Here is a 329,859-nt window from a genome sequence, read left to right as displayed (position 1 = left end):
GTCAGCAGCAGTTAACATCATTCCAGGTTTAGGTTTACGGCAATCACAATCAATTTTGTACTCCCCTACTCCTTTTTCAGAATGGTGAGGGCAGTAATAAATACCGTCTAGTTCTACGCCTTTATCTGCAAAATTCCAATCCATCCATTCCGTTAATGTATGAAACTGTTCCTCAGTGTACATCCCCCGAGCTATACCAGATTGATTGGTCACAACAGCAAGAAGGTAGCCTGCTTTCTTTAACGAGAGACAAGCCTCGAAAACGCCGTCTACATATTCAAAATCATCGACTTTATGTACATAGCCATGATCTATATTAATAACGCCATCTCTATCTAAAAAAACTGCTCGTTTCACAATACTATCTCTCTACTCATTGATGTCGCTATTATTCCATTCATTAGAAACAATTGCACCGTGAACTTGCTTTAAAAACAGTAATACAGTGTAATAAATAATATATACAATAATGAGAGTAATTAAAGTGGTTGTAGACATCTATCAACAAAGGCGAATTGCGCTACTTAGTCAGTTACCAGAAAACAGTTTAGTATTGCTCGCGGGCTACCAGCAAAAAGTGCGCAGTAAAAATATTAAGTATCACTTCAGGCAAGACAACAATTTCTTGTATTTAACTGGTTTTGATGAACCCGACGCAATTGCATTACTAATTAAAAATGAAACAACCTCTTTTCATCTTTTCCTGAGACCCAAGGACAAAGATCAAGAGGTCAACTTTGGCCATCGCGCCGGCGTTTGTGGGGCTATCGAGCACTACAATGCCGATCACGCTTATCCTGTTAGTGAGTTTACCACTGAACTATTATGCCAGATGAAGGGCATCACTCATCTATATATTTGCGACGAAAATAACCGATTCTCTTCCGAGATCGTTAGCTGGGCTAATCATCATAGGCATAATGGTTCTTTTGACACTCCTAAGCAGTTTGTTGCGATAAAGCAACTCGCTGAAGTGCTACACCAGCAGAGATTAATTAAATCGGAAAATGAGATAAATAACATTCGGCTTGCAGTTGAGGCGTCAACCTACGCGCACAAAAAAGTAATGCAAGCTTGCAGCCCTGGGCTCAATGAACGCGAACTCTTTGCATTGTTTAACTTCAGTATTGCCAAAAAAGGCTGTAGCGATGTGGCCTATCCTAATATAGTTGCGTCAGGCAATAATGCTTGCTGTTTGCACTATGAAGAAAATTGTTGTGAGTTAGAAGATGGACAAATGCTTTTGATTGATGCTGGCGCTGAATATCAATATTACGCCTCTGACATTACCCGCAGTTACCCCGTGAACGGAAAGTTCAATGATGAGCAAAAAGCAATTTATCAGATAGTATTAAACGCACTAGACCGAGCTATCGAGATAATTAGGCCGGGGCTTTCGTGGAACCTAATTCATGAGACTTGCATGAAGGTAATGGCTATCGGACTCAAAGATCTTGGTCTTCTAACGGGATCAATCGAGCACATTATGACAACTGAAAGTTATAAACGCTTTACGGTTCATAAGACGGGGCACTGGATGGGGATGGATGTACACGATGTCGGTTCCTATCATGACACAGCAGGCAACTGGGTTCGCCTTGAAAGTGGTATGGTGTTTACCATTGAGCCGGGGATTTATATCCCTCTTGATGCAACTGATGTTCCTGAGGCTTACCGCGGTATAGGTATTCGCATAGAAGATGACATATTAGTCAGCGATAGCAGCTTTGAGAACTTGTCTAAAAATATACCAAGGACAGTTGGTGAAATAGAGGCTCTTATGGCCGGATCTGAAGTATAAGTCATTATTTATACTAATCAGTATACGAAATTGGTCTACTCAGTGTGAGTTTTAGCAAACTAATCCAAGGGTAAACTCATAATGGATGCTCCCTTATGAGTTTATTCAACGGCGAAACAGCGAGCTGAAAACACTGCTAACAGACGAGTTTTAGCGGCTCTAATGCCGTATTAGTAGATGCGTGAAGGTAGCATGACGATACTCTTCACTCACTTACCCCAAACCGCTAAACTCTCGCAGAGTGTTCAAACATTTATGCTGATTGCTATCAGAATTACAAGCCAAACAAATGTTATGTTGTAGTACTAATACCAATTGCATTAAAAGTTTGACCATTCAGCGGGAATTCAAAACGTTGTAGGCAAGTAGTGGGATTTGAGCTAATCGTTATTCTCGGCTCTGGCATCCTGCTTCGCTCTCGATAATTGCTCCTGCATTATTCTACCTTCGACCATCCTTGGTCTCGTACCTCCTAAATCTGACCGCCAAGGAGGGCCGGAATGTCTTATTTTGTATGGAACAAAATAGACCATTTAGTCGTATATCCAAATCCCATAGCGAAGCATACAGCGTTTGCCAATTTGTTTAACCTCAGCCGCACTACGTGAGCCCTTCAGTCTTTCCACTTCTGCTTTGCATTGGCTTAAAAGGGAATAACCATTTCTTTACCAATGCGCTTTGAATTGAAAAGGCTGAGGGGCTCTGAAATGGTCAAATACTTAATGCAATTGGTATAATTTAAAGGAGAATAACCATTTCTACATCAATGCGCCTAGAATTGAACTGGCCCAATGGCTCTGAAACGAGCATCTACAAGTAGAACAGGGATATATTCATCTAAATCAAACAAACCTATCTATTCTATAAGGTTGCAGGTCGATATTTGATTGTTCACCAGCTACCTCTTGCGCCAACAACTTACCTGTCAAAGCAGACCAAGTTAACCCTAAGTGCTGATGACCAAATGAAAAGAACACATTCGACTGTTTCTGGCTACGGCCGATTACAGGCAAGCTATCAGGCAAAGAGGGGCGAAATCCCATCCAACGTTCACCGTCGGTAACCGTTGCACTTTCAAACAATGTAGGCAGTAGCGCTTTTCCATGAGTAAACAAACAATCTGCTCTTGCTGCAACTAGAGGTGCCTTTAATCCGCCAAACTCAACCGTTCCCGCCAGACGAGTTCCGTCAGTCATAGGCGTAATGATAAACTTACGGTTATAGGAGGCTACAGGGCGTGACAGCGTGCTTATTTGTGGCATCATTAAATGATAACCTCGCTCTGATTCTAATGGAACAGAGTAGCCTAACTGCTTAGCAAAAGGTTTTGACCATGCACCTGCAGCGATAACGAGTCTTTTGATTTGCTGAGTTGCTCCTGTAGCCATATCTAACTGTATTGTCGAACTTGTTTTTGCAACGGCAACTTTGACCAGCTCTTCAGTAACGAGCTTTCCACCTAATGCATTAAATTTTGACTCTAGAGCCTTACACAAACGATAAGGATCACTGGTATGGCCGACGTGAGTGAAATACAAAGCATGAGTGATCGTTTTACTCAAAGAGGGTTCAAGCTTTCTAACTTGTGCCCCATCAAGTAATTGCACTTCAACCCCGGCATTCGCATATGCTGATAATTCTTTATTTACTTCATCTAAAGGCGTATTTTCAAAAACAAGCAAACTACCATTAAGGGTCAATAACTCCTCACAATGACAAAAGCTAACGAGCTGCTTCATCGCAGCAATAGAGCTTTGGTTAAGTGCCGTGATAGCCTGTGTATTTTTAGCTCGGCGTCTTGGTAACATATTGGCCAAAAACCGCATGAACCATGGCAGCGCTTTAACAAAATATCTAGGTTGAATTCTAAAAGGCCCTAAAGGATCCATTAGCATTCCCGGTAGTTTTGGAAGAATAGTGGGATCAGCTAATGGAAAGACTTGCTCAGTAGCAAAGTGCCCCGCATTCCCCTTAGAAGCGCCAGACCCTGCTCCTTCTTTATCTATAATAGTGACATCAAATCCTTTTCGTTGAAGCTCAATTGCTGCAGCGAGTCCAACAATACCCGCACCAACTATAGCAATCGTTCCGCGATGCTCATCGTCGTATTCTTTCATAATCAATTCCTTAACAGTCGCCGTTTAGCGCAACATAAATCCATTTTGAAACACATCATCTGGGTCAATAAAGAACTGATGCTTCCCTGTAATAAAAGATCTTCCTGATATTTCAGGAACTACAGCATGCTTACCAAAATATAGAGATTTAGCGGTAGCGCTGACAATCATTCTTCCGTCGACGATACTCTCGATCATCAATTTATCATTCAGTGCAACCTCTCCTTTTGCATGCAGTAATGCAATCCTTCCTGCTACACCGGTTCCAGTGGGCGAACGATCTACCTCTCCATCAGCAAAAATACACACATGACGCGAGTGCGCTTCCTTATTGGTTACTTTCTTAGATGTGAAAATTGTTCCATACAGAAAACTGAGATCCTCCTCAACCGGGTGATTAAGTGGATGAGCATCTATAACAGCGTGCTTTATACGCCTTCCAATATCTATTAATTGCGCCACATTATCTTGTGAACAACTGATGCCATGATCGTCAGCATCAACATAGGCGTAATATGCACCACCAAAACCTATGTCATAACGTACTAACCCAAAGCCATCGACCATTACCTCACAGTCTTTTGCTTCAGCCCATGAATCAACATTTTTAAAGCTAGCGAGAATTTTACCTTCAAAATCGCGGTAAGCTGTTGCGGTGATTAACCCCGCTGGGGCATCAATTTTTATCACTCTAGGAAGATCCTCGAGCATTATGCTACCTGTTTCACACATCACTTTTACAAGCGCTAAAATGCCATGGCCACACATAGAGCTATAGCCTTCATTGTGTAAAAATAAAACACCAAAATCGGCTCCATCTGTCACAGGTTCAGTCACCAATGCACCATACATATCTGCATGCCCCCGTGGCTCATGCATAAGTAATTTACGATAAACATCCCAGTTTTCAGCAACAAATTTGCGTTTTTCTAAAATAGTTTCACCTTTTATTTCAGGGTAGCCAGAGGTAATAATTCGCAGTGGCTCACCTTCTGTATGTGCATCAATCGTTTTAAACGCTCTATAAGTGCCTGCCAGCGCTGGACTGATATCAATTTCGGTCATTTCTAGTTTTCTCCTTGCTAAAATTGCATATTGTATACAATTTAATTAGGGTGAGTTAGTGACTCTATTTCACGATTTAGGGTCTTTTATTTTTTACTCTCGCGTATACAATATCCCACAATAAAGCGGAATTACAAACGTAAAAATGTCGTAATCAAGGCCTAAATATGAAAGTGAATTGGCAAGGTGTTTTCCCAGCTATCTCAACTCAATTTAATGAAGGTGGTACTATCAATTACGAGTCAAATGCTCGCATGTTGAAAGAGCTAATAAGAGATGGAATTGACGGAATTGTTGCGCTAGGTACCATTGGAGAAAATGCTTCTCTGAGCCCAGAAAAAAAACGTAGTTTTATCAAGCATGCCGTTGAAACCGTTAATGGTCGTGTTATGCCACTGCTAAGGCTTGATACTATCCCAACACCGGCCCAATGCATTAAATTTGCAGAACAAATACTAGGACGCGTTAGCGAAAATGTCCGTATGCCTCGCTTACCTTTACTCGGTGAAGAACGGACTTACGTTGAGCAAGCGATCGCTCAAGCACTAGAGACTCGTATTGCTCTAGATAAATACAACATCGACTAAATCAAAGTCATATCTCCAAGCGCTGGCCTCTTATTCAACAAGCTCAGCACACTAACTATAATAATGGAGCGATATACATGCTGAAAGGCACTTATTTTTGCATTGATGCACATACATGCGGTAACCCGGTAAGGCTGGTAACTAGTGGTCACCCCAACCTAATCGGTAATACGATGAGCGAGAAAAGACAACATTTTCTTCGCGAATATGATTGGATCCGCAAGGGGCTTATGTTTGAGCCTAGAGGCCACGATATGATGTCAGGTGCCTTCCTCTACCCACCATGTTCAGATAATGCGGACGCATCGATTCTATTTATTGAAACAAGTGGCTGCCTGCCAATGTGCGGTCATGGCACCATAGGTACAGTCACTGCCGCCATAGAGTCCGGATTATTAACGGCTAAAACTCCCGGGAAGCTCATCATTGATGTTCCCGCGGGTCAAATCAAAATTGATTATCAAGAAACGTCCAACAAAATAGATTGGGTAAAAATTTATAATGTCCCAGCCTATCTCGCCCATCAAGACGTAATACTAGATATTCCCGACTTAGGCACGCTAAAGGTGGATGTCTCATACGGCGGTAATTACTATGTGATTGTTGATCCACAAGAAAATTTTCCAGGATTACGACATTGGACAGCTGCAGATATTTTACGCTGGAGTCCGATAGTTAGACAGGTAGCTCATGAACAGCTCACCTGTATTCACCCATATGACCCTACAGTAAATGGCGTTACCCATGTACTTTGGACGGGTGAAACTATCACCTCCGGTTCCGATGGCGCTAACGCAGTATTTTACGGTGATAAAGCGATAGATCGCTCGCCATGCGGAACAGGAACCAGCGCGAGGCTTGCACAACTTTATGCAAAAGGACTTTTGCAAACGGGCGATGAGTATACCCACGAAAGCATTATCGGTAGTCAATTTGTAGGACGGATAGAAGAAGCGGTACAAGTCGGTGAGTTCTCTGGGATTATGCCAAGTATTAAAGGCTGGGCCAGGATAACTGGCAACAATGCCATCACCATTGATGATGCCGATCCATACGCCTTCGGCTTTCAGGTCGTATAACTAATCACTAAATTATTGAGCATGCATACTCAGGAGTAAATATGACAGATTTAACAAGCGTTACAATAAGTGGCCAACATTTTATCAATGGCAAGTGGACTGATGAAACATTGCAATTTAATAGTATGAACCCTGTGCTAAATGAATCCACACAGTGGCAATTCGCTTCCGCTAATACAAAAAATATCGAAGCTGCAGTGAGCGCTGCAAAGCAAGCATTTTTATCTTATAGACGCACCACAGATGAGCAACGCGCAGATTTCTTAGACGCTATAGCAGAAGAGATCCAAGCGGATATAGCCGCCATAACGGAAACGGCTCATATTGAAACTGGCTTACCTATGCCACGTCTACAAGGTGAAACCGGCCGAACATGTGGGCAACTAAAATTATTTGCCAGCACGCTACGCTCGCCAATCAACAATGTACTGATTGATCTTGCTAACCCTGAAAGACAACCTTTACCAAAGCCAGATACTCGCTTGGGCACTTTACCCGTAGGTCCTGTAGCCGTTTTTGGCGCATCTAACTTCCCGCTAGCATTTTCAACTGCCGGTGGCGATACAGCTTCTGCACTAGCAGCAGGTTGCAGTGTCGTCGTAAAGGGGCACCCAGCACACGCAGCGACCAGTGAACTTGTGACCCGTGCAGTTGCTCGCGCGGTTAGTCGTTGCAATATGCCTGCAGGCGTATTTAACCTTATTCAGTCGACGGAACCGCAAGCTTCAACTCAACTTGTCAACCATAGCGCAATAAAAGCGGTTGGCTTTACAGGCTCTTTGAAAGTCGGTCGTATTTTAGCTGACATTTGCGCAGCTAGAGCTGAACCTATTCCTTTTTATGGTGAGCTAGGCTCTATTAACCCTCAATTTTTACTCGGTGAACTGTTAACAGAGCAAGCTGAAAGTTTGGCCACAACTCAAGTGCAGTCGATGATGATGGGACACGGTCAATTCTGTACCAGCCCTGGCGTTGTTGTAGCGGTAAAAGGGGAAGCACTGAATCGCTACCTTGCAACCATGGCTGAAAAAATTGCACTTGAATCCGCTGCGAGCATGCTGACAGCAGGCATTGCAGCGACCTTCCAATCACAAGTCGACTCATTTTTAAACAATCCGTCAGTTGCACTGATATCACAAGGGAAGGCCTCTCCTGCTAACCACTTTACACGACCAGCAGCAGTAACAATTGAAGCTGAAGATTATCTTGCTTCTCAAACACTGCAACAGGAAGTATTTGGTCCATTCGCAGTGGTTGTGGCTTGTAATGATTTAGCCCAGATGGAGTTGATTGCTGAGCAGATGGAAGGTCAATTAACCGCTTCAATTCATGGCCTAGAAGCGGAACTCTCTGAAAACACCCAATTGATAGAGTCGGTGTCATTCAATGTTGGTCGCTTGATTTTCAATCAAATGCCAACAGGAGTCGAAGTTTGCCACTCAATGAACCACGGCGGTCCCTACCCTGCCAGCACAGATAGTCGCACGACATCAGTAGGAACCCAAGCAATGGTCCGTTTTGTACGTCCTTTATGCATACAAAACATGCCTGTAGCATTAATGCCTGAAAAGTTAAAAGAAGGGCAATCAAATATCACCACCTTCTAAATATTTCAAAATATGTACAGGGAAACAAGTTGTTTCCCTTTCATTATGCTTATTTAAGCGGTAATCTAAGAAAATCGTCTTGAACAACTAACATAAAAACAGGATATATGAGCAGAATAACTCCTATCGTTCATAAAACACGCACTCAAGTTGTTGTCGAAGTATTGAGGGAAAAAATCCTATCTGGAGAAATTGCTGCAGGCATGCCATTACGCCAAAGCGCCCTTGCCGACGAAATGAATGTGAGCAGGATCCCCGTACGAGAGGCACTACTGCAATTAGAAGCTGAAGGGTTAGTTAAGTTTGAAGCGCATAAAGGCGCGACAGCTACCACTTTATCAGCAGTTCAAGTTACTGAGCTATTTGATTTACGAGCACTGATTGAAACCGATCTGCTAGCTAAATCAATTCCTCATATGACTGAAGATGACTTCACTGAAGCTGAAGCTATCTTAGATTCTCTAGATGTCGCTTTTAAGGATAAAGACCAGATTGAAAGCTGGAGTGGGCTGAACTCACAATTCCATATTTGTTTATACCGAGCAGCTGACAAGCCTCATACGATTGATGTCGTCAATGGTCTTAATACCAACTGTGACAGATATGTTCGACTAGAGCTTTATTTGGCTAGCGGGATCCCTAAAGCCCAAAAAGATCACAGAGAATTGCTGGAATTCTGTAAGCAAGGTGATGTTGAAAACGCAGTTGAACTTTTACGCGCCCACATCCTTCAAGCAGCAGACGCAATTAGAGATTTAGTTGCTCAACAAGAGGGATAGCTCACTGTTGAGTGTGACAAGACTTGTTAAGCTTTACTAATACTGATTGACAAGGCAGACCTCAGGTTCTGCCTTTTTATTTTGAGAGAATACCGAAATGCAGTACGCAACAATTACGGGATGGGGCAAATGTGTGCCTCCTGCAACTTTGACCAACCATGATCTCGCTACCTTTATCGAGACTTCCGATGACTGGATTAAACCTCGTACAGGTATAAGCCAGCGTCATATTAGTCATGTCAATACATCAGAGCTAGCATCAGTTGCCGCTCAACGTGCACTTGCAGCTGCTGGTATTGAAGGCAGCGATCTAGATATGATAATTCTAGCAACCGCTACGCCAGATACGTTGATCCCCAATATTGCATCGACGGTACAAGCAAACATAGGTGCAAGTTGCGCCGCATTTGATATCAATGCTGCATGCAGTGGTTTTCTTTATGGCATTGGGCTCGGTAGCTCACAAATCAAGAGTGGCCAATGTAAAAAAGTCTTAGTCATTGGCGCAGAAAGATTATCATTTTTCTTAGATTGGTCTCGCCGAGAAACCGCAGTTTTATTCGGCGATGGTGCTGGTGCCGTTGTTCTTGAAGCAACTGACGAAGCCATCGGTGTGCTAGGTTATGAGCTTAATAATGACCCCGCTGGTCGTGATATTCTCAAAGCAGGCTTTGGTACTGCAATGGACAGATTTGAAGCATCCTCACTCGACTTTTACATCGAATTTAACGGTCAAGAGATCTTTAAGCGTGCAATTGCAGGCATGGGGAAACTGAGCACTAAAGTCATAGAAAAGTGTGGCATTGACAAAGACGATATTGATTGGGTTATTCCGCATCAAGCTAATGAGCGCATCATTGATACGTTAATTAGTCGCATGAAAATTCCAAAAGAAAAAGCCGTTGTTAATATAGCCAATTATGGCAATACCTCTGCAGCAACGATACCTATCGCTATTTGCGATGCTTTGGAACAAGGTAAAATTCAACCAAATCAAACGATTTTATCCTGTGCGTTTGGTGCTGGTTTAACCTCTGCAGCCGCTTTAATTAAGTGGGGCGATAGAATCACGCCGCTCAAAGTCAGTGATGCAGAACTACCACCTTGTGATAAAACAGGTATTGAACTAGTCAGCAAAGCGGTGAAGCATTTTTGTAAATAGCTTTAGCAGTTAGCCAAAGACAAAAAAAACACCGACCCCATGAGTCGGTGTTTTTATATCAAATAATCGCTTCATCCCAATAAATAGCTTCTTTAAAATAGGTACCAATTTCGTTATTGAGTTTGCTAAAACGAGATAATGATTTTTCTTCGCCCGTAAGGCAATAGCAAACAAACCTATGACAGTTATTATCGAGTAAATCGTATTCTCGATAGCTAAATATCGCTTCCTTAGCCCTCTGCAATACTTTAGTGCCAACCAATGGTTGGTGCAGGTGGTTACATGCTTGATACACTCTACTACCGCTTCTTCCAGCAAGAAACCGCTCTATTGAAATCGCGCGGACTAATCCACTACCGTGAAGCTCGACCAAAGTATCATCACCAAGCCAAATACCAGTATGCTCTATCACCCCAAATACAAAGCAACAAATAATAGCACCGGGCTCTAACTTGACTTTTTTATCGCCTGTATGCCATAGACTAGGAGCAAGTTCTGCACTGTCACCATGAGCATGAGCGGATTTAGCATTGCCCTGCATACGCTTACTGGCAATATCCTTTTGATTTTTCCGCTCCTCAGCAACCAAAGCGGCACCTATTGCAGCAGCTCCTAACCATATCAACGGTAATGCCATACAGTTTCCTCTTACTAAAATTAACCTAATACTCTGTAAGCTATACAACAATTCTAGTCAGCAGAAGTCAAAAAGTGTAACCAAAACTTGTTTATTGCTGATCGCGCATTCACTTTGGCCTCAGACTGTAGGGATTGTGGCTATTTTCTCAGAACCATAAACGGCTGAATATCTAAACTGAAGTACAAACTAAATCAATACTTCGGCATGGAGAAGCATTGAATATAATCAATTAGTACACTACTTTAATAAGTAGCGATACGATAAGGGTTTATCTATGAAGGGAATCATTTTTGCTGAGTTTTTAGAGTTAGTCGAAGACTCTTTTGGCCTAGAAATTTGCCAAAGAATTTTGGATGAAAATCAAAATGATGGGGTTTATACCAGTGTTGGTACTTATGATCACAATGACCTTATTAAGCTCATTGTGAGTTTGAGCAAGATCACTGGTGTACCGATAGAAGATCTACAAGAAATATATGGTAAATCGGTTTTTATCACACTATTCAATAGCATGCCCGGCCTTGAAGGAAAATCAGATTCAACTTTTGACTTTATTAAAAGTGTTGAAGAGTACATCCATATTGAAGTTAAAAAACTTTATCAAAACGCTAACCCACCAACATTTAACTTTATTTCAGCAACCGAGAGCCAGTTAGTGATGGATTACGTTTCTGCACGCTGCATGTCTCATGTTTGTTTGGGTTTAATACAAGGCTGTGCTGAACATTTCAATGAGGAAGTAGAGATAGTCATGGAGCCACTTGTCAAAGACAGTTCTGAAGTGCGCTTTACCATCACGCATGTTTAACAAGTAGGTCGATAGTATTCTATGCCGAGTGATGAGATCCGCGCATTAGCAGCAAAAATTGAGCTATTAAACCGTAAAATAGCCCGCGAAAAAGCAGCCAAGAAAGCAGCAGAAACACTGCTGGAAGAAAAAAGTAGAGAGTTATATAGTGCCAAACAGCTTGTTGAAGATTCACTTATCAATATTAAAGAAGAGTCAAAGCAAGGTATCGCCCTACTTCACTTTAAAACCTATTTAGAATCAATCTTACTCGATTATAATCAGCAATTTTTACAAAAACCGATCTCAAATATATTACTGCAACGACTTCTAGATGATTTGATTGGCATTGAAAATATTAAAGCCAGTCGCATCCGATTTAAATCACCAACTGAAGAGGATCAATTTGATACTTTCATCGCAGGCGACAAAGGACTAATACAACAAGTTTCAACTGCTAACCAAGCATTAAACTGGTCAAATGATCATCAGCAAATAAAATTGCGGATCAATGCAGCAAGCAAAGTATTGGGCAGTTTAACACTGGTCATTGAATCACCTATTTCGTGGCAAAAAACCATTGAGAAACAGTTGCTACTATTTTGCGATATGATTAGCGCTGCTCAGCGACGGCAAGAATTACTCGAAAACACCATCAAGGAAAAGTTAAGGGCTGAATCCTCAGAGCAATCGACCCGTGATTTTGTCGCTATGATTAACCACGAATTAAGAACCCCACTTAACGGTTTACTGGGCTCAGCAGAGCTTATGCTTGATACTAAGCTATCGAGTTATCAACAACAGCTTCTCAACACCATGCATCAATCAGGAGAGCTTTTAAGAGTCATCATCAATGACCTATTAGACCTTAGTAAGATGAGTGCTGGTATGCTACAAATTGTAGAGGTAGATTTTTCACCAGCTAAACTGTGCCAGATGATCTTTGATATTTTTAAGCAACGTATAGAAGAGTTTGGCCTTATATTTAGTTTCAATGTTCAGCAAAATATTCCTCAAACTTTGCTAGGCGATCCAGATAGGATCAAACAAATACTGGTTAACCTTATTGGCAACGCTCTTAAGTTTACCCAAGAGGGTGAAATCAAAGTCAATATCACTTGGGAGCAAGAAAAGCTTCATTTTGAGGTGCAAGATACAGGATGTGGGATCCCAGAAGATAAAATCTCCACATTATTTGCCCCTTTTACTCAAGTCAATAATTCCAGCAACCGCTCTTTTGAAGGTACTGGACTCGGCCTTGCAATTTGTAAACAATTGGTCGATGAGATGAATGACACAATCTCCTTAGCTTCAGTGCTTAACAAAGGAAGCTGCTTCAAAGTTGCTTTGCCTTTAAATAGCTTACAGAAAGTAGCTTTAGATATTGAACGACCTCAAGCAGATTACCCCATTGAAAACCTAAAAATCCTCGTCGTGGAAGATAGTAAAGTAAACCAAATGCTGATTGAGATGATTTTAGCCAAATTTGGAATTACGCCCACAATAGCTAACGACGGCCAAGAAGCTATCGACTATTTAACCGTCAATAATGTTGACATTGTATTTATGGATTGCAGAATGCCTGTTGTCGATGGTTTTAAGGCAACGAGTTTACTGCGTGAAAAGGGCTATACAAAACCCATTATTGCATTGACTGCCAGTACAACCTCTGTCGAAACTGAACAATGTTACCAATGCGGTATGGATGAAATAATTAACAAACCCTACCAGCAGGATGATATTAAGGCGGCATTAATAAAGTGGGGACAACAACTTGATAGCACCGGTTAGCCATTACTTTTTGACCAACGTCTTAGTCGTTATTGCTAGCTAACGTAACAAATCTGACAACGTAAGCTCTTCAGCCCCCGCAATACTCGCCATCTGGGCCAATAACAATTCTCCACAAGATAATGCGTCAACTGCCGCATTATGAGCGGCATAAATAGGTAAACCATATCGGCTCCGACAAGCGTCGAGCCTCAAGGAACCTTCTTTAATCACTTCATGCTGCCGTAATATTCTAGCTCGCTCTAAAGACATAGTATCAATTGATACAAATGTCATTTTTTCACCAAAACAACGAAAGATTTCTGCTTTTAAAAAGCACAGGTCAAGCGGTGCATGATGTGCAATTAATACATGACCTTTGGTCTTTTCTAAGAACCAATGCATTGCCTCATTAGCCGATATGGCGGTTTCCAACTGACCATCTACAATTCCGTGTATTGCTGCACTATCACCTACACTTCCTTCTATGCTAACCAATCTATAATCAGCATCCTTCAACTGAAGCATACCATTTTGAATAGGCACCATACCGATACTCAAGATTTGATCAAACTGAACGTTTAGCCCAGTCATTTCCAAATCGATTGCCATTAATGGAATATCCGCAAGAGGTATAGAGATGGCACAAGTTAGCGCTCGGTAGTAGTCAGCAATAACGCCATCAGCAGCTCTAAACGCCTTCAATCTGAGCTGGTTTTTTAAATAAAAACGCTTCAAAAGAATTAATAGCTCCGCATCATTTTTAACTTAAGGCCTACTTGCCCGTCATGAACAACTTTAAATGCATCTCTTAACTGATGACGCACCAATGAAGACACATCCTTTGGCATCAAATAATTCGTTACAGGCTTACCGTTAGTATATTGATAGCCTTGATTTGAAAGGCGCATGTGAGCAATATACTCATGAGCATCGGCAAGGTTAAGTGCATCTTTGCGGTTAATAATATTTTGGTCCATTAACGCCCTAATTCTTTTAGCGGTATTGACCTCTTTAATGCCAGCAGACAAAGCATACACACGGGCGATGTCATTTATTAATGCGCTACCTTTATGTTTAAGATCTATCCCTTTAACCTCTGAACCATCTCGCTCCAGCACAAATTTTCTGAAAAACCCTAAAGGCGGTGTACTCGTCAATGAGTTTCCAGTCAGGCCCGCGAGGAAAATATCGTTGTCTTTAGTATTGTTAAGCACTTCATCTTGCAAACCATTGAACAAAGATTGTGGCCCATAAACAGCACGCATATCGAAAAAGATACTGCTATGCATCAACGCTTTTGGATCTGGCGTATTCACCCATTTTTGAAACACTCCACGCCACTTTTTAAGAGACATTCGCCACTTAGGGTTTTGCGCCATAATATTGCCAGGGCAGTAGATATATCCACATTCATCAAGTCCAGCACACACAGCTTTTGACAGTGCTTCAAAGTAACCTTCGGCAGCTTCATCCGGTTCATGAGCCAGCAGTAGCCCATTGTCCTGATCTGAACAGGCGACTTGGTCTTGCCGTCCCTGAGAGCCAAATGCTAGCCAGCAAAAAGCCATCGGAGCCTCGCCTAATATCTGTTGATTCAATACAATTAAACGCCGAGTGAGTGCGTCGGTTACCGAAGTTAATACCCGGCCGATCTCTTCGGCCCGAGCATCGGCACTGATTAGGTTTTGCAATAAAAGCGGGATCTGTTTACTTACTTGAATCAAGCTAGGTAGGTCTTTTTGTCGGTCAATCTCACCGATTAACAATAGCGGCTGCGAACTTTGTCCACGCAATATATCGGTGCTAGTAATAATTCCTTTTGCCAGTCCGCAGTCTACCACTGGTAGATGATGAATATTGTGTTCACTCATCAAAAGCATAGCTTCAAACACGAGTGAGTTTGACTCAATCGATATCGGTGTCGTCGTCATTGCTTGATGGACAGCAAGGCTACCATCTAACCCTTCGGCTAAGACGCGATTGCGAAGATCTTTATCAGTTAAAATCCCCACTAACTTTTCATTATCGATGACTAATACTGATGAAACCCGTGATTTTCGCATTAATCTTGCAGCATCTGATATCGTTGCTTTCATATCTATCGTCAGCGGAGATTTAGACATCAATGTTGTGATCCGACTGGTAGTTGCCAGCTCTTTAGCCTTAAACCTACCCTGATGCCTTAAGCGCTTTGCAAATGCCTTATTGAAAAAACGGTCAAACTCGCGGCTCTTTGTGCGCAGCGAATTAAACATTTCAGGCGGCAGGTGGTACACCAAACCATCTTCTAAAATAGCGACGCGATTACTCGCCTCCTCTCCTGATAATAAAGAGGGAAATCCAAAGTAATCGCCCTCACCTAATCGATCAAGTAGCTCACCATTAATGTCACGCACTTCAAATGCACCGCTTCTCACAATATACAACTGCGGGTGCAGAGGATCTAACGGAACAAAAGCAGACGCTTTACTGTAGTAGCCGATAGTGAGTGAGCGGCAGCCACTTAACAACGCTTCCTCATCCAGTGACGAAAATGGTACTCGCTGTTGTAAGAACTGCATGATGGGTTGTAATTCGCTAGCATCCATTTATCAACTCCCTATCTACTGACCTGCTCTGCAATAACAACTATATCGTCTAGAACAACATTAACACTATTCGACTAAAGGCCAGTCTATGGCTGTAGAAATAGAAAAAGAGCGCTAAAGCGCTCTTTTTAATCTATCTAACTATAGATATTAGTGATCTTGCGCTTCACCAGAACCTTTCGGGAAGCGAATTGATTCAACCATATCAACAACATCTTGTGGAACTGCCGTTGTAACCTTACTCACACCAAAGGCTACAGCAAAGTTAATCACCATGCCCAGCATACCAATACCTTCAGGCGATACACCAAACAACCAGTTCTCGCTTATGTTCGCGCTTGGATTGACAAACTTAAAGTACACAATATAAGAAGCTGTGAATAGCAGACCCGTTATCATACCGGCGACAGCGCCCTCTTTATTCACAGTCTTAGAGAAGATCCCCATGATAATCGCCGGGAATAACGATGAAGCTGCCAAACCAAATGCTATCGCAACAACCGCAGCCACAAACCCAGGCGGATTAATACCGAAGTAACCAGCCATCACGATACCCAGAGCAGCTGCAATTCGGGCGTACATTAATTCCTTCTTGTCAGAGATATCAGGCATCAAGTTCTTTTTCAGTAAATCATGAGATACAGAAGTTGATATAACCAGCAGTAGACCAGCTGAAGTTGAAAGGGCAGCCGCGAGACCACCGGCAGCAACAAGAGCGATAACCCATGCTGGCAGATTGGCAATTTCTGGCGTAGCTAACACCATAATATCGCGGTCAATCTTCATCTCACTTTCAGGGCCTTTGGCATAGTAAATTTTGCCGTCGTCGTTCTTATCATCCCAGGTAATTAAGCCTGTTTTCTCCCAATTCTTAATCCACTCAGGTGCAGTTTCATAAGCAACACCTGTCGACTCAGGGCCATTAATGGTCTCAATCATGTTTACACGAGAGAACGCAGCAAGAGCAGGAATCGTTGTGTACATAATCGCAATAAACACAAGTGCCCAGCCCGCAGAGACACGCGCATCCTTAACTTTGGGTACAGTGAAGAAACGTACGATGACATGAGGAAGACCTGCTGTACCAAACATCAATGCACCAGTAATGAAGAACACATCAATCATGCTCTTAGAACCTTCCGTGTATTGGGAGAAGCCCAACTCGGCAGACAACCCATCGAGCTTATCTAACAGATACACTCCAGTACCATTGCCAGCAGCATCAATTAACTCTGCACCAAAACCAATTTGCGGAATGATATGGCCTGTCATCATCACTGAGATGAAGATTGCTGGAACCATGAAAGCAAAAATAAGCACACAGTACTGTGCGACCTGTGTATAGGTAATCCCTTTCATTCCACCAAGAACCGCATAGAAGAATACCACTGCCATACCAATATAAACCCCAGTTTCAACTTCAACTTCAAGGAATCTAGAGAATACAACGCCCACACCACGCATTTGACCTGCAATATAGGTGAAACAGATAAAGATGGCACAGACTACCGCAACGGTGCGAGCCGCTTGTGAGTAATAACGGTCACCAATAAAATCAGGTACTGTGAATTTACCAAATTTACGAAGGTACGGAGCCATGCAAAGCGCTAGCAGAACATAACCGCCGGTCCAACCCATTAAATATACTGAACCGTCGTAACCAGTAAAAGATACAATACCCGCCAGTGAGATAAATGATGCCGCAGACATCCAATCGGCTGCAGTAGCCATACCGTTCATTACAGGGTGTACACCGCCACCAGCAACATAGAATTCTTTAGTCGAACCAGCACGAGACCAGATCGCAATACCGATATATAGGGCAAATGTAATCCCTACTATCAGATAGGTTAATGTTTGTACGTCCATTTCATGACTCCTTTAAATAAGTTCTTAGTTATTAGTCTTCGTGCACATCATATTTTTTGTCTAACGCATTCGCTTTAGCGACATAGACAAAAATAAGTGCGACAAACACATACATGGCACCCTGTTGTGCAAACCAGAACCCCAACTTGAACCCCATGAAATGGATCTCATTGAGCACATCTACTAATAAAATTCCGCAGCCAAATGAAACTGCTGCCCATATGGCCAATAAGCCTAATACTAGGCGTAGATTTTCACGCCAATAACCTTCTGCCTTCTCGTTGCTTTCAAAACTCATAGCGACTCCCCTGTGCTGATTTTTATATTAAGTCAGCAGTTAATCTAGCAAGCGTACGCTGAACAACAATCGCGACCTTAGTCTAACGCCAACGGAAGGTATTATACGAAATCCACAAAACCCCTTAATATTCATACAGATACAGGTTAACGCTCACGTAAAGCAAGTTCATTTAGTAAGCAATGAGTTAGACCAAGGTATTATCTGTTTCTATTTAACAAGCACAAAAAAGCCCACTTGAAGTGGGCTTTTTTCTCTGTATCTGCAGTTAATTTTCTAGTTGGCTCAGGTAACGGATCATATCAGCAAGCGCTTCAGGAGACTGAGGTTGCTTCTTTATTAAGTACTTTCCGTTGACCAATAGAGATGGCACGCCTTTAATCTCAGCCAATTGAGCTTGAGTGTCATAATTCATCAATGCGAGTTTAGCATCAGCCGAATTCATCGCATCTGTCACAGCTTTATCATCGACTCCTTGACTGACAAAGTAAGCTTGCAGATCCGCTGGCCGTTTAAATGCGCCATTTTTCTCGTGGATCCGAGTGAAAATATTGCCATGAACTTGCTTAGTAACACTGAATTTTTGCGCTAAATAATAGGCTTCTTGACTTAAAATCCAACTCGTACGGCCAGCTCCAACAGGTGTTCTTTCGAACTGCACATCGCTCTCTAATAAATGCGCGGTTTGTTCAAACAGCGGATCTTGTCGGTAACAATGGCCACAGTTATAAGAGAAAAATTCTCTGATCACTGGCTTTTGAGCTTCTGGGATCCCAGCTATTTTGACGTAATCAATGCCTTCAACATACGGTGCTGCATGGCCGCTTTGTAAGGGCAATAAGAAGCTTACGATCGCCAATAACCCACCAGTAAACAATACTTGTAACGATTTCATATACATCCTTAATATTTAACAGGCGTCCAGCATATCCATAGGGTCACTGAACTGATACTCAAAATTTAGCTCTTTAACGAGTCGATTGCTACTAATGAGTTTGCCACCGGCCGTACTATCCTGCACAAATTGCGGTTCAATGAGCCCCAAATTTAAGCTAGCCTGACGGTAAAATGCCGCCCGTGTAGGATGTTTAGGTGCGCAAACATTGTAAACTCCTGCAGAATTGGCATCAAAAATCAGTTTTGCAACGGCGCTGATACAATCATGCAGGTGAACGATATTGACCGGAGCCATCGGCTCCGCTAGTTCGGTTTTGCCAGCTAAAAAGCGCCCAGGATGGCGTTTAGGACCCACCAAGCCAGAGAAGCGAGCAATACAGCTGTTATCTAGCGCTAAAAACAGCGCTTCAGCTTGTAGCAGCTTTTCGCTGACCTCTGAGTGGGCAGCGGCATCTTGCTCAGTCATTACTTTATCCAGTGATGGATAAACTCCAGTGGTACTAACAAAGACTATTTTTTGGTAACGAATACCGCTAATCAATGCAATCAACTTCGTTAGTTTCCCATGATAAGCATGGGGATCTTTTCTTAATCCTGGTGGAATATTGACAACTAAACAATCGGTATTAAGCGCGGCTTTTAGGGCCGGGAGTGACTGTTGCTCGACTTCAGCCAAATCTAATGAAAAACCGTTAATGCCATCTTTATATAATGCACTTGCATCCTCAGAGCTACGTTTACTACCGTTTACCGTAACACCACGTGCTACTAATTCTTGCGCCAGTGGCAAGCCAAACCAACCACAACCGACAATACAAACTGAATTTATCATTATCACCCTTTTGATTATTACTAAATAACGAGGCCAGACCGCATTTATATTATACCAATTCCATTAAGGACATACTCAGTTCAGAGCTTTCTCAGGGCTTTCAATTCAAGGCCCATTGTGAAAGAAGTGGTTATTCCCTTTTGAGACAATGCCACCTAGCAGTGAAAGTCCTATGACGCTCACAACCTGCGGCTGATATTTAAGGCATGGGGAAATCACTTAATACAGCGCATGTGGCATTAGATATAGAATAACGATTAGCGATAAGCCACTTACTTGTCTAAAAGTGATTTAAACGCGTGCTAAATGGGCAACTCTTTAATGGAGTTGCTATTACATAGAGCTAAAATAGAAGCTTATATCAGCACTTGGATCCAGTACTTTTAATGCGCCAGTGCCTAACTCATCGACTTTAAGCACTTTACTTATCAATATACCCTCTTCTACTAAATAGCGTAACACCGCGTTATCTCCGTTTTCATCACAAGCGATTACGTGAGGTTGTTTGACCGTTTCAGTGGTAATCAGAACCTTAGCAATTTGCCCATTTGATAATTGCACTAATGTGCCGGGGGGATAAATCCCAAGTACTTTAACCAAGGCTGAAATCAGCGATGGCGCATGCTTACCAGCTCTATTTTTAAAAAGATAACCTAAAGCCACTTGCGGTGAACGCCCATGACCAAATTTAAGTAACTGCTCAAAGTCATTTGCCAAGGCAACTATTTGTGTTGTTAGTGGGATCTGCGGATCTTTTAGTCCGTCAGGATAACCACTACCATCAGCCCACTCATGGTGATGTAGAACAATATCAAGTACTGCTTTTGGAAAAAGATCTTGTTTGGTCATCATGTCAAAACCAAATTTGGGGTGCATCTTAAGAAAGTTAACTTCATGATCAGATAAGTTACCTTTCTTACGTCTGATGACGTCAGGTACTTTTCTCTTACCAATATCATGAAATACAGCTCCCATTGCGATATCCCGTAACTCTGAATCCGTGCAGCCTAATGAACATCCGAGCATCATCGACAATACTGCAATCGAAATCCCGTGCTCTGTCCCGCTGTCATCCTCGTTACTACTTACTAAAGCAAGATGCGGTGTTGAGGTTTCTTTAATATGGTCCATCATCGATTCGACTAACGTTGCGGCTGACCGATAAGCGCCCTCAGGTTCAGCTGCTATTTTTGAAAATGCACTGCGGCACTCTAAACCGTTTTTTTGAAATCTTTGTTGACTCATGCGAATAGATTTGCGTAATGAAGCTAACCTTTCCTGAGCAAATTCCTCAGCAGATTTCTCCACGATAACTTTAACCTGTTGCTCTTGTGTCGACGCAAGCAATGCTTTTCCTGCGATCAAATATACATAGGCAATATTCAAACTCTTAATCAGTTCGATTTGCGATTGGTTTTCAATGTCAAACTGATTAAATAGAAAAGGATGTTGGGTCCATGACAGTGGTAACTTAATGGTTAAACCAATGCATAACTTAGACAAGGGAATTCTGACGTCTTTTGACATTAGTAAAGGCTCCAGAGGTAGTCACTATTTTGAAAAAGTGTCTCACTCTTGAAAGAAGATATAGTGCCAAACATTTACGGGTTATCACTGGCACTAATTTTGGCTACGTCGCCATTAGCTATTAGTCGATAATAATAGTTTTCTCTTACGAATAACAGCAAGAATGTCAATTTTATGACAGTTTTCACATGGTTAAGTCAACAAGTAAACAGTCGATCACTTCGAATCTTTTAACCATTTCAGACAGAGCAACAATATCAGCCCACATTAAATAGACAAATAAACTAAAACCACAAAGTTAAACGAGTACGGCGTCAAATTATTCATTGTGCGCTAATTCCCAGGCTCGTTCAGCAGGAACATAAATAGGCCCACTGATAGTCAGCCCCCCCCCCCCTAACCCTTAGTTATAACTTATTCCATTATTATCGTGAATTGAATGGGATTACTATCGATAGGATATTGTATGCAATCTTCAATTGTTATATTCTAGCTTCGTCCTTTAGAGTTAGTAGCCCCGAACTATTACTCTCAATGACAAACTGTCAATTGTCCTTTGATTAAGGCTAGCAATTATTTGTTGCTTAACTAAAAAAGGTTTTTTGTTAATATCCCTGGATCATAGTATCGAATGCTGTCGGTACTGCAGATTCTTTTTGGCGCTGTATTCATACAGCGCCATTTTTTTACCTACTCCACCAAGCCTACGAGCTAAAGGCTAATCTATTCTTCTGCTTTCCAATCTAAAAAATAGTATTTTAGCCTATTTGAATTAAACAGATATAAAGTACTCCAGAATAGAAACAATGCATCTAGTCCTACACTCCAACTATACACATAGTGAGCATGTAGAATACGCTGTATGAGCAACCCGCCGTCAATACATAACAACGCCAGTAATAGCCATTTTATATATTTAAAGATAGGTTGGATCCACGAAGGGCTGCGTTTTCGCTCGGCGATTATCAAGCCGTATACAATAAGAGCACCAGCACCAGCCATTAGTGCCATCAAAAAATCTGACTTTTGCGGATAAACTAATGCCACAAGCCCTGCTCTATCACTTGCTTGAGTTAATGACGCAATAAATATGCACCATCCTCTTGCTAAAAAGACCAGCATTAAATACAGCATCAAAGGGGGCTTAATATGACCCTTATCATCTAGCCAAGTTATATTACTGAAATTCAAAGCTGTCCCTTTTGTCCGAATCTAGACAGCGCTGTCTGCAACTGTATTAGTGTTTAATCAGATATGGTGCCTTTTGCAGAAATTTCAACGTTTTTAAAACAGAAAGTGAGTTAATGAGGCCCTAAAAGGGAATAACAATAGCAAAAAAATAAAAGCTCCCTTAGGGAGCTTTATATCAGCAGCGGCTTATCTATGACAAAATAGCAATCAATGCCTCTTCATCAATAACCTTCACACCAAGCTCTTGAGCTTTAGTCAACTTCGAGCCAGCCGCTGCGCCAGCGACCAAACAATCGGTATTTTTAGACACACTACCAGCAACTTTTGCCCCTAATGCCTGCAGCTGAGCTTTAGCATCATTTCGATTAAGCTGTGTTAACGTACCGGTTAATACCCAGGTTTGACCTTTAAGTGATAAATCCTCTTCAGCCACCTCTTCAATTGCTGGCCAGCTAACTCCCACCGCAATAAGCTTATCTATCACTTCAAGATTATGAGGCTGTGCCAAGAAGTGCGCTAAATGAGCCGCAACAATCGCTCCAACATCATCGACCTTGATAAACTCTTCTGCTGACGCGCCTTTTAGTGCATCCAGTGTTTTAAAGTAGGCAGCAAGATTCGCAGCGGTGGCTTCTCCCACTTCTCTAATACCTAACGCATAGAGAAAGCGAGCAAAAGTCGTCTCTTTGGCGACTTCAATGGCCGCAACTAATTTAGTCGCTGATTTCATCCCCATACGCTCTAGCATTGTCATCGCTGATGCGGTCAGCTTAAATAGATCCGCAGGGCTTTCTACTAGCTCTTTATCAATTAACTGTTCAACAACTTTGTCACCCATACCATCGATATCAAGCGCCTTTCTAGAAGCAAAATGTTTTATTGCTTCTTTACGTTGTGCTTCACAAAATAAGCCACCACTACAACGCGCTACCGCTTCGCCTTCAATACGTTCCACTTCACTATCACACACAGGGCACCGCTCGGGAAACACAATATCTTGGGCATCATCTGGACGTTTATCAGCGACTATTGCAACAATTTGGGGAATGACATCGCCTGCTCGGCGAATAATGATGGTATCTCCAACCTTTACGCCAAGACGGGCAATTTCATCAGCATTATGCAAAGTGGCATTTGAGACGGTCACGCCACCAACAAATACAGGCTTAAGACGTGCGACAGGTGTAACCGCTCCAGTACGACCAACTTGAAAATCGACCCCTTCTAATAAGGTCATCTCCTCTTGAGCTGGAAACTTAAATGCAGTCGCCCAGCGCGGCGCTTTAGCCACAAAACCTAAACTCAACTGATGAGCAATCTGGTTCACTTTCAACACAACACCATCGATTTCGAAATCTAAACTGCTGCGACGTTGCTGAATATCATTGTAATAATCCATGACTTCCGTGACCGAGTCACAGACTTTGACTTCTTGGCTAACCGGGACGCCCCATGAGCGCAGTTGCTCTAGTTGGCCATAATGGCTATCGGCAAGCTCCCACGATTCAGGCTCAACGACTCCGAGTGCATAAGCGTAGAACCCCAAAGCTCGGCTAGCAGTAATTTTACTGTCTAACTGACGTAAACTGCCCGCAGCTGCATTGCGAGGATTAACAAACAGCTTTTCCCCTTTCGCACGGGCACGCTCATTAAGCGCATTGAAGGCTTTATGCGGCATAATCACTTCGCCGCGTACCTCAACTAATGGTGGAAAATTATCACCGCGCAACTTTAAAGGAATTGACTTAATAGTGCGGACATTTTCAGTAATATTCTCACCCGTTTGACCATCGCCACGAGTCGCTGCTCGCTCAAATACACCATCACGGTACACAATACTCACAGCCAAGCCATCAAGCTTTGGTTCACAGCAATAGCTCAGCGCTGTACCGACTTTATCGGTTATCCTCGAGTGAAAGCCATTAAATTCGGTTTCATCAAATACATTATCAAGGCTTAACATTGGCTTGAGGTGGGTGATCTGTTCAAACTTAGCTAATGCCTCACCTCCTACTCTCTGTGTAGGCGAGTCGGCTTTAGCAAACTCTGGACTTTGGGTCTCTAGCTCTATCAGCCTTTTAAGTAACCTGTCGTACTCAACATCTGGAATTGTCGGGTTATCATCAACATAGTAGTGATAATTATGCAGATTTAATTGCTGGGTCAGTTCTAGGATCTCAAGTTCATTAGCGTGCATATGGTTCGTCCTAATAATAACAAAGGCCGCCTAAGCGACCTTTTTAAAACAAGTTTAGTTGATTCACTTATTCAGAATTAAGCCTGTGCTTTAATTCGTTGTATATAATTCTGTTTGGTACTTTCCAGCCACTCATCGCGCCCACCATCCAGTACCAGGCCATTTAGATCGTCAGCGATTTGGTGTGCCGAATTGAGCATGGTAGAAAAGTTTCTCAAGGCATCACCATAACAAGGCAGTGTCATAAATAGCACTACACCTTGAGTTGTGAACTGCTCCATGCTATCGGGATCAAATACGCCAGGTTTGACCATATTAGCCATTGAAAATAATACTTTACCAGTACCGGCATTATCTTCATGTCGATGGAAAATATTCATGTCACCGAATTTGAAATTAAGTGTTAGCAAGCAAGGTAACAGCTCCGCACCATTAAGCTCTTCCCCCTCTTTAGCTACAACGTGCAGTACCAATACATCTTGTGGATCACCTAAAGGCTCCTCTTCTACAGCTACAACGTCAACATCCTGCTCGACAACATTTTCCTGCGCGGCTTCGGTTGCAACAACAGGTTCTTCAGCAAATAAAGATGACTGAATTGGCGCTGCTTCTGTTTGTATTGTGACATCTTCATCGGTTAATGATGGTTCAACGCGAGTAGCTTTAGCACCTCGAGCCGCTTTTTGGCTCGGCGCTTCACTTAATTTAAAAGACTCATCTTCAATAGCCGAGAAACCAGCATCGACGTTTTCAGTAACCGCAGTTTCTGCAACTAATGGTACATGCTTGGGCTCTTCTTCAATTTCTGATGTGGCGCTTTCGGCTGCGCTCGCCTTAACAACCCTGACTTCGCCTATTCCGTCATTGTCGAAACCTTCAGCATCTCTGCGGTCTCGATTGATATCTGTCATTGGGCTCTGCTTGAATCCTGTCGGCTGTTGCTTTCGTATGGACCAAAAACCATGCACAAGTACGGCAATAATCGCTATCGCTCCTAAAACAAGCAATACCAGTTGCAAATTTTCCATTGGTTACCCTGTAATCTTTATGTTCATCCAGCGTCAGCTAACGCTACCGCTTCATCGATATCTACCGCCACAATGCGTGAAACGCCGGGCTCATGCATAGTCACACCGATAAGTTGATCGGCCAATTCCATGGTGATCTTGTTGTGACTAATATATATAAATTGTACGCTTTGGGACATCTCTTTTACCAAACGACAGAATCGTTCGACATTGGCATCATCCAAAGGTGCATCAACTTCGTCCAACATACAAAAAGGTGCTGGATTCAATCTAAAAATAGCAAAAACTAATGATAATGCGGTTAGTGCTTTTTCTCCACCAGAAAGAAGTTGGATAGTGCTATTTTTCTTACCTGGTGGCCTAGCCATGATAGTGACGCCTGTTTCCAGAAGATCATCATCTGTCAGTGCTAAATAAGCACTACCACCGCCAAACACTTTCGGAAACAAAATGCCTAGATCCTTATTAACCTTATCGAAGGTATCTTTAAATCGGCTTTTTGTTTCAGTATCTATTTTACGAATCGCTTCTTCCAAACTTCCCAAGGCTGAATTTAAGTCTTCATCTTGGCTATCTAGATAGCTTTTCCGTTGGTTTTGCTGTTCAAACTCTTCTATCGCGGCTAGGTTTATCGCTCCAAGATGAGCGATCCGAGCCCGTAAACGTTCTAGCTCTTTTTGACGCCATAAAGTGTTGCGACTGGCATCAAGCTTAGATAATACTTGTTCAACATCAATGCCCTGCTCAGTAATCAAACTAAACTGGCTATCAATTTGTCCTTTTAAACCTTCACGACGTAACTTTAACGCGCTCATGGTTTGAGTCAAGTCTTCTATCTTCGCAAGCTGTTGTTTTTTATTCGTTCCTGCACTATCGCACAATTCTTGTAACCCTGCTTGCTCCTGCCTGAGCAGGTTTAGCGCTTGTTGTTTAACTTGCTGTGCCTCTAAGGCTTGTGCCAATTGTGTTTTTAGCGACTGTGAGTTTTGAGCAGTGTCGACATCTTCTTTATTATCTAACTGTAAACGCACTTGCTCTTTATTCAGTTCGAGTTCTTCTAATCGTTGCTTTTGATGACTTACTGTTTGTTCGATTAATGCCACTTGGGTTTGAATGGCTTGCTCACTTTTAAGGCTAGCTTTAAGTCGCAGCTCAGAGCCATTGAGCAGGTCTTTGAGTTCGCTTAACGATTTAAATGCTGACAATTTGTCTGACTCTGCCGCTTGCCGGCTTTTTGAAACAAGCTCAAAGGCTTGTTGCAGGTTAGCTTCACTGTGCAAAAACTGTGCTTGTTGAGTGATTAGCTGCTGCAATTCAGTTTCGGTTTCCGCTAACTCCTGCTGTAGTTGCTTATAACGTGCATCCGTATCATTTATAGTGGTTTGCATTGCTTTAACTTGCGATGCCATGCCTGCTAATGCCACTTTTTGAGCTTGGATCTGCTGGTACTGTTGCTGCTGCAAGATCAATTGCGGCTTAAGCTCCTCAATATGCACCGACAAGGTTTGCGTTAAAAAGCTCAAACGCTCTTCGGTGTCGCAAACCACTTCTGTCAGCGCAACGTGTTCATTTTTAAGTTGTACAAGGGAGCCAGAGTCTGCACTTTTTTCGATAATAAAATCAGCGCCAACAAGAAAGCCATCTGCAGTCGCGAACATTTGCTCTGCACCAAGTTCTTTACGTCGTTGAATAGCTTCATCTTTTGTCTCTAGCCACTTAACCTGACTTAACCACGGATTAAGATTAACCGGGCTCTGAATAACATCATTCACCACTCCACTCGCCAGTGTGTTTGCAGAGAAGCCAATGCTTGCTTCAGTCGATAACTCTGCAAGCACCGGTGAATTCAGAACATTAGCCAATAACAAGTCGACGACGCTTTCCCACCCAGGGCTAACTTCGATAACTTGCCATAGCCGTGTGTCACCTTCATCGCCTTCATCAGGTAGTAGCTGAGTAACAACAGACAAACGGCCTGTTTCATCAGCCAGTTTAACTTTTACTGACTCAAGCTCTGTTTTCAATTCATCACAAGATTGTTGACGCGTTTCAATGTTAAAGCTCAGCTCGTCATATACCTCTTGCGCCTGCTCAGTTTCTATAGATAAAGTTTCACATTGGTTCGCTAGGGAACTGCCCTTGAGTTCAGCTAACTGTTCACGATGCTCTAGTGCTCTTTGGGTCAGTCTTGCAACTGATTGTTGTTTATGCGTTAGCTCTTTAGAGCAATGAGTTAGCTGAGTACGATTCATCTCAACCGCTAAATGTGCTTTTGCTTCGTCACCGCTATGTAACTGAAACTGTTCGGTTGAAGCTATGTGACGTTGGCTTACTAGGGCTAACTCAGCTGACTGACTGCTCGTCTTTTGCTGCCACGCATTTATCTCAGGCGCTAACTCTTGTTGCTGCTTTAGTAGCTTTTCTTGGTTTGCATTCGCTGTTTTCAACGATGCTTGCTGCAACGCTATCTGAGCGCTAATTTCGGCCAATCTTTGATTCAAACTGTCGTCTTGTTGCTCACGGTGCTTCAGTGATTGTTCAAGCTTAGCAATATGGGTTTTGGTAAGATAAAAAGCTTCTACTTGCTGATGTTCTTGACTATCAAGCTCACTCAACTTCAAATTCAATTCGGTCAAACTAAGCTCAAGTGTCTGCTTCTCGGCGAGTAAACTGGCTTGCTGCACCTCAAGTTTACCGATCTGGACAGTTAAAGTATCAGTTTGCTGATTAAGCTCGTGATAACGAGATACCACCAACTCAGACTCACATTGACGTTCAGACTGTTTAAGCTCGCGATACTGTTTAGCCGTTTGTGCTTGCTCGGCAAGTCTTTCCAGTTGCTTATGTAGCTCTGAGCGAATATCGCCAAGACGGGATAAATTTTCGCGAGTGTGCCTGATACGATTCTCTGTTTCACGCCTACGTTCTTTATAACGAGAGATCCCAGCCGCTTCTTCGATGAATACTCTCAGCTCTTGTGGCTTTGACTCAATAAGTCGAGAAATGGTGCCCTGCTCAATAATCGCGTAGCTTCGTGGTCCAAGCCCTGTACCCATAAATAGATCGGTAATATCTTTACGGCGACACTTTTGATTATTCAGAAAATAGCTTGAATCGCCATCACGGCTAACTTGCCTCTTAACCGCTATCTCTTGGTAGCTGGCGTACTGACCCGCTAATCGATTGTCTTGGTTGTCAAATAGCAGTTCTACCCCCGCTACCGATACGGGTCTTCTGGCGGTAGAGCCATTAAAAATAACATCGGCCATGGAATCACCACGCAGATGTTTAGCCGAGCTTTCGCCCAGCACCCAACGCACAGCATCAATAACATTTGATTTACCACAGCCGTTTGGACCAATAATGGCGCTCAATGGATTAGGTAAGGGAATTTTGGTTGGATCGACGAATGACTTGAATCCGGCAAGTTTTATCTGTTTAAGTCTCATGATGCCGTTTTGATCACTTCTACACTAAGTTATCTAGCGATACTTAGTGTCTATGTTTGATGTGCATATAATTATGGTAACTTTACCAAAGCTAACAGCATTTTGTAACGCTTTTTATTAGTGATTAACGCCTTTTCACTTGCGGTTAAATGCCCACTGACTCACAATCGTGACATTGCGTATCTTTAACGATCAAAGATTTCTATGAATAAAACCAATCAAGTAACAAAAAAGAGTGGCGTAAATTACTTCTTAGAAGGGTTCAGTTTGATAAAACGCCCAGGCCTTAGACGTTTTGTGTTTATTCCACTAACGATTAATTTATTGCTCTTTGCTGGCTTGATCTATTTTGCCATTGGTCAGCTAGAGCAGGTTTTCGCTTGGCTTTCAGGCCAGCTTCCAGAGTACCTAAGTTGGTTGAACTTTCTGCTATGGCCACTTGCAGTATTAACCTTGTTGGTGGTGCTATCTTTCATCTTTAGTTCAGTGATGAATTGGCTCGCTGCGCCCTTTAACGGATTACTGGCTGAAAAAGTCGAGCAACTGTTGACTGGCAAACCACTCAATACGGGTGGCGGTATCGATTTAATCAAAGATTTACCGCGCATATTGGGCCGAGAGTGGATCAAACTGAAATACTATCTACCTCGTGCCATTGTTTTCTTATTGCTATTTTTGCTGCCATTTGTCGGTCAAACTGCCGCGCCTATCTTATGGTTTCTGTTTAGTGCTTGGATGATGGCAATACAATACTGTGATTATCCTTTTGATAACCATAAAGTCCCCTTTGCAGATATGAAGTTTGCACTTAACCAGACCCGTGGCAGCAGCTTTAGCTTTGGCGCTGCAGTGACACTGTTTTCTATGATCCCAATCCTCAATTTTGTCGTGATGCCAGTAGCTATATGCGGCGCAACATCTATGTGGGTTGATAAATATCGAGAAGCATACAAAGACAACACCATCGCACCAGATTAGTATGGATGACGCTGGGCCAATAATCATATGGCCTAGCGTCTCTTACGCACTCTCGACTTAATTGTTACACCGCTGAAAATATTTGTAACAAATAGCCTACCTTTTTTAAACTTAATTCCATTACAATCCTCACACCCAGTTATTCAGCTTTCAATAATAAAAATAAATGAATAAAGCAACCCAACTTGCTAGCTCCGTTGTCTTCTTAATCTCTTGTCATTCTTTGCATGCTTATGCCGGACAGGAGAATCAATTCAATATTGAGATCCCTACTCTTTCGGGCAGTATCAAAGTTGATGGTAACTTTGATGAACCACAGTGGAAGAATGCCGCAACCACCGAGATAACGATTGAAACAAGTCCCGGTGAAAACATCACAGCACCAGTAAGAACCGAAGTAAAACTTTACTCCACTGACACAAGTCTCTTCTTGGCATTTACGGCTTATGATCCCACGCCATCGCAGATCAGGGCAAATTTGAGCGATCGAGACAGCGTTTGGGGTGATGATTTAGTCGGTATTAAACTCGATACTTTTAATGATGCCCGACTCGCCTATCAATTCTTTGTTAATGCTTACGGCGTGCAGATGGACTCAATCGAAAATGAACTTACCGGCAGCGAAAGCGATGCTTGGGACGGCATTTGGTATACTGCAGCTCAGCGCACAGAAACGGGGTATCAGGTTGAAATAGAGTTACCCTACCGAGTGCTAAATTTTGATAACAGCGCCGAGCAAAAGTGGGGCGTTGAGCTTGTCAGGTTTTACCCTCGAAATGAACAGCACAGATTGTCTAGTAATCAGATAGACAGAAACAATAGTTGCCAACTGTGTCAATTCGGTGTGATGAGTGGCATGTCTAACTTAGAGCAAGGCAATGATCTACAAATCACGCCATCGGTGGTTTTTAATCGTAACAGTCAACGTCCTCTCGCTCTTGATAGTGATTGGGATAGCGAAAACGACATAGAGCCAAGTTTAGATATCCGCTGGGGAATAACTCCAAGCACGTTGTTGAGTGCCACCATCAACCCAGATTTTTCGCAGGTTGAAGCCGATGCAGGTCAACTCGATATTAATAATACTTTTGCACTGTTTTACCCAGAAAAACGAGCCTTTTTCCTCGATAATAAAGATTATTTTGATACCCAACTAAACCTGTTGCATACCCGTAATATCCTCTCACCAGATTATGGCATTAAGCTAACCAGTAAAGTGGGTGATCATACCTTTGCCACACTCGCGACGAACGATACTCATACTAACTTTCTAGTGCCGGGGAATTTAAGTTCTGATATCGCCAGTATCGATGAAAAAAGTCAGAATTTTGCTGGACGCTATCGCTACGATATCGGTAAAGAATTATCGATGGGGGCGCTCGTCACCGCTAAAACCAGCGATGATTATCATAATTATGTCACTAGCGTCGATGTTAAATACCAGCCAACCGAGCAAGATACCTTTATTGGTCAATACGTAATATCAGATACTCAATACCCTTTAGGTTTCTCGCAAACGCTGTGCAGTAGCGATGATTGCCTACCGGATATTGACTGTGATTTAAGTGACTGCGGCATCAACGAACGTGTATTACGCACTAATAGCACAGACTCTATTCGTGGTGACATGTATTTGGCTAAGTATGAACACGAAACAAGAAACTGGAATGCAATAGCGCAATATCAGTCTGTTGCAGAAGACTTTAGAGCTGATCTAGGTTTTATTGAGAAAGTCGATTTCAGTAAATTTGTGGCTGGTGGTGGTTATACTTGGTATCCAGAAAACAGTGGTTTTAGTAAAATAAGACTTAGTGGCGACTGGGATATCAGTCATAACCAGGCTGGTGAAAAATTAGAACAGGAAGCGGAAGCTAAACTTGCTTTTGACGGTTTATTGCAAAGTTACACTGCATTTGGCGTTGTTAACCGCCAACGTGTAGGAAGGCGTCATGATAGTGCTAATCTGGCAGTTGAAAACAACACTCAGATGTTTGACGAAACCATGGGCTGGTTCTACGCCAATATGAAACCCACTCGTACCCTATTTGTTGAACTGGATGTCAATTATGGCGATAGCATCGACTTTGCCAACGATCAATTAGGCACTAAGTTTCTACTCAACCCTGGTGTTCGCTGGAATGTTACCGATTCAGTAAAGCTTAATGTATCGCACGTTTACCGAACTATGGATGTTGATGACGGCCGTTTATTTACCGCAAATTTAAGCGATGTGAGATTGAGTTGGTATATCGACATACATAACTTTATCCGTGTCTCGAGCGTCTACACACATATTGAAAGAGACCCAAGCTTATATCTATTTGGCTCACCAAATAAAGAGCAACAGAATTTAGGCAATGAGATCCTTTACGGATATAAACTTAATCCTCAAAGTGTGTTCTATCTAGGCTATTCAGATGGATTAAAGTCTAATGATTCCATCGATTCATTGATGAAAACTGAAGAAACCTACTTTATGAAAATGAGTTACGCTTGGATTTTATAAACAAACAGGCTTAACCAGCAATGGTTAAGCCTTTTTAAATCCTATTTGTTTAGGCAATGGACACTAAGTTACGCCCACCCTCTTTAGCTTCGTACAGCGCAACATCAGCTCGTTGCAGCATCCCGTCTACGTTTTCATCGTGATTAAAATTGGTGACACCAATACTAACGGTGATGGTTAACTCGCCTTTTGTTGTCATTACCGGCGTACTTTCCATCTGCATTCTAAACCTATCTAATAGTGCAAATGACTTTTCAACACTTAAGCCTTTAAAGCCAACAACGAATTCTTCACCGCCAAATCGAGCCACTGTAAAATGCTGTGAAAAAGAGTGTTTAAGGCGTTTAGCAAATTCAACCAGCACCTCATCTCCCACATCATGGCCATAACCATCATTCACCTTTTTGAAGAAATCGATATCCATTAAACCGAGTGAAAGCGTACCTTGATTACGGGTAATAGTAGGCAGTTTCTCTTCATAAAGATTAAAAAAGTAACGCCGATTAAATACATTGGTTAAGTAATCGAGGTTAGCTTGCTCCCAAAGTTTGGCCATCATATCGAGTGCATCTAGCGTGTTCAGCACTCGACAATGAAACTCTTCGTGCACAAAAGGCTTTTGCAAAAAGTCATTGGCACCATTTTTAATAAACCGTGCAGAGAGGCTTTCATCGCTGTCACTAGAAAGTCCAATAATGGCCAACTCTTCTCTGCTGAACTGCTCTCTGACTTTTATAATTAAGCCAAACCCGTCTAGTCGCGGCATATTGTAATCAGTGATAAGCAGTTTAATATCTGGATTTTCTTTAAGGGTATCGAGTGCAGCTATACCGTCGTCAGCCTCTATCACTTGAAACAAATGCTGTTCTAAAAGGCTACGAATAAACTTTCGGCTCACCATGGAATCATCTGCTACCAATACCTTCACGCTTTGATTGCGTTGCAAGCGTCGAACTAATTTAGCGGTATATTCATAGCTAAAACGGTTTTCTTTAAGCACATAATCAACAATACCTAATTGCAGCAGACGTGATCGTTCTTGGGGATCCCAGCTTCCAGTGAGTACGATACAAGGGATCTGTTTTGCCAATACTAATTTTACAATCTCTCCCTCTTGCGCATCTGGAAGATTTAAATCAGTAACGGCCACGAAATAATCATTTTCAGCTAATAGGATTTTGGCACTGGCCAGATCTGGCGCGACATCAACGTCACAGTTTAACTCTTGGGTTAATAAATGACGCATTACCCGTGATACAACTTGGCTATCTTCTACAACTAAGATCCGCAACTTAACTCTCCTTTAAACCCAAACTCCTTTAGCACATTAGTTAATCGGCCTTTTTGAAAGACTCTTTAATTACTAAATGCCTACGCTAAGTGAGAACTTCATCTGCTTTATTGCTGCAATTTTACAAATTTCATAAGCAGCTTAACCCTTACCTACAAAAAACGGTATCAATTATGCTACTTCTCTTCAATTTTTGCATCAATCGATGCATTAAGCGCATTCATGTTTAACTGTAACTTAGGCGCTTCAATTTCAGGCTTTCTGAGGTCAATAACAACAGTTGCTGATATTTTATCTTGTATTGCTTGGCGATTAGCATCCCAGAATATTTGTAAAAAGCCGAGTAAACCAGTGGTAAAACCTGCAGCGTAGCCGCCATAGCGACCAAAAGCGGCCCATAAAGTGATCTTGGAGCCATCCAGCTGAATCACACTAATTCCAAATAGTTTTTTACCCAATGTTTGCCCATCAAACCAGGCAGTAAACACCGTAAAATAGAACGCAGCCCAACCAAAACCTAAGCCCATATCGTTTAAAAAGCCTATCAACCACGCTAACGGGCTCGATTGTGAGTTTGCCTCTGTCTCGAAGCGAGAGTCATCCTGCAACTCCTCCCAGTCAACTTTGTTTGTGCATGAAGGATTATTGCTAACAGCATCTGCATCTGCATCTGCCTCTTCTTCAACTATCTGCTCAATGCGTTCATCACCTAAAGCGGTTTCAGCTGCCGCATACTCAATCTTTAAATTATTTTTCTGTTTAACAGTAAGCGGTAGCTCATCAATAAGCTCTTCTAGCATACGCGTTTGTTCTGCGCTCGATAGACTCGAATGATCTAACGCACTTTTTAGAGACACTAAGCGCTTTTGGGCACATGAGTAATCTTGGCAACTTGATGCGGAAATAACTTCAGGAAGATAATTTGCTAATTCAGCAATGGTTTGTAATGTTTCAGGTTCTGCTTTATCGGCACTTAATTGAGATTCGACTTGGCTAGTGCCTGAGATATTGTCTTTCGTGTTCCAGTCGTTACCAAGTAACGCGTACACCATACCTGCGAGCATAAAAGCATATAACGCCCACTTAACAATGCTCCCCAAAGACTTGCTTCTTTTATGGACCACAACGGTAAGTGCAACCATTAATACAAATATCCAGCCCGCATTTTCAGCAAGAGCTGCAACTAGAAGACCATCAACGGTTATTGCTAAGGCGCGTTTAAAAGGACTCGCTAGTGGCTGATAGAGGACATTGGGGGCAATCTCAAATGCATAAGGGGTGACTAACGACTTAGGATCAAGCGTTGATTCAGTCTGCTGTTTTCTCATCGGTTTAATCCAGTCATAGTGAGTGCAATACCTTGGTCAATGCACCATATTACCACCCTATTAACTTAAGCTTAACAACTGAAACTTATAGAAATTCCACTCATTATATATAACAGGGAATGCTTTAATAACTAAAAAGAATAAAGAAGAACAAACAATCACTTCTAAAGCAGCGAAAGAGGATTATGCTTTACCTGTGCATTTTAAGGAGCAAGCAGCCCATGAGCAAAATTTTTGAAGACAATTCACAAACAATTGGTAACACGCCACTTGTCCGTTTAAACCGTGTTAGCAAAGGTAATGTTCTTGCCAAGGTTGAAGCACGTAACCCAAGTTTCAGTGTTAAGTGTCGTATTGGCGCAAATATGATCTGGGACGCTGAGAAAAAAGGCGTTCTGACTCAAGATAAAGAGCTTATCGAACCAACATCTGGTAACACAGGAATTGCACTTGCTTATGTAGCGGCTGCAAGAGGCTATAAGCTAACGTTAACTATGCCTAATACCATGAGTTTAGAGCGTAGAAAACTGCTTAAAGCATTAGGTGCAAACTTAGTGTTAACTGAAGGCGCAAAAGGCATGAAAGGTGCCATTGATAAAGCGGAAGAGATCCGCCAGTCAGCACCTGAAAAATACGTGTTATTGCAACAGTTTAATAACCCTGCAAACCCAGAGATCCACGAAAAAACCACTGGGCCTGAGATATGGAATGATACTGACGGCGCAGTTGATGTCATTGTTGCTGGTGTCGGTACAGGCGGAACAATCACTGGTGTGAGCCGTTACATAAAGAATACTCAGGGTAAAGCGATTACTTCTGTAGCTGTTGAGCCTGTTGATTCGCCGGTGATTGCACAAACACTTGCAGGTCAAACAGTTCAACCTGGACCACACAAAATTCAAGGTATTGGCGCTGGATTTATTCCGGGCAACCTAGATCTTGAACTGATAGACCGTGTTGAAGCTGTTTCGAATGAAGATTCTATCGAAATGGCGCACCGACTCATGCAAGAAGAAGGTATTCTAGTTGGGATCTCTTCAGGTGCCGCTGTAGTTGCAGCAAACCGTATTGCAGCACTTCCCGAATTTGAAGGTAAAAATATTGTAGTTGTATTACCTTCTGCAGCTGAGCGTTACTTATCTTCTGTACTGTTCCAAGGTGAGTTTAGCGACGCTGAAAACGTTCAATAAACCATAAGTCGATACAACAAAACCCAAGCTTCAGCTTGGGTTTTTTATTGCCTTAATAATGTGACTTACTGTGGTGCGTACAATGTTATTAAGCTCAGTCTTATTCACCTTACCACGCAGTAAAAATTGATATTCCAACAGTCGAATAATAGCCAAGATTTGGTGGGCATCTTCAGTTGCAGTTTTTGAACCAAATGCACTAAAAAATGATTTTATGCTCTGCAGTAATGTCTCTTCGAGTAAGATAATGGCTTTGGCAAGCTCGGGATTACGTAGTGCTTCTTCGTGAAAAGCATGCTCTAGAATACGGTCATCAGGTTGAGTTAACTGCGCTTCTATATGATCACAGATAAATTCAGATAACTGCTCTACCACTAACGTTTGCAGCTCTGATCTAGTTAGGTTCTGGCTTACTTCAGCCATACTATTGAGCAAAGTATAACTTTGCTCCTCTAACGCTTTATTCATCCACAAGGTTTTTTCTGCAAAAAACGTTAATGCGTCACTAATAAGATCTTTAATATCATTAAAATAATATGTCGTTGAAGCTAATGGTACATCTGCCTCAGATGCAACAGCCCTATGGCGCACGCCACGGATCCCCTCTCTAACGATTAAGCGCAATGTCGCCTCTAGAATCGCTTTCCGTCTTGCTTGCCCATCACTTCGGCTTGATTGTCGACCAACATAGGTCAGTGGTACGAGCATGGCACTTCCTTTACACGAATATTCAATCTGACTTGAACCACCCATTAACAGCAACTGGAAACTAATCTTATACCAATTGCATTAAAAGTTTGACCATTCAGCGGGAATTCAAAACGCTGTAGGAAAGTAGTGGGATTTGAGCTAATAGTTATTCTCGGCTCTGGCATCCTGCTTCGCTCTACCTCCTAAATCCATTTAGTCGTATATCCAAATCCCATAGCGACTCATACAGCGTTTGCCAATTTTTTTAAGCTCAGCCGCACTACGTGAGTTCCTCAGTCTTTCCACTTCTGCTTTGCATTGGCTTAAAAGGGAGCAACCATTTCTTTACCAATGCGCTTTGAATTGAAAAGGCTGACGGGCTCTGAACTGGTCAAATACTTAATGCAATTGGTATTATCTAAAACAGCTCGAAGCAAGATCCAGTTCAAACTATATTCAGACTGTAACATGTAACATACGCCTCCCCTAATTCGGTAACAACTACATCGGTCTAATTTATGTCTTTCTATCGCTCTCCTCTATCAATCAGCGCATTTGATGCAAAGTTTGAAGCTCAGAAAATTGCCTTTGCCCCTATCAGCTTTCAAGTTGCCCGCTGCCTATTGAAATTTGATGTCTTACATCAAATTTCTGAAAGTGGCGCAGATGGTTGCAGCATAAGTGATTTAGCAAAGCAGTCAGTTCTTTCTGACTATGCTCTAGGTGTACTGGTCGATATGGGGCTGAGCATGGGCTTGTTATATCTAAATGAAGAAGCCTATGTACTAGATAAGATCGGTCATTTTTTATTGCATGATGACATGGCACAAACCAACTTAAATTTTACCCATGATGTCTGCTATCAAGGGTTATTTGAATTGGAAGCTTCTTTACTCGAAGGTAAGCCAAAAGGACTAGCCTCACTGGGTGACTGGCACACTATCTATCCCGGCTTGAGTCAATTACCAGATCAGATTAAAAAGAGCTGGTTTAAGTTTGATCACTATTATTCAGATCATGCATTCGAGGCTTTGTTACCACTCATTTTTAAAGCTCAACCAAAGCATATTGTCGATGTTGGCGGCAACACGGGCAAATGGGCATTAGCCTGTACCAAATTTGATCATGAAGTTGTTGTAACCATCATGGATCTACCTGGTCAACTAAAGGAGGCAATGCAGAACGCAGCTAATTGTGGAGTTGTAGATAGGGTAAGCGCCTTTGCAACAGATTTACTCGATGAAACAAAACCATTTTGTGAAGCAGGTGACCTTTATTGGATGAGCCAATTTTTAGACTGTTTTTCTGAAACGGAAATTCTCAGTATTCTAAAACGTGCCGTTTTAGTCATGGAGAAAGATAGTGAGCTATGCATCCTAGAAACCTTCTGGGATCGTCAGCCATTTGAAGCTGGCGCTTTTTGCGTCAATGCCACTTCAGTTTATTTCACCGCTATTGCCAATGGCAATAGTCGTATGTACCACAGTAAAACGTTACTCAGCCTTATTAGCCAAGCGGGACTCTTTGTTGACGAAGACATCGACAATATCGGACTGGGCCACACGCTTCTGCGTTGCAAACTGAAACCATGATTTAAATGCACACCTGTAAATTAAGAAAAACTTAAACTGTGGTTAACCTAAACTCAATTTAATTTATTCAAAGGTAGCTCTAAAATACATCCATAGAGATAAGGTTTTGGAGAACACAATGACAGTAACAAATAACAAACTAACACACAGAGTATCACGCTTACCGAGCCCAATGGCTGGTTTGGCACTGGCCATAGCCAGCCTTGGTTGGACTTGGGAGAGCATGTTCCCCGAGCTTGGTGGTAATGCACAGTTAGCCGGTGCACTCATTGCGTCAGCGCTACTAGCCATGTTGGTTGCTAAATTCGTTTTGCACCCTAAAGTGCTAATAGAAGAGCTCTCTCACCCAGTGATTGGCAGTGTTATCCCAACTTTTGCGATGGGATTAATGGTTGTTTCCGCTGCGATTGGACATTTTAGCCAAGGCGCCGCTTTAATACTATGGTTAACGGCGATTAGTATTCATATCATCTTTCTATCAATGTTTATCTATAATAGAGCCATTGATTTCAAGCTAAGCCACATGGTTCCAAGTTGGTTTGTCCCACCTATCGGCATGATAGTAGCGGCAGTTTCTTTTCCACATGGAGAGCTATTACAAGTACAAAACCACTGGATTGCCAACGCCATTGTTAACTTCGGCATGCTCAGTTATTTAGTTATGCTTCCGATTATGCTTTACAGATTGATATTTTGTGAACCGATAGCTGAAGCAGCAAAACCTACAATCGCTATTTTGGCGGCGCCAGCAAGCTTATCTCTAGCGGGTTACTTAACAATATCGAATCAACCTTCTTTAATTATTATTGCTGTTTTATTAACCGTTTCACTATTAATGACAAGTATTATTTATTTGGCCTTTTTTAGTTTATTAAAGCTACCTTTCACCCCAGGTTATGCAGCATTTACTTTCCCAATGGTTATCGGCGCAACCGCATTATTTAAAACTGTTTCTTGGCTAGTAAGTACATATGGTGAAAGCATCTTATCGGTGAGTCTATTATTAACCGCAAAAGTTGAACTCGTGATTGCAACCCTCATAGTTACTTATGTAGCAATAAGATATCTTCGTCATTATAAAAACAGCACTAAATATGCGTAATTTAGGTTACGCATATTTAATTAGTGACGCCCTATCGATAGAATAAAGTGCAATACAACAAGTAAAACCACCTCCTCCCCTCCTCAAAAAAAGTTACAGAGCCGCAACAATACAACGTTTTCAGCCACACTGGTAACGTGATCAACATCACAGATTTAGATATCTCCACTCTAAATTAATACTTTCAAACTATATAAGTTGTATCTGTATTGTTAAACAAGAAAGCCTAGCTCGCACGCCTAAATCACAAACAAATAACCAAGTAGCAACATTAAGGTTGAAATAGACGCAACGATCAATCAAATATTAAACAATAATTCAACGCGGAAGCAATTGGTTGCAAAAAAGAAAATCAATTGTTACCAAATTTGTTTTTTTAAATACTACATAACTATATTCCAACCCCTCTCACAGCTGTAACTAGATTGTTGCCACAGTTATTTAATTATGGTTCTATTCGGATGGGATTCATCTTCTTATTTACATTTAAGTCACCTTAAGAAGGTAATTCTAATTAAAATAAAACATATAATTAATAAAAGTTTCCAGGGAGTAATACAATGCAAGTTAATTCAAGATTGGCCAAAGCGGTACGCTTTGCGTTAGTGGGTGGTGCAGCAACTGCAGCACTTAGCTCGCCAGTAGTTCTTGCGGCTGATGCAGAAAGTGCAGATAAAGTTGAACGAATTCAGGTTACCGGTTCTCGTATTAAACGAACCGATATGGAAACGGCAACGCCTGTAACAGTGCTCAGTGCCGATGACATGGCAAAGCAAGGCTTTACCAATATTCAAGATGCACTTCAGAGCCTGACATCTACAACTGGTGCGATGACAACACAATCGGTTCATGGTTTTACTCCTGCGGCTTCTTCAATCAGCCTACGTAATGCTGGCGCAAACCGCACATTGACGCTTATTGATGGTAAACGTCTAAACCAGTATCCAAAACCAGCTGGTGGCACAGATAACTTCGTCGACACAGCTAACCTTCCAATGGAAGCTGTTGCAAGAATTGAAGTTCTGCAGTCAGGTGGCTCTGCCATTTACGGCGCTGATGCAATTGGTGGTGTTATTAACATCATTTTGAAGAAAGACTTTGACGGTGCAGCACTTAAGTATCGCCACGGTGATACCACCAATGGTGGTGGCATGAATGATAGAATCGCCTTCTCTATCGGTTCATCTTCAGACAAAGGTAACGTTTCAACGTTTATCGAATATACAAACAACGAAGTACTTCGAGCGACAGATCGTGAAAACTTTGGCTTAGATACAGATAAAGTTCCTCACAGTGAGTTCTCACAGTACAGCTCATACGGCGCACGTATTGCAGGCGCGAGCAAAGGCGCTAGTGGTGCACGCGCACTGACCGCTGAAGAATGTACAGCTGGTGGATTCTTCTGGGATGCAGCACGTAGCATTTGTGGCTACGACCGCTCTAAGCAACGCGACCTTGAACCTGAAAGTTACCGTTTTATCAGCACAACTAACTTCAACTATGAACTGGCTGACGATATCACTTTCTTAGGCCGTTTAGATTTTGCACAAGCAAAATCTACCACGAACATTGAGCCAATGGCGATCAATGACTACGACATCAAAGTGGCTGGCAATGACGTAACCGTTTCTGGTGCTGGCGGACTAAGCAAGACATTCAATGACAAGTCTACTGCTCTAGGCGGTGATTTCGCTAATGCGACAGATGGTGACTACTACTACGTTCGTCGTTTACATGAGTTTGGTAACCGTACTGGCGAGACCAATACCCGTAACTACTTCTTCACCGCTGGCCTTGAAGGCACTATCGCTGATGAATATAACTGGGATGCTTCTGTAAACTACGGCCGTACAAACGTTGATGTTTACCGTGGTGGCTATGCGACTATCGCAGGTATGTTTGACTACATTACAGCTGGTGACAATGGCAATTCTTTACTTGAGAATATGTCTAGCGCAGACGTAGAGGAAGCTTCTTACACACCTTTTGAGCAAGCACAATCTACACAGAAAAACATTCAGGCTAACATCACAGGTTTAGCATTTGAGTTACCAGCTGGTGACGCAATGTTTGCATTTGGTGCAGAGTATACTGAACAAGATTACCAAACAGATTCAGATTCTGAATCTAAAAAAGGTAATATCTTAACGACTGGTGGTTCTTCAGGAAAAGGGAAGCGTGATTTCTGGGCAACTTATGCAGAGCTAAGCATGCCTGTTCTTGACCAGCTAACCATTGATGTTGCTCTACGTTATGATGAATACAGCGATGTTGGCGGTAACCTTTCACCACAGCTAACTGTTGAATACCGTCCTCTTGATGAGCTACTCGTTCGTGGTTCTATCAGCAGTGTATTCCGTGCACCAGATATGCACCGCGTATATGGTGACCCAACTCAAGGCTTTACACAGGTTATTGATTTTAAACAGTGTGCAGCAATGGGCGGAACGCCAGGTGAGGCAAACTCAAATCCAACAATCAATGAAGTGTGTAACGAGCTACACATTGATATCACAACCGGTGCTAACAAAGATCTTGAAGCTGAAACAGGTTACACAGCTAACATAGGTGCGGTATGGGGCGGTGATTCACTAAACGCTTCTGTAGATCTTTGGGAGTGGAAGCTTGATGACATGGTTAGTGACATCAGCGCTTCAAAAGCTGCTCGTGAATATGACCTATATGAAGATATGATCACTCGTGATGCAGACGGTACTATCACCCACGTTAACTCTGTAGCCCAAAACCTTGCATACCAGCAAGTTCGTGGTCTAGACGTTACTGCGGGATATGGTTGGGATCTAGATGCCATTGGTGAGTTTAAACTAAACTTTAATGGTACTTACATCTTAATGTCAGAAGGTCAATTAGACCCAACGGCTGAAATTGATGATGATATCTACAACGGCGGACTGCCTCAGTACAGAGCCAACCTTGTATTGGGTTACTTCCTCGAAGACTTTGAAGCAACACTTGGTGCATACCACACTGCACGTATGCACGGTACTGCTTACAAGTCATTTGCTGAAGGCGGTGAAGGCGAAGAAAGTGATTACGAAGTTGCATCACTCACTAAGTGGAACCTAACTGCAGGTTACAACTTTACTGACAACATCAAAGTATCAACAGGTCTAATCAACATGTTTGATGCGGGTCCTAACTTCGATCCAACAAACACTTCATGGCCACATTACCCACGTAGCGTATACAACGCGCGTGGACAAGAGTGGTTCATCGAAGGTGAAGTTAAGTTCTAAACACTGTTTGATTAAGCGCACTAACTAGCGCTTAATCAAACATAAAAAAATGGCATCTTAGGGTGCCATTTTTTATTGCCTTAACTAATTCAATTCAATGTTGGCAAAATAGCTTAGCTAAACCCCATGTAGTGGGCAGTAATAACAATCAGGCTAGAGACCAAAAACAGCCCCAACATAAAGCGCCAAATAAACTTAAGCCACTGGCCCCAATCGACTCGGCAAACTCCTAGAGTGGCCATCAATGAAGCTGATGTCGGCACTAATACATTAGTAAAACCGTCCCCTAATTGAAACGCCAGCACTGCTACTTGTCTAGTGACTCCAACAATATCAGCAAGCGGTGCCATCAACGGCATTGTCAGCGCTGCTTGCCCTGAACCTGAGGTCACAAAAAAGTTAAATACAGCCTGGAACACAAACATAAACCATGCTGACATCACGCTTGGCAACTGGCCAATAAACTCACCAGAGCTACTCAGTATAGTATTGAGTACACTAGGGTTAGCGGCATTACTACCTCCGAGTAATAATAGTATTCCCGATGCACAGCCGACTAAAACAGCTGGCTCAAGCATAGTAGATGCCCCTTGCTTGAAGCTCACTGCAACCTTATTAACTGTCAGGTTATTAAGCTTAAAGACAACACCGATGATGCCGACAACAATGCCCATTGCAAAAAACTGACTAGCTATTTCAGGGATAAACCAGGCATTAACCACCACGCCCCAGATAATCCAGGCCACTGTTGCAACAATGGTTAACAACACTAGAATGTCACCTATGTTAAAGCGACTATCGAGTTTCGCATCACTCGCATTATCACGAAAATACTGATCGCTTTGATGACTGTATGAGAGCTCTGGCTTAGCTTTTATCTTCGCGGCGTAGCGCATAGTAAATATAAGCCCCATTAGTGTAAAACCTAACCACATAGCAACACGCACGCTTGAACCAGATAACACTGGAACATCGGCAATGCCTTGAGCTATCGCCACACTAAATGGATTCATCCATGAACTCGCAAAACCTATTTGAGTGGCAACATAGGTCACCATGACAGTGGTAATGCCGTCATAGCCAAGCCTTATCATTAATGGACAGATAATAATCGCAAAGGCTATCGCCTCCTCACCCATCCCAAATACAGCCCCGCCCAGAGAAAACAGGGTAAAGATAACCGGAATAAAAAGAGTTTCATTACCTTGGGTTTTATCGATAAGTTTTAAAATTCCATTATCGATGGTTCCTGTCGCCATCACAATGCCAAAGGCACCGCCAATAACGAGCATGAACATGATGACACCAATAGCGCTGCCCCACTTAGAGCCAGATACAAGCCCTTCAAAAGCGAAATTGAAAAAACCAGTGCCTCCACCGCCGGCAAATAAACTGACCGGCTGCAGCATAGGTTGACCATCATCGTTTAACTGGTAAGCAAAGGAGTTGGGGTCAACCACACTGCGGCTCTTTTCTACGCCGTCAATCACGTAGCTCACCTGTTGTGTTTCAAATGAGCCAACAGGAATAAAATAAGTCATCACAGCGGCAAACAGTGCCACAAAGAAAATGATCACCAAGGTATCAGGCATCTGCCACGTTCTATTTACAGTTTGAGAACTACTGCTATTAGCGACTATTGGCTCTGTGGTTGAAGGTTGTTGCTGAGTAGGGGGAACTTGGTGCATTTGATGGCCGTATTGTTGTTATTTGGCAGCAAATATAAACCAATGTCTGTGCTTTATCTATGGGTGGTTAATCGGCAGTCGCTAAAAAATGAACCTATGCCCATATCCCTCTATAGGAAAGGCCTAAAACGATGCCACTGAACAGGCGTTTCAACAAAAAGAATGAGCTAAATGAAGGCCTAAATCAATCAAGTTGTCATGTTGAAGAAGTGGAGAAACTGGCTTTACAGAGAAGGAGAGCATACTTGCAACAATTTTCACTCAAGTAGGTTACCTTATTGATATAACAATGAATGCATCAGTATCACACTATATATAGAATAGTGAACCTAATCTAAGTTATTCATTGCTAACGTCAACTTGGCTTGTTTGGTACTTGCTCACCACCTAGAATCATACTTAATGACCATCAAATAAATTGATAGTTTCCCTTTGGATATTTTTCGAGTAGGAAAACAGTAGGTACAATGAAGTATTCTCTTAAACAAATTATGGTTTTCGACGCTGTTGCCAGTCTCGAAAGTGTCAGTGCTGCGGCTAGAAAACTGTCGATGACGCAATCAGCTGTAAGTATGTCGTTGGGACAGTTAGAGAATTTACTTGGGCGTCCGCTCTTTACTCGTCAGGGTAATCGTTTAACCCTAAGCCACTGGGGTAACTGGCTGCGTCCAAAAGCCAGACGCCTGTTACAAGATGCTCAGCAAATTGAATTAGGCCTGCATGAACAACATCTTATAAGCGGTAGATTTAGGATCTGCTCTAGCCAAACAGCGGCTGAACACCTACTTCCCGAACTTATCAGCAAAATTGATACCGATTTCCCCGAATTGCGCATTGACTTGATGGTAGAAAATACTGAAAACGTGATTGAAGGCTTACTAAATTATGAATACGATTTTGGCATAATCGAAGGACGCAACGACGATAGTCGACTGCATCAAGAACAGTGGCTCGATGATCACCTTGTAGTGGTATCATCACCTCACCACCCCTATGCGAAATCAAAATCAGCAAGCTTAGCGCAACTAGAACAAGCCAAATGGGTGCTTCGAGAGCAAGGAGCAGGCACTAGACGCATTTTTGAAGGTGCAATCCATGGCATCATTGAGAAACTGCATGTGTGGAAAGAGTATGAATACGTATCTCTGCTTAAGGCCCTTGTCAAGAATGGTCCCTACTTAAGTAGTTTGCCCTATTTAGATGTAGAGAAAGAGATTGCCAATGGAGAGTTAGTGGTGTTATCAACACCAGAGCTAAACATGCAACGCCATCTTTCATTTGTATGGCGCAATGATGCAGGTGAGAATCCACTTAGAGATTGTGTTATTACCGAGGCCAGACGTTTAAGCCGTAATAGAGTTGCAGTTAAAAAAAACCGCTAAGTTGAAATTAGGCAAGGAGAAATCATCTCCTCCTTGCCCTTTCTTAAGCTCAAAATATGCTTAGAATTTATAAACCTGACAGACTTTTTGAGCGATATCTTCTCGCGTAATAACACCACATAATATGCCGCCTTCAACCACAGGGAATACGCTAGGTTTACTAGCATTAGCCCCTCTTAAACGCTCTTCGTAACTTTTGAACGTGTTGCCAATCAGCATTCCGCTGTCATTAACTGGAAATAATTTTTCTCTATCAACAACCATAAGCTCTATCAAATCGGCAACCGCATCCGACGGCGATACCGTCAATACCTGGGTTTGCATCAGATCTGCGACTTTAAAACTTACGCCACGGGCGAACTCTTCAGACCATAAACTGCGTAAAAGATCTTGTTGAGAAACAAAACCAAGTAACTGTTGCTGCTCATTAATAACAGGCGCGCCACGGCTCGCACTTTCAGTGAGACGCTTTAATCCTTCGTATATGGAAATGTCAGCAGTTAGTGTAAATGGAGCAGGATTCATTAGGTCGCTTACATTCAGTTTTTGTATTGTTTTAGGCATATTCTTTACTCCAGAAGATAGATAGGCACTTTTAGGACTTTGCGCCTGTGAAGGTTCAGCAAAGGTTTGTTCTACGAAATGTGTTTGATTATTTTTTTCGAGATCTGCTAATGAAATGACTTCAGCCAAGGCCGACTGTTTATGTTGGGTCATTACGTGCAGAGATGGACTTGGGTTAGCTTTCTCAATTAACCAGTACCCTAAACCAACGAACAGGCCTCCGCCGACAATATTGCCAAGCGTCACCGGTATTAAGTTATTGAGAATAAAGTTAGTCACTGTTAGGTCGCTAAATTGTTCTTGAGTGACATTGAGCGCAGCAAACCAAGCAGGGTCTGAAATATTAGCTAGCACTATGCCTAAAGGCACCATGAATAGGTTAGCGATACTATGTTCAAAGCCACTACTAACAAACATCGCCACAGGCAACATCAGTAATATCGCTTTGGTTAATGCGTCTTTACTGGAAAAAGTCATCCAAACAACAAGACATACCAACATATTACAGAGCATACCCAGCACGAAAGCTTGCCACCAACCGTGATGCAACTTATGTTGGGCGATATTAAGTGCGTTGAGTCCCCAATGACTTTCATTTAAATTCTGCATTCCGGCGACAACAATTAGTAACAGCATTAGCATTGCACCAATAAAGTTACCGACATACACGCGCCCCCAGCATTTAAGCAGAGACAGCGTAGAAACTTGTTTTTGTGCCCAAGCGACGCTGCTTAACACTGTACTGGTAAATAGCTCACCACCACAGATCACTACCAGCATCAACCCAAGGCTGAAAGCTAAGCCTCCAGCCAGCCTCATTAAGCCCCAAGGCCCGGTACTGCCTGTCGTTACAGTGATATAAAACACAAATGCTAATGCGATAAATGCGCCAGCAAACACAGCTAAACCGAAAGACTGCCAATGGGCCTTTACGACTTTATCCGCTCCATATCGCTCTGCTTGCTGATACATACTCGGCTTCAATGCAGTTTTTTGTGATAGATGGCTTTCTACTTGCTCAATTATCGGCAGCCGTTTTGTTTGGCTATTTTCCGCCATGCTGCCTCCTTACTGTCACGTAACAGTAAGTCAATAGACCTACACTCATCCCATACTCCAGTTATTCAAAACGTACCCTTGTTCTAAACACAAATTACCCGAAGCAATGACACAATAAAATTTGATATTAATGATTTGCTCTATCATTAATTTTGATACTTAAAAAGGAACATCTAAAGATGTTAATTGTGTTACCAGAACAGACAAACACCAATAAGGCACTGTATTAAAAATACTTTCTATGACACCGATATCTAGTTAGCTTACATCCAGAGAAATGATTTTTTTGGCGGGGATAGCTAAGTATTAACAAAGTGACCTAAACGAAACTGTGTACTTTGATAAAGAATCAACGTGTCGTAGTCGGTAATCGACGCCCGATTTGTCGTGAAAGCTGATACAGGCCTTTACATAATGATTTGAAATAAAAGCGAGCAACAACCATGATGCGGCGCAGATCACAATTCGCGCTTAATTTGGTGTGATAAATGCCCAGTTCTTGTGAACTAAAGCGGTTGCAAACATGACAGCTTTACTAATGGTTAATTATTGGGCTAAAAACCAGCTTTTATTGATCTAGACACTAAGGCAAATAGCATGCCTATTATTAGATTATTTAGTCATCACTGTATAAGTTGTTAAGTCGCTCTCAATTTAATCAAACACCACATTCAATAACTTTGATACTTGATGTTGTACCTAGGTTACTATGTTAAGATCTTTTGGGTAAATTGGTCTTACCAATTTAGCTTGAGTAACGGATTACCCATGTAACCTGCATTTCGCATGATTGATGCTGAACATTTGCTGTTACAGATGCGTTAACAAAGACTTGAAGTCGACTACACTTATAGCGATGCAAGTTGTTAATTAACAGGGAACAACTAAATAACTGTCATAAATCCCGATGAATAACCTAAGTTCTTTTCGGAGAATGAGAAATTATGCCTGAAACAGTAAAGAATGAAGCAGTAGAAAGCTCAGATCAGAGCTACCAAGCACTTCACCGTCCCGCATCAGAATTCAATACCCGCGAAGAGTATTTGGATAATGAATTAAAAATCATGAAGCCTAAACGCTGGGGGCTTAACCTCCCTGGTAGAGACTTTCGCTTTGAATGGGAAGATTTAGTCCCAGCTATCGCGGGGACTATCGGTATAACCGTAATGTATTCAGCTGTAATGGCAGCATGGGCATCGGGTCTCTCTGAACGCTGGGAGCATGTCAATTTAGGTGCAGAGTTCGCAATCCAAGTCGTACGGGTTGAAATGCTTATCCCCGCGCTACTCTTTTGTATTATCAGCTCAGGATTCATTAACCCTCGGGCTAACCTTGGTGGCAACCACGGACCAATGATCCCGCTTATTGGTGCCATTGCCTTAGCAGGTGCCCACCCTCTGGCACTCGCTATTTTGCTTGGCGTGTTCGGTCTTATCCTCAGTTACTTCAAAGGGGGATCGCGGCTCGTTAATTTGACCAGCAGTGGGGTTGCCGGCGGATTGTTAGTATTCCTAGGTTTCATGGGAGCAAAGAGTCAGATCACTTCGCTCTTTGATTGGGCTGGCGGACTTGAAGCCAAGCATGCTCTGGATTACAGCTTAGGTTATGTGGCTTTCTTTATCCTATTGGCTAACGTCATCTTATATTCTTACCTTGCTAAAGTTGGTAAGCGTTGGTTAGCTATTCCACTGTGTTCAATTGCCGCGATAGTGCTCGCTTTTGCACTAGGTGCAGGACTTGACCTTAAGTTTGTGACCGAACCTGGGATCCCTAACTTAAACCCTATGTACTGGTGGGGTTCAACAGAATACGGCTGGCAGTTAGGCTTACCAAATCTTGAACACTTTATCGCTTCTTTACCTTTCGCAATCTTAGCTGTTGCTATGTGGTCTCCCGATTTTCTAGGACACCGCATCTTCCAAGAGCTTAATTATCCAAAAGGTTCAGAAAAGGTATTAATGGATGTTGATGATACTATGACGACCTGTTCGGTTCGCCAGATTGTCGGTACAGCAGTTGGTGGCGGTAACATTACCTCATCTTGGGGGACATACATGATCCCTGCTGCTATCGCGAAACGTCCAATACCTGCAGGTGCTATTTTACTCGGAATAATGTGTATCTTAGTCGCAGTGATTGGTTACCCAATGGACGTTACCGTATGGCGACCAGTCATGTCGATTGCGCTATTAGTTGGAGTATTTTTACCACTACTTGAAGCTGGTATGCAGATGGTGAAAGATACTAAAAATAGCCAATCTGCAGGTATATGTATCTTTGCAGCATTCGTCGCAAACCCTGTGCTTGCATGGGCATTAACCATGTTCCTCGACAATAATGGTCTTATTGGTGATAAAGAACGAGCGAAATCATTATCGTTCACCGATCGTATGGTCATCCCTGGACTCGCATTTGTTATTTGTCTAGCGGCTATGTTAGCTGTTGGCATGATAACGGGTATACCTGCTCTACTTTAAAATGAACTGGCGAAGAGAGCCCTGCACTCTCTTCGCCTTTTTCTCATCTATAATTTTTATCAATAAGCTTGATACTCTCCATAAGTAACAAATTACATTCATGCGTTGCTGTGGGCTGCTAAGCAATCAGAAGTAAAGTTCAATATAGATTTCACGATAGAAAGCTTGCGAAAAATAGACCAACTAGTCAATTACCTGACATCGAGTGTATATGCAAACATTAAATTGTTTAATAAATGCTATCTTGTTAACAGTTTCAATAAATACGCAGTAATTGGCTACGGATTAGAGTGCAGGCTCAGTAAGCCTATGGTAATATACTTACGGTAAATTGGTCTTACCAATTTAGATAGCCGCTTTCTTAAAATAGATTTTGATTCGATTGTGGATATCAACAAACAAATTCCTGCGAAGTGAAATCACTTCGAAAACGTTTCAACAACAGGCTAAGGCCTTCGAAACGTTTAAGCATTAGCTATTGGTCGTTAGGGTTAAACGATAAACCTTGTAACTGCCAATAACCTTTATCTCAAACAGAAGGTATTAGTACGATGACCGAAAAAACTGAACAGTTTGCAAACGCGTGGGAAGGTTTCACGCCAGGCGATTGGAAAACTGAAGTCAATGTGCGTGACTTTATTCAAGCTAACTACACTCCTTATGAAGGCGATGAGTCTTTCTTAGCAGATGCAACCGAAGCGACGACAGAGCTTTGGGATAAAGTAATGGTAGGCGTTAAGCAAGAAAACCGAACCCACGCCCCTGTTGATTTTGATACTGATAAAGTGTCAACAATCACTTCTCATGAAGCGGGTTACATCACTAAAGACCTAGAAACAATCGTCGGTCTACAAACTGAAGCTCCGCTTAAGCGTGCAATGCTGCCTAATGGTGGTATCCGCATGGTTGAAGGGTCTTGCGCTGCATATGGCCGCGAACTGGATCCTAACATCAAGTATGTTTACTCAGAGTTACGCAAGACACATAACCAAGGTGTATTCGATATCTATACGCCTGAAATTATGCGTTGCCGTAAATCGGGTGTATTGACAGGTTTGCCTGATGCGTATGGCCGTGGTCGTATCATTGGTGACTATCGCCGTATCGCGCTATACGGTATCGATTACCTAATGCAGGATAAGTTTGCTCAATTCGGTTCACTTCAAGCTGACTTCGAAACAGGCGAAAACCTATCTTACACCATGCAGCTTCGTGAAGAGATCGCAGAGCAGCATAAAGCACTGGGTCAGATGAAGCAGATGGCTGCAAGCTACGGCTTCGACATCTCAAAGCCTGCTACCAACGCTAAAGAAGCGATTCAGTGGACTTACTTTGGTTACCTTGCGGCAGTTAAGAGCCAAAATGGCGCAGCAATGTCATTGGGCCGTACTTCAAGCTTCCTTGATATCTTTATCGAGCGCGATATCGCCGCAGGCGTATTAACAGAGCAAGAAGCACAAGAGATGGTTGACCATTTCGTGATGAAGCTACGTATGGTTCGTTTCCTACGTACTCCTGAGTACGACGAGCTATTCTCTGGCGACCCAATCTGGGCAACAGAATCAATCGCGGGTATGGGTCTAGATGGCCGTACTTTAGTGACTAAGTCTAGCTTCCGGTTCCTGCACACTTTGTACAACATGGGCCCAAGCCCAGAACCAAACATCACTGTACTTTGGTCTGAGCAGTTACCGCTTAACTTTAAAAAGTATGCAGCTAAAGTATCTATCGATACTAGCTCTATACAGTATGAGAACGATGACTTAATGCGTCCAGATTTCGAATCTGACGATTATGCTATCGCATGTTGTGTGAGCCCAATGGTTGTTGGTAAGCACATGCAGTTCTTCGGAGCCCGTGCCAACCTTGCTAAAACGATGCTTTATGCCATCAATGGTGGTGTTGACGAAAAACTTAAGACTCAAATTGGTCCTAAGTTTGCGCCAATCACAGATGAAGTTTTAGATTTCGATGACGTTATGGGTCGCTTAGACACCATGATGGACTGGTTAGCAACCCAATATGTATCAGCTTTGAACGCTATTCACTTCATGCACGACAAGTACTCTTACGAAGCCGCACTTATGGCGCTTCACGACAGAGATGTTCGTCGTACAATGGCATGTGGTATCGCAGGTCTATCAATTGCAGCAGATTCACTTTCTGCAATTAAATACGGTACTGTTAAACCAATTCGTGACGAAAATGGCATTGCTGTTGATTTCGATATCAGCGGTGATTATCCAAAGTTTGGTAACAACGATGCACGTGTTGATGAATTAGCAACTGAGCTTGTAGAGCGATTCATGGCTAAGATCCGCAGCATGAAAATGTACCGTGATGCGATTCCTACACAGTCTATCTTAACCATTACCTCTAACGTGGTTTACGGTAAGAAAACGGGTAACACACCTGACGGACGTCAAGCAGGTGCGCCTTTCGCACCAGGTGCAAACCCAATGCATGGTCGTGATGAAAAAGGAGCCATTGCTTCTTTAACATCAGTTGCTAAACTACCTTTTGCTCATGCACAAGACGGTATCTCTTACACCTTCTCTATCGTTCCTAATGCGTTAGGTAAAGATGAAGATGGCCGTAAAGCTAACCTTGCAGCATTAATGGATGGTTACTTTGCTCATAACGACAGTCGTGAAGGTGGCCAACACCTAAACGTGAACGTAATGAATCGTGAAATGCTTGAAGATGCAGTGATTAACCCTGATAAGTACCCACAGCTAACCATTCGTGTTTCCGGTTATGCGGTACGCTTCAACTCGCTGACACCAGAGCAGCAACAAGACGTGATCACTCGTACCTTTACTAAAGGTCTATAACGTCGGTTTAATGTGTTGATTCGGCTAGCGTAGCAAGGTGCTGCCCTAGCCTCACAAGGAGTAATAATGACAGTAACAGGTCGGATTCATTCATTAGAGTCCTTTGGCACCGTAGACGGTCCCGGCATAAGGTTTATCACCTTCATGCAAGGTTGCTTGATGCGATGTCAGTACTGTCATAATCGCGACACTTGGGATCTACACGGCGGTAAAGAGATCAAAGTCGATGAGCTAATGAGCCAAATCATTAGCTATCGACCTTTTCTAGAAGCCAGCGGTGGCGGTGTTACAGCCAGCGGCGGTGAAGCGGTGTTACAACCAGAGTTTGTCGCAGAACTTTTTAAAGCTTGTAAAAAAGAAGGTATTCATACCTGCTTAGACACCAATGGTTTTGTCCGCAAATATACTCCAATTATTGATGAGTTACTTGATAACACCGATTTGGTGTTGCTTGACATTAAACAGATAAACGATGAAAAACACATTGATTTAACTAAAGTCAGCAACCAACGTACATTACAATTTGCCGAACATTTGCATAAACGAAACCAAAAAACTTGGATTAGATATGTGGTTGTAGGTGGATTTACCGATGATATGCCATCGGCACAAGCATTGGCCGAATTTATCAAACCAATGACCAATGTGGAAAAAGTGGAGTTACTGCCCTATCACGAATTAGGTAAACATAAGTGGGAAGCGATGGGTGAAGAGTATGAACTCAATCAAATCTCTCCTCCAACTACCGAAACGATGGAGAAGATAAAGCAAGTCTTTATTGATATGGGTATTAATGCGATTTATTAAATGTTTGCCGAGCTAAAGCTCTTCCCAATAACTTGCATCTAAACGTTCGAATGCCGCTTTTAATATAAGCGCCATATCGTAATAGCAAGCTTTAGCACCTAAAGGCCGGCAGTTAACACCCATTTGCGATAGCTTATTTGATAACTGATTACCCCAGTCCAACAAGGTTAACGGTAAAGGGTGAGAAGAGCGCCAACCCAACCATAGCAAGCCTTGGATCGGTAAGCTAATAAAGAACAATGCAATAGTGATTGCTTGAGGTAAGTAATCCCAGCCATGCAGATATAACTGACTGGCACCAGCCAACACCGCTAGCAGCGGCATTAAAGGCAAAGCAATTTGAGTCGCGCGCATAACGCGGTACTCAGGAAAATAAAAACTCAGTTGTCTAACCATAGGCCAAGTCTTCATATAACGACGGCCTTCACCTAAGGTTTTGAGAACTTGAATGCTCAAGAATGGCACCTATTAAAAATCAATAACAAGCCTAACTCTAGCACAAACACTCGGCTTGCCCCAAGGCTCAATGCCTGGTAAGCAACAGATTTTCGCTCTTTTACAGGGCACATTTTACGACTTCGGCCTATAGTTGCCATAGAAGTTATTGTTATACCAATCGGTATAAAGATTTGGTCGCTCAGCGAGAGTTTAGCGATTTTGAGGCAAGGCAGTGAGTGAAGCGCATAGTTATTCTACGCTCAAGCTCATTAACGCAGTATCAAAGTCGCTAAAACTCGCCTGTAAGGAGTAGACCCACTACTTATACCGATTGGTATTATTCAGTGAATCAAACGATTTCATTACTTATTGCGAAAGGTTTAAACATGTCAAACAAACTGGTATTGGTGCTTAACTGTGGTAGTTCATCTCTTAAGTTTGCGATTATTGATGCGCTAACTGGTGATGACCAAATTTCAGGTCTAGCCGAGTGTTTCGGTCTTGAAGACTCACGGATTAAGTGGAAAGTTAACGGCGCTAAACAAGATGCCAGCTTAGGTGCATTTACTGCGCACAGAGAAGCTGTTGAATACATCGTAAACAACATCTTAGGTGCACACCCTCAAATAGCCGAGCAGATCCAAGCCATTGGCCACCGTGTTGTACACGGTGGTGAAAAGTTTACTCACTCAGTGATCATTGACGAGTCTGTGGTTCAAGGCATCGAAGATTGTGCCACATTAGCGCCATTGCATAACCCGGCTCACTTAATCGGTATTCGTGCTGCACAAGCATCATTCCCAGATTTACCACAAGTGGCGGTGTTTGATACGGCTTTCCACCAGACGATGCCTGAAAAAGCCTTTATCTACGCCCTACCGTACAAACTTTACCGCGAAAATGCGATTCGCCGCTATGGCATGCACGGTACTAGCCATCTATTCATTAGCCGTGAAACAGCAGCTGCTTTAGGTAAAGATGAAGCAGATACGAACCTTATTTGTGCTCACTTGGGGAACGGGGCATCTGTTACTGCAATTAAAGGCGGTAAGAGTGTAGATACCTCTATGGGCTTGACTCCGCTTGAAGGTCTAGTCATGGGCACGCGCTGTGGCGATATGGATCCATCAATTATTTACCACTTAGTTAATCGTCTTGGCTACACATTGGATGAAGTTAACAACCTACTCAACAAGCAAAGTGGCCTACTAGGTATTTCAGAGCTAACCAATGATTGCCGCGGCATTGAAGAAGGGTACGAGAAAGGTCATAAAGGTGCCACCCTAGCACTTGAGATCTTCTGTTACCGACTAGCAAAATACATCGCTTCATACACTGTTCCTTTAGAGCGTCTTGATGCCGTCGTGTTTACCGGCGGTATCGGTGAAAACTCTGACGTTATTCGTGAGAAAGTGCTTAACTCATTAGCGATCTTTAATTTTAAAGTCGACAAAGAGCGTAACACTGCGGCACGTTTCGGTAAGCAGGGGAAAATCACTAAAGACGAAGGTCCAGTGGCTATGGTGATCCCAACCAATGAAGAATGGGTTATTGCTCAAGATGCCGTTGCATTAATTAAGTAACACTTACACATTTTCATAAAGCAGCTCACTTGATGAGCTGCTTGAACAGATTTTTACTGCCATACTTTTGTGGCGTTCTCGAGTTTTAAGAGGTATTTATGTCTCGCAACATTATGCTCATCCCTGTAGGGACTGGTGTAGGGTTAACATCAATTAGTTTAGGAATGGTTCGTGCGTTAGAGCGCCACGGTGTTAAAGTTCGCTTTTTCAAGCCAATCGCCCAACAACGCCCAAACGATCGTGGACCTGAGCGTTCAACCACAATTTTAAGCAAATCCCCAACGGTTAATCCACTCGAACCGTTTGAGATGGACCATGCAGAAAACCTGATCCGTGCAGATAAGACAGATGTATTGATGGAGCAAATTATTGCCCGTGCAACTGAATTTGCAGATGATACAGAAACACTAATTGTTGAAGGTTTAGTACAAACGCGTAATCACCCGTTTTCAAGTGATGTCAACCATGCGATTGCTAAAGCGTTAGATGCAGACGTGATTTTTGTCGCCACCCCAGGTAATGAAAGTGCAACAGCATTAATGAACCGCTTGGAGATCTCGCATAACTCATGGGGCGGAAATAAAAACAAACGTCTTATTGGCGCGATTATCAACAAGATCGGTGCCCCTGTAGATGACGAAGGCCGTGCACGCCCAGACTTATCAGAAGTATTTGATCACGACAGTGTTCAACGTCCTGATGCCGCAAGCATGTTCCAACTGCCAGGTAAGAGTAAATTACGTATTCTAGGTAGCGTGCCTTATAATCTAGACCTAGTGGCACCACGCGCTTCTGATCTTGCTAAGCACCTCAGCGCAAAGATAATCAACGCAGGCGAAATGAACACTCGCCGTATGCGTAAAGTAACCTTCTGTGCCCGCAGTATTCCAAATATGGTCACCCATATTAAGACTGATTCGCTACTAGTGACTTCAGGCGACCGCAGTGATGTCATCGTATCAGCCTGCCTTGCTTCAATGAACGGCATCAAAGTTGGTGCACTCTTGCTAACGGGTGGTTACGAGCCAGAGCCACAAATTATGGAACTTTGCGAGCAAGCTTTTGAAACGGGCTTACCCGTGTTCTTAATCGATACTAATACTTGGCAAACTTCGCTTAATATTCAACGTTTTGACCATGAAGTTCCTGTAGACGATGCCGTACGTATTGAACAGGTTCAAGAGTTTGTGGCCGGACATATTGATCAAAGCTGGGTTGAGAGCATTACTAAAAACTCACCACGTGAACATCGCTTGTCACCACCAGCATTCCGTTACAAGCTAACAGAACTTGCCCGCGCCGCTCGTAAAACAGTCGTTTTACCTGAAGGTGATGAACCAAGAACAATCGAAGCTGCCAGCATCTGTGCTGAACGCGGTATTGCTAGATGTGTGTTACTGGGTAACCGTGAAGAGATTGAACGTATTGCGACTTTGCAAGGTGTAACTTTAGGTGAAGGCGTAGAGATCATTGAGCCCGAAGCTGCTCGTGGTCGTTATGTTGAACCTATGGTAGAACTTCGTCGTAATAAAGGCTTAACCGAAGTCGTTGCCAAAGAGCAATTAGAAGACAACATGGTTCTTGGGACTATGATGCTTGCTCAGGGAGAAGTAGACGGTATCGTATCTGGCGCGGTTAATACCACGGCCAATACTATTCGTCCGCCACTGCAGTTAATTAAAACTGCGCCGGGCTCAAGCTTAGTTTCCTCTATCTTCTTCATGTTGATGCCAGATCAAGTCTTAGTCTATGGTGATTGTGCCATTAACCCAGATCCAAATGCTGAGCAGTTAGCTGATATTGCTATTCAGTCCGCTGAATCGGCTATCGCATTCGGCATTGATCCACGTGTAGCAATGATCAGTTACTCTACTGGTAGTTCAGGAACTGGTTCTGATGTTGATAAAGTGCGTGAAGCAACTCGCATTGCTAAACAAAAACGCCCAGATCTAGTGATTGATGGTCCTTTACAGTACGACGCCGCGGTTATGCCGAATGTCGCTCGCTCTAAAGCACCTGATAGCCCAGTCGCAGGTCAAGCAACTGTATTTGTATTCCCTGACCTCAATACCGGTAATACCACGTATAAGGCGGTTCAGAGAAGTGCTGACCTGATCTCTATTGGCCCAATGCTGCAAGGTATGCGCAAACCTGTAAACGATCTATCACGTGGCGCACTTGTCGATGATATTGTTTACACCATCGCGCTTACCGCTATTCAGGCTTCGCAAAACGAAAGCTAAACAATATACGAGGTTAATCGACTCTGGGGCGCTATACACTCGCAGAGCGATGACATTTCGATATTGATTAAATAAATCGGTAAACTAAAAAAGCCTGCTCATGCAGGCTTTTTTTTAACTAGAGAATCAAGCGATACCTGTTTCATTAAATAAGGATCGTTACGATCTAATTTATGACCAAATTGGTCGTTTTACTTAGATTTAACAGCCTAAATAATAAACACGCTGAGAATGCGTCAAAAAATAACCAGTCAATTTAACGCTGATATATTAATAACTTAACCAAACTAAAAATAGTCTTCAACACACTTGTCCACAGATTCTGTGGATAACCTTTCTAAGTTATCTATACAGATATGCCTTAGATCTTTATCTAGGTCAAGCTTTGCGTGAGATCTAGCAGTAAAATCTTGCGTTAGTGCCGGATTATCGTGATACTGCTAAAAAATCCAATAATAAAAACTTATGTTGAAATATCTTGTTCTTATTGTGTCACTTTTAAGCGTTTCTGCTTGCGACAATACCGCCGGCCAGTCTGTATTGGCTGATCCGTCAATTCCCTCTATGCGAACACCTGAACTCTCCTCTCTCGGTTTTTTAAATGCAATCTATGTCGAACGTGACGTAGAGAAAGCCAAGTTGTTCGTCGATGATTCAATGAAGGATATATTGTCACACTATTACATTGCCGCTTCAGTACAACGACATGTACTCAATTTGTCGTTAACCGACGTTGAGATGGAAGTGGATGAAGTTGATATCGATTTTTTTCGAAAAACGACTGAAGATGTCACCGTAATCGTAAAGATTATGGGCTTGCGTGGCGGGCAGTTTTGGGTGGATGATAGAACATTGCGCTTGAATAAACGCAAAGGGAAGTGGATTATTACCGAAGTGGTACCAGAAAAAAGAAATGTAAATGGTTAGATGCTGACAAAACTTACAAACAAAAATAGCAACCCTATGGTTGCTATTTTTTCTAGATAAAACTGATATCAGATCGTTCTATCTATGGCTATCCTAATCCAAAAATGCTTCTTCATCCATTTCAACTGGTAGAGACTCTAACATCTCATCTTGCAGTTGATAATATGCGCCTTCATATTCCTGAACTTCCATAACGACTCCGGATCTTTGATTTAGGTGTAGGGTACAAAAGCATGTCATCAATAGTGTGACATTTTGCCTTTCTTAAAACATGCCAACTTTGCAGTGTTTCTGTCGATAATTATAACAGGATTAATGCATCACTTACAGAAAACTTTCAGTTTAAAATGAAAAAACAGCCTAAAACGCTACATTCAGCCTTAAAAAGGTGAATTAACGTCGTAAAAACTGAAAGCCTTTCATTTTTTAATTCACTTTCACACTAAACAGCCACTTTTATAAACCCAAAAAGTATACAAGGTGGAAACATCTACTACTATTTCTTAATCATCTCTATTGAATAACCTGTCGCGTATAACAATGCACAGCGGTTGTACCAAGCTAAGCTCCCTACAGGAGTAATCTGTCCTTATCGAACGTTTATACCAATTGCATTAAGTATTTAACCAGTTCAGAGCCCCTCAGCCTTTTCAATTCAAAAGCGCTTTGGTAAAGAAATGGTCATTCCCTTTTAAGACAATGCAAAGCAGAAGTGGAAAGACTGAGGGGCTCACGAAGTGCGGCTGAGGTTAAACAAATTGGCAAAACGTTTTATGCTTCATTATAGGATTTGGATATACGACTAAATGGTCTATTTTGTTCCATACAAAATAAGGCATTCCGGCCCTCCTTGGCGGTCAGATTTAGGAGGTACGAGACCAAGGATGGTCGAAGGTAGAATAATGCAGGAGCAATTATCGAGAGCGAAGCAGGATGCCAGAGCCGAGAATAACGATTAGCTCAAATCCCACTACTTGCCTACAGCGTTTTGAATTCCCGCTGAATGGTCAAACTGTCAATGCAATTGGTATTATACCAATCAGTATAAAGATTTGATCGCTCAGCGAGAGTTTAGCGACTTTGAGGTAAGGTCATTAAATGCTCCTGCATTAATGACATTCACCACATCCATGTGGTTAGCAATGAATGAAGAGCATAGTTATTCTACGTTCAAATTCATTAACGCAGCATCAAAGCCGCTAAAACTCGCCTTTAGGAGTGTTTTTGGCTTGCTACTTCTGCGTTGAATAAACTCATAAGGGAATAACCATTATGTCATTTATTCGCCTTGAATTAGCGTGCCAAAAACGCTCTGAGTAGATCAACTTCTTATACTGATTGGTATTAAACAGCCTAGCTCAGAAACAAAAAAGGCCAAACATGCTGTTTGGCCTTTTCACTTTGTAATCTTTTACCAAGCGACTTAATCGCTCTGTTGTTTGTAGCGCAACACTTTCAGTGCCTTGTTGGGATCAACATCATTAAACATCGATGGATTCTGCAACTGCTGCTCTAACTTTAAACTAGGGCTGTACTCTGCCACCTGCCCCTTTAGAAAATCGATAGTAAGTTCAGGAGCATTGAGACACAAAAGAATATCACCGTCGGCCGCAAGTAAGCTGGGCAAGCGTTTCAACAATCGAGCATAGTCTTTAGTTGCCACGAAACTACCTTTTTGATTACTAGGCGGATCGGCAATGATCAAATCATAAGGCCCAAGTTTTGTGAGCTTTCCCCAAGATTTAAAAATGTCGTGGCTCAAGAAGCGTGCCCCAGAGCCAAAGCCGTTTAACAGATGGTTTTGCTTGCCAATCGACAATGAGCCTTTGCTCATATCAATGTTAACCACTTCAGCGGCCTTTCCTTGCAACGCAGCAACGGAAAAGCCACAGGTGTAAGCAAATAGGTTAAGTACCTTCTTACCCGCACTGTTTTCACGAACCCACTGGCGACCGTTACTCATATCTAAGAATAAGCCGTGATTTTGCCCTTTAAGCAGGTGCACTTGAAACTGTGCACCATTTTCAGTCACTACGTGCTTTTCAGGGACTTCACCTTTTAGTATGTTGGTATGAGTTTCACCACCAGCACGATACTGAAAAACTAAATTAATTGGTGTATCACCTTTTAACTCACACCAACGCTGTTCTAACGCCTCGGTAATGACTGAAAGCTCATCATCAGTCAATGGTTTAAAGCTGGTTAACAAAATTACAGGGGCAAACCAATCTAAACAAAGATGCTCCGCACCTTGATAACACCCACCACGGCCGTGAAATAAACGGCCTACATCCTCGCCAAAGGTAAGGTCTTTTATTGCTTCAATAAATAACTGCATTTAACTCACTTTTTGCTTTGTTCTATCTTTAAACTGTCATCGGACTCAACTTCATCTTCGGCGACATCATCACCCAGCAGCACTGCTAGCCAGCGGCCATCTTGACTAGACTCTAACGCTATTTTAACGATCATGGTTAATGGTACAGACAACAGCATACCGACTGAGCCGAGTAACCATCCCCAAAATATTAATGATAAAAACACCACTAAAGTCGACAAGCCGAGACCACGGCCCATATAACGCGGCTCTACCACGTTCCCCATAATAGTATTCGTACCTAAATAAAGCAGAGCAACAGCGCCCGCAGCGCCTGGACCTATCTGTATGAACGCGAGTAACACCGAAGGAATTGCGGCAATAATCGAACCGATATTGGGGATATAGTTAAATAGAAAAGCAATCACTCCCCACAGCAGCGCATAATCAACGCCAATAATGTACAAACCGAGCCCGACAATAAAACCAGTCCCCAAGCTGACTAGCGTTTTTATCACCATATACTGATTAACCGAGTGTAGAAAACGGTCTATCTGTTTTAGTCGCATATCAGGGTCATCAAGTGCAAGGTGCATCTTTCTTGAAAAACCATTTGACTCAAACAACATGAACACAACAGTCAAAATAATCAAAAACAGATTCGCCATCACACTGCCGACGCCAGTCAACATATTGGTGGTCATTGACAGCGCAATACCTGGGTCAAAATAAGCTAGAATCTGCTCTTTGGAGATCTGAATATTCAGCGCGGCTAATTTATCTACAATCCAAGAAAACTGTTCAATTAACTGATCGCGATAAAACGGCAACTGTTTTGAAAACTCGTTAATCGAGGTGCCAACTAATGAAGCCAACCACAATCCCATTAAGACAATAAATACCATTAGCATTAATACCGCGAGCCCTCTGGGTGCTTTATGACGAGTGAGCCAGTTAATAACCGGATTACAGATCACCGCAATGAACACCGACAGCACAAAAGGAACCACTATTGGGCTTGCTGTTTTTATCCCTGCCAAAATCACCACTATAAATGCTGAGATGGCAAAGCCTTTAAATGCCACGCCTTGGTTCTCAAATCGGCCCATTAATAAATCCTTGTTGATTCATAATTAAATTACAATTTACAGCAATGAATAAAGATAAGAACCCTATCCTAAGGTTCCACAGCTAAAATGCCAAGTTTAACCAGTAAACTCGCCACTTATAGACAGCTGAAATATTCATCTACTGACTGAAAATAAATAATAGCTTGAATTATCGCATGATTTTATAGAAATCACCGCTTTAGTTTCAACTCAAGTAGATAGCAATCACGGCGCCATAAAATTAAGCTCTCCTCCGTTACAATACAAGGCGTTTTAGTATACAAAGCAGAGTCAACTCGGCAACGTTTATAATAAGGATAAAGTTAGAGAGATCCTATTTGCCACATTTGGCGTAAACTCTATTAAGACCCCTTAAAAACAAAAGCCTATGAAAATATTAATTACCGGCGCCAGTGGATTTGTTGGCAGTCAATTGGTTAAACATCTAAGTGAGCATAAGTTAACCATACTCACTAGAGCGCCTGAGCGCACAGCAGCAAAGCTAGGTGCAGCCCACCACTACCTCAGCGATCTCGACTGTTTAGCAAACTTAGATGGCTTTGATGTTGTGATCAATCTAGCGGGCGAGCCCATAGCAGGTAAACGTTGGTCTGAACGCCAGAAACAGGCAATTTGCCAAAGTCGCTGGCAAATTACAGCCAAAATTGCAACGCTCATCAAGGTAAGTCGCAATCCACCGAGCACGTTTATTAGCGCCTCTGCAGTCGGCTTTTACGGCCGTCAACACGAGCAACATATCGATGAGCGTTTTCAATTGAGCAAAGAAAGCCAAAATGAGTTTACCCATAAAGTTTGCGCTCAGTGGGAGCAAGCAGCGCAGAATGCTGTTAGCAATGCAACCCGTGTATGTATTGTGCGTATCGGACTGGTACTTGGCGCTAACGGCGGCGCGTTAGCTAAGATGCTGCCGGCATTTAAACTCGGCTTGGGTGGTCCTATCGCAAACGGTAAACAAGGGATGAGTTGGATCCACCAAACCGATCTCATCCGCTTGATTGAGTTTATGATGAGTAATGAGCATTGCAGCGGTATTTATAATGGCTGCGCCCCCACTCCAATAAGCAATCAGATGTTTACAGATGCAATGGGTAAAGCCTTAAAACGCCCTACTTTTATTCCGGCACCGGCATTCGCACTGAAGCTGGCATTAGGTGAGATGTCGACGCTACTCATTGATGGGCAATATGTGGTGCCGCAAAAAGCACTCGCTGATGGGTTTGAATTTCGCTATACAAATATTGATGATGCTTTTAGCGAAATCTTCAAATAGTAAAAGAAAAAGGGATGCACTAACGGCATCCCTTTTTAATGCATAGCCACTATTAATGTGCTTTAAGTAGCTCTCCACAAGACTTATTCAGTAGTTGACGACAACGCCACAACCCCAATGAGGCTACAACCAATCCACCACACAGTGGTGCAATTGCCCACCACGGCCAATGCATATACACATTAAGCTCAAATACTTGGGTCTTTAGTAGATACAAAGTAAATTCAGCAACAATAACGGCTAATACTCCGGCAATAGTTCCCAGCAAAGCAAACTCTAAGCCGGTTGCGGCTCGAAGCAGCCAACCTGACGCGCCAAATGTTCTAAGCACCGCCAACTCGCGCTGACGACTCGCCATTCCAGCTTCTGTTTGCGCTATCATCACTAACGCACTTGCCAGTAGGACTAGCACCATCACAAGTGTCAACGACAATGACACTTGCTCAATGATTTGTCGCAGTTGCATCACCATCGCACCAACATCAATAATTGATACGGTTGAGAACTGTTTTATCAAGGATAAAATAACTGACCGTTGAGAATCCTCAAGGTGAAAACTCGACATTGAAGTATAAGCAAACGGCGCTAAGGCTTCTTTGGTGAAGATCATAAAGAAATTAGGCTGTAGCGTTTCCCAGTGCACTTCACGAATACTGGCAACCTTAACCGTTAAAGTCTGGTTATCGATGGTGTACGTTAAACTGTCACCGAGTACCAAACCAAGTCGTTCAGCCACTCCAGATTCGACTGAAACATCATTAATATCTTGGTTAAAGCTGCCTGATATTATTTCGTTATTCTCAGGCAAGCTATCGCGATAGGTTAAATTAAGCTCACGAGAGATCCCAACTCGTCCCTCCTCGCCCGTTTTCTTTTGCTCTGATGAAATTAACAGCTCATCATTAATCGCGGTCAAGCGGCCTCTTATCACCGGATAAATCACTGGCGGGATTTTGACATGTGGCTTTAAGAAATCGGCAATGGCATTGGTTTCTTCCGGAGCAATGTTTACCAAAAAGTAATTGGGCGCATTCTCTGGTAGCTGTTTCTGCCACTCATTTAGGATATCTTGCCTGAGCGCAAATATGGTCAATAACAATACCAACGCACTGCTAAATCCGACTAATTGCACTGCATTTTGTCTTGCTCGGCGTCGAAGTCCAGCCAATGCGAGTTGCAATGGGTTGGTGGTCTTCATGCCGACGCTATGACCTAGACGGATCATGAAGAAACCTAACACACTGAGCAAAAGTCCTAACAATAAAACAGCAGCAACAACGGTGAGAGTTAATGGTAGGCTCTGGGAGTATAAATAACCCAATATCGCCATTGCAGTTAAGCTAAGCAGAAAGTGCAGCCACATACCTAACTGTAATCCTTCAAGATGTCCCTGCAACACCCTAAGTGGTGGGATAGCTAGTAAGCGCATTAATGGATAGGCTGAAAACATAAAGGCGCTGATAAAACCAGTGCCAATACCCAATAAGATAGGTCGACTGATTGGTGGGCTATACGCCGCTATTTCTGCAGGTAAAAAAGAAGTAATAGCACGGTCCAACCCAAAACCACCGACAAGTCCAAGCACCACACCAACAGCAGTAACCAGCAACAGGTGAGTGCCAAATAATACTCTTATCTGTTTCGCAGAAGCGCCAAAAGTTTTGAGCATTGCCACCACATCATAATGCCGCTGGCAGTAGCGCTGCGCAGCAATACCTATCGCGGCGCAAGCCAAAGCAATTCCGAGGAGGCTTGCTAGCAACAGAAAACGCTCAGCTCGTTTCACCGCGCTGGCAATTGGCGAATCACCCGATTGCACATCAACCCAACGTTGGCTGGTATTGAGCAGCGGTTTAGCTTGCTGCTCGAAGGCATCGAGTTTCGCACTATCACCGCTAAATTGGTACAGGTAAGTAACCCGACTGCCAGGTTGGATCACTTGTGTTTTATCCACATCTTCAATACGCATCAGCACCACAGGCGATGAAGCAAATGGGTTAAAACCAGCATCAGGTAAACGGACAATCTCTTTTGACAAGCCAAAGCTAGCATTGCCAATTTCAATTTGCTTTGGGTAGCCAAGCAAACCACCAAGGCGGGTTTCAAACCATATATTGTCGGCACTAGGTAGCCCTTGCGCCACACCAGTACTTAGCTCAATATTGCCCTTAAGCGGGTATCCTTCTTCAACCGCTCTAACAGTGACAAGCTGAAACTCGTCACCAGCATAAACCATAGAGTTAAACTGCATGCTGGTGACGCGCGATAAACCAATATCATCCGCAATAGCAAGCACTGCAGGATCGATCTTCTTTGGAGAGTTTATAATTCTATCTGCTGCAATAAACTTTGAAGCCTGACCATTAATAGCAAGCTGCAACCGCTCACTCACAGACGCTAAACCTGTCACCGACAATACCGCCAAGGTGATTGCCAAAATAATTAGCAGCAACTGTCCTTGAGACAGTTCCCGCTTAAAAAGCCGCCATGCTAATTTTAGCTCCATGAATTTGCCTCTTCAGCGATTGTTTCATCTAGCACGTCATCATCAGCTGGTGCCGACAATTTCTCCGTTAAATTACCTGAATCCATCATAAACTGACGTTGACAACGGCTTGCTAAAACCATGTCGTGAGTCACTAACACTAACGTGGTATCGCTCTCTCGGTTTAGTTCAAACAGCATGTCGGCAATTTTATCACTATTGGCTGAATCCAAATTGCCTGTCGGTTCATCAGCAAACAACACTTTGGGCTCGCAGATGAAAGCTCGGGCAATCGCCACTCGCTGTTGCTCCCCACCTGATAATTGGTTAGGGAAGTGGTTCAATCTATGGCTTAATCCAACACGCTCTAGCATCGCTTGAGATTTGTCTTTCGCATTTGGGATCCCAGCAAGTTCTGCGGGTAACATAACGTTCTCAAGTGCATTTAAGGTATCGACCAACATAAAAGATTGGAAAATAAAGCTTACTTTTTGCTTTCGAAGTGCAGCCTTAGATTCCTCATTCAGAGTCTCCAATGCCACACCATCAAGCAAAATGGAGCCTTGACTCGGAGAGTCGAGTGCTGCAAGCAAGCCTAGTAGTGTTGATTTACCAGAACCGGACGGCCCAAGTATCGCAACACTCTCTCCCTGCTTGACATCCATATTAATGCCGTTGAGGATAGTCAGTTCTCCCTCTTGAGTATTAACTGATTTAACTAGGTGGCTTACTGATATGGCGCTTTTTTCAGACATAAAACCCTTCTTAGACCTTAAAAACCGACGACTCGGTTTTGTCTTATTATTTATTTTCAGCAGTTTCCCGCTAAGTGCTGCCCCTATATTAATCCTAGGTGACAGCCTAAGTGCAAGTTATGGCATGCCGGAAAATGAAGGTTGGGTGCATCTTCTCCGCAAAAAAATGCCCGACCATACCATCATTAATGGCTCTGTTAGTGGCGAAACCTCAGCGGGTGGATTACGCAGACTGCCCGCCCTGCTTGACTCAGCGAGCCCTGAGGTACTGCTAATTGAACTTGGCGGCAACGACGGTCTTCGTGGTTTTCCGCCTAAGCAGCTGAAAAATAATCTTACAAAAATCATCGAGCTTGCCCAAGATAAACAGATAAAAGTGCTACTGAGTGAAATTATGGTACCGCCTAACTACGGCCCACGCTATGCATCTCAGATATCAAGCGTTTATAAAGAACTCGCTGCCGAGCATGATATTACCTTAATGCCGTTCTTTATGGAGTTGATTATCACTGACAGTACGTTGATGCAAAGAGATGGGATCCATCCAAATGCAAAGGCCCAGCCACAAATCGCAGAGTTTATGCAGCCATGGTTACAACAAGCGACGGAAAGTGACACTAAATAATATAAAAAACAACAAAGTAGTTGAAGCAAACAGAGCAACTTTGTAAATTATTAATCTATCGGAATAATCTGTAATCAGTGATATTTTGGGTATTTGAACGGCAAGGGATCTCAATGAGCAAAAAACTCAATTTGGCAGCAATAGCAGTCGGTAGTGTTACACTTTTTTGTTTAGATATACCTATTTTAGCGGCAGAGCCCTTACCTCAGATCACCCCTGAACAGATAACCCTCCCCGTTGATCCCCACTATGACTGGCTACAACTGACATCTTTGGAGCTACTTAAGGGCGAGATTGTTAATCTCTATGATGACAAACTTGAATTTGATAGCGACGAACTTGATAGTGTATTTATCGATTGGGAGGACGTGAAAGTACTGCAAAGCAGTAGCATTGTCAGTATTGGGTTTACTGACCTCACCACTAAGTCAGGCAGACTGTTGATTAAAGATGGAAAGTCCTACATTAACGGTGAAGAGTTTGATAGTTCAAAAATAATGACCATCATTGCAGGGGAACAAACCGAAGCTAACTATTGGTCCAGTAAAATTAGCTTGGGCGCCAATTTTCGCAAAGGTAATACCGATCAAATAGATTATAGTGCGATTGCTAAAACAAAACGCCGTACAACCCAATCAAGGTTTAATCTAGATTATATCGGCAATTATTCAGAGACTGATGGCGAAAACAATATCAACAACCATCGTATCAACAGTAACTTTGACTGGTTTATCTCTAAACAGTTTTACCTTCGCCCAGTATTCGCTGAGATCTACATTGATCCATTTTTGAATACCGATTACCGAGTAACTATAGGTTCCGGTCTTGGTTATAATATTATCGACACCCCAAAAACAGAGTGGAGCGTCAGTGGCGTCCCCGCTTATACATTAACTCGATTCGATACCGTTGAAGTTAATGAAGATCAAAGTGATAGCAGTGCAACATTAGTAATTGAAAGTCTATACGACACCGAAATATCATCAGACATAGATTTTAACGCACTATATCGATTGCAATACGGTAACGAAACTTCAGGCGGCTATACTCACCATGCTATTGCAACGTTAGAGATAGAATTAACAGATATGTTTGACCTTGACCTGTCACTCGTGTGGGATCGAACCAACAACCCCCAGCCAGACGCTAGCGGACAAACTCCAGAGCCCAATGACTATCAGTTTATTATTGGCTTTGGTATCGATCTGTAGCGCTGCCATAAAAACATGCCTAATAGCTAAACCCGCATCACTGGGCACGACATGCGAAGATAACGATATCCAGCACCATCATGGCGCATTGTAATACCAATTACATTAAGTATTTGGCCAGTTCAGAGCCCCTCAGTCTTTTCAATTCAAAGCGCTTTGGTAAAGAAATGTTTATTCCCTTTTAAGCTAATGCAAAGCAGAAGTGGAAAGACTGAGGTGCTCACGAAGTGCGGGGTTCAAAACGTTGTATTCTTCATTATAGGATTTGGATATACGACTAAATGGATTTAGGAGGTACGAGACCAAGGATGGTCGAAGGTAGAATAATGCAGGAGCAATTATCGAGAGCGAAGCAGGATGCCAGAGCCGAGAATAACTATTAGCTCAAATCCCACTACTTGCCTACAGCGTTTTGAATTCCCGCTGAATGGTCAAACTTTTAATGCAATTGGTATAAAAACCTGATTAAGAGTAAGTAGCGTCACGATACCCCCTGCTACTTAAAAAGCTCAATATTTGGCTTTCCCTACCGTTAATAACCAGCGCTTAGGTGTCATTTGTTAATGACATTTTCATAAGCCTCTGTTTCTGTATTAATTTAACAATATTCTGCACGGTAAAATAAAATCGATAAAAGATTACCAGCACAAAAATAATACAGTCGTTTGAATTGCGAGCTCTTCATACTAATTTTCAACAGCTAACGGCATGCTTTGCGTTTAATTATGGTTTAAAAACCATTTGATAACACAATGCTGCAAACTTGTTGTCCGAATTTCACATTGCTTATCTGGTACGTCAGTGCAATCTAGATAGCGCATAATAAAAATAATTCTGGAGATGCTATGCTCAACAAGAAACCTTCATGGCTAATGCCATCACTCCTCGCCACTGCAGTCGCAATAAGCTTAGGGGCTTGTTCTTCTGATGATGACGACACCACCACAAAAATTGAAACCCCACCCGTTGTGACACCTGAGCCTGAAGGGCCTTCATTTCCTGAAGGGGCAATAATGATTGAAGATGGTGAAAACCTCACTATCCGCATTCAAGAAGCACTCATTAATGCCCAAAGTAACGACGTTATCGTTCTGCCAAAGGGCACATTTGAAATTGAATCAACGCTACTCTTCGATGGTGATGTGGACGGCGATGGCAGCTTTGCTAAAAACATAACCATTATGGGTTATGGCCAAAATGAAACGATTCTTGATTTCTCTAAAGCTAATTCCGGCGATGGTATATTCGTTCAGAATGCTGTGAATATTATTATTCAAGATCTGTCGGTCAATGAAGCAAAGAATAATGGTATCAAGCTTAAAAATACCAACGGTATCATCTTGCGCCGTCTGGCAACAATTTGGGAAGGTGAGCTTGATGAAGGCAACGGCGCGTACGGCCTATACCCGGTAGAATGTGAAAATATTCTCATTGAAGATACCTATGTACGTGGTAGTGCCGATGCGGGTATTTATGTCGGTCAATCGCAGTACATCGTGGTAAGGCGAAACATTGCAAAAGAAAACGTTGCGGGTATTGAGATAGAGAACTCAAAATATGCAGACGTATACGATAACGAAGCGATGGGCAATACCGGCGGTATTCTAGTGTTTGATCTTCCAATCAATAACCATAGATATGGCTCTAGCGTTAGAATTTTCAATAATAAGGTCTACGATAACAATACCAAGAACTTTGCCAATGCTTCCGCCAATCCAGCAGGTGTTCACATCGTGCCACCGGGCACGGGTATGATTATCCTTTCAACTGACGATGTTGAAATATTTAATAATGAAGTCACCAACCATGACACCATGGGGATCACCATTTCAAGTTTCTTCATTGCAGAACCTGATATGAATGCATTTGTCAGTAACTATGGTCAACCTGGGCAGCCGATAGAAGATGGCTGGCGACCCACCCCGCGTAATATTTATATCCATGATAACGTCATCACAGGGTACGGCCAAAAGCCAAATGGTTACCTCATTGATGACATCATTAAAGCTTACCTATTCACTCACGGAGCTTTTCCGGGCGTGTTATACGACGGCTTAGGCGAGATGCTCTCTAATAATGGGACTGCGGCTTATCTAGGATTACAGGAGATGCCATTTGCAGCTGACGGCAGTGACAATGTCTGTGCCAGCGATAATGGCGACGTCTCTTTTGGTCGATTATATGCTAATGAAAATACCGATATTTCAATTCCTGAAGTCCTGTATGAAAAGACTCAAGATAAGCTCATGAGCTGTGCTCAGGTAAGCTTACCGGTGCATACCGTCACCTTTGGCGATCAAATCTTTGGCTGTGGCGTCGATGACGATGTTGAAGGTTGTGACGGTGGTAACTTAGTTGGCGGTGGCGGCTCAATAGGAGAAGACGAAGGCGGATTAATCGGTGATGGTGATTTAGCCCTGTGTAAAGCTGAAGGTAATAATGCCTCTTGGGAAGCTTTGCTTAAAGCAAACTGCCCTAATCTATCAGACTACAATCTCTTTGCAGATGCAAAGAACCCTGACGATGCGCCTAACTCTGGCGGTATACCTTATGACTTAAATACACCACTGTTTACCGACTATTCAAGCAAGTATCGTTATGTATTTGTACCTGAAGGCCAAAAAGCAGACTACTCGGCAATGGAATCACTGGATTTTCCAGTGGGAACCGTTCTAGTTAAAACCTTTGCCCTTCCCGCAGATACTAGCAAGCGTGGCCTAGACAACGAAGATTTAGTAGAAACTCGATTACTCATACATCGTGAAACGGGTTGGACTGCACTGCCTTACGTCTGGAATGCTGAAAAAGCAGATGCTGTACTTGCAAAAGCAGGCGCAATTCAAGCAAAGAAAGTCATGCATAACGGTGAGTCAATGGACTTTGATTATGTCGTACCAAGCATGAACCAATGTAAACAGTGTCATCAGTTTAAACCCGACGCTGATAGTCCAGCTAAGTTTGTCCCTATCGGGCCAAAAGCTCGCTTACTTAACAAGGATTTTGCCTACAGCGACGGCAGCATGAATCAGTTATTGAAGTGGCAAGCAGCGGGTATTTTGCAAGGCGTTCCTGATATCGCCACTATCGATACTGTTCCAGCATACAATGACGGCGATGAATCGAGTGTGAGCAGCTTGAGCGATGATGCATTAATGAAAACAGCTAAAGGTTACTTAGACATAAACTGTGCTCACTGTCATCGCCCTGAAGGTAATGCCTCTAATACCGGTTTAAAGCTGGAATACTGGAGAGCATATGCTGAAGATGCAGGCTTATCACACGGTACTTGTAAGTCACCTGTTGCTTATGGTGGTGGTTCTCTAGGCTTTGATATTGTTCCAGGCAGCCCTGAAGAGTCTATCTTACATTTCCGTATGGAAACCAACAATCCAGGTGACAGAATGCCTGAGATTGGTCGTAGCCTCTCGCACGCAGAAGGTGTTGCGCTAATCAATGAGTGGATTAAGCGCCTACCAAGCGCATCTTGCTCAAGCTAAATGGAATGACTTAAGAAGGCCGGCTAATCCCGGCCTTTTTTATTCCATCAATTCAGCGAGTTTGTCGTGTGAGTGTTATCAAGTAAATTGATTGGGTAGCTTATGGGTAAAATCACAATATTTATTTTAATCTTGTCGTTAAGCGCGTGCGGTGGCTCAGATGATTCAACTGAGCAAGTTATTGAACAAACACCAACAACGCCAGATGTGCCAGTAACGAAGCCTCCAGCCTCAGTCTGTGATAACACAACAAGTGAAGTTAACTGGGATGCCTTAATGACTGAGGACTGCACAAGCCTCTCCCAATATGGACTATTTGTAGATCCGAGTGTGCCGACATCCGATCCGGTAACGCCAGGAATGGCGTACCAGCTATCAACGCAGCTATTTTCTAATTACGCCAACAAGCACCGCTTTATTTTCCTGCCTCAAAGCAAACAAATTAGCTACCACCCTACAGCAACCTTTGAGCTTCCAGTAGGCACGGTACTGGTGAAAACGTTCTCCTTACCTTTCGATACTCAAGTCGGCGGCGCCAACAATGAAGTACAAATAGAAACTCGGTTACTCATTCATCGAGAAGTTGGCTGGACTACCCTGCCTTATGTTTGGAATGGTGCAGAGGCAACACTGCAGCAAGCAGGGTTAGATGTGCCCCACAGCTTGAATCATCAAGGTGTGAGAGAGGTATTCGATTATCATGTTCCTAGTCGAGCCGAATGTAAAATATGCCATCAATCTACGCTTGGCAGTGACAGTCAAAGCGCACTTATCAGGCCCATAGGCATCAAGGCCCATCTACTAAACCGTGATATCAGTTATCAAGGTCAAAGCATCAATCAGCTGCGGCTATGGCAACAACTCAATTTGTTAAACGGCTTACCCGCTCTTAGTGACGTGGGAATAACTGCAGAAATAAACGATCAAAGCGCTTCATTAACATCGCGAGCAAAGGGCTATCTGGATATAAACTGCGCTCATTGCCATAACGCAGATGGATTTGCCAGCATCTCGGGTTTACGTCTTGGCTTTTATGTTGATCATACCAGCTATCAATATGGGATCTGTAAACAGCCTCCTGGTTGGGATGGTGGAAGCAAAGGCTTATCTTATGACATCATTCCAGGTGACGGTGAACATTCCATCCTGGTTTATCGCCAAGAACTCAATCAAGCTAAAGACAGAATGCCGCCACTTGGACGGGCCATTGTGCATACCGAAGCAGTTGCAGTAATTAAAGAGTGGATTGACGCAATGCCAGCTGATATCGGTCATTGTCAGCATTTATGAAACTTAGGAGTAAAGCAATGATTAACAACTGAGCGACTCAATTCAAAGAGCCGCTCGCTTTGTCTTTACCTCGATTAAGGCGGTGAAAATGCCCGGGAGGATGCCCTATCCAATGCTTAAAACTCTGCCTAAAGTGGCTAACATCACCAAAACCCATCAGATCTGCTATCGACTCAATTGAGCGTTCACTCGACAAAATAAGATCGATTGCCATTTGGCAACGAACTTGATCAACCAACTTCTGATAACTTGTGCCCGCGTTCGACAACCGACGTCTCAATGTGCGACTACTGATATTTTGCGCCAAAGCCTTCGCATCCATACTCGGCAGTTCAGGTGCACTTTCTCTTAACTCTGTTAAGAGCAATGATATATAGGAATGACTAGGGTCGACAGTAATACAGGGCTCAGTGGCAGCGAAAGAGAAAGTAATGGGTAAACTCAACAACTGATGCTCAATAGACCATTCAAAAAATTCGGCATCAAAGCGAACTGACGCGCCTGTGCATGAAGCTAAAAAGTCGGCACAGCGGTTAGGTTCAGCCAAAGCGATCTCTTTGACGTTCACCTCAATGCCCGTCAACTCTCGCGCAAAGGTCATCAAAGATGCAATACTGTGCTGAAACTGGCAACTGTATTTATTAACGTCGAGCTTGTTAGTATTGAGCCATCTAACCTTAAGTAAACCCTCTTCGTTACGGATTAACGTATCAGAAAAACTCCCCACCAGTTCTGGGTGTGCAATGACAAACTCAAGGCATTCTCCTAAGGTTGTATACTCAGTGAGATATCCCAATAAAAAACCCAAATCTTTTACTTGATAGTCACTGGCCGCTTTAGCACCGACCTCAGGATCTTGACTTAAGTTCTGCAAAAACGTCATGGCGTAGTCGACTTGCCACACATAGACAAATTGGCTATGAACCAACTCATTTTCACCAACGCCTATCTCTTGGCACAGTTGTTCTACAGCCTCTATACCAAATTGTTTCTTCAAGTAGCTGAGCAGGTTTCTTAATTCATAAGCAGGATAAGACTGATCGCCAACCATCAGGTGTGGTTTGTAGCTGCAAGTTTTATGCATTGCACTCCGCTAAATTAGTGAGTTTATAACTATATTTTTAGCGGATTTAGTTGTTAATTAATAGCCTATATTTAAAATTAGCGACAAAAAAACCTGCATCTGCAGGCTTTTTATCTAGTTTACTTTTGCGACAACTATTTAAGCGGCTGGTTCTTTTCTGCAAATTTGTTAAAAATTGCATTGAAAGACAAAGATGCACCATGGGCAATCTTATCAGACAGCTTCTTCTTAAGCTGGTAACTCACTTTAACGACAGTGCGCTCGTTGGCAAGCTTTAGGATCACATCATCACTGGTTGCCACTTCATCAATCAAGCCAAGCTCAATTGCTTGCTGACCATACCAATGCTCGCCAGTAGCCACTTTAGCAATATCAAGTTCTGGTCTGTACTTAGAAATGAACTCTTTAAACAGCACATGTGTCTCTTCAAGCTCTTTTTGGAACTTTTCACGCCCTTCATCAGTATTCTCACCAAAAATGGTCAGAGTGCGTTTGAAGTCACCCGCTGTATGCTGCTCATAATCAATGTCATGCTTCTTGAGCAAACGATTAAAGTTAGGCACTTGAGCAACTACGCCAATAGAACCGACAATAGCAAACGGCGCTGCGTACACCTTGTTAGCCACACAAGCCATCATGTAACCGCCACTAGCAGCCACTTTATCGACACAGATTGATAACGGAATTTCGGCTTTTCTTAAGCGGTCGAGTTGGCTCGACGCCAAACCATAGCCATGCACCATACCGCCGCCACTTTCAACATTAACAATGACTTCATCGCCTTTGTCGGCAATAGTTAAAATCGCACTTATCTCTTCACGAAGAGAGGCAACTTCTCCAGCATCAATGCTGCCCTTGAAATCGATGACAAAGACCTTAGGATCATTCGCTGGCTCTTTAGCATCTTTTTGGGCTTTCTCTTTGTCTTTCTCGTCTGCTTTTACTTTTTTCTCATAGGCTTTAAACGCCTTCTTTGACAACAACTCTTCTTTGAGATCATGTTTCAGTGTTTTTAAGTCATCACTGATATTGGTAATTTTCAGTTCACCTTTCTCAGTTTTGTGTTTAATCGTTGATGCTAAAACCACAATCACAACAGCCAGAATCGACACGACTATCGTCACCGCTTTGGCTAAAAACAAGCCGTATTCGTACAAAAATTCCAAAATATTCTCCAACTAAATCGATTGTTGTTCTCATTTAAACCAATTGCATTAAGTATTTGGCCAGTTCAGATTCCCTCAGTCTTTTCAATTCAAAGCGCATTGGTAAAGAAATGGTTATTCCCTTTTAAGCCAATGCAAAGCAGAAGTAGAAAGAATGAGGGCCTCACGTAGTGCGAGTTTCAAAACGCTGTATGCTTCGCTATGGGATTTGGATATAGAATAACTATTAGTTCAAATCCCACTACTTGCCTACAACGTTTTGAATTCCCGCTGAATGGTCAAACCTTTAATGCAATTGGTATTATTGCCCGCTATTCTAGCAGCCTATGTCGCAATTAAAAGTGTAATTAAAATTGCCAATAAAAAACCCAGCAAAAGCTGGGTTTTTTAAGCTGCTAAACAGTCAATATTACATACAAGGTTGTACTACCATTTTCGCTGCATCGGTGCCAACAACCAAACCTAAGTAGATAGTTGGGCTAACTGCATCAGGTAAACCAGCACTGTATGAGAAGAATGCTGCTTGTGTTTGCATCTCTACCGTCGCTACATCTTCAAGTCCATCTGTAACCCCGTCAATTGGGCTAGGGTCAATAATTGAACTGTGATGCCCTTTAGTAAACCTCACAACACCAGAGCCTACAGTGGTGCTATCTACACAGGCAAGACCTAAGTTTTCAATTAGCGGCTCAGTACCAGAAATTGGGTAGCCAGGTACACGGTTAGGCAAAACTTGGTCAGGCAAGCTGTTAGCACCATCGCCAACCACTTCAATTAAGTGAATAGGCAAACCCGTAGCTTTAAGCATCGCAGCATGGTTAATCGGGTCTGCGCTATCAACCGCAGTTTGCACAGCAAAGGCAAACGTTGGCAAGAAGGCGTCATAAACCGACTTAACCAGTGCATCGTACTCAGGCGTTCCGACTTCGTAGCCAAGATCTTTATTTGCTTCTTCAACTAACTCAAGGAAAGCATCCGTCGTGACGATGTTGTCAAATAACAATGGACCAAAAGTCGCTGAACCAATAAAGGTACCCGCAAAGCCGCCTGATGGTGCGACAAGTGACGCAGCATTGAGCGCATAAACAGAACTCAAGTCAGCACCGCTTGGATGAGTCAGTCCCGTACTTGCGTAAGTCGCAAAATCAGTACCGACAATTGCGCCAAGACTTAAACCTTGTGCACTAATTTGGTTATTATCAAATACCTGTGGAGCACCAGCTGCAGCCAATTGTCCAGCATAACCAGTAAGCGCTGCACGTACGGCTAAATGATCGAAAGTTGCTTGGCGGAAGTTATCACGCACACTCAAAGTACTAGCAATGTTAATAAAAGCTAATGGATTCCCTAGAGAGAACAGTGTTTCATCGCCAACAACTGCGCCGTAAGCAGGATCTGAAGCCGATACAGTATATGCTCCAGGAACAATTAGGTCCTTTCCAAATGAACGTGCACCGTGTAGTGGCATATCGATAGCAACCGTTGCCACACCTAACTCACCATAAGTCCCCGCGTACGCAAAGGCCATCTCTTTACCGCCACCAAGACCATGAAGCGCCATCGTTGTTGGCCAACCTGTTGCTGGTGCAGGGGCAAAGTTAGGTACAGTCATCTGTACAGGAACTGTTTCATAGTTTTTGATTTGTGGGATTGGGTTGTACTTGGTTAAATGTCGAGCCTTATCTGCTGGCGTACCATCATCTAAATTCCATAATTTACCCGCAAGCATAGTTGGGTCGCTTAATGCTGCAACGGGATCTTCAATGCCATTTGCAATCGCTTGAGCAAAGTAGTTTTCTTGACTCAAGGTACCCATTTGTAATGCCAGCAAAACAGAAACAGGACTATCGTAAGCAGCCTTCCACATACCATTAATCGTTGGGTTTAGATCTGCATCTAAACACTGGGTAGACGAACAATCACCGTAAACGGGTAATTTAAGTTCTGCTTTCCAAAGGTTAACTTTACTCGCACCTGCATAAGCAGGATGCTCTGGCGGCATCATTAATGCCTGTGCCAACGTATAACCAGTATCTGTAGGTGGCATTGTAAACTCTGGTTGGTAGCCAGGCTGCCCTGCAATTAGCAACTTTGAAACTTCATAAACATCGGCAACTGACTGCGTGGTAAATAAACCAGAATAACTTACTGATTCAGCATCCGGCCCACCCGCTGCAGCCATACCTTTTTCATAGCTATTGACAGCCGCTTGCAACAATAATTGCTCAGGTGTTTCTAACGGTTTAGTGTCAATATCCAATTTTAGCAATGAATAGGTCGCAGATGGTGCTATTGCGCGACCTGCTGAATCTTGGACAAGGTTGGTTGTCGCATAAATATAAGATTGCTTAGCCTTTAAAGGTTTAAGCGGTACGATAACGACGCTATTTCCAGAGGTTGTGGTAATAAAGTCAACGCCAAATTGTAGCTCTTCACCCACTTTACAAGCGGAAACATCTGCTGCACTGGTACACTCAGGATCTGATGATAACGCGCCACCGACAGTGGCTTCAAACATTCTCACCGCGCCAGGCTGTTCAACCGATGACTTACTCAAAGTTAATACCGTACCGTCATTATCGGTAGCGGGGGCAACCGCAATAGAAATAGGCGCTGTTGTTGACCAACCGTCTAATGCACCAAGCGCCATAGAGGGGTCAGTGTAGTCACTGCTGCCATCAGCCGCTTCATCAGGAATATTCAATGTGCCATCGAGCGTGCCACTAAAAAGAATGTCATTGGGTAATGGTAGTTCACCGTTACCAGGATCAAAGACCATAACTGATTGAGGGACCAATGGTTCCGTTTTGTCGACTAATTCGTTATAACTGTCTTCACTACAGGCGGTGAGACCCAATGCAGATGTGATTGCGACACCTAAAAAGAGCTTTTTCATCTTTTTTCCCCAAATCTTGTTGTAATAATTTTGTTTTCTCTTGGAAATTGGTCACAATAGTCAGCAATGTATGACCAATAGGGCTTATTGTTAGCCCTTAACTCAGTTCAAGTTAACGCAAAATTATTGACTTAGCTACATTTTTGTCACATTGCGTTAGCGAATAGCTGGGCAAAAATTAATCGTTTGTTTAAAACAGCTGTTTACCATATCAGCGACTCTAGAAGTGACGGGCGTTTGAGCTCAGAGGAAGTATTAACTCATGTTGGAATATCAAGCTGCAAAAGATTTACTAAATGGTAAAGTTATATTGGTAACCGGTGCCGGCGATGGCATAGGAAAGACTGCGGCGCTAACATACGCGCAGCACGGTGCAACGGTCATTCTTTTAGGTAAGACAGTAAAAAAACTTGAAGCCGTCTATGACCAAATTGAACAGGCTGGTTATCCAAAACCAGCCATTGTCCCGCTCGATTTAAAAGGTGCGACAGAACAAAACTACCTCGATATGGCAGAAACCATTGAAGAGCAGTTTGGTCATTTAGATGGATTACTGCATAACGCCAGCATGCTAGGTGTGCTTGGGCCGTTTGAACATATCACCATGAGTTCAGTTGAAGAGGTATTCAAAGTTAACGTAATTGCTGAAATTATGTTAACAAAGGCGCTATTACCAGTGATGCGCAAGTCTGAAAGTGCTTCTCTTATTTTCACTTCTAGCAGCGTTGGTCGCAAAGCCCGTTCATTCTGGGGCGAATATGCAATGTCAAAATTTGCAACGGAAGGCATGATGCAGGCGATTGCACACGAGTATGAAGGCAGCAATATTCGCACTAATAGCATAAATCCAGGGGCGACTCGCACCGGTATGCGTGCTAATGCTTATCCAGCAGAAAACCCACAGTTACTCAAAAAGCCTGAAGAGATCATGCCAACGTACCTTTACCTAATGGGGAAAGACTCGGCAGACATCAATGGCCAGCAGCTTAATGCTCAATAATATCAACTCCATTAAAGAGTTGCTCATTCAGCGGGAGTTTAAATCACTTTAGACAAGTAAGTGGCTTATCGCTAATAGCTATTCTATATCGAATGCCACATGCGCTGTATTAAGTGATTTCCCCATGCCTTAAAGATCAGCGGCACGTTGTGAGCGTCTCAGGACTGAGTATATCCTTAATGGAATTGGCATAATCATTAAGTTCATAAATAAAGCCATAAAAAAGGCCGCTTATTAGCGGCCTTTTTTAATGTCACAATACTTGAAGCATAACTCGTGCTTAAGAGCGACTGCGGCTCGGCTTATTAGGCGTTGCTGTCGCTTTATGCTTACGTACTGCACGGCGTATTTTAGCGCCACGCACTTTTGCACGGGCAACACTGTGTTTGTCAGTGCCTAAAATACTGCGAGTTTCTTCATCCATGCCAGCTGTTTGACGCAAGTAGTTAACCTGCTCAATAGGCAATTCAATCCAACCACCACGAGGCAAAGATTTCGGTAACTCAATCATGCCATAGCGGATACGGATAAGACGGCTAACTTGCACTTCTTGAGATTCCCAAAGACGACGCACTTCGCGGTTGCGGCCTTCAGCTAAACTGACATGCCACCACTTATTCATGCCTTCGCCACCTGCTGCTTTAACTTTATCAAAGCTAGCTGGGCCATCTTCCAAGGTCACACCCATACGCAAACGCTGGATACACGCATCGTTCACTTCACCAAAGGTACGTACCGCGTATTCACGCTCTACTTCATTTGAAGGGTGCATTAATCGGTTCGCTAATTCACCATCAGAGGTGAATAACAACAGCCCAGAGGTGTTGATATCCAAACGCCCTACCGCAACCCAACGTGAATCTCGGGTTTTAGGTAAGCGGTCGAATACTGTAGGTCGACCCTCAGGGTCTTTGCGGCTACAGATTTCACCCTCTGGCTTATGGTAAGCAATAACACGACAAACCACATCTTCTTCAGACTTGATCGAAATGGCGCGTCCATCGATACGCACTTTTACATCTGATTCAACGCGATCGCCAAGACTTGCGATTTCACCGTCAACACTAATTCGACCTGCAGCAATCCATGCCTCCATCTCACGACGGGAGCCATGGCCTGCTCGGGCCAAGACTTTCTGCAATTTTTCACTCATTAGTAGACTCTTCTATTTTTTCTGGTGCACTTTTCACTGTCGAAAAAAGTGCATCCAATGATTCAGGATCTGACAGCGACGGAAGATCCGTGATGCTGTCCAACCCGAAGTATGACAAAAACTCTGTGGTCGTCGCATAAAGTGCCGGTCTCCCCGGTACCTCTTTATGCCCCACGACTTTTATCCAGTTTCTGTCGTTTAAACTCTTAATAATTTGACTGCTGATAGCAACGCCTCGAACAAACTCTATATCGCCTCTAGTAACAGGTTGTCGATAGGCTATCACCGCCAATGTTTCGATGGTTGCGCGCGAGTATTTAGGCGCTTTTTCTTGCCATAATGGCTGCAAGTACTGGCTTAGTTCAGAGATAGTCTGAAAACGATAACCGCCAGCCACTTTAATCAGTTGCACCCCACGCCCTTCATAATCTTGCTGCAACTCTTCAATCGAAGCCTTAATTTTAGCACGAGACACAGTAAACTCAGCCAGTACTGTCTCTTTAAGCGCCTTAATCGTCATTGGCTTTGCCAACACGAAAAGGCTCGCTTCGATTAATTGCTTTAGCTGCTCTGGATTAATCTGTGACAACGAAATAGATCCTTAATACGCTCTAACATGTATAGTCGAAAAAGGCTCAGCTTGTACCAGTTCCACCAACAATTCTTTTACCAACTCCATTAACGCTAAGAAACTCACCACCACGCCACTGCGTCCCTCTTCAAAGTCAAATAAAGCTTCAAAAGGTAAGTAGGTTTGCGCGTTTAGCTTGGCTAAAATTTGTGTCATTCGCTCTCGAGTTGAAAGTACTTCTCGAACAACATGATGACTTTCAGTCGCTTCAATACGTTTAAGTACTGAAGAGAAAGCACGTGCAATCTCGGTTAATGAAACTTCAGGAGGTAATAATTCAGGCTTTATATTGGCTGCTGGAACCGCTTTTGCTTGAAATATGTCCCGCTCCATTCTCGGCAGAACATCTAACTTTTCCTGCGCATCTTTAATCACTTCATACGCTTTTAGCTGACGGATTAACTGCGCACGAGGGTCTTCTTCATCCTCATGTTCTACATCAGGTTTTGGCAGTAATAACCGCGACTTAATCTCAGCTAGAGTCGCTGCCATAACCAAGTAATCAGCCGCTAATTCGACTTTGGCCCCCTGAAGTAGATTGACGTATTCTAAATACTGTTGCGTTATCGCAAATATCGGTAGGTCAACCACATCAAGTTTTTGTTTGCGAATGAGATAAAGCAGCAGATCCAGTGGCCCTTCAAAGGACTCAAGAAAAACTTCCAATGCTTCGGGGGGAATAAAAAGATCCTTCGGCATCACCTTTACAGGCTCACCTTGCACCATGGCTAAAGGCAATTCTTGTACAATTCCCTCCATCCAACTACCCACTCTATTTCGCAAACGCGCGATTATACCCGTAAACAGCTATTGTTTAAAGTGATTATCGTCAACGGGCACTCCTAAAGAAAAGAACTCACATCCCCAGCGCCTTCTCGTATCACCTCAATGTCACCTTCTGACATATCGATAACCGTGGTCGGTTTCTCACCTAAATAACCGCCGTGGATAATCAAATCAACTTGATGTTCCAAAACATCGCGAATATGTTCAGGATCAGACTCAGTGAACTCTTCGCCTGGCAAGATCAAACTGGTCGACATAAGAGGTGCATCTAGAGCTTCTAACAGCGCTAGCGCAATCACGTTGTCAGGCACACGAATACCAATAGTTTTCTTCTTCGGGTTTTGCAAACGTTTAGGCACCTCTTTAGAGGCTTTAAAGATAAACGTATACGGTCCAGGCGTATTGTGCTTTAACACTCGATAAGCTTGGTTATCAACTCGAGCATAGGTCGCAAGCTCAGATTGATCACGACACATCAAAGAAAAGTTATGGTCGTTATCTATCTGTCTAATTCGTGCAATTCTGCTCATTGCATCTTTGTCGCCCAATAAACAGCCTAAGGCATAACCTGAATCTGTTGGGTAAACAATAACGCCACCCTGTTGAATAACATTTACCGCTTGGCTTATTAAGCGTGCTTGAGGGTTTTCCTCATGCACATAAAAAAACTGACTCATTGCGCTTCCTTCCATTTATCTGACTGCCAAACCCAGTTAACACCTTGGGGTTGGAACATATTCTTACCAAGTTCTATCCAGCTTCCTGGAAAATGAAAATCACTTCCTAGTGAGCACATCAAATTGTTCAACACAGTGAGTGCTATCAAATTATTTCTATCCTCAATGGTCTGTTGACCTAGCACCACCTCAATGGCATCGCCGCCTGCTTCTTTAAACTCTCGCACTAAACGCTTAAGCCATTTAGCCGATAGCTTGTAACCGCTTGGATGAGCCAGCACAGCGACGCCGCCTGCTTGATGGATAATATCAATCGCGCTGGCCATATCGCCCCAATTATTGGGCGCGTATCCCGTTTTGCCGCGTGCTAAATACTTCTTAAACACATTGGCTGTGGTAGTGGCATAACCCTTCTCTGCCAACCAACGAGCATAATGGCCACGGCTAATCGCGGCATCGCCAGCATAGAATTTTGCGCCTTCATATGCTCCCTCGATACCCGCTTTGGCCAGACGCTCACCAATTTCAAATGCTCGGGTCGCTCTTAATTCACGCTGATGCGAAAGAAAATCGACCATCGTTTGGTTTTCAATATCGATATTAAGTGCAACAATATGAATGTCGAAGCTGTTCCAACGGGTTGAAATTTCAACCCCATTAATCAGCTCCAGCGGCGTTTCATGGTTATTGTTGTATTGGTGGGCTTCAGCCAAGCCATCGGTTGTATCATGGTCGGTAATCGCAAAAACTTGCACACCTTTGCTGATAGCACGTTCGATCAATTCTGAAGGGGTGAGTTGGCCATCTGATGCGGTAGTATGGCTATGCAGATCAACCAGTTTTACTTCACTAATATTTTCATCTTTCATCCCCTTATAATACTTGAGTTTAACCTTGAAAGGGGATTTAAATAGCCGTTTTGTAATCAACTTGGTTAATAATGCCAACAAAGCAGGATTAGATGTTATCAACAGCAGTGATATTCTCCAACAATAAAGCACTACAATACAGGGTTCAGTCTGCCTCTTGCGTTGCTTTTTTAAGTATCACTTTTATAGAAAGCGACACACTTTGCTGCACTTTGTGAAAAAAGCATGATGAATTCACATAAATTTTACGCTAACCGCCCGTGATATCGGTCAGATCTGCTTTTTTCATTATCTTTTCTCAAAAAGAGCAATATTCAATTGACAGCCTTTGTCTGCAAATGTTTTTATATAGCCACGACGACAAACTAGATTGAATTTTAAATGACACAGTTTACAACTTTCCAAAACATTAATTGGTGGTGGCACTTCCCAAATTAGCGGGTGGTGTGAAATTCTGTGCTCAATCAGTTTGAGACAAGATTAAACAAAAAAGCCCGCACAATTGCGGGCTTTTTTGTATCTAAACCACAGCGGTAACGTTTTATACAAAACCCACAAGCAGCAGGCTCTTGATTTTTAAGTATTAAAAAGAGATATAACAATGAATAACCCATTATTCCCTACGGCAGGAGCTTAGCATGGCAGTAAAAGATATCGCTACAGTCGTGACTAATAAGCAGTCACTTGCTTACCATGACGATCCGCTACGTTTGTATCAGCATGTGACCAATGACGCGCCACATACTATGTTACTTGAGTCTGCTGAGATAGAAAGCAAAGACCATCTGAAAAGTATTATTTTGACCCACGCAGCAATGATGATCCGCTGTGATGGCTACCAATTAACTTTTACTGCTTTCACCGATAACGGCCAAACGCTACTGACACCAATTAAAGCCTTTTTTACCGAGCACTATGCCGCGGTAGAAATCGATCAAGCCTCCACAACAGCGTTAACAGTTAAGCTGTGTAAAGACAGTACACAACTCGATGAAGATGCCCGCTTAAAAGCCACCTCGCCACTCGATGGCCTGCGTATGCTGGTGCAGCATATTCGTTGCAACGATACGCCGGCTTTCGAAGACCTGTTTTTAGGAGGAGTGTTATCCTACGATTTAATCGATACCGTCGAGCCGCTACCTTCTGTTCCCGAAGGCGACAATAACTGTCCTGACTACTTGTTCTATCTCGCTGAAACGCTGATTTTAGTTGATCACCAGCAGCAAAGTGCCGACATCATTACCCATCAGTTTGCCGCTGCCAATACAGTAATAGCAAACACGCTTGCTGCACGCATGGATGAGTTACAACAAAGCTGCACCTCACTCACCGCTATCGCAGAGCTCAAAACCATTGATGCCGACACTCAAGTTAATATCTCCGATAGCGAATTTAAGCAAACCGTTAATGATTTAAAGCAGCACATTATTGCAGGCGATATCTTCCAAGTAGTGCCATCGCGTAGCTTCAGTCTGCCCTGCCCCAATACACTCGGCGCATATCGTGCACTTAGACTGACCAACCCAAGCCCTTACATGTTTTACTTTAGAGGCGAAGGTTTCACCCTCTTTGGCGCCTCACCTGAAAGTGCACTTAAATATGAAGCCAGTACCAATCAAGTTGAGATCTACCCTATCGCAGGCACCCGTAAACGCGGTAAAACAGCCAATGGTGAAATAGATTTTGACCTTGATAGCCGCAACGAGTTAGAGCTACGTTTAGACAAAAAAGAGCTGTCAGAGCACATCATGTTGGTTGATTTAGCAAGAAATGATGTTGCCCGCATCAGCCAAAGCGGCACTCGCAAAGTGCCAGAGCTTTTAAAAGTTGACCGCTACTCCCACGTTATGCACCTTGTTAGCCGTGTCACAGGTCAGCTTAGAACCGACTTAGATGCGCTGCATGCTTATCAAGCCTGTATGAATATGGGCACATTAACGGGTGCGCCCAAAGTTAGCGCAGAGCAACTCATTCGCAGCGCTGAAAAGACTCGCCGTGGCAGTTACGGCGGCGCGGTGGGTTACCTCAACGGTTTAGGCGATATGGATACCTGTATTGTTATTCGCTCCGCTTTTGTCAAAGATGGCACCGCCTTTATCCAAGCAGGTGCGGGCGTGGTCTTCGATTCCGATCCGCAAGCCGAAGCCGATGAAACCAGACAAAAAGCCCAAGCAGTCATTTCAGCCATTAAAATGGGAGGTGGATTATGAAGATCTATTTACTCGATAATTTCGATTCATTTACCTATAACCTTGTCGACCAATTTCGTAGCCTTGGCTATGAAGTTATCATCTACCGCAACGATGTAGATGCCGACTTTATTGCAGGCAAGTTACTCAACGAAACTACGCCAGCCGCCTTGGTGTTATCACCAGGACCCGGTGCACCACATGAAGCGGGCTCGCTAATGACATTGATCAGCAAAGTGGCAGGTAAAGTCCCCATGCTCGGGATCTGTTTAGGTCATCAAGCATTAGTTGAGCATTATGGCGGTAAAGTGGAGCGTGCCCAACAAGTGGTGCATGGCAAAGCCAGTCCGACAGTGCATAACGGACAAGATATTTTCGCTAACCTGCCATCTCCCTTGCCTGTTGCACGCTATCACAGCCTCGTGGCGACAGACGTTCCAGCGTGTTTAGAAGTGATTGCCACCACTGAAGATATGCCAATGGCGATAATACACCGCCAAGATAAAGCGGTTGGTTTTCAGTTTCATCCAGAATCGATTCTCACCACCCTTGGCAGCCAGTTATTAGTGCAATCACTGGAATACTTGGCACAATCTTTAGCGCAGACAGCGACCACAAAAGAAGCAACACTTGACGTAAAAGGACAAACATCATGAGCCAACTAATCGACAATGCCCAACTGCTAGAGTCACTTTACCGTGGTGAGAGCTTAAGCCGCCAAGATGCTAAAACGCTTTTTAGTACTATCATTCAAGGCGAAATGAATGAAGTCACCATGGCTGGAATGTTGGTTGCGATGAAAATGCGCGGCGAAACTATCGATGAAATATCAGGTGCTGCAGATGCACTTCGAGCCGCAGCAAAACCGTTTCCGGCTCCAAGTGAAGCAACCGTTGCACTAGGTGTTGTTGATATTGTCGGCACCGGCGGCGACGGACACAACACGATTAACATCTCAACCACTGCAGCCTTTGTTGCCGCTGCGGCAGGCGCAAAAGTTGCTAAACATGGCAATCGAAGCGTGTCGAGTAAATCGGGCTCATCCGATCTACTCGCGCAGTTTGGTATCGATTTAACCATGGCTCCAGCAACCGCCCGTGACTGCCTAGATGACTTAGGTTTGTGCTTTTTATTCGCGCCGCACTACCATGGCGGCGTGGCTCACGCAGTCCCAGTGCGCCAAGCACTCAAAACACGCACTCTATTTAATGTGCTAGGGCCGCTTATCAACCCATCACACCCCGACTTTATGCTATTAGGCGTTTACAGCCCAGAGCTTGTTGCACCTATCGCACAAGTCGTTAAAGCGCTTGGCATAAAGCGCGCCATGGTGGTGCATGGCAGCGGACTTGATGAAGTCGCCCTGCATGGCGACACTTTAGTGCACGAGCTAAAAGATGGTGACATTACTGAGTACCGAATCACTCCAGCAGATTTAGGCGTCCCAGAAGCAAAGTTGACCGATTTAGAGGGCGGCGCGCCAGAGGAGAATGCCGAATTTACTCGCGCTATATTGCAAGGTAAAGGCCGTACGGCGCATATGAATGCCGTTGCGATTAACGCAGGTTGCGCCCTGTATGTTGCTGGTGTTTGTGATTCAGTCAAAGCCGGCACGACATTAGCGCTGGCGACCATTAACAGTGGTAAAGCCTTCCAATTGCTGACAGCACTTGCCGACGCTAGCCAAGCAGCAAAAGGAGTTTAGCGTGAGCCAACTAACGAACATAAACAACGATCGCGATGTAAGAGACACCCCAATGGCCGGTAACACCCAAGAAAAAGAGAGCAACGTGCTCACAAAAATAGTTGATACTAAAGCCGCTCACATGGCAGCCCTAAAGCTGCGTTTTCCCGAAGAGAGCTTATCACCAAAACAGTCAGACAGAAGTTTGTATGATGCACTGAAAGCCCCCAACGCAGGCTTTATCTTAGAGTGTAAAAAAGCCAGCCCATCAAAAGGGTTAATCAGAGACGTATTTGATGTCGATGCCATCGCCGATGTTTACAACCATTACGCTGCGGGGATCTCAGTGCTCACCGATGAGCAGTTTTTCCAAGGTGATATGGACTATATTCCCAGGGTGCGCGCCCGAGTTAAGCAGCCTATTTTGTGTAAAGACTTCTTTGTCGATACATACCAAATAAAACTCGCAGCGCACCAAGGTGCCGACGCTATTTTGCTTATGCTTTCAGTACTTGACGATAACCAGTACCAAACACTCGCAGAAGAAGCAGCAAAATATCAGTTAGATATTTTAACCGAGGTCAGCAACGAAGCTGAATTGACCCGCGCCATTGCGCTAAATGCCGCAATCATTGGCATCAATAACCGTAATCTAAGAGACTTATCGACAGACTTAGCCACCACTGAAGTGTTAGCCCCACATATTCCTGCAGACCGTGTGGTGATAAGTGAATCAGGGATCTACAATCAAGCGCAAGTGCGCCGTCTAGCACCGCTCGTTGATGGTTTTTTGGTCGGCAGCTCGTTAATGGCTGAAGATAACTTAGACTTAGCCTGCAGAACACTAACCTTAGGCCACAATAAAGTGTGCGGATTAACTCGTATTGAAGACCTAATCGAAGTGGCACAGCAAGGCGCGGTGTACGGCGGACTCATTTTTGCACAAAAGTCGCCACGAGCAGTCACTAAGGCAAAAGCACTTGAGCTAGTCACAGCATTAGATGCCACGACTTATAAGCTTAATTTGGTGGGTGTTTTTGTTAACGAAAATAGCGATGAAATTGCCGCTATTGCAAAGCAATTAGGCCTTTATGCAGTGCAATTGCACGGCGCAGAAACCTCCCTTGAAATTGACGCGCTAAAACAGGCACTCGTTAAACAAAACAGCCAATGCCAAGTTTGGAAAGCGGTCGCTATTGATAGTAGCAATAACAATGCCGAGCTAAATGTACCCAGTAACGCCGACCGCATTTTGTTTGACAGTAAAAGCAATGGTCAATTTGGCGGCACTGGCCAAGCCTTTGATTGGCAACAGTCACTGCCGAATCGCAGCGATGCGCTGCTTGCCGGCGGCTTAAGTGCAGACAATGCCAAACAAGCAGCTAGCCAAGGATTTTACGGGCTCGACTTTAACAGCGGCCTCGAGCAGAGCCCTGGCATTAAAGATCATCAACTGATCAGCCAAACTTTTGCCAAGTTACGTCAATACTAGATCCACCACTAACGACAGTACTAGTTACGGTGCGAATAAATCGAATCCCACGTGATGCTAATAACGTTAGCATCACGTTAGAAATGAAAGATAAAGGACCATATTATGAGTAAGTTAAACCCCTACTTTGGGGAATACGGCGGCATGTACGTACCGCAGATTTTAATGCCAGCACTAAAACAGTTAGAAACAGCCTTTATCGAAGCGCAACAAGATGAAGCGTTTCAAAAGGAGTTTACCGACCTGCTTAAAAACTACGCGGGCCGTCCAACAGCACTCACACTCACACGTAACCTCAGCCCTAATCCACTGGCAAAAATCTACCTCAAACGTGAAGACTTGCTCCACGGTGGCGCTCACAAAACCAACCAAGTGTTAGGCCAAGCCTTGCTCGCAAAACGCATGGGTAAGAAAGAGATCATCGCCGAAACGGGTGCTGGCCAGCATGGTGTTGCCACCGCACTTGCTTGTGCGCTGCTCGACTTGAAATGCAAAGTGTATATGGGCGCCAAAGATGTTGAGCGCCAATCACCTAACGTATTTAGAATGAAGCTAATGGGCGCTGAAGTTATTCCTGTCACTTCAGGTTCTGCCACCCTAAAAGATGCCTGTAACGAAGCGATGCGTGACTGGTCAGCCAGTTACGACAAAGCGCACTACCTGTTAGGCACCGCAGCGGGGCCACACCCCTTCCCGACTATTGTACGTGAGTTTCAGCGTATGATTGGCGCCGAAACCAAACAACAGATCCTTGAGCGTGAAGGTCGCCTACCCGATGCCGTTATCGCTTGTGTCGGCGGTGGTTCAAATGCTATCGGAATGTTTGCAGACTTCATCGATGAAGAGGAAGTGGCATTAATTGGTGTTGAACCCGCGGGTAAAGGTATCGATACCCCAATGCATGGCGCGCCGTTAAAGCATGGCAAAACCGGCATATTCTTTGGTATGAAAGCACCATTGATGCAAGACAGCGAAGGTCAAATTGAAGAGTCTTACTCTGTATCAGCTGGTCTCGACTTCCCATCAGTTGGGCCGCAGCATGCACACCTTGCCGCAACGGGCCGTGCAACTTACGAGTCAGCAACTGATGATGAAGCATTAGAGACATTCCAACTACTCGCCCGTAGTGAAGGAATTATTCCTGCGCTAGAGTCAGCGCATGCACTTGCTTATGCCGTCAAGCTTGCCAAAGCGGCAACCAAAGAGACCTTACTAGTCGTCAACTTATCTGGTCGTGGTGACAAAGACATTTTCACCGTGGCTGACATTTTAGAAAAGCAGCAAGCAGACAGCTCAACAACTGAGGAGAGTGGCAATGAGTAATCGTTATCAGGCAGCCTTTGCCGCACTAGATAAGAAAAACCAAGGTGCATTTGTCCCCTTTGTCACTTTAGGCGACCCATCACCTGAATTGTCTTTAAAGATAATCGATACCTTAGTAGAGAATGGCGCTGATGCGCTAGAGCTTGGCTTCCCATTTTCTGATCCACTGGCCGATGGCCCGGTGATCCAAGGTGCTAACCTGCGCTCACTCGCCGCAGGTACAACCCCGTCGCAATGTTTCGACATGCTAAGCGCTGTGCGTGCTAAATACCCAGACTTACCAATTGGTTTGCTACTGTATGCCAACCTGGTTTACGCCAATGGGGTTGACGTTTTTTATGCCAAAGCGCAAGCCGCGGGCGTTGATTCCGTACTTATCGCCGATGTGCCAGTAGAAGAAGCCGAGCCATTCATTACATCGGCAAAAGCGCATAACGTCGCGCCGATATTTATCGCACCACCCAATGCTGACAGTGAAACACTACAACTTGTGAGCGATAAAGGTGAAGGATATACCTATCTGTTATCGCGCGCAGGGGTGACTGGTACAGAATCAAAAGCCGGTATGCCAATCACTGATATTCTAAACCGCCTGAAAGAGTTTAATGGCGCACCGCCGCTACTGGGCTTTGGTATTGCAGAGCCTAAACAGGTCAAAGCCGCCATTGATGCAGGGGCAGCTGGCGCTATTTCAGGCTCAGCGGTCGTTAAAATCATTGATGCCAACAAAGACAATGAAGCGCAGTTGCTAGCCGCACTTGCAGAGTTTACTCGCAATATGAAGGCAGCGACGGCAAGGTAAAGGCGAACGCCTAGCTCCTCACAATACCAAAAGCACGGCAACTCAATAGCTGCCGTGCTTTTTAATGTTTAATTTCCAAAATTTTTCAAGAGTCGAACGGACTCACTACACCACTGGTATGAGTACCAATAACATGAGTATAAATTTGTGTTGTTTTAATATCTGTATGCCCCATTAACTCTTGTATTGTCCGAAGATCATAGCCCTTTCTCAATAATGCTGTTGCAAAAGAATGCCTAAACGTATGCGCCGTTACGCGCTTATCAATGGCCGCTTTCTTCGTCGCGAGACGTAACGCCTTTGAAAATGCCGTAGGGTGAATATGATGCCGACAAATATATCCATCGCTAGGGTGAATACACCGTCTTGTTGCAGGGAAAAAAAATTGCCAATGGAATTTTCTAGCACTTGCTCCATACTTTTTAATTAGAGAAATTGGCAACGCGGCCATACCAAAACCAGCTTTATAATCCTTATTGTGTATTTTCCTTACTTTCTCAATTTGCAATTCTAGTGGCGATATAAGTTCATTTGGCAGAATACAAACCCTATCTTTTTTGCCCTTACCTTGGTGTATAAAAATTGACTTATTGTTTAGATCAATATCTTTTACTCGTATCCGCAGTGCTTCCTTTAACCTTAGTCCTGCTCCAAACAAGATAGCAGCAATGAGAAAATGATCCCCCGACATCTGACCAATAATTTGTTTAGCTTCCTCTGTAGAAAGGACTTGAGGTATCCGCTTTGGGGCTTTTGCATAGGGGAAATCTAACCCGGACGTATCCATCTTCAGTACATAACGACACGCAAAAACAATGGCACATAATGCTTGTTTTTGTGTGCTTGCCGAAACATTGCATTGCTCAGCGATATAACATAAGAACTGACCAATTTTTGAGGCTGAAATCTCTGAACCATGACTGATCTGACAGTAATTAATGAAATATCGATTCCAGTACAGATATGACTTCTCAGTTTGATAGCTGTAATGACGAACTCTTATTTCAGTTCTAATAGCACTAATGTAACCGGACTCTTTCATAGTCACCTCAAAAAAAACCACTGTATATATATGCAGGTATAATTGAAAGTGACCCAAAACACCAATTATCACGCAAATAAAGATGCCAAAAACAGTACTGCTAGGCATCGATAATTATTTAACATTTAACAAAACCGATAAAAATCAAAACCATAGGAAATGTAAAAAAGTGATACACGGACCCATTGAACAACCTAGGCTCTCTTTCTACGCAGCCAACAAGGCAATTTCTATCACTTCATTGTAGAAATTATCTATTTACAGCAATGTCTTAGCAATGATAGTTTGTTAAAAATTAAACGAGTTGCCGAGAACGTTATCGAGCGACTAATGAATAAGCTGTTATATTCCTAGAGTTTCATCAACATGGAGAGTTATAAATGAGAGTATTGTTTTTTAGTTTGGTTTTACTTTGTTCAAAGTTTTCAATTGCATCAGATTTAATTTTGGCTAAGGAAATTAAATTACAGTCCAAATCACTTGGAGAGCAAAGAAACTTATTAATAAAACTTCCCAAGAAATATCACAACGAAGAAAATTCATATCCAGTATTATACGTACTGCATGGTCAATGGGACATGCTTTCAACTTTATCGACTCTTGATCTTTTAGAAAATCAAATTCCAAACTTTATAGTTGTAGGTATCGAAAGTAGAGGAAAAGAACTTAGTCCTGAAAATGGAAAAACAACACCCTTTGCGAACTTTCTAGTAAAAGAAGTCGTTCCATATGTTAATGAAAATTATCGAGTTGCAGATTATAGTATTTTATCTGGACACTCTAATTCAGGTCGATTTTTATTGGATTATTGGTTAAGTGACAATCCAGTATTTTCTAAATACTTTGCTTTTAGTCCCTCTCTTGATGATGGCTACATTGTAGACAAATTATCTAAATCGAACTCTGAAGCATTAAAAAGAAGTGCACCTCTTACAATCACCATCGCAAATGAAGGTGAGCATATGCAAAAGCCTTTTACTGAATTAACCGAGAAGCTAAGTAACCTTTTGAAAGCTTCATTTGAATTTCAAAAGTTTCCAGAGCAAACTCACAGAACCACTAAACACCCTTCGATGCAATTCGCTTTACAATCCACATTTGCTGGTTGGGAACCGACCTATGAAGTAAAAGTTTCTGGGTTAGATGGATTAAAAAAACACTATACTGATTTATCCGAAAAGTTTGGATTTAAAGTATTGGTTCCGACAGAAACCTTACAAAGGCTAACCGCACATTACGCAATTTCTGATAATGCTGTTGAAGAACTTAATAAACATATATCTTTCACAATTAATCAATCATCAGAAGGTATAGACTCACTCTTTGAAATATCTGATTATTTATCTAGTAACGGATATAAAGAGGCTGGTGACAATATTCTAAATGAAATATGTAATCAGGCAAAAAATGATCAAAGGTGTAGTGGTTAGAACGGAATATAACAAATAAATTATGGATGGGACGTCTAAAGCTTGGCTGGCGCTCATTCTTCGCTAATTTTAGCCAAGCTTTTTACGCCCCATATTGAGGCGTTAAATGGCAAATGGAATCGCACAATGAGTAGATATGATAAAGTTGATTTGGCTTATGAATTCTTGGTAGCGAAAGAAAAGGAAACCGAGACTTTTACAATTGCTCAGTTAGCAGAAGCTACAGGATGGAGCAAAGGTACATGCAGTACTTACCCCTCTAAACGTTGGCATCAATATGTAGCAAAAGATGGAACTCAGTTCTCAAGTTCAGGAATTTCATATTTAAGTAAAGAAGAGTTCCGGAGTGTACATAGCCAAAAGCTTCAAAAAACCGAAGATTTTTCAACTAAAGGAATCCTAGTTCATAAGGCAAAAGAATTCGCCTTACTTGCCGTATCAACCTACAACAACCCTTATACAGAATTTAAAACTTACGGTTTTATTGTAAACATCGTTATAGCTTACACTTCACTTTTTCATGCGATTTTCGAAAAGCGTGGTTCTAATTACTTCCATTTAGACGAAGATGGAGAACCAATATTTATCGACGGTGAAGAGAAAGCTTGGGAGCTAAGTGAGTGTTGTGATGCATTTTGGCAAGGCGAGACAAATGCAGAAAAAGCCAATGTTAAATTTTTAATTGGTTTAAGAAATAAGATTGAACATCGTAGTTTACCGGCAATCGATTTGGCTGTATGTGGGGAGTGTCAGTCTGCGTTAAGTAATTTTGAAACTTTGCTTGTTGAAGAGTTTGGTGACGACCATGCTCTAACAGCTAGTTTAGCTATAGCAATGCAGTTAACTAGAATTAGCGAGCAAGCTCAAGTTGATTCATTAAAACAACTTCAAAGAGAAAACTATAAGGTTGTTCGTGAGTATATGGAAACTTATAGGAATGATCTTAACGACGACATTGTGCAAAGCCAAAAATATCGAATTCGCGCATTCTTGGTGCCTAAGTTGGGAAATCATGCAAAATCATCAGATATCGCAGTAGAGTTTTTGAACGTAAATAACTTGAGTAATGAGGAAATAGAAAATTATGAGCAAGGTGTTGCGTTTATTAAAGGCATAGAGAACCCATTTAAATTGAAACCCTCAAAGGTGGTTGAATTGGTAGAGAAGAAGATTAAAGGCTTCAATATGACCTTGCATACAAAGTGCTGGAAATTTTACGAGGCAAGACCGAGAGAAGTCGAGGCAGACTTTAAAGGTGAGTACTCAAGTTTTATTGAAGGATTTGATCATTACCTATATTCAATGAAGTGGGCGAAATTCCTAATTAAAGAATTAAAGAATAAACAAAAGATGGCAGAGGTGAAAGCACAAGCCATTTAACAAGTTACTCAAAAGGACGCAAAATGCTTGGCTTGTGCTCCTTCGTCGCTTATTTTAGCCAACAATTATTTGCCCATTATTAGGGCTACATGGACTCCCCTTTGTCAAGCAATAGTAATCACACAAAAACAGTGGATCTGACAGCAGCTCTACATTCGGCGTTTGATTAGCTTGCTGCCTAAACAGCTTTTGGCTATCGCCCTGATGATTTGCGCTTGAGCAAAGATCTCATTCGTTAAACAGTATTACTTTCTCTTTCAAGAAAGATGTACTTCCCAACTAACCAGATTCTATCGCTCTCGGTCTGACCGTGTTATCGTCAATTGCTAATGCGTCGACTCGGTGGGGTTAACCGTTTGGGTTAATCCTTTTTACGTTTTTACATAGTTAACTTGGTACTCTTGTCCTGATTGCAATAATGACCAAATTAGCCGTGCATTTTTAGCTGCCAAAGCAATGACAGCTCTTTTGAAACCTCTTCGCTCGATAAGGGCTTTAATCCATAAACTAGTTCTATCTATTTTATTGGCACAGTTTGCGATGACAGCGCGAGCACCATGGATTAGCGAGGTGCGGATATGCTTCTCACCGCGTTTACTTATTCGACCTAGTGTTGGCTTTCCGCCAGTGGAATACTGCTTCGGCACCAAACCTATCCAAGCTGCAAATTGGCGGCTAGTTGAGAAGTGTTTTGCATCACTGACTGTCGCGACTACTGCTGTTGCGGTAACTTCGCCAATACCTGGTATGGTCATTAACCGCTTAGCGTCTTTCATCTGGTTAGCAAGGGCATAGAGCTTTCGGTCAGACTTTAATATGTCTTGGTTTTGTTGTTTTATGCTCAGCCATAAATCATGGAGTAGTTCGCGGGCTAAATCAGGCAAACCGTTCTCAGCATCCTCGAGAATTTCAACAATATGCTTTTGAGCAGGATAACGACCTTTAGGCATAATAATACCAAACTCGGATAGTAAGCCACGTAATCGGTTTATCATCGCCGTACGGTCTTTGATTTGGCCTTGTCGAATGCGGTGTAGGCATAAAACGGCTTGTTGCTCTTCGCTTTTAATACAAACAAAGCGTGTTTTTGGTCTAGTCACTGCCTCACAAATGGCTTCAGCATCATTGGCGTCATTCTTTTCACTTTGGCGATAAGGAATAACGAATTTAGATGCCATGATACGTACGTCGTGGCCGTATTTTGTAAACTCTCTTGCCCAGTAGTGAGCGCCAGAGCAAGCTTCCATCCCGATAATACAGGGTGGAATGTTAGCGATTTTTTCTAACAGCTTGTTTCTTTTAACTGTTTGCTTTAGTTTAGTTTTACCGTATTCGTCAACACCATGAATACTAAAAACTAATTTGGCTAAATCGATGCCAATTGCTTTAATTAAGGACATATGGACTCTCCTTGATTGAATGTTTGCACTTTCAATATGGCACATAGTGGCCAATTGGTAAGGGGAGTCCATATCATTCGTTATACCTCTAAGGATGGAACAGTTTGAGTGAATTTATTACCGCCATTTGGCCATTACTCTATGTGAGTAAATTATTGTGAAAATTCTATATTATTTTTTGAGTTTCTTCCTGTTTTACAGCCCACTAGTGTATTCAGAAGTTCAGCTTGAGGTGGGGGAAGGTGTTAGCGAAAAAGCAGTAAAAGCTATAGTGAGTCAATTTGAGCAAGGATTCCCACAATATCATAGTGGGATGTATGCTGGACGCTTAAAAAAACAAACTGTGTGTAAGATTGAACGTGATGGGGACGGGGTCTTTTTAGTTTCTGCAGGATGCCATCATAATGGGTACACTCATTACAAAGTTAGACTTCGATGCCCTAGTATAGATGCAGAGTGTTTTTGGGAAATTGACAACACATTTTCGATAATACATAAGGGATATAATCATATTAACGATTAGTGTTTTTACATAACAAGGCCAAGCAAGCCGACTCCGTCAGTTGTCGCGTTTCTTGCAAAAGTCGCAACAAATCGCGCCAACTACTTCACGGTTGTTGGCGGCGTTAGTTGCCTTATGAATATTGTGCCATTAGTCGGATTGAAGAATATTGAATTTGGTGACACCAAAGAAAAAGCGAGCATACTATTTGGTGAGCCTGATTTAGTTGAAAATGAGTTAGGACAAGACGGTGTTAGTTCTGAAACTTGGGAGTTCAAGTCAAAAGGACTGAAGTTATATTTCGATCCTGATTTAGAGTTTAGGTTATGGGAAATATCTATTACCTCTGAAACGGTTCAACTCAATAATATTACGCTAATTGGGCTTAATGAGGCTGAGCTACTAAATAACTTTCCAAGTTTAGTTTTAGAAATAAATGACGGTATATTTAAAGAGTATGTAGATTCATCTCAAGAACTAGTATTCTTCTTACGTAACAATATCGTTCAACGTATAGATCTATCACCTAACTTAGATGACTATCTAAACAAGTTTGGTGTAGTCGGCAACTAACAAGAGACTATGGCGTCAATAGCTAGTTTTAAGCTTTTGGCGCTTCCCACAAAACACCATCTCTTAGCATCGAATTTAGGATCACAACCATCTTTCTTACGCATGCAATAATCGCGACTTTCTTAGGTTTTCCTGCGGCAACGAGTCGCTGATAAGTCTCTTTAAAAACGGGGTTGGATTGTATTGCTGACATCATTGCCATGTACAAAACGGTTCTAACTTGATGTCGCCCTCCCTGGATTTTTCTATGGCCTTTAAAGCGTCCACTTTCTTTATTCATCGGTGCTACACCAACCAACGAACTGGCTTCTTTGTTATTAATATAGCCAAGCTCTGGTAGGTTACTGATAATGGATGCTGCGGCAATTTTACCTATTCCTTTCATGCTTTGCAGGATAAGGTTTTTAGCTTGATAGTCAGCGTTCGATTCGATGAGTTTAACGATTTTATCTTCTATCTTCGTTATCTGATTTTTGAAGACCGTTAAGATTGGCTTGATCGTCATTGCAAGCTCTTGAGGGAGAATTTGAAGCCGATTCTTTTCCATCGTTTGCATGACCAAAAGCTGGCTCCGCCTTCCTACGAGATCGCTCATAGCCTGCATGACATCAGGCTTTAGCGTTGATAGCCTAGGTTTAATCGCTTCACTGTAATGAGCTATCAGCTGTGCGTCTAGCTTATCTGTTTTAGCGCGTTGGCCTATTGCTCCAGCAAAGCGTTTAATGTGAACCGGATTGGCTATCACGAAGGGTAAATTGGCGTTAGCACAAGCCATGATAAAGGGCATCTCAAGACGTCCTGTCGCTTCAATGACAATACGCTCAGGATGGTACTTTTTAATGAGGCGCACTGCTTCTTTAATCCCTTTTTCATCGTTAGAAACGGTGAAATAGATATCTAGTGGTCGAATATAAATGTCGAGTTGGTACTTACCAGTATCGACACCAACGTTAATGTTTTGATTAGTTTTTGATTTCATAATAAGCTAACTCTTGCTTGCAAATGCGGGTTCGAGACCCAGTAGACTATTCGAGTATTTTGCTTGGAGTCGTTTGTCGCGTTCTTTCTTGTTATCGGTCTCTCGATAGAGGATCCATCATTCAATCGAACTACGACAAATGAAAGCTTTAGTTGCAGCTAAAGCCTGGGTCTCACATTACCCGAAACTGGGAATTAAGTGTAATTAGGTGGGTTTATTATCCATACAAGCCACTCAAGCTGGACAAATAACAGTTGGTTTTGCTCCTGCGTCGCTTATTTTAACCAACTATTATTTGTCCATTATTAGGGCGTTGGTATGACTCCCCACGTCAAGCAGAACATCACTATTTCGGCCTAAATATTTAAGCCTGCTTTTGCTCTTTTGACTAAATTGGATTGAGCTAACACAGTCGATGAAGCAAGTAATTTCGTCGGTTGTCATGCTGATATCCGTGGATTACTTATCTTTCAATAAGCAGCGCCTACCTTACCTTTTGTTATTAATTATGGCGTCGTGACACCTGTCTTCAGTCTATGTTCGTGGTTCAATACAGAGTTAACCGTATTGCCATCCTAACGCCCTCGGTGATCGTGTCACATCCGATGCTTGACCCACTGTATTAGCTCAAAATCGTTTATCATGCAGGTACTCTCGACAACCGTAGTTTAGGGTTAACTTTTGTCAGTACCACCTCTCGTGAAATCGCCCAAATATAAGCAATCATTTCTCTGGCTATGGCTGTCACGACTACGTTGTTATGTTTACCTTTGTACATGAGTTTTTGGTATCGACGACAAAGCCTAAGCTGCGCTTGCCATGCAATATCAATGATTTCTTTCGGTAAACCTTCTTGTCTTATTTGCATCTCGGTTGAGATCTTAGCGGGGTAGCGATAGGAGTGAGCCCCTTCGACTAATAGCCGTCTTGCTCGACCATTGCCGCATTTCGTTATCGCACCCACATGCCGCTTTCCACCACTTGAGTGTTCCGATGGAACTAGGCCTACATAACTCATTAGTTTTCGGGGATGATCAAAGCGAGTTAAGTCTCCCAACTCAGCAATGACACCTGCAGCAACCAGTAACCTCACTCCACGTAATGCTTGTATGGCTTTGATGACCGGATATTAACGCCACTTTTTAACGTGATGCTCAAGTTCATTGTCTAGCCGTTTTAGCCTCGCGATCCGCTCTGAAATGGTTTGTAAGTATTCTTGCAAGACAATCTGTTGACTCGGGTGCGGCAATATCAGTTCAGTCAGCCAGCGTAAGTGCTTTAGCGACCAGTTAGCAGTGCCTCTGTAGTTAATATTGTTTCTTAGCTGAAGCGCTTTAAGCTGGTATTTAGCGTCTTTTAAATCTTTCATCGCGGTCTCACGAGCACGAGATAAATCGCGGATAGCTTCATCTTCAGGCTCTGGAACATAAATCGCGGTAAGATCTTCCGACTTAAGCAGCCTTGCTAATTTAAGCGCATCACGTTTATCGGTTTTAATTTTCTCACCAGGTTTTTTGGGAATAAGTGAAGGGGCTATAACATAGCAACAGTGACCTAGGCTGGTAAGCAATCGGTAGATCCAGTAACCGCAGGGGCCAGCCTCATACACAAAGTGTAAGGTTGCTTCTGGGTACTTAGATTGAAACTGCCTAGCCAGTCTAGTGATAGAGGCTTTCGCACTTGAAACTCGTCCAAAATGAACCGCTTGCGCTCCTCTTTGATCTTCAATATAAGCAATTTCTACAAATTCTTTATGTGTATCAAGGCCAATAAAAAGTATGTTATGTTTATTCATGCTGATCTCCGATTTAGTTTCTTTAACAAAACTATTCTGGCTCTGGCTTTCAGCTAACCCACGATTGATTGGAGATCAGCACCTTTAGTGGGGAGTCATTATGTCTATAAGGTGTCGCATGGTTAAGTTTTTAGTTGCTAGTATTTATGCATTTTCTTGCATTGCAATGGCAAGTGAAAATACATGCCATGAATACAGAGGAGTTCTCGGAACAGAACATTTTACTAATATAAATATTTATCTTAGACAAGGCTGGGAAAACGATGGAGTTTATCATGCTGGATTTATAAAAAACACCAAGACTAAATCCATTTATATACCATCTGGAAGTAAGGTGAAGATATTAAATATTGCTAAGTATAAATTTAAATGTAGTGAATTCCATAGTGAACATTCGGAAACTTGTTGGTCAAGTAAAACTACAGTCAGCGTTTTATCTTCTGGTAAAGTAATTAAATTTTCAGTGCTATCGGCGCCTGTTGGTGAGTTTGGCGCGTGTACAAAACCCGTTAAACGAGTGTTGAATTGGGTGGATAAATCCTTATAACACATATGAGCCTCCTGCTGGTCAATAGGCGAGCCTAACTTATTTGGCTGCTTTTGCAGTCAAATTAAAACCAATCAACAAATTCATCTACTTCGTCTGTCAGTTAGCTGTCAAATCATCGTTTACAGCAAACACATATAGAGGCTCTCTTAGCGCGATCTTATCGCTGCCTGACGCTTTTCAATCCTTTAAAATATCAGGGGCACTAGACATTTATCGGTTAACCCTAAGATGGCACTATTCAAGTGGACTGCCCCGAGTCTTATGGACAAATTTCACCTAAGCCTGGACTGCCCCGAGTCAAGATGTTCGCAAGCATATATTGATAGAACTTCGTCGAGTATTAAAGCCTAATGGTGTTCTTTATTTGGCTGAATTTTGTTCTGAACAAAGCCAGAGGTTCGCCTCTAGTGCTGGAGTACCGATGTGGCACAGTCAACAAAGGGAGCTCAAGCTTATTCTAGACGGATTCAATATTGAGAAGTCTTAGGTAGTTGGAAGTTCAACAATGTCAGGACATGCTAGCCATGCAAGTCACATATTTGCCCGTAAAATCATATAATAAGCCTCTAAATAAAGATTCACCAAGGTCATTAACAATGGCTGTCTTTTGTTTCATGAGCTAAAAACCTAGTGCCTATCCGAAGGCAGACACAAAAAAAGCCCCGTTAAAACGGAGCTTTCTATTTTGAATATTTGAAAGGTTTAGCCTATTAAATCCAGAGCTTCAAGTCTTTCTTTTGCTAGAATATATCTTGCGCGAACATCATCAATTTGCTGTTGAGTTAATGTCTTACCAAAGGTACGAAGACCTCCTTCAGCATCATTATGATGAATGCCAAAGGCAAATTTAAGATATTCCATAAGTAACGGTTGAGCATCTAAGTACGATATAGAGTTCATCGCCTGAGAAATTTTGTTTGCCTCAGCCCATTCACCATTATTAACATACTCCTGCATAGTGACACTCGCTTTTGGGAATATACAACCTACACCTGTAATTCCACCGCATGCACCAGCAAGTCCTGCATGTACTGTTACTGTGTCAACACCTGCCAATATTTTTAACTCTTTGTTCTCTAACATCAGCGTTTCAATAGTTGAAACATCTGTAGTCGATATTTTAAGCGCTGTTACTTCAGGTAGAGCTGCAAGTCTTCTAAGAATATCTGTTGAAAGCGCATGATATCCGGCTGCATCGGGGTTGTTATAAGGCATAATGGTTACGCCAGCCTCTTTTGCCGCTATGGCAGAAAGCTCATAGTACGCGTACATTTCTTCTTCAGAAGGAACTTGCTTCGTTTTTGGAGGCATTACCATTACGGTATCCACACCAACCGTCGCGAGTTCGCTAACGATCTTGGCAAGCTCTTCTTTAGTTTCTGCAGCAGCCCCACTGATTAACGGGACATTGTACTCTTTAGCAACTTCAGAAAGGGCTTTAAGTGCAGAAAGACGCTGTTCAGAGCTTAGGTAGCTATTTTCTCCTAGAGTTCCGGAGCCGACAAGTCCACCCATTCGGCTTCCGCCTTTTCCTTGAACTTTTAAAATATCTGCAGCGTATTTTTGCGTTGCATCAAAGTCAATTTCAAGGGCACCGGATTCTGACTCTTTTAGCCATGTAAACACGGCCGGCATAACCGTGTATCGCCAATCTGAACTATTCGTTTCCATCATATTACCTTTTTACTTAAAAATTATTTTGCATACATTATACGCGAGGCATTGTACCAGTTAAATAACTTTGGGAAAAGCCGGAGATTTATTGGGTTACGCCCCCTAAGACTTAAGTTAACGCTCTAAGCGTATTACACGGCAAACTTCAGTTGTTCCCTGAACTCATAGGCCTAGTGATAAGTCAGCCATTATGAATCAACAAAACCATCAAAAGCCACCATCAAGCGGCCTGCATGCTGCTCATAGTTAGGGAATGTTAGCTATTTTATCTAACAACTTGTTTCTTTTAACTGATTGCTTTAGTTTAGTTTTATCGTGTACGTCTACACCATGAAGACTAAAACTAATATGGCCTTTTATGATTGAAGACGATTCCAATTGCTTTAAATTGAGGACATATGAACCCTCTTTAATTGAATATGGACAGGGTGGCTAATTGGTAAGGGGAGTCTATATCATTCGTTAGCATCCGAAGTATAAATATTTTAACTAGGTGAAAATACAATGACTATTAAACGGATATTAATAATTATATCAATGCTGTTTGCTTCTAGTTCAGTCTTTGCGCAAGATAAAAGTGGATATTATTATAATTGGAATATTGACCACACAGAGCGATACGTTAAACCCAGCATTCCTCTAACTAAGCTAGAAGCAAACAAAATATCTAGTTACTTAGTAGAGTTCAACAAGCAAAATTACATGACAAGCGTGAGTTACTTCTTTGAAGGTAAGCCTAGCATTCATAGTAACTTCAATGCTTTTAAGATGGTTAGAGAACATAGCCCAAACCAATTTATTGAAAAATTCATGGACAATAAAGGACAATTTGTTCTCAATAACGACGGTGTTTATAAACGTGTTTATAAGCTAAATGATAGTGGGTTTTGGATAGAGAAAATGAATTATGACCGCAAAGGTCAGCTCATTGAAGTGAACGAAGTTGCTAGAGTGGTAGTAGAACGTGATGAACAAGGGGCCGTTGTCTCTGAGATTCAGTATAATATTAAAGGTGGTGTGATCCCTGACGGTAATGGTTTTAGCTATGTTCACTTCAAGTATAATGCAGATGGTTTAACGACTCATAGAGAAAACCGTAATCGAGAGGGTAACTTAGTAAATGGTAAATTCGGCTACGCAACGGTTTATTTCCAATTCGATGAAAAAGGAAGCTTTTTCGAAGAGGAGTTCCGTGATGCGTTAGGGCACTTAATTGTCCACCCCTACTTTGATCTTGCAAAAATTCATTTTCGTGAATTAAACAAATATGGCAAACCGAGTCGAATCTATTATATCAATGAGAATGGCTATCCACACAAGGAAAGAGCATACGCCGTAGTGACTCACCGCCCGAATATGACAAGAGAGTCTATTACTTACTTTGACCATGTTGGCGATAGAACCTCAGATAGAAATGGGGTTTATAGCTCAACATATGAGTACGATATTAAGGGAAAGTACTTAGGAAAAACACACTATGATATTACAGGTAAGGAAATCACAGCTAAATAATTATATTGCTAAAAAGGTTAATAATGACAAGATTATTAAACAGTAAACAATCGTTTAGTAAAAAACGATTTGGACATTGCTTGACCTCTATTATTGCGGATTGAGACGCGATTTATAACTAGCCACGAAAAGTCAGCAGCAAAGCGTCTACATCCGCATGAATAGATGCTGCTTTGACACCGGTTACGAAGGCTCACTCTATAACTGACTAATATCTGCTTACTCAATATGACTCCCATTTTAAAAACGAGCCATCTTGAAACATACCTAAGTTACTAACTTCCACGTTGATACTATCTAATAACTTGATATGTTAACTCGATAGCGACTTTCGCTCACAGCTTAATTACAACATTAAAGAGGGTCTATTTATGACATTTTCACTGAAGGCCTTGGTGCTATTTTTAACCTTAGTGCCTTGGTTTAGCTTGTCACAAGAGTCAATATCTTATGCAGACAGCTTTGAAGTCAAATCCACTGTTCTTAACGAAAGTCGACGCTATTCAGTGTATCTCCCCCCCTCTTATCACAATGAAGGCGACAAAAGATATCCCGTTATCTTTGTATTAGATGGCGACAGATCAAGACTATTAAGTATAAGCGGTGTTGTTGAAGCGCTAAGCACCAGCACTTTAGCGCGCCAAATCGATGAATTTATAATCGTTGCCATCCCTAATACTTATCGAGATAGAGACTTAACCCCAACTGCAACAGATTTAATTTTTAAGGGCAAAGAGTTAGCTAAAGTAAATGGCAGTGGGGGGGCCGATCAGTTCATTGGATTCATCAAAAAAGAGTTACTTCCTAGAATTGATAAGACTTTTAGAACAAATGGCCAAAATACTTTAGTTGGAATGTCTTTCGGTGGCTTATTTGCTGCCCACACTTTAGTGACTCAACCTGAACTATTTAACAATTACCTAATCCTAGATGCGACTTACGTTTGGGATAACAACTACCTAAATAGAATGTTGCGACAATCAACTTATGACTTCAGTACAGCAAAAATTAAGGTTTACCTGGCGCTTGCAAACAATGATCACATTGGTGAACACGGCGAAGTCAACCGGAAATGGGGTAATGATTTTATTACTCAATTACAGTCAAAATCGTCCGAAAACTTCATGATCTACTCACAATATTTTCCCAAAGAACGCCACGGCACAATCGAAATGCTTGGTTGGTACAATGGGTTTCTTAAATTGTTTGGATCTCACGGTTAAACCACTAATTATTACAACCATTTTGTAACGCAAAAATCGCTTAACTTGACGCGAGCTTAGCAACTTCTTCAAGTTAAGCCATTGCGCTTTTGCCGTAAAAGCTTGCATGCTACACTCAGTCTCACTTTTATGAATTTATATTTGATATTACCCTATGAAACAGCTGCTCGACTTTTTGCCTCTGGTTATCTTTTTTGCCGTCTATAAATTTTTCGATATCTACATCGCCAGCGGTGCTTTAATTGCCGCCACCGCATTGCAACTGATTATTAGCTATATGCTCTATAAAAAGTTAGAAAAGATGCACCTCATTACTTTTGCGATGGTCAGTGTATTTGGTTCATTAACCCTCATTTTGCATGATGATTCCTTTATCAAGTGGAAAGTCACTATTGTTTACGCCTTGTTTGCTATTGCATTAGCTGTCAGTCAGTTTATGAACAAGCCAATTTTGAAAAGCATGTTGGGCAAAGAACTGGTTGTAGAAGACAAAATTTGGGCCCATGTCACTTGGTATTGGGTACTGTTTTTTGTAGTCTGTGGTTTAGTTAATATCTATGTAGCCTTTAGCTTGTCGCAAGAAACTTGGGTTAACTTTAAAGTATTTGGTCTAACCGCCCTAACCCTTATTAATACCGTGCTCACTGTATTTTATCTATTTAAAAACATGTCTGAAGAAGACAAGAAGGAACTCAAATAATGTGGTACATGATTTCGTCGCAAGATATTGAAAATAGCTTAGAAAAACGTCTTTCTGTTCGTGCAGATCACCTTGCTCGCCTGCAATTATTGGCCGATGAAGGCAAGTTATTGATTGCAGGTCCACACCCAGCCATTGATAGTGAGAACCCAGGCGAAGCGGGCTTTACTGGCTCATTGGTTGTTGCTGACTTCCCCTCTCTTGAAGATGCGCAGCGCTGGGCTGATGCCGACCCTTACATTGCCGCTGGCGTTTATGAAAGTGTTATCGTTAAACCATACAAGTTAGTGTTGCCGTAAACAAAAGGACTCAACTGTGAAGATTGTTTCATTTAATATCAATGGATTGCGTGCAAGATTGCATCAACTGCAAGCCTTAATTGATAGCCACCAGCCAGATGTGATTGGTTTACAAGAAACCAAAGTACACGATGAGGCTTTTCCACTCGCTGATGTAGAAGCCATGGGCTATAAAGTGCATTACCACGGCGGAAAAGCGCATTACGGCGTGGCTATGCTGTCTAAGGCTGAGCCGTTAAAAGTTCAAAAAGGCTTTCCAACCGATGAAGAAGATGCCCAGCGCCGAATGATTATGGGCACCTTTATGCAGGAAAACGGCCGTCAGTTGACCGTGCTAAATGGTTACTTCCCTCAAGGCGACAATATCAGCCATGAAACAAAGTACCCGGCTAAGCGTAAGTTCTATAAAGACTTAATGGTTTATTTAAATGAGCATCATAGCGCTGATGAAGATATTGCCATTATTGGTGATATCAACATCTCTCCAGTCGATTTAGACATTGGCATTGGTGAACCGAACGCTAAACGTTGGTTAAAAACGGGTAAGTGTAGCTTTCAACCTGAAGAGCGTGAATGGCTTAAAACACTAATGGATTGGGGCTTAGTTGACACCTTCCGTCAATTGCACCCTACTCGCACTGAGCGCTACTCATGGTTTGATTACCGCAGTAAAGGTTTTGTTGATAACCGAGGCCTGCGTATAGACGTGGTTTTAGCAACAAAATCACTGGCAGCACGTTTGGTGGAATCCGATGTTGATTACGATCTACGTGGCATTGAAAAGCCATCAGATCATGCACCGATTTGGAGCAGCTTTAGTTAGTTTAAGCGCTTTTAAACTAAAAAAATGCCAGCTTTACTGCTGGCATTTTTGTACCTGTCTTTAACCCAACTAAAAATAGTAGCGACTAGCCAGTTGCCATTGTTGCTCTAGCAAGTCAGCACTCGCGCCCTGCGCTGCCCGTGCTGGACGCTGAGAATCGATAAGGTTATATTCGCCCTGTAAGAACCAACCCTTTCGTAGCTGATAAGCATATGAAACGCTATAGGCTTGGCCACTTTCACTGTTGTTGTCATCAAGTGTGTTATCGTTATCTATCACTGAAAAATCTTCCAGGCGCACTGTAAATCTATGGGCTTGCCAACGCTTGCTAAAAAGTAAATAAGCACTGTGGTAGTCGTTATCAACCACGACCATGCCTGTAGGTGATCGCATCATGGTATCGCCCTGCAGGTATTGACCGATAAAATCAATTCCGTTTGGTAATCGCCACTTCGAGCCCACATAGGCAAAGCGAGTTAACCATGCATATTGCCCCTGTTTTACCACGCGGGTATCGGCATTATTGTTGTAGTAACCCGCGTTGAATTTTCCCTTGCCTCGCCACTGCCAATTGCCACTGACGTGATAGCCTAGTCGATTATCAAGTTCAATAAACGGATCAGACTCTGCAGCTTGACCGGCTAGCATGCCGCTGTTATTACGCGCAGGAATAGCACTTAAAGGGAGCTGTTCTTGCCAAAGCGTCTGCCTGGAACTGAGTGTCCAGCCATGCCACGCCAGCATGGCTCCGGTGGTGTCGTTATTGATAAAAGTCTCTAAATTGAAACCAAAGTCATGCGCCGATTGGGAGAACTTACCAAGGCGTTGCAAACCTATGTTTGCGCCAATATGCCGTACCTCTTCGGCAAACCAACTGTTGATTGATGAGTAACTCAAGGTATAAGGGGATGACCATGCCGTAGCGATGTTTTCCAGTGATATGTGAGGATAAATAATGCCCGTTTTTGCGGTAACTCTAAATCCACTGTCCCAAGGTAAGCTTTTATAACTGATATAGGCCTCTGTGATCCCTACATTGTCTTTCACCCCATCCCAATAGGCGTTAGCGACAACATGTGCCCCTATGCCATTATCCCAAGTCGCTTGATAACTTAATCCAGCTTGAGCTAGCGATACTTGTGTTTCGGGATTGAACCTAAATTTACCTAGGCCGCCGTCAACAAAGGAGCGAAGCCCGTCAGTCGTGGTTGCACGTACATCAACTATCCCCGATACCTTCTGCTCAACGGCGTAGACGTCTTGAGTTAAACATAGGCTTAATACTCCGAGTTTCCATACTGTAGTATTCATCTGTTCTTCTTATTCGTGAGTTGGAAATTCAGCGAGCCACTGACTGAGTCCATCCGCATCTATTGGCCGCGATAGATAATAACCTTGTGCCATTTCGCAACCTCGTTGTTTTAACCAAGATAAAGTCGCCTTATCCTCAATCCCCTCGGCAACAACCGTTAAGCCTAAGTTATGAGCTAGCTGCAGGGTCGAATTGACGATGGTTCTATCATCACCATTGATCATCAACTGCTGAATGAAAGAGCGATCTATTTTAAGCTCGTCGACTGGTAGCTGTTTAAGCTGAGCGAGCGAAGAATAGCCGGTTCCATAGTCATCAATCGATAACTTAAGACCGTATTGGCGCAAAACACTTAACTGTTTGATCGCTGTGGCAGGATCGGCTACCACGGCATCTTCTGTGATCTCTAACGTTAACGCTTCAATAGGCATATTCTGATCGGCAATAATGTCTAGCACCCATTGGCAGAAAGACTCATCTTTTAGGTTTTCTGCTGAAATATTTATCGCAATTGCCAGCTCAATATCCTGACGTTTCCAGCGATGATACTGCGCTATCGCCTCGACCATAACCCAACGAGTTAAGGCATTCATTTGGCCTGTTTTTTCTGCTATGGGAATAAATGTATCGGGCGGAATTAAGCCACTAACGGGATGCAACCAGCGCACGAGTGCTTCAACATGGGTGACTTTACCTAAAGCGAGATCGAGCTTAGGCTGGTAGAAAAGCACCAATTCATTATGCTGAATGGCCGATTTTAACTCATTGATCAGTTGTAAACGCTCCAAGGTATTAATGTCAATTCGTGAGTCGTAAACCTGGTCGTCAAGTTTATGCTTTTTAGCATGGTGTAATGCAGTATCGGCTTGTCTAAGTAAGGTGACTAAATCTGCTGGCGGATAATAAAATGCGGTGCCTACGGTGACTTGCAGGTGCAAGTTAATGTCTTGATAAAGGTACTCTCGCTCAATATTGCGTTGTAGTTGCTGCAGTACGTCTTTAAGCGACTTGACGTCGAGGTTTTTAAAAGCCAACACATACTCATCAGCCGATAAGCGACATACTAAATCGATACCAGTCATGGCTGTCAATCGGCGCCCAACTTCTTTAATCACTTCATCACCAACTACATGGCCTAAAGTGACATTGACTTCGGTAATACGGCGAATATTTATCAAGCAGATAGCCACTTTCTGCTGCGACTCAAACCAGCCCGCAGTGACTCGTTCCAGTTCATTACGATTGGCAAGGTTTGTCAACGGGTCATGGTAGGCTTGAAAAGCAATCTTGCTTTCTCGGCTAAGGATTGCTTGCTGCATCACGGTAAACTCTTCGGCGAGTTGCATCATCTCGACACTACTGCCGACTGAGACTTTGCTATGGTAGTTGCCTTTAGCAATATACCTCGCCTGCTCCACCAGTTTTTTAATCGGTTTAGTGACGCTGCCGGAGATCATAAAGGCCAGTAACATTGATAAAGGCAGCATCAATAAAATGAGCCCAAGTTGCCATAACCACTGTTTTTGAAAGGATTGTAAAAGATCAGCTCTAGGTTGGTACATGTATGCATGTAGATCTTGCTCTGCCATACTGCCAAGGTATTGCTGCCATAACAGGTAATCGGTGTTGTCTAAGTTACTTTCAACAAACCGTAACACTGCTGCGCTATCCTTCGCTGCCATAGTCGATTGACCACTGACTAAGAATCGGCTTGGAGCGCCTTTTTCTGTTAACAAAAAACCCGTATTAAGCCCAGTCAATTGCTGCAAGGTTCCCGCAAGCGCTTCATCAATGACAAAACCAAAGCCGACCCAACCTATCACTGTGTTGCCACCACTGGTTAGCGGCGCAAACTTAATTTGGTAAACGCTGCTTTCTAACGCATATAACGAGTCTATTTGCTGAAAAGCACTGTCTAGCGAGTAGCGAAAAGTTTGGTTTTGCTCCGGACCTAAACTCACCTTTTTCACACCCGCTTTGTTGTATTGATTTATCAACTGTCCGATGACTTTACCATCGGCTGCGACAGCTATGGCCAGATCAGCGTTAATACGTTTGCGGTGATTATTGAGTGCCACTAAAAAGCTACGGCTATCACCATCAATAAAAATATCTTTCAAGCCAAAGTCTTTAGCCGCGGTTTCGGCGAAAGCTGATAAATAGTAGTTACGGTTATCGTATTCTGACTTAAACACTAATTGCGCCACTTCCAGCTGATTTGTAAGCTGCTGCGCTGCCAGGCGTTGATTATTGTTGTAAGTTACCACAAACGAAATCATCTGCACCGCAAATAACAGCAACATAAAAAAAGCGAAAATACGGATCTGCAATCGATTCATTTGCCTAAAGAAGCCGTTTTTCATTCGTAGCCTTCCAAAAACTCAAAGTCATCAAGGCTTTTTTGCTCAGGGACTTGCCCCATTTCCGCATTGAGCGTTGCAGTAAAAACTAACGGCTTATTATTTTTGCGGATCTTAAAAACTTGGCGATGGTTTGGACTTTTGAGCTGCGGGTGCCAAACAATCAGTTCATACTCTCCAGCAGGAATACCATTGAGCTCTGCAATGCCATTTCCCCTTGTTGCGGAGAAATATGGCGTATCAACCACCAAGATATGACCGCTCATCCAGTCGTGGATATTACATCCCATCGAGATCTGGCCTGTTTTGTCAAAAACCATGGTTTTGGTGGCATCATCTTGGCGTAGTTTAAACGAAAAGCGTTTGGGTCCAATTGCAGAATAAATATGGTGGGTTATATCATCATCGTTAACAAACTGCAGCTCATGACCTTTTTGAACCACAGTAATATAGGGAGTGAATTGTTTATCTTTTTGATGAACTTCAACTGGATCTGCCACCCCTTGTGCGCCTTGTAATACGTTATCAGCGTTATCTAACTCTTTTGCTTGCAGATAAACAACCATGTTATCCATAGCGCGCGCGTTCCCATCCACCACCTTTATAAGCACTTTTTTGCTTAACGGCACATAGGCTGTTTCTGCAGCAAATACCCGTGTTGAAGTCTGCATTAACAGCACAGTTAAAGAGCACAATGCAAACAGCGCAACTGCGAAAATTCGAGTGATGACATCCATATTGTTTCTATTCCATTTCAAGCGATTGTGATAAATAAGCTGATCTGGGAAAGAGAAAGGCAAAACAACAAAAATATTACAAATTATTTTAGAAAAAGAATAGCTTGAACGAAATGTAGCCACAAAAAAGCAGAGCCTTATACCAATCAGTATAAGAAGTTGATCTACTCAGAGCGTTTTTGGCACGCTAATTCAAGCCCGGCTAATTCAAAGTGAGTAATGACATAATGGTTGTTCCCTTATAAGTTTATTCAACGCAGAAGTAGCAAGCCAAAAACACTCCTACAGGCGAGTTTTAGCGGCTCTGATGCTGCGTTAATGAACTTGAACCTAGTTTAACTATGCTCTTCATTCATTGCTAACCACATGGATGTGGTGAATGTCATTAATGCAGGAGCATTTAATGACCTTACCTCAAAGCCGCTAAACTCTCGCTAAGCGATCAAATCTTTATACTGATTGGTATTACTCTGCTTTTGAGTATGCTTCAACTCAAGCGAGGATGAATTAGTTAGCGGCTGTTGATCGTTCGAGCTTCGTCTTTGCTAAGGTATATTGTCCTAAAAGCTGATCTAAACCATTTGACGCATCGTTCAAGTCAGTGGCTAAGCTAATAGAATGACCTGTGGTTTCTTTTATTGTTTCTGCTTGCCCGCGAATATCATTTAGCTGCGATGCGATCTCTCTAGAGGCTACGCTTTGCTCCTCTGATGACGCCGCGATTTGTGCACTCATGTCAAATACCGTACTGATAGATAACGCCATGCTGTCAACATCATTACTGACGGATATTATCGCTTCGCGGCCTTTATCTGCTTGGGATACAATATCGCCTGTAATGTTACTGAGTTTGTGGGTGCCAGTTTGTAGGCCTTCAATCATAGATTGAATTTCCACTGTCGCTTGCTGTGTGCGGCTAGCAAGGGTTCTGACTTCATCTGCGACCACAGCAAAACCTCGTCCCTGCTCACCGGCTCTCGCCGCTTCAATTGCCGCGTTAAGCGCCAATAGATTTGTTTGTTCTGAAATACCATTAATGGTGGTCACGACCTCACCAATTTGAGTCGCTGCATGTGAGAGATCTTCAACCGAAATAGAAGCTTCTGAGATCCTCTCGGTTAATATACCTATGCTCGCAACCGCCTCAGTTAACTGTACTTTACTGTTAGCCGCCTGAGAGGAGTTAATTTCGGTTTGCTCTGAAGTGTTTGATGCATTTGCTGATACTTCTTCAACTGCGGCTGTCATTTGCGACATAGCCACGGCAACAGTATCAAGAAATTGATGTTGAGCATGAGTAAGCTGCTCATTTTGACCTGCTTGTTGCTGAAACTCGCTCGCAGCATGCGCAAGCGTTTCGGCATTTTTAGCTATGGCAGATACCATTTCACTCATGTTATCGGCACTGCGGTCAATTTCACGGGCGATTAAACTAAAATCGTCTTTGCCAAAAAAGTTGAGCCTAAAGCTTAAGTCGCCGTCCGCCAACCTTTTTATCGCTTGGTACATATCCCATAAACCGCCACCTAACGAGGTAGACACCCAGTAACTCACCAGGTACAAAGGCAGTAAGCCTAATAAAGAAAGTAACAACATCATATTAGCTTGTGACAGTGCGTCTTGCTCCCACTTAGCGACATTGGCGCTATAAACAAGCTGCTCTGATACAAGGTTAGCACTCACGGTAACCTTGTTGTTAACTCGATTTGATTTTTGAAGGTAGCCAACAACTAAGCCATTTTCAGCGGCAAAGTCAGCAAGTGCTGCATCGTCTAGATTAAGGCTGTTAGCAACAGATGCATAAGCATCGACAGTCGCTTGAGCCCGCTCAATTGATGCGGCCTCAACCTGTTGTGTGCTATTAAAATAGTTAGTGACTGCAACCCCTAAAGTGATCAGGGTGACCATGGTACAGATTGCCCAAAATTTACCATTAAGGCTAAGCTTGATTAATACAGCATCGACAGTTCGAAAATTAATTTGCTTCATCGTGAAGTTCCCTTGGCCTTAACCTTCGACCATTTATAAGCATTAAATAATTCATGCACTCCTTTAGAGTGCAAGGCCCAGAAGTGCTCGATTTAAGATAACCTTACGACTCTTTCGCCGTGTTTTGTGCAAGCATAGTCTGCAGTTTCTGAGTCAAAGAAACGAGTTGAACGGTGAACAAGCTCATGCTGTAACCAAGCATTGCACCAAGCAGCAATGGCGGTAATATGGCAGCGATATCGCCAGCCATAGCAAAAGTGATGCAGCAACCGATAAAGGCACCAGGTATAAAGGCCAGTTTTTGATAACTGGCTTGTAAACACATTGCCGCAGTCGCAATTCCAGTGAAGGCATACCCAAACAGAGGAGATACAAAGAAACTACTACCAGATATAATAAGCCAGCCCCAGAAAACACCAGAGAGATTGGTGGTCATTGCCATCAGCATTCCCTTTGCACCCGACTCTGTTTGCGCAAAAAAAGTACTGCAGCCAAGAAAACCTATCCAAGTAACAAGTTGAAATACGTCAGCGAACCCTGCCCATATGGCGGCAAGTAATCCAGCTGAAATTGCTATTTGCCAACGATGCTCCATAAAGCCCTCTCTTTAACGACACATATACTTTTACCATGCAAGAACACAGTGTTTTATATTAAGGGCACTAAATTACCCTTTTTGAATGCTAAAAAACACGACTTGTGACAAATAATTTGCGATTGAAGGTGTTTTAGCGCACAAAACGAACAGTAATGTAACAAAATTACTATATTAATTGCGTCTAGGCTTGAGGAGCAGCAGTTTTACGGCGCATAGACCGCTCAACAACTGCTTAAGATGACGATAAATTACAGCTCTGACTTAATTTATTGCATAGGTGAGCGCTAACAAAAGCAGCAAGGTCACAAAGAGTTTGCTGCTTTTAATCTGATATTGACTCTAGGGGCTGTTGATCTTTCACGGTTGTTTTTGCCGCAGTTTATTGGCTATTTTGACAAGGCGGAGGCTATGCCATTTAGTTATTCTCCACAAATAGTCTACAACACAGTAAAAATAGCCAAGAAACGCGGCCCTTCGGGTTCGATTCAATGCTTCTATTCTTTTATGACTAGAATGTGTTATGAGCTTTTCACTTAGCCAGCTAAGCTTTATCGCTCAAGCCTTGTACTAGAAGCATTATTCCTTACGGTAAAGAACCGAACAAAAACTAAGCTCGAAAGATCAACAGCCCCTAATAATCCTTCTTTAATTTTCTAGAAGCTGTTTGTACGCCTTGGATCATTTTGCCGAGTGCTTTATCTTTGGCTCGCTTTTCCGCCAAGGTTGCACTGTTAAGTGCTTGCTCACGCATTAACTTTCGATAGCTATTTAGGCGGCGCTTATCGAGTAGACCATCATTCAGTGCAGCCTGAACCGCACAGCCGGGCTCACTTTCATGGCTACAGTCACCAAATCTGCATTGCTGTGCTAAGTCGATAATTTCACTAAAGGTATCATTGACGCCTTGCTCACAATCGCTAAGTTGCAACTCTCGCATACCAGGAGTGTCCATCAGCAGCCCGCCCTGTGGAAGCCACTTAAGCGCTCTTGAAGTGGTAGTATGACGGCCTTTACTGTCATCTTCACGTACGTCACTGGTGAGTTGAGCGTCGAACCCCATTAACCCATTAACAAGCGTTGACTTACCCACACCGGAAGAGCCTAAAAAGGCCACGGTTTTGCCCGTTTGACAGTAAGCCGATATGTCTTGCAGGCTTTCATCATCTAACGCATTAACAGCATGTACCATCATAAAGGGATCAAGCTGCTGTACTTGCTGACGTTTTTCATCGACATCATTGCACAAGTCGCTTTTAGTCAGTATCACCACAGGCTCAACCTTTGCTTCTTTTGCAAGCGCTAGATAGCGTTCAATGCGGCTTAGGTTAAAATCGTGATTAAGCGAGCAAACAATCATTACGCTATCGACATTGGCAGCAATTAGCTGGGTGGCTACTTTACTGCCAGGCGCTTTACGCTGAAACAATGACTGACGCTCTAAATGACGTACTAGTCTGTTTGAATCATCGAACAGTGCCCAATCTCCCACACAGACACGTTCAGACTGCGGAGGTAGTGTTAGCTGTAGACTCCCTGCTTCGCTCAACACCACGATATGACTACGATGTTGCTCAACCACTCGACCAATACTGAGCTCAGTCAGCTCCTCTAGGCTAAGCTGCTGTTGAAAAAAAGGTCTCCAACCGAGTTGTGTTAGCGTGATAATTTGCTGTTCCAACGCCATTCTCCATTCCAAATATCTAAAGTCATTCAAGTTCAAATTAAATAGTATGTCGATTGTATTCGAAAATACATATTTCGCGCTCAGCCCTAAAGCTTCGCTTTCCTGTGATCAAACAATAGCAATCATCGAAATCTGTTGATTGAATAAAAACGACAATTCCGCCAGCCTCTACCAACCACCAACATAGTTACATCACAACCTTTAACTTATTTACAATTGATTATCATTCTCATTCAAGTGCATTTGTTCTAATATGCTTCGGCTTTTAACTTAATCAACTAAGGAACAACTATGCGTTATATCACTACGTTTATCGCCACTTTGGCACTCATGTTATTTAGCAGCACAAGTTTCGCAAACGAGTGTGAATTATCAATTTCAGCAACGGATACGATGCAGTTCGATAAAAAGCAGCTATCGGTACCTGCTAGCTGTAAAGAAGTTACTCTCACGTTAACTCATAGCGGCCAATTGCCTAAATCTGCAATGGGGCATAACTGGGTGCTGAGTAAAGCTACTGATATGCAAGCAATTGCAAATGAAGGCATGGCCGCTGGCGCAGGCAATAACTATGTAAAACCTGGAGATACAAGAGTCATCGCTCATACCGACATTATTGGCGGTGGCGGTTCAACCAGCATTACCTTTAGCATCACAGATTTAGATCCAAATGGTGACTATCGTTTCTTCTGCTCTTTCCCTGGCCATTGGGCGATTATGCAGGGTGGCTTCAGTATTAAGTAAGCTATCGATCACATAGGAAGCTAAGATTAAACCGCCATTGTGGCGGTTTTTTATTTTTGTTTATTAACAAATCGATTACTATTAAACTTATTGCCATATCTTAATTGGAAGAAAACATTGCATGGCCGCAAAGAATAAAGTTAAAGGATTTACACTGATTGAGTTAGTGGTAGTCATTATCGTTTTAGGCATTTTGGCCGTGATCGCTGCGCCAAAGTTTGTTGATTTTAAACGTGACGCTGAGATCAGCCGCGTAAAAGCGATAGCAGCCTCATATCAACAGGCTATCACCTTCAGCCACACTCGCTGGCAAATAGTCGGTGGCAATGACCCTATGAATAATCTGCCTGGCTATGCTGGTGATGAACTTGATATGAATGCTAATGGCTTCCCTTTAGGTATTGATAAGGGCGAACCTATGGGACAACCAACCAATATTGGCCAAGGAGAGCAAGGCTGTGTTGATTTGTGGAATACCTTAATCGAAGATCCCGCTAGCGTATCACTATCCAGTGTCGACAATGGCAGTGACTTTCAAGCCTATCGCCACCAAGCTGATAGTAATCCTACAGGGCTAACCGAATGTAGCTATGTGCTACGCACACTCAATGACACTGCAGGCCGTGAAACAGCAGAAATAAAAATAGTTTATGACTCAGTTGCGGGTACCGTTAACAGTGTCATTAACAGCAATTAAAGTTTAGTCGATGAGATCCAATCAAACAGGCGCCATTTATCTGTAATCTAAAGCAGTTAAATAACGCCGTTTAATCTAATTAGCAGAAATGGCGACGGGTTCTACCCAAGCTTGAGTGCCATATAATGGTACTGTAGACAAGGCATGCTTATGACTACCATTAGTCTCTTTGGTCGAATATGACAAGTAAAGTAAGGTTTGATTCTCTGCATCATAAATACGGCGTACTTTAAGCGTCTTGAATAAAACACTCAATGAAGCTTTAAACACCACTTCGCCATTTTTACTCTTATCGATGTCGGCAATATCAGCGGCAGAGATAGGCCCAGTCTGACGACAAGATATGCTCATATCAGATGGATCAGCCAAGCTGAGATTGGCTTCGATACGGCTAATATGACATGTCACACCTGCCACTTTGGGGTCATGACGGGCATCAATAATCACATCTTTGGTGGTAAACAAGCCTAGGCTTACCTTGCCAACATCATCACCGCATCCCGCTAAAGTAGCGCTGGCAATAATCCCAAGCAATCCCGCTTTTAATAACGCTAACTTTTTCATCACTTTTCCTTATTAAAATTGCTGATTCACCCGCAAGTAAGTCGCTGAGCATTTATACCAATTGCATTAAGTATTTGACCAGTTCAGAGCCCCTCAGCCTTTTCAATTCAAAGCGCATTGGTAAAGAAATGGTTATTCCCTTTTAAGCCAATGCAAAGCAGAAGTGGAAAGACTGAGGGGCTCACGAAGTGCGGGTTTCAAAACGCTGTATGCTTCGCTATGGGATTTGGATATAGAATAACTATTAGCTCAAATTCCACTACTTGCCTACAGCGTTTTGAATTCCCGCTGAATGGTCAAACTTTTAATGCAATTGGTATTAGCTTACCTTTAAACCAATCTGTATAACAAAGCGCTACGCAAATACTCTTTGCGCCCAACGGGTTAACCCAGCCGTCACACTACCAAAGTGATCGCCAACCACAATCGGAATATCAGGGAATAAACCTGAAATCCTGCGGTATATGGCAGGGCTACGAGCCGTTCCCCCTGTAACGTAAATTCTGTCGGGCTTAACCCCTGATGTTTCCAATGCTTCTCGCATCAGCGACTCTACTTTACTCAGTGGCATGGTAATCGCATTTTCAAAATCAACTTCTGTCACCTTGGCATGCAACCCTGCATGGACAAAGCTCAGAGGTGTATCAATGCTGTCTTCGCTAGAAAGCGCTATTTTACTTTGCTCTGCACTACGAACCAATTTATAGCCTAACTGCTCTTTTTGCACCTTTAGCAAACGCGTTATTAATTCCGGTTGTTGTGCATCTTTAATTAACTCTTCAATGAGCTTTTTGGAGTTCAAAGCAGCGAAATCTCGCTGGGCGCTAATGTCATTGACAGCTACAGCATTCCAAAATGGTTTACTTGGCACTGGTAGCTTATTGACCATTAAGCTGCCTAAACCAAGGTGCGGCATGAATGCGGCCATTGACAGTGCAATATCAAGGTCATTTCCACCAATACGCTGACCACTATGACCTAGAAAGTCCTGGCTTCGATCTGCACTCTCAATATGATTAGGCCCCATTTTAACCATAGAGCAATCTGTAGTACCACCGCCCACATCGACCACTAGCACAGTGACATCTTCATCTAATGAAGCTTCATAGTCCATTCCAGCTGCGAGGGGTTCAAAGAGAAAGTCCACATCAATAAAGCCAGCACGTTTAGCCGCTAAAGATAAAATAGCTTCTGCTTGTAGATTGCTTTGCTCACCGCCTATTCCTTGAAAATTAACAGGACGGCCAATGACTGCGTGGGTAATCACGCTATTTTCACGCATATTTTTTTCAGCAACCGCTTTAATATGCATCATCATTAAGGTGACAATATCTTCAAATAATGCGATTTGGTTGTCTCTAAGCCCTGTCGCACCGAGGAATGATTTAGGCGAGCGAACATAAAAGCCTTCGTCAGGCATCTCGAGATAAGCTTCTACTGCTGCTTCGCCAACGAATACAGCTTGCTCATGGGGTAACAGATCTAGCTCACGGCGCATGGATGCGGCGCGGCTCAATTGAGCCGAGCGTAATCGGGTATATTCTGCCTTTTGATCTGTGGGGAGTTGCTTCAGTACCTCTTCGGCAATTAGCTCTCTGTCCATCGCATATAACGTTGAAGTTAAATACTTAGCATCACCACTAAGCGGGACTAAACAGACCTCTTCACCTTGCATAATACCAATCGCGCAATTGGCACTACCATAGTCAAATCCAACAAACATGAGTCTATCCCGTTAATCGTAAAAAAGCCGTGAAAAATAGCACAGTTAATCGGATGCAAAAAGCGTTATTTTTAAAAAATAATTCTAAGAGCAATTTCTACTCAGGCTTAACAAACTCATAAGCAGAAAAAGCTAAAACAGAACATATCCAGCCCCTTCTGCTTAGCAATTAGCTTGCAAGCGTTTCACAATTCAAACCGTGGCAACCCAGTGTTATTGACAAAAATAGACTAAACTTAAAGCACTCCCCTTAGCCGATATAGGAACTCGACTAAAGCATTCACTAAGGTGTGTTTATGCATGGCTGGAAGCTAGCCCTATTAGTGATCCTGACAGCCCTACTTTGCATGGGAGTGCAAAGTGCGGATGAAAATACGCTTGGCACTGAAATCCCCGTAGTTAGCGTTAAAGGCGCAATTGGGCCTGCGGTTGGTAAACAGCTAACAGCTGAAATTAACGCAGCCAATCAACAGCACAATGTGCCACTGATCATTATCACTTTAGATACACCTGGCGGCTTAGTCTCTAGTCTACGATCGATCAATCAAACGATTTTAACCTCCGATATTCCCGTTGCTTGTTTGGTATACCCTAAAGGCGCCAGAGCCGCGAGTGCTGGTACTTACATGTTATACGCGTGTCATGTCGCTGCGATGGCAACGGCTACAACTTTAGGAGCTGCAACACCTGTGCAAATGGGGCCGAGCGCTCCCTCCCCCGATAAAATAAATCCAGCAGATAAAGAGGGAGATAACACACCTGAAAACCCTAGCCCCTCCGCTATGGAGAAGAAAATCCTTAATGATGCCATCGCCTACATACGCTCGTTAGCGCAGCTACGCGGCAGAAATCAAGAGTGGGCAGAACTCGCGGTAACAGAAGCTGCCACATTAACCGCAACTGAAGCGTTAGCGCTAAATGTGATTGATTTGCTCGCAGAGTCACCGCAGCAACTGGTCAGGAACTTAGATGGCAAGGTGATTGAGTTTGGCGATGTAGAAATGACTTTAAATCTAAAAGGCGCTGCCTTAGTGAATAAACAACCAAGCTGGCAACATCAGTTTATCGCCACCATCACTAATCCCAATATTGCTTATATTTTAATGATCATTGGTGTCTACGGTCTGTTACTGGAGTTTTATAGTCCAGGTATCGGTGTCGCTGGTATAACAGGGGCTATTTCACTGATTATCGCCCTTTATGCATTCCAAATGTTGCCATTGAGCTACGCAGGGCTCGCTTTGCTAATGTTAGGAATCGTATTGCTCATAACCGAATCTATGGTCCCCAGCTTTGGCATATTTGGCGTGGGAGGCATTGCTGCATTTGTCGTCGGTTCTATATTTCTATTTGACACACCTCAACCACAATTCCAAGTATCGCCAATTCTGATCGCCAGCATTGCTTTCATTAGCTTACTATTTTTCGTGTTCGCATTAGGTTTTATTTTGCGCATGAGAAAAAACGCCGTAGTAACTGGGCAAGAGGCGATTATCGGTGCCGATGCGATTGTTATCGACAACTTTAAAGGCCATGGTTTTGTATTGTTAAACGGTGAACGTTGGCATGCGATTAGCTCGCAAGCACTCAGAAAAGGTCAGTCCGTTACTGTAAACGACATCAACGGCCTGTCGTTAACAGTATCGACAGTTGATCCTAAGGAGACTTCTAATGGAACCACTCATCACTAACGGCACGATATTCACAGGGGTAATGTTATTTATTGTTATCTCACTACTGCTCAGCGTATTTAGGATCTTAAGAGAGTACGAAAGAGGCGTTATTTTCCTTTTAGGTCGCTTCCAGCAAGTAAAAGGGCCGGGATTGGTCATTGTCATTCCATTCATCCAACAGATGGTCAGAGTTGATTTAAGAACCGTGGTGATGGATGTGCCGAGCCAGGATGTGATCAGCCGCGATAATGTCTCGGTAAGGGTCAATGCTGTATTGTATTTTCGAGTCATTGACTCCCAAAAGGCAATTATAAATGTCGAAGACTTCCTACAAGCAACATCGCAACTGGCACAGACCACATTGCGATCTGTCTTGGGTCAGCATGAGCTTGATGAAATGCTCGCTAACCGTGAGATGCTCAACGCCGACATTCAAGGCATTTTAGATAGTCGAACAGATGATTGGGGCATTAAAGTCTCTAACGTCGAGATAAAGCATGTTGACCTTAACGAGACAATGATAAGAGCCATAGCCCGCCAAGCTGAGGCAGAAAGAACACGTCGTGCAAAAGTGATCCATGCATCTGGCGAGATGGAAGCATCCAGTAAGCTCGTTGAAGCAGCGACCACGTTGGCCACAGAACCCAACGCAATCTTATTGAGATACCTTCAAACTTTGACTGAAATTGCCGGGGAGAAAAATTCTACCATTCTGTTCCCTCTGCCGATGGACTTGCTTAATGGTGTGATGAATACTGATGAAAAGTCGGCATTGTTTGCCAAAAAGAAAGCTGTTGAAACGAGTAACAAGCAGTAAGCAGTAAGCAGTATAGAGGCAGCCTAATGGCTGCCTCTAATTAACTGGAGTGTAAACTATACACTTTTTTCATTTTGGGATTTTTTCAACTGCTCTTTCTTAGCTCTACGAGACTCAATCACGGCACTCACATCGCTACCAATATGAGCTTCGCCACGCTGTTTTGACAGCTGAACTTGACGTTCGCGCTCTAAAAATCGCTCACGCTGTTTATCGGTAACTTTATCGATGCAGTGAGGGCAACTAACCCCTTGTTCAAACTGCGATGAAGCTTTTTCGGCTTCAGTGATAGGCATGCGGCAAGCATTACATTGGTCATACTGCCCTTTTTCAAGATCATGATTAACCGCAACACGATTATCAAATACAAAGCATTCACCTTGCCACATGCTCTCTTCCTGTTTAACTTCCTCAAGGTACTTTAAAATGCCACCTTCAAGGTGATATACGTCCTCAAAGCCCTGTTCTTTAAGGTAAGCTGTTGATTTTTCACAGCGGATACCACCAGTGCAAAACATAGCAACCTTCTTATGTTTTGTAGGATCGAGGTTTTGTTTAACGTATTCAGGAAACTCTCTAAACGTTGCAGTTTGTGGATCAAGTGCATTCTCAAAGGTGCCGATTTTGACTTCGTAGTCATTGCGAGTATCGACGAGCAGTACTTCAGGATCAGAAATCAACGCGTTCCAATCTTTCGGCTTAACATAAGTACCCACCACTTCATTGGGGTCAATCCCTTCAACGCCCATGGTAACAATCTCTTTTTTGAGTTTAACCTTAGTACGGTAAAAAGGCATGTCATCGTCAAAAGACAGTTTATGTACAATATTATCAAGCCCTGGCTGAGTCGCTAACCATGCAAGTAATGCATCAATTGCGCTTTGAGAACCAGCCACTGTGCCGTTTATCCCCTCTTTCGCAAGCAGTAACGTTCCCTTAATGCCAGATTTTTCCATGACAATCAATAATGGCTTTTGGATCCGTTCAAAGTCTGGCAGAGAGACAAACTTATACATGGCACACACAACAACTTTTGACATACAAACCTCATTTATACCAATAAGTATAAGAAGTTGATCTACTCAGAGTGTTTTTTGGCGAACGAGTTCAAGGCGGATAATGGCCATAATGGTTGTTCCCTTTTGCCTTTATCCAACGCCGAAGTAGGAAGCCCAAAACACTCCTTACAGGCGAGTTTTAGCGACTTTGATACTGCGTTAATGAGCTTGAGCGTAGAATAACTATGCGCTTCACTCAAAGCCTTGCCTCAAAACCGCTAAACTCTCGCTGAGCGATCAAATCTTTATTCTTATTGGTATTGCTGCTAGCTGAAGCTTAATCTTCAGTGCATTGACGATAGCAGCGGCAAAAACGTGAGCCACCACTCAAAATTAACCGCGAATTCTACCTGAATCACATCACTACAAACAGGTACAAAAAGTAAGGCCTTTATGGTTCGATAAGCCCCGCTCGTTATTGCTTGTATATAAATGAGCGCATACACGCTATAAGCTCTTTACTTAGGAGGCTGCGAGATCTGTTAATTTTGATTGTTATTTCAGTGTAGGCGGTTAAAAATGGGGACATCGATTTATTCAAAATAGTTTATCCAAAATAAATAATATGACCTTACCGACATTGTACTCATTTAGACGCTGCCCTTATGCAATGCGCGCTAGACTCGGAATATACCTAGCAAATAGAGCTGTTAGCTTACGTGAAATAGTATTGAAGCATAAACCTGAAGCAATGCTTGCCCTGTCGCCAAAGGGCACTGTGCCTGTATTGATATTACAAAATGGTACTGTAATTGAGGAGAGCTTTGAGATCATGTGTTGGGCGCTTTCACAAAGTGACCCGAACAATCTGTTACTGGCTAATAGCAATAAGAAGCAAGAAGCAGCCAAAGCGTTAATTGAATATAACGATCAGGTCTTTAAATCTTGGTTGGATAAATATAAATACGCCGACCGTTTTCCTGAGCACAGTCAGCAGTATTACCGTCAACAAGGTGAGTTATTTGTACAGCAATTAGAATCCTTACTTGATAAACACCCACAGCTGTTGGATCAAGCGCCCTGCATTGCGGATTACGCCATCTATCCTTTCATCAGACAATTTGCACATGTTGATAAAGCTTGGTTTGAGCAAACAGACTATAAAAATGTACAGCAATGGTTAGCAAACCATTTACAAAGCGAAGCGTTTACCACAATCATGCAAAAATTTCCTACTTGGCTTGAAAGCGAACAAGAGTTTGTCTTTGGTGGGGAAAAGTAGCGCGACTAAACGCATTTAAAGGAGCATGAGCTCCTTTAAATGGCATGTAACACCGTTATTGCTTGTAAACTTTACCGCCTTTCATCACAAAATCTACATCAAGCAGCTGCTCAATATCCTTTAATGGGCTTGCGTTTGTAGCAATAATATCAGCGTACTTACCCACCTCTATGGTGCCTAATTTGTCACTCATGCCGATAAGATCTGCGCCGTTTACTGTTGCCGATTTTAAGATATCTGCCGTGGTCATTCCCCCCTGATACATCAACACCGCTTCTTGGGCATTAATTCCATGTTTAGACACGCCACTATCGGTGCCAAAAGCTATTTTTACACCTGCTTTATAGGAAGCATTAAAGTTATCGAGCATATCTGCGCCCACTCTGATCGCTTTAGCTTTAACTGGCGCGGCCATAAAGTCTGAGGTGTTCGCCATTTCCACCACGGTAGCGCCAGCAAGCAAAGTCGGAACTAAATAGGCACCTGATTTTTTAAACAGCTTTATCGACTCCTCATCGGAGTAACTGCCATGTTCAATACTATCTACGCCTGCACGTAGTGCAGCATTTATCCCCTTCGCGGCATGCGCATGACTGGCAACTTTTCGCCCCAGAGCATGGGCAGTTTCAACGATCTCTTTGAGTTCATTGTTGGTCATCTGCTGACCCGTTCCTGTATTAGTGTTAGATAACACGCCGCCTGTTGATGCAACTTTAATAGCATCGGCGCCATACTTAATCGCATTACGGGTCATTTTTCTACATTCAAAAGGACCATCACAGAGCATTTTCGATGACTTCATTGCCAAGAGATCTGGCGCCATTCCGTCAACATCTAAATGCCCGCCTGTAATCGAAATCCCTGCTGCGGCGATAATCCTCGGCCCATCAATCCAGCCTTTCTCTACACCGTCACGAAGGGCGTACATTTGTTCGGGCTCACTGAGTAGATCCCGCACGGTGGTAAAACCTGACATCAATGTTGTTTTGGCGTAATGAACGCTTTTCATCGCCACATCTGCATCTGACAATTTAACCGTATCGGCGATATTGTCAGGCCCTAGTTCCATCTGCAAATGCACATGCATATCCATTAAACCCGGCATCACGAAGCTATCACTTAAGTCGATAAGCGTGGCATCGCTAGCAAATTCATTGGCAGGAAGGAAACCCTTTTTAACAGCTGTAATCGCTCCCTCTTCAACCACCACTGTATAATTTTTTAACGGTGCTTTACCTGGAATAGATAATAACTCCCCGGCATGTATAACCTGAGTCTGAGCTAGCGCTGCCTGACTTATTGAGGCTGATATCATCAATGCAAGAAAGCTTATTCGGTTTGAAAGTTTAGACAGTTTCGGCTCAGTTTTTTTCATTGTAATTATCATCTTTAGTTACATTCAATCGTTATGAATATACCTAAATACGGTTTAATGTAAATGTAAGTTCACATAGTTTCACCATTTATATTACATGTGCTAATTTGACAGATAGCACAAAGAACACTCAAGAATATGAATGCCAAGCTCAGAGAAATAACAGACTTTGGCAAAATAAAGCACGGCTAATTTTAAGGGATAACAATGAAGATCGGCATCTATATAGCACTGATGATCGCACCACTTTCTACAACAATGGTCATTGCAGAAGAATCCAATGCTCAATCAAATTCTTCGCTTGCGAGTCAACCACCTAAAATTTTGCAGTTAGAAGATGTGTTTAACCTTGAGTATGCATCTAATCTTGAAATCAATAATAAAGGTGATGAGGTCTATTTTGTTCGCAATTATATGGACATACTCACAGACAAAAAATTGGGCAACATTTGGAAAGTCGACAAGGATAAAAACCTAACACCCGTAACCAACGGCTTACACTCCGACTTTTCCCCCGTCCTTTCACCTGATAATACCAAGCTTGCATATATCTCTACCGCGAGTGGCTCAGCGCAAATTCATATGCAGTGGTTAGAGACAGGTGCATCAGGCCAAATGAGTCATTTGGATCATGCACCATCAAATATCTCTTGGTCGCCCGATGGTAAATACCTAGCATTTACTCGCTTCGTCGATACACAAGCAAAATCAGTGGTTACTCTGCCCGGAAAGCCTAAAAATGCCAAATGGGCTAAACCCGCGGTATACGTTGATGAAATGTACTATCGCTTTGATGGAGCTGGTTTCACTAAGCCTGGTAATAGCCAAATATTTGTTATGTCCGCCGATGGCGGTGCTGCTCGGCAACTGACATATGGCACCACTGACCACCGTAGCCATTTGAGCTGGAGCAAAGATGGTCAGCAAATAATCTACTCAGCAAATACCCGCAATGACAGCGAGTTAGAATGGACTGACAGCAATATCTATACGCTTAATATTGCAAGTTTGCAAAGCACACCACTAACAAGCCGCAATGGACCTGATAATCACCCTATCGTCTCTCCCAATGGCAAGATGATTGCCTATTTAGGCTCTGATCAGAATTATAAGAATTACGAAAATACCGAGTTATATATTATGAACCTTGACGGTTCAGATAAGCGCTCCTTAACCGCTAACTTTGATCGTTCCGTCAATAGCATTCAATGGGCTAATAACAGTAAAGCTGTTTACATGAGTTACCACGATAGAGGTCAAACTTATGTGGCTTATCAACCCCTAAATGGTAAAAAAAGAATCGTTGCAAAAAATTTAGGCGGTTTGTCATTTGGACGGCCTTATACTGGTAGTGAATTTGACGTCTCCCAAAATGGGACTATCGCTTTCACTTATTCAGATCCGCAGCGTCCAGCAGATATCTCCATTAATCGTAAAGGCAGAACCAGCCAGTTAACGACGCTTAATAGTGATGCACTCGATCACAAAACCCTGGCGACAATCAAAGAGCTTAATGTGAAGTCATCTTTTGATGGCCGCAATATTCAAGCATGGGTAGCTTACCCGCCAGGTTATGCCGCAGAGAAAAAAGCAGGTAAAAAGTTTCCACTCATTCTTGAAATACATGGTGGCCCTGTCACCAATTATGGTCCACATTTTTCAGCCGAGATTCAGTTAATGGCCGCTAGTGGCTATGTTGTTGTTTATGCTAACCCGAGGGGCAGTGATAGCTACGGAAAAGAGTTTGCCCAAATCATCTATAACAATTACCCAAGTCAAGACTATGATGATCTTATGTCAGTCGTTGACGGAGTCATTGCAGAGGAATCGATTGATCAACAAGCCCTATTTGTAACGGGTGGTTCTGGCGGCGGCGTACTAACAGCTTGGATAGTCGGACATACTGACCGCTTCAAAGCCGCTGTGGTGGCAAAACCAGTAATTAATTGGTTTAGCTTTGCACTTACCACTGATATCTATCCGTTTGTGATAAAAAATTGGTTTGAAAAAATGCCATGGGAAGACCCCCAGCATTATATGGCATTATCACCTATAAGCTATGTAGGGAACGTGACAACGCCTACCATGTTGTTAACGGGTGAAGCTGACAAACGAACTCCCATCGCAGAAACAGAGCAGTTCTATCAAGCACTAAAACTGCGTAATGTTGATACGGCGATGGTAAGGATCCCTGATGCACCTCACGGGATCTATAAACGTCCGAGTAATTTGATGTCAAAAGTGGCGCATATTCTGTGGTGGTTTGATAAGTATCAACAACCAGAAAGCTAACGCCCTTCTGGCATTGAGCGAATATTTGAAAGAAGCTAACATCCACTTGTGGTTGTTAGCTTTTTGATATAACGCCCTCTGCGTTTTATCGCTCAGCCAGATAGCATCTTACATTACAATATATACCCATCCCACTTGAAAATGCTCGTTTCAGAGCTGTTGTGCTAGTTCAATGCTAGGCGTGTTAACGTGGAAATGGTTATTCCCTTTTAAGTTGCCGCAACAACGAAGTGGGCTTACACAACCCCTTCTTCGATGGGCGTTTCTTATATAAAAAGCATGGGCTTTACTCTGTGTTATTGATTTTACCAAGGGAGCGACCATTAGCTGCAATCAATGCCTCGACTACATGGCCTAGTATGTTCCTGACATGCTCAAGGCATTCCCTCCATCCCTGGAGGTCAGATGTAGGTGCTTAGGTTCGACATGGAGCAATGAACCTGTGACTAAAGCCCATTAAACGCCCACTCAATCCTGCATTTTCAGGTCGGATGGATATATTAAATATCAGTACGTTATTAGATTGTAATCAAAGGAATGGTTACCACCAACAATCCTCCCATGCTCCAGTTGAAATAACGTCGGCGCTTAGTTGAATTGAGTTTGTCTTTTATTGCGGCACCTAAAATGACCCAAGTAAAAGAGGCTGGGAAGCCGACAATATTAAACACTAACAAGCCGAGTAACGCGCTTGCCCAGTAACCATCACCACTAACAGTAAACGCGGTACAAAGCGTAATCGTCGCCATCCAGCTTTTTGGGTTTATCCATTGAAACAACGCAGCCTCTGTCATTGACACCGGTTTTCTGTCAAACGCGTCATAAGTATTATCTACCGGCAGAGTCATAACCCGATACGCTAGAAATAACAAATACATGATCGAAACAACTTTCAACAAAGAATGCAGCAGCGGCCAAGTTTGGAACAAGCTACCAAGGCCGAATAATATTGCGATATGTAATGATGTTTGCCCAACACGGATCCCGAAAATATGCGGCAATGTTTGTTTCACACCGAAATTAGCCCCAGATGTGGCCAGTAATACATTGTTAGGCCCAGGTGTCATCGTCATTGTTGCGCAAAATATTGCCGCCGACACCATTAACGTAAATAGTGAATCCATATCCATCTCCAAACTTTATTGTACGCATACAATTATTGACACAATTAGCTTTACTGGTGCATAGTAATCGATACAAAAAGCATATCAATGGTTTTATTGTCATGGGTACAATTTGGGTTCCAACGCTCGATAATTTCAAAGGCCCCTTGTATGTTCGCTTAGCCGAAGCCGCAGAGTTGGCAATTAAGAACGGTCAACTACCACCGGAGAGTAAGCTTCCGCCACAGCGGCAACTGGCTGATAAAGTCGCTGTAACAGTAGGCACTGTGACTCGCGCTTATGCTCTGCTTGAGCAACGCGGTTATGTGTACGCCAAAGTTGGGGCTGGTACCTTTGTAAAAGGCTCCCACTATCAGTCAAAACCGGAATCAGCAAACTTTGCAACTTGCGAGCAACCGCTTACCAATCAAATAAGTATCGTAAGTGATGCATTAAGCGAGCTGGCTAAAGAGCCACATACGATTGGCCAGCTCATGCAATACCATGCTGACCCGCTGCCAGAACATCAGCTCAAATTCAGCCAGTGGCTACATGGACGTCAAATACCACAAACTGCGGCTCAAATCGTTTTTAGCCACGGTGCCCAACAAGGTATTTTTGCGGTATTGAATGGATTGATGAATGCGGGTGAATACCTGCTGTGTGAAGAAAACTGTTACCCTGGAATAAAGGTCGCAGCGCAGCAACTCGGGATCAATATTGAGAAAGTGACCTTGAGTGAAGAAGGATTGAACCTTGATGAGTTAGAACGTCAAATAGTGCGCTATAAACCCAAGGCTATTTATCTAACCCCTAACAATCAGAATCCAACGTGTATTCAATACAATCTGCAACAAAGACAAACCATTATTGCTTTTGCACGCCAATATGATGTTGTCATTATTGAAGACGATGTTAACTATTGTTTGCCTGAAGAGTGGCACACGCCGATGTGGTGTTTGGACCAAGCAACCAGCGATGATGAACAGCAGCAAAAGGTGGTTTACCTATCTAGTTTATCGAAGCTGTTTTGTGGTGGACTGCGGCAAGGTTTCCTGCTTTGCCCACTACCGTTACTGGCTAAAATTAAACAGGCGCTTTATAGCCAATGTTGGATGGTGTCGCCCCTTAACACCGAACTTGCCTGCCGAATTATTAGCAATAAAGCCTACATGGGAGAACGAGAGCAGCAAATCGCGCAAAGACAACAACAATGTATCGCGATGGGCGAGCGTTTAAAATTAACTCACACATGGCGCGGCCTCAATGGCTGGTTGAAGCTTGCTCTGCCACTTAAATCTCATCATGTTGTCGCAGCACTAGCCGCCGAAGGCATATTAATTCGTGATGGCGACGACTTTGATAATCTTCATAATCATATTCGACTCAGCATTGGTGGCACATGCGACGAAATAGAGTTTAAAAAGCAGCTCGAGTTGATTGAATCTACGATTTTGAAACTAAGCCAAAGCAGCTATTCATTTGTTTAGATCTAGCGCTACGATCATTTTTGGACAATTTAAAGCCATCAAAAAGCGCAGTTTTGCTAAACTGCGCTTAAATTTTTAATCAAGTGAAGCGTTACCGATTACATCTGTTGGTCAACTCTGACATAACCTTTGAGGTAAACCACTCGAACCTCATCATTGACGTTAAAAATCATCCCTTGATCTAAGTCTTGAATAACCATAACTTGCTCGCCACTGTCCAGAGTAATCATCATTTCGACTAATTTAAGCTCTTGGTAATATGAGCTATCACCGTAACGATTACCTATACCTGCACCTAAAAGCGCGCCTAGTACCGTTGCGACATCTTGGCCAGAGCCACCACCGAATTGATGCCCTATCACACCACCAATAAGTGCACCGCCAAATGTTTTCCAACCCGTATTTTGGTCTTCGACGAGTTGCTTTTCTGTAATATTCCTGACTGATTCTACTTGACCAAATTCAACTTTTTCAACAGGAACGGCTTGATTGCGATCATAAGGCGCTGCGTTGAGTTGAGCGATGCTCAAAAACAAACTGAGAACTATAAAAACAATAAGATGAGGTTTCAACATAGGCTTTTTTCCGCTAACTTAAAGGTATGTACATTGCCTAATTTTACTCAATTGTGAACTCACTGTCCTATTTAAATCAAGATCAACAAAGTTTTCCGCCACCAGAGCAAGCACTGAGCGACCCGAACGGGTTACTTGCAGTGGGTGGCGATCTGCAGCCAGAAAGGCTGTTAAACGCTTATTACAACGGGATATTCCCATGGTTTAATCAAGATGATCCGATACTGTGGTGGTCACCCGATCCTCGCGCTGTTTTTGCACCAGGAAATTTGAGAGTTAGCCGCAGTTTAATCAAATATCTAAAGAAGCAATCATGGACTTTTAGTATCAATAAACAGTTTCCAGCTGTTATTCGAGGCTGCGCGGCCCCCAGAGCTAAGCAAGAGGAAACTTGGATTTCTGACGACATCCAGCAGGCGTACCTTAGTTTGCATCAGCAAGGCCATGCACATTCAATTGAGGTGTGGGAAGACGATATCCTCATAGGCGGGCTTTATGGGCTCGCCATTGGCCAAGTCTTTTGCGGCGAATCGATGTTCCATCTTCGCACTAACGCCTCTAAAGCTGCTATGATCGTATTACAACAGCACCTTTTGCGATGTGGTTTTAAACTTATTGATGCGCAGGTTGAGAATCCCCATTTAGACAGTTTGGGGGCTAAATCTATAAAGCGTAAAGACTTTCTCACATTGCTTAAGCACTTAAGAGACGGCGACGTTAACCCTGATAGCTGGTTAACTACAGAGGTACCGATTGAACTCTAAATCAAGACCTATCACGGTTGGCAGAACCAAAACCTTTCCTTGTAGCTATCTAGATGAGCAACAGGAACAACTCTTAGTATTACAAGAGGAGATCATTGATGCTGGATTGTTTGAACAACTGCTGGCGTTAGGGTTTCGCCGCAGTAGTAGTATGATCTATAAGCCCCAATGCCCCCATTGCACAGCTTGTTTACCGATTAGGCTCGAAATTGACGAGTTCAAACTGTCGAAAAGACAAAAACGTACTCTGAAAAATAACCAAGATTTAAATTGGAAAATAGTCGACCATAAAACAGATGAGCAGTATGCCCTCTATGAGCGCTACGTTAATACCCGTCATGCTGATGGCCCTATGTTTCCAGCAACGCCTGAGCAGTATGATAGTTTTGCGACAGCAAGCTGGACGCAACCACTATTTATCGAGCTGTCGATTGATGACAAGTTAATTGGCGTAGCCGTCACCGACGTGCTACCCAACAGCTTATCTGCTATCTACAGTTATTTTGACCCTGATGAACATAAGCGCTCTTTGGGAAGTCTGCTAATCTTATTGCAGACTAAGATAGCTAAGATGATGCAAAAGCAATTCTTGTACTTGGGTTATCAAATTGATGAATCAAGGAAGATGAATTACAAACGAGACTACCGACCTCATCAAATTCTCACCCACTCGGGCTGGGTTACTGAGATTGAGATCAAAAACATAAGCAAATAAACAATAACGTCTCTACAGCCGTGATTCACTCAACCTTTTCTTTACAGCGAGGTGAATTTGCGGCATGATACGCCCGTTTTTAATATTTGAAGGCTAAACAGGATAACTGATTAATGGCGAAAGAAGACAACATTGAAATGCAAGGCACAATCCTTGAAACCTTGCCAAATACAATGTTTCGTGTAGAACTTGAAAATGGTCATGTCGTAACGGCACACATTTCAGGAAAAATGCGTAAAAACTATATCCGTATTCTTACGGGTGACAAGGTAACGGTTCAGCTGACCCCTTACGATTTGAGCAAAGGACGCATCGTCTTCCGTTCACGCTAAGTTATTATTAGCCTATAACGTATTTAAAAAGCCGGCTTGCGCCGGCTTTTTGTTGTCTGTTATTTGAGTAATGCTAACCTGTAATACCAATTGCATTAAAAGTTTGACCATTCAGCGGGAATTCAAAACGCTGTAGGAAAGTAGTGGGATTTGAGCTAATAGTTATTCTATATCCAAATCCCATAGCGAATCATACAGCGTTTTGAAACCCGCACTACGTGAGTTCCTCAGTCTTCCCACTTCTGCTTTGCATTGGCTTAAAAGGGAACAACCATTTCTTTACCAATGCGCTTTGAATTGAAAAGGCTGAGGGGCTCTGAACTGGTCAAATACTTAATGCAATTGGTATAAAATAGCGACTAAAGAGTGAAGCCAGTGTCTAGTACCAATCAATATAAAATTTTAATCGCTCAGCGAGAGTTTAACGCCTCTGAGTAGATCAACTTCTTATACTAGATTGCTATAATTATCGACTTCACTCCTGTTGCAGCACTAATGCATGGCTTTCTCTTGTGATTGCGCTTCAATTACAATCTCATCGCCCTTAACATCAACACGAGCAATACCGCCTTTCACTAGATCACCAAATAGAATCGCATCCGCAAGTGGACGTTTAATTAAGTCCGTCACAACTCGCGACATAGGTCTTGCCCCCATCGACTTATCGTAACCCTTTTCAGCTAGTAGCGTTCTTGCCTCATCACTGACCTCAAGTGTTACAGACTTATCATCTAATTGTGCCTGAAGTTCAACTAGGAACTTATCAACCACTTTAGCGATAACGGTCATATCGAGGTGATTAAACCAGATAATCGAATCTAGACGGTTGCGGAACTCAGGTGAAAACACCTTATTGATTTCCGACAGCGCATCTTGAGTGTGATCTTGCTGCTTAAAGCCTATCGATTTACGAATAGTCTCCTGCACACCAGCATTAGTGGTCATCACTAAGGTCACATGTCTAAAATCGGCTTTGCGGCCGTTATTGTCCGTTAACGTCCCGTGATCCATCACTTGCAGTAGCAAGTTATAAACATCTGGATGGGCTTTTTCTATCTCATCGAGCAATACCACACAGTGTGGATTTTTAATGACGGCATCGGTTAACAGGCCACCTTGGTCGTAACCCACATATCCAGGAGGCGCACCAATAAGACGCGACACGGTATGACTTTCCATGTACTCAGACATGTCGAATCTGACTAGACTCAGTCCGAGGCATTTTGCCAACTGACTGGTCACCTCTGTTTTACCGACACCAGTAGGACCTGCAAACAAGAAGCTACCCACTGGCTTATTTTCGCCACCAAGTCCACTTCTAGATAGACGAATCGCGGAGCTAAGCCCCTCAATCGCCATATCCTGACCAAACACTACCATCTTAAGGTTACGCTCTAGATTCTTAAGCATATCCTTGTCAGAGCTCGATACCGACTTCTCTGGAATACGCGCCATTTTAGCGATGATAGTTTCAATTTCGCTTTGGCCAATAGTCTTTTTGCGTTTGCTAACAGGTAACATCGCCATACGGGCACCCGCTTCATCGATAACGTCAATGGCTTTATCAGGCAAGTGTCTATCATTAATGTGCTTGTCAGATAATTTCGCAGCAATACTCAATGCCGCCATGGTATAGCGAACATTGTGGTAGTCCTCGTAGGTCGACTTTAACCCTTGGAGGATTTTAGTCGTCTCAGCGACAGACGGTTCATTGATATCCACTTTCTGGAATCGACGAGCCAGGGCACGGTCTTTCTCAAAAATACTTTGGTATTCTTGGAAGGTTGTAGAACCCATGCAGCGTAAATTACCGCTCGATAATAATGGCTTTAATAAGTTTGACGCATCCATTACGCCGCCAGAGGCAGAGCCTGCGCCAATAATGGTATGGATTTCATCAATAAACAAAATCGCATGTTCATCATTTGCCAGCTCTTTGAGTAAACCTTTAAAGCGTTTTTCAAAGTCACCACGATACTTAGTACCTGCTAGCAATGCACCAAGATCAAGTGAGTATACCGTAGCTTCACTCATTACCTCTGGCACTTCTTCTTTTACGATACGGTAGGCAAGCCCTTCAGCTATCGCCGTTTTACCGACTCCAGCTTCACCCACTAATAACGGGTTATTCTTACGACGACGGCACAAAGTTTGAATAGAACGCTCTATCTCTTCACTTCGGCCAATAAGCGGGTCTATTTCACCTTTTTTAGCTAACTCATTCAGGTTAGAGGTAAATTGCGACAAAATACTGCGCTCTTCTTCTGTCTCAGTTTGATCTTCGATGCGATTTGGTTCAGCGTTGGTGTCAATATCTTCCTTGGAGAAACCATGTGAAATAAAGTTGACGACATCAAGGCGAGTGACTTCACCTGAGCGTAATAGATAAACGGCTTGAGACTCTTGTTCACTAAAAATGGCGACTAAGACATTGGCGCCAGTCACTTCATTGCGTCCAGATGACTGGACATGGAATACCGCTCTTTGCAGCACACGTTGAAATCCAAGTGTCGGCTGCGTCTCTTTCTCTTCTTCAGGATCAGCAATGATAGGCGTGGTTTGTTGAATAAAGCTCGAGACTTCGCCTCTGAGCTTATCGAGATTTGCTCCGCAAGCAACTAACGCCTCTTGTGCGGCCGGGTTATCGATTAATGCCAACAGTAGATGCTCAACCGTCATATATTCATGACGTGCATCCCTGGCTTGCTGAAAAGCCAGATTTAAGGTGACTTCAAGATCTTTATTTAGCATAAGCACCCCCAAAAATTAACAACAGATTCAACCAAATTAGGCCTCCTCTAAAGAACACAATAACGGATGTTCGTTTTGTCTTGCAAACTGATTTACCTGAGCGACCTTAGTTTCTGCAATACCAAAAGGGTAAATGCCGCAAATCCCCTTCCCCTTATGATGAATCGCAAGCATAATTTCAGTGGCCTGTGCTTCATCTTTTCTAAAAAATAGCTGTAAAATCTCAATAACGAAGTCCATCGGAGTGTAATCATCGTTATTTAATATAACTTTATACATAGAAGGCTGTTTTAACTCTGACTCAACACTCTCTTCTACATGTTCAATATTTTCTGTTCTGCTCATGCTTCAATACTAGCCTCTAGTCTTGGCTTGTTCCAATTGATTATCCAACTCTATCTATTTAATAACATAAATCCTACTAAATAGTGTGTACCACTTTGTTCGTAAAATGTTGCTCGGATGTTAAAATATGCTTGACAACACGCTTTTCTGCTTTCATTCTGTTCAGTAAGCGAAGGACTTTCCTCGCTGATAAGTTTTACTATCTTACTGGGAAGTGAACAACAGAAGGAAGTGGAAGTATGGCAAGCGGAACTGTTAAATGGTTCAACAACGCCAAAGGATTCGGGTTTATTTGCCCTGATGCTGGCGGTGAAGACGTTTTTGCGCACTATTCTACCATCGAAATGGAAGGCTATCGAACTCTAAAAGCGGGTCAACCCGTCAGTTTCGAAGTAGAAGCAGGTCCAAAAGGTATGCACGCGTCAGCAATATCACCCACTAACTAGTTTAGTATGTGATAAGAAATAAAAAAAGCAGAGTAGTTATCTACTCTGCTTTTTTATTGGCTTTTTAACAGGCCTGTAAGACACAGGCCGTTAATAACTAGCCGTTAATTAATGCGTTAAGCGTTGCACTTGGACGCATTGCATCAGATGCCTTTGCCGCGTCTAGACGATAGTAACCGCCTAAGTCTACTGCTGGTCCTTGAACACCATTTAACTCGGCAACAATTGTTTCTTCGTTACTCGTCAGTGCTTCTGCAAAAGCTGTGAATTGTGCTTGTAACTCACTATCTTGCGTTTGCGCTGCAACAGCCTGAGCCCAATACATAGCAAGGTAGAAGTGGCTTCCACGATTATCAAGTTCACCCACACGGCGTGAAGGAGACTTATTTGTATCGAGGAACTGACCGATTGCCAAATCTAGCGTGTCAGCTAATACCTGTGCTCTGGCATTGTTGGTTGTTTGGCTAAGGTGCTCTAAAGAGGCACCGAGCGCGAGGAACTCACCCAATGAATCCCAACGTAAATGCCCCTCTTTCTCAACCTGCTGCACGTGCTTAGGCGCACTACCACCTGCACCTGTTTCAAACAATCCACCACCATTCATTAGTGGCACAATTGATAGCATTTTAGCACTTGTGCCAAGCTCAAGAATTGGGAATAGGTCGGTTAGGTAGTCACGTAAAACGTTACCCGTGACAGAAATCGTATCTTGGCCTGCTTTAACGCGCGCTAGGGTAAAGCGTGTAGCCTCAACTGGCGACATGATATGAAGCTCAAGACCATTGGTATCGTGATCTTTCAGGTAGAGCTCAACCTTTTTGATGATTTCAGCATCGTGAGCACGGGCGGCATCTAACCAAAATACAGCTGGAGTCGCTGATAAACGTGAACGGTTAACGGCAAGTTTAACCCAGTCACGAATTGGCGCGTCTTTAACCTGACACATTCTAAAGATGTCGCCAGCTTCAACATTGTGCGACATAAGCACAACGCCATTTTGATCAACGACGTTAACGGTGCCTGCATCAGAAATTTCAAAAGTCTTGTCGTGGCTACCGTACTCTTCCGCTTTTTGGGCCATGAGCCCTACGTTAGGTACACTACCCATAGTGCTTGGATTAAATGCACCATTGTTGATACAGAAATCAATTGTTTCTTGGTACACACCCGCATAACAACGATCAGGGATCATTGCTTTCATGTCTTTTAGTTGGCCATCAGGCCCCCACATCTGCCCCGATGTACGGATTGCAGCGGGCATTGAGGCATCAATAATCACATCACTTGGTACGTGCAAGTTGGTGATCCCTTTGTCTGAATCAACCATCGCCAGCTCAGCGCTGCTTGCATAAACCGCTGCGATATCAGCTTCAATAGCCGCTTTCTGCTCAGCCGGTAATGATGCGATTTTAGCGTAAACATCACCCACACCGTTATTGACATCAACACCCAACTCTTCAAATAGTTGACCGTGCTTAGCAAAAACGTCTTTGTAGTAAACTTTAACGGCATGGCCGAATAAAATTGGATCAGAGACTTTCATCATTGTGGCTTTCAAGTGTAGCGACAACAGCACATCCTGCTCTTTAGCGTTTAATGTTTCGCGCTCATAAAAGCTAACCAAAGCGGCTTTGCTCATCACTGCAGAATCAATAACCTCTCCAGCTTGCAAAGCAATTGCATTTCGTAGCACTTGCTCTGAACCATCGGTCTTGCTCAATACAATTGAAACACTACCTGCATCAGCGAGCGTGACAGACTTTTCACTACCGTAAAAATCGCCTTCATTCATGTGAGCAACATGAGATTTAGAGTCAGTTGACCATTTGCCCATTGAATGTGGGTTTTTCTGAGCAAACTTTTTCACTGAACCAGGTGCGCGACGATCAGAGTTACCTTCACGTAATACAGGGTTTACCGCGCTGCCTTTAATTTTGTCGTAACGTGCTTGAATGTCTTTTTCAACATCGTTTGCAGGCTCATCAGGGTAGTTAGGAATGTCATACCCTTTATTTTGCAGTTCTAAAATACATGCTTTTAATTGTGGGATTGACGCACTGATGTTTGGCAGCTTAATAATGTTAGCTTCTGGCGTCTTCGCCAGTTCGCCTAGTTCCGCTAATGCATCACTGATTTTTTGTTCTGCTGTTAAATTTTCAGGGAAAATTGAGATGATTCGACCTGACAATGAAATGTCACGAGTCTCAACGTCAACACCTGCACTTTGGGTAAACTTCTGGATAATGGGTAACAAAGAAAGAGTTGCCAGTGCTGGAGCTTCGTCAGTTTCGGTATAGATGATCGTTGATGATTTATCGTTCATTTTTCGTCCTACATTATTTTAAATTTAAGATTTTTTATAATAATTATGTCTATTTTTATGATGAAAAGGTAAAAAATTCAGTCACTTTCGATTATTTATCGTCACTAACACTGTGCGATAACTTTTTATTTTGTTTACCACTGCGAGGTTAATAAAGATCCCATTAACACTCAAATTTAGTTGCGGATCACACTTTTATGGCCGACATCATAAAACATTCCGCGCAAGATTCAAATTCCACTAATGGCCAATGAGCAGTACAATAGACAAATTAGCCCCTTTTTTAGAAGTTAATTTGCGTGACTCAGCCATTTTCGAAAAAAAAACCAGCTAGAAAGCCTGCTAAATCCAATGGTTTCTTTGCAAAACCAAGGAAAAAGCCACAGCGTCCATCTAGAGTGGCGAGTAAACCTAAAGAGGTTAAAGACCCTATCATTGTATTGTTTAACAAACCCTTTGATGTTCTTTGTCAATTTACTGATGAACAGGGCCGTAAAACTCTCAAAGATTTTATTCCAATTCAAGAGGTTTATGCAGCGGGTAGATTAGACCGAGACAGTGAAGGTTTATTGCTACTGACTAATGACGGAAAGTTACAGGCACAAATTACTGAACCAAAAAAGAAAACCTTTAAAACCTATTGGGTGCAAGTCGAAGGCGCCCCCAGCGAAACAGATCTCGAGAAGCTGCGTACAGGCGTCGAATTGAAAGATGGTTTAACCTTACCCGCCAAGGTTAATATCATGAGCAATCCTGCTGTGTGGCCACGTAACCCACCTATTCGCGAGCGAGCAAACATTCCAACGACTTGGCTCACTATAGAGATTTGTGAAGGCAGAAACCGTCAAGTAAGAAGGATGACCGCCAATATCGGGTTTCCAACGCTAAGATTAATCCGCTATAAAATAGGCCAATGGAGTCTAGACGATCTCCCTAACGGTCAGTATCGAAAGCTAGATATGGGTGGTAAGAATGGCTGAACGCTATAAACCCAACACCACTGTCGCCTGTGTGATTGAGGCTAATGGTAAATACTTGCTGGTCGAGGAGTTGATTGAAGGCAAAATTAAATATAATCAGCCTGCAGGTCATCTTGAAGCCAATGAGTCTATTGTGGATGCATGTATTCGAGAAGTAAAAGAGGAAACAGGCCTGGAAATAAAACCGCAAGCACTGGTGTCAATCTATCAATTTACAGCAACTGATGAACTGGCCTTTGTGCGCTATACCTTTTGCGCTTCACTGGATAATTGCCTTAATTCTAAGCCAATAGATCCCGCAATTAACAGCACAAAGTGGCTGACATTTTCTGAGATAACAAGCCTCAAACCTCAGCTGCGAAGCCCACTGGTGCTCAAATCTATTGAGGATTATCGAAACGACAAGCGCTATCCGCTCGAAATACTCAATGATCGATGGCTTTAATTCGTTTGCTAAAAGCACGCTAAGTTGATCAACTTCTGATACTGATTGGTATCAGTCCCCTAATGCATGATAGAATACGCCCCCGCAGAAAGAGGTGAGTTTTAGGCTCCCTTGTAATTCGGTTTTTAACCCATATATTTAACTGATATATGGCTGCAACGCTCGTCAAACACAAAGGTTTTATTAGGATTTATGACATCAATCGACCCCACCCATCTAGGTAAAAAAGTCATCGTCGGCATGTCCGGTGGTGTTGACTCATCTGTATCTGCTTACTTGCTAATGAAGCAGGGCTATCAAGTAGAAGGCCTGTTCATGAAGAACTGGGAAGAGGATGACACGGATGAATATTGTGCGGCGGCAGATGATCTAAAAGATGCACAAGCTGTGTGCGATAAGCTTGGTATTAAGCTGCATACGGTAAACTTTGCCTCAGAGTACTGGGACAATGTGTTCGAGTATTTCCTTGCAGAATACAAAGCGGGCCGAACGCCAAATCCCGATATTATGTGCAACAAAGAGATTAAATTTAAAGCTTTTCTCGAGTTTGCTGATGAGATTTTAGATGCTGACTATATTGCGATGGGACACTACGTGCGCCGCCGCGACATTGATGGCACCAGCCAAATGCTGCGTGGTGTTGATGGTAATAAAGATCAAAGCTACTTTTTATACACACTTAGCCACGAGCAAGTTGCACGCTCACTGTTCCCCGTTGGCGAGCTAGAAAAAAGCGAAGTACGCGATATTGCTAAAGAGATGGGACTCATCACTCACGATAAAAAAGACAGCACTGGCATCTGCTTTATTGGCGAACGCAAGTTTACTGATTTCCTATCAACCTTCTTACCCGCTCAGCCGGGTAACATCGAAACCAGCGAAGGTGAAGTGATTGGTCAACATCAAGGTTTGATGTATCACACCTTAGGCCAGCGCAAAGGCTTAGGTATTGGTGGTTTAAAGAACAGTAGCGAAGATCCTTGGTATGTGGTTGAAAAGGATCTGGTTCGTAATGTGTTAGTCGTGGGTCAAGGTGGTAACCACCCTCGCCTCATGTCAAATGGTTTACTGGCTAATCAACTGCATTGGGTCGATAGAAAAGGTCCCGCTGAAGGCGCCAAAATCACCCTTAAGACACGTTACCGTCAACACGATGTGCCATGTACAGTAACCTATGACAGTGACGATCAAATACGAGTGATATTTGATGAAGCGGTTGCCGCGGTAACGCCCGGACAATCAGCTGTTTTTTACGACGGCGAAATTTGTCTTGGTGGCGGGATCATCGACGTACTAATAAGAGACTAATTCATGAGCGATCAGTTGTTTGAACGCACAATGGCTTTTGCTGGCATTTTGCAAGCTGTAGCCCAAGTGCAGTATATCGCAAGACATGGCGATTCAGATAAAGATGCCCTCGCGGCAAGCTTAAATTCAGTATTGGTGACTAACCCAGACTCAACATCAGAGGTTTACGCTGATAAAGAAGCGCTGAAAAAAGGCTATCAAATGATCGTTGCCCAATTGGGTGACGGTAAGCAAAAAGATGTTGAAGTGACTCGCTACTTAGTGGGCATTTTAGCGTTGGAGCGTAAACTCGCTCGCTCGGCTAATGCCATGGGGATGTTGTCAGAGCGGATCAACCAGATCCACCGCCAACTTAGCCACTTTGAAATTACTGACGAACAAGTTATTGCCAACTTTGCCGGTATATACAGCGACATCGTCAGTGAACTTGGCCCCAAATTACAAATTTCGGGTAACCCAGAGTTTTTGAAACGCACTCAAACCCAACAAAAAATTCGCGCTCTGTTACTGTCTGCCATGCGCAGTGCAGTGTTATGGCGCCAATTAGGAGGCAAGCGTAGGCACCTTGTCTTCGCTAGAAAAACAATAGTCGACACAGCTATGAAAAGCCTCACCCTATAATATAAGACAAGTTCATCAAGGAGCTTCTAATGGAACTTTCCGCACTAACTGCTATCTCTCCGGTAGACGGTCGTTATGGTAGTAAAACCGCCTCATTAAGAGGGATTTTCAGCGAGTACGGCCTGACCAAATACCGTGTTCAAGTCGAAATTAACTGGCTAAAGCTGCTATCTAGCTGCCCAGAAATTGAAGAAGTTCCACCTTTTAGTGAAGCAGCACTTGCTTTGCTTGACCAAATTAAAGATAACTTTAGCGAAGCTGATGCCCAGCGCGTTAAAGATATTGAAGCAACAACCAACCACGACGTTAAAGCGGTTGAATATTTCATTAAAGAGCGCATTGCAGATAACGCAGAGCTAGTCGCTATTGATGAATTTGTTCACTTTGCTTGTACTTCTGAAGACATCAACAACCTTTCTCACGCGTTAATGCTGACTGAAGCACGTGATCAAGTCGTTGTGCCATATTGCCAAAAAATTGTTGATGCTATTAAGGCTTTGGCCAAAGAGTACAAAACCGTACCATTGATGTCTCGCACACATGGTCAACCAGCCTCTCCATCGACTTTAGGTAAAGAGATGGCGAACGTTGCAGTTCGTTTAGAGCGTCAATTAACTCAAGTTTCAAACGTTAAAATCATGGGTAAAATTAACGGCGCTGTAGGTAACTACAATGCTCACCTGAGTGCTTACCCAGAAGTTGACTGGCATGCCCTTTCACAACGCTTTGTAACTAGTCTTGGTATCAACTGGAACCCTTACACAACTCAGATTGAACCGCACGATTACATCGCGGAGCTATTCGACGCGTTAGCACGTTTCAACACCATCCTTATCGATTTCGATCGTGATATTTGGGGTTATATTGCACTGGGTCACTTTAAGCAGCGCACTATTGCTGGTGAAATTGGTTCTTCAACCATGCCACATAAAGTTAACCCAATCGACTTTGAAAACTCTGAAGGTAACTTAGGTATTGCTAACGCGCTGATGCAGCACTTAGCCGCTAAGCTTCCTGTATCTCGCTGGCAGCGTGACTTAACTGACTCTACCGTTCTACGTAACTTAGGTGTTGGTATGGCTCACTCTCTTATCGCTTACCAAGCGACATTAAAAGGGATCAGTAAGCTACAAGTGAACGAAGAGCAACTTCGCAAAGAGCTAGATGGTAATTGGGAAGTACTGGCTGAACCAGTTCAAACCGTTATGCGTCGTTATGGCATTGAAAAGCCATATGAGAAACTTAAAGAGCTCACACGCGGTAAGCGTATCGACGGTGAGCAACTAGCAGTCTTTATTGACGGTCTAGAACTACCAGAAGATGTGAAAGTTGAACTTAAGAAGATGACACCAGCTAACTATATTGGCCGTGCAGAAACTTTTGTTGACGAGCTTTAATCATTAGTTGTTAAACTACTAATGTTATAAATAAGGCGGTAAGCTTAGGCTTATCGCCTTTATTTTTATCCTTTTTATGAGTGCTGCCAAACATGTACAGTCTTAACTTAGACACCAATGCTTTTCTTACCGACTATTGGCAGAAAAAGCCGTTACTTATCAAAAATGCATTCCCTAACTTTGAAGAGATCATCAGTCCAGATGAACTCGCGGGTTTAGCGTGTGAAGAGGAAGTCTCTTCTCGAGTGGTCGTCACCGAAGACAATGACTGGCAGATCTGCCAAGGACCTTTTAAAGATTACGATAAATTTGGCGACAGTCACTGGCAATTATTAGTACAGGCACTCAACCATTGGCACCCTGATTCGGCACATTTTATTGACGCATTCCGCTTTATCCCCGACTGGCGTTTTGATGATTTAATGGCTTCTTTTGCTACCCCGCATGGCGGCGTCGGTGCGCATATTGATAACTATGATGTGTTTATTATTCAAGGTGAAGGTCAGCGACATTGGACTGTCGGTGAAAAAGGCCAATATGCTGCTAAAAACAATGATCCAACCACACCATTAATAGAAGGGTTTGAACCTATTATCGACGTGGTCCTGGAAAAGGGAGACATGTTATACATTCCACCTGGCTACCCTCATCAGGGGCAAACCTTAACCACAGCGATGAGCTACTCCATTGGTTTTCGCGCCCCGAGTCAGCAAGAGTTATTCAGTGAAATAGCCGATGGCTTGATCGATAGCAATACTGGTCTTAAACGCTTCACATCTACTGATGAGCCCGCACAACCAAGTGAACTTAGCCTAAGTCACCAACAAGGGATGTTAAAGTTAGTCAGTGAACTGGCATCAGATCCAGCAAGCTTTCAGCTAATACTCGGTAACATGCTAAGTCAGAACCGCTTTGAACTCGATATCTGTGAGCCCGATGAACCTTATACTCTAGAAGATATGGAGGATTATATTAGCCAAGGCGCCCTACTGTATCGTATTGGAGGCTTGAAACTACTAATGTTAGAGCAAGACTCCGTTTCACGGGTATTTATCAATGGTGAAGCATTTGAGTTTCCATTGGCGATCAAAGCCGATATAGCGCAGTTAGCAGCCTGTTTTAATTTTGATAATCAACAAGCGACATTGTTACTCGAAAATCCACAAACCCAAGCGTTCATACTTACATTACTTAACCGCGGTTACTTTTATCTCGGTGAATAATGCGAAAAAATTAATAAACAGCGCTCTATTTCGATAGCGCTGTTGATGTCTGCCGGCTTTTAACTCGCGAGTTAATCAGTCATTGCAGGTGCTTCAAACGTGTTATAAATCCACCATTCTGGTAAATAATCGCTTTTATGTTTTAGTGTCCAGCCATGGCGGTCATAAGCTAAACTGGCGGCGGCCATTAGCTGCGGTGGATAAAAGCCCAGTGGGTCCATATCCATCTTATTACTCAATTTTCTCACATAAGCACGATGCATATTACTGCCACGTAACATGGCCGCTTCAAAGCCGGCTTCATCTTCTTTTGCTAGGCAGTAAAACGGTGCCAGCGCCACTCTAAACCTTAAATGAAACTCGCGGGCATGCACCTCGGTAAACTCTTGCTGCAAGGCGTCATGATCTGCAGTAGGATCAAGCATACCTTGCAAGTAGCGAACATAAAATGCGGTATACTCCCTTGGCTCAGAGGTATATTCGGCGGCCATTTGCGGGGTAAACTGCATCAACAGCTCAACGCTACTATAAGCGCGCCTGGCTATCGCTTGGCAAAGATAGTGACTCCAATCAAGCCAACTAATCCATTTATTCAATTGCCAATAGGGCAAGCTCAGCTGCTGGCTTTGGTGGCTCACCACGATGGGCTCCCCACTGCGATTAAGCATGCCATGCATTAAGGTCTCAGCGGTATGGACAGCAAGATCCAAATAGCCCATCGCCCGTTCGAAGTAGCAGTTATCACCGGTCAGTTGCTGTAATCGTATTGCAAGAGAACACATACCATATGCATTTATTTGCCTAAAAAACAACTGCTGATAGGTCGGCTCACAAATATCACGCGCAAATCTTTCATCATTGAGATTGAGCTGATCGGCTTGTCGCTGCAGGTAGTCAGCTCCTGCATCGATCTTCTTGTAATGTACTTTGACATGCTCCATGGTGGCTCCTCCTTATTGTCCAGTTACTGTGGTTGATGAAACAGCGTCCGTTTTATCAAGCCGTTTATTCCATTATTCAGTTATTTCCAGGGCTTTAAAAGTGTTGTAAATCCGTCACTTTGGTAAATCATCGCTTTGATCAATATTGCGAACCCGGCTAAGGATATATCTCATGATATGCGAACAGCTAACGAGCCAATACTCGTGCAATTGGATCAAAAAAGGCACCTCAACGGTGCCTTTAGTATTGTAATCTGTTTGCTACTACGCAGCAGGCCCCCAAATTTTATCATCAGCCTGCATTTTGTATAAGCCTTCTGCACGCGAGATAAGCAGCTCTGCAAACTGAGCTTGTGCAGGATCTTTAGTCAAACCTGAACGCTGAATATTTTCCGCTTTCATTTGCCACATCATAGAAAAATGACGGATAGCATCACGAGCGGTTGCAGCGACATTAACATCAACGTAATCAGCAGGTAAATCGCCTGACATTACCCAAAATGTTTGCTTAGATGGCTTTTTAGAATCCATTTTCCAAATCGCGACAAATGGCGCTAAGTAGCGACTTTCATCCGCATAAACCTTATTTGGCATAATGCCTTTTTCAGCAAGAAACTTGTTCGCTTTTTGAAATTGCGTTCTGATCCACTCTTGTCTTAATGCTTCTTGGTCTTGAGCTTGATCGACTTCTTGTTCAGCCATCTCTTCCATCCTTTCTTATTGTTCTTTTGAGTCCATAACTATGCAACTCTCTAATAATTTTACACGCCTAACTCGCTTAAATAACGCTTAAAACTTTACGTTAACGTAAAGTGGAAAGCAGAATTGCCACATGGATCACAAATAATCCGAATCTTTACTTTGTTGAGAGTATCGCTAAATGCTATCGTTCTGCAATAAATATAACAAACAGATCGCACTGTAATCTAGCAGTAGCGGCATTTTCGATGCTTATAGCGGAGATCAACAAGTGGCAGTATTCAATCACATCTCTTTTGACGACCATGAACAAGTTGTTTTTTGTCAGGACAAAGAAAGCGGCCTTAAAGCCATTATTGCAATTCATAACACAAACTTAGGCCCAGCTGTAGGCGGCTGTCGTATGTGGAATTATGAATCAGACGATGAAGCAATAACCGACGTTCTTCGTCTTTCTCGTGGCATGACCTACAAAAACGCACTAGCAGGACTGACTATGGGTGGCGGTAAGTCCGTTATCATTGCCGATCCAAAAATTACAGACCGCGAAGCACTCTTTAGAGCGTTCGGCCGCTGTATTGATACCTTAGGTGGCAAGTACTATTCAGCTGAAGATGTTGGCGTATCGACTGCCGATATTATGATCGCCCATGAAGAAACCCCTTATATGGCCGGTTTAGAAGGCAAGAGCGGCGATCCATCACCATATACTGCACTTGGTACCTTCTTGGGCATTAAGGCTGCGGTAAAGCATCAGCGCGGCCTAGACAGCCTTAAAGGGCTTAAGATCTCTGTACAAGGTGTTGGCCATGTCGGTTACTACTTATGTCGCCATCTGCATGAAGAAGGTGCTGAGTTAATTGTTACCGATATTCACCAAGACTCGTTAGATAGAGTCGCCTCTGAATTTGGTGCAATTGTTGTTGCCCCACAAGACATTTATCATCAAGATGTCGACGTTTATGCGCCATGTGCACTGGGTGCAACGATCAATGACATCACGATCCCAATGCTTAAAGCGACAATTGTTGCTGGTTGTGCCAATAACCAGCTTGCAGAGGTTCGCCATGGTGAGTTGTTGAAAGAGCAAAACATTCTTTACGCTCCAGATTATGTGATCAATGCTGGCGGCATTATTAATGTCTCTTTTGAAAAAGATTACGATCCTGCAGCAGCTACAGCCAAAGTTGAAGAGATCTACAACACACTACTCACTATCTTTAAGCAGTCAGATGAGCAAAACCGTACGACAGGTGATGTTGCTGATGAAATGGCACGCGAGATCATTAATGCTGCTAAATAATGTTTAAGTTAAAAATGCCAAGCCGTTGCTTGGCATTTTTTTTGACTTTTTATCTACATACTTCCAACTACATAAGCCCTTTTCATACAACATTCATTTTTCCATACTGGCAAACGTCATATTCCTCTGCTTGAATTAAAGGCCCTAGGGAAATTGTGGGTCCGCAAATGGTTTGTTTTAAGTATGATCTCAACCAAGAAAATATAGAGTTACAAGCAAGTAATTGGTGCGGCTTGGAGCAAGCCTATGTCAATGGTAAGCGAGTCTCTAGAAAACTCAACTTCGGTCATAATAGCGAACATCAAGTCGTGCTTAAAGATGGCAAACCTGCAAGGCTGCACCTCTTTCTTGATCCTGCCACCGAGCAGCTCATTTGCAGGATCTATAAACAAAATAATTTGGTCGCCAGTTTAAAGCAGGGGAAAAGAGAGTTATATCGAAGTCGATTAATGAGTCAACAGAGCATTCTAGCCTTAGGGTTATTAGCAGTTTTCCTACTGATGGTGAGCTAGTAAAAACTGCCAATCGAAGGTATCAAGTCACAATCAGCAAAGCTTAATCTCATTAGATGTAACGCAAATCAACTGACTTGCTTGATAATTGCCGCTGCCTGCAGTCACTGTTGTAATCGATAGTTTTTGCTTATTGTCACCATTCTCAATTAAAACAGCCTTCACAATTGTTCCGTCACGAGCAAAATTAACTGCGGCAACAAAATCGCCTACGTTAAGGTCTTTATATAGTTTAACGCTAATACTACCAATAGAGCGAGGTTCTAACCGTCCCTCTTCCACGACTAAAGTTGCCCCATTCGCCAACGCTATTGATTGAATAAACCCAGCGCTTTGACTGACTTGTTCAACAGGTTTTACTGCAGGCTTTGTTTTTGACTTATTAATATTGACAGAGCAAGCTGTGACAGTGAAAGCTATAATGAATACGACAAAAATACGCTGCATAGTAATTCCTTTTTAAAAAAGTCTCCAACAAGCAAAACTCAAACTTTCGGCGGGTTCTCATCGGAGAAGCGGTTAATCTTATTGATTAAGGTTAAGAACTCGACTTGCTCTTCAACAGTTAGATTTTCCAGAAACATCTCATTGACTCGCTCTGCCTCACGAATAAGATCTTGCTCTAACGCTTTACCATTATTGGTGAGATAAATATTGAATGCGCGGCGGTTATCGAGATCTTGCTGACGGGTAATGAGTTGCTGTTGTTGCAATTGATCCAGCAGTCTGGTCATGGTGTAGTTAGCGACATCACAACGCTTTGACAGCTCAGTTTGAGTCACCCCCTCTTCCTGCCAAAGCGAAAACAGCACAGGCCAAAGTTTAATGTCCAGATCATAGCGTTTAAGCCTCTGATCTAACGCATTTTGTAGGTCAACATTTAGATGGGAGACCAAGTAACTTAAACTTTCAAATCGATTCAATCAGCACCTCCTAAGCAGCTTAGCGGTTCATTTAATCTTATCACTTACGCTAAAAGAAACTAGCCTTAGCAATAGCTAATTGTTGACAATTAATCAAATTGTTTATAAATCAAACTTTTAAAATGATTAATTCGAGTTCACCCACGATGGTTCGATTAAGCTATAAATTCATTGATGAATCGATAAAAACAGGCTCTATTCAACTTTGCGATAACTCCTTTTTCTAATTGCAGCACTATTTTGTCATCCGTTACGGTAAAAGCCTTTAAATTTGGGAGTTTATGCTCTGTGCCAATACTTGATGTAATCTCAAAAGTGCCCGCTTGCTTCACATCATAATCAACAATAACGAGTGCTTCATTCACCACGTTAACTTTTAGTTTTTCCACAGGCGTAATTAAATAATATTGACCTTCAACCCGGTGCAATATACTCGCAAAGAGCTTGCTGAACTTAAGCGGCAATTTGCCACCGCGATAATACCAGTCGCCGTTGTCTGTGATCTCAAAAATCGCACTAGCATCACATAAGGGCGCACCATGGTTCAACGTATTGAGTGCTGCTATCGCGGCTGTTTTTTTTGAGGTCATACATCGCTTCCTTTCAGTACTATCACTCGTTAGGCACAGCTAAAAAACAAAAACTAGCCATTGGCTAGTTTTTGTCGGCTTTACAGTAATTTTAGCAAGGCCTCTATCGGATGCTTAGGCTTAAAACCACTGAAGCGCTTCACCTGACTTCTGCACGAGTAGCCAGAAATAAGCACTTGTGATTGCGGTAACTTAGCCAGAGTTTGCTCCCAAGACATAGCATAAAGCGTTTTAGAGCGTTCGAGATTTTCCGCCTCGTGACCATAGGTACCCGCCATACCACAACACCCCAGACTAACCGTATTCAGTTTAGCGCCAAAGTGTTCAAAAATCCCTTTCCACTCATTAGCTGTATTTGGCTTGGCGGTTGATTCAGTGCAATGGCTAAACCAAGTAAACTCATTATCCACGCTTACGCTATCGGTTACGTCTGCTAGAGGCCGCTGCTTAATCACATCAAGCAACCACTCATTGGCGAGTTGCACGTGGAAATCGCCTCTAGCACCACCAAGCACTTCGGCGTATTCGTCACGGTAGCAAAGCACCAATGCTGGATCGATACCCACCATTGGCATATCTAACTTAGCAACTTCATTTAAGAAATCAGCAGTCGATTTTGCCGTTCGGGCAAATTTATCTAAAAAACCTTTGATATGGATTGGTTTACCATTTGGTTTGAATGGCAGTAATATAGGTTTAAGGCCCAGTTTCTCAATAAGCTTTATAAAATGCAGTACGGTGCCCGCTTCATAAAAGCTATTGAATGGATCTTGTACAACTAGCACGTAATCATGACGCTCAGAAGCAGGTATTTGCTTTATTGCCGCTAAATCATAGCCTCGACTAGAATGGCCCTCTAAACGTTGCTTTAAAGTCGGTACCGACAGTGCTGGCGAATCGACATAACCGAGCGACTTTTTTATCACCCACTTACTCAAGCTATTTTGCGATACGGCATTAACCAACTTTGGCGCTGACGCCATTAATGGCAGTGACTCTTCGATGCCTGCAACCAAATAATCTTTAGCAGGACGCAAATAACGCTGATAATAAATATCAAAGAATTGCGCTCTAAACTTAGGCACATCGACTTTAACTGGGCACTGGCTTGAACACGCTTTACACGCTAAGCAGCCCTTAAGCGACTCCATAACTTCATGGGAATAGTCGTATTCTTTATCTATTTTTAAGCTATTTTGTGCCCTTTGCAACCAACCTAAAGGCTTAGCACGAGCCAGTTCATTGACATCAATGCCTTCAGCTTCTAATAAACGTAGCCACTCACGCATCAGCCCAGCTCGCCCTTTTGGGGATTGAACTCTATCACCGGTCACTTTAAAGGATGGGCACATCGGTGAATAATGGCTATAGTTAAAACACAGACCGTTACCATTACAATTCATCACATCAGGAAATGCGTTACGAGTCTGAATAGGGATCTGTCTATCGAAGCTTCCACGCTTTACGCTATCAACGTTATAGAGCATTGGCCCGCTTTTCTTAGGTGCTACCAGCTTACCGGGATTAAGCTTATTTTGTGGATCAAACAGCCCTTTAACCTCTTCAAGCAAGCCATATAAATGCTCACCAAAGACGGCTGGGCCATATTCACCACGAACCCCTTTGCCATGCTCTCCCCACATTAAGCCGCCATACTTAAGAGTGAGATCTGCCACTTGATCAGAGATTGTCTTAAGCAGTTTTTCATCTTCTGCATCACACATATCAAGCGCTGGACGCACATGTAATACCCCTGCATCCACATGGCCAAACATGCCATATTGCAGCTCATGGCTATCTAGCAGTGCTCTAAACTCAATAATAAAATCAGCGAGCTTTTCTGGTGGCACAGCGGTGTCTTCAGCAAATGCTAGAGGCTTGCGTGCACCTTTCGCAGCACCTAAAAGGCCAACGGCCTTTTTACGCATCGCGTATATGGTGTTAATGCTATTTCTATCAGAGGTGACTTGATACCCTAAAAGCCCCGCCTCTTCTTGCTCAAGCTGTTTAGTTAACATGGTTTCGAGCAGAGCGAGCTTGGCTTCAACATCAGCTTGTTCACCCGCGAACTCAACCATATTAAGCCCGTCAATCTCTTTACCTGGTACGTCGGTGATGAGTGACGACACAGAATGCCAAATAATGTCCTCTTTGGCGAGGTTAAGTACCTTTGAATCAACGGTTTCAACAACGGTAGCATTGGCTTTAACTAAATCAGGCGCGTGCCGCAGCGCTGACTCAAACGAGTCATATTTAATGTTCACCATCATACGGCACGTTGGTAGCGGCGTAATGTTCAGCTTAGCTTCGGTGATCACCGCTAGCGTACCTTCAGAACCCGTTAGGATACGTGATAAGTCAAACTGCTCTAATTGCTCATCCCAAACATTTTTAAGATCGTAGCCAGTCAAAAAGCGGTTTAATTTGGGAAAGCGTTGCTCAATCTGTTCGCGATTGCCTCGACACATTTTGGCTATCGTTGTGAACAGCTGTTGCCCTAATACGTTGTCAGTAATTGCAGAAATATTTTCAAGTTCAGCCAGTGTGACAGGCTTAGTTTCAAGCTCACTACCATCAAAAAGTATGCTGGTTAAACCCAGTACATGATCTGAGGTTTTACCGTAAACTAATGATCCCGCACCAGAAGCGTCAGTGTTAATCATTCCACCTAACGTGGCACGATTTGAAGTTGATAAGTCAGGGCTAAAGAAAAAACCATGGGGCCGTAAAGCATCATTCAGCGCATCTTTGACTACGCCAGCCTGTACTTTGACCCAACCTTCTGCCGCATTCACCTCTATAACTTGATTCATATAGCGTGACATATCGACAATAATGCCATGGGTTAACGACTGACCATTGGTACCGGTACCGCCGCCTCTTGCACTAAAGACGACTTTGCTAAATTCTGCTTGATTGGCAAGCGTTAACGCGACTTGAACATCATCAGAGGTCTTAGGATAGATCACTGCTTGCGGTAAGAACTGATAGACCGAGTTATCGGTAGCTTGAGCTAATCGCGCGCTATAACGGGTGTCTATATCGCCACTAAACTGACCCTCCTCTAGCGTTGATAGAAAGGAAAGGTAAACAGGTTCAAGCGTTTGTTGATGAGATAACTTCGGTAACATGGCGGCTTCTGTCAATTATTATTCTTAAATTTATGCCGAACATTATAAACAAAAAAAAGCCGCTAAAAAGCGGCTTTTTTAATGTTTTTAACGAAATGTTAAATCACGCAGACCTAACATCCCATTTTTAGTGGCTGACTTTAGCCGTGTGCTTCGGCAAGGTATAACCAAGTATCAATCACAGTATCAGGGTTTAGTGACACTGTATCGATGCCTTGTTCAACCAACCAAGCAGCAAAGTCATTGTGATCTGAAGGACCTTGCCCACAAATACCGACGTATGCGCCTTTAGCTTTAGCCGCTTTAATAGCCATGGCAAGTAGCGCTTTAACCGCATCATTTCGCTCATCAAATAGATGACTGATGATACCTGAATCACGGTCTAGACCGAGTGTTAGCTGGGTTAAGTCATTTGAACCGATAGAGAAACCATCGAAATGCTCAAGGAACTGGTCAGCAAGCAATGCGTTTGATGGAAGCTCACACATCATGATAACGCGTAGGCCATCTTTACCACGCTCAAGGCCTTCCTCTTTTAGCAGCTGGATAACTTGCTCAGCTTCGCTCACAGTGCGCACGAATGGGATCATGATCTCAACGTTCTTAAGACCCATATCATTACGTACACGCTTGATTGCTTCACACTCAAGTGCAAAACAGTCGCGGAACGACTCAGAGATATAACGGCTAGCACCACGGAAGCCCAACATTGGGTTCTCTTCTTCTGGCTCATATCTATCACCACCAACAAGGTTTGCATATTCGTTTGACTTAAAGTCAGACATACGCACAATGACCTTTTTAGGGTGGAATGCAGAACCGATAGTGGCGATACCTTCAACCAAGCGAGCAACATAATACTCAACCGGAGAGTCATAACCAGCGATCATCTCGTGGATCTCTTCCTGAAGCTCAGCCGTTTGCTGGTTAAACTCAAGCAGCGCTTTAGGATGAATACCAATCATACGGTTAATGATGAACTCAAGACGTGCAAGTCCAACACCTTCGTTAGGCAGACGAGCGAAATCAAATGCTCTGTCAGGGTTACCGACATTCATCATAATCTTCATAGGAAGATCAGGCATTGAATCAACGCGTGATGAAATCACTTCAAAATCTTGTAAGCCGTCGTAAATAAAGCCAGTGTCACCTTCGGCACAAGAAACAGTCACTTCCTGACCATTTTGAATGCGTTCAGTTACATCGCCACAACCAACAACTGCAGGAACACCTAATTCACGAGCAATAATTGCTGCGTGACAAGTACGTCCACCACGGTTAGTCACAATAGCACTTGCGCGCTTCATGATTGGTTCCCAATCAGGGTCAGTCATGTCTGTTACCAGTACATCACCTGGTTGGATCTGGTCCATATCGTCAATTGACTTAAGAACTTTAGCCACACCTTTACCAATCTTGTGTCCGATTGCACGGCCTTCACAAACCACATCACCTTGAGTCTTTAGGTGGTAACGCTCAATAAGCTGTACATCTTCACGAGATCGAACAGTTTCAGGGCGAGCTTGAACAATATACAACTTACCGTCGTTACCGTCTTTTGCCCACTCGATGTCCATTGGACGACCGTAGTGCTTTTCGATAGTCATCGCTTGCTTAGCAAGCTCTTGTACTTCTTCGTCATTGATTGAGAATTCACGACGCTTATCAGCGGCGATATCTTCAATCTTAACTTGCTTACCGTGGGATTCATCATCTGAATACACCATCTGAATAAGCTTGCTACCAATATTGCGACGAACAACCGCTTTATGGCCAGCAACTAAACTTGGCTTATGAACATAAAATTCATCAGGGTTAACTGCACCTTGAACAACCATTTCACCTAGACCGAATGAAGAGGTAATAAATACCACATCATTGTTGCCAGACTCAGTGTCCATAGTGAACATGACACCTGAAGATGCCTTATCAGAGCGCACCATACGCTGGACACCAGCAGAAAGTGCAACACCTTTATGGTCATATCCTTGGTGAACTCGGTATGAAATAGCTCGGTCATTAAACAAAGAAGCAAATACATGCTTAGTTGCTACAAGTACCGCTTCATAACCTTTAACGTTTAGGAATGTTTCTTGTTGTCCCGCAAAAGATGCATCCGGCATATCTTCTGCAGTAGCTGAAGAGCGAACCGCAAAAGATGCGTCACTGGTTTCAGCGGCAAGTTTGTCGTAAGACTCACGAACGACTTGCTCAAATTCTGGATGGAACGGGGTATCGATAACCCACTGTCTAATCTGTGCACCTGCTGTAGCGAGTGCGTTCACGTCATCTACATCTAGAGTTTCTAGAATCTCGTATATCTTCTGGTTAAGTCCGCTTTGTTCAAGAAATTCATTGAACGCAAAAGACGTTGTCGCAAATCCACCAGGCACTTGAACACCTGCATTTGAAAGATTGCTAATCATCTCACCAAGAGAAGCGTTTTTACCGCCTACCTTGTTGACGTCACCCATGCCTAATTCTTGATACCAGAGTACGTATTGCTGCACAGTTCTAATCTCCGCAAGTATATTTTAGTGTGGCTCTTCACACGAGAGCAGCGGCATTTTACACTCCCCAACAACAAGCGTAAATGTATAATTTTATTTGTAATTTTATTACTACAAGAGGTCAGAATGTTGCGTAAAGTATTTTATATCTCAGATGGGACGGCGATCACAGCAGAAGTGTTTGGCCATGCAGTACTCAGTCAATTTCCCCTTGAATTTGATGCACTTACCATTCCTTTCGTTGAAACAGAAAAAAAAGCTGAAGCCGTTAAGGCACAAATTAATGATTGTTTTATTACAACAGGTGAGCGACCACTGGTTTTCCATTCTATCGTCAAAGCTGAGATTAGAGACATCATCTATAGCAGCGAAGGACTCGATTACGACTTTTTGAACACATTCGTTGCGCCTTTAGAAAAGCAATTAGGCATGCCTGCAACGCCAGCTTTACACCGAACTCATGGTAAAACCAATGACAGTTATGAAGCGCGTATAGAAGCGATTAACTACGCGATGGAAAATGATGACGGCCAAACCATGAAACACATGGATAAAGCAGATCTTATCCTACTGGGTGTATCACGCTGCGGTAAAACCCCCTCTAGCCTATACCTATCAATGCAATTTGGTATAAAGGCAGCGAACTATCCTTTCACTGAAGATGACATGGATAATTTAAAACTTCCTGATGCATTAAAACGCAACAAAGATAAGTTATTTGGACTCACCATTGATCCTGTCCGTTTACATGAAATCCGCCAAAGCCGTATGTCTAATAGCCGGTACTCCTCAATGCGCCAATGCAGAATGGAGGTGAAAGAGGTTGAAATGATGTATAAGAGAGAACGTATCCCGTTTGTAAACACCACCAACCATTCGGTAGAAGAGATTGCGACCAAGATTTTAGAAGCAACCAGTCTAGAGCGTCACATGTTCTAATCCTCATGAGCAAATGAAGGCTTTTTTAAAGCCTTCATTTTATCAAAACAGTAAGACATTCAGCCTTGTGCTGTTTTTTATTCATTAAAAATAACAATCCGCAGTGTCTTTTATGATTGAATAGCACCTCACCGCTGCTTAATTTTCTGCTTCTTATACGTACTATCCAGTCCTTAGCAACACAACCACGACCTAAAGCGGATCATGCATTTCACCGCTACTTATGCATAACATAAATCAAATAGTTGCTAATAAGAGGCAAATTAGCGCTAAATTTCCGTTATTTGCCACTGTGCATAGCGCTATGATTCGTTATAATCCGAAGTAATCAGGCAAAAAGCCCATACGAACGCTCGGTATTGTGAATGACCATTAAAACAGACGAACTACGCACCTCACTTTTATGTAAGGTAATTTCACCTGCACAACTCGCTTCTGAATACCCTTTAACTCAAGATGCTGCTGACTATCTAGTTGAGCAACGACGTGAAGTAGAGGCTATTATCAATGGCGATGATCAACGACTACTTGTCATCATCGGCCCATGCTCAATACATGATACAGAAGCTGCACTCGATTACGCTCAACGCTTAGCAAAGCTGCATCAGCAATATAAAGACGACCTTTGTATTTTAATGCGCGTTTATTTTGAAAAACCACGTACTACTGTCGGCTGGAAAGGACTTATTTCAGATCCCGATTTAGATGGTAGCTTTAGTCCTAATAAAGGTTTGCGTAAAGCGCGTCACCTTCTACAGCAGATCACTGAACTAAAACTACCTATCGCAACAGAATTCCTCGATATGGTTAATGGTCAGTACATTGCAGACTTGATCACTTGGGGGGCGATTGGCGCACGTACAACTGAAAGCCAAATACACCGTGAGATGGCATCAGCACTTTCATGCCCTGTTGGATTTAAAAATGGTACTGACGGTAATATCGATATTGCTGTTGATGCCGTGCGTGCAGCGCAGGCTCCACATATCTTCTATTCGCCAGATAAAGACGGTGCAATGGCCGTTTATCGTACGCATGGTAACCCTTATGGCCACATTATCTTACGCGGTGGTAAGCAGCCAAACTACCATAGCGAAGATATCGAAAAGGCAGCCACTCAACTAAACAGTGTTGGCGTCACTCAACGTATGGTTGTCGATTTTAGCCACGGTAATAGCCAGAAGAAGCATAAGCAGCAGTTCAATGTTGCCGAATCAATTATGCAGCAGATGGGCCAAGGTTCTACTGCCATTGCAGGGATCATGGCAGAAAGCTTTATCGAAGAAGGCAATCAGAAAGTCGTTGCTGGTGAAGAACTTGTATACGGAAAGAGTATTACCGATGCTTGTATTCATTGGGAAGATTCAGAAATACTGCTACGCGATCTAGCAAAAGCTTCACGCGCTAGAATCGAATTACTGAATAAAAAATAGGTTTAATTAAGCCGGATAATAAACGTAGTCAACATCAATGTTGACTACGTTTTTTTGTGCCTGATTAACACCAGTTGTATTATGTTCAATAAAGTTTGTCCCTGCTAGTCAGCTCAAACTCTTTCTTAACCAACAACGACTATGTCCTGGCATATAGTCTTTTAACTCACCAAAAATGCTGTAACCTCGACGCTTATAAAACTCGACGGCTTGGTAACTAAAGCTGGTTAAATGTGAATGCTCACAACCATTCTTTCGAGCTTCTTGCTCTATTAGACCAATTAGCTTAGTGCCGTAGCCTTGGCCACGTAACTTTTCTGACACCCAGAAGGAGTCAATCCACAGCCAACCAAAATTGTCATAATTACCTATCACACCGCCGAACAGTTCTCCGTTAGGGTTGCGCAAAACGAATGCTAATTCATATCGACCTGTTGCAGGCACTTTGGTTTGACTGAAAGCTTCAATGCCATCCCAAATAGTTGCCTGCTCCAACTCTGATAACTTGTCTTTACGTGCTATCTGATACATTCGGTTTTCCTTTTACTATCTATAGCGATACTATTTCTGCTAAATACTATCAACTATGACGATTGCATTTCGATAGCAATTTTTTAAATTAACCTATTGAAATTTAGTGCAATTGTAAAGCTATAAAAAATCATGTTCAGCACCTAACTCAACACTTTACTCCCGCATTTGTTCTAGTCGGATTGAATATGATTAGCCATAAGTATTAATTGTCTGTTGTGACTACTCACAAACGACTATAATCGCGCCTCTCTTGTGCATAACCTTAGGTTGCCGTATGCCTTTAACTCAAACACCGACTCAATTTAGTGAAGCAATGTCACTGAGAATTGAGCAGTCAGAAGCTCGCGTTATTAAAGCTGTGTTTCCATCAATTACTAACCACCACAATACACTGTTTGGTGGAGAAGCCTTAGCTTGGATGGATGAGACAGCATTCATTGCAGCTACACGCTTTTGCCGCAAAACACTTGTTATCGTCAGTTCAGATAGAATTGATTTTAACAAAGCAATCCCAGCAGGTTCTTTAGCGGAGATTATTGCCAGAGTGATTCATGTAGGTAATACCTCAATCAAAGTTGAAGTTAATATTTTTGTAGAGGATATGTACCAAGATCTTCGTGAACATGCGATACGCGGTGTCTTTACCTTTGTTGCAGTAGACGATGATAGAAAGCCAACAACAGTTTGGACCCAAGGGTAAACGCATAAATTATAGAGGTTTAGTAAAAACCTCTATAATTTGTTTCGAACTTTTGATTAACCTATTAATAAAAGGTATAAAGCTTTAGACCAAAGTCTAACTCCACGCAAAAATTTACCAAATAATAACGTTTGTCGGATAAAGCCATAGAATAGCTTGTCATTTATCTGTTACATTGAAAGTATCTTCACGAGCAACCAAAATAACCCTATAAAGCCATGAAGCCTGAAAACTTAAATATAATAATAGCGGATGACCATCCTCTATTTAGAAACGCCTTAAGACAAGCATTAGCCACAGCGTTTACCAATACTCAGTGGTTCGAAGCTGATAGCGCTGATGCACTGCAAAACCTCTTAGACAATAGCGACATTGAATACGATGTTGTTTTGCTGGATCTACAAATGCCTGGCTCTCACGGCTATTCGACATTGATCCATCTTAGAACCCACTACCAAGAGCTCCCCGTCGTTGTTATCTCTGCTCATGAAGATAATACAACGATTAGCCGTGCCATTCATTATGGTAGCTCAGGGTTTATCCCTAAATCATCATCTATGGAAACCCTTGCTACGGCACTAGAGGCAGTTTTATTTGGTGATGTATGGTTACCTGAAGGCGTTGAACTGCAAGAAGTCAGTGATGATGGTACTGACCAGATGGCCAGTAAACTTTCAGACCTTACTCCGCAGCAATATAAAGTGCTGCAGATGTTTGCTGAAGGCTTGCTAAACAAACAAATTGCATATGATTTAGGCGTTTCAGAAGCGACAATTAAAGCGCATGCCACTGCTATATTTAGAAAACTGGGCGTTCGAAATCGCACCCAAGCAGTCATTGCACTGCAGCAGTTAGAGATGGAAAAAGTCGATATTTAATCGCCTGCCCCCCCATAAAGAAGCCGCATTTAAATGCGGCTTTTTAATGATATTCAATAACCTGTTACTACCTAAAGTTCTCCATGACCTTGTAGTACATCATCCCTAGTGCCAATGCCTGGTTTCCGAACCATTCATTTAATGGGATCCGTAAGTGAGACATCTCAGCAAAGAGATTAAACTCTAGCTGCTCTCCAATAATGGCATTAGCCATTATCTCTCCCATAATATGAGAGGTTGCAACCCCATGACCCGAGTATCCTTGGCAATAAAATACATTGTTAGAAACTTTACCTAACTGTGGAATTCGATTGAGTACTATGCCAGCCATCCCCGTCCACTCATACTCTATATTGATCCCTCTCAGTTGTGGGAAAGTACGCTCCAGAGCAGGCCTAAGTTCATTAGCAACATTTTTAGAATCTCGCCCCGAATAGTTAGTTCCTCCACCAAACATTAAACGGTTATCAGCGGTTAGTCGGTAGTAATCCAGTACAAAACGGGTGTCATATACCGCAACATCTTTGGGGATCAAATCATGGGCCTGCTCAGAGGTAAGTTGTGCAGTGGCGCAATTCCCAAGTGATGCAGGAAACAACATGCCTCTTAATTTTTTTCTCGCCAATTTATGATAAGCGTTTCCTGCGAGCACGACACTGTTGGCAGTAATCTTGCCCTTTGCAGTCGTCACAGTAGCAAGTACGCCATCATCAATATCAATGACAGCAGAGTTTTCAAAAATAAGTGCCCCTAAACTCTCCGCAGCCCTCGCCTCACCAATGCAAAGATTGACTGAGTGCAGATGCATATTGCGTTTATTTAATAACCCACCATGATACAAAGGCGTGTTGATATACTCAGGTAATTGCTCTTTAGTTAGCAACTCAAGTTCACTATCCATGCCATGCTTGCAAGCCTCATCATAGGTCTGCTGCAACTCGTTTATGTGACTCGTTTTATAGGCTGTATGCAAATGTCCATACTTAAGATCGCACTCAATGGCGTATTTCTTTACTCGCGTTTTAATAATTTCATGTCCACGCCAACGCATATTCCACACAAACTGCTCAGCATCAGTGCCTAACTTATTGCGTAGCTGCTTAATCATGGCTGTATCACCTGACAAACTGCCCGTCACCTGTCCACCATTGCGTCCTGTCGCTCCCCAACCAATCTTATTGGCTTCGACAATCGCAACCTTGTAGCCCTTCTCACAAAGCTCAACGGCCGTCGCTACGCCAGTGAAGCCACCACCAACAATCACCACATCAACACGTATATCACCCTCTAACTCAGGGTAGTCAGTTTCAGTATTGATGGTAGCGTTATAGTATGAGTTGCAACGTGGTTGTGACATAACAATTTCCTTTTGAGTAATTGATTACTTCTTGTTTTATATTTTTTACATGGCGTTCAGTATATCCATCTTTAATGTTGGGTCAAGTCATCATAAACCTGAATAGTGAAGACAAAAAATTTGTCACTCTTCATTCGATAACTTTATATCAAGTCGGTTTACTCCATTTGAAGCAATAACTTGTCGAGTGATATTTCAGCGACTATCTTCAATAGTGAACGGTAAATACCTTTTACATAGATAAGTCGTACACGTCGCCTTCAGCTTCACTCTTCTTAACTTATCCATGAGCAGAGAGTATTGCCGCAAAAGATAGAACATATGTTGTCGAGAGGCGCACAGGCTTAGCTCTGGGTAGATTCGGCATATTAAGTCACGATCAGAATAAGGACTGTGAAATGAAAAAACTCGGTTTAGTAATTGTTATCCTCGCGCTTAGTGCCTGTGCATCTGCACCCGCTACATGGAAAGGCATGTCAGAAAGAGATATAGCTGCATGGAAGGAAATTGGTTTTAACGCTGAACAAGCTCAAGCATGGAAAAGCGGCGGTTTCACCCCAGAGCAATCAGAGAGTTGGTCTAAACAAGGCTTTAACCTTACCAGCGCGACAAGTTGGAAAGGACAGTCTTTTGATGCTGAAGAAGCAAAAAACTGGAAGACTGGTGGGTTCGATGTAGACAGTGCCGTTGAATCTAGAGATAAAGGTTTAACTCCAGTAAAAGTTGAATAATTCAATTCATATGTAGGTAGAAAGGCACAATTCATGTGCCTTTTTTTGTTTTCGACAATTAGCCCTTTCTAACTAAGCTCGAGATCAATGCTCTAAGCGCAGCAGGTTTCACCATTTTGGCCATGTAGTGGTAACCTCGAAGCTGAATGTCATCAATCAAATCTTTACGAGTATTAGCGGTAATCAATATACCTGGAAGGTTTTCACCATAAAGGTTTCTGACACCATCCATCGCATCAACGCCATTTTGATCGTTATCTAGATGATAGTCTGCAAGTACGATATCTGGAGCAACTCCTTTAAGCCCAAGTTTAATTCTAGCATCGGCAAAGTCGCTGGCGCAGATAACCTCACACTGCCAACGCGTTAATAAACTTTCCAACCCCGCCAAGATGGCCTCTTCATTATCAATACACAATACTTTCACGCCTGCTAAAGGTTGCAATAAAGAGGCTACTTTTTTTGGCGTAGGTGCAGTAACCTTTTTACCAAGTGGCACTTTAATGGAAAATACTGAGCCCTGCCCTAATATTGAACTGACGTTGATCTCATGATCTAGAACACGACTAATCCTGTCTGCAATGGCTAACCCTAACCCCAAACCACTGGCACTTTTACTTTCAGGGTTATCTAATCGCTTAAACTCTTTAAAAATCTCTTTGGTTTCATTCTCATCAATACCACAGCCTGTATCAAGCACTTGAATTTCAAGTTCTCCTCCGCGATAACGGCAACCTAACAAAACACGGCTTCCCTTGGCATAACGATACGCATTAGTTAAGAAGTTTTGTAACACGCGCCTTAAGAGGCTTGGATCTGAATTAATGGTCGCCGAACAAGGAATGGCGCTAAAGTTAATTGAACAATCTTTAGCCATTGCCTCAAACTCAACTGTTAAGCCATCAAGTAGATCTGCAATAGCAAAGTCTCGTCGATTTACATCAACCATTCCTGAATCCAACTTGGAAATATCGAGTAAGTCCGTCAATAGCTCTCCAGCTATTTTCAGCGAGCTGTTAACGTGATTTAAGGTTGTCTTTGCCTCTAAATCTAAGTTTGGATACTGCGACAAAGATGCCGTAAAGAGTCGAGCTGCATTTAATGGTTGCATCAAGTCATGACCAACGGCCGCTAGAAATTGGCTTTTCGATGCGTTTGCCATCTCCTCTTGCGCCTTCGACTCAAGCAGTTTGCTGTTAAGCATGGATAACTCGTAGGTACGCTCTTTAACCCGAGCCTCAAGGGTTTCGTTTGACTCTTGCAGGGCTTTTGCTTGTAAACGATACTGAGTAATATCAGTAAAAGTCATGACAAAGCCACCACCTGGCATAGGATTGCCCTGAATTTTTATGACTTTACCATCTCTTCGTTGCCGCTCAGATACATGTTGAGTGCCGTTGCGCATATGTTGCACACGCTTTTCGACTTGCTCTTCAATATCGCCAGCACCACAATAGCCGCGTTCAGCATTAAAACGAACGACATCGCTAATTGGCATGCCTGCTTGTAAAAAATTGTCTGGATAGTCATACAGCTCGGCATATTTATAGTTCCAAGCCACCAAATTCAGATCTTTATCGACCACACTCATGCCTTCATAGGCATGTTCGATGGCACCTCTAAGCATATCTTGGCTTAAAATAATTTTAGAGGAAGCTTCATCAACCAGACTAAACACTTCATCAAGAGCAAGATCACGACCTTGCATGACGGAGTCCATCACCAATGATGCACTTGAGGCACCAAGCACCCCCGCAAGCATATGTTCGGTATGCGCGATGAGCTCAGGCGGTGCAACTTTATGCCAGCTATCACTTTTAACGGCATCTTCAGAAAAACCCGAAAAACTCTCGTACGCCCTTGTAGGGCTGACAAAGCGACTCGCTAAAATAAGTAAATCTTGCTGTGAAACTGGTGCACTCTTACGATTGGTATCATTTTTTAACCGTCCTGGGGTAACAAAAGCGCTAGCTTGGATACGTTCAGCAACTCCCGCTCTAAACCATACTGAGCCCAACATGTAACATGCGCAATTGGCAAGCAGTGCAATTAAGATGTCGCGTACATTGGGCTTAATAGATTCTAAAAGGGCAATATCTGTCGATACAATCCCCGAATGTTCCGCAGCCCCCTGCAACAAGATATAGCACCAACTGCCAAAACCCACTGCAAGCCCTAAGAACACTCCACTGCGATTACCATGTTTCCAATACATACCGCCTATTAACGCTGGCGCCAACTGTGCAAACGCGCCAAATGACAGCATGCCTAATGAGGACAACGAATCGTTATCCATAAACGATAGGTAACTAAAATACCCAAGTCCCAGAATAAGCATGATGGCTAGGCGGCGTGCATTTAGCAGCAGGTGAGAAAATTGACTGAAATTTCTGGCCTTTATCTGCCCTGTTCGCAACATCAGTGGGACTAGCCATTCATTGCTAACCATTACACTTATTGTCACCACAGCCACAATGACCATGCCCGTCGCCGCTGAAAGTGTTCCGAGCAATGCCACAACGGCCAGCCATGGTTTATCCAGCGCCAATGGCAGGTTTATCACATAGGTGTCAGCCGCGACAGCATCGCCAAGCAATAGCTTGCCCGCGAGTGCAAGTGGCGCAACAAAAAGGCCAAACAGTAATAAGTAAACCGGAAACATCCATTTGGCTTTAACCATGGTTTGTTCATTAGTGCACTCCACCATCATTACGTGAAATTGCCTTGGCATACACAAGAATGCAGCCATGCCCACCAGCAGTTCAGGCATGAGTGATTCAATACGAAGATTAGGTTCCTTGATTAAATCTTTAGCACTTGCTTGCTGCCAAATATCGGTAAACCCATCGAAAACGCCAAAGCTTATGACGACACCAACAAGTAAAAATGCCCCTAATTTTACAAGTGACTCAAAGGCAATCGCCAACATCATTCCGGGGTTATGCTCGGTCGCATCAAGCTTTCTGGTACCAAATAAAATAGCAAAAATGGCTAATAAACCAGTAATAACCAGCGAGACTTTAGCGCCGTCAAACAATGCCCCCTCTGGCTGAAAAAGATTCAAGCTGAACACCATCGCTTTAAGTTGCAGTGCTATATAGGGCATGATGCCAAACAGGGCTATTAAAGTTACGATTGCTGCAAGTACTTGAGATTTCCCATATCGTGCGGCAATAAAATCGGCAACTGAGGTAATGTTTTGTGCCTTTGACACAATCACCATCTTTCTCAGCAGGCCAAAACCAACAGTGAATATTAAGATAGGTCCAATAAAAATGGGGAGAAATGACCAAAGGTCATCGGCAGATTGACCAACCGTGCCGAGAAAACTCCAAGATGAACAATACACAGCAAGGCTTAAACCATAGATCCAAGTTTGGATCCGCTTCGTGATACGACTGAACCAGCGCTCAGCTCCCCAAGCAATGAGGAACAAGATACATACATATATGATGGCAATGGTGCCAACCAGAACAGTCAAATTCATAGGATTCTCTTTTTTTTACCTATTTTGCGGTAAAAACCAAATGAAATCTAGCCAAAAATAAATTACAACCATTTAAAAAATAAGGATATTTTTTTACTAGACCAAGGTCTAATAGAGATATAACCCTCACACAATCCATACTCATCTCACGCAAATTAGATAAGGGAAGCCCAATGAGCATGCAGTCTCTCTACAAAGTTCCAAGTGAAATCGCAGCCAATGCACTTGTAAATGACGAACAATATAAAAAAATGTATCAGGAGTCGATTGTAAACCCTGAAGGTTTCTGGAGAGAACACGGCAACCGTATCGATTGGATGAAACCCTTTACTAAAGTAAAGAAAACGTCGTTCGATGACCATAACTTGTTCATTAAATGGTTCTATGATGGCACGCTTAACGCGTCAGCCAACTGCCTAGACAGACATTTAGAAAATAATGCCGACAAAGTGGCTATTATCTGGGAAGGCGATGACGCAAAAGATCAGCGTACTATCACCTATGGTGAGTTGCATGCTGATGTATGTAAGTTTGCTAACGCCCTTCGCAGCCAAGGCGTAAGACGCGGAGACGTAGTAACAGTTTATATGCCTATGGTGCCAGAAGCCGCAGTTGCCATGCTTGCCTGTGCGCGCATTGGCGCTATCCACTCTGTGGTATTTGGTGGTTTCTCACCCGATTCTATCGCCTCACGCGTCATTGATGGTAACTCGAAAGTTGTCATTACTGCTGATGAAGGTGTTCGCGCAGGCCGTATTATCCCGCTTAAAGCTAATATCGATGAAGCACTATCCCACCCTGATGTTGATTGTATTGAAAAAGTCATCGTAATGAAGCGTACTGGCGGCGACATCAACTGGGTCGAAGGTCGTGATATCTGGTGGGAATCTTTAATGGAAACGGCCTCCGAGCATTGTGTTCCAGAAGAGATGGGCGCTGAAGATCCGCTATTTTTACTCTATACCTCTGGCTCAACCGGTAACCCTAAAGGTGTGTTACACACTACAGGCGGTTATATGGTTTACGCTGCGATGACTCACGAATATGTCTTCGATTATAAAGACGGGGAAGTGTATTGGTGTACCGCGGATGTCGGTTGGATCACCGGGCACTCATACATGGTTTATGGGCCACTTGCTAATGGCGCTACCGTGTTAATCCACGAAGGTGTGCCTAACTATCCAAGTCCAGCTCGCTTAGGTGAAATGATTGACCGACATAATGTCAATATCCTCTATACCGCTCCCACGCTTATTCGTGCGTTAATGGCCGAAGGTAAAGAGCAGTTCAATGGTTTCGACGGCAGTTCACTGCGCATAATGGGCTCAGTTGGAGAACCGATTAACCCTGAAGCATGGCGCTGGTATAACGATGTAATTGGTCATGAGAAATGCCCTATCGTTGATACGTGGTGGCAAACAGAAACTGGCGGTATTTTGATTAGCCCACTACCAGGTGCTACAGATACTAAACCTGGCTCAGCAACTCGTCCATTTTTTGGTGTACAGCCAGCACTTGTTGACAACATGGGCAATATCGTAGAAGGGGCGAATGAAGGAAACCTAGTGATTCTTGATTCATGGCCTGGACAGATGCGCACCGTATTTGGCGATCATGACCGCTTTGTACTGACCTACTTTAAAACCTTTAGAGGAATGTACTTCACCGGTGATGGTGCGAAACGCGACGAAGATGGTTACTACTGGATCACTGGACGCGTTGATGATGTGATAAACGTATCAGGTCATAGATTGGGTACAGCAGAAGTTGAAAGTGCCTTAGTTGCCCATGAGCAAGTTGCAGAGGCCGCAGTTGTTGGCTATCCGCATGATATTAAAGGTCAGGGGATCTATGCTTATGTGACGCTGACGAGGGGTACGGTAGAAACTGAAGAGCTACGTCAAGAGCTTCGCCAATGGGTTAGAAAAGAGATTGGCGCACTAGCAACTCCTGATCTCATTCAGTGGGCTGGCGGCTTACCTAAGACACGTTCAGGAAAGATTATGCGTCGATTCCTACGTAAGATTGCCGCAAATGAAGTGACAAACCTGGGCGACTCTTCAACGCTTGCAGATCCTGCAGTCATTGACACACTAATTGAGTCTCGACTTAACCGCAGCGAATAACTATCGATTCGAATTTTAAATCGATTAAAGGCTACAACATCGAAATGTTGTAGCCTTTTTGCTCTTCGCTTTTGCTTAGATTAATGATTGATCCAGTGTTCACAACTCAATTCGGCGACTTTCAACTCTATATCATAGGGAACGGGCTGCGGAGTTTTAGTTAGTGATTTTGCATCCAGCGCAATTCTTTCCAAACTCAATGTTTGCAACGCTAAACCTAGATCCATAATCTCAATCGGGTTACCGTCGCCTGCTGAAAGATTAACCAAGTTTGCATTAGATAATAGGAAGAGCTGTTTGTTACCCAAATCATAAGCTGTTACATGGGGTCTAATTTGCTGTTGCTTATTGCTCATTTTTTGTAGTGCGGCTACGTTAATTTCGCGCTGAAAATGTCCAGCATTGGCAATAATGGTTTTGTCACGCATCAATTCAAAGTGTTGCTGTTGTAGAGTATCGTCACGGCCAGTAATCGTTATGACCATGTCGGCGTCAGGTAACGCATCCGCAAGCTGCGCCGTATAAAACCCTTCAAGGTGCGCTTCCAGTTTAGCTAACGGATTAATTTCAACGACTGTAACGTGTGCTCCCATCCCCCGTAACCGCTGAGCAGTGCCGCTACCACAATAACCATAGCCAACAACGACCACTTTCTTTCCATGCAGCATCACATTGGTAGCTCGCATAATACCATCAACGACCGAGGAGCCCACACCGAAGCGATTTTCGATAATGCGTTTTGACATCGTGTCGTTAATAATTAGCGTACTCCACTTATTAGATTTAAAGTCTTCCCTTAAACGATTAGCTCCTGTTGTGGTTTCCTCTGTGGCTCCTATAATATGTTGCTGAAGGTGCTCAAACTGCGGGTCAGTGAAGATAAGTTCATGTAGATCGGCGCCGTTATCGGAAATAATGTCCGGGTTAAACTGCAGTACAGCCTTACAGTAATGAATATGCTCCTCAAATGATTCGTCTCGCTTAGCAAAAACATGTACACCATAATCGGTCACGAGTGCCGCAGCCGTTTCATCTTGCGTTGAGCCAGGCGACCCGGTGATAACGACTTTTGCACCACCCTTAGTTAATGCTTCTAACCAAACCCCCGTTTTCGCCTCTACATGTAAGCAGATCCCAATAGTTAGCCCTCTAAATGGTTGCTCTTTTTCTAATCGCTCGATAAGACTGCGCATAATCGGCATATGGTGTTTTGCCCATGCAATACGTTTAGTCCCTTCTGGCGCAAGACTTAAGTCAGCAACTTGATAATTGTCGAGTGAAAGTGTCATAGGTACCTCTGTTAATGATTCTGACATGGTCAATGAGTTACGACATATGTTGCTGCAACTGCTGTTTAGGAAAAACAGAATCAAATACAAAGACTGTTTCTATGCGGAAATAATCACAGGATGAAAATACGCTTAATGCGTCTTACTAAGCTGACAGCTGGATAACTGCAGGCGGCTAACGTACTATCAACGAGGGCGACTTAATTTCGCCGTCGGTCGAACCCAATTGTTGAGAACAGATGAGCATAAACCTAAATTTACTGATGACCTTCTATACCGTTGCGAAGCATAACTCGATCACTTTAGCGGCCGATGAATTGCTTGTATCTAAATCGGTAGTAAGCAAACAACTTAAAAAGCTTGAAGCTGACTTACAATGTACCTTATTGCAAAGAACGACCCGGCGTATGTCGCTAACCGATGAGGGCAAATTTTTATTCGATAGCTATGCCAATATTTTTAACCAGATAAACCAATGCCATGATGTGATTGACCGTAAAAATGACACCTTAAGTGGCTTACTCAAAATCCGCTTACCGAGCGTACTAGAACATGATGCTCATTTGATGCAAGCTGTTAGCCGTTTTATAGGCTTACACAATGGTATAGAACTCGAAATTAGCTATGGTTATAGCCTTGAGGATATGATCAGCGACCGGGTTGATTTGGCATTCCACATTGGCGAACTTACCGATAGCAGTATGAAGGCAAGAAAAATTAAAAATATTGGCACTCGGGTTGTCGCCTCCCCTGCCTACATTAAACTCAATGGAAGCCCGTCTTCGCCGCGAGATCTTGCTCATCACCGCTGTATGAATTACCGGAGTTGCCTCACTAAAGATAAATGGAAATTTAGTCAGCAAGATGAAGAATTTGAGTTTATTGATATAAAATCTTCTATTCGCTCTGACTCTGAATCCTTACTGGTGGAGATGGCAAGCCAAGATATTGGCATAGCTTGCGCCTTGGATTTTGTCTGTCAAACTCAACTGCAATCGGGGGCATTGGTGAGTTTACTTGAAGATTATACTTGGCAGACCGAGTTGCATATCGTCTACCCAAGCCACTCTGTAACACCTTTTAAAGTTCGCAAATTCATAGACCATATACTGAGCTATTACGCCTAGCGTCATGCCAAGCTCCCAAGCCTTTAACGCAAAATGAGTAATACTGTGCAACTTCGAGATTATCAGCAACAATCGGTTGATGCTGCCATCAACCACTTTAAGTCAACAAGCGATTCTGCTGTCCTTGTCCTCCCCACGGGAGCAGGTAAAAGCATCGTAATTGCTGAACTTGCCCGAATTGCCAAAGGCCGTGTGTTAGTGCTCACCCACGTAAAGGAATTGGTCGCACAGAATGCTGAAAAGGTCGGCTTGCTAACTGACAAAGCATCTATTTATTCTGCGGGATTAAATCAAAAATCGACCCGCGGTAAGACCGTGGTTGCTAGTATTCAATCAGCCGTAAAGCAGCCAACGCAATTTAATGAGCCTTATAGCCTAGTTATTATTGATGAGTGTCACCGCGTCAGTCCGGATAAAGATAGTCAATATCAGCAATTATTAGCCCACTTAAAGTCAAAGAACCGCAATATTAGGCTATTAGGATTGACGGCAACCCCATACCGTTTAGATTTAGGGTGGATTTATCGTCATCACTACCACGGGAAAATAGGTAATACCGATAAGCCTGTATTCGAAAAATGCATCTTCGAACTGCCCATGCGCCCCTTGATCAAACAAGGCTTTCTAAGCCAACCAAAAATGTTTGATGGGCTTAGCGCCCAATATGACTTTAGCGAGTTAACAGCATCGCCTACAGGTCAATACAACGAATCAGAGGTTGATTCCTTACTTAACCATTGTGGCCGTGCTACTACCGCTATCGTTAAACAACTCATTGCACTCGCTAAACATCGCCAAGGGGTAATTATCTTTGCCGCTACGGTTAAGCACGCCGAAGAGATAATGGCAAAGCTTGAAGGGTATGAACCTGCACTGGTCACAGCCAAGACTTCGCGTGAAGATAGAGATCTGCTCATCTCATCCTTCAAAGCTAAGCAGATAAAATTCTTGGTTAACGTAGCCGTGCTAACCACCGGCTTTGACGCCCCTCACGTCGATCTAATCGCTATTTTACGTCCAACAGCCTCAGTGAGCCTATTTCAGCAAATGGTAGGCCGTGGTTTGCGGATTGATTCAGGTAAATCTGAATGCCTTATTATTGATTATGCAGCCAATGGCTACGACCTTTTCTATCCAGAAGTTGGTCAACCTAAGCCCAATAGCAAATGTAAGCCTGTGCAAGTGCATTGCCCTGTTTGCGACTTCGCCAACATCTTCTGGGGGCTAACCGATAATGACGGAGATATTATCGAACATTTTGGCAGACGCTGCCAAGCACTTATAGAAACGACTCACGGTAAACAACAGTGTGACTTTAGGTTTCGCTCCAAAGCTTGCCCCAATTGTGGAGAAGAGAACGATATAGCGGCAAAAGTGTGTAACCATTGTCAAGCAGTGTTGGTCGACCCCGATAAGCGCCTTAAAGAAGTGTTACAGCAAAAGCACCACCACCTTTTTAAGTGTCAAAACATGCTGCTTGAACCAGATGGCGATCGTTTAATCGTCCGCTACATCGATATTGAAGGCAATGATTTTTGTCGCTACTTTAAAATGCAAACTGCGGCGCAAATAAGGGCTGTATTTGCGCTGTTTATTTACCCTCATAGTAAAACGCCAGGCATGAAACATAAAAAGTATCGCTCTGCTCAGGAGCTTGCTAATGATGCCGACAGCTTTAGAAAGCCAGATCTATTACTACTTAAGAAAGGCAAAAAAGGCTGGGATCTGCTTGAGTCCATTTTTGACTACCAAGGCCGCTATCAAACCGAGCCGAGCAATATCGAGCAGTAACTATCAAGTGAGACACTGGTCATTTTGAAATATCCACCATTATAGAAGAGCGGTTTGAGCAAACTTGGGCATTTCTCAACGGTTCCGTGTAGAGCGACTAGTTAACAGTACCTTAAGCATATAGTCGAAAATTCAGCAATGCGATTAACACGACTAAAAATATCGATTAGAACTAATCCGTAGCCTATGTTATAAAGTGCTCAAGCTATTTTTGAGGAATGAATATGTTTGTAGTTATTTTCGGTCGTCCTGGTTGTCCTTATTGTGTACGTGCAGTTCAAGTTGCAGAGCAACTTACTGAAAAGCGTGAAGATTTCAAGTTCAAATATGTGGATATTTATGCTGAAGGGATCAGCAAAGCCGATCTAGAAAAAACGGTTGGTAAGCCAGTTGAGACTGTTCCACAGATTTTTGTCGACAAAGAGCATGTTGGTGGCTGTACTGAGTTTGAACAATATGTACGAGATAATGACTTAATGCCAGCGGCATAAGTTTAACCGCTCAATAAAAAAGGAGGCTACGGCCTCCTTTTTTATTGTCTAAATTACCTAACTAATAGTAATAGTCTGGCTCAACTAGAGTACATATTTCATTGAGAAGATAACGCGATTTAACTCGCCATCAAAACCATTTTCTTTAGTGTTCTTCGCATACATATATTCAACGCCAACCGTAAGCGGCTTAACCGGAGAATACAATAAGTTGATATAACCAGAATAAGAGTCTTTATTGACGTTATTGCCAATCAAGTCAATATTGTTATCTGCTTTAAAGCCTGAGCCCGTGATACTTGTACGCCACTTGTCATTCCACCAATGGCGATACGAAATATAACCACCGTATGAAGTGATCGCCTCAATATCACCATTCATATCTAACACACCTGCATTAGCGTAGTTAAGCGCCATATAACGGCCTAACCCATCACCATAGGTGGCAGACATTTTAATATCATCTTGTCCTACAGGGATCACACCAGTAAAACTCACACCGTAACCAAAAGTAGAAGAGTCTAGATCGTCTTTCTCTATATTCAGTTGGCGAGCTAGCCCTGCAAAAGTGAAGGCCATACCGTTTTCTGTTTTCATATTATAGCGAGCAACAAAATCGGGCATCATGCCGCTACCACTAGTGATACGGCTACCGGTTGGATCACGATAGGCATTAAGTGTGGTTTCAGGGTTCTCTGCGGAAAACTGGAAGCCACCGTTAGTGTAGCGAACCATAGTTTGGCGCACAAAAGGCGTACCTTCAGCAGCACCGACAAAATCTAGGTTTTCAGGTAATGCGCCTGGGTTTTGAAAGGTGGTCCACATTTGACCTGCAGCCCAATTATCAAAACTAACAAAAGCTTGGCGAATACGTGGCGAGTAACTGTTTGACACTCGCTCGTTACCATCTGTATGGGTCATAAAATCTAGTTCGATAAAACCAACTAATTTATGGCCGTCTATATCCGTAGAAGACTTAAAGTTAAAACGTGATTCTCTTGCTTGGAAATCGACAACCTGCTTACCGTTACTTGGATCACCATAAATAGTACCTGGTACATAAAACTGTCGTGATAGACTGCCAGAATCTGGAGCACCATTACTGTAATCACTGAACATCACATCTGCTTTTACATAGCCACCAAATTTAAAATCTGTATCTGCCTGTGCACTCATGCTCGTTGCAGCTATAAGCGAAGCACACAAGATACTTAATTTTGCTTGTTTCATTCCCTCTCTCCCATATTTTTTATTATCCTTACGAAATATGACCGACTTAACATCAAGGCAACATTAGCAATAGGTCTATCAGACAAAGGTAGAACACTTATTACTAATTAATCACAATCGCATCTATCGCGGCTAATATTAGTAAAGAATTATACAAAGTGTTAATAACTCACGATAATTTTAAGAGAAAGATGTAACTATCCTTATTGAGTTCAGCCTTTAAACAATAAATGACAATAATGAAGCAACCACGCACAAAACAATATTAACCATTTAATACAGTTACTTATGACCTACCTGCAAAATTTAAAAAGCATTGAAAAAAATATGTAACACTGTTGTCATTGACCAAATAAAAGCTGAGCTATTATTTAAATTTTAGTTTTGTGTAGGCTCATCTTTATTAGTCATATCACCAAAAACGCGTTCCAATCACAAAAAACACCTTGAGGTGCTATAGATGAATATGACCAAAAATAAGGACGAATAACCTCTCTCTAGCTAAGAAATTATTTCTATGGCTTGGTTCTAATGATGAAATGGCTATTGCAGAAAAGTTTTAAAATAATACCAATTAGTATAAGAAGTTGATCTACTCAGAGTGCTTTTTGCGAACTAACTCAAAGCGGGTAAGTGATATAATGGTTATTCCCTTATGAATTTATTCATTGCCGAAGTAGGCGGCAGACACCACTCCTTATTGGCGAGTTTTAGCGGTTCTGATACTAGGTTAACGAGCTTGAACGTAGACTAACTTGCCCTTCACTCATTAACTGATCTCAAAACCGCTAAACTCTCGCTAAGCGATCAAATCTTTATACTGATTGGTATAAGTAGCGATCACCTATTGAGTTAAAAGAAGCGGATACTGAAATAATAAATAGAGGCGATAACGCCAAAAATGACGCAACTATTCGAGTCGATACGATAGGAAGAGCAAACCAGTAGTCTATTCATTAATATCAATCGCCATTGAACTCGCTGTTAATCTCAGTATCGCAAAATTTGTATCAGTCTAACGTGAAAGAGAATAGGTTAAAATTGAGTAAATCGACAAAGTCATGAGTGAGCGAAAATTTAGGATGGATACAGATAATTATGGGCTGAGAAGGATCCAAACCTTCGACCAATTGCTTGCTAACAAGAGCCAGCCAACTGCTATTGTTCTCAAGCAGACACACTGTTCTGATGCTAAGCAATCTTAATGCAAAAGTATTATCTAAGAAGTGTTGCAGGATCAATAAGAAGCGGTGGGTCGTGAAGGGTTCGAACCTTCGACCAATGTGGTAGTTAAGAGTAAAGCCAACTGTGCTCATATTCAAAGCATCAACTGAACTAACCTATCTCTACCTACTCCATTTTTACCACCAGGAGAAGTGGTGGGTCGTGAAGGATTCGAACCTTCGACCAATTGGTTAAAAGCCAACTGCTCTACCAACTGAGCTAACGACCCATCTTGGTGATGCTTCTACTTGTTTTTCCACCTGTAGAATAAGTGGTGGGCTGTGAAGGATTCGAACCTTCGACCAATTGGTTAAAAGCCAACTGCTCTACCAACTGAGCTAACAGCCCTTACTGGTATTACATTTTCTGATTTCATTTGTTTTGAAACAAATCCACCTCAGAAAGTGGTGGGTCGTGAAGGATTCGAACCTTCAACCTATGTGGTAGTTAAGAGTAAAGGCAACTGTGCTCTTATTCAAAACATCAACTGAACCAACCTATCTCTACCTACTCCATTTTTACCACCAGGAGAAGTGGTGGGTCGTGAAGGATTCGAACCTTCGACCAATTGGTTAAAAGCCAACTGCTCTACCAACTGAGCTAACGACCCATCTGGTTTTGCTAGTATCATTTCGTTTTATTTAGTCAGACCAAATAATTCGTTTAGATACCCTCCGAAAGACTCTGTCTCTCTGAGGGCGCCTATAATACCTTTTTCATTTGCTCATGCAAGTGCAAATTTCCCATTTTTCATCGTTTGCATGAAAAACAGTCTAAGAGATTGTTTTTTGAATAAATCGCAATCAAAGTGCTGAAAGTTGCTGCTGTGCAATACGGGCTGCTGCGCTATTAGCATACTCCTTCACAACTTTTTGGTAATAAGCTTTAGCTTTGGCTTTATCACCAGTCTTTTCTGAAATCATACCAAGCTTGACTAAACTCTCGCCACGCTTACCTGAATCCTTGAATTTATCAACAACTGTAGTAAAAGCTTTAGTGGCTCCAACAAACTCACTCTTATTATAGAGTAGCTGCCCTAACCAGTAATTTGCATTAGGTGCATAGCTTGAATCAGGATAACTTTCGATAAATTGAGCAAAAGCTGGAATAGCGGCTTCGTACTTCTTCTCTTTAAGCACTAAATTTACAGCTTGTTCATAACTGGCTGTTTCGCCCAACGTTGAACTTGCCGCTGTGGCGCTATTGCTGCTTGGTCTGCTCACCGCTGCTGCTGGCTTACTTGAGATATTAGCAATATCTTCATAGAGCTGACGCTGCCTTTGTAGCATCTGTTCTATTTGATAAGACTGCTGTTCACTTAATCCACGCAAATCGAGGACTTCTTGCTGCAACGCTTCTAAGCGTTGTTGCATAGCAAATTCAGTTTGCTGTTTTGCTTTTACAATTCGCTCTAGACGAGCCACTCTGTCGTCTGAAGAGCCACCAGCAACATCCTCAACAGGAGCAGGTGCAGCATGCGCTGCACCTGCTAGGATGATTGCCGCTGATATCACGGCGTATTTCATAGGGTAAACCTTTTACCTAAAATTAGTATACAAGTACTGCACGACGGTTTTTAGCAAAACCATCATCAGTGCGAGATAGATCCATCGGCTTCTCTTCACCGTAGCTTACAACGCTCATTTGGCTCGGCTGTACGCCCATACCTTGTAGGTACTTAGCTACCGCTTTAGCACGTCGCTCACCTAGAGCGATGTTGTATTCAGGTGTTCCACGCTCATCCGCATGGCCTTCAATCATCACTCGAACATTTGGGTGCTCTACAAGATAATCACCATGAGCTTCTAACACTTCAGCAAATTGCTGAGAAACTGAACTACGATCAAAATCAAAATAGATGATGTGTTCTTTTCTTAACTCTTGAAACTTAAGTTGCTGCTGTTCAGCGGGGGTTAATACGGGTGCTACACCACCTGTTTCAACGCCATTATTAGCAGAACCCGTTGTAGATGATTCAGTAGAGCTAGTTGCATCTGTTTCAGACTCAGAAGTCGAGCTACAGGCACTGATAGCCATAATAGGAAGTACGACTAACATGGCTTTAAATAGCTTATTCAGATCCATTTTAAAATCCTTAATCTTTATAGTTAGAGAAATGGTGACCAAGAAGGTGATTTCACTTCACCTTGACCGACGGGTAATCTGGCCTTAAATCGTCCATCCATAGAAACCGCCGCTAATACCTGTTTACCTTGGTACGTTGTTCCGTAAATAACCATAGTACCGTTTGGTGCTAGGCTTGGAGATTCGTCGAGTCTAGTACTCGTCAAAACCTGCATAAATCGTGTTTCAAGGTCCATTCTTGCGATATTGAATTTACCATTAGTGCGATTTACAAAAACTATACTGCGCCCATCGGGTGCGATTGACCCGCCTAAGTTCCACTCACCTTCAAAGGTTAAGCGAGAAATTTTACCTGAGTCCAAAAACACACGATACAGCTGCGGGCGTCCACCACGCTCAGATGTCAACAGCAATGACTTACCGTCTGGAAACCAAGATGGCTCGGTATCAATTGAGTAATGGTTTGTCACTCGTTTCAATGCGCTGGTTGCGATATCAACTACGTAAATATCAGGCTGACCATCTTTTGATAATGTCAGTGCTAGCTTTTTACCGTCTGGTGAAAATACTGGCGCCCCATTTATACCATTAAAACTAGTGACTTTCTTACGTGCTTGAGTATAAATGTTCTGCACAAACACTTCTGCTTTACGGTTTTCAAAACTAACGTAAGCAAGTTGCTGCCCATCTGGCGACCATGACGGAGACATCAAAGGCTCAGGAGAGCGTAATAACATCTGTTCATTGTAGCCATCGTAATCAGAGATCATCAACTGATATGGTGATTTTTCGCCATGCTTAACAACAACATAAGCTATACGAGTAAGAAAAGCACCGCGAATACCAGTTAACTTTTCATAAACTACATCACTAATACGGTGACCGTACTGACGAAACTGAGCGGCACTAATGACAGTCTCACGACTATCAATCACTAAATCGTTAGCCGCTTGAGGCCCTGCACCTGATTGTAATTGCGCTTTGACAAGGTCAATTAACTGAAAACTGACTAAATACTTATCTGCACCATAAGGCTTAATTGAGCCCATCACTACAGCTTCTGCAGGTTGCGCCATCCACGCTTTCGCGTCAAATTGGGCCAAGGTACTGATATTACGTTGTGGCAAGCTTAGCTCATCTGATGGACTAAATGTGCCGCTGCGAGCAAGATCAGACATTACCACATCCGATATTTGCGACGGCATGGGACCCGTGCCTTGCCAAACAAAAGGCACAACGGCAATAGGTCTTGCAGCATCAACACCTTCGGTGATCACAATATCCAATGCAGCTTTTGCAGGCATACTGCAAATAAGTAGGCTAGCGAGTAACCATTTCCCCAAAATCTTCATGTGATTCCTTTAATTGAACTCGGGTTGAACTGTTAAATTGATTTCTTTTAGCTTGTTATATACATCTGGCTCATTTGAAACAGGTAGACGCCCTGCTTTATTAATCGCAGCTTTCGTCGCTCGACATACGACGCTATCGCCATCCAAGATTTTACTCGCAGTTACAAAACCATCATTTGCTAAGCGAATAAAGACTCGACAACTTTTACCTCGCATAGATTCATCGACAACTAAGTTACGTTGAATGGTCGCTCTGATCATCGAGGTATAACGCTGAACTTCACTCATCACAGCTTTATTACGAGTCTGTGAAAGCGCTGCTTGCTCAGCAGCTAAAGCTTCTTGCATCATCTTCTCCTGTTCACGGCGAGCTTGCTCTTCAGCTTTGCGTTTACGTTCTGCTTCAGCCTTACGCTTACGTTCATTTTCCGCTTTTAAGGCTGCGGCCTCCTCGGCTTTACGCTTGTCTGCCGCTTTTTTTGCAGCTTCCTCAGATGCTTTGCGCTCTTTTTCCTTTTGCTTACGATCAGCTTCAGCTTTAGCTGCTTTCTCTTTTTCCTGCTTCTGCTTCAATTGTGCAGCTTTGGCTGCATCGTTAGCATTTCGAGTTTCAATCTCTTTTTGCTTTCGCTCTTGCTCTAGCTTTTTAATACGATTCTGTTCACGTTCGCGCTCTTTACGCGCTTCCCGGACACGTCTATCAGCATCATCTTGGCGCGCTTTTTCTTTTCGCTCCGCTTCACGTTTCTGTGCTTTTAGCTTTTCAACGTGCTCAGCCACTTTTTGTTGGTCAACAACCACCGCTTGTACCGCTGGCGCGCTTGCTTGAGGCTGTGGCTTGGGTTTTTCTGAAAAATCAACGCCTAGGGCTAAGATAACTATCACGCCAATATGAATTCCAGCTGAAATTGACACTGGAATAGTTAATTCTGATTTAGCCGCCACTACTTATCCTCCGGCGAATCGGTCATCAATCCAACAGACGGCACGCCCGCGCCTTGCAGTGTCACCATTAACTGGATCACTTTCTCATAGGGGATTGAACGGTCGGCTTTGACAACCACAGGACGTTCAGGCTCTAATTGAATAATTGCCCCCACCCTAATCGCAACTTCGTCCAGTTCAAGAACCTCTTTAGTGCTCGAACTCCCTACATCTAAATAGTACTCGCCCATGGCATCAATTGACGCTACAACGGGTGGTTTGCTATCAGCAGGTAATGATTCAGCAGCACCTTGAGGTAGATCGACCTTAACCCCCTGAGTGACTATTGGCGCTGTCACCATGAAGATAATCAACAGTACCAACATCACATCGATATAGGGCACCACATTAATTTCAGCAACCGGGCGACGGCGCTTCCTTTGGTAGCCTTGATGCATTATGCCTGTTCCTTCTCGCTATATGCTTGGCGGTGCAAAATGCTAGAGAACTCTTCCATAAAGTTAGCGTAAGACATCTCTATCTTTTCGACTTGAGTCGAGAAGCGGTTATACGCGATAACGGCAGGAATAGCGGCAAATAGACCCATAGCGGTTGCAATCAAGGCTTCAGCAATACCTGGCGCTACCATCGCTAATGTAGCATTTTCAACAGCGCCTAAAGCGATAAAGGAGTTCATGATCCCCCATACAGTCCCAAACAAACCTATATACGGGCTGGTTGAGCCAATGGTAGCCAACAGTGGTAAATGTGTTTCGAGTTTTTCTAGCTCTCTTGAAAGTGACACTCGCATTGCACGGTAACTGCCGTCCATTACGGCTTCAGGGACACGACCATTGAGCTTATTGAGTCTGGCATACTCTTTAAAGCCAGTTACAAACAGTGCTTCAAGACCTGAAGTGCGGTCTTGTCTGGCAGATAACTCTTGGTAAAGTTTATTAAGATCAACGCCAGACCAAAACTTATCTTCAAATTTAAGTGCTTCAGTTTTTGCTGCCGTTAATAACTTACGACGCTGAAGGATCACCGCCCAAGAAGCAATAGACAAACTAAGCAAGGTCAGCATAACAAACTTAACTAAAAGACTTGCTTGCAAAAATAATCCAATAAACGAAATATCAGCTTCCACCGTTAAACTCCTGGGCAATATTTAGGGGAATGGCTTTGGGTCTCATACGTGATAATGCTATACAGGCCACTAATATGTCTGCCTCGCAATACGTAACGCCCTGCTCATCAATTAAGCGCTGTTTAAATGTCAACGACGCTTTCTTAAGTTGTATGACCTCGGTTTCGACCATAAGGTTCTGTTCAAAACGCGCAGCTTTACAAAAATCGAGTGCTGCGTGCTTCACAACAAAGGCAATATCATCAGCAAGTAGTGCTGTTTGACTGACCCCCATTGACCTCAACCACTCCGTACGAGCACGCTCAAAAAACTTCAAATAATTTGAGTGGTAAACAACACCACCGGCATCAGTATCTTCGTAGTAAACGGAAATAGGCCAACGAAACATAAAATAAGATCGCCAATTAATGAGACAAAATAAGAGGCCTACTATACCTAGCCAATATGCAATTGTGAATGGCGATATGTGATAAGCCTTAACCATCTTCATAAAATTTTGTTAATAATCTTAAGGGATTATTACATCTGCACTCGAAAGAGTTAAAAATGCACACTCGCTGGGCATGCACTGGCTTAAAATGGACACTGCTTGAGCGATATTAATTTAGTGAGCGCTTTGCCTAATTGCAGCATATTTGGCGCACAAAAAAGGCAGCTTAAGCTGCCTTTTTTATTAGTGTAATCTACACTCTATTGCGCAATTTTGGCTGGCACTTTTAAGCCAAAGTTGTGCCATAGGAAACTATAAATATCGGCAAACTCATCAATCTTCATCGCAGTCGGTTTGCCTGCACCGTGACCTGCTTTTGACTCTATACGCATAATCACTGGCGCATCACCTTGCTGCTTCTCTTGCATCATGGCGCCAAACTTAAAGCTATGCAGCGGTACAACTCTGTCATCGTGATCCGCTGTCATCACCATAGTAGCAGGATAAGACTGAGCAGTTACATTGTGATACGGCGAGTATGCATATAATGCAGGGAACTGCTCTGCGTTATCGGCACTGCCATACTCACTCGTCCATGCCCAACCAATGGTGAACTTCTGGAATCTAAGCATATCCAAAACACCTACCGCAGGCAGAACAGCCGCAAATAGTTCAGGACGCTGCGTTAACGCTGCCCCCATTAATAGACCACCGTTACTACGACCATAAGCGCCAAGCTTTGTACTATTAGTATAGTTCTGGTCGATTAAGTATTCAGCAGCGGCATAATAATCATCAAATACATTCTGTTTTTTATCGAACATACCCGCTTGATGCCAACTTTCGCCATACTCAGCGCCGCCACGTAAGTTTGGCACCGCATAAACACCGCCCATATCCATCCAAGCGATATTAGCAGGACTAAAGCGAGGTGTTAATGAAATCGCAAAGCCGCCATAAGCATATAGAAGCGTCGGGTTATTACCGTCTTTCTTCATGCCTTTCTTGTAAGAGATCATCATCGGCACTTTTGTACCATCTTTACTGGTATAAAAGACCTGCTCAGAGGTGTAGTTATCAGGGTCGAATGATACGGTAGGCTTAGAGTAAAGTGTTGACTCACCCGTCTTAAAATCAAACTTGTAGGTCGTTTGAGGCTGGGTGTAGCTATTAAAGACGTAATAGAAGTAATCTTTACTGCGCTTACCGTATGGGCCTGCAACCTTACCTTTTCCTGGCAGTTTTACATCTTGGCGTTTATCGCCATTCATGCTGTAAATAGTCAGCTTGCCCAGAACATCATGCAGATAACTAACCACAATATGATCATTAACAATAGCAATATTGCTAATTGGATCTTTAAGCTCAGGAACAATAGTCTTCCAATTGTCCTTAGCACTGTTGTTCACATCAATCGCAATCACTTTACCATTGGGAGCATGGTAATCAGTCTTAAAGTAGAATATTGACTTATCATTGCCAATAAAACTATATTCCGCTTCTAGATCAGGGATCAGCTCAACCACTTCTGCTTGTGGTTGTTTAAGCGATTTATAGAAGAAACGATTACGACTGTCGGTACCTTGAGAGATATAAAGCAGTAAATAATCGCCCTTATCCGTCACTTCAATACCAAAACCCCAATCTTTGTTTTGCGGTCTTTCATAAACCAAAGTATCTTCAGACTGCTTGCTACCTATTTTATGGAAGTATACTTTTTGGTTAAAGTTAACATCAGCAAGCGCGTTCCCCCCTTCAGGAGCATCATAACGAGCATAATACACGCCTGTGTTATCGCTGTTCCAAACCGCGCTAGAGAACTTGATCCAATCTAATTGATCGCTAAGTTTCTTGCCTGTAGCAATATCGACTAAATGCCACGTCTGCCAATCCGAGCCTGACTTTGACACGCCATAGGCCAATGTTTTACCGTCGTCACTCACCGATGTACCAGAAAGGGCGATGGTGCCATCTGACGAGAATGTATTTGGGTCGAGTAACACCTTTTCATTACCCGACGCACCTTTAACAAACAAAACAGACTGTGCTTGCAGCCCGTTATTACGATAATAAAAAGTATTACTACCCTTTTCATTCGGTGCAGAAATCTTTTCAAAGTTCCACAACTCTGTAATCCTGTCTACAATCGCTTGCTTATTTTCAATGGCTGATAAATAGGCTTTACCATCTAGTTGTTGTTGCTTTACCCATTGATGAGTCTTGTCTGACTCAACTTCTAAATAGCGATAGGGATCTGCAACCTGAACGCCATGAAGTGTTTCTACGACGCTGTCTTGGTTTTGTATGAGGGTGTCAGCTGTAGACTCTTCAACAGATTGCGTCTGGCAACCTGCTAACGCTAAGCCAAAGCCAATTGCCAATAACGGCTTTTTAGCTAATAAAGTATTGATTCGCATGGTTTGTATCCCTGATTCACCTATCCGTAGTCACACTTAACAGCAATGTTAACTAGGTAGGCTTTTTTATTAAGCTGGCATAAATAGCCATTTTCAAAATGCACTATACAAATTAAAAAAAACCAGCGCAAAATTTTGTTATCGCCTTAGTTTCGCTTATGCCACTGAACAGCCATTAATATTTTAGTAACATAGATTAATTATATATTAAGTGAAATTATGCAAAAAACGTGATTAAGGACTCACAATAGCGCTTACAGGCCGCTAAAACTGTCAATCCAACTCTAAATAGGTATTAGTAAAACTAATCCATACAGCAAATTATTTTAGTTTGTCAGTAATCAAAGCTGGCTCTATAATTCGTCTCGTTTTCAGGAAGTGTCTGCCTAGCAGATTCGGAAACAAAGAACTCTTAAACTTTGGTGGTTATCCACGGAAGTTTCATCCCTGGTTCTTAGCTTGACTTCCTTCCTTCAATTTGTTGATTGCAAATCAAATATTTTTGCAGCCCGCTTACTTATGTAAGCGGGCTTTTTTTTATTTAAATTTTACTGCCGCGACTCGAAACGCCTAATATATAAAAAAGCCCTGCGATAAAAGCAGGGCCCAAACGATAGCTCCAACTAACTCTGTTTTACAGAGGCTTACTTATTCTAATCACCACGCGACGGTTTCTTGCGCGCTCATCAATGGTCTTATTTGACGCAACGTGTCGACGCTCACCATGACCCATAGTATGGATACGACTCTGTGGAATGCCACTTGCTACAAACAGCTCTTTAACGCTGTCGGCTCGCTGAACAGACACACGCTCATTGGCACTGCGTCCACCGTAACTATCTGTATAAGCATCAATCAATACTAAGTCTACGTTCTGATCGTAAGCCAGATACTCTTGCACTTTGTTTATCTGTGCTTTGGCGTAACGTGTCAGCTCAGTACCACCTGACTCGTACGTCAGAACCGTAAATGCAATATCCTCAAAAGAGTATGGCAATAAAGACGCTAAGCACGATTTAAACTGCGCGTATTGGCGCCTGAAGTTGACTGCCGATAGGCCAACGGCGATTTTGTTGCTTTGATTATACCAATCGGCGTAATAGAAGGTTGGCTGCATACCACTTTCAAGCTCTGCAAGCATTGACCATGCTGCATTACGCGGCACTTCACCACTAAAGTATTTTTGATAAGTCAGCTCAGTGATCTCTTTAGAGACGACACCTGGTCGCCAAGCCGGCGCCATACTCATCAATTTGGCTTGAGTAACTTGATCGGGCTTCACCCACATATCAAGAGTAAAATTAAGGTTATGGTTCTTACCCGCAATACTGGTAAACACTGCTTTACCATAAGAGGGAATATCATGCTCTAAACGGCACATCACAGGATTATTACCGCTCACGCGCCACTGGGACTCTTCTAAAGAAGCAACATATTGCTTGAGATCCGCATTGGCAAAAAAAGGTAAGCATAATAATGATGCAAAAAGAACGCTAAGCCGCATAAAACCACTCTCCATAATTGGGTCACTTCTCTCTATCGGCAAAGATTTATCTTTCTTTAGCTTATAAAACGAGCAAACGAACATGACAGTCATTCTCAGTTGCCCCATAATAGGCACCTGCTAACTTTTTGGATAATTTAATGACTGACACTTTCGACCACAACAAATTGAAAAACCGCTTCAGAGGCTATTTCCCAGTGGTTATCGATGTTGAAACAGCCGGGTTCAATTCAAAGACCGACGCGCTACTAGAAATCGCAGTCACGATGTTAAAGATGGATGATGACGGTGTGCTTCAATTAGACAAAACACTGCATTATCATATCGAACCTTTTGAAGGCGCAAATCTTGAACCTGAAGCTTTAGCCTTTAATGGTATTGATCCAACTAACCCATTGCGCGGCGCAGTCAGCGAAAAAGAAGCCTTTTTAGAGATCTTCAAAGAGGTCAAAAAAGCACAAAAAGCCTCTGAATGTCATCGCAGTATTATTGTGGCGCACAACGCCGCCTTTGATCACGGCTTTGTCAGTGAAGCCATAGAACGAAATGGCCTAAAGCGCACTCCATTTCACCCTTTCGCTACTTTCGATACCGCTGCACTTGCAGGTCTTGCTATCGGACAGACAGTATTGGCGAAGGCGTGTGCAATGGCTGGGATTCCATTTGATAACCGCGAAGCTCATTCAGCGTTATATGACACGGAGCGCACCGCTGAATTGTTCTGTTTAATCGTCAACCGCTGGAAGTCACTAGGCGGCTGGCCATACATTGCCGACGAATCTGATCCTGAAGCAGAAGATGTAGCAGAAGCAGACGTTAAACCTATTGCAGAATAGTAAAACAAGCTTAAACGCTAAATATACAAAAGCCGCATACTATGCGGCTTTTTCTATATTATGAAATAAAGATGCCACTAGAGAGCTAATACCAATCAACGTAAAGACTTGATCGCCCAGCGAGAGTTTAGCGGTTTTGAGGTAAGTTATCCCTGACAGTATTTTGGAAATATCCTAATTCATCAGACGTATGCAAGCAGCAAGGTAAAGTTTACTTTGCCGTAGAAAGCTCAGCCGCTACGTCTCGACGAAGGTGTATTACTCTCTAACCATGTTAAAGGGTGCTGCCATAAATGACTCGATTTTCGGCTAAAAAATTTCATATGCCCTATTTCAACCAAACCGTTTGTTTCGGGCGATAAGGTCATCGTAGCAGCAGTCATATTTTCAAACACGGCCAACATATCAGTCACATTAATATCAATCGCAATATCATCGTCGGTAGCATTCACCCACAGTGACGGTGTCGAAAGCGTATTGTATAAGTGAGTATGTATTGATTTACCAAAAGCCGTTTTTACATAGCCTTGACCATTGCACCAATCGCGCCATTGGTTGGCAACACCTTTAGGTAGTGGTTCCCCCATACCAAGCAACTGCGATTTAGTATGACCAAAAAGCATGTTACTTACAGGGATAAAAAGGTTCATAAAAAAATGAGCTTTTAAGGCGTAAGGCATTTTCATGTTTTTTAAGCGACCAGAAGAACTTGCAAAAGTAAAAATTGAATTCAGATCTCCTGCATTGTGCATTAAGCCAACCAATTGCCCACCCGCACTGTGACCAATTAAATGATAAGCACTATCTGGATAGCTTGTTTTGAGATACTCAAGAATGGCTGGCATATCTTGTTCGCCCCAACACTGCAATGTCGCATTGCTAGCACTCACCTTACCCGATAGTGACCGCCCAATACCACGGTTATCAAAAGTGATAACCGCATATCCATGCCCTGCTAGAAACTCAGCAAAACCCTTGTAAAATTGCTGCGTTATCCCTGTGGCAGGACCTATCAATATCGCCGCTTTCGCCTTACCACTGGGTTTAAATAACGTGGCTGCAAGCTTGAAGCCGTCTTGGCAACAAATCTCTAAGTCATCGATGGAAAAGTCATTCATTTCAGGCCTGTCTATATTCGCAACATTTTAACAACACTACAGCAGAGGTCATACCAGCTGCAACATTTTAATCTAATCATGAAATTTTAAGTACAGTCAACAGATATTGTCGCAATATCCTTAGCAAGCATTTTCGATTCTTAAATTTCATCGGGCGCTTACAGATTGACTATTATGAAATGAAATCTAGTCATTCAGTAGTAACTTAACCCAAAGTGGATTCAATGGCCTGCGATAGGTGCAGGATTGGCAGTCCGAATGTCGTATTCATACCAATTGCATTAAGTATTTGACCAGTTCAGAGCCCCTCAGTCTTTTCAATTCAAAGCGCATTGGTAAAGAAATGGTTGTTCCCTTTTAAGCCAATGCAAAGCAGAAGTGGAAAGACTGAGGAACTCACGTAGTGCGGCTTAGGTGAAACAAATTGGCAAAACGCTGTATGATTCGCTATGGGATTTGGATATACGACTAAATGGATTTAGGAGGTAGAGCGAAGCAGGATGCCAGAGCCGAGAATAACTATTAGCTCAAATCCCACTACTTTCCTACAGCGTTTTGAATTCCCGCTGAATGGTCAAACTTTTAATGCAATTGGTATCACATGGTCAATGATGTTCCCTACATCATAAAGATATTTCCTGTTCCCTATGGGTTAATGGGGTGAGCTGAAAGCGAACGGCCTATACCAAGCAAAGACTGATAAAAATAGTTAACGTCACTAGCCAGCCCATAGACTCAAATCACAGACACAAAAAAGCCGCGTTTAAACGCGGCTTTTCTAACATCTAACTGCTACACGCAAGTATTAAAGTTGATCTGCGTTGTCGCTTAGGTAAGAAGCAACACCTTCAGTCGATGCGTCCATACCCTTGTCGCCCTTTTCCCAACCAGCAGGACAAACATCACCGTGCTCTTCGTGGAACTGAAGTGCGTCGATCATGCGAAGCATTTCGTCAACGTTACGACCTAGTGGAAGATCGTTAACCACTTGGTGACGAACTTGACCTTCTTTGTCGATTAGGAAAGAACCACGGAAAGCAACACCAGCTTCTGGATGCTCTACGTCGTATGCTTTACAGATTTCATGCTTAACGTCAGCAACAAGAGTGTATTGAACTTGGCCAATACCGCCTTTCTCTACTGGAGTGTTACGCCATGCGTTATGGGTAAACTGAGAATCGATAGAAACACCGATAACTTCAACGCCACGCTTCTTGAACTCGTCCATACGGTGATCGAATGCGATCAACTCTGAAGGACATACAAATGTAAAGTCTAGTGGGTAGAAGAATACGACGGTTGGCTTACCCTTGATCGCTTCAGAAAGGTTAAAGGTATCTACAATTTCACCATTACCAAGTACCGCAGCTGCAGTAAAATCAGGAGCCGGACGGCCTACTAATACACTCATTTTATTTCTCCATCTATGGATTGCTAAAACGCTTTTTCGTTTTAAATCTAAAGGCATTATAGGCAGTGTTTGACTTCATACAAGCTATTTGAGAGCAATATCACTTTTTTGAATATTAATTCTGTTAACTGGCCATTATGCAGCCACCAAGTCCACAAAGCTCGTGTTGGTATTCACACTTTCACAGCAATTAGCCCTACACTCAGTTCACAACTCGCATCCAAATCAATATATCGCCCCTTCACGCTGGACATCACGCAGGTTAACAGGCAAAAATAGTAGCAACTTTGAATATAAGAAAAAGATAAAGCTTATTATGAACGCAGTCGTTATTGCCGTTTGCCTGATGCTGGGGTTGAGCCTGGCACGAGTGAACGTTGTTATTGCTCTTACCATTAGCGCATTGGTTGCTGGTTTGGTTGGCGGCATGGATCTACAACACACTGTAGATGCTTTTAATACCGGTTTGGGTGGCGGTGCGCAAATTGCACTGAGCTATGCCTTACTGGGCGCCTTTGCCGTAGCCCTGTCTCATTCAGGCTTAACCACCTTGATTTCACGCAAAGTCATCGGGGCCTTAGGCGGAGAACAATCAAAATCCAACTACAACCGAGTTCGATGGATTTTGCTACTCTCTATATTGGCAATGGCGGTTTCATCGCAGAACTTGCTACCCATACATATTGCGTTTATCCCAATCTTGATCCCACCTTTATTGCATGTGATGTCTAAACTGTCGCTCGATAGACGATTAGTGGCCTGTGTGCTGACGTTTGGTCTAGTCACTACTTATATGATTTTACCTGTTGGTTTTGGTGGCATTTTCCTCAACGACATTTTACTTGCTAACCTTAATACCAATGGCCTTGAAGCAGTGCGCTCGCAGATCCCTCAGGCGATGTTATTGCCAGCACTCGGTATGATTTGTGGTTTATTGGTGGCAGTGTTTATCTCATACCGTAAACCTCGAGAGTACAAAGAGGAGCTTATACTTACTGCTGAACCAGAAAATGAAGGCGTTAACCCTCGCAATATTGCCATTGCCGTTGTCGCGGTAATCGCCACCCTTGCCACTCAGCTTTATACTGGCTCGATGATTTTTGGTGCCTTGATAGGTTTTATTATCTTTAGCTTCTCCGGTGCATTAAAGCATGTGGCCGACCAAGATGTATTTAACCAAGGCGTGCGCATGATGGCTAACATTGGCTTTATTATGATCTCAGCCGCAGGTTTTGCCGCCGTGGTTAAAGAGACTGGTGACGTCAGCACATTAGTCAGCTCATTAGCGGATATTATTGGCGACAATAAAGCCCTCGCTGCATTTTTGATGTTGTTAGTTGGCTTGTTCATTACCATGGGCATTGGCTCGTCGTTCTCGACTATTCCGATTATAGCCACGATTTACGTGCCGCTCGCACTGACCTTTGGTTTCTCGGTTGCTGCAACAATTGCACTTGTTGGCACAGCTGCAGCACTAGGTGATGCTGGCTCGCCAGCTTCTGACTCCACGTTAGGACCAACAGCAGGTCTTAATGCTGATGGTCAGCACGACCATATTAGAGACAGTGTTATCCCAACGTTTATTCACTATAACATTCCGTTGCTAGTGTTTGGTTGGATTGCAGCAATGGTGCTCTAGGTTATAGAAAGAATAAAAACAAAAAAGGAGCCAATCGGCTCCTTTTTTTAAAGTTTGCATTTGAATCTGTTTATTGACTCAAAACACATAGATATCGCATGTTACTTAGTACCGAAGATCTTATCACCCGCGTCACCAAGACCCGGTAAGATGTAGCCTTGCTCGTTGAGGCAGTCATCAATTGAAGCTGTGTATAGCTCAACATCTGGGTGAGCTTTTTCAAGTGCAGCAACACCTTCTGGCGCTGCGACTAATACCAAAGCTTTAATTGAAGTGCAGCCACGGTCTTTTAACAGATCGATAGTTGAAATCATTGAACCACCTGTTGCCAACATTGGGTCAACAACGAGTGCCATACGCTCAGGCATGTTGCTAGCCAATTTTTCAAAGTATGGTACTGGCTCAAGGGTTTCTTCGTCGCGGTACATGCCAACAACAGAGATACGTGCACTTGGTACATGCTCAAGTACACCGTCCATCATACCAAGACCTGCACGAAGAATAGGTACCACTGTCACTTTCTTACCTTTAATTTGCTCAACTTCAACAGGACCGTTCCAGCCTTCAATAGTGACTTTCTCAGTTTCGAAGTCTGCTGTCGCCTCATACGTCAGTAGGCTTCCTACTTCTGCCGCTAGCTCACGAAAACGCTTAGTGCTTACGTCACCTTCGCGCATTAATCCAATTTTATGACGGACTAAAGGGTGCTTAACTTCAACGACTTTCATCTTGATCTCCTGATTTTCTAACGCATTTTTCACGGTAAATTTTAACGATTCTAGTAGATTTGTTCGCAGAGGAAAACTTAAAGTTTTAAAAAGGCGTCAAATCGTGAGCCTTGTCGCTAACTTTATTGAAAAACTATGCTTTCGAGGCCAGTCACAAGCTGTTAGAATAGCGCCGCATAAAATCCTATAACGATCTACCCGTACCCGAAGAGGATCTCCGTGAGCACTCCTACTACTCCACTAAGCTATAAAGATGCAGGCGTTGATATCGATGCCGGAAATGCACTAGTTAACAACATCAAGTCAGCAGTTAAACGTACCCGTCGTCCAGAAGTTATGGGCAACCTAGGTGGGTTTGGTGCACTTTGTGAGCTACCAACTAAGTATAAGCATCCAGTACTGGTTTCTGGTACTGATGGCGTTGGCACTAAGCTACGCCTTGCTATTGATTACAAAAAGCACGACAACGTAGGTGTTGACCTTGTTGCTATGTGTTCAAACGATTTAATCGTATCTGGTGCTGAGCCGCTATTCTTCCTCGATTACTATGCGACAGGCAAACTTGATGTTGAAGTTGCCACCGCTGTTGTTAAAGGTATCGCTGAAGGCTGCGTACAATCAGGCTGTGCATTAATTGGCGGTGAAACTGCTGAAATGCCAGGCATGTACGAAGGTGATGATTATGACCTTGCAGGTTTCTGCGTAGGCGTAGCAGAAAAAGAAGAGATCATCGACGGCACTAAGGTGCAAGATGGTGATGCACTTATTGCTTTAGCTTCAAGTGGTCCTCACTCAAATGGTTTCTCACTTATCCGCAAGGTATTAGAAGTGAGCAAAGCTGATCCTGAGCAAGAGCTTGCTGGCAAGCCGCTTATCGACCACTTGTTAGAACCAACTAAAATATATGTGAAATCGCTGCTTAAATTGATCGAAGAGCACGATGTTCATGCAATGTCGCACATCACAGGTGGTGGATTCTGGGAGAATATCCCACGAGTATTACCTGAAGACTGTAAAGCCGTAGTGAAAAGCGACTCTTGGCAGTGGCCTGTTGTATTCAACTGGTTAATGGAAAAAGGTAACATTTCTGAATTTGAAATGTACCGTACCTTTAACTGTGGTGTAGGCATGGTTGTTGCGTTGCCAGCAGACAAAGTTGAATCAGCACTTAATCTATTAAACGCTGAAGGCGAGAAAGCATGGCTAATTGGTGACATTGCCAAGCGTAGCGGTGACGAAGAGCAAGTGGAGATCTTGTAATGTCTCAGAGCTGCCGCGTTTTAGTATTAATTTCAGGTAATGGTAGTAATCTTCAAGCCATTATTGATGGTTGTGATGACAACGTACAAGCCGAAGTCATTGGCGTGATAAGCAATAAGCCTGACGCCTATGGTTTGGTTCGTGCTCACCAAAACGAAATTGATACCAGCTGCGTCATCGCTCATAAAGGCGAAACTAGAGCTGACTACGACGAAAGACTTTTTAGTGCGATAGAAAAGTATCAACCGGACTTAATCGTTTTGGCTGGTTTTATGCGTATTTTAAGTGATGATTTCGTTATGCGCTTTGAAGGGAAGATGATTAACATCCACCCTTCTCTTTTACCGAAATATACTGGCTTAAATACTCATCAGCGCGCTATTGATGCTAAAGATAATGAACATGGTGCCAGCGTGCACTTTGTGACTCCTGAGCTTGATTCAGGCCCCGTTATCTTACAAGCTAAAGTTCCTGTCTATGAAGAAGACTCTGTAGAGGTTCTTGCAGATCGCGTTCATGAGCAAGAACATGCTATCTATCCACTCGTTGTAAAATGGTTTAGCCAACAACGATTAAAGATGGTTTCAGATAAAGCCTGGCTCGATGAAAAACCATTACCCGTGAATGGTTACGCTGCAGATTAAACGGTAAACCTCTGATAATAAAGGCACTATTTAGTGCCTTTATTTTTTCTATGCAGAATTTACCGCATAGGAAAAGTAATTATCAGGGATTCAACTACAGCTAAACAAATAACATAATGACAATTATTAAGAAAAAAAATAAAGTCACAGCTTTCTCTACCTTGTGCCCTGACTTCTTCTTATGCCAACCAATTCTTTTACGGCTTTTCATCTGTCTTTTTCCTTTCAATCCATGCAGGAAGTAGATATCTAAAAAAATATTATTCTGAGTCTGTGCAAAGTTACCAACATCCTTTCTGGTCAACACACAAAATTAAGCTTTAATGCTTCTAGTATTTTTATAATTTACATCACCACAATGTAAATTTATATAAGTCGTTTTACTAATTTAGTTATAACACCTTTGGCTAGGTTCTGCATTCCACCTTCTAAGCGGTAAGCAAACCGAACACCTATGCCTGTATCCACCTTGCCATACTATTCTTACAAAATTAATTATCACGAGAGTGTTTATCATCAATAATCACGGGGGGATCAGCAAGCATATTTGGTTTATGCGCTTCATTCATTGCTAACCACATGGCCTAGTATATTTCTGACATGCTTAAGGCACCCCCTCCCCCCCTTGAGGTCAGATGTGGTGAATGCCATTAATGCACGACTATATGGTCTATTTTGTTCCATACAAAATTAGACATTCCCTCCCTCCTTAGAGGTCAGATATAGGCGGTACGAGAGTAAGGATGCTCGAAGCTAGAATAATGCAGGAGCGATTATCGAGAGTAACACAGGAGCAGTTACCGAGGAGCATTTAATGACCTTACCTTAAAGCCGCTATATTCTCGCAGAGGGATCAAATCTTTATACTGATTGGTATAAGCCCAGTTTCGAACCTTCCTTTTACCATTCGATAACAGTATTCACCGTTAATCGTTAATAGATTGATCTACATCAAGTCCCCAAAGGCCCAATGTTCAACTACAAAAATCAGCTAGCCAACATTTACAATACAACCCAGCAACCTACTGTATTTAAATGTTAAGAATTTAATTAACCTGCTATTCCATCCTCAAGAGCTGTAAGCCAAAACGCTGAGAAAGCAGAATTTCTACGGGTAAGCCCTTACTCCTCCTAGGTGTAAATACGGATAAAAAAAACCTTTCTAAAGCCATATGGTTAGCCGCAGACAAACCATAAGTTTGCTGAGGGGCAGTTGTTTGCTCACTCCTCAAAGCAGACAACAACCCTAAATAAAGGCACCTTGATGAATAGAATGACTAAAACCGCGTTAGTGGTAGCGACACTTTTCTCGGCATCTTCTTTCGCTGGCTATGAAGTCCAACTTGATGAGAGTTCAAAGTTAACTTTCGGCGGCTATTTCAAAGTCGACTTGCGTAATGTGAATGGCGATCAGGCATATCGAGATTACTGGATAGGTACCAGTACCTACGCGCCAGATACTAATCAAACCAGCCTCCAAGCCAAAGAGTCACGTTTCAACGTAAAGTTTACCCATGGCGCAGTGACTGGATTTTTAGAGTATGACTTCTACGGCGGTGGCGGTAACGCACTGGTTTCTAACTCCTACACCCCACGCATGCGTCACGCCTATATTGCTTACAAGAACTGGAAAGTTGGTCAGACTTGGTCAACCTTTATGCCATTGGCCTCCATTGCTGATGCACTCGACTTTGGCGGCGCACATGTTGGTCAGGTATTCATTCGTCAAACCCAGATCCGTTATACTAATGGTGGCTTAGAACTGGCATTAGAAAATCCAGCCAATGCGACCGATGCCAACCAGAGTATCCCCGACGCAGTGGCTCGCTACACCTACAAAGGTGATTTTGGCCAAGTGGCAGTTGCAGTGCTTGCTCGCACGTTCGATAACAATGGTGTCGCTGGTAACGCCGATGGTACGCAGTTTGCCTACAGCTTAAGCGGTAAGGTTTTTACCTTCGGTAAAGATGACTTCCGCTTTACCTACAACGCAGGCGCTGCCGGCCGTTATATTTCTCCTGGCCACAACCCTGGCGATAAGGTCAATACGGATGGCAGTGGTGATCTGTTGACAACCCAAGCCTATACCGTCGCATATCGCCATTTCTGGAGTGAAGACTGGCGTTCTAGCATTTACTACGGTCACGCTGACGTTGAAGACTTCAATGGGCTTAACGCAGATTCAGATCGCAACCACTACGCTATTAACCTGATCAAACAGCTCAATAAGCAATTGAGTGTTGGCGTTGAATTGGGTAACTATGATGCAGATATTTCAGCCACGAACAGTGCCAACTCTGATTACATCCAGCTTTCGGCCAAGTACGTACTTTAAGCTATATAATACCAATTGCATTAAGTATTTGACCAATTCAGAGCCCCTCAGCCTTTTCAATTCAAAGCGCATTGGTAAAGAAATGGTTATTCCCTTTTAAGCCAATGCAAAGCAGAAGTGGAAAGACTAAGGGGCTCACGTAGTGCGGGTTTCAAAACGCTGTATGCTTCGCTATGGGATTTGGATATAGAATAACTATTAGCTCAAATTCCACTACTTGCCTACAGCGTTTTGAATTCCCGCTGAATGGTCAAACTTTTAATGCAATTGGTATAATACCAATCAGTATAAGACGTTGATCTACCCAGAGTGTTTTTGGCACGCTAATTCAAAGTGAGTAATGACACAATGAATGTTCCCTAATGAGTTTATATAACACAGTAGTATGAGGTACAAGAGTAAGGATGCTCGCAGCTAGCATCATGCTAAAACGATTGTCGAGAGTCACGCAGGTGCAGTTACCGAGGAGCATTTAATGACCTTATCTCAAAGCCGATAAACTCTCGCTGAGCGATCAAATCTTTATACTGATTGGTATAACCCTACTTTGGGTGTTTTCAATTACTGCAGCTATCTGAAAATATCGGTTAATGGCAATCAGTATAAGAAGTATTAACGGTCTAAACCATGATCGATCGCATATCGCACCAAGCCTGCCGTACTATCTATCATCAGTTTTTGCTTAATATTGCGTTTGTGGGTCTCAACCGTGCGCACACTCACATCCATCTCCTGAGCTATACGTTTATTGTTCATGCCAAGCGATATCAATCGTAACACCAACTGCTCACGCTGGGTAACGAGGGCTTGCTTGCCGCTGGCAAGCTCCTGTGACAAAGTATTTATGACATCAGCACTGAAATAGCGCTTGCCTGCAGCGACTTTCTTTATCGCTTCAATCAGTTCTTTACCCGGCACATCTTTAAGAATATAGCCATCAGCACCGTAGCGCATTGTCGCCATGATATATTCTTTGTTGTCATGCATACTCAGCATCACCACTTTACACGACAGCTCCTGCTCTTTAATTAGCTCAAGCAGATACATACCGTCCATTTGTGGCATATTAATATCCGTCAACACTAAATCAACCGGCATTTTATTAAGGATTTCCAATGCTTGCTGGCCATTATCAGCTTCAGCCAACACCTCAATATCGCTGTCTAGACTTAAGCGATAACGTAGCCCTTCGCGAAACAAAGGGTGATCGTCCACCAGAAGTACGCGGATCATAACAGTCCTCCAGTGGCACTATCGGCTCGATAACGTAACTCGCTTTGAGGAATACGGGCCACCAGTTTCACTCCCTTCCCAATTGTTGAATCAACCTTGAGCTCACCATTATAAAATTTCACTCTTTCGTTCATATTCCTCAAACCTATTCCTTCAAAGGGCGTCGATTTTCGTTCAAAACACTCATAGTTAAATCCTTTACCATCATCATGGATCTCCAGGGTCAGCCATCTTGGTGTCAGTGCTAGTGATATCAACACATTCTTTGCTTCAGAGTGCCGCTCGATGTTGGTTAGCGACTCTTGCACTATCCGGTAAAGGGCACAGCTAAGTTCAGTTGAGAGGATTTTACGCACTGATAATCGCTGTACTTTGACCTCAACCCCAGTACGCAGGGTAAACTCTCTACCCAATTCGATTAATGCAGAGCCGAGGCCATAGTCCTCGAGAATGGCTGGATGTAATTGATGCGAGATATTACGGATTTCAAGCATTATCTGCCGCGTCAATGTGATCGACTTTTCCAGTTCCTTCGAAGAATCATCGCCGTACTCCTGTTTTAGCTGCGCCGTTTCCATCGAAAATAGCGCCGCAGCAATGGTTTGACTGACCCCATCGTGCAACTCTCTAGAAACCCGTTTACACTCCTCTTCCTGAGTTTGGTAAATCCGCTCGTTGAGTGTTCTAAGTTTAGCATTTGCGAGGCGTTTCTCACCAACACGCATAAAAATACCACCGATAAACACCGCACTTACCGCTAATATACCTATCGTCAACGTCATAAGCGAAGTGTAACGAATATGACTACTGATAGAGGTGCTCAATAATTCAGTTTCTTCATTAATATCATCAATGTAAACGCCAGTACCAAACATCCACTGCCACTGCCCCAACACTTCGGCATAGGCCATTTTTTGGCCCAATTGGCCGTCATTTGAGGGTTGATTGAATAGGTAGGTGAGATAGCCGCCGCCTTTCCTAGCTCCAGAGATGAGCTCTTGAATAAAGTGAACCCCATTGTCATCGGCCAAGTCTAGCCAGTTCTTACCTACACGCCATTCTTGGTCAGGCAATACCAGGCTTTTACCATTAAGATCATATGCAAAGAAGTAACCATTTTTACCGAAGCGCATCTCGGCCAGCATAGACTTAATTTCTTGTTCTACATCTTGTTTGTTATCGCTGTTATTTTTATGGAGGTGCTTAATCGCGACATTAGCAATAGCCAAATAATTTTTCAGCTCTTCTTTGCGGTGATCAATAATACTCTGACGGTAGACGTCGACGACTTGATGGGAAAGCTCTCGATACTGCATTTGAGTCACAAACAACACCAGCATCAGAGATAAAATGAGTGGAAGTACGGTGATAAGCTGTAACTTATGATTAATGTTCATCGCTGATTAATACTCCGCTATATTAGGGATAGCCCCCATAAACGGGGGCTATATTAACAGTTAATCAACGCAAAAATCACAGTAAATACCCACGAGTAGCAGAGCTAGATCAAAGGAAAGGCAAATAACTTAGCTTGAGAATCACGGCACTATCTAGTCGATTTGTGGCCCATATTTTAGTATATGATTGGATTAATAGGGAAACATCAAGAAAACACCGCTTTGCAGTCACGATGTACGGTTCGGTTCATTTACAACCGTTATTTTGCTATCACTTGCCAATCTGTTAAATGTAGTTTGCCAGTTAGTTTTAACACTGTGGGTAATTAATCATTACAAAGTTGATCCACATCATGTTGCTAATCTCCTTACATTTAAGTGCTGCAAAGCGTTGCCAGCTCTTTTGACCGAAAACAAATAAGCAACTGTAATATAACGACTTATTATATTCCCCAAACATTACCCAAGCTAATAACCTGTCAGGCCTAACCTCAACAATCTGGCTTTTCTACGTGTAAACCCTTAGACGCATTAGGTGCAAACACGGATAAAAAAAGCCCCTATAAAGCCATACCATTCTCCGTAGATAAAAAAACACATTTATCAGGCAGTCGACCATGGTCACAACGCCAAACAAACAACCGTAACCAACGAGTCAATAAAACCGCTATTAACTAGAAATAACTCTAAATAAAAATAAGGTAATAAGAGGCCCCCATGAACTTTATTCAACTACTCGCGAGTTTAACGCCGGTGATCAGCGTAATGCTTTTTTTAGTATTGCTGAAAATGCCTGCATCACGGGCAATGCCCATTTCTGCAGTCTTAACAGGCCTTGCTGCCGTGTTTGTCTGGCAGATGGATACCACCTTTCTAGCTGCATCTGTGGTTGAAGGCTTGCTAGCAGCACTGACACCTTTAAGTATTATCTTTGGTGCAGTGTTTCTGCTTAATACACTGAAATATTCAGGTGCGATGGATACCATTCGTGCAGGTTTTACCAATATTAGCGCAGATGCCCGTGTGCAGGTCATCATTATCTGTTGGTTGTTTGGTTCATTCATTGAAGGCAGTGCTGGCTTTGGTACTCCTGCAGCCATTGGCGCACCTTTACTAGTGTTACTGGGTATTCCCCCAATTGCTGCTGCAGTTGTAGCCCTGATTGCGGACTCTGCGTCGGTATCCTTCGGTGCAATTGGCCTTCCCGTGTTATTTGGTATGGAGCAAGGCTTAACTTCTGGCGGCGTCAATATGGCGGCAGAACAAATTGCTCAACATGGTGGCAGTTTTGCCGACTATGCCCAGTTCATCGCTATGCACATGATCACCATCGATCTGGTAACAGGTACCCTTATCCCGCTAGTTATGGTGTCCTTATTGACTGGCTTTTTCGGTCGTAACAAATCATTCGCCGAAGGTTTTGCCATATGGAAATTCGCACTCTTTGCCGGACTAGCATTTACGGTTCCAGCTTGGATCATTAACTATGTTGCCGGCCCTGAGTTCCCATCAGTTATCGGTGCGCTTATAGGTATGGCGATTGTTATTCCCGTAGCTAAGAAAGGCATTTTGCTGCCTAAAACTCCTTGGAATGATTTTGCTGAAAACGACGGTCAAAAAGAAACGAAGGTGGCCTCTACAACGAAGTTCTCGCAAATTGCCGCATGGACTCCTTACATCATCATGGCCGCTTTATTAGTGCTGTCTCGTGTTATTGCGCCACTAAAAACATGGTTACTGAGCTTTAACGTCAAGTGGACTGGCCTGCTAGGCACGGAGCTAGGTGCTGGATTTAAGACTCTTTATGCACCTGGTGCCTTCTTTATCGCGGTGTGTATCTTAGGTTTCTTCCTGTTCAAAATGAACAAAAAAGCCATCAAAGAATCAATCACGGTATCGTGCAGTTCAATGATCCCGACCATTATTTCGCTGGGCGCGTCAGTGCCGATGGTAAAGATTTTCTTAAACTCAGGAACCAACAGTTCTGGACTGGCTTCTATGCCTGTCGCCCTCGCTGATACCTTGGCTAGCAGCATGGGAGCGGTATGGTCTTGGGTTGCCCCGATTGTTGGCATTTTTGGTGCCTTCCTCTCTGGCAGCGCCACATTCTCTAACATGATGTTCTCCGGTCTCCAGTATAGCGTCGCCGACAGCATTGGCATGAACCAAGCTATGGTACTGGCACTGCAGGGGATTGGTGCTAACGCCGGTAACATGATGTGTGTAATGAACGTCGTTGCCGCTGCAACCGTTGTTGGTATGGCAGGAAGAGAGTCTGAAATTATTCGTAAAACCATGCCGGTAGCCTTGGCGTACGCCATGACAGCGGGCACTATCGCCTTCCTTTGGGGTGGCTTCTAGACCGTGATACCCGATCAATCAGAGCCACCTATTTCGGCTCTGATTGAGCTTAAAAATAACGAATAAAGAGATAAGTCCATGTCGATAAATTATAAAGCTGTAATTAGTGATTTACGCAATCAATTAGGTGAAAAGCCTGTCACAGATGAGTATGTGCGCCGCTTCGCTTGGTCGACCGATGCTAGCTACTTTAGAATTGTTCCAGAAGTGGTTGTTCATGCCGAAGACATGGACCAAGTAAAGCGTACTTTAGACGTTGCCCGTAAGCATAATGCGCCAGTCACTTTCCGCGCAGCAGGCACCAGCTTGGCCGGTCAGGCACTAGGTGAAGGAATATTGCTCATTCTTGGCCATGACGGGTTTAGAAAGATTGAAGTTAGCGACGATGCAAAAAAGATCACCCTTGGATCCGCAGTCATTGGCTCAGATGCCAACGCAGTATTAGCGCCACTTAACCGAAAAATAGGTCCCGATCCTGCCACTATAGCCTCAGCCATGATTGGTGGTATTGTTGCTAACAACGCCTCTGGCATGTGTTGCGGCACCGCGCAAAACAGCTACCAAACCATCGCCTCAGCCAAGTTATTGTTCGCCGACGGTACCGAACTCGACACGGGTTGTAAAAAATCTAAAGTCGCCTTCGCCAAATCTCATGGACAAATGCTTGAGCAAGTGCACGAGTTGGCACATAAAACGCGTCACAACTTAGTACTTTCTGAAAAAATTCGTAAGAAATTCTCAATCAAGAACACCACCGGTTATGGCATTAATGCCCTAATTGATTTCAGCGATCCGTTTGATATCATCAATCACTTGATGGTCGGCATGGAAGGTACATTGGCCTTCATCAACGAAGTCACCTACCACACGGTCAACGAAGCCAAGTTTAAGGCATCAGCCCTCGCTGTATTTCACAATATGGAAGACGCATCTCGCGCCATTCCGCTACTCAATGGCGAAAGTGTCGCTGCCGCAGAACTTCTCGACTGGCCATCAATTAAAGCAGTTACCGGTAAACCAGGTATGCCAGATTGGCTATCAGAACTTCCACCACTATCGGCTATCCTATTGATTGAATCTCGTGCCGATGACGCCGATACTTTAGATGGCTACACCAAAGATGTGATTGCCAAACTCGAAGGATTTGATTTTCTACGGCCGATCAGCTTTACCGACGATGCCGCTGTATATGGCGAATATTGGGCGATGCGTAAAGGCTTGTTCCCCATTGTTGCGGGTGAGCGTCCTAAAGGCACATCAGTTATTATCGAAGATGTTGCATTCGAGCTTGAACACTTAGCCACCGCCGCGAGTGACATTACCGCACTCATGCACAAATTTGGTTATCCAGAAGGTTGTATCTATGGCCATGCATTGGCGGGGAACTTCCACTTCATCATCACACCGACCTTCTCAACCAAAGAGGATATCGACAATTTCCATGCCTTTATGGACGAAATAGCCGATATGGTCATTAATAAGTACGACGGCTCGATGAAAGCGGAGCATGGCACTGGTCGCGCAGTTGCGCCTTATGTTGAGATGGAGTGGGGTCAAGATGCTTATGAGCTAATGAAAAGCATCAAGCAACTGTTTGATCCTCAGAGTATATTAAACCCGGGGGTTATCTTAAACGATGATGCCAAAATCCACGTTAAGAACATTAAACCTTGTCCTGTCGTCGATGACTTTGTCGATAAATGTTTAGAGTGTGGTTTCTGTGAAAAGACCTGCCCAACATCAGCACTAAACCTTACTCCTCGTCAGCGCATTGCGACCTTACGTGAAATTGCTCGCCTGGAGCAAATTGGCGATCATCTAGCTGCCGATAATATGCGCGCTGCTGCGAAGTACGATGTAATCGATACTTGCGCCGCCTGTCAGCTGTGTACTATTGCCTGCCCAGTCGATAATAAAATGGGCCAGCTGGTGCGTAAATTAAGAACGCCATCGATCAGTCGCGGTCAGCAAAAGTTCCTTGATTTTCAGGCCAATAACTTTGGCGCCGTCAATGGCGTGATCAGTGCTGGTTTTGATATGTTGGGTGTGATCCATAAAATCACCGGCAAGGGGATCACCGGAACAATGATGAAAGCTGGCCGACTGCTCAGCAATGAAGTGCCTTACTGGAACCCTTCTTTCCCTAAAGGCGGCAAACTACCGCAGGTATCTGCACCCATTCCCGGACAAGAAACCGTCGTTTACTTCCCTGCATGTGGCGGACGTACTTTCGGCCCAACACCTGTCGATACCGATAAGCGACCACTGCCTGAAGTTGTTGTCACACTACTGGAGCGCGCAGGCTATAACGTGATCACTCCACCTAAGACCCGCGATTTGTGCTGTGGTCAAATGTGGGAGTCAAAGGGAGACTTTAACAACGCTGACGCTAAACGTCTCGAACTGATCCAAGCTGTTTCAGCCATGACACAAGATGGAAAGCTGCCAGTTATCGTTGATGCATTGTCGTGTACTAAACGTACTTTAGCGGGAGATCCAACACTAACTGAAAAAGTAGAGATAGTGGATTTGGTTGAGTTCATGCATGATAAATTAATGCCGAAGCTGACCATTAAGAAGAAATCCCATGCGGCATTGCACCTTGGCTGTAGCGCAAGAACCATGAAGGTTGAACCTATAATGACCGCAATAGCGGATGCTTGTTGTCATCAAGTCATTCGTCCTGCCGGAATCGAATGTTGTGGTTACGCGGGTGAGAAAGGCCTCTATAAGCCAGAGATCAATGCCAGCGCGCTGCGCAATATTAAGAAACTGATCCCAGTTGATGTCAGTGAGGGGTATTACGCAAACCGTATGTGTGAAGTGGGTCTAACTGAACATAGCGGCATCCCATACCGTCATCTCGCTTACCTGCTTGAAGAGTGCAGCCGTGGGTAAGTACCGTTACAAATAATGATTTATACCCGTCCTACTTGAAAATGCAGCATTCAGTGGGAGTTTAATGGACTTTAATCACGGCATTGATTGCGACTAATGGTCATTCCCTTGGTAAAATCAATAACACTGAGTAAAGTCCATGCTTTTTATATAAAAAACGCCCATCGCAGAAGGCTTTATGCCAGCCCACTTCGTTGTGCACTAATTTGAAAAGGGAATAACCATTTCTACATTAATGCGCCTAGAATTGAACTGGCACAATGCCTCTGAAACAGGCATATTTACGTAGCACGAGTATAGTCATTACTCAGATACAAAGATGAGGACAACACAGTGGATCAAGACGCCAAATTAGAATTTGCAGAGTTAATTACAGATCAAAGCAAATTGCTTGATCTAATTAGCCAAGTTTCTCCACAAGCGCTAAAGCAGTATCCTGCTTTACAAAAACATTTGGTGATCCAAAGTGAGAAAAACAGAGAACTTCAATCTGCTATAAAAGCAGGGAAGTTTACAGAAACAGAGTGGGATCTTGAGCTTTATCGCTTGCTTGATACCATTGGTTATGAACTGATCCAAACAATTGATACCACGGCGTTAAGTAACCGGGTGATCAGTTTAGTTGGTGCCGAAATTACAGCTATTGAAACCTTAACGATTCAGGATATCGGTTCGGAAGTTCTGGCTGAACTGCTAATAAAAATGGCCAATACAGTCATCGATAACACTAAAATTCGAGTAATTCGTTATCCTTTCTTGGCAGAAAAAGGCCGCATCGACCACAATTTTTGGAAACATGCTCACAAAGCATATGATGCGTATACCCATGAGGGATACTCAAGCCATTACAAGCTTAATATGTGGTGCGAAGCGAATATTGGAACCCGAGCGCCACAATCGTCACCTAAGTTCTTTAAATCCTATGGAGATCCTCGCACTCTTCCTGAATGGGTCGAATATGCGAGCTACAATCAAAGCTAATAGTTAAAGGTTATTTATGACCACAATCACAGCCATAAGCATTATGCTGCCCACGGCCAAGAACACCTCAGGTGCAGGTACGTCGTCGTTTAAGTCTGTTGACAGTCATTACCAAAGGACCTGAGCGGCTCTGCTCAAGCTATCAACCGCCAAACGGCAATTTTCTGCTACATGACAAAATAGCGAAATAAATGAAAGCCTGATGTATTTCGCTTTAAAACCCTCAAAACCTGAACGATTACTCTAAAATTTACTCAGTTTGCTATAGGCTGGCTAATTTTCGATACCAGATGCAATATCGAGTAACACTTTCTTCAACAGCTAACTCTTGTCAAGCTAGGCGCTTTTCCTCCATTATTGCCCCCTATAGAACAACAAAACCTCAACACAAAAGTCTAAAACAACAATAACAGGACATATTGATGCGCACTTTGCTTCCAGTCTGTGCACTTGCTCTACTCAGTGCTTGTAGCCAACATACGACAGATATTGTCACACCAGAGAAAGTCACTTTTGATGAATCCCGATTTCGCTTAGATATTAAAACCCTTGCTTCTGATGAGTTTGAAGGCCGCGCCCCTACTACTAAGGGCGAACAACTAACATTGGATTACCTTAGTAAAGCCTTTGCTGAGATGGGGTTAGATAAGCCAAATGGTAAAGATTACCTACAAGCTGTACCTATGGTGACCTATACCGCTTCAGAGCAGCAATCTATTCAGCTAGGTGATATGCAATTACAGCATCGTCAAGATGTGGTTATTGGTAGTCGCCATGATGTGAGCAAAATTGATATTGCCAATGCACCGCTAGTGTTTGTGGGATATGGTATCAACGCCCCTGAGTACCAGTGGAACGATTACCAAGATCTCGACATGAGCGGAAAAATAGCGGTAATACTGGTGAACGATCCCGGCTTCGCTTTGCCTGATTCAGGAAAGTTTAACGGTAAAGCAATGACCTATTACGGCCGCTGGAGCTACAAGTTTGAAGAAGCAAGCCGTCAAGGCGCCCTAGGCGCAATCATCATTCACGATACCGAACCGGCTTCGTACCCTTGGTCTGTCGTCGAAAACAGCTGGACTGGCGCTCAGCAAGATCTTGTTCGTAGCAAAGATGAGCAAGCAAAATGGATAGAAGTTGAAGGTTGGATGACTCTTGATGTAGCTACTAAGCTATTTGATAAAGCAGGGCTGTCGCTAAGTACCATATCAGACCGCGCTGCAAGCAGTGCGATTAATATTCCACTGAATCAAACTGCTTCTATTTCATTCGAAAATAAAGCGCAATATGCCAATAGTTATAACGTGGTTGCGACTCTACCTGGCGAAAGTCGCAGTGATGAGCACATTTTATTCACTGCACACTGGGATCATATTGGTCTAGATCCGAGCAAAGATGGCGATCAGATCTATAACGGCGCACTTGATAACGCATCGGGTACTGCTGGTATTTTAGAAATCGCTCGCCAATTTGCCAAGCAAGCTCAAAATGGCAATCCACTTGCCCGCTCTGTGACCTTTGTTGCAACGACAGGTGAAGAACAAGGCTTATTGGGTTCACGTTTTTATGCGTCAAACCCTGTATATCCATTAGACAAAACTGTGGCTGTATTTAACTTAGATAGCACCAATATTTATGGCCGTACCACCGACTACACTATCGTAGGTAAAGGTAAGTCAGAATTAGAAAATTACTTAATCGCTGCAGTCGAGACTCAAAACCGTACCGCCAAGAGCGAAAAGCACCCTGAATCTGGCGGTTTCTTCCGCTCAGATCATTTTAGTTTCGCCAAATATGGGGTACCCGCAGTATTTGCAGGAGGCGGAAGCATCCCTGTTGATGAAGCGACTGCAGAATACAAAGCAATGATGAAACAACAGATGAAAGGCTGTTACCACAGCGTATGTGATGAATATCGGGAAAATTGGGATCTAAGTGGAGCGTTAGAAGACTTAGCTGTTTACTACGATGCAGCAGCTGTACTGGGTAATAATAGTGACTGGCCGGGTTATTTCAGCGGCACTGAGTTTCACTCATTAAGACCCGCCAAAACCGACAACAACTAAGCTCACCTTAGTACATAAATACATCAACGCCCGAAGTTATATCGGGCGTTTTTTATTTTATTTTGCCGACGAATAATGCGTTTATGCGAAAAATGTCACTTAATTCACTTAAAACTGCATTATCTCTGATTACTGATACTTCGTTGCCGTTTATCCATTAACAACTAGCTCAGCCCCCACAAAGATAAACATAAACCAAGAAAACCCCACTTAAATTGCTTATTCATCATTTTTAGCGCCAAACAAATAACGAATTACCCACAAAAAAGACCAAAAAGGTAAGAAATCACCAATCCCTAATTTGAAAGTTATGGATTTCGATGGCAGAGTAATACTCAATTGAGATCAAGACTGACATTTTTTGGAGTGACCTATGTGTTCAATTTTCGCTATTTTAGATATTCAATCAGACTCGACGCCATTGCGCCAAGTCGCACTCGAAATGTCAAAACTACTACGTCATCGCGGACCTGATTGGTCTGGGATCTATAGCAGTGACAAAGCTATTCTCGCTCATGAACGTTTAGCGATTGTAGATATTGAACACGGCGCTCAGCCATTGCTTAGCCAAGATGAAACTATCGTCTTAGCCGTTAACGGTGAGATCTATAACCACAAAGAGCTTAAAGCAGAACTCGGTGACAAATACAGTTACCAAACCAACTCAGATTGCGAAGTAATCTTAGCGCTCTATCAAGAATACGGCACTGAGTTCTTAGATAAGCTCAACGGAATTTTTGCTTTTGTGTTGTATGACAAAGCAAAAGACACCTATTTAATCGGTCGCGATCACATGGGGATCATCCCGCTTTATACCGGCAGAGATGCTGAAGGTAACTTCTATATCTCTTCGGAAATGAAAGCACTGATGCCAGTATGTAAAACTGTCGAGACCTTTACTCCGGGCCACTATCTATCAAGCAAAGTCGGTGAGTTAACTCATTATTATCAGCGTGACTGGCGTGAGTTTGCAGCAGTTCAAAGCAACCCAGCCAGCAGTGAAGAGGTGCGTGATGCACTAGAAGCAGCAGTTAAACGTCAGTTGATGTCTGATGTTCCTTATGGCGTATTACTTTCTGGAGGCTTAGATTCTTCGGTTATTTCAGCAATTACCCAAACATTCGCTAAACGACGTATTGAAGATGATGGTGAAACCAGTGCTTGGTGGCCACAGCTGCACTCTTTTGCAGTCGGCCTTGAAGGCGCACCAGATCTAATTGCGGCGAAGAAAGTTGCCGATGCAATTGGCACTATTCACCACGAAATTACCTTTACCTTCCAAGATGGCATTGATGCTATCAAAGATGTGATTTACCACCTCGAAACATACGATGTCACCACTATTCGCGCTGCAACGCCCATGTATTTAATGGCGCGAAAAATTAAAGCCATGGGTATTAAAATGGTGTTATCTGGCGAGGGGGCTGATGAGCTATTTGGTGGTTACTTATACTTCCACAAAGCACCCAATGCACAAGCATTCCATGAAGAGTTAGTACGTAAGCTAGATAAACTACACCTGTTTGACTGCTTACGTGCCAACAAAGCTATGGCAGCTTGGGGACTAGAAGCACGTGTCCCCTTCTTGGACAAAGAGTTTATGGATGTGGCCATGCGCACTAACCCTGAAGCTAAAATGTCGAAGAACGGCAAAATTGAAAAGCATATCCTACGAGAGGCCTTTGAGCATAAATTGCCAAAAGAAGTGGCTTGGCGCCAAAAAGAGCAATTTAGTGATGGTGTAGGCTACTCATGGATTGATGGCCTTAAAGATCATGCTGCAGCTAACGTTGATGATCTTCAGTTGGCTAACGCTAAGTTTAGATTCCCATACAACACACCGGAAACAAAAGAAGGCTACTTCTATCGTACTTTCTTTGAAGAGCTCTTTCCGCTTGCAAGTGCCGCTGAAACAGTACCTGGTGGCAAATCAGTTGCCTGCTCGACGCCTGAAGCACTGGCTTGGGATGAAAGCCTACAGGGGATAATTGACCCTTCAGGCCGTGCAGTGCAATCGGTTCACGATAGTGCTTATTAATACCAATTAGATTGTCTGCCAAACAACATCAAAAAAGCCACTCCCTAAGAGTGGCTTTCTATATCTAAGGTTATAAGCATTTAGTTAATTATCTTAATATAAGACTGCTTATTAATATCAACTATTTCCATCGTCACGCTGCTCACAGTATTGGTGATGAGTGAAATAGCCTCAAATACTCGTTCAAGTAGCAGCGCTTTTTGCTCATCAGTTCTACCAGGCATTATGGCCGTATGAATGTGCACAAAGGTATTATCTTGATCTTCACCAACTCGGAAGTGTTCGACCCCATGGGCACGTGTTTTAACGGCATGCGATTCAAATAATTGCGAATCAATCAAGGCTTGATGTGTAGCCTCTACCAAGGCTTCGATTGAAATAACGTGCTTTAATGGTTTAGCGTATTCAATAACACAATGTGGCATATTCAGCCCTTCTTATTTTAATTTTATTGTTGTCGCTACTCAGACCAAATCGCATACTCGTTGCCATTGGGATCTAAAAAGTGAAACCTTCTTCCACCTGGAAACTCGAATATAGGTTGACTGATAGTACCACCCGCATCGGTGACTTTTTGTAAAGATTGAGCGAGTTCATTTGAATAAATAACCAACAAAGGAGAGCCCTTCGCTAACGTGAAGTCTTGTGTGGATAAATAGAAACCGCCGGTTATTCCAGCGTTTAGAAAACAACTATACTCAGGCCCATAATCAACAAATTCCCAACCGAATACTTGGCTGAAAAAATCTTTTGTGGATTGAATATCTCTAACAGGCATTTCCAAATAATTTATTGTGTGGTGTAGGCTCATCCATTGCTCCCAGTATCTAAGAATACTTTTATGGTATAAAACCATAGCACGTTCCGAATGCTCTCTGTATATTTCCTCCATAAAAAAGGAAGCCTTAGCTTCCTTTAAAATCTATAACAACTACAACCATTAGCCTTGAACGAGCGCGGCGGCTAAACCGATTAAGCCACCAAAAATCCCGCCCCAAACCACTAACCAACCTAAATGCTTCTTGATCATGTCCTGCACTATCTCTTTGACCAATTGCGGGGTTAATTCATTTAAACGTTGGTTGACAATATCCTCTATTTTCACTCGCATATCGTCGATAACATTGCTCTGTTCCAGCTCAGCTTTAAGTAACTCGTAAAATTGATCAGATTGAGAGATATCACTAAGCGATGTTTTCATTTTTTCCATAAATGGCTCGCGCAAGGGTTCAATCGCATCGGTACCGCCAAACATCGATAGCATACCACCGAGTGAAGACTGTGAAACAGTGCTGACTAAAGCATCAAATGCAGGTGACAGATCTAGCTTCTCAATTACAGGTTGTAGGTCGATATGCTTCTCAGCATTACCCTGCTGCGACAGAAATCGTTCTATATTCTCTTCAGTAAAAAACTGCTTCATCATCAGATGAGCAATCCCTTCTTTAAACTCTTCAAAGCGAGAAGGCACCACACCTGAACCATAGAGGCCTGGGACTTTTTCAAACAGCATATGAATAGCAAGCCAGTTTGTGACCGCACCTGAAAGTGCGAATAAACCAACAGTTAAAAGAATTGGCAGCGCTAATAAGTAGCCGGCTAATACTGCGAGCGCAGCAATTAAATTGGTAACAACACTTTTATTCAAGCTAATTCCCCGTAAGCATGATCGAAAACGGGCTATGTTACCTGCAGGCAAACTCACTAGGCAATAGAATTATGCTATTACCGCCAAATCTGCCATAAGGATAACAATCGGGAAATACATTTATCTACCTAGATCTCCTTATTTAATTAATAGCCAGACAACTCAATCACTGCACCTCAAACATGCCGAACGACTTCAATGCTTTAGGTTATGTAGAACATCTTAGTGAGCCAAATACTGCACAATATTAACTCTTACTCCTAGGTTAGAAGCTACACTTGTTTGAGCAGTTCCTAGCAAGGAAAACCAATGAAACCCACCTCAGCCAATTCAGGTTCTTTAAGCTGGCATGAGTTAACCGCTAGCAGTAGTAAAGAAGCCATGGCCTTTTACAGCCAAGTGTTTGGCTGGAAATTCAAGACCATTGTTGTAGCCCATGCGCCCTACCATATTATTATTAACGACGGCGTCGATATTGGTGGTATTGCACAAAGTCCAGCGCCAGCCATGCCCAGTAATTGGACTGGATACATCACGGTAGAAAACGTTGATGCTATTGCCGAAAAGGCTCATGAACTGGGCGCGACCATTCTATTTGGTCCAGAAGATATCATTGGCATTGGCCGTTTTTGCTGGTTAAAAGACCCTCAGGGAGCGATAATCGCAGCAATTAGTTACTTAAGCCTCTAAGGCGTGCTTAACCTCTTTTCACTGAACGAAGATCTTTATATTCAAATGGCAACACATGAATTTTTGAATACTCAAACCCATCCAAAAATGCTTGTTGCTGAGCTTTTACAACCGCTTCTGGTTCACCGCAAAGAAACACTCTATTGTGCCGAGAGATTGGATGCTCACGCGCTGCTAGTTCGAAAGGTTGGACTTGTTGGCAACGTAAACCCGTTAAGTCAGTTTGAGCCGATGCGGTAATACAAGCCCGATAATGGACGTTTTTATGGGCTAACATTAACGATAAACATCGCTTTTGCAGATATAGCTCTTCAACGGTTCGGGCACCGTGATAGAGGTAAATCTCGGCTTGATGTGACATTGACAACGCCTGCTCAACAATGCCCATTGCAGCGCCAATGCCAGCTCCATGACCAATCAAAATTAGCTTGTCTTGTTGATACTCAGCCTTATAAACACATTGCCCTAAGGGTCCTTGAATAAGCAGTTGTTCACCGTTACTGGCAGTATTAAATAACCAACCACTCAATTGGCCATTGTACTTGCGGCTAACATGTAGCTCTATGACATTGCCATCGACTTTAGCAATGGCATAACTGCGCGTCAGACCGTCATAGCGTCTAAGGTTAATATATTGCCCCGCAAGACAATTTAGGTTTTCAGAAACTTTCACCACGAGTTTCATCATGTTGTCAGTCATGAATATACGCTCAACTAATTGAGCCGACACAAACAGGTCTTGCTCAAGCACCGTTTTCAGCTTAAGTCCTTCAGCAGGAATACACTGGCATGCGCACAGATAATGGTTAGCCTTAAGGCGAGCACTTAAGCCTCGCTGGGAACCCGTGGACAACTCCCCGCCTACATGTTGCAGCAAACAGGTTTTACAAGCTCCTTTCTTACAGGAGTAATTTAGTGAATTTCCACTGCGAATAAGGGTCTCTAGTACCGATTCATTTTCATCGGAATCAAAAGCTTGGCCATCCAAAAAGAAAGTTGTCATGGGCTAACGTTGTTTCTCAATTAGTAACAAAAAATAATATGATCTGAAGCGCATTTCTATAATAATGTAGCTAAAATTATAGGAGTCTATTTTTGCTTTGTAACGCTTTTGTAACCACTAAAGGTTTCTACCCCTTGGGTTACGGGCTAGCAAAAATGAAGTACTCATTCATCAAAGAAGAAGTTAAGGTCAGTATGACTATCGTCCCAAAATCACTCGTTGGATTTAGAGATAAATTTCGCCAACTACCTCGCTACCTGCGTTTACTCACGTTAGCTGCCACACTGTACCTTGTATTTACCGCAATTTTAGGATTACTAATCCCCTACATTGCAGTTAAACAAGTACCACAACAACTGTCGAATTTACTGCAACGCCCTGTGATCTTGAATGATATTCGAATCAACCCCTTTACCTTTGAAATGACGATTGACCAATTTCAAATTCAGGAAAGTAAGACTACCCTAAACAGCGACGAATTTGTTGAATTTGAACAACTTACTTTTGAATATCGCTTTTGGCACTCTATTTTTAATACCGCTTTCAGTATTGCTGATGTGACATTATTAAATCCTTCACTGAATGTTGAGCGGCTCAAAACCGATAACTCATTAACTTTCAATTTTAGCGATATATTAGACACTCTGGCGAAAAATAGCAGCCAGCCTGAGGGAACATCAGAGCCTGCAACAGGGCTGCCTCACTTTATGGTTGAAAATTTGGCAATTGTTGATGCTAACCTTAGCTTTATCGATAACATCACCGAAGGCAAGTTACGCTATCCTCAAGTAAACCTGAATATTAAGTCATTTGACTCAAAAAATGCATTATCAATGTCGATGCAAAGCAAACAGGAAGAGCAAAGCAACCAATACGCTATTCATTTTGTGGGTAATAATGGTGGAGAGATTTCCACTCAAGGGGTTGTGCAACTCGAACCGCTTTCTATTGTGGGTGATATTCAATTGACCGATATTCAACTGCCACAGTTTTGGTCTTTTATTGATAAACAATTTATTGCCAATTTAGCCTCGGGGAGATTAAGTGTCGACAGCCAGTATCGCCTAGAAGAGAAGAATGACTATTTTCAAGTCACTACCAATGAAGGCTTAATCAAGTTTGAAGACCTTACGCTGATTGATGACAAGATAACAGTTGCCAGCTTACCTATCTTTGCTATTGAGGGGATTGAGTTTGATTTAAATCATCAATCCATTAGCGCTGATAAAATTAGCTCTCAAGGCTTAGTTGTAAATACCACTCTCAATCAAAAAGGCAGCAACCTAGAAAAGCTATTCGAGCCAAAATTAGCGACGACAGCCGAACCTAAGCAACAACAAGACGACGTTGTGGATAATGCAGATAAGGAAGCACAAAGCTTACCTTGGACAGCGGTATTAAACGGGGTCGACATTGAAAACTACCAAGTGAACCTGACTGAAAAAATTATCACCCAAGAGACACTTTGGCGGATAAGTGACGTCAAATTGCACACAGGCAAAATCAATGCCGATCTATCCAGCCCTATTGATTACCAACTGTCACTTAATATCAATCAACAAGGATCCTTATCTGCAGATGGCAGCATTGATATTAAACAGCAAAATGTGCTGAGCCAAATACAGCTATCAAATCTCGGTTTAAACCAATTCCAAGATTACCTTAGCCCTTACATCAATATCGACTTAAAGCAGGGGTTATTGTCAACAGAAGGTAATTTAGAGCTCAACAATGAGGCTGACCAAGTTAGCTACAATGGCGCGTTGAATATTAGCCACCTGCTTGTAAAAGACACAGTGCAAAAGAAGACACTATTAAAATGGAAAAATGTCGATATTAATGCCATTGGCTTCGATAAAGCGGCCAATAGCGTTGAAATAGACCACATAATGCTAGAGCAACCATACGGTCGCATCATTATTGCTGAAGATAAAAGCACCAACTTTGGCGAGCTAATGGTAAGTCCCCCTGCCACTGAGTTAAGCTTACCGACTGAGCAAAATACACAAACTGCAACCACTGTTAAAGTCACCAAACCGACCACAGATAACAACAACCAAGTAGCCGCTGCGATGGCTATCAGTATCAATAAAATTAGTATTCAAGAGGGGTCAACCTTCTTCGCCGATAACTCATTAACACCAAACTTTGCCGCAAGCATCGAACAGCTTAATGGCCAGATAACCCAACTGTCTTCATCTAGCAAAAAAGCTGCTTCAGTCGATATACAGGGAAAGATCGATCGCTACGCACCAGTGACATTAAAAGGCGATATAAACCCATTATTGGAACAACCATTTTTAGACCTAGCACTGGCGTTCAAACATGTAGAACTCACCTCTGTAAATCCGTATTCAGGCACTTATGCGGGTTACTACATAGATAAAGGTCAGCTGTCGTTAGCACTAAATTATCGGCTAGAGAATAATCAATTAGTCGGTGACAACCATTTAGTCGTAGATCAACTCGAACTGGGCAAACCCAGTGATAGTAGCTTAGCGACCACATTACCGGTAACCCTTGCGATTGCTCTGTTACAAGACAGGCATGGAGTAATTGATCTAGGTCTACAGGTTTCAGGCGACTTAGATGAGCCAAGTTTTAGCTTTGGCAGTATTGTAATGACTGCGTTTACCAACGTAATCACCAAAGCCGTAACAGCGCCCTTCTCACTATTAGCAAACTTGCTAGGCGCTGACGATGATGAACTTGATAAAGTGAACTTTAGCGCAGGCAGCAGTCAGCTTAGCGACAAGGCCCAAGAAACCTTAGGGCAACTCGCCAAAGGCTTAGCAGATAGACCAATGCTTATGCTCAATGTTGAGGGCGCAGTCAATGTAGCCGACGACAACCGCGCCTTATCAGAAGTACAACTGAGCCAGAAATTAGCACAACTTGCACAACTCGAACCAGAGCAGCTTCCAACAGGGCTAACCGCCAGCACCTATCCAACAAGCGGCCCCCTGTCTGATGCGTTAAAGTTACTTTATGAAACTGAGCTTGCCAGCCCTGCTATTGATGTTAAAACCGCAATAGAAGCCGAACATCAAGGTGATAATGCTCTGACTGATGAAGAGTTGGCTACTCGTTGGCACATTGCGCTGTATAATTTTAGCCTCAGTGCACAACGGATCTCTGATGATGCACTAGGGAATTTGGCTCAACAAAGAGCAGCTGCCGTTAAAACTTTCTTAGCAAACAATAAAACCGTAGCACCAGAGAGAGTATTTTTACTCGATAGCCGAGTCAACCTAAACACAGGTGCCAGTCAGGCTCTATTGACCCTAACCGCCAATTAACCCTTAAACGGCTAATATTAAAAAAAGGCGCCCGTTCAGGTGCCTTTTTATTATCAGCACAACCATTAATTTGACCCTTTTCTTGGATTAATTTAATCATTTCAAATAACTACACTGTATTTATTGGTTTTCCACAGATAGTATTTACCATTAACAGAGTACACATTCAATGGAATGACGATGATTTTAGCCTTGTTAAGCCAGCCTTCCTCACCAAATGCGTTGATAGTAATAAGTCGCTTACTTAGCGAGGTAGCGGCTACTAAGCCCAAAGTGGGTTATATCGCCTCAGCTCCCGATCCTAAACGAGAGTATTTTTCGCAAACTCAGCAACTATATCGAAAGCTAAATGTACAGATGAGCGTCTATTTAGAGCTGGAGTCTGAGTTTACTCAAACGGCGCTTAATGCACTATTAGACTGTGACGTCATTCACTTGTCAGGCGGAGATACCCAGCGGTTTTTACAAGCAGTAAAACAGCGTAAGCTCATTGCCGTATTCCAAGCCTTTGTAGAAAATGGCGGAGCCATCGTTGGTGTCAGCGCCGGGGCAATGTTATTAACGCCATCGATAGCCAGTGCTGCGCTTTGCGGCGATAAGGTAACTGACCAGCAATCCGCTTTGAGCGCCCTAAACCTGGTTGACTTTCAATTTGTGCCCCATGTGACCCAAGACCAACTAATAGATAGTGAGTTTCAGCAACAACTTAACCTGCTAAAAAGTCGCACCTATTTGTGTGCAGATAACGATGCTTTATTGCAGGTAGGGAAAAATTTGCTGGTCTACGGCGCTCCAAGCTTGATTGAAAATCCCCCTAGATAACGATTTCTAATCAAAGCTGTTAACGCTGCAAAGCATAGGGTAAAATCCTTTCGAACCAAAACACATTAAGGGCAGTAAATGTTTGTTATTCGTTGGGTACTAGGTCGGATCATTTTGTTTTTAAACTTTATTTTTGCACCAAAAAAGCTCAAGCGCCCTATCGCTGAGCAGCAAAAGATAGATGACGTCACTAAAAACATGACTATCTATGAATACAAGGCTTGTCCGTTTTGTGTGAAGGTACGCCGGTCATTACGTCGCCAAGGCCTCAACATTGTCACCCTTGATGCGAAACAAGAACCACATAAGAACACCCTGCTTACCGAAGGTGGTAAACTTCAAGTTCCTTGTTTAAAAATTGAAGATGAAGGGAAAGCAACTTGGATGTATGAATCATCTGAGATCATCGGCTTCTTAGATAAGAAATTTGCTTAAACATCAAAGCGTATAGTTAAACTAAATAAGGGTAGCTTGTAAGCTACCCTTATTGTCGTTATAAGCCCTAATTACCCAGTAATCTAGCACACTACCAAAGGTTCTTGAGAATCCAGCAGGTGCATAAAATCATCCGTAGTGCTGATTTTTAACTCTATCTGCATAAATTCAGCCATGGCATAGACGCTGCTATTCACGTTGTTATCGTTCTCTATTGCCTGACTCATAGACTCCGATATCTGACGAAATTGCAACTTGTTGTTAGTCAGCGTTTGCAATGCGGCGGTCTCAAATGCGTCGGTGTTTTCCTTGATTTGACGAATACGCATATCAAAGATCTCCTTGACTCGAGCGGCTCGCTTCTCGTCCTGTACTGAAAACAGATCCATTTTATCCAGCAGCCAAACAACCACCGTAGAGGCTATGCCAGTCAATATCACCATGACAGCATCGGATAGCACATCACCAAAAGGCAGCTTATTAATAAAACCAAGCACTGATTCTTCGAAAGCGAAACCTATATAAGTGACGACCGTAGCGGCAAGTAGCTTGGTAATAGAATCCGCTTTCTCTGCTGCAGAAGACTCTCCCATTAATATTTTGATCGAAGCCAAGATTGCATTGAAACCTTCGGTGATGACTTTCAAGGCTTTTTTTAATATTCCAACAAACATCTCAACAATGGCATTAAGCAGATACTTTACGAAGTTTGCCGCCGCATCCTTAAGGCTTCCCAGGCTAATATTAAGTAAATTGTTGCTAATATATTTAAGCGCTCGACGCATTCTAACGCCAAACGCTTCTGTGCTCGATGAGCAACCTGTGCCATGTGTAATGCCATTTTGAAACATATCCTTCAGTTCAAAACTGACCGTTTTAACCACTAGGATAATGAGTTCACCCACGCCGGAGTCAACAAGATCGTCCTTTGCTCTCTTTCCTGCATCTGCCGCTGCGTTTTTAACTAGCTTAGGATCCGATATTAGCTTACCGACCACTTTCTGATTCAAGTGTGACTCTACCGCGCTACGAGCTTCAGCTTCTCGTGCCAGAGCGTTATCCCAAGTCGCTTGATTGACATGGGACTCCAAGCTGTCCAATGTTTGCTTCTCTGCTGCGGTGAGCTTAGATTTTGCCTTCAAGCTGTCACGCTTATGCTTTAACTCAGACCAGCTAGAGTCTAACTTAATCTTATTCACCTTCTGGCTGATGATATCGAAATTATCGGCGCTGCCAGCCGCCTCTCTAAGATCACTCACTGACAAGGCTTTAGAGCTTTTATATTCATCGAAAAGGTGTTTAAGTGGTAAGTTATGGTCCGCATTATAGGTTCGCTCTACAGCACTTAATCCTTTCGCGTCCAGTTCAGCCTGATAGTGTTGTGAATTTCTTCGGAGCTGTTTTCGCTCCCCCTTATCATTGACCTCGAGCTCACTGTATACCGTCTTCTTCTCATCTTTCGACTGTTGGCTGGCAAAATAGGCTTTGGTGTAAGCCTTTTTCTTGCCTACATCCTCCATATAATTGTCTGGAGTGTTAGCGCCAGCCTCAGCCTTATCGCGGACATAACGACCTTTATCATCTTGATGGGCTGCGGTATCTGCATCGAGGCGTTGCTTATCGAGATGCAAGTCATTACCTGTCATGGCTGCATTGTTATAGCTAAAGCTATCTATTTCGTTAACCAGACGAGTCGCTGTAATGCCTCGCTGTTTTAATCCGAGTTTCTTGATGCTGAGCAAGCCATCTAACATGTTCAACACTAACGGCTTGACCAACTCATCAGTGACATTACTGCCCTGTTCAAATTCGTCATAAATCGTCGCCATAACCTCAAGAGACTCTCGTTGGTCATGCAGTTCCAAATTAATTAATTGTTTGCTGACCTGTAACGGCGAGCAGCTCTGCAGCTGCTTTAATACTTGCTCCATCTCTATTACAGGCTGAGTATAGTTTTCTTTTGTAGCCATTTGCCGAGATCCTTATGCGGCGATAGCCTTAATAGTGGCTACTTGTTGATACAATTCTTTAGCCTGCTGATTATCGTCCGAGTTCCACTGACCACTCTCTGACAGGTAGCCTAAGTTTGCCATCTGCTTGAGTACTATCGAGAGATTAAACAGCGCTTGAAACTCTTCGATATGAGCAATAGGGATCAGCTTAAAGTCCAATTTATGGGCAAAGATCTCGTCAGCATGTGCCATTTGCTTATGGCGCTGGCTCTGAATGCCATACTCAAATCGGTCCAGTAACTTATTGTAGTTTTTGATTAATTCATCGAAATACTCAACTACGTTGTCGATAGATGCTGTCACGACCTGAAGCTGGCACTGATGAGACTCCATTTTAGCAATCTCTTCATCAATGCGGAGCTCCTCTTCTTGCACTTTTAGTAGTGTTTGCTTAGCTTTCTTTCGCGAGTAGAATCCCAGAGTCAGTACATAAGAAGCAACTCGAACTAAATCAAACTTATTAAAGTCGATTAAGAATAGGTTATTCCTGTGCTCAACCGTTGCCGTCGTTTTTATTTCAAGAATTGCATCGTCAAACAACTCTTCGAAAGGCTGACCTTTAACTGTCACGTTATGTAATCGATTCGCTAGAGAGACAAAACGCTTAAATTGTACGCCATAGATATCTTGTTTAAAGCGATTAATGGCACCGACCTGTGTATCGATATCATCAATAAGCTTTTTACAACTCTGATCATACTCGATTTTTTTCTTATCATAGCGATCACAGATCTCTTGGTACAGGCGTTCAGCTTTATCGAATGTCGTCTTGCCTGTAAAGGCATTCCAACACTTAGAACCCTTCTCAATGACCTTTTCGGTGACTTTTTTTGTCACCTCGACCACTTTGTCTACCACGTTGCTTATCTTAGCTGCGGCCCAGCTTCCTAATCGTCCAAACATAGTTAATCCTTCATGATAAGACTAAAACCTTCATGTACTAAGTCGTTCATAGCTTCGACCCAACGCTGTAGGCGCTTCAGCTCAAACTCCTCAATGCCAAATGATGATGCAAGTTTGAGCATAAACGCAGCTTCGTTTTCACAATACTCTCCGTCAGCAAGCACAATGCCAAATAGCTCAACGATCACAATACGGCGGTTTTTCATTTCACTGCGAGTCAACACCTTAATTACTGCGTCTATATCATCTTGCTGCTTGAGCTGGTATGACGGCATACCGCACTCATGGGTAAATGACTCAAAGATGGCTTTCTCTTGCTCTTTGTGGCTGCCATTAAGTGCCATGACTGAATAGGCAAGCTCGAGAAAGGTTTTGCGCTCTGCTACTGATAATTCACTTAAATACATGGTATCCCTTGCTCTAATAGACTTTCTTAATTGGGTCAGCTTGATTGCCGTCGGCATCATAAACATATTCAACACGCTGGTTGACTTCCCCAGCGCCGTCATAGAAATATTCAAAACTTACTTGCTGATCAGCATCGTACTCAACCCCTTTAGCCAATCGCCCCTCTTGGTCATAAAACATCTGATACTTGAGTTGCTCACCCTGTAAGGTATCGCTGCTATGTTTGATACCGTTCTCGTAATAAACTTGAGTCACTTGCCCCGAGTGCTTGTCTTCAATTTTAACCACCTTGCATTCACCTAAATGTTTGACAAAGTCTTGGGTATCAAGGGTTAACTCGGTATGCTGAGCCAGCTCATTGGTTAACTCCACTAGGTTTTGCACCCGCAAATTTTGAATTAAGCTAGACATCGTTTCAAGGTTAGATAATTGATGTTGCTTATTGATGAAAGTCTGTTTTTTTGCGTCTTTCTCAAGCTCAGCTTGAGTGCGTTTAATCGCACTATTCAACATACTTCCCATCTCTTCGATACCGGTTTTGAGCACACCTTGGGAATCTGTAAGTGCCGTCACTATCTGCGAATTAGTTTGCTCATGCTGCTTAACTGAAAGCGTAGACAGTTGTTGCTGAAGTTCCTGCAATTGTGTTTGCAATTGACTATGCAGTTTGCTGTTTTCGCAATGTTTTTCTTCAATTTTGGCGGTAAATAACTGGTTTATGGCCTTAAATGACTGCTGAGCCTTATTTTGATAAGCCTGTTGGGCATCCGTTATTGGCTCGACTCCGGCCTGGAAATGGGCTTGGATAATAGCGGGGATACCATCAATAGTTTGAGCTAACTGGATATTAACATCACTGAGCTGTTGCACGGCATTAACTTGCAAACCTTTGATTTTATTAAATATGACAATCTGAGCTATAATGACCAAAGCTCCCATTCCTATTACCGCAAGGAGAATGTGCGTTAAACTTATTTCCATTGTTCTTCCATTAGTCTAAAAACAAAAATTTGAGCGCTAAGCTCAATGAAGTAATGAGTTGGTAATTATATGACCCATAATGGCCAGTGAGCTCCCGTAACAGATATCTTGAATCAAATCGGCAGCAACCGCTTTAAGTATCGACTACAATTATCCAACTTTTATCTACTGAATTTTACTCTACATTATTTCGGTAAATAAAGGGGCTGATCATCGATTTTTATCTAAAAAAAGTGATATAACTCAAGCGACAAGTGAATTTCCAACAAGCCTAACTCCCTAAATGGTTTTGACTAAAATACAGAAATACCCTGTCAGGTTTTCTATAATCATTAACAACTCTACCAATTGGTACGATGATTTGAGTACTTAACGAGGATTTTTATTTCTGAGGCAAGGCAAAGAATACGGAGCACGTAACATTCTACATATAGGCTCTAAAGCACTGCACAAAGCTAACCTGCATATTGCAGCTCCCCTTAAAAAGTAAGGGAGATGAGACAGGATGTAGGAATAAGCAAAGCTGATGGGCTGCTTAGAGGTTAAATGTACGTAAGCATAAGAATATTCTGCGAGTCAAGGGCCATCCTAAAACACAATGGCTCGTTAAATCATACCCTTACTATGCAACAATGGAATCTACACTGGTAAATTCATATGCCAAACTTCCCAGGAAACACTGCGACCAGGGAATACAATTTTAGAAAAAGGCCATTCCTCTTTAAGCCAAAGCAAGGCCGATTGGTACAGTGTTTCCTCTAATACCAATCAGTATAAGAAGTTGATCTACTCAGAGCGTTTTTGGCAGGCTAATTCAAAGTGAGTAATGACATAATGGTTATTCCCTTATGAGTTTGTTCAACGCAGAAGTAGCAAGCCAAAAACACTCCTAAAGGCTAGTTTTAGCGGCTTTGATGCTGCGTTAATGAATTTGAACGTAGAATAACTATGCTCTTCATTCATTGCCTTACCTCAAAGTCGCTAAACTCTCGCTGAGCGATCAAATCTTTATACTGATTGGTATAACTCAATGCTGTCATCTCTGATCCAGAAATATACAGCCCAATCATATTGAGTCCATTGACTTGGGGCGATATAAATAGAGCCTAAACACTTATTCTATTTATCATGCCTTTAAGCACAATATCATGGTAACTCACCAACCCAACGATTTTCCCCTGTTCAATCACTGGCGCTTTCGTGATCCCAAAACGGTCAAATAAACGAGCGCAATACCTCACGTCCATATTCCCCTCCACCGATAGGACAGGTTTCACCATTATTTCATAGATGTTAACACGGTCTGGGGCTTTATCCTTTGCCAATACCTTTTTGGCAATGTCGCTCATTAACACCATGCCGTATTCATCATCGTCATCACGTTTGTTAACGAACAAGACATTCACCTTATGAGTAACCGCTTGCTCTATTGCCTCTGCAACTGTTTGCAGGCCATCCACCATGGCGTACTCTTGGCACATTACATCATGGTTTCTGACAGGTTTTTGCTTGCTCATATTTGATCCTCTATATCATGACTCAACTGTTGTACTTGGTGTGCAACACCAACGGCATCTTCAACATCAATTTGAATAGCGATACCTTTTCCTGAATCACTATCAAATTCACCCACTTCATTAACAGTTTCCAAAATGGCTCGGCTTAAATGCTCCTCAACCAACAAAAGTACGACATCACGCTGAATATCAAGAGACAACCCCATAAAGGTTTTCTGCTTTTTAAGCCCCTCGCCACGGGCATGGTTGATCACTGTGGCACCTGTCGCCCCTTTACTGCGCGCCGCATCGAGGATCGAGTCAGTACATGCATCATCTATAAAGACAATTATCAGTTTAAAGCGCATTATTCCGCTCCTTTTGAGTTCTATTTTTAAATTCGACCAGTTGGGCATAGCCCATTACGGTGATCATCGGAAATAAGCTCGCGAAAGCAATCAGTCCAAATCCATCAATTAATGGATTGCGACCATCAACATTGGTTGCTAAGCCTAAGCCCAGTGCTGCAACTAGTGGCACTGTTACAGTAGATGTGGTTACCCCGCCAGAGTCATAGGCTAAAGGTACGATCATTTTAGGGGCATAAAAGGTCTGTATAACCACAATAACGTAACCTGCCATGATGTAATAATGTATGGGATCGCCTACGACGATGCGAAAGCAGCCCAGTGAGATCCCAAAAGCAACCCCAATCGCCACCGAGATCCGCAGGCCCTGAATGCCGATACTGCCACCGGAGACTTCATTGGCTTTTATCGCCACAGCGATTAAAGATGGCTCGGCAATAGTGGTACTAAAGCCAATCGCTGCAGCAAAGATATAGACCCAATAGTAGTCTTGCCATGCATTGACCGTGATAGATGGGTCATCAGCATGAATAAATGCCGGTGAGGTTAGTTGCTCAGCCATCGCTTCACCAATAGGGAACAGTGCCAACTCGAGTCCAACTAAAAAGAAGCTCAACCCCAAAATGACGTAAACAAAACCCGCTGCAACTCTCCGCCAATTAGCGACAGGTCTTTTCAATACCCCTAATTGAAAACCAAATAAGATCGCCGCAATTGGTACTACATCTCGCGCCGTGAGCATTAACGTTTCGAGAACTTTGATTAGCATCTCCATTACAGCACCACCATTCCGTAAATAAGCACAAAGATCATCGGCATTAGACTGGCAAAAGCGATTAAACCAAAACCGTCTAACATGGGATTGCGGCCTTTAATCACACTGGCTAATCCAACCCCGAGTGCAGTCACTAAAGGTACGGTAATGGTCGATGTGGTAACGCCCCCAGAGTCATAAGCAATACCGATGATGTTTTCTGGTGCAAAGGAAGTCAGTACCATGACTAAGACATAACCACCAATAATAATGTAATGGATAGGCCAACCTTTCAAAATCCTCACAACGCCAAGCAAAATTGCCAGGCCAACAGAAAGTGCAACGGTTAACCTTAGCCCCATTGCATAACTGTCCATTGCCGCTTCGCTTTGGGCGATCGCTCCTGCATCGGCCGCAACCTCGGCAGCTTCATTAGCCACAGCAGTTAGTGCTGGCTCGGCAAGCGTAGTACCAAAGCCTAAGGAGAATGAAAATATCACTAGCCAAAATACACTGCCTTTTCTCGCCAACGCTTGTGCTAGCGATTCGCCGATAGGGAACAGCCCCATCTCCAAACCAAACACAAAGAAAGTGAGTCCGACAACAATGAATATAAGACCAATAAGAATAGAAAAAAGATTATCTGGGGCTTGATGCAATACAAATATTTCAAAGAAACTAACCACTAAAATAATAGGGATAAGATCTTTAAAACTATTTAGCATCGCATTTAACAACTGACTGATTGAAGCCATACTCACTCCTTTGGGGCTACAGTTCCAGTCTGCCAAAACCACCCGAAATCACAACAAGTGATTAACACTTTCACCCACATCTGTGAGCTATATCATAGAGTTATAAGGTGCTGAGCTAATTACATTATTGTTAGAATGCGCTAGGTAGTGATTCACATTCTGTTTGCACTTTCATTATTAACCTTGGCATAGCAAAGCCACTGCAATAAAGTGACTTTATCTAAAATAATCGATAGGCTATCAATAATGAATTTAGCTGGCACAGCACCGCTGAAACTCACAATTTCAATGTAGATCCGGTATATGACAAAAACTATTACACAGCACGGCGGCTGCTTGTGCGGCGCCATCAGATACCAATTATCCGCCAGCCCTTTTGCTGCAGACTATTGTCATTGCCGCCAATGCCAAAAAAGTACAGGTTCTGTTCTTGGGGCTTGGATGGATTTTCATATCGATGAGGTCAGCTGGCTAACGGGAGCGGTGACTGAATACCACTCTTCAGAATTTGTGCGGCGTGGTTTTTGTCATCAATGTGGATCACAGATAAGTTTTAGAGATACTCGTTATCCGAGCTATTTAACGCTATCAATCGTATCACTTGATGAACCGAATAATGTGCAGCCAACTTATCATATTCACACAGACAGCCAACTTAAATGGCTCTCATTAAACGATCGCTGCACTCGCTACCCACAATCGAGAAGCTAAATATTGGTTTTCCTTCCTTTAGCTATTTTTGGCAGCTTTCATTGAATAATAATGACACCCGCTATTACCTATAAAATCGAGAAGCTAATTACTGCTTCCAAAGATAAGTCCTATCGCAATAGTCATACAGCCATTCTGGGCGATAAACCACCAGTATTGTTATCGCCATTCCGTTAAGTAACGCTTCTGGAAATCCCAATAAGGGAATGAGTATCAAATAGTTATCCGCAAGGTATAACCAATCATAATCTGTACTCAAATTTAGCCATAATGCCCAGCTAACAATGTGAAACAACATAGATAAAAAACCATTGATGAAAGCACCAAAGAAAATATAAATAAACAGGTGATGAGGCAGGAATTTAAAGCTTTGACTGTAGAAGATAAAGCACACAAATAGCGGAACACACACAGCAAAAATAGCATAAAGAGCAAAATCTAACGGCTGCTTTAACACAAATATTGCAAAAAACAGCACCGGCAATAAAGCGATGATACTGGCCAAACGCCAACCAAACATAAGCATTAGCACAACCAATCCAAGGAAATGCACATGAATTTGGGGAGAGACACTTGCATTGATTAACCAAAGCGCATTGATTGCAAATGTGGCAATAAATACCCGAGATTGCTTTTTACGTGATGCGACTAATTCAGAGAACTGCGTTTGTGGCCAAATGAGCCAGTACCAAAATACAAGGAGTACGGTTGCAATAAGCCCTGCGAGGCTAGAATTTAGGCTGATAGAATCGACGAGTTGTTCTAAAAATTGCATCATCTATACACTCCCTAGTCAAACAACAGAATGTAAAACATTTTAAAGCCCTGCTAACTTGGTTCAATATACGTTATGCTGGCAATTAGAAACCAATTTTTAACATAAAAATAATAATGAAAATAATATCTCTATTGCTTGTTTTACTACTCTCAGCCTGTAGCGGTACGCCTGAACTCGAGCCAGAAGAGTTTGCAGGCCAACTTACCGACTCATTTAGAACCGATATAAAAAGCAATGGCCTTAAACTGTTTACCTATCGCGCCAAGCTAGTGATAGACAGCAATGCTAAGCAGGCGCTCCCCCATGAACAGCGAGCCCAGCAAAAAAAACGTTCAAGGAAACGCTATCAAGGGCCAGACCTAACGGCTTGGACACAAAAAATAGAGCATGGTCTTAGTCGGACAATCGAGATGACAGGCTACTGCCGCGAAGGATATATAGAGATCAGCCGCTCTATTCAATATGACCGTGGCAGCATTAGAGGCGAGTGTAATGAAGGTGCTACTGAGGTTGATATCGCAAAGTTCGACTCTTAAATAAAAAAGGGCTTCAATCGAAGCCCTTTTTTATTCAAATTAAGCACGTAGCCCGCTCTTTTTAGCACCAAAACTCACCTTTCCGAAATCCTCTAAAATAGCGTAGCAAGCTGGTACCATAAATAGCACTAATGCGGTTGAGGCAAAGATACCAAATACCATAGAGATCACCAGCGGTTGTAGCACTTGTGCTTGTATACTGGTTTCGAGCAACAAGGGTAACATGCCCGCCGCGGTCGTTAATGAGGTAATAAATACTGCTCTAAAGCGCTCTTTACTGGCGCTGACTACCGCTTGATGAACAGTCTGTCCCTCATCAACATGAAAACGAATATACTGCACCAGTAGTATCGAATCATTAACGACGACACCAGAGAGGGCAATAAAGCCCATGATCGATGGCATACTCATCGAGAAGCCAAGCAATAAATGTCCCCAGAACACGCCAATTAGCCCCAGAGGGATCACTGCCATCACAATGAGTGGCTCTAGGTAGCTCTTAAACTGCAAACTCAAAATGGCAAATACGCCTAACAGACCCAGAATAAAGCCTGACACCATTGAGTTCTGAGTCGTTGCGTTCTCTTTTACCTCACCTTCAAAACTAACTCGTACACCCGGATAGCGCTTTATTAGCTCTGGCAGAAGCTCATCTTTAAATGCAGTATTAATCTCACCAGCGTTAGCCAAATGGGTATCGACTTCACCGGTAATGGTGACAAAACGCATACCATCAAGCCGTGAGATCTTGACGTAATTACGCTGCCAAGCAAAGTCAGCCACCGCAGATAATGGTACTTGATCACCAGAAGCACTCAAGGTTATTGGGAAGTTAGCCAAATTCTCAAGCTTAGCCGCATCACTTTTATCAAGCTGCACGTCAATCTGAATACTCTCAGGGCCTACTTGAATGTAATCTGCCGTTTGGTGGAAGTAAGCACCGCGTAGTTGACTGGCTAACATCATACCGTTAACGCCATAAGCCTCAGCTCCTGGCTTTAACGTCATCAAAATCTCAGACTTGCCTGGACGCATACTGTCCATCACGCCAGACACACCGTTAAAGCCACTGATATATTGCTGTACTTCTATTGATGCCGATTTCAATTGATGCAGGTCATCACCACGTAAACGAATATCTATCGCCCGACCAGCAGGTCCCATAGAGGGTTGCTTGTACACAATCGCAATTGGGTCAACTAATTCACCCACCGTAGCCTCCCATTCACGGATAAAAGTGTTAAGTAGTGTTTGGCGTACTTCCGCACTCAACAGATCCACTTTTACTGTAGCTACATGGGCGCCAGTCTCATTCGCATCGGCATTAAAGTTAAACCGCTCAGTGATATGTTGGATCAGCTGCTCGCCATCTTCATCTTTACTGTATTTATCATTAAGTAACTGAGCAGCATTAACAATTTTTTCAACGACATGCTCTGTTTGAGATAAAGTCGAACCTGGAGGTAATATCACCCGCGCTTCAACCACATCGCCATCGAGTTCAGGAAAACCAATAAACTTAACCACGCCACCAGCCGCAAGAGACACAGATAACAGCAATAGGCTTATGACTGCTCCCATGAAGGCATAACGCCATGCAATCACCCACTCAACTGCTGCGACAAGGTTGACCGTTCTGAAATGTTCAAAGCGACGGTTAAATTCTGCTTTAAAGCGACTGGTTTTTCGCTCTTTTCCCTGAGCAGCATGGGCTAAGTGGTTAGGTAGTATCAAAAAAGCTTCAACCAAACTAACGGTTAAAATGAGCAATAAGGTTTGCGGCACAACCCTAAGCACTTTCCCCATATCGCCTTCCATAAAGGCGATACTGGAGAAGATAAACACTGTGGTTAAAAAGGACGATATCACCCCGGGCAACACCCGTTTGACCCCTTGAATCACCGCTTCTGTTTTATCTAAGCCACGTTCGATGTGCGATGCTATCGATTCAGCGATAACAATCGCATCATCCATCATGATGCCGATAGCCATCAAAAAGGCGACCAAGGTCATAATGTTGATAGTCAAACCAACTTGAGCCATAAAAAACAAGCTACCCATGAATGCAACAGGTAAGCCCATAGCAACCCAAAAAGAGTAACGAAAACTAAAGAATAACCACATACAAAGAAATACGAGTAACACCCCTTGCCAACCATTCTTTATTAGCATGGTGAGTCGATCCCACAACAGTGAACTCATATCATTAGAAGTGCTAATACTCACGCCATCGGGCGTACGCAGCTTTTCTGCATCTAAAAACCCAATCACCTCCTCTTTGAGGCGCAAAGAGTCTTGTGACTTATTTTTAAACACTGTTAATATTGCCGCGGGTTCACCATCGAAACGGACATGGTCCTCATCAAGTTCGAACCTATCGGTCAACTTCGCCACATCCCGCAGGCGCACCACGCCACCTTCTGCATTTGAGCGGATAACGATATTAGCCAGCTTGTCGGCTTCAACTTCTCGTTGATCGAATCGAATTAGAATATTCTTACTCGCAGTCTCTAAGGTACCACTGGGTAACTGCACATTTTGCTGCTCAATCTGAGTGGCAACATCAGCCACACTCATGCCTAAACGTTTGAGTGCATCGAGCGAGATCTCTACCAACAGCTGGTGCTGAGAAAACCCTGCGATCTCTACCTGACGAATACTGGTATCAAGCTTTATGCGTCGTTTAAAATCTTCCGCATAGGCTTTAAGTTCTGGTTTGCTGGTTGTTGCAGATAGTGCGATATCGATGATCGGTTCACTAAAATCTAACTCTTCAACAATAGGAGGCTCTATTTCAGCAGGAAAATCTTTAATTGCTGAAATTTTAGTCTGTACGTCGACAAGATTTCGTCCCAGATCCGCTTTATCATCAAGCTTGAGGGTCATCTGTGCCACGCCCTCAAGCGCATCACATTTGGTTTCAATAATACTGCCTAAGCTATCTACAGCATCTTCCATACGCAGACAAAGATTTTCTTCAACATCTTGCGGTGACGCGCCGGGTAATACCACGCGAGCACTAATATAGTTTGGTGAGAATTCAGGAAAGGTCTCTCGTTTAAGCTCAGGTAACGCTTTGATACCCAATATGATCAACGCCAACATCAATAGATGTGTTGCTGTAGGGTGACGAACAAAAAAGGCGATCACTGTGTTAGCCCCTTATTGTCACCAGTGGCATTAGCGCTATCGCTTTTACGGCGTAAAGCCATGCCTGTCACTGCAGGAATTATATCGGTCAATACTAACTGCATATTGTCATGAAGCTCGCCCTGCACTGCCGCTTGGCCCTCTTGGCGAAATAGAACCTGTACCTTGATGAGCTGCAAGCTGTTGTCGCTGTCCATCAGGTACAACTTATCACCATGAAGTGCACGCTCTGGCACCATCCAGTAGTTTTTAGCATTCCCCTTAATACGGGCACTCACAAACATACCGTTAACTAACGGCGGTGCCTGACCGACTTTAAGTTCACGATATTGCTGTTCAACCTGCAGTACCACGCTCACAGTCGCCAGAGTTGGATCAACAGTTTCACCGATTCGACTTATTTTAGCTGGCCACTTAAACACATATGCAGCACTTTTCAGAGTTATTTCAGCGGTTAAGCCAAGCGCTTCAGCGTTAGGTAGCTGCTTGTCAAAAATTGCAGGCTTTTCGACGGTTTTCATTAAGGTCATCAGATCTGCTAAAGATAGCTGTGCTTCCACTTCCATGATCTCTGTGCCGTTGATTCTCGCTAGTACTTGCTGTGGTGCCACCACTTGATTATTTTCAACGTTAACTTCAGATACCCGTCCTTCAAAGGGCTGGCGGATCTCTGTTTTATCGAGTTGGCTTTGTGCTTCTTCTTCCCTAGACACAGCTTGTAATAGCTGTGCCTGCAACACATCAGTTTCATTCGGCATTAGATTGAGACTGTTATTGAGATCTTGGATCTTTTGTTTCTGTGCCAATACATTTTGGCGTTCGCCATCAAGCTCAGACTGGGAAATGAGATTTTTCTTTCGTAACGTCTCTTTGCGCTTCAGATCAGACTTAACCAATTCATAGCGGTTAGTCTCAATATCGAGTGATAACTTAAGGTTTTCCAGCTGCAGTGCTTTACCTTGCAGTTGCCCTTCCAGCGCTTTTCTATCAGCCTGTGCTTGGGCGAGACGAATTTGATAATCGAGTGGATCAATCGATAACAAAAGTGTGCCTTCAGGCAGCATTTTTCCGACAGCTAAATCAGGGTGTTTATAGTTAATCTTACCGCCTACCTCAGGGAGTAATTGCCATTGAACTTTAGGCGTAACACGGCCAAACGCATCAACCTGCGCGACTACAGAGCTTTGATTAAGTGGCACAACTTCCACTAGTTTACTCTGTTCAGACATCTCTTCTAACGGCGGATGTCCCCTAAATGATATCACTGCAAATAAAGTGACTACGCCTACAGCCATTGCGGGAAAGAAATACCAACGCTTACCTTTAATTATGTCCATCAGTCTTGCTCTCCAAATAATCCTTGCTCAAGCAGTTTTATGTTGTGTTGCGTCAATTTTGTGTAAAAATCGCTGTCGAGTTTAAAGCCATGTAACTCAGCCATTGGTGCAGGAATGATGTAAGGAAACACCATCAAACTCATCATCGACATTTTGACTAACATGGGATCAGTGCCAGTACATTTTTCGAGTAATGGTTTAGGCATGGGGATCAAGTTAGCCAAAGGGGTAAACAGCTTAAATACCACCGCTTTAACTTCCATCGAACCTTCAGAATTCATCAATCTAAACAAAAACCGGGGAAATTCGGGGGTGGCACTCATCGTTTGGTGAAAATCATTGATGATATCTGCCATTATCGATTTTGTGTCAGTAGTTCGAATTAGCTTACTGCGCTCGATCACTGGCTTTAAATGCTCAATCATCATGGCTTCAAACAGGCCTAACTTGTTACCAAAATAGTAACGGATCATTGCCATATTTACGCCTGCTTCATCGGCGATTTGGCGGATACTAACCTTGTCAAAATCAGAGGAGAGAAAACAGACTCGGGCAGCGCAAAGAAGCGCCTCTCTAACTTGAGTTGCCGTTTCTGTTTGATTAGTTGGTTCTGTCATTACATCAGACTTAGTGTTATTCACTTGAATAACACTAAGTCTACTTGCTCAATGCTGTTTTTGCATGGTTTATCGTTATTCAAAAACTACGCTTTCGAATAGCCGTAACAGGCAAAAGACTACAGCAGTTTGAAATTGATTTGGTAAAGTTGCTCTATTTCAGGATAGATCTCTCGGATTAGGGTTTTGAGCTCTACAAGCGTCATATTCTCCTGCTCGGCATGCAACTGATTGAGATCGTCAAACTTGACCCAAGCCACCGACAATATCTCAACCTGGCCATAACTGTGGCTCGTTTCCAAATTAGCCACATGCACAATTTGCCCAGCCTCAAAATGAGACTCACTTTTATCTCGCAAAGTAATGGTTTTTTTGCCCGCTAGAATATCTGCTTCAAATCGTTGGAAAAAGGTGATGGTTTGCATATTGCCCTCAAGCCAATAGGTAAAGGAGAAGCCTAACAATAAATCAGCCCCTAGGTTAACTTTAATCTATAACTAGCGAGTTGGATCACGATTCTTTTAAGCAGTTGAATTTAGCATAATGGTCAGAGTGAATTAGCTAATTACAATTAGGCACGCATAAGTTGGAAGGTTATCGAATTGAAATCAAATGAGTACTGTGGCATCGAGCCGCGCTTTAGGGTAAAATCCGCTTCCGATTTCAAGCTCAGCGCCTATTGCGCTAAACTTACCTTAGATTGACGTTATCGTAGAGAACACATGAACAGAAAACAGAAAATGATCAAATTGTCGGCTAAGCGTGCTAAAGCTCGTCTTAATAAGCACACTCCGCCTACGATCAAAAAATACGTATCTAAGGCTGAGCGTGCGGAGCAACAAGCAAAGCTTGCCGCTGAAGAGTTAGCTAAACAGGATGAAGCAGCAACTGAAGTTGATGCTATCGCGAGTGACACAGACAGTGCACCCGCTAGCTAATTAGCCATATTTTGTTGGGCTTACTTGGTTGACGACTTTTCGCCTTTAACGCCAATAAGCTCAGCAATTTCATTACTTGCTTCACAATCCTGCTCCTCAGTCACCATCGCCATATTAGCACACGATGACGACATCGGGTTTTGACTACTTAGACTAAGCTCTTCATCAAACTCACTCTTCATTTCATCAGCAGTTGTCGTTGGCAACGGTTGAACCGGTTCAGTAACCATCTGTTCAGCCGCAAAACCTCTCACCTGTTCCACTAAGCGATATGCCATAAGTACACCGAGTACACCAAAGATGATTGAACCAATAGCTTGACCAATTAGCACGCCGTATACTCCACCCCATTGAGCGCCAAAATACACAAATGGGATAGTACCAACCGTTGCTTTACCTACATTAAACAGCGTTGAGTACTTAGCTTTTCCTAAATTATTAAACGAAGCGTTTGCGACAAACAGAATCCCCGAAAAGATGAAGAACACAGCAATATAACTACAGAAAAACAGGATAAGCTCAGCAGCATCGCCCTGCATATCAAACACACTCACAATCTGGTTTCGGGTTAGAAACAGTAATATCGAGACCACAAAAACATAGACACTACAGAATTGAATCGCACGAGTTAGCGACTCTTTTACTCGACCAAACTCCAGTGCGCCATAGTTCTGGCCAACAATGGGACCTACTGCGCCAGAAAGCGCGAATATCATGCCAAAAGAGACTGGGATCAAACGACCAAGCACCGCCCAACCTGCCACATAACTATCACCAAAATCAGCAATTGCACGTGTCACCACCGCATTACCAATAGGGGTCGCAACATTGGTTAACATTGCAGGGCCCGCAATCGCAAAAATTGGGCTTAAGTCGGCAATAAAATGATCTCTATTAAATCGGCCAAACAATTTGTGCTTAACAATCACTCCTCTGGCAGCCACAACAAACACAGCTAAACGGGCTAACACCGAGGCTACAGCAGCACCTTCAATCCCCATGGCAAACATAAAGATGAATATTGGGTCAAAAACCGCATTAACACCGCCACCAATCAGAGTTGATACCATTGACAGCTTGGCATCACCCACCGCACGCAGCGCACTCCCCAGTGCCATTGCCAAACAGATAAGAGGCAATGAAGGCACCAAAATATAAAGATACCCGGCCGCTAACTCCGCCGTTTTTCCGGTTGCCCCCACCAGCGATAGCAACTCAGGTATAAACAAAAATACAATAGCCGCGACCACAATACTTATCAGTAATGTCACCACAGCACTATTAAGTAGTAAGCGCTTTGCTTTTTCTATCTCTTTAGCACCAATGGAGCGAGACACTAACGCACCAAGCGCAATCGATAAACCAATGCCAATCGAGGTGGTAAAAAAGGAAATAGTGCCAGCATAACCGACGGCGGCGGCGAGCTCTTGCTCACCTAATAAACTGAGGAAAAAGATATCTAACAGATCGACCACAAATAGCGCCGAAATTCCCACTGCAGCTGTTGAGCTCATCACCAAAATATGGCGCAGTATCGATCCTTGTACAAACTTGGCAACTGCCATAAAACCTCTTAATCCATTTGACTAACTAAGCTGCACATTAAACGCTATGTGCAGCATTCTAAAGACGGCTATTGCCCTATCATTGAGTCATTCAGCCTGCACTAAATATCGGCTTCTAGCTCACTACCACACTTATCACAGTACAGCGCATTAGTTTCATGACCCACTTTTAAGCAATTACTGCAACGGCGTAAATCTTTGTGTTTGCCTATCTCTTGTGAGATTTCAGCGGTTAAAATCCCTGTGGGAATAGCAATAATTGAATAACCAAGTAACATCGTAAATGCAGCAATAGCTTGGCCTAAATTCGTCCCAGGGGTGATATCACCATAACCTACAGTCGTTATAGTTACTATCGTCCAGTAGATAGACTTAGGGATTGATGAAAAACCATTATTAGGCCCTTCAACAACATACATGATTGAACTTAACACCACGACGATTAAACTGACTGAAAAGAAAAAGATAAATACTTTTCGGCTCGATTGCATCATCGCTCGAAGCAACAGGTTGCCTTCGCTTAAATAACGCAACAACTTGAAGACTCTAAAGATCCTAAATAATCTTAATACTCTGATCACCATAGTAAAATTAGCGCCTGGGAATACTAAAGCCAAATACGTAGGCAGTACTGAAAGCAGATCAACCACCCCATAGAAACTCTTAGCATATTCCAGCGGTTTCGCAGAGCAATATAAGCGCAGTAGGTATTCCAGAGTAAATATAATAGTGAAGCACCACTCTAATACAATGATGATTTCACCGTACTGCTGATGAATGTGGGCAACAGTATCTAAAAAAACCAACATGACGCTCAGAATAATACAAACGATTAAACTGATATCGAAGAAGCGACCTGCAGGAGTGTCTGTTCCAAAGATTATTCGGCGAAGTTTAAGTTTAAATAAACTTTCCGAGTCTGTTTCTGTAGCCATCTATAGCGCCGTTCCTTGCTGTAAAGCCACTTGATATTTAACCGACATAAGCTGAATTATCAAGGTATTAAATTAGGTGATTTGAATAGTGTGACACGCAAACAAGCAGAGCTCAAAAATAATCTTAAGCTTGTACGTCAACAATCACCAGATTTTGAGGTAACATAGGCCTAATTTCTACATGCTAAGGGCGTTAGGCTCAGGGTTGTAAATGCGGGTTTTCTTATCAACAATTATGTCATTTCTGCTGGTATCAAGCGTTTTCCAAACGAATCTAGCCCATGCCAGTGGCAAAGCTGATTTGGTCGTCGTCACCAAATCAGAATCAAGTTTATCACTGCTACGCGAAGGCAAAGTGTTAAAGTCTTACCGGATTGCCATGGGTGATAACCCGGTTGGCCATAAACTCACAGAAGGCGATCAACGCACCCCTGAAGGACGTTACTTACTGGACTATAAAAAGTCAGACAGTGCTTATTACCGTTCTATTCACATCTCCTACCCAAATGATGAAGATCGCTTACGCGCCAATGCGCTCGGTATAGAGCCGGGTGGTCAAATCATGATCCATGGTGAAAACCCTAATTCCAGCCTGAGCCCAATAGAGGCTCAGCAGTACAATTGGACTGACGGCTGTATTGCTGTGACCAATGCTGAGATGGATGAGCTTTGGCGCGCGATTGATGAAGGCACCCCAATCGAGATCTGGCCATAACGCTTTGCACCTCTTTAAATCAAAACTTAAAATCAAGACAGTAAGCCCGTTTACAAAGCGGGCCCCAGCAGAGAAAAATTAATGACCTATGAGCAACTAGCCAGCAGTTGGCCAGCCTTTAGCCAATCTATTATTCAGTTTATGAGCCAGCTTGGCTTGGATAAACTGGCACTTGAATGCGATCATACTGCGCTGCGAGTCAATAGCACCCATGCAGCGCAGCAGTTACAACACGAGTTTGCAGAACATGGCACTATCATCTCAAACAACATGATCAACGGCCGTCCTATTTTAATTATTGAGCTAAATCAGCCTTTACGGCTTAACGATATGACTATCGATTGTGTCGAACTGCCCTTCCCTGGGGAAAAATCCTACCCCGCAGAAGGTTGGGAACATATTGAGTTGGTTTTAAAATCAGATGCTCAAGAGTGTGACACTCTCAGCCAAGACCTATTAGCAGCACTACCCAATCTCAAGCCTGTATTGGCAGGCGAGACCGAAGTAAAAGTAAAAATGAGTTCACCAAAAGGTGATAAAGAGCGCTTAGCTAATCCAACCATTGCCTTTAAAAAAGGCGGTTTATGTATCAAGGTTCACCCGCACGGCATAAAAGCGGTAATCGCTTCAGAAAGCTAAACATACCAGAGCCAAAAGGAAGAAGCGCGAGGGCTATTTTGTAATATACATGCCTTCGCTCGCTGGTCGACTCAACTTAAATCCAAATTGAGTATATAGCTCTGGCACATCCGCCATCAAAGTAATATATGCACCTTTAAAGGCTGTATTTTCTAGGTAATCCATAATGCTTTGCATGATAAGTCGGCCGAAGCCCTGCCCTTGGTAGTCCGGTTCGACAGCAATATCGACAATATCAAAATTTAACACTCCATCACCCACGACCCGCCCCATGGCAATGGTTTGCTCAGCAACACAGATATGCACGCCATAAACGCTATTGGGCAACGCCTTCTTCGCAGCTTCTAGTGGTCTCGGCGTTAAGCCTGTAATGATGCGAAGTCGAACGAAATCTTCAGCACTAGGCACCTGCTCAATAAGGGTATAACGGTGTTCGGTCATTGAAGTACTCTTTTCGTATAAATATTATTTTAAACATCTAGTTGTACAAATTTAACAATAGATATTTAACGATAAAAATGGCAATTTCCAGCCTAGATTACCATAAGAGATTGTCTAGTGTTCGCAAACTAAAAAGCGCGCCTATTAGGCACGCTTATTTTTGGTAGTTAACTTCAGACTCATGCTTAACACTTTAGCTTACAAACTTAGTAAGTAGTCCAAGCCTCCGGTTATTGCTGCTACTTGAGCAATAATACAGTTTTCATCGTCTACCAAGGGGCTATCTGGGTAAACTTCTGTGGTAGTGACATATTTGGCAGCGCTTAACCCAGCGCACAAACCCAAGGCTTTGGTGGCATAATTGATCACCCCAAACTGAGCCAATTCAACCCCGATTAGCTTATCGTTATCATCAGCCGGTGCAATATGAGTCACTTGCTCAACTTCAGTAATGATGGCTTTTTGGAATGCTGCTTGCGGGTTTATGGTATCACCCACCAGATAAAAACCATCAGGAATATTCCAATTATCATGCACGCTTGCATCACGCGCGGCTAATGCTGGTCTAAATTCACTATTATCAGTGTCAGTGGTTTCATGCAGATCGATATGAGCGAAAATCTGCTCATTAATAGGCGCAAGGTAAGCTAATAACTCTGCCGACTCTTCAGCAGGACTATCTGCATAGAATGAGCGATTTGGGTCAATAGCATTAGGATTCCAGCGGTTTATTGTCTCATACCCCCACGGACTCACGCAGGGGATCAACACGATATTGAAATGCTCCGCATAGGCTTGAGCTTTGGTTTCCATAAACCGGATCGCCCCTTGCACGCCACTCGTTTCGTAACCGTGAACACCACCAGTCACTAAGATAATTGGTTTTCCAACCTGCCAGTCATTGCTCTTTAACGCGTACAAAGGGTACTTAGATTCATCAACAGACAAAGCGCCGTACTGCTCTAGTGTGAACCTCTCCCCCAAGGCCAACACCTTTGTTAACACTTGCTCTTTGTAAGAGCGTTTAACCGACTGCAAAGCCAGCCAAGCTGACTTATCAGCATCATTCCATTTCTGGCCAGGAGTACCTATTGGGTAGCGTTCAGCAGCGTTCATCTATTTTCCTTTTTAACTGGGCAATACAACATTTATTATGAGTTTGAGAATGTATTGATACTTGTTAGAGAGCATCGGATCATAAACATCGTCGCAGCCGAATTCAATCACAGCGTTATCAATGTCATATAAAAACAGCTCAGTTATTTTTATTTAAAAACTCAATAACAACACGATTAAACAATTCAGGCTGTTCCCATTGGACGGCATGGCCAGCTTCGGGTACCAACAGAGTCTCACTATGGGGTAACTCCCGCGCGGCCGCGCGCATCATCGATGGCGGCTGATATAAATCTGCCCCGCCAGCAATAAACAAGCTGGGTATGTTAGCTGCGCGAATTTTCTCCCAAGTAATCGTGCTTTTCGCCGGCTGTCCGTGCCTAACACCATCACCGCGTGACTTCTTTTCCATTGCTATCCACTGTTTTACGCCTTCAGGATGTGCCCAGCGATAAGATGGACCAAGCTCTTTAAATTCAGGAGGCAAATCATTAAAGCTCTCTGGCAGAATGAAATCCAATCGTTGATCAATATTGTTATCCCATAAACCAAAGAGGCTACAAACAATCGTCATACTCAGCAGTTTTTCCGGGTAAGAGACCACATAATCTGAAACGGCAAAGCCGCCAGCTGCTAATCCAAGAATATGAAATTTGTCGACATTTAAGTGTTCGACTAATGCATTTAGATCATCAGCATAATTACCTGTATCACTTTCTGAACCAGCTGGTGAACCAAAGTAGCCACGTCTCGAATAAGCGATGGTTCTATAACCCGCCTTTGCAAAAGCCGGCTGCTGATAAGGCCAAGTTAACGCACTCCCCCTGCCGGGATGCAAGAGAATTACCACAGGCCCCTCACCGCCGGTGTCCCAATAGTAAAGCCCAGCTCCAGAAGAAAGAGACAACACTCCCTCATTGACAGCCACCTGTTTAGGAACAGCTAGATACTTGGCTTCAATTTTGCTGTTATTAGTTTCTACGCTAAGGGCCTGCGCGCTCCATGGCGTGCAGTAGCTGGCAGCTATAACAGCAACTGTCGCTATTTTTCTCAGCGCCGCGCTTTTATTACTGCGAACTTGGTTTAATCCTTTACTCATCCTATCTCCCTGAATACGGGCTAAACTCTGTTGAGTTAAAAAACTCTATTAGCCAGCCATAGTAAATCAACAACATAATGAGCTAAGGGGGCGAACTCAATACTTGACCGCATTCTCATCATGAATTTTTATCACGAAAGAAAGTCAGCCGGTGAAATATGCAAAAATGATAACATTTTGCTGAAATCGCTTATTGAAAAGTGCTGGTGGTTAACTCAGCGTTTTTATCTGAGGAAGTCGATGTTTTGGTGAGGTTTGGAGTTAATCGTGTTGCATATACTCGCAACTGCAGGAAAATTTGATAAAAAGAAACTTTCATAGATACCTATTCGTATAGACACAATGACTCCACACTAAAGATGCTGATCTCCAATTCATCGTGGGTTAGCTAAAAGCCAGAGCCATAATAGTTTTGTTAAAGAAACTAAAAAATGGAGATCAGCATGAATAAACATAACATAATTTTTATTGGCCTTGATACACATAAATAATTTGTTGAAGTCGCTTACATCGAAGATCAACGTTGTGCGCAAGCTGTTCATTTTGGAGGAGTTTCAAGTGCTAAGGCTTCTATCACTAAACTGGCCAGACAGTTCGAGTCTAAGTATCCAAAAGCAACCTTATACTTTGAGTATGAGGCTGGTCCTTGCGGTTACTGGATCTACCGCTTACTCACAAGCCTTGGTCACTGTTGCTATGTCATAGCTCCGTCACTTATTCCTAAAAAGTCTGGAGAGAAAGTTAAAACCGATAAGCGCGATGCTCTGAAGCTAGCCAAGCAGCTTATGTCGGAAGATCTGACGGCGATTTATGTCCCTGAGCCAGAAGATGAAGCCATTAGAGATTTATCCCGAGCACGTGAAACTGCGATGAAAGATTTAAAAGATGCCAAATACCAGCTTAAAGCGCTTCAGCTTCGAAATAACATCAACTATAAGGGTACTGCAAACTGGTCGCTAAAGCACTTACGCTGGCTCAGTGAACTGATCTTACCGCATCCAAGCCAACAGACTGTCTTGCAAGAATACTTGCAAACGATCTCGAAGCGGAACGCGACACTAAAACGGCTCAATAACAAGCTTGAACATCATGTATTAAACTGGCGTTACTATCCTGTCGTCAAAGCGGTACAAGCACTACGTGCCATCAGATTACTGGTTGCAGCAAAGCAGTGATGTAATAATCACTCCCTCTGCAGTACCGCCAGCGTTTGCTCCCACAATTTTGCCAAACCAATCAGATAATCGGGCTGTTGCTCAATAATGGCATTTGGCTCACTGATGCTGGTGACGAGTTTGTTGAGTGCAGAAATATTAGCAATGTCTCGCTGCTGCATTAATTGATACTGATTGCTCGGCTCAACTTGTACTGGCAGATAACTTTGCCATGTTTCTGCAGACATAGACACTGGTGATGGGAACCAAAAGACGGGACCTGCAGTTTCACAAAGTAGCAAGTTCCCATGGGGAAATGTTGCGCTCACGCGGTGATTGAGCAGTGTCGCACTACCGTCATCATGTTGTGAAGCAAAGTTCTGACAGAGTAATGACACTGAAAATTCAGGCCCTGTTAACTGCAGTGTTTCAAATAACCCCTTTGTCTTATCGATTTGAGTTGCTGGAACAAGTCCAATGTTTGACAGTGAACCTAAGGCTCTGCCTAACAGATCTAGTCCTGAATATAGAGTGCGCAAATTGACGTTAAGGTCAAAATGCATACAGGGAGCTTGTTGCGAAGCGGTGGCAATCGCTTGGTAAAACGCTTGCGGTGCACCAAGGTCGGCAAAATGAGCGTTGACGTGGAAACGACAGCCATTTTTTGTGGCTAACTCTAGTGCATAACGCACAACCTCCTCGCCAACAGGGTGCTCACACAAAACGTGAATCCCTCTATTCAAGCATTGCACCGCTAATTGTTGCCCACCTTCTCCGGCGACTGCAATACAAGCAATGTCAACGGTACCTGCCGGGATCTGCTCTATTTGAGTAAAGTGTGGTACCTGCAGTTGTGCTGCATATTGTTTTGATCGCTGACTACCAGTCGACAATATTGCTGCCAAACTAAGGTTTTGAGGCTGTGTGGCCAATGCTCGAATATAAGTTGCGCCATAATTGGTGCCGCATACAAGTACTTTCATCAGTTCGTCCTTGATGGTAAAGAGTTTGTCCTTGCTGCTATCTAAAGAAATAGCTAACAGCATGGTCTTGTTAATGATTGAGGGGCTGTGACAGCCTGTTAAGCAATTGGATGAGGATCCATATTGACGCTCTCTCCGCCAAGTAGTCGTTTCAAGCGTGGGTTATCCACTCGCTTAAACTGCTCGCCAAAATGAATCGGCTGCATATGCTTGCCCACAGCCCGTGCGACTCTAAAAGGGCTTAAGGCCACATCTGGAGAGGTGACATCGACAATGGCAACCTCGACTCCCGCATCGAGTAACCTTTGGTTGAGAGCGGAGGAGTCTTTGACGACTGGATAGCTCCACTGTTCAATATCAATTGCCTGCTCTGCCGGTTGGCGCATAAAATCAAAGGCTGAACGCTTATTAAGTTTAAAATAATAGGCGGCATGATCCTCAAGGCTTTGTACTTCGCTAACATGTTGCGGCACTTTTGCGCCGCTTCTCATCAGGTGGCAAAGGTAAGGCATCACATGCCCCTGCTCTAGCAATGCTTTTTTCATCGCCACTTGAATATCACCATGACAAGCTAGGGCCACTGATACAGCGGGTGTCTGTAGGCCATCCCCCAAGGCCAAACAGACAACCGTTGGCACGTGAATGCCCACGTCAAGTAGATACAGTTCTAGCTGCACCCCAATTACTGATAGCTCATCAAGCATCACGCGCATTTTACCGTGGTTAACAGTGTCGAGTTTTAAACGCTGACAGGGGTGCTTGGCGTACCAAGTTAACATCATCGCATCGCGTTCTATCAGCTCATAGGTCGCTCTGATCCCGGCATCATCATTATCTTGCCCTGCTGCCAGCCCATTTGAAGAGACTTGGCTAAACTGTTCCTCATAGGGGCAACTGAAGTTAAAGTAGCTCACTAGTGAAGGCACCCATACTGGTTCCTGTCCACCTAAATAGACGCCTTTGCTCCAATGGATCTTGCGCTTTTTATTCCAACGAGAGAATGGGAATTGTGGCGAGTGATACTGCTTTTTTGAATAGAGCACTAAATCATTCGGGTCAAGGTAACTGCCAGTCAATTGGCTAATCGATGCATAGTGGCAGTCTTCGAGGCGATACCTTGCAGCAGAGTAGCGCTCAATGGCCTCACCAATTGCGCTAATATGAGCAGAAACGCCATCAAGCCCTTTTCCTGAGCCCACTTGCCCTACCGCTCTTGGATCATATTGACCCGCTGTGAAGTTAGAGACACTGGCCGATGCGGTCACTGGAAAGTCTGGTAGCTGTGCAGAGTGGCCACTCAAATTTCGAATAATGCCGGTTTTGTCATCAACCCAACCTTCAAAGAGTTGGCTCACATCATCGACACTATGCATCATATTCAATGGGTTAGTCAGCTCGATTTGATGGGCGGAGACTGCGCTCATGGCGCCGACTTGCATACCTGCCCGTTTAAGTTGCTGTTGTTTGACTAACGAGGTATGCGCTATCGCTGATTGATGATCATAACCACAAACTTTGCACCAAGGTACAGGAATGATTTTATGAGACTCAGCCTGACTACTGACTAAGTTTTGAACATTCACTTTGCCCACCAAGTCAGATTGAATATAGCCAGACAATAGCTTTATCACCTCCATAGTGAGTTGATGGCCTGTTAACGCTGCCATTGAGCTGAGCATATTGCGTGCTCGGCTGGTTTGTTGGCTATTGTTAGCGCTTTTATCGAGTTCATGGGCTAGATCAGGTGCATGCTCTGTGCCTAAACGACGTAGTCGCAAACAGTTCCAACAAGCATCAATAGCGTTTGCAGATGGCGTTAAATTGACTGCTGGCCCAATCCAAGATTCGAGTCCGTCTAAACTACCGTATAGTGCTGGTAATTGATGATGATGCAGTGTTTTCGATATTTGGTAGAGCCAGTGCTTTGCCTCTTTACTCAATGTAACCACTACAAGGTCCCAGTCAAACTCATCGGCTAAATCGATTCCATGACAGCCTTTTTCCAGTGGTTGCGTTGTGATGTTGCACCAAGGACTTTGCTGGTCGATGACCGCCTTTAAAACAACGCTACGCTGTAAACCAACGCTTTGTTCGCCCATTGCGCGGTGACAAAGAATATCATCGGTGGTAACAACATCATTATCAACAATATGAATATGCCCCACTCCAGAACAAGCTAATTCATCAACCATTTTTACTGACCAAGGTTCCAGTCCAATCACCAGTATTTTCTTATCTTTTAGTTCATTATCAGGCGTTTCTTTATTAGACCACGCATTGATAAATCGCTGGTGCATGGCCCAAGGTGGCGAAAAACAGTTATCCGCTGAAACCTCCTCAAGCAAACCTTTTTGTTTGAGTAAAGCAATGACGGCCTTGACACTGCTTTCGCTATAATCTGGCAGTTTTTCACATACTGCTTGCTCGGTATTATCCCCCTGCAATAACGGTACGACAGTGGTAACAAAGTCACTGACATCTTTACCGTGCAGCTGAAAATCGCCTAGATCTGACTGCAATAAAACCCCATGAACATTGGGAGTGATGGTTGCAGCGGGTGAAAGCAAAAGAGTATTCATCTTGTTATTCCTTTAATCCAAACAACCCTAGCACCATGCTAGAGTTGCTTGTTCTTCCGTAATTTGACTCAAATTAGCTGGTAGCACTCAATAAGCAAAAAGTCACAGGTGTACTGGCACATTGATAACCGGTGTCACATGGCCGACAAGTCACACATTGCTGCGTCGTTGCGGGCTGACACTGCACACAACAAACCACAGGACTTGGTGAACACGTCACACACTGTAAACCTGTCGCACACGGTGTTGGTTGACACTGAGCGCAATAAGCGACGGGGCTAGGTGAGCATGTTACACACTGAGCGGTTGGCTGGCACGGCGCACAGAGTATTGTCGGCTGGCAAGGGATGCAGTAGTAACAAGGCGCACACTGCACACTCGGTTGACACGGCACACACAACTCAACAGGACCTGCTGAACAGGTCACACACTGAGCGGTAGGCTGACAAGGTGAACAGAGGATAGTAGGTTGACAAGGCACGCAGTAATAACAAGGTGCGCACTGCACGCTCGGCTGACAGGGGACACACTGCTCAACTGGACCTGCAGAACAAGTCAAACATTGCGTTGGCTGGCATGGCAAACAGTAATAAGCCGGCCCTGGTGCACAGGTGACACATTGTAGGTTTGGCTGACAAGTGACACACTTAACATTAGGTTGACAGGTCAAACAGCAATAAGCTGCATTTTGCTCACATTGCGCACAAAAACTGACCGTACAAGGGGCACAGAAATTGATGATACAAGGCAAGCAATTGTCACACTTACGTACTGATTGACCGCTGTCGCACACCACGCACTCCGTTGCAGCGCAAACAACACACTTATCAGCAGAGGCTTGGCTGCTACATTGAACTTCCAGTTCTTTCACTTTTGACGTTAATTCCGTCACCTGAAGCTGAAGTTCCTTTATCGTTTTCTCACTCATTTTTCATTCCTTGAAGCTAAGTTAATAGCGTAGAAAATGCTAACAGATGGTCTCAAAAATTAATTCGAGACGGTTGAACGCCTCGAGCACTCACAGCTTTCGCGGTGACTGCTCGAAAACGCTGTTTGAATCGAGGAAAGACAGCTTCCTCTAACTCAAATTGGAGATTGATTTCTAACTAATAGAATGGATTAGGAATTAGTCGGTAAACTGCTATTGCACTTTGGTTAAGGTGTTTGCGGTAATATGGGGGAACTTGTACTTTGTGCCGTCAATATCGAGATTTAGCGAGATATTTTGCGTATATTGCAGCTGCTGTTGTCCTGTCGATAACAGCTCTAACCAGTAAGTGGTGCTAAATTCCAATACGTCTGAGTGGTCCTTCATAAAGGGAGTATTAGCAATTGCACCGCTATTACTTGTATCTACTGTGAGCACGGTGGTATTACTCACATGCACACCTTTAGCAGCCAGCTCCAATAACGCGACATCTAAGACGGCATTTGGGTTGATATTGGGGTTTTTGGGATCATTCACGCCATAGTTAACATTAAAAGCTTCTGGGGCATTAATGGGTAAACAACTCGCTACTGGAATTTTTGGCGCACCAAATATTTTGCTCGCTCCTCCCAAAGCCAAGATAGAGTTACCATGAGGCACAGATACTTGCTTAACAATAGCAGTTGAAGGGTTTTGGCTCGGAATAGGATTCGGCGCCGGCGGCGTTGGAATATACGGAGCGGTATTAAGCGCATTTTGTCCTTGTGGGCCAGTGACCTGATGTAACCAAGAGCCGTTTTCAGCATGGACTAATTCATTGGCCTGTGGCCCATCAGCGAAAAAGACTCTTTGCTCATAAAATATCGTGTAAGCACCTTGCTCATATTCTCCACCTCGGTTAGCCACCTTACCTTGTATTGCACTAAAGGTAATGACTTCATAATAACTGTGGTTTTTTAATATAAACCCATTGGGGGCAGTCACCTGCGGAATTGGCATGACATTAAAACCGCTAAAGCGTTGGCTAACCCAAGTACCAATTAATCCGGCCAGAGGGCCTAATTTACCTAATATGTCAGGCTTAGAATCACCACCACCTGGTGCAAGCAGTGGAATATCATAATCAGGCACATATGGTGACGATGCAGGTGCATTTACCGCGCACAGGCGAGTGGACGGGTTTGCTTCGGTACATTTTGTCACTGGGCAACCTAGCTCTGCTAGGTCTGCGACTCCTTGTACTGTTACAGGACATTGTTTCTCAAGATCGGCAACTACTGATGTGAGTTGTTGAACACTCAAATCTAACTGTTCTAAATCTGGCTTTGCGTTCATTATCATTGCTCCATGCTTTTAGTTAACCAAACCAAGGCTTCCATTCCTTGCCTTAAACAAAGCAATAAACTCACTTTGATTTGGGTGTATTAAAAAACTAGCACAGCAATTCCAGCTAAAAAATAGTACTTTTTTGGGATAATTAAGCAATAATAATAGTGGGTTTTAAGGCCGGATTTAGTCGTGTCAATAGTATTGCAAACAACTAAAAATGTGCTTATAAGGACTCGATAAATCCTAGTTATAACAATGGATTTATCATCACCAAAGAAAGAGAGTAAGGTTTACGGAAGGTTTCAGTAAGATAGGCTGAAGATAGCGAGTGAACACGCTTGCATCCACTCTAATACTAAAGGATTATTTTACGGCTAATGCTTGAGCCGTAAAACTGGCATTATCGGCCTGCTAATGCACTTGCTGGTGGTGTTTGACTTGCCTTCCACGCTGGGTAAAGTGTGGCAATTAGACTCATAACAAATGCCAGAGACACCACCATCATCACATCAGTAGCGACCAACTGCGAAGGCAAGAAGTCAATAAAATAAACATCTGCTGACAGCAGCTGAATGCCTAATACTGATTCAATTCCTGCAGCAATATCACTTAGGTTGAGCGCAACAGTTACACCTAAAACAGAGCCAATCACACAGCCCAGTATGCCATTTAACGCGCCTTGCACAATAAAGATTAGCATCACCGCGCTTTTTTTCATGCCCATGGTCAATAAAATCGCAATTTCAGACTGCTTATCTCTTACTGCCATCACTAAAGTCGAAACAATATTAAAACAGGCGACGGCAATAACGAGTGCCAAGACAAGGTACATCACCATTCTGACAAGTTGTATATCTTGATACAGATGCCCTTGAGTTCGTGTCCAGTCCGTAATGTAGACATACTGCTGCTGACTAAAGCCTAGGTCACGGATCAACATTGGCGCTTGAAATACATTACTGGCCTTGATCCGAATACCAGAAACCCCCTGTCCTAACTTGAGTAAATCGGCAGCAAAAGCCATAGGTACATAAGCGGTGGTAGTATCTAGCTCGCCACCAAGTTTAAAAATCCCTGAAACGACAAAGCGTTGGCTTTTAGCTGCAGCAATCTTATTCTGAGCTTGCTTGCTGTTATTGGGCATATATAGGCTAATTGATTGCCCTACCGCTACATCTAAACTGTCTGCTAACCCTTTACCAAGCACAATATTATTTTTGCTTTCATCCTGCAGGCTGTTCCAGCTCTGTTCAGACATAAAGTCACGAATATTCGAGACCTTGCCCTCAAGCTCTCCGTCGATACCAAGCACCGTCAAGCCTTGAAACCCGCCAGGCTTTTGTATCAAACCTTGCATCCGCACAAAAGGAGCTGCTGCGACGATCCCCGGCACCTTATTAGCATCAGCAATAATGCTCGGCCAATTTTGTATTGGCTCGTTAACCCCCGCTAACTCTCCGTGCGAGACTACACCTAGCAGCCTATTTTCCAGCTCTTCTTCAAAACCATTCATTGCCGATAAAGCGATGATTAAGACTGCGACACCAAGCGCTATGCCCGCGGTTGATGCAAACGAAATAAAGTTGATAAAGCGATTCGATTGGCGCGCCAAATAAAAGCGCCAGCCGATCCGCATCGCTAACAGGCTTTTCATCCAGCGAGCTCCTCAGCATTCACCAAATGGCCATCTTTCATATGCAGTTGTCTATCCATTCTCGCTGCAAGGTCTTGATCATGAGTCACCACCACAAATGCGGTTCCTAACTGTGCAGCAAGTTCGGTAATCAATTCGTAAACCGCTTCACCACTATTGGCGTCAAGGTTCCCTGTTGGCTCATCAGCAAGTACCAACTTGGGATCATTGATCAATGCACGAGCAATGGCGACACGTTGACGCTCACCACCCGACATCTCTGCCGGCGTATGTGCTAAACGATGTCCAAGGCCAACTCGTTCGAGCAATGCAGTGGCCTTACTCTCTACCTCTTTACGCTTTTTACCTTGAATAAGTGCCGGCATCGAGACATTTTCCAAAGCACTAAATTCAGGTAATAGATGATGGAACTGATAGATAAAACCAATATTACTATTACGCACGTGAGCTTGGCGCTTACTCGATAGTTTATAAAGATCTTCATCGAGCATGACCACACTGCCACTACTGGGTTTATCCAGTGTGCCCATGATATGCAGTAATGTGCTCTTACCAGAGCCAGAACTTCCGACTATCGCCAGTTGTTCACCTTTGTAGACCTCGATATTTACGTTATGTAACACTGGAGTTTCAACCGCACCATCAGTGTAGTGCTTGCTGACATTGCTAACTTTTAGCAATAACTCTGAATTCATTGTTGACTCACTATTCATGTCTAAGGGTACTCGCAGGCTGAACATTGGCAGCTCTTAAGGCCGGGTAAATGGTGGCTAATAAAGTCATGATAAGCGTACCTATCACTATCCAACTGAGTTGGTTTAACTCGAGCTGTACCGGCAGGTTCTGTCCAGCACCAAGAATGGAAATCCCCATTACATTGGTGATTTCATTTAAATTAAGCGTCAGCAGTACACCAGCAGCCACGCCAGTAAGCAGGCCAATGATGGCATTTAATGACCCTTGGATCATAAAAATCCCCATCACACTTGAGGTTGTTAAGCCTTGGGTTTTTAACACTGCTACATCGGTGGTTTTATCAACCACCATCATCACAAGCGCCGAGACAATATTAAATGCAGCAACGGCGATAATCAGGCTCAACATTAAAGACATCATATTCTTTTCCATTTTGACCGCACCAAACAGGTGCCCATAGGAATCATGCCAGTCTGTCGTTGTGACTTCATGGGAGAAATAACCTTGTACACTTGGCGCTATGGTAGAGGCCTTAAACGGATCGTCTAAATAAACACGTAATTGTTTTACTTGCCCTGGAGTTTGGCGCATCAAGCGCTGTGCATCATCATGATGCATGTAGGCGACACTCGCATCTACTTGAGAGCCCATCTCAAAAATACCTGCCACTGTAAACTTTCGCTGACTAGGAATTGGGCCTAATGGGGTGTAAACCACACCATCGCCACTCAATACACGAATTTTATTACCGACGACTACATCCAGTTTACGCGCCAGTTCAGCGCCCAATATAATACGGTACATACCCGCAACGAGCGCATCAAAATCACCAGAATAAGTATTACGCGTCAGGCTGAGTAGTTTTTGCTCCTGCTGTGGATATACGCCATAGATCTGCGCTGCACCAATATTCGACGGCGACTGCAACATTGCTTGGGTGGTTACGCTAGGCGTAACGCCTTGCACCCCTTTTAACGCGCTTAATTGCGCGACATCTTGTTGCCAATCATTTAACGCAACGTTTGAGTGAATAGTTAACTGTGGCACTGCGCCTAAGATGCGCTTTTTGAGCTGCCCTTCAAGGCCGTTCATCACCGAACTCACCACAATTAATGCCGCCACACCCAATAAAATACCAGACACAGAGAATATGGTAATGAAAGAGGCAAAGGCATTAGCCTTTCTTGCGCGCCAATAACGGTAACCAATATAAAAAGATAATGAAAAATTCATTAAAAATTCCAATTAAAATCAAATCTAATCTGATGCCAATCAAGTTGAAAGATTGATGTAAGCACATCAATTAGCTCAACCAATATTGCTCAGCAATACTCTACCCATCATCGAAGCCAAGGCTTTTGTTATCTCGAACCTTGCTAAATCATAAAGATGCGCACGATAATAGGGGTATTCGCCCCCTAAAAACAAGAGGCAACACCATTGTTAAACGACTCTAGCGCCTATTTTAGTATTAATCATCCATTTGATGCCTATTTACAAGCTTGGGACAATAACCTGCCTCTACCCACTCTTGCACAACTTAGCCTAATGCTACCGCCGAGTTTACAGTTAATTAGCGACATTAAGTCACTAGAATCCGACTGTCTGTTGCAGCTTCGTCATCTTGATGATGAAGCCAAAACAGTTGTAGAGTTTTTAAAACTGCAATCACGTAAAATTGACATGGTATTACAGCATGTGATTGGTAAAGAAGAGTATGACGGTAACCGTTATGTGGGCAGCCATTTCGGCGGCAGCTCAATTACCGTTACCAGTAGTGAAGAACTGCCTCTTGGCAGTGACTTTAAAGTTAGTTTGCACATTAAAGAAGAATTGGTCGCATTGATTTGTTTTGCTAAAGTCCAAAGTTGCTCGCTCATCAATAATGAAGATGATAATTCACCTAAGAGCTTTAGCATCCAACTGACATATAGTGTTATTCAGGATGCTGATGTTGAGCAATTGGTTAAGGCAAGCTTAAGTCTGCAACAGAAACAACTGAAATTACGAAAGCTAGCACCATAATCTAATACTACTTTTCGCTGGTCAGAGCGACGGCAAGCCACTACAATACCAAGCAACTTTGCTGTTATTGGACACGTTTTCTCGCCTTGATGAATGCCTTTTCTGTATTGACTCCACCAGCGGTCAAAAGTGCTAACTTAGCACAAACGCTGTGTACTATTGGTGGCGCTGCCCAAGCGCTAACTATCGCGAATATCGCAAAGCAACATCAAGGTGTTACCCTTGTTGTCACAGCCGATACTCCAAGTGCTATTGCGCTGGAAACAGAGTTAAGCTATTTGCTTAGCGAAACGGCTATGTCGATATGGTTATTCCCTGACCGAGAAACCCTGCCCTATGACAGCTTCTCGCCTCATCAAGATCTGGTCTCTCAACGTCTTGAAGCACTGTCTAGGATCCCGCAAGCGCAACACAGTGTGGTTATCGTTCCTATCAGTACCTTAATGGTAAAACTACCGCCTCAATCATTTTTAAGTGGCAATGTACTGATTTTAGAAAAGGGTGATAACTATCAACTGCACGATGTTAGAGAACAGTTGATTAATACTGGCTATCACAGTGTTGAGCAAGTCTATGAGCACGGGGAGTTTGCAGTACGCGGTTCGATTATTGATATTTTCCCGATGGGCTCAAATCAGCCGTTTCGCATTGAATTATTCGATGATGAAGTGGAGTCAATTCGCCATTTTGATCCGGAAACTCAGCGCTCTAGTCAAGAAATAGCATCAATTAGATTATTGCCCGCCAAAGAGTTCCCCACTGATGACTCGGCAATTGAAGGTTTCAGGCAACGTTACCGTCGGCGTTTTGAGGTATTAGTCAAAGAGCCGGGCTCTATCTACCAGATGGTCAGTAAAAAGACCATGCCTGCGGGAATTGAGAACTATCTGCCGCTATTTTTTGATGAAACAGCCAGCCTGTTTGATTATCTGCCTTCAAAAACCCAACTAGTCACTCTTGGCGACATTGAAGCCGCCAGTCAAGCTCATCTGCATGAAGTTGAAATCCGCTATGAAGACAGACGCGTTGATCCACTGCGGCCACTATTGGCTCCGCAGGAATTGTACCTATTAACTGAGCAGATCTTTGCAGCTTTCAAAGCCTTACCTCGATTCCAGTTAAAGACACCGCCATACTCAGGTACATCAGTTGAGGCCAAAGCTGTTAAATTACCCGATCTAACGGCAAACCATAAACTGAAGCAACCTCTCTCTCTCCTTGAAGAGTATGCCACATTAGGCGATAGGTTATTATTTAGTGCAGAATCCGAAGGCCGCCGTGAAGCACTGGTAGAGTTACTAAGCAAAATTGGTCTAAAACCTAAACTGTTCAACCATTTTAATGAGTTCGCCGCCAGTAAAACCAAACATGGGCTAATAGTCTCTCCGCTTTCTCAAGGTTGTATCATTGAGAAGAAAACAGGTGGCAAGTTCAGCCTTATCTGTGAAACCGAACTATTTGGGCAACGTATTTCTCAGCGGCGTCGCCGCGATAAACAGCGTCAGATTAGTAGTGATGCGCTGGTTAAAAACCTAGCGGAGCTAAAAGTTGGTCAACCCATCGTCCACCTTGAGCATGGGGTTGCCCGTTATCAAGGCTTAGAAACATTAGATACTGGCGGGCTGGTTGCCGAATACTTAGTACTTGAATACTCTGGTGGCGACAAGCTTTATGTGCCTGTTTCTTCACTGCACCTGATCAGCCGTTACAGTGTTGGCCCTGATGAAGAGGCGAACCTCAATAAACTCGGCAATGAAACCTGGTCAAAAGCCAAGCGCAAAGCGATTGAAAAAATCCGTGATGTTGCCGCAGAGCTACTTGATGTTTATGCCCGTAGACAAGCACGCCCAGGCGATGCTTGTAAGATAGATCAAGAAGAGTATGCCCAGTTTGCCAGTAGTTTTCCGTTTGAAGAAACGGTCGATCAAGAGACGGCAATTACTGCTGTACTCGATGATATGCGCACCCCAATGGCAATGGATAGACTCGTCTGTGGTGACGTAGGTTTTGGTAAAACTGAGGTCGCTATGCGCGCCGCTTTTGTGGCAGTTAACGACGGCAAACAGGTGGCAATACTCGTCCCGACCACCTTGCTTGCACAGCAGCATTTTGAGAATTTTCAAGACCGCTTTGCCGATTGGCCATTTAAAATCGAGGTGATGTCCCGCTTTAAAACAGCCAAAGAACAAAACCAGGTGATGAAAGAGCTCACAGACGGTAAAGTCGATATTGTGATCGGTACTCATAAATTATTGCAATCAGAAGCCAAATTCGAAAACTTAGGCTTACTCGTTATTGATGAAGAGCACCGATTTGGTGTCCGTCAGAAGGAGAAAATTAAAGCACTACGGGCAAACGTGGATATTTTAACCCTCACAGCCACGCCTATTCCACGAACATTAAACATGGCCATGTCGGGGATGCGAGATCTATCGATTATTGCGACGCCTCCGGCTAAACGATTAGCCGTAAAAACCTTTGTACGTGAATATGACGACGCCACGATTAGAGAGGCACTACTGCGTGAAATATTACGTGGTGGCCAAGTTTACTTCTTACACAATAGTGTTGAAACCATTGAGAAACGCGCAGCAGAGATTAGTGAATTGCTACCCGAAGCGCGAGTGGTGACAGCCCACGGACAGATGCGTGAGCGAGAACTTGAACGTGTCATGTCTGATTTTTATCATCAGCGCTTTAATGTACTTGTCTGTACTACCATCATTGAAACTGGTATTGACGTTCCATCGGCCAATACTATCGTTATTGAGCGAGCTGACAAATTTGGCTTAGCGCAACTGCATCAATTGCGAGGCCGCGTCGGTCGCTCTCATCACCAAGCCTATGCTTATTTAATGACGCCACATCCAAAGCGTATGACTAAGGATGCCCGTAAGCGACTCGAAGCCATTGGCGCTTTAGAAGATCTCGGTGCAGGCTTTATGCTGGCAACCCAAGACTTAGAGATCCGAGGTGCCGGTGAACTGCTTGGCGATGAACAAAGTGGTCATATTTCCAAGATCGGGTTTACCCTTTATATGGAAATGCTTGAAGATGCCGTAAAACTGCTTAAAGAAGGCAAAGAGCCTTCACTTGATCAAATGCTGCGTCAGCAAAGTGAGATTGATTTGCGGATCCCCGCCTTACTGCCTGACGATTATGTGAGTGATGTGAATATGCGCTTGTCACTGTATAAACGTATCGCTAATTGTAAAACAGAAAAAGCAGTCGATGAACTAAAAGTCGAGCTAATCGACCGTTTCGGCATGTTGCCCGAACCGACCAAGAACCTAATGGAGTTGACGCTCTATAAGCATCTGGCCACACAACTGGGGCTAAGAAAGATCGAGATGCATGCAAAAGGTGGTAGCATAGAATTTGGCGACGATAACAAGGTCGATCCAGGTTTTATTATTGGTTTATTACAGAACCAACCACAAGTATATCGAATGGATGGTCCGAATAAGCTAAAGTTTGCTATGCCATCTGAATCGGCCAAAGACAGGCTTGCACTCATTAAACTGTTAATTGAACAGTTGTCTCAACATCGCATTGGAGAATAAACGTGTTTAGACTTTCTACACATAAATTGATGCTTGCACTTGCAGCAAGTCTACTTTCGAGCCTGTCAGCCACAGCTATCGCCCAAGAAGAGCGTTGGTTTGAGGTTGAGATCTATCTGTACGAGCATAATTCTCCTACGGTTGAGCAATGGTCAGATAAAGCCGTTAAGCCTCGTCAACGTAAAACCGTCGACTTTATCACTCCATTGGTAAGTACTGATCTAACAGCGGTTAATATGGGCCTCAACGGTTGTACTTCTACAGATTGGGCAACCGATAGTCTTAACTGTAATGAGCAGCTTAACTCAAACAACCAAGTTAAAAGCTTAACTGATATACCTATGGTGATTGCAGCGGCGGAACCTGCAACTGCACATTTGGGAGATGGCGCGGTATTGCTGGCAGAGAGTCAAAGTCAGTTTAAAGAGATCATTGCAACGTTAAAGCGAGAGAAAGGCAATAAGAGCCTGATGCATATGACATGGCAACAATCGATGTTGCCAAGAAATAGGGCAATTCCAATCAAAATTTACTCAGGCCATGACTTCTCAAACGAGTACGAACAAAATGGTCAACCGTTGCAAAACAGCGATATTAGCGACGATCTGCCACAGTTTGATTTTATGAGTATTGGTTTTCTAGCTGAGCCGCAAAAGCCTGTGTGGAAGTTAGATGGAACCTTGAATATCTATCTTGAGCACTACCTGTTTATTGAAACGGCATTTTACCTGCGTGAAGAAGGAGAAAAGACCGTAACGTTAACGCATCGTGATAACCCTTCCTCAACGGGTATAGACTCAAAGCCAGAAGTAGAGTCTGTCACTAGTCCATTTTTATACTCGATTCCGATGAAGCAAAATCGACGTGTTAGAAGTGATGAAGTACACTATTTTGACCACCCTAAAATGGGGATGATCATTCAGATCAGAAAAATGGAGCACCCTACAGCCAAGGGCTCTGAAGAAGAGAAAGACTCTATTAGCAACGCCAACCCAGAGCCCTCCCTTTTAAACGAGTAACCTAAGCTAGAGCTGTACAATTGAAAAGTCGAGGTAGATATCATCTGCCTCGTCATCTTCAACATAAACATTATCAACACTTGCCATTGGCGCGCCGGTTTCACACCAACGAATCAATTTGTCCACCGCAGGATAACTGCCCTGAGCAAGCACTTGCACCGAACCATCAGTCAGGTTACTCACATAACCTGTTAGACCTAGCGCTGTTGCTTGCGCCAAGGTACTTTGACGAAAAGAGACACCTTGAACCTTTCCAGTGATCTTAATGATGACACGCTTCATAGTTAGCACCTACCCTAGTGTTTCGGTCTTTGAATCGTTTATTTTCTCGGTAAGCAAGCCTATTACTACGCCTACTTTTAACAACTTAGCGCATACTAGCCAAATGAGCAAAGTGTTTGACGCAATAAAAAACCCACTGAAGATGACGATCTTTAGCGGGCTAGAAAATGACGGCAAAATTTGATTTAAGCAGACTTGAAGGCCTTAATCCTATTTAGCTGTGTAGCTAATGAACTGAATTTATGACTCTGCTCTTCATCCCACACTACACTGTAGTAATCTTGCAAACAGTCAGCGACATCAACATTATTATTAACCTCATCGTTTCGCGCCAATATACACAGTGCTTTCCCCTGATTAAGACCACGAAAATCCTTAACGCACTTATTAGCAATATCGGCGTACTCTTCGGGACGGTCAATTTTGTCGCCCATATTGTCCTGAGGCGCTAAATTAGGATTAATCAATACAGATTTGATACTGTTTAAGAAACCAATCCTCTCAGCCCAAAATCCACCTAAACCAACACCAATTATCAAAGGTGACTTATCATCAGAGGCGGCAATGTGCTTGCTTACTTCATTAAGCAAATACTGCATATCGTTTTTAGGATGCTGGGTACTGTAGCTTACCAAGCGTACGTCTTGGTCAATAAACTGCAATTGGCGCATTTTGTCGTGATTACCTGGACTTGTAGCGTCGAATCCGTGCAAATAAAGGATCATGGTTAAATATACCTCTTACATTTGTTTGCCACACATATTGCCGCGTTTAGAAAAGCGGCTATGCTTTCGTCTAAAGCACATAGTGTTTGAGCAACGTCATTTGCATTTGTAGCACTATACTAATACTGCCATTAGTTAAGTGCTAGTGGCTTTCAACAACAAAGACTGACCCTACAACTAAAAAACACCGAGCTGCAGCGTTTTTTCGTTAGCCAAAAGGCATGTTTCTCGGTTAGTTTTAGCTTGTGTACTCAACTCTGTGCAATTGTCTTTAATCGTCGTGATATTCGCGTTAATTGTTCTTATAGCAACACTTTGCTGCTCAACTGCCGTTGCGATACCGGTGGTCATATTATGTATTGATTCAACCTCCTCTATCACCTCTTCTAGCATCTTGCTAGAATTAGAAACGTCTTGTAGGTTGTTTATGCTAGCATCTTTAATATGCCCTACATCAGTGACAACACTCGTGGTAATCAATTGCAGCTCGCCAATAATGTGAGTTATTTGCTCGGTTGACTCTTGTGTGCGTCCAGCCAGTGATCTAACTTCATCTGCAACGACAGAGAAGCCACGACCATGCTCACCAGCCCTTGCCGCTTCGATTGCCGCATTGAGAGCTAATAGATTTGTTTGGTCGGCAATGCTCTTAATTTCATCTATAAAACTATTAATATTGCTACATTTCTCCTCCAAGAGACCGATACTGTTTACAGAAGAGATCAGGGAATCTGTATTCGACGATAAATGGCTATGCATCATATCGAGTTGTGATTTCCCATTGGCCGCCTGAAGCGCTATCTTTGCCGCAGTTTCAGCCGTAGTATTCGTGCTTTTAACTATTTCATCGACAGAGTATTCAAGCTCTAACGAAGAGGAAGCGACAAACTCGCTCTTACCTTGTTGTTGTAGCAATTTCTCTTGGCTAATGACTGCATTTTTCTCTACAGCCAGTGTGACATCTCTAAGCTCGCTGACAGAAACATTAATTTGCTGGGTAAAAGCGATAAACTTATTGATAGCTTCAATAATATCGCCAAATTCATCATTTGATTGTTTTACTAGTCGAAGTGTAAAGTCACGCTTGGTAATGATGTTATTTATACTCTTTACTGCAACGGCAATCGGCTCTGTAATACTCTTGCTTAATCGAATAATAAGCAGTGTCAAACCAAAAGAAACCAATAAGAAAATCACCAATGAAAGCCAGAAAGCCCAACGAGACTGGCGCTCAATATACTGCGATAATGCTGTAGTAGACTCAGATAGTAATGCTTCGGCCCTATGAGTCGATTGACGCATTTTACCGCGCAATCCTTCCTCTGGCGTTAACCCTATGGCCAAATCTAGATTTTTATAGCGAGTAATTGCACGCTGATAGGAAGTAATTGAACTTGAAATCTCTGGAGTATCATCTACTGAGGCTTGCAGCTTAGCGAGTTGCTCGAATAATGCATCAAGATACTTTTCATCCTGGCGCAGCATATAATCTTTTTCATGGCGACGAACTGTAAGTAAAGTCACTAAATTATCAGTTTGTTTTTGCTGATAAAGTAAAGCCTCGAGATCATGTGTAGCAGCTCTCAATTGACCATAGCTACCACTGTCTTTGTCTAGCCCTCTTTGCTTCATTGAACCGACTAAGGCTAAAAAATGGCGCTTATACTGCTCAAATGAGGCTTGAAGATCCGCGACACTTATCTGCTGCATTCGAGTATCGAGTTGATCGATAAGGGCGGTGATCTTGATGTAATTATCTTCAAAACTTTTCCGATATTTATCATCTTGACGCAGTAGGAAATCTTTTTCATTACGACGTAATTGTAATGCAACAATATTTATATCTAAAATTGCGGTTTTCATTTTAGAAAGGGAATCATGCTTAGCAGCGAAATATTGCGAGCTAAGTAATAAGATTAAAAGGCTAGTTACAACAACTCCAATTAAAATAGCCAGCTTACGAGCCAAGCTTATATCTGTATTTAACAAGTTAGTATCTCTTTTTATAGCATAAAGCATCCAATTGCCCACCCAAAAGGCGACATTAAATACATTTTGCAGGGGATATTTTCTGTAGACTAGCTGGTCGTACGAGTTAACACAACGCCACATCTGTTACACAATGTTACCCAAGGTAAAAAGTGTAACTCGCTGATTAATAATAGGCTATTACCTGAACCTATTTAGAGAAGAATATATTCATTACTAATATTACGTTGTATTTACTATTAAACTACTCAGCTTCAGTCGAATAAAATCAACTTATGATTCAATGCAAATTTTTATGCTAATAAATAGACTACTATTAGTCAGCTCTAACGTTACGATTTAGTAATATATAAATAATCTGTAAACTAAGCCTAAGAATCATTTATTCAAAAGTATTTCCTAGGCTCATTGCTTATTAATTAAGGACAGTACATATCAGTAATTCGCGCACCTATCGCTATAGAATAGTTGCAGCAATTACTTTTGCTTTTTCCCAACGCTCGCTATCTTGCAAAGCTTTGGCGACAGTTTTCAAATCTGGTTTTAACCTATTCGCAGCCACACTTTGCTCCCCTTTCGGCCAATTAACCCCATGCAGTACTTCGGTAGCACCAAAACTGTCGTTACATACCAACACCATGTTACAACCTGCATCGATGGCCGCTTGTGCTCGCTCACAATAACTGCCAGCAACAGCAGCGCCTTTCATACCGAGATCATCTGAAAAAATCACCCCGTTGAAGCCTAATTCTTTTCGCAGAACATCCTGTAGCCAATAGGGTGAAAAGCCTGCAGGATTAGCATCTACATTGGGGTAGATAACATGCGCAGGCATGATCCCTTGTAATCTCTCTTTAGTAATAAGCTGCTTGAAAGGTTGCATATCATTAGCAAATATCTGTTCTTTGCTTCTTAAATCAACGGGCTTGGCAATATGGGAATCCGCCTCCACACTGCCGTGTCCAGGAAAGTGTTTGCCCACACTTGCCATGCCAGCTTGCTCCATGCCTTTTATAAATGCCGTCGCGAGCTGCTCGACTTCAGCTTTATCACAACTAAAGCTACGTTTGCCAATCACTTGGCTAATGCCATTAAGATCAAGTACTGGCGCAAAGCTCAAATCAATATCAACAGCTAACAACTCTATCGCCATTAAAAAGCCAAGTTCTGTCGCCCAAGTCGTTGCTAGAGACAGATCTCCCTGCGCTGCTGGCAATATATCTCCCATCGCAGGTAAAACTGTAAAGTCATCCCTAAAGCGCTGCACTCGACCACCCTCTTGGTCGACGGCAATTAAGATGTCAGCACGAACGGCTCTTATTGACTGAACAAGCTGTATAAGTTGGCTGCGGTTAGTGTAATTTCGGCTAAACAAAATAAGTCCACCAATCATTGGGTGGGACAGTTGCTCACGCTCTGCATCGCTCAAAATTGTTGATTCAACATCTAACATCAAATAACTCATATAACCTCAAAATAATTATCGTTCGTAATATATATAAAGTACTGCTGGACTTAAAAACGGCGTACAAACAAAAATAACAAAACTAAGCACATGTTTAATATAAAAAATTAAAAAACAGCCAAACTATAACCTGAAAACCTAAACCTAAAGCATCAAATTAGTTTATCTAATGCTTTTATAGTCAGAGCAAAAAATCTAATGCTAGATATAACGCTAAAGTATGGGATACTTTTTACACCAATCAATGCAAGCGACTAAGATTAGCATTAAGCTTAAGTTTTTTACGCCGAATAATCGACAAAAACATCGTTGAACTCAATTCGCGTGTAGCATTAGTCTAAGTCAAATTGGTTAAAACAATAACAACTAAAGCAATAACAACGAGAGTAAAAAGGTTTTAGCATGATTAGTGTATTCGACATGTTCAAGATAGGCATTGGCCCCTCAAGTTCACACACTGTAGGCCCGATGAAAGCGGGTAACATATTTATTGAAGATCTGACTAAGCAAGGTCTTTATGACGCAACAGATGAGATGCGTTCTGAGCTTTTCGGCTCGTTAGGGCAGACAGGTAAAGGCCACGGTACAGGTAAAGCTGTGATCCTCGGCTTGATGGGAGAAGCACCTGATACCGTCGATACAGATAAGATTGATGCCATTCTAGAAAACGTTAGCAATGATGAAAAACTAATACTGAACAATGGTCGTGAGGTATTGTTTTCGCGTGCAAATGGGATTACTTACCATAGACGTAAAAGTCTGCCAGCTCACGCCAATGCAATGACCCTTTATGCTTATGCTGAAGGAAAGTGCATTTATGAGCGCACCTACTACTCTGTCGGTGGCGGTTTTATCTTAGATGAAGATGAAATTAAAGCGCAGGATGCCTCCCCTGCAGCACCTATCAAGTCAGCCCCTTATGATTTTGATTCTGCTCAGCAGCTACTTGAGTTGTGTACTGAGCATGGTTTTAGTATCTCATCGTTAATGATGGCAAATGAACTAAGCATTGCAGACACAGATGCCATACAGCAGCAGTTGTGGGAAATTTGGCAGACCATGAAAACCTGTGTAGAACGCGGTTACCAAAAAGAGGGAATTTTACCCGGTGGTCTAAAATTACGCCGCCGCGCGCCGTCACTTTATCGCCGACTAAAAGCTGAAGGTAAGAATGTTGTCGATCCGTTGACCGCAATGGACTGGGTAGATCTATTTGCCCTGTCCGTTAATGAGCAGAATGCTGCTGGTGATCGTGTTGTGACTGCACCGACTAACGGCGCAGCTGGTATCATTCCCGCCGTTTTATGTTATTACGACATGTTTGTGCAAGAGGTCGACATGGACGTGTGTTGCCGTTATCTATTAACTGCTGCTGCCATTGGTATTCTGTATAAGAAAAACGCCTCGATTTCTGGTGCTGAGGTAGGATGCCAAGGCGAAGTGGGCGTTGCTTGTTCGATGGCTGCCGCAGCACTGACTGAAATTATGGGCGGTACGGTTGAGCATGTAGAGAATGCTGCCGAGATTGGTATGGAGCATAATCTCGGATTAACCTGCGACCCTGTAGGTGGCCTAGTGCAAGTCCCATGTATTGAACGGAATGCTATGGGGGCCGTTAAAGCGATTAACGCTTCACGTATGGCTATGCGCGGCGACGGTAACCATAAGGTGTCTTTAGATAAAGTCATCAAGACCATGATGGATACCGGTAAAGATATGCGTAGTAAATATAAGGAAACTGCAAAAGGCGGTTTGGCTGTGAATATCGTAGAGTGTTAAACACTCTATAGTTTTCCATAAAAAAACCTCGCATTAGCGAGGTTTTTTTATTGCCAGTTAATAACGACTACCTAACGGGCAATTGAATATCTTCAAACATCGCTTCAATTTGTTGAGCATCTCTTAACGCAACCGCTTTTTCGACAACCGTGCGAGTCAGATGTGGTGCAAAGTTTTCGATGAAATCATACATGTAAGTTCTTAAGAAATTGCCCTTTCTGAAACCGATCTTAGTGGTGCTGTGTGCAAACAGATGGCTGGCATCAATAGCAACCAAATCTTTATCCATATGCTCATCGATTGCCATTGAGGCGATAACACCGACACCAAGACCAAGTCTAACGTAGGTTTTCAGCACGTCTGCACTCGTTGCACTAAATACCACTCTTGGCTCTAACCCTGCTCGATTAAATGATTTTTCAATCTCTGAGGCGCGATCAAAACCAAACACATAAGTGACTAATGGGAAGCGACCAAGATCCTCAATGCTGATATGGCTTCGGGAGGCCAGTGGATGGTCTCGAGTTACCACAATAGAGCGGTTCCAGTGGTAACACGGCAACATAATTAAGTCGTTATAAAGGTGCATAGCCTCAGTTGCAATAGCAAAGTCAGCATCGCCACGGGCTGCTAACTCACTAATTTGCGATGGCGTGCCCTGATGCATATGCAAATTAACTTTAGGGTAGCGGTCAATAAAACCTTGAATAATATGCGGCAGTGCATAACGTGCTTGCGTATCAGTCGTTGCAATGTTGAGTTCACCTTGATCGGGCTTAGTGTACTCTTCCGCCACTTTTTTAATACTTTCTACTTTACCTAAAATGTCATTTGCAATACTAATCACTTGCAGACCCGCTGGAGTTACGTGGGTAAGATGTTTACCGCTACGCCCAAAGATCTGGATACCGAGCTCATCTTCAAGCATACGCACTTGTTTACTAATACCGGGTTGAGAAGTATAGAGGTTCTCTGCGGTCGCAGAAACGTTGAGGTTATGGTTAACCACCTCTGCAATATATCTAAGTTGCTGCAACTTCATCTTTAGTCCTTCTCTTTGGTAGGCTTATAGATCTGTAAATAGATTAAGCAATGACGCTTTTAAGTATAATTATTCGTTATAGTATAGAGAAATAATTATATCAAATGGAATATAGCACAATTGTCAAGCTGTGCGAACTGATAATCATCAAACCATGATGAAGATTACTATCCTAGAATGTTGATTTATAGTAGCATTAAAAGCATTAAAAAATATCTGGACCCTTTATGATAATCGTTTCCGTCTTTGTTTTGATCGGTGTATTGCTACTACTTATTATCGGCATTAGCATCATTCAACAGCAAAAAGCTCGTGTTGAAGCTGAAAGACGCACAGAGCTTGCTCGACAAAGAGCGATCATTGATGAGACCGAAGGCGTGCTTTCAAACACAGGGCTTATCCCTTGCTCTAGTAACATAGTATTAATACTGTATAAAAGAATTGAAGAAGCGCTCGTTATCGCCGCTTCCTTATCTCCAGCGCAACAAAATGACTATGAACGTCGCTTATTTGATTTACGCGCGCAAATAGAAACATTGAACAATGCGCCAAAGTCAGCGCCTGCCATTGAGATGTTCAGACTACCAGACAATGATAGACAAGTGCTCACCTTAGTCCAAACACTCAAAAAGATGAAAGCGATACTAAGGGCTGAGCACAATAAAGCCAGAGTCGAGCCCAGCACCTTTGCCCAGGAAGAGCTACGAATCGATAGCCTACAACTACGAATTAATGTGGACTCTATGCTTGCTAGAGGCAGAGCAGCTTGCTTTATGAAACAATATGGCTCTGCAAAGCAAATGGTAACTAAAGCGTTATCAACCTTGCACACCATAAAAGCTCAAACACCAAACGACCCTTTCATTGCCAAGAAAGTAGATGAAGCTAAGACCATGCTCGATGAAATCATGGGCGCACAGAAAATGGCTCAACCTCAAGTACCAGCAGCAAAAGAGGATGAAGACGATATTGACGTGCTATTTCAGCCTAAGCGCAAGTGGTAAACGGATTGGCTTCCCCCCTTAAGTAGTTACGGGATTAGACCACATTACCGATATAACGAAGCCCTGACATGATCAGGGCTTTTCATTGAGCTTATACCAATCGTCGTAAATAGCTGGCATCCTAATACCAATTGCATTAAGTATTTGAACAGTTCAGAGCCCCTCAGTCTTTTCAATTCAAAGCGCATTGGTAAAGAAATGGTTGTTCCCTTTTAAGCCAATGCAAAGCAGAAGTGGAAAGACTGAGGAACTCACGTAGTGCGGCTGAGCTTAAAAAAATTGGCAAACGCTGTATGATTCGCTATGGGATTTGGATATACGACTAAATGGTCTATTTTGTTCCATACAAAATAAGACATTCCGGCCCTCCCTGGCGGTCAGATTTAGGAGGTACGAGACCAAGGATGGTCGAAGGTAGAATAATGCAGGAGCAATTATCGAGAGCGAAGCAGGATGCCAGAGCCGAGAATAACTATTAGCTCAAATCCCACTACTTGCCTACAGCGTTTTGAATTCCCGCTGAATGGTCAAACTTTTAATGCAATTGGTATAATACCCACTGTAAAGTTATGTTTTTTTTACCAAAATTTGTAGCTCTACGGACAAGCTAGGCCGCGGTTTTCCAGCGAGAGTAAATACAGTCCAGCTTAAATTACCAAGCCACTCATAGACTGTCACCCAAATTGCAGGCATTAAAAAGCCCTGAGATGATCAGGGCTTTTTACGCTTATAAACCTAACAGATTACTCCGCTTTAGGTTTTGCTTTCGCCTTTGGCTTAGCCTTTGGTTTAGCTTTAGCTTTCGGTTTTGCCTTCGCTTTCGCTTCAGCCACCCACTTACCGTCAATGAACTTAGCAGTCCAACCTGTCGCTTTACCGTCAACATCTGTCGCAACATACTGCTCTTTAGTCTTACGGCTAAAGCGCACAGACGCTAAGTTACCATCATCATCTGCAACAGGTGCATCAGCAAGGTAGGCATACTTTGGCCATAACAACTCTCTATACTTTACTAACTCTTCAACCAATGGCCCACGTGTTTCACGTGATTTAGGGAAAGTGCTAGCTGCAAGGAAGATCCCTGCTGCGCCATCTCTTAGCACAAAGTAAGCATCAGACTTGGTACACTTAAGATCTGGTAGGTGTATTGGATCTTCTTTTGGCGGTGCCGCTTCACCGCTTTTAAGCAGTTTACGGGTATTCTTACATTCAGAATTTGTACAACCAAAATACTTTCCAAAACGGCCATTTTTAAGTTCCATATCGTTTTGACAACGATCGCACTCAATAATCGGCCCTTCATAACCTTTGATCTTAAACTGACCCGCTTCGACTTCAAAGCCTTCACAGGTCGGGTTATTACCACAGATGTGTAGCTTACGGGTTTCATCAATAAGATAGCTATCCATTGCTGTGCCACATATGCCACAACGATGTTTCGCTCTTAACGCTTCAGTTTCTGCATCTTCACCACTTTCACTTACCGCTTCTTCGCCTGGCGTTAAGTTCAACGTTGTCTTACAACGCTCTTTAGGCGGCAGCGCATACCCTGAACAACCTAAGAATACCCCTGTACTTCCGGTGCGGATCCCCATAGGGCGTCCACAAGTAGGGCATTTAATGTCAGTGATAACCATCTCATTCGGGCGCATTCCACCCTCTTCAGGTGGTAACTCAGCGTTCTCTAACTGCTTAGTGAAGTCTTTGTAGAAACCATTGAGTACTTTTTTCCAGTCAAGCTTACCTTGAGCAACATCATCCAATGTTTGCTCCATGCTTGCGGTAAAGTCATAGCTCATTAAATCCTGGAAACTACCGACTAATCTGTCGCTTACAATTTCGCCCATTTTCTCAGCATAGAATCGGCGGTTATCAACTTTAACGTAACCTCTATCCTGAATGGTTGAAATAATGGTTGCGTATGTAGACGGACGACCAATACCACGTTTTTCAAGCTCTTTTACTAAAGAAGCTTCGCTATAACGTGCAGGTGGCTTCGTGAAGTGCTGCTTAGGCATAAGTTCTTGCAGCGTTACCGTGTCACCTTTAGCTACGACAGGTAGCGTATTGTCTTCTTCGTTCTTTTTCTTAATTGCGGTTTGTACTCGCGTCCAACCATCGAAGCGCAATGTTCTACCACTGGCTTTTAACTCATAATCGCCTGCAGCAACGGTCAAACGTGTCGCGTCATATTTAGCAGGTGTCATCTGACAGGATACAAACTGGCGCCAAATAAGTTCATACAAACGCTGAGCATCACGCTCCATATCACTTAAAGAAGCGGCGGTGACTTTTACATTTGAAGGACGAATTGCTTCGTGTGCTTCTTGCGCGCCCTCTTTGCTCCCATAACGAATAGGTGCTTCTGGCAGGTACTTATCACCATATTCTTTGCCAATCATTTCACGCACATTATCGAGCGCTTCTTGGCTTAAGTTGGTTGAATCGGTACGCATATAGGTAATGTGACCCGCTTCATATAAGCGCTGTGCCATCATCATGGTTTTCTTTACACCGAAGCCTAAACGCGTACTCGCTGCTTGTTGCAACGTAGAAGTAATATACGGTGCTGACGGCTTGCTTGATGTCGCTCGGTCTTCACGGCCAGCAACAACAAAACTAGATTGCGACAACGCGCTGACTGCAGCGTCAGCCTCTGTCTGGTTTACTGGGTTAAATGCTTTGCCCTGAAATTTGGCAACTTGCATTTTAAGTCGTTCATCACAGAGGGTATTGAGCTCAGCGTGAACGTCCCAAAACTCTTCAGGTACGAACGCCTTGATCTCACCTTCACGCTCCACCACCAAACGCACGGCAACAGATTGCACACGTCCAGCTGATAAGCCACGGGCGACTTTCTTCCATAACAGTGGTGATGCCATAAAGCCAACGACACGATCTAAGAATCGACGCGCTTGCTGCGCATTGACCATATTTGTGTCGAGCACGGATGGCTGACTAAATGCATCCTGAATGGCTGATTTAGTAATTTCGTTAAACACTACGCGTTGATAGCGGGATTCATCTCCACCAATAACCTGTTGAAGATGCCAAGCGATCGCCTCCCCCTCTCTATCCAAATCGGTTGCGAGATAGATGTGGTCAGCTGACTCAGCAAGTGTTTGTAACTCTTTTACAACTTTCTCTTTGCCAGGCAGCGTTTGGTATTTCGCTTTCCAGCCTTTTTCGGGGTCAACTCCCATGCGGGCAACTAAAGCTTGCTTCGCTTTTAGACTCTTATACTCAGCCTTCTCCTCTGGAGACATCTTCTTGACTTCAGCAGGTGTTTTGCTCACCACCTTTGCGTCAGGACTCGACGATGTAGGCAGATCACGGATGTGACCTACACTCGACTTAACGATGAAATCTTTGCCTAGATATTTGTTAATAGTCTTGGCTTTGGCCGGTGATTCGACGATTACTAGCGATTTACCCATATATTTATTTGCGCCAACAAGTTTCAAAAATCTGAAAATTGGCTCCATATATAGAGGGTTGTGTAAAGACTTTCAAGCTAATCCCTCTTTTATTTGTACTGGAGTACCATTTTTTAACCGTTTTTGAAATAAATGTGAAAAAAATTAGTGCTTATTTAAAAACTAATATTTCATTATTAGTCATCAAGCAAGTATTAGTTGTGCATTTTGATGCAAATACACTGTTTTTAGAAAAAAAACCCGCCTTGTTTAGCCTTTGAGCTTAAGTATACTGAGCTCAATAATTACAACTCAGGAATGGAAATAGCACCTGAGCTACCCTAAAGGATAAAGAATGAAGCATTTTGAAGCCAATTTCGACGGACTAGTAGGCCCGACACATAATTACGCGGGTTTATCATTCGGAAACGTTGCCTCTTTAAACAACGCTGCCGCGACATCTAGCCCTAAAGATGCTGCCAAACAAGGGATCAAAAAAGCCAAAGCTCTTGCAGACTTAGGTTTAGTACAAGGTATGTTTGCTCCTCAAGAGCGTCCAGACCTTCATACGCTGCGTAGAATCGGTTTTACCGGCTCTGATGCTGAAGTCTTAAATAAAGCCGCTAAAGAAGCTCCTGCGTTGTTACGTGCATGCTGCAGTGCTTCAAGTATGTGGACAGCTAATGCCGCAACAGTATCACCTAGTGCCGATACTCACGATGGTAAATTGCATTTTACCCCTGCAAACTTAGTCGATAAACTGCATCGCAGTATTGAGCCTGTCACTACTGGAAATATTCTGCAAGCTACGTTTAACGATAGCCGCTATTTCAAACACCACCAACATTTACCAGAACATACTAGTTTTGGTGATGAAGGTGCAGCCAACCATACCCGCCTTTGCAGTGAGTATGGCCATGCAGGCATTGAGCTATTTGTTTATGGCCAAGAAGCGACGAATCCATCAGCTCCTAAACCACAAAAATTCCCTGCTCGCCAAACTCTTGAAGCCTCACAGGCCATCGCTCGTCTGCACCAGCTAGATGATGATAACACTGTGTACATGCAGCAAAATCCAGATGTCATCGATCAAGGTGTATTCCATAACGATGTGATTGCTGTCGGTAACCAAAATGTACTGTTCTACCATGAGCAAGCATTTTTAAATACCCAAGCAAAACTTGAAGAGATAAAACGTAAGTTTGGTGAATCACCACTGCATTTCGTTGAAGTGCCAACCGCAAAAGTAGCGATTCAGGATGCGGTAAAGAGCTACCTGTTCAATACTCAAGTGGTAACATTGCCTTCAGGTGAAATGGCGATTATCGCGCCAACCAACTGTCAAGAAAACCCTGCAGTTCATGCTTATTTAAATGAACTAGTGACTTTAGGCTCACCTATCAAACAAGTGCATTACTTTGATGTGAAGCAAAGTATGCAAAATGGCGGTGGCCCAGCATGTTTACGTTTACGTGTTGCAATGAATCAAGATGAAGTGGCTGCAGTTAACCAAAATACCATGATGAACGATGCGCTATTTGCGCGCCTCAATCAGTGGGTTGATAAGCATTATCGTGACCGTTTAAGTGTCGCGGATCTTGCAGACCCTCAATTGGTAATAGAATCACGTACCGCCCTTGATGAACTCACTCAGATCATGAAGTTGGGTAGTGTGTATCAGTTCCAAAGATAACAGATTACCAAATTTAAGAGACTAAAAAGCCCCCTAATTTAGGGGGCTTTTTTATTTATATGCAACACAAAAACTATTTAATATCAATTGGCAGTGACAATACTGGGGTTGAAGTTCCACCAATTATAGTACCATTCGCAGTTGTAACACCGGGAGTTTCAACTGTCACCAAAAAAGTACCAGAGTTAGGTTCCTCTTCACCTTTAATTGAGACACTAAACTGACGTCCGCCATTATAGTTTGTGCTTGGCCATATATATTCTGAACGACTCGAAACTGAACCAGCACTTGCAGTAAAGGTTACTTTAGTGCCAGCGGGCATCTGTTGGTTATGTAGATCAGAAATAGTGAACAATACTGAAGCAGAAGATTTGCCTATAATATCAATACGTTGATCATAACTTCCATTTGGGTCATCACTGTCAGAGATCAACACATCAGCAGGATTTGTAGCGAGAGCGCCACTTCCTGACATCACAATGACTAAGCTGCCACGGACATAAAGCGACTTTGAATCAGCAATACCATCTGCGCAACCGTCATGTGCAGTTGAAGCACAAAGAACACCGTTATATTTTCCATCTTTTTCATCAAACACTTGATTTGAATTAAAGTCGACGAGTTCTTCTACTTCACCACCAATTTGTCCACCGTCTTGTTGTGGATTGAACAGACCATCTTCATTGTAATCATTATATGCATCATCAAGATCGTAAGCCTGACCACTAACATCAGTTTGCGTTAAAAATGCAGATACTTCATCAGCATCAAAACGGCCATTGCCATTTAAATCAGGAAATGACTCTTCACCAATAGCTGTAGCGGTAATTGTCGCTCGGCCACCATACTTTTGGCCGTAGAAGTTTCCATAAACTCCTAATGCAGCATCATAAGACAGCTCAGCGCGTGGGTTATTAACTTGAATACCCGCACCGTCTATCAATTTGTGCCCTTCTGGTCGAGCTTGTTGGCTCGTCCAAACCACGCTACAAGCACCTTTTATAGTCTGACAAGCATCCTCTATTGAACCACCTTCTGTTGTAAAAGAGACGGCAGTACCATCTGGTACTGGGTTATTAAATGCATCCGCTAGACGAGCAGTTACAGTGACTTCAGCACCATCAATATTCCACCCCTCAGCGTTGAGCTGAGATGCCGATAATGAAAAACTATCTTGATCCGGAATACCAGTTGAAACTATCAGCTGTTTTGATTGACTTGAAACTAGAGGGCTTGAGCCGTCTACGGTGCCAGTCACTCGAACTGAAGTCGCAACAGTACCTGTTCTAACAACTGTTTGAGCAATACCAAGACTGTTAGTCGTTGCTGTTAACGGGTCTAACGAGATCCCACCAACATCTGTGTTTAATGCAAATGAGACCGATTGATTGCTTACCGCGTTACTATTAGTATCGAGTACTTTAAACTGAACGACAGAAGATTCATCCCCACCCGTTCCTAGAATGCTAACGTTTTGCGGTGTCGCGGATACGAATACGATACTGCCAACATCTGCAGACAATACTTTTATAGTTCCGGTTGCAGTGAGGTTTAATCCGCCAGCATTGGCACTCACATTAATGGTGTCATCACCTTTACAACCTTTAGCTAAATATGTGGTTGTCGCTACACCATTAACAGAAGGTACTGGTGAGCTAATCTCTGCTTCGGCAACTGTTTTAGTTGAGCAAGTAGAAGAGAAATTCACATCCACCGGTTGAGTAAATAAGTTGCCTTCATCATCTTGTATAATGACGGATACACTTGCTGTGCCGCCAGCAGTTAGCTCTGCAACACTAACCTCTGCAACTCCGACTTTGAAGGGAGTACCACTTCCCATCACTACATTTGTAGCTCCGACAACAACTACGGCTTTGCCCTCTTCACCACTTGTTAAAGAAGCGACAACTTCACCCGCTCCTAAAGAGCTACCGGCGTAGATATCAATTGTTGCTTTGCCTTCGCTATCAGTAACAGCAGTATTTATTGGAATATCACCGATTGAAGTTTTAAAAGTAACAATTGATGCCTTATTTATGCCCGCAACAGTAGCTGTTAACTTGCCAGGCGATGTTGTTGTAATAGCAGAAATTGGATTACCAGCACCATCAGTCAAAGCTAGAGATATACTTGCCCCTCCACCAGACTCTCCCCCATCACCAGCCATACTAAAGCCAATTTTAGCTGGGTCACCTGTCATGCCATCAACAGTGGCAGAAGCAGTACCAGCACCTTTAACATCCGCAGTAGCCAATTCAATAGTCGCAACACCATCAGAATTGGTTAATGCTGTGCCGATTGATGGATCAAATCCCCCTAAAGATTTATCACTTAACGCAAAAGTGACTAAGGTGTTTGCTAAAGGACCATTTAAACTACTTGAAACCGTTGCCGTAATTGTTGCTGGGGTGGCAGCTGTAATTTCGGTATTGGAGATAGTCAACGCGACTGAAATAACATCTGTTGGCTCTGGAATTGGTTTATCTGGATCGGTGGATATGCTTCCACCACCTCCACAACCAACGAGAAAAAGCGACCATATTAACGCAATAAAAACACTATAAGCTGACTTCATTGTCAGACTCCCTGTTACTCTGATTATAATATCTGGTAATTATCTGATTACCTAGATGACAACACTACACAATTTCCTGACAACTTATCTACCACGAAAGGTAGTAAATTTCTAAATTTCATCAAAAACTTTAACTTTAATACCATTTCAACTGGGGCTCTTTCTTGCTAGGCTTTAATGCGCAAATTGAAAAGCATAAAAATTATACAGGAAGCACTATGTCTGCTACGAAATCAAAAAAGCTTGGGTTAACGAGTAAAATTTTACTCGGCATGTTCTCAGGTATTGTTCTAGGGTTACTTCTTCGTAATCTTTTCCCTGAAAGTGAATTCATTAAAGATTACATCACCGAAGGCTTCTTAAATGTCATCGGTACTATCTTCATTTCAAGTTTGAAAATGTTAGTTGTTCCCTTGGTATTTGTATCGCTAGTTTGTGGTACATGTTCGCTAAGCGAGCCGTCTAAGTTAGGTCGACTCGGTGGTAAGACCATCGCGTTCTATCTTTTTACCACCGCGATTGCACTTTCAATGGCGATCCTCATCGCGATTGCAGTTCATCCAGGTCATGCGACCTTGGTAACTGAGAGCATGCATTTTGACGCAAAACAGGCGCCAAGCTTGGCCGATGTGATCATTAATATCGTGCCCACTAACCCGCTGCAGGCGATGAGTGAAGGCAACATGCTTCAAATCATCATATTTGCGGTTATTTTTGGTTTTGCTATCTCTCATATCGGTGAGCGTGGAAAACGCGTTGCAGCGCTGTTTACAGACCTTAACGAAGTTATCATGCGCGTAGTTACGCTAATCATGCAACTTGCTCCTTACGGTGTATTTGCGTTAATGGCAAAACTGGCATTAACACTCGGAATGGAAACTTTCGGTAGTGTGGTGCAATACTTCTTTGTGGTACTAGGTGTACTGCTCATCCATGCGTTCATTGTTTATCCAACGTTGTTGAAAGTATTTTCAGGCCTAAGTCCTTTTACCTTCATCCGCAAAATTCGTGACGTGCAGCTATTTGCATTCAGCACAGCAAGTTCAAACGCAACCTTACCGGTAACGATTGAAACTGCTGAGCACCGTATGGGTGTCGATAATAAGATTGCTTCATTCACTCTGCCACTGGGCGCGACCATCAACATGGATGGCACCGCGATTATGCAAGGTGTAGCAACGGTATTTATTGCACAAGTATTTGGTATTGAATTGACCATTACTGATTATGCGATGGTCGTAGTAACTGCAACTCTTGCATCAATCGGTACGGCGGGTGTGCCTGGTGTAGGTCTTATCATGCTGGCAATGGTACTTAACCAAGTGGGTCTTCCGGTAGAAGGTATCGCATTGATTATCGGTGTCGATAGACTACTCGATATGGTGCGTACTGCAGTTAACGTAACAGGTGATACAGTTGCAACCGTGGTCATTGCTAAATCTGAAAATGAGTTTGATGAAAAGGTTTTCAACGACACTCAAGCTGGTAAAGTTGCACCTGGATTTAACGCTCAAGTTCATGCTGAAGCGCAAAACAATCAGCAGTAATCACATCGAGATACGATGTAGCTACTGAACTAAAAAGGCGCCAATCGGCGCCTTTTTTTATCATCTACAACCCTTAACTAGCAGCTAGTTTTTTTAATATTCGAGCTGGTGTACCGCCCACTAACGTGTCGGCCGGGACATCATGATTGACCACCGACCCTGCAGCCACTACCGACCGCTCACCGATAGTCACTCCTTGATTAATCACAACGTTACCACCAATCCAAACATCATCTTTAATAGTGATCGGCTTGCAAAAGGTTTCCCAACGTCGGCGACTTAAATAATCAATGGAATGTGAGGCGGTATAAAGCTGGCTATTAGGCCCAATCATTACATTATTGCCAATAGTTATCATCGCGCCATCTAACATAGTAACGCCCATATTAATAAAACTGTCGCGGCCGATATGGATCTGCTGACCAAATTCACAATTGAACGGTGCGCTGACCAGTGAACCCGCTGCTATGCTGCCTAAGAGCTGCGTCACTCGCTGCTGAGATTCGGTAAAGCTAGCGCTATTATTAATTTGCTTAGTTAATATAAACGCCTTGTCTCTCACCGCTGAAATTTCAGCGTCGCCACCATCAAATACTGCACCAGTTAACATCCTTTCATATTCAGTCATCTTTGCGACCTCAGTTGTTATAAAAAAGGCACCGCCAAACAAGTATTGGGGTGCCTTAGTGATAAAGTAATCAATCTAAACTTGGGAGTTATCTTTCCCAGTATGACTCTTCTAGGCTATCTTCACGCTCTGGTAAGCCGCGTGATAATCTTGGGCTATGTTGCGCTAACACTTCATAAGCGACACGGTTAGCGTACTTACAGATCTGCGAAAATGACGAGTAGCATAGACCGTCACGATTATGTTTACTTGAGCCCGGCACGTTGATCTTATGGAATCGATTAGACGCTAGATCATGCAGTAATGCAGCTAACGCACCATCTCCTGCACCATTAGTGTTACGGATTTTTTCTGGGCCGCCCATATAAGGTGAAATATGCGCGTACACTTTAAGCGGCGATTCACAATCAGCTTTTAATTTAGGACGAGAGAACTCATAACGGTTAAACTCTGGAATTGCGCCCGGTAACAAGGTATGACTTGTTTCACGCTTTTCAGAGTCTTCGGTATAACCTGCAGTATAAAGCCCTAAAGGCCCAGCAGTAGTTAACACCATGTCACACCACTCTAATGCTGCTTCACTGGCTTGTAGAGGGTCTTTAAAGCCTGTTAATGCTTCACCTTCATCTTCATTCATCGCCAGTATTGTGACATGCTCTTTAATGAAGTTTTGCCACCATTGTGGATCTTCTTCAATTAAGAAACGCGTGCCTAAAGTAAGTACTACTGGTACTTCTGCTTCTTTTGCGTACTCAATGGCTTTCATGGCGGCATCGGTGATCTTGTCTTCACCACTAGCGCGCATTAGGTATGCTGTTAAGATCAGTGCTGAACCACCTTGAACAATATCTTTATCAATATACTCGGGAGTCAGCTTATCCATTGAACCTTTGCTAATAGCAAAAGTACGCTCACCACATTCTGAAATCAGAGTGAAGCAACGGCCGATAGGCCCAGCAACAGGCTGTAGTTGGTTCAAGTCAACTTTTGATGAAGTGTTACAAAGGTAGCGATAGGCGTAGCTACCAATTTCAATATTTCGGCTCATAACGCCAAATAACACAGAGCGGTCATCGGCTAGAATCGAATAATTGTGTACTGTGTTGCCAATGGTTCCACCCGCAAATTCGTCACTAACAAGCTCGCGATCTTTTAATTCGTTATACAAAGCGTGTGCCTTGTCATCATCTATCAAAGTCGAATTACCTTTGGGTAACTCATAGCGACTCAGTAACTCATCTTCCACTTTGGCTTCAATGTCTACTAATGTTTGGTCGATGCCAGACACATAGGTAGAGATTGGTTGAGGTTGTTGGATCAACTGCGCTAATAGCGGATCACGGTTTTTAACTGGAAAATAATGTTTAGACTTACGCTGACCTGGAAACTTCATATTGAGCTCTCTTTCATTCGGCATCCATGCAAAAGATAATTATACGGGTAAGTAATCACAAGTTATTACGCTTAGCTTTAACAAATAACTCATGGTTTTAAAATTCTAGCAGCCTAAAATGCTAACGTGTCTCACAGATTAACCATGACCAAACACGCTAAGTGCTAAATCATAAGCAGAGACAAAAAAGGCGGGGAATTCTACCATACCCAGCCTCTTTCGCCAGTTGAAATCACTGACTAGCCATTAAATTTAGCACCAACCTAAGGTTTGTTGCTTAACTATTTGCTGTAATAGCTCAATATGAGCATCTGAATCGTTTAAACAACCAATAAACTCGTAACGTTCTCCACCCGCAGATATGAAACTTTCTTTACCCTCTTGTGAGATCTCTTCCAGTGTTTCTAAGCAATCAGACGAAAATGCCGGACACATAATATCAACGGATTTAACCCCTTGCTCAGGCAGAGACTCAAGTAACTGATCCGTTGCTGGCGTTAACCACTCCTCTTTACCAAACTGAGATTGAAAACAGATCTGCCACTGCTCAGCCGATAAACCGAGTGACTCAGCCACTAACTCTGCAGTTTTCTGGCACTGCATTTGATAAGGGTCGCCTTCGGTCACATAACGAACAGGCACGCCGTGGAAGGACATCAACAGCACCTCTGCTTGACCTTTACTCTGCCAGTGCTGTTTTACTGACTCAGCCAGCGCTGCAATATAACTAGGATGAGCGTAATACTCTTTGTTGATCCGTAGTTCAGGGAAGTCGCGCTTGGTTTTATGTAGCTCGCTAATTGCATCAAATACAGGTGCAACGGTTGAGCATGAGTACTGAGCATACAACGGCAATACAAAAACCTTACTCACTCCCTGGGCTTTTAGTTTATTAAGGCCTAAATCTAATGACGGATTGCCGTAGCTCATGCCAAGCTCAACAGGCACGTTGAAGCCAAAATTGGTTTGTAAAGATTGCGCCAATTTGTCACGCTGTTGCTGGCTAATCACCATTAACGGAGACCCATTTTCCCACCAGATAGACTCGTAGAGTTTGGCGACTTTGGCTGGACGGGTATTTAAAATGATGCCATTAAGAATCGGCTTCCAGATCCAAGGAGAGATATCGACAACACGAGGGTCGCTTAAGAACTGCTTTAAGAATTTTTTAACATCTGGCGCGGTTGGGGAATCAGGCGTGCCAAGGTTAACCAATAAAACACCGAATGGGGAGCTTGTGTCGTTCACGTTTTCTCTCTTTTAACCAAGATATTCTGCGTCAGGCTATCATTGGAAAAAGCATAAAAAAAGCCCACTTACATGGGCTTTATTAAATATGAGAACTAGCTCATAAACACACAGCTATTTTGTGTAAATTCATACCAATCAGTATAAAGATTTGATCGCTCAGTGAGAGTTTAATGGCTCTGAGGTAAGCCAACGAGTGAAGACCATAGTTATTCTACGATTTAACTCGTTAGTGCAGCATCAGAGCTGCTAAAACTCACCACTATGGAGTGTTTTGACTTCCTACTTCTGTGTTGAATTAGTTCGCCAAAGACACTCTGAGTAGATCAACTTCTTATACTAATTGGTATTAGCTAAGTGCAGCAACGATCTCTTCGCTAACTTTAGCTACAGACTGAGTGCCGTCAAACTTGTTGTAAGTCGCTTCACCTTTTGCAGCTACAGCGCCGTAATACTCAACCAATGGCTTAGTTTGCTCATGGTAGATATCTAGACGCTTACGCACTGTAGCTTCTTCGTCGTCTGGACGAATAGCCAGATCTTCACCAGTGACATCATCCTTACCTTCAACCTTTGGTTGGTTGAAAACAATATGGTAAACACGACCAGAACCAGGGTGAACACGACGGCCGCCCATACGCTTAACAATCTCTTCGTCTGGCACGTCAATTTCAACAACGTGGTCGATAGCAATGCCACCAGCAGCCATCGCATCAGCTTGAGGAATTGTGCGTGGGAAACCATCAAGTAGGAAACCTTTAGCACAATCATCTTGTGCTACACGCTCTTTCACAAGACCAATAATTAACTCGTCAGAAACCAGTTGACCTGCGTCCATCACTTTTTTAGCTTCTAGGCCAAGTGGTGTGCCAGCTTTTACTGCAGCGCGCAGCATGTCACCCGTTGAAATTTGAGGAATACCGTACTTTTCCATGATGAATTGGGCTTGGGTACCTTTACCGGCACCTGGGGCACCTAATAGCATAATGCGCATCTCAATCTTCCTCTTATTTCGCATTGTTATACCAACCTCTAACGCAGACAAATGTCTAAAGTGTGGTCACGCGATTGGTATTATTATGTTTAGGGCGGCGATTTTCGCATAAATAGCCGCCATTTTGAAGCGATTTACCTTCGACTTTAGCCTCAGTCAGGGCAAATAAGTCAAGATATTGACCTTTATCAGTAAAGTAAGGTGTAAAGTTTCCGTCGATACTGGTTAGCCAACGTATTCCCCTGGCCTAAGGCGGTTAAGATCTCCAAAAACAACCCTTTGACCTTGCCATCTAACGCAGCCACATCTTGTTGCAGTGGCGTAAACAGTAACTCTAGCGCTTCATCATTACGTTTTGCTTGGTGCAGTGCTTTCGCAAGGTCAAGCAAGGTCGCCATGTCATTTGGAGATTGCTCAAAATCTGCTTGTAGCTTTCTGATCTCTGGCGTATCAGCAGCATCAAGTGCCAATGCTAACTTTGCCTTTAAGCTTTGGTAGTAGCTGTCTTGATCGGCAAGGCCGACACTATCGAGCAGCACTTTGGCGTCTTCTAACGCCCCAAGAGACAGGTAGACATCAGCTAAAGCCAAGGCGATTTCAGCAATCGCTTGCTCAGCATAGGCTTCTTTTAACAGTGGTAGAGCACCAATAGCATTTTGCTCAGATAAAAACACTCGTGCTTGATTGAGCTTTAACTGCCACTGCGCCGGCAGATGCTTATCGAGCATTTCAGTAATTTGCGCCGCGTCTTGCACCCCGGCAAAACCGTCAACAGGTTTTCCTTCATGTAGTACCAAGGTGGTCGGCAAATTCTGGATCTGGAAATAGTTTGCTATCTCCATCTCAGTCTCGCAGTTGACTTTGGCCAGCACAAAACGGCCATTTTGCTGTTGCGACAAGCTTTCAAGGGTTTGCATCAAGGTTAAGCTTTCAGGGCTTTGACTCGCCCAAAATGCCAACACTATGACCTGCTCCATCGAAGCGTCAACCACTTGCTGTATGTTTTCTTTAGTCAGTTCTAGAATATTTTCCATAACTTTCCTTAAGCCATAAAAAAAAGAGGCAGATTAACTGCCTCTATTATATACCCGTTCTGCCCCAAGGTGCGTGATTTCAATCAAAGCCACAAGGCGGCTGCGCCTGAAGCAGAATGGATATAGTTGCTTGCTACTTAACGCTTGCCAACAGCATTTGGTTCATCAACTTAATAAAGGCTGACGGATCCGCTAGGCTACCTTTCTCAGACAATAATGCCTGTTGCAGCAGTAGATCAGACCACTGTGCGAACAGCTCTTCATCTTGCTCATCGTTAAGACGGGCAACAAGTGGATGCTCAGGGTTAAGCTCAAATGTAGGCTTAGACTCTGGTACCGCTTGTCCTGCCGCTTGCATCAGCTTGATCATCTGCGTCGACATTTCACCTTCACCCGCAACAACACAAGCAGGCGTATCAGTTAGACGCGTCGTCACCTTAACCTCAGAGACTTTGTCACCTAAGCTGTCTTTAACACGCTTAACTAGACCTTCAGACTCTGTTTCAAGCTTCTCTTGCGCTTCTTTCTCACCAGCATCTTCGAGTTCACCTAACTCAAGATCGCCGCGAGTTACCGAGTGCATCTGCTTACCGTCAAACTCGGTAAGGTGGTTAATCAGCCACTCATCAATACGCTCTGACATTAGCAATACTTCAATGCCTTTCTTGCGTAACAGTTCTAGATGCGGGCTATTTGCCGCCGCTTCATGGCTATCAGCAACGATGTAGTAGATCTTTGTTTGACCTTCCTGCATACGTTCAACATAGTCAGCTAATGCAACATCTGGCGTTGCTTCACCTGTGTGAGTCGATGCAAAGCGAAGTAATCCAGCAATACGTTCTTTGTTTGCGAAATCTTCAGCTGGACCTTCTTTCAGTACTTGGCCAAATTCAGCCCAGAAAGACAGGTACTTTTCAGCATCGTTTTTAGCCAATTTTTCTAGCATGCCTAACACGCGCTTAGTCACAGCGGTGCGCAGTGATGTCGTCACCTTGTTGTCTTGTAAAATTTCGCGCGATACATTCAATGGCAAGTCATTTGAGTCAATCAAACCTTGCACAAAGCGCAGGTAGCTTGGCATGAATTGCTCTGCGTCATCCATCACGAATACGCGCTGAACAAATAGCTTTAGACCGTGCTTACGATCGCGGTTCCACATATCAAATGGCGCTTTAGCTGGAATATAAAGCAGGCTGGTGTATTCCTGTTTACCTTCAACACGGTTATGACTCCACACTAGCGGATCAGTATAATCGTGTGAGATATGCTTATAAAATTCTTGGTATTCTTCTTTAGTCACGTCACTCTTGTTACGTGTCCAAAGCGCTGTCGCCTTGTTCATTGGCTTCCAGCTACCTTCTGTTGCTGCAACAGCTTCACTGTCTTCAGTCGCTTCAACCGCTGGGGTTCCCTCTTCAAACATCTCAACGGCGACAGAGATATGATCTGAGTATTTAGTGACAATAGAGCGCAGGCGGTAGTCATCTGCAAACTCTTTTTCGTCATCTCTTAAATGTAGAGTAATTTCAGTACCACGAGTCTGCTTAGAGATAGTTTCGACAGTGAAGTCACCTTCACCAGCTGATTCCCACAGCACACCTTCGTCGCTGCTATGGCCTGCTGCACGGGTGCGAACCGTCACTTTATCGGCAACAATAAATGCAGAGTAAAAACCTACACCAAACTGACCAATCAGCTGTGAGTCTTTTGAATCATCACCTGATAAATTTTTAAAGAAATCAGCGGTGCCTGATTTAGCAATCGTACCTAGGTGTTCAATCACACCGTCACGGGTCATACCAATACCATTATCAGAAATGGTCACTGTGCCTTTTTCTTTGTCAGCACTGATGCGAACGCGTAGTTCGCCTTCACCTTCATAAAGGTCATTGTTGGTTAATGCTTCGTAGCGCAGCTTATCTGCCGCATCCGCTGCGTTAGATACTAGTTCGCGCAAGAAAATTTCTTTGTTTGAATACAAAGAGTGGATCATCAAATGCAGTAGTTGTTTGACTTCAGTTTGAAAGCCATGAGTCTCTTGTTGTGACATGAAATGTTCCCTTTAAAATTCGGTTTAAGTTGAGCTTGTTACTAGAAATGGGGCTATAAAAATGCTTTTCAAGGGAAAAAGGTTGCATTGACTTCAAATGCACAAAAAAAAACCAGTTAATGGATAAACATTAACTGGTTTTCAAATTTAAACTCACCTTCAGCAGTTAAGTTAAATGGGTAAGCGTCCATTAAAAGACAAGGCTAAAGTGGTGCTATCCACATATTCAAGCTCCCCACCCACTGGCACACCATGCGCAATGCGGCTGACGGCTAACTCATGATTCTTTGCCATATCGGCAATATAGTGCGCAGTAGCGTCACCTTCAACGGTTGGGTTAGTCGCCAAAATGAGTTCTGTCACCTCTCCTGACGCCAAATGCGTTTCTAACAGTGCCAAGCCCAATTCATCAGGTCCCACCCCATCAAGTGGTGACAGGTGACCAAGTAACACAAAGTAACGTCCTGAGAAGTGTCCACCAGCTTCAATGGCCAAAACATCAGCAGGTGTCTCGACCACACAGATCACACTTGAGTGGCCACGCTTGGTACTAACACAAATTGGGCAGTACGTTTCTTCGGTAAAAGTACGACAAGACTGACAATGGCCGACTTCAGACATCGCTTTACCGAGAGAATCTGCAAGCTTACTTCCCGCCTTGCGATCACGCTCTAATAGCTGAAATGCCATGCGCTGTGCTGATTTTGGTCCTACACCAGGTAAGCATTTAAGTGACTGGATCAACTCATCAACAAGAGGACTAAATTTCATTTAACGTTCCGCGTAACAAGGCAAACTCTCGCCTTAAATAATAATATTGATTGTTAGGCGCAAAGGGGAAGGTTCAAGTCCGCCGCACACTTAATCAGGTTGATTGCAAATATTAACATATAAAATCCAAACAGCCTGCTAAATTAAGCAACGCTTGGCTTTGTCTGGCTTCTGCCGAGATATCACTCCAACAAAAAAGGCCCAATTGATATTGGGCCGTTAAACAATCGATGACATGCTATTACTGGCGAGTACGCTTTGGGTAAGCCTACCAATAGTTTGTGTCGTTAATTCAAATCATGCTGAATATAATCGCGCTTCAAATCTTCTTTACGGGTGCTCGTTATCCAACATTTTACGCCATCTATGTCTTTGTCAGTTTCATTAATCAGCATATTTGCGACCCCAAATGGTGGGATAACCACAATGGAGTCAATCGCAACGGCTTGCTTTTCAGCAAATCCAACACAACGCATTTTAGCGGCTTCACTGTATGCTACTTTCACGCGAAAATGGGTTTTACTAATAGCTTGTATCGACTCGCCGCTAAACTCCAGCACTGGAGATTGACTGTCTTTACTCCAGGTTCCAGCACTCGCAGCACTGCCTAGGCTTGTAACTAATACCACAGCCACTGCAGCGAATAAAAAGCAGAATCTGTTCATGTTATTTTACCTTTACTCGTACTCATAGCCGCCATTTTATGCGCTTAAGAGCATTTCCAACACTGGGACTTTTCCTAAAGGAACATTACTAATCTGGCACTAGCCAATGCTCTAGTATTCGATGCGGTTCATCGACGTGAATTACTTAGGGTTAAGCGGTTGCAGCTGAAAGCCTTGATAATAGAATAACCAATTAATATGGATCATTTGCCCAAGTAGGAGTCGGCGCTGAACCTTAACTGAGCCAGATATTTGATAACAGAATAATGACTGCAAATTGCGAGCTTCAAGTTGTAATGATTTAGACAGAAGTTCAGACCAACATGTGTATAACGCAGGTAGCTTTTTCTTAGAGCAAAAAACGGCTTTTATCGTCAAAATAAGCAACTGACTCAAGGGTAATGATGCTGCGACTTTGACCTGAGTTAGCCCTAAATTAATCAAGCTGATAAGCCGCCGCCTTTGCCAAAACATCAACAATATTGCCACGAACATTACCACTAAATATTGCTGATAGGCTTGAATCACATCAACAAAGCTCGACAGCCAAAAGCTGACCCTTTGCTTCATAGGCAAAGGTGGCGCGGCCCTAACTGTTACATCGACTGCAGGTAAAACACTGTATTCCACCTGCTGTTTATTTGGATCCCACCAACTAACAGATATTTGAGGCAGTTGATATTGACCTTCAACTGTAAATCGATAGAGCAGCTTACTTTCTCTCTTTCCGGTCACAATTCCTCTAAAGGAGGCACTACTTGTGACACTATTTGCCATCGTCACAGACTGACTACTCGCTGAGTCTGTAACTGATAAAGGAAGCTCTGCAATCAAATACCCCGGCAAGTCAGCCACCTTCATGGATACTTCACGACTCACTGCGCCACCAGCAATAAGCTCAATGTCTGACAATTTTTGCGATAAGGTTAATGATGAGGTAACTATCAGGCCGCGTGCTTTTTCTGGCTGGGCGACAACATTAAACTGCTGAGTGTCAGCATAGATGGTGCTTGCGCCCTCCCCTTTACCAAGCGTCACTTTAGTGGCGGGTAACGCAAATTCACCTGCTTTTGCAGGATAAATATCGTATTTCATTTGAGCGACATGCTTTCGCAGACCGTCTATTACACGAGTGGTATAAATAGGCCCCGATTTCGCTTTTTCGATAAAAAGGTGCTTCACTTTAATGGGTTCAACCACCATGCTAGCGGCTATCGGTTCATCGCTAATAACGGCTAACCACAAGGTATTCTTCATCCGAGATTCTAACGGCTTTTGGCTATCGATAATCCATTGAGCGCGATAACTTGTGGCATTGGCCGATATACTAAATACCAAGCATAGGTAACAACAAAGCTTGAGTAATAGGGTTGAGTGGTGGCTTAAGCGCATCACTGGCCTCCTGTTAACGTTTGAGTATCCGTTTTCTGTGACGTGCTCGAACTGTCAGTTTCATCTTTCTGTAATTGCAGGGTGAATTTATTACGTAAAAAAACAGCAGGATCACGCTTAACTTGCTCTAGCCAAATTTTGGTTAGATGTTCCTCGGCAATAAGATCCGCGCTATTAACTAATTCAATCTTGTCTGCAGGCTCATCAATCTGCATATCCTCTTGCAAGGAATCAATCACATCAGCCGTCATATCTTCGCCAGCAGTGCCCTGTCCCTGTGCACGTTGCTCCATCAGCTCAAAAATATCATCCAGCACTGTTAAGTTATAAGTGGCTTGTGGGTGCTCAGGTTCTAACAATAAAACCTGCTGGAACCAACGCTGCGCGGAGCGAAATCGTGCTAGATGTAAATAACTCATGCCGATATTAAACCGTCGTGTTAGTGAGTCCGGCTGAGTATTAAGCATGGTCAGAGCCCATTCCCATTGGTTACTACGCATTAAGGCTTCTATTTTCCATTGCGGGTCAACGAAGCTATTCGCAGCACAAGAGAAATCCTGTCGTTGATAGAACCATTGCCCTTGCTGATCTGGCGTCATCAATAACCGCATAAATAGATTATCGCAGTTGTTGTTCTCCCCTACAGCGACCTTAGCAGCCCCTTGTGCGTTAGCTTCACTGGTTGGTGCCATACTGAACAAGGGCAGCAGAAGAATAACGCCAACCCAGTGAATGCTCCAGCCCCTTCTAAACCACAGCAAGCTCAGCAATAACGTCGGAAAAACTAACCAATAGCCAGCCTCAGCCCAAACAATATTGGTATCTTCTGGGTCAAAGAAGCTAAATTGATTAACCCAGCTAATTATCGCTTCAATATCAGTATCATCTGCCGTCATCTGCAGTAACTCAATGCCACGAGGACTCGACATCGATGAGGCAAAGCCAAATTTCCACAGCAGTAATTGATCTTGGCTATCCTTTTGGTAAGCAGATATAGCCTGACGCGCTTCGTTATCGATGCTGTCGCTAATGACCACGATACTCGCTGGAACTGACTGAGTATTTTGCTGCTTTAGTTGGCTTAACACTGTCGCAATATCCTTTCCCTGTCTAGGCACCAAACGAGTATTCAAACTCTGTAAATACACAGTTAGTACTTCGCGATCTTCGGTCGGAGGAATAAGTTGGTGGCCACTACCGGCATACACCCATGCCCCTACTAAGCCATCATTTTTACTCGCGAGTAACCGCGTCAATTTATGCTTAGCACTTTCGATTCGGCTGGGGGCGACATCTGACTGCGCCATTGAGCTGGACAGATCGATGACAAAGATCAGCGGCGATCTATTTTTAGCTAAGCTTCCCTCTTCTGGCTGCCAAGCTGGACCACTCACAATAACAATCATAGTCCCCATAACCATGGGTAATAACTGCATAGGGGAAAACCGCTTTCCCCCTTGATGACCAGTATTTAAATAAGGGGCTAAGTGCGCAGCCAAGGGTATTTTAGTTTGAGTGTGTCGCTTTGCTCTGTGACTAAGCCACAACCAATAGAGGTAAGGAATAAGCGCCAACAGTGCCCATGGCCGAATAAAGTGAAATTCACTCATGCTTGCCTCTCTTTCTTTGCGCGATCCATGTTGCCATGATCAGCGCGGCGAGATTTAACCCTAAAACGATTAACAATGGCCAAAAATACAACTGCTTCTCCGGACGTATGGTAAAGCTATCAAAAACCTGCGGTTCTAACGTCTCAATGATGCTGTAGACTTGCGTAAAGGCTTCGCCGTCTTGCGCCTCAAATACCTGCCCATAGGTTATGTCTGCAATCTGCTGCAACATCTCAATATCGAGACTATCTTCACCTACATTAGCAGGGTCACCAATCGCGATAGGGTAAATAACAATACCTTGCTGCGCGGCGTAACGAGCCGCTTCCAGTGGAGGAAACTCGCTGCTGGTATCATTGCCATCGGTGAGCAATAGCAACACTTTATTGTCAGTGTCTGAGTGAGAGAAGTGATTAACCGCGACACCGATAGCATCACCAAGTGCGGTGCCAGCGCCAGCCATGCGGACATCCATCTCTTTCAGCAATAAACTCAAGGCGCCCTTATCTTCGGTAAATGGCGCCTGCAGATATGCTGCATCACCAAAAGCAATCAGTCCGACACGGTCTGATGCTCTTTGCGCTAAAAAATCCAGTAATAGTGACTTTACACCATCTATACGTCGAGTCTTGTCACCTTTTAAATCGACAAAGTCACGGGCTTCCATCGAGCCTGATAAATCTACCGCAACCATCATCTCTCTCCCGACTTTATCTCGGGTGAAAGGTTCATCGAGCCATATCGGTCGCATTGCAGCGATAACTAAAGCTATGTAGGTCAATGTTGCGAGGCTTCTTTGCCAAAATAGTCGTCTTAATACCACAGCACCTTGGGTCGGTTTATGAGTACTTAAACTGGCAAGTTGCTCAAACCTAGAAAAACGAATGGCAGATAACTGAGTACGGTGTTTTGGCAGCAGCAATGCAACGATAGGTAATAACAGTAGGCATGCTAGCCAAGGGCTGCTGAACGTTAACATGTTACCTCCTCAAACCACTTTTTGATAAGTTGCCGTTGTATTGGCTCAAGCTCGGGGTTTTGTTGGTAACTGTTGCTTAGCAGTGCACACATGGCAGATTCAAGCAGGGCTAAATCCATGGGCGCGACGCGAGAACTCCTCGGTGCCTTTGCAGTAGCCGTTAACTCGACAACACATTTAGAAAAGGCCTTTGGGTCTAAAGCTGACAGCGATTGCAATGCCCAATGTTGCTGGCTAAAACGCCTCAGTAAATCGGCCATTCCAACCAGATCGTTGCTGCTGTCAAATTCAATAAAACAACGCCGTGTTTGGCGTACGTAGGCTTTTTGCAAAAAACGATAGCCACTTAGTATTGTCCAGCCAATAATACAGGCCACTATAGTGATAAAGATGGCTGTCCATAAAGGCGTCTCTGGCCACCAAGAAATTGCGTCTGGCGCTGTTTGCCATTGAGCTCTTTTGATCAGGTGTGAGCCAAATTCGACCACCTGTCCTGAAGATTGTGCCGATTTTGTCATATTAACCCTGTCCTTTTATCGACATGGCAGCCAATTGCTGCCAGCAGTCTAGATGAGTCGATAAATGCAAACAGGGGATCCCCATTGCCGCCAGGCTTGTTTCAAGCTGTTGATTTTGCTGCGCTGCAAATTGGTTATAGCGTTGACGAAGTTCAGCTGCATTTTGTCTGACGTCTAACTGAACATTTCCGTTACCCATGACTAACGCGATCTCAGGGAGTTGATCTTCAAACGGGTCACTGACACGCAAGGCAATCACATTGTTACGTTTTGCTAGCTGAGCGATAAAGGCGTTACTTTTCTCAACGGTGAAATCGATAAAGTCGCTGATCATGAAGATTTGGCTTTCTTTGGTTTTTTGCAAACACAGCTGTTTTAATACGTCATCAAGCGTTGCCTGAGAACTAAAGCAAGTCTCTGGGCCGTCAGAGACTAATGGTTTCCTAACAAAATTATCCTGCGTCTGCCCCAACGACTGCCCGTGAAATACAACGTTTTCCAGTAAGGTGAGCAGTGATTTTTCACCACGTTGTGGCTGGTGCACTGCAATCCCTTTATCGGTCATTAATAGTGCACCAATTCGATCGCCCTCAAGTTGAATACGACCAGCAATAATCGCAGCCAACTCACTGGCAATGACTGATTTCATCGAGCCATCACTTGCGAAAAACATACTGCTGCGCAAGTCGATAATTAATACTGTATTTTTGTCTTTCTCTTCGGCATATAAACGAATAAAAGCTTGGCCTGTTCGTTGAGTCACCCGCCAATCTATACAACGAACATCGTCACCAGGAAAGTAATGCCGCAGTTCGACAAAATCCAAACCTCGCCCTCGCTGATGACTTTTTTGTACACCACTCATCGGGGATATTTTGCTATAGGGGGGGCGCCAGCTTAAATCTCTCCCTCTTTTGGCTAGCAAACTTAACCTTGAAAAACTGCTGTAAATACGACCATCGTTGTTCATTTTGACCCCCTCACCTTACTCAGACAAACGTGACGTTCTCGAGTAGCTTATCGATGACATCATCACTGGTTAGCTTGAGATTGATACAAGTAAAGCTAAGAACAATTCGATGACGCAGAACTGCATGACAAACGACTTTTACATCCTCAGGGGTAACAAAATCACGGCCTGCTAACCAGGCGCGCGCCCGTGCGCATTTATCGAGCGCTATCGTGGCGCGAGGGCTCGCCCCTAGGTCAATTAATTCAGCTAATTCGGTGGAAAACTTCTGCGGGAAGCGGGTCGCATCAACAATATCGACGATGTACTGATCGATATTGTCATTAACATAGACTTGCTCCACCTCGGCTCTCGCTGCAAGGACAGCGTCGACCGTCAGTTTAGGGGTAGCGGCTGCCAAGCGACTGTTTGTTGCGGCTCGAAGTAATTGGAGCATCTTCTTTTCGGCATTTTTATCTGGATAGTCCACTAAAACCTGCATTAAAAAGCGATCCATTTGTGCTTCCGGCAGGGGATAGGTCCCCTCTTGCTCTACGGGGTTTTGCGTCGCTAATACCATGAAGAGTTCAGGCAGCGAATGTGAAACACCCGCGACAGAGACTTGGCTTTCAGCCATTGACTCCAACAATGCTGATTGTACTTTTGCCGGCGCTCGGTTTATTTCATCGGCGAGTAAGAAGTGGCAAAAGACGGGCCCAGGTTTAAAACTCAGACTCTGAGTTTGATTGTTGTAGATCTCGCTACCAGTAATATCGGCCGGCAGCATATCAGGAGTAAATTGAATTCGGTTAAGCTGCGCTGAAACCTCAGCGGCTAGGGCATTCACAGCCCGAGTTTTAGCCAAGCCAGGTAGCCCTTGTATCAGGACGTGCCCATTGGCAATAAGCGCAATGACTAACTGCTCAACAACGGTTTCTTGGCCAAGCACCTGTTGATTAACGCGCAGTTGTAGTTCTTCAAATAGACAAATTGATGGATGCAAGGCTATCACCTTTAGAGTGTTTTGAGGGTGCTAGATAGATTAAAAAAGGGCACTAAATTGTGCCCTTAATAGTGCGACTAATTACTTCGCGTCACCGCCACGATAAGGCAGTTGCTTGATCACTCGTTCTAAGTTAAATGATGCAGGCTCTTGTCTTAGAGGGAACTCGTTGAAAGTTTGTAGCAATTTAGCGACTTCAACTTGGACTGGAACGAAGTTATACATACGCTCACCGAACCAACGAAGGTACATCATCGAATGCTCAGGAGCATCTTCGTACGGATCTGAACGTAGGTCGACAAGTTGAGGCCACTGCGTTGCTAAACGAGGTGCAAACCAGTTTTCTTCAGTTGGCTGAATAAAGGTTGCTTTCGTTTTACCAACTCGTACAGCTTCTAAGTTGCCTGTTTCAGCAAAATAGAAAATCTCATTACGGGCGGTATCTTCATTGCTTAACCAAGCTTGAGTGTGGTCATATCCATCAATGTAAACATCATGCTTCTTCTTGAAGTTCTGTTGTACATTTTTCTCACCAGCAAAAGTGGCTAAAGTGGTAAATATATCTTCATGAGATTGAATACCGTTGTTTACACTGCCAGCTGGGATTTTTCCAGGCCAGCTAACCATGAACGGAACACGTACACCACCTTCAGACGTTAGACCTTTCTCGCCTTTAAAGGGGGTATTACCACCGTCAGGCCAAGACATTTTTTCAGCGCCATTATCGGTAGTGAAAATAACAATGGTGTTTTCACGTTGGCCAGTCTTGTCTAGAGTGTCGAGGATTTCACCGACATAACTATCAAGCTCAGCCATGCCATCTGCGTACAAACCATAGCCTGTTTTACCCTGCCATTTTTCACTTAAGTGTGTCCAAACATGCATACGTGAAGGGTTGTACCACATAAAGAAAGGCTCATCTTTCTTCGCGTAATCTTCAATATAGTCAACGGCCATATCAGTCAATTCGCGATCGATAGTTTCCATACGTTTCTTGGTTAACGGACCACCCGAGCCCGTTTCACCGTCAGCTGAACCTTCAACGATACCGCGAGGACCGAAACGCTCTAGGAATGCTGGATCTTTAGGGTAATCTTCATTCTCAGGCTCTTCTTCAGCATTTAAATGATATAGATTTCCGTAGAAGTAATCGAAACCACGGCGATGAGGCAACATGTGCTCTTGGTCACCCAAATGGTTTTTACCAAGTTGAACAGTCATATAACCCTGCTCTTTTAATACTTCGGCGATGGTTGGATCATCTTGGTGAATACCAATTGGTGAACCTGGCATTCCTACCGTTAGCAGACCTGTACGGATTGGTAGCTGGCCAGTAAGGAAGGCTGCGCGACCCGCTGTTGAACTTGGTTGACCGTAGTGGTCAGTAAACATCATTCCAGACTTTGCTACACGGTCAATATTTGGAGTTTTGTAACCCATCATGCCCATGTTATATGCAGAAGTATTTGACCAACCGATATCATCTGCCATGATAACGAGAATGTTTGGTTTTTCTGAATCATTTTTAGCGATTGCAGGTGCAGATACTGCAGTTGTAACAGCCGCAATACCCAGTACCGCTTTTGATAACAACGTTTTGGTGAAAATTTTCATCGTTCACTCCCCATTTAAGTTGGGGCTAGTATCTAGATTCTTTGTGAGGAATCGAACTAGGAAAATTCCTAAAACCGTTATTTACGCGTGCTTATATCACTCTTTTAGTAGAAGATGGTGTCGAAAAAAGAGTGTCTGTGAATAGTCATTTCATTGATACTCTTGTACTTAAACACACCTACATCAGAGTGTTTAAGTAGGAAAACTCAAAGCAATAATTGGAGAGTCCTAAGGTGAGTCATCAACATTCAATAGCGTCTTCGGCATTCGATGAAACGCTGATTTCAATCTCGACCCAGTTATTAGACTCCCCCACAGGAACGCTGCCTGACGTTATGGATGCGGTATTGGAAGAGTGCCGCGTTTTGCTGGGTGTTGATCGAATATCTTGCTTTCCAAATACAAAAGACATTACTGCCGATTGGCGATCATATACGGTGTCAGGACGTAATATACCCAGTATAAAGCTAGACCTAAGTCTTGAGATAAAATCTCAGTATCAGGCTATGATCCATTCAGGCGTTATCCTCAATAGTGCGACCCACCCGCAGTTACTGGCGCTAGCGAAAGAACTTCAAGACCAAGCTCCTATCAATCACATTTTGATCCCCATCCAAGCAATGGGTAAACCTTGGGGGGCATTTGCGGCCGCTAACTTTAACACCGTGAAAGATTTTGATGAGCAATTTATTCGTAGCTCAACCATCTTGGGGAATATCATGGCCTCAAGTATGCAGCGGCTGCAGCATTATCAAGATCTATTAAACCAAAAAGAGAAAGTGACAGCATTGAACAAACGCTTACTCGAAGACAGTGAGGAGCAGCTCAAAATTATAGCCAGAGATCTACATGATGATATTGGCCAGCGTTTAGCCTCGTTGAATCTAGAGCTAGGTTTTATCAATAACCAGATTGAGCCCAAATCACAACCAGCGATAATGAAGGCTGCTGCTGATCTATCAAAAATCACCCGCGATTTACAACACATCTCGCGGCACTTACACCCTGCAATTATCGATAAAGTCGGTTTGTATGCGGCGATTGAGTCAGAAGCAAAGAAAATGGCGGCTCATAAGAGTATTGCTCTATCGCTCAACCTAAGCCAAGCAATCTTATATACTGAAGAGCAGAAACTACATATTTATCGGATCTCCCAAGAAGCGCTATCAAACGTTGCCAAACATGCTAGTGCCACTAAATTGGCAATCGTTTTAGCCTGTAAGGAAAATACTGTCAGCCTATCTTTCCAAGATAACGGTGTGGGTATGTCATTAGAACCGCAACCTATGTCTTCATCCCTGGGAATACAATCTATGCGTGAACGAGCGGACATGATTGGCGCCAAAATCCAGTTTCAGACCGATCAGCAACCGTCTGGTTTCAGGGTCACACTGCAGTGGCCAATGCCACAAAAGAACACTCCCTAAAGAATTACTCGAACATTTTGATAAACCTATGCTAAGAGATAACAAAGGACAATAAAACTATGATGCCAACGATGGTAATCGCTGATGACCACCAGATGGTCAGTGAAGGTATAGCACGGCTCGTTGAAAAGCTTTATCAAGTCAGTTCTATTTCAACCAATGCTGATGAACTTATCCAAGCCACAAAAGCTGAGCAGCCAGATATTATCATCACGGATATATCAATGCCTGGCATGCAGCTCAACCACACCTTAGGCTTACTTAAACGTTCTTGCCCGCATACAAAGATTATTTGTCTAACCATGCACGATGAAGCAGAAATTTTACAAGCCGCTTTTGAATATGGCGCCGATGGGTACGTTGTTAAGCATCAAGCCGGATTCGAGCTACTACAAGCTATTGAGACTGTGCTGGCCGGTAAGCAGTATATCTCAGCAGAATTACAAGGAAAGGTAACACAAAAAACAGTACTTACCGCTAGGCAGTTAGATATTCTCAAGCTTTTGGCCGCTGGAATGTCAGCAAAAAAAATTGCTACTACCCTCAATATATCAGCGAAAACGGTGGAATATCATAAGTACAAAATGATTGAGTTACTGGCGTTAGAAAATGCATCATCGTTGGTTGCGTACGCCCACAGCCGTAACCTTATTTAACCCCTCCTACTGTCTCGACATTAAGTGCTGACTAGGAAACTTCCCAGTCGATTTGGCTCATATATGTATGGATAATGAGCACAAATAGAGGGGTTTCCATATGTCATCAGTCGCTAAATATCCATTTCATCTTCTCGTAAAGCCTGTCGGTTCAAAGTGTAATCTCGATTGCCACTACTGCTATTACCTTCGTAAAGAGGAGCGTTATGAACCCAATGCAACGATGCAGATGTCAGAGGCTATGCTGGAAACTTACATCTCACAGTACATTGCCGCACAACCAGCCCATATCAACAATGTTGATTTTAGCTGGCAAGGTGGCGAACCTGCATTACGTGGCTTAGCGTTTTTTGAAAAAGCCGTCGAACTGCAAAAACAGTATGCCCGCTCAGGGATGACCATCTCCAATACCTTCCAAAGCAATGGCACCCTCATTAATGAGCGTTGGGCTAAGTTTTTCAAAAAGAACAACTTCCTCATTGGCTTAAGTATTGATGGAGATGAACTAAATCATGGCAACGGCCGTCCCGATCTAAAGGGTAATAACAGTTACCCCAATGTGATGCGTGGACTGGAGTTACTTAAAAAACACCATGTCACATTCAATACGCTAACCGTAGTTCACAGCGATAATGCTCACCTTGGCAAGGAAACTTATCAAAAGCTAAAAGCGCTAGGCTCAACAGTCATTCAATTTCAGCCCTGTGTTGAGCATGAACTCGATCGCAGAAGCCAAAAAGACTGGTCTTTATCGCCACAGCAGTGGGGCCAGTTTTTATGCACAGTATTTGATGAATGGAAGCAAGAAGATGTCGGTAAAATTTTTGTTCAATTTTTTGAAAACACATTGGGAATTTTAGCAGGACAACCGAGCCAAATGTGCTTTCATGCAGAAGCTTGCGGTCAACAGATGATGCTAGAGCATGATGGCAGTGTTTATAGCTGCGACCACTATAGTTATGAGGAATATAAAGTGGGCGACATCGACATTATAGACCTTGGAAAAATGGCGAGTAGTGAACGTCAGATTGAATTTGGTATGAATAAGTGGACCCGTTTACCCAAGCAATGCCGAGAGTGTGATTTTAGGCCATTTTGTAATGGTGGCTGTCCAAAAGAACGTACAGGGACTACCGCCGACTTAGAGGCTGGTTTGCATCACTTATGCAGAGGCTACAAGCAATTTTTCGTCCATGCAATGCCATACTTAGGTGCGATGCTAGAAGCCATTAAACAAGGCCACCCAGCCAGTGTTTACCCTATTTACCTGCAGAGAAAGTAAAATCAGACTGTTACTTTAAACATTTCAACGCTATCTAATACCAATTGCATTAAGTATTTGACCAGTTCAGAGCCCCTCAGTCTTTTCAATTCAAAGCGCATCGGTAAAGAAATGGTTATTCCCTTTTAAGCCAATGCAAAGCAGAAGTGGAAAGACTGAGGAACTCACGTAGTGCGGCTGAGCTTAAAAAAATTGGCAAACGCTGTATGATTCGCTATGGGATTTAGATATACGACTAAATGGTCTATTTTGTTCCATACAAAATAAGACATTCCAGCCCTCCTTGGCGGTCAGATTTAGGAGGTACGAGACCAAGGATGGTCGAAGGTAGAATAATGCAGGAGCAATTATCGAGAGCGAAGCAGGATGCCAGAGCCGAGAATAACTATTAGCTCAAATCCCACTACTTTCCTACAGCGTTTTGAATTCCCGCTGAATGGTCAAACTTTTAATGCAATTGGTATAATTTTAAAACCGATTCAAAAAAGCCCAAGATATACTTGGGCCTTTTCATACCAAACTGGGCTCAAAGAGCCTAATTTGATTATATCATCAACTAAATGGTTGCTTAGAACGGCATCTTCATGCCAGGCGGAAGTTGCATTCCACCTGTTACTTCAGCCATTTTATCTTTTTGATTCTCTTCAACACGGCGAGCTGCATCATTACATGCTGCCGCGATTAAATCTTCTAGCATCTCTTTGTCGTCTTCTAGAAGGCTTGCATCAATGTCGACTTTACGCACACTGTGAGAACCTGTCATGGTGACTTTTACTAGGCCTGCGCCGGCTTCACCAGTCACTTCCATACGTGCAATCTCTTCTTGCACTTTAGCCATTTTGTCTTGCATCTGCTGGGCTTGCTTCATCAAGTTGCCCATACCGCCTTTTCCAAACATACTCTGATTCTCTTCTATTATTTATCACAACAAATAAACTGCGCTAATCTTACTAAATATAGAACGATTAGCAATGAAAGCTGAAATTTCAATTGTAAAATTATGACTCAGGTAACCGCTTAAAGTTCGACATATCGACCAATTCTATCGATTTTCCTTTATTAACCAGCAATTCTGGCGCATAAGATAATGAGTCTGGCGTTAATTGTGCGCCCATGTTTTCGCTCAACCAGCGCACGTTATCATCGGTAATCATCCCGTGATGCGCTTGAGCTAATATCTCTTTGTGAAAGCGGCGTCTCACTTCAAGTGGGGTCTCACGCGAGCTATCGACGCCAACAGAGATCCGCACTTCACTTGGCTCTCCAAGTGCTTTACTCATCGCCTCTTCTAGCTGCTTAATAGCCACATCGGCACCAAGGTGCTTTTGATCCGGTTTGAGCAACAACGATAAAGGTTGTTCAAACTGGTGGCAAACAGAGTTGACCGCAAGTTGTCTTACTCGCCCACCCACTTCAAGGTCAGCCATGAAGCGATACCATTTAAGATCGATATCGTTACCGGTTATCTCACCGCTAGGCAATGCAGGTAAGTTTAACTCAACATCCTGAACTGAAGTTGAATCAAGCGATGTAACAGGCGGCTTGCTCTGCTGCTCTGTTTGATTTTGTGGCTGAGGCGTTCGTTTAGGCTCTACAGCGGCATTGTCAGCAGCTTTATTAGCTTCTTTCTCAACGGCTACGTCATCGAACCTAGGCGTTGGATCTTGCGCGTGAGGTTCTTCCCAAGGTGGCCGGTCAAAAGTCTCCTCTTGATTGTCTGCATTCGCGGCTTTTATATTTTCCTGCGCTTGATCGCTTTTAGCGCCAACTGTTGCAGGATCACTATTATCTATTTCAGGTTCTGCTTTAGGCTTTCTAACAGGTGGTGCAAACGGCTTGCGTTCAGCCACGGACTTTTTTGCTGAACTCTCCTGAGGATCTTCTTCACCTATACCGTCGAGTAATGAATCTCTAGCGGCTAATACAGCATCTAGAATGTCATCACTTGCCGAGCTAGCTTCTGCGCTGGGTTGACTCTCTAGCTGACTGGGCACCAGTGAAGTCGATATTGCTGCTGACTGCGCTGCATTTTGTCTGCGGTCTGTGATGTCTTGCGCTAAAGGTTCGGACTGCTCTAGTGCAAAGTCAAAATCGCTGTCATCAATGTCAGTATCGTACGCCCCCGCGTACTGCGAGTATGCAGCTAGATCATCGTCACCGTCGAATTGGCTATCTTGAACCTGCTGGCCCTTTTGTGCTTCCAATTTAACGCTAGCATTGTCAACGACAGTGTTATTTAAATTTGAGTCAATGTCGCTTGGCTTTGGCAATTGCTCTGCAATACTGCTTATTTCTGTAGCATCATCCGAGGTACTCGTATCTGCAGGCTGTTGAGCTTTAACTGGCGGTTTAACCTCGCTCTGGGTCTGCTCAGTACTAATATCTTTAGTCTCTGAAGTGTCTGAGCTTGAAAAGCCTTGGCTCTGTGCTTGACTGAGTATGACCGCCATTTCGCTATTCATACTCTCAAGCGTACTGGATACAGGCGCACCGACGCTGGCTTCAATGGCTGCTAACTCAGGTTTTAGCGTATCTGCAGCAACTGGATCTTGATTCGGCTGCTTATCATTGACGCTGTTAGCGGTTAAAACTGTTTTTTTTTCCGCAGCCTCTTCAACAGGCGCAGCTTTAACTTCCTGCTGTGGGGCAACTATTGCTTGCGGCTTAGCAGACTCAGATGATTGTGTTATTGCAGGTGCTGCTGCCTGTGGGATAGCTATCGCTGCTGGACTATCAGTCACCCATTTGCTAACAGGTTGCTCTGGTACAAATGTAACGGCTCTTAGCAGTGCCATCTCAAGCCCAGACTTAGGATCTGGCGCATGAGGTAAGTCTTTACGTCCAGTCAGTAATAGCTGGTAATACAGTTGCACCTGCTCCGGTGATAACTGCTGTGCAAACGCTTTTATCTGCTCACTATAAAGCGACATTTGTGCTGCAGCGGGAGCAAATTGTGTCAAAGTAATTTGATGCAGTAACTCTAATAAGCTACGTAACACCTCTTCAGGTTCGGCACCAAAAGACAATACACCAGCACTGACTTGCATCAGTGCCATAACGTCCGCTTTTGCGAGTGCTTCAAGCAAAGCGATAACCTGCTTTTCATCAATGCTGCCAAGCATGGTCTGCACTAATTCAAGTTTCACTTGTCCTGCACCAAATGCTATCGCTTGATCGGTTAAGCTTAATGCATCACGCATACTGCCATTAGCAGCTTTAGCAAGCAATGTTAACGCTGTGGCTTCAAATTCCAGTGACTCGGCGGTTAACACATTAGTTAGCTGATCACTGATTTCGTCTTGAGTTAGACTTTTTAAATTAAACTGCAAGCAACGCGACAGTACTGTTACAGGCAAACGTTGAGGATCGGTTGTCGCCAGCAGAAACTTAACATGCTCTGGTGGCTCTTCTAGCGTCTTAAGCAGTGCATTAAAACTGCTGCGAGACAGCATATGCACTTCATCAATCAAGTAGACTTTATAACGGCCACGACTAGGTCGGTACTGAACGTTATCAAGAAGTTCACGGGTATCATCAACTTTAGTGCGCGATGCAGCATCAACTTCTATAAGATCGACAAAACGCCCTTCTGCGATTTCTACACACGCTGAGCACTGACCACAGGGCGTAGCTGTAACACCTTGTTCACAATTTAAGCCTTTAGCGAAAAGACGTGCAAGACTGGTTTTACCCACTCCTCGTGTGCCAGAAAACAGATAAGCATGATGCAATCTTTGCTGAGTGAGCGCATTGGTTAAGGCATGTAAGACATGCGACTGACCAACCATTTGCTCAAATTTAGCAGGGCGCCACTTTCTGGCCAACACCTGATATGACATGGAACTCCCCAACGTGTCATGAATATGATTACGGGAGCACGCTCCTCGACTTATTTGAACAATAGCATGCAAAGGTTTTACATGCCATATCAAGCGTTCAAGGAGCGGTTTGACGGTGATTAAATCACCTTAAACAGATATTTTAGTCTGATTATTCGCCTTCGAATTCACATAGGCTTAGTAATTCTAAATCCATTGTCTCTAATCGCTTCTCACCACCAAGATCAGGCAGTGAAATAACGAATGCAGCATGATTAACCTGGCCGCCAAGATTACGGATAAGTTTAACCGTCGCTTCAATCGTACCGCCAGTTGCTAATAAGTCATCAACAACTAATACCTTATCTTCCTTGGTAATGGCATCAACATGGATTTCTAACACATCGTGACCATACTCTAACTCATAACTTTCCGAGATAGTCTCTCTTGGTAGTTTGCCTGGCTTACGTACGGGAACAAATCCGATACCTAACTCTAGCGCTAAAGGTGCGCCAAATAAGAAACCACGGGCTTCAGTGCCGACAACTTTAGTAAAACCTTGCTCCTTGTAGTGTTCAACTAAAAGACCAATTGTAAGTTTATACGCTTGTGGATCTTCTAATAAACTGGTCACATCTCTAAACAAAATCCCCTCTTTAGGATAGTCAGGGATGGTTTTAATGCTGTTCTTTATTAGTGCCAAGCTGTCAGTATTCATTACCATAATTATTTACTTTATCTAATTTAGTTTTGCTGACAAATGCCAAAGTAACGCGTAGGCAGAATGTCATCGAAGTGTAAAAATCGGCATAAAGCTTAAGCCGCTTTATGCCCAGTTGCAACAATGGATCGCAAGAACTGTTGCCTAAGCCACTGCTAAATGTTGCTACTATTGTTCACTCTCAAAAAGAGCTAACTTAAGTAGCACAATTTAACTTTTATATTCAGTAGTATGCTGCAATACAGTAATGTACTCACTCTTCAATTTCAGGGATACTTCTTAAATAAACAATCAGTCCAGTACCAATACATACCAGCATCACTTTCACCCAGATCACCGGCACAATAGCGATACTGATAACAAAGCTGAGGCTACTAACAACGTATGCCTTCTTCTTTAGGCCTTTTTTAATCGCCCCCTTTGCTTGCCAATCTCGAAGCGCTTCAGAAAACCATGGATGGGTCATCAACCACTGATAAAGTCGGTCACTGGAACGAGCAAAACAGTACGCCGCCAACAAAATAAACGGCACCGTTGGCAATATAGGTAACAAAATACCAACCAAGCCTAACGCTAAACTACAAAGTCCAGCCAATAGAAAGAAACCACGTTTTAACGCCATCAAAATCACCTAAAAACAAAAAGCCACTCATAAAGAGTGGCTAGTATACCTCAGCAAAAATGAAAGAGAGCTTAAATTAGCCCCATCACCTTTAGCCAAGACAAGCTTGCTGGCAATGTCGGTAACAACATCACTAGAATAAAACCAATAAAATAAACAATGTTAAATGGGTCTTTAAACGGCTGACTCATGACTTCCTCTACGACTGTTGTTAACGACATTTATTGATCTAGATCAATTTTTGGCGCCATTATAGAGTTTCATCACGCTGATAGAAAGCCTATTAACCAATAAACTCTCGAATAATCCCTTTATCACTCAGCTGAAGTAGTAGCTCAATGCAGCCTTGCTGTAAAACCTCAGGTTCAATATTAGTGAAAGTCATTAATAACCAGTTAATTAGCTCGGAGTATTGAACGGATTCAAATTGCGACATGTATGCCAATACTTGCGCCGTTAGTGGGTTAAGCTGTAAAAAACTCACTTCATCATCGAAATCAGCGTAAATACAGAAAAACTGTGGTGCTTCGGTGGGCACATCTGGACGATAATCTTCACTAATATGCTGCACATCAAAAGTGTATTGGGCAATTTGCGAAGTTGATGAAACACTAAGCGACATTTTAACTATCGCATCAGTTTCGATATCGGCAACATTAATGACCTTCTGCTGAGGGCTCTCTTGAGCGACAGCGACGACAAGTTCGAGCCACTCATAGTGGGCGAGCTCAAGCATAAAAGGAGGATCTTGTTCTGTTGCTGTATATTCTGTCTGCAAAAACAGTAAGAACTCTTGGGCGATTTCAATAAATATCGGTGTGTGGCAGTCATGCCCAACAAAAAAGAGCTGTACTCTTTGCTGCCAGTCTTGTTCACTATATAAACTTTTCAATACAGGAAATGCATTTGACACAAACCCTTCAACATTATTAAAAAACAGCTCTCGGTAAATTTTCATCCGCCGAGCTTCAATCCCCTCAGGTAAGGGGTTTGACGGATCTTTAATATAATCCATGAAGTTCTGTTGGGTTTCGATAAAACTCATCAAGCCCTCCTTTTCAAACTGGCAATATGGCGATTCTGATAATCGTGGATCTGATTAATCTCAAGCATTAATTCACTGGTCGCAGGAATGTTAAAATCTCGCTCCAATAGCGTTGGAAAAGCGCCGTGATATTGATGGCAAGCTTCAAGCAATTTCCATACAGGATCAATGATATCTGCACCATGAGTGTCAACCATTAAGTCTTCAGCTTCTTCATAGTGACCAGCGATATGTAAGTACTGGATCCTATCAGTTGGCATCGCTTTTAAATATTCCAGCGCATCATACTGATGGTTAATTGAGTTAACATATATATTGTTAACATCCAGCAGCATCTTACAATCAGCTTCAGCCAATACAGCGGTGACAAACTCTAGCTCAGACATTTCGGCACCAGGAGCAGCATAAAAAGAAACATTCTCTAATATAAGTGGTCGCTCAATTATATCTTCTACTTGCTTGACCCGCTTAGCCACATGTTGCACCGCTTCCCCTGTAAACGGGATAGGCATTAAGTCATACATATGCCCAGAGCCAGAACAGAAGCTCAAATGCTCTGAATATATTTTTATCTGGTGTTGATCAAGAAAACTTTTGACGTTTTTGACAAACTGCACATCAAGCGGTGCAGGACTACCAATTGATAATGACAATCCATGACAGTAGAACTCATGCTTTTCTGTTAATGCCCTAAACTGACGGCCAAACTTACCGCCAAGCGTCATCCAATTTTCAGGCGCGACTTCAAAAAAGTTTATCCCAGGTGGAACACCCTGGCAAAACTCATCCAACATTTCTCGTCTAAGACCGAGACCCACTTGTCCTTTATTTGTCATACTGCTAGCCCGTCAATTTTGGGTTGAATTAACAAATAGGGCCAGCAAACGCTGACCCCGTTTCACTAAGTAGAAAGCTTACTTAGAACCACCACATTTACCTTCACCACACTTGCCTTCTTTCTTCGCTTTTTTGTCGCCGCCGCACTTGCCTTCGCCACACTTACCTTCTTTGGCTTTTGACTTAGCTTTATCGCCGCCACATTTACCTTCGCCACACTTACCTTCTTTGGCTTTCATTTTATCGGCGCCGCATTTACCTTCGCCGCACTTACCTTCTTTGGCTTTCATTTTATCTTCGCCGCATTTACCTTCGCCACACTTACCTTCTTTGGCTTTCTTTTTATCGGCGCCGCACTTACCTTCACCACACTTACCTTCGCCTTCTACTAACTGGTAACCGGCTTGCATTTCACTAAAGCCAAATGGGCTTGCTTGAACAGATGCAGCCAAAGAGCTTCCAAGAACAACAGCGCCAACAGCAACAGTAACAGCAGTCTTATTAACTAGTTTCATAATATCTTCCTTCTTGATTTAATCTACAGTATTTCGGTTACCAACAATGTATTTTGCTGGCTTGCTTAAAGAGACCTGAGCACCAACAATTTAATTTCATTTTTTCTACAACTATCACATTTATGGCGCAAAAAAGCTGATAGTGCAAACATTGTTTATATCTATTAGCCACAGTTCAACGCCAGTTTTCGTTATATTTGATATATACCAACCGTGAATAAAAGCCTGCTAAGTTATGGTTATTGGTTGAACAAAAAACATACTGCCTGCTATCAATACGGAATTAGCTCGATTTTAGCTCACGCCAAACTCGCTTTCGTTTGGTACCACAGAGCGCATGATGTAGAATGCAGCGCCTTTTAAACTTGATGAGTGTAGTTCTGTGCGAATAATTTTGGCGCCTATGGAAGGTGTTGTTGATGATTTAATGCGTGAAATTCTTTCTGCTATTAATCCCTACGATTTAATGGTGACCGAATTTGTACGTGTCGTTGATCAGTTATTGCCAGAGAAAGTGTTTTATCGGATCTGTCCTGAGCTTAAAACCAATGGTGAAACGGCATCAGGAACGCCTGTTAGAGTGCAATTACTAGGTCAAGAGCCTGGTTGGATGGCAGAAAATGCTATTAGAGCGATAGAGATGGGCTCAAAAGGGGTTGATGTTAATTTTGGCTGCCCTGCCAAAATGGTCAATCGCAGTAACGGGGGAGCTGTAATGCTGCAATACCCTGAACAGCTCTATAACGTAGTTAAGGCCATGCGTGAGGCGGTACCAGAGCAGCATCCTGTTACCGCTAAAATCCGTCTTGGTTTTAACGATAAGTCTCTTTATATGGAAAATGCCCAAGCAATATATGAAGCGGGGGCGAGTGAGCTCGCAGTACATGCAAGAAGTAAAGTTGACGGTTATAAACCACCAGCTTACTGGGAGTACATCACCGATATAAATGCAAAGCTGCCTATTCCGGTGATTGCTAATGGTGAGATATGGAATGTCGATGACGCACGTCGTTGTATGGAGCTTACCGGTTGTGACAGCATCATGGTTGGTCGCGGCGCGATATCATTACCTAACTTGGCTGCAAGTATTAAAGGTGCAGCGCCTTACACATGGCAGCAATCATTGGCATTGATGCTTGAGTACACCAATCGCGAACTTGTCGCCCGTAAAAGTACCTATTACCCAGCTAGAATTAAACAGTGGTTCAACTACCTCAACCGCCAATATCCTGAAGCTGATACGCTATTTCGTGAGCTTAGGATCTTTAAGACAGCTGAAGAAATTATTCATGTTCTGCAAACCGCTAATACCAATCTGTACCATCAACAGCTTGATTAACAGAATAATTGGTAATTATTAGTAATAATGCCCGCTGATTTGATCTTAGTCATTACCTGCAATTGTAACGCGTTTAGACTGATAAACCGTGAAATCAATAATTGTAGGCAGAACCGTGAGTACGAACCAAATCAAACAAACCCTTTCCGATATTGAATTGGAGTTAAGGCAGAAGATTGGTGCGCACCCAGAGTTGCAAGCCAAGCTAATGGATCAGCATAATTATTCCCTGTGTGAGCTTATCGAGATAATGACCCAAGCTCATTTATGCGACCATTCATTATTTTTCAAGTTGATGCAACTGGACGCTGCTCGTTGCCAACTGGAAATTGGTTTGTATGGCGTGTGCTCTGACTGTGAAGAGAATATCGAAGCGGAGCTTTTAGCTGCAGATCCTCTCGAACAACGATGCTTAAGCTGTAATAACTTGCACAAGCGTGAGCACCGACAAGAGCTGAGATTGAACCACTAACTTATTATCGAGTCTATCTTTTGATTAATCGAAGATATAAAAAAACCTCCTATTAAGGAGGTTTTTTATTGTCTAAAAAATCACTTTAGAACTTAACACTTGCTCTTACGAAAAAGTAACGACCTAATACGTCATAAGTGTACGGGTCGGTATTTGAGTCATTATTACCTGAGTAATAAGGTGCATCTTCATCTAAGATGTTATTTACACCACCAGATAGACGAACAGTATCAGTTACATCATAAGTCGCTGATAGATCGTGGTACACGATGCTATCGACTGTAGGAGCATAACAATCTGATGGGTCATCTTGACATGCAAATGAATCCATTCCGTCAATATAACGCGCTTCGTATGTTGCACTCCAGCTGTCGCCAGTAGCACTTAGGTTAAAGTTAGTTTTTAACTTAGCGTATGCACCTGAACCACCAGTGATGTATCCACGGTAATCAACAGCAACACCGTCTTGATCGAATTCTACATATTTATCAAGAATCGACGTATCTAAGCCAGCTTTCCAATCTAAACCTAAACCTTCAAATACATATGCTACGTTAATATCATAACCTGCAGCATTTGTCTGACCGATGTTTTGTAAACCATTGTCAAACGAGATGCGACCAGTACCATCAATTTCGATATTAGAAGACTGACAAAGCGCTGTATCAGTATTAATCTTGTTACCACTTGCATCAAGACACTGGTTAGCAATGTAGTTTGAATCTACAGCAGTAATTGTGTTACTGATTTCAATATCGTAGTAATCAACAGTGAAAGATAGACCTTCTACAAAGCTTGGAGAGTAAACCAAACCTAAGGTAGTGATATCAGCTTCTTCAGGTGTTAAATCAGGGTTACCACCAACAGTTACTTCAGCTTGTGTTTGCTCTGTTGCTGGATGCTTGATTTGGTCAAATGATGGTGACTTACCGCCGTATAACTCACTTACAGTTGGAGCACGGAATGCAGTAGACAAACCACCACGAAGCATCAAGTCATCAGTCATTCGCCATGTTAAACCAAGCTTCCAAGTATTATCTGAACCAAACGTGCTGTAATCGAAGTAACGAATAGCAGCGCTTAGATCAACCTGTTGTGCAAGTGGCAGATCGCTCAATAATGGAATTGCTATCTCAGCATATGCTTCGTTTACATCAAATGAACCAGCAGTTGCTTCAACGCGTGGATCATTAGCAAGACCTTGTGAAGTCAACGAGTCAGGTGTGAAATGTGCAGATTCTTTACGGAACTCATAACCTGCAGCGAAGCCAACAATACCTGCAGGAAGTTCAAAGATCTCACCTGATAGTGTTGCCGCTGCAATATCTAGCTCACTTCCACCACTGTTAATTTCAGTGTAGATATATGGAGCAATGCTATCACCTTCCCAAGAAGACTGAGTAAATGGATCAAAGCTTTTATCTAAAACTGCATCATTAATTGAGCCTAGGTTATGCAGGTTTGCAAGGGTATCTACTGAATCGTTCTTACCTTTGTTGTATGATGCATCCCAAGTCCAACCATTGTCGAACTCACCTTCAAGACCAACAACTACACGAACAGTATCTACAACTTGAGAGAAGTTACGAGTACCTGATTCAACCACTCGACGACCATAATCTAACTTTTCGCCTTCTTGTACTAAACCAACTAGCTCTTTATTCATCCAAGAAGAATCGTATGCCCAAGCAGTGCTGTTCCAAATAGGCTGTGGCGCCATTTGCTGATCAGACCAACGCTTAGAGTACATTGCTTCAGAGAAGAACATGATTGAATCTGATAACTCATATGTTCCAGAGAAAGATAGATTCAAACGCTCCATTGGAGTTGAAAGGTAGCTATCTTTTGAATAGTTGTACTTATCTTCATTGGTGAAATCATGGTATTCACCACCACGACCACTTAAGTCTGCTTCAGTCTTATTCGGATCTAAGTACTCATACTTTGGCTTGCCGTCGTCGCCTGCAACATAGTGACCATAATAACCACTGTCTCCGATAGCGTAAGCACCATCTTCACCTGTACCTACGATGCCATGGTTTCTATCGCCCCAAATGTGTCCGCCTTGTGCGTATGAACTACCACCACAGTAAAGGCTCTTATCACCAGCATCACCGGTTTCAGCGATTGGACAGTTTGAAAAATCACGGTCTGCTTGACTCGCTTCACCACGCTTAGTGTACTGAGCGTTAATGACAACGTTGCCTTTATCAAATGTGTTACCAACAGTGAAGTCGATGCTCGTTTCGTCAGCGTCGCCTTGGCCAGACATGCCTGTTTGAACATTCATCTCAAAGCCTTCAAAATCACGCTTTAAAATAACGTTTACAACACCAGCAATTGCGTCTGTACCATAGATTGCAGATGCGCCATCTTTAAGTACTTCAACACGTTGAATCATTGATACTGGAATAGTGTTCAAATCAACAGATGAAGCAGCACCAGTACCTGATGCAATCATACGGCGACCGTTTACCAATACCAAAGTACGGTTTGAGCCGAGCCCACGTAAGTTAACTCGGGCGTTACCACCAGAGCCGTTATTAACTGCGGCGTTAGTCATCGCGCCACCTGATGCAGTCATTTTCTGTAGAACATCATCAATAGATGTAGCACCAGATGCGATAATTGCAGAAGCATCAATCACACTTACTGGACTAGATGTTTCCATATCAGCACGCTTAATACGTGAACCAGTAACTTGTATACGTTCAACTTTCTCTTCCGCTGTATTTCCTTCTACAGCGTCATCAGCCAAAGCAAACCCCGATAAAGCGACACTACTTGCAGCAACCGCTATAAAACTTTTGCGTATAGCGCTTGCAGTTAAGGTCAACGAGTTCATATTTTTCCCCTTCAAATCCCGACAACAAATGCAGGAATAGTTATATTTTTTGTTTTGTTATTAATAAGAAGTTAACTTCTTGGCGTCAATACTGTTAAATACCACAAAAAGAGTCAAGCTTTATTACAAAATAATAACCTTATTGATATAAATTGATACAGTTCACAAAAGACAATAAACAACAAAAATAAGTAATAACACATAACTTTCAACAACTTAAACAAAGGAAGCTATAAGTTAACTTATAAACACAACCAAACCTGCAACATAACAAAGCGTATTAATTTTAACATCTGATTAAATATCAAACTATCAACAAGCCTAACAATATTTCGCCTAGCAATAATATTGACCAGCAGTCAACCCAAGCAATAAAATAAATTTTAAAAACTGATAAACAAAAAACATCCTTCAAACATCTATATTAACTAATAAAGCAAAAACTTTTGGTATACAATATTCAGGCAAAAAAAGTAGATTCAAAACAAATAGAAAACAAATAACAATCAATTCAAACCAAAATACCGCTTAAATAACCAACAGAAATAACAATACAAACTCATGCCTTTTGTAAAAATGGTGCTAGCAAGTTGTAATGAAGCTGTATTAAAAATAGAATGGGTGACACATGGTTTAATACCAACAAGAACAAACATGAAATGAACGTTTCTTATTTCCCCTCTCTAATTTCGTTGTTCCAAACCACTTTATAAATGCCAGATTACAAGAACTTAAACCTGAAATGTTGATTTTTAAACTGGAATTGTCTCGTGTAGCCCTTGCTAGAAGGCCTTTCAAACATGTAAAGATATGGTTACACTGATTCAAAATAAAAATGAAAAACTAAGGTGCGGAATTGAGAAAAGGGTCTACGTAAGTATTCTAATGAGTAATTACATTAAGTATTTAATCAATTCAGAAGCGCTTAAGCTTTCCAATTAAATACACATTGATAGAAAGAATGCTTATCCGCTTATGATCTAATTTGAAGCTAAAATGTAATGCTGGAGCATTTCTCCTTGGGCGGCTGACGATACCTGAGCATGTATTTTACTGTAAAAATCGCTTGGTATACGACTGCATTGGTACAGGAGGCAGAACAGAGCAGGATGCCAGAGTAGAAGGATAACCATTAGCTTCAAGTTTTTAGCTTACCTTCAGTGCTTTGAGAGCCCCGTGAATGAGCAGATACTTAATGCTATTGGTATAATAGATGAGGTCAGTGTAAAGAGAGGATTCAGTTAATATAGCGATTCATTGTCTAGTCTGCATCTATATGGTGGTTTTGAGCTGATACAGATCGAACAGGAAATTATTGCTCTTGTAAAAACTGAATTACTGTAGATATCGGCAAGAGAAGCAACGGGCCATTTGAGCTAAACATAGTCTATGATAATGGTTGCTACCCTTTTCCTAGTTGCAAGAAAAAACGCCCATAAAAAAGGAGCCACAAGGCTCCTTTTTCCAAACTTAGCAACGCCTCGTATTAACGAGTACGTGGACAAAGCTCTTCAGTGCTGAAGAAGTATGCAACTTCGCGCTCAGCAGAAGCAACTGAATCAGAACCGTGTGCAGCGTTCTCATCAATACTTTCAGCGAAATCTGCACGGATAGTACCTTCCGCAGCTTCAGCTGGGTTAGTAGCACCTAGAATTTCACGGTGTGCTAGAACAGCGTTCTCGCCTTCAAGTGTCTGAACCATGATAGGACCAGAAGTCATAAATGCTACTAGTGCACCAAAGAAAGGACGTTCGCTGTGCTCAGCGTAAAAGCCTTCTGCTTGTTCTTGACTTAGGTGTACCATTTTAGAAGCGATGATTTTCAGGCCAGCAGTTTCAAAACGGTTGTAGATAGCGCCAATGTGGTTTTTTGCAACAGCATCAGGCTTAATGATAGAAAAAGTACGTTCGATAGCCATGAAAAGCTTCCTTCTTAGATAAACGGGTTTTAATTTCGCGCGGATTATACGAAATTAATGCCTAATTGCCTACCCTTATAGTGCTATCAAATAGAGATAAGTCGGTTTTATAAATACAGAAAAGCCAAATGGATCACAGTTCAATGCTGAGTGTGGTCTAAATATGGCTTCAAACATATCGCTTCGTGAATAAACAAGCTCCCTATTAGATAGGGTTACTTACGATTTTTAACCCACATTACACCCGCAGCAATGACAACTAACAATGCCAGGGCAGGCGCTAGATCCATAAAATGGTGAAACAAGCCAACTCCACCATGGCCTTCATGTGCAAATGCTAGAGTTGGAGTGAGTAAAGCAGTAGCAAGTAATAAAAACCTACTCATATTGACGTCCCTTTGTTTAACGGCTGAAACATATCACTTTTACCTTAACGCTCAGTAAAGTGCTTTCTATTTAACTAGCCTAAAATTAAACAAAGTGAGTGAACTTGATGTTGATCAATCCTACGTTTCTTTCATTTATTAGAACACAAGTTACATGATTTAGATCACATCGACCTAAACCATTGATGACAATTTGTCTCACTTCTCATCTATCCAGCGAGCTTGGATTGCTTCTAATACTCGTTCATTACAATGATTAGGATCATCGTCAAATGCCGCTAGTTTGATCACCCACTCACAAAGATCAGTAAAGCGAATAGTCTCAGGTTCTATATCCGGATAATGTTCTAAAAGTTCTAGTGCAATGTCTTGTGAGTCAATCCATTTAAGTCCCATGCCCTACCCCATCAAATCAACATAAATTGAGTATAAACCAAATTTAATACCAATCAGTATAAGAAGTTGATCTACTCAGAGCGTTCTTGGCACGCTAATTCAAGGCGGATAAATGACATAATGGTTGTTCCCTTATGAGTTTATTCAACGCAGAAGTAGCAAGCCAAAAACACTCCTACAGGCGAGTTTTAGCGGCTTTGATGCTGCGTTAATGAACTTGAACGTAGAATAACTATGCTCTTCATTCATTGCTAACCACATGGATGTGGTGAATGTCATTAATGCAGGAGCATTTAATGACCTTACCTCAAAGCCGCTAAACTCTCGCTGAGCGATCAAATCTTTATACTGATTGGTATAATACCGGCAAGATTGCTTCAGTAGAATTATCGAAAATCCTGCAAAAAAAAACCAGTAGCTTCACTACTGGTTTTTTATTTGTAATGAACGCCTAGTGGCCTTCACTTACCATGTTAATGGTGTACTTTGGTATTTCGACCACCAAATCACTTTCAGGAACTTTTGCTTGGCAAGACAAGCGGCTCTCAGGCTCGAGCCCCCACGCTTTATCAAGCATGTCATCTTCGAGTTCATCACTCTCTTCTAAATCGTCGAACCCTTCACGCACGATGCAATGACACGTGGTACACGCGCAAGACTTTTCACATGCATGCTCAATTAAGATCCCGTTACGTAGCGCTACGTCTAATACTGTTTCGCCTTCAGTCGCTTCTACAACGGCTCCATCAGGACATAAATCTTCATGAGGTAAAAAAACTATTTGTGGCATATTACAACCTATATATTGTCAACAGACTGGCCTTTAAGCGCCAGCTTGATTGAATTATCCATACGCTTAGCAGCAAAGTCCTGCGTCGCGGTATCTAATGCTTCGATTGCATCTTCGATAGCATCGGTGTCTTTTTCTTCTGCAAGCTGTGCAAGCAACGCCATAGCGCCCTGAATAGCACTTAATTCGTTAGCAGCTAACAATTGACCATCTTTATTTAACGCGGCACTCAACGACTCTAATACCCTTGCAGCTTCAACTTGTTTCTCGGCTAGCATGCGGCGAGAGATGTCTTCTTTTGCATTAGCCATTGAATCCTTAAGCATGCTACCAATTTCTGCATCTGATAAACCAAACGATGGTTTCACCTGAATGGTTGTTTTCACGCCAGTTGATTTTTCCATAGCTGTCACGCTTAACAGACCATCGGCATCAACTTGGAAAGTCACTCGTATATGGGCTGCACCAGCCGCTAGCGGAGGGATCCCATTAAGCGTGAATCTCGCAAGTGAACGACAATCTGCAACGAGCTCTCGTTCGCCTTGTACCACATGGAATGCCATTGCAGTTTGACCATCTTTGAAGGTGGTAAACTCTTGCGCACGAGCAACCGGGATAGTGGTATTACGAGCAACCACTTTTTCCACCAGTCCGCCCATGGTCTCAATGCCTAAAGACAGTGGGATCACATCCAGAAGTAATAGGTCTGAATCAGGCTTATTACCGACCAAAATATCAGCTTGAATTGCGGCACCGATTGCAACGACTCTATCGGGATCAATTGATGTCAACGGTGTTTTACCAAAGAAATTAGCCACCTCTCCCCGCACTAAAGGGACGCGAGTCGAGCCACCAACCATCACAGTCTCGATAACTTCATCAGTACTAACACCTGCATCTCTAAGCGCACGACGACAACTAGAAACGGTCTTTTTGACTAACTTGCTAATCATCTCATCAAACGTCGCACGAGAAACGTTCAGGGATAGTACATTACCGTTATCATCGGTTACATTTGCTGTAGTGTTGTCACTGTCAGTTAATGCTTCTTTGACCTTACGAGCTTCGATAAGTAGCATGCGGCTTAAACCTGCACTAACCTCATCTAATGACCACTGCTGTTGGAAATGTGCTTGTAACATATGATCGAAATCATCACCGCCAAGCGCACTATCGCCGCCTGTAGCCAGCACTTCAAACACGCCTTTATTCAATCGAAGAATTGAAATATCAAATGTACCGCCGCCGAGATCATAAACAGCTATGACCCCTTCCTGACCTGAATCGAGTCCGTAGGCAATTGCCGCTGCAGTTGGCTCATTGAGTAGCCTTAGCACTTTAACACCAACAAGCGCTGCTGCCTCCTTAGTACCCTGGCGTTGTGCATCATCAAAATACGCAGGCACAGTAATAACCACCCCTTCTAGCGTGCCACCTAATGTAGATTCAGCACGCTCAACTAGCGGTTTTAGAATATCAGCAGAGACTTGTATCGGGTTAACTTTACCCTGAGGTGTAATAAAAATGGGTAAACCATTATCACTGGCTTCAAAGATGTATGGGAATGTTTGGCTACCTGATTGAATATCATCAAGGCTACGACCCATGAATCGTTTTACTGAAATGATAGTATTTTGTGGATCCTGCGCAGAAAAAGCTTCAGCTTCACGCCCAACAAATACTGAGTCTTGGGTATAGCGAACAACTGAAGGTAACGAATGCTGCGCACTCTCATCAGCCAATGTATTGGCTACACCACTTCTAACTGCGGCAACTAGAGAGTTTGTCGTGCCTAAATCGATACCCACCGCTAAGCGGTGTTGATGAGGAGCTGCGGTCAGTCCAGGCTCTGCTATCTGCAAAAGTGCCATATATATCCAACTTAAAAAAATGTTGGCTCAAACATATTGAGCCAACAGAATTAGAAAATAACAACGAGTCTATTAACCTAAGAGAGCATCTTCAACTCTAGCTAACTCGTCTTGTAATTTTGCCATAAACTTAAGTTTACGAATTTGGTCAGCAGCCTGCAAATGTTCAGATGCTAAATCACTTGCCAACTGCACTTTTAGTACAGCTGTGATCTGCTTTGCAAACGTGTCAAATGAGTCATAAAGTGCTTGTATTTCTGCATCTGGATCATCGCTATCACTAATTTCTTCAAGCGATTCTCGCCACTCCATCTGTTGCATCAAAAATGTCGTGTCTTTAAGCGTAGTCGACTCATGACTTAACTCTAGCCCCTTTAGGGCGAGTATGTGTTCTGCGCGTTGAATCGGGTTTTTCAATGTTTGAAAGGCATCATTGATCTGCGCGGTACGTTGTACAGATAAACGTTTATCTTGTTCGCTAGCGTTAGCAAATTTGTCGGGATGAACCGCCCTTTGCAGATCGCGGTAGCGCTCTGCAAGAATGGCGGTGTCGACATCATAGGAAGGAGATAAACTAAACAGCTCAAAATAATTCATAGTTTAACTTTAAAAGTTTATACGGTAAAACTTTCACCGCAACCACATTCACCTTTCGCATTAGGGTTATTAAATTGGAAACCTTCGTTAAGGCCTTCTTTAACGAAGTCCAACTCAATCCCTTGAAGATAGATAAAGCTTTTCGCATCGATAATGATCTTTACACCATCAATATCATAAAGTTCATCGTCGTCATTCAAGTCATCAACAAACTCAAGTACGTATGCCATACCTGAGCAACCTGATGTTCTTAGTCCTAAACGCAGACCTAGACCTTTGCCGCGACTCTCTAAAAAGCTTTTAACTCGTTCTGCCGCAGCGGGAGTGATACTAATTGCCATCTTAACTCCAGGTTTTACTTCGATTGCTTTGTTTTATACTCATCCAGAGCAGCTTTAATGGCATCTTCAGCCAAAATCGAACAGTGAATTTTAACTGGTGGAAGTGCCAGCTCTTCAGCTATATCGGTGTTTTTAATTGCACCGGCTTCTTCTACAGTTTTGCCCTTAACCCATTCAGTCACTAATGAGCTAGATGCAATCGCACTACCGCAGCCATATGTCTTAAATTTAGCATCTTCGATAATACCATTATCATCAATACGCAACTGCAGTTTCATAACGTCACCACAAGCTGGTGCGCCCACCATTCCAGTGACCACTGAAGAATCGTTTTTATCAAATGAACCTACGTTACGTGGGTTCTCATAATGATCAATTACTTTTTCGCTATAAGCCATGATACTACTCCAATTTATCTATTCGTTAATGTCGTTAAGGTTAGTGATGTGCCCACTGGACTGAGTCCAGATCAATACCGTCTTTGAACATTTCCCAAAGCGGTGACATTTCCCTTAAGTTACCAATAGATTCTGTAATTGTTTCTATTGCATGTTCGATCTCTTCATCAGTCGTAAAGCGACCAATTGAGAATCGAATTGAGCTATGTGCCATCTCATCATTTAAGCCAAGAGCACGAAGAACATAGCTAGGCTCAAGACTTGCTGAAGTACAGGCTGAACCCGATGAAACCGCTAAATCTTTAAGTGCCATCATCAAGGATTCACCTTCAACGAAATTAAAGCTGACATTCAAACTACCGCAATGTCTTTGCTCCATATCACCGTTAATATAAGTCTCTTCAATGTGGTTGATGCCATTCCACAGCTTGTCACGCAGGCGGCGGATACGCTCGTTATCAGAATCCATATCGGTTTTGGCAATCGCTGCTGCTTCGCCAAAGCCAACAATCTGATGAGTAGCCAAAGTACCACTGCGCATACCGCGTTCATGGCCACCACCGTGCATTGCGGCTTCTAGACGAATACGAGGCTTACGACTGACATATAACGCGCCGATACCTTTTGGGCCATACATTTTGTGAGCAGAAATAGACATCAAATCAACTTTTGTCTTTTGCACATCAATTGGCATTTTGCCAGCACTTTGAGCAGCGTCGACATGGAAGACGATTTTACGCGAACGACAAAGCTCACCAATGGCATCGATATCTTGGATAACACCAATTTCGTTGTTAACCTGCATAATACTAACAAGCAAAGTATCTTCACGCATGGCAGCTTCAATCATTGCAACCGGAATAAGGCCGTTAGCTTCAGGCTGAAGATAAGTCACTTCATAACCTTCACGCTCTAACTGACGACAGGTGTCTAAAACAGCCTTATGTTCAGTCTTACTAGTGATAATGTGTTTACCCTTCTTCTGGTAGAAGTGAGCAACACCTTTAATCGCGAGGTTGTCAGATTCAGTTGCACCAGAGGTGAAAACGATTTCACGTGGATCGGCATTGATAAGTTCTGCAATCTGGTTACGAGCAATATCAACAGCTTCTTCAGCTTGCCAGCCGTATCGGTGAGAACGAGACGCTGGATTACCAAAAATGCCGTCCATTGTCATACACTGCATCATTTTTTCTGCAACACGAGGATCAACTGGCGTTGTTGCAGCATAATCTAGATAGATAGGTAGCTTCATCACACACTCCGTACTTTGTGGCAGCTATAGTGCTACCACTTACAACGTACAAAAAATTATTTTTATATTAAATAACAGAGACGCTTAAATGCTGATTCTCTGTTCCTGCTGTAATTTATCTTGTTTAACTGAGATAAATTGCACATCTCTTTTTCGCATTAATCCGGCAAGCGAAATGCCATTTAAAAAATCAGAAATCTGTGAACTCAAATCGCCCCATAAAGAATGAGTCAGGCATCGTGTTCCGCTCTGACAATTCCCCTGCCCTTGGCAGCGTGTGGCGTCAACTGATTCATCAACGGCTCGTACAACCATACCAACAGAAATTTCACATGCATCAGTTCCCAAACGATATCCGCCACCAGGGCCTCTGACGCTTGATACAAGTCCATTTTTTCTTAGCTTTGCGAAAAGTTGTTCTAGGTAAGATAGAGAGATCCCTTGGCGCTCTGAAATGTCGGCTAGTGGCACTGGGCCATCAGTTGAGTGCATTGCAACATCTAACATTGCAGTGACTGCATATCGACCTTTTGATGTAAGTTTCATTGCTACTACGTCTCCCAAAAAAGCATAGGCTAATTCCATCATACCTGAGTAATTTAGTCAAGTATTTAACCTAGTGGTTTGGTCAAGTATTATAAGGATCATGGCAGGAATTAAATACCCCGTCATTTTGCTGGGGTATTTAACCTGTTTATTAGGCAAGATTCAATGCCATTTATCAAAAATGGCGCACATAAAGCTAGATAATGGGATCAAACTCATCTAATGACTTCTGACGTTTCTGTGCGGCAGCTAATTCAGCTTCACTAAACTCATCGACTTCTAGCTCGGGGAGCTTTTCTGTGCAAACGCTACCGCCCAAAGTTTGAACAGCCTGACAAACTTCTTGCACTTTCGAATCCATCAAGTGCATGTGATCTAACATTTGGCCGATCGCGTTAGCGACTGGATCTGGATTGTCTGGTGCAACGGCATAAGCATCAAAACCATACTTTTTTGCCATCTCCGTGCGTCGGTCTGTTTGCTCTTTAGTTTGCTCCGAAGGACTGGCAACTGCGCGGCCTGGAATACCAACAACAGTAGTATCAATGGGGACGTCTTTCACGACTACCGAGTTAGAACCAACACGAGCACCGTCATGCATAGTAATCGGGCCAAGTATCTTCGCACCGGCGCCAATAACAACATTATTGCCTAACGTAGGGTGACGTTTACCAGACTGCCATGTGGTACCACCGAGTGTAACCCCGTGATAAAGCGTACAGTCATTACCAATTTCGGCCGTTTCACCTATCACCACCCCCATGCCATGGTCAATAAAGAAGCGGTCGCCAATGGTGGCACCAGGATGAATTTCAACACCGGTTAACCAGCGAGAAAATGTTGATAAACATCGCGATAACAAGCGCCACTTACGAACCCAAAGCTTGTTACTGATCCTGTGGATCCATATTGCTTGCATCCCTGGGTAATTGAACAGTATTTCAATTGTCCCATTCGCGGCAGGGTCTCTGTGATAAATAGACGCTATATCATCTTTAAGTCTCGCGATAACACCCATGCTAGCTACTTCCCTTTACTTATCGTTAGTGTCTTTTTTAGCAACAATCTTATCTACCGAAGTCAGAATTCCGCGCAAGATATTCATCTCTTGACGCTCAATTCGTGCACGGCTAAACAGTCGGCGTAACTTAGTCATAACCTGACCAGGGTGCTGTTTAACAATAAAATTGGTCGAAAGCAGTGTATTCTCCATATGCTCGAAGAAATTTTCACGCTCTTTTGAAAACGGATATTCATTATCTGGCTCAACAAACCCTTCAAGCTTATTACTTTCAAACTCTTTTTGCACTTGGGCAAGATGAGCAACACGCGCTTCATAACAGATAATCTGAACTGCTTGCGCTAAGTTGAGCGAGGTGTATTCAGGATTCGCAGGGATAGCGACATGGTAGTCACAGCGCTGCAGCTCTTCGTTAGTTAAACCATTATTCTCACGCCCAAACACGATTGCGACAGGCCCTGTCAGCGCTGACTCAACCAGTTTTTCACCAGCCTCTCGCGGTTCTAACATTGGCCAATCCAGTGTGCGACTGCGTGCACTAGTGGCAATAACTAAACTACAGTCTGCGATGGCTTCTTCAACAGAATCAACGGTAACTGCATGTTTTAAAATATCTGAAGCCCCAGCAGCTAATGCCACAGAGTGGCCATCTGGTGCCACCTTTGGTTCTGCTAAGTATAAAGAGGACAACCCCATGGTTTTCATTGCACGGGCAGTGGAACCTATATTGCCTGGGTGGGATGTACCGACAAGAACGACGCGAATATTGCTGAGCATGAAATTACTTAATTTATATGAGAGAACACTTGAAAATATGTTACCACACAGCAGCTATTTTTACGTACACAAAAATCAGCATTTGATATAACCGAAAAATCGCGTATAATTCGGCTCCGATAATTTATATATCCGTTCTTTTACATCCAGGGGATTTGCAATGCTTCCAATGCATACTATTGCTGTGCGCGCCGCTCGCGCTGCCGGCCAAACGATTATACGTGCTTATGCAGAATTAGACCGTATTGAAGTCACTTCAAAAGGGACGAATGACTTCGTAACTAACGTAGATAAAGAAGCAGAAGCTGCAATTACCTATCAGATCCGTAAAGCTTACCCTGACCACACTATCATTGGTGAAGAGACTGGTGAGAATAAAGGCGCTAGCAAAGATTACGTCTGGATCATTGACCCACTGGATGGCACTAATAACTTCGTAAGAGGTATTCCCCACTTTGCTGTATCTATCGCGATGCAGTTTAAAGGCAAAACAGAAGTCGCTGTTGTTTATGACCCAATCCGTGATGAGCTATTTTCGGCTGTTCGTGGTAAAGGCGCTAAACTAAACGATTTCCGTATCCGTGTTAAGTCTTCTAATGATCTAAGTAACAACATCATTGCTACTGGATTTCCATTCAAGGCGAAACAGCACACTGAAACTTATATGAAGCTTTTTGCATCAACATTTACCCAGTGTGCAGATCTTCGTCGAGCAGGTTCTGCAGCACTAGATCTTGCATACCTTGCCGCAGGCCGAGTTGATGGTTTCTTTGAAATTGGCCTTAAGCCATGGGATATCGCTGCGGGTGATTTGATCGTTCGTGAAGCTGGCGGTACAGTGACTGACTTTACTGGTAACCACGGTTACCTAGCATCAGGTAACATCGTTGCTGGTTCACCAAAAACAACTACTGCACTTGTTAAGTCGTTCCGCCCATTATTGAGCGAAGCACTTAAGCGCTAATATTAGCCAAATAAAGTGTTATAAAGCCGCCTTCATTGGCGGCTTTTTTGTATCGTTAACACATATACCCATCGGACCTGAAATACAGGATTCAGTGGGAGTTTAATGGGCTTTAGTCACAGGTTCATTGCTCCATGCTGAACCTAAGCACCTACATCCATGTAGGCGAGGCATTGATTGCAGCTAATGGTCGCTCCCTCGGTAAAATCAATAACACAGAGTAAATTATATAAGAAACACCCATCGAAGAAGGGGTTGTGCAAGCCCACTTCGTTGTTGCGGCAACTTAAAAGGGAATAACAATTTCCACGTTAACGCGCCTAGCATTGAACTTGCACAACACTTCTTACGAGCATTTTCAAGTGGGATGGGTATAAACATCTCCCGCTATAGCTCAACCTCAAGTTAAATAACTCTTTCAAAATGCTGATTTCGCTAAATAAAACACGCAACTGTGAAAGGTATCACACACCTCATGTCGCATTTCTAGCATTTGCTGGTACTCTTTATGAAACGACTGCATTAGGGAAAAACATGGATAAAATGTATCGAAAATACGGTATTAGCAGCATCAAAGCTGTTGAACATTTAGTTTTAATCATTATTGCCATTGCGACGATTGTTGCGATTGGACAAGAGATTGTGCATATATTCAAGGCGGGTGAAGTTGCGTTAGCTGATTTGCTATTGCTGTTTATTTATTTAGAAGTTCTTGCGATGGTGTCTCATTACGCGGAGTCAGGCAAACTGCCCATTAGAATGCCGCTTTATATTGCGATTGTTGCGTTAGCTCGTTATCTCATTCTGGATATGAAAGCAATGGACGACTGGCGTATCGCGGCCATATCGTTCTCCACCCTTATTTTGGCATCTACCGTGATAGTGATCCGTTGGGGCCAATTGAAGTTACCATACCCACGTCCTAAGGGTGATGATTAATCATTAAGGGTATTAAATACAAAAGCTCAAAGCTTACGCTTTGAGCTTTTAATTCTGCTATGTACTTCAAAGCCTAGTGGCTACAAATACGATCGGCTGCGGTTGCAATACCCGCTTCAGAATGAATAAATTTTCCTTTCTTTTCTAAAAATACGATCAGTGCATCTGCATCCATCTCTTGTGCTGAGCAGGTATGGTAGAGCGCATTAGCACCAAACTTTGCGTGCATTAAGGCTTTCAACGCTTGTGGCGTTAACGACTCACCATGATCTAACATCATTTCCATCACTTGATGACCGTGTATTGACTCTGACATATTTCCTCAGTATTTAACCAGTATTAATAAAGCACTTTATACGTGGTTTTATGTCGGTAAACTTTGATCTAAATAGCAATGTGCTCGCCTTAGGTGATAATCCGTCATCCCTGTGGCCTTTGGCAGTATTTTGCGGCTATAAAAAAACCAATCTTGTGATTGGCTTCTAATTGCTTACATTGCTCGATTAGCTTGCTACAACTCACCTTTTAGCAATTCAGGCTCAACCAACACGCTATCGTTTTCATCTGAGATCCAAATCTGACCTTCACAAATGTTGATCTGCAAAGCCATATTTTTCCCTACAAGTTGCCCCATTGCTTTAACTGCATCTTCAGGAATGTTGGTTACCGTTAGATTATCATACCGCTCAAATGCAGCTTCGTTTTGCTTCCACCATATTGGGACGCTGCGGCCTCCATAAGTAATAAGCAGAACCTGTTTAGATCGGCCGCATGCTTTACGTAACCATTTCTCATCACTTTGGCCAAACTCTACCCAGAGATCGATTTCACCAGATAAGGTCTTATCCCAAAGCTCAGGTTCATCTTCAACACACATACCTTTACTAAAAGCGAGTGATTCGCTGGCATTCATCGCAAAAGCTAGTAATCTCACCATCATGCGCTCGTCGGTCTCTGACGGATGCTGCGCAAGTGTAAGCTGATGATCGTTATAGTAACCGCGATCCATATCGGCGATTTGAATAGAGACTTTGAATACTGTTGCTTTTAAGGCCATAAGAATGTTCGATAAGGTATTTGCGGCTAAGTGTACCCTATATTAAGTAGCAGAGGGGCTAAAGATAGCTGCGCTTTAATCTTAAGCAGAAAATTTAATTATCAGCACAAAATATACGCTAAATAGCGCCCATTTTTAAACGCTTTGCTTGCGGAAATAACACTGATAATCGATTAATTTCATTTGGCTCTGCATACACCAAGCAATGCTCTCCATCATCCAGTGCTTGCTTAAGTTTTTTATCAGTAACAATTGTAGCTCTAGCTGCGTCTCGTCGAAGTAGTTCATTAAGTTTGTGCGGCAATGCAGTGCTGCTAAAAATAGTATCTAACTTTTGTAAATATGGCATCGCAGCAATTGGGAGTAACTCAGCTTCTATTTTGGTATCTAGTAGTACCAGCTCTCCTTTGACCTTGGAAAGCGAAAAACTATCTTGATAATGGTTTGGAGTATCAGCATCGAAGCGAGACTGGTTAAGCTTAAAGAAACGTTCCCAAAATACTCGTCTATCTTTGAACACAGGTAACCTTTGCTGCACATCGCTGCGGCGCTCGGCGATATAGTCAAATAACGGTGTAATAGAATGTGGTAACCATGATTCAAGCCGAGATCTGAGCTCTCGAGCAAAAACAGGTGCAGCTCCAGCGGTACTAATTGCTATCTGTAAACGACCTCGGTCTATAATTGACGGAGTAATAAACCGACAAAACTCTGGGTTATCGACTACATTGACCCATATATGACGCTGTTGTGCCAATGTTGCAAGCTTTTCATTTAGCGCTTTATCTGCAGTTGCTAAATAAACTAAGTCCCAACCATTGATATCCTCAAAGTTAACTTCCCGCTCTTCAAGGCTTATGCGCTCCTTGTGCAGATACGCCAGCACTTCATTGCAGCTCTCTTTTGCTATCACATGTATGTCAGCATCAGTCCGACTCAATAGGTCGAGCTTGCGACTTGCCACTTCTCCAGCGCCAACAATCAAAACCTTTAAAGATTGGGTATCTACAAACAATGGAAAATACTGCATTTAGCTAAAATACCTCAGAGGCGATGTGATAGATTTGTGGGAGGATTAATCTGTTTCGAGCGGTAATTGTCTCTCAAGCCAAGCTTTATAACCACCTGCTACTGAGACGACTTGGGAATAACCCATAACTTGCAAGTTTAGAGCTGCCATCGCAGAGCGATAACCTCCTCCACAATATAGTGCTAGAGGCATATCCTTATCAGGAAATCGAGTTTCAATATCTCTTTCGATAATCCCCTTCCCCAAATGCTGGGCGTTCGGTAAATGCCCTTTATTCCACTCATGATCTTCACGAACATCAATAAGCGTATATTTTTGATTAGCCAGTAACTCTTCAATAGTTACTTCATTGATCTGAGGAAGAATACTCTCAACTAAGGCTAAAAATGCAGGGTTATGTTTCATCAGCTGTATTTCTCACTTCTTTCTGCACTGCAATTCCAACAAAGCTCAAAACTGGCTTCATTAACTTCATGGCAATTCACACATTTCCATTGCGGTTTTTCTGCATTAATAGAGATCATCTGTGCTTTAGCATTAACCAAGTCAATTTCTGCAACCCAAAGCTCGACATTTTGGATCCCTGTCGGTAATTCACCTACCCCACCTAAGAGCGCCTCTCCTTTTAGCTCTACTGCTATGCCACTTGATTCAAGCATACCTTTCCAAGTATGGGCTTCTAATAAATTCCCAGCTGCAAGTAACCGCATTTTCTCATCCATGTCATTTCCTACTGCAATTGCTCTATTGGCAAGTCCTAATAGCTGCGACGGTGAATATTATCCTTATTTGCGGTTATTATTCACCAGCTTTAGCTATTTTAGATCGCCATAAAATAGCCTTCCATGCTACTGCTAAAACATTATCACTGTCGAGCGCTGTTTTAAGCTTTAATACAAATCACCACAATCAGTTAGATTAGCTAGTACCATCAACTCATAATTAATACACATCCAGCACAAAAAACAAAAAGGCCACCTATATTAGGTGGCCTTTGGAGATTATAGCTGAACTTTATGGCATCAAGGTGTCTTGATCTGCGCCCTCTTTTTCAATCTCTACTGGCATCATGTGTTCACGATTGATCCCAAGTTTGATCGCTAAGAAACTTGCGACATAGATTGATGAGAATGTACCAACGAAAATACCCATAAGCAGAGCAGTCGCAAAGCCATGGATCATAGTGCCACCTTTAAGGAACAAGGCGACAACAACAACTAATGTTGTTCCAGTGGTAATAATCGTTCTGCTCATCGTTTGAGTGATTGAAGTATTAACCACATCTTCAGGCGAACCTTTACGTAACTTAAGGAAGTTCTCACGAATACGGTCAAATACCACAATAGTATCGTTAAGCGAGTAACCTACAACGGTCAATAAACCCGCTAGCACAGTTAAGTCAAACTCTAATTGGAATATTGAAAATACCCCAAGAGTAATGATTACATCATGAGCCAACGCCGTCACAGAACCTAATGCTAGGCGCCATTCGAAGCGAAAAGATACATATATAAGAATACATATCAACGCCACTAGAACCGCTAAACCACCTTGTTCTGCAAGCTCTTTACCGACTTGAGGGCCAACAAACTCAACACGCTTCTGAATAACAGTAGGGTCGAGTTGTGTCACGCCTTCCATCACATGAGCAACTTGAGTGTCACTCTTTACGCCTTCTTTTACAGGAAGACGGATCAGAATGTCGCGGCTCGAACCGAAGTTCTGTACCACTGCACCATCAGTTTCTTCCGTAGAAAGCCCTTCACGGATAGCCACTAAATTAGCAGGGCTTGAAAACTCAAGCTCAACAACCGTCCCGCCGGTGAAGTCCAAGCCCCAATTAATACCTTTGGTTGCTAGAGACCCAAGAGAGCCCAGTACTAATATCGCAGAAAGGATACTAATAGGCACAGCATGGCGCAGGAAGTTGATAGAGCCTTTGATATTTAAAATCTGAAACATTTCAACTTCCCCTTAGATAGACAGTTTCTTCACGCGCTTACCACCCCAGATCGCGTTCACAATAGAACGTGTTCCAACAATAGAGGTAAACATCGACGTGGCGATACCGATCATTAAGGTAACCGCAAAGCCTTTAACAGCACCCGTACCGACTGCAAATAGAATAAGTGCCGTCATAAAGGTAGTAATGTTGGCATCGGCAATGGTTGAAAACGCATTACCATATCCTTCATGAATCGCTTGCTGAATACTACGACCATTACGCAATTCTTCACGAATACGTTCGTAAATAAGCACGTTACCATCAACTGCCATACCAACAGTCAGTACCATACCTGCGATACCTGGCAGCGTTAATACGGCGCCTGGGATCATCGACATAACACCCACAACCATGACTAGGTTAGCTGTTAATGCAAGGTTAGCAATAAGACCAAAACCACGGTAGTAAACCAACATGAAGAGAAGCACAACCGCCATCCCCCATATCATCGCTTGCATACCGTTTTCGATATTTTCAGCACCTAGGCTCGGACCAATAGTACGCTCTTCAACAATGTATACTGGCGCAATCAAGGCACCAGCACGTAGCAACAACGCAAGATTCTGTGATTCTGCATGGCCAAGGCCTGTGATAACGAAGTTACGACCAAGACGAGCTTGAATCGTTGCAACTGAAATAACTTCTTCAATCTTCTTCATTTTAACGCTGCCATCAGCGTTCTTCTCACCAGTATCTTTATACTCAATGAATAAAGTCGCCATAGGGTTACCTATGTTGTCTTTAGTCACATTGGAAAAGATAGAGCCACCTTTAGAGTCTAAGTTAATAGAGACTTGTGGACGACTGTACTCATCGTAGCTAGGTTGCGCACCTTGGATATGATCGCCGGTTAGCATTACAGCTTTCTTAAGCACGACCGGACCGCCTTCACGGCGCTGATAGAGCTCAGACCCCGCGGGTACACGACCACTTGCTGCAGCTTGAACGTCAGCATTTTGGTCAACCATATGGAACTCAATTGACGCCGTCGCACTTAAAATCTCTTTTGCACGCGCAGTGTCTTGAACACCAGGAAGCTCTACAATAATACGCTCAGCGCCTTGACGCTGTACTACTGGCTCGGCAACACCAAGTTCGTTCACACGATTACGTAAAGTGGTAATGTTTTGCTGTAGTGCTTCTTCCTTGATCTGTTTTAAATAAACATCACTTGGATTAGCAACAAGAAAATAATCACTGCCAGTAGAACGATCGGTGAAGACCATGTCAGCGCTACGTGATTTTAGGAAACGCTCGGCATTCGCTAACGTTTCTGCATCACGGAACTTGATTTCGATGCCTCTGGCGCCGTTACGAATACCCGCATAGCGAATTCTCTCAGCACGTAAATCAGTTCTGAAGTCAGCCACTTTAGCTTCGGTCATTTTACGCACGGCTTCACCCATATCGACTTCCATTAAGAAGTGAACGCCACCACGTAGATCAAGACCTAGCTTCATAGGCGATCCGCCCATGGCTTCAAGCCACTCTGGAGTTGCGGGTGCAAGGTTTAACGCCACCGTAAACTTATCGCCAAGTGCCTCAGCAATAGCTTCTTTAGCAAGCAACTGTTCTTCACCATTGCCAACACGAACTAATAATTGACCATTTTCAAGCTCAGATCGCTTAACAGCAATACCTTTGCTTACTAATACATCATTTACTGCCGACTGAGTCGACGCTGTCACCTCGGCTCCTCGGGTTGCAACCACCTGTACTGCATGGTCCTCACCGAATAGGTTTGGTATCGCATAGAATCCACCTATGGCGATGATAATCATCACCATAAGGTTTTTCCACATTGGGTATTTATTTAACACGCCATAGCCCTCTTGGCTTAAAGTGACTTAATAGAGCCTTTAGGCAATACCGCCGCAATGTAATCCTTTTTAATCGTGATTTCGCTAGTTTCGTTAATCGCCAACAAAACGTAGTCGTTCTCATCACTGATCTTAGCAATTTTACCTAAAATTCCGCCACTAGTTAGCACTTCGTCACCTTTGCTCAATGAGCTCATTAGGTTCTTATGCTCTTTAACACGCTTTGATTGCGGACGGAAAATCATAAAATAAAAAATCAGGCCAAAAATGACCAACATGAAAATAAGTTCCATAGTGCCGCCAGCGCCGCCTACAGGTGCATCTGCTGCATATGCATTTGAAATAAACATAGTATTCTCTTCTTATTGTCTGAGTAAAAATTAATCGGTTAATTCAGGAACTTCAGGTACTTCCCGGCCTTGGCTGGTATAGAACTCTGTAACGAAGTCGTCTAATGTACCTGTCTCAATCGCGCCACGCAAACCTTCCATCAATCTTTGGTAATAACGAAGGTTATGAATGGTGTTTAATCGAGCTCCTAGAATCTCATTACAACGATCTAAGTGGTAAAGGTATGCCCGTGAGTAATTCTTACAGGTATAACAATCACACTTATCATCAAGTGTTGAAGTGTCGTCACGATGACGTGCATTACGGATCTTAACAACACCTTCACTGGTAAACAGATGACCATTTCGAGCGTTTCGTGTTGGCATGACACAGTCAAACATATCAACACCACGACGTACGCCTTCAACTAAATCTTCTGGCTTACCGACCCCCATCAAGTAGCGTGGTTTATCAGCAGGAATTTGCGGGCATGTGTGCTCAAGAATGCGATGCATATCTTCTTTTGGCTCACCCACAGCTAAACCACCGACAGCATATCCATCAAAACCAATATCGACTAAGCCCTTTAAGCTCTCGTCGCGTAGGCCTTCATAAACACCGCCTTGAATAATACCGAATAGAGAATTCGGGTTTTCAAGTCTGTCAAATTCATCACGTGAACGTTGCGCCCAACGCAGCGACATCTGCATCGATTTACGTGCTTCGTCTTCTGTTGCTGGGTATGGCGTACATTCGTCAAAAATCATTACAACATCACTGCCTAAAGAGTCTTGAATTTGCATAGACTTTTCAGGATCTAAAAAGATTTTTTCGCCATTAATCGGTGAACGGAAATGCACACCCTCTTCAGTAATTTTGCGAATATCACCCAAACTAAACACTTGGAACCCACCCGAATCGGTCAAAATTGGACGCTGCCAATTCATAAAGTCATGTAGGTCGCCGTGCTTACGCATGATCTCTTCACCAGGACGTAGCCACAGGTGAAAAGTGTTACCGAGTAGTATATCTGCGCCGGTTTCACGTACTTCTTCAGGCGTCATCCCTTTAACTGTACCGTAGGTACCTACAGGCATAAACGCTGGAGTTTCTACGGTTCCGCGTTCAAATACTAAGCGCCCGCGACGTGCACGACCTTGAGTTGTATCTAATTCAAATTTCATTATTCACCTCGCCAGAGAAACAGTCTGACCTGAGTTAACTCACAAATGAGTTGTAGATTAACACTAGAGATAAGGGCAACAGATTAAGTATCAACCCTTATCAATAAAATAAGTACCAAAATGAGGATGAAAAAAACCCACCTCATCTGTTTGGGTGGGTATTTTAAAGCATATTTAAAGATTAGTTCGCTTTTTTAGTCACAAACATGGCGTCGCCATAGCTAAAGAAGCGGTATTTTTGAGCAATCGCATGCTGATAGGCGGTTTTTACCTCATCGAAGCCAGCAAATGCACTAAGCAACATTATTAACGTCGACTCAGGCAGGTGAAAATTTGTCACCATTGCATCGACTACTTGGAACTGATAACCAGGATAGATAAAGATATCAGTATCGCCACTAAATGCCTCTAACTCAGCAGCTGATGCCCTAGCGGCACTTTCTAGTGAACGCACTGATGTTGTACCAACAGCAATCACTCGATGACCGTTTGCTTTCGTCAATGCTATGAGGTCAACGACATCTTGCGAAACTTCAGCCCATTCAGAATGCATTTTATGATCAAGGATCTCATCGACTCGTACAGGCTGAAAAGTACCTGCACCGACGTGCAAGGTAACAAATGCCGTTTTTACGCCTTTGTCTTTAAGTGCAGCGAGCATTGCGTCATCAAAATGTAAGCCCGCTGTTGGGGCTGCCACTGCACCTGGAGTTTGGTTGTAGACTGTCTGATAACGCTCTTTATCTGCATCCTCATCAGGTCTATCTATATAAGGCGGTAGCGGCATGTGCCCTACTTCTTCCAATACCTCAAGAATTGTTTTATCTGATTGTAGCTCAAGTTCGAATAAAGCATCGTGACGAGCACACATCTTCATTTCGTACCCGTTGTCGAGACAAATAATATTATCTACTTTTGGTGACTTAGAGCAACGGACGTGAGCAAGAATACGCTTGTCATCGAGCATCCGCTCAACCAGTATCTCTAACTTACCGCCAGATTGCTTTTTACCAAATAAGCGCGCAGGGATAACTCGGGTATTGTTAAATACCATTAAATCACCGGGCTGTACTTTTTCTAGTATTGCGGTAAATTGCAAATCGGCTAATGCGCCGCTGTTACCATCTAACGATAGAAGTCTTGAAGCTGTGCGCTCTGCCGTCGGATAACGCGCAATAAGCTCATCGGGAAGTTCAAAAGAAAAATCTGCAACACGCATGGAAAGTCTCTACTGTCTCTAAATCGGCGGCCAGTCTATGACTAGAGAGAATGAAGATCAACAATTGAAGTACATTTATTCCGCATAATTCTTCTAATGTAGAAGTACTAACGTTTTTTACTGTTATTTTATTCGCTATTTAAGCTTTATCCTGCTTAGTTTCTTCAACTGTTGTTTCAGAATCTATGTCAAAATCCTCAATACGATAGCGATGCTGCTCAAAGGGAATATCTATGTCTACTTTTCTGCGCTGTGGCTGCTCTGTACGAGCGAGCTTTTTCGATAACCAGTTCCACATCATCCTTGATCCTCAAACCGTTAATTGGATAGGTAAATTGCCGTAAAGCGATGCACGTCCATGAAGCAGTTCTTCACATTAAAATTTGTAATAAAGAATTTCCTTCGCACCACTCCGCATGTTACCGTGAAAGTACTCATATCACCAAGTATAAAATATGAACTTTCTTGCTCACCTACATTTAGCTGACGTCAGTCAGACCTCTTTAGCAGCAAACATTGCTGGCGATTTTGCCAAAGGCAGTATCGAGCACTTTCCAAAACACCTACAACAGGGGATCTGGTTACATAGGCAAATAGATCAACTGACAGATTCGCATGAGCTCACCAAAGAGTTGTTACAAAAATTTCCAAAATCTCTTACTCGAGCGGCGCCGATTATCATTGATATCTGTTTTGACCATATGCTGGCTAAGTATTGGGATGAGTATCATCATCTAAGTCTCGAAGCATTTGCGATTAAAGCCTATGATGCAATTGATGAATGCGACGAATTACCAGAAGGATTGGTATCGATAGCGCCAAAAATACGCAAAGAGAACTGGCTGGTTGCCTACCGAAGCCCAAAAGGCCTCAATCAAACCCTAGTTTCTGTGGCTAAACGTGTTTCAAAGCCCGAAATATTTAACGGTGCTCAAGAAACAGTAAAGAAGTTAGATATCGAAATAGAAACAGCTTTCCGTACTTTTTATCCGCAACTAATGGCATACAGTCGTCTATGGACACGTAACACGCCAACAGAGTATCTTTAGCCTTAAGCAATGAAATGACCGTCTTAGCAGCGCCTTATGTAACATGACTTGTTAAAAGGCGCTGTACCGCAGTTTGACTCCCTCGTTTACAACACTCGAAACTCAACGTTTACCCTTCCCATTTTAAGATAATGACTCAAATCGATTACACATAAGGGATTAATGCAATAACGGTTTGTCTTAGACCGTCATTTTGCTAGAATCGCGGCGTAACAGGAGAACCCATGCAAATATTTACTTATCAGCCCCCCACTATTCCTTGGTTAGATCTTCGTTATGTCGACAGGGACATTATCATCATTAATAAACCTTCAGGTTTACTGTCTAATCCAGGCATAGCAGATTATACCCATGATTGTGCATTGTCTCGGATCCAGCAACGATTCAAAGATGCGATTTTAGTGCATCGACTAGACTGTTCAACGTCAGGAGTTATGGTATTTGCTCGAAATAAAAAGGCAGAATCCAACCTGAAAACTCAGTTTCAAGATCGTAAAACACAAAAAACCTATATCACTGAAGTCAGTGGGCATCTACAAAATGCACAGGGAGTAATTGAATTACCAATAACGGCCGATAAAGCTAACCCTCCTAAGCAGCAAGTATCAGCGACTGGTAAGGTAGCAATTACCCACTTCGAAACACTAGAAGTTCGAGCTAATAGCACTTTATTGGAACTTAAGCCTGTTACAGGTCGCACTCATCAGCTACGTGTGCATTTGTTAGCAATCGGCAATCCAATTCTGGGTGATGACTTTTATGCTGAACAGCACATTGTTGATTCAGCGCCTAGACTAAAGCTTCATGCACAATCTTTGAGCTTTACTCACCCTTACAGTGGCAAACAGATGCATTTTTCAAGTCATTGTTCTTTCTAATTCCATACACTCAACAGTATAGAATGGGCACAAGAAAGGGGCTTAAAGCCCCTTTCGCATTGAACTGCTATAGTTCTAAAGGTCTAAGCGGCTTCAACGTCATGTTTAACTGCGGTGTAATAACATAAGCTAGAGTTGCAAAACATCAGATCATTACTCGCCGTGAGCATAAAGTATTCGCCGAAAATATTGCCACCTTTATCCTCAAGCTTTACGCCGTCATCTGTACGTTCGGAGATCATTTCATCCAAACTGTGGCAACCATCGTTATACCAAGTCTCTAAATAGTAGGTCTCAGCCTGCTTATAAACTGTAATTTTATCACCGAGTAATGGACGTTCATCGATCCAACGGCCAACGACTTCTCGGTTTTCAATAGCGTCAACTTTCGAAAATAAACGCTTACGCTTTTCAACTACTGACATCTCCATCTCCTTGAGCTTGGTGCGATTCTCAATTTGAATAACTTCTTTTGCCTTATTGCGTACAACAGCCATCGAATTATCTACCCCGGAACAGTTAATAAATCATTATTTTATTATGTAAATCAATTGTTATTGTAGGTAAGTTTACCGCTAAAGCGACTACCTTGTAACCTAAATTGTATCGCACAATTAAAATAAAAACGCGATTTAAGTCACTTTCTATGCATTACTTTAGTAAATTTGAATAGAAACGCAAGCGCAACAAACCGTAACGAGTTTTTTTAGCCTATTTATTGCAAAGTTTGATATAACTTTGTTTGATTATAAAAACAAAAATCAATATGGCGTGCAAAACGCTTGCTCTACTCTTTATAGGACAGATAATGAAATTCAATCGAAGACACTTTCTAAAAACTGCCGGTATTGCGGCGGCAAGCCTTGCCAGCCCCTCTTTTGCTTCAGGTTCTAATACCGTTCCAGCGCCTCCGATACAAGGAAAAAGCGTAATGGGCTTGATAGCCCCAAAAATGGACACGGTTAGAGTGGGGTTCATTGGTGTTGGCCAACGTGGCTCAGGTCATGTTAAACATTTTTGCCATTTAGAGGGCGTAGAGATTGTTGCGATATGTGATACCGATACAGAAGTACTCGACAGATCAGTCGCATTTGTTACAGAACAAGGACTCAAGACGCCCGCGCGCTATAGCGGTAGTGAAAAGTCTTATCTTGAATTACTCCGCCGCAAAGATATCGATATAGTGATCATCTCAACCCCATGGGAATGGCATGCGCCAATGGCTATTGATACGATGGAGAGCGGCAAGCATGCTTTCGTTGAAGTGCCACTAGCACTTACTGTCGAAGAGTGTTGGCAAATCGTTAATACTGCAGAAAAAACTCAGAAAAACTGCATGATGATGGAAAACGTCAATTATGGCCGTGATGAGTTAATGGTGCTTAATATGGTACGCCAAGGCGTTTTTGGTGAACTGCTGCATGGGGAAGCAGCATATATTCACGAGCTTCGTTGGCAAATGAAAGAGCTCAATCAAAAAACAGGCTCTTGGCGCACATACTGGCATACGAAACGCAATGGTAATCTATACCCTACTCACGGTTTAGGGCCCGTTTCGCAGTATATGAATATCAATCGTGGCGACCGTTTTGATTACCTAACTTCAATGAGTTCGCCAGCGCTTGGTCGCGCACTATACGCACAACGTGAATTCCCTGAAGATCATGAACGCAATCAGCTCAACTATATCAACGGCGATATTAATACTAGCCTCATTAAGACGATTAACGGCCGGACCATTATGGTACAACACGACACGACAACCCCAAGACCATACAGTCGCCATAATCTTATCCAAGGCACTAATGGGGTATTTGCAGGCTTCCCAAATCGGATAGCGATTGAAAAAGGAGGTAACGGAAATTTCCATAAGTGGGATATGGATATGAGCAAATGGTATGACAAATATGACCACCCTCTTTGGCAGCGAATGGGGAAAGAGGCCGAGAAAAATGGTGGCCACGGTGGCATGGACTTCTTAATGCTTTGGAGGATGGTGTACTGCCTGCGCAATGGCGAAGCCTTAGATCAAGATGTTTATGATGGTGCGGCTTGGTCAGTGGTCAATATACTTAGCGAAGAGTCGGTGAATAATCGCAGTAATTCGGTTAATTTTCCTGACTTCACCCGCGGCGCTTGGAAAACCGGTAAGCCTCTAGGAATTATTGGCGCCTAACCCTGTTTCGTTAATTTATAAAAAAGCCCTACAACAGTATTGTAGGGCTTTTATCTATAGCCAATATACTTAGGGCTATGAGACTAAATAATCATTAGCTCTCTTTACGCTCTGCGGCTTCGCACGCTGCAGCGGTAAAAATCACATCAGTTGAGCTGTTTAGTCCTGTTTCAGCTGAATCTTGAATCACACCAATGATAAAGCCAACAGCTACAACCTGCATTGCCACATCGTTTGAAATACCAAATAAGCTACATGCAAGCGGAATAAGCAACAAAGAACCGCCTGCAACACCTGAAGCACCACAAGCAGATACCGCAGCCACAACACTCAGTAAGATAGCGGTCAAGATATCAACCTGTACACCTAAAGTATTTACCGCAGCCAAGGTTAAAACCGTAATGGTGATTGCAGCGCCGCCCATATTAATGGTGGCACCTAGTGGAATAGAAACTGAGTAAGTATCTTCATGCAACTTTAGCTTTTCGCACAACGCCATATTAACAGGGATGTTAGCCGCACTTGAGCGCGTAAAGAAGGCTGTGACACCACTTTCACGCAAGCAAGTAAATACTAACGGATAAGGGTTACGACGGATCTTGTAATAAACAATCGCAGGGTTAACCACAAGCGCTATGATTGCCATTGCACCGAGAAGCACAGCGAGCAATTGAGCATAACCAGCAATTGCCGCAAAACCTGTAGCAGCAAAGGTCGCTGATACCAGACCGAAAATACCAATTGGCGCTAAGCGAATAATAAAGCGTACCATTTGTGAAACACCATGGCTCACGTCAGCAAAAACTTGCTTAGTTGAATCACTTGCATGGTGCAGTGCAATACCTAAACCTACACCCCAAGCTAAGATACCGATGTAATTGCCTGTCATTAGCGCATTAACCGGGTTATCAACAACTTTGAACAACAAAGTATTGATAACTTCGCCAATACCTTCTGGCGGAGTGGCGCCTTGGGCACCCGTTACTAGAACCAGCGTAGTTGGAAATGCAAAGCTCATGAGTACTGCGGTTAGTGCTGCGCAAAAAGT

General features: G+C 43.1%; 268 protein-coding genes, 3 tRNA genes, 2 pseudogenes and 1 other annotated feature (2 of these 274 running past the window's edge). Of the genes and pseudogenes, 107 read left to right on the top strand and 166 right to left on the bottom strand.

Annotated features, from left to right (window positions below; translation table 11 throughout):
- Nucleotides 1–357, bottom strand: partial view of a D-glycero-beta-D-manno-heptose 1,7-bisphosphate 7-phosphatase gene (gene gmhB, locus SWP_RS08815; RefSeq protein ID WP_020912120.1) — the 5' portion only. It extends 201 nt beyond the left edge of the window; 357 of the gene's 558 nt are visible here — the first part of the coding sequence; its start codon is at nt 355–357; the stop codon falls past the left edge of the window.
- A gap of 112 nt (nt 358–469) precedes the next feature.
- Between gmhB and SWP_RS08810 the strand changes: the two genes are divergently transcribed.
- Nucleotides 470–1,801: an aminopeptidase P N-terminal domain-containing protein gene (locus tag SWP_RS08810; protein WP_044555802.1), complete on the top strand. Its 1,332-nt coding sequence runs from the start codon at nt 470–472 to the stop codon at nt 1,799–1,801.
- Nucleotides 1,802–2,643: 842 nt separating this feature from the next.
- On the opposite strand, the gene SWP_RS08805 is transcribed toward SWP_RS08810, so the two are convergent.
- Entirely contained in the window at nt 2,644–3,918 is a 1,275-nt protein-coding gene (locus SWP_RS08805; protein ID WP_020912117.1) for an NAD(P)/FAD-dependent oxidoreductase, read from the bottom strand.
- Between the two features lie 24 nt (nt 3,919–3,942).
- Complete coding sequence (locus SWP_RS08800) at nt 3,943–4,983, bottom strand: proline racemase family protein (protein WP_020912116.1); 1,041 nt, start codon at nt 4,981–4,983, stop codon at nt 3,943–3,945.
- Between the two features lie 167 nt (nt 4,984–5,150).
- Here SWP_RS08800 and SWP_RS08795 point away from each other — a divergent pair, with 167 nt between their 5' ends.
- The 5 genes from SWP_RS08795 to SWP_RS08775 all read left to right on the top strand — a co-directional run bounded on the left by SWP_RS08795 (nt 5,151) and on the right by SWP_RS08775 (nt 10,197).
- Nucleotides 5,151–5,570, top strand: a complete 420-nt coding sequence (locus tag SWP_RS08795) for a dihydrodipicolinate synthase family protein (RefSeq protein WP_020912115.1) — start codon at nt 5,151–5,153, stop codon at nt 5,568–5,570.
- A 77-nt stretch (nt 5,571–5,647) separates the two neighbouring features.
- Nucleotides 5,648–6,649, top strand: a complete 1,002-nt coding sequence (locus SWP_RS08790) for a 4-hydroxyproline epimerase (protein ID WP_020912114.1) — start codon at nt 5,648–5,650, stop codon at nt 6,647–6,649.
- A 41-nt stretch (nt 6,650–6,690) separates the two neighbouring features.
- Nucleotides 6,691–8,256 carry an aldehyde dehydrogenase (NADP(+)) gene (locus SWP_RS08785; protein ID WP_020912113.1) on the top strand — a complete coding sequence of 522 codons (1,566 nt, stop codon included), beginning with the start codon at nt 6,691–6,693 and terminating at the stop codon, nt 8,254–8,256.
- Nucleotides 8,257–8,363: 107 nt separating this feature from the next.
- Nucleotides 8,364–9,035 carry a GntR family transcriptional regulator gene (locus SWP_RS08780; protein ID WP_020912112.1) on the top strand — a complete coding sequence of 224 codons (672 nt, stop codon included), beginning with the start codon at nt 8,364–8,366 and terminating at the stop codon, nt 9,033–9,035.
- A 97-nt stretch (nt 9,036–9,132) separates the two neighbouring features.
- Entirely contained in the window at nt 9,133–10,197 is a 1,065-nt protein-coding gene (locus tag SWP_RS08775; RefSeq protein ID WP_020912111.1) for a ketoacyl-ACP synthase III, read from the top strand.
- Nucleotides 10,198–10,255: 58 nt separating this feature from the next.
- Here the strand turns inward: SWP_RS08775 and SWP_RS08770 are convergent, their stop codons facing one another.
- The gene (locus SWP_RS08770; protein WP_020912110.1) at nt 10,256–10,834 is read right to left on the bottom strand and encodes a lecithin retinol acyltransferase family protein; all 579 of its coding nucleotides are present in this window, start codon (nt 10,832–10,834) and stop codon (nt 10,256–10,258) included.
- A gap of 277 nt (nt 10,835–11,111) precedes the next feature.
- On the opposite strand from SWP_RS08770, the gene SWP_RS08765 reads away from it, so the two are divergent.
- Together SWP_RS08765 and SWP_RS08760 are read left to right on the top strand one after the other, a co-directional pair.
- A complete protein-coding gene (locus SWP_RS08765; protein WP_020912109.1) occupies nt 11,112–11,645 on the top strand; it encodes a heme NO-binding domain-containing protein in 534 nt (177 codons plus the stop codon).
- 21 nt (nt 11,646–11,666) lie between these two features.
- Complete coding sequence (locus SWP_RS08760) at nt 11,667–13,415, top strand: ATP-binding protein (protein WP_020912108.1); 1,749 nt, start codon at nt 11,667–11,669, stop codon at nt 13,413–13,415.
- Between the two features lie 39 nt (nt 13,416–13,454).
- Here SWP_RS08760 and SWP_RS08755 read toward each other — a convergent pair whose 3' ends face one another.
- From SWP_RS08755 to smc, 11 genes are all read right to left on the bottom strand, one after another.
- The gene (locus SWP_RS08755) at nt 13,455–14,132 is read right to left on the bottom strand and encodes an exonuclease domain-containing protein (protein WP_020912107.1); all 678 of its coding nucleotides are present in this window, start codon (nt 14,130–14,132) and stop codon (nt 13,455–13,457) included.
- A 5-nt stretch (nt 14,133–14,137) separates the two neighbouring features.
- Nucleotides 14,138–15,985: a DUF294 nucleotidyltransferase-like domain-containing protein gene (locus tag SWP_RS08750; RefSeq protein ID WP_020912106.1), complete on the bottom strand. Its 1,848-nt coding sequence runs from the start codon at nt 15,983–15,985 to the stop codon at nt 14,138–14,140.
- Between the two features lie 150 nt (nt 15,986–16,135).
- On the bottom strand, nt 16,136–17,854 hold the full coding sequence (locus SWP_RS08745) for a sodium:solute symporter family protein (RefSeq protein WP_020912105.1): 1,719 nt from the start codon (nt 17,852–17,854) through the stop codon (nt 16,136–16,138).
- A gap of 31 nt (nt 17,855–17,885) precedes the next feature.
- The gene (locus SWP_RS08740; RefSeq protein WP_012277650.1) at nt 17,886–18,152 is read right to left on the bottom strand and encodes a DUF4212 domain-containing protein; all 267 of its coding nucleotides are present in this window, start codon (nt 18,150–18,152) and stop codon (nt 17,886–17,888) included.
- Between the two features lie 268 nt (nt 18,153–18,420).
- The gene (locus SWP_RS08735) at nt 18,421–19,047 is read right to left on the bottom strand and encodes a thiol:disulfide interchange protein DsbA/DsbL (protein WP_020912104.1); all 627 of its coding nucleotides are present in this window, start codon (nt 19,045–19,047) and stop codon (nt 18,421–18,423) included.
- Between the two features lie 15 nt (nt 19,048–19,062).
- A complete protein-coding gene (locus tag SWP_RS08730; RefSeq protein ID WP_020912103.1) occupies nt 19,063–19,881 on the bottom strand; it encodes a Rossmann-fold NAD(P)-binding domain-containing protein in 819 nt (272 codons plus the stop codon).
- Between the two features lie 333 nt (nt 19,882–20,214).
- Entirely contained in the window at nt 20,215–21,408 is a 1,194-nt protein-coding gene (locus tag SWP_RS08725) for an HD-GYP domain-containing protein (protein WP_020912102.1), read from the bottom strand.
- A gap of 723 nt (nt 21,409–22,131) precedes the next feature.
- Nucleotides 22,132–22,599, bottom strand: a complete 468-nt coding sequence (locus tag SWP_RS08720; protein ID WP_020912101.1) for a DUF2919 domain-containing protein — start codon at nt 22,597–22,599, stop codon at nt 22,132–22,134.
- A gap of 190 nt (nt 22,600–22,789) precedes the next feature.
- Nucleotides 22,790–24,796 (bottom strand): NAD-dependent DNA ligase LigA, encoded by a 2,007-nt coding sequence (gene ligA / locus SWP_RS08715; RefSeq protein ID WP_020912100.1) that lies wholly within the window; start codon nt 24,794–24,796, stop codon nt 22,790–22,792.
- 77 nt (nt 24,797–24,873) lie between these two features.
- Nucleotides 24,874–25,824 carry a cell division protein ZipA gene (gene zipA / locus SWP_RS08710; RefSeq protein ID WP_044555801.1) on the bottom strand — a complete coding sequence of 317 codons (951 nt, stop codon included), beginning with the start codon at nt 25,822–25,824 and terminating at the stop codon, nt 24,874–24,876.
- 23 nt (nt 25,825–25,847) lie between these two features.
- Nucleotides 25,848–29,273: a chromosome segregation protein SMC gene (smc, locus tag SWP_RS08705; RefSeq protein ID WP_020912098.1), complete on the bottom strand. Its 3,426-nt coding sequence runs from the start codon at nt 29,271–29,273 to the stop codon at nt 25,848–25,850.
- A 204-nt stretch (nt 29,274–29,477) separates the two neighbouring features.
- Between smc and cysZ the strand changes: the two genes are divergently transcribed.
- Together cysZ and SWP_RS08695 are read left to right on the top strand one after the other, a co-directional pair.
- A complete protein-coding gene (cysZ, locus tag SWP_RS08700) occupies nt 29,478–30,251 on the top strand; it encodes a sulfate transporter CysZ (RefSeq protein ID WP_044555800.1) in 774 nt (257 codons plus the stop codon).
- Nucleotides 30,252–30,417: 166 nt separating this feature from the next.
- Nucleotides 30,418–32,757, top strand: a complete 2,340-nt coding sequence (locus SWP_RS08695; protein WP_020912096.1) for a carbohydrate binding family 9 domain-containing protein — start codon at nt 30,418–30,420, stop codon at nt 32,755–32,757.
- Nucleotides 32,758–32,806: 49 nt separating this feature from the next.
- Here SWP_RS08695 and SWP_RS08690 read toward each other — a convergent pair whose 3' ends face one another.
- Both SWP_RS08690 and SWP_RS08685 read right to left on the bottom strand, forming a co-directional pair.
- A complete protein-coding gene (locus tag SWP_RS08690; protein ID WP_020912095.1) occupies nt 32,807–34,048 on the bottom strand; it encodes a GGDEF domain-containing response regulator in 1,242 nt (413 codons plus the stop codon).
- A 176-nt stretch (nt 34,049–34,224) separates the two neighbouring features.
- On the bottom strand, nt 34,225–35,376 hold the full coding sequence (locus SWP_RS08685) for an RDD family protein (RefSeq protein ID WP_020912094.1): 1,152 nt from the start codon (nt 35,374–35,376) through the stop codon (nt 34,225–34,227).
- Nucleotides 35,377–35,597: 221 nt separating this feature from the next.
- On the opposite strand from SWP_RS08685, the gene cysK reads away from it, so the two are divergent.
- Entirely contained in the window at nt 35,598–36,566 is a 969-nt protein-coding gene (gene cysK / locus SWP_RS08680; RefSeq protein WP_020912093.1) for a cysteine synthase A, read from the top strand.
- Nucleotides 36,567–36,596: 30 nt separating this feature from the next.
- On the opposite strand, the gene SWP_RS08675 is transcribed toward cysK, so the two are convergent.
- Nucleotides 36,597–37,274: a TetR/AcrR family transcriptional regulator gene (locus SWP_RS08675; protein WP_020912092.1), complete on the bottom strand. Its 678-nt coding sequence runs from the start codon at nt 37,272–37,274 to the stop codon at nt 36,597–36,599.
- Between the two features lie 500 nt (nt 37,275–37,774).
- Between SWP_RS08675 and SWP_RS08670 the strand changes: the two genes are divergently transcribed.
- The 3 genes from SWP_RS08670 to SWP_RS08660 all read left to right on the top strand — a co-directional run bounded on the left by SWP_RS08670 (nt 37,775) and on the right by SWP_RS08660 (nt 43,207).
- Complete coding sequence (locus SWP_RS08670; RefSeq protein ID WP_020912091.1) at nt 37,775–38,848, top strand: methyltransferase; 1,074 nt, start codon at nt 37,775–37,777, stop codon at nt 38,846–38,848.
- 118 nt (nt 38,849–38,966) lie between these two features.
- The gene (locus tag SWP_RS08665; RefSeq protein WP_020912090.1) at nt 38,967–39,950 is read left to right on the top strand and encodes a TDT family transporter; all 984 of its coding nucleotides are present in this window, start codon (nt 38,967–38,969) and stop codon (nt 39,948–39,950) included.
- Nucleotides 39,951–40,510: 560 nt separating this feature from the next.
- Nucleotides 40,511–43,207, top strand: a complete 2,697-nt coding sequence (locus tag SWP_RS08660; protein ID WP_020912089.1) for a TonB-dependent receptor plug domain-containing protein — start codon at nt 40,511–40,513, stop codon at nt 43,205–43,207.
- Nucleotides 43,208–43,320: 113 nt separating this feature from the next.
- Here SWP_RS08660 and yfcC read toward each other — a convergent pair whose 3' ends face one another.
- Nucleotides 43,321–44,799, bottom strand: a complete 1,479-nt coding sequence (gene yfcC / locus SWP_RS08655; RefSeq protein ID WP_044555799.1) for a putative basic amino acid antiporter YfcC — start codon at nt 44,797–44,799, stop codon at nt 43,321–43,323.
- Nucleotides 44,800–45,362: 563 nt separating this feature from the next.
- Here yfcC and SWP_RS08650 point away from each other — a divergent pair.
- Nucleotides 45,363–46,277 carry a LysR substrate-binding domain-containing protein gene (locus SWP_RS08650; protein ID WP_020912087.1) on the top strand — a complete coding sequence of 305 codons (915 nt, stop codon included), beginning with the start codon at nt 45,363–45,365 and terminating at the stop codon, nt 46,275–46,277.
- A 60-nt stretch (nt 46,278–46,337) separates the two neighbouring features.
- On the opposite strand, the gene focA is transcribed toward SWP_RS08650, so the two are convergent.
- Nucleotides 46,338–47,900 (bottom strand): formate transporter FocA, encoded by a 1,563-nt coding sequence (focA, locus tag SWP_RS08645; RefSeq protein ID WP_020912086.1) that lies wholly within the window; start codon nt 47,898–47,900, stop codon nt 46,338–46,340.
- Between the two features lie 944 nt (nt 47,901–48,844).
- On the opposite strand from focA, the gene SWP_RS08640 reads away from it, so the two are divergent.
- From SWP_RS08640 to pflA, 3 genes are all read left to right on the top strand, one after another.
- Nucleotides 48,845–50,377, top strand: coding sequence for a DUF3360 family protein (locus SWP_RS08640; RefSeq protein WP_020912085.1), 1,533 nt, complete (start codon nt 48,845–48,847; stop codon nt 50,375–50,377).
- A gap of 551 nt (nt 50,378–50,928) precedes the next feature.
- Complete coding sequence (gene pflB, locus SWP_RS08635) at nt 50,929–53,211, top strand: formate C-acetyltransferase (RefSeq protein WP_020912084.1); 2,283 nt, start codon at nt 50,929–50,931, stop codon at nt 53,209–53,211.
- Nucleotides 53,212–53,277: 66 nt separating this feature from the next.
- The gene (gene pflA, locus SWP_RS08630; protein WP_020912083.1) at nt 53,278–54,018 is read left to right on the top strand and encodes a pyruvate formate lyase 1-activating protein; all 741 of its coding nucleotides are present in this window, start codon (nt 53,278–53,280) and stop codon (nt 54,016–54,018) included.
- Nucleotides 54,019–54,030: 12 nt separating this feature from the next.
- Here pflA and yfbV read toward each other — a convergent pair whose 3' ends face one another.
- Entirely contained in the window at nt 54,031–54,474 is a 444-nt protein-coding gene (yfbV, locus tag SWP_RS08625) for a terminus macrodomain insulation protein YfbV (RefSeq protein ID WP_020912082.1), read from the bottom strand.
- Nucleotides 54,475–54,842: 368 nt separating this feature from the next.
- On the opposite strand from yfbV, the gene ackA reads away from it, so the two are divergent.
- The 3 genes from ackA to SWP_RS08610 all read left to right on the top strand — a co-directional run bounded on the left by ackA (nt 54,843) and on the right by SWP_RS08610 (nt 59,209).
- Complete coding sequence (ackA, locus tag SWP_RS08620) at nt 54,843–56,039, top strand: acetate kinase (protein ID WP_044556352.1); 1,197 nt, start codon at nt 54,843–54,845, stop codon at nt 56,037–56,039.
- Nucleotides 56,040–56,137: 98 nt separating this feature from the next.
- The gene (gene pta / locus SWP_RS08615; RefSeq protein ID WP_020912080.1) at nt 56,138–58,282 is read left to right on the top strand and encodes a phosphate acetyltransferase; all 2,145 of its coding nucleotides are present in this window, start codon (nt 56,138–56,140) and stop codon (nt 58,280–58,282) included.
- A 465-nt stretch (nt 58,283–58,747) separates the two neighbouring features.
- Nucleotides 58,748–59,209 carry a hypothetical protein gene (locus SWP_RS08610; RefSeq protein ID WP_020912079.1) on the top strand — a complete coding sequence of 154 codons (462 nt, stop codon included), beginning with the start codon at nt 58,748–58,750 and terminating at the stop codon, nt 59,207–59,209.
- A gap of 1,423 nt (nt 59,210–60,632) precedes the next feature.
- Here SWP_RS08610 and SWP_RS08605 read toward each other — a convergent pair.
- Complete coding sequence (locus SWP_RS08605) at nt 60,633–61,547, bottom strand: class I SAM-dependent methyltransferase (RefSeq protein ID WP_020912077.1); 915 nt, start codon at nt 61,545–61,547, stop codon at nt 60,633–60,635.
- A gap of 5 nt (nt 61,548–61,552) precedes the next feature.
- Nucleotides 61,553–62,635, bottom strand: coding sequence for an AI-2E family transporter (locus tag SWP_RS08600; RefSeq protein WP_020912076.1), 1,083 nt, complete (start codon nt 62,633–62,635; stop codon nt 61,553–61,555).
- Between the two features lie 388 nt (nt 62,636–63,023).
- On the opposite strand from SWP_RS08600, the gene SWP_RS08595 reads away from it, so the two are divergent.
- Entirely contained in the window at nt 63,024–63,926 is a 903-nt protein-coding gene (locus tag SWP_RS08595) for a TIGR01777 family oxidoreductase (RefSeq protein WP_020912075.1), read from the top strand.
- 52 nt (nt 63,927–63,978) lie between these two features.
- Here SWP_RS08595 and SWP_RS08590 read toward each other — a convergent pair whose 3' ends face one another.
- Nucleotides 63,979–66,432, bottom strand: coding sequence for an ABC transporter permease (locus SWP_RS08590; protein ID WP_020912074.1), 2,454 nt, complete (start codon nt 66,430–66,432; stop codon nt 63,979–63,981).
- The gene (locus tag SWP_RS08585; protein ID WP_020912073.1) at nt 66,423–67,166 is read right to left on the bottom strand and encodes an ABC transporter ATP-binding protein; all 744 of its coding nucleotides are present in this window, start codon (nt 67,164–67,166) and stop codon (nt 66,423–66,425) included. Before SWP_RS08585 ends, SWP_RS08590 begins: the two co-directional genes overlap by 10 nt.
- On the opposite strand from SWP_RS08585, the gene SWP_RS08580 reads away from it, so the two are divergent.
- From SWP_RS08580 to SWP_RS08565, 4 genes are all read left to right on the top strand, one after another.
- Nucleotides 67,147–67,791: an arylesterase gene (locus SWP_RS08580; RefSeq protein ID WP_020912072.1), complete on the top strand. Its 645-nt coding sequence runs from the start codon at nt 67,147–67,149 to the stop codon at nt 67,789–67,791. The two genes, SWP_RS08585 and SWP_RS08580, sit on opposite strands and share 20 nt — an antisense overlap.
- A 113-nt stretch (nt 67,792–67,904) precedes the next feature.
- A complete protein-coding gene (locus SWP_RS08575; RefSeq protein ID WP_020912071.1) occupies nt 67,905–69,002 on the top strand; it encodes a DUF481 domain-containing protein in 1,098 nt (365 codons plus the stop codon).
- 845 nt (nt 69,003–69,847) lie between these two features.
- On the top strand, nt 69,848–72,499 hold the full coding sequence (locus SWP_RS08570; RefSeq protein ID WP_044555798.1) for a parallel beta-helix domain-containing protein: 2,652 nt from the start codon (nt 69,848–69,850) through the stop codon (nt 72,497–72,499).
- Nucleotides 72,500–72,601: 102 nt separating this feature from the next.
- Nucleotides 72,602–73,789, top strand: a complete 1,188-nt coding sequence (locus tag SWP_RS08565) for an SO2930 family diheme c-type cytochrome (RefSeq protein ID WP_020912068.1) — start codon at nt 72,602–72,604, stop codon at nt 73,787–73,789.
- Between the two features lie 37 nt (nt 73,790–73,826).
- Here SWP_RS08565 and SWP_RS08560 read toward each other — a convergent pair whose 3' ends face one another.
- The 3 genes from SWP_RS08560 to SWP_RS08550 form a co-directional block, all read right to left on the bottom strand.
- Nucleotides 73,827–74,873, bottom strand: a complete 1,047-nt coding sequence (locus tag SWP_RS08560) for a helix-turn-helix domain-containing protein (RefSeq protein ID WP_020912067.1) — start codon at nt 74,871–74,873, stop codon at nt 73,827–73,829.
- A 134-nt stretch (nt 74,874–75,007) separates the two neighbouring features.
- Nucleotides 75,008–76,039, bottom strand: a complete 1,032-nt coding sequence (sohB, locus tag SWP_RS08555; protein WP_020912066.1) for a protease SohB — start codon at nt 76,037–76,039, stop codon at nt 75,008–75,010.
- Between the two features lie 409 nt (nt 76,040–76,448).
- A complete protein-coding gene (locus tag SWP_RS08550; protein ID WP_020912064.1) occupies nt 76,449–78,935 on the bottom strand; it encodes a VolA/Pla-1 family phospholipase in 2,487 nt (828 codons plus the stop codon).
- Between the two features lie 262 nt (nt 78,936–79,197).
- Between SWP_RS08550 and SWP_RS08545 the strand changes: the two genes are divergently transcribed.
- Entirely contained in the window at nt 79,198–79,935 is a 738-nt protein-coding gene (locus SWP_RS08545) for a YciK family oxidoreductase (RefSeq protein WP_020912063.1), read from the top strand.
- A 280-nt stretch (nt 79,936–80,215) separates the two neighbouring features.
- Here SWP_RS08545 and rluB read toward each other — a convergent pair whose 3' ends face one another.
- The 5 genes from rluB to rnm form a co-directional block, all read right to left on the bottom strand.
- Complete coding sequence (rluB, locus tag SWP_RS08540; protein WP_020912062.1) at nt 80,216–81,088, bottom strand: 23S rRNA pseudouridine(2605) synthase RluB; 873 nt, start codon at nt 81,086–81,088, stop codon at nt 80,216–80,218.
- The gene (gene scpB, locus SWP_RS08535) at nt 81,081–81,677 is read right to left on the bottom strand and encodes an SMC-Scp complex subunit ScpB (RefSeq protein ID WP_020912061.1); all 597 of its coding nucleotides are present in this window, start codon (nt 81,675–81,677) and stop codon (nt 81,081–81,083) included. The genes rluB and scpB overlap by 8 nt, the downstream gene beginning before the upstream one ends.
- Nucleotides 81,678–81,689: 12 nt before the next feature.
- Nucleotides 81,690–82,478 (bottom strand): segregation and condensation protein A, encoded by a 789-nt coding sequence (locus tag SWP_RS08530; RefSeq protein WP_020912060.1) that lies wholly within the window; start codon nt 82,476–82,478, stop codon nt 81,690–81,692.
- 83 nt (nt 82,479–82,561) lie between these two features.
- Nucleotides 82,562–83,182, bottom strand: coding sequence for an L-threonylcarbamoyladenylate synthase (locus SWP_RS08525; RefSeq protein WP_020912059.1), 621 nt, complete (start codon nt 83,180–83,182; stop codon nt 82,562–82,564).
- Complete coding sequence (rnm, locus tag SWP_RS08520; RefSeq protein ID WP_044555797.1) at nt 83,179–84,051, bottom strand: RNase RNM; 873 nt, start codon at nt 84,049–84,051, stop codon at nt 83,179–83,181. The genes SWP_RS08525 and rnm overlap by 4 nt, the downstream gene beginning before the upstream one ends.
- A gap of 408 nt (nt 84,052–84,459) precedes the next feature.
- Nucleotides 84,460–84,569, top strand: a sequence feature (Trp leader region).
- A gap of 120 nt (nt 84,570–84,689) precedes the next feature.
- Between rnm and SWP_RS08515 the strand changes: the two genes are divergently transcribed.
- The 6 genes from SWP_RS08515 to trpA all read left to right on the top strand — a co-directional run bounded on the left by SWP_RS08515 (nt 84,690) and on the right by trpA (nt 91,541).
- Complete coding sequence (locus SWP_RS08515; RefSeq protein WP_020912056.1) at nt 84,690–86,261, top strand: anthranilate synthase component 1; 1,572 nt, start codon at nt 84,690–84,692, stop codon at nt 86,259–86,261.
- A complete protein-coding gene (locus SWP_RS08510; protein ID WP_020912055.1) occupies nt 86,258–86,896 on the top strand; it encodes an aminodeoxychorismate/anthranilate synthase component II in 639 nt (212 codons plus the stop codon). The genes SWP_RS08515 and SWP_RS08510 overlap by 4 nt, the downstream gene beginning before the upstream one ends.
- Entirely contained in the window at nt 86,893–87,945 is a 1,053-nt protein-coding gene (trpD, locus tag SWP_RS08505) for an anthranilate phosphoribosyltransferase (protein ID WP_020912054.1), read from the top strand. Before SWP_RS08510 ends, trpD begins: the two co-directional genes overlap by 4 nt.
- Nucleotides 87,946–87,997: 52 nt before the next feature.
- The gene (gene trpCF / locus SWP_RS08500; protein ID WP_020912053.1) at nt 87,998–89,416 is read left to right on the top strand and encodes a bifunctional indole-3-glycerol-phosphate synthase TrpC/phosphoribosylanthranilate isomerase TrpF; all 1,419 of its coding nucleotides are present in this window, start codon (nt 87,998–88,000) and stop codon (nt 89,414–89,416) included.
- A 105-nt stretch (nt 89,417–89,521) separates the two neighbouring features.
- Nucleotides 89,522–90,739, top strand: coding sequence for a tryptophan synthase subunit beta (trpB, locus tag SWP_RS08495; RefSeq protein WP_020912052.1), 1,218 nt, complete (start codon nt 89,522–89,524; stop codon nt 90,737–90,739).
- Nucleotides 90,732–91,541 carry a tryptophan synthase subunit alpha gene (gene trpA, locus SWP_RS08490; protein ID WP_020912051.1) on the top strand — a complete coding sequence of 270 codons (810 nt, stop codon included), beginning with the start codon at nt 90,732–90,734 and terminating at the stop codon, nt 91,539–91,541. Before trpB ends, trpA begins: the two co-directional genes overlap by 8 nt.
- Nucleotides 91,542–91,626: 85 nt before the next feature.
- Here the strand turns inward: trpA and SWP_RS08485 are convergent, their stop codons facing one another.
- Complete coding sequence (locus SWP_RS08485) at nt 91,627–92,583, bottom strand: integron integrase (protein WP_044555796.1); 957 nt, start codon at nt 92,581–92,583, stop codon at nt 91,627–91,629.
- Nucleotides 92,584–92,963: 380 nt separating this feature from the next.
- Here SWP_RS08485 and SWP_RS08480 point away from each other — a divergent pair, with 380 nt between their 5' ends.
- The gene (locus SWP_RS08480) at nt 92,964–94,013 is read left to right on the top strand and encodes an alpha/beta hydrolase (RefSeq protein ID WP_020912049.1); all 1,050 of its coding nucleotides are present in this window, start codon (nt 92,964–92,966) and stop codon (nt 94,011–94,013) included.
- A 126-nt stretch (nt 94,014–94,139) separates the two neighbouring features.
- On the top strand, nt 94,140–95,393 hold the full coding sequence (locus SWP_RS08475; RefSeq protein ID WP_044555795.1) for a DUF3644 domain-containing protein: 1,254 nt from the start codon (nt 94,140–94,142) through the stop codon (nt 95,391–95,393).
- 371 nt (nt 95,394–95,764) lie between these two features.
- On the opposite strand, the gene SWP_RS08470 is transcribed toward SWP_RS08475, so the two are convergent.
- Nucleotides 95,765–96,793, bottom strand: a complete 1,029-nt coding sequence (locus SWP_RS08470) for an IS110-like element ISSpi2 family transposase (protein WP_020912047.1) — start codon at nt 96,791–96,793, stop codon at nt 95,765–95,767.
- Between the two features lie 637 nt (nt 96,794–97,430).
- Between SWP_RS08470 and SWP_RS08460 the strand changes: the two genes are divergently transcribed.
- Nucleotides 97,431–97,868, top strand: a complete 438-nt coding sequence (locus SWP_RS08460; RefSeq protein ID WP_020912046.1) for a hypothetical protein — start codon at nt 97,431–97,433, stop codon at nt 97,866–97,868.
- Between the two features lie 28 nt (nt 97,869–97,896).
- Here the strand turns inward: SWP_RS08460 and SWP_RS08455 are convergent, their stop codons facing one another.
- Both SWP_RS08455 and SWP_RS08450 read right to left on the bottom strand, forming a co-directional pair.
- Complete coding sequence (locus SWP_RS08455) at nt 97,897–98,847, bottom strand: IS110-like element ISSpi5 family transposase (RefSeq protein WP_020911050.1); 951 nt, start codon at nt 98,845–98,847, stop codon at nt 97,897–97,899.
- A 640-nt stretch (nt 98,848–99,487) separates the two neighbouring features.
- A pseudogene (locus SWP_RS08450) lies at nt 99,488–100,642 on the bottom strand (IS110-like element ISSpi3 family transposase).
- Between the two features lie 118 nt (nt 100,643–100,760).
- Here SWP_RS08450 and SWP_RS08445 point away from each other — a divergent pair.
- Nucleotides 100,761–101,189: a hypothetical protein gene (locus SWP_RS08445; protein WP_044555793.1), complete on the top strand. Its 429-nt coding sequence runs from the start codon at nt 100,761–100,763 to the stop codon at nt 101,187–101,189.
- 705 nt (nt 101,190–101,894) lie between these two features.
- On the opposite strand, the gene SWP_RS08440 is transcribed toward SWP_RS08445, so the two are convergent.
- On the bottom strand, nt 101,895–102,863 hold the full coding sequence (locus SWP_RS08440; RefSeq protein WP_044555792.1) for a dihydrodipicolinate synthase family protein: 969 nt from the start codon (nt 102,861–102,863) through the stop codon (nt 101,895–101,897).
- Between the two features lie 507 nt (nt 102,864–103,370).
- On the opposite strand from SWP_RS08440, the gene SWP_RS08435 reads away from it, so the two are divergent.
- From SWP_RS08435 to xthA, 5 genes are all read left to right on the top strand, one after another.
- On the top strand, nt 103,371–104,378 hold the full coding sequence (locus tag SWP_RS08435) for a hypothetical protein (protein WP_020912040.1): 1,008 nt from the start codon (nt 103,371–103,373) through the stop codon (nt 104,376–104,378).
- 371 nt (nt 104,379–104,749) lie between these two features.
- The gene (locus SWP_RS08430; RefSeq protein ID WP_020912039.1) at nt 104,750–105,601 is read left to right on the top strand and encodes an alpha/beta hydrolase; all 852 of its coding nucleotides are present in this window, start codon (nt 104,750–104,752) and stop codon (nt 105,599–105,601) included.
- A 154-nt stretch (nt 105,602–105,755) separates the two neighbouring features.
- A complete protein-coding gene (locus tag SWP_RS08425) occupies nt 105,756–106,301 on the top strand; it encodes a septation protein A (RefSeq protein ID WP_020912038.1) in 546 nt (181 codons plus the stop codon).
- Nucleotides 106,301–106,600, top strand: a complete 300-nt coding sequence (locus SWP_RS08420; RefSeq protein WP_020912037.1) for a YciI family protein — start codon at nt 106,301–106,303, stop codon at nt 106,598–106,600. Before SWP_RS08425 ends, SWP_RS08420 begins: the two co-directional genes overlap by 1 nt.
- A gap of 16 nt (nt 106,601–106,616) precedes the next feature.
- On the top strand, nt 106,617–107,423 hold the full coding sequence (xthA, locus tag SWP_RS08415; protein ID WP_020912036.1) for an exodeoxyribonuclease III: 807 nt from the start codon (nt 106,617–106,619) through the stop codon (nt 107,421–107,423).
- Between the two features lie 69 nt (nt 107,424–107,492).
- Here the strand turns inward: xthA and SWP_RS08410 are convergent, their stop codons facing one another.
- From SWP_RS08410 to rsgA, 6 genes are all read right to left on the bottom strand, one after another.
- Nucleotides 107,493–108,734 (bottom strand): hypothetical protein, encoded by a 1,242-nt coding sequence (locus SWP_RS08410; protein ID WP_020912035.1) that lies wholly within the window; start codon nt 108,732–108,734, stop codon nt 107,493–107,495.
- 9 nt (nt 108,735–108,743) lie between these two features.
- Nucleotides 108,744–111,098, bottom strand: a complete 2,355-nt coding sequence (locus SWP_RS08405; RefSeq protein ID WP_020912034.1) for a bifunctional diguanylate cyclase/phosphodiesterase — start codon at nt 111,096–111,098, stop codon at nt 108,744–108,746.
- Nucleotides 111,095–111,832, bottom strand: a complete 738-nt coding sequence (locus SWP_RS08400) for a cupredoxin domain-containing protein (RefSeq protein WP_052634166.1) — start codon at nt 111,830–111,832, stop codon at nt 111,095–111,097. The genes SWP_RS08405 and SWP_RS08400 overlap by 4 nt, the downstream gene beginning before the upstream one ends.
- 507 nt (nt 111,833–112,339) lie before the next feature.
- Nucleotides 112,340–113,821: a methyl-accepting chemotaxis protein gene (locus SWP_RS08395; RefSeq protein ID WP_020912031.1), complete on the bottom strand. Its 1,482-nt coding sequence runs from the start codon at nt 113,819–113,821 to the stop codon at nt 112,340–112,342.
- A gap of 103 nt (nt 113,822–113,924) precedes the next feature.
- Nucleotides 113,925–114,416: a DUF1097 domain-containing protein gene (locus SWP_RS08390; protein WP_020912030.1), complete on the bottom strand. Its 492-nt coding sequence runs from the start codon at nt 114,414–114,416 to the stop codon at nt 113,925–113,927.
- Between the two features lie 634 nt (nt 114,417–115,050).
- Complete coding sequence (rsgA, locus tag SWP_RS08385) at nt 115,051–116,103, bottom strand: ribosome small subunit-dependent GTPase A (RefSeq protein ID WP_044555791.1); 1,053 nt, start codon at nt 116,101–116,103, stop codon at nt 115,051–115,053.
- 291 nt (nt 116,104–116,394) lie between these two features.
- Here rsgA and azu point away from each other — a divergent pair, with 291 nt between their 5' ends.
- Both azu and SWP_RS08375 read left to right on the top strand, forming a co-directional pair.
- Nucleotides 116,395–116,847, top strand: coding sequence for an azurin (azu, locus tag SWP_RS08380; RefSeq protein WP_020912028.1), 453 nt, complete (start codon nt 116,395–116,397; stop codon nt 116,845–116,847).
- Between the two features lie 121 nt (nt 116,848–116,968).
- Nucleotides 116,969–117,544: a type II secretion system protein gene (locus tag SWP_RS08375; RefSeq protein ID WP_020912027.1), complete on the top strand. Its 576-nt coding sequence runs from the start codon at nt 116,969–116,971 to the stop codon at nt 117,542–117,544.
- Nucleotides 117,545–117,619: 75 nt separating this feature from the next.
- Here SWP_RS08375 and SWP_RS08370 read toward each other — a convergent pair whose 3' ends face one another.
- Both SWP_RS08370 and yegD read right to left on the bottom strand, forming a co-directional pair.
- The gene (locus tag SWP_RS08370) at nt 117,620–118,108 is read right to left on the bottom strand and encodes a CreA family protein (protein ID WP_044555790.1); all 489 of its coding nucleotides are present in this window, start codon (nt 118,106–118,108) and stop codon (nt 117,620–117,622) included.
- A gap of 355 nt (nt 118,109–118,463) precedes the next feature.
- The gene (yegD, locus tag SWP_RS08365) at nt 118,464–119,831 is read right to left on the bottom strand and encodes a molecular chaperone (RefSeq protein ID WP_020912024.1); all 1,368 of its coding nucleotides are present in this window, start codon (nt 119,829–119,831) and stop codon (nt 118,464–118,466) included.
- A gap of 296 nt (nt 119,832–120,127) precedes the next feature.
- Between yegD and SWP_RS08360 the strand changes: the two genes are divergently transcribed.
- Together SWP_RS08360 and SWP_RS08355 are read left to right on the top strand one after the other, a co-directional pair.
- Nucleotides 120,128–121,522 (top strand): NfeD family protein, encoded by a 1,395-nt coding sequence (locus SWP_RS08360; RefSeq protein WP_020912023.1) that lies wholly within the window; start codon nt 120,128–120,130, stop codon nt 121,520–121,522.
- On the top strand, nt 121,503–122,321 hold the full coding sequence (locus SWP_RS08355; protein ID WP_020912022.1) for a slipin family protein: 819 nt from the start codon (nt 121,503–121,505) through the stop codon (nt 122,319–122,321). Before SWP_RS08360 ends, SWP_RS08355 begins: the two co-directional genes overlap by 20 nt.
- Nucleotides 122,322–122,377: 56 nt before the next feature.
- On the opposite strand, the gene trhO is transcribed toward SWP_RS08355, so the two are convergent.
- Nucleotides 122,378–123,361, bottom strand: a complete 984-nt coding sequence (gene trhO / locus SWP_RS08350) for an oxygen-dependent tRNA uridine(34) hydroxylase TrhO (protein ID WP_020912021.1) — start codon at nt 123,359–123,361, stop codon at nt 122,378–122,380.
- Nucleotides 123,362–123,944: 583 nt separating this feature from the next.
- Here trhO and SWP_RS08345 point away from each other — a divergent pair.
- A complete protein-coding gene (locus tag SWP_RS08345; RefSeq protein WP_020912019.1) occupies nt 123,945–124,601 on the top strand; it encodes a glutathione S-transferase in 657 nt (218 codons plus the stop codon).
- Nucleotides 124,602–124,656: 55 nt separating this feature from the next.
- Here SWP_RS08345 and SWP_RS08340 read toward each other — a convergent pair whose 3' ends face one another.
- Complete coding sequence (locus tag SWP_RS08340; RefSeq protein WP_079891925.1) at nt 124,657–125,976, bottom strand: metal-dependent hydrolase family protein; 1,320 nt, start codon at nt 125,974–125,976, stop codon at nt 124,657–124,659.
- A 258-nt stretch (nt 125,977–126,234) separates the two neighbouring features.
- On the opposite strand from SWP_RS08340, the gene SWP_RS08335 reads away from it, so the two are divergent.
- Nucleotides 126,235–128,268: a S9 family peptidase gene (locus SWP_RS08335; RefSeq protein WP_420804968.1), complete on the top strand. Its 2,034-nt coding sequence runs from the start codon at nt 126,235–126,237 to the stop codon at nt 128,266–128,268.
- 518 nt (nt 128,269–128,786) lie between these two features.
- Here SWP_RS08335 and SWP_RS08330 read toward each other — a convergent pair.
- Nucleotides 128,787–129,392: a LysE family translocator gene (locus SWP_RS08330; RefSeq protein ID WP_143711182.1), complete on the bottom strand. Its 606-nt coding sequence runs from the start codon at nt 129,390–129,392 to the stop codon at nt 128,787–128,789.
- Between the two features lie 101 nt (nt 129,393–129,493).
- Here SWP_RS08330 and SWP_RS08325 point away from each other — a divergent pair, with 101 nt between their 5' ends.
- Nucleotides 129,494–130,861, top strand: a complete 1,368-nt coding sequence (locus SWP_RS08325) for an aminotransferase-like domain-containing protein (RefSeq protein ID WP_044555788.1) — start codon at nt 129,494–129,496, stop codon at nt 130,859–130,861.
- 98 nt (nt 130,862–130,959) lie between these two features.
- On the opposite strand, the gene SWP_RS08320 is transcribed toward SWP_RS08325, so the two are convergent.
- Nucleotides 130,960–131,436 (bottom strand): outer membrane lipoprotein, encoded by a 477-nt coding sequence (locus SWP_RS08320; protein ID WP_020912013.1) that lies wholly within the window; start codon nt 131,434–131,436, stop codon nt 130,960–130,962.
- A gap of 53 nt (nt 131,437–131,489) precedes the next feature.
- Here SWP_RS08320 and aat point away from each other — a divergent pair, with 53 nt between their 5' ends.
- The 3 genes from aat to infA all read left to right on the top strand — a co-directional run bounded on the left by aat (nt 131,490) and on the right by infA (nt 133,247).
- Nucleotides 131,490–132,200 carry a leucyl/phenylalanyl-tRNA--protein transferase gene (aat, locus tag SWP_RS08315; protein WP_020912012.1) on the top strand — a complete coding sequence of 237 codons (711 nt, stop codon included), beginning with the start codon at nt 131,490–131,492 and terminating at the stop codon, nt 132,198–132,200.
- On the top strand, nt 132,190–132,915 hold the full coding sequence (locus SWP_RS08310) for an arginyltransferase (protein ID WP_044555787.1): 726 nt from the start codon (nt 132,190–132,192) through the stop codon (nt 132,913–132,915). The genes aat and SWP_RS08310 overlap by 11 nt, the downstream gene beginning before the upstream one ends.
- A gap of 113 nt (nt 132,916–133,028) precedes the next feature.
- Complete coding sequence (gene infA, locus SWP_RS08305; RefSeq protein WP_005500725.1) at nt 133,029–133,247, top strand: translation initiation factor IF-1; 219 nt, start codon at nt 133,029–133,031, stop codon at nt 133,245–133,247.
- Between the two features lie 492 nt (nt 133,248–133,739).
- Here the strand turns inward: infA and clpA are convergent, their stop codons facing one another.
- Both clpA and clpS read right to left on the bottom strand, forming a co-directional pair.
- Nucleotides 133,740–135,998, bottom strand: coding sequence for an ATP-dependent Clp protease ATP-binding subunit ClpA (clpA, locus tag SWP_RS08300; protein ID WP_020912010.1), 2,259 nt, complete (start codon nt 135,996–135,998; stop codon nt 133,740–133,742).
- Between the two features lie 36 nt (nt 135,999–136,034).
- Nucleotides 136,035–136,343, bottom strand: a complete 309-nt coding sequence (gene clpS / locus SWP_RS08295; RefSeq protein WP_020912009.1) for an ATP-dependent Clp protease adapter ClpS — start codon at nt 136,341–136,343, stop codon at nt 136,035–136,037.
- Between the two features lie 239 nt (nt 136,344–136,582).
- On the opposite strand from clpS, the gene cspD reads away from it, so the two are divergent.
- The gene (cspD, locus tag SWP_RS08290) at nt 136,583–136,789 is read left to right on the top strand and encodes a cold shock domain-containing protein CspD (protein ID WP_012155761.1); all 207 of its coding nucleotides are present in this window, start codon (nt 136,583–136,585) and stop codon (nt 136,787–136,789) included.
- Between the two features lie 97 nt (nt 136,790–136,886).
- Here the strand turns inward: cspD and SWP_RS08285 are convergent, their stop codons facing one another.
- A complete protein-coding gene (locus tag SWP_RS08285; RefSeq protein WP_020912008.1) occupies nt 136,887–139,112 on the bottom strand; it encodes an NADP-dependent isocitrate dehydrogenase in 2,226 nt (741 codons plus the stop codon).
- 299 nt (nt 139,113–139,411) lie between these two features.
- Here SWP_RS08285 and SWP_RS08280 point away from each other — a divergent pair, with 299 nt between their 5' ends.
- From SWP_RS08280 to SWP_RS08255, 6 genes are all read left to right on the top strand, one after another.
- The gene (locus SWP_RS08280) at nt 139,412–140,092 is read left to right on the top strand and encodes an rRNA large subunit pseudouridine synthase E (RefSeq protein WP_020912006.1); all 681 of its coding nucleotides are present in this window, start codon (nt 139,412–139,414) and stop codon (nt 140,090–140,092) included.
- Nucleotides 140,085–140,537 carry an NUDIX hydrolase gene (locus SWP_RS08275; protein ID WP_020912004.1) on the top strand — a complete coding sequence of 151 codons (453 nt, stop codon included), beginning with the start codon at nt 140,085–140,087 and terminating at the stop codon, nt 140,535–140,537. Before SWP_RS08280 ends, SWP_RS08275 begins: the two co-directional genes overlap by 8 nt.
- Before the next feature lie 192 nt (nt 140,538–140,729).
- On the top strand, nt 140,730–141,845 hold the full coding sequence (mnmA, locus tag SWP_RS08270; protein WP_020912003.1) for a tRNA 2-thiouridine(34) synthase MnmA: 1,116 nt from the start codon (nt 140,730–140,732) through the stop codon (nt 141,843–141,845).
- 3 nt (nt 141,846–141,848) lie between these two features.
- Complete coding sequence (hflD, locus tag SWP_RS08265; protein WP_020912002.1) at nt 141,849–142,466, top strand: high frequency lysogenization protein HflD; 618 nt, start codon at nt 141,849–141,851, stop codon at nt 142,464–142,466.
- A gap of 29 nt (nt 142,467–142,495) precedes the next feature.
- A complete protein-coding gene (purB, locus tag SWP_RS08260) occupies nt 142,496–143,863 on the top strand; it encodes an adenylosuccinate lyase (protein WP_020912001.1) in 1,368 nt (455 codons plus the stop codon).
- A gap of 92 nt (nt 143,864–143,955) precedes the next feature.
- Entirely contained in the window at nt 143,956–145,086 is a 1,131-nt protein-coding gene (locus SWP_RS08255) for a ribosomal protein uL16 3-hydroxylase (protein WP_020912000.1), read from the top strand.
- A gap of 71 nt (nt 145,087–145,157) precedes the next feature.
- Here SWP_RS08255 and SWP_RS08250 read toward each other — a convergent pair whose 3' ends face one another.
- Both SWP_RS08250 and SWP_RS08245 read right to left on the bottom strand, forming a co-directional pair.
- On the bottom strand, nt 145,158–146,027 hold the full coding sequence (locus tag SWP_RS08250; RefSeq protein ID WP_020911999.1) for an immunity 49 family protein: 870 nt from the start codon (nt 146,025–146,027) through the stop codon (nt 145,158–145,160).
- 264 nt (nt 146,028–146,291) lie between these two features.
- Entirely contained in the window at nt 146,292–146,729 is a 438-nt protein-coding gene (locus tag SWP_RS08245; RefSeq protein ID WP_020911998.1) for a DUF4826 family protein, read from the bottom strand.
- A gap of 268 nt (nt 146,730–146,997) precedes the next feature.
- Between SWP_RS08245 and SWP_RS08240 the strand changes: the two genes are divergently transcribed.
- Complete coding sequence (locus SWP_RS08240; protein WP_020911997.1) at nt 146,998–148,029, top strand: Leu/Phe/Val dehydrogenase; 1,032 nt, start codon at nt 146,998–147,000, stop codon at nt 148,027–148,029.
- Nucleotides 148,030–148,196: 167 nt separating this feature from the next.
- On the top strand, nt 148,197–148,541 hold the full coding sequence (locus tag SWP_RS08235; RefSeq protein WP_044556344.1) for a hypothetical protein: 345 nt from the start codon (nt 148,197–148,199) through the stop codon (nt 148,539–148,541).
- Between the two features lie 33 nt (nt 148,542–148,574).
- Here the strand turns inward: SWP_RS08235 and SWP_RS08230 are convergent, their stop codons facing one another.
- The 5 genes from SWP_RS08230 to ppsA form a co-directional block, all read right to left on the bottom strand.
- Nucleotides 148,575–148,988 (bottom strand): PliI family lysozyme inhibitor of I-type lysozyme, encoded by a 414-nt coding sequence (locus SWP_RS08230; protein WP_020911995.1) that lies wholly within the window; start codon nt 148,986–148,988, stop codon nt 148,575–148,577.
- A gap of 38 nt (nt 148,989–149,026) precedes the next feature.
- Nucleotides 149,027–149,464, bottom strand: a complete 438-nt coding sequence (locus tag SWP_RS08225; protein ID WP_020911994.1) for a MarR family winged helix-turn-helix transcriptional regulator — start codon at nt 149,462–149,464, stop codon at nt 149,027–149,029.
- A gap of 155 nt (nt 149,465–149,619) precedes the next feature.
- Nucleotides 149,620–150,054 carry a DUF1285 domain-containing protein gene (locus tag SWP_RS08220; RefSeq protein WP_020911993.1) on the bottom strand — a complete coding sequence of 145 codons (435 nt, stop codon included), beginning with the start codon at nt 150,052–150,054 and terminating at the stop codon, nt 149,620–149,622.
- A gap of 80 nt (nt 150,055–150,134) precedes the next feature.
- On the bottom strand, nt 150,135–153,185 hold the full coding sequence (gene ydiJ / locus SWP_RS08215; RefSeq protein ID WP_020911992.1) for a D-2-hydroxyglutarate dehydrogenase YdiJ: 3,051 nt from the start codon (nt 153,183–153,185) through the stop codon (nt 150,135–150,137).
- Nucleotides 153,186–153,325: 140 nt separating this feature from the next.
- Nucleotides 153,326–155,695 (bottom strand): phosphoenolpyruvate synthase, encoded by a 2,370-nt coding sequence (gene ppsA, locus SWP_RS08210; RefSeq protein ID WP_044555786.1) that lies wholly within the window; start codon nt 155,693–155,695, stop codon nt 153,326–153,328.
- Nucleotides 155,696–155,821: 126 nt separating this feature from the next.
- Here ppsA and ppsR point away from each other — a divergent pair, with 126 nt between their 5' ends.
- Nucleotides 155,822–156,634, top strand: a complete 813-nt coding sequence (gene ppsR, locus SWP_RS08205) for a posphoenolpyruvate synthetase regulatory kinase/phosphorylase PpsR (RefSeq protein WP_020911990.1) — start codon at nt 155,822–155,824, stop codon at nt 156,632–156,634.
- Between the two features lie 365 nt (nt 156,635–156,999).
- Nucleotides 157,000–158,067, top strand: a complete 1,068-nt coding sequence (locus tag SWP_RS08200) for a 3-deoxy-7-phosphoheptulonate synthase (RefSeq protein ID WP_020911989.1) — start codon at nt 157,000–157,002, stop codon at nt 158,065–158,067.
- Nucleotides 158,068–158,175: 108 nt separating this feature from the next.
- On the opposite strand, the gene SWP_RS08195 is transcribed toward SWP_RS08200, so the two are convergent.
- Nucleotides 158,176–158,598 (bottom strand): GNAT family N-acetyltransferase, encoded by a 423-nt coding sequence (locus SWP_RS08195; RefSeq protein ID WP_020911988.1) that lies wholly within the window; start codon nt 158,596–158,598, stop codon nt 158,176–158,178.
- Nucleotides 158,599–158,875: 277 nt separating this feature from the next.
- On the opposite strand from SWP_RS08195, the gene SWP_RS08190 reads away from it, so the two are divergent.
- The gene (locus SWP_RS08190) at nt 158,876–159,301 is read left to right on the top strand and encodes an acyl-CoA thioesterase (protein ID WP_044555785.1); all 426 of its coding nucleotides are present in this window, start codon (nt 158,876–158,878) and stop codon (nt 159,299–159,301) included.
- Between the two features lie 218 nt (nt 159,302–159,519).
- Nucleotides 159,520–160,179 (top strand): response regulator transcription factor, encoded by a 660-nt coding sequence (locus tag SWP_RS08185; protein ID WP_020911986.1) that lies wholly within the window; start codon nt 159,520–159,522, stop codon nt 160,177–160,179.
- A 67-nt stretch (nt 160,180–160,246) separates the two neighbouring features.
- On the opposite strand, the gene SWP_RS08180 is transcribed toward SWP_RS08185, so the two are convergent.
- Nucleotides 160,247–161,536 (bottom strand): NAD(P)/FAD-dependent oxidoreductase, encoded by a 1,290-nt coding sequence (locus SWP_RS08180; protein ID WP_020911985.1) that lies wholly within the window; start codon nt 161,534–161,536, stop codon nt 160,247–160,249.
- Nucleotides 161,537–161,934: 398 nt separating this feature from the next.
- Between SWP_RS08180 and SWP_RS08175 the strand changes: the two genes are divergently transcribed.
- Nucleotides 161,935–162,267 (top strand): hypothetical protein, encoded by a 333-nt coding sequence (locus tag SWP_RS08175; protein ID WP_020911984.1) that lies wholly within the window; start codon nt 161,935–161,937, stop codon nt 162,265–162,267.
- 58 nt (nt 162,268–162,325) lie between these two features.
- Here SWP_RS08175 and SWP_RS08170 read toward each other — a convergent pair whose 3' ends face one another.
- On the bottom strand, nt 162,326–165,754 hold the full coding sequence (locus SWP_RS08170; protein ID WP_020911983.1) for a hybrid sensor histidine kinase/response regulator: 3,429 nt from the start codon (nt 165,752–165,754) through the stop codon (nt 162,326–162,328).
- 173 nt (nt 165,755–165,927) lie between these two features.
- On the opposite strand from SWP_RS08170, the gene acs reads away from it, so the two are divergent.
- On the top strand, nt 165,928–167,880 hold the full coding sequence (acs, locus tag SWP_RS08165) for an acetate--CoA ligase (RefSeq protein ID WP_020911982.1): 1,953 nt from the start codon (nt 165,928–165,930) through the stop codon (nt 167,878–167,880).
- Between the two features lie 80 nt (nt 167,881–167,960).
- Here acs and SWP_RS08160 read toward each other — a convergent pair whose 3' ends face one another.
- Nucleotides 167,961–169,169, bottom strand: a complete 1,209-nt coding sequence (locus tag SWP_RS08160; RefSeq protein WP_044555784.1) for an adenosylhomocysteinase — start codon at nt 169,167–169,169, stop codon at nt 167,961–167,963.
- A gap of 239 nt (nt 169,170–169,408) precedes the next feature.
- Here SWP_RS08160 and SWP_RS08155 point away from each other — a divergent pair, with 239 nt between their 5' ends.
- From SWP_RS08155 to SWP_RS08145, 3 genes are all read left to right on the top strand, one after another.
- Nucleotides 169,409–170,296, top strand: coding sequence for a LysR family transcriptional regulator (locus SWP_RS08155; RefSeq protein ID WP_020911980.1), 888 nt, complete (start codon nt 169,409–169,411; stop codon nt 170,294–170,296).
- Nucleotides 170,297–170,341: 45 nt separating this feature from the next.
- Nucleotides 170,342–172,087, top strand: coding sequence for a DNA repair helicase RadD (gene radD, locus SWP_RS08150; RefSeq protein ID WP_020911979.1), 1,746 nt, complete (start codon nt 170,342–170,344; stop codon nt 172,085–172,087).
- Between the two features lie 224 nt (nt 172,088–172,311).
- Nucleotides 172,312–172,578 carry a GrxA family glutaredoxin gene (locus tag SWP_RS08145; RefSeq protein ID WP_020911978.1) on the top strand — a complete coding sequence of 89 codons (267 nt, stop codon included), beginning with the start codon at nt 172,312–172,314 and terminating at the stop codon, nt 172,576–172,578.
- Nucleotides 172,579–172,662: 84 nt separating this feature from the next.
- On the opposite strand, the gene SWP_RS08140 is transcribed toward SWP_RS08145, so the two are convergent.
- The 13 genes from SWP_RS08140 to SWP_RS08080 all read right to left on the bottom strand — a co-directional run bounded on the left by SWP_RS08140 (nt 172,663) and on the right by SWP_RS08080 (nt 184,891).
- Complete coding sequence (locus tag SWP_RS08140) at nt 172,663–173,808, bottom strand: DcaP family trimeric outer membrane transporter (protein WP_020911977.1); 1,146 nt, start codon at nt 173,806–173,808, stop codon at nt 172,663–172,665.
- A 1,377-nt stretch (nt 173,809–175,185) separates the two neighbouring features.
- Nucleotides 175,186–175,261 (bottom strand) — tRNA-Lys (locus SWP_RS08135).
- A 43-nt stretch (nt 175,262–175,304) separates the two neighbouring features.
- Nucleotides 175,305–175,380, bottom strand: a tRNA-Lys gene (locus tag SWP_RS08130).
- Nucleotides 175,381–175,566: 186 nt separating this feature from the next.
- Nucleotides 175,567–175,642: transfer RNA gene (locus SWP_RS08125), tRNA-Lys, on the bottom strand.
- A gap of 193 nt (nt 175,643–175,835) precedes the next feature.
- The gene (gene ybgF / locus SWP_RS08120; RefSeq protein WP_020911975.1) at nt 175,836–176,558 is read right to left on the bottom strand and encodes a tol-pal system protein YbgF; all 723 of its coding nucleotides are present in this window, start codon (nt 176,556–176,558) and stop codon (nt 175,836–175,838) included.
- A gap of 22 nt (nt 176,559–176,580) precedes the next feature.
- Nucleotides 176,581–177,117, bottom strand: coding sequence for a peptidoglycan-associated lipoprotein Pal (gene pal / locus SWP_RS08115; RefSeq protein WP_020911974.1), 537 nt, complete (start codon nt 177,115–177,117; stop codon nt 176,581–176,583).
- Between the two features lie 23 nt (nt 177,118–177,140).
- Nucleotides 177,141–178,469: a Tol-Pal system beta propeller repeat protein TolB gene (tolB, locus tag SWP_RS08110; RefSeq protein WP_020911973.1), complete on the bottom strand. Its 1,329-nt coding sequence runs from the start codon at nt 178,467–178,469 to the stop codon at nt 177,141–177,143.
- Nucleotides 178,470–178,478: 9 nt separating this feature from the next.
- Complete coding sequence (tolA, locus tag SWP_RS08105) at nt 178,479–179,414, bottom strand: cell envelope integrity protein TolA (protein WP_020911972.1); 936 nt, start codon at nt 179,412–179,414, stop codon at nt 178,479–178,481.
- A complete protein-coding gene (gene tolR / locus SWP_RS08100; protein ID WP_020911971.1) occupies nt 179,414–179,851 on the bottom strand; it encodes a protein TolR in 438 nt (145 codons plus the stop codon). Before tolR ends, tolA begins: the two co-directional genes overlap by 1 nt.
- Nucleotides 179,851–180,540: a protein TolQ gene (tolQ, locus tag SWP_RS08095; RefSeq protein WP_020911970.1), complete on the bottom strand. Its 690-nt coding sequence runs from the start codon at nt 180,538–180,540 to the stop codon at nt 179,851–179,853. Before tolQ ends, tolR begins: the two co-directional genes overlap by 1 nt.
- Nucleotides 180,530–180,928: a tol-pal system-associated acyl-CoA thioesterase gene (ybgC, locus tag SWP_RS08090; protein WP_044555782.1), complete on the bottom strand. Its 399-nt coding sequence runs from the start codon at nt 180,926–180,928 to the stop codon at nt 180,530–180,532. The genes tolQ and ybgC overlap by 11 nt, the downstream gene beginning before the upstream one ends.
- A 302-nt stretch (nt 180,929–181,230) precedes the next feature.
- A complete protein-coding gene (locus SWP_RS08085; RefSeq protein ID WP_020911967.1) occupies nt 181,231–183,387 on the bottom strand; it encodes a prolyl oligopeptidase family serine peptidase in 2,157 nt (718 codons plus the stop codon).
- A gap of 634 nt (nt 183,388–184,021) precedes the next feature.
- Complete coding sequence (locus SWP_RS08080) at nt 184,022–184,891, bottom strand: flagellar protein MotY (protein WP_044556343.1); 870 nt, start codon at nt 184,889–184,891, stop codon at nt 184,022–184,024.
- 140 nt (nt 184,892–185,031) lie between these two features.
- On the opposite strand from SWP_RS08080, the gene rnt reads away from it, so the two are divergent.
- Nucleotides 185,032–185,727 (top strand): ribonuclease T, encoded by a 696-nt coding sequence (rnt, locus tag SWP_RS08075; protein WP_044555781.1) that lies wholly within the window; start codon nt 185,032–185,034, stop codon nt 185,725–185,727.
- Nucleotides 185,728–185,957: 230 nt separating this feature from the next.
- Here rnt and SWP_RS08070 read toward each other — a convergent pair whose 3' ends face one another.
- Together SWP_RS08070 and SWP_RS08065 are read right to left on the bottom strand one after the other, a co-directional pair.
- The gene (locus SWP_RS08070) at nt 185,958–186,845 is read right to left on the bottom strand and encodes an alpha/beta hydrolase family protein (RefSeq protein WP_020911964.1); all 888 of its coding nucleotides are present in this window, start codon (nt 186,843–186,845) and stop codon (nt 185,958–185,960) included.
- 805 nt (nt 186,846–187,650) lie between these two features.
- Entirely contained in the window at nt 187,651–188,256 is a 606-nt protein-coding gene (locus SWP_RS08065; RefSeq protein ID WP_020911963.1) for a peroxiredoxin, read from the bottom strand.
- A 316-nt stretch (nt 188,257–188,572) separates the two neighbouring features.
- Here SWP_RS08065 and SWP_RS08060 point away from each other — a divergent pair, with 316 nt between their 5' ends.
- A complete protein-coding gene (locus SWP_RS08060) occupies nt 188,573–189,895 on the top strand; it encodes a Na+/H+ antiporter family protein (RefSeq protein ID WP_044555780.1) in 1,323 nt (440 codons plus the stop codon).
- Between the two features lie 101 nt (nt 189,896–189,996).
- Here the strand turns inward: SWP_RS08060 and upp are convergent, their stop codons facing one another.
- Complete coding sequence (upp, locus tag SWP_RS08055; protein WP_020911961.1) at nt 189,997–190,623, bottom strand: uracil phosphoribosyltransferase; 627 nt, start codon at nt 190,621–190,623, stop codon at nt 189,997–189,999.
- 219 nt (nt 190,624–190,842) lie between these two features.
- Between upp and purM the strand changes: the two genes are divergently transcribed.
- From purM to SWP_RS08035, 3 genes are all read left to right on the top strand, one after another.
- Nucleotides 190,843–191,883 (top strand): phosphoribosylformylglycinamidine cyclo-ligase, encoded by a 1,041-nt coding sequence (gene purM / locus SWP_RS08050; protein ID WP_020911960.1) that lies wholly within the window; start codon nt 190,843–190,845, stop codon nt 191,881–191,883.
- Nucleotides 191,883–192,527, top strand: coding sequence for a phosphoribosylglycinamide formyltransferase (purN, locus tag SWP_RS08045; protein WP_020911959.1), 645 nt, complete (start codon nt 191,883–191,885; stop codon nt 192,525–192,527). The genes purM and purN overlap by 1 nt, the downstream gene beginning before the upstream one ends.
- A gap of 1,264 nt (nt 192,528–193,791) precedes the next feature.
- Nucleotides 193,792–194,862 (top strand): DcaP family trimeric outer membrane transporter, encoded by a 1,071-nt coding sequence (locus tag SWP_RS08035; protein WP_020911958.1) that lies wholly within the window; start codon nt 193,792–193,794, stop codon nt 194,860–194,862.
- A 612-nt stretch (nt 194,863–195,474) separates the two neighbouring features.
- Here SWP_RS08035 and SWP_RS08030 read toward each other — a convergent pair.
- Entirely contained in the window at nt 195,475–196,095 is a 621-nt protein-coding gene (locus tag SWP_RS08030; RefSeq protein WP_020911957.1) for a response regulator, read from the bottom strand.
- The gene (locus SWP_RS08025) at nt 196,092–197,492 is read right to left on the bottom strand and encodes a cache domain-containing protein (RefSeq protein ID WP_020911956.1); all 1,401 of its coding nucleotides are present in this window, start codon (nt 197,490–197,492) and stop codon (nt 196,092–196,094) included. The genes SWP_RS08030 and SWP_RS08025 overlap by 4 nt, the downstream gene beginning before the upstream one ends.
- Nucleotides 197,493–198,209: 717 nt before the next feature.
- Here SWP_RS08025 and SWP_RS08020 point away from each other — a divergent pair.
- From SWP_RS08020 to asnB, 5 genes are all read left to right on the top strand, one after another.
- Nucleotides 198,210–199,853, top strand: a complete 1,644-nt coding sequence (locus tag SWP_RS08020) for an L-lactate permease (RefSeq protein WP_020911955.1) — start codon at nt 198,210–198,212, stop codon at nt 199,851–199,853.
- Nucleotides 199,854–199,931: 78 nt separating this feature from the next.
- A complete protein-coding gene (locus tag SWP_RS08015; protein WP_020911954.1) occupies nt 199,932–202,751 on the top strand; it encodes an FAD-binding and (Fe-S)-binding domain-containing protein in 2,820 nt (939 codons plus the stop codon).
- 333 nt (nt 202,752–203,084) lie between these two features.
- Complete coding sequence (locus SWP_RS08010; protein ID WP_020911953.1) at nt 203,085–203,732, top strand: hypothetical protein; 648 nt, start codon at nt 203,085–203,087, stop codon at nt 203,730–203,732.
- A 422-nt stretch (nt 203,733–204,154) separates the two neighbouring features.
- The gene (locus SWP_RS08005) at nt 204,155–205,801 is read left to right on the top strand and encodes a M28 family metallopeptidase (protein WP_020911952.1); all 1,647 of its coding nucleotides are present in this window, start codon (nt 204,155–204,157) and stop codon (nt 205,799–205,801) included.
- 373 nt (nt 205,802–206,174) lie between these two features.
- Nucleotides 206,175–207,839, top strand: coding sequence for an asparagine synthase B (asnB, locus tag SWP_RS08000; protein ID WP_020911951.1), 1,665 nt, complete (start codon nt 206,175–206,177; stop codon nt 207,837–207,839).
- A gap of 80 nt (nt 207,840–207,919) precedes the next feature.
- Here asnB and SWP_RS07995 read toward each other — a convergent pair whose 3' ends face one another.
- The 3 genes from SWP_RS07995 to SWP_RS07985 all read right to left on the bottom strand — a co-directional run bounded on the left by SWP_RS07995 (nt 207,920) and on the right by SWP_RS07985 (nt 209,487).
- A complete protein-coding gene (locus SWP_RS07995) occupies nt 207,920–208,264 on the bottom strand; it encodes a 5-carboxymethyl-2-hydroxymuconate Delta-isomerase (RefSeq protein WP_020911950.1) in 345 nt (114 codons plus the stop codon).
- Between the two features lie 35 nt (nt 208,265–208,299).
- Nucleotides 208,300–208,650, bottom strand: a complete 351-nt coding sequence (locus SWP_RS07990; RefSeq protein ID WP_020911949.1) for a VOC family protein — start codon at nt 208,648–208,650, stop codon at nt 208,300–208,302.
- 129 nt (nt 208,651–208,779) lie between these two features.
- Nucleotides 208,780–209,487 (bottom strand): DUF445 domain-containing protein, encoded by a 708-nt coding sequence (locus SWP_RS07985; RefSeq protein ID WP_020911948.1) that lies wholly within the window; start codon nt 209,485–209,487, stop codon nt 208,780–208,782.
- Between the two features lie 309 nt (nt 209,488–209,796).
- Between SWP_RS07985 and SWP_RS07980 the strand changes: the two genes are divergently transcribed.
- On the top strand, nt 209,797–210,177 hold the full coding sequence (locus tag SWP_RS07980) for a VOC family protein (RefSeq protein ID WP_020911947.1): 381 nt from the start codon (nt 209,797–209,799) through the stop codon (nt 210,175–210,177).
- A 7-nt stretch (nt 210,178–210,184) separates the two neighbouring features.
- Here SWP_RS07980 and SWP_RS07975 read toward each other — a convergent pair whose 3' ends face one another.
- Nucleotides 210,185–211,180 (bottom strand): 2Fe-2S iron-sulfur cluster-binding protein, encoded by a 996-nt coding sequence (locus tag SWP_RS07975; protein WP_044555778.1) that lies wholly within the window; start codon nt 211,178–211,180, stop codon nt 210,185–210,187.
- Between the two features lie 92 nt (nt 211,181–211,272).
- Here SWP_RS07975 and SWP_RS07970 point away from each other — a divergent pair, with 92 nt between their 5' ends.
- The 3 genes from SWP_RS07970 to SWP_RS07960 all read left to right on the top strand — a co-directional run bounded on the left by SWP_RS07970 (nt 211,273) and on the right by SWP_RS07960 (nt 215,736).
- A complete protein-coding gene (locus tag SWP_RS07970; protein WP_020911945.1) occupies nt 211,273–214,479 on the top strand; it encodes a DUF748 domain-containing protein in 3,207 nt (1,068 codons plus the stop codon).
- A 180-nt stretch (nt 214,480–214,659) separates the two neighbouring features.
- Nucleotides 214,660–215,301 carry a Type 1 glutamine amidotransferase-like domain-containing protein gene (locus SWP_RS07965; protein ID WP_044555777.1) on the top strand — a complete coding sequence of 214 codons (642 nt, stop codon included), beginning with the start codon at nt 214,660–214,662 and terminating at the stop codon, nt 215,299–215,301.
- A gap of 78 nt (nt 215,302–215,379) precedes the next feature.
- Nucleotides 215,380–215,736 carry a glutathione S-transferase N-terminal domain-containing protein gene (locus SWP_RS07960; RefSeq protein ID WP_020911942.1) on the top strand — a complete coding sequence of 119 codons (357 nt, stop codon included), beginning with the start codon at nt 215,380–215,382 and terminating at the stop codon, nt 215,734–215,736.
- 83 nt (nt 215,737–215,819) lie between these two features.
- Here the strand turns inward: SWP_RS07960 and SWP_RS07955 are convergent, their stop codons facing one another.
- The 8 genes from SWP_RS07955 to SWP_RS07920 all read right to left on the bottom strand — a co-directional run bounded on the left by SWP_RS07955 (nt 215,820) and on the right by SWP_RS07920 (nt 223,413).
- A complete protein-coding gene (locus tag SWP_RS07955; protein WP_020911941.1) occupies nt 215,820–217,706 on the bottom strand; it encodes a hypothetical protein in 1,887 nt (628 codons plus the stop codon).
- A 12-nt stretch (nt 217,707–217,718) separates the two neighbouring features.
- The gene (locus SWP_RS07950; RefSeq protein WP_020911940.1) at nt 217,719–218,651 is read right to left on the bottom strand and encodes a hypothetical protein; all 933 of its coding nucleotides are present in this window, start codon (nt 218,649–218,651) and stop codon (nt 217,719–217,721) included.
- Between the two features lie 2 nt (nt 218,652–218,653).
- On the bottom strand, nt 218,654–219,058 hold the full coding sequence (locus SWP_RS07945) for a TerB family tellurite resistance protein (RefSeq protein WP_044555776.1): 405 nt from the start codon (nt 219,056–219,058) through the stop codon (nt 218,654–218,656).
- Nucleotides 219,059–219,071: 13 nt separating this feature from the next.
- The gene (locus SWP_RS07940; protein WP_020911938.1) at nt 219,072–220,040 is read right to left on the bottom strand and encodes a hypothetical protein; all 969 of its coding nucleotides are present in this window, start codon (nt 220,038–220,040) and stop codon (nt 219,072–219,074) included.
- A gap of 1,106 nt (nt 220,041–221,146) precedes the next feature.
- Nucleotides 221,147–221,557, bottom strand: coding sequence for a CBS domain-containing protein (locus SWP_RS07935; RefSeq protein WP_044555775.1), 411 nt, complete (start codon nt 221,555–221,557; stop codon nt 221,147–221,149).
- Nucleotides 221,554–221,904 (bottom strand): P-II family nitrogen regulator, encoded by a 351-nt coding sequence (locus tag SWP_RS07930; protein ID WP_020911934.1) that lies wholly within the window; start codon nt 221,902–221,904, stop codon nt 221,554–221,556. Before SWP_RS07930 ends, SWP_RS07935 begins: the two co-directional genes overlap by 4 nt.
- A complete protein-coding gene (locus tag SWP_RS07925; protein ID WP_044555774.1) occupies nt 221,894–222,679 on the bottom strand; it encodes a DUF1538 domain-containing protein in 786 nt (261 codons plus the stop codon). The genes SWP_RS07930 and SWP_RS07925 overlap by 11 nt, the downstream gene beginning before the upstream one ends.
- Nucleotides 222,679–223,413, bottom strand: coding sequence for a DUF1538 domain-containing protein (locus SWP_RS07920; protein WP_020911932.1), 735 nt, complete (start codon nt 223,411–223,413; stop codon nt 222,679–222,681). The genes SWP_RS07925 and SWP_RS07920 overlap by 1 nt, the downstream gene beginning before the upstream one ends.
- A gap of 303 nt (nt 223,414–223,716) precedes the next feature.
- Here SWP_RS07920 and SWP_RS07915 point away from each other — a divergent pair, with 303 nt between their 5' ends.
- A complete protein-coding gene (locus tag SWP_RS07915) occupies nt 223,717–224,124 on the top strand; it encodes a GFA family protein (protein ID WP_044555773.1) in 408 nt (135 codons plus the stop codon).
- An 88-nt stretch (nt 224,125–224,212) separates the two neighbouring features.
- On the opposite strand, the gene SWP_RS07910 is transcribed toward SWP_RS07915, so the two are convergent.
- Nucleotides 224,213–224,902, bottom strand: coding sequence for an energy-coupling factor ABC transporter permease (locus SWP_RS07910; RefSeq protein WP_020911929.1), 690 nt, complete (start codon nt 224,900–224,902; stop codon nt 224,213–224,215).
- A gap of 113 nt (nt 224,903–225,015) precedes the next feature.
- On the opposite strand from SWP_RS07910, the gene SWP_RS07905 reads away from it, so the two are divergent.
- Nucleotides 225,016–225,438: a hypothetical protein gene (locus SWP_RS07905; RefSeq protein ID WP_020911928.1), complete on the top strand. Its 423-nt coding sequence runs from the start codon at nt 225,016–225,018 to the stop codon at nt 225,436–225,438.
- Between the two features lie 39 nt (nt 225,439–225,477).
- On the opposite strand, the gene SWP_RS07900 is transcribed toward SWP_RS07905, so the two are convergent.
- The 4 genes from SWP_RS07900 to yqfB form a co-directional block, all read right to left on the bottom strand.
- A complete protein-coding gene (locus SWP_RS07900; RefSeq protein WP_020911927.1) occupies nt 225,478–228,588 on the bottom strand; it encodes an efflux RND transporter permease subunit in 3,111 nt (1,036 codons plus the stop codon).
- On the bottom strand, nt 228,585–229,925 hold the full coding sequence (locus tag SWP_RS07895) for an efflux RND transporter periplasmic adaptor subunit (RefSeq protein WP_020911926.1): 1,341 nt from the start codon (nt 229,923–229,925) through the stop codon (nt 228,585–228,587). Before SWP_RS07895 ends, SWP_RS07900 begins: the two co-directional genes overlap by 4 nt.
- Entirely contained in the window at nt 229,925–230,542 is a 618-nt protein-coding gene (locus SWP_RS07890) for a TetR/AcrR family transcriptional regulator (RefSeq protein ID WP_020911925.1), read from the bottom strand. The genes SWP_RS07895 and SWP_RS07890 overlap by 1 nt, the downstream gene beginning before the upstream one ends.
- Nucleotides 230,543–230,661: 119 nt before the next feature.
- Entirely contained in the window at nt 230,662–230,967 is a 306-nt protein-coding gene (gene yqfB, locus SWP_RS07885) for a N(4)-acetylcytidine aminohydrolase (protein ID WP_044556341.1), read from the bottom strand.
- 297 nt (nt 230,968–231,264) lie between these two features.
- Between yqfB and SWP_RS07880 the strand changes: the two genes are divergently transcribed.
- Nucleotides 231,265–231,480 carry a DUF2986 domain-containing protein gene (locus SWP_RS07880; RefSeq protein ID WP_020911923.1) on the top strand — a complete coding sequence of 72 codons (216 nt, stop codon included), beginning with the start codon at nt 231,265–231,267 and terminating at the stop codon, nt 231,478–231,480.
- A gap of 20 nt (nt 231,481–231,500) precedes the next feature.
- On the opposite strand, the gene SWP_RS07875 is transcribed toward SWP_RS07880, so the two are convergent.
- Together SWP_RS07875 and SWP_RS07870 are read right to left on the bottom strand one after the other, a co-directional pair.
- Nucleotides 231,501–233,045, bottom strand: a complete 1,545-nt coding sequence (locus SWP_RS07875; RefSeq protein WP_020911922.1) for an MATE family efflux transporter — start codon at nt 233,043–233,045, stop codon at nt 231,501–231,503.
- A gap of 101 nt (nt 233,046–233,146) precedes the next feature.
- The gene (locus SWP_RS07870; protein WP_020911921.1) at nt 233,147–233,980 is read right to left on the bottom strand and encodes an ion transporter; all 834 of its coding nucleotides are present in this window, start codon (nt 233,978–233,980) and stop codon (nt 233,147–233,149) included.
- A 235-nt stretch (nt 233,981–234,215) separates the two neighbouring features.
- Here SWP_RS07870 and SWP_RS07865 point away from each other — a divergent pair, with 235 nt between their 5' ends.
- Nucleotides 234,216–234,695 carry a L,D-transpeptidase family protein gene (locus tag SWP_RS07865; protein ID WP_420804967.1) on the top strand — a complete coding sequence of 160 codons (480 nt, stop codon included), beginning with the start codon at nt 234,216–234,218 and terminating at the stop codon, nt 234,693–234,695.
- 81 nt (nt 234,696–234,776) lie between these two features.
- Nucleotides 234,777–235,334 carry a VOC family protein gene (locus SWP_RS07860; RefSeq protein ID WP_020911918.1) on the top strand — a complete coding sequence of 186 codons (558 nt, stop codon included), beginning with the start codon at nt 234,777–234,779 and terminating at the stop codon, nt 235,332–235,334.
- Nucleotides 235,335–235,367: 33 nt separating this feature from the next.
- Here the strand turns inward: SWP_RS07860 and SWP_RS07855 are convergent, their stop codons facing one another.
- The 3 genes from SWP_RS07855 to SWP_RS07845 form a co-directional block, all read right to left on the bottom strand.
- Complete coding sequence (locus tag SWP_RS07855) at nt 235,368–235,775, bottom strand: GNAT family N-acetyltransferase (protein ID WP_020911917.1); 408 nt, start codon at nt 235,773–235,775, stop codon at nt 235,368–235,370.
- Nucleotides 235,776–235,973: 198 nt separating this feature from the next.
- Nucleotides 235,974–236,891, bottom strand: coding sequence for a M14 family metallopeptidase (locus SWP_RS07850; RefSeq protein ID WP_020911916.1), 918 nt, complete (start codon nt 236,889–236,891; stop codon nt 235,974–235,976).
- A 139-nt stretch (nt 236,892–237,030) separates the two neighbouring features.
- Nucleotides 237,031–237,990 carry an alpha/beta fold hydrolase gene (locus SWP_RS07845; protein ID WP_020911915.1) on the bottom strand — a complete coding sequence of 320 codons (960 nt, stop codon included), beginning with the start codon at nt 237,988–237,990 and terminating at the stop codon, nt 237,031–237,033.
- A gap of 443 nt (nt 237,991–238,433) precedes the next feature.
- Between SWP_RS07845 and SWP_RS07840 the strand changes: the two are divergent.
- Nucleotides 238,434–239,153, top strand: a pseudogene (locus SWP_RS07840) (IS110 family transposase); the annotation flags it as partial.
- A 20-nt stretch (nt 239,154–239,173) separates the two neighbouring features.
- Here the strand turns inward: SWP_RS07840 and SWP_RS07835 are convergent.
- The 6 genes from SWP_RS07835 to SWP_RS07810 form a co-directional block, all read right to left on the bottom strand.
- A complete protein-coding gene (locus tag SWP_RS07835; RefSeq protein ID WP_020911913.1) occupies nt 239,174–240,127 on the bottom strand; it encodes a Gfo/Idh/MocA family oxidoreductase in 954 nt (317 codons plus the stop codon).
- 98 nt (nt 240,128–240,225) lie between these two features.
- The gene (locus SWP_RS07830; RefSeq protein WP_020911912.1) at nt 240,226–242,706 is read right to left on the bottom strand and encodes a TOMM precursor leader peptide-binding protein; all 2,481 of its coding nucleotides are present in this window, start codon (nt 242,704–242,706) and stop codon (nt 240,226–240,228) included.
- A 1,141-nt stretch (nt 242,707–243,847) separates the two neighbouring features.
- The gene (locus SWP_RS07825) at nt 243,848–244,969 is read right to left on the bottom strand and encodes a heme-binding protein (RefSeq protein ID WP_020911910.1); all 1,122 of its coding nucleotides are present in this window, start codon (nt 244,967–244,969) and stop codon (nt 243,848–243,850) included.
- A 394-nt stretch (nt 244,970–245,363) separates the two neighbouring features.
- Nucleotides 245,364–246,617 carry a lipoprotein-releasing ABC transporter permease subunit LolE gene (gene lolE, locus SWP_RS07820; RefSeq protein WP_044555771.1) on the bottom strand — a complete coding sequence of 418 codons (1,254 nt, stop codon included), beginning with the start codon at nt 246,615–246,617 and terminating at the stop codon, nt 245,364–245,366.
- Nucleotides 246,614–247,312 carry a lipoprotein-releasing ABC transporter ATP-binding protein LolD gene (gene lolD / locus SWP_RS07815; protein ID WP_044556339.1) on the bottom strand — a complete coding sequence of 233 codons (699 nt, stop codon included), beginning with the start codon at nt 247,310–247,312 and terminating at the stop codon, nt 246,614–246,616. Before lolD ends, lolE begins: the two co-directional genes overlap by 4 nt.
- 10 nt (nt 247,313–247,322) lie before the next feature.
- Nucleotides 247,323–248,546: a lipoprotein-releasing ABC transporter permease subunit gene (locus SWP_RS07810; RefSeq protein WP_044555770.1), complete on the bottom strand. Its 1,224-nt coding sequence runs from the start codon at nt 248,544–248,546 to the stop codon at nt 247,323–247,325.
- A 207-nt stretch (nt 248,547–248,753) separates the two neighbouring features.
- Here SWP_RS07810 and SWP_RS07805 point away from each other — a divergent pair, with 207 nt between their 5' ends.
- From SWP_RS07805 to SWP_RS07795, 3 genes are all read left to right on the top strand, one after another.
- Entirely contained in the window at nt 248,754–249,338 is a 585-nt protein-coding gene (locus SWP_RS07805) for a hypothetical protein (protein ID WP_020911902.1), read from the top strand.
- Between the two features lie 89 nt (nt 249,339–249,427).
- Entirely contained in the window at nt 249,428–252,901 is a 3,474-nt protein-coding gene (mfd, locus tag SWP_RS07800) for a transcription-repair coupling factor (protein WP_044555769.1), read from the top strand.
- Between the two features lie 2 nt (nt 252,902–252,903).
- Nucleotides 252,904–253,920 (top strand): peptidoglycan binding protein CsiV, encoded by a 1,017-nt coding sequence (locus SWP_RS07795; RefSeq protein WP_143711181.1) that lies wholly within the window; start codon nt 252,904–252,906, stop codon nt 253,918–253,920.
- Nucleotides 253,921–253,926: 6 nt separating this feature from the next.
- On the opposite strand, the gene SWP_RS07790 is transcribed toward SWP_RS07795, so the two are convergent.
- The 4 genes from SWP_RS07790 to nagZ form a co-directional block, all read right to left on the bottom strand.
- A complete protein-coding gene (locus SWP_RS07790; RefSeq protein WP_020911899.1) occupies nt 253,927–254,202 on the bottom strand; it encodes an acylphosphatase in 276 nt (91 codons plus the stop codon).
- 185 nt (nt 254,203–254,387) lie between these two features.
- A complete protein-coding gene (gene ycfP / locus SWP_RS07780) occupies nt 254,388–254,927 on the bottom strand; it encodes an alpha/beta hydrolase YcfP (protein ID WP_020911898.1) in 540 nt (179 codons plus the stop codon).
- A gap of 177 nt (nt 254,928–255,104) precedes the next feature.
- Complete coding sequence (locus SWP_RS07775; RefSeq protein WP_143711180.1) at nt 255,105–256,790, bottom strand: methyl-accepting chemotaxis protein; 1,686 nt, start codon at nt 256,788–256,790, stop codon at nt 255,105–255,107.
- Nucleotides 256,791–257,373: 583 nt separating this feature from the next.
- Nucleotides 257,374–258,381: a beta-N-acetylhexosaminidase gene (gene nagZ, locus SWP_RS07770; RefSeq protein WP_044555766.1), complete on the bottom strand. Its 1,008-nt coding sequence runs from the start codon at nt 258,379–258,381 to the stop codon at nt 257,374–257,376.
- A gap of 402 nt (nt 258,382–258,783) precedes the next feature.
- Here nagZ and SWP_RS07765 point away from each other — a divergent pair, with 402 nt between their 5' ends.
- Nucleotides 258,784–260,160 carry an L-serine ammonia-lyase gene (locus SWP_RS07765; RefSeq protein ID WP_020911895.1) on the top strand — a complete coding sequence of 459 codons (1,377 nt, stop codon included), beginning with the start codon at nt 258,784–258,786 and terminating at the stop codon, nt 260,158–260,160.
- A 67-nt stretch (nt 260,161–260,227) separates the two neighbouring features.
- Here the strand turns inward: SWP_RS07765 and cysB are convergent, their stop codons facing one another.
- A complete protein-coding gene (cysB, locus tag SWP_RS07760; protein WP_020911894.1) occupies nt 260,228–261,202 on the bottom strand; it encodes an HTH-type transcriptional regulator CysB in 975 nt (324 codons plus the stop codon).
- Between the two features lie 227 nt (nt 261,203–261,429).
- Here cysB and SWP_RS07755 point away from each other — a divergent pair, with 227 nt between their 5' ends.
- Nucleotides 261,430–262,206 carry a hypothetical protein gene (locus tag SWP_RS07755; RefSeq protein ID WP_020911893.1) on the top strand — a complete coding sequence of 259 codons (777 nt, stop codon included), beginning with the start codon at nt 261,430–261,432 and terminating at the stop codon, nt 262,204–262,206.
- 743 nt (nt 262,207–262,949) lie between these two features.
- Here the strand turns inward: SWP_RS07755 and topA are convergent.
- Nucleotides 262,950–265,643 (bottom strand): type I DNA topoisomerase, encoded by a 2,694-nt coding sequence (gene topA / locus SWP_RS07750; RefSeq protein ID WP_044556338.1) that lies wholly within the window; start codon nt 265,641–265,643, stop codon nt 262,950–262,952.
- Between the two features lie 334 nt (nt 265,644–265,977).
- Here topA and astB point away from each other — a divergent pair, with 334 nt between their 5' ends.
- The gene (gene astB, locus SWP_RS07745) at nt 265,978–267,315 is read left to right on the top strand and encodes an N-succinylarginine dihydrolase (RefSeq protein ID WP_020911889.1); all 1,338 of its coding nucleotides are present in this window, start codon (nt 265,978–265,980) and stop codon (nt 267,313–267,315) included.
- A 73-nt stretch (nt 267,316–267,388) separates the two neighbouring features.
- Here astB and SWP_RS07740 read toward each other — a convergent pair whose 3' ends face one another.
- Nucleotides 267,389–269,890 carry an Ig-like domain-containing protein gene (locus tag SWP_RS07740; protein WP_020911888.1) on the bottom strand — a complete coding sequence of 834 codons (2,502 nt, stop codon included), beginning with the start codon at nt 269,888–269,890 and terminating at the stop codon, nt 267,389–267,391.
- A 218-nt stretch (nt 269,891–270,108) separates the two neighbouring features.
- On the opposite strand from SWP_RS07740, the gene SWP_RS07735 reads away from it, so the two are divergent.
- Entirely contained in the window at nt 270,109–271,437 is a 1,329-nt protein-coding gene (locus SWP_RS07735; RefSeq protein WP_020911887.1) for a dicarboxylate/amino acid:cation symporter, read from the top strand.
- Between the two features lie 73 nt (nt 271,438–271,510).
- Here SWP_RS07735 and SWP_RS07730 read toward each other — a convergent pair whose 3' ends face one another.
- The 15 genes from SWP_RS07730 to SWP_RS07660 form a co-directional block, all read right to left on the bottom strand.
- Nucleotides 271,511–272,065 (bottom strand): sugar O-acetyltransferase, encoded by a 555-nt coding sequence (locus tag SWP_RS07730; RefSeq protein ID WP_044556337.1) that lies wholly within the window; start codon nt 272,063–272,065, stop codon nt 271,511–271,513.
- 88 nt (nt 272,066–272,153) lie between these two features.
- Nucleotides 272,154–273,458, bottom strand: a complete 1,305-nt coding sequence (locus tag SWP_RS07725) for an inosine/guanosine kinase (protein ID WP_020911885.1) — start codon at nt 273,456–273,458, stop codon at nt 272,154–272,156.
- Between the two features lie 252 nt (nt 273,459–273,710).
- Nucleotides 273,711–274,706, bottom strand: a complete 996-nt coding sequence (gene hemH, locus SWP_RS07720; RefSeq protein WP_020911884.1) for a ferrochelatase — start codon at nt 274,704–274,706, stop codon at nt 273,711–273,713.
- A 349-nt stretch (nt 274,707–275,055) separates the two neighbouring features.
- Entirely contained in the window at nt 275,056–275,700 is a 645-nt protein-coding gene (gene adk / locus SWP_RS07715; RefSeq protein ID WP_020911883.1) for an adenylate kinase, read from the bottom strand.
- Between the two features lie 188 nt (nt 275,701–275,888).
- Entirely contained in the window at nt 275,889–276,734 is an 846-nt protein-coding gene (locus SWP_RS07710; protein WP_020911882.1) for a tetratricopeptide repeat protein, read from the bottom strand.
- 133 nt (nt 276,735–276,867) lie between these two features.
- Nucleotides 276,868–278,784, bottom strand: a complete 1,917-nt coding sequence (gene htpG / locus SWP_RS07705) for a molecular chaperone HtpG (RefSeq protein ID WP_020911881.1) — start codon at nt 278,782–278,784, stop codon at nt 276,868–276,870.
- A gap of 171 nt (nt 278,785–278,955) precedes the next feature.
- A complete protein-coding gene (recR, locus tag SWP_RS07700) occupies nt 278,956–279,555 on the bottom strand; it encodes a recombination mediator RecR (RefSeq protein WP_020911880.1) in 600 nt (199 codons plus the stop codon).
- A gap of 287 nt (nt 279,556–279,842) precedes the next feature.
- Entirely contained in the window at nt 279,843–280,220 is a 378-nt protein-coding gene (locus SWP_RS07695; RefSeq protein ID WP_020911879.1) for a hypothetical protein, read from the bottom strand.
- 141 nt (nt 280,221–280,361) lie between these two features.
- A complete protein-coding gene (locus SWP_RS07690; RefSeq protein ID WP_020911878.1) occupies nt 280,362–281,612 on the bottom strand; it encodes a BatD family protein in 1,251 nt (416 codons plus the stop codon).
- Nucleotides 281,612–283,222 carry a VWA domain-containing protein gene (locus tag SWP_RS07685; protein ID WP_020911876.1) on the bottom strand — a complete coding sequence of 537 codons (1,611 nt, stop codon included), beginning with the start codon at nt 283,220–283,222 and terminating at the stop codon, nt 281,612–281,614. The genes SWP_RS07690 and SWP_RS07685 overlap by 1 nt, the downstream gene beginning before the upstream one ends.
- A complete protein-coding gene (locus SWP_RS07680; RefSeq protein WP_020911875.1) occupies nt 283,215–284,201 on the bottom strand; it encodes a VWA domain-containing protein in 987 nt (328 codons plus the stop codon). The genes SWP_RS07685 and SWP_RS07680 overlap by 8 nt, the downstream gene beginning before the upstream one ends.
- Nucleotides 284,195–284,719: a DUF4381 family protein gene (locus SWP_RS07675; RefSeq protein WP_020911874.1), complete on the bottom strand. Its 525-nt coding sequence runs from the start codon at nt 284,717–284,719 to the stop codon at nt 284,195–284,197. The genes SWP_RS07680 and SWP_RS07675 overlap by 7 nt, the downstream gene beginning before the upstream one ends.
- Before the next feature lies 1 nt (nt 284,720).
- The gene (locus SWP_RS07670; protein WP_020911873.1) at nt 284,721–285,689 is read right to left on the bottom strand and encodes a DUF58 domain-containing protein; all 969 of its coding nucleotides are present in this window, start codon (nt 285,687–285,689) and stop codon (nt 284,721–284,723) included.
- Nucleotides 285,690–285,708: 19 nt separating this feature from the next.
- Nucleotides 285,709–286,671: an AAA family ATPase gene (locus SWP_RS07665; RefSeq protein WP_020911872.1), complete on the bottom strand. Its 963-nt coding sequence runs from the start codon at nt 286,669–286,671 to the stop codon at nt 285,709–285,711.
- Between the two features lie 81 nt (nt 286,672–286,752).
- Nucleotides 286,753–288,285: an arylsulfatase gene (locus SWP_RS07660; RefSeq protein ID WP_020911871.1), complete on the bottom strand. Its 1,533-nt coding sequence runs from the start codon at nt 288,283–288,285 to the stop codon at nt 286,753–286,755.
- 233 nt (nt 288,286–288,518) lie between these two features.
- Between SWP_RS07660 and SWP_RS07655 the strand changes: the two genes are divergently transcribed.
- The 3 genes from SWP_RS07655 to SWP_RS07645 all read left to right on the top strand — a co-directional run bounded on the left by SWP_RS07655 (nt 288,519) and on the right by SWP_RS07645 (nt 291,650).
- The gene (locus SWP_RS07655; protein ID WP_020911870.1) at nt 288,519–289,712 is read left to right on the top strand and encodes a sensor histidine kinase; all 1,194 of its coding nucleotides are present in this window, start codon (nt 288,519–288,521) and stop codon (nt 289,710–289,712) included.
- Between the two features lie 59 nt (nt 289,713–289,771).
- Nucleotides 289,772–290,368 (top strand): response regulator transcription factor, encoded by a 597-nt coding sequence (locus tag SWP_RS07650; RefSeq protein ID WP_202289136.1) that lies wholly within the window; start codon nt 289,772–289,774, stop codon nt 290,366–290,368.
- A gap of 100 nt (nt 290,369–290,468) precedes the next feature.
- Nucleotides 290,469–291,650 carry an anaerobic sulfatase maturase gene (locus tag SWP_RS07645; protein WP_020911868.1) on the top strand — a complete coding sequence of 394 codons (1,182 nt, stop codon included), beginning with the start codon at nt 290,469–290,471 and terminating at the stop codon, nt 291,648–291,650.
- Nucleotides 291,651–292,218: 568 nt separating this feature from the next.
- Here the strand turns inward: SWP_RS07645 and SWP_RS07640 are convergent.
- The 8 genes from SWP_RS07640 to SWP_RS07610 form a co-directional block, all read right to left on the bottom strand.
- Nucleotides 292,219–292,548 carry a YbaB/EbfC family nucleoid-associated protein gene (locus SWP_RS07640; protein ID WP_020911867.1) on the bottom strand — a complete coding sequence of 110 codons (330 nt, stop codon included), beginning with the start codon at nt 292,546–292,548 and terminating at the stop codon, nt 292,219–292,221.
- Nucleotides 292,549–292,648: 100 nt separating this feature from the next.
- A complete protein-coding gene (gene dnaX, locus SWP_RS07635; RefSeq protein WP_020911866.1) occupies nt 292,649–295,489 on the bottom strand; it encodes a DNA polymerase III subunit gamma/tau in 2,841 nt (946 codons plus the stop codon).
- Between the two features lie 151 nt (nt 295,490–295,640).
- On the bottom strand, nt 295,641–296,192 hold the full coding sequence (gene apt / locus SWP_RS07630; RefSeq protein ID WP_020911865.1) for an adenine phosphoribosyltransferase: 552 nt from the start codon (nt 296,190–296,192) through the stop codon (nt 295,641–295,643).
- 250 nt (nt 296,193–296,442) lie between these two features.
- On the bottom strand, nt 296,443–296,811 hold the full coding sequence (locus SWP_RS07625; RefSeq protein ID WP_020911862.1) for a YbaN family protein: 369 nt from the start codon (nt 296,809–296,811) through the stop codon (nt 296,443–296,445).
- A gap of 71 nt (nt 296,812–296,882) precedes the next feature.
- On the bottom strand, nt 296,883–297,032 hold the full coding sequence (locus tag SWP_RS23870; RefSeq protein ID WP_020911861.1) for a hypothetical protein: 150 nt from the start codon (nt 297,030–297,032) through the stop codon (nt 296,883–296,885).
- A 62-nt stretch (nt 297,033–297,094) separates the two neighbouring features.
- Nucleotides 297,095–297,856 (bottom strand): HvfC family RiPP maturation protein, encoded by a 762-nt coding sequence (locus SWP_RS07620; protein ID WP_020911860.1) that lies wholly within the window; start codon nt 297,854–297,856, stop codon nt 297,095–297,097.
- Entirely contained in the window at nt 297,856–298,692 is an 837-nt protein-coding gene (locus SWP_RS07615; RefSeq protein ID WP_044555764.1) for an HvfB family MNIO-type RiPP peptide maturase, read from the bottom strand. The genes SWP_RS07620 and SWP_RS07615 overlap by 1 nt, the downstream gene beginning before the upstream one ends.
- Before the next feature lie 78 nt (nt 298,693–298,770).
- Nucleotides 298,771–299,208 (bottom strand): HvfA family oxazolone/thioamide-modified RiPP metallophore, encoded by a 438-nt coding sequence (locus SWP_RS07610; protein ID WP_020911858.1) that lies wholly within the window; start codon nt 299,206–299,208, stop codon nt 298,771–298,773.
- 382 nt (nt 299,209–299,590) lie between these two features.
- Between SWP_RS07610 and SWP_RS07605 the strand changes: the two genes are divergently transcribed.
- Nucleotides 299,591–300,547 carry a tRNA-dihydrouridine synthase gene (locus SWP_RS07605; protein WP_044555763.1) on the top strand — a complete coding sequence of 319 codons (957 nt, stop codon included), beginning with the start codon at nt 299,591–299,593 and terminating at the stop codon, nt 300,545–300,547.
- 115 nt (nt 300,548–300,662) lie between these two features.
- Entirely contained in the window at nt 300,663–301,019 is a 357-nt protein-coding gene (locus SWP_RS07600; RefSeq protein ID WP_044555762.1) for a TraR/DksA C4-type zinc finger protein, read from the top strand.
- Between the two features lie 85 nt (nt 301,020–301,104).
- Here the strand turns inward: SWP_RS07600 and SWP_RS07595 are convergent, their stop codons facing one another.
- From SWP_RS07595 to trmJ, 13 genes are all read right to left on the bottom strand, one after another.
- A complete protein-coding gene (locus tag SWP_RS07595; RefSeq protein ID WP_020911855.1) occupies nt 301,105–303,864 on the bottom strand; it encodes a TonB-dependent receptor plug domain-containing protein in 2,760 nt (919 codons plus the stop codon).
- 1,486 nt (nt 303,865–305,350) lie between these two features.
- Nucleotides 305,351–305,782 carry a nucleoside-diphosphate kinase gene (ndk, locus tag SWP_RS07590; RefSeq protein ID WP_020911854.1) on the bottom strand — a complete coding sequence of 144 codons (432 nt, stop codon included), beginning with the start codon at nt 305,780–305,782 and terminating at the stop codon, nt 305,351–305,353.
- Nucleotides 305,783–305,997: 215 nt separating this feature from the next.
- Nucleotides 305,998–306,168 (bottom strand): hypothetical protein, encoded by a 171-nt coding sequence (locus tag SWP_RS24140; RefSeq protein WP_020911853.1) that lies wholly within the window; start codon nt 306,166–306,168, stop codon nt 305,998–306,000.
- A gap of 198 nt (nt 306,169–306,366) precedes the next feature.
- Complete coding sequence (gene iscX, locus SWP_RS07585; RefSeq protein WP_020911852.1) at nt 306,367–306,564, bottom strand: Fe-S cluster assembly protein IscX; 198 nt, start codon at nt 306,562–306,564, stop codon at nt 306,367–306,369.
- Between the two features lie 451 nt (nt 306,565–307,015).
- The gene (gene fdx, locus SWP_RS07580) at nt 307,016–307,354 is read right to left on the bottom strand and encodes an ISC system 2Fe-2S type ferredoxin (protein ID WP_020911850.1); all 339 of its coding nucleotides are present in this window, start codon (nt 307,352–307,354) and stop codon (nt 307,016–307,018) included.
- Nucleotides 307,355–307,362: 8 nt separating this feature from the next.
- Nucleotides 307,363–309,225 (bottom strand): Fe-S protein assembly chaperone HscA, encoded by a 1,863-nt coding sequence (hscA, locus tag SWP_RS07575; protein WP_020911849.1) that lies wholly within the window; start codon nt 309,223–309,225, stop codon nt 307,363–307,365.
- Between the two features lie 72 nt (nt 309,226–309,297).
- Nucleotides 309,298–309,822: a co-chaperone HscB gene (hscB, locus tag SWP_RS07570; RefSeq protein WP_020911848.1), complete on the bottom strand. Its 525-nt coding sequence runs from the start codon at nt 309,820–309,822 to the stop codon at nt 309,298–309,300.
- Between the two features lie 17 nt (nt 309,823–309,839).
- Complete coding sequence (gene iscA, locus SWP_RS07565; protein WP_020911847.1) at nt 309,840–310,163, bottom strand: iron-sulfur cluster assembly protein IscA; 324 nt, start codon at nt 310,161–310,163, stop codon at nt 309,840–309,842.
- A 14-nt stretch (nt 310,164–310,177) separates the two neighbouring features.
- On the bottom strand, nt 310,178–310,561 hold the full coding sequence (iscU, locus tag SWP_RS07560) for a Fe-S cluster assembly scaffold IscU (RefSeq protein WP_020911846.1): 384 nt from the start codon (nt 310,559–310,561) through the stop codon (nt 310,178–310,180).
- A 40-nt stretch (nt 310,562–310,601) separates the two neighbouring features.
- A complete protein-coding gene (locus SWP_RS07555; protein WP_020911845.1) occupies nt 310,602–311,816 on the bottom strand; it encodes an IscS subfamily cysteine desulfurase in 1,215 nt (404 codons plus the stop codon).
- 84 nt (nt 311,817–311,900) lie between these two features.
- Nucleotides 311,901–312,362: a Fe-S cluster assembly transcriptional regulator IscR gene (gene iscR / locus SWP_RS07550; RefSeq protein WP_020911844.1), complete on the bottom strand. Its 462-nt coding sequence runs from the start codon at nt 312,360–312,362 to the stop codon at nt 311,901–311,903.
- 196 nt (nt 312,363–312,558) lie between these two features.
- The gene (gene cysE / locus SWP_RS07545) at nt 312,559–313,380 is read right to left on the bottom strand and encodes a serine O-acetyltransferase (protein WP_020911843.1); all 822 of its coding nucleotides are present in this window, start codon (nt 313,378–313,380) and stop codon (nt 312,559–312,561) included.
- 15 nt (nt 313,381–313,395) lie between these two features.
- Nucleotides 313,396–314,160, bottom strand: coding sequence for a tRNA (cytosine(32)/uridine(32)-2'-O)-methyltransferase TrmJ (trmJ, locus tag SWP_RS07540; protein ID WP_020911842.1), 765 nt, complete (start codon nt 314,158–314,160; stop codon nt 313,396–313,398).
- 160 nt (nt 314,161–314,320) lie between these two features.
- Between trmJ and suhB the strand changes: the two genes are divergently transcribed.
- Entirely contained in the window at nt 314,321–315,124 is an 804-nt protein-coding gene (suhB, locus tag SWP_RS07535; RefSeq protein ID WP_020911841.1) for an inositol-1-monophosphatase, read from the top strand.
- Nucleotides 315,125–315,658: 534 nt separating this feature from the next.
- The gene (locus SWP_RS07530) at nt 315,659–316,063 is read left to right on the top strand and encodes a phosphate-starvation-inducible protein PsiE (protein WP_044555761.1); all 405 of its coding nucleotides are present in this window, start codon (nt 315,659–315,661) and stop codon (nt 316,061–316,063) included.
- Nucleotides 316,064–316,136: 73 nt separating this feature from the next.
- Here the strand turns inward: SWP_RS07530 and SWP_RS07525 are convergent, their stop codons facing one another.
- The 11 genes from SWP_RS07525 to SWP_RS24135 form a co-directional block, all read right to left on the bottom strand.
- Nucleotides 316,137–316,379 carry a YecH family metal-binding protein gene (locus SWP_RS07525; protein ID WP_020911839.1) on the bottom strand — a complete coding sequence of 81 codons (243 nt, stop codon included), beginning with the start codon at nt 316,377–316,379 and terminating at the stop codon, nt 316,137–316,139.
- Nucleotides 316,380–316,574: 195 nt separating this feature from the next.
- A complete protein-coding gene (locus tag SWP_RS07520) occupies nt 316,575–317,120 on the bottom strand; it encodes a YaeQ family protein (protein WP_020911837.1) in 546 nt (181 codons plus the stop codon).
- A 118-nt stretch (nt 317,121–317,238) separates the two neighbouring features.
- Nucleotides 317,239–318,150 (bottom strand): precorrin-2 dehydrogenase/sirohydrochlorin ferrochelatase family protein, encoded by a 912-nt coding sequence (locus tag SWP_RS07515; protein ID WP_020911836.1) that lies wholly within the window; start codon nt 318,148–318,150, stop codon nt 317,239–317,241.
- Between the two features lie 45 nt (nt 318,151–318,195).
- Nucleotides 318,196–318,555: a rhodanese-like domain-containing protein gene (locus SWP_RS07510; protein ID WP_020911835.1), complete on the bottom strand. Its 360-nt coding sequence runs from the start codon at nt 318,553–318,555 to the stop codon at nt 318,196–318,198.
- Nucleotides 318,555–318,872 carry a putative signal transducing protein gene (locus tag SWP_RS07505; RefSeq protein ID WP_020911834.1) on the bottom strand — a complete coding sequence of 106 codons (318 nt, stop codon included), beginning with the start codon at nt 318,870–318,872 and terminating at the stop codon, nt 318,555–318,557. Before SWP_RS07505 ends, SWP_RS07510 begins: the two co-directional genes overlap by 1 nt.
- A 292-nt stretch (nt 318,873–319,164) precedes the next feature.
- Nucleotides 319,165–320,112: a protein translocase subunit SecF gene (secF, locus tag SWP_RS07500; protein ID WP_020911832.1), complete on the bottom strand. Its 948-nt coding sequence runs from the start codon at nt 320,110–320,112 to the stop codon at nt 319,165–319,167.
- Between the two features lie 12 nt (nt 320,113–320,124).
- Entirely contained in the window at nt 320,125–321,975 is a 1,851-nt protein-coding gene (gene secD, locus SWP_RS07495; protein ID WP_044555760.1) for a protein translocase subunit SecD, read from the bottom strand.
- Between the two features lie 17 nt (nt 321,976–321,992).
- Nucleotides 321,993–322,325, bottom strand: coding sequence for a preprotein translocase subunit YajC (gene yajC, locus SWP_RS07490; RefSeq protein ID WP_020911830.1), 333 nt, complete (start codon nt 322,323–322,325; stop codon nt 321,993–321,995).
- Between the two features lie 30 nt (nt 322,326–322,355).
- Nucleotides 322,356–323,489, bottom strand: coding sequence for a tRNA guanosine(34) transglycosylase Tgt (gene tgt, locus SWP_RS07485; RefSeq protein ID WP_020911829.1), 1,134 nt, complete (start codon nt 323,487–323,489; stop codon nt 322,356–322,358).
- A gap of 181 nt (nt 323,490–323,670) precedes the next feature.
- On the bottom strand, nt 323,671–324,708 hold the full coding sequence (queA, locus tag SWP_RS07480; protein ID WP_020911828.1) for a tRNA preQ1(34) S-adenosylmethionine ribosyltransferase-isomerase QueA: 1,038 nt from the start codon (nt 324,706–324,708) through the stop codon (nt 323,671–323,673).
- 139 nt (nt 324,709–324,847) lie between these two features.
- Complete coding sequence (locus SWP_RS24135; protein ID WP_020911827.1) at nt 324,848–325,009, bottom strand: hypothetical protein; 162 nt, start codon at nt 325,007–325,009, stop codon at nt 324,848–324,850.
- A gap of 154 nt (nt 325,010–325,163) precedes the next feature.
- On the opposite strand from SWP_RS24135, the gene SWP_RS07475 reads away from it, so the two are divergent.
- Nucleotides 325,164–325,757, top strand: coding sequence for an acyl carrier protein phosphodiesterase (locus tag SWP_RS07475; RefSeq protein WP_020911826.1), 594 nt, complete (start codon nt 325,164–325,166; stop codon nt 325,755–325,757).
- A gap of 224 nt (nt 325,758–325,981) precedes the next feature.
- Nucleotides 325,982–326,635, top strand: coding sequence for a pseudouridine synthase (locus SWP_RS07470; RefSeq protein ID WP_020911825.1), 654 nt, complete (start codon nt 325,982–325,984; stop codon nt 326,633–326,635).
- A gap of 83 nt (nt 326,636–326,718) precedes the next feature.
- Here the strand turns inward: SWP_RS07470 and SWP_RS07465 are convergent, their stop codons facing one another.
- The gene (locus SWP_RS07465; protein WP_044555759.1) at nt 326,719–327,132 is read right to left on the bottom strand and encodes a hypothetical protein; all 414 of its coding nucleotides are present in this window, start codon (nt 327,130–327,132) and stop codon (nt 326,719–326,721) included.
- A gap of 311 nt (nt 327,133–327,443) precedes the next feature.
- Between SWP_RS07465 and SWP_RS07460 the strand changes: the two genes are divergently transcribed.
- The gene (locus tag SWP_RS07460; protein WP_020911823.1) at nt 327,444–328,811 is read left to right on the top strand and encodes a Gfo/Idh/MocA family oxidoreductase; all 1,368 of its coding nucleotides are present in this window, start codon (nt 327,444–327,446) and stop codon (nt 328,809–328,811) included.
- Nucleotides 328,812–328,905: 94 nt separating this feature from the next.
- On the opposite strand, the gene sstT is transcribed toward SWP_RS07460, so the two are convergent.
- Nucleotides 328,906–329,859 carry the 3' portion of a serine/threonine transporter SstT gene (gene sstT / locus SWP_RS07455; protein ID WP_020911822.1) on the bottom strand. Its footprint extends 267 nt past the window's final position, so the window shows 954 of its 1,221 coding nt (coding positions 268–1,221); its start codon lies beyond the right edge, outside the window; the stop codon is at nt 328,906–328,908.

Origin of the sequence: Shewanella piezotolerans WP3 (assembly GCF_000014885.1) — a bacterium.
Taxonomy (GTDB): domain Bacteria; phylum Pseudomonadota; class Gammaproteobacteria; order Enterobacterales; family Shewanellaceae; genus Shewanella; species Shewanella piezotolerans.
This window is presented reverse-complemented; position numbering and strand designations above follow the sequence as displayed.

What these genes read in the sequence shown, in the direction of transcription:
- SWP_RS08810 (WP_044555802.1), top strand. Translation starts at nt 470, where the DNA reads ATGAGAGTAATTAAAGTGGTTGTAGACATCTATCAACAAAGGCGAATT.
- SWP_RS08805 (WP_020912117.1), bottom strand. Translation starts at nt 3,918, where the DNA reads ATGAAAGAATACGACGATGAGCATCGCGGAACGATTGCTATAGTTGGT.
- SWP_RS08800 (WP_020912116.1), bottom strand. Translation starts at nt 4,983, where the DNA reads ATGACCGAAATTGATATCAGTCCAGCGCTGGCAGGCACTTATAGAGCG.
- SWP_RS08795 (WP_020912115.1), top strand. Translation starts at nt 5,151, where the DNA reads ATGAAAGTGAATTGGCAAGGTGTTTTCCCAGCTATCTCAACTCAATTT.
- SWP_RS08790 (WP_020912114.1), top strand. Translation starts at nt 5,648, where the DNA reads ATGCTGAAAGGCACTTATTTTTGCATTGATGCACATACATGCGGTAAC.
- SWP_RS08785 (WP_020912113.1), top strand. Translation starts at nt 6,691, where the DNA reads ATGACAGATTTAACAAGCGTTACAATAAGTGGCCAACATTTTATCAAT.
- SWP_RS08780 (WP_020912112.1), top strand. Translation starts at nt 8,364, where the DNA reads ATGAGCAGAATAACTCCTATCGTTCATAAAACACGCACTCAAGTTGTT.
- SWP_RS08775 (WP_020912111.1), top strand. Translation starts at nt 9,133, where the DNA reads ATGCAGTACGCAACAATTACGGGATGGGGCAAATGTGTGCCTCCTGCA.
- SWP_RS08770 (WP_020912110.1), bottom strand. Translation starts at nt 10,834, where the DNA reads ATGGCATTACCGTTGATATGGTTAGGAGCTGCTGCAATAGGTGCCGCT.
- SWP_RS08765 (WP_020912109.1), top strand. Translation starts at nt 11,112, where the DNA reads ATGAAGGGAATCATTTTTGCTGAGTTTTTAGAGTTAGTCGAAGACTCT.
- SWP_RS08760 (WP_020912108.1), top strand. Translation starts at nt 11,667, where the DNA reads ATGCCGAGTGATGAGATCCGCGCATTAGCAGCAAAAATTGAGCTATTA.
- SWP_RS08750 (WP_020912106.1), bottom strand. Translation starts at nt 15,985, where the DNA reads ATGGATGCTAGCGAATTACAACCCATCATGCAGTTCTTACAACAGCGA.
- SWP_RS08745 (WP_020912105.1), bottom strand. Translation starts at nt 17,854, where the DNA reads ATGGACGTACAAACATTAACCTATCTGATAGTAGGGATTACATTTGCC.
- SWP_RS08740 (WP_012277650.1), bottom strand. Translation starts at nt 18,152, where the DNA reads ATGAGTTTTGAAAGCAACGAGAAGGCAGAAGGTTATTGGCGTGAAAAT.
- SWP_RS08735 (WP_020912104.1), bottom strand. Translation starts at nt 19,047, where the DNA reads ATGAAATCGTTACAAGTATTGTTTACTGGTGGGTTATTGGCGATCGTA.
- SWP_RS08730 (WP_020912103.1), bottom strand. Translation starts at nt 19,881, where the DNA reads ATGATAAATTCAGTTTGTATTGTCGGTTGTGGTTGGTTTGGCTTGCCA.
- SWP_RS08725 (WP_020912102.1), bottom strand. Translation starts at nt 21,408, where the DNA reads ATGTCAAAAGACGTCAGAATTCCCTTGTCTAAGTTATGCATTGGTTTA.
- ligA (WP_020912100.1), bottom strand. Translation starts at nt 24,796, where the DNA reads ATGCACGCTAATGAACTTGAGATCCTAGAACTGACCCAGCAATTAAAT.
- zipA (WP_044555801.1), bottom strand. Translation starts at nt 25,824, where the DNA reads ATGGAAAATTTGCAACTGGTATTGCTTGTTTTAGGAGCGATAGCGATT.
- smc (WP_020912098.1), bottom strand. Translation starts at nt 29,273, where the DNA reads ATGAGACTTAAACAGATAAAACTTGCCGGATTCAAGTCATTCGTCGAT.
- cysZ (WP_044555800.1), top strand. Translation starts at nt 29,478, where the DNA reads ATGAATAAAACCAATCAAGTAACAAAAAAGAGTGGCGTAAATTACTTC.
- SWP_RS08695 (WP_020912096.1), top strand. Translation starts at nt 30,418, where the DNA reads ATGAATAAAGCAACCCAACTTGCTAGCTCCGTTGTCTTCTTAATCTCT.
- SWP_RS08685 (WP_020912094.1), bottom strand. Translation starts at nt 35,376, where the DNA reads ATGAGAAAACAGCAGACTGAATCAACGCTTGATCCTAAGTCGTTAGTC.
- cysK (WP_020912093.1), top strand. Translation starts at nt 35,598, where the DNA reads ATGAGCAAAATTTTTGAAGACAATTCACAAACAATTGGTAACACGCCA.
- SWP_RS08675 (WP_020912092.1), bottom strand. Translation starts at nt 37,274, where the DNA reads ATGCTCGTACCACTGACCTATGTTGGTCGACAATCAAGCCGAAGTGAT.
- SWP_RS08670 (WP_020912091.1), top strand. Translation starts at nt 37,775, where the DNA reads ATGTCTTTCTATCGCTCTCCTCTATCAATCAGCGCATTTGATGCAAAG.
- SWP_RS08665 (WP_020912090.1), top strand. Translation starts at nt 38,967, where the DNA reads ATGACAGTAACAAATAACAAACTAACACACAGAGTATCACGCTTACCG.
- SWP_RS08660 (WP_020912089.1), top strand. Translation starts at nt 40,511, where the DNA reads ATGCAAGTTAATTCAAGATTGGCCAAAGCGGTACGCTTTGCGTTAGTG.
- yfcC (WP_044555799.1), bottom strand. Translation starts at nt 44,799, where the DNA reads ATGCCTGATACCTTGGTGATCATTTTCTTTGTGGCACTGTTTGCCGCT.
- SWP_RS08650 (WP_020912087.1), top strand. Translation starts at nt 45,363, where the DNA reads ATGAAGTATTCTCTTAAACAAATTATGGTTTTCGACGCTGTTGCCAGT.
- focA (WP_020912086.1), bottom strand. Translation starts at nt 47,900, where the DNA reads ATGGCGGAAAATAGCCAAACAAAACGGCTGCCGATAATTGAGCAAGTA.
- SWP_RS08640 (WP_020912085.1), top strand. Translation starts at nt 48,845, where the DNA reads ATGCCTGAAACAGTAAAGAATGAAGCAGTAGAAAGCTCAGATCAGAGC.
- pflB (WP_020912084.1), top strand. Translation starts at nt 50,929, where the DNA reads ATGACCGAAAAAACTGAACAGTTTGCAAACGCGTGGGAAGGTTTCACG.
- pflA (WP_020912083.1), top strand. Translation starts at nt 53,278, where the DNA reads ATGACAGTAACAGGTCGGATTCATTCATTAGAGTCCTTTGGCACCGTA.
- ackA (WP_044556352.1), top strand. Translation starts at nt 54,843, where the DNA reads ATGTCAAACAAACTGGTATTGGTGCTTAACTGTGGTAGTTCATCTCTT.
- pta (WP_020912080.1), top strand. Translation starts at nt 56,138, where the DNA reads ATGTCTCGCAACATTATGCTCATCCCTGTAGGGACTGGTGTAGGGTTA.
- SWP_RS08610 (WP_020912079.1), top strand. Translation starts at nt 58,748, where the DNA reads ATGTTGAAATATCTTGTTCTTATTGTGTCACTTTTAAGCGTTTCTGCT.
- SWP_RS08605 (WP_020912077.1), bottom strand. Translation starts at nt 61,547, where the DNA reads ATGCAGTTATTTATTGAAGCAATAAAAGACCTTACCTTTGGCGAGGAT.
- SWP_RS08600 (WP_020912076.1), bottom strand. Translation starts at nt 62,635, where the DNA reads ATGGGCCGATTTGAGAACCAAGGCGTGGCATTTAAAGGCTTTGCCATC.
- SWP_RS08595 (WP_020912075.1), top strand. Translation starts at nt 63,024, where the DNA reads ATGAAAATATTAATTACCGGCGCCAGTGGATTTGTTGGCAGTCAATTG.
- SWP_RS08590 (WP_020912074.1), bottom strand. Translation starts at nt 66,432, where the DNA reads ATGGAGCTAAAATTAGCATGGCGGCTTTTTAAGCGGGAACTGTCTCAA.
- SWP_RS08580 (WP_020912072.1), top strand. Translation starts at nt 67,147, where the DNA reads ATGGCGCTTTTTTCAGACATAAAACCCTTCTTAGACCTTAAAAACCGA.
- SWP_RS08585 (WP_020912073.1), bottom strand. Translation starts at nt 67,166, where the DNA reads ATGTCTGAAAAAAGCGCCATATCAGTAAGCCACCTAGTTAAATCAGTT.
- SWP_RS08575 (WP_020912071.1), top strand. Translation starts at nt 67,905, where the DNA reads ATGAGCAAAAAACTCAATTTGGCAGCAATAGCAGTCGGTAGTGTTACA.
- SWP_RS08570 (WP_044555798.1), top strand. Translation starts at nt 69,848, where the DNA reads ATGCTCAACAAGAAACCTTCATGGCTAATGCCATCACTCCTCGCCACT.
- SWP_RS08565 (WP_020912068.1), top strand. Translation starts at nt 72,602, where the DNA reads ATGGGTAAAATCACAATATTTATTTTAATCTTGTCGTTAAGCGCGTGC.
- SWP_RS08560 (WP_020912067.1), bottom strand. Translation starts at nt 74,873, where the DNA reads ATGCATAAAACTTGCAGCTACAAACCACACCTGATGGTTGGCGATCAG.
- SWP_RS08550 (WP_020912064.1), bottom strand. Translation starts at nt 78,935, where the DNA reads ATGAAAAAGCTCTTTTTAGGTGTCGCAATCACATCTGCATTGGGTCTC.
- SWP_RS08545 (WP_020912063.1), top strand. Translation starts at nt 79,198, where the DNA reads ATGTTGGAATATCAAGCTGCAAAAGATTTACTAAATGGTAAAGTTATA.
- rluB (WP_020912062.1), bottom strand. Translation starts at nt 81,088, where the DNA reads ATGAGTGAAAAATTGCAGAAAGTCTTGGCCCGAGCAGGCCATGGCTCC.
- SWP_RS08530 (WP_020912060.1), bottom strand. Translation starts at nt 82,478, where the DNA reads ATGGAGGGAATTGTACAAGAATTGCCTTTAGCCATGGTGCAAGGTGAG.
- SWP_RS08525 (WP_020912059.1), bottom strand. Translation starts at nt 83,182, where the DNA reads ATGAGTCAGTTTTTTTATGTGCATGAGGAAAACCCTCAAGCACGCTTA.
- rnm (WP_044555797.1), bottom strand. Translation starts at nt 84,051, where the DNA reads ATGAAAGATGAAAATATTAGTGAAGTAAAACTGGTTGATCTGCATAGC.
- SWP_RS08515 (WP_020912056.1), top strand. Translation starts at nt 84,690, where the DNA reads ATGGCAGTAAAAGATATCGCTACAGTCGTGACTAATAAGCAGTCACTT.
- SWP_RS08510 (WP_020912055.1), top strand. Translation starts at nt 86,258, where the DNA reads ATGAAGATCTATTTACTCGATAATTTCGATTCATTTACCTATAACCTT.
- trpD (WP_020912054.1), top strand. Translation starts at nt 86,893, where the DNA reads ATGAGCCAACTAATCGACAATGCCCAACTGCTAGAGTCACTTTACCGT.
- trpCF (WP_020912053.1), top strand. Translation starts at nt 87,998, where the DNA reads ATGGCCGGTAACACCCAAGAAAAAGAGAGCAACGTGCTCACAAAAATA.
- trpB (WP_020912052.1), top strand. Translation starts at nt 89,522, where the DNA reads ATGAGTAAGTTAAACCCCTACTTTGGGGAATACGGCGGCATGTACGTA.
- trpA (WP_020912051.1), top strand. Translation starts at nt 90,732, where the DNA reads ATGAGTAATCGTTATCAGGCAGCCTTTGCCGCACTAGATAAGAAAAAC.
- SWP_RS08485 (WP_044555796.1), bottom strand. Translation starts at nt 92,583, where the DNA reads ATGAAAGAGTCCGGTTACATTAGTGCTATTAGAACTGAAATAAGAGTT.
- SWP_RS08480 (WP_020912049.1), top strand. Translation starts at nt 92,964, where the DNA reads ATGAGAGTATTGTTTTTTAGTTTGGTTTTACTTTGTTCAAAGTTTTCA.
- SWP_RS08475 (WP_044555795.1), top strand. Translation starts at nt 94,140, where the DNA reads ATGAGTAGATATGATAAAGTTGATTTGGCTTATGAATTCTTGGTAGCG.
- SWP_RS08470 (WP_020912047.1), bottom strand. Translation starts at nt 96,793, where the DNA reads ATGTCCTTAATTAAAGCAATTGGCATCGATTTAGCCAAATTAGTTTTT.
- SWP_RS08460 (WP_020912046.1), top strand. Translation starts at nt 97,431, where the DNA reads ATGAATATTGTGCCATTAGTCGGATTGAAGAATATTGAATTTGGTGAC.
- SWP_RS08455 (WP_020911050.1), bottom strand. Translation starts at nt 98,847, where the DNA reads ATGAAATCAAAAACTAATCAAAACATTAACGTTGGTGTCGATACTGGT.
- SWP_RS08445 (WP_044555793.1), top strand. Translation starts at nt 100,761, where the DNA reads ATGGTTAAGTTTTTAGTTGCTAGTATTTATGCATTTTCTTGCATTGCA.
- SWP_RS08440 (WP_044555792.1), bottom strand. Translation starts at nt 102,863, where the DNA reads ATGGAAACGAATAGTTCAGATTGGCGATACACGGTTATGCCGGCCGTG.
- SWP_RS08435 (WP_020912040.1), top strand. Translation starts at nt 103,371, where the DNA reads ATGACTATTAAACGGATATTAATAATTATATCAATGCTGTTTGCTTCT.
- SWP_RS08430 (WP_020912039.1), top strand. Translation starts at nt 104,750, where the DNA reads ATGACATTTTCACTGAAGGCCTTGGTGCTATTTTTAACCTTAGTGCCT.
- SWP_RS08425 (WP_020912038.1), top strand. Translation starts at nt 105,756, where the DNA reads ATGAAACAGCTGCTCGACTTTTTGCCTCTGGTTATCTTTTTTGCCGTC.
- SWP_RS08420 (WP_020912037.1), top strand. Translation starts at nt 106,301, where the DNA reads ATGTGGTACATGATTTCGTCGCAAGATATTGAAAATAGCTTAGAAAAA.
- SWP_RS08410 (WP_020912035.1), bottom strand. Translation starts at nt 108,734, where the DNA reads ATGAATACTACAGTATGGAAACTCGGAGTATTAAGCCTATGTTTAACT.
- SWP_RS08405 (WP_020912034.1), bottom strand. Translation starts at nt 111,098, where the DNA reads ATGAAAAACGGCTTCTTTAGGCAAATGAATCGATTGCAGATCCGTATT.
- SWP_RS08400 (WP_052634166.1), bottom strand. Translation starts at nt 111,832, where the DNA reads ATGGATGTCATCACTCGAATTTTCGCAGTTGCGCTGTTTGCATTGTGC.
- SWP_RS08395 (WP_020912031.1), bottom strand. Translation starts at nt 113,821, where the DNA reads ATGAAGCAAATTAATTTTCGAACTGTCGATGCTGTATTAATCAAGCTT.
- SWP_RS08390 (WP_020912030.1), bottom strand. Translation starts at nt 114,416, where the DNA reads ATGGAGCATCGTTGGCAAATAGCAATTTCAGCTGGATTACTTGCCGCC.
- rsgA (WP_044555791.1), bottom strand. Translation starts at nt 116,103, where the DNA reads ATGGCGTTGGAACAGCAAATTATCACGCTAACACAACTCGGTTGGAGA.
- azu (WP_020912028.1), top strand. Translation starts at nt 116,395, where the DNA reads ATGCGTTATATCACTACGTTTATCGCCACTTTGGCACTCATGTTATTT.
- SWP_RS08375 (WP_020912027.1), top strand. Translation starts at nt 116,969, where the DNA reads ATGGCCGCAAAGAATAAAGTTAAAGGATTTACACTGATTGAGTTAGTG.
- SWP_RS08370 (WP_044555790.1), bottom strand. Translation starts at nt 118,108, where the DNA reads ATGAAAAAGTTAGCGTTATTAAAAGCGGGATTGCTTGGGATTATTGCC.
- yegD (WP_020912024.1), bottom strand. Translation starts at nt 119,831, where the DNA reads ATGTTTGTTGGATTTGACTATGGTAGTGCCAATTGCGCGATTGGTATT.
- SWP_RS08360 (WP_020912023.1), top strand. Translation starts at nt 120,128, where the DNA reads ATGCATGGCTGGAAGCTAGCCCTATTAGTGATCCTGACAGCCCTACTT.
- SWP_RS08355 (WP_020912022.1), top strand. Translation starts at nt 121,503, where the DNA reads ATGGAACCACTCATCACTAACGGCACGATATTCACAGGGGTAATGTTA.
- trhO (WP_020912021.1), bottom strand. Translation starts at nt 123,361, where the DNA reads ATGTCAAAAGTTGTTGTGTGTGCCATGTATAAGTTTGTCTCTCTGCCA.
- SWP_RS08345 (WP_020912019.1), top strand. Translation starts at nt 123,945, where the DNA reads ATGACCTTACCGACATTGTACTCATTTAGACGCTGCCCTTATGCAATG.
- SWP_RS08340 (WP_079891925.1), bottom strand. Translation starts at nt 125,976, where the DNA reads ATGAAAAAAACTGAGCCGAAACTGTCTAAACTTTCAAACCGAATAAGC.
- SWP_RS08335 (WP_420804968.1), top strand. Translation starts at nt 126,235, where the DNA reads ATGGTCATTGCAGAAGAATCCAATGCTCAATCAAATTCTTCGCTTGCG.
- SWP_RS08330 (WP_143711182.1), bottom strand. Translation starts at nt 129,392, where the DNA reads ATGGATTCACTATTTACGTTAATGGTGTCGGCGGCAATATTTTGCGCA.
- SWP_RS08325 (WP_044555788.1), top strand. Translation starts at nt 129,494, where the DNA reads ATGGGTACAATTTGGGTTCCAACGCTCGATAATTTCAAAGGCCCCTTG.
- SWP_RS08320 (WP_020912013.1), bottom strand. Translation starts at nt 131,436, where the DNA reads ATGTTGAAACCTCATCTTATTGTTTTTATAGTTCTCAGTTTGTTTTTG.
- infA (WP_005500725.1), top strand. Translation starts at nt 133,029, where the DNA reads ATGGCGAAAGAAGACAACATTGAAATGCAAGGCACAATCCTTGAAACC.
- clpA (WP_020912010.1), bottom strand. Translation starts at nt 135,998, where the DNA reads ATGCTAAATAAAGATCTTGAAGTCACCTTAAATCTGGCTTTTCAGCAA.
- clpS (WP_020912009.1), bottom strand. Translation starts at nt 136,343, where the DNA reads ATGAGCAGAACAGAAAATATTGAACATGTAGAAGAGAGTGTTGAGTCA.
- cspD (WP_012155761.1), top strand. Translation starts at nt 136,583, where the DNA reads ATGGCAAGCGGAACTGTTAAATGGTTCAACAACGCCAAAGGATTCGGG.
- SWP_RS08285 (WP_020912008.1), bottom strand. Translation starts at nt 139,112, where the DNA reads ATGAACGATAAATCATCAACGATCATCTATACCGAAACTGACGAAGCT.
- SWP_RS08275 (WP_020912004.1), top strand. Translation starts at nt 140,085, where the DNA reads ATGGCTGAACGCTATAAACCCAACACCACTGTCGCCTGTGTGATTGAG.
- mnmA (WP_020912003.1), top strand. Translation starts at nt 140,730, where the DNA reads ATGACATCAATCGACCCCACCCATCTAGGTAAAAAAGTCATCGTCGGC.
- hflD (WP_020912002.1), top strand. Translation starts at nt 141,849, where the DNA reads ATGAGCGATCAGTTGTTTGAACGCACAATGGCTTTTGCTGGCATTTTG.
- purB (WP_020912001.1), top strand. Translation starts at nt 142,496, where the DNA reads ATGGAACTTTCCGCACTAACTGCTATCTCTCCGGTAGACGGTCGTTAT.
- SWP_RS08255 (WP_020912000.1), top strand. Translation starts at nt 143,956, where the DNA reads ATGTACAGTCTTAACTTAGACACCAATGCTTTTCTTACCGACTATTGG.
- SWP_RS08250 (WP_020911999.1), bottom strand. Translation starts at nt 146,027, where the DNA reads ATGGAGCATGTCAAAGTACATTACAAGAAGATCGATGCAGGAGCTGAC.
- SWP_RS08245 (WP_020911998.1), bottom strand. Translation starts at nt 146,729, where the DNA reads ATGGCTGAACAAGAAGTCGATCAAGCTCAAGACCAAGAAGCATTAAGA.
- SWP_RS08235 (WP_044556344.1), top strand. Translation starts at nt 148,197, where the DNA reads ATGGTTTGTTTTAAGTATGATCTCAACCAAGAAAATATAGAGTTACAA.
- SWP_RS08230 (WP_020911995.1), bottom strand. Translation starts at nt 148,988, where the DNA reads ATGCAGCGTATTTTTGTCGTATTCATTATAGCTTTCACTGTCACAGCT.
- SWP_RS08220 (WP_020911993.1), bottom strand. Translation starts at nt 150,054, where the DNA reads ATGACCTCAAAAAAAACAGCCGCGATAGCAGCACTCAATACGTTGAAC.
- ydiJ (WP_020911992.1), bottom strand. Translation starts at nt 153,185, where the DNA reads ATGTTACCGAAGTTATCTCATCAACAAACGCTTGAACCTGTTTACCTT.
- ppsR (WP_020911990.1), top strand. Translation starts at nt 155,822, where the DNA reads ATGTTGCGTAAAGTATTTTATATCTCAGATGGGACGGCGATCACAGCA.
- SWP_RS08200 (WP_020911989.1), top strand. Translation starts at nt 157,000, where the DNA reads ATGACCATTAAAACAGACGAACTACGCACCTCACTTTTATGTAAGGTA.
- SWP_RS08195 (WP_020911988.1), bottom strand. Translation starts at nt 158,598, where the DNA reads ATGTATCAGATAGCACGTAAAGACAAGTTATCAGAGTTGGAGCAGGCA.
- SWP_RS08190 (WP_044555785.1), top strand. Translation starts at nt 158,876, where the DNA reads ATGCCTTTAACTCAAACACCGACTCAATTTAGTGAAGCAATGTCACTG.
- SWP_RS08185 (WP_020911986.1), top strand. Translation starts at nt 159,520, where the DNA reads ATGAAGCCTGAAAACTTAAATATAATAATAGCGGATGACCATCCTCTA.
- SWP_RS08180 (WP_020911985.1), bottom strand. Translation starts at nt 161,536, where the DNA reads ATGTCACAACCACGTTGCAACTCATACTATAACGCTACCATCAATACT.
- SWP_RS08175 (WP_020911984.1), top strand. Translation starts at nt 161,935, where the DNA reads ATGAAAAAACTCGGTTTAGTAATTGTTATCCTCGCGCTTAGTGCCTGT.
- SWP_RS08170 (WP_020911983.1), bottom strand. Translation starts at nt 165,754, where the DNA reads ATGAATTTGACTGTTCTGGTTGGCACCATTGCCATCATATATGTATGT.
- acs (WP_020911982.1), top strand. Translation starts at nt 165,928, where the DNA reads ATGAGCATGCAGTCTCTCTACAAAGTTCCAAGTGAAATCGCAGCCAAT.
- SWP_RS08160 (WP_044555784.1), bottom strand. Translation starts at nt 169,169, where the DNA reads ATGACACTTTCACTCGACAATTATCAAGTTGCTGACTTAAGTCTTGCG.
- SWP_RS08155 (WP_020911980.1), top strand. Translation starts at nt 169,409, where the DNA reads ATGAGCATAAACCTAAATTTACTGATGACCTTCTATACCGTTGCGAAG.
- SWP_RS08145 (WP_020911978.1), top strand. Translation starts at nt 172,312, where the DNA reads ATGTTTGTAGTTATTTTCGGTCGTCCTGGTTGTCCTTATTGTGTACGT.
- SWP_RS08140 (WP_020911977.1), bottom strand. Translation starts at nt 173,808, where the DNA reads ATGAAACAAGCAAAATTAAGTATCTTGTGTGCTTCGCTTATAGCTGCA.
- ybgF (WP_020911975.1), bottom strand. Translation starts at nt 176,558, where the DNA reads ATGAAATACGCCGTGATATCAGCGGCAATCATCCTAGCAGGTGCAGCG.
- pal (WP_020911974.1), bottom strand. Translation starts at nt 177,117, where the DNA reads ATGGATCTGAATAAGCTATTTAAAGCCATGTTAGTCGTACTTCCTATT.
- tolB (WP_020911973.1), bottom strand. Translation starts at nt 178,469, where the DNA reads ATGAAGATTTTGGGGAAATGGTTACTCGCTAGCCTACTTATTTGCAGT.
- tolR (WP_020911971.1), bottom strand. Translation starts at nt 179,851, where the DNA reads ATGCATCAAGGCTACCAAAGGAAGCGCCGTCGCCCGGTTGCTGAAATT.
- ybgC (WP_044555782.1), bottom strand. Translation starts at nt 180,928, where the DNA reads ATGTTTCGTTGGCCTATTTCCGTTTACTACGAAGATACTGATGCCGGT.
- SWP_RS08085 (WP_020911967.1), bottom strand. Translation starts at nt 183,387, where the DNA reads ATGCGAATCAATACTTTATTAGCTAAAAAGCCGTTATTGGCAATTGGC.
- SWP_RS08080 (WP_044556343.1), bottom strand. Translation starts at nt 184,891, where the DNA reads ATGCGGCTTAGCGTTCTTTTTGCATCATTATTATGCTTACCTTTTTTT.
- rnt (WP_044555781.1), top strand. Translation starts at nt 185,032, where the DNA reads ATGACTGACACTTTCGACCACAACAAATTGAAAAACCGCTTCAGAGGC.
- SWP_RS08070 (WP_020911964.1), bottom strand. Translation starts at nt 186,845, where the DNA reads ATGAATGACTTTTCCATCGATGACTTAGAGATTTGTTGCCAAGACGGC.
- SWP_RS08065 (WP_020911963.1), bottom strand. Translation starts at nt 188,256, where the DNA reads ATGAGTGTATTAGTAGGCCGTCCGGCTCCTGATTTTACTGCAGCTGCG.
- SWP_RS08060 (WP_044555780.1), top strand. Translation starts at nt 188,573, where the DNA reads ATGAACGCAGTCGTTATTGCCGTTTGCCTGATGCTGGGGTTGAGCCTG.
- upp (WP_020911961.1), bottom strand. Translation starts at nt 190,623, where the DNA reads ATGAAAGTCGTTGAAGTTAAGCACCCTTTAGTCCGTCATAAAATTGGA.
- purN (WP_020911959.1), top strand. Translation starts at nt 191,883, where the DNA reads ATGTCTCAGAGCTGCCGCGTTTTAGTATTAATTTCAGGTAATGGTAGT.
- SWP_RS08035 (WP_020911958.1), top strand. Translation starts at nt 193,792, where the DNA reads ATGAATAGAATGACTAAAACCGCGTTAGTGGTAGCGACACTTTTCTCG.
- SWP_RS08030 (WP_020911957.1), bottom strand. Translation starts at nt 196,095, where the DNA reads ATGATCCGCGTACTTCTGGTGGACGATCACCCTTTGTTTCGCGAAGGG.
- SWP_RS08025 (WP_020911956.1), bottom strand. Translation starts at nt 197,492, where the DNA reads ATGAACATTAATCATAAGTTACAGCTTATCACCGTACTTCCACTCATT.
- SWP_RS08020 (WP_020911955.1), top strand. Translation starts at nt 198,210, where the DNA reads ATGAACTTTATTCAACTACTCGCGAGTTTAACGCCGGTGATCAGCGTA.
- SWP_RS08015 (WP_020911954.1), top strand. Translation starts at nt 199,932, where the DNA reads ATGTCGATAAATTATAAAGCTGTAATTAGTGATTTACGCAATCAATTA.
- SWP_RS08005 (WP_020911952.1), top strand. Translation starts at nt 204,155, where the DNA reads ATGCGCACTTTGCTTCCAGTCTGTGCACTTGCTCTACTCAGTGCTTGT.
- asnB (WP_020911951.1), top strand. Translation starts at nt 206,175, where the DNA reads ATGTGTTCAATTTTCGCTATTTTAGATATTCAATCAGACTCGACGCCA.
- SWP_RS07995 (WP_020911950.1), bottom strand. Translation starts at nt 208,264, where the DNA reads ATGCCACATTGTGTTATTGAATACGCTAAACCATTAAAGCACGTTATT.
- SWP_RS07990 (WP_020911949.1), bottom strand. Translation starts at nt 208,650, where the DNA reads ATGAGCCTACACCACACAATAAATTATTTGGAAATGCCTGTTAGAGAT.
- SWP_RS07980 (WP_020911947.1), top strand. Translation starts at nt 209,797, where the DNA reads ATGAAACCCACCTCAGCCAATTCAGGTTCTTTAAGCTGGCATGAGTTA.
- SWP_RS07975 (WP_044555778.1), bottom strand. Translation starts at nt 211,180, where the DNA reads ATGACAACTTTCTTTTTGGATGGCCAAGCTTTTGATTCCGATGAAAAT.
- SWP_RS07965 (WP_044555777.1), top strand. Translation starts at nt 214,660, where the DNA reads ATGATTTTAGCCTTGTTAAGCCAGCCTTCCTCACCAAATGCGTTGATA.
- SWP_RS07960 (WP_020911942.1), top strand. Translation starts at nt 215,380, where the DNA reads ATGTTTGTTATTCGTTGGGTACTAGGTCGGATCATTTTGTTTTTAAAC.
- SWP_RS07955 (WP_020911941.1), bottom strand. Translation starts at nt 217,706, where the DNA reads ATGGCTACAAAAGAAAACTATACTCAGCCTGTAATAGAGATGGAGCAA.
- SWP_RS07950 (WP_020911940.1), bottom strand. Translation starts at nt 218,651, where the DNA reads ATGTTTGGACGATTAGGAAGCTGGGCCGCAGCTAAGATAAGCAACGTG.
- SWP_RS07945 (WP_044555776.1), bottom strand. Translation starts at nt 219,058, where the DNA reads ATGTATTTAAGTGAATTATCAGTAGCAGAGCGCAAAACCTTTCTCGAG.
- SWP_RS07940 (WP_020911938.1), bottom strand. Translation starts at nt 220,040, where the DNA reads ATGGAAATAAGTTTAACGCACATTCTCCTTGCGGTAATAGGAATGGGA.
- SWP_RS07935 (WP_044555775.1), bottom strand. Translation starts at nt 221,557, where the DNA reads ATGAGCAAGCAAAAACCTGTCAGAAACCATGATGTAATGTGCCAAGAG.
- SWP_RS07930 (WP_020911934.1), bottom strand. Translation starts at nt 221,904, where the DNA reads ATGCGCTTTAAACTGATAATTGTCTTTATAGATGATGCATGTACTGAC.
- SWP_RS07925 (WP_044555774.1), bottom strand. Translation starts at nt 222,679, where the DNA reads ATGGAGATGCTAATCAAAGTTCTCGAAACGTTAATGCTCACGGCGCGA.
- SWP_RS07920 (WP_020911932.1), bottom strand. Translation starts at nt 223,413, where the DNA reads ATGGCTTCAATCAGTCAGTTGTTAAATGCGATGCTAAATAGTTTTAAA.
- SWP_RS07915 (WP_044555773.1), top strand. Translation starts at nt 223,717, where the DNA reads ATGACAAAAACTATTACACAGCACGGCGGCTGCTTGTGCGGCGCCATC.
- SWP_RS07910 (WP_020911929.1), bottom strand. Translation starts at nt 224,902, where the DNA reads ATGATGCAATTTTTAGAACAACTCGTCGATTCTATCAGCCTAAATTCT.
- SWP_RS07905 (WP_020911928.1), top strand. Translation starts at nt 225,016, where the DNA reads ATGAAAATAATATCTCTATTGCTTGTTTTACTACTCTCAGCCTGTAGC.
- SWP_RS07895 (WP_020911926.1), bottom strand. Translation starts at nt 229,925, where the DNA reads ATGGACATAATTAAAGGTAAGCGTTGGTATTTCTTTCCCGCAATGGCT.
- SWP_RS07890 (WP_020911925.1), bottom strand. Translation starts at nt 230,542, where the DNA reads ATGACAGAACCAACTAATCAAACAGAAACGGCAACTCAAGTTAGAGAG.
- yqfB (WP_044556341.1), bottom strand. Translation starts at nt 230,967, where the DNA reads ATGCAAACCATCACCTTTTTCCAACGATTTGAAGCAGATATTCTAGCG.
- SWP_RS07880 (WP_020911923.1), top strand. Translation starts at nt 231,265, where the DNA reads ATGAACAGAAAACAGAAAATGATCAAATTGTCGGCTAAGCGTGCTAAA.
- SWP_RS07875 (WP_020911922.1), bottom strand. Translation starts at nt 233,045, where the DNA reads ATGGCAGTTGCCAAGTTTGTACAAGGATCGATACTGCGCCATATTTTG.
- SWP_RS07870 (WP_020911921.1), bottom strand. Translation starts at nt 233,980, where the DNA reads ATGGCTACAGAAACAGACTCGGAAAGTTTATTTAAACTTAAACTTCGC.
- SWP_RS07865 (WP_420804967.1), top strand. Translation starts at nt 234,216, where the DNA reads ATGTCATTTCTGCTGGTATCAAGCGTTTTCCAAACGAATCTAGCCCAT.
- SWP_RS07860 (WP_020911918.1), top strand. Translation starts at nt 234,777, where the DNA reads ATGACCTATGAGCAACTAGCCAGCAGTTGGCCAGCCTTTAGCCAATCT.
- SWP_RS07855 (WP_020911917.1), bottom strand. Translation starts at nt 235,775, where the DNA reads ATGACCGAACACCGTTATACCCTTATTGAGCAGGTGCCTAGTGCTGAA.
- SWP_RS07850 (WP_020911916.1), bottom strand. Translation starts at nt 236,891, where the DNA reads ATGAACGCTGCTGAACGCTACCCAATAGGTACTCCTGGCCAGAAATGG.
- SWP_RS07845 (WP_020911915.1), bottom strand. Translation starts at nt 237,990, where the DNA reads ATGAGTAAAGGATTAAACCAAGTTCGCAGTAATAAAAGCGCGGCGCTG.
- SWP_RS07835 (WP_020911913.1), bottom strand. Translation starts at nt 240,127, where the DNA reads ATGAAAGTACTTGTATGCGGCACCAATTATGGCGCAACTTATATTCGA.
- SWP_RS07830 (WP_020911912.1), bottom strand. Translation starts at nt 242,706, where the DNA reads ATGAATACTCTTTTGCTTTCACCCGCTGCAACCATCACTCCCAATGTT.
- SWP_RS07825 (WP_020911910.1), bottom strand. Translation starts at nt 244,969, where the DNA reads ATGAACGCAAAGCCAGATTTAGAACAGTTAGATTTGAGTGTTCAACAA.
- lolE (WP_044555771.1), bottom strand. Translation starts at nt 246,617, where the DNA reads ATGAAAAGCCTGTTAGCGATGCGGATCGGCTGGCGCTTTTATTTGGCG.
- lolD (WP_044556339.1), bottom strand. Translation starts at nt 247,312, where the DNA reads ATGAATTCAGAGTTATTGCTAAAAGTTAGCAATGTCAGCAAGCACTAC.
- SWP_RS07810 (WP_044555770.1), bottom strand. Translation starts at nt 248,546, where the DNA reads ATGAATTTTTCATTATCTTTTTATATTGGTTACCGTTATTGGCGCGCA.
- mfd (WP_044555769.1), top strand. Translation starts at nt 249,428, where the DNA reads ATGAATGCCTTTTCTGTATTGACTCCACCAGCGGTCAAAAGTGCTAAC.
- SWP_RS07790 (WP_020911899.1), bottom strand. Translation starts at nt 254,202, where the DNA reads ATGAAGCGTGTCATCATTAAGATCACTGGAAAGGTTCAAGGTGTCTCT.
- ycfP (WP_020911898.1), bottom strand. Translation starts at nt 254,927, where the DNA reads ATGATCCTTTATTTGCACGGATTCGACGCTACAAGTCCAGGTAATCAC.
- SWP_RS07775 (WP_143711180.1), bottom strand. Translation starts at nt 256,790, where the DNA reads ATGAAAACCGCAATTTTAGATATAAATATTGTTGCATTACAATTACGT.
- nagZ (WP_044555766.1), bottom strand. Translation starts at nt 258,381, where the DNA reads ATGAGTTATTTGATGTTAGATGTTGAATCAACAATTTTGAGCGATGCA.
- SWP_RS07765 (WP_020911895.1), top strand. Translation starts at nt 258,784, where the DNA reads ATGATTAGTGTATTCGACATGTTCAAGATAGGCATTGGCCCCTCAAGT.
- cysB (WP_020911894.1), bottom strand. Translation starts at nt 261,202, where the DNA reads ATGAAGTTGCAGCAACTTAGATATATTGCAGAGGTGGTTAACCATAAC.
- SWP_RS07755 (WP_020911893.1), top strand. Translation starts at nt 261,430, where the DNA reads ATGATAATCGTTTCCGTCTTTGTTTTGATCGGTGTATTGCTACTACTT.
- topA (WP_044556338.1), bottom strand. Translation starts at nt 265,643, where the DNA reads ATGGGTAAATCGCTAGTAATCGTCGAATCACCGGCCAAAGCCAAGACT.
- astB (WP_020911889.1), top strand. Translation starts at nt 265,978, where the DNA reads ATGAAGCATTTTGAAGCCAATTTCGACGGACTAGTAGGCCCGACACAT.
- SWP_RS07740 (WP_020911888.1), bottom strand. Translation starts at nt 269,890, where the DNA reads ATGAAGTCAGCTTATAGTGTTTTTATTGCGTTAATATGGTCGCTTTTT.
- SWP_RS07735 (WP_020911887.1), top strand. Translation starts at nt 270,109, where the DNA reads ATGTCTGCTACGAAATCAAAAAAGCTTGGGTTAACGAGTAAAATTTTA.
- SWP_RS07730 (WP_044556337.1), bottom strand. Translation starts at nt 272,065, where the DNA reads ATGACTGAATATGAAAGGATGTTAACTGGTGCAGTATTTGATGGTGGC.
- SWP_RS07725 (WP_020911885.1), bottom strand. Translation starts at nt 273,458, where the DNA reads ATGAAGTTTCCAGGTCAGCGTAAGTCTAAACATTATTTTCCAGTTAAA.
- adk (WP_020911883.1), bottom strand. Translation starts at nt 275,700, where the DNA reads ATGCGCATTATGCTATTAGGTGCCCCAGGTGCCGGTAAAGGTACCCAA.
- SWP_RS07710 (WP_020911882.1), bottom strand. Translation starts at nt 276,734, where the DNA reads ATGGAAAATATTCTAGAACTGACTAAAGAAAACATACAGCAAGTGGTT.
- htpG (WP_020911881.1), bottom strand. Translation starts at nt 278,784, where the DNA reads ATGTCACAACAAGAGACTCATGGCTTTCAAACTGAAGTCAAACAACTA.
- recR (WP_020911880.1), bottom strand. Translation starts at nt 279,555, where the DNA reads ATGAAATTTAGTCCTCTTGTTGATGAGTTGATCCAGTCACTTAAATGC.
- SWP_RS07695 (WP_020911879.1), bottom strand. Translation starts at nt 280,220, where the DNA reads ATGAACAGATTCTGCTTTTTATTCGCTGCAGTGGCTGTGGTATTAGTT.
- SWP_RS07690 (WP_020911878.1), bottom strand. Translation starts at nt 281,612, where the DNA reads ATGCGCTTAAGCCACCACTCAACCCTATTACTCAAGCTTTGTTGTTAC.
- SWP_RS07685 (WP_020911876.1), bottom strand. Translation starts at nt 283,222, where the DNA reads ATGAGTGAATTTCACTTTATTCGGCCATGGGCACTGTTGGCGCTTATT.
- SWP_RS07680 (WP_020911875.1), bottom strand. Translation starts at nt 284,201, where the DNA reads ATGTTAACGTTCAGCAGCCCTTGGCTAGCATGCCTACTGTTATTACCT.
- SWP_RS07675 (WP_020911874.1), bottom strand. Translation starts at nt 284,719, where the DNA reads ATGACAAAATCGGCACAATCTTCAGGACAGGTGGTCGAATTTGGCTCA.
- SWP_RS07670 (WP_020911873.1), bottom strand. Translation starts at nt 285,689, where the DNA reads ATGAACAACGATGGTCGTATTTACAGCAGTTTTTCAAGGTTAAGTTTG.
- SWP_RS07660 (WP_020911871.1), bottom strand. Translation starts at nt 288,285, where the DNA reads ATGAAAATTTTCACCAAAACGTTGTTATCAAAAGCGGTACTGGGTATT.
- SWP_RS07650 (WP_202289136.1), top strand. Translation starts at nt 289,772, where the DNA reads ATGATGCCAACGATGGTAATCGCTGATGACCACCAGATGGTCAGTGAA.
- SWP_RS07645 (WP_020911868.1), top strand. Translation starts at nt 290,469, where the DNA reads ATGTCATCAGTCGCTAAATATCCATTTCATCTTCTCGTAAAGCCTGTC.
- SWP_RS07640 (WP_020911867.1), bottom strand. Translation starts at nt 292,548, where the DNA reads ATGTTTGGAAAAGGCGGTATGGGCAACTTGATGAAGCAAGCCCAGCAG.
- dnaX (WP_020911866.1), bottom strand. Translation starts at nt 295,489, where the DNA reads ATGTCATATCAGGTGTTGGCCAGAAAGTGGCGCCCTGCTAAATTTGAG.
- apt (WP_020911865.1), bottom strand. Translation starts at nt 296,192, where the DNA reads ATGGTAATGAATACTGACAGCTTGGCACTAATAAAGAACAGCATTAAA.
- SWP_RS07625 (WP_020911862.1), bottom strand. Translation starts at nt 296,811, where the DNA reads ATGGCGTTAAAACGTGGTTTCTTTCTATTGGCTGGACTTTGTAGTTTA.
- SWP_RS23870 (WP_020911861.1), bottom strand. Translation starts at nt 297,032, where the DNA reads ATGTCGTTAACAACAGTCGTAGAGGAAGTCATGAGTCAGCCGTTTAAA.
- SWP_RS07620 (WP_020911860.1), bottom strand. Translation starts at nt 297,856, where the DNA reads ATGAGTTTTATCGAAACCCAACAGAACTTCATGGATTATATTAAAGAT.
- SWP_RS07615 (WP_044555764.1), bottom strand. Translation starts at nt 298,692, where the DNA reads ATGACAAATAAAGGACAAGTGGGTCTCGGTCTTAGACGAGAAATGTTG.
- SWP_RS07610 (WP_020911858.1), bottom strand. Translation starts at nt 299,208, where the DNA reads ATGAAACTAGTTAATAAGACTGCTGTTACTGTTGCTGTTGGCGCTGTT.
- SWP_RS07595 (WP_020911855.1), bottom strand. Translation starts at nt 303,864, where the DNA reads ATGAACTCGTTGACCTTAACTGCAAGCGCTATACGCAAAAGTTTTATA.
- ndk (WP_020911854.1), bottom strand. Translation starts at nt 305,782, where the DNA reads ATGGCTATCGAACGTACTTTTTCTATCATTAAGCCTGATGCTGTTGCA.
- SWP_RS24140 (WP_020911853.1), bottom strand. Translation starts at nt 306,168, where the DNA reads ATGAGTAGGTTTTTATTACTTGCTACTGCTTTACTCACTCCAACTCTA.
- iscX (WP_020911852.1), bottom strand. Translation starts at nt 306,564, where the DNA reads ATGGGACTTAAATGGATTGACTCACAAGACATTGCACTAGAACTTTTA.
- fdx (WP_020911850.1), bottom strand. Translation starts at nt 307,354, where the DNA reads ATGCCACAAATAGTTTTTTTACCTCATGAAGATTTATGTCCTGATGGA.
- hscA (WP_020911849.1), bottom strand. Translation starts at nt 309,225, where the DNA reads ATGGCACTTTTGCAGATAGCAGAGCCTGGACTGACCGCAGCTCCTCAT.
- hscB (WP_020911848.1), bottom strand. Translation starts at nt 309,822, where the DNA reads ATGAATTATTTTGAGCTGTTTAGTTTATCTCCTTCCTATGATGTCGAC.
- iscA (WP_020911847.1), bottom strand. Translation starts at nt 310,163, where the DNA reads ATGGCAATTAGTATCACTCCCGCTGCGGCAGAACGAGTTAAAAGCTTT.
- iscU (WP_020911846.1), bottom strand. Translation starts at nt 310,561, where the DNA reads ATGGCTTATAGCGAAAAAGTAATTGATCATTATGAGAACCCACGTAAC.
- SWP_RS07555 (WP_020911845.1), bottom strand. Translation starts at nt 311,816, where the DNA reads ATGAAGCTACCTATCTATCTAGATTATGCTGCAACAACGCCAGTTGAT.
- iscR (WP_020911844.1), bottom strand. Translation starts at nt 312,362, where the DNA reads ATGAAACTTACATCAAAAGGTCGATATGCAGTCACTGCAATGTTAGAT.
- cysE (WP_020911843.1), bottom strand. Translation starts at nt 313,380, where the DNA reads ATGGGTGTTATCGCGAGACTTAAAGATGATATAGCGTCTATTTATCAC.
- trmJ (WP_020911842.1), bottom strand. Translation starts at nt 314,160, where the DNA reads ATGCTCAGCAATATTCGCGTCGTTCTTGTCGGTACATCCCACCCAGGC.
- suhB (WP_020911841.1), top strand. Translation starts at nt 314,321, where the DNA reads ATGCTTCCAATGCATACTATTGCTGTGCGCGCCGCTCGCGCTGCCGGC.
- SWP_RS07530 (WP_044555761.1), top strand. Translation starts at nt 315,659, where the DNA reads ATGGATAAAATGTATCGAAAATACGGTATTAGCAGCATCAAAGCTGTT.
- SWP_RS07525 (WP_020911839.1), bottom strand. Translation starts at nt 316,379, where the DNA reads ATGTCAGAGTCAATACACGGTCATCAAGTGATGGAAATGATGTTAGAT.
- SWP_RS07520 (WP_020911837.1), bottom strand. Translation starts at nt 317,120, where the DNA reads ATGGCCTTAAAAGCAACAGTATTCAAAGTCTCTATTCAAATCGCCGAT.
- SWP_RS07515 (WP_020911836.1), bottom strand. Translation starts at nt 318,150, where the DNA reads ATGCAGTATTTTCCATTGTTTGTAGATACCCAATCTTTAAAGGTTTTG.
- SWP_RS07510 (WP_020911835.1), bottom strand. Translation starts at nt 318,555, where the DNA reads ATGAAACATAACCCTGCATTTTTAGCCTTAGTTGAGAGTATTCTTCCT.
- SWP_RS07505 (WP_020911834.1), bottom strand. Translation starts at nt 318,872, where the DNA reads ATGGATGAGAAAATGCGGTTACTTGCAGCTGGGAATTTATTAGAAGCC.
- secF (WP_020911832.1), bottom strand. Translation starts at nt 320,112, where the DNA reads ATGTTTCAGATTTTAAATATCAAAGGCTCTATCAACTTCCTGCGCCAT.
- yajC (WP_020911830.1), bottom strand. Translation starts at nt 322,325, where the DNA reads ATGTTTATTTCAAATGCATATGCAGCAGATGCACCTGTAGGCGGCGCT.
- tgt (WP_020911829.1), bottom strand. Translation starts at nt 323,489, where the DNA reads ATGAAATTTGAATTAGATACAACTCAAGGTCGTGCACGTCGCGGGCGC.
- queA (WP_020911828.1), bottom strand. Translation starts at nt 324,708, where the DNA reads ATGCGTGTTGCAGATTTTTCTTTTGAACTTCCCGATGAGCTTATTGCG.
- SWP_RS24135 (WP_020911827.1), bottom strand. Translation starts at nt 325,009, where the DNA reads ATGATGTGGAACTGGTTATCGAAAAAGCTCGCTCGTACAGAGCAGCCA.
- SWP_RS07475 (WP_020911826.1), top strand. Translation starts at nt 325,164, where the DNA reads ATGAACTTTCTTGCTCACCTACATTTAGCTGACGTCAGTCAGACCTCT.
- SWP_RS07470 (WP_020911825.1), top strand. Translation starts at nt 325,982, where the DNA reads ATGCAAATATTTACTTATCAGCCCCCCACTATTCCTTGGTTAGATCTT.
- SWP_RS07465 (WP_044555759.1), bottom strand. Translation starts at nt 327,132, where the DNA reads ATGGCTGTTGTACGCAATAAGGCAAAAGAAGTTATTCAAATTGAGAAT.
- SWP_RS07460 (WP_020911823.1), top strand. Translation starts at nt 327,444, where the DNA reads ATGAAATTCAATCGAAGACACTTTCTAAAAACTGCCGGTATTGCGGCG.